The sequence below is a fragment of the Amycolatopsis vastitatis genome, assembly GCF_002234595.1.
Lineage (GTDB): Bacteria > Actinomycetota > Actinomycetes > Mycobacteriales > Pseudonocardiaceae > Amycolatopsis > Amycolatopsis vastitatis.
Map to the genome: position 1 here is coordinate 1 of NZ_NMUL01000007.1, position 450565 is coordinate 450565.

Genomic DNA, 450565 nt, shown 5'->3' on the forward strand with positions numbered 1-450565 from the left:
GAGATTTCTAAATCGTTTTAGGGGTGGTCGGCGGTCCGTTTTGCGTCCGATGTGAGCGTTGACGAACCGCGGTCCGGAATGGATAGTGCTCGCTGGTATCGCTCACATCGCTCGGCCCCCCACGGAGGCTTTTATGTCTCAACGACGAGACAGCAAGAATGTTAGCGCTAACACTCGACCGAGGATCCTGCTCCTGCTGTCCGCGGCGGCGGCGCTGGTGCTGGCGAGCCTCACGACCGCGTCGACGGCTTCGGCCGCGACATCGCTGCCCTGCGACATCTACGGGGCCGCGGGGACGCCGTGCGTGGCCGCGCACAGCACCACCCGCGCCCTCTACGCCGCCTACAACGGCCCGCTGTACCAGGTTCAGCGCGCGTCCGACAGCGCACGCACCAACATCGGCCTGCTCGCCGCCGGCGGGTACGCCAACGCGGCCGCCCAGGACTCCTTCTGCGCCGGCACGACCTGCCTGATCACCGAGATCTACGACCAGTCGCCGCGCCACAACGACCTGACGATCGAAGGTCCCGGCGGCGCGGGCGGCCAGGACACCGGGGTGCCCGCGGACGCCCTGCCCGTGACGGCGGGCGGCCACCAGGTCTACGGCGCGTCGTTCTCCGGCCGGATGGGGTACCGCGACAACACGACGTCCGGCGTCGCCGTCAACGGCCAGCCCGAGGGCATGTACATGATCACCTCCGGCACCCACGTCAACGATCGCTGCTGCTTCGACTACGGCAATGCCGAGACGAACAACCTGGACACCGGCAACGGCCACATGGACGCGCTCAACTTCGGCACCGAGTGCTGGTTCCAGCCCTGCAACGGCACGGGCCCGTGGGTGCAGGCCGACCTCGAGAACGGCCTGTTCCAGTCGAGCGCCGGCGGCAGCCAGAACACCGCGAACACCGGGACGAAGTTCCCGTTCGTCACGGCCCTGCTGAAGAACAACGGCCAGAACTTCTTCGCGCTCAAGGACGGCAACGCGCAGTCCGGCTCGCTCAGGACGACGTACTCCGGTCCGGAACCCACGACCGGATCCGGGTACGCGCCGATGCACCAGGAGGGCGCGATCGTCCTGGGCACCGGCGGCGACAACAGCAATGGCTCGATCGGGTCGTTCTTCGAAGGCGTGATGACCGCCGGGCTGCCGACCGACGCGGCGGACAACGCGGTCCAGGCGAACGTCGTGTCGGTCGGCTACGGCGGCCCGACGGGGACCACCGGGTCGCTGACGGCGGGTTCGGAGCTCTCCCTGCGGGCGACCACGGCGTGCTGCACCGGTGACTACCTCCGGCACCAGAACGACAGCGCGGTGATCTCGCCCGTCTCCTCCGGAAGCTCCACTGTGGACAAGAGCGACGCCACCTGGATCGTCCGGAAGGGACTCGCCGACGCCTCCTGCGTGTCGTTCGAGTCCCGCAACTACCCCGGGGACTTCCTGCGCCACTTCAACTTCAAGGTGCAGCGGCAGCCCATGGACGGCAGCGCGGCCTTCCGCGCCGACGCGACGTTCTGCCCGGTCGCCGGGAAGAACGGGCAGGGCACGTCGTTCCGGTCCTACAACTACCCGACGAAGTACCTGCGGCACTACAACTTCTCCGTCTACATCGCCGACACGAGCGGCACGAACGCCTGGGACAGCGCCACGTCCTACAACGACGACACCAGCTGGGTCGCCGGTCAGCCCTGGGCGCCGTGACGCTTCCTGATCCGGATCCCCACGGCGACTGCCGCCGCCCCGAGCAGTAACAGGGCGACCGGCAGCGCCGTGGGCAGCCACGGCCAGGCCCGGCCTTCGAACACGATCCCGTCGGCGGGCAGTTCCAGCACCTTCGCCGTCCACCGGGCGGTGGCGACGTCGGTGCTGCGGGCGAGCCCGCTCACCGCGGTGTCGTAGGCGAAGCCGGGCCGGTCGTGGACGTACTCCGGGGCGGGGACGCCGGGCGGTGGCGTGACTCCGCGCGTCGCGCCCGGAACGAGCAGCCGGTCGAGGTCCGGTGCGGCGGCCAGGCTCGCGCGGGGCACGAAGGTCAGCCCGTGCCGTGACCGGACCGGGCCGCCGTCGGCGCTCACGGCGAGCGTGCGCGAGGACAGGGACTGGCCTTGGGTGTCGAAGACCGACGCGAGTTCGATCTCGCCGGCGCCGTTCGTGAGCAGCACGCCGATTTCGTCGGGGTTCCAGCGGAAGCCGGCGTTGACGATGGCGGCGGCGTCCGGCATCGAGGCGGGCGGGTGCACCGGCACCGCGGTGCCGTAGCGCCACCAGCCGATCGCCTTCGCGACGCCGGCCGCCACGTCGCGGCCGGCCAGCCGCTCGACCCAGTGCAGGGTGCCGTCGATGCCGGAGAGGATCCCGCCGGTGGTGACGACGTCGCCGTCGTCGACGAACCGCTGTTCCCGCGCCCAGTGCACGGCCGGGTAGTCGTCGGCGAACGTTTCGAGCTTGAGCCAGTGCGCGGTGGCGGGGCGGCCGTCGAGCAGGCCGGCGGAGGCGAGCACGCCGCCGCCGTTGCAGACGCCCAGCAGCTTCGCGCCGCGGGCGGCCTGCGTGCGCAGCCACGCCTTGACCGGCTCGGTGCTCGGCTCGCCCAGATCGGGGAGTGCCGGGACGACGACGAGGTCCGGCGGTTTCGCGCCGAGCCGGGCGGCGAGGTCGTCGAAGCCGAAGTCGGGCACCAGGTCGAGGCCGCCGGTCAACGGCTTCGCCTCGCGGCGCGGTGCGGCCGTGTAGACGTTGAACCGGCCGCTCGCGGCGAGGACTTCGTACGGCGCGAGGACGTCCGAGACGACAGCACCCCGGTCGCCCACGAGGACCACCGCGGTCGGCTTGGCCGGGTCGTGGGGAGCCGTCGCCGCGGCGGGGACGGGCCGCTGCGGGCCGGGGGAGTTGAGGGCGCCGATCGCCGCGAACGCGGAGAGGGCGGCGCCCACGGCGGGAATCGCGAGCACGGCGAGGACCAGGGCGAACCACTTCAGGACGGTCCGCATGATCAGTGCCAGTACTCGGCGCGGCGCCATACCATGGCGGCGAGCATGAGCGGGAACATGACGACGTGCCCGGCGACCATCAGGGCGGTGCCGGAGAGCGCGCCGAGCCAGTACGGCACGAGCAGCGCCACGAACGGCAGGTACATCACCGCGGCCATCTCCGCGATCCGTGGCCACGCATGGCGGCGCACCGCCATGGCGAGCACCATCGCGACGGTCATGTTCGTGGCCATCACGAGCGCGTCGGCGTCGGCGCGCTCCAGCCAGGCGGACGGCCACAGCGGGCCGAGCGCCACCATGCCGATGATCATGGCGGTGACCATCTCGGCGTAGTGGCCGGTGAACCGGGCGAGCTTGCGGGTGGTGGTCCGGGTGGTTTCGGTGGTGGTCATGGCTTCCCTCCAGGATCTGCTCCTGGACCAGAATCGCCGTCGCCAGCTGTGCTGCCAGGTGCCGGAAGTCACAACCGGGGTCACGGCCGGAGCAGGCCCAGGTCCCGGGCCCGCAGGGCGGCCTGGGTGCGGTCCCGGGCGCCGAGCTTGCCCAGCAGGTTCGTCACGTGGTTCTTGACCGTGCCCTCGGCGAGGAACAGCGCCGCGGCGATCTCGCGGTTGCTGCGTCCGCCGGCCAGCAGGCGCAGGACCTCCAGCTCGCGCTCGGACAACGGCACCACCAGCGGCTGCGGGCGGGACTCCGGCGTGTCGGGCAGCTGGGCGAACCGCGCGACGACCTTCGCGGCGACGGACGGCTGCAGCACGGACTCCCCGCGCGCGGCGGCCAGCACGGCCTCGACCAGCCGGGCCGACGAGACGTCCTTGAGCAGGTACCCGACCGCGCCCGCGCGCAGGGCGGCGAAGACGTCCTCGTCGTCGTCGAAGGTGGTCAGCGCGATCACCCGCGTCTCCGGGTGTTCGGCGCGGAGCCGCCGTGTCGCGGCGACGCCGTCGAGCACCGGCATACGCAGGTCCATCAGGACGACGTCGGGCCTGAGATCGGCGGCCCGGCTCAGGGCTTCGTCGCCGTTGCCCGCTTCGCCGACGACGTCGATGTCGTCGTGGGTGGCGAGCAGCGTGGCCAGGGCTTCGCGGAACAGGGCCTGATCGTCGACCAGCAGGACGCGGACCGCGGTCATCCGGGGATCTCCATGCTCAGGGCACTGCCGTGGCCGGGGGTGGAGGCGAAGGTGACTTCGCCGCCGAGGTGTTCGGCGCGTTCGCGCAGCCCGAGCAGGCCATAGCCGGTGGCGGCGCCGTCGGTGCCCACTCCATCGTCGCGCACCGAGAGCCGGACCACCGACTCGGCGTACTCCAGTTCGACGTCCGCGCGCCCGGCGGCGGCGTGCTTGCGGACGTTCGTCAGGCCTTCCTGAGCCGCCCGGTAAAGCGCTTCGCGTGGTCCGTCCGTGAGGGGACGTTCGGTACCGGATACCGCCAGCCACGCCGGAACACCCGCCGCGGACGTTTCTTCGACGAGGGCCCGCAGGGCTTCCGGCAATGGCGTCGACCGGGGTTCGCGCAGCGCCCGCACCGAGCGGCGGACCTCGGTCAGCGCGTTCTCGGCCTGGTCCTGTGCCTTGGACAGGACCTCGTCGGCCTTGGCGGGATCGGTCGGCAGGACCGCCCGCGCGGCCTTCACCTGCATCTGGACGACGGTGAGCGAATGCCCGAGACCGTCGTGGATGTCCCGGGCGACGCGGTTGCGTTCCTGCGCCGTCGCCAGCCTTTCCGCCTGCGCCGCGTAGTCCCGGAGTTTCTCGTGCGCTTCGGCGAGTTCGCCGCGCGAGCGTTGTTCCCGCAGCAGCAGCTCGGTGATGATGGCCGCGAACAGCACCGACATGAGGGTGCCGATGCCTTCCCGCAGCCCGTCGCCGAGCGACATCCCGAGGTGCACGAGCGGCACGACCGCGATGACCAGCGCGATCGCCGGGCGGGGCAGCCGCAGCAGCACGCACTGGCTGACCAGGACGACGAGGAACAGTGTCGCCCCCACCCCGGCGTCGATCGTGAAGATCACGAACGCCAGCGGCAGCTGGACGACGGCGTAGCCGGCCGCCCACCACGGACCGCGGCGGCCGCGGACCCAGCCGAAGCCGACGGTGCCGAGCGTGGTGAACACCGCGCCGAGCACCAGGCCGAGCCCGGGTTTCCCGGACCCGAGGACCCCGAACACGATCGACAGGAAGGCGCCGCAGGTCAGCACCCCGAGCGCCCGGTTCATGCGGTCACTGTGGGGCGTCCGGCGCCGGCGGTCAACCACGAAAGCGTTCACACGGCCGTTCGGGGCCCCCGCGCTTACGCTGGAAAAGACGGCGAAGCCGATACGGGGGTTTGACATCGATGTCAGTGCTCTGGGGCGTGTCCTTCGACGCCACTCCGCTGTCCGGGGTCGTGGTGGAGTTCCTCAAGACGGCGCGCCGCTTCGCCGCCCGCGGGCACCGCGTCCACCTCGATCTCGGCTACGACATCAAGGCCGACAAAGGCGCCTTCTTCCGGCCCTACCGCGACGAGGCGCAGCTGCTGCCCGGCTGGGTCACCCTCGACCGCGTCGCGGGCGTCGAGGAGGTCCGGGGCTACGACCGCGAGTTCGTCGACCGCGTGCTCACCCGGATGGTCCAGGCCGGCGACGACGCCCTGCGCCCGGAGATCGACCGCGTCGCCGGCGAGCTGGCGACGCGGATCGTGGCCACCTGGGAACGCCTCGGCGTGACCGTCGTGATGGTCGAAAACGGGACCCTGCCGGAAAACGTGGCCTACACCGAGGCGCTGTACCGGGCGATCGACCGCTACGGCGCCCGGCACCGGCTGGGCCGGTACGTGTTCTGGCGCGACCACGACCTGATGTGGCAGAGCGAACCCGGGATCGCCAAGTACGGCCGGTTCCCCTACGCGGGCGTCCCCGCGCCGCGGAGCTCCCCGCACATCCACTACTTCGCGCTGCACGATCAGGCGCTGGCGCGGACCCTGGAATGGGTGCCGGGCCTGGCGAACATCGACGTCCTGCCCAACAGTTTCGCCATCGCCCCGGCGCGGATCGACGAACGCAACGCGGCTTTCCGGCGTGACCACGGCATTCCCGACGACGTCCCGCTGCTGGCGCGGATCACGCGGATCATCCCGCAGAAGCGCCTCGACCGGGACCTCCACCTGCTCGCGTTGCTGCCGGACGCGTGGCTGTTCGTCGCCGGCGACGTCGGCGAGACACCGGCCGAGCACGCCCGGCTCGTCGACCTCGCGACGCGCCTCGGCGTGCGCGACCGCGTCGTGTTCGGCGGCTGGCTGACGCCGTACGACACGGACGTGCCCGGCCGGTACTCCGTACGCGACCTCCTCGCGCACGCGACGGTCGTGTCGTTCCTGACCTCCTACGACTACGAGAGCTACGGCAACCCGGTCAGCGAGGCGATCGCGTCCGGGACGCCGTACGTGACGAGCGGGTACGAGCTGTACGACGTCGTCTACGGCAGCAAGGGCTTCCGGGCGCCGGTGCTCGACATCCGGACCCGCGACCTGCCGGACGAGGCGTTCGCCCGCGAAGTCGCCGAGCTGATCACCGACGAAGGGAAACGGGCGGAAGTGGTGCGGGCGAATTCGGAACTCGGGCAGGCGCGGTTCGGCACGCGGGTCGTCGACGACCTGGTCGACCGGCTGTACCCACCGCCGATGGGAGCGGGCACCCGGCTGAGCGTCGTGCTGCCGGTGTACAACGAGGCCGCGAACCTCCCGGAGGTGCTGCGGACACTGCACGACCAGCGCGCCCTGGACAAGAATCTGTACGAGGTCGTGCTCGTCGACAACAACTCGACCGACGACACCGTGGCCATCGCGCACGCCTTCGCGGCGGCGCACCCGGACCTGGCCCTGCACGTCATCCACGAGCCCGAACAGGGCGTTTCGTGCGCCCGGCGCGCCGGGATGGACTTCGCCGCGGCCCGCAGCCGGAACCGGCCCGACAGCGACCCCGGCGAGCGGTTCTACCTCGTGTCGGCCGACGCGGACTGCCGCGTCGACGCGCACTGGCTGAGCGAGCTGTTCGCCGCGATGGAGTCGAGCAAGGCCGCCATCGGCGTCTGCGACTACTACTACGACGCCGGGCACTTCACCGGACGGCCGCGGCTCTGGGACGCGATCCAGCGGACGCTGCGCTGCCGCGCTGTCACGTTCGCGCTGTTCGGCGGCTTCCCCGACGGCAAGGGCTTCGCCGTCGAGCGCGACGCCTACGAGCGCGCCGGCGGCATCGAAATCTTCTACCAGCTGCAGGACGGCAAGTTCGTCAACCACCTCTCCGACGACTGGGATTTCGGGATCAAGGTCGCCGGCGGCGGCGACGCGATCACCTACGCGCCGCGCTCGCGCGTCGAGATCAACCCGCGGCGCGTCGACCACGCCATCGACGAGGTCATCACCGGCCGGGCCTACGGCTCGGACGGCATCATCGTCATGCGCGACATCCGGCCGTCGGCGCCTTCGATGCCCGCCGACCTCACCGAAGCCGAAGCGAAGCAGGCTTGGGAGTTCTCGATCAAGGACTTCACCCCGAAGAACACCATCCTGCCGGTGCTGCTGACCCCGGCCCTGCTGGAGGACGACGCCGTCATCGCGTTCTTCGGCACCGATCTCGCCGCGCGGCTCGCTCGGCGGATCGCCGAAATCCGCCACGAGATGCGCGTCGCCGACTTCACGCCCATCCACAGCTACAAGACGCCGTCGTACCGGCTGTACTTCGAGTTCGCCGACGAGCTGTTCGCGTGCCTGCGGCGGCACGTCGGCGAAGACATCGGCCACCCGCCGCCGCTGCCGCCGTGCCTGGCGGAGGTCCCGGCGCAGCGGTTCGCCGAGTTCGTCCGCTACTACTGCGAAGACCGCGAGTCGGGAGAGGCCCACAACTACTTCGGCAACGGAGGCGTGTTCTGATGACCCTGGGCTACGAAGAGGCGGTCGGTTCCCTCCACGCGATCGACCCCGCGTGGCCGCGCCCCGGCGTGCTCGACGTCCTCGAAGCGCCCGAGAACCGGCACCTCCTCGACTTCGTGCAGGAGGACCCGTTCGGGGCGCACGTCTTCCCGGGCAACGTCCCGGGTTCCCCGGAGGACTTCCTGCGCGACCTGGACGCACAGCTGGCTGTTGCCTCGGGACCGATCCACCTGTGGTCCTACATCCCCACGTGCGCCTACCGCTGCCGGTTCTGCCAGTACCCGGTGGTGCTGGTCAAGGGGAAACCCGAAGTGGCATACGAGAAAGCGAAGTCCTGGGTCGACCTCAACATCGCCGAGGCGCGGCTGTGGCTCGACGCCGTGCCCCACCTGCGCGGTGCCGAGGTGGGGGAGTTCAACGTCTTCGGCGGGACGCCGTCGCTGCTCCCCGAGCCGGAGATCCGGCGGCTGCTGGAGTTCTACCGGGCGAACTTCGGGTTCACCGCCGGCACGACGATCCGCTTCGAAGGCGACCCCAGCACGTTCACCCCGGCGAAGCTCGAGCTGCTGCGGGAACTGGGCTGCACCAAGCTGTCCAGCGGCGTCCAGTCCTTCGACGACCACGTGCTGGAGCTGTGCGGCCGCGAGCACACGGCGTCGATGTGCGTCGACTTCGTCCGCAACGCGCGGCGGGCCGGGTTCGAGTGGGTCAGCATCGACCTGATGTACGGCCTGCTCGACCAGACCCTCGACAGCGTCCGGCGCGACCTCGACGTCGTGCTGGAGAACGAGGTGACGGCGGTGGTGTGCACGAAGCTGCACCTGGCCTCCTACAGCGACACCCGCACCGGCGTGACCGGCGAGAAGCCCGCGGCGTGGCAGCTGCCCGCGTACCGGGACAAGCTGGTGCGCGACGGCCACCGCTGGCCTGCGCTCGGCGAGCAGTACCAGATGCGGGAGCTGCTCACCGAGGGCCTGCGCGCGGCGGGCTACACCGAGCACCCGACGATGTACTTCGCGCGCGACGGTCTCGGCCCCGAAAAGTGGAAGTCCATCATGGTCGACCAGGACAAGCAGGAACCCGAGGTGGCGATCGGGCTGGGCGGCAGCTCGAGCTGCCGCGCGTCCGAGGCGATCACCGACGTGAATTCCCGCCGCTACACCGAAACCGTGCTTTCCGGCCGGATCCCGCTGGGGTCGGCGACGCGGTTCACCCCCGAGGCGCAGGAGGCCAGGGCCGTCAAGATGGCGCTGACGACGTTGCAGCCGCTGCGGGATTCCCTGCACACCGAGCGGTTCCCCGGACGTTCGCTGTTCGCGGAACCGTGGCTGGGCAAGTTCCGTTCGCTGGCTGCGCGTGACCTCGTCCGGATGCGGCCGGACGACGGCGTGGTCGAGCTGACGCCGCCGGGGGAGACGCTGGTGGAGGCGATCATCACCACCGAACTCTGAAGATCACTGCATCGGGTGACAGCCGTCTCGCGGGGAGCGACCGCGGCAGGCACCATGGGCTCGGTCGTGCCAGCACCGAGATCGGAGCCCGGATGAGCCGAACCGCTGCCGGACTGCTCGCCGGCGCCGTCGCGGCGGTGGTCCTCGCCACCCCGGCCGAAGCGGCGCCCGCGGACTACTCGCTGGCGGCCGCGACCTACGCGGGCACGCAGATCGCGGCGCACGAAGGCGTGCAGGGGAGCGGCCGCGCCGACCCGGCGGGGCAGACGCTCGGGCACGACGTCAGCGGCCACCAGGGCGTGGTCGACTGGCCCGCCGCGGCCGGCGCCGGCGCGAAGTTCACCTACGTCAAGGCGACCGAGGGCACCGGGTTCGTCAACCCGCAGTTCGGTCCGCAGTACGACGGCGCGCACGCGGCGGGCATGATCCGCGGCGCCTACCACTTCGCCCGCCCGGACGTCTCGGGCGGCGCGCAGCAGGCGGAGTACTTCATCGCCCACGGCGGCGGCTGGCGCCCGGACGGGACGACGCTCCCGGGCGCGCTCGACATCGAGTACAACCCGTACGGCGAAGTCTGTTACGGCAAGAGCCCGGCCGACATGACGGCCTGGATCACGGACTTCACGCGCACGTACCTGGCGAAGGTCAAACGCAGCGCGCTGATCTACACGAGCACGGCGTGGTGGAAGCGCTGCACGGGCAACACCGGCCGGTTCGGGAACACGAACCCGCTGTGGCTGGCGCGGTACGCCCCGGCGATCGGCGAGCTGCCCGCGGGCTGGGCCAAACAGGCCATCTGGCAGTTCGCCCGCGGCGGCGGCCTGCCGGGGGACCAGAACTACTACAACGGCCCGCTCGGCCGCGTCCAGGCGTTGGCGAAGGGCCTCCGGTAGCTGCGCTTAGAGCCGTAGCCGCAGGTCGGGCCACGGCGGCCGGCGCACCATGGCGAGGCCGGCGAGGACCGCGGCGGCCAGCCCGATACCCACCCCCAGCAGGGCGACGCGCGTCGCGTCGACCGCCGGTTCCCACTTGGCGTGTCCCTCGCGGATCGCGAACACCCCGACCGGCCGGTGGACCGGGATCACGGTCGTGCCGTCCGGGGTTTCGTACGGATCGCCGAAGAGGCGGGGTTCGGTCATGCCGCCATCGAACCGAAAAGCAGCGCCGCTGACAAGATCGGACAAAACCTTTGTCGCTTCCGTGACCGGCTGCTTACGATCGGGTGGCAGCTCCCCGGCCGTTCGTCCTTTGTGGACCAAGGAGGCGCCGTGCGCAGGATCGCCGTTCTCGCCGCGGTTTCCGTGGCCGCGGCCGTCGTGGTCTCCGCTCCGGGGGCCGCCGGGGCCGGGCACGCCTGGTTCACGTCGTGGGCGCAGTCGCAGGACGGCCGCGCCGACGCCCCGGTCACCGGCCAGTCGCTGCGGATGATCACCCACCTCAGCCAGGGCGGCGACGCCGTGCGCGTCCGGCTCCAGAACACCTTCGGCACCGGGCCGCTGACCGTCGGGCACGCGACCGCCGGGCCGAGCACGGGCGGCGCCGCGGTCACCGGAGTGCGCGACCTGACCTTCGGCGGGCGCCTCGCCGTCACGATCCCGGTGGGCGGCGAAGTCTGGAGCGACGAGACGAGGCTCGCGACGCGCCCGGATTCCGATCTCGCGGTGAGCATGTCGGTCGAGGGCACCGCGGTGCCCGGCCGTCACGGCGCGGCGTTGCGCGACAACTACCTCACCCCGCCGGGTTCGGGTGACCACGCCGCCGACGTCGCGGGCGGGGCCTTCACGGCCACGGTCGGCTCCACGTACGTCGTCAGCGCCGTCGACGTGCACAATTCCGCGTTGCAGGGCACGGTCGTCCCGTTCGGCAGCTCGGTCGTCGACGGCATCGGCAGCACCAACTGCGGGCCGGGCTGCACGCAGCTCGGCGCGAACCGCCGGTGGACCGACGACCTGGCGCGGCGGATCGTCGCCTCGCCGGCGCGGCTCGCTGTCGCCAACGCGGGTGTCTCCGGCACGACGAGCGCCCGGTCGTGCCCGGGGATGCCGCCATCGGTGGCGGGCCTGGACGCCGCGAGCCGGCTGGACCGGGACGTCCTGGCACTGCACGGCGTCACGGCCGTCATCTACTACTACGGCACGAACGACCTGGCGTACGGCTGTGACGCCGCGACGATCCTGGACAGCTACCGGACGGTGTTCGGGCGGCTGCGGGCGGCCGGGATCTCGGTGTACGTCACGCCGAGCACGCCGCGGCCGGGGTACGGCGACCAGGCGAACCTGGCCCGGCACGAGATCGCCTTGTTCGTCCGGCGCGGGAACACCTGCGGCGGCACGTGTTCGGGCGTCGTGGATTTCGACACGGTGCTGGCGGATCCGCTGCAGCCGAACAGCATCCTGCCCGCCTACGACAACGGCGACGGCATCCACGCCAACGCGGCCGGCCAGCAGGCTCTCGCGGACTTCGTCTCCCTGCCGATGCTCACCCGATCCGGTCCGGTGCTCCACACGATGGGGTGACCGGGCGAGTCGGAGCAGCGGGACTGTGCGTGCCGGTCAGCAGAGTACGTCCGGTGATGAACGAGTCGATGGACGACGCCGGGTGCTGCCTGCTGTCGGTGGCCTGGAACGTCGCCCCACTGGCCGAAGGGCAGCACGGCTCCCGTCGCGGCGATCTGCGGCGCACCGTGGTGGCCGTGTGCCGGACCGCCGGCCACGGTGCCCGGGACTGGGCGGCGCGGCACGGGGCGGGCACCGAAACCGAGTACCGGCCGTTCCTGCAGCTCGCCGACGTCGCCTACGAGATCGCGACGCTCCTGCTGCTCGTGGAGGACTTCCTGGTGCCGGACCTGGAACGGGAGCACCGCCGCTGGGCGGAGATCGAGGAGCTGACCACCCGGCTGACGGAACTCGCCGAGTGGACGGCGGCCTTCCTCTTGTCAGGCGCGCCCTTACGTCTGTAAGGTTGCCCCTGACAAGGAGGTCTTCCATGAGTACTGCGGTGATCGCCCGTTGTTCGTTCTGCGCGAAGCCGAACACGGAGGTGGACACGCTCATCGGCGGTCCAGGGGTCTTCATCTGCGACGGCTGCGTGCAGCTGTGCGTGACGGCGATCGAAGGAAAGCCCGCCGACGCGCCGCTCATCGCGCCGTGGGAACACGACCTGCCGTTGGAGCAGGTGCTGCAGAACCTCGCCCCGGTGTCGGCGGCGAGCACCCAGGTGCAGGAGAACCTGGCGGCGTGGGTCGCCAAGGCACGCGCATTGGGCGGCACGTGGTCGCAGATCGGCGAGGCCCTGGGAATGACGCGCCAGTCGGCGTGGGAGCGGTTCGCCTAGGGTTTGACACCCACCCCGGCGTAGGGACCGTCTTCTTCGGCGTCGACGACGGCGGCGAGCCGGTCCGGCCGCCAGCTCGCGGAGGTCGTCAGCCCGGGTTCGACGAGGTCGAAGCCCTCGAAGAGCGCGAGGACTTCGTCTCGTGAGCGCGGGTGCATGTGGTCCTGGGTGGAGCGCATCGTTTCGGCGACTCGCGGATCGCTCAGCACGGCGAAGTCGTTGGTGAGATGGGTGAGGGCGAGGTGGCTGTTCCGGCCCACCCCGCGGCATCGCCGGTGTCGAGCAACCACATCTGCCGCGCGTAGAACTGCTGAACCTCTTGCTGCACCGCAACTCCCGCCTGGGGTGGACGCTCCTTACGGTGCCCGGACCGGCTCAGGGCCCGCTCAAGATGGAGTGAGTGTCGCCGAGGAGGGGCGAACTGCACCGGGTGAACCCCGGCCGGGGTACGGCGTCGTTGCTGTCCACTATGGACGCTAGTGGGTCACCTCGTCGCGGAAGGCCGCGACCGCGCACTCGGCCGCGCCGGTCGCGTTTTCCGCGGCGACGACGACGCTGCCGGCGATCGTGACCGCCGGGTCCAGGGGGATCGCCCGTACCCGGGTCGAGCGGATCTCGGCGACCTGGTCGGCGGGCAGCACTGTCCAGCTGCGCGGCTCCGAGCCGACTTCGACGATCGTGTCCTGGAGCGTGCCGGTCGGCCGGCCCGCCCGCGCGTACCGCCCGGTGCCGCGCAACGCCGAGACCACGGCGTCGTGCAACGGTGGGTCGTGCTCGCGGGCGGGAACGCGCAGCGTGTCGTCGGCCAGCTCGGCAAGTCCGACGGCCGGGCGATCCGCGGCCGGGTGGTGCTTGGACACCACCGCGAACAGGCGTTCGGTCCAGGTCGGCAGCACGGTGAGCCCGGGCACGGCGCACACGCCACGGGTCAGCGCCAGGTCGAGTTCCCCTTGCCGGAGAGCGTTGAGCCGGGCCTCGACCGGCAGGTCGACCAGCACGACGTCGAACTCCGGCGCCCGTTCACGGAGGGCGTCGATACCGCGTTCCAGACGGGCGGTCAGGCCGGCGGCGGTGCCGATGCGAACGCTCGTCATGACCTGCTTCGCCGCGATCTGCACCTGGCCGGCCGCGGCGAGCGTGGTGCGTGCGGCGTCGAGCACCCGCTGCCCGGCCGCGGTGAGCCGGACCTGCCGGGGTGACCGGTCGAAGAGCCGGACCCCGAGTTCCCGTTCCAGCCGGGCGATTTGCTGGCTGACGGCGGGTTGCGCGATGCGCAGCCGTTCGGCGGCCCGGCCGAAGTGCAGTTCGTCGGCGACGGTGACGAAATAGCGCAGCGCCCGCAGCTCCACGGTTTCACCCCCGGATGATCTTGACGATAAGGGAAGCTTATCGCAGCACGTGCCGGTTGGCTCTGGTTCGCGCCGCCGACCGGTGCTGAAGTCGTGATCATGACAATCGAACTGGGATCGCTGGGTGCCTACCTGGCCGCCGCCGAGGCGACCGCGACGGATGCCGTCGCACTGGAGAAAGCCGGGTACGGCGCGGTTTGGCTGGCCGCGTCGCCGTCCGCCGATCTCCTCCAGGCGGAGCGGCTGCTCGACGCCACGAACCGGATCGTGGTGGGCACCAGCGTGCTCAACGTGTGGCAGGCGGACGCGCAGACGGTCGCCGACTCCTACCACCGCATCGCAGGCAAGCACGCCGACCGGCTCCTCGTCGGCATCGGCGCCGGCCACCGGGAGCTCGACGCCGGGTATGCGTCTCCGGTGACGAAGATCGCGAGCTACCTGGACACCCTGGCCGCGGCCGGCGTCCCCGCCGATCGCGTGCTGCTGGCCGCGCTCGGGCCGAAGATGCTCCGGCTGGCGGCCGACCGCGCCGCGGGCACGCTCACACTCCAGGTGACGCCCGAGCACACCCGCCGCGCCCGGGAGCTGCTCGGAGCGGGCAAGCTGGTGGTGCCCGGGCACAGCGTGGTCCTCGACACCGACGTCGAACGGGCCCGAGGGACCGGCCGGGCCGGGCTGCGCCCCGTCCTGGGGATCGCGAACTACGCCGACAACCTCCGGCGGATCGGCTACACCGACCAGGACCTCACCGCCCCCTTCAGCGACCGGTTGGTCGACTCCCTCGTGCTGCACGGCGACGAGACGGCCATCGCGGCGGGCGTCCGCGCGGAGCTGGCGGCGGGGGCGAACCACGTCGGCGTGCACGCAGCGGGCGCCGACCCGATCGGTGTTCTCCGCGCGGTCGCCCGGGCAGTGCGCGATCAGCGGGTGAGGTAGTTCGTGACAGGCCTCAGGTCAGGGTGATCTTGCCGCCCTTGACGGTGACTGCCTTCTTGTCGAGGGCCTTCGCCGCCGGGCCGTTCGCCACCGAGCCGTCGGCGATTTTGAACTTGCTGCCGTGGCAGGGGCAGTTGATCGTGCCGTCCGCGACGGTGTCGACCGTGCAGCCCTGGTGGGTGCAGATCGCCGAGAAGGCCGCGAAGGTGCCCGCCGCCGGCTGGGTCACCACCACCTGCTTGTCGGCGAACACCTTGCCGCCGCCGACCGGGACGTCGGCGGCGGCGCCGAGTTCGGTGCCGCCCGCCGCGGGTGGCTGCGCGGCGGATGTCGGCGTGCCCGCGCTCCCGCCGTAGGTACTGCAGCCGGCCACCAGCCCGGCGCCCATGACCGCGAGTGCCGTCCGGCGCGCCAGCACCGGGTCCGTGTCGTCGTCGTGCACGATCGTCCCCCTAGAAGATCAAACCGAATTGGGTGAAGAACCAGAGCGACGCGCTCAGCCACAGCCCGACCAGCGCGGTGAACACGAGCCCGCCGAGGACCGGGAGCGACCACCCGGGTGCGCCGTCCTTGCGCAGCAGGAGCATCTTCGCGACGAACACGCCGTAGAAGAAGCAGCCGAGCAGGGAGTGCAGGAGGACGCGCGTGTCGAACGACTGGAACCCGAGCGCGTAGAGGCAGTGCAGCGCCACCGGGATCGACACGAGGAAGGCAAGCCGTCCCGACCAGCGGTGCACGGGCGCGACCCACGCTGGCGCGCCGCCGCCGAGTTTCCCGTACATCGCCAGTGCCGAGGCGAGCTGCACGAGGGCGAGCACGATGACGACCGTGGCCAGCCAGGCTTTCACCGACTGCGGGCTGGAGAAGCCGGCGACGTTCACCGCGACCCCGGTCGGCGTGTGCAGGTTGCCGTAGACGCCGAGCACCACCGAGACGACGGCGCCGACGGCCAGTGGGACCAGGAGCAGGACCGCGGCGCGGTTGTTCGCTGCCGTGGCGGCCATCAGAAGTCACCGTTCCCGGCGAGGCCGCTGATCGGCTCGGCGGTCACCGGGGCGCCGTCGACGGTTGCGGTGCTCGCCGCCGGGTCGAGCGTGGGGGCGGCCGCCGAGTCCTCGTCCGTCGTGAGGATGCCGACCTGGCTGCCGTCGGGCTGCACGATCCAGCCGACCTTCGCCGTCTTGCCCTTGACCTTCGGTGTCGCGCGGTAGAGCCCCGCGGGCTTCTTCGCCGTGGGCGCGGTGAACTGCCAGGTCTTGCCGGACGCCGTCACGGTTCCGGTGACCGACGCGGCGTCGAAGCTACCGGTCAGGCTGGAATTCTTCACTCCTTTGAGATCGAGCTTCCCGCCGGCCGTCACGCCCTGCAGCCAGGCTTCGATCTTCTTGCCGTCGCAGAGGTAGGCGATCGCGTGGCCATCGCGCACCGACACCGCGACGGACGCACCACCGCCGGTGACACGCCCCGCGTAGTCGGCCCGTGCGGGCGCTTCCGCTTGGGACGCTTCGGGTTTCGGTGCCCCCAGCGTCTCGGACGTCTTGGGCGGCGCCGCCCTGGTGGCCGCCGCGTCGGGGGACCCGGCGACGGGCGCGACGCCCGTGCCGGTCGCCAGGTTGACCATCCCGATCCCGCCGGCGAGCACGACACCGGCGAGCAGTGTGAACAACGGCCCCGGATGTTTCATGGTCATCCCCGCATTCCCTGACCGACCACCATGCCGGTAACACGGAAGTCGGGGCGAAACAGCTCAACGCTACGCGCGGAAAAGAGGTATCGCTTAGCTCGTGCAACCGGTTGTGCCGTGGTGGCTCGCGCGCTGCGGGCTGACAAAACGTCTCCGGCGTCAGGAGCCGAAGGACACCAGGGGGATCAGAGGTGCGACCAGGGACGCCTTGGCCAGCGCGCGTGCCGGCGTCGCGCCGCGGTGCAGCAGCTCGTGGTAGCAGCTCATGACGTCCACGGCCGTGTCGTCAGCCACTCTCGCGACACCGGCCACGACGGTTTTTGTTCCACTGTAGAGAAAAGCTGCCGCGTAACCGAGCATTTCGTCACCGGTCCTCATCACTGAACGGCCCGTGTCGCACGAAGAAAGCACGACGTGTTCGGGTGCCGAGGACAACGCGCCGATGTCGTACGCCATCAGCGGACCGTCCGCGAGGTCCAGCCGCGAGAACAGGATGTTGCCCGGCTCGTGGTGACCGTGCGCGGCGAAGTGCACGATCCGGCGGTTGTCCATGTGCGCGAGCGTCGCCGCTACCGTCGCGTCGTCGCCGGTGAGCACCGTGCTGGCGGGCAGCGAGCCGGCGATCTTGCCGACCTCCGCCGCGGCGAACTCGAGGCCCGGACCCGCGACCAGGAGCGGGCCCGAGCCGGACGGCTCGCCGGCCGGCGCGTGGGTGCCGCGCAGCCACGACGACGCCGACGGCGTCACGGTGACCGGGCGTCCGCGCAGGGCATCGAGCAGTCCCCACGGGATACCGGCGAGCGGGCCGGTCGGGACGACGACGAGGTCTCGGTCGGCAAGGGCCTTCTCGAACGGCCGCACCAGGCGTTCGCCGAGCACGGCCAGCTGGTGGGTGACGGAGTTGGTCATGACGGCCCGCAGCGCCGGCGGGTGCCGCCTGCCGCACAGCGCGTCGAGATCGGTCCGCAGCCGGATCGTCGCCTCGACGACCGCGGGCCGGTCCCCGAGCCGGACGAGGCCGCCTCGGCCGTCGGCGATCACCACGGCGAGCAGCTCGTCGTCGACGGTCATGAAGGTGACCATCACCGCGTTCTGCGCGGCCAGTTCGTGGGCGACGTCCTGGAGCGTGGCCTCGTCGTGGTACTGGCCGTCTCCGCCGACGTGCCAGCCGCGTTCCCGGATGAGGTGCTCCAGACGGGCGCAGCGGCGTCGGGCTTCGACGTCCGGGCGTCTCGCGAGCTCGGCTTCCCGGATCACCACTGCCAGGCGGCGCAGTTCGGCCACCGCATCCGCGGTCTCGGCGTCGAACGGCGGGCGCACCGGCCGCATGAGGAACGCTTGCGCTCGTGAGCGCTCGGCCCAGCTGAAGATTCGTGCGGGGCTGCTCTGCCGGACGGCGGTGGTGAGGCCGATGGCCGCCAGTTCCGACGCCACGGCGGCCGCGCCGGTGCGCAGGTCGAGGCTGCCGAGCCGGCCACGGTGTTCGTGCAACAGCGCGAGTCCCGATCGCGCCTGGCGTAGCGCGTCACCGGTGCGGCCCGCGGCGAGGTGCAGCTCGGCGGTCGCCATGCGGCGCAACAGCGCCGTCTCCAGCACGGGCTGGGTGCCACGCCCGATCACGAGGTGGCGCCGTGCGTCGTCGAGGTACCCGCGCCGCGTCGCCGCCCGTGAAGCCAGCAGAGTGGCAGTCTCGGCGTCGTTCGGCAGGCCGAGACCGCGCAGCCGCACGGCGAGTTCCTCGGCTTCGGCTTCGACGCGGTGAAGCCGCTTGCCCGTGCAGAAGTCCGCGCGCAGGCGGGTGAGCACGGCTACCGCGGCCCGGCTCGAGTCCCCGCGCCGGAGGAAGTACTGCTCGGCACGACGTGCCCAGGACCTGGCCGTGCCGAACTGCTGCTGGGCGACGGCCGCTTGGGCGCGGGTGAGCGCGGCCTCGGCGCGTTCGTAGGTCGGCCTTGCGTGGCCGAGCAACCGGATCGCCTCGTCCAGCTCCGACGCGGCCTCGTCGGCGAGACCCGCCTGCATGAGCGCCCTCGCCTTGTCGATGCCGACGACCGCGAGCAACTTGGGCGCGTGGACGGCGAATCCCTGCCCGGCCAGGGTGAACGCGCGCAACGCCGCCGGGATGTCGCCCCGGAGCGTTTCACAGTAGCCGAGGTTGAGCTGGGACTTGGCGACGATCAGCGGCAGGCCCGCGGCGCGGGCGATCGCTTCGCAGCGCTCGAGATCGCTCTTCGCGAGCCGCGCCCGCCCGGCCAGCGCGTGGAGCATGCCGCGGTTCATCAGATCGGTGGCGCGGCCGTAGTGGTCGGCGGGGTCGCTGTGCGTCGAGATGCCCTCGTTCAGGTGGAGGAGGGCGTCGTCCATCCTGCCGACGAGGACGCAAAGCAGGCCGCGCTGGGAGAGCAGCGCGCTGCGGTCCTCCGGAGCCACGATGCGTTCGGCGTCGTCGAGCAGCCGGAATCCTTCCGCACTGCTGCCGAGGTGGACCTCGGCAGCAGCCATGCTGATGAGGATGCGAGCGGCGATCGCCTGGTGCTCGCGTTCGAGCACGTTCGGCCAGTCGAGCAACCGCAACGCACGCCGGAACAGGCGAATGCCCTCGCCCGAGCGGCTGCCCTCGACCGCGGCCCGGCCCCGGCCGTGGAGATCTCGCGCCTGAGAGCCGACGCTGGTCACGTCAGGCTCCGGCCGCCGGCGCCGGGCCGGACTCGCCCCGCGGCTCGCGGCTCCGGAAGAGTGGCTCGTCGAAACTCATCACTCTCCCTCCGGCCCGCGCGCTCGACCCGCCAGGGCCGCGCGCCGCACACACGTGGCGAGCCGACCGGCAACTCTACTCCGTCGAGCAGCTCGCCCTGGCTCTTCGTGAGTCACGGATGGTCTTTCCGGAAGCTCTTGATCGCCTGCTCCGCTCGTGCCCGCATTTTCTTGGTGCGGACGTCGGTGATCGGCACCTTCTGGTTCACCAGGTACCGCGCGAGCCCGGCGGCGACCTCCGGGGCCGCGTAGGACGTTCCGGACCCGATGGCGAACCCGTTCGGGTAGACGTCCGGGTCGGCCGACCGCCGGTCGCCTGATCGGGTCGTGCGTCCGGGACCGACCGGGCCGCGCACACTGGTCGGGAACGTGCTGACCACGTTCGCCCCCGTCGCCTCGACGGTCACGTTCGGCCCGGCGTTGCTGAACCACGCCTGGGTGTCGTCCACGTTGAGCGCGCCGACCGCGATGACCGGGGGGCCGATCCACGGATCGTTCGCGTCGACGGGCTCACTGGCGAAGGCGGCCGGGTAGAACGGGCGGGTGGTGGAGTCGTTGCCCGCGGCGGCGACCACGATCACGCCGAGCTCGGCGAGGGCCTTGAGAACCGTGCGGAGGTGAGACGCCTCCAGCGACGCGCTCTCGACGTAGCCACCCAGCGAGATCGACACGATGTCGACGACGTCTTGGTCGCTCTGGGCGTTGGCGATGCGTGCGACGAGCAGGTACATGGCGAGCAGGAGGTCGGCCTCGTAGCAGACGTTGTCGCGGTGCAGCACGCGCATGGCGAGCACGTCGGCGTCCGGTGCGTTCTGCCGGATGCGGCCGGCGATGAACGTGAAGTGCCCGGTCGCCCGGTCGACGTCCTCGGTCACCGTGTTCTCACTGCTCGCGCTCTCCCAGGCGTCCGTGAGGACTTCAGTGGGCGTCAGCCCGGACAGGTGCTGTTGCTGCGCGCTGATCGCGGTCTCCGACGCTTTGAACTCGCGGAGGAACCCGTTCGGCGGAAGCGTGCCCTGGAACTGCGTGAGACCGAACCACGGGTGCTGGTTCAAGCCGGTGTCCGGCACCGCGATCACGACCCGGCGGCCTCCCTGTGGCGTCGCACTGCGCGCGGGCGGCGCGCCGGTGTAGGCGACCGGGAACATCCGGTAGGACGCGTTGGGGCCGCCGTCACCGGCGTCGCGGACGTCACGCGGGCCCCAGGTCGGGACACCCCCGTATTCGGCGCCGACCAGCAGGTGCTCCAACGAGATCAGGTCGAGGCCGGGGTTCCCGTCCAGCCGGCCGAGGCGGTGTGCGGTGCGGATCTGCTGAAGCACGAAGTAGGCGTCGACCACTTCGGCGTTCTCGCCGTACGCCACGAGCGCGACCGGTATCGGGAACTGCGCCGTGTACCGGTCGTCCAGTCCGGCCAGCTCTTCGGGGAGATCAGCGGACGGCAGTGTTTTGCCGTCCGCGAGCAGGCTCGCGCCCGTCACGTTGATTTCCTTGTCGATCTTCTCGAGCAGAACGGAATCGAGCAGGACGCTTCGGGGAAACAGCAGGACGGCCGAGCGGTACACGGTCGACAGCGGCGGCGGTGTCGGTGGCGTCCCGGGCACGCGGGCGGCATCGGCAGGGCGCAACATGCGGCTGCCGTGCTTGTCCAGCAACGACTGCGGCCAGTCGGGCAGGTCGACGTGCTCGGCGCGGACGACCGGTCGCCGGGTGAATCGAATCGTCATCGGAATCTTCCTTTCGGCAGGTCTTTCGGTAAGTCGTCGCGAGAGCCGGGTGTGTGTCAGCAGTGCAGCCGGACGGTTCCGCGTGAAGTGTTTTTGGCCGGGAGCGTCACGCGGAGTTGTACGGCGTTGTTCGACTCGTTGCCTTCCGCGATTTTGTGGCCGGGATCGACGGTGATCGTGATCGAGTGCGCACGGCCGTAGTCGAGCGCGCTCAGTGGCAGGGCCGCGACGGTGGAGCCGGTCGAGTCCGGACCGACCGCGGTGTTCAGGCTGATCGTCGCGCCGGGGACGCTCCTCACCGTTACCGGAACGAGGCCGGGCAGCTGTTCGGGCGTCGCTCCGGTCAGTGCGACGTGGAAGAAGATCTCGAGCGCATCGCGTCCGTCGACTGTCCCGCCGGGCTGCAAGACGCAACTCGAGCCCTGTGACGACACTGCGAGATCGAGACTCGGTTGCTCAGCGCTCAGCGCGACGACCATCGCCTTGTCGTTCAGGTCGTGCTCGATCACCAGCCGCGCGGTCTGCGTGCCGGTCGCACCGGCGGGCTTGAACGCCACCCGGAAGGTGCAGTTCTCACCGGAATCGAGCGTTTTCCCGAGGCATTCCCCGGTGCGGGTGAACTTCGCCTTCGCCGGACCGTCGAACTCGATGGTTCCGACGCGGGCGGGCGCGCTGCCGGTGCTGGTGATCGTGACGTCGTGGTCGCAGACCGGCTTGCAGGTCACCGTGGCCGGCGCGACCTCGAGAGCACCGTCCCCGTGGGTCGACGTGACGGTCGGGGGCGGTGTCGTCGGCTGAGTGGTGGTCGGCGGACGCAGTCCCGGCAGCACCGGCACGATCTCTTCGCCGGTCGCGGCAGTCACGCTGACGGCGCTCGAATAGGTGATCACCGCGGCGACGACCGTGATCAGCATGGCCACGGCGGCCCGGCCCGGACGCCACCGGCCCACCGTGCTGACGAACGGCGGGATGGCCGCACCGAGGCAGAGTGCAACCAACCTGATCACACCAGGCTCCGTGACCACGCTGGTCAAAGCCGTTCCGCACACCGCACCGACGATCGCGAGGCCGAGACCGATCGAGGCGTTCTTCGCTTCCGCTGTTGCCATCGCACTCCACTCCTCTCCGAACCGGCGATCGGGTGTCCGATTCGACTTCGGCACCAGGGGTGGCACGACGACGCCGTGGATACATCGAAATCCTCTGATTGTCTTGGTGACCGTCCGGGTGAATCTCACCCTTCGTGTAGCGCTCCCGATGGTCAACGCGACAACCATCCAGGAGGCGACCTCAATGGCAGCGAAGAATCTCGCGGAAATTGTCACCGGCGTCGAACGACTCCCAGGACCGCGATGAACGGACAGCGGCCTGCGGCCACCAACGCGCACATCGGCGAACTGCTCCAGGCCGCGAGGGCCGGTGACCGCGAGGGCCTCGCCGAGATCGTCCGCGAGCTGACCCCGATGCTCTGGCACATCGCGCGGGCGCAGGGGCTCGACCCCGATTCGAGTTCGGACGTCGTGCAGCACACCTGGCTCACCCTGGTGCGTTCGCTGGCGGACATTCGCACCCCCGCGGCACTCACCGGCTGGCTCGTGAAGGTCACCAAGCGGGAGGCCTGGCGGGTCGCCCGAGCCCAGCGCGCCGAGCGGCTCGTCGATCCCACGGACATGCCCGACACCCCGGAGCAGGGCCTCGGTCCCGAACAGCTCGCGGTGGCCGAGGAGAGCAACCGGTTGCTCTGGACGCTGCTGCGCCGGCTTCCTGAACGGTGCCAATGGCTCCTGCGCATCGTTGCGTTCGTCCCGCGACCGGACTACGCCGCGGTGGGTGAGAGTCTCGGCATGCCGCACGGGAGCATCGGCCCCACCCGCGGCCGATGCCTGGCCCGGCTGCGGCGGCTGCTGGAGGCCGGCGTCCGAAACGGCGAAGGGCAGGCGTCATGACCGATTCCGACGAGGCCGTCCTGCACCGGGTCCGCGAGCTGTGGGCGGCCGTCGATCCGCCCCCGCCACTGCTGACGGACTGGGTGTTGTTCGCGCTCGAGCCGACCACACCGGACGCCGAGATCCTCCGGATGGCCGGGCACCGCGAGCCGGCGGCCGCCGCCCGCGGCGACGAATACACGCGGTCGATCACCTTCGAAGGCAAGAACCGGACCGTCGTGCTCACCCTGACGCCCTCGGGCGAGGACACGGTCCGGGTGGACGGCTGGCTCGCCCCGCCCGGCGCGCTGACGGTCGAGCTGCGCACCGGGCGAGGACCCCTGTCGACCACGTCCGACGAGCGGGGGAGGTTCGCGTTCGACCAGGTGGAGCGGGGCCCGGTGCAACTGGTCGTCCGGGACAACGGCACCACGTTGACGCCCTCGATCGTGGTGTGAGGGAAGCCGGCGGCCGGCCCGGTGCCGACCGGGCCGGCCTCGGGGCTGCGGCTTATTCCGGCGCGCGCAGAGACCCCCCGAATTTCCGCAGCTCCTCCGCCTCGCCGAGGGCGTGCCGGGCGGCCAGCCGGACCGCGTGCTCGACGTGATCCGCGATCACTTCACCGAAATCGGTCTCTTCGGCCTCCGAACGAGCCCGTTCGCCCGGTTCGCCGAACTTCGCCGCGATGCCGTAGACGGCGGCTCCGAGCACTGCGTCGACCAGCACCTCGCCGTGCAGGCCGAGCGCGAGGTCCGGATCCGGCTGCCCGAAACGGCCGGGCGGCGGGTCGGGCAACGGCGGCCGGGGATGCCACGGGTCGAGCACCGCGACGAGCTCCTTCCAGATGTGCGGGAACCGCGGCCGGAGCACCTCCTAGAGGAGCCACCGCAGAACCGTGCACCGGGACGCGACGAGCCCGAGGACGTCCCTGGCCTCACCGCCGATCCGGATCAGCTCACCGAGGTCCAGCGAGGTGGCCCCGGCCAGGTACGGCGGCCGGAGGTCCATCGCGATCCGGTGGTGCCACCGCGTCCACCAGACTGCTCGCCACCACATGCACCGCTGGGTCGTCGTGCGGGCGAGCCAGACGGCGATGTTGCGGTAGTAGGCCTGGATGTCCTGGTAGGCGGCGTGCCCGGCCGCCGTCGCGGCGAACCCGACCTGCTTGACCGGGTCGGGGTTCCCGAGTTCGCCGACGAGGTTGATGTCGAAGAAGTGGTGCCAGGTCGCGTCGACCACCACCCGCCCGACCGCATCGCGGTGCCCGTCGAACGCGCCGATGGCGCCGAACGTCCGCGGGTTCAGGACGCCCTTGACGTCGGCCGCTGTTCGTCCGAAATGGATGTTCGACCACGCGATGACCTCCGGAGCGACGCTGCCCGGATACTCGGTGGTCTGGTAGCCGTCGAAGGTGAAGGTCGCCGACAGATCTGCCGGCTCGTAGCACTCGCCCTCGTGCGGGTGGTCCGGGAGGACGCGGATGATCCCGCGGGGGCCGCACAGCAGAGGATGCGGATAAGCGCGGTGGAAGTACGGGCTCCACGGCCAGGCCGAGTACAGCCGCGGCGTGATGCGCTGCGGAACATCGTCGGACTGGTCGTCGAACTGGACCCCGGGATCGTTGCCGGGGCTCAGGGTGTCCAGCCGGTTCGGACCGTCGGTTTTCGGTGCGACCGGCTCACCGTTGGGCCCGGGATCCGGCCAATACCACTTCCGCATCGACCGCACCCGCGGAACCCTGCCGCACAGCGCGACGCCGAGATCTTCGTGATCGCCGGTCGCGAAAACCCCGCCCCCGTCGTCCATGAACCGGGCGATGTCCCTCAGCTCCGTCTCGGTGATCTCGGATCCGGCCCGTTCCACGCCGAAGAGCCAGATCTGGTCGTAACCCGAAAGGTCGTGCGCGTCGAACCGGAACTGCTGCAGATCCGCACTCGCATCGGAGCGACGATGGGCCTTGGTCACGTCGAAGCGAACCCACGGGCCGGGCGGCACGGCGAGCGTGTCCAGCAGCGCCTTGAGCCCGAAGTTCCCGATCCCGAAAGTCCCACCCTGGTCGGTCACCATGAGGATCTTCACCGAACAGGGCCTCAGGAAAATCGGGTACACCGACCACGGATCCTTCACGTAGCGCCGTTGGCGATCGAACAGGTCGTCGAGCGCCTTCGCGCGATCATCAGGCATTTCCCCTCCTCGTGTGGATGACGTCGCCCACCCGGAGTGGCGCGACAAGAGGATGAGGCGGCCGGTGCGTCCCGGATACGCCGTCGTTTCCGTAGCCGGCCGCGGGACGCGGATGTATCTCGGCGCGGGTTTCCGCACCCTCACCAACGTCGCGCCGACATCCGAGGTCGGCTGCATCGCTGATACACGATCCTGGAGGGGCCGGCATGACGGACATCTACGCGTTGCGGGCGTTGCGCGCACCGCGCCGAACCGAGGCAGCCGACGACTCGACGTTGGCCACTGAATGGTCGGAGGTGGATCCGGACATCCGTACCCATGTCCAGCGCTGGCAGTGGGGCGGCACGGAATTCGTCCCGCAGCTGCGCGAACTCGTCGCGAACAACGAGAATCCGGCCGGCCAGGCGCCTGCACTGGCCGAGGCTTTTCTGCGGCGCCCCACTGCGGTCACGGTGCTGGCGCTGCGCGGCGGTGTCGACCCGGCCGCCACCATGCCGGGGGAGGATGGCGGCCCGCCCGTTCCGATCCCCGGTCAGCCCGGCTTGTCGGTGCTCGATCGACTTGACCGATGGCTGGTCGCCCAGGACAACGAGCCGGAGCCGCCGGAACTCGACGAGTGGCTCCGTGCCGCCGCGCCACAGTCGCCCGTGGACGACGACGCCGATCACGACGGCGAAGTCGAACCGAGGCCGCTGCCGCTGGAGTCCCGGAGCGTTCTGTACAGGCTGTTCGGGATGACCTGGTCGCGGCTGCTGGATTCGTTGGCCGCGGCACTGCTGCTTCCGCAAGAAGCCGAGCTCGCGCAGCGCCTCAACCGGCTGCTGCTGGTCGCCGGAATGGTCGAGCGCCGGTCCTTCCACCGGCGGCCGCTGACCACGGGGGAGATCTCGAAGCTGCTGGCGCGCCGTACGCCGCTGCTGCCGGACCCGCCTTTCCCGGCGGTCCTGCCGGAGGATCAGGTGAAGCTGGTGCGGCGCGCGACGACCAGCGACCTGTTCGTCGTCCGCAAGGAGTGGCGTGGATACGTGGCGGACGAGATCGCCGAGATCCGCAACGTGATGACCGGTGAGCACCACGACAGCCGATTCATCCGCATCGACGAGTCCGAGCTGGTCGAAACGACCACCTCGTCGACCGATTCCACCACCGAAACGTCAGCGGAGATGTCGGACGAGTCGAATTTCACCGAGCAGAGCAAGCGGGAACTCGACTTGGCGATCGGCACGAAGGGGCAAGTCGATGTATCCGCGCAGTACAGTTCGGTGAGCCTCGACGTGTCCGCCGGGTTCACCGCCGACTTTTCGCTGAAGGACTCGACCGACCGGACCACGCAAATCGCCAAGAAGGCCATCGCGCGAGCCGCGTCGAAGATCGAGACCCAGACCCGGCAGGAACGGACGCGCAGGACGCTGACGCGGACCGAGCTGCGTGAACGGCACAAGCTCGACAACACGTCCGGGGACCACGTCCGGGGCGTGTACCGGTGGGTGGCGCGAGTGGACCGGTTTCAGATCTGGCGCTACCCGGACCGGTTGCAGCTGGAGTTCGAGGTGCCGGAGCCGGGCCGCTATCTGCTGAAGCAGCTGAAGAGCGTTCCCGCCCGAGCCGGCTCCGTCGGCAAACCCCCGGAATTCGCACTCCCCGCCGAGGGCCTCACCGGAGAAAACTACCTGGCACTGGCCGCCAAGTACGGGGCGACCGGTTTGCCGGAGCCGCCGCAGCCGGTGGTCGGGACGTCCGCGGCGATCGCGCTGATGGCCAAGGACCCCGGCACCGCACCGACCGCCGACTACTGGAACCCGCCGGTGCTCACCCAATCCGTGGAAGTGGCGGTGCCTCCCGGGTACGCGGTGGCCACTGTCAAAACCAACATCGAAGTGACCCCGTTCCACGCGATGTGGAAACGGGAGATGTCGGAGTCCGCGAACTATGACCGGCAGGAGAACCTGCACACGATCACCGCGACCGTGGCCGCCGGCGACCAGATGGTCTACGACAGCCAGGCCGGTCCGGGAAGCGGCCCGAACAGCATCATGTCTTCCGGCTCGCCCGACTACCTCGTGCAGTACATGGACGGACACCTGCACCACACCGGCGCGGAGCAGAGGCTCGCCGACCCGGTCGTCGTGAAACTGCCGATCTCGGTGTGCCTGGTCGGCGCCTGGGCCGGCAACGTCGGCATCGAACTGAAGTGCGAGCTCACCGAGCAGGCCAAAGCCGTCTGGGTGCGGGACGTCTACGACGCGGTGCGAGCCGCCTACGACGCCTGGCTCCGCGAGTGGCGTGCCGAGCAGGCCATGACCGGAAATCCCGCCGAGCTGGCTGAACGTTCTCCGCTTCGCAATGCGGAGATGGTGCAGAACGAGGTGCGCCGGCACGTCATCACGTGGCTGCTCGGCGAATCTCCTTTCCAAGGCAGGAATGCCGTCCCGGCCAGGGCGGTACCCCCGGCGCACGACAACACTCCGGACATCGACGTCCCCGCAGCGCTGAGCTCCGCCCCCACAATCCAGTTTCTCGAGCAGGCGCTGGAATGGTCCAACCTCGCGTGGGTCGCCTACCCGTACTACTGGGCAGGCCGCGGCCGTTGGCCGGAGCTGGTGGATCTCGAGACGGCCGACCCGGCGCTGGGCAGCTTCCTGCGGGCCGGGTCGATCCGGGTCGTCGTTCCGGCTCGGGTCGGGTTCGGTACCGCGGTGCTGCACTGGCTCACCTATCGGCAGCCGTGGCTCGGCGGTTCGTGCGCCCCGGTCCCCGGCCGGCCGATGTTCCTTTCGGTGGCTCGGGAGATTCGTGACCAGCTGATGCCGCCGTCGGACGGAGAACCCTGCGACAGCTGGGAGGTCGCCTTGCCGACGACGTTGCAGTGGCTGGACGACAAGGCCGCCGGACTGCCGTTGAACACGATGGGCCGGCTCGGGAAGCCACCGCACGAGCCACCGGACCCACTTCTCGGCGACGACGAGGTGTAGTCATGGCGGAGACAGCCGACTTCGTCGTGCAGTTGCCCGGCGAAGCACCCCGGCAGCCCGGAGAACCCGAGGCCGGGCGACTGACCGTCGATCTGGCGGTCGCGTTCGCCGAACACCGATCCATCCCGGTCGAAGTCAGCGAAGCGGGGATCGCCGACGTGGCCGACACCTTGCACCGCGTCGGCGGGGAGGCACTGGTGCGTGAGTTCAGCCGTGCCTTGGGGAATCGCGTGCAAGACGCGCCCCGTGAAGAGGCGATCCGGGCATCCGAAGCGCTTCGGATCCTCGAACGGCACATCACCTCGCTGCGAGCCGAGTCGATCGCCTGTCTGGAGGCGCTCGACTCGGCTGCCCGCCAGGTGTTCGAGCATGACCTGACCCTGGCGACGGTCGAGGGGCAGCCGGGCAAGTTCGGGTTCGACGTCGACCAGGAAGGTCACCCTTCCGTCCCACCGGACGGCGAAAGCCACACCAGGTATCGGAAGCTCAGATCCTTGGTCGCGGAACTGGACACGTTGCGTCGCGCCGTCAAGCGGTGGAACTTCACGATTCCGCCGAACGCCCCCACCGCGCGCCGCCAGTTCGAGGAATCGGCGCTGGGACCGTACACACAAAGATTGAAGTTCGCGGCGGAACTGTACCCGGCGCTGATCACGACCGCGCCGAGGCTGTTGAAGGAGCTGGAAGGCGAAGCGCCGGCCGACATCGCGCGGTGGGCGGCCGACCCCGGGAACGAAACTCGCCTCGACGAGGTCATCCAGGGAGAAGTGGTGCGAGCGTTCAAGGATCTGCGCCAGAGCCAGCCGAAGTACCGGGACGGTGTCCTGTCGGGCGCCGACCGCGCGATGGAAGCGGCCAGATCGGCCGTCGAGCGGTACTGGGACGACTCGCCCGCCGAAGTCCTGGGCCGGCTGCATCCACTGTGGAAACACCGGTTCCTGGTCCAGTCCGCGCTGGAACTGCAGAGCTACCGGCCCGGCGACCACGGCTATGCCGTCGGTATCGACTCCCTCTACGCGGCGATGGCCGCCCAAGAACGGAGCCGCGCGGAAGCCGAAGACATCGACAGGATGATCGGCTGGGCGTCGATCGGGTTCGGAGTGCTCACCCTGATCCCGGTCGTCGGCCAGTTGGCGCTCGTGGCCATGGTCGCCATCACGGCGATCCAGACGCTGGAAGAAGCCCAGAAGTACGCAACCGAGACGGTCGCCAATCAAGCGCTCGGGCACCAGGCGCGTCGCTACGACGTGCCTGAGCCCGACGCGACCGGGCTCATCTGCAACGTCTTGTCCCTGACCGCGGACGTCGCTCTGCCGGTGATCGGAAAGCTGCTCGCCAAAACCGTGCTTCGCCCGACGAGCCGCGTGATCGCGGCCACCCGGGTCAGGACAGTGTTGACCGTGGGGGAGCACTCCGCCAACCTGGCCGGCCTTCTGGTGTCCGCGAACGCCGCCGCGGTCGAGCGCGAGTTGCGTCGACTGCAACTGCTCCCCGGGGAAAGCGGACGAAAATGACCAGCTTCGTGGGAAAATTGGAGAATGCGGCGGAAGAGGCAGTAACGCACACCCACGTACCGCCGCCCAAGGCCGGCCCGGAACCGCCGCTGCACGCCGGGGGTGAACTGCCCCACGCCCACCCCGAGGTGAGCGTCCCGGTCGCCGTGCGTACGGTAGTCGACCACGCCGCTCTCGAGCGGGCACTGGAGGGCGCTGGTTCGGCGGTTTCGGCCGGTGACTCCGCTCGCCTCGTCGTGATCGCCGAGAAGAAGCTGGCCGGCCGCGCTGTCGAGGCCCTGAGTGCCGCCGAGCGACAGCAGCTTGTCGACGCTCTGCGGCAGGAACTCGTCAAGCTGTCTCCTGGTGCAGCAGAACGGCGACGCCGGCTGCTTGCCGATGCGAAAGCGATGTTCTCCGCCGAAAACGGCTCCACGCTGATCGTCTCGACCGCGTCAGCGCCGGGAGGGACCTGGGTGTTCTTCCATGACGGCTCCAAGACGTCACCGGTGATCGGGGGAGAATCGTTCTTCCCCGATCTTCCCGGTACACCGGTCCCCGCGAAAAGACCGGATCCGAAGAAAGCCGGTATCGCCGGTAGCCCGAGTTGGCGGACCGCGAGTGGCGGGCTCGTGACGAAGCCTCCTCCGCTGCCGGCCAAACCGGTGACAGTGCCCAGCGGCCTGGACGCACAGGCTCTCGAGAAGGCCCCGGATATCGTGCTCGGCGAGATCGCCCGTGCGCGGACGGCAGCCGTCGAAGCGGCCGAAAGACAGGCAGCGCCGGTCAAGCTGTCCGCGGCACCCGGGAGCCGGAGAGCCGGCCAACGGATCGCCCGCATCACCAAGGTCTACCCGGAGGTGCCCGGCGGAGTGTGGGACGAGTGCACCGTGGCCGAAGGGGTCACCGGCCCCGAGGTCGATCGAATGCCGGATTCGGAGATGGACAAAGTACTGCCGACGATCGGTTCACTGACCGACGACCCGAAGCTGCAGGGGATGGCGCGAATGCACGCATTCGGCCCGATACTCGGCGACGAGACCCTCGCCGGGGTCGCCTACGGCCCGCATGTGGCCGCCAACCTCCTGGCCAGCGGCCATACCGAGGGCTTCGCGCGTGTCGGAGCGAAGCAGACTGGGCGCTTGAACGTGAAGGCGGGGACTCCGGTCAAAGTCAGCCAGTACGTCAAGTATCGGCCGGTCAAGGGGTCCAAAGCCGGACGGTATCCGTTCGTGGTCGCCGTGAAGTATGAGTACACGCTCGAATCGGGTGCGCGGACGGTGGCGGTCATCGACATTTCGCCAAGAGGCGAGGTGACGTACTACATCGATCGTTGACGGCGACAGCAGCACACGCGCCGTTCCTCACCTCGGGCCGCGATCGCCTCGCGCCGGAAAGCATCACCCGCGACACACCAGGTTCGGGACGAGGGCGCGATGTCGCGAGTCGAGCTGGGGAGCGCCTGGAGCTGCGACGCGCCCGGGTGGAGGACAGACGGCGGGCGTGATCGGCCACGGTTCTCGCGCTGGCACGGCTGTTGGAAGAGGACGAGCGCGAGGAAATCGGCCATTGTCTCGCCGAAGGCGTGCAGAGCATCGACATAGGGGACGCGGCACCCGAGGAGGTGCCCTTGCGCCGCATCGGCAGCGGTCAAGTGCGCTGGACGCGCCCCAAACTTGACCTGGTCCTCAAGGACCCCGGGCATGATCAACTGCAAGATCAAGAGCAAGCGCAAGAAAGCCGCCTGACCTGGGCTTACACCCAGGCCAAGCGACTCTTCGATCCGGTCGGGCTGACAGGATTCGAACCTGCGACCCCTTGACCCCCAGGCACTTAACAGGCGTAAAAGTGCTGGTCAAAGCCGCTATCTGCCTGACTGTAGCAGTCTGCTGACGTCCGTAAACGTCCGCTGGAGTCCTCGGTCATCGTCAGGCAGTTGGTCAGGCAGCGGGCCGTGCTGAGGCTCACCGTACGGCGATGCTGGACGGCTTTTGAACGGATCTTGAAACCTAGGCCTTGGCCTCCACAAAGGCTCCGTCAGGGGGCGCCTTGGGGGTGTATTGGGGGTAGCAGGCCATCGTGGCCGCCGCTGCAGCCTGGTCCTCGACGGCCTGAGGACCTATCAACACGCGAGCGAGAGCTGGGGTCTGCCGTCACGGAGCTGGCCTTAAGCTGTGACCTGTTGCATCGGAGTAGCTACTTTGCGTAGCAAATGGTGGCTGAAGTCTGGCTGGAGCGATCGTGTCGGTGGTGCGAGCTATCGTCTGCCCTATGGTGACCTTCATCGTTGCTTCGGCTTCGGCTCAGCCGCCTCCGTCGACGCCTCCGTCGGTAGCCCCTGTTGAGGCGTCCAACGCTGTGATCAACTTGTCGGCGGCACAAGCAACACTCCTGGTGGGGGTGACTGCAGCTCTGATTACCCTCGCGACTACCGCGCTGGTTGGGCGGAGAGAAAGTCGTCGCTATAGGGTGGAATTTGCCACAAGGCAGCTCAACGAGTTATATGCACCAATCAAGCTTCTTTTGGCGCAGGACGCCGTTCTCGCAAATCAGCTAAAGGGAGGTTCGTCAGATGGTAAACATTTGCTTGAGGACGTGAACTCGATCTTAGCGGACGCGGGAAGGCTTGCTATAGCTAAGCAGATAGTTGCAATAAACAGGAAAATCTCCGGCGTGTTGGAATCTAAATCTGGACTCTGTAGCGGCCCAATACCGGTCTCATTCTCCAAGTTTCTTGGACATTATTATATGCTGGATAGGGCGGTTTCGGGAGAGCCCTTCGTGCCGAATGCGGAATTCGAGTATTTCCCGAAGCAATTTGAGCAAGATATTGATTCCGGCTACGAATCATTGCGCACGGGAGTGGTGAAGGGACTGGGGCCTTGGTACCGCCGCCGGTAGAGCTAAGTGCGTCCCAAGGTGTTCAGTCGTGCCGTTTCTGTGCAATTACTGAGCAAGTGTCGACGAATGGCCTTATTGCCGTAATTGACGACGCGTACCCGGTCTCGTTCGGCCATAAGTTGGTCGTCCCGAGGAGGCATGTGGTCAGTCCATTTGATTTGACGTCCGACGAGTCTTTGCAAGTATGGAGAATGATTCGCGATCTCCGCGAAAAAATGATGGCCAATGATTCGAGTATTGAAGGGTTTAACGTCGGATTCAATTCCGGTCGCGCCGCAGGGCAGACAGTGCTACATGCTCACATCCACCTTATTCCGCGTCGCATTGGAGATACGCCTGAGCCGCGCGGCGGGGTTCGAGGTGTTATTCCTGCGCGAATGGCGTACTAGATCCGCCTTCGAGGAGGTGTGGATCGCGGTAGGTGGGCGCCTCGCAATTCTATCATTCGAAAGTTTGTAGCGGGGCGAGGGTGACCTCATCTTGTGCTGAGAGCCTGCTGGTGGAGCTCGGCAGCTCGTATCCGGAGGTGGCGCTTGAGAGCTCCGCGGTGGCGGCCGCGGGTTTTGGTTGCGTGGCAGTTCGGGCATAGGGCGATCATGCGGCTGGGGTGATCCGGGCCGCCGAGGGCGAGGTCGTCGACGTGATCGACCTCAAGGATTGCGGAGCCGTCGCTGGTGGTGTCTGCGGGCATGCCGGTGCAGCGATCGTTCTCGCAGCTGTTCGCGGCGCGGAGCAGCACGGCGTCGCGTGCCTTGCGGTTGCGCTGGTAGTGGTTACGTGCCTTCTTCGTCGGCGGAGATCCCGGCTCGGTGCTGTTGGGTGTCTCGCCCAATTCCTGCAGGTAGTCCTGATACGTCGTGTTATTCGTGCCGTCGGCTGCGGGCGACGACGTTGGGTGGGGTGGCGGGTCGTCGAGGATCTCGAGGTCGTCGATGAGGTCAAAAATGTGGTGCGGCCACGTTGCCGAATCTGGACTCGGTACTGCCATTATCAGGAACGAGTACTCGAGGCGCAGCTGCCCGGAATCGTCGGGCGCCCACACCTGGGCGCGGTCAAGGACTGCAACCCAGGTCACGAACCTGAACGCCGCGCCGGCGGGGCGGTACCAGAACCGAACAGCGTGGTGTTGGCATCGTGCCTGGTCCAACAGCTTGTTGCCTCGCACCAGCTGCTGGTGCCCAGCCCGACCATCGCCGCGGTACTCAAACGGCTTCACCGCATCGGGGGGTTCATCGGCGTAGGGGCCGTTCTCGTCGGAGAAGGCGTTGACGATGTCCTCGCCGGGGAAGCGAACAATCCCGGCGACACCGTTTCCGCCGTACGCGGCCTTAATGGCAGTCCGGTTCGGGTACTCGTCGCCCAGCACAGGAGGGGAGAGCTGCGCCGCCGTTACGCCGCTGCCCGGACGCCGCGCCCGGCCCGCAGCGGCGTGCTCGGCTCGCTGGTAACGCGGCCAAGGTCACCTGATCGTGGAGTGGTGACCGCGTTGAGCAAGCAGCGCCGCGCGGAACACCCTGGCAGGATCCGGGACGTGGACGAACCCGACGGTGCCGGCCGCGGGCGCCGAGGATGGGCACGTGCCGACGCGCGACGTCGTCTAGTACGACGACGAGGGCCGCCCGATCGGTGAGCTGACCACCTGGCTGCGCGCCCAGGTCGCGACCGGTGACACGCGGGCGGCGCGGAGCGCGGAGCACGTCCTGGACTACTACGAGCAGAAGTGCAGCGAGGCCGCGACCAACCCCGCCGTCGAGATGCAGTGCCGGCTGATCTGGTCGGTGATCCAGCGTCTCGCCCTCCCGTACGCGGACCGCTCCGGCTACCGCGACGAGTGGCGGCCGTGATCTGCACCAACTCGCCAAGGTCGAACATGTGCTCTAAGTCCAGGTGAGCGTCGGGCAGGCTGGGAAAGTGCCGCCTTCTGACCTGTATTACGGTTCGGCGATGTTCCACCTTGGGGGTGGGAGGCTTGGAGCCGCTGAGCTCAACCCGACCTTGCGATACTCCACAGCACTCCAACCTGGGAGCCTATGGCCGGCGCAATCACCTTCGCTGAGGCCCGGAGACTCATCGTCAGCCTGATCTTGACCACCTTGCCCTTCAATGCCGTGACCAGTCGAACTGCGCTGATCAGCAATACGGTGCAGGCAAGCGAGCAAGAGACAGCTTGAAACGACAGCATCCAGTCGGAGATCGAGTTCAGCTCAGCGACTATCTGAAGCCTACCGTCGGGCGCGCAGCCGCAGACACTTGCCTCCGGAGGGTTAAGAGCGCTCGACCATATAAATTTGCCTCTACCTGTGGAAACGTTCCATGCGAGCTGTGCTGGAGCCGATCGTTGGACACGCATTGGGCGTGGGGTACGCCAGGAGTTGCCTCGGCAGCCGGAATATGGGGCGACCTAGTAGGACTCCGCCTTGCTGTTGAGCGAGCCAGGTGGGGGCCGATCCGGGGGATATGGGAGCGAGCCATAGACCGGCGAGAGCCCGATGCTTGCAGCCGCCGGTCGGTCGCGTGGGTGCCGGAGGCAGGCCCCGTGCGTGCCGGCCGATAGCGTCGCGGCCCACGGACGGAGGGGCTGCCTTGACGGAGAAAAGAAACCTTGAGCACAACTGCGCTCCGTTGACCCCAGGCACTTGACGGCCACGAAACGCCTGGTCAGATGCTCTACCCGTCTGACTGTAGCAGTCCGCAGGAGCCTGCTGTCATCGTCAGAAAGCTGGTCAGGCAACGGGGCTGGCACGGCTAGCCTTCCAGGCTTGTTAACTGAGGGTGACGTGCGGTCTGGTAGTCAGGCCGACCGGCAGGTGACAGCGGCGTAGCACAGACCTGGGCGTGAACGATTAATAGTGTGTGATGAAGCGGGAGATGCCTGCGGCGCGGCGACGTGGCCTCGGATTGTTAGCGATCGGTGCGGTGGCACTCTTGGCCGCAATGGCCGTCGGATTCGATTGGGTGGACTGGTCGACATTGGGCAGGTGGGTGCGTGCACGCGTGGTCCTGCTGCTCTTAGCTGTCACCGCGGGCGGATGCGTGGCCGCGGGTGTGCGACTGCTGTTGCGTGGTGCGCGGACCGAGCTTACTCCCCGTCCGTTCTCGTGGTGGTGGGTTGGGGTTGCGCTTCCGTTGAGCGTGACCGTCGGTTCTGCTGTCGCCGCGCTGCTCTGGGGCGATACTCGGGCTGAGCATCGAGATGCCTTCGATGCGGGTTGGAAGAGCGCAGCCGCCGTTCTCGCCATTTTGGCTGCGCTCGTCACGGTAGAAAGACTCCGGTTGGGGCAGCGGGAGCACTATCGTCTGTTGGCAGCAGATGAAGCGAGAGAAATCAACGAACTCTCCGCAAAGGCTAGTGAGCAATTGGGCAATGATAAAGCGGCGGTCCGCATTGGAGGTCTTACTGACCTCGAACGCCTTGCTCAGATCCATGTCGACCTGCGACAGACTGTGGTTGATCGGATTTGCGCTTACTTGCGTGGGCCATATCGGCCGCCGCCTGGAAGTCGGGAGGCCAGGAGATATCCTTGGGAAGTTCCGATTGAAGATTACTCTGAATCTCAAAATAAGGTCGAATCTGGCGAGCAGTTAATAGACGAGCAAGAAATTGCTGCTCGTCGACTTGAGTTGGACGTTCGCAGGACGGCGCAGCAGATTCTGAGAAGACATTTAACGCCAGAGGACAAAGACGCATTCTGGTCTAGTATCAGCCTCGACCTGAGAGACGCTTCCTTGGTTGAATTTAGTCTATCGAACTGTCAACTTGCCGAAGGGGATTTCGAAGGTGCAACGTTTTACCGGATGGCAGGATTTAGTGGGACTGCATTTGAAAACGTAGCAGATTTTGATCGCGCCACCTTCACTGATGAAGCCAGTTTTGCTGAAGCAAGATTTCACACGAGCGCTTTTTTTAGTGGTGCGAGTTTTGCAGACACCGTCTCGTTTAGGGGCGCAAGATTCGATGAATCCTTGCGGTTTGTTTACGCTGAGGCTGCATCGTCCATAGATTTTGAGGATGCGCAGTTCAAGAGGCCGACAGGCTTTCTATCAACGAAATTTCTCGGTGATGCAAGATTCAAGGGTGCGAAATTTCTGGACTGGGTCGATTTTGGAGATACATTCTTTCGGCGGAGAGCAGTTTTTTCAAATGCTTCGTTTGTTGGGCCAGTGAACTTCGAAGGGGTAAAGTTTGGAGCCCGCGCAACGTTCGACGGAGTGCTTATCGGTGAAGGAATATCGTTTGAAGACGTTGTAGTCACGAATGTCAAAGGTGGCCACATTTGGCCCCCTAGTTGGTCCCTGAAAGATGGCGAGTTGGTCCACGGCGCTTCGGCAGATTGAAGGGTGTCGAGACGCGGCGGGGACGGCGCCGGACTGATCAAACGGCACGGCTGGTAGGCCGTATCCGGTGTCCCTCACCGGGTCGCTGACCAAGGACGAACAGAAAATGCTGGTCACGCGGGCGCTGGAGCTGCGCGGCGGCGCCATCGTGGCCGCCGCGCAGCGTGAAGCCGAGCGGGACGAGTTGGCCGACATCCTCGTCGTCACGCAAGCACTGCCCCCGCGGGAAGGGGAACCTCACCCCCGCGCTGCCGCGGTGGCGGAGGCCATGCGGGACCGCTGGAACATCTACCAGGACTGGAGGCTGGAGACCGTCACGGCGGCTCTGGCCGGCGCGGGTTACAAGGTCCCGACTACCGACCGTAAGTTCCTGGTCGACCCGGTGAGGATCGCCGCGGCGATCGCCAGCCGGGACAGCAACCTCGACGAATGAGGCGCCGCCGCCGGACCCGCAGATCGCAAATCCGGGGTCCTGCGGGTACGGCGGCGGGCCGACGCATCCCCCTCATTCCGCTCATTTCGACTCATTTTCGCTGGTAGAAGCCCAACTCATCCCGGAATGAGTAACTCATCCCGATGAGGTCGAACTCATTCGCAGCTCATTCGCGGACTCATCCGTCCGCCACACCCCGCTGACGCGTAGATCGGTACCCCTACCGCCCTGCCGACAACTACTCACAGTAGCAGTCGGGTGGGTGAGGGGCGCCATCATCCTGCACCCGAGCCCGGCATCAGATGCCGGGGAGGAGCGCCGTCTCATGACCACCATCACCTCCACTCCCTCGCCGCGGCTGCGGTGGTGCTGCCGCTCGTGCGGTGCCCGCAACCGGATGCGCCAGCGGGTGTGCCACCGCTGCCGCCAGAACCGCCCCCGCCACTGACCACCGAAGGAGGACCCGCGCATGGACGAGCACACCCACGTCGGCGGCGGACCGCCGGACGCGCTCGCAGTGCCCACCGTCGTCACGATCCCGTGGCTCGAGTATCGGGCCCTGGTCGCCGACGCCGGCCACTGGCGGCTGTTCGCCACCAGCCCGCACGTGGCCGAACTGCTCGCCGAGTGGGACCGCCGCCGCGCCACCCGCGACACCTCGAACGCCGTGGCTGCCGCCGCCGACTGGCGAGCAATCGCCTCCGCGCCGACGTATGCCGAACTCGCCGCCCGCCGGGCCGTGGCCACCACCGACCCGCTGACCCCGGACCAGATCCGTGCCCGTACCAGCGAGTCGTGGGCGCGGGTGCAGGACTGGATCACCGCCCGCCGCACCGCCGCCTGAACCAGGAAGGACCCCTGACCCATGAGCCAGAGCACCACGATCGAATGGACGGACGCGACCTGGAACCCGGTCACCGGGTGCACCGAGGTCTCGCCGGGTTGCGATCACTGCTATGCCCGCACCTTCGCGGAGCGGTGGCGCGGCGTCGACGGCCACCACTTCGAGCGCGGATTCGACGTCCAGCTGAGGCCGGGGAAGCTCGACCTGCCGCTGCGGTGGCGGAAGCCGCGCCGCGTGTTCGTGAACAGCATGTCCGACCTGTTCCACGACGACGTGCCGGACGAGTTCATCGGCTCGGTGTTCGAAGTCATGGCCAGGACACCGCAGCACACCTACCAGATCTTGACCAAGCGGCACGCGAGGATGCGATCACTCCTCACCAAGTGGGGCGAGCAGGGCGCCGCGGAGCCGTGGGCCGGACCAGGCACGGCGGTGTTCCGTCGGCACGACCTGATGTGGGTGGGCCCGGTCTCGTGGCCGCTGCCGAACGTGTGGCTCGGCGTGTCCACCGAGGACCAGAAGCGGGCTGCCATCAGGATCCCGGCACTGCTCGATACCCCGGCCGCGGTGCGGTGGATCTCCGCCGAACCGCTGCTCGGGCCGATCAACCTGGGGAACCTCGACACGCGTGAGGGCCCGGTCGACGCGCTACTCGGCAACCTGGACCACGTCCGCTGGAACGACGGACAGGTCACGGCGATGAACAACCCGCGGCCGCTGCCGCGCCTGGACTGGGTGGTCGTCGGCGGCGAGTCCGGGCACGGCGCCCGGCCGATGGCCCCCGGGTGGGCACGCGCACTCCGTGACCGGTGCGTCGCCGCGGGCGTGCCGTTCCTGTTCAAGCAGTGGGGCGGCCGAACCCCGAAAGCGGGCGGGCGCGAGCTGGATGGCCACGTGGACCGAATTCCCCGACGCCATCCAGCCACTGCGGTGACCGACACCCCGCCGCCTCACTCACCGACCCGGAAAGGGATCCTCGCCATGACCACCACCGAACCCGCCACCGCGCCAGTCGGCACGGTGCCCGACCGGCCGCGCACCCCGATCCCCGCCGCCGACACGCTGTTGGTCGAGCTGGCCACCCCGTTCCACAACGGCCTGGCCCCGATGGTCGGGCAGAGCACCGACGTGCCCGGGCTGCTGCTGACGCCCTACGCGGCGGGTACGCCGCTGCGCTACACCGGCGACTGGTGCGTCACCCACGCCGCCACCGGCACCCGGGTGTCGCTGCCCGCGTCGCATCTGCACACCCGCGAAGCCCTCCAGTGGCTCGGCGGGCGCGGCGTGGACTGGACCCAACCCGTCCCAGCGATCCTCGACGACCCGGCCGCCAAGGAGGCGCACACCCGGCTGTTCTACGAGCTGTGGGAGGCCCGCGAGGATCACCGGCCGCTGGTTTACGCCCGCACCTCGTGGCGGGAGTGGCCGCCGCGCTACCGCATCCGCCACCGCGGCATGGTCTCCGCCGAAGCGTTCGACACCTTCGAGGCCGCCGCCGAACTCGCCGAAGACGCCGTCACCACGCCCGACGGCGCGCTGCACCTGCACCCCGACGCGGAAATCTGCCGCGAGCACCGCGGACCGGGCTGGGGCCTGCGCTGCGCCTCGATCCAGTGCGGTGACACGTCCTGGCTCGTGGACTGGGCCGGAGACGAGTGGCAAGCCCTCGGGACCCGTGACGACATCGCCATCCTGGCCCGCGAGGAGGACTGGGCCGCCCACCCCGGCGGCTACTGGACCTGCCCCGACTGCTCCCGCCAGTACCACTGACCACATCGGACACACCGAACTCCGAGGACGTCATGAGTCTCTACTTCGACTTCGCCGACTGGTGGATCGGCTATTACCGCGGCCCGAATCACCACTACGTCTGCCCCGTGCCAACGGTCGTCATCCGCTGGCGGCGCCGGGGGCTGACCGAACCCCCACCCCGATCCGCGAACGGAGGTGAACGTCCAGGGCCCGCCGGTATCCGTGGGTGCTGGCCCGGGGACAGTCGGTGGTTGAGTCGAGCGTGCCCCCAGGGCCTGACGACAAGGGGTGACGAATACGAGCGGCGTGACATACAAGACAGTCGAACAAAGGTTCGACTGAGAGGTAGAGTCTGGCGCGGCGGTGCTGACTCGCAGGGAAGTGCGGGCCGGCACCGCCCCCACCGCTCTACCTGACCAAACCGCCCGGCCGCGAGCCGGAAGGAGCACAACCATGACCAACCCGACGACGTCGTCCCTCACGGCCCAGGACGCGGCCGCCCGGATCTTCGCCGCGGCCGCCGAGCTGGGCGTCAGCCGCCAGGAAGCGATCCTGATCACCAAGGCCGTAAACGCCGTTCGCACCGGTAAGCCCACGGATGTGCCGCTGACCGACACCCAGCAGCACCGACGCCGCCGAATCGCCCACGTCGTCGGAACTCTGCTGTACGACCCGGCGCTCAACCCGGCCGAAGTGGTCGCCGTGGTGACCGGCGCCAGTCTCGCGACCGCGTAGCCGTCGCACGAGGGCGCGAGCATCGTGGACACTCCCTACACCCGCTGGTACGGCGACAGCCTGCACGGCCGGTTCGAAGATCCTCACCCCAGTGTGGGTCCGGTTGGACGCGATCTTCGTGCGGATCAAGGGCGCGCCGCATCACGTGATCGACGACGGGCTCGACTTCACCGGCGAAGTCCACGGACTGCTGCACGGCTGGTGTCCGACCAGCCGCGGAGACTGGCTCGGCGTGGTCGACTTCGACATCTCCTTCGTCGACGGCCGACGCCGCAAGATCCGTGCCGTCGACCAGCTGGTACCGCTCTACGCCCTGCGACCCCGCGGCGAACCGGACGAGACCGGCGGAGACCCGGGCGAAGACAGCAGCCCTGCGCCGGCGGTCTGAACCTGACGCGCGGCCCCCTCTCACGTGAGTCCGGGAACCGCCAGCACCCCTGACGGGCGCTTGACCTTGGGATATGGCCCACGAGCCCGACCGGCCGCGCAGCCAAACGCGGCCGACACGCTGCTGGTCGAGCTGGCACCCGCGATCACATTGCCGACCTGGCCCCGCGAGGAGGGCTGGGCCGCCCACCCCGGCGGCTATTGGACCTGCTCCGACTGCTCCCGCCAGTACTACTGACCACATCGGACATAGGGCCGGGCACCGCGTGGTGCCCGGCCTTTCCTGCGCCAATACAGGGAGGAGACGAACCCATGGCACGCCGGTATCCGTGGGTGCTCGCCGCGGTGGCCTGGTCGGAAGATCTGGAGTTCATCCGGGGCCGCTGGCACGGCAAACCCCTGCTCTCGCACAACACCGCACCGCGCAACCTGCTCGCGACGCGCCGCCAGCTGCGCGCCCTGGGCAAGCGCCCAGGCGGGCAGGACCCGGTGGCGTTCCTGTACTTCCGCTGCCGCAAGGCCGCCAAGATCGTGCACGCCAACCTGTACCTGATCGCCGACGCGAAACCGGTCCGGCCGATGACCCCGGCCCGCGCCGCCGCACTCGAGCGGGCGATGGCCGCCCGCCGCACCTGCCGCGAGTGCGGCGAGCGCGGCTGGGCGGAGCTCCCGCGGGCGCACCGCACCTGCGAAGCCTGCCTCTACCGCGCCGGCCTCGCCCCGGACTCCTACTTGCACGACTACGTGATCGGCGAACCGACCTTCGACGCCGCCGGCCACGCCGCACTCCCGACGTCCCCCAGCCGAACGGATGTGAGCTGATGAGTACGCCACTGTTCGCGCTCGACTCGTGGGCCGGGGACCCGATGCACCCGGGCACCGACACCCCCACCCCGGTGGAACTGGTCGCCGAACTCACCTGGAACCAGCGCAAGCAACGCGTGCGCGTCCTGATCGAGCAGGCACACCAGATCCTCACCGACGCGCTCGCCACGCACACCGACCGGCACACCATCGTCGGCACCTGCCTGCTCTGGTCGGGAGGCAACGACTCCAACGTGCTGGCGCACCTCATGCGGCCACTCGCCACCCACGCCGTGCACGCCAACACCGGAATCGGGATCGAGGAGACCCGTCAGTTCGTCCGCGACACCGCCGCCGCGTGGGGCCTGCCGCTGCTGGAGCGGCACCCGCCGGCCGGGTCGGACTACCGCAGCTACGTCCTGGAGCACGGGTTCCCCGGACCAGCCCAACACTTGCGCATGTACCAACGCCTCAAGGAACGCGCCCTCCGGCAGGTGCGGCGCGAGCTGGTGACACGACCGCATCGCCAACGGGTGGTGTTCCTTGCGGGCCGGCGCCGCGCGGAATCCAAACGCCGCGTCCGGGTGCCACTGCACGAGCGCGACCGCTCGGTGATCTGGGTGTCGCCGCTGGCGTTGTGGACCACGCTCGACCTCAACACCTACCGACACCTGCACCCCGACACGCCCCGCAACCAGGTGTCGGATCTGCTGCACATGTCCGGCGAATGCCTGTGCGGCAGCTTCGCCGAACAAGACGAACTCGAGCAGATCCGCCAGTGGTTCCCCGACACCGCCGCTCGCATCGACACGTTGGCCGCGGAAGCGCGCGCCAACGGCGTCCCGGAAGAACGCTGCCGCTGGGGCTGGGGAGCGTACCGGCCCACAAGCCGACCCCGGGCGGACCGCCGCCGCAAAACCGGACCGCTGTGCAGCTCATGCACCGCACCGACGCTCTGGCAACAGGCCGCGAGCTGATCAACCAACCCACCCTCGACGCGGCCGGCGACCCCGCGCCGGCCGCGTCCCGGACCCCGAGGAGGAAACCGATGACCCTCACCACCACCGACACGCCCGCGAGATCCGCGCCTCAGCTGGGGCTGGGCGGAACCCGCAGCAGCCACCGCTGGACGAGCACGCCCGGCAACTTCGACAAGCTCAACTGCCGTGCCCTGTGGCCTGCCGACAACGCGTGGGGAATCCCGCTGCTGCCGCGGGCGACGTTCGAGCCTGCTCGGTTGGTCGCCTACACCGACCGGCACGCCGCCCGCACCGCCGGGCCCGGCTCGGCGGTGCACTTCTTCCTTGACGACTACCGGTTCGAGGTCGTGTGGTCCAAACCGGAGCGTGGCCTGTCCCGCTGCCGGTCGGTCGGCGCCGCTTTGACGCCGGACTTCAGCCTGTACCGGGACATGCCGCTGGTGATGCAGTGCTGGCAGGTCTACCGCTCCCGCTGGTGCGGCGCCTGGCTGCACCATCACGGCGTCACCGTCGTCCCCACGATCAGCTGGTCCACCCCGGACTCCTACCCCTTCGCCTTCGCCGGAATCCCGGCCGGCTCGGTGGTCGCGGTGTCCACGGTCGGGGTGTGGCGCGACCCGGTCGCCCGCGAGCTGTTCGTCGCCGGGTACGCCGAAATGCTTCACCAGCTCGCCCCCGCGCTGGTGCTGGTGCACGGCAAGCCGCCCACCGAGCAGGTCCAGGCCGGGACGCCGGTGCGGTGCTACCCCTCGCGCTGGGACGGCGGTGACCGCTGATGGGCGGGCGAGGGTCATCCCTGGGCAAGGGCAACCGGCCGCCCGCCACCAGCGGCAGCGGTGGAGGCGGCCCAGCGCGAGTGGAACCGGCCGTGCCCGCAGCCGAGCAGGCTCCCAGCGGGAGCGCTGATCCCGCCAGCGTGCACGACGAGCTACCCGCCGTCGAACCGTCGACGGCAGCGGCTGTGGCTGCGCGTCTGCGTGAGACGGCGACCACGGAACAAGGCGCCGACTACCTGAAGGATCAGCAGCTCGACCGGGACGCCCTGCTTGCTGTCGCGGGCGAGCTGGGGCTGACGCGGGTGGACCGATTGAGCAAAACGAAGTTGCAGCAGCGTGTCCTGCAACAGGCGATCGGCGCCCGCAACAAGTTCGCCGGCCTGCGCGAAGGTTGGCAGGAACAGCGCGCCCCGGTTGTCGCGGTGGCCCCAGCGCGTTCGACCGAGGACCGTGTGCGGGACGCCGTGGCCAAGCTGGCCCGGGAGGAAGGCGGATGGGTCGGTCTCGTGGACCTCCGAAAGGAGCTTGGGGACGTCGACCATGCCGAGGTGACCCGGGTCCTGCGGGACATGAACCACAACGACCCCAACGTCCACATGGTGCCGGAGGACAACCGCAAGGCCCTGCGAGCCGAGGATCACGCCGCGGCGGTCCATGTCGGCGGGGACGACCAGCACGTCATGCGGATCGAGCGCCCACGCGACGCCGGCGCCATGGATCGCGTGCAAGCCGCCGGCGTGGGCAATGCCAGCGCGGACGACCTCGCCCAGGCGCTGCGGGACCCGCTGATCCCGTCACGGACTTACGACGAGATCCGAGCCGAGCAAAAGCGCCGCGGACTCGCCTGAGAGAACCGTCGGGCGGCGGGAGCGGAGCTACGCGCCCGCTACGGCCCCAACCCGCGGCTGGACGACCTCATGCCGCCAGCCGAGGACTGACCGAACCTGTTCGGTTCATGATCCGAATCAGCACTCACCACACAGGACACAGACAGGGCTGGGCATCAGGCGTGCCCAGCCCTTCTCGTGCCCGCTGCTCGAAAGCGAGCCATCCCATGCCCACCAGCCACTCCACGCCCACCTACCGCACCGTTTCTGTGCTGGCTGAGGTTCTGGCCGAACGCGCCCGCCAGGACGGCCGCCAGGACCACCCCGACGGCACCGGCCCCGAGCGCGACAACCCCGTCCGGCTCGCCTCCAACATCAGCGAGGCCACCGACGCCGCCCGTCAGGCCACCGACCGCGCGCTGTCCCGCGGAGAGGTGACCTTCGCGCAGATCCTCACCGAAGAAGCCTTCGAAGCCCTCGCCGAAACCGACCCTGCTCGGTTGCGGGCGGAGCTGGTCCAGGTCGCCGCGTCGGCGGTGTGCTGGATCGAAGCCGTCGACCGCCGCGCGCCCGGCCCGCGAACGGCAGGGTTCGTGCCGGGTGAGGTGGTCCGCAACCGCCGCACCAGCGAGCTGCTGACCGTCACCGGCGACCCCGCCACCTGGGACCCGTACTACTACGAGCCCGCCGACACCGCCGCCGGGGAGGAGATCGCCTCACCGGAGAGGACCTGACTCCCGCCGCCTGACCGGCAGCACACGCGCAAGACGCACCACTGCACGATGGAGAACCATGGCCAGCACGAATTCGTCACGTCTGTGGTCGGTAGGCCCGGGCGGCCGGCCACGGCTGCGCACCGGCGCCGCGCCGGAAACCATCCGGGTCCTGACCGCCGCCCTGGACGGGCGGATCATCCCCGACACCTACGTCGCCGACGGCGCACCCGTCGTTGTCGAACAGGTCTCCGGCGCGGCCGACCCCACCGCCGGAGACGACGACGTCGCGCTGCCTCTCGCCGCCTCGGTGCTCAAACCGGCACTGCTGGCCAACTTGCTGGCCACCCACACCGACGTGATCCAGAGCAAGGTCAACGAGAAAGGCGACACCTACGACATGGAAGTCTCACCGCCCACCACCGTCCTCGGAGCCGTCCTCGCGGGACGTTCCTGGCCCGGCCTGCCGGTGCTGCGCCGGATCATCTCTACCCCGGTGCTGCGCCCGGACGGGACGCTGCTGCAAACCCCCGGCTACGACCCGGCCACCGGCTTCTACCTGACCGCCAACGGCCACCTCGACCCGATCCCGGACCGGCCGACCGCAGAACAGGTCGACGCCGCCCGGGAATTCCTGCTGGAACGATTCCTGCACGACTTCCCCTGGCGGTCGCCAGCCGACCGCGCGAACTACCTGGCGCTGCTGGTGACGCCGCTGATCCGGCCGTTCACCAACGCGCTGTCCCCGTTCGGGATGATCGAGGCGTCCATGCCCGGTTCCGGTAAGACGATCCTTGCCGGATGTGTGGGGTTGCTGGTCGGGCAGCGGGTCCTGACCTGGACCGACTCGGATGAGGAGCTGCGCAAGTCCATCACCACAGTGCTCTCGGATTCGGTCGGGGTGGTGGTGTTCGACAACCTCACCGAGGGGGAGATGGTCAACTCCGCGGTGCTGGCGCGGCTGGTCACCGAACGGACCTGGTCGGATCGCCGGCTGGGCACCAACGTGTCGAGCAACTTCGCCAACGACCGGTTGTGGCTGGCCACCGGCAACAACCTGCGCACCGGCGGCGATATGGCCTCGCGGACGGTGTGGGTGCGGCTGGACCGGAACTGCCCTCGCCCGGAGGCCCGTACCGGGTTCACCATCCCCAACCTGGACTCCTGGATCCTCGACCCGGTCAACCGCGCCACGGTGCTGCGGCACGTGCTGACCCTCGTGCTGGACTGGACGGCCAACGGGGCGCCGATGGCGAGCGACGTCCCGCAGATGCGGCAGTTCACCCGGTGGGCGCAGTACCTCGGTGGATTCCTGGCCCCACCACGGCGTGACCGACTTCCTCGGCAACGCTGACGCCGGCCGCGGCCTCGACGACGACCACGCCGACTGGTACGCGTTCCTGTCCACCTGGCACCACCTGCACGGCGATATGCCGCTGACCGCGCAGGAGCTCCGCGCCGACGCAGAGACCGAGTACGAGGGCCCCGACCGGTGGAAGGGAACGTTCCTCACCACCGCCACCGGCAAGCCCCTGACCGCGAAGTCGCTGGGCAAGACGCTGGCAGGGCAGGTGGACCGCTGGCGCAGTGACGTTGTGTTACGAGCGGAGGTCGACGCGCACACGAAAATCAAGGTGTACAAGGTCGAACGCAACGCCGATCCGACCTGACCCCGAAAACAAAGCCCGCAAAGCCCGCAAACCCCGCAAGATCACTGAGAAACCAGCCTTGAACTGGGAAGACTCTGTTGGTGATCTTGCGGGGTTTGGCTCGGCAGGGGAGAGCGCCAAACCCCGCAAACCCCGCAGGTTGCGGGGTTTGCGGGCTTTAGCCGACCGCTGCGAATCCTAAACCCCGCAGAAGGATCCGCAGCTCAGGAACGCTTTTGCGGGGTTTGCGGTGTTGCGGGGTTTGGTTCCGGCCACCCGCACCGAGAGCCCGCCCCAACACCTGCCAGCCATCCCTAGCCCTGACCACGTTCCGTAACCGCTGAACGGGTCGCCACCGGAGCAAGTTGCCGGACGGTGATCCCGCTCAGGGCTCTGAACGAGTGGCCGGACCCTCGGGGCCCACCAGCTGGTACTCGACCCCGTCCGATCTGGCGCACGCAACGACTCCCTTCGGCGGCTCGGACCACCACCGGTCGGCCGAGCCCGTTGTCGCCGACCAACCATGCCACCACCGGTTCCTCCCGCGCGCCAGCGGTGTCGTCGTGTCCAACCACGGTCCAGCCAGGCCGGGCCGGAACGACCGACGTCGAACGGCTGCACCGCAACAACTGGTCGAAGTTAGGAAGGCCTCCCGCCGGCACGAGAGTGCCGTTGCGCTCATCCACCACCATCGCCTGACCGTCGTCGGAGAAGCGCTCGACCGGCAGCCGCCGGCCACGCGATGGACCGCCGCTGAGAAGTGCAACCCAGCCCGTAGGCGATACCTCATTCATAACAGACACCTTGCCAGCAATCACGGCGATCACCTACACCGTCAGCAGATCGGCTCGGGGCGAGTACGCGCGAGTCGATCCCTCGTATCGGGGGTTACCGATGTACGCCAACTTGGGCGAGTTCGATCCCGCAAAGCAGCTGTACAAGATTCCCGAAGCAATGCACCTGCTCGGTTTGGGTCGCTCGGTGATCTACGAGCAGATTCGGGCCCGGCGACTGCGATCGGTCAAGCAAGGCCGCGCACGACTCATTCCCGTCTCCGCCATCCGCGAATACGTCGCACTGCTCGAAAAGGAAGCTGAGATTCTGCATGACGAAGCGGCGTAGCCGGGGCGAGGGCGGACTTCGCTGGTCGGAGAAGCGTCAACGCTGGATAGCTGAGGTGACGACGGGTTACAGCCCGTCCGGGCGACGACTCGTGAAGTCCGCCAGCGCCGTGACCAAGACCGCAGCGAAGGAAAAGCTCAAGGAGCTGATACGGGATCTGGACGACGGTCTGCCGAGTGGTGCGGCCAACTACCGGGTCGGCGAAGCGGTCGAGAACTGGCTCACCTATGGGCTTTCCGGCCGGGACCCGGAAACCGTCAAGAACTACCGGAACCTCGCCAATGTGCACATCATCCCGAACCTGGGCAAGCGCAAGCTGCGTGAGTTGTCCGCTGGAGAGGTTGACGAGTGGCTCACCGACGTTGCGACGCGAGTAAGCACCCGAACCGTGCGGCTACTGCACTCGATCCTGAATCGGTCGGTGAAGCGGGCGGAAGCGCGGGACAAGGTCAAACGCAACGTCGTAGCCCTCTGTGAGATCCCGATCGGCCTTGAAGGACGGCCGTCGAAATCTCTCACCCTTGAACAGGCAGAAGCAGTGCTGAAGGCGGCTGAAGGATCGCCATTGCATGCCTACATCGTGTTGTCGTTGTTGATCGGTGCCCGAACGGAAGAGCTGCGGCCGCTGACGTGGGATCACGTCGACCTGGCCGGAAACGCCGCCGCCACGCCTGCCGTGCTGCGCTCGATCAGCGTGTACCGCTCGGTGCGAGCTGGCGGGGACACGAAGACACGGACGTCCCGGCGGGGCCTGGCGATGCCGATGCGCTGTGTGGTGGCGCTCCGGCTGCACAGGATCCGCCAGTCGGCCGTGAAGAAGCGGCACCGTCGGGACAAGGGCAAGCCGTGGCAGGAGAACGGGCTCGTGTTCGCGTCGGAGGCCGGCACGGAGCTGGACGCACACAACGTCCGCCGGATGTTCCGGAAGGTCGTAAAGGCGGCCGGCCTGGAGCCGGAGGAGTGGACGCCCCGGGAGATGCGGCACAGCTTCGTGTCGCTGCTGTCGGACGCGAAGGTGCCCATTGAGGACATTGCTCGGCTTTGCGGGCACAGCGGTACCGCAGTCACCGAACGGGTGTACCGGCACCAGATCAGGCCGGTTATGGTCGAGGCTGCGACAGCGATGGACGAGATCGTGGGGCGGAGGCTCCGGGGACGGTAGTCAGGCAGTTAGCCAGGCACGGCCGCGGAACGTCCCGCTCGGGTGATCATGGGCGGAGCCGGCAGAGCTAACGCGAAGGGCACGTGAGCAGCGGTTATGCTGCTCACGGGCCCTGCAAGTGTGGCATGGATGTGACACGGGTGGAGTTCTAGCTCCGAGGTGCCAGCTGCGACACGCCGCTTTTGTGGATCATGTCTTCCGTTGACCGTTGACCGTTGACAGCTGATCGACATGTGCCGTGACCAGCTGATCCGGCGGCAGCGCCGAAGGTGGGTTCGTGGTCATCTGCGATCGTCTCGCGATCATTGGCGAGGGTAAAGCATGGGGTGGGCGCCATGTCAGAGCTGGACGGCACGTAACGATCCGGTGATCGCCGAGGTGAAATCATAACGCCGGGATCCTTGAAGTCGACTCCCGTGTATGACGGGTTGGGCTGTGCGGGCACTGCTGGCTACTGCCATGGGCCTCGCCCTGGCCGCATGTGGCCAGCCCTCAACGCCTGCGCCCGTTCACTCTGTGATGCCTCAGGCGTCGTCGAGTCCGCCGACGACACAAACGCCGCCAGCCTCTCCTTCGCCGCCGCCGACGTCATCCGCGCCGACGAAATCGGTAACAAGCGCTCCTCCGCGATCCACTACGAAGCGATCGAGTTCTTCCAACGGGCTAGGCTGCGGGCAGCGGGCCGTTGCTGCGGGCAAGTTCAACCCCAAATGCCACGAGTACCAGGGGTATCTCGATCCTGGAGGGCCAGGCCGGCAGAAGACCTCGGGCGATCTGCAGCACGAGTATGGATGCCAGCAGGGCTACATCCCGAAGGATGAGTGTTGACCGAAGGTCCCCTTGCACTTACTCACCGGATCGGGGACCTGCGCGGGCCGCCGGCACATCGCCGTTGGACAGGTAAGATCTCGATTCTTGATCATGATCATCGGTCGTCATTCGCTGCTGTCGTGTGGGCAGAATCTGGGCTGTTGGTTCTCCTCTGGCTGGCGAGCTGCTGCCCTCCTTCGAGGGCGACCTTCCGAAGTTCTTAACGAGGGACCCTGAGACATGGATCACAGTGCGAGTTACAATGTCGCGACCCGGTTCGCAGAGATTACTTTCTTGGAGGACTTTCAAAGACTGCTTATATCTCCCGGTTTCGCGGATCGATTGTTGAGTCTTTTGGTGCTTGGGGAAGTGTGCGATGTCATTAAGTGATGTTCTTTCTATTGTGGGATTAGCGGTTTCCCTGATCGGTATTCCGCTTGCTTATGCGCTCGCGAAACGTGGAAGAAAGCGACCGGTACTTCGTTACGCAGTGGACTTCAATGTCGTCGTGGACTCAAGCGTCGGATTCCTTCGCTCTCGCTTACTTCAGGCAAACGACGGCTCGCCCGTGCGGCAGATTAGTCGTAGCGCTGTTGCACTGTGGAATCATCAGGGTGACACCATTTCTGGCGGCGACGTGCTCGATACAGACAGGTTGCGTATAAAGCTCGAAAAAGGTGATCGAGTTCTGCGGCATCGGGTTATCGCCTGCAGCAGAAGGGTGAATCGGCTTTCGGTATTGGCGAATCACGACGATCAAACTGAGCTGCTGATAGCGTTCGATTTCCTTGATGCTACAGATGGTGGAATTATTGAGATTATTCATGAAGGCAATAATCGTCCGAATATTGTGGGAACTATGCGTGGAGTCGAAGTATCTTATCGTGGCTTTAGATCGATTTCACTAGGTGTAGTAATAGTTACCTCAGGCGCCTTCTTGACTCGTCATCGTTTGCTATTCAACTGGCTGAGAGCCTTGGCTGTATCGGTCATCGCGTTGGCTGTCGGTAATTTTGTTGTTGGAGTATCGACTTCGGAGAGCGCGAACGGTCTGGTTGACGTAACTCGCTTTGACCTTCACTCGCCCGATGGGCAAAGGGCATTCGCCGATGCTGTCGAATATGGCATGCCAGGATCCATTGATGCTTGGGGATTTGTGAATATCTTTGCGACAGTCATTGCCTTCATGGTCGCTGGTGGCTTCTTGGCTACGACTACGACGAGGATGCCAAGGAATATTTTCCGAGACTCATCTATGCTAGATGAAGATTGATCTTGAACTTTCAAGTGGGTGGCCTTTCGGCATCTCGTCGACCTGGCGCAGCCCGGTCACGCTGTGTCAAGGAGGCACATTCCGCCTGACCGCCGGACGCCTGCTCGGCTGCCCCCTCGACGCGGTGTGATAGCCCTCTGGGAGGTCGACGAGATGCCCCCTATGTCGGCTACTGGCCGGACGCGGTGGACCAGACGCGGACGCTCGTCGACTCCGCGTTCGGCTGTACCGACGTTGTACCCACGGGCACCTGAAACCAGATACCCGCAGGTCAACCAGGTGAATCATCGGTAGTTGGTGAACTGCGTCCGGCCTGGGCGATGCCGGGGTGGTGGGCTCTGAGCTGCGGGTTTGTGCCCGTTGCTGGTCGTTGTCGGTCGTCGCTGGCCGGTGCCGTCTGTACCGCCGATTGCGATCAGTGCACCCGGCGCTGTAACAGCAAGTTGGTCTGTAAGACTGATCGAATATGCTGTGGCACGTCGATGACTTCGCGGGGGTGTGTGGTGGCAGTCTCTGAACCGCGCTCGAACTCTGCGAGGCGTCGTCGACTGTACAACGGCATTAGGCACGCTTCAGCTGTAGTCGCGGTTGAAAACAAGAAGGTTGAAGACAAAAAGCCATTTCGTGAAACAGGGTCATTTACTGTTCTTGTGTCGACTGGGGCAAGTCTCCTGGTTGCTGTGGTGGCGTCTCTGACTACGATAATCACAACGAACGCGACAATTGACAAAGATCGGGAAATTCAGCAGCGTCAGATTGACAGCCAAAAGGCGGATGCGTCGCGCGCCAAGCGCGAGGTGGTCTATAAGGCGTACCTCGATGCTGCGAACCAATACTCTGTTGCAACCAATCATCTTCTTGACGGCTGTACGCCGCAGCCGAATGTGCCGATCGAGTCGCTGTACTCCAAGTGCCCTGCTGCTAACGAGTTCAACTCAGCTAGGTCGAATTATCAAGATCGCTTGAATGATATGTACATCTTCGCTACTCCGACAGCAATTCAGGCTGCCCGGGCGCTGTCCACGGTACTGCCTCCAGGGCTGGTTTCCAGTTTTACAAATTCGACGATAACTCGGCCCGATCGTGGTACGTTTCTTTATCTCTACCAGTTGGCGGAGACGCAGACTTGCCTAGACGTCAAAATTGATCCGGGACAGCCTTGTTTTTGGTAGAAGTGGTTGGCCGCTCGGTATCTTGTTGACCTGGCAATGCCCGATCGCTCCCGCGTCAAGGAGATAGTGATCAGCCTGCCAATCCTCCGCCTTCCCGATCCTGAGCCGCCTGAGCTCGTATCCGGCCCCCAAGGCCCGCAGGTACATTTCAGCCTTGACGGGGCCGGATGCGTGTTTGAGCCTGTGACGAGCGGGAAGGGGGAGCACGGACGGGACCACGGCTGCTTGCGGACGCGACGGATGCTCCCCCGCCGGCCATCTCGGAGACCTGTCCGTCTGGCGGGGATGTTCTTCTCCATGGTCGCGGCTTCCGGAGTGTGCCGCCGGGCGGTCGCGTGGGTGCCGGAGGTGGGCCCCGTGTGTGCCGCCCGATCAGCGGCGCGGCCCCGGAGAGGCCGCCTTGAACAAGAAAAGAAACTCTGAACACGCCTATGCCTGTGGTGGTCGAGGCGCGACCCATGATGGACGGCATCGTGGAGGGGCGGTCTCGGGAGCGATAGTCAGGCAGCTAGTCAGGCAGGGGCTCGGAACGACCCGTGGGGGTGATCACGGACGGAAGAAGGCTGACTAACACAAAGGGCCCGTGAGCTGCGGCTATGCTGCTCACGGGCCCTGCAAGTGCGTCCGTCGGGCTGACAGGATTCGAACCTGCGACCCCTTGACCCCCAGTCAAGTGCGCTACCAAACTGCGCCACAGCCCGGACCCGCACTCCCTGAGTGCGTGGAAGTACTTTAGCGTGCCCGCCGAACGGCCCTGCAACCAGGGTCCCCGGTCCACCTGACCTGCGGAAATATTGCCAGGCGGACCAGGGTCAAGATCAAGCCGGGTTGGCTGCGTGTGTCAGGGTCTGCCAGGCCACGAACAGGTTGTTCGTGGCCGCCGGGCGCTGGTGCTCCGTCAGCGTCTGCGTGTTCGCCATCGGCATGCCCAGGCGCGTGTGGAGCGCGTTGAAGCCCACCTCCGTCACCGGGCCGAGGCCGAGGTTCACATGGCCTGAGCACAGCCATGTGGGGACCGCCGCCCCGAGCTGGTACTTCGACTGGAAGCCCAGGGCTTGGCGCAGGCGCGTGCCGATGTCCGTGGAGTACACGTCCTGTCCCTGGATGTGGAGCGTCTCCGCCACGTTGGCGATCGCCGCTATGCCGTACCCCGTGTGGGTGAAGTCGCGGCAGGTCTCCTGGGTCAGGCCGTCCGCGAACGTCGACTGGCCCTGCCAGTACGCCACGATGTGGTCGCGGGATGACAAGCCGCTGCCCGGGACCGTCTTCGGCAGGGAACCGTCCGAAGACAAATACACGTAGGCCGCGACGCGATTGCGGTACCGGGAAACCGCCTTGTCGAAGCTCGTCCTGTCCTCCAGGAACACCGAGATGCCGATCGCGGCCTCCATCATGGACAGTTCCCAGTTTCCGTTGCTGTTGCTGCCGTTGATGACCTTGCTCAGGTAGACATTGCGCAGCATCGTGGCGAACCGTCCGGAGTTCGGCCAGCTCGAATACGTGTACTTGACGATTTCCGCCGCGCGGGGCCACGACGACCCCGCCCAGCCCGTCTGCAATGGCGCGTTGCTGTTGGTGTGGCTCGTGATCACCGCCGACCACGCGTCCATCAGCGCGATCGCCTTCCGCGCGTAACGGGCATCGCCCGAGATGTACCAGATCAACGCGTCCGTGTACGCCGCTATCGCGTCTTCGCGCTCGTCCGTGCAGCCGTAGTTCGGGTTCGAGTACGAGCCGCATTCGACCACCGGACGCGGTTTCGGTGTCCGGGAAAGTGACGCGTAGGCGCTTGCCAAAGCCTGGTCGTACGCTGCTTTCCACGGCTGGGCGCCGGCCTTCACCTGTGTCTTGACGAAGTCCAGCTGTGGGCGGCTGACCAGCACGCCGGGGTGGGTGAACGTCGCCGGGGCCGCGGGAGCCGGTGTGGCCATCAGGCCCAGTGTCAACGGGATCGCTGTGGCGAGCGTGAAGACCTTGCGCAAGCGGGACATGGCTCTCCTCGAGACGACGGTGTCTGGGGGCGCTCTGTCCACAGTGTCATGGTCCAGACCACTGTTGGTCAAGCCATTCTTTGGAAGACGAAGAAAGGATTCAGCCCGCTGAACAAATCCGTTCAGCGGGCCGAATAAACCTCGCCCGGTTGCTCGCCGGGATGCCGGGTCAACGTCCCGAGAACGTCGCTTTCCCCGGCCCGTCGGCCAGGAACGACTTCACGGCGTTGCGGAGGTCCTCGGTCTCGAAGAGCGAAGCCGCGATCGTCGTTATGTGCGCGTTCGCCTCGGGGACGCCGCCGGCGGAGTAGTGGTCGAGGACGCGCTTGGTCGCCGCGTGGGCTCGGGTCGGGCCCTCGGCAAGCCGCAGGGTGAACTCCCGCGCTGCCGCGTCGAAACCCTCGTTGGGCAGTACGCGGTTGACGACGTTCCAGCGCTCCAGCGTGGCCGCGTCGTAGGTGTCGCCGGTCATCACGAACTCCTTGGCCCGCCCGACGCCGGCTCGCGCGGCGAGCCGCTGGGTGCCGCCCATGGTCGGGGTGAGCCCGACCACCTTCTCGACCAGTCCGAACTTCGCGCGCGAGGCGGCGAGGATGATGTCGCACGCCACGGCGACCTCGAACGCCCAGGTCAGGCACAGGCCGTGCGCGGCGAACACGGTCGGGAACGGCAGCGCCGCGATCCGGTCCGGCACCGCCAGCATCTCGTCGAACAGCACCTTCGCCTCGGCGGCCGAGCCCTGGGCGTCGAACAGCGAGACGTCCACGCCGCCGCTGACGATCTTGCCCTCGGCACGGACGAGCAGCGCCCGCGCGGGCGCGTCTTCCAGCGCGCCGATCGCCGACGCGAGCGAGGACTGCAGCGAAGCCGTGTAGAGGTTCAGCGGCGGGGCGTCGATGGTCAGGACGGCGAGCCCGCCATCACGGTCGAGGCGGACCTGCTCAGTCATGCTCACCCTGCTTCTTCGGCTTCGACGATGTCGTCCCAATACTGCTGGGCCTCCGGGCGCCAGTCGACGTGTTTGTGATGGAACAGTTCCGCCGCCTTCGTCCCGCTCCACTTCGCCGGGAGGAGCTCGGCGGGCAGCTGCGGGTCGAGGAAGGGGAACCGGCGCCACTCGTGCACCAGCTCCGTCTGCGCCCGCAGCACCGCGCGGCCACCGGTGGGGTGCAGGCCGGTGAAGCGGTCGATGAAGTCCTCGTAGCGGTCCTTCAGCTCGCTGAGGTCCCACGAGCGGGCGACCATGGACTCCTGCTCGCCGACCTCGCCGTACGCGGCGGTGAACGACATCGCCTGGGCGTCGAGGCCGAGCTCGCTGACGATCTGCTGGGCCTCGCGCTGGCGCGACAGGTCCGGGCTCACCCACACCCCGGCCACGGGCGAGCCGAAGCCCGCCCAGGTCAGGCGCGTGCGGAGCCGGTGCCGCAGGTCGCGCTTGGCCTCCGGCACGGACACGATCAGCATCAGCCACTGCCCGTTCCAGCTGCGTTCCTCGCGGCCGAACGCGTAGATCCGGTCGGCGCCCTCGGTCAGCAGGCGCCGCCCGGGCGGGGTCAGCGACCAGCGCACGCGGCGCCCGACGCGTTCGGACACCACCCAGCCCTCGGCGGCGGAGCGGGCCAGCGCCTGCCGGGCCGACTTCTCCTCGATGTCGAGGATGCCCAGCACCTCGACGAGCATCGACGTCCAGACCGGCTTGTCCCGTGGCAGCGCGTACTCGCCGAGCACGGTCATCAGGAGCGACCGCGCGCTGGCGTGACTGACTTCGCGTCGCCGACTCACCGTGGGCCGGGGCGCGGAGGGGCGGCCTTCCCTCGGTTTCGGCCTGCGGCCGAGGGTGACCGGGGGAGCGGGTTCGCCCATGCTGTTCACCGACCTCACTGCGCTGGGGGACTGACAACCGAACAGGGTACCCACAGTGAGTGATCAAAGCGCCACGGGACACACACAGCCGGTGGCTTTGACCTTGATCTGACACTTCACCACGGGGCCGTAGACTCGGCTACCTCATGAGCGCAACTCTCGTCGCGAAGGACCTGGCCGCGGGCCACGGTGACCGTACCCTCTTCTCCGGACTCGATCTCGTGGTCGCGCCCGGCGACGTCGTCGGCCTGGTCGGCGTGAACGGCGCCGGCAAGTCGACGCTGCTGCGGACCCTGGCCGGGCTCGCGAAGCCGGACGGCGGCGAGATCCGGCTGAACCCGCCGACCGCGACGGTCGGGCACCTGCCGCAGGAGCCGGAGCGGCGGGAGGGCGAGTCGGTGCGGGCGTTCCTGGCCCGGCGCACCGGCGTCTCGGCGGCGCAGGCTGACCTCGACGCGGCGACCGAAGCGCTCACCGCGGGCTCGGAGGGGGCGGACGACCGGTACGCCACGGCGCTGGACCGGTGGCTCGCCCTGGGCGGCGCCGACCTCGACGACCGGGCCGCCGAAGTGGCGGCCGACCTGGGTCTCGCGGTCGACCTGGAGCAGCCGATGACGTCGCTGTCGGGCGGGCAGGCCGCGCGGGCGGGGCTGGCGTCGCTGCTGCTGAGCCGGTACGACGTGTTCCTGCTCGACGAGCCGACCAACGACCTCGACCTGGACGGGCTGGCCCGGCTGGAACGGTTCGTGTCGGGGTTGCGGGCCGCGACCGTGCTGGTCAGCCACGACCGCGAGTTCCTGGCTCGGACGGTCGACCGGGTCGTCGAGCTGGACCTGGCGCAGCAGCAGGTGAACGTCTACGGCGGCGGTTACGAGGCTTACCTCGAGGAGCGTGAGGTCGCGCGGCGGCACGCGCGTGAGGAGTACGAGGAGTACGCCGGGACGAAGGCCGGGTTGGAGGCGCGGGGGCGCATGCAGCGGGCGTGGATGGAGAAGGGCGTCAAGAACGCCCGCCGGAAGCAGCCCGACAACGACAAGTCGGCGCGTAAGTTCCGCTCGGAGGCCACCGAGAAGCAGGCGTCGAAGGCGCGGCAGACCGATCGGATGATCGAGCGGCTGGAGGTCGTGGAGGAGCCGCGCAAGGAGTGGGAGCTGCGGATGGAGATCGCCGCGGCCCCGCGTGCGGGCGCGGTGGTCGCGACCCTGCGCGGTGCGGTCGTCCGGCGTGGCGGGTTCACGCTGGGGCCGGTCGACCTGCAGATCGACTGGGCGGACAAGGTCGCGATCACCGGGGCGAACGGTTCCGGCAAGTCGACGCTTTTGGCGGCCTTGCTGGGCCGGGTCGCGCTGGATGAGGGTTCTTCCGCGCTCGGGCCCGGTGTCGTGGTCGGCGAGGTCGACCAGGCACGGCGGTTGTTCCTGGGTGACGTCCCGCTCGTTTCGGCGTTCGCGCGGGAGGTGCCGGAGCTCGCCGACGCCGAGGTCCGGACGTTGCTGGCGAAGTTCGGGTTGAAGGCCGCGCACGTGCTGCGGTCGGCGGCGACGCTTTCGCCGGGGGAGCGGACGCGGGCGGCGCTGGCGTTGCTGCAGGCGCGCGGGGTGAATCTGCTGGTACTGGACGAGCCGACCAACCACCTGGACCTGCCGGCGATCGAGCAGCTCGAGGCGGCGCTGGACACATACCCGGGGACGCTTCTGCTGGTCACCCATGACCGCCGGATGCTCGACGCCGTCCACGTGACGCGTCGGCTGGAGGTCGACGGCGGCAAGGTTCGCGAGTTGTGACTCCCGCTGCTTGCGGCCGGTGAGCGGTGCTCTCGAATGCGAGCACCTCACCGCAAAGCGCGTGATCAGTGCTCTCGCAGGAAAGCGCCGCTCACCCCTTCGTCGCGCCGCCGGTCAAGCCCTTCACGAACTGCTTCTGCAGCGCCAAATAGAAGATCAGCACCGGCAACGTCGCCAGGAACATCAGCGCGAACACGCTCCCGAGATCCGCCTGGTACTGGCCGATGGACCGGTAGATGCCCGTCGTGATCGTCGTGCCCTGGCTGGGCCCGAGGATGATCAGCGGGTCGATGAAGTCGTTCCAGATCCACACGCCGAGGAAGATCAGCACCGATGCCGTCGCCGGGCGCAGCAGGGGGAACACCACCCGCCAGAACACCTGCATCCGGCTCGCGCCGTCGAGCCGCGCCGCCTCCTCCAGCTCCACCGGCACGCCGCGGATGAACCCCGTGAACACGAACACCCCGAACGGCACGTAGTACCCGACGTTGAACAGGATGAGGCCCTGCAGCGTCGCCATCAGGTGCGTGACGCGCAGGACGTCGGTGATCGGGATGAGGATGACCTGCGGCGGGATCATCAGCCCGGCCAGCAGCACCAGCGTCAGGACCTTCGTCCACCGCTTGCCCGAGCGCGCCAGGTAGTGGCCCAGCATCGCCGACAGCACCGTCAGCACCAGGATCGACAGCACCGTCACGACGATGCTGTTGGTCAGGCTGACCCAGAACAGGCCGTCCGGCCGGGTCAGGACCGCGTGGATGTTGGCCAGCGTCGGCGGGACCGGCAGTGACGCCGGCTCCTTCGCGATCAGGTCGCCGCGCTTGACCACGTTGGCCAGGACCAAGTACAGCGGCACGAAGAACACCGCACTGACCAGCAGCGCGACCGACGGCCGCAGCCAAGAGCGCGTCACAGGTCCACCTCCCGGCGGCGCAGGAAGTTGAGCACGACGGTCGTCACGACCGCGACGATCACCAGCATCAGCACGGCCATCGCCGACGCGTAGCCGACGTGGTTCGAGTCGAAGCCGGTCTGCAGCACGTCGAACGCGATCGTCGCGGTGGCGCCGGATCCCGGGCCGCCGTTCGTGATCACCTTGACGTAGTCGTAGGTCTTGAACGCCGAAATCAGCAGCACGACCGTGTTGATCGTCAGCGACGGCGCGAGCAGCGGCCAGGTCACCGCCCGGAACCGGCGCAGCGGCCCGGCGCCGTCGATCTCGGCCGCTTCCAGCAGCTCCGGCGGCACCCCCTGCAGCCCGGCGAGGTAGACCACGACGCAGAACCCGAGCATCTGCCAGCACACGATCGACGCCACCGAGTACAGCGCGACGTCCGGATCGGACAGCCAGCCCGGCGGGTGCTCGACCCCCAAAACCCGCAACAGACTGTTGAGCGGCCCCTGGTCGTCGAGCAGCCGGGACCACACGATCGAGACGACGACCGAGCTGAGGATCACCGGCGTGAAGAACACGCTGCGCAAAGCGTTGTACAGCCAGCCTTTCCGGTCCAGCAGCAACGCGACGCCCAACCCCAGGACGTTCGGCACGACCACCACGATCAGGGTCAGGATCGTGGTGACCTTCAGCGCGGTGAGGAACTGCTCGTCGGTGAACAGCAGCTTGTAGTTGTCCAGGCCGACGAACTTCACCGGCGGGTGGAACGGGTTGTAGTTCGTCAGGCTGTAGCCGAAGCTGATCAGGATCGGCGCCATCACGAAGCACAGGTAGACGAGCACACCCGGCGCGCCGAACGACGCGAAGTGCGCCACCCGCGGCAGGATCGGCTTGCGCCGCCTGCCACGAGCGGGGGACCGGCGCGTGGCAGGCGGGACGGGCGGGGAGACGACGGCGGCCAAGTGCGTCAGCCCGCCTTCGCCCACTCGGTGTCCAGGAACGCGCACGCGTCGGCCACGGGCTTGCGGCCGGTGATGACGTCCTGGGCGGCCTGGTCGACCTTGTCCTTCATGCCGGGCAGCAACCCGTCGTCGGCGGTCTCCCAGCGGAACGCGTGCACCACGGCGTTCTGCTGCACGGCCTGGGTGTAGAGGTCGTAGCCGGCCTTGAAGGTCGGACCGACATCGGACGGCGGGGTGTAGCCCTTGATCGCCGGGAACAGGCCGTCGGCCTTCACCGAGGCGTCGAGCTGGTCCTTGTCCAGCTGGAAGCCGAGGGCGAACTTCCGTGCGGCGTCGAGGTTCGCGGCCTTGGCGTTGACGATCATGCCGCCGCCGGTGTAGGCGGGGACGACGAGCTTGCCGTCCTCGGTGGGGAAGTTGAACACGCCCACCTCGAAGTCGTGCTTCTTCGAGTCGGCGTTCGCAGCGAACCAGTTGCCCATCGGGTACATCGCGCTCTTGCCGTCCAGGAACGCCTGCTCGGTCGCCGCGTAGTCGCGGGACACGCTGGTCTTGTCCACGTATCCCTTCGCGGCGAGGTCGGCCAGCTTCGCGAAGGCGTGCTGGAACGCGGGATCGGCGAACTTGACCTTGTCCTGGCGGCGCTGCGTCAGCCAGTCCGGCATGGTGTTGTAGACCTCGGTGCTGACCAGGCCGGAGAGGATCATCGACGACGGGAAGCCGTCCTTGCCGCCGCCGATGGTGAACGGCGAGTAGCCCTTGTCCTTGAGCTTGCCCGCGTCGGTGACGAGCTCGTCCCACGTCTTCGGCGGCGCGGTGATGCCCGCGTCGGCGAACATCTTCTTGTTGTAGTAGATCGGCGGGATGGTCTGGGTGTTCGCCGGCAGCTGGTAGTACTTGCCGTTGACCGGGTTGGCCTGCGGGAACTGGAAGTCCTTGAGTTCGTCCGGGGTCCAGGCGTAGAGGTTGCCGGCCTCGGCGAAGCCCGCCGAGTCGACGGCGATCATCACGTCCGGGAACTGGCCCGACTGCAGGAGCTGCTTCGCGTACGACGTCCGTCCGTCGGCGGTCGGCGCGACGAGCTTCTTGACCTTGATCCCGGGGTTCTTGTCGGTGACGCGCTTGATCGCGGCGTCCCAGTAGGCCGGGGTGAGGTTCGGGGTTTCGAACGTCAGGAAGGTGATCTCCTTGTCGCCGCCGCTGCCGCCGGTGTTCGACCCGACCGAGCACGCGCTCACCGCCAGGAGCGCCGCTGCGCCCAGCGCCAGGGACCTTCTCATGTCCAGCCACCTTCCTCGACCCACCATATGTGATGTATGAGGCATCTGATCGGATCTATTCGACGATGTCAAGCGTCAGATACGCGCAAATCCGCATCGAATGGCGACATAGATCAGATCTTTACGCGATCGAGTCGGACGACGGCGCTGGCGAAGTCTCCGGCGGGCAAGCCGAGGGGCAGTCCGTGGGCGAGCAGGACCGCGCCGCTGTGCGTCCGGCCCGACTCCGGGTCGGCGTACCGCGCGGCCGGGTCGAGGCCGTCGAGCCGCAGCGGCCGCTCCGGCGCGTTGAAGTGCGCGGCCTGGCGGTAGGCGAAGACGACCGACCGGTCGCCCAGGACGTACTGGAAGGCGACGACGCCGTCGTCGACCGGGGGCCGCAGCCGGTACAGCGCGCCGTGCTGCACCACCGGCCGGACGTCCCGGTAGCGCGCGACCAGTTCCCGGGCGAGCGCGAGATCCTCGTCCGGCCAGTGCACGATGTCGCCGCCGAGGCCGAGTACGCCGGCCATGGCGACGTGGAACCGGAACCGCAGCGGCGCCGAACGCGCGGTCACGAAGTTGGGGTTGTCGGTGACCCACGCCGACATCGCACCGGCGGGATAGACCTGGCTGTAGCCGTGCTGGATCCGCAACCGGTCGAGGGCGTCGGTGTTGTCGGAGGTCCAGACCTGGTCGGACCGGGCCAGCACCCCGAGGTCGATCCGGCCGCCCCCGCCGCAGCAGGACTCGATCCGCAGGCCCGGGTGGTCCGTGCGAAGCCGGTCGAGCAGCGCGTACACCGCGTGGGTGTGCTCGACCCACAGCCGGTCCTGGTCCGCTTCGCCCGGCCAGCCCGCTTCGCTGAACGGCCGGTTCATGTCCCACTTCAGGAAGTCGATGCCGTGCTCGCCGACGAGCCGGTCGAGCCAGTCGTACGCCCATTCCTGCACGTCGGGCCGGGCGAAGTTGAGCACGAGCTGCCGCCGCAGCTCCGACCGGCGCCGGTGCGGGTGGTGCAGCACCCAGTCCGGGTGGGCGCGGTAGAGGTCGCTGTCGGGGTTGACCATCTCGGGTTCGACCCAGAGGCCGAACTTCATGCCGAGCGCGTGCACCGCGTCGACCAGCGGTTTCAGCCCGTCGGGGAAACGCGAGCGGTTGACGTGCCAGTCGCCGAGGCCCGCGTGGTCGCCGGTGCGGGCGCCGAACCAGCCGTCGTCCATCACGAACAGCTCGACCCCGAGCGCCGCGGCTCGCTCGGCGAGGGCCCGCTGCCCGGCTTCGGTGACGTCGAACCCCGTGGCCTCCCAAGAGTTGTAGAGCACCGGACGCAGTTCTCCCGGGTGCGGCAGGACGTGCGCCCGGATGTAGGCGTGCCACGCCCGGCTCGCGGCGCCGAACCCGCCGCCGGTGTACAGCCCGGCGGAGACCGGCGTGGTCAGCGGGCGCCCGGGTCCGACGCGGTGCACGACGCCCTCCTGGCCGAAGCCGCCGCTCACCGTCAGCCGTCCGGTCGAGGAACGCGTGGTGGTCAGGCGCCACGACCCGCTCCAGGCCAGCGCGACGCCGTAGACCTCGCCGTGGCGCTCGGTCGCCGTCCCGTCGTCGACCATCACCCACGGGTTGGCGTGGTGACTGGTGATGCCGCGACGGCTGGCGAAGGTGGTTTCGCCGTGGGGCACGGATTCCCGGTGCAGCTGGGTTTCCGCGGCCCAGCGCCCGGTCACGTGGCTGAGCCGGTAGTCCTCGAACACCGGCATCGCCCAGGTGGCCGAGTCGGCCCGGACGACTTCGACGTCGGTGTCCGCGGCCAGCTCGGTCCAGCGTTCGAGGACGTCGCCGCGCAGCCGGTAGTGCAGGGTGATCCGCAGCGGGTAGTGCCGGTCCGCGAACCGGACGCGCAGGTGCCCGCCGGTGGTTTCGTGGTCCTCGTACCGCCATTCGAGGGCTCGCGTCCCGTCGGCGAACCGGACTTGCAGGGCGGGTGTCCAGTAGCGGGTGCCGCCGTCGGCCGCCAGCTCGTCGAGGCCTTCGTTCGGGTCGTTGAAGCCGTCCCACCAGGGAAGCGTTTTCCCGGCCAGCTCGGCCACGTCGGCCTCGGGCAGCGCGGCTCCCCAGTGGACATGAGTCGGGACGTCGTCTTCGCCGAGCCGGAACGCGTACGTGCTCGACTCCCCGGTGAGCACCCAGGTGCGGTGTTCGGCGAGGAAGCTGATCCCGGTCATGCGGGACATCCTGCTCACCGGCGTGGCCGCCGCCAAGGGATGTCCCGCTCACCGGGCACCGCGAAAATGTGACACCAGTGCTTCCGGGGCGTTATTTAATGCCGCTGTTCGAGTGGCTTTCAACCCGAGATATTGGTTCTATCGGGTGGTAGTCGTAACAATGAGTGAGGTTGGAAAGATTCCAGGGGTGGCGGCGTGGCGGCGACGCCGGCTGTCGTCGTCAATGAGGGGTGATCGCCGTGGTGGTCAGCAGGAAAATCGAAGCGTTGCCGGGGCCGGGAGTCCAGGTCGACTGCCCGTGCGTGGTCGATCTCGTCGATGCCCACAGGCAATCCGGCCGGCCGCGCTTCGCGGAGATACGGGCGGCGTACGAGAACAGTCAGGGAAAGATCCTGGAGGAGTATTACGCGCCCCATTTCCCGGCGGCCGTTCTGCTCGTCGCCGCCAAGGAGAAGGCCGAGGTGAACGGCGGTGCGGAGCGGATCGTCCTCAAGATGAGGCTTTACTACGACGCGCGCAAGAGCACAACGGACGTCGACGACGTCTTCCGGTTGGCTCGCCGGGTCGAGCGGAAGTACTCGGTCCTGCTTCGCGGGGAGACGCAGGACATCCTGGTGCGAGGGATCTACACCACGGCCGCCGTCCTCCTGAGCGTGCTCGACGCGATGGTGTGTTCGGAGCGCAAACGCAAGCGCGAGCGGGTTCGGGCCGCGGCCGCTTCGGCCCGGAAGGAGATTCGCCAGATCGAGCAGAACGCCCGTGATGCCGCCCTGGACCGCGCGCTCATCCGCTACCTCGGCGGTCTCGCCGCGGGTTTCGTCTTGGCCATCGTCGTCGTGATCACCCTGAAGGCCGAAATCGGCCCCCAGCTGACCACCTGCCTGGTAGCCGGCGCCATCGGCGCGATTCTGAGCGTCATGACGCGCACGACCAATCGGCAAAGAGTGCGCGTGGGCCTCGGCCAGGGGCGGTTCGTGATCTTTCTTTCCGGGTCCTTCCGGCTGATCATCGGCGCCATTTTCGGCGCGGCGACGTTCGTGCTCGTCAGTGTCGGACTGCTGCCGATCGCCGTCCCCCCAGCAGCTGAAAAGATGAATTTGTTCTTCGCCGGTCTCGCTTTTCTCGCCGGGTTCAGCGAACGCTGGGCGCAGGACGCGATCGTCCGCACCTTGCCCGGCGCCGCGGACCGGAACGCGGTCGAGCCGGCGCGGGGCAAGGACGGCTGATCGGTCACGGGCGGTCGGTGAGTCCATCCATGCCCCCGCCACCACCCTCAACGGAGGTGCTTAGCGCCACTGCACAGATATCCGCCCATCGTCTTGAAGTACTCGTGCGCGGGCAGGTCGGTCCCGTCGGCGGTGCGGACGCGTTCGACCAGCAGGCCGGGCGACTGCCCGCGGCGGGCGTCCGGCCCGGCCACGATCACGACGCCGTCGCCTTCCCTGATGAAGATCCGGCCCGGCGTGCCGCCGTAGTGGCCCTGCGAGACCGACGCTTTCGTGATCCGCAGCTCCTGGCCGCGGTGGTAGGCGAACGCGTTCGGGTACGGGTCCGACAGCGCGCGCACGAACCGCTCGATGTCCGCGGGCGGCAGCGTCCAGTCGATCAGGCTGTCCCGCTTGGCGCGCTTGTGGAAGAAGCTGGCCTTCGCCCGGTCCTGTGGTACCGGCGTGTAGCCGGTCTCGATCAAAGAGATGGCTTCGGCGGTGATCGGCGCGATGAGGTCGACGGTACGGTGGAACAGGTCCGTCGTCGTGTCGGTGGGTCCGACGGGGATCGCGCGCTGCAGCACGATGTCGCCGGCGTCCAGTTCGCCGTCCATCATGTGGGCGGTGACGCCGACCTCGGGCTCGCCGTTGATCACGGCCCAGATGAGCGGCGAGAAGCCCGCGTACGCCGGCAGCAGCGAGTCGTGGATGTTGAGGGTGCCGTGGCGTGGCAGCTCGAAGATCTCCGGCGGGAGCCAGGTGCGCCAGTTGTTCGCCACGATGAGGTCGAGGCCGGCGGCCTTGAGCTCGGCCAGGAGTTCGGCGTCGTCCGGGCGGTTGCGCAGGAGGACCGGGATGCCGTTCTCCTCCGCGAGGTCGGCGACCGAGTCGGCCCAGATCCGCTCGTAGGCGTGGTCGCTCTTCGGGTGCGTGACCACGAGGGCGACCTCGTGGCCGGCGTCGATGAGCGCCCGCAGGGTCCGGTGCCCCCAGGTCTGGTAGCCGAACATCGCGACGCGCATTGGTGCCCTTTCAAGATCGGGGGACGAACATCACCACGAACGTACTAGGCGAGGCTCGCCTAAGTTAGGTTAGGGTTCCCTGAACCGTACCGGAGCGCGCGAGGGAGCAACATGACTGCAGAGGTCCCGATCTACGACATCGTCGGCGTGGGCTTCGGGCCGTCGAACCTCGCGCTCGCGATCGCCCTCGCCGAGCACAACATGGGGCCGGGGGAGCCGGTGACCGCGCACTTCCTCGAGCGGCAGCCGCGGTTCGGCTGGCACCGCGGGATGCTGATCGAGACCGCGACCATGCAGGTGTCGTTCCTGAAGGACCTGGTCACCCTGCGGAACCCGACCAGCGAGTTCAGCTTCCTGAACTACCTGCACGCGTCCGGGCGGCTGGTCGACTTCATCAACCACAAGAACCTGTTCCCGCTGCGGGTCGAGTTCCACGACTACTTCGAGTGGGCGGCCGCGAAGGTCGACGACGTCGTCTCGTACGGCACCGAGGTCGTCTCGGTGCGGCCGGTGTACGACGGTTCCGAAGTGGCCTACTTCGACGTCGAGGCGTCGGACGGTTCGTCGCTGCGGGCCCGGAACCTGGTGATGGGCACGGGCTTGCGGCCCCAGCTGCCCGAAGGCGTCACCGCCGGGGACCGGATCTGGCACAACAGCGAGCTGCTGTTCCGCGTCGAAAGCCTGCGCGGCAGCTCACCGCGACGGTTCGTCGTCGTCGGCGCCGGGCAGAGCGCGGCCGAGGTGGCCGCGTTGCTGCACGACGAGTTCCCGCGCGCCGAGGTGTGCGCGGTGTTCGCGCGCTACGGCTACAGCCCGGCCGACGACAGCTCGTTCGCGAACCGGATCTTCGACCCCGGCGCCGTCGACCAGTTCTACCGCGCGGGCGAGCCGGTGAAGGACCGCCTGATGCGTTACCACGGCGCGACCAACTACTCGGCCGTCGACATCGACCTGATCGACGAGCTGTACCGGCGCGTCTACCGCGAGAAGGTGCTGGGTGTGGAACGGCTGCGGCTGTTCAACGTTTCGCGGCCGGTCGAGGTGACGGACACGGGAACGGTGACGGTCGAGTCCTTGACGACCGGCGAGCGCACGGTCCTGGAGGCCGACGCGGTCGTCTACGCGACCGGCTACCGGCCCGCGGATCCGACGCCGCTGCTCGGGGAGCTTGGCCCGCGCTGCCTGCGCGACGAGTCCGGCCGCCTGCGCGTTTCCCGGGACTACCGGATCGCCACGGAGCTCCCGCTGCGCGGCGGGATCTACCTGCAGGGCGGCACCGAGCACACGCACGGGATCACGTCGTCGCTGCTGTCGAACACCGCGGTCCGGGTGGGCGAGATCCTGCAGTCCATTGTGGACCGGCGCGTGGTGGCGGAGCCCGTGGGGGAGTACGCGATCAGCGGTCGCTGACCCGTCGCAGTGGCCGTGAGTGAGAAACAGTGTTAGAACACTGTTTCTCACTCACGACAGCTGTTCCCGCAGGATGTCGCCGTGGCCGGTGTGGCGGGCGTATTCCTCGATCAGGAACAGGTAAATGAAGCGGAGGGTGACCTCGCCGACGACCGGGTGCGTCCAGCGGTCGTCGAGGGAGAAGGCCGCCGCGATCTCCCGCGAACGCGCGGTGGTCCCCTCGTGCTCGGCGATCACGTCGGCCACCGTCTCGTCGTCGGCGACGGCGAAACTGGCGTCTCCGGGGGTCGAGGGACCGTCGATCTCGGACTCGTCGAGTCCGGCCACCAGCCACTGGAACCACCGGCGCTCGGCGACGGCCGCGTGCTTGACCAGGGCGATCGGGGTGGTCAGGGACGGCACCAGCCGGCGCCGGGCATCCGCTTCCGACAGGCCTTGCGCGTTCTCGACGAGGGCGAGGCGGCCGCGGTCGAGCATGGCCTCCAGCAGGTCGCGTTCGGGGCCGGTGGTCTTTTCGGGCAGCGCGTACACAGCAGTCAGCTTTCTCGAGGGGGATTCGGCCGGATCGGTCCTCGGGGACGGTGAGGAAGGCCGGGCCCCAGGATAGCGCTAGTTCACCGGTGCCGGGTGGTGGCGGCTGATCGGGATGACCATCGGCGTCCCGCTCACCGGGTCCGGGGTCACCTGGCAGCGAACGTCGAAAACCTCCTCGACGAGGTCCTCCGTGATGACGGAAGCCGGTTCGCCCGAGGCCACGATCCGGCCCGCCTTCATCGCGATCACGTGGTCGGCGTAGCGGCACGCCTGCGGAAGGTCGTGCAGCACCATCACCACCGTCCGGCCCTCGGCGCGGTTGAGGTCGACGACCAGGTCCAGGACGTCGATCTGGTGGGCCAGATCCAGGTACGTCGTGGGTTCGTCGAGCAGCAGCACCGGTGTGCCCTGGGCGACCGCCATCGCGATCCACGCGCGTTGCCGCTGCCCGCCGGACAGCTCGTCCACCGGGCGGTCGGCGAGGTCCGTCAGCGAAGTCGCTTCCAGGGCCGCGCGCACCGCGCCTTCGTCCGAAGTGGACCATTGGCGCCACCAGCTCTGGTGCGGGGCGCGGCCGCGGCCGACGAGGTCGGCCACCGTCATGCCCTCGGGTGCCACCGGGGACTGCGGCAGGATCCCGAGCCGCTGGGCGACCTGGCGGGTCGGCAGGTCGTGGATCGACCGGCCGTCGAGGTACACCCCGCCCGCCTTCGGCGTGAGCAGCCGGGCCAGGGTGCGCAGCAGCGTCGACTTCCCGCACGCGTTGGCCCCGATGATCGCGGTGATCTTCCCGGGCGGGATGTCGAGGTCGAGGCCGTCGATGACGACCCGGTCGTCGTAGGCGACGCGCAGGTCCCGCACTCGCAGGAACGGTGTCATCTTCTCAGCCTCCGGAACCGGATCGGTTGGCCCTGGCCAGCAGCCAGAGCAGCAGCGGGGCGCCCAGCGCGCCGGTCACGATGCCGACCGGCAGCGGGGACGCGGTGATCGAGCGGGCCAGGATGTCGCTGCCCAGCACCACCACCGCGCCGGTGAGCGCGGACGCGGTGAGCGGCGGGGACGCCTGGCGCGCCAGGCGTTGCGCGATCTGCGGCGCGGTGAGCGCGACGAACGAGACCGGGCCCGCCGACGCCGTCGCGAAGGCGACCAGCCCGGCGCCGGCCAGCAGGAGGCCGAGCCGCACCGGCTGGACCGGGGTGCCGAGCCCGGCCGCCACCTCGTCGCCGAGCTGGAGGGTGCGCATCCACCGCGACAGGGCCAGCACCAGCGGCAGCAGCACCGCCAACGCGCAGGCCAGCGGGACGACGTGCGCCCAGCCGCGGTTGGCGAGGTTCCCGACGAGCCAGCCGATCGACGCCTGGGCTTCGGTGATCTGCGCGCGGCTGAGCAGGTAGTCGGTCAGGCTGGTGCACATCGCGAAGACGCCGATGCCCACCAGGATGATCCGGTAGCCGGTGGTGCCGCGCCGCCACGCGAGCACGTACACCAGCAGCCCGGTCAGCAACCCGCCCAGAAGGCCGAGCGTGGTGGTGCCGAGGCCACCGCCGAACCCGAACGAGATCCCCGCGACCACGGCGGTGGCCGCGCCCGCGTTGATGCCGATCATGTCCGGGCTGGCCAGCGGGTTGCGCGTGATGGTCTGGAACACCGCGCCGGACGCGCCGAACGCCAGCCCGGCCAGCAGCCCGGTCAGCGCCCGGGGCAGCCGCAGTTCCTGCACGATGTAGGCGGTGCCGCTGTCCCCGCCGCCGAACACGGCGGAAAGGACGTCGGACACGCCGAGCGGGACGTCCCCGATCGTCATGCCCACGCAGAACAACGCGAACGCCAGCACCGCGAGGACGAGCGAGACGACGGCGAGCCGGAGCCGGATCTGCCCCGACACCGGGGGTTTCGCGAGGCGGAACGTGACGCGGTCGCGCCGCACCTGCAGCAGGCTCATGTCAGGACTCCACGAGCTTGCGGCGGCGGACCAGGTGGATGAAGAACGGCGCGCCGAGGAACGCGACGATCACGCCCGCCCGGACCTCACCGGGCCGAGCCATGACGCGGCCGAGGATGTCCGCGGCCAGCAGCAGGCACGGCGCCAGCACCGCGGTGTAGGGCAGCAGCCACCGGTGGTCGGGGCCGATGACGAACCGCACGGCGTGCGGGACGATAAGCCCGAGGAACACGATCGGCCCCGCGACGGCGACGGACGCGCCGGTCAGCAGCGTGACGGCCAGCGCGCCGCGCAGCCGCAGCGGACCCAGCCGGCGCCCGAGCGCGACGGCGACGTCGTCACCGAGCGCGAGGCTGTTCAGCGCGGGACCGCTCGCGATCGCCAGGACCACTCCGACGAGGAGGAACGGCAGGATCCGCAGCAGCGAACCGCTGTCGACGCCGGCGAGCGAACCGGCCGACCAGAACCGGAAACGGTTGAGCGCCACGGGGTCCGACAGCACCATGGCGCTGGTGAACGACCCGAGCAGGGCCGTGACGGCGGCACCCGCGAGGGCGAGCTTGACCGGGCTCGAGCCGCTGCGGCCGCGGGTGCCGAGGGAGTACACGACCGCGGTGGCGGCGAGCGCGCCGGCGAAGGCGAACCAGACGTAGCCGTAAAGGGAACCGACGCCGAGCACGGTGATCGAGAAGACGATGGCGAACGCCGCCCCGGCGCTGATGCCGAGCAGCCCCGGGTCGGCGAGGGGGTTGCGGGTCAGCGCCTGCATGAGCGTGCCGGCCAGCCCCAGCGCGGCGCCCACCGCGACGGCCAGGAGTGTCCTCGGCAGCCGGACACTGTGGATGATCACGGCGTCGGCCGAACCGTCGTTGTGCCAGAGCACCTGCCAGACCGCGCCGAACGAAATCTCCTTCGACCCCAGCCAAACGCTCAGCACACACAGGAAAACCAGGACACCGAGGGCGGCCAGCAGGCCGAGCGCGCGGCCCGTGTGTGGCGGGCGTCGCTTGAGAGCGATCCCTCCGGGGGCTGTTCGCACCGCACCTCCGACTGGTAGTGATTTAGGTAAGGCTAACCGATGGTACAGGAGTGCATTCTCACCATCCGTTTGTTAGGGTCGCCTAAGTTTGCATCCCGATCGGGGTGCCGTGAGCAGCGGGAGGCTGGTCTACCGGTGAGCAACGGTGACGCTGTGCAGCAGGTGTCGAGGCTCGGGTTCTGGCGTGACCGCCTCGCCTCGGCGCCGAAGGAGCTGCCGCTGCCGGTCGACCGGCCGTACTCCGCCGGGCCCGTCGCGGGACGGCTGGTCAGGCCGTTGCCCGAGGCCGGCGAGTTGACGGTCCTCGCGGCGTTCACCGTGCTGCTGTCCCGCTATTCGGCCACCGCCGACGTCGTGGTCGGCGTCGGCTCGCTGGTGCCGCTCCGGGTCGATCTCGGTGGTTCGCCGGGCTTCGCCGAGGTCGTGACGCGGGTGCGTGAGGCGCACGAAGAGGCCCTGGCGCACGAGGTCCCGTTCGACGACCTGGTCGCCGAGGTGGGGCCCGAGCCGGGGCGCGGGGGATCGGTGCTGGTCAACGTCGGTTTCGGCGCCGAGACCGACCTCCCGCTCGACCTGAACCTCACGGTCGCCGACGGCGTCCTGGTGGCCGGATACCGCGCCGACGTCCTCGACGAGTCCACTGTGGACCGCATGCTCACGCATCTCGAGCACCTCCTGGCCGACGCGCTCGAGCGTCCACAGTGCCCGGTCGGGCGGCTGGAAGTCGTGCCGGAACCGGAACTGCGCCGGATCCTCGAAGACTGGAACGACACGGACCTCGACACGCCGCTGTCGACCCTGCCGGAGCTGTTCGCCGCCCGCGTCCGGGAAGCACCGGACGCGGTGGCGCTGGTCTTCGAAGACGAAGAACTGACTTACGCGGAACTGGACGCGCGCGCCAACCGGCTCGCCCACGTCCTCGTGGGACGCGGCGCCGGGCCCGAACGCGTGGTCGCGCTGGCCGTGCCGCGGTCGCTCGAGATGATCGTGGCCGAGCTGGCCGTGCTCAAGGCCGGGGCCGCCTACCTGCCGCTGGACCAGGACTACCCAGCCGAGCGCATCGCGTTCATGGTCGCCGACGCGCGCCCGGTCTGCGTGGTGACCACCGCCGACCTCGCGGACCGCTTCGACGGCGATGTCCTGCTCCTCGACGAAATCGACCTCGCCACGGGCCCGGACACGGACCCGCGCGCGGAGATCGTCCCGGCGAACGCGGCGTACGTCATCTACACGTCCGGGTCGACCGGCCGCCCCAAGGGCGTCGTCGTTTCCCACGCGGGCGTGGCGAAGCTCGTCGCGACGCAGTCGGAGCGCTTCGGTGTGGGGCCGCACAGCCGGGTGCTGCAGTTCGCGTCGCCGAGTTTCGACGTCGCGTTCTGGGACCTGTGCCTCGGTCTGCTTTCGGGCGGCCGCCTGGTCATCGTTCCCGCCGAGCGGCGCGTGCCCGGCCTCGAGCTGGCCGAATACGCGCACGCCCACGGCGTCGACTTCATGATCCTCCCGCCCGCGCTGCTCGCGGAACTCCCCGAGGACTGCGACCTGCCGCGCGACAGCGTGCTGCTGGCGGGCACCGAGCGGGTGTCGCCGGAGCTGGTCAAGAGGTGGGCGCCGGGACGGCGGATGTTCAACGCCTACGGCCCGACCGAAGCCACGACCAACTCGACGCTCGGGCTCTGCGACCCCGGGATCGCCCCCGGCTCGGCCGTGCCGATCGGCGTGCCGGACCCGGGCACCCGCGCTTACGTCCTCGACGCGTACCTCGCGCCGGTCCCGGTCGGGGTCGCCGGGGAGCTGTACCTGGCGGGATCCGGTCTGGCGCGCGGCTATCTCGGGCGGCCGGGGCTGACGGCGGAGCGGTTCGTGGCGGACCCGTTCGGTTCGGGCGGGCGGCTCTACCGCACGGGCGACCTGGTGAAGTGGCTGGCGGACGGGCGGCTGGTGTTCCTGGGCCGGGCCGACGACCAGGTCAAGATCCGCGGCTACCGCATCGAGCCGGGCGAGATCGAGTCGGTCCTCGCCGAGCACCCGCGCGTCGGCCAGTCGGTCGTCGTCGCCCGGGACGGCCAACTGGTCGCCTACGCCGTGCCGGTGCCCGACCGCGACCAAGCGGCCGAGCAGGGTCACGTCGACGAATGGCACGACGTCCACGAGGAGATGCTCGCCGGTTCGACGGGCATCGAGGAGAACTTCGCCGGCTGGAACTCCAGCTACGACGGCTCCGAGATCCCGCTCGAAGAGATGCGGGAGTGGCACGCGGCGACGATCGAACGGATCCGGGCCCTGCGGCCGAAGCGGGTGCTGGAGATCGGCGTCGGCAGCGGCTTGATCCTCTCGCGGATCGCACCGGACGCCGAAACCTATTGGGGTGTCGACCTTTCCGAGAGCGCGGTCGAGAACGTCCGGCGCGAGGTCGCCGCGACGCCCTTCGCGAACAAGGTCCATCTGGCCGCGCGGCCGGCGCACGACCTGGGTGAATTGCCGGACGAGCCGTTCGACACCGTGGTCGTCAACTCCGTCGCGCAGTACTTCCCGAGCGCGGACTACCTCGCCGAGGTCGTCCGGACCGCCGCCGGCGTCCTGAAGCCGGGCGGGACGATCTTCCTCGGCGACATCCGCAACCTCCGCTCGCTGCGGGCGTTCCGCACGGCGGTCGAGCTGCGGCACGGCCGGGGTGACGTCGCCGCGGTCGACCAGGCGATCGCGCGCGAGGGCGAGCTGGTGCTCGACCCCGACTTCTTCCCGGCACTGGCGCGCGACCTGGACGGCTTCGACGACGTCGACCTGTGGGTCAAGCGCGGCACCGCGCACAACGAGCTGACCCGGCACCGCTACGACGTCGTCCTGCGGAAGGCACCGAAGCCGGCCCCGGTCGACGAGCAGGTCGTCGCGTTCGGCGACCTCGGGGCGGTGGAACGGTTCCTGGCCGCCGAGACGCCGTCGCGGCTGCGGGTCACCGGGATCCCGGATGCGCGGCTGGCCGGGGAGCTGGCGGCGCTCCGCGCTCTGGACACCGGCGACGCCGACGCGGCCCTGGCCGCCCTCGAGCGGCGCGACGGCGTCGACCCCGAAGCCCTGCACCGGCTCGGCGAACAGGCCGGCTACCGCGTCGCGGTGACGTGGGCGGCCGAGAGCGGCGAACTGGAGGCTGTCTTCATGCGCCCCAATGTGGCGTTCGGTGCATCCAACGCACCGAACGCCACATTGGGTGCGTCTGACGCACCCAACGCCACATTGGGGCGTTCGGGCGCAGACGGAACCGTGTACCGGCCGGTGCGCCCGGCCGGCGCGCCCGCGTCCTACGCCAACAACCCCGCCGCCCGGCGCGAAACCGGGGCGCTCGTTGCGTCGCTTCGGGCGCACGTGCGGGACCGGCTGCCGTTGTACATGGTGCCTTCGGCGTTCGTCGTGCTGGACAAGCTGCCGGTGCTGGCGTCGGGCAAGCTGGACCGCAAGGCCCTGCCGAGCCCGGAGCGGTTCACCGCGGGGCCGGGCCGCGCGCCCCGCAGCCCCGTCGAGCAGCTGCTGTGCGAGATGTTCGCCGACGTCCTCGGCCTGCCGCAGGCCGGGCCCGACGACGACTTCTTCGCCCTCGGCGGCCACTCGCTGCTGGCCACCCGGCTGATCCAGCGGATCCGCGCGGCCGCCGGCGCCGAGATCCCGGTGCGGGCGGTGTTCGACGCGCCGACACCGGCCGCGCTCGCGGAACTGGTGTCCGGGACCGTCACCGGCACCGGGCGGCCGCCGCTCGTCCGCGTCCCCGAGCGGCCGGACCGGCTGCCGCTGTCGTTCGCGCAGCAGCGGCTGTGGTTCCTGCACGGGCTGGACGGCGGCTCGGCGACCTACAACGTCCCGCTCGTCGTGCGGCTGGCCGGGGAGCTGGACGTCGAGGCGCTGCGCGCCGCGCTGAACGACGTCGTCGCGCGGCACGAGACACTGCGGACGGTCTTCCCGGCCGCCGACGGCGAGCCGTACCAGCGGGTCCTCGACGAAAGCACGGTGGAGCTGCCCGTCCGCACGGTGTCCGAGTCCGAAGTGGACACCGCGGTGGCCGGCCTGGTCCGCGAGGTCTTCGACCTCGGCGACGGCGTGCCGCTGCGCGCCGCGCTGCTGGCGCTCGACCCGCGCCGGCACGTGCTGGTCGTCGTCCTGCACCACATCGCCGCCGACGGCTGGTCGCTGTCCCCGCTGTGGCGCGACATCGCGACGGCCTACCGCGCCCGGCTGCACGGCGAAGCTCCACAGTGGACGCCGTTGCCGGTGCAGTACGCGGACTACACGCTCTGGCAGCGCGATCTCCTCGAAGCCGAAGAGGCCGCCCAGCTCGGCTACTGGCGCGAGGCGCTCGACGCCCTGCCCGAGCGGATCACTCTCCCGCTCGACCGGCCGCACCCGGCGGTCTCCGCCCACCGCGGCGAGTTCTTCACCTTCACCTGGGACGCCGGGCTCCAGGCCGGGCTCGCCGAACTCGCGCGGGCGTGCGGCGCGAGCCCGTTCATGGTCGTGCACGCGGGCCTGACGGCGCTGCTGTCGCGGCTCGGTGCCGGCCCCGACATCCCCATCGGTACCCCGATCGCCGGCCGCACCGACCCGGCACTGGACGACCTCGTCGGGTTCTTCGTCAACACGCTCGTCCTGCGCGTCGACACCGGCGGCGACCCGTCGTTCCGCGACCTCGTCGCCCGGGTCCGCGAGCGGAGCCTCGACGCCTACAACCACCAGGACGTCCCGTTCGAGCGCCTTGTCGAAGTGCTGAACCCGGCCCGGTCGCTGGCGCACCACCCGCTGTTCCAGACCATGCTCGCCTGGCAGAACACCCCCGGCACCGCCGCCGGGCTGCCCGGCCTCACCGTGACCACGCGGCACGTGGGCACCGGCACGGCCAAGTTCGACCTCTGGTTCTCCTTCACCGAACGGGAAGGTGGCCTGGACGGCGAGGCCGAGTTCAACACCGAGGTGTTCGACCGGGCCACCGTGACCGGCCTCCTCGACCGCCTCGAACTGCTGCTGCGGCAGGTCGTCTCGGCCCCGGACCGGCGGCTCGGGTCCCTGGAGGTGCTGACCACGGCCGAACGCGACGGCCTGGACGACGTCTGGTCCGGTGCCGTCCAGGACGTCCCCGCGGTCACCTTGCCCGAGCTGTTCGCCGCCCAGGTGGCGCGGACCCCGGACCACCCCGCCCTGGTCTTCGAGGACGAAGAACTCAGCTACGCCGAGCTGGACGCCGTCTCGAACCGCCTCGCCCGCGTGCTCGTCGCGCAGGGTGCCGGGCCCGAACGCGTGGTCGCGCTGGCCCTGCCGCGCTCGGCGCACCTCGTCACGGCCATCGTCGCCGTCCTCAAGACGGGTGCGGCCTACCTGCCGCTCGACCCCGGCTACCCGGCCGACCGCATCGCGTTCATGCTCGAAGACGCGGAACCGGCGCTCGTGCTGGCCACGGCGGAGACCGCGGTTCCGGGCGCGCTGCTGCTGGACGATCCGGACACCCTCGCCGGAGTCCCGGACGCGCCACTCGACGTCGTGCTCCGGCCCGAGAACCCCGCGTACGTCATCTACACGTCCGGTTCGACGGGCCGCCCCAAGGGCGTCGTCGTGCCGCACGCCGGGATCGTCAACCGGCTGCTGTGGATGCAACACGAGTACGGCCTCACCGGCGACGACCGAGTGCTGCAGAAGACGCCGTCCAGCTTCGACGTCTCGGTGTGGGAGTTCCTGTGGCCCCTGATCACCGGCGCCACGGAGGTCCTGGCCCGGCCGGACGGCCACAAGGACCCCGCTTACCTCGCCCGGCTGATCCGGGATCGCGGGATCACGACCGTCCACTTCGTCCCCTCGATGCTCCAGGTCTTCCTGCAGGAACCGACCGCGGCGGAGTGCACGAGCCTGCGCCGCGTCCTGTGCAGTGGCGAAGCCCTGCCGCCGGACGCCGTCGCGCAGTTCGGCCGGGTGCTCGGCGCCGAACTGCACAACCTCTACGGCCCGACCGAAGCCTCGGTGGACGTCACCTCGTGGCGAGCGTCCACTGAGGACAGGACTGTCCCCATCGGACGTCCGGTGTGGAACACCCGGACGTACGTCCTCGATGCCGCCCTCCGCCCGGTGCCGCCGGGCACACCGGGGGAGCTGTACCTCGCCGGCGTCCAGCTCGCCCGCGGCTACCTCGGCCGGCCCGGGCTGAGCGCGGAACGGTTCGTCGCCGACCCGTTCGGCGCGCCCGGCTCCCGGATGTACCGCACCGGCGACCTCGCCCGCTTCCGCCCCGACGGCGTGCTGGAGTTCCTCGGCCGCGGCGACGAGCAGGTCAAGATCCGCGGCTTCCGCGTCGAGCCCGGCGAGATCGCCGCGACGCTGTCCGCGCACGACGACGTCGCCCACGCCGTCGTCGTGGCCCGCGAAGACCGGCCGGGCGACGTCCGCCTGGTCGGGTACGTCGTGCCCCACGGCACCCCCGCCGGCGCCTTGCCCGCCGAACTGCGGGCACTGGCCGCCGCCCGGCTGCCGGACCACATGGTGCCGTCGGCGATCGTGCTGCTCGACGCGCTCCCGGTGACGGCCAACGGCAAGCTCGACCGCCGCGCGCTGCCGTCGCCGGACCCGGTGACGCCGACGTCCGGCCGGGCACCGCGCACCCCGGTCGAACGGCAGCTGTGCGAGCTGTTCGCCGACGTCCTCGGCCTGCCGCGGGTCGGCCCGGACGACAGCTTCTTCGCCCTCGGCGGCCACTCGCTGCTGGCCACCCGGCTGATCGCGCGGATCCGCGCGGCCCTGGGCGCCGAAGTCGAGATCCGGTCGGTGTTCGAGACGCCGACCCCCGCGGGCCTGGCCGGGGTGCTCGCCACCGGCGCCGGGGCCGCGCGCCCGCCGCTGGTGCCGATGCGGCGGCCGTCGCGCGTGCCGCTGTCGGGCGCCCAGCAGCGGCTGTGGTTCCTGCACCACCTCGAAGGCCCGTCGGCCACCTACAACGTCCCGCTGGTCATGCGGCTCGAAGGCGAGGTCGACGTCGAGGCCCTGCGCACGGCGCTGGCCGACGTGGTCGGCAGGCACGAGGCGCTGCGGACCCGGTTCCCGCAGCGGGACGGCGTGCCGTACCAGGAAATCCTGCCCGTCGAGGACGCGGGCGTCTCGCTCCGGGTGCGCCCGGTCGACGACCTCGGCGACGCGCTGACCGGGCTCGTCCGCGGCCCGTTCGACCTCGAGCGGCACGTGCCGATGCGCGCCGAGCTGCTGCGCGTGGGCGATCGGGAGCACGTCTTCGCCTTGGTGTTCCACCACATCGCGTCCGACGGCTGGTCGATGGCCCCGCTGTGGCGGGACATCGCCACGGCCTACGCCGCCCGCCGCGCCGGTGAAAGTCCACAATGGACGCCGCTGCCGGTCCAGTACGCGGATTACACGCTTTGGCAGCGCGATCTGCTCGGCCGCGAGGACGACCCGGACAGCGTCCTGTCCGCCCAGCTGGAGTACTGGCGCGACGCGCTGGACGGCCTGCCGGACCGGATCGAGCTGCCCCTGGACCGCCCGCACCCGGCCGTCGCGACGTTCCGCGGCGAGCTGCACACGTTCACCTGGGACGCCGGACTGCACGCCCGGCTGGCCGGGCTGGCCCGTGAGTGCGGCGCGAGCGTGTTCATGGTCGTGCACGCGGCGCTGGCCGCGCTGCTCACGCGGCTGGGCGCGGGCACCGACGTGCCGGTCGGCTCGCCCATCGCCGGCCGCACCGACCAGGCCCTCGACGACCTCGTCGGGTTCTTCGTCAACACGCTCGTCCTGCGCGTCGACACCGGGGGCGAGCCGTCGTTCCGCGACCTGGTGGCGCGCGTCCGCGAGCGCAACCTCGACGCGTACGCCCACCAGGACGTCCCGTTCGAGCGGCTGGTCGAGTTGCTGAACCCGGCGCGGTCGCTGTCGTACCACCCGCTGTTCCAGGTGATGATCGCCGGGCAGAACAACGCCCGCGCCGAGGTCGTCCTGCCCGGCTTGGCCGTCTCCGAGATCCCGGTGACCACCGGGACGTCGAAGTTCGACCTCGCGATCTCGCTGACCGAGCGCGACGCCGGGATCGCGGGCGTGCTGGAGTTCAACGCCGACGTCTTCGACTACGCGGGTGCTCACGCGATCCTGCGGCGGCTCGAAGTGCTGCTGCGTGCGGCGCTGGCCGAACCGGACCGCCCGGTCGGGGCCCTGGACCTCCTCGCCGGCGACGAGCGCGACCGGGTGCTCGGCCGGTGGGCCGGATCCCTCGAACCGGCGGGCGCCGAGACCTTCCCGGCGCTGTTCGCCCGCCGTGTCGCCGAGGCGCCGGACGCGGTGGCGCTCGTGTTCGAAGACGTCGAACTCACCTACGCCGAAGTCAATGCCCGCGCGAACCGGCTCGCGAACCTGCTGGTCGAACGCGGCGCCGGGCCGGAGCGGGTCGTCGCGCTGGCCGTGCCGCGGTCCGTGGACATGGTCGTGGCCGAACTGGCGGTGCTCAAGGCGGGTGCTGCCTACCTCCCGGTCGACGTCGACTACCCGGGCGACCGGATCGCCTACATGGTCGGCGACGCGGCCCCGGTCTGCGTGGTGACGACGCGGGAGAGCGACGCGAAGCTGCCCGCCGACGTCCCGCGGGTCCTCCTGGAGGATCCGGCCCTGGCCGGAATGTCCACAGAGGACCCGGCGGTGGGGGTCAAGCCGGAGAACGCGGCGTACGTGATCTACACCTCCGGCTCGTCCGGACGGCCGAAGGGCGTCGTCCTCCAGCACTCCGGCGTCGCCAAGCTCGTCGCGACCCAGGTCGAGCGCTTCGGCGTCGGCCCGCACAGCCGGGTGCTGCAGTTCGCGTCGCCGAGTTTCGACGTCGCGTTCTGGGACCTGTGCCTCGGCCTGCTTTCGGGCGGCCGCCTGGTCGTCGTCCCGGCCGAACGCCGCGTCGCCGGACCTGCGCTGACCGAGTACGCGCACCGGCACGGCGTCGACTTCATGATCTTGCCGCCCGCCCTGCTCGACGCCATGCCGGAGGACTGCGACGTCCCGCGGGACAGCGTGCTGCTGGCCGGGACCGAGCGGGTGTCGCCGGAGCTGGTCAAGAGGTGGGCGCCGGGACGGCGGATGTTCAACGCCTACGGCCCGACCGAAGCCACGACCAACTCGACGCTCGGGGAAAGTGACCCGGCCGAGCTGGCGGACGCGACCGTCGTCCCGATCGGCATCCCCGACCCCGGCACCCGGGCGTACGTGCTCGACGCCGGGCTGAGGCCGGTGCCGCCGGGTGTGGTCGGAGAGCTGTACCTCGCCGGATCGGGCCTGGCGCGTGGCTATCTCGGCCGGCCGGGGCTGACGGCGGAGCGGTTCGTCGCGGATCCGTTCGGTTCGGGTGGGCGGCTGTACCGGACCGGTGACCTGGTGAAGTGGCTGCCGGACGGGCGGCTGGTGTTCTTGGGCCGCGCCGACGACCAGGTCAAGATCCGCGGCTACCGCATCGAACCGGGCGAGATCGAGGCCGTGCTGGCCGAGCACCCGGCCGTCGGGCAGTCGGTGGTGCTCGCGCAGGACGGGCGGCTCGTCGCCTACGCCGTCCCGGCCGCCGGCCGTGACGAGGAAGCCGAGCTGGACCACGTCGGCGAGTGGCGCGAGCTGCACGAGAACGTGTTCACCGACGCGGCCGCGGGCGGGCTGGACGAGAACTTCACCGGCTGGAACTCCAGCTACGACGGCTCCGAGATCCCCCTGGAAGAGATGCGGGAGTGGCACGCGGCGACGATCGAACGTATCCGGGCCCTGCGGCCGAAACGGGTCCTGGAGATCGGCGTCGGCAGCGGCCTGATCCTGTCCCGGATCGCGCCGGACGCCGAGGAGTACTGGGGCGTCGACCTGTCCGAGCGGGCGATCGCCAACCTGCGCCGGGAACTCGCCGGGACGGCGTTCGCGGGCAAGGTCCACCTGGCCGCGCGGCCGGCGCACGACCTGGGCACGCTGCCGGACGAGCCGTTCGACACGGTGATCGTCAACTCCGTCGCGCAGTACTTCCCGAGCGTCGGCTACTTCGCCGAGGTCGTCCGCACGGCCGCGGCGCGGGTCCGCCCCGGCGGCGTGATCTTCCTCGGCGACATCCGCAACCTGCGTTCGCTGCGGGCGTTCCGGACCGCGACCGAGCTGCGGCACGGCCGCCGTGACATCGCCGCGGTGGATCAGGCGATCGCCCGGGAAGGCGAACTCGTCCTCGACCCGGACTTCTTCGCGGCGCTGGCCCGTGAGCTGGACGGCTTCGACGACGTCGACCTGTGGGTCAAGCGCGGTCACGCCCACAACGAGCTGACTCGCCACCGCTACGACGTCGTCCTGCGGAAGGCGCCGAGGCCCGCCGCGGCCGACGAGCAGGTCGTGACGTTCGAGTCCGTCGCCGAGCTGGACCGGCTCCTGGAAACGCGCCCGGAGCGGCTGCGTGTCACCGGCGTGCCGAACGCGCGGCTGGCCGGCGAACTCGCCGCCGTCGCCGCACTGGCCGCCGGGGACGCCGACGCGGCACTGTCCGCTTTGGACGGCAAGGCCGGGGTGGATCCCGAGACACTGCAGGAACTCGGCGAGCGCCACGGCTACCGCGTGTACGCGACGCTCACCACGGACGAAGGCGCCCTGGAAGTCGTGTTCACCACCGGGGAGCCGACGCGGATCCACCGCGTCCGCCCGGTGCGGGCCGCCCTGGAAGCGCTGGGCAACCACCCGGCCGGGCAGCGGGACACGAACGCGCTGGTGGCAGCCCTGCGGACGCACGTCCGCGACCGGCTGCCGCAGTACATGGTGCCGTCGGCCTTCGTGATCCTCGACCGGCTGCCGCTGCTGGCCTCCGGCAAGCTCGACCGCCGCGCCCTGCCGAGCCCGGACAAGCAGGCGGTCACCGCAGGCCGGGCCCCGCGGACGCCGGCCGAAGAAGTCCTTTGTGGTCTGTTCGCCGAGGTCCTCGACGCCGCGTCGGTCGGCGTCGACGACGACTTCTTCGCCCTCGGCGGGCACTCGCTGATGGCGACGCGGCTGGTCGCGCGGCTGCGCGCGGTCTTCGGCGTCGAACTGCAGGTACGGTCGGTGTTCGAGGCGCCGACGGTCGCCGGGCTGGCCGCGCTGCTGTCCACCGCCGAGCAGGCTCGTCCGGCACTGGTGCGCGCCGACCCGCGGCCGGACGTGCTGCCGCTGTCGTTCGCCCAGCAGCGGCTCTGGTTCCTGCACCGGCTCGAAGGCCCGTCGGCGACGTACAACATGCCGAGCGCGGTCCGGCTGACCGGAGACCTGGACGTCGGCGCACTGCGGGCCGCGCTGTCCGACGTGGTCGAACGTCACGAAGCCTTGCGCACCGTCTTCCCCGAGGTTGGTGGCGAGGCCCGGCAGCTGGTCCTCGACGACGTGAGGATCCCGCTGCCGCTGCGCACGGTCACCGAGGCCGTGCTCGCCGACGCGGTGTCCGAAGTGGCCGGCACGGTGTTCCGGCTGGAGTCGGAGATTCCGCTCCGGGCGGAACTGCTGCGCCTGGGGGACCGGGAGCACGTCCTCGTGCTGGTGTTCCACCACATCGCGTCGGACGGCTGGTCGACCGCGCCGCTGTGGCGCGACCTGGCGACGGCCTACACCGCCCGCCAGGCCGGGGAAGCTCCACAGTGGACCGCGCTGCCGGTCCAGTACGCGGACTACACGCTGTGGCAGCGGGACGTCCTCGGCGAGCCGGTGATCGAACCGCAGCTCGCCTACTGGCGTGAAGCACTGGCGGACCTGCCGGACCGGATCGAGCTGCCCGCCGACCGGCCCCACCCGGCGGAAGCGTCCTACCGCGGCGAGCAGTTCGCCTTCGGCTGGGACGCCGAACTCCACAGCGGACTCGTGGAACTGGCTCGCGCATGCGGCGCCAGCGTGTTCATGGTCGTGCACGCGGGGCTCACCGCGGTGCTCACCCGCCTCGGGGCGGGCACCGACATCCCGCTCGGCACGTCCATCGCCGGCCGCACCGACCAGGCCCTGGACGACCTCGTCGGGTTCTTCGTGAACACCCTCGTCCTGCGCGTGGACACCGGCGGCGACCCGGCGTTCCGGGACCTCGTCGCCCGCGTGCGCGACCGCAGCCTCGACGCCTACGCCCACCAGGACGTCCCGTTCGAACGCCTCGTGGAGGTCCTCAACCCGGCCCGGTCGCTCGCGTACCACCCGCTGTTCCAGACGATGCTCGCCTGGCAGAACAACGCCGTCGCCGACCTCGCGCTGCCCGGCCTGACCGCCGTGGAGGAGCCGGTCCGCACCGGCACCGCCCGGGCCGACCTGACGTTCTTCGTCGGCGAACAGCCCGGCCACCAGGCCGGGATCCGCGGTACCGCGGAGTACAACAGCGACGTCTTCGACCGCGCGAGCGTCGAAGCGATCCTCGACCGGCTCCGGACGCTGCTGCGCGCGGTCGTGGCCGACCCGGACACCCGGATCGGCGCCGTCGACCTGCTCACCGAGGCCGAGCACGAACAGCTAGCCGCCGCCCCCGCGACACCCCTGCCCGCCGAGACGGCCGCCGAGCTGTTCGCCGCGCAGGTGGCCCGGACACCGGACGCGACCGCACTGGTCTTCGGTTCCGCGCGGCTCACGTATGCCGACCTGGACGCTCAGGCCACCACGCTCGCCCACGCGCTGCTCGCGCGAGGCGCGGGCCCGGAACGGGTGGTGGCGGTCGCGCTGCCACGGTCGCCTGACCTGGTCGTCGCCCTCCTGGCGGTGCTCAAAACCGGCGCCGCGTACCTGCCCCTCGACCTCAATCACCCGGCGGAACGCATCGAACTGATGCTCGCCGACGCGGCACCGCACCTGGTCATCGCGGTGGACGGCTTCGGCGACCGCCTGGTCCGGCCCGGCGACACCGGGCCGGAACCGGCCTGGCCCGCGATCAGCCCGGACCACCCGGCGTACGTCATCTTCACGTCCGGCTCCACAGGCCGTCCGAAGGCCGTCGCGGGAACCCAGCGGGCGCTCGCCAACCGGCTCCACTGGGGCCGGGACGTCGCCCATGGCGTGCGCGTGGCCAAGAGCGCACTGACGTTCATCGACGGCTCGACCGAGCTGCTCGGCGGCCTCGTCGCGGGCGACCCGGTGGTCCTCGCCGACGACGCGACAGCCACCGACCCGATGGCCCTGGCCGAATTCGTCCGCGAGTCCGGCGCACAGGTGCTCACCGTGGTCCCGAGCCTGCTCGACAGCTTCGCCGAGGACGCCCCGGCCGCCGCGTTCGAGTCGGTGACCACGTGGATCACCAGCGGCGAGCCGCTTTCCACCGCGCTCGCGGAGAAGGTCGCGGCCCGGTGGCCGTCGGCGAAACTGGTCAACCTGTACGGCTGTTCGGAGGTCGCGGGCGACAGCCTGGCCCACGTCTGCGACGGGTCCGTGGCCGTCGGGCGGCCGATCGCGAACACCCGCGCGTACGTCCTCGACGCCGGTCTCCGTCCGGTGCCGCCGGGCGTGCGCGGCGAGCTGTACCTGGCCGGTGCCGGGCTCGCGCGGGGTTACCTCGGCCGTCCGGCGCTCACCGCGGAGCGGTTCGTCGCCTCGCCGTTCGAGCCGGGGGAGCGCATGTACCGCACCGGCGACCTGGTCCGGCGGCGCGCCGACGGCGCACTGGAGTTCCTCGGCCGCGCGGACCAGCAGCTCAAGATCCGCGGCTTCCGCGTCGAGCCGGGCGAAGTCGAGGCCGTGCTGACGACGGACGACTCGGTGGCGCGCGCGGTCGTGATCGCCCGCGAAAACCGGCTGATCGCTTACGTGGCACCGTCGGGCGACCCGGTGGCGCTGCGGGCCCGGGTGGCCGAGCAGCTGCCGGAGTACCTGGTGCCGTCGGCCGTCGTGGTCTTGCCCGAGTTGCCGGTCAACGCCAACGGGAAACTCGACCGCGCCGCATTGCCCGACCCCGAGGTCCGGACCTCGGGGCGCGTCGCGCGAACCCCGGCCGAGCAGGCGCTGGGCGAGCTGTTCGCCGACGTTCTCGGCGTCCCGGCGGTCGGCCCCGACGACGGCTTCTTCGCGCTCGGCGGGCATTCGCTCCTGGCGACGCGGCTGGTCAGCCGGATCCGGGCCCTGCTCGGCGTCGAGGTGCCGATCCGGGCGGTGTTCGACGCGCCGACCCCGGCCCGGCTCGCCGGGCTCCTCGACCCGGGACGCAGGAGCCGGCCGGCACTGCTCCCGGCCGAGCGGCCCGACGTGCTGCCGCTTTCGTTCGCGCAGCAGCGGCTGTGGTTCCTCGACCGCCTGGACGGGCTGAACGCGACGTACAACATCCCGTGGGCGTGGGAGCTGACCGGCCCGGTCGACGTCGGCGCGCTGCGCGCCGCGCTGACCGATGTCGTGGCGCGCCACGAGATCCTCCGGACGCTCCTCGTCGAAGAGCAGGGCACGCCGCGGCAGGTCGTCCTCGACCGGGCCGAGCCGGTGCTGGTCACCGAGACCGTCGACGCGGCGGACCTCGACGAGCGCGTCACCGCAGCGGCGTCGTACTGCTTCACCCTCGACACCGAGATCCCCGTGCGGGCCACCCTCGTGTCGGCCGGACCCCAGCGGCACGTGTTCGTGCTGCTGGTGCACCACGTCGCGGGCGACGGCTGGTCGCTTCCGCCGCTGAAGCGCGACCTCGACACCGCCTACGCCGCCCGGCTCCGCGGCGAGCGTCCACAATGGACCGATCTGCCGGTGCAGTACGCGGACTACACGCTGTGGCAGCGGGAGATGTTCGGCCGGGCGAGCGACCCGGACAGCGTCCTCGGCCGCCAGGCCGCGTTCTGGCGGGAAGCCCTCGCGGACCTCCCCGACGAGCTGGCGCTCCCGGCGGACCGGCCGCGCCCGGCGCGGTCGACGAACCGCGGTGCCGCCGTGCCGTTCACCGTGCCCGCCGACGTCCACCGCGGCCTGCGGGAACTGGCCCACGGCAGCGACACCAGCACGTTCATGGTGCTGCAGGCGGCGCTGGCCGCCCTGCTGACCCGGCTCGGCGCCGGCACCGACATCCCCCTGGGGACGCCGGTGGCCGGCCGCACCGACCACGCCCTGGACGACCTCGCCGGGTTCTTCGTCAACACCCTGGTGCTGCGGACCGACACCGGCGGCGACCCGACGTTCCGGGAGCTGCTGGCCCGCGTCCGCGAGGCCGATCTCGCCGCGTACGCCCACCAGGACCTGCCGTTCGAGCACCTCGTCGAGCTGCTCAACCCGCCCCGGTCGCTGGCCCGGCACCCGCTGTTCCAGGTCATGCTCGCGGTCTACCACTCGGGCTCGGAGGACGGACGGCTGCTCGGGCTCGACGCGTCCTACCGGGACACCGGGCTGCGCCAGGCGAAGTTCGACCTGTCCTTCGACCTGGTCGAAACGGCCGAGGGCATCGACGGCGACCTCGAATACAGCCTCGACCTCTTCGACGAACCGACCGCCCGGACGCTCACCGAGCGCCTGGTCAGGGTGATGGCGGCGGTCGTCGCGGACCCGGACCGGCCACTGAGCCGGATCGACGTCCTCGGCTCTCTCGAGCGGGACCGGATCCTGCGCGACTGGGGTACCGGTGCGCCGCTGACGGTTTCGGCGCCGACGGTCGTCGACCGGCTGGCCGCGCAGGTGGCGGCCACCCCGGACGCGATCGCGCTGAGCGATGCCCGCGAGAGCCTCACGTTCGCGGAGTTCGCCGCGCGGACCGACCGGCTCGCCCGGTGGCTCGCGGCTCGGGGCGCGGGTCCGGAGAAGGTCGTGGCGCTGGTGCTGCCCCGGTCGGCGGCGGTCGTCGAGGCGATCTTCGGCGTGTTCAAGACGGGCGCGGCCTACCTGCCGGTGGACCCGGACCAGCCGGCGGACCGGATCTCGGCGATCCTCGCCGACGCCGGTGCCGCGCTGGTGCTCACCAGCCGTTCACTGGCTTCGCCGGTCCCGGGCGCGCTGTTCGCCGAGGACATTGTGGACAGTGACGCTGCGCTGACCCCGCCGTCGCCCGCCAACCCGGCGTACGTGCTCTACACGTCCGGCTCGACGGGCAAGCCGAAGGGCGTCGTCATCCCGCACTCCGGGCTGGTGAACCTGTTCCACAGCCACCGCGAGACGCTCTACCGCCCGGCGGTCGCGGCCGCGGGCGGGCGGCGGCTGCGGGTCGGGCACGCGTGGGCGTTCTTCTTCGACGCATCGTGGCAGCCGCAGCTGTGGCTGCTCGACGGGCACGAGGTGCACGTCGTCGACGACGACACCCGCCGCGACCCGGACCGGCTGGCGGCGGTGGTGCGCGACCGCGGGCTCGACTTCCTCGAACTCACGCCGTCGCACTTCGCCCAGCTGGCCGCGGCCGGGGTGATCTCGGACGGCCGGTGCGCACTCGGCGTGGTCGGCGTCGGCGGTGAAGCCGTTTCGCAGCCGTTGTGGGAGCAGCTGCGGTCGATGCCGGGGACCGAGGCGTACAACCTCTACGGCCCGACCGAGGCCACTGTGGACGCTCTGGTCGGCCGCTTCCGCGACGCCGCGCGGCCGGTGATCGGCCGTCCCGTGCACAACGCGCGCGCCTACGTCCTCGACGGCGGCCTCTCGCCGGTCCCGGCCGGGGTGCCCGGCGAGCTCTACCTGGCCGGTGCCGGCCTGGCCCGTGGCTACCACGGCCGTCCCGCGCTCACCGCGGACCGGTTCGTCGCCGACCCGTTCGGGCCGCCGGGGGAGCGGATGTACCGCACCGGCGACCTCGTGCGGTGGCGGCCCGGCGGGCATCTCGAATACCTCGGCCGCACCGACGACCAGGTGAAGATCCGCGGCTTCCGGATCGAGCCCGGCGAGATCGAGACGGCGCTGACCCGGCACGACGACGTTCGCCAGGCGCTCGTCGTCGTCCGGGACGAGCGGCTGGTCGCCTACACCACTCCGGAGACCGCGGATCCCGCGCGGCTGCGGGAGTTCCTGGCCCGCTCGCTGCCGGAGTACATGGTGCCCACGGCGATCGTCCCGCTGGAGGCGTTCCCGGTGACCCGCAACGGGAAGCTGGACAAGACGGCGCTCCCGCTGCCCGAGCTGCGGGCCCGCGGCCGGGCGCCGGAGACACCCCTGGAAACGACCCTCTGCGAGATCTTCGCGGAGGTCCTGGACGTCGCCGCCGTCGGCGCCGACGACGACCTGTTCACCCTCGGCGGCCATTCGATGCTGCTCGTGGTCCTGCGCAACCGCATCACCGAGCGGCTCGGGACCGAGCTGGAGATCGCCGAGTTCTTCCGTACCCCGACCGCGGCCGGGCTCGCCGCGCTGCTGACCCGAGACGCGAGGTAACCCGTGCACCGCACCCTGATGAACGCCAAGATCCACCGCGCCACCGTCACCCAGGCCGACCTGCACTACGTCGGCTCGCTGACCATCGACGCCGAGCTGATGGCCGCCGCGGACATCGTCGAGGGGGAGCAGGTCCAGGTCGTCGACATCACCAACGGCGCCCGCCTGGAGACCTACGCGATCACCGGCGAGCCGGGTTCGGGGGTGATCGGCGTCAACGGCGCCGCCGCGCACCTGGTGCACCCCGGCGACCTGGTCATCATCATCACCTACGCCCAGGTCTCCGAGTCCGAACGCGCCGCTCACCGGCCGCGCGTGGTGCACGTGGACGGCGACAACCGCCAAGTCCACCTGGGCCACGACCCGGCCGAACCGGTGCCCGGCGCTTCGGCGCAGCTGTCGGGCCGAGGTGGGCGCTGACACAGAGCAGTGCCGGCGGTTGCTTTTGAGAGGCTGCCCTAAATAAGGTGTGCCTATCCTAAAGTTCGGCGAGAGGTTCTCATGTCCGTGTTTCAAGGCGCTGCCGGGCTCAGCCGGCGTGGATTCCTGATCGGGGCGGGCGGGCTCGCCGCCGCCGCGGCGCTCACCGCGTGCGGCGACGGCAAGTCCTCTTCGGGCGCCGCCGCCTCCGGCCCGTGGGAGTTCACCGACGACCGTGGCCAGAAGGCGGCGCGCGAGCAGCGTCCCGCCCGCGTGGTCGCCTACGTCAGCGCGGCCGCCGCGCTGTGGGACTACGGCGTCCGCCCGGCCGGCGTCTTCGGCCCGCAGAAGACGGCGTCCGGCGGCAAGGAGATCCAGGCCGGCAACATCGACCTCGGCGCCGTGACGTCGATCGGCAACGCGTGGGACGACTTCAGCATGGAGAAGTTCGCCGCGCTCAAGCCCGACCTGGTCGTCACCGGCCTGACCGGCACCAAGCCGACGGACATGTGGGTGCTGACCGACGACCTCGGCCCGAAGGTCCAGCAGATCGCGCCGATCGTCGCGCTCTCGGAGTACAAGGTCGCGTTGCCGAAGGTGATCGAGCGCTACTCGCAGCTGGCCGTCGCGCTCGGCGGCGACGCGAACTCCGACGTCATGAAGAAGGCGAAGGACGACTTCGACAAGGCGTCCGAGGACCTGCGCGCGGCGGCGAAGGAGAAGGCCGGGCTCAAGGTCCTGGTGCTGTACGGCGACAAGGACGGCCTGTACATCGCGAAGCCGGAGTACTTCGCCGACCTCGCGTACTACCGCGAACTGGGGCTGGACATCGTCTCCGGCGGCGGCACCGAGGACTACTGGGAGCAGCTGTCCTGGGAGCAGGCGGGCAAGTACCCGGCGGACCTGATCCTCACCGACACGCGGTCGTACGCGCTGCCGCGCGCGCAGATGACGCAGTTTCCGACGTGGAACCAGCTGCCCGCGGTCAAGGCGGGCCAGCTCGGCGACTGGTCCGCCGAGCCGCGCTTCAACCACCTGCTCGCCACGCCGGTCATCCAGAAGCTGACCGCGCTGGTGAAGGGTGCCCGCACGGACATCACCGCCTGAGGAGGCCCGCGATGACCAACCCGTTCGAAGACCCCGACGGCACGTACCTGGTCCTGGTCAACGCCGAGAACCAGCACAGCCTGTGGCCGGAGTTCGCCGACGTCCCGGCCGGCTGGACGGCCGCCTTCGGCCCGGCCCCCCGCCAGTCCTGCCTGGACCACGTCGAAGCCAACTGGACGGACATGCGCCCCAAGTCCCTGGCCGACACCATGGACGCCTGAATCCTTCCCTGCCGACACGCCGGGAGCCACGGCTCCCGGCGTGTCGTCGTCCCCCTCACGCGAACCGACCCTCCAGGTACGCGAGTCGACCCTCCAATCACGGATGATGCCCCTTTAATCACGCGAGATGCCCGCTCAATCACACGAGATCCGCCTTCAATCACGCGAGTACCGGGGACTGTTCCAAGATCGGAGTACCGGGCCTGATCACGCGAGTTCCGCGTACGGCAACGGTCGGCTCGCGTACCGGAATGGTCAGTTCGCGTGCTTGGACGGTCGACTCGCGTGATTGCCGGGACGACACGGGGTCAGGCGCGTTGGCCGGACCAGGCTTCCCACAGCTTCGCGTACTGGCCACCCGCGGCCACGAGGTCGTCGTGGGTTCCGGACTCCACCACGGCTCCCGCGTCGAGGACGACGATCCGGTCGGACGCCGCCGCCTGCGTCAAGCGGTGCGCCACCACCAGCGCTGTACGTCCTTCCAGTGCCGCCGCGGCCGCGGCCTCCAGCACCCGGGAGCCCGCGCTGCCCGCCTCGGCCGTGGCCTCGTCGAGGATCGCGATCGGCGGGTCGGCCAGCACCAGCCGGACCAGCGCGAGCTGCTGGGCCTGCGTCACCGTCAGCTGGTGGCCGCCTTCGCCGACGACCGTCGCGAGACCGTCCGGGAGGGACGAAGCCCAGGATAGCGCCCCCACCTTCGCCAGCGCGGCCCGCAGCTCGCCGTCGGACGCCGATGGGCGCGCCAGCCTCAGGTCGTCGGCCAAGGGACCCGCGAAGACGTGGACTTCCTGGCTGATCAGCGCGACCGTCCGGCGCGTGGCTTCCGGGCCCAGCTCGTCCAACGGGACGCCGCCGAGCGTGACCGATCCCGCGTCCGGGCGGTGGATCCCGGCGATCAGCTTCGCCAGCGTCGTCTTCCCGGCTCCGCTCGCCCCGACCAGCGCCACGCGCTCGCCGGGCGAGACGTCGAGGCCGACGTCCCGCAGCACCGGATGACCGTCCACATAGGAGTATCCGATCCCGGCGGTCTTCACGGACGCGTCGACCGGCCGCGCCGGTTGCGGAGGCGACGTCTCGGCGGGCAGGTCGGCGACGCCGATCAGCCGCGCCAGGCTCGCCGCGGCCGCCTGCGCGTCGTCGACCAGCGCCAGCGCGGTCATGATCGGCCCGAACAGGCTGTGGAAGTACAGCGCCGCGGCCGTCGCCACGCCGACCGTGACGGCGTTCGCGCCGACCAGCAGGAACCCGATCGCCAGCACCGCGGACAGCCCGACGAACTCGGCGAGGTTGAGCCGCGAGTAGAACCGCGTCACCAGCCGGATCCCGCGCAGTGCCAGCGAAACTGCCGTGTCGGAACTCTCCCGCACCCGCTCGAGGTGGGCGTCGGCCAGCCGGAACGCGCGGACCGTCTTCGCCCCGCCGATCGTGTCGAGCAGCTGCTGCTGTTGCGCCCCGACCGCCTCGCGCTGGCTCGCGTACAACGGCTTCGCGCGCGGCACGTACCACCGCACGGTCCACAGCTGGATCGGCACGGCGACCAGCGCGGCGAGCAGGAACCGCCAGTCGAGCACCGCCAGCGCGCCGAGCGTAAGGACGACGGTCAGCACCGACCGGCCCAGCTCCGGCAGGGCCTGCCGCACTGCTTCCGCGACGACCGAGACGTCGTTCGTCACGCGGGCGGTGAGGTCACCGGACCCCGCGCGTTCGAGCTGTTCGAGCGGCAGTCCGAGAGCGCGTTCGACGAAGCGTTCGCGCAGTTCGGCCAGGATCGTCTCGCCCAGGCGCGCCACCAGGGACACCCCCACGGCGGTCGCGACCGCCTGGGCGAGCGCGACGAGCACCAGGCCGACGACCGGCGTGACGAGGTCGGCCGCCGGACGGCGCGTCGCGACCAGGTCGACGACCCGGCCGAGCAGAGGCGCGGTGAGCAGGCCGATCGCGGTGGCCGCGACGAGCATCGTGAACGCGGCAGTGGCGCGGCCCTTCGAACGGCCTGTCAGCTCGCCGAGCACAGCGCGGATCCGGCGGCCGTCGGCCACAGGCAGTAGTTCTCGGGTGCGGCGGAGCTCACGGGTCACGACAGCACCGCCGCCCGGTAGTCGGCCCGGCCAGCCAGGTCGGCGTGGCTGCCTTCGCCGGTCACGCGCCCGTCGTCGAGCAGGACGACGCGGTCGGTCGCGGCGAGCAGCGCCGGGCTGGTGGTCACGAGGATCGTCGTGCGGCCGCGTCGCAGCTCCGCGAGGCCCGCGGCGATCCGGGCCTCGGTCACGGTGTCGACGGCGGTCGTCGGGTCGTGCAGCACCAGCACCGGCGCGTCGGCGGCGAGGGCCCGCGCGAGCGCGACCCGCTGACGCTGCCCGCCGGACAGTGACCGCCCGCGCTCGGTGACGGCGGTCGCGACGCCGCCGGGCAGCGCGCTCGCCACCTCGTCGACGGCGGCCGCGGCCATCGCCTCGGCGGCCCGCGGCCCTGCCGTCACGTTCTCGGCGACCGTCCCGGCGAACAGGTCCGCGTCGTGCGCGGCGACCAGGACGACTTCGCGGACCCGGCCGGGGTCCACAGTGGACAGGTCGACCGAGTCGACCGACACCGAGCCGCCGTCGGGGTCGGCGGCCCGGCCGAGGCAGTCCAGGAGGTCGGTCGCGGCGGCCGGGTCGGTGGCGACGACGCCGAGCAGCTCGCCCGGCCGGGCTTCGAAGCGGACGTCACGCAGGGCGCCCCGGCGCAGCGCAGAAAGCTTCACGTGCCCGGCCACCGGGGCCGGGAGCGTGGCGTCCCCGCCGTCGACTGCGAGGGGCGCGTTCAGGACGCCGGCGATGCGCGCCGCCGACGCCCGGCCCTGCGCGAGCTCGCCGTTGACCCACGTGAAGAGCGTGAACGGCGTGATCAGGTACTGCGCGAGCCCGACCGCGGCGACCAGGTCCCCGACGCTGATATCCCCCGCCGCGGCGAGGGTGCCGCCGACGAGCGCCACCACGGCGATGAAGATCCCGGTGAGTGCGAGCAAAGCGCCGTTGTGCCAGGCCTGGGCGCTGGCCGCGCGCAGCGTCGCCCGCAGCGAGTCCTGGCTGGTCCGGCGGTAGCGGTCGACGGCGGCGCGTTCGGCGCCGATGCCCTTGAGCACGCGCAGCCCGGCGACGAGGTCCGTGGCGACGCCGGAGGCGAACGCGGACCGCTCCTGCTCGGCCTCGCTGCGGCGTTCGAGGGGCTTGCCGACCAGGTGCGCCAGGTACAGCATCGGCGGGGTGCCGAGCAGGACGAGCAGGCCGAGCGGCAGCGACATGGTGAGCAGCGCGACGGCGCTGACGAGCAGCCCGGCCAGGCCCGCGACGGCGAACGGCAGCACGCCGTTGACCGTGCCGACCCGCTTGGCGTCCGACGTCCCGATGCTCACCAGTTCGCCCGCGAGGGTGCCGGACTCGGCGACGCCGCCGGGGTGGAGCACCCGGCGGCCCAAGGCGAGGCGCAGGTCGTGGGCGGCGCGTTCCGCGGCGCGTTCGCCGAAGCGGGCGCCCAGGCGGTAGCTGTTCGACAGCGCGGCGAAAAGGACGCCCAGCACCGCGAGCCAGAGCAGGAGCGTGCCTGCCGAGCCGTCGGCCACGGCCTGGTCGACAATCACGCCGATCACCACCGGGACCAGCGCTTCGCCACCCTGGTGACAGGCGGTCAGCAGCGCCGCGAGCGTCACCGGCCGCCGTTGCCCGGCGATCGAACGGCGGAGGACTTCCCGTCCCGTCGTGCCCACCCGCGCCTCCCTGTCCTGTGCTGGGATAGGTAAGGCTAGTCTAAGTTAATCGCTCACTGGGACACGGTCTCGGTTCGCGGCTCGGTGGCGGGTTCGCCGAACCGGGCCAGCGCGAGCGCGGCCGCCACGGCGAGGACGAACCCGGCGACGGCGACGAAGACGAACCCGGGCCGGGTGCGGTCGCCGAGCACCAGCACGCCGACCAGCGACGGGAACACCGTCTCGCCGAGCACCATCATCGCGGTCGAGGTCGTGACGCTCCCGCGTTGCAACGCCGTCGCGTAGAACAGCATCGCCATCCCTCCGGCCACCGCGACGGTGTAGGTCGCCGGGTCGGTGAGCAGGTCCAGCGGCGCGAGGCTGGGGATGATCCGGCCGGCGATCGCGACGACCCCGAAGCACAGCCCGGCGACGAGCCCGAGCGCCGGCGTCCGCACGCGGCGGTTCGCCTTTCCCGCGGCGATGCCGGCCGCGGCCAGCACGATGACGGCTCCGGCGAGAACGAGACGGAAGCCCAGCCCGACCGGATCGGACCCTTCGCTCTCGGCGGCCGCGCCGAGCAGCGCCAGCCCGGCGCACACGACGGCCACGGCCGCCCACTCCCGCCTGCCGAGCCGGATGCCGAGGAACCGGGCCGCGACGGCCGTCACGGCGAGGCTCGCGGCGAGCGCGGCCTGCACGACGAACAGCGGCAGTACGTGCAGCGCCACGATCTGGGCGACGAACCCGAGGACGTCCAGCGACAGCCCGAGCACGAACTTCCACTGGCCGAGCACGCGGACCAGCAGCTTCGGGTCGACGCCGTCGCCACCGGTGTCCGTCGCCCGCGCGGCGACCGACTGCATCACCGAAGCCACGCCGTACGCGCATGCCGCGCCCAAGGCGCAGAGCAGTCCCCACCACATGCCGATCACTCTATGGCGGATTTTGTCGGACCGGCGCGGTAGGTTCTGCTCATGTCGAACACGAGTTCGAAGACGCACCGCCGGTGGCCGGGCCGCCTGGCCTCCGACGAGCTGCGCCTGCAGCTGGATTTCCTGCAGTTCCTGCGGGCCACGGCGGTGAACAAGGTCGCCGGGCTGCCGGCGGAACTCGCGGTGGCGGCGCCGTTGCCGTCGTCGCCGCGGATGAGCGCGCTGGGGGTGGTGAAGCATCTCACCGCGGTCGAGCGGTGGTGGCTGTGCATCGAGGCGGGCGGGGCGGACCTGCCGTCGCTGTGGGCCGGCACCCCGGACCCGAGCTGGGACCTGACCCCGGACGACACCCCGGCATCGGTGGCGGCGGCCTACCGGGCGGAGTGGGCGCGAGCGGAGAAGGCCCTGCGCGGACTGGGCCCGGACGACCGCACCCGGCGGCGCGCGGAGTTCACGGTCCGCTGGGTGGTGGCGCACGTGGTCCAGGAGACCGCGCGGCACGTGGGTCACCTGGACGTGCTGCGCGAGCTGGCCGACGGGGAGGTGGGCGAATGACGGAGGGGTGAGGTCGGCCTGGGTGGCTTTCGGTGGGGTCAGCCGGCCGGGGTGTCCTGTGGTGGACCGGCTCGGCGGTCGGTGGTTCGCGGGGGTCCGGTGTCCCGTGGTGTAGGGGTTCGGCCGGGGGTGGTTTCCGGGGGTCGGGTGTCTTGTGGTGGACCGGCTCGGCGGTCGGTGGTTCGCTCGGAGCAGGAGTCCAGTGGTGGACGGGCTCGGTCGTCGGCGGTTCGCGAGACGTAAGGCGTTCCGCGGCGGCGCGCTGGTTCCACCGGCGGGCCGGCTCAGGCTCGCAGCCCCCGGATCGCGAGGGCGGCGAAGCGCCGGGAGGCGGCGACCCGGGCCTCCGAAGAGGCGCCCTGGATGCCGCCGTTCGCCATGAGGACGAGGATCACGTCGTCCAGCGCCACGTCCGGGCGCAGGTGACCGGCTTCCCTCGCGCGGCGGGTCAGCTCCGCGATCGACTTCACCGTGCGTTCGCGGTCCGCCGCGAAATCCAGCGCGTGCGGGAACTCCGCCGTGAACGCCGCGGTGAACCCCCGGTCGCGGGCGTGCAGCTCGCACAACCGCTCGACCATGGCGGTGAAGCCGCGCCACGGGTCGGGGTCGGCCAGTTCTTCCTCCGCGATCTCGTAGCACGCGCGCATCTTGGCGGCGAACGCCTCGGTGGCCAGTGCCTCCTTGGTCGGGAAGTGGCGGTACAGGGTCGCCGGGCCGACGTCGGCGCGCCGGGCGATCTCCCGCATCGGCACCGTCAGGCCGTCGGCGGCGAACACGGCCCGCGCCGCATCGAGGATGCGTTCGCGGTTGTCCCGGGCGTCGGAGCGCAGGAGGTGAGACAAACCCTCGGTCACTTCCTCAGTTTAGCCAACCGGACGGGGGCGTCCGTTAGCGTCGGCCGTCGACGAACGGAGGAGAACAGTGAAAGCAGTCGCAGTGCAGGAGTTCGGTGGTCCCGGCGGACTGGCGGTCGTCGACCTGCCGGTCCCGAGCCCGGCCGGCGGGCAGGTGCTCGTCACGACCGAAGCGATCGGTGTCGGCGGCGTCGACGTCCTGATCCGGAGCGGGGCGCTCGCCGCCTACGGCTTCCAGGACGGTCACGTCCTCGGCGGCGAGATCGCCGGCACGGTGGCCGAGGTGGGCGAGGGCGTCGACCCGTCCTGGATCGGAAAGCGCGTCTGGGCGTTCGCCGGCTTGGGCGGCGGCTACGCCGAGATGGCGGTCGTCCCGGCCGCGACGCTCGTCCCGCTGCCGGAGGCGGTGTCGCCCGTCGACGCGGTGACGCTCGGCAGCTCGGGGATGGTCGCCCACTTCGGCCTGCGCCACGCCCGGTTCGCCCCCGGCGAGTCGGTGCTGGTGCGCGGCGCGGCCGGCGGCATCGGGATCATGGCGGTCCAGCTCGCGGCCCGCGGCGGGGCGGGAACGATCGCGGTGACGACGTCGTCGGCCGAACGCGGCGAGCGCCTGCGCGAGCTGGGCGCGACGCACGTGCTCGGCCGCGACGGCGGGGGAGCCGGGGGCTTCGACGTCATCCTCGACGTCGTGGCCGGCCCGGACCTCCCGTCGTTCTTCACCAGGCTCAACCCGAACGGGCGGCTGGTGGCCGTCGGCGTGGTCGCCGGCGAGCCGCCCGCGGACTTCGGGAAGGAGCTGTTCGCGGCGTTCCGGAAGTCGATGTCCTTCGCGACCTTTAGCGCCGACACCGTGTCCCAGGCCGACCGCACCGCCGTGACCGCCGACCTCTTCACCAGCGGCCTGCGGGCGGTCGTGCACGAGGTGCTGCCGCTGGAGCAGGCCGCCCTGGCGCACCGCAAGCTCGACACCGGCGAGGTGTTCGGCCGGATCGTGCTCACCACGCGGAGTTTCAGCGGAGCACGCGATACCTCAGGTGCGTGACCGAGGCCGCCGCGCGTGACTCCAGCTGCTCCAGGTTCAGCGGCGGGACCCCGTCGAACAGCCGGACGCCGGCGCCGAGCGTGAACGGCGCGATGTGCAGCCGCAGTTCGTCGATCAGGCCGGCGGCGAGGTACTGGTTGACGGTGGTCGCGCCGCCGTGGACGGAGATGTCGCCGTCCCCGGCTGCGTCGCGTGCGCGTTTCATCGCGGCTTCGATCCCGTCGGTCACGAAGTGGAACGTCGTGCCGCCGTCCATCGGCTGCGGGTCACGCGGGTGGTGGGTGAGCACGAAGACCGGGGCGTGGTAGGGCGGATTGTCGCCCCACCAGCCCTTCCACTGCCGATCCCACTCGCCACGCACCGGGCCGAACATGTTGCGCCCCAAGATGAACGCCTTGGCCGTCAGCATCCGGTCGAACTCGGCCGGGTGCTCCGCGGGACCTTCGGCGAACCAGGCGTGCAGCTTGTCACCCCAGCCGTCGCCGCCGTCCTCGCCGAACGGGCGCTCTTCGGTCTGGTCGTGCCCGGCCGCGTACCCGTCGATCGTGATGGTGAGGTCGCAGGTCACCCTGCCCGTCCGTGTGGTCATCGCCGTGCCCTCCTCGTGGTTGTGCGATCAGGATGGCCCGGATCCGACATGACGTCCAATGTCAATTCGTGTGCCGAATCATTGATACTCTCGATGAATGCTCAGCCTGGTCCAGCTCAAGGTCCTGGCCGCGGTGGCCCGGCACGGGTCCGTGACCGAGGCGGCCCGCGAGCTCCACTATTCGCAGCCGTCGGTGAGCCATCACCTGGCCCGCCTGGAAACGGCCACCGGCGCCAAGCTCCTGCAGCGCACCGGCCGGGGCATCCGCTTGACACCGGAAGGGCGCCTCTTGGCCGGCCGCGCGGCCGAGATCGTGGGCCGCGTGGACGCGGCGGCGGGCGAGCTGGCCGCGCAGGTCGGCCTCCGGGCCGGGCGGGTCCGGCTGGCCGCCAACGCCTCCGCGCTGATCACGCTGGTGCCGGAGGCCGCGGGCGCACTGGCCCGGGACCACCCGGGACTGGAGCTGAGCCTGTTCGACCGCCACCCGGTGGAAGCGCTGGACCTGCTGCGCCGCGGCGAGGTCGACGTCGCCCTCGTCTTCCAGCACGCCGGCGCGCCGCTCGAGGACGAGGGATTCCGCTTCCGGCACCTCGCCGACGACCCGATCCACCTCATCAGCAGGCACCCCGGCGACCGCCTGGCGAACCACCGGGACTCCGCCTGGATCGGCGGCTGCGACCGGTGCCGGGCGGAGCTGACCGCCGTGTGCGGCGCTGCGGGCTTCACCCCGCGCATCGCCTCGCACAGCGACGACATGGTGGTGGTGCAGTCCCTGGTCGCCGCCGGCCTCGGCGTCGCCACCCTGCCCGGGCTCGCGCTGGCCGCCCACCGCCGTCCCGGTGTCCACGCCACCGAACTCCCCGGCGTCCACCGCCGGATCCACGCCGCCACCTACGGCGACCCGCCGGACCCGCCGGCGGTCACCGCGGTGCTGGCCGCCCTCACCCAGGTCGCCGCGCCGGCGCGGACCGGCCCGTAGGGTGTCCGGCATGACTGATCGGCTCTACTTCCGGCAGCTGCTCGCGGGCCGGGACTTCGCCGTCGGGGATCCCGTCGCGACGCAGATGGTGAACTTCGCCTACCTGATCGGCGACCGCGAGACCGGGGACGCCGTGATCGTCGACCCGGCGTACGCGGTGCGGGACCTGCTGGACGTCCTGGCGGACGACGGCATGCGGCTGACCGGGGTGCTCGCTACCCACCACCACCCCGACCACGTCGGCGGCGAGATGCTCGGCTTCTCGCTGCCCGGCATCGCCGAGCTCCTCGCGATCGAGCAGGTGCCGATCCACGTCAACGGCGCCGAGACGGAGTGGGTCCGCCGGGTCACCGGGGTGTCCGGTACCGACCTGCGAGCCCACGACCACGACGACGTCCTCGAGGTCGGGGCGATCCCGATCCGGCTGCTGCACACGCCCGGGCACACGCCGGGCAGCCAGTGCTTCCTGGTCGAGGGCAAGCTCGTCTCGGGCGACACGCTGTTCCTCGAAGGCTGCGGCCGCACCGACTTCCCCGGCGGTGACGCCGACGAGATCTACCGCAGCCTGCAGGCGCTCGCCGGCCTGCCCGGCGACCCCGTCGTCTACCCCGGGCACCAGTACTCGGCCGAACCGTCGGCCGCGCTCTCGGAGGTCAAGCGCACCAACTTCGTCTACCGGCCGCGCTCGCCCGCCGAATGGAAGGTCATGTTCGGCGGCTGAGCCAAGTGCGTTCCACGGGGTGAAACGCCGCCTGTTCACGGAGTGGGCGCGGATTGACTTCCCCTCCCGGGGGCCCGAAGGTCGGGACCACGCAATCCCGAACGTCCCTCCCCGGGGAGAAATCCGTGTCGATTTCCACCACGGGCGTGCTGCCACGCGCCCGGAACCGCGACGAGTCGTCGCGCAAAGCCATGTGGCGGCCCGATCTCCGGCGCTGGGTCAGCCCGGTGGTGCTCGTCGCCGCCTGGCAGGCCGCCAGTGCCACCGGCGTCCTGCCGCCCGACAAGCTCAGTTCACCGTGGACAGTCGTGCAGGCCGGCGTCGAAGTCGCCCGCAGCGGCGAACTCGGTGACGCGTTCGCGGTGTCGCTCGGCCGCGTCGGCAACACCCCGCCGATCTCGCGGCCGCGGCCAAGGCGAAGATCAAGGTGGTCAGCGTGTCGCGCAGCAATGTCGAACGGGAAGCCGTCCTCGTCCCGCCGGACTCGCCGCTGCGCGATGTGGCCTCGCTGAAGGGGAAGACGATCGGCGTGGCCAAGGGCAGCTCGGCGTACGGGCAGCTGCTGAACACGCTGCACAACAACGGGTTGTCCACAAAGGACGTCAAGCTGAGCTTCCTGCAGCCGTCGGAGGCGTACGCCGCGTTCACCCAGCACGGGCTGAAGCTCGAAGTCGCGCGAAGGCCGTCGAGGCGGGCCGCGACCGGCCGATCGTGCTGGACGACTCGGTCGTGGCGTCCGAACAGCAGCTCGCGGACGCCTTCACCGACGAGAAGACTTTGCCGGGCAAGGTGGACTTCGCCGCGTACGTCGACCGGCGGTTCGCCGCGGACCTGGATCAGGTGAGGAGCAACGGATGAGCATCAGGCTGCACTGGTTCCTGCCCACCAGCGGCGACGGCCGCACGATCGTGGAACGCTTCCACGCCAACCGGTCCTCGGGCCCGGCGGCGCAGCGCGACCCCGATCTCGACTACCTGGCCCAGGTCGCCCGCGCGGCCGAACGGCAGGGCTTCGAAGGCGTCCTGACGCCGACGGGCACGTGGTGCGAGGACGCGTGGCTCACCACGGCCGCGCTGATCCGCGAGACCACCCGGCTGAAGTTCCTGGTCGCCTTCCGCCCTGGCGTCATTTCGCCGACGCTCGCGGCGCAGATGGCGGGGACGTTCCAGCGGCTTTCGGGTGGCCGCGTGCTGCTCAACGTCGTCACCGGCGGCGACGCGGTGGAGCAGCGGCGGTTCGGCGACTGGCACGACCACGACGCCCGCTACGCGCGGACCGACGAGTTCCTCACGATCGTCCGCGGGGTGTGGTCGGGTGAGCCGTTCACCTTCGCCGGCGAGCACTTGAGCGTGGAAGGCGCGACGACGCTGGCCGTGCCGGATCCCGTGCCGCCGATCTACTTCGGCGGCTCGTCGCCCGCCGCGCTGCCGGTCGCGGCGCGGCACGCCGACGTCTACCTGACCTGGGGCGAACCGCCCGCGCAGGTCGCGGAGAAGATCGGCAAGGTCCGTGAGCTGGCGGGGGACCGGCCGATCCGGTTCGGCGTCCGGCTGCACACCATCTCGCGCGACACCTCGGCCGAAGCCTGGGCGGAGGCGCAGAAGCTGCTCGACGCGCTGAGCCCGGAGCAGGTCGCCAAGGCGCAAGCGCAGCTGGCGGCCAGCGAGTCGGTGGGGCAGCAGCGGATGGTCGCGCTGCACCGCGGCCGGACCGGCGGCGGGGTCCGCGGCCTGGAGATCCACCCGCACCTGTGGGCCGGCGTCGGCCTGGTCCGCGGCGGCGCGGGCACCGCGCTGGTCGGCAGCCACACCGAGGTCGCCGACCTGATCGAGGAGTACCACTCGGCCGGCGTCACGGAGTTCGTGCTGTCCGGCTACCCGCACCTCGAGGAGGCCTACTGGTTCGGCGACGGCGTCCGCCCGGAGCTGGCCCGGCGCGGCCTGCTGGCGGACGTCCCGGCCCTGCGCCGGCCGTCGCACCCGGAGCGGAATGCCGCCGCACTCTAGGGAGCCGAGAACGGGACGAGCAGGCCCGGGGGCGCGAACAGCGGGTAGGTGACGAGCACGCCGGCTCCGGTCCGGGTGACCGTGGCCGGGCGGAACAGGTCGCGCTGGCCGGTGTAGAACGCCGTCACGCCGTCCTCGCCGCCGGTCAGCAGCACCCGGCGGCGGGGCTGCCCGGCGGGATCCTCGCCGGAGACCTCCGGGAAGGCCGCGACCGTGACCGGCTGGAGAGCCGACAGCGCGGCGATCGTCGCGATGAGCCGCGGGTCCGCGCGCCCCTCGCGGAGCACGGCGGCGGCGTCCGGGGCCAGGGAGATCCGGGCCGACGCCGTCAGGGCCGCGCCGGCGTGGGCCCGGGCCGGCGCTTCCGGCGGCGCGCTGGGGTCGGGCGGCGGCAGCCCGAGGCGCCGGACGGTGACCCGGCGGTCGCGGCTGCCGAACACAGCGGTGGTTCCCGCGCCGGTCAACGCGGTGTCCAGAGCCGGGTAGCGTTCCCGCAGCCCGGTCACGTCGCCGGAGAAGACGGCCCATTCGGCGGGCGGGCAGGCGACCGCGCAGGCGGCGGGCGGGGCCAGCATGCCGGTCGGCCAGCCGGCGTTGGCGAGCTCGGCCCACGCCGCGTCGTCGACCAGCAGCCAGGAGCCGGAAGCGTTGTCCCGCAACCACTTCTGCGCTTCGGCGAGGGGCCCGGACCGGTCGGTCGACGGCTGCAGCGCCGGGTAGCCGGAGGACCAGCCCACGGCGACTGCCGCCACCGCGGCGACGGCGGCCAGCGTGAGCCGGGTCCGCCGAGCGCGGCCGGTGTCCGAGAGGTGCGCGGGGGTGCGCCGCCGGGTGACGGCCTGGGCGACCCCGGCCAGGAGAAGCGGCGTCACCGGCAGCAGCAGGGCGAGCACGGCGGTGTGCTGTACGCCGGGGACGAGCAGGGTCGCGGCGAGCAGCAGGCCGGACACCGCGAACGGCCGCAAGGCGGCGAACGCGAGCGCGGCCACCAGTGCGACGGCCGACAGCACCGCCCACGCCGGGTCGAGCGCCGCCCAGTCGGCGGCTGTCGGCCGGCCGGCCGCGGCGAGGTGCGGCTGGAGCACGCCGCCCGCCGGGCCGTACGCGATGCCCAGCCCGAGGTTGAGCAGCACCGTCACCAGCGCCGCCCGGACCGGCGCGCGCCGCACCAGCAGCCAGCCCGCCGCGGGCAGGAACAGCAGCGCCAGCGGCGAAGTCAGGACCGCCGCGAGCAGGCAGACCGCGGCCACGACGTCGTGCCGGATCCGGGCGCCGGGCCGGGTGATCAGCACGAGCGCGCCCAGGGCCCACGCCACCGCCAGGTGCTCCACGAGGACCAGCCGCTGCAGGCCGAGCGCGAGCGGCGACACCGCCACGAACAGCACTGCGGCCGCCGCCGCCCAGTGCGTCAGGCCCAGCCGGCGCGCCAGGAACCACAGCAGCACCGCGGTGACCACCGCCGCGACCAGCATGGTTTCGCGGACCGCGGCCAGGGCCGTGGCCGAGCGGCCGAACGCGTCCGAAACCATCGTCCAGGCACCGAGCTGCAGCCAGCCGAACCGGCTGACCCCCGCGCCGCCCGCGTCGGCGAAGGACGTGAGGTGGCCGAGCGCGTAGGCGTGGGCGACGGTGGCGGCCTCCGACGGCAGGGCCGGATCGGGAGCCGCGAGGTAGAGCACGCGCAAACCGCCGGTCAGGGCCAGCAGCGCGAGCACGATGTCGAGCGACAGCAACCGGTGCGCGGCCGAAGTCCGGAGACCCGGACCGGGGAGAATCGCCGGAGAGCGGTCGCGCGTTTCCCGGCTGTGCTGCGCCATTGCACGGATCGTAGCGGGCCCCGTACCGCCGTCCAGCGCGGGCCGGGGACGTCAGCCGGACGGCCTAGCCCGGGGAAAAGCGTTGCCCCGCAAGATTATTTCCGGCTGCCCGCGGTGGAGCCGGAGAGTGTCCTGGTCAACGCGAGCGCGACCGTGCGGACGGCCGGAGCGACGCGTTCGGTCCGCATCCGGTTGGCCCAGCCGGAAATGGAGACCGCCGCGACCGCGACGCCGCGGGAGTCGAGCAGCGGGCTGGCCGCGCACACGACCCCGACGCCGGATTCCTCGCGCTCCAAAGCGACCCCGTCCTCCCGCACCCGGGCGAGCTGACGGCGGAGCAGGCCGGGTGCGGTGATCGTCCGCGCGCTCACCCGCGGCAATCCGGCGTCGATCACCTGGTTCACCACGGATTCCGGAGAAAACGCCAGGATCGCCTTGCCGACCCCGGTGGCGTGCGCGGGGAACCGGCCGCCGATGCGCGACGGCAGCGTCGGCGCGTCCGGGCCGCGCAGGACGTCGAGGTACACCACTTCGGTGCCTTCGAGGATCGCGAGGTGGACGGTGTTGCGCGTCGCTTCACGGAGGTCGGCCAGGTACGGCCGGGCCGCTTCGACCAGGCCACGGCGGGGCGAGGCCAGCTGGCCGATTTCGAACAGGCGCAGCCCGAGCCTTACCGCGCCGTCCTCGCGCTCGAGCAGGCCGGTTTCGGTGAGGTGCCCGACGAGCCGGTGCACCGTCGTCTTCGCCAGCCCGGTGCGGCGGGCCAGTTCGGAGACGCCGAGGGTCTCGTCACCTGGCCGGAAGGCCTCGAGGAGCGCGGCGAGCCGGGCCGCGACGAGCCCGTCGCCGCTCACCCCCTCGTTCCGCCCAGTGGTACGCACGGGTTGAGTGTGCCCCATCCGCCGCGCGAGTGTCACCGGGTCGGAGGTGAGGTCAGTGGTCGTCGGCGCCGAGGACGAGCTTCACGCAGTGCGCGACGAGCCGCTCGCGCGAAACCTTCAGCGAACCGTCGAGGTAGGCGATGAAGACGTTGCTCAGCGCGCCGACCAGCCCGACGGCGACCATCCGGCGTTCGACCTCGTCGCCGTGGGACAGCTGCTCGCCGACGAGCGCGGCGAACACCGGCAGCAGGTGCAGGCCGCGGCGGGTCAGCGCCGGGTCGGTCAGCGGGGCGAGCAGCAGGACCCGGCCCTTGCGGGGGTCGTCGACGATCAGCTCTACGAACGCGCGCACGGCGTGCTCGGCCCGCAGGACGGGGGTCGGGGCGTCCCGGACGGCGTCGACGAGCGCCTGCCGCGCCTGTTCGCCGACGTGCTCGTACACCGCCGCGACGAGCTCTTCCCGGTCGGCGAAGCTCTCGTAGAAGTAGCGTTCGGTCAGCTTCGCGTGCCGGCACACCGCGCGGACACTCGTCCCGGCCGAGCCCTCGGTGCCCAGCAGCTCCAGGCCCGCGGCCACGAGCTGCTCGCGCCGGAGCGCCTTCCGGTCGTCCAGTGTCGTGCCCGCCCACGTGCGGCCCGGCATGGCGGCTCCTCGGTTGACTACAACTGTTGTCAGATCCTAGCCTGACAACAGCCGTAGTCAGTTCCGGACTCGACGAGGAGTGCGCCGATGACCCCCCAACCGCTGGGTCCCGACTCGCTGACCTGGAAGTACTTCGGCGACTGGCGCGGCCTGCTCATCGGCCTATGGGCCGGGTCGATGCAGAACATGCACCCGGGCCTCGGCGCCGGCGTCGAGCAGCACTCGCGGTTCTTCGAGGAGCGCTGGCAGCGGCTGTTCCGCTCGCTCTACCCGATCGGCGGGGTGGTCTACGACGGCCCGCGCGCGCACCGGACCGCCCTGGAGGTCCGCGGCTACCACGACCGCATCAAGGGCGTCGACGCGCGAGGCCGCCGCTACCACGCGCTCGATCCCGAGACCTACTACTGGGCGCACGCGACGTTCTTCGTCAGCACGATCCTCATCGCCGACCACTTCATGGGCGGCATCGGCGAGGCGGAGAAGCGGCAGCTGTTCGACGAGCACGTCCGGTGGTGGCGGATGTACGACATGACGATGCGGCCGGTGCCCGAGAGCTGGGAGGACTTCCAGCGCTACTGGAAGCACATGTGCAGCGAGGTCCTGGAGGACAACAAGGCCACCCGGGACGTCCTCGACATCCGCGGGCTCGGCAAGCCGCCGTTCCTGCCCTGGCTGCCGGACGCGCTGTGGCGGCCGGTCCAGCGGGTCGTCGCGCGCAACTTCGTCTGGCTGACGATCGGCCTCTACGACCGCGAGGTCCGCGACCTGCTCGGGTTCCGCTGGTCCGAACGCGACGCGCGGCGTCACCGCCGGTTCGGCAAGCTCGTCGACGCCGTCTTCAAGCTCGTCCCGCACGATCGTCGCTACCACCCGCGAGCCCGCGCCGGCTGGCGCCGCGCTCGCGGCGAGGTGGCTCCGGACGCGCCGTTGGTCGAGACTCCACGAAGGAACCTGCCGCCGCTGTCCGAGCGGGGCAAGCCCGAGCACTACGCGCCGAACGTCTAGGAGGCTTTCGTGAAGCTGGGATTCCACATCGGGTACTGGGGCAGCGGCCCGACCCCGGGCGCGCTGGAGGCCGTCCTCAAGGCCGAGGAGCTCGGCTTCGACTCGGTGTGGACGGCGGAGGCGTACGGCTCGGACGCGTTCACGACGCTGGCCTGGTACGGCGCTTCGACCAGCCGGATCCGGCTGGGCACGAACATCGTCCAGATGGCCGCGCGCACGCCGACCGCGACCGCGATGCACGCGCTGACCCTGGACCACCTGTCGGGCGGCCGGATGGTGCTCGGGCTCGGCGCGTCGGGCCCGCAGGTCGTCGAAGGCTGGTACGGGCAGCCGTACCCGAAGCCGCTCGCCAGGACACGGGAGTACGTCGACATCGTGCGGCAGGTGATCGCGCGCGAAGCGCCGGTGACCCTGGACGGCGAGTTCTTCCAGCTGCCGCTCAAGGGCGGGACCGGGCTCGGCAAGCCGCTGAAGCCGACGGTGCACCCGCTGCGCAAGGAGATCCCGATCCACCTGGCCGCGGAGGGCCCGAAGAACGTCGCGCTGGCCGCGGAGATCGGCGACGGCTGGCTGCCGATGTTCTTCTCGCCCAAGAGCAACGGCTTCTACAAGGCCGCGCTGGAAGAGGGTTTCGCCCGGCCGGGCGCGCGGCACACCCTGGAGACGTTCGAGGTGCCGTGCTCGGTCCCGGTGATCGTGCACGACGACGTCGAGGAGGCGGCGAGCTGGATGAAGCCGTCGCTCGCGTTGTACATCGGCGGGATGGGCGCGAAGAGCGTCAATTTCCACCACGACGTCTTCGCCCGGCTCGGCTACGAGGACGTGGCCGACAAGGTGCAGGAGCTGTACCTGGCCGGCCGCAAGGACGAGGCCACGGCCGCGATCCCGACGTCGCTGGTCGAGGACACCTCGCTGATCGGGCCGCCGGAGAAGATCCGCGACGAGCTGCAGGCGTGGGAGGAAACGGTCGTCACGCAGCTGCTCGTGCGGGGTGACGCCGCGGCGCTGGAGAAGATCGCCCGCGCCTTCGGCTGACCGGCGGGTCGCTCCGTGCGCCAGGTCACGACGATGGCACGATTCCCCTCGACCACTACCGGGTCGCCACCGAGATCGAATACTCATGCGGGCACCCGGTACGCCTTCGAGGAGGACCATGGCGACGCTGTCCGGCCGGACGAGGTTCCGCTATTCGCTCGGCTCGTTCGTCACCGGGTCCTTCGGCACGGTTCCCGGCCTGGTGCTGGTGAAGTACCTGACCGACACGATGGCCGTGCCCGCGGGCTGGGCCGCCGCGATCGTGTTCGTGCCCAAGGCCTGGGACGTGCTGTTCAACCCGGTCGCCGGCCGGCTGTCCGACGCCGACCTGCTCAAGACCGGCAGCCGGCGGCGCTTCCTGCTCGTCGGCGGCATCGGCGTGGCGATCCTGTTCGCGGCGATGTTCGCCCACCCCGGGTTCGGGAACCCGCTGCCGGACGCGCTGTACGTGGCGATCATGTTCGCTCTCTGCGCCACCGCGTACGCGCTGTTCCAGGTGCCGTTCAACGCGCTCCCGGCCGAGCTGACCGAGTCGGCGACCGAGCGCACGAAGCTCACCAGCGTCCGCATCGGTGTGCTGGCCGTGACGATCCTGATCTGCGGTGGCGGCGCCCCGGCGATCAGCACCGGCATCGGCGGGGTCGCGGGCTACCGGGTGATGGCCGTGGTGATCGGGCTGATCGTGCTGGCCGCGACGCTGCTGGTGTACTTCGGGCTCAAGGACGCGCCGGTCGGCTCGCTGCGGCCGAACACGGTGAACCTGAAGGAGCTGGTGCGCACGCTGGCCGCGTGGCGGCCGTTCCGCTGGCTGCTCGGCACGTACTTCATCCAGGCGCTCGGCATCGGCACGGTGCTCGCCGCGATCCCGTTCTTCGCCCAGCGCATCCTCGGGAGCGAGGGTTACGGGACGATCCTGTTCGTCATCTTCGTCGGCCCGGCGCTGATCACGATGCCGCTGTGGCCGCGCCTGGGCGACCAGGTCGGCAAGCTCAACGGCTTCCGCCTGGCCACCGCGGCGTTCGCGGTGGGGCTGCTCGGCCTGGTCTTCGCGCGCGAAATCCCGCTGGTCGTGACGTTCGTATTCGTGGCGCTGTGCGGGGTCGGCTACGCCGGGATCTCGGTGTTCCCGCTGGCCATCCTGCCCGACCTGATCACCGCCGAGGAGGAGCGCACCGGCGAGACGCGGGCCGGGATCGCCGCGGGGGTGTGGACCGCGGGGGAGACGCTCGGCCTGGCCTTCGGCGGCGGGCTGTGGGCGGTCATCCTCGCCGTCGGCGGGTACGTGTCCAGTACGGACGCGACGGCGAACCAGCCGCACAGCGCGATCCTCGCGATCCTCGTCGGGGCGTCGGTCATCCCGGGCGTGCTCATCGCCCTGGCCCTGCCGCTGCTGCGGCGTTCGGTGCTGGAACCGCGGCATGAACCCGCCTGACGTCGTCCTCGCGGAGCTGCGGGCGCTGCGCGCGGGTGACCTGCCGACGCACGGCGGCCGCACGCTCGCCTACGTCTACGACAGCGGAATGTCCGAAGTGGACTCCCTGGGCGCGGCGGCGCACGCGCTGGCGTCGTCGGCCAACGGCCTGGACCCGACGGCGTTCCCGAGCCTGCTGAAGATGGAGAACGACCTCGTTCTCGCGGCGTCCCGGTTGCTCGGTGACGTCCCGGGCGTCGTCGGCTCCGTGACGTCCGGCGGGACCGAGTCGTGCCTGCTGGCGGTGCTCGCCGCCCGCGACGGGCGGCCGTCACCGTCGATCGTGCTGCCGACGACCGCGCACGCGGCGTTCCACAAGGCGGCGCACCTGTTCGGGCTGCGCCGGATCGACGTCCCGGTCGACCCGGTGACGTTCCGCGCCGACCCGGCGGCGATGGCCGCGGCGATCGACGACTCGACGGTGCTGGTCGTGGCGAGCGCGCCGTCGTACGCCCACGGCGTGCTCGACCCGGTGCCGGAGATCGCGGCGGCGGCGCTGGAGCGCGGTGTCCGGATGCACGTCGACGCCTGCATCGGCGGCTGGGTGCTGCCGTACTTCGCCCGGCTCGGTGCGGACGTGCCGCCGTTCGACTTCCGCGTCCCCGGCGTCACGAGCATTTCGGTGGACCTGCACAAGTACGCGTACTGCCCGAAGGGCACGTCAGTGCTGCTGCACGCCTCGGCGGAACTGCGGCGCACGCATTACTTCGCGAGCGCTTCGTGGCCCGGCTACACGATGTTGAACACGACTATCCAGAGCACGCGCTCGGGCGGCCCGCTGGCGGCGGCGTGGGCGGTGGTGAACCACCTGGGTTCCGACGGTTACCTGAAGCTGGCGTCCGCCGCGCGTGAGGCGGTGTCCCGAATCCGTTCCGGCATCGAGGAAGTACCCGGCCTGCGGGTGCTCGGCGACCCGGTGTCGACGCTGGTCGCGTTCACCGGCGACGACGGCTTCGACCTGTTCACGGTGGCGGACGAGATGAAGGCGCGCGGCTGGTACGTCCAGCCGCAATTCGCTCATCTGTCCTCGCCGGTGAACTTGCACCTGACGGTCACGGCGGCGAACCACGGCAGCGAGAAGGAGTTCCTCGCCGACCTGGCCGCATCGGTCGACGCGGCCCGCGGCGCCGGTCCGGTGACCGTGGACCCGGCGGTGGCGGAGTTCGTGGCGGCCCTCGACCCGGCGACGCTGACCTCGGAACAGTTCGCCGGGCTCCTGGCCGCGGCGGGCCTCGGCTCGGATGCGGGCCTCCCTGACCGCATGGCGCCGATCAACGCGCTCCTCGCCACGGCACCGGCGCCGTTGCGGGAGCGCTTGCTGCTGGAGTTCCTGGGCGCCCTCTACACGCCCTGAACCTCACTGGTCACGCGAAGCCAGGCCCGCCGGTGCGGACTTGACGGCCGCGTGGATCGCGTCGGCCAAGGCCAGGGCGTCTTCTTCGGTGAGTTCCAGGGCGACGCGCGCCGAAGCGCCCAGGGCCGGGTTGCGGAAGTCGATGTTGACCGTGTGCCCGTACGGCGCGTGGACCGGGTGGTCGACGTACACGGTGCCCTCGGTCAGTCGGAACCAGCCGCGGGCGCCCTTGCCGCTGCCTTCGAGGGCGAACTTCTCGGTCAGGTAGGTGCACATGGCGAGTCCTCTCAGGCGGTGAGTGTGCGCGCGTAGAAGTCGAGGATGCGTTCCCAGCCGTCCTTCGCGGCTTCGGGGCGGTAGCTCGGGCGGTCGACGGCGAAGAACGCGTGGCCGGCGTCGGCGTACGTGTGGAACTCGTGCTCCTTGCCGTGCTTCTCCAGTTCGGCCGCCAGGACCGCCACCTCGTCCGGGCCGGGGAACTGGTCGTCGGCGCCGAAGATGCCCAGCAGCGGGCACGACAGCTGCGGGGCCAGGCCGAGCAGCGGCTTCATCATCTTCATGGTCTCGGGCGGGTCGTTGACGACGAAGGCGCCGTAGCAGTCCACCGCGGCGTCGAGGTCCAGGGAGCAGGCCGCGAGGAACGCGTGCCGCCCGCCCGAACAGTGCCCGATCACGCCGATCCGGCCGTTCGCGTTTTCCAGGGCGCGCAGGTAGTCGGTCGCGCCGGAGACGTCGCCGACCAGGCGGTCGTCCGGGACGCCGCCGGCCGCGCGGACCATCGCGGCCGCGTCGTCCGGGTCCGCCCCCGGCGCTTCGCGCGTGTACAGGTTCGGGCAGAGCGCGTTGTAGCCCTCGACGGCGAAGCGGCGCACCATCTCCTTCGTCGCCGCGTCGTAGCCCGGCAGGTGGTGGATCACCACGACGCCGCCGCGCGGGGTCGCGTCGGTCGGTTTGGCCAGGTAGGCCTCGAGCTCGTCCCCGCCGTGGCCGCTGATGGTGACGGTTCCGGCGACGATTTCGTCGGTCATCGGCTCTCCATGAGGTCGTTGGTGTGGAAGTAACGCCTGCCGCGAGCGGCGGAAGCCACCGCGGCGACGACGGCCATGAGCGCGGCCGCCGTGAACACGACCACCAGGCCGTGGTGGAACGGGCCGGACACCAGCCGCGGGAAGAACTCGCCGCCGGTGAGCGTCGCCCGGTCCGCGGGCGAGAGTCCGGAAAGGACGTCCGGGCCGAGCAGGTGCCCGACCGGGTTGCTGCCGAGGAACGCCGCGAACAGCGTGCTCACCGGCGGCAGCTGGGCGACGCCGTCGGCGACCGGCGCCGGGACGCCGTGGGCCTGCAGTCCGCCGGTGAGCGTCTGCGGCAGCGACGAGGCCAGCCCGGCGATCATCAGCGAGAAGAAGACGCCGATCGACAGCGACGTCCCGGAGTTCTGGAACGTCGCCCGCATGCCGGAGGCGACGCCACGCTGGCCGGCCGGGACGCTGCTCATGATCGCCGACGTGTTCGGCGCGGCGAACATGCCCTGGCCGATCCCGCTGGCGACGAGCAGGGCCGCGAACGCCGGGTACGGGAAGTCCACCGGCAGCGCCAGCAGACCGGCGAACGCCGCCGCGACCAGGAGCAGCCCGCCGGTGGCGAACAGCCGCGCCCCGAACCGGTCGGAGAGGTAGCCGGACACCGGCCCGGCGAGGAGGAACCCGACGGTCAGCGGCAGCATGTGGATCCCGGCCCACAGCGGGGTCTGCTCGTAGTCGTAGCCGTGCAGGGGCAACCAGATGCCCTGCAGCCAGATGATGAGCATGAACTGCATGCCACCACGCGCGACCGAAGTCAGCAACGCGGCGATGTTGCCGGCGGCGAACGCCCGGATCCGGAACAGGCTCAGCTGGAACATCGGCGCGGCGACGCGGGTCTCGATGACGCCGAAGAGCAGGAGCAGCAGCACGCCGGCGCCGATCCCGCCCAGCACCCACGGGTTGCCCCAGCCGGTCGCGCCGCCGCCGTAGGGCTGGATGCCGTAGGTGATCGCGGCGAGCAGCAGCGCGGTGCCCGCGGCGAAGGTGACGTTGCCGCCCCAGTCGATCTTCGCGCGCTTCGGCGTCCCGACCTCGCGGAGGCTGCGGATCGACCAGATCGTGCCCAGCAGCCCGAACGGCACGCTCACCCAGAACACCGCCCGCCAGTCGATCTCGGCCAGCAGGCCGCCGACGACCAGGCCGAGGAACTGCCCGGCCAGCGCGGTGATCTGGTTGACCCCGAGCGCCATGCCGCGCTGCCGCGCGGGGAAGGCGTCGGTGAGGATGGCCGCGGAGTTCGCCGTCAGCATCGACCCGCCGACGGCTTGGACGATCCGCCAGCCGATCAGCCACAGCGCGCCGCCGCCCGCGTGGAACGGGTCGAAGGACAGGGCCACCGACGCGGCGCTGAAGACGACGAAGCCGAGGTTGTACATCTTGACCCGGCCGAACATGTCGCCGAGCCGCCCCAGCGTCACCACCAGCACGGCCTGGACCAGCAGGTAGCCGAGGATCATCCACAGCAGGTAGCCGATGTTGCCCGGGGCGAGGGGGTCGAGGCCGATGCCGCGGAAGATCGCCGGCAGCGAGATGATGACGATCGAGCCGTCGAGCGCGGACATCAGCACGCCGAGCGTGGTGTTGGACAGCGCGACCCACTTGTAGCTCACAGCTCGTCCGCCAGCCGCTCGATCAGCGGGATGGCCGCGACGAGTTCGCGCTGCTCTGCCGCGGTGAACTTCTCGGCCAGCGCGGCCGCCATGAGCCGCGTGGTCCGCGACCGCCGGTCGGTGAGCAGCTTGACACCGGCCTGGGTGACCGACATCAGCACCTTCCGGCCGTCGGAGTCGTCCTTGCGCCGCCCGACGAGCCCACGCTCGACCAGCCCGGCGAGAGTGACGCCCATGGCCTGCGGTTTGACGCGTTCGAGGTCGGCCAGGCAACCCGGAGTGGCCGGGCCTTCCCGGTCGAGCCGGGAGAGCACCAAGCGTTCGGGCAGGGTCAGCTCGCCGGCGACGTACCCCTGGCGCAGGCGCCGGATCAGCCGGCCGAGGGCGACGCGCAGGTCGGCGCTCGCCTGGAGGAGCTCCTCGTCCGTCACGATCGTCAACCTAGACTGATAAACCTGGGTTGATCAAGTCGGACGCGAGCGCCGCTATCGGGTGAGCCGGGAGCTTTCGCCCAGGCCGGGGCCGGGCTCCGGTGTTACCGTCCGAAATGGACACACCTGGAAGGGGTACCCGATGACCAGCCCGCACGTGCAGCACGCCGGCCACGACCACGTCCACCGCGAGGGCTGCGGCCACGCGGCGGTCCCGCACGGCGACCACGTCGAGTACGCCCACGACGGGCACCTGCACCGTCCGCACGACGGCCACTTCGACGAGTGCGAGATCGCGGGCCACGTACCGCACCCGGGCCACGACCACATCCACGGTGACGGCTGCGGCCACGTGGCGGTGCCCCACGGGGAGCACGTCGACTACCTGCACGACGGACACCGCCACGCGGTCCACGAGGACCACTACGACGACCACTGACCTGGCCGGTCGTGAGTGAGTAACAGTGTTAGAACACTGTTACTCACTCACGACCACCACCTAGGCGGAATGGGAGTGGACCGGGGCCCACTCCGGGAACGGGTCCGGGCCGGTCGCGACGTCACCGAGGCAGTCGCGCAAGGCGGCCAGCAGGGCCTCCCCGGCGAGGTCGACGCCGATGAACACCAGCTCCTGCCGCGGTTCGGCGGCCACGCCCTGAGGCTCGAACCGGGCCACCGTGCCCGCCTGCGACCACAGCCCGGTCAGCCCGGGCCGGGACGCCAGCGCGAAGAACCCCTTGGACCGCAGCACCGTGCCGAACTCGCCGGAGTCCAACCGCCGGGTGACGAAGTCCCACAGCCGGGCCGGGTCGAACGCCCGTGAAGCGCGGAACACCACGCTGGAGATGCCGTACTCCTCGGTCTCCGGGATGTGGTCGCCGTTCAGCTCGGCCACCCAGCCCGGTGCCTCCTGCGCCCGGACGGCGTCATACCGGCCGGTTCCGAAGACCCGCTCCAGCGGCACCTTCCCGAAGCGGCCCGTGACGACGTCGGCGGCCGGGTTGAGCCGTCGCAGCGTCGCCACCAGCCGGTCCGCTTCGGAGGAAGAGACCAGGTCCGTTTTGTTCAGCAGCAGGACGTCGGCGAACTCGACCTGGTCCACCAGCAGGTCGCTGACCGTCCGCTCGTCGTCGTCGTACTGGTCCAGCCGCCGCTCCACCAGCGAGTCGCCCGCCGCCAGCTCCCGGGCGAAGTTCGCCGCGTCCACCACGGTCACCATCGTGTCGAGGTGCGCCACCGCGTCCAGGAACGTGAACGTCGCGGCCACCGGCATCGGCTCGGAGATGCCGCTCGACTCGATGAGCACGTGGTCGAAGCGGTCGTCCGCGCACAGGGCGGCCACCTCTTCGAGCAGGTCCTCCCGCAGGGTGCAGCAGATGCACCCGTTGGTCAGCTCGACGAGGCGCTCCTGGGACCGGACCAGCGCGGCGTCGATGTTGACTTCGCTCATGTCGTTGACGATCACCGCGACCCGCAGGCCCGCCCGGTTGGCGAGGATGTGGTTGAGCAGCGTCGTCTTGCCCGCGCCGAGGAAGCCGGACAGGACGGTGACCGGAACGCTCACTGCGCGTGGAAGTGCTTCATCAGCCGGCGCGGGACCAGCTGGACCTTGCCGTCGACCTTGATCGGCACCAGGTCGGGCACGGCGGCCTTCCACTGCGACCGCCGGGACCGCGTGTTGCTGCGCGACATCTTGCGCTTCGGGACGGCCATCAGCGGGTGCCTCGCTTCCCGTAGCGGCGGTGGAACTTCTCGACCTGGCCGGCGCTGTCCATGATCCGCTGGGTGCCGGTCCAGAACGGGTGCGACCACGAGCTGATGTCGACCATGACCAGCGGGTAGGTCCGGCCGTCCGGCCACTCGATGGTCCGGTCGGAGGTGATGGTGGAGCGGGTCAGGAAGGCGTCGCCGGTCGACGAGTCCTTGAACACCACCGGGTGGTAGTCGGGGTGGATCCCGGGTTTCACTGGTCTTCCTTTCGGTTGGCCGCGGTCGCGTCGTGCCGCGCCGGGTCGGTTTCGGTGTCCTCGCACGGTTCCTCGTGCCAGTCCCCGAACGGGTCGGGGTAGCGCAGCCAGGCTTCGGGGCCTTCGGCGAGTTCCGCGTCGGTGAGCAGCGCGCCGCGCAGGGCGGCGTCGACCTCGTCGGGGGTCGCCTGGTCGGTGACGACGACCAGTTCCTGCGCGCGATCGCCGTGCACCGGGTCCCAGCGCAGGGACGCCAGCGTGCGGCGCTCGGGGGAGACGTCCGTCCACTCCGGACCGTCCGGGGACGCGAGCCACGGCCCGGCGTGGCCCAGGCCCAGCCCGCCGCCCGCCGACTCGATCCAGAACGCGACGTCGGGCTGGCTCGCCACCCACGCGCGCCCGCGGGTGCGGACGACGCCGTCCAGCAGCACGTCGAGAGCGTCGTGCAGCCGCTCCGGGTGAAACGGCCGCCGCGCGGTGAAGGGGAGCAGCGCGATGCCGCAGTCGGTGTGCAGCGGTGGCTCGCCGCGCAGCAGCGCGCCGTGCATGTCGGTGACCTCGCCGCGGCGGGCGTCCGCCGGGACGGCGTCGAGGACGCTGTGGCCGTCGACCCGGGCGAGTTCGACCCGCGGGATCGACGGCGCCACCCGGTCGAGCACCGCGGACGCCTTCGCGGCACTCCACGCGTCGGTGGCCGCGCCGGCCAGCACCAGGACGTCGGCGAACTCGACCTGGGACAGCGCGACCTGGGCGACCGTCCGCTCGTCCTCGGGGCTGCCCTGCAGGTTCCGGTCGGCCAGCTCCTCGTCGCCGGTCGCGTCGGCGAGCCAGGTCGCGCAGTCGACCACGGTGAGGACGGCCCGCAGGTCGACGTCGTCGCGCACCGGGTGGTCCCCGACCAGGACGTTGCGGATCGCCCAGCTCACCGGCTCCGGTTCCATGGCCTCGTCGAGCCGGACGACGATCCGGGTCACCTCCGGGCGCCGGGCCAGCCGCCGCAGCAATGGGAGCAGGTCCTCTCGCAGGGTGCAGGACACGCAGCCGTGGGCCAGTTCGAGCACGGTCAGCTCGTCGCGCTCGCCGAGCCGCACGCGGCGGCGGACCACGCCGGAGTGGATCTCGCGCAGGTCGTGGTGGACGACGGCGGTGCCCGGCCCGGCGGCGCGCAGCAGCTCCGCCAGTTCGGCGTTCGGGCCCGCGGCGAGGCCGCTCACGAGGAGGAGCGGGACGCGGGGGTGGTGGGTCTGCTCGGGGGTCACAGGGGCTCCAGGAATGCGGGCGGGGTACGGTGCGTAGAGTAGATGACAATGATAACCACTATCAATTCGGGAGGGTACGTGTCCGCCGTGTGCCAGGTCACCGGCCGCAAGCCGGGCTACGGCAAGCAGGTTTCGCACTCGCACCGCCGCACGTCCCGGCGGTGGGAGCCGAACCTGCAGAACCGTCGCTACTTCGTGCCCAGTGAAGGTCGCTGGGTGCGGCTGCGCGTCTCCGCCAAGGGCATGAAGACGATCGACAAGCGCGGCATCGAGGCCGTCGTCGCCGAACTGAAAGCGAAGGGGGTGAAGCTGTAATGGCGAAGAGCACCGACGTCCGGCCGATCATCAAGCTGCGGTCCACCGCGGGCACCGGCTACACGTACGTCACGAAGAAGAACCGCCGCAACGACCCGGACCGCATGGTCCTGCGCAAGTACGACCCGGTCGCGCGCAAGCACGTCGAGTTCAAGGAAGAGCGCTGATGGCCAAGAAGTCCAAGATCGCGAAGAACGAGCAGCGGAAGGTGGTCGCCGCGCGGTTCGTCGAACGCCGTCGCGCGCTCAAGGCCGTCATCGCCTCCCCGGCGTCGTCGCCGGAGGAGAAGGCGAACGCGGTGGTCGCGCTGCAGAAGCTGCCGCGGGACGCGAGCCCGACGCGGATCCGCAACCGGGACGTCTCGGACGGACGTCCGCGCGGCTACCTGCGGAAGTTCGGCCTGTCGCGGGTGAAGATGCGGCAGGCCGCGCACCGCGGTGAGCTGCCCGGCGTCGCGAAGTCGAGCTGGTGAGCCGGATGCCGAAGCCGAACCGCGACCGCCCCGGCAAGCGCAAGGTGAACCTCTTGCACGCCAACAAGATCACCCACGTCGACTGGAAGGACGTCGATCTGCTGCGGAAGTTCGTCTCCGACCGCGGCAAGATCCGCGCCCGCCGCGTGACGGGATTGACGCCGCAGCAACAGAAACAGGTCGCCACGGCGATCAAGAACGCGCGGGAGATGGCGCTGCTGCCGTACCCGTCCGCGGGCCGCGCGAGCTGACAGTAGATATTCAAGTGCGCGCGCACCGGGCGGTGCGCGACCATGGGCCCTCGAAAGGGGGCGTCGCAAGGGATGTCCTGACACCGGAGGTCCACGCTTGCACGCCCAGCTCACGGTCACGCCCGCCCGGCTGCCCGAAGTCCTGCTCACCACCGCGGTCGTGCGGCCGGTGTTCCTCTGGGGTGCGCCAGGCATCGGGAAGTCCTCTCTGGTGCGCGACTTCGCGGCGTCGCTCGGACTCGACTGCGTTTCCCTGCTGGGCACCCAGCTCGCGCCCGAAGACCTGATCGGCGTCCCGCAGATCGTCGACGGCCGCAGCCGGTTCTGCCCGCCGGAACAGATCGCGCGCGACGAGCCGTACTGCCTGTTCCTCGACGAGCTGAACGCCGCGGCGCCCGACGTCCAGAAGGCGTTCTACTCGCTCATCCTCGACCGCCGCATCGGCTCCTACGAGCTGCCGCCGGGCTCGGTCGTGATCGGCGCCGGCAACCGCGCCACCGACCAGGCCCTCGCCCGGCCGATGGCGTCGGCGCTGGTGAACCGCCTGGTGCACGTCCACCTGCGAGCCGCGCCGGGCGACTGGCTCGCCTGGGCCGCCGGGAACGGCATCCACCCGTGGGTCGTCGAGTACCTCACCCAGCGCCCGGACCACCTGTGGAGCCCGCCGCCGAAGACCGAGGAGCCGTTTTCGACGCCACGGTCCTGGCACATGCTCTCGGACCTGCTCCACTCCGCCGGCGACCCGGCCGACGACGAGACGGTCGCGCTGCTCGCGTACGCCACCCTCACCCCGGCACACGCGGGCGCGTTCCGCGCGTACCTCAAGGTCGCCCGGCACGCCTTCGACCTCGAGGCCATCCTCAAAGGCGACGCGCGCTGGCCGGCCGAGCCGGGCGACCGGGACCTGCTCTACTTCCTCGCCGAGACCTTCCGTGCGCGGCTGGTCAAGGACCTGCCCGCGGACAAGCGGCACGCGTCGGCGGCCGTGCGCCAGTTCGCTTTCCGCGCGAAGGGCCTGCTCGTCGAGCTGGCCGAAATCTCCCTGGAGATGGCGCAGCTGGTCATCGCCGACGACGAAGCAGGCCACCCGCGGCTGCCGTCGTGGTTCCTGGTCGAGGCGGCCCGTGATCTCCCACGGCTGGTGGCGGCGCGCGCATGAGCAACGCCCGCGTCGAAGCGAAGCGCCGCGAGCGGCGGAACAAGGCGATCACCGACGGCTGGGTCCGGGCGCGCTCGCACACGGTGCTGGACCACCTCGCCCGTGGCGCCCGCCTGAATCCCGAAAGCACCGGCGGCTGGGCCGTCGTCGACGATCGCGGCCTGGTCACCCCGAACCGCGCCCGCGACGCCGAGCCCGCGGAATGGGCCTGGGTGTTCGCCCACCTCCTGCTGCACCTGGGCCTCGGCCACCTCGACGACGAACTGCTCACCGACGCCGAGGCGATCACGCCCGGCCGCGACGTCGAGCCGGTCTACGCGGCCGCCTGCTGCGTCGCCGTCCACCGGTTCGCGGAGGCGGTGCGCGTCGGGACCCCCGTCGTCGACCTGCCCGAGCTGCCCGGGACCGACGAGATCGCGCTGACCCGCGTGTGGCGCGAGACGGGCGTCCCCGCGCCGTTCACCGGCGAGCCGGGGCCGTGCCTGCGGCTCGCCGAGCCGATGTCTCGCTGGCAGCTGCAGTACCACGGGACGCCGGAGCCGTGGACCGAGCGGTTCGCCCGTGGGCTGATCGCCTCGGCCACCGACGCCATGGAACGCGCCGCCGACGCGCGCGGGCAGACCCGGCACCGGCGGGCGATGGGGGAGTGGGACCGCGCGCTGTCCTGGTTCGTCTCGTCGTTCCCGCTGCTCGGCGCGGTCGCCGCGGGGTTCACCCTGGTCGTCGACGCCGAGGTCGTCCGCGCCTGGGACATCTCCCTCGCGGCGGTCGACGCCGAGCACGGCGAGATCTACGTCAACCCGGCCGCTGACCTGACCGCCGAGGAATGGCGGTTCGTCCTGGCGCACGAAATGTTGCACGCCGCGTTGCGGCACGACCGCCGCGCGCTGGGCCGCGACCCGTACCTGTGGAACGTCGCCTGCGACTACGTGATCAACGGCTGGCTGGTCGCCATGGGCGTCGGCGAGCTGCCCCACGGCGTCCTGCACGACCAGCAGCTGACCGGGATGTCCGCGGAGTCGGTGTACGACACGCTGACGACCGACCTCCGCCGGGCACGCAAGCTGCTGACGCTGGGCTCGCGCGAGGCCGGCGACGTCCTGGGCGACTGGCTGTCCGAACCGGACGCGGCGCGGCGCCGGTCGTCGAAGCGGAGCTCTCGGCCGCTCCCGTGGCGCGAAGGCGACCGGACCGGCGGTGTCGACCTCGACGAGTTCTACCGCCGGGCGCTCACCCAAGGGCTCGAGTACCACCACGCCCAGGGCCGCGGGCTGCTGCCGGCCGGGCTGGAGCAGGAGATCCGGGCCCTGGATCACCCGCCGCTGCCGTGGGACGCGCAGCTCGCGCGCTGGTTCGACGAGCACGTCCGGGTGGAGCTGCCGGTGCGCAGCTACGCGCGGGCGTCGCGCCGCCAGTCGGCGACACCGGACATCCCGCGCCCGGGCCGCGTCCGCCCGGAACGCCTCGATCGGCGCGTCACTTTCGGCGTGGTGCTGGACACGTCGGGGTCGATGAACGCGGAACTGCTGGGCAAGGCGCTGGGCGCGATCGCGTCGTACGCGCTGGCCCGGGACGTCCCCGCGGCGCGCGTGGTGTTCTGCGACGCCGTCGCCTACGACGCCGGGTACCTCGCGGTGGAGGACATCGCGGGCCGGGTGAAGGTCCGCGGCCGCGGTGGCACGATCCTGCAGCCGGGCGTGGACCTGCTGCAGCGCGCATCCGACTTCCCGGCCGACGGGCCGATCCTGATCATCACCGACGCCTGCTGCGACCACGTCCGGCCGCGCCGCGAGCACGCGTACCTCGTGCCGCGGGGTGCGCGGCTGCCGTTCGTGGCCCGCGGCCCGGTCTTCCGGGTGGCGTGACCCACGCTGGGCTGGCGCGAGGATGAACCGCCAATAAACTCCCGGCCATGGACGACCCGCACTACCTCTCCGGCCTCCAGCTCACCGGCCGCCGCGTCGTGATGATCGGCGGCGGCACGGTCGCGCAACGCAGGCTGCCCCGGCTGATCAGCGCGGGAGCCCGCGTCGAACTGGTGTCGCCGCACACCACGCCGTCGGTGCAGGGGATGGTGGACGCGGGCGAACTGGTCTGGCACGAACGCGCCTACGCTTCCGGCGATCTCAAGGACGCCTGGTACGCCCTGGCCTGCACGAACGATCCCGAAGTGAACGCGGCCGTCTGCGCCGAGGCCGAACGCGAGCGGGTGTTCTGCGTCCGCGCCGACGAAGGCGAGTCGGGCAGCGCGGTGACCCCGGCGTCCGGGCGGCACGGTGGCCTGCTGTTCGGCGTGCTTTCCGGCGGCGAGCCGCTGCGCTCGGCCGCGGTGCGCGACTCGGTCCTCGACGGCCTGCACAACGGCACGATCGAGGACGGCCGTCAGCCCCACCCGGAGGGCAGCCTGCCCGGGGTGGCGCTGGTCGGCGGCGGCCCGGGCGACCCGGAGCTGATCACGGTCCGCGGACGGCGGCTGCTCTCGCGCGCGGACGTCGTCGTGGTGGACCGGCTGGCGCCGCGCGAGCTGCTCGGCGAACTCGCGCCGGAGGTGGAGATCGTCGACGCGGCGAAGATCCCGTACGGCCGCGCGGCCAGCCAGGACGTCATCAACAGCACGCTCATCGAGCGTGCGAAGGAGGGCAAGTTCGTCGTCCGGCTCAAGGGCGGCGACCCCTACCTGTTCGGCCGCGGCTTCGAAGAGGTACTGGCCTGCGCCGAAGCGGGCGTCCCGGTGACGATGGTCCCGGGCATCACGAGCGCGTTCGCGGTCCCGGCGGTGGCGGACGTCCCGGTGACCCACCGCGGCGTGGCGCACGAGGTGGTGGTGGTCTCCGGCCACGTCGCCCCCGGCGACGACCGGTCCCTGGTCGACTGGGACCTGCTGGCCCGGATGCGCGGCACGATCGTGCTGATGATGGGCGTGGAGCGGCTCCCGCAGTTCGCGAAGGCCCTCCTGGACGGCGGCCGCCCGGCGGACACCCCGGTGGCCATCGTCGAGGACGGCACGATGCGCACCCAGCGCACCCTCCGGTCCACATTGGACAAGGTGGCGACGGACGCGGCGGCCTCCGGCGTCCGCCCGCCCGCGGTGATCGTGATCGGCCCGGTGGCCGGCCTGGCCCCGGAGGGGCATCAACCGTGATGCCCCTCCGATTACGCAAGCGTCGGTGACCGGATTCAGTTCGGCTGGAAGAACGCCTGCAGTTTCCGGGCGGCGTCCGGCGACATCATGAGTTCGTGCATCTGCGCGGACATCTTGGCGGCGGCGCCGGCGCGTTCGAACATCTCGCGTTCGTACTCCCTGACGGCGGCGGGGAAGTCGTCCGGGTGCGCGGCCAGCGCGAGACCGAGCGCGGCGCCGTCGAGCAACGCCATGTTGGCGCCTTCTCCCACCGCCGGCATCAGGTGCGCGGCGTCGCCGAGCAGCGTGACGTCCGGCCTCGACGGCCAGGTCAGGCCGACCGGGAGCGTGGTCATCGGCCGTGGCACGACGTGGTCGTCGCAGGCCGCGATCAGCGCGGTGATCCGGGGGTCCCAGCCCGGGAGCAGCTCGATCAGCCGCGCCCGGGCGGCGGCCGGGTCGTCGAACGGGATCCCGCTGGTGGCGAACCAGTCCTCGGGGGTGTTGGTGAAACTGACGCCGATGCGGACGCGGCCGTCGCCGTTGCGCTGCGCCGCCAGGGACTTCCCCTTCCCGACCACCCAGTAGGTGCCGCGCCCGACCATCGCCGCCAGGTCCGGGTGCGTGCGGTCGATGTCGGGGATACCGATCTCGACGACGTTCTTGCCGATGTGCTCCGGGCGGGCGTCGGTGAGCAGCGGGCGGACCCGGGACTGCGCGCCGTCCGCGCCCACCAGCAGGTCATAGCGTGCACTGCTGCCGTCGGCGAAGCGCAGCACGCCGTCGCCGGCGGATGCGAACGCGTGTCCCCAGCGCACCGTTCCTCCGGGAAGGGAATCCAGCAGCAGGGCACGCAGGTCGGCGCGGTCGACCTCGGGGCGCAGCAGTGGCGCGTCGTCGGGCGTGTCCTCCTGGTGCAGCAGGGTGCCGTCCGGCTCGAGCAGCCGCATGTCCTGGCCCTCACCACGGGCGATCGCGAAGAACTCTTCGAGCAGACCGGCTTCGCGCAGCGCCCGCTGCCCGGAGTGGATGTCGAGCATGCTGCCCTGGTCGCGCGCGGTCCGCGAAGAGTCCCGTTCGTACACGACGGATTCGATGCCGTTCACGTGCAGCACGCGGGCGAGCGTCAGGCCACCCATCCCGCCTCCGACGATGGCGATCGTCATGATTCCCCCTTGATACGGTGTATTGATAAATACACTGTATCGCAGCAGGCGTTGTATCGTCACCGGCATGTTGGTGTGGGAGCGGCCCGAGCCGCCGGATCGGCCGACGCCGGCCCCGCTGAGCCGGGACCTGATCGTCCGGGCGGCGATCCGGCTGGCCGACGCGGACGGCCTGGACGCGGTGTCGCTGCGCAAGGTCGCCGCCGCGCTGGACGTCGGGCCGATGCGGCTGTACGGCTACATCGCGACCAAGGAAGAGCTGCTCGACCTGATGGTCGACGCCGTTTACGCGGAGATCCGCCCGGCCGGAGACGGGTGGCGGGAGGTGCTGGGCTCCCTGGCCGAAAGCGTCCGCAAGGCCGCGCACCGGCACGAATGGCTCGCCGACCTGCTCGGCGGGCGCCCCCAGCTCGGGCCGAACACCATGGCCGGCGGCGAGGCCGTGCTGGCCGCGATGGACGGCGTCGGCCTGGACACGGTCGTCCCGGCGGTCGCCGCGGTCAACGCGTACGTGACCGGCGCGGTCCGCCGGGAGATCACCGAACGGCGTGCCGAGCGGTCCTCCGGGATGGACCAGCGGCAGTGGCAAGCCGCCTTCGGGCCCTACCTGGAGCGGACCTTCGCCACCGGCCGGTTCCCCGCGCTGGCCACGATGGTGCGCGACGGCCCCCACCTGGACGCCGACCAGACGTTCCGCATCGGCCTCGACTTCGTCCTGGACGGCATCGCGGCCCGCGTCTCAAAGCGCGTTCAGTAGCAGCTCGCGGAGAAGTCCCGGATCGCGTCCGACAGCCGGCTCGGGTCGAGCCTGAGCTCGACCGGGCTGCGGGCCTGGACGAACTCCGCGTCGGGCATGTCGACGGCGAGAGTGTCCGCGTCGCCGAACGGGTGGATCGGGTCACCCTGGTGGCCGATCACCAGCGCGCGCGTGGTGATCTTGCGGCGCACCGACTTCGGCGGCGCGATCCGGCCGAACAGCACGCCGTGCAGCAGCGCCGCCATCGGGGCCGGGCGCTGCGAGAGCGTGTCCGTCACGACGTCGACCCACTGGTTGCCGTGCGGGACCACCGACGCCGCGACCGCGACCGCCTGCACCGTGAACGGCAGGAACCGGGCCGCCATCAGCAACGGCGCGAACGTGAACAGCCCGGCGACGATCGCGTTGTCCAGCACCGGCATCTCGACGATCAGCCCGCGCGCCCGCTCGGGGGCCAGCACCGCCACTTCCAGCGAGACGTTCGCGCCCAGCGACGTCCCGCCGATGACGGCCGACTCGACCTCGAGGTGGTCCAGCAGCGCCAGGGTCTGTTCGGCGAACGAGGGCATCGAGTACTGCCACGACTCGGTCGGCCGGTCCGAGTCGCCGTGGCCGAGCAGGTCGAGGGTGATCACCCGGAAGCCGGCGCGGGCCAGCCGGCGCGCGAGGGGTGCGTGCATCCGGCGGGTCAGCATGATGCCGTGGGTGAGGACGACGACCTTGTCGCCGCTGCCGAACTCGGTGTACCAGAGCCGGTGTCCCTCGTGGTCGAAGGAGCCGGTCAGCTCGATCGGGCGGGACGCGCGCCGGGCGGGCGCGGCGGGCGGCTCGGGTTCGATCGCGGTCGCGCTGGCCGGGCTCATGTCCCACCGTCCTCCCCGTGTCGTGGTCCGGGTCTCTTTCAGGAAAGCATCCCCCGACCAGGTTGGCACAGTGACCACCGGGTCAATTGACAAGGTGCCAATGGCGGGTCGCCGCGGGCATGGGTCAAGATGACCCCATGACCGCTACTGCTGACAGTTTGCCCGACCTCGTGTCCCTGAAGGTCGACGTCGACGGCGCTGTGGCCGAAGTGACGCTCCTCGGCCCGTCGAAGGGCAACGCGATGGGGCCGGACTTCTGGCGCGAGCTGCCGCTCGTGTTCCGCGCGCTGGACGCCGATCCGCAGGTCAGGGCCGTGGTGCTGACCGGCAGCGGGACGAACTTCTCCTACGGCCTCGACCTGCCGGCGATGATGGGCGGCTGGGCGCCGATGCTGGGCCCGGACAACCTGGCCGGCCCGCGCACGGCGTTCCTCGACCACGTCCGGTCGCTGCAGGCGGCGGTCAGCTCGATCGCGGAATGCCGCAAACCGGTCGTCGCGGCCGTGTCCGGCTGGTGCATCGGCGGCGGGGTCGACGTCATCGCCGCCGCGGACGTCCGGCTGGCCAGTGCCGACGCCAAGTTCAGTGTCCGCGAAGTGCGCGTCGCCATCGTCGCCGACCTCGGCAGCCTGCAGCGGCTCGCCTCCATCATCGGTGAGGGGCACCTGCGGGAGCTGGCCCTGACCGGCAAGGACGTCGACGCCGCCCGCGCCGAGAAGATCGGCCTGGTCAACGACGTCTACGCCGACCAGGACACGCTGCTGAAGGCCGCCCGCGAACTCGCCGGGGAGATCGCTGCGAACCCGCCGCTGGTGGTGCAGGGTACGAAGCAGGTACTGGCGGCGAACACCGAGCGCCAGGTCGCCGACGGCCTCCGGTACGTCGCGGCGTGGAACTCGGCGTTCCTGCCCAGCAAGGACCTCGGCGAGGCCGTCCAGGCGTTCATGGAGCGCCGCAAGCCGGAGTTCAAGGGCGAATAGGAGAGAGCCGTGAGCGCTTCGGAAGTCCACCACGCGTTCCGCGTCGCGCGGGACTACCTGCAGGCCCACCGCGAGGACTACGACACGGCGTACCGCGACTTCGCCTGGCCGGAGTTCGACGAGTTCAACTGGGCGATCGACTGGTTCGACGTCGTCGCGCACGATCCCGACAACGCCGAGCGGTACGCCCTCTGGATCGTCGAGGAGGACGGCACCGAGAACCGCTGGACCTACCCCGAGATGTCGGGCCGCTCCAACCAGGTGGCGAACTGGCTGCGCTCGCTCGGTGTGCGCCGCGGCGACCGGCTGATCCTCATGCTGGGCAACCAGGGCGAGCTTTGGGAGACGATCCTCGCCGCGATCAAGCTCGGCGCCGTGATCATCCCGGCGTCCACGCTGCTCGGGCCGGCCGACCTGACCGACCGCGTGGAGCGGGGCGCGGCCAAGCACGTCGTGGTCCGCTCGGCGGACGCGCCGAAGTTCGACGGCGTCGAAGGCGGCTACACGCGCATCGCCGTGGGAGAGCCGGTCGAAGGCTGGCATTCGTACTCAGCCGCGTTCGCGCAGTCGCCGGAGTTCACGCCGGACGGCCCGACGAAGGCCGGCGACCCGCTGCTGCTGTACTTCACCTCCGGCACGACGGCGAAGCCGAAGCTGGTCCAGCACACGCACGTCTCGTACCCGGTGGGCCACCTGTCGACGATGTACTGGATCGGGCTCGAGCCCGGGGATGTCCACCTGAACATCTCGTCGCCGGGCTGGGCGAAGCACGCGTGGAGCAACTTCTTCGCGCCGTGGAACGCCGAGGCCACGGTGTTCCTCTACAACTACAACCGGTTCGACGCGGGCGCGCTGCTGGCCCAGATGGACCGGTGCGGCGTCACCAGCTTCTGCGCGCCGCCGACGGTGTGGCGGATGCTCATCCAGGCCGACCTGACGGCGCTGCGCACCCCGCCGCGCAAGGTCGTGGGCGCGGGGGAGCCGCTCAACCCCGAGGTGATCGACCAGGTCCGGAAGGCGTGGGGCGTCACCATCCGCGACGGCTTCGGGCAGACGGAGAGCAGCGTCCAGATCGCCAACACGCCGGGTCAGGACGTCGTGCCCGGCTCGATGGGCCGCCCGCTGCCCGGGTTCGTGGTGGCGCTGGTCGACCCGGTCAGCGGCGAGCGGGCGTCGGAGGGCGAGATCTGCCTCGACCTCGCCCACCGGCCGGTGGGCCTGATGACGGGCTACGCGGACGACGACGAGCGCACCTCGGCGGCCTTCGGCGGCGGCTACTACCACACAGGTGACGTCGGTTCGATCGACGAACGCGGCTACATCACCTACGTCGGACGCACCGACGACGTGTTCAAGGCGTCGGACTACCGGATCTCGCCGTTCGAGCTGGAGAGCGTCCTCATCGAGCACGAAGCGGTGGCGGAGGCGGCGGTGGTCCCGGCCCCCGACCCGATCCGGCTCGCGGTGCCCAAGGCGTACGTCGTGCTGGCCGCCGGTCACGAGCCGACCGCGGAGACCGCGAAGGCGATCCTCGCCTACTGCCGCGAGCACCTGGCGCCGTACAAGCGGATCCGGCGGCTCGAGTTCGCGGAGCTGCCGAAGACGATCTCGGGCAAGATCCGCCGCGTCGAGCTGCGGGGCCGGGAGAGCGACCCGAAGCGCGCCGAAGCGACGGAGTACCGCGAGGAGGACTTCCCCGACCTCAAGTCCTGACCGCCCCGGCTCTCAAACGCCCCAATGTGGCGTTCGGTGCGTCCAACGCACCGAACGCCACGTTGGGTGCGTTGGACGCAACCAACGCCACATTGGGGCGCTGGGGGACCGGACCGAGATCAGCCGCGGGTGCCTTCGACCTGGCGGCCGTCTTCGGTGGAGCACGCCGTCACCGGGTCGTTCGGGCCGCTGCCGCAGGTCCACTCGTCGAGCACCACCGGGCCCGGGCCGTCCGCGGAGGCGGCCTCCGCCGGGGTCAGCTTCGCGAAGTAGTCCTTCAGCAGCTTCGCCGCCGCGGCGCAGTCGACCTTGCCGTGGGCCACGACGGCTGTCTTCGCGCCGCCCGCGCCCGGGACTTCGCCGCAGGGCACGCCGGGTGCCGTCGACTCCGCCGCGGCCACCGCGGCCGGGACAGTGGGGGACGGCGCCGGGTCGCCGCTCCCGCAGCCGGCCAGTGCGGCGGTCGCGGCGACGAGCAGCAGGGGGTACGCGAGTGTCTTCATGGGCCCTTCAGGAGCGGAGGGGACGGAACGGACTCACTCGGACGGCACGACGGCGGCGAACACCGTCTGCTCGCCCTTGGTGCAGGTGGTGCCGCCCTGCGCGGCCGGCGGCCCGGAGGCGCACAGCCAGCCGTCGACGGTCTCGTTCACCGCGTCGTTCGAGCCGGCGCCCTGGCGCCCGGCGATCTTGCGGTGGAAGTCGCCGACGAGCTTCGTCGCCGTGGCGCAGGTGACCCCGGCGGAGCCGCTGTCGAAGACGTACAGCGTGAGCCCGCTGGCGGCGGTCACCGTGCCGCACGACCCGGGCACCGTCGGCGGCGGCCCGGACGGCTTGGTCACCGGGGCCGGCGCGGACGAACCGCCGGTGGCGGCCGAAGGCGGCGGCGAGGTGCCCGCGGACGTCGTGGTCGTGGACGCCGGTGCCGGGGAAGAAGGCGGGGGAGGGGGCGCCTGCGCGGCCGGGTCGCCGGCGCAGGCCGCGAGCGCGGGGACGGTCAGGCAGGCCGCGAGCAACGGCCGCCACGTCCTCGTGGTGGCTGGGTGGGGCACCGCGATCGTTCCTCCCCGGTCGGGCCGGCCCGGTCATCGTGGTCCACCGGGCCGGGGCCCCGTGGACCGGCTCGCCCACGAGTGTGCCGGAGATTACTCCAGCCGGGTGGCGGCCCGCGCCGGTGGCCCCCGACGAAATGTCCACAATGGACGATTAACATTCCGTTCACGCTCCGAAACCTCACGCTGTCATGAAGAATCGATCGGTCTAATTCCCGCTGTTCCGGTTAACATCCCGGCCCCGCGGACCGAAGATCTTGGTGGAGGCCGAAGCGCTTCCCGTCCCCGAAACCCGTCCCGAGCCCGTGAGAGCGATGAACGACGACGCTGTGACCAGCACCGAAGACCCGTCCAGTCCGCCGACCGTCCCCAGCACCGTCGTCTGGTGCGGCGGCCGTCCGTACGTCCTCGAGGGACGCATCGGCCGCGCCCGCTGGATGGGCACCGACTTCCGTGGCCGCCCCGAGTCGCTGAGCAGCGCGGAGCTGCAGCGACGCGGCTGGAGCCACCACCGCGCGAGCTGATGCCGCCCGGGCCGCACCACCGGGCGGCCCGGCCCCGCTCCGCTGTTTAATTGGCCGGTGAGCACAGCCGCCCCGGACCCAGCCGCTCAGGCGAGCGCCGAGCCTTCCCTGCTGAAGCAGGCCTTCAACGTCCCGAACATCCTGTCGCTGCTGCGGCTGGCCGGCGTGCCGGTGTTCCTCTGGCTGCTGCTGGGCCCGAAGGAGGACGGCTGGGCACTCGCCCTGCTGGTGTTCAGCGCCCTGACCGACTGGCTCGACGGCAAGCTCGCCCGCTGGCTCAACCAGATGTCCCGGCTGGGGCAGCTGCTCGACCCGGCGGCCGACCGGCTGTACATCCTCGCGACGCTCATCGCGTTCCTGGTCCGCGACATCATCCCCTGGTGGGTCGTCGTGCCGCTCGTGCTGCGGGAAGCCGTGCTCGGCGTCTGCGTGTTCGCACTGCGGCGCCGCGGCTTCGCGCCGCCCGAGGTCACCTACCTCGGCAAGGGCGCGACCTTCGTGCTGATGTACGCCTTCCCGTTGCTGCTGCTCGCGCAGGGTGGCTCGGCCGTCGCGGCGGTCGCGCGGCCGATCGGCTACGCCTTCACCATCTGGGGCGCGGTCCTCTACGTCTGGTCGGGCGTGCTCTACGTCGTGCAGGCGCGCAACGCGCTCCGCGGCGGCGGAGACGACTGAACGCGACGTCTTCGCCCGGGTCGTGGCGGGCGGCTGCGCCGTGTGGGTGTAAGACTTCGCCCAGCACGTTTTCGCCAGTGAGGGCATGAAAGGGGACCGGCGGTGTCCGCTCCTGAAGAGCTTCGCTACACCGAGGAACACGAGTGGGTCGCCACCCGCGAGGAGACGCTCGTCCGGGTGGGCATCACCGAGTACGCGCAAGACCAGCTCGGGGACGTCGTGTTCGTCGACCTGCCCGAAGTCGGCAGGCAGGTGAGCGCGGGCGACGTCTTCGGCGAGGTCGAGTCGACCAAGAGCGTCTCCGAGCTGTTCGCGCCGGTCGACGGCGAGGTCGTCGCGGTCAACGACGCGGTCGCCGACTCGCCGGAGCTGATCAACAGCGACCCCTACGGCGAGGGCTGGCTGATCGAGATCCGGCTCGACGACCCGGCGGAGCTCGAAGCCCTGCTCGAAGCCGAAGCGTACGACGCTCTGATCAAGGGCTGATGCCCGCTGCGGGCCCGCCGGAGGCGCACTGCGCCGGTTCGGGGAGCCGGGGCTCGGAGAATCGATCAGGCACGGTACGTTGGCAGCTACACGTTCTTGAGTACTGGCAACACAGCATGTGTGGAGGAGAGCTCAGGTGAGCACGAACGACGGGCCCGGCGGCGTTCCCCCGGAGCAGTCTCCGGAGCGGACCTCTGTCTTCCGGGCCGACTTCCTGGCCGAAGCCGAAGGCCACGAGTCCGCCCCGGCCCCGGAGGCCCCGGTCCAGGGTGTCGACGCCCTGCCGGCGGGTTCGGCCCTGCTGGTCGTGAAGCGCGGGCCGAACGCGGGTTCGCGGTTCCTGCTCGACCGCGACACCACCAGCGCCGGACGGCACCCGGACAGCGACATCTTCCTGGACGACGTCACGGTCTCCCGCCGGCATGCCGAATTCCGGCGTGAGGGCGGCGAGTTCGTCGTCATCGACGTCGGCAGCCTCAACGGCACCTACGTCAACCGGGAGCCGGTCGACCAGGCCGTCCTCGCCGGGGGCGACGAGGTCCAGATCGGGAAGTTCCGCCTGGTCTTCCTGACCGGCCCGGGGCACGGGGGCCAGGGGGCGCAGTGACGGCGGCCGGACGGCCACAACGTGACGGGTTGAGCATCGGGGCCGTCCTGGCGCAGCTGCGCGGGGACTTCCCCGATGTCACCATCTCCAAGATCCGGTTCCTCGAAGCCGAAGGCCTGGTCCAGCCGGGCCGGACGCCTTCGGGGTACCGGCAGTTCGCCGCGGCGGACGTGGAGCGTCTCAGGTTCGTCCTGGCCGCCCAGCGGGACCACTACCTTCCGTTGAAGGTCATCAAGGAGCAGCTGGACGCGGCGGACTCGGGCAACGGGTCCGCCGCGCCCCTGCCCCGGCCGCCGCGCCGGCTGGTGCCGATCGACGTGACGGCGGAGAACGTCGGCCTGCCGGTGGCGGACGACTTCGCCGCGGGCAAGGAGCTGCGCCTGACCCAGGAGGAGCTCCTGGAGCAGGCCGGCATCGACGCCGCCGCGCTGGCCGAACTGCAGCAGTACGGCCTGGTCCGGTCCGGCCCCGCCGGGTTCTTCGACCCGGACGCCGTCCTGGTCGCGCGGACGGTGAAGGCGATGACCGAATTCGGTATCGAGCCGAGACACCTGCGTGCCTTCCGCGCCGCGGCCGACCGCGAGGTCGGGCTGCTGGAGCAGATCGTGACGCCGGTGTATCGGCACCGTGACCCGGAGGCCAAGGCGCGGGCCGACGAGGTGGTGCGGGAGCTCGCGGCACTGTCCGTGACCCTGCACACGCTTCTCGTCAAGGCCGGAATCCGCGGCGTCTCCGGGTGTTGACCGGTAACGGGGCAGTGAGATCCTCTTTGCAGTCCCATGTCAATGACTGAATGTTCGGCACCGCATGCCGTACCGTGAAGGCACGGGTTTGCGGCAGGCGAACCGAGAGAGTCCGGACAGCGAGCACAGCGCGCGGAGGACGGGTAGCGTCGACAGTGGCGGCGCGAAGCCGTTTCAGCGCTGCAGCCCGTGTGCACGAGAGGGAGGCGAAGCCCGATGAGCGAAATGCGCGTCGTCGGTGTGCGGGTCGAGCTGCCCGCGAATCAGCCGATCTTGTTGCTGCGGGAGACCGAGGGTGAACGGTATCTGCCGATCTGGATCGGCTCGGTCGAAGCCACCGCCATCGCGTTGGAGCAGCAGGGAGTCCGCCCGGCCCGTCCGCTCACGCATGACCTGCTGAAAGAGGTCATCGGGGCGCTCGGCCGGGAGCTCGAGCAGGTCGTCATCACCGATCTGAAGGAGGGCACGTTCTTCGCGGAGCTCGTCTTCGACGGTGACATCCGGGTGTCCGCCCGGCCGAGCGACTCGGTCGCGCTGGCCCTGCGGATCGGCGTCCCCATCCACGCCGTGGACGCGGTGCTCGAGGAGGCCGGCCTGATCATCCCGGACGAGCAGGAGGACGAGGTCGAGAAGTTCCGCGAGTTCCTCGACTCCGTGTCGCCCGAGGACTTCCGCGGAGCGGATACGTAGTGACTTGCCTTGACGCGGACGTCAACGTCTAGCGTCTGGGGGCATGCGGATCGGAGAGCTTGCGCAGCGCACGGGTGTCACCACCCGTGCGCTGCGTTTTTACGAGGCCCAGGGCCTGCTGTCGGCTCGTCGCTCGGCGAACGGCTACCGCGAGTACGACGAAGACGACGTGGGGCTGGTCAAGGAGATCCAGACGCTGCAGACGATCGGCCTGACCCTCGACGAGACCCGGCCCTTCGTCGACTGCTTGCGCAGTGGCCACGAAACCGGCGACTCGTGCGCGAGCTCGATCGAGGTGTACCGCCGCAAGCTGGAAGAAGCGGACGCGCTCCTCGCGCGGCTCGGCGGCATTCGCGCGGAACTGGCCGCGAAGCTCGCCGGTGCCCTCGCCCGGCAGGCGCCCGATCCGTGTGTCGTGCCCGAATCCCCGCGCCCGTGAAGGAGCCCGCCATGACCGCAGCGACCGAGGTCGCCGAAGTCACCGATGCCACGTTCGCCGCCGAAGTCCTCGGCAGCGACGTTCCCGTGCTGGTCGAGTTCTGGGCCACCTGGTGCGGGCCCTGCCGGATGGTCGGCCCGGTGCTGGCGCAGCTGGCCGGAGAGCGCGCCGGCACCCTGTCCGTCCGGAAGATCAACGCCGACGAGAACCCGGAGACGACCCGGGCCTACCAGGTCATGTCGCTGCCGACGATGATCCTCTTCCGCGACGGCGAGCCGGTGACGACGATCGTCGGCGCCTTCCCGAAGGCCCGGATCGAGGAGCGCCTCGACCAGGCTCTCTAGGGTGCGGTCGCCTTGACGAAGGTTTCGGCGATCTCCCGGCCGTACGTTTCGACGTCCAACGAAGGGTCGGCCGCGTAGGCCGCCGCGACGCCGTCGACGGCCTGGGCGATCGACATCGCCATCACCTCGGGCGTGAACTCGCCGAACACGCCCTCGGCCTGGCCCTGCTTGAGCTGGCGGGCCAGGCCGTGCACGCGCAGGTCGTCGACCAGCACCTTCGTCATCACCCAGCCGTCGGCGTCGTCGGTGTTGGCGGCCAGTTCCGTCAGCGCCCGGACGCACTCCGGGTAGGCCCGCAGGAACGCGATGGACGTCTCGATGTGTGCCCGCAGGTAGCCGCGGCGGTCCGCGGGGTCGAGCGCGCCGCCGGTGCGTTCGGTGAGGAACCGGCTCTTCGTCTCGACGACCGTGCTCAGCACGGCCTGCATCAGGCCGGCCTTGTTCGTGAAGTGGTAGGAGATCAGCCGGGTGCTGCTGAGCCCGGCCCGCTCCTTGATCTTGGTGAACGTCGTCTGCCGGTAGCCCACGTCGGCGAGGACGCCGATGGTCGCGCCGACGATCTGCGCGCGGCGCGCGGCTTCGGTGACGCTGAGGCCCAGCTCGGCCATGAGATCGGGGTTTACTTGCATGAGTAAAAATTAACACGCCTGAGTAAAACTTGTCGACCGGGTTTACCTGGACAGTGGCCGGGTACGGCGAACGGCTCAAAGGCTCATCCGACCGTTGAGGCTTGCCGCGCGTCGCGTTGACCGGCACTGTCCGGGCGCTTACCGTCGAAGGAGGTAAATCGCCACGGTGTGATTCACGGTCTGGGGCCGGACCGTGGCGGTTGATCTCCGGTGGGTCCCGCTCCTGGGACTCCTCCGGCTGTCATTCGCCGGCCGCCTGGTCGGGCGAGGGGAGGCTTGCGTGGTCGAGGCTGGTTCCGAGAAGCAGCCTGTCGAGGTCGCGGCTGGTGAGCAGGGAGAACTGTTCCCCGACGACTCACTGCCCGACGAGCTCGTGGGCTACCGCGGCCCGGCCGCGTGCCAGATCGCCGGGATCACCTACCGCCAGCTCGACTACTGGGCGCGGACGAAGCTGGTCGCACCCAGCATCCGCACCGCGCACGGCTCCGGCTCGCAGCGGCTGTACTCGTTCAAGGACATCCTGGTGCTCAAGGTGGTCAAACGGCTGCTCGACACCGGGGTCTCCCTCCAGAACATCCGGGTCGCCGTCGACCACCTGCGCGTCCGCGGCGTCCGCGACCTCGCGCGCGTGACGCTCTTCTCCGACGGCACCACCGTCTACGAGTGCACGTCGCCCGAGGAGATCGTCGACCTGCTGCAGGGCGGTCAAGGCGTCTTCGGCATCGCGGTCAGCGGAGCGATGCAGGAGATCAGCGGAACCATCCACGAGTTCCCGGCCGAACGCGCCGACGGCGGCATCGTCGAGACGCACGAACCGGACGAGCTCACCCAGCGCCGCAACGCCCGCAAGACCGGTTGATCACCACTCCGGCGGACGGGGTAGGATTTTCCGTGCGGTCGACGAATCCGCGCGGGAGAGACCGAGCCTCATATTGAGCCCGGCGCCGAAGGAGCAAATCCTCCCCGGAACCTCTCAGGCACCCCGGACCGCGCGGACGAGACGCCTCTGGAAAGCGGGTCGTCAGGACACCACCTGGCGGCCCCGCCGACGGTGCAAGCCCGGCTCAACCTCCGGGCGAAACTCTCAGGCGCCCCTCGGGGTCAGACAGAGCGGGGAGGGTTTCCTCCGGGTTCGGGTGGGGGCGTGCTCGCGGAAAGCGCTCGCCCGAACCATCCCCGGAGCTGCGGGCGGGCGCGATAGGCTGGCTCATGCCCCTGAGCACGTACCAAGTCAGAGCTTCGATCGCCGTGTCCGACATCGACCGGGCGGTCGCGTTCTACGAAGGCAAGCTCGGCCTGCGGGCACTGCAGTCCGGCCCCAGCGCCCACGTCGCCGACGGCAGCCGAACCTACGGATCCGGTGGCGGACCGGCCCTGAACGTCTACCAGTCCGTTACCGCCGGGAAGAGCCCGGCCACACTGGCGACCTGGTACGTCGACGACATCGACGAGATCGTCGACGAACTCACCTCGACCGGCGTCGAGTTCGCCCGCTATGACCAGCTCGAACACGACGCGAAGGGGATCACTGCCCGGGCCGGCGGTGGGCGTATCGCCTGGTTTCAGGACCCGGACGGCAACACCTTCGCCATCGAAGCCGACGTCTGAGAGGGCATGACCTCCGGTTGGCCCCACACCCCGCCCGGCGGGCTTCGCCCCCGGACCCCCTCGACCCCGCCGTGGACGGCTTCCGCTCTAAGGTCGGGTTGGTACGCACCGCGGTCGGGAGGCCTTCGTGGAACCTACGCTTGCCTCGCTGGAACAGGGGATTCCCTTCGTCGACCGGCACATCGGGCCCGGTCCGGACGAACTTCGCCACATCCTCGGCGTCGTCGGCGTCGCTTCGCTCGACGAACTCGCCGAACGGGCCGTTCCGGAGTCGCTGCGCGCCTCCGCCCAGCCGCTCGAACTGCCGCCCGCCGCTTCGGAAGCCCAGGCGCTCGCCGAGCTTCGCCGGCTCGCCTCGCGGAACCGGCTGACCGCTTCGATGATCGGGCTCGGGTACCACGACACCGTCACCCCGCCCGTGATCCGGCGGAACGTCCTCGAAAACCCCGCCTGGTACACCGCCTACACGCCCTACCAGCCCGAGATTTCGCAAGGGCGCCTCGAAGCGCTGCTCAACTTCCAGACCATGGTCGCCGACCTCACCGGCCTCCCGGTCGCCAATGCCTCCCTGCTCGACGAGGCTACCGCGGCCGCCGAGGCGATGACCCTGGTGCGGCGCGCCGGCAAGGCCACGTCGAACCGGTTCGTCGTCGACGAGGACGCCCTGCCGCAGACCCTCGCCGTGCTCCGGACCCGCGCCGAGCCGCTGGGCATCGAACTGGTCGTCGAGGATCTGTCCCAGGGCCTGACCGGGCTCGGGCTCGGCGGTGACTTCTTCGGCGTGCTCCTGCCCTACCCGGGCGCGTCCGGTGCGGTGCGGGAGCTCGACCTCACCATCGGCGAGGCCAAGAAGCACGGCGCGGCGGTGATCGTCGCCGCCGACCCCCTCGCCCTGACCCTGCTGCGGCCGCCGGGCGAACTCGGTGCCGACGTCGCCGTCGGCTCGACCCAGCGGTTCGGTGTCCCGCTCGGCTTCGGCGGCCCGCACGCGGCGTATCTCGCGGTGCGGAAGGGACTCGAACGGCAGCTGCCCGGCCGGCTGGTCGGCGTGTCGAAGGACGCCGACGGCACGCCCGCGTACCGGCTCGCCCTGCAGACCCGCGAACAGCACATCCGCCGCGAGAAGGCGACGTCGAACATCTGCACCGCGCAGGTCCTGCTCGCGGTGATGGCGTCGATGTACGCGGTGTACCACGGCCCCGAAGGGCTGCGCGCGATCGCGCTGCGGGCCCACCGGATGGCCACCGTGCTGGCCGCCGGCCTCGCCGAGGGCGGGGTCGACGTCGTGCACGGCGAGTTCTTCGACACCGTCGCCGCGGCGGTGCCCGGCCGGGCGGACGCGGTTGTCGCGGCGGCCCGCGACCTCGGCGTCTCCCTGCGCCGGATCGACGACGGCCACGTCGGCATCGCCTGCGACGAGACGACCACCCGCGAACGGCTTTCGTGCGTGTGGAAGGCGTTCGGCGTCTCGGTGTCCGATGTGGACGGACTCGACGCGGACACCGCGGACGCGCTCCCGGCCCCGTTGCGGCGCACGAGCGGCTACCTCACGCACCCGGTGTTCCACGCGCACCGCTCGGAAACCGCGATGCTGCGCTACCTGCGCCGGCTGGCCGACTCCGACGTCGCGCTCGACCGCAGCATGATCCCGCTCGGCTCGTGCACCATGAAACTCAACGCCACCGCCGAAATGGAGCCGGTCACCTGGCCGGAGTTCGCCGGGCTGCACCCGTTCGCGCCCGCCGAGGACGCCGCCGGGCTCCTGGAGGTGGCCGCCGACCTGAGTGCCTGGCTCGCGCGGATCACCGGCTACGACGCGGTTTCCCTGCAGCCCAACGCCGGCAGCCAGGGCGAGTTCGCGGGCCTGCTGGCCATCCGCGCCTACCACCGGTCCCGCGGCGAGCACGCGCGCGACGTCTGCCTGATCCCGGCCAGCGCACACGGCACGAACGCCGCCAGCGCGGTGATGGCGGGCATGCGCGTGGTCGTCGTCCGCTGCGACGACGACGGCGACATCGATCTCGCCCATCTGCGGTCCACAGTGGACGAGCACCGCGCCGATCTCGCCGCGATCATGCTCACGTACCCGTCGACGCACGGCGTCTACGAAGACACCGTCGGCGAGGTGTGCGCCGCGGTGCACGACGCGGGCGGGCAGGTGTACGTCGACGGCGCCAACCTGAACGCGCTGATCGGCGTCGCCCAGTACGGCCGCTTCGGCGCCGACGTCTCGCACCTCAACCTGCACAAGACCTTCTGCATCCCGCACGGGGGCGGCGGACCCGGCGTCGGGCCGATCGGAGTCCGCGCGCACCTGGCGCCGTTCCTGCCGAACCACCCGCTGCAGCCGGCGGCCGGCCCGGCCACCGGCGTCGGCCCGGTCAGCGCGGCGCCGTGGGGCAGCGCGTCGATCCTGCCGATTTCGTGGGCCTACGTCCGGATGATGGGGGCCGGGGGCCTGCGCCGGGCGACGCTCGTCGCCGTGGCCAACGCCAACTACGTCGCCCGCCGCCTCGCCGGCCACTACCCGGTGCTGTACGCCGGCCGCGAAGGCCTGGTGGCGCACGAGTGCATCCTCGACCTGCGGCCGCTGACGAAGGCCACCGGCGTCACGGTCGACGACGTCGCCAAGCGGCTGGCGGACTACGGTCTGCACGCGCCGACGATGTCGTTCCCGGTCGCGGGCACGCTGATGGTGGAGCCGACGGAGAGCGAAGACCTCGCCGAACTCGACCGGTTCTGCGCGGCCATGATCGCGATCCGCGCCGAAATCGACCGCGTCGCGACGGGGGAGTGGTCCCTGGAAGAGTCGCCGCTGCGGCAGGCACCGCACACCGCGCGGTGCGTCGCGGGCGAGTGGAACCGGCCGTACAGCCGCGAGACCGCGGTGTTCCCCGCGGGCACCGCCGCACCGAAGATCTGGCCGCCGGTCCGCCGCATCGACGGCGCGGCGGGCGACCGGAACCTGGTCTGCTCCTGCCCGCCCCCGGAGGCCTTCGCCTGACCCCACGGCCGTCGGAGGCCCGCACAGGAACGCGAGGTAGGTTGACGCCCATGGCGAGTGCGCACGGTCCTGATCGGACGTCCGTGGTCGTGACCGGCGGCAGCGGCTTCATCGGCCGGGCCGTCGTGCGCGCCTTCCGCGACCGGGGTGTCCCGGTCACCGTCGTGGACCGGGTCCCGTTCCCCGAGGACCTCGACGGAGTCCGCGTGGTGACCGGCGACCTTCGCGAGGCCGCCGTCCGCGAGCAGGCCGTGACGCCCGAAACCGCGGGCATCGTGCACCTGGCCGCGCTGACGTCGGTGCTGAAGTCGGTCGAGCTGCCCGAGGACACCTTCGCCGACAACGTCCTCGTCACCCAGGAACTGCTCGAACTCGCCCGCCGCCACGAGGTGCCGAAGTTCCTCTTCGCCTCGACCAACGCGGTGATCGGCAACGTCGGCTCCGCGACGATCACCCCGGACCTGCCGCTGCGCCCGCTGACGCCGTACGGCGCCACCAAGGCGGCGTGCGAAATGCTGCTGTCGGGCTACGCCGGGGCGTACGGCATGACGACGTGTGCGTTGCGGTTCACCAACGTCTACGGTCCGGGAATGTCCCACAAGGACAGTTTCGTGCCGCGGATGATGCGCGCCGCGCTGACCGGCACCGGGGTCAAGGTCTACGGCGACGGCCGTCAGCGCCGCGACCTCGTGCACGTCGACGACGTCGTCCGCGCGGTCCTGCTGGCGCTGGGCAGCCGCTACTCCGGCCGCGCGATCGTCGGCGCCGGGCGCTCGGTGTCCGTGCTCGAGATGGTCGAGGCCGTGCGCGAGGTGACCGGCGCGGAGCTGCCGGTCGAGCACGTCGAGGCCCCGGCCGGGGAGATGCCCGCCGTCGTCGTCGACGTCTCGGCGAGCGCGGAGACCATCGGCTACCGGCCGGAGGTCTCGCTGACCGACGGCCTGGCCACGGCCTGGAAGTACTTCTCCGGCCTCGCAACGCCGTGACGACGTTCTTCAAGCGCCACTGGCTGCTCCTCCTGCTCCTCGTCCCGGCGATCACGCTCCGGGTCCTGACCTGGCTGGCCTACCGGCCCGCGCTGCTGTTCATCGATTCGTTCCGGTACATCGACAACCTGCACGCCCTGCGTGCCGACCAGCTCGACCCGATCGGCTACGACCTGGTGCTGCGCCCGCTGCTGGCCGTCGGCGGGCTCGCCTGGGTCGCGGCGGTGCAGCACGTCGGTGGCGTGCTCATCGCGGTCGGGATCTACGGCCTGGTCCTGCGCCTCGGCGGACGTCCGTGGGTCGGCGCGCTCGCCGCCGCGCCGGTGCTGCTCGACGCGTACCAGCTGCAGATCGAGCAGAACATCATGTCCGAGGTGACCTTCGAGGCCGTGCTGCTCGGGCTCCTCTGGCTGCTGCTCGGCTGGGGCACCCCGGGCTGGAAGCGTGCCGGAGCCGCGGGACTCCTGCTCGGCTTCGGCGTGCTGACGCGGCTGATCGGGATTTCGCTCGCCCTGCCGCTGCTGGTCTTCCTGGTCACCGCCGGGGGAGCGTGGCGGCACGGGGCGGGCTGGCGCCGGGCCGGCATCGGCCTCCTGGGCCTGCTCGCCGTGCTCGTGCCGTATTCGGCGCGGGTGCACTCGGAGACCGGCAAGTGGGGGCTGTCCGGGCCGTCCGGGAACATGCTCTACGGCCGGACCGCCGCGGTCGCCGACTGCCCGAACCTCCACCTCGACCCGGCACTGATGGTGTTCTGCCCGGCCGAGCCGCGCGAGACCCGCCTGGTGGACAACTACACGCACGCCGACCTCGACCCGAACTGGCCGGGTCCGCTGCCCCCGGGTGCGGACAAGGCGGCGCTGGCGCACGAGTTCGCGATCGGCGTCCTGAAGGCCCAGCCCGGCGACGTCGCCGAAGCGATCCTGAACGACTTCTCCAAGAGCTTCGCCTGGACGCGCGAACAGGACCCCACCGACGTCCCCCTGGACCGCTGGCAGTTCCAGCTCGGCTACCCCCAGTGGGCGGACCAGTCGCTGATCGACCTGGTCACCCTGCAGAACGACGGCGTCGTCGCGAGTGTCGACCAGCCACTGGCGAAGGTCCTCCGCGACTACCAGCTCGGCGGCGGGTACGTCGCGGGAGCGGTGCTCGGCATCGGCGCGTTGCTCGGCCTGCTGACGGTGTTCCGCCGCAAGAAGCCCCTGGACCGGGCGCAGGCGGGCGCACTGCTCGCGGCGTCCGCCGGGCTCGTGCTGCTCTTCGCCTCCGCCGTGTTCCAGTTCTCCTGGCGCTACCAGCTCCCGGCGCTGGTGCTGCTGCCCGTGGCCGGGGCGCTCGGCTTCACGACGCTGACGTCGGCGAGCCGCAAGCGCCTCGCCGCCTTCCCCGACGACGTCGACCAGGGCGCGCTCGACGACTTCCGCAGCCGCCACCCCGACCTGAAGCCGGCTCCGCTGACGGTCGTCATCGCCGCCTACAACGAGGCCGGCGGCATCGGCGAGGTCCTGGAAAAGATGCCCGACCAGTGCCTCGGCATGCCGGTCGACGTGCTGGTGGTGGTCGACGGCGGCACCGACGACACGGCCGCGATCGCCGAAGACCACGGCGCGTACGTCTGCGTCGCCCCGCGCAACCGCGGCCAAGGCGCCGCGCTGCGGCTGGGCTACCACCTCGCGGCCGGATCCGGCGCCGAGTACGTCGTCACGACCGACGCCGACGGCCAGTACGACAACAGCGAGCTGGAAGCGCTCGTCCGCCCGGTCGTCGAAGGCACCGCCGACTTCGTCACCGGGTCCCGGCGGCTCGGGCACGAGGAAGCCGACAGCCGCGTCCGGTGGCTCGGGGTGCGGGTGTTCGCGGTACTCGCCTCGGTCTTGACCGCACGCCGGATCACCGACACGTCGTTCGGCTTTCGGGCGATGCGGGCGGAGCTGGCGTGCTCGGTGCCGCTCAACGAGCCGCAGTACCAGTCGTCGGAGCTGCTGCTCGGCGTGACCGCGCGCGGTGCCCGCGTCACCGAGCTGCCGATGAGCATGCGGCTGCGCAAAGCGGGCAAGAGCAAGAAGGGCGGCAGCCTCGTCTACGGCGCCAACTACGCCCGCGTCATGACCGGGACGTGGTGGCGGGGGTACGTGCTGCGCCGCGGCCGAACACGACCCGGTCGAGCAGGGTGAACTTGACGACGAAGACCAGCGCGTAGCTCGCGACGTACACGCCGTCGACGAGCACGACCCACCAGAAGTGCGGCAGGTCCGCCCGCGTCAGCAACGAGCCGGCCAGCGTCGTCAGGCCGATCGAGGCGAGCCCGCCGAGGCCGATCACGGCCAGGTAGGGCAGCAGTTCGCGGCGTACGCGCGGCCGCCCGGTGCGGCCCCAGACCCAGCGCCGCGTGACCAGGAAGTTCAGCACGGCGCCCGCCGCCCAGGCCAGCGTGCTCGCCAGCGCCGGCACGCCGCCGCCGGCGAGGACCGTCAGCAGGACGACCTGGCTGAGGACCGTGGCGGCGACGGACGTCGCCGCGGCGCGGGCCAGCCTGGCCCAGCCGCGGCGGCCTCTTTCGGACGCGCGAGTTTCCGTTGTGCGGGGCCGCACGCCGTTGGTTACGGTCGTCATGCCCCCATCCTCCCCGCGGGCCCGCCGCGCCGCCGCGCGGCCCCCTCACGCATAGGAGATTCACAGGTCTTTGCCAGGTCCTCATCAGCACGTGATAGATAGCGTGCCTGTGGCTGAACGAGCAGGAAAGGCGGCACAATGCGGGTGCTGGTTCTCGGCGGTGACGGTTATCTGGGCTGGCCGACCGCGTTGCACTTATCGGACAAAGGCCACGAGGTGGCCGTCCTCGACAATTTCGCCCGCCGCGGTTACGACGCCGAGCTGGGGGTCGAGAGCCTGGTCCCGATCGAGTCCCTCGCGGACCGGATCACCGCCTGGAAGGAGGTCTCCGGGCGGACGATCACCAGCTACGAAGGTGATCTCCTGGACGCGGAGTTCCTGTTCGAAGCCGTGCGCGGCTTCGCGCCCGACGCGATCGTCCACTACGCCGAACAGCGATCGGCGCCCTACTCCATGATCGACCGCGAACACGCGGTGTACACCCAGCACAACAATGTGGTCGGCACGCTGAACCTGCTCTACGCGATCGCGGAGATCAATCCCGCGATCCACCTGGTGAAGCTGGGCACGATGGGCGAATACGGCACGCCGAACATCGACATCGAAGAAGGCTGGCTCGACCTCGAACACAACGGGCGCAAGGACCGGGTGCTGTTCCCGAAACGGCCCGGTTCCTTCTACCACCTGACCAAGGTCCACGATTCGCACAACATCGAATTCACCTGCCGCGCGTGGGGCCTGCGGGCCACGGACCTCAACCAGGGCGTCGTGTACGGCCAGCAGACGCCGCAGACGGCGCTGGACCCGCGGCTGGCGACCCGGTTCGACTACGACGCGGTGTTCGGGACGGTGCTGAACCGGTTCGTCATCCAGGCGGTGCTGGGCCAGCCGCTGACCGTGTACGGCAAGGGCGCGCAGACCCGCGGCCTGATCGACATCCGCGACACCGTGGAGTGCATCCGGCTGGCCGTCGAACACCCCGCCGAGCCGGGCGAGTTCCGCGTCTTCAACCAGATGACCGAGAGCCTGTCGGTGGCCGGTATCGCCGACCTCGTCGCCGACCGGTTCCCCGGCCCGGTGCAGATCGAGCAGCTGGAGAACCCGCGCACCGAGGCGCCGGAGCACTACTACAACGTCAAGCACACCGGGCTGGTCGGGCTGGGCCTGGAGCCGCATCTGCTCTCGGACACCCTGATCGAGTCGATGTTCGACATCGTCGGCGCCAACAAGCACCGGGTGAACCCGGAGAAGCTGCGCCCGACCGTGCGCTGGCGGGGCGCGCTGAAGGGCTAGCGGTGCGGGAGGCGTGCGGGGTTCCCCTGCCCGGGAGCCCGCACGCCGCCGCGTCAACCCGGCATCTTGTCCAGGAAGCCGTGCACCTTGGCGATCCGGCCGTCCGCGATCTCGACGACGTCGAACCCGATCGCGACCGGCTCGGCCCCGGGTTCGCCGAGGTACCACTGGAACCGCGCGAGGTGGTGGTGGGCGTCCGGCTCGGCGGGCAGGCTGAGCGTCAGGCCGCCGAACTGCTGCTGGGCCCCGGCCACGAACTGGTCGATCCCGTCGTGCCCGGTGGCGGCGCCGAACGGGTCGGTGAAGCCGGCATCCTCGGTGAAGACGTCGGCGACGAGGGCCCGCCGCTTGGCGTCGTCGGTCTCGTTCCACACGGCGAGGTACTGCTCGACGAGGCCACGGACGTCGGTCATGGTGGTTCCTTTCGTTGGGGGACAACGGGTTCGTCGTCCTGCGCTGGGACCGACTCTGGCGCAGCCGCGGCGGCCCGTCGATTACGCGAGAGGTAATGCCGGGGCATTACCCCGGAAGTAATGGCAGCGGTCCGGTGATCGCCGTAGCGTCGCTCGCGTGACGACTACAGTGCAGGCGGCCGCTCGGCAGCGGCCGGTCGGGGAACTGCTGCGGGAATGGCGTGACCGTCGCCGGATCAGCCAGCTCGACCTGGCGATCTCCGCGGACATCTCGACCCGCCACCTGAGCTTCGTGGAGACCGGCCGGTCCAAGCCGAGCCGGGACATGGTCCTGCGGCTCGGCGAGCACCTCGACGTGCCGCTGCGGGAACGCAACGGGCTGCTGCTGGCCGCCGGCTACGCGCCCGCCTACACGGAGAGCGGGTTGCCGGACCCCGAGATGTCCGCCGTCCGCGAAGCCGTCCGGCAGCTGCTCGTGAGCCACGAGCCGTACCCGGCCGCCGTCGTCGACCGGAACTGGGACCTCGTCGACGCCAACGCCGGCACCGGGCTGTTCGTGGCCGGGATCGCGCCCGAGCTGACCACCAACGTGCTGCGCGCGACCCTGCACCCCGACGGCATGGCACCGCACATCCGGAACCTGGGGGAGTGGCGCGGGCACCTGCTCGGCCGGCTACGGCGGCAGGTGAGCCAGACCGCGGACGCCGGTCTCGCCGACCTCCTGGACGAGCTGCGCGGCTACCCGTGCGACCAGCCCGTGCCCGAGGTGGAGGTCCCCGGACCGGGTGACATCTTCGTGCCGCTGCGGTTCCGCCACGAAGGCACCGACCTGACGTTCTTCAGCACGGTCGCGACGTTCGGGACCCCGCTGGACATCACCGTGGCGGAACTGGTGATCGAGTCCTTCTTCCCGGCCGACCCGCGGACGGCGGCTTATCTGCGCGAGCGGGCCACGCTGGTGGGATGATGGAGGTCCGCGCAGCATCCGAAGTGAGGATCACCGGTTGATGGCCGTCCCTTCGCTCGCCTTGTCCGACGGAGTCCGCATCCCCCAGCTGCTGTTCGGCGTCGCGGGCCTGTCCGCGGCCGAAACCGGCCGCGCCGTCCGCATCGCCCTCGACACCGGCTACCGCGGCATCGACACCGCGCCGGGGACCGAGGCCGCGGTGGGCGCGGTGCTGGCCGCGGCCGAAGTACCGCGCGAAGACCTGTTCGTCAGCGTGCACGTGCCGGCGCAGGGGTACGACACGGCCCGCCGCGCGGCCGACCAGGCGCTGACCGCGCTGGGGCTCGAGCGGGCCGACCTGTGCCTGCTGGACGGCACGAAAGGCGCCTTCACCGACACCTGGCGCGTCCTGAGCCGGCTGCGCGCCGACGGCCGGGTCCGCGCGGCCGGCGTGGCCGGGTTCGGCGTCGCCGAGCTGCGGCGGCTGATCGACGCGACCGGCTCGGTGCCCACGGTCAACCAGGTCGAGCTGCACCCGTGGCTGCAGCAGCTCCCGCTGCGGGACTTCCACGCCGAGCACGGCATCCTGACGGCCGCGTCGAGCCCGGCGGCGAACTCCGCGCTGCTGGCCGACGAGACGGTCACCGCGCTCGCCGCGAAGTACGGCAAGACGCCGTCCCAGATCGTGCTCCGGTGGCACCTGCAGACGGGCACGGTCGCGGTGGCGGCCTCGGTCACCACGACCCGGACCCGCGAGCACTTCGGGATCTTCGACTTCGAGCTGGCCGACGACGACCTCGCCGTCGTCGCCGAACTCGACAACGGCACCCGCGTCTGATGCCGGGTGAGTGATCCGCACGTCCACGTCGAGCGGAAGGTGGTGGAGTCCGGCGCCGCCGTCCGCGGCGGTGGAACGGCTCCGGGAGCCGGCGAAGAGGTTCAGGCCGCCTTGATCCCCGCGGCGGCGAAGTCGGCCTGCTGGGCGGGCTGCTCGAGGTACTCGCGGAACGTCTGGGCGGCGCGCAGCACGGTGTCGTCGATGCCCTGGCCCGAAAGGCCGATGAACGGGTAGTCCGCCGACCGGGCGTTCGCCACCGACTGCGCGGGCGAGCCGATCATCTCGGGCTTCTTGGTGGTGAGCTCGCTCACCCAGTACGACGACTCGGGCAGCCAGGCGGCCGGGAGCCCGCCGATCGAGTCCAGGCCCGCCCGGCCGACCAGCGCGTCGAGCACCTGCGACGACGCCTTCGCGTCGATCGTCACGTGCACGCACTGGCCGTGGACGACGGTGGCGGCCTGGTTCCAGCGCTCGGCCGCGGCGGCGAGGGGCTTCTGCGCGCTCGGGGTGACGATCACCCGCATCTGGGAGGTGCCGCCGGAACAGCTGGCGGCCTGCGCCTCGGCCCGGCTGTTGAGCTCGTTGTCGGCCCAGTTCCAGCCGATCACGCCGAGCCCGATCAGCACGGCGAGCACGAGGCACGCGATCGGCCAGCCCGCGATCCGGCGGCGCGGGGCCTTCTTGCCGACGATGCGGTGGGAGCCGGTGGCCTCGCCCTTGGCGACGACCCGGTGGGAGCCGGTCGCCTCGCCCTTGCCGGCGGTGCGGTGCGGGCCCGTGGTGTCGTCGCGGCCGGGCGCGCGGCGGCGGCCTTCGCCTTCGGTGGTGCTGTCGCGGCGGGCGCGGCGCTTGCCGGTGACTTCGTGTTCCCCGGTGACCTCGGTCCGCTCGGCGGCGGTGTGCTCGTCACGGTCGGCTGTCCGGACGTCGGCGACGGCGCGGAAGGAACCGGACGCTTCGCCGCGCGCGGAGACCGGGTGCTCGCCCACGGTCTCGAGCCGGGCGATCACCTCGGTCCGCTCGGCGGCCGTCTCGTCGCGCCGGACCGCGGGGTAGGAAGCCTCACCACGGTGAGGGGGACGAGTGACCGGGGGCTCGACGCGGACGGCGGCGGGATAGGAGCCGGAAGCTTCCCCGCGCCGGGTGGGGTGGGCACCGGTCGCCGGGCCGCGGCTCGCGGCCGGGTAGGCGCCGGAGGTCTCCCCGCGGCGGGCCGTCGCGGCCGGGGCGGGGGTTTCGTTCGCGGGGACGAAGTAGGAGCCGGTCGATTCGCTGCGCGCGGCCGCGCGGGCCGCGCGGCCGGCGATCCCGAACGCGTCGGAGATCGAGCTGCGCCGGGGTTTCCGGGTGGCGCCCGAAGCCTCGCTGCGGCCGGCGACCTGCGGCGACGCCGTGGTCCCACCCGGGTGCGGGCGGCCAGGAGCGGCCGGCCGGCCCTCGGCGGGGACGCGTGGCGTGCGGTCCAGAGGGTGCGGCACCGGCTCCTCGTCCCGGGTGTGTCGCCCCATCGTCATCCTTTCGGGCGTGAGCGCACGTCAAGCACGCGCTGCGATGCAATCAAACCGTTATCACCCTAACAGGTGAGTATCGGAGAGAGAATAATCTGACTCACAGTCGCGCGCGCTCAGGGTGCTGCGCTGACCAGGCGATGGCAATGCGCAATCAGGCGATGACGCAGCGGGGCCGCCCGGCCCGCGAACTCCCCTTGGGCCCTCGCGTACTCGGCCCGCCCCGGCGCGGTTTCGACGCGTACCGGCGGGTAGCCGAGCCCGGCCAGGTCGTACGGGCTCGCCCGCATGTCCAGCGTCCGGATCTCGACGGCCAGCTCGAAACAGTCCGCGACCAGCTCCGCGGGCACGAACGGGCCGAGCTTGTACGCCCACTTGAACAGGTCCATGTTCGCGTGCAGGCACCCGGGCTGCTCGAGGGCGACCTGCGTCTCCCGCGACGGCGTCAGCTCGTTGCGGGGACGCGCGTCGGCCGTGAAGAAGCGGAACGCGTCGAAGTGCCCGCACCGGATGTCCAGTGACTCCACGACGGCGTCGGTGCCCGCCGAGCCGAGCCGGAGCGGCACCTGGTTGTGCCGCACCGAATCGGCCGGCTCGCGGTAGACCATCGCCCACTCGTGCAGCCCGAAGCAGCTCAGCCGCGGCGCACGCGACGCCGTCGCGGTCAGCAGGCCCAGAACGAACTCGGCCGTCCGGGCCTTGCCCTCGGTGAAGCCCGCCGGATCCAGCACGACACCGCCGGCCGTCGAGACGTACCCCTTGCGGTCCAGGAAGCGCCGCGCGGCGGGCCCGGCGAGGGCGACGCCGGGCCCGGGCTGCCACCGCTCCAGGTGCGACGGCCGGTACGAGTAGTAGGTGAACAGGAAGTCCAGCACCGGGTGCTTCTCGCCCCGCGCCCGCCGCTCCTGGTGCGGGACCGTCCACCGGCGCATCCGCTCGACATGGGCCGCTTCCCGGGCCAGCCAGTCCGGTTCGGCCAGGACCTCCACGCCGTTCATGCGCCCACGTGGGTCCCGTCGCGCACGGTGCCCACGTACTCCTCGACGAGGTCTTCGAGCGCGACGACGCCGACGGCGTTCCCGCTCGCGTCGAGCGCCCGCGCGAGGTGGCTGCCTTCCTTGCGCATGGCCGAAAGCGCGACGTCGAGCCGGGCGTCGGCGCGCAGCTCGGTGAGCGCCCGCGTCTTCGCGGCGGGGACGACCGTCGCCGGGTCCTGCCCCGCGAGGTCGAGGATGTCCTTCACGTGGATGTAGCCGGTCAGGCGTCCGTCGTCGGTGCACACCGGGAAGCGGGAGAAGCCGGTGGAGGACACCGCCCGCTCCACCTCGCCGACGGTCGGCCCGCACGGCAGCGTGGTCAGCTCGGCCGTCGGCACCAGCACGTCGGCGACCGTCTTCTGCACCGAGGACAGCGTCTGGGCGAGCCGTTCGTGCTCGGACTGGTCGAGCAGGCCCTCCCGGCGCGACTCGCTGAGCAGCTCGGCCAGCTCGTCGGACGTGTACGCCGTCTCCAGCTCGTCCTTCGGCTCGACCCGCACGGCGCGCAGCAGCGAGTTGGCCACGAAGTTCAGCAGCCAGATGAACGGGTTGGCCAGCTTCACCCACGCGACGTGCGCCGGCACCAGCCACAGCGCCAGCCGCTCCGGCTCGGCGATGGCGAGGTTCTTCGGCACCATCTCGCCGATCAGCACGTGCGCCACGGTGATGAACGCCAGCGCGATGGCGAACGAGATGGGGTGCAGCAGCGCCTCGGGCAGGCCCAGCAGGTCGAAGCCCGCCGCCAGCCGGTGCGCGATCGCGGGTTCGCCGAGGCGGCCGAGCAGCAGCGAGCAGATGGTGATGCCCAGCTGCGCGCCGGCCAGCATCAGCGAGACGTGCTTGCTGGCGTTGATGACGATCTTCGCGCGCGTCTTGCCCTGCTCCAGCAGTGCCTCGAGCCTGTCCCGCCGCGAGGAGATCAGCGTGAACTCCGCGCCGACGAAGAAGGCGTTGGCCAGCAGCAGGACCACGACGAGGGCGATGTTCAGCCAGTCGCTCACGGGGCCACCTCCGGCTCCTGCTCCGGGGTGGCGGGGACCGGGGCGACCTCGACCTCGGCGATCCGGCGCTTGTCCATGGTGGTCACCGTCAGCCGCCAGCCGTCGACCTCCGTGGCGTCCCCCTCGGCGGGGATCTTGCCCAGCCGCTCGAGGATCAGCCCGGCGATGGTCTCGTAGTCGCCGTCCGGCATCCGGAACCCGGTGACGCCGGTGACCTCGTCGGCGCGCAGCTGGCCGGACACCAGCCAGCTGTCCGTGCCGACCTGCTGCGACGCCGGCGCTTCGCGGTCGTCGTGCTCGTCGCGGACGTCGCCGATGATCTCCTCGACGACGTCCTCGAGGGTGACCAGCCCGGCCGTGCCGCCGTACTCGTCGACGACGATCGCCAGCTGGAACCGCGAGTCGCGCAGGCGGTTGAGCAGGTCGTCGCCGGGCAGGGACTCGGGCACGGTCGGCACCGGGCGCATGACCGAGCCGATCGGCACCTGCGCCCGCTCCGCGGCGGGCACGGCGAAGGCCTGCTTGACGTGCACCGCGCCGCGGACGTCGTCGAGGTCCTCGGCCTGCACCGGGAACCGCGAGAACCCGGTCCGGCGCGAGATGTCGATCAGGTCGGCGATGGTGTCGCCGACGGCGAGGGACTCGAGCTGCACACGCGGCGTCATCAGCTCCTCCGCGGTGCGCTCGCCGAACCGCAGCGAGCGGTCCAGCAGCTCCGCGGTGGACGTGTCGAGCGTGCCGCTTTCGGCGCTGGAGCGCACGATCGAGCCCAGCTCCTGCGGCGAACGCGCGGACCGCAGCTCTTCCTGCGGTTCGACGCCGAACTTGCGCACGAGGAAGTTCGCGCTGTTGTTCATCAGCGTGATGAGCCAGCGGAACAGCGCGGAGAACCGCGAGTGGTAGCCGGCGACCGCGCGCGCGGTCGGCAGCGGCCGGGCGATCGCGAGGTTCTTCGGCACCATCTCGCCGAGGATCATCGACAGCGAGGTGGCCAGGACCAGGGCGAGCACGATCGACGCGCCCCCCGCGAACCCGGCCGGGAGCCCGATGCCGGTGAGCAGCGGCCGGACGAGCTCGCCGATCAGCGGTTCGGCCAGGTACCCGGTGATCAGCGTGGTGAGCGTGATCGCGACCTGGGCGCCGGAGAGCTGGAACGACAGCGTCCGGTGCGCCTTCTGGACGGTCAGCGCGCGGCGGTCGCCGACCTGGCGGACGTTGGCCTCGACGGTGCTGCGCTCCAGCGCGGTCAGCGAGAACTCGGCGGCGACCGCGAGCCCGGTGCCGACCGTCAGCAGCACGAAGAGGAGGACGCCGAGCACGGCGAAGAGGATCTGGATCATTCCGCACCCGCCTCGGCGGGGGATGAACCTATCGGACAGCCGGGTCGGTCACCCGGCCCGGTACTGTCACCGGGTGACTGCGCTGCGCGCACGGAACGGTCACTCCTAGCAAGAAATCGGCGTGTACTGCGGATATGCGGACCAGCTTAACGTGTCTCCCACACGCGCCGCTGGCGTCGCCGGTGTGTCGGCGCGCTCACTCCGCCCGCCGCTCCGTTCCGGCGCCGGTGCCCGGCCGGTGGCGCCGCACCGTTTCCTCGACGAGGTCGAGCACCGGGCCGAGGCCGGCCGCGGGCAGGCCCATGGCCAGGTGCGAGACCAGTCCTTCGAGGACGAGTTCGAGGAACGCGGTGAGGACATCGACGTCGACGTCGTCGCGGAGGTTCCCGGCCTCCCGCTGGCGCAGCAGGCGCAGGCGGGTGGCGGTGGTCAGCTGCTCGGACCGCTCGGCCCAGCGGGCGCGGAACTCCGGGTCGGTGCGCAGCCGCCGGGACACTTCCAGCCGGGTGCCGAGCCAGTCCGCCGGGTGGTCCCCGCCGGCCAGCAGGTCCCGCATCACCTGGACGAGGCCCTGCTCGGCGACGACGTCGGCCATCCGGAGCGCGTCGTCTTCGGCGAGGGCGAGGAAGAGCGACTCCTTGTCGCGGAAGTGGTGGAAGATGGCCCCGCGCGACAGCCCGGTGGCTTCCTCCAAGCGCCGGACTGTGGCACCTTCGTAGCCGTAGCGTGCGAAGCAGACGCGCGAGCCGTCGAGGATCTGGCGCCGGCGTGCGTCGAGGTGATCCTGGCTTACGCGTGGCATCCTGAAATCCTGGCACCGCGGACCGGCATCTCGCAATCCGTACGTACGTACTGTGACCCGGAGTGCCGGGAACCCCGCGCCCGTCCCCATCGTCTGAACGTTGCGGCGATTCGCTGACACGGAGTGAGACGGTTGGCTAATCTTCGTCCCATCACGGTGGGTGAGCCGAGGGGAAGGTGCGAGCGTGATCATCGGCGAAGCCGGGCAGGCGGTCCAGGCGGTCTGGGGCGGTGACATCCTCGGCGAGCGCGGCCGCGTCTACGGCGGCGGTGGCGGCGGGGGCGGCCAGTTCCGGATGGACCCCGAGGAGCTCGCCTCGGTGATCGGCCAGTGGGAAGCGGAGCTGGACAAGATCGTCGACGACAAGAGCAAGATCGACTACATCGTCACGGTGCTCACCTCGCCGGGCAAGGACACGGTCAGCGACGGGTACGTCTCGACGACGATGGAATCCCTCACGGCGCTGCAGGACCAGAACGAATCGATGCTGAAGTACGTGCAGAACTACATCAAGAAGCTCAAGGAAGCCCAGACCAAGACGGTCGCCACCGACCACGGCATGGCCGACCCCTTCCGGACGGTGTGACCGTGCGTCTGCCTGCTCGCGTCGCCGCCGCGGCTGTTCTGCTGCTGCTCGCCGGGTGTTCCGCCGAGAAGACCGGTACCGCTTCGCCCGCGCCGAACACCTCTGCGTCGCCGGGCGCGTCGGTCAACCCCGACGTGCCGAAGGTTCCTGCGCCGCTCGACGTTTCGAAGTACACCTCGAAGCCGTGCGACATCGTGCCGGCTTCGGTGCTGTCCTCGCTGCGGTTCACGGATGCGGGCGACACCCAGCTGCGGGACGACGGGTACGGCGCGGCCGGACCGGGATGCGCCTGGAAGATCTCCGGCGAAGGCATCAGCATGCAGATCGTCATCGCGACCGGCAACCGGGACCGGGGCTTGGGCGGCCTGACCGGGCTGTACGGCGCGCACGAGAGCGGCCAGTTCCCGTTCCTCGAGAAGGCCCCGGACGTCGAAGGCTATCCCGCGATCTACCTCGACAAGAAAGACCGGCGTCCGGGCGGCAACTGCCACCTCGACATCGGTGTCGCCGACGACCTGGCGATCGCCGTGTACGCCGGCGGCTACGAAGGTCAGCAGGATTCCTGCGCCGCGGCGCAGAAGGTGGCGGCCGCCGTCATCACCACGCTCAAGGGGGCCTGACGAGTGGATGGCAAGCAGATCTACGACAACTTCAGACAGGGCGACACCTCCGGCCTCCGCGAAGCCGCGGGGAAGGTCTCGGAGCTGTCCTCGGCCTACATGACGCGCGCGCAGGGCATCAAGGCCCTGCAGGACCGGATGAAACAGGCCTGGACGGGGAACGCGGCCGACGCCGCGAACGCCGGGGCCGGGCCCCTGGAACAGGCTTTCGCCGAAACCGCCGCGCCGCTGGACGTCACCCAGGTCTCCGTCGACACCCAGGCCGGCGTCTTCGAGCACTCCAGCAACGCCGTCGTCGAAGTGCCGCCGAAGCCCGAGAAGCCCAACCCGTGGACCACCGGGCTCAAGGCCGCCATCCCGATCGCCGGGCCGTTCATGGCCAAGGACGACATCGACAACTACCAGGAAGGCATCGCCAAGTACAACGCGGCCAACGAAACCAACGTCCGCGTGATGGACCAGTACAGCAGTGTCACCAGCGGCACGAGGGCGGCGCTTCCCACGGACTACGGCGTGCTCGAGGCCGACGGCGCCGCCATCTCCGTCACCCAGCCGACCAAGCCGGGGAAGGTGGTTCTGCCCGAGACGCCGCCCAGGAACAGCGGGGGCGGCGATCCCGGCGGCGGCGACCACACGTCGACGACCAGTGTCGACACCACGCACACCGGGGGTCCCGACAAGCCCGGCGGGACCGGCGGCACGGGAGGCACCGGAGGAACTGGCGGCACGGGAGGCACCGGCGGGACCGGAGGAACTGGCGGCACGGGTGGTACCGGAGGCGCCGGGGGCGACGACACCACCCACTCGACGCGCACACCCGTACCGACGCCGGTCAAGCCGGGGGAGCGGCCGGGCGACCGGCCCGGCAAGATCCCGCCGCCGTCCGGCGGGATCGACTTCTACCCGACGTCCACCGGCGGGGGTGGCGGTCAGAACTACTCGACCACCTTCGGGGAGGAACCGGGCACCGGTCCCGGTGGGCGGGGGCCGAACAGCGGGAACGCGGGCGGACGGCTGCTCGACTCCACCGGCCGCGGCGGGACCGGCACGGGCGCCGGTGGTGGCGGCGGGGCCGGCTCGGCGGGGGAGCGCGGGCTCGGCAGCGGGGGCCGCTCCGGCATGGGCAGCCTCGGCAACGCGGCCGCGGCCGAAGCCGCCGCGGCGCGTTCGGCCGCCGGGCGGTCCGGGGCCATGGGGCCCATGGGCGCCGGGGCGCGGCGGGGTGAGGGCGAGGAAGACGACGAGCACCAGCGCCCGGACTTCCTGATCGAGGCGGACCCGGACGCGATCTTCGGCACCGACCAGCGGACCAGCCCGCCGGTCATCGGCGAGTAGGGCGGGTGGACGTGGCAACAGGCCGGGTGGACGTTCCGGTCGAGGCGCTGGCCGCACTGGCCGAGCGCGAACAGGCCGGCCCGCTGCACGTCACCCTGCGCCCGGAGCCGCTCTGGCTTTCGGACGCCGAGCGCGACGAGGCGGGCAAGCGGGTCGACGCCGCGCTGGCGGAGGCCGGCCTGGTCGACGCCAAGGGCCGCACCACCGTCGACTTCCTCGACTGGCTTCCGTTGCTGGTCAGCCCGGCACGCGAGTGCTACGGCTGGGTCGGCACCGGCGGGCGGACCTACGGGGTGCTGGCCGCGGCGAAGGGACTGCAGGCGGTGCTGGCGGTCTCCGACGGGACCCACGTCGGCGTGCAGGAGATCGACCGCAACCGGCTCGCCGAAGCGCTGGTGGACCAGCTGCCGCCGGTCGGTCCCGGCGGCGGCCACCCGCGCGCCGTCCGGGTGGCGGACCTGACGGAGGCGGCCCGCCGCGGACCGGACGCCTACCCGCTGGCTCCGGCGATCGCCGACGTCGTCAGCCTGGTCCAGCGGCCGGTGACCGGCAGCGGCGAGCTCTACGTCGGCCGCCGCGACGACGTCGGGCGCCATACCTGCCTGCGGCAGCCACTCCACTACGCGGACACCGACTGGGGCCGCTACCTCAGCTACACGACCGGCTCGGGCGACGACGCGGTCATCCACATCGGCCCGGCCGGCCCGCGGGAGCTGGCAAGCACGCTCGCCGAACTGGCCGAAACCCTCGCCTGAGCCGGAAACGCGCTAATGTGACAGCGCTGTTGTATTCCGGGGAAGGGCGCCGATGCTGTATCCCGAGATCGAACCGTACGAACACGGCATGCTGGACGTCGGCGACGGACACCGGATGTACTGGGAGACCTGCGGAAACCCGGCCGGGAAGCCCGCACTCGTGGTGCACGGCGGGCCCGGCTCCGGGTGCTCGGCGAACCTCCGCCGCTACTTCGACCCGGCGCGGTACCGCGTCGTGCTCGTCGACCAGCGCGGCTGTGGCCGCAGCACGCCCCACGCCGGTGCCCCGGTCGCCGACCTGTCGGCCAACACCACCGGCCGGCTGCTCGCGGATTTCGAGCTGCTGCGCACCCGGCTCGGCATCGAAAAGTGGCTGCTGTTCGGCGGTTCCTGGGGTTCGGTGCTCAGCCTGACCTACGCGCTGCGGCACACCGGGCGGATCAGCGAGATCGTCCTGATGGGCCTGGCGACCGACCGGCACCTCGAGATCGAAATGCTCATCCGCGGCCTCGGCGCGTACTTCCCCGAGGCCTTCGCCAGGTTCCGCGACGGAGTGCCGGAAGCCGAGCGCGACGGCGACCTGTCCGCGGCCTACCACCGGCTGCTGATGGACCCGGACCCCGCGGTCCACCACCGGGCGGCCGACGCTTGGTGCGCTTGGGAAGACGCCATGCTCCCCGGCGTCCCGCCGCACGACGTGTTCGAGGATCCCGCCTACCGGCTCTGCTTCGCCCGGCTCGTCACGCACTACTTCAGCAACCGCGCGTTCCTCGAGGACGGCGTGATCCTGCGCGAGGCGGGCAAGCTCGCGGGCATCCCCGCGGTGCTGGTGCAAGGCGTGCTGGACACCAACAACCTCGTCGGCACGCCGTGGCTGCTGCACCACGCCTGGCCGGGCAGCGAGCTGGTGATGCTCGCCGACGTCGGGCACACGACGTCGGCCGCGTCGATGCAGCAGGCACTGATCGACGCGACCGACCGGTTCGCGGACCGCGTCAGGGGATGAGCAGCCCCGGTTCGCCTTCCGGGGCGAGCGCCGCTTCGGCGCGCCGGGCCCGGTTGGCCTCGGCCAGCTTGAGCCCGGTGAGGCGCAGCGGCAGGCGGTCCATGTTCCACTCCGCCAGCAGGAGCGCGACCTTCGCCTGCATCTCGGTGCGCAGCCGGAGGAACGAGTCGGCCGGGTCCGCGCCGACCTCACCCAGCAGCAGCCACCACGCCCAGGCCGCCGCGCCCGCGTTGGCGACGAAGTCCGGCACGACCGCGACACCCCGTGCCGACAGCGCGGCCTCCGCTTCCGGCGTCGTCGCCGCGTTGGCCGCTTCGACGACGACCTTGGCCTTGACGAGGTTTTCGTTGTCCTGGCGCAGGGCGTAGGAGATCGCGGCTGGCACGAAGATGTCCGCGTCGATCCCGACGACCGCCTCCCGTGCCAGCGTCCGGACGCCGGCGGGCAGCCGGGAACGGTCCACCTCGCCGAAGCGGTCGCGCAGGTCGAGCAGCGCCGGGACGTCGAGACCCTCCGGGGCGAACAGGGTGCCCGCGGCGTCCGCCACCGCCACGACCTTCATGCCCGCTTCGTGCAGGTACCAGGCCGCCCCGCCGCCCATCGTGCCGATGCCCTGGATCGCCACGGTCGTTTCGCGGGCGTCCCAGTCCCACGCCGCGGCAACGCCGAGACACGCCTGCGCCACGCCGTAGCCGCCGACGACGTCGCCGAGCAGCAACCCGCCGGGAACCGGCGCGTTGAGACCCGCCTGCACCCGGCGCAGGGTCCGCGCCGGATCGGCCGCACGGCGGATGGCGGCGTGGTACGACTGCTCCAGCCCCAGCTCGGCGAACACCGAGTCGATCAGGTGCTGCGGCACGCCGAGGTCCTCCGCGGTCACCCAGTGGGCGTCCAGCCACGGCCGCAGGAACGCGCAGAACCGCTTCAGGACGTCGAACGCGCGCGGGTCCTTCGGGTCGAAGTCGATGCCGCCCTTGGCCCCGCCGACCGGCAGGTTGAAGGTGGCCGTCTTGCTGGCCATGCCCCGGGCGAGGTCCTCGACCTCGCTCATCGTGCAGCCGGCCCGCATCCGGGTGCCCCCGGTGGTGACGCCGGAGACCAGGCTGTGCACGACCAGGTAGCCGTGCGCGCCGGTGATGGGGTCGGTCCACGTGAGCCGCATCAGCGGTTCGGCGTTGCTCGGGGTCATCAGGCCACTCACCTCCAGGGGAGTCCGGGGCGGCCGTGGGTGACCGCCACCACGAGCGTGCGCCCCCGGCGGGCCGCCCGTCCATTTAACGCTGCTGCACGATCTCGTTTAGGTTTGGTGTATGGAGCTTTCGCTGCACCGCTTGCGGATGCTGCGCGAGCTGCACCGCCGGGGCACCGTGACCGCGGCGGCCGCCGCGCTGCACTACACCGCTTCGGCGGTTTCGCAGCAGCTCGCGCAGCTGGAACGGGACGTGGGCGCGAAGCTGTTCGAGCGGCTCGGCCGGCGCGTCCAGCTGACCGAGCTGGGCACTCTGCTCACCGAGCACGCCGAGGAGATCCTCGGCTCGGTCGAGCGGGCGACGCTCGCCCTGGAAGAGGCCCAGGAGGCCCGCACGGTCCGGCTGACCGCCGGGGTGTGGGCGTCGGTGGCCTCCGGCCTGCTCCCGACGGCGCTGACCGCGCTGGCCGGCGAGCATCCCGGCATCGAGGTCCGCACCCGCGAACTGGCGCCCGAGGACACCGCCGAAGCGGTCCGGGACGGCCGCCTCGACCTGTCGTTCGTGATCGAGTACTCCGACGCGCCGACGACCTGGGACGCCGGGCTGGAGCGGGCCGTCGTGGCCGTGGAACGGCTGCACGCCGCGGTCCCCCGGGGCGCGGTGCCGTCGGGGTCGGCGTCACTGGACGAACTCGCCGAGCACCCGTGGATCCTGGCCGGCGCCAAGTCGCACTTCGGCCGCGCGATGCGCACAGCCTGCCAGCGCCACGGCTTCACACCGAAGATCAACCACGAGGTCGAGGAGCAGTCGACAGCGATGGCGATGGTCGGGGCCGGGCTGGGCATCACCCTCGTGTCGGACCTGGGGCTGCGGCTGCTGCGGCCGCCGGGGATCGACGTCGTCGCCCTCACCACGCCGCTGCTCCGGACGGTGTCGATCGCCTACCGGCGCACCGCGTTCCGGCGCCCCGCCCTGCACCTGGTGATCGACGCCGTGCGGGCGTCCGCGGCCCAGCTCGGCCTGGGCACCGAGCCCGCTTTGCCCTGATCCGGGACTTCTTACGGAGTGGTGATCCGCTCCCGCAACGCAGGAACCGGCCTGAATTTGTCGTACCCCGCGTGTAGCGTCCGAAGTCGAGAAGTTCCATCACACGGAACAGGAACGGACATGCAGACGGTGCACGATTTTCCCGAGAAGTCGGGTAGTGCGTCGAACCGCACCGCGCGGGTCCTGGCGGACCGCGCGGCCGGCGAGGCGTACGTCGCATCGGTGTGTTTCAAGCACGGGCCACCCCGCCTGACCGGCGTGGAGCTGGAGTTCACCGTGCACCATGCCGACGACCCGGCAAGACCCCTCGATCCCGATGTCCTCGCCACGGCGCTGGGTCCGCACACCCCGCGGACGCTCCGCCCCGACAGCCCCGCCTCGCCCCTCCCGGCCGGCTCACCGGTGAGCCTCGAACCCGGGTGCCAGGTCGAGATTTCGGCTCTTCCCCAGGCCTCCCTGCGCGACCTCGCCGCAGCCGTCACGGCCGACCTCCACCACCTGCGTGACCGCCTCGCCCGGCACGGTCTCGAACTGGGCGAAACGGGCATCGACGCCCATCGTGCGCCACGCCGGGTCCTGCACACACCGCGGTACGCGGCCATGGAACGCCGGTTCGCGCCGATCGGGCCCGGCGGCGTCACCATGATGTGCAGCACCGCCGGGCTGCAGGTCTGCGTCGACGCCGGGGAGCCGGAGAACTACGCGGCGCGGTGGGCGGCCGCCCACGCGATGGGGCCGCCGCTGCTCGCCCTCTTCGCCAACTCCCGCGTCCACGCCGGGCGCGAAACCGGCCACGCCTCCGCGCGGTGGCTGGCGGTGCACGACACGGAAGCGGTCCGCACGCGCACGGCGCATGCCGACGGCGATCCGGCGGCGGAGTGGGCCGAGCGGCTGATGGACACCCCGTTGATGGTGCTGCGCCGGGGCGACCGGCCGTGGGACGCGCCGGAGGGGCTGACCTTCGCCGACTGGATAGCCGGCCGGGGAGCCGCGGCCCTGCTGCCGAGGCCCACGGTGGCGGATCTCGACTACCACCTCACCACGATGTTCACCCCGGTCCGCCCGCAGGGGTACCTGGAGATCCGGTACCTCGACGCGCAACCGCCGGACGAGTGGCTGCCGCCGGTGGCGCTGGTGGCCGCGCTGCTCGCCCGGCCGTCCACTGTGGACAAGGTGCGTGACCTCTGCGCACCGGTGGCGGACCGGTGGACGACCGCGGCGAGCCGCGGTCTCGCCGACCCGGAGCTGGCGGCCACGGCGGCGGCGCTGGCCGATCTCGGGTGCGCCGAGCTGGGCGCGACCGGGCTGGCGGAGGAGTCGATCACCGAGATCAGCGAGAGCGTGCTGGGGCGCGCGTACCGATCGAGGAGCGAAGCATGAGCACAGAGGCATTGGGCGAACCGGCACTGGGCGAACTGAGCCCGCAGGACCTGCGCGCCCACGCGGCGGAGGCGCTGACCCGCGCCCGGGCGCGCAGCGTCGCGCTGACCGACGCGGTCGACGACGAGGACCTCGTCCGCCAGCATTCGAAGCTGATGTCGCCGCTGGTCTGGGACCTGGCGCACATCGGCGTCCAGGAGGAGCTGTGGCTGGTCCGCGACGTCGGCGGCCGGGAACCGCTGCGGCCGGACATCGATGACATCTACGACGCCTTCCAGCACGCCCGCGCCGACCGGCCGGAGCTGCCGCTGCTCGGCCCGGCCGAGGCGCGCGCGTACGTCAAGCAGGTCCGCGAGAAGGCGTTCGACGTGCTGGAGCACGCGCCGATGGAAGGCAGGCGGCTGACCGAGCAGGCGTTCGCCTTCGGCATGATCACCCAGCACGAGCAGCAGCACGACGAGACGATGCTGGCCACCCACCAGCTCCGCAAGGGCGACCCGGTGCTGCACGCGCCCGAGCCGCCACCCGCCCGCTCCGGCGCGCTGCCGCCGGAGGTCCTGGTCCCGGGCGGCGCGTTCACGATGGGCACGTCGGCCGAGCCGTGGGCGCTGGACAACGAGCGCCCGGCGCACGAGGTCGCCGTCGAAGCGTTCTGGCTGGACACGGTGCCGGTGACGTGCGGCGCCTACACCGAGTTCCTCGACGGCGGCGGCTACGACGACGAGCGCTGGTGGAGCCCGGCCGGCTGGGCCTACCGGACCGAAAACTCGATCACCGCGCCGCGGTTCTGGAAGCGGGAGCAGGACGGCTGGTGGCGGACGCGGTTCGGCGTCTACGAGCGCCTCCCCGCCGACGAACCGGTCGTGCACGTCTCCTACTACGAGGCCGAGGCGTACGCGGCCTGGGCCGGACGGCGGCTGCCGACCGAGGCGGAGTGGGAGAAGGCCGCCCGGTTCGACCCGGCGACCGGCCGCTCGCGCCGGTTCCCGTGGGGTGACGAAGAACCGGCCGCCGAGCACGCCAACCTCGGCCAGCGGCACCTGCGCCCGGCACCGGCGGGCGCCTATCCCGCCGGGGTGTCGCCGACCGGGGTGCACCAGCTGATCGGCGACGTCTGGGAGTGGACGAGCACCGGCTTCCACGGCTACCCCGGCTTCGCCCCCTTCCCGTACCGCGAGTACTCGGAGGTGTTCTTCGGCCCGGAGTACAAGGTGCTGCGCGGCGGGTCGTTCGGCACCGACGCGGCGGCGATCCGGGGCACGTTCCGCAACTGGGACTACCCGATCCGGCGGCAGATCTTCGCCGGCTTCCGCACCGCGCGCGACGCGGGACCCGGCGAGGTGGGGTAGGCGCATGTGCCGCCACATCGGCTACCTCGGCGAGCCGCTTTCGCCCGCCGGGGTGCTCTTCCACGCCCCGCATTCGCTGCTGGTGCAGTCGTACGCGCCGGCGGACATGCGCGGCGGCGGCTCGGTGAACGCCGACGGGTTCGGGCTGGGGTGGTACCCCGGCCCGGGCTCGCCGCCGCTGCGCCACCGCCGGTCCACTCCATTGTGGACGGACGAGACGTTGCCGCCGCTGGCGGCCGCGGTGACCACCGGCGCGTTCGTCGCCGCGGTCCGCAACGGCACCACCGGCATGCCGGTGACCGAAGCGGCCGCGGCGCCGTTCACCGCCGGGCGCTGGCTGTTCAGCCACAACGGCGTCGTCCGCGGCTGGCCCGGCTCGCTGGCCGAGCTCGCCAAGGACCTGCCGGTCACCGAGCTGCTGACCCTGGAGGCCCCGACCGACTCGGCGGTGCTCTGGGCGATGCTGCGCGCCCGGCTCGCCACGGGCGAGGACCCCGGGGAGGCGGTGGCGGGCCTGACCGCCGCCGTGGAGGCGGCCGCGCCCGGCTCCCGGCTCAACTTCCTGCTCACCGACGGCGAAACGCTGATCGGCACCGCCTGGACCCACGCGCTGTCCGTGCTGGAAACCCCGGCCGGCGTGCTGCTGTCCTCCGAACCCTGCGACGGCGACCCCCGCTGGCGACCCGTCCCCGACCACCACGCCGTGCGCGCGACCGCGGCCGGCGTCGACCTGCTGCCCCTGACCGAGGAGCGTCCATGACCGAAGTCGATCTCGACCACCACCGCTCCGGCGACGCCGTCACCGCGGAACTGCGCGCGGACGTCGTCGCCGGGCTGACCGCCGCGCAGAAGTGGCTGCCGCCCAAGTGGTTCTACGACGCCGACGGCAGCGAGCTGTTCGAGAAGATCACCCAGCTGCCGGAGTACTACCCGACCCGCAGCGAACGCGAGGTGCTGGCCGCGCACGCCGGCGACGTCGCGGAGCTGACCGGCGCGCACACGCTCGTCGAGCTGGGCTCGGGATCGAGCGAAAAGACCCGGCTGCTGCTCGACGCGCTGACCGGGCACGGGACCCTGGAAGCGTTCGTCCCGCTCGACGTGTCCGAGTCCGCGCTGGCCGAGGCCGCCGAGGCGATCTCGAAGGACTACCCGAAACTGACCGTCCGCGGTGTCGTCGGCGACTTCACCCAGCACCTGAACCTGCTGCCGGACGGCCAGCCCCGCGTGGTGGCGTTCCTCGGCGGCACGATCGGCAACTTCCTGCCCGCCGAGCGCGCGGTCTTCCTCCGCTCGGTCCGTGAGGTCCTCGACGAAGGGGAGTGGCTGCTCCTCGGCACCGACCTGGTCAAGGACCCCGGGATTCTCGAACGCGCCTACGACGACGCCGCGGGTGTCACCGCCGAGTTCGACAAGAACGTGCTGCGGGTGATCAACGCGCGGCTCGGCGCGGACTTCGACCTCGACGAGTTCGACCACGTCTCGCACTGGGACGCGGAGAACGAGTGGATCGAGATGCGGCTGCGGGCCCGGCGGGCCCTCACGGTCGAGATCCCGGGCGCGGACCTCACGGTGACCTTCACCGAAGGGGAGCACGTCCGCACGGAGATCTCGGCCAAGTTCCGCCCGAGCGGCGTCGAGGCCGAGCTGGCCGCGGCCGGGTTCGCCCTCGAACACTGGTGGACCGACTCCCAGCAGCGGTTCGGGGTGAGCCTGGCAAGATCCGTGCGTGGCTAATCCTCTCCGGGCACTGGCCCGGGCCGCCGGCACGAAACCCTGGCTGATGCGCACGGCCCGGTTCGTCGTCTGGGCGGACAAGAAACTGCACAAGGCGTTCGGCGGCCGGGTGAGCCTCGTGGCGCTCGCCGGGCTGCCGTCGCTGCGCCTGACGACGACCGGCCGCAAGAGCGGGCAGCCGCGCAGCACCAACCTGCTCTACTACCCGCGCGGCGGCGACTTCGTGCTGACCGCGTCCAACTGGGGCCGCCCGCGCGACCCGGCGTGGGCGCTGAACCTGCGTGCCGAGCCGAAGTGCCAGGTGGCGCTGGCCGGCCAGGCGGTCGAAACCGTCGCGCGGGAGCTGCACGGCGACGAGTATGACCGGATGTGGGCCGAGCTCCTCGAGTTCTGGCCGGGGTATCGGATGGAGCAGCGGGAGGCGAACCGGCGGCTACCGGTTTTCGTGGTGACCCGGCTGGTGCGGTAGGTGCCCACCATCCTTTTGGCCGGTGACGGAATTCACCGGTTTGTGCCAGTCTCACCCGGGTAACGCGCCGTGACGGTCCGACCGCGCGGCCGTGACCTAGGGAGGAAACGTCTTGCCGAGAACTGCAAAGGCACGGGTGCGGTCGTTCGCACTGGTGGGGGCGCTCGTGGCGGGGGTGGGCCTGGCCGGGACGGCCGGCACCGCCGCGGCGGCCGAAGACTCGGTGGTCAAGCCCGCCGTCGTCGGCGCGACCGCCGCCGTCACCTGGGGGACCTGCTCCGCCGACACGCTCGCCGGGGTTCCCGCGGACCAGGTGAAGTTCTACAGCTGCGCGCGCTACCGCGTGCCGATCGACCACGACAACGCCGCGCTGGGCACCATCGACATCGCGCTGCTGAAGCGCGCCGCCCGCACGCCCGACAAGCGCGTCGGCTCGCTGTTCCTCAACCCCGGCGGGCCCGGCGGTTCGGGCCTGCGGATGCCGATCAGCGGCCAGTACTACTTCCAGCCGCAGGTCCTCGACCGCTTCGACCTCGTCGGGTTCGACCCGCGCGGCGTCGGGCAGAGCAACCCGCTGCGCTGCTTCACCACGCAGGAAGACGCGGACGAGGTCTTCTCGGCCCAGATCCCGGTGCCGCTGACCCGCGCGCAGATCTCCGGCACGCTGGCCAGCTACCGCGACTACGGCCGGTTCTGCAAGAACAACGCGGGTTCCCTGCTGAACCACATGTCCACCAAGGACGTCGTGCGCGACCTCGACACGCTGCGCGCGGCGGTCGGCGACCAGAAGCTGACCTACGTCGGCTTCTCCTACGGGACGCTGATCGGGTCGACCTACACGTCGATGTTCCCGAAGCAGTCGCGGGCGATCGTGATCGACGGCAACGTCGACCCGGCGCTGCGCACGAGCGACGGCGTCGAGTACGACCGGGAGCGGGCGCAGGGCTTCGAGATCTCGCTGGACGGGTTCCTGAAGCGGTGCGACCAGGTCGGCGCGAAGTGCGCCTTCAGCGACGGCAACCCGCGGGCGAAGTTCGACGAGCTGCGGGAGTACCTGCGCAAGCAGCCGATCACCCTCCCCAGCGGCACGGTCGACATCAACCAGTTCACCGGCGCGGTTTCGAGCGTCCTGTACTCGCCGGGGGCGTTCCCCGGCCTGGCCGAGGACCTGCAGGCGCTCTACACCGCGATCCACCCGGCGGGCGCGCAGGCCCAGGCTCTGCAGGGCCGCCCGCTGAAGGTGATCACGAAGGGCAAGCGGGGCCTGGCGGACCAGAACCCCGACAGCCCGTACACCAGTGACGACTCCTACTTCGCCGTCAACTGCTCCGACAAGCCGTTCAAGATCAGCCAGGAGCAGGTGCCGTCGATCGCCGCCAAGTGGGAGCGCGAGTCGCCCACGTTCGGCCGGTACCAGGCGTTCGCCGACACGGCGGGCTGCCCGGTCTGGCCGGCGAAGCGGCCGGACGTCTACCGCGGCCCGTGGCGGGCCAAGACCGACGTCCCGGTGGTCGTCGTCAGCAACTACTACGACCCGGCGACGCAGTACAAGTTCGGTCAGCGGATGGCGGCCGAGCTGGGGAACTCCCGGCTGCTGTCGGTCGACGCGTTCGGCCACTGCATCCTCGGTGACGCCCTCGGCGTCGACAAGGCCGTGGCCGACTACCTGACCGACCTCAAGGTGCCGGCGGCCGGCCAGGTGTTCCAGCCGAACGTCCAGCCGTTCGAGACCGCGGCTCAGGGCTGACCCACGCGGAAGGCCGGGGTGACGCAGAGAACGTCACCCCGGCCTTCCGCGTCCGGTAAAGTGGCGGAGCTTGATCGACACGAGTACGGAAGCGAGGTGAGCGGCACATGCCAGCGGACAGTCATCGGACGGCCGGGCGCGCGCTCACCGGAGGTTTCCGGCTGGGCTGAATTCCGGCCGCCTTCTGTCCGGCAGTGCGCGCACGCCGGAAAAGAGCCGGACATGACCATCTTCGAAATGCTGCTGCGCGTCGGCGCCGGTGTCGGTTTGGGTGCCGTCATCGGGTTCGAGCGCCAGTTCCGCGCCCGGATGGCCGGGCTGCGCACCAACGCCCTCGTCGCGGTCGGCGCGACGCTGTTCGTGCTGCTGTCCGCCCACGGCTTCGGCGGACTCGCGTCGAGCGGCGACGCGGACCCGACCCGGGTGGCCGCGCAGATCGTCTCGGGCATCGGGTTCCTCGGCGCCGGGGTCATCCTGCGGGACGGCCTCAACGTCCGCGGCCTCAACACGGCGGCGACGCTGTGGTGCTCCGCCGCGGTGGGCGCGCTCGCCGGCGCCGGGCTGTACGCGGTCGCGGCGGCCGGGACCGCCGTCGTGGTCGGGGTGAACGTGCTGCTGCGGCCGCTCGGCCGGGTCGTCGACCGCCGCCCGGAAGCGGGCGAGGAGACGCCGACGAGGTACGCGTTCCAAGCCGTCACGCGTGACGCGACCGAGGCGCACGTGCGAGCGCTGCTCGTGCAGTCGTTGACCCGCACGGACTTCCGCCTGCTGTCCGTGCTGAGCACGGACCGGGATGACCGCAAGGTGGAGGTGCGCGCCGAGCTGATCGGCGACCAGCGCGACGACGCCCAGATGGAGGCGGCGGTGTCGCGGCTGTCGCTGGAACCGTCGGTGTCCAGTGTCCGCTGGGAAGCCGTGCCCGCCTAGCAGGTGCCGAAGAAAAGGCCTCCCCGCCGCGAGCGACGGGGAGGCCTTTCGGGAAATCCTTACGCCTGCGTCATCTTCCGCAGGACGTACTGCAGGATGCCGCCGTTGCGGTAGTAGTCCGCCTCGCCCGGCGTGTCGATGCGGACGTCCGCCTCGAACTCCACCTTGGTGCCGTCATCCTTGGTAGCGGTGACGTGCACCGTGCGCGGGGTCTCGCCGTCGTTCAGCTTCGTGATGCCCGAGATGTCGAACGTCTCCGTGCCGTCCAGGCCGAGCGACGAAGCCGACTCGCCCTGCGGGAACTGCAGCGGGATGACGCCCATGCCGATCAGGTTCGAGCGGTGGATGCGCTCGAACGACTCGGTGATCACCGCGCGGACGCCCAGCAACGACGTGCCCTTGGCCGCCCAGTCACGCGAGGAACCCGAGCCGTACTCCTTGCCGCCCAGCACGACCAGCGGGGTCCCGGCCGCGGCGTAGTTCTGCGCCGCGTCGTAGATGAACGCCTGCGGGGCACCGTCGACGGTGAAGTCGCGGGTGTAGCCGCCCTGCACGTCGTCGAGGAGCTGGTTGCGCAGCCGGATGTTCGCGAACGTGCCGCGGATCATCACCTCGTGGTTGCCGCGTCGCGAGCCGTAGGAGTTGAAGTCCTTCTTCTCCACGCCGTGCTCGGTCAGGTACTGCGCGGCCGGGGTGCCCGGCTTGATCGCGCCGGCGGGGGAGATGTGGTCGGTGGTGACCGAGTCGCCCAGCTTCGCCAGAACGCGCGCGCCGGTGATGTCGGTGACCGGCGCCGGCTCCGGCGTCATGCCCTCGAAGTACGGGGGCTTCCGCACGTAGGTGGACTCGAGGTCCCACTCGAAGGTCTTGCCCTCCGGCGTGGGCAGCGACTTCCAGCGCTCGCCGCCGTCGAAGACGTCGGCGTAGTCCTTGGTGAACATCTCCTGCGTGATCGCGTAGTCGATGGTCTCCTGGATCTCCTGCGCGGTCGGCCAGATGTCCTTGAGGAAGACGTCGTTGCCTTGCGCGTCCTGGCCCAGGGGCTGGTTCGCGAAGTCGAAGTCCATCGTGCCGGCCAGCGCGTAGGCGATGACCAGCGGCGGCGACGCGAGGTAGTTCATCTTCACGTCGGGGTTGATCCGGCCTTCGAAGTTCCGGTTGCCCGAGAGCACCGAGACCGCGGTGAGGTCGTTCTCCTGGATGGCCGCGGAGATCTCGTCCGAGAGCGGGCCGGAGTTGCCGATGCAGGTGGTGCAGCCGTAGCCGACCAGGTGGTAGCCCAGCTTCTCCAGGTACGGCCAGAGGTTGGCCTTGGTGTAGTAGTCGGTGACGACCTGCGAGCCCGGCGCCATCGACGTCTTGACCCACGGCTTCACCGCGAGGCCCTTGTCCACGGCGTTGCGCGCGAGCAGCGCGGCGCCGAGCATGACCGACGGGTTGGACGTGTTGGTGCAGGAGGTGATCGAGGCGATCACCACGGCACCGTGGTCGAGGACGAACTCGCCGCGGTCCGACGTGGAGACCTTGACCGGCTTGCTCGGGCGGCCGGACGCGCCGTTCGCAGCGGAGGAGGTGACCGGGGCGGCGTCGTCCTCGGCGAAGGACAGCGAGGGAGCGTCGCTGGCCGGGAAGGACTCCTCCGAAGCCTCGTCCATCTTGGTGTGCGGCGTGAGGTCCTCGCCGTCCACGTAGTCGTGGATCGACTTGCGGAACGACGACTTCGCGTCGGTCAGCTCGATGCGGTCCTGCGGGCGCTTCGGGCCGGCGATCGACGGGACCACCGTCGACAGGTCCAGCTCGAGGTACTCCGAGTAGGACGCCTCGCGCGACGGGTCGTGCCAGAGGCCCTGCTCCTTGGCGTAGGCCTCGACCAGCGCGACCTGCTCCGCGGACCGGCCGGTCAGCTTGAGGTAGCGGACGGTCTCCTCGTCGATCGGGAAGATCGCCGCGGTGGAGCCGAACTCGGGGCTCATGTTGCCGATGGTGGCGCGGTTGGCCAGCGGCACCGCGGCCACGCTCTCGCCGTAGAACTCGACGAACTTGCCGACCACGCCGTGGCGGCGCAGCATCTCGGTGATCGTGAGCACGACGTCGGTGGCGGTGACGCCGGCCGGGATCTCGCCGGTCAGCTTGAAGCCGACGACGCGCGGGATGAGCATCGACACCGGCTGGCCCAGCATGGCCGCCTCGGCCTCGATGCCGCCGACGCCCCAGCCCAGCACGCCCAGGCCGTTGACCATGGTGGTGTGCGAGTCGGTGCCGACGCAGGAGTCGGGGTAGGCCTGCCCGTTGCGGGACATCACCGTGCGCGCGAGGTGCTCGATGTTGACCTGGTGCACGATGCCGGTGCCCGGCGGGACGACCTTGAACTCGTCGAAGGCGCCCTGGCCCCAGCGCAGGAACTGGTAGCGCTCGCGGTTGCGCTCGTACTCGATCTCGACGTTGCGCTCGAAGGCGTCGGGGCGGCCGAAGACGTCGATGATCACCGAGTGGTCGATGACCAGCTCGGCCGGGGCGAGCGGGTTGACCTTGTCGGGGTCGCCGCCCAGGTCGGTGACCGCTTCGCGCATGGTGGCGAGGTCGACGACGCAGGGCACGCCGGTGAAGTCCTGCATGATCACCCGGGCCGGCGTGAACTGGATTTCGATCGACGGGTCGGCGTTCGGGTCCCACGAGCCGAGCGCGCGGATGTGGTCGGCGGTGATGTTCGCGCCGTCCTCGGTGCGCAGCAGGTTCTCGAGAAGGATCTTCAGGCTGTAGGGCAGCCGCTCGGCGCCCTCGACCTTGTTCAGGCGGAACACCTCGTAGGAGGCGTCGCCGACCTTCAGCGTGTCTTTGGCGCCGAAGCTGTCCTTGCTGGCGGGTGAGGTCACGTCTAACTCCAGTGGCGGGACGCCGCGCCGTTGCGACAGGGGAGTCCCGGGTCAGTTCGGTCGGTTCGGTGGGGCGAGTCTTGCGCACCCCCACCGTAAGACCGGATTCGGGATGGCACACCTCGCGGTGCCTCAAACAGTACGCGTGTCCTGTTTAACGGACAAGGCGACACGCGGTGTGGGCTGCGCCATCAGTTGCGAGGGTCCCTCAATGAGGGGAATTGGTGCCTACGTTGTGTAAGTTTCCGCTGATGCTTGTGATAGTGGTGTGACTGCAGTGACACGCGGTGTGCGCTGGTGAGTGGAGGTGGCGGTCTTGTTAGGACGGTGCGGAGGTCCTGGGGTGCCGCGCGTCCGCCGGGGACTCAGCGTGAGCACGCTCGCCCTGGTGATCTTGTTCGCCGCCGGCGGCACGGGTCTCGCGGCGCCCCCGCCGCCGCCCAACCCCAGCGACTCCGAGATCGACGCGAGCAAGGCCGACGCGAACGCGAAGGCGGGCGAGGTCGGCCGGCTGACCAACCAGCTGGCCCAGGCCGAGCAGAAGCTGTCGCAGCTGCAGGACGACGTCGAGCTCAAGCAGGAAGAGGCCAACAAGGCCCTGGTCGACCTGCAGACCGCGCAGGACGCAGCGACGCAGGCGGAGAACGACGCGAAGGCCGCCCGGACCGAGGCGGACGCGGCGGCCGCGGCGATCGAGAAGGCCCGCGACGACCTCAAGTCCTTCGCCGCCGCGAGCTTCCAGCAGGGCAGCACGGTCGGCTCGCTTTCGGCGTACCTCAGTGCCGACAGCCCCAAGGACATGCTCGCGCGTGCCCAGCTCCTCGACGCCGTCGGCGGCGACCGGCTCAACGCGCTGGACCGGCTCCAGCAGGCGCAGACCGACAAGGCGAACAAGGACGCCGCGGCCCGCAAGGCCGCCGAGATCGCCCAGCAGAAGCAGGACGCCGCGCGCCAGGCCAAGAACGGCGCCGACGCCGCGCAGGCCGCCGCCGTGCGGGCGCAGGACGGCCAAGCGTCGCAGAACACCCAGCTCGAGAAGAACAAGTCCGACGTCGAGCAGCAGCTCTACGCCGCGCAGACCAAGGTCAGCGGCCTGCAGGGACAGCGGCAGCGCTACCAGGACTGGCTCGCCCAGAAGAAACGCGAGGACGAAGAACGGGCCCGCCAGGCCGCACTCGCCTCCGCCGGGGGCGGCGGCCGTCCGTCGGGCGGTCCGGCGCCCTCCGGTCCGGCGGGTTCGTCGATCGAGGCGGTGATCGCGCGGGCGCTGGCCCGGCTCGGCATGCCGTACGCCTGGGGTGGCGGCAACGCGAGCGGCCCGACGCGCGGGATCCGCGACGGCGGCGTCGCCGACAGCTACGGCGACTACAACAAGATCGGCTTCGACTGCTCCGGCCTGATGATCTACGCCTTCGCCGGGGTCCGTTCGCTGCCGCACTACAGCGGCTACCAGTACTCGGCGGGGCGGCAGGTGCCGCTGTCGCAGATGCGGCGCGGCGACCTGCTGTTCTGGGGCGGCCCGGGCGGCATCCACCACGTCGCGCTCTACCTTGGCGGCGGCCAGATGGTCGAGGCACCGCAGTCCGGCCTGCGCGTCCGGATCGCGCCGGTGCGCTACGGCGGGATCATGCCGTACGCGACCCGGCTCGTCGGCTGAAAACTCATTCGACGCCGGCGTTGCCGGGCTCCAGGATCAGGCTCGTGGACGACGAGCTGAACGCGCTGCGGCGCACGCGGATGCGCTGGAACACACCCCTGTCGGAAGCCCATGCGGAGCTGTTGCTCGACCGCATGGCACCCGGCCCGGGAGACCTGACCGATTTCGGCTGCGGCTGGGGTGAGCTGCTGCTGCGGGCCGCCGGCCGGACGCCGGGGCTGCGCGGAACCGGGGTCGACACCGACGGGACGTCCCTGGCGCGCGGCCGGGCGGCGGCCCGCGAACGGGGACTGGCCGCCCAGGTCGAGTTCGTCGAGGCCGACGCCGCGACCTGGGACGGGCCGGTCGGGCGAGGGCTCTGCATCGGCGCGTCCCACGCCTTCGGCTCGACGAAGGCGGCACTGGACCGGCTGGCCCGGGTCGTGGCACCGGGCGGCCGCCTGCTCTTCGGCGACGGGTACTGGGCGGCCCCGCCGTCCCCGACGGCGCTGGAGATCTTCGGGGGCGACATCCTCCCGCTGCCGGAGCTGCTCGACGCCGCCGCCGCGGCGGGCTGGCAGGTGCTGCACCTGAGCGCGGCCGACCAGCGGGAATGGGACGATTTCGAGTCCACCTCCCGGGCCGCCCTCGCGGAATGGCTCCTGGCTCACCCGGCCGACCCGCGGGCGGCGGAGGTGCGCGAGTGGCTCGGCAGGCGGTTGCGCGAGTATGTCGGCGACTACCGGGGTGTGCTGGGCTTCACCTACCTCGTGCTGGGCCGCTGACGTCAGGCGTCCGCCGGCCGCTCGCGCTTCAGCTTGCGCCAGCCGCCGGCCCGGTTGTTCGCGATGATCTGCCGGAACATCGCGGTGAGCGCGGGCGCGTTGATCGGTTCGCCCTGGCGGAAGGCGACCGTCCGCGCGGTCTTGTTGCCGTGGCCGGCGGTGATGATGCCGTCCGGGTCGGGGACGATGCCGCCGTCGTAGACGAAGACGTTGACGTGGTCCTTCGCGGCCAGCAGGGCGCAGATGTTGCCGTCGAGCACGAAGTAGGGCTGCCGGGTGCGCTTGATGGTTTCGGTCACCCCGGGGTCCGCCGCGTGGACCAGTTCGCGGACCTCCCGGCAGATCGCCCGCTGCCACTCGGGCAGGGCGTCGATGTAGGCGTCGACGCGCGGCTCGGCGGCGTAGGTCATGACGAACCTCCCGGGTCCGGGACGCATAGTATGCCGGACGCCGGGCTTCACCTACCTCGTGCTGGGCCGCTAGTGTTCCCGGGATGCGCTACGCGGGGATCGTGGTGGCCGGGGGATCGGCCCGCAGGCTGTCCGGTGTGGACAAACCGGCCCTCTCGGTGGGCGGGAAACCCTTGCTGGCCCGCGCGATCCACGCCCTCGACGGCGCCGAGCGGGTGATCGCCGTCGGGCCGCGGCGCCCCGGCTTCGACGTCGTGTGGACCCGGGAAGCGGTGCCGGGCACCGGGCCGGTGGCGGCACTGGCCGCCGGGCTGGTCTTCGTCCCCGACGACGTCGAGGCGGTCGCGGTGCTGGCCGCCGACCTGCCGGGGGTCCGGAGGTCCACAGTGGATCGTCTGGTCGCGGCGATCGGCTCCGGCGACGGCGCTGTCCTGGTCGACGCGGCGGGGGAGCGGCAGTGGCTGCTGGGTGCCTGGCGCGTCGCGGCGCTGGCGGCGGCCCTTCCGGAGCAGGTGGAGAACGCGTCGGTGCGCCGGGTGCTGGGCGGGCTGGCGGTCACCGAGGTCCCGGCCGAACGGGGCGAAGCGGACGACATCGACACCCCCGAGGACCTCGAACGCCATCGCTGAACGCGGGAACCGGACGTCCTTCACAGATGTCACACCGGTGACCGTGTTGGCTGATCCTGGGCGCCCGCGTGCCGGAGGGACGAACGACCGGGGGACGCAGTACGGTCGCACCGCGTGATCACCGTCGCGGGGGCGGCGCACGAACTTTCGAGGAGGCAGAGTGACCGAGCCCGGCTACGCCGAGGGCGGGAACGGCCAGCAGGCGACACCGGCCCGGGACGCCCAGTTGCTGGAGCGGACCGTGTTCGAGGTCAAGCGGATCATCGTCGGACAGGACCGCCTGGTCGAGCGGATGCTGGTCGGCCTGCTGGCCAAGGGCCACCTGCTGCTCGAAGGCGTGCCCGGCGTGGCGAAGACGCTCGCGGTGGAGACCTTCGCCCGCGTCGTCGGCGGCTCGTTCTCCCGCGTCCAGTTCACTCCCGACCTGGTGCCCGCCGACATCCTCGGCACCCGGATCTACCGCCAGGGCGCCGAGCGCTTCGACGTCGAGCTCGGCCCGGTCGTGGCCAACTTCGTGCTCGCCGACGAGATCAACCGCGCGCCCGCGAAGGTCCAGTCGGCGATGCTCGAGGTGATGGCCGAGCGGCACGTGTCGATCGGCGGGCAGACGTTCCCGATGCCCGACCCGTTCCTCGTGCTCGCGACCCAGAACCCGATCGAGAACGAGGGTGTCTACCCGCTGCCGGAAGCCCAGCGCGACCGGTTCCTCTTCAAGATCGTCGTCGAGTACCCCTCCGCCGAGGAAGAACGCGAGATCATCTACCGGATGGGCGTCACGCCGCCCACCCCGCACGAGGTGCTCAGCCCGGGCGAGCTGGTCCGCCTGCAGGGCGTCGCGGCGCAGGTGTTCGTCCACCACGCGCTGGTCGACTACGTCGTCCGGCTCGTGCTGACCACCCGGACGCCGAACGAGCACGGTCTCGCCGACGTCGCCGGCTGGGTGTCCTACGGCGCCTCGCCGCGCGCGAGCCTCGGCATCATCGCCGCCGCCCGGGCGCTGGCCCTGGTTCGCGGCCGCGACTACGTGCTGCCGCAGGACGTCGTCGACGTCGTGCCGGACGTGCTGCGCCACCGGCTCGTGCTGTCCTACGACGCGCTGGCCGACGGCGTGCCGATCGACCACATCATCACGCGGGTGCTGCAGACCGTGCCGTTGCCGCAGGTCTCGGCCCGGCCGCAGGGCGGCCCCGGCGGGCCGGTCCCGGCGGGCGCGCCGGTCAGGTAACCCGGCGATGGCGAAGAACGAGAAGGGCTCCCGCCCTTCGTGGGCGCCCCCGGTGCTGCGGGGCGACCGGATGGAGGCCGGGCTCCGGACGCTGGAGCTCGACGTCCGCCGCCGGCTCGACGGCCTGCTGCAGGGCAACCACCTCGGCCTGGTGCCGGGGCCGGGGTCCGAGCCCGGCGAAGCCCGCCCGTACCAGCCCGGCGACGACGTGCGCCGGATGGACTGGGCGGTCACCGCCCGCACCACGACCCCGCACATCCGGGAGACCGTGGCCGACCGGGAGCTGGAGACGTGGGTGGTCGCCGACCTCTCGGCGAGCCTCGACTTCGGCACCGCGCTCTGCGAGAAGCGCGACCTGGTGGTCTGCGCCGTCGCGGCGGTCGCGCACCTGACCGGGGGCGGCGGCAACCGGATCGGCGCGCTGATCTCCACCGGTGCCGACACCACCCGCATCCCGGCACGCGGCGGCCTGCCGCACGCCCGCGGGCTGGTCCGGAAGCTGGCGGAGATGCCGCGCGCGCCCGAGGGCACCCGGGGCGACTTCGCGCTGGCCCTGGAACAGCTGCGCCGGCCGCCGCGCCGCCGCGGCCTGGCCGTGGTGGTCTCCGACTTCCTGGGCGACACGTCCTGGGAGCGGCCGCTGCGGGCGCTGGGCGGGCGCCACGAACTGATCGCGATCGAAGTCCTCGACCCGCGCGACGTCGACCTGCCCGAGGTGGGCACCGTCGTGCTGGCCGACCCGGAGACAGGGAAACAACGCGAAGTGCACGCTTCGGCCTTGCTGCGCAAGGAGTTCGGGGCCGCGGCCCACGCCCACCGGCAGAAGGTGGCGGCCGGGCTGCGGCGGGCGGGTGCGGCGCACCTGACGCTGCGCACGGACGCCGACTGGATCGCCGACATGGTGCGGTTCGTCGTCGCCCGCAAGCGCCGCTGGTCCGGGGGTGTCGCGTGAGGGAGCTGGCGACCGAACCATTCGACACAGCGTTGCCGGCTCAGGCCGCGCCGAGCGTCAGCGAGGTGCGCGCGTGAGTTTGACGGGCTTCACCGCGCCCTGGTGGTTCCTGCTGCTGATCGCGGTGGCCGCGGTCGCGGTCGGCTACGTGCTCGCCCAGCGGGCGCGCCGGAAGCGGACCCTGCGGTTCGCGAACCTGGACCTCCTCGAGAAGGTCGCGCCGAAGAGCCAGGGCTGGGTCCGGCACGTGCCCGCGGTGCTGATCGTGCTGTCGCTGCTGCTGCTCACCGTGGCGCTGGCCGGGCCGACCGCCGAGCAGAAGGTGCCGCGCAACCGGGCGACCGTGGTGCTGGTGATCGACGTGTCGCTGTCGATGGAGGCGACCGACGTCCTCCCGACGCGGCTGCAGGCGGCGCAGGAGGCGGCGACGAGCTTCGCGCGGAACATGACGCCGGGGATCAACCTGGGGCTGATCTCGTTCGCGGGCACGGCGACGGTGCTGGTCAACCCGACGACGGACCGCAACGGCGTGATCAAGGCGATCGAGAACCTCAAGCTGGCGCAGTCGACGGCGACCGGGGAAGGCATCTTCGCGGCGCTGCAGTCGATCGAGAGCTTCTCCAGTGTCGTCGGCGGGGCCGACGGACCGCCGCCCGCGCGGATCGTGCTGATGTCCGACGGGAAGCAGACGGTGCCCGAGGACCTGTACGCGGCCCGCGGCGGCTACACCGCGGCGCAGGCGGCGAAGCAGGCCGGCGTGCCGATTTCGTCGATCTCCTTCGGCACGACGCACGGCTCGGTCGACATCAACGGCAAGCCCCAGCCGGTGAGCGTGGACGACGAGTCGCTGCGCGAGATCGCCCGGCTGTCCGGTGGCGACTTCTACAAGGCGGCCAGCGCCGAGGAGCTGAAGAAGGTCTACGGCGACCTCGGCGAGCAGATCGGCTACGAGCTGAAGGACGCCGACGCGAGCAAACCGTGGGTGGTGGCCGGCACCCTGATCCTCATGATCGGCGCGGCGGCCAGCCTGTTCTACGGGCAGAGACTCCCGTGACTCAGGCTCGGCGGACGCCGTACAGGCTTCCGCCGAGCAGGGTCACGCCGGAGAGCACGCCGCTGACGAACGGCACCCACGGCAAGGCCGGACCGCCGAGCAGGGCGAGGCCGGTGCCGCCGAGCACGGTCAGGACCACGCCGACCACGAGGATCGAGCGGGTCTTCCACGCCGACGCCAGCGCGACGAAGTGCAGTCCGACGACCGTGGCGATCCACGCGACGTTGGCCTGGACCGGCGCGTGGAGAAGGCTCAGCGCGAAGAAGCCGGCGACGAGCAGCACGAGTTCACCGGCGACGACGACCCGGTAGCTCGGCCCGAACATCGGCCTGTCCTCGAGGGTCGGCCGCCCGCCGGCGCGGACACCGAGAACGACCACGGCCGCGAGCGCCAAGACGGCGAGAGCGCGAAGCACCCAGCCGGCCGCCGCGGGGAGCGGGTCGCCCGAGTTGACGATGACGAACACGGTACCGAACGCGGCGCCGATGAGCGCCCCCAGGAACTGCTGTCGCATCCGGCGAACCTACCGGAGGCCGCTCACGACCCCGGTGCCGCGAAGCCGTTCTGGCGCCAGGCTTCGTAGACCGTGATGGCCGCGGTGTTGGCGAGGTTGAGCGACCGGCTCGTCGGCAGCATCGGCAGCCGCACCCGGTCGGTCACTTCGGGCGCTTCCTGGACCGCCGCGGGCAATCCCACGGACTCCGGCCCGAACATCAGGACGTCCCCCGGCGCGTACGCGACGTCCGTGTACAGCCGCGTCGCCGAAGCGCTGAACGCGTAGACCTTCGCCGGCAGCAGCACTTCCCAGGCCGCGGCCAGCGACGAGTGGACGTGCAACCGGGCGAGATCGTGGTAGTCGAGCCCGGCGCGGCGCAGCTGCTTGTCCTCCAGGGTGAACCCGAGCGGCTCGACCAGGTGCAGCTCGCAGCCGGTGTTGGCCGCGAGCCGGATCGCGTTGCCCGTGTTCGGCGGGATTTCCGGCTGGTAGAAGAGAACGCGGAACACGGCTCAGTCCCCGAGCAGTGTCGCGTAGGCCTTGCGCACGGCGTCCGGCGGCGCTTCCGGGCGCAGGGTGGCCGGGTCGATGAACACGTACCGGATGGTCGCGGCCGCGACCAGGGTCTCGCCGCGGTGGATCGCGAAGTCGAAGATCAACGACGTCGTGCCGAGGTGGTTCAGGTACTGGGAAACGACCAGTTCGTCGTCGTAGCGGGCGGGGGCACGGAGCTTCAGGTTCGCCTCCGCCACCACGACGTCGATGCCGTGCGCCAGGAACTCCTCGTGCGTGCCGAACAGCGCCTTCTCCGCCTCGAAGGAACACATGTCCACATAGGCCAGGTAGTGGGCGTTGAAGACGATGCCCTGGCCGTCGCACTCGTGGTAGCGCACGCGCAGCGGCAGCTCGGCGATCGGGCGGCGGGGTTCGGTCACGCAGCCAATCTAGCGCTCAGCCGTGCAGCGCCCGGTACGCGGCCGCCGCGCCCGGTTGCAGGGGCACCGGCTGCGTCCCGATCAGCGTCCGCACGTCGAGGAACTGCGTCCCGACGGCTTCGGCGGGCACCAGGGCGGTGGCGCGTTCGACGAGCAGCCGGACCACGGCCGCGGCGACCTCACCGGGCAGGGACGGCGAGCAGACGAGCAGGTTCGCGACGCCGATCGTGCCCAGCGCGCCGACCCCGCGGTAGGCCCCGTCGGGCACCTGGACCTGATCGTACACCGGCCCATACGCGGCGCGCAGCGCGGGTACCACCGAATCCAGGGGCAGGAGCGCGATCGGCGTCGTGCGGGTGAGGTCGGCGAGCTTCGGCGTCGGTACCCCGCCCGACCACAGCATGGCGTCGACCCGCCGTCCGGCCAGCGCGCGGACGGCGTCGTCGAACAGCAGGTGCCGGGCGTCGACCGGCACCCCGGCCCGGGCGAACAGGCGCTCGCCGAGCTGGGCGGCCCCGGAGCCGCCCGCGCCCAGCGACACCGGACGGCCCGCCAGGTCGGCGAGCCGGCGCACCGGCCCGTCGGCCCGGACCACGAGTTGCAGGTAGTTCTCGTAGACGCGGCCGAGGGCGAGCAGCGGCACCGCCCCGGCGAACGGCGGGCCGCCGCGCAGCGCGGTCTGGGCGACGTCGGCGAGGACGAGCCCGAGATCGGCCTGCCCCCGCTGCACGAGACCGACGTTGGCGACGCTCGCCTCGGTCGGCACGGCGGTGGCGTGCAGCAGCGGTTCCGCGCGGTTCAGCTCGGTGGCCAGCAGCTCGGCGAAGGCCAGGTAGAACCCGCCCGGCTCGCCGGCCGCGATGGTCAGCGTCCGTTCCGGGCCCGGGTACCCGGCGCTCGAGCAGCCGGCCAAGGCCAGGCCGAGACCGCCGAGCAGGGCGGTGCGCCGGGTGAGCGTCATCGCGGCACCTCCCGCAGCGGCAGCGTGACACGGGCTTCGAGCCCGTGGGGGACGGCCTGGCGCAGCTCCAGGACGCCGCCCCGGGTGCGCACCTGCTGGTGCGCGATGGCCAGCCCGAGTCCGGTGCCGCGCGGGGCGCCTTCGCCGCCGGCGCGCCAGAACCGTTCGGTCGCCCGTGCCCGGTCCTCAGTGGACAGACCGGGCCCGTCGTCGCGGACGACGAGCGTGGCGGTGTCCGTGCCGGCTTCCCAGCCCGTGGTGATCTTCGCGCCGCGCCCGGCGTAGTGGACGGCGTTGTCCAGCAGGACGTCGAGGATCTGGGCCAGCTCGCCTTCCGGGCAGCGCACGGTCACCGGCTCGTCGTGGCCGGGCGGCGGCACGATCGCCGAACCGGCGTCTTCGGCGGCCGGCCGCCAGGCGTCGACGCGCTCGGCGAGCACGGACGCGAGGTCGCACGCCTCGTCCGCGCCCCCGGCGGCGACCCGGGTCGCGGTGCTTTCGGCCAGCGCGAGCGCCAGCAGCCCGTCGAGGAGCTTTTCGAGGCGTTCGACCTCGGCCACGGTCGCCCGGTAGGTCGTGTCGTCGCCCTCGATCCGCCCGGCCAGGGAGTCGACGCGCAGCCGCAGCGCCGCCATCGGGTTCCGCAGCTGGTGCGAGGCGTCGGCGACCAGCCGGTGCTGCTGCTCGGCGGCTTCGAGCACGGCCTCGGACATCCGGTTGACCTCGGCGGCCAGTGACCGCAGCTCGCGCGGCCCGGCGCGTTCCGGGACGTGCGCGCGGTGCCCGGCGGCCACGGCCAGCACGCCGGTCTCCAGTTCGTGCAGCGGCCGCACCATCCACCGGGCCAGCACCACGGCGAGCAGCACGAACACCACCGCGACCAGCAGGGCGCCGGCCCCGATGGTGCTCCACCGGGTGGCGACGTCCGCTGCCGCCGCCGTCACCGACGCGCGCAGCACGACCACTCCGGACACGCGCGTGCCGGTGCCGACCGGGCGCGCGAAGTACGCGGGTTCGGCCGACCACGGGTCCAGGCGGTCGACCCGCGGCGCCGGCTCGTTGCGCATCGCCGCCTCCACCAGCGCGTGCACCGCCGCGTCCGCCGCGGTCAGCCCGCCCGCCTGCACCAGCGGGACGCGCCGGGCGTCGACGATGACCACGCCTTCGCCGTACAGCTGGGCATAGCGCTCCGCGTCGCCCGCGAGGGTCGCCGGGTCGCGCGTGTCGACGGCCTGCTGCGCCAGCACCACGAACCGGTCGACGTCGGCGGTGCGGGAGATGACCAGCTGCTGGGTGCGCTGCTCGGCGGTGGCGGTCAGCAGCGGCACGGCGAACGCGGCGACCACCGCGAGCGCGAGGGCGACCAGGACCACCAGCAGCCGGGTGCGCACGGGTCAGTCCCGGCCGAGCCGGTAGCCGAAGCCGCGGATCGTGGTGAGCAGCCCGGGCCGGTCGAGCTTGGCGCGCAGCCCGGTCAGGTGGACGTCGAGCGAGCGGGACACCGCGAGGAAGGCGTCGCCCCAGACCTCGTCCATGAGCTGCTGGCGGCTGACCGCGGTGCCGGGGCGCGCGGCGAGCACGGCCAGGATCTCGAACTCCTTGGTGGTCAGCCCGACGTCCTGCCCGGCGACCAGGACCCGGCGGGCACCGAGGTCGATCTCGACGTCCTCGACGCGCACGACGTCGCCGGCGGGAGCGGTGCGGGCCACCGCGCGCCGCACGACGGCGTCCATCCGGGCCAGCAGCTCGGCCAGCCGCACCGGCTTCGTCAGGTAGTCGTCCGCGCCGAGCCGGAGCCCGCGCACGACCGAGCGTTCGTCACCGCGGGCGGTCAGCACGATCACCGGGACCGGCGAGACGGCCCGGATCTTCCGCAGGACATCCAGGCCGTCGAGGTCGGGCAACCCCAGGTCCAGCAGGACGAGGTCGGCCCCGCGGTGGTGGTGCAGGGCGTCGGCGCCGCGGCCGACGCTGGTGACGGGATGACCGCGCGCGTGCAGCGACTCGGCGAGCGCGCCGGCCACACCCGCGTCGTCTTCGACGAGGAGCACGCGCACGGCCATCCCCCTGTCAGCGCTCTTCCAGCTCGGAGGTCTTCGAGGTTTCCCGCATTGTGCCGTAGACGATCAGGGAGACCAGGACACAGCCCGCGACGTACCAGAAGAACACCGTCTCGTGCCCGGCGCTCTTCAGCGCCTGCGCGATGAGCTCCGCCGTGCCGCCGAAGATCGCCACGGTCAGCGCGTACGGCAGCCCGACGCCGAGCGCGCGGATCTTCGTCGGGAACAGCTCGGCCTTCACGATCGCGTTGATCGAGGTGTACCCGGCGACGATCACCAGTCCGGCCAGCACGAGGAAGAACGCGCCGACGGGGTTGCGGGTCGAGCCCATCACCGTCATCAGCGGAACGGTGAGCAGGGTGCCGCCGATGCCGAAGAACAGCAGCAGCGGGCGGCGGCCGATCCGGTCGGACAGCTTGCCGGCCAGGGGCTGCAGGATCGCCGCGAGCAGGATCGCGCAGAACAGCACGATGGTGACCTGCCGGCGCGGGATGTGCGCGGTGTTCTCCAGGAACTTCTGGCTGTAGGTGGCGAAGGTGTAGAAGCCGACCGTGCCGCCGAGGGTCAGGCCGACGACGAGCGCGATCTCCTTGGGGTACTTGGCCAGCGCGCGCAGCGTGCCGCGTTCGCCCTGGTTTTCCTCCGCCTCGCGCTGGTAGCTCTCGGACTCGTCCATGCCCCGGCGCAGCCACATGACGGTGAGCGCGGCGATCGTGCCGACGACGAAGGCGATCCGCCAGCCCCACGACGTCAGCTGCTGCTCGGTGAGGAGCGCCTGCAGGATCAGCTGGAGACCCAGCGCCAGCAGCTGCCCGCCGTAGAGCGTCACGTACTGGAAGCTCGAGTAGAAGCCGCGCTTGCCGGGAGTGGCCACTTCGGACAAATAGGTCGCCGAGGTGGAGTACTCGCCGCCCACCGACAGGCCCTGGATCAGCCGGGCGGTCAGCAGCAGGATCGGCGCGGCGATCCCGATCGTGTGGTAGCTCGGCGTGACGGCGATGAGCAGCGAGCCGCCCGCCATCAGCGTCACCGAGAGAACCAGCGCGCTGCGGCGGCCGAACCGGTCGGCGAAGCGCCCGAGCATCCACCCGCCCAGCGGCCGCATGAGGAACCCGACGGCGAAGACGGCGGCGGTCCCGAGGAACGCGGCCGTGGTGTCGGTCGTCGGGAAGAAGGACTTGGCGAAGTACGTGGTGAACGCCGCATAGGCGTACCAGTCGTACCACTCGATCAAGTTGCCGATCGAGCCGCGCAGCACGTTGCCGATAACGCGTTTCTCGCTCACGCCGGCGGCTTCGGCGCCGCTGATCCGGGTTGTCATCGTCGACCTCCTGTGTTGCGACTCACGGTGACCAACCAGCGGGTAACCAGCAAGGTCGGGAGGCAGTTCCTTACACCCGCTTAGGACGATGACGTTCGCCTGGGCAGCACTGGACCGCGGACGTTCGTTTCTGGCGAATGAAACTGCGCGGCTAGCCGGCAGGCCACTCGTACGACAGCTCGTACCGGTCGGCGGCGAGCACCATGTCGTTCATCTCCAGCGGTGTTCCTTCGACGTCATAAGCGACGCGGGTGACGGTGATGACCGGGACACCTCCGGCAAGCTGGAGTTGCGTTGCCTCGGCGGGGGTCGGCATCCGCGCGCCGACGTGCTCGGCGAACGAGCCGATGGTCCGGCCCGCCTCTTCCAGCCGCGCGTAGGTACCGCCCGGTCCGGTGTCGGCGTCCTCGATGGCGGTGCCGCGCGTCAGCTCACGCGGGAGGCGTGACACCGCAAGTTGGATCACGAGCCCGTCGGCACGCATCACGCGGTCGCGGACGGTGACCTCGGTCCCTTCGTCGATGGCGAGATGGCCGGCTACGCGTGCGTCGGCCGGCTCGAAGCCGATCTTGACCGAGGTCGACGGCGCGAAGCCGCCGGCTGCGGCATCGGCAAGGAACGCGCCGCGATTGCGCTCGCGTGCGTCGCGGGACAATCGCGACCGGGCGACCCGCTGAATGCTGGCAGGCGGGCGCACGAAGACGCCGCGTCCGTGCTCTGAGGTGACCAGGCCTTCGCCGCGCAGCACGTCGACGGCTTCGCGGATCGTTGGACGCGAGACGCCGTACGTCCCGACGAGGTCGTGTTCGCTGGGCAACTTCGCGCCGGGTGCGAACCGGCCGGAGACGATCTTCTCGCGGAGATCGGCCGCGACCTGGCGAAAGGCTGGGACTCCACTTGTTCGATCGACCATGTCCCTTATTCTCCCACTTGCTAACTTGTCTTGACAAGTTGGCAGAGGGGTGCCACCGTCAGTTGTCAAGACGTCATGATGAGTAGCGGTGGGCGGATGATGACAGCTGTGATTCACATCGACCCGGAGGCGATCCATCCGGTTGTCGAGGGGGAGTGGCATCGGACCCGGCTGACGGGGATTCCCGCACCGGGGCAAGGCATCACCATGCTGTGCGGTCTCGCCGCGGTCGCCGAGTTCCGCCCGCTGTCGGACCGTCGGGCGCACGGTGTGCCACATCAGTGTCGGCGCTGCGAGGCGATCTACCGCCGAGAGCACGGCATCGCGCCGAGTCCGGTCAGGCGGAGATCGTGATGGGCTGGTGGATCCGCGACGACGGCACAGAGATCGTCGAGAACGAAGACGGCGAGTTGATCACGGAGGATGAGCCGTGACTCTCGGTGGTCTGTGTTCGTCTTCAGCGGCGTGCCGTCGACCTCCTGTGTTGCGACTCACGGTGACCAACCAGCGGGTAACCAGCAAGGTCGGGAGGCAGTTCCTAACACCCGCTTAGGACGGTCGCGGGCACCCGCGGGCGCGGGTGCGCGACCCGGCGGCGCTGCCGATAACCTCGTGCCCGACATCAGGCGCGGTTCACGAAGAGGGAGAACACTGTGGGACGGTCGGTCTTGGTCACCGGGGGCAACCGGGGCATCGGTCTGGCGATCGCCCGGGACCTGGCCGGGCAAGGGCACAAGGTCGCCGTCACGCACCGTGGTTCGGGCGCGCCCGAGGGCCTGTTCGGCGTCCAGGCGGACGTCACCGACACCGAGCAGGTCGACGCGGCGTTCAAGCTCGTCGAGGAGCACCAGGGCCCGGTCGAGGTGCTCGTGTCCAATGCCGGGCTGACCGACGACACGCTGCTCATGCGGATGAGCGAAGAGCAGTTCGAACGCGTCATCGACGCGAACCTGACCGGTGCCTACCGGGTCGCGAAGCGCGCGTCGCGCGGCATGCTGCGCGGCAAGTGGGGCCGGTTCATCTTCATCTCCTCGGTGGTCGGCCTCTCCGGCTCGGCCGGCCAGGCGAACTACGCGGCGTCGAAGGCGGGCCTGGTCGGCTTCGCGCGCTCGCTGGCCCGTGAGCTGGGTTCCCGCAACATCACCTCGAACGTGATCGCCCCCGGGTTCGTCCACACCGACATGACCGACGAACTGCCCGAGGACCGCAAGAAGGAGATCCTCGCCCAGGTCCCCTCCGGCCGGTACGCCGAGCCGTCGGAGATCGCCGCCGCGGTGCGCTACCTGGCCTCCGACGAAGCCGGCTACGTCAACGGCGCGGTGCTGCCCGTCGACGGCGGCCTCGGCCTCGGTCACTGATTCCCGTATCACCCGAACAAGACTTGGAGGACCCGTGCCCGGACTGCTCGAAGGCAAGCGCCTGCTGATCACCGGCATCATCACCGACGCGTCGCTCGCCTTCCACGCGGCCAAGATCGCGCAGCAGGAGGGCGCGAAGGTGGTGCTGACCGGCTTCGGCCGCATGTCGCTGGTCGAGCGCATCGCGAAGCGGCTGCCCGAAGCGGCGCCCGTGATCGAGCTGGACGTCACGAACCAGGAACACCTCGACGGCCTCGCCGACAAGGTCCGCGAGCACGTCGACGGCCTCGACGGTGTGCTGCACTCGATCGGCTTCGCCCCGCAGACCTGCCTCGGCGCGCCGTTCCTCGACGCGCCCGCCGAAGACGTCAAGACCGCGATCGAGATCTCGACGTACTCGTACATGTCGCTGGCGAAGGCGTGCTTGCCGCTGCTCGGCCGGGGCGCGTCGTACGTCGGCATGGACTTCGACGCGCGCGTCGCGTGGCCGGTCTACAACTGGATGGGTGTCGCGAAGGCCGGGCTCGAGTCGGTCAACCGGTACCTGGCCAAGGAGCTGGGGCCGCAGGGCATCCGCGTCAACCTGGTCAGCGCGGGCCCGATGAAGACGATGGCGGCGAAGTCGATCCCGGGTTTCGTGGACCTGGAGGACGGCTGGGGCGAGCGCGCGCCGCTCGGCTGGGACAGCACGGACCCGGACCCGGTGGCGAAGAGCGTCTGCGCGGTCCTGTCGGACTGGCTCCCCGCCACGACCGGCTCGATGATCATGGTCGACGGCGGGGTCCACTTCCTCGGGATCTGAGCCTCACACGGCCACCGGCTCACGGTCGTCGCTCCGCTGGACGGCGGCGGCGACCGTGAGCGCGGCCAGCGTGGCCACGCCGAGGGCGATGCCGGTCCAGGCGACGCTCGGGAAACCGAGCCCGGCGTCGATCGCGACGCCACCCACCCACGGTCCGATCGTGTTGCCGACGTTGAACGCCGCGGTCGTGCTGGCGCCCACGAGGACGGGAGCGTCACCGGCGACCTGGTAGGCGCGCACGTTCAAGGCCGGGTTGGCCCCGAACCCCGCCACCCCGAAGACGAGCACGGCCGCGACGGCCACGAGCGCGTCGGTGGTGAGGGCGAGCACGAGCAGGGCCGCCAGCGCGAGCCCGAGGCAGCCGTAGAGCGTCGCGAACGGCCGCCGGTCGGCGAGCCGGCCGCCCGCGGTGATCCCGATCAGCGCGCCGACGCCGAACAGCGCGAGAACGCCGGGTACCCCGTCCTCCGGCAGGCCGTCGGTCTCGGTCAGCAGCGGGGCGAGATAGCTGAACGCGGCGAAGATCATGGCCTGGCACAAGGCGATCACGCCCAGCGCGAGCCAGACGCGGCCGCGCCGGTACAGCCGCAGTTCACCGCGCGCGCTCACCGCGTCCCCGGTCGTCTCCGGCACCAGTGCCGCCACCCCGGCCGCCGCGAGCAGCGTCACCGCCGCCACCGCCCAGAACGCCGTGCGCCAGCCCGCGTGCTGGCCGAGGAAGGTCCCGGCGGGCACGCCGGCGATGTTCGCCACCGTCAGCCCGCCGACGAGCACGGCCATCGCGCGGCCGCGCTTGGCGACCGGCACGAGCGCGATCGTCGTGGCCAGGGCGACGGCCCAGAACCCGGCGCAGGCGAGCGCGGCGACCACCCGCGTCGCGAAGAGGGGGGCGTAGCTCCCGGCGAGAGCGCCGACGACGTGCGCCACGACGAACACGCCGAGCATCGCCAGGAGCGTCCGGCGGCGGGGGAGCCGGAGGGTGCCGATCGCCAGCAGCGGCGCGCCGACGACCATGCCGACGGCGAACGCGGAGATCAGCAGCCCGGCGTCGGGGATGCTCACGTGCAGGTCGGCGGCCATCCCGGGGACCAGGCCGGTGATCATGAACTCGGACGTGCCCAGCGCGAACACGCTGAGCCCGAGGACGAAGACGGCCAGGGGCATGGGGTCCCTCCCAATTATGGATCGTTCAGTTCAAAACTGGGCCGGCGCTGGCGGCTGCCCCGGTCGGGGATCGTCAGCGAGCGACGATCGCCGAAAGCGCGATGTCGGCGACGGCGTGCATGCTCTCGCGGCTCGTGCCCCGGCGGGCCATCACGCGCAGACCCGAGGTGGTGCTGAGCAGGAACTCCGCCACCTCGGCGGGATCCAGCCCGTCCCGCAGGCTGCCGTCGAGCACGCCCTCCCGGACGCACTCGGTGAACATGGTCAGGTTCCGGGCGGTGTCGTGCCGCAGCGCGGCACCCACCTCGTCGTCGGGCACGCCGAGCTCGGCGAGGGTGTTGACCACGAGGCAGCCGCGACGGTGCTGCTCGAGGTCGTCCTCGATGGCGCTGTCGAGGACCGCGGCGAGCCGTTCGGCCGCGGTACCCGGGCCGTCGAGGATCGCTTGCCGCTTGCCGAGCTGGGTGCTGGTGTAGTGCGTCAGCGAACGCCCGAACAGCGCCCGCTTGCTGGTGAAGGTGTTGTAGACGCTGCTGCGGCCGAGGCCGGTGGCCTCGCACAGGTCCTGCGTCGACGTCGCTTCGTAGCCGGTTTCCCAGAATGCGTGCATCGCCTTCTCGACGGCGGCGGACTCGTCGAACTCCCGTGGCCTGGCCATGGCGCCACCGTATCACAGTTTTGGACTGGTCGATTCATAACGGGCCCGGATCGGCGTGCGGGCCGCCACATCGGCAAGATGACGGGGTGGGATACGACGCGTTGCTGTGGCTTTCGTTCGGCGGTCCGGAAGGACCGGACGACGTCATGCCGTTCCTCGAGAACGTCACCTGGGGCCGGGGCGTGCCGCGGGAGCGGCTCCTCGAAGTCGCCGAGCACTACCGGCACTTCGGCGGCGTCTCGCCGATCAACAAGCTGAACCGCGACGCGATGACGGCGGTGGAGAAGCAGCTCGCGGCCGCCGGCATGGACCTGCCGGTGCACTTCGGCAACCGCAACTGGCACCCGATGGTGGAGGACACGCTGTCCGCGCTGACGTCGGAAGGCGCGAAGCGCGTTCTGGTGTTCCCGACGAGCGCGTACGGCGGCTACTCGGCGTGCCGTCAGTACGACGAGGACATCGAACGGGCCCGGGCCGCGGTCGGTCCGGAGGCTCCGGAACTGGTGAAGATCCGGCAGTTCTTCGACCACCCGCTGTTCGTCGCGGCCGTCGCCGACGGCGTCCGGGCGGCGCACGCTTCGCTGGGGAACGCGCCGGGGATCCGCACGGTGTTCACGGCGCACTCGGTGCCCGACAGCGCGGACGTCGCTTCGGGTCCGCCCGCCGAGGGCGGCCGCCGGTACTCGAGGCAGATCGCCGAGGCGGCCCGGCTCGTCGCGGCCGAGGCGGGGATCGCGGAGTACGACGTCGTGTGGCAGTCGCGGTCGGGGCCGCCGCAGGTGCCGTGGCTGGAACCGGACATCGTCGACCACCTCGACGCCCTCCACGCCGCGGGCGTTCCCGGGGTGGTCGTGTCGCCGATCGGGTTCGTCTCCGACCACCTCGAGGTGATCTGGGACCTGGACAACGAGGCGGCGGAACGCGCGGCGGAGCACGGGATGGCGTTCGCCCGCGCCGCGACGGCGGGCTCGGACCCCCGGTTCGCCGAGCTGGTGGTGGAGCTGATCCGCGAACACACGCACGGGGTGGCGCCGCGGAAGCTGTCGCCGTTCCCGGTGGGGGGCTGCACGGTCAACGGCGCGCCCTGCGCGATCGGCTGCTGCGAGCCCGCCCGGCGCCCCGGCCGTTAGTTCTTCTTGCGCCCCACCAGGTGGAAGACGCGGCTGAGCCGGCGGTAGGGATCCCGCCGTCCGGCTTCCAGCTCGACGGCCGCCACCCGCTCGGTTTCGGCCGGGTCCAGGTCGGCTCCGCTCAGGTCGAGCCAGTCGACGAACAGCCAGACTCCGTACCACTGCACGGGTTCCACGCCGCGGCTGCGGACCGCCTCGCCGAGTTCGTCCACCGTGCCGGCCCGGGTCGGCAGGCCCAGCACCCCGATTTCGGCGCGCGCGTCGAACGCTTCCAGGGCGTCCTCCCAGCGTCGTTCCATGGCTGGGCGCACCGCCGCCGCGTCGGCGTTGCCCGCCATGATCGACACGAGCCCGCCCGGAGCGGCACAGCGGCACAGCTGGTCGAGGACGGGCTCCGGCCGCTCCAGGTACCCGAGCACGCCGTGGCACAGGACGGCGTCGAAGCGACGGCCGCCGACCGCTTCCTCGGCGTCCGCGCCGTCCGCTTCCACGAAGGTCACCCGGTCCCGGACCTCGGCCCGGAGCTGCCGAAGCCGCTGCCGGGCCTTGTCCAGCATCGCCGCCGACGGGTCGAGCAGCGTGACGTCGTAACCCGCGCGCGCCAGCGGGAACGACTGGTGGCCCGCGCCGCCGCCGACGTCGAGCACCGACGCCGGCGCGGCGGGCAGGTGCTCCAGCAGCTGCCGGTGCATCACATAGGTGCGCACGCGCCCCTTCACGGTGGCGTAGGCACCGTCGGCGAACTGGTCGGCCAGCGCGGCCCAGGTGTCTTCGACCATGGCCCGACCGTACTCAGCCTTCGCGGGCCGTCTGCTCCCCGAACACCCGCACCGCTTCGTTCACGGCCGCGCACCGGGCCGCCCGGACCGCGTCCGACAGCGGCCGCAGCGCCTGGGCCCGCAGCGTCGACGCCGAAGCCGACAACGCTCCGCCCGGGTCGTCGGACGAAGCGACCGCCAGGATCGCCGCGATCTCCTCGGCCCGCTGCAGCACCCGCAGCGCCCGCCCGGGCGTTCCGGCCGGCCAGTCGACGTCCGGGCGGGACCGCAGGTGGGCCGACAGCTCCGCCCGCACACCGGGCCGGTCCGAGGCGACGTCCAGCGCCTGCAAGGCACCCGCGCTGGCCCGGATCGCGTCCGTCAGCCCGTGTTCGGCCTCGCCGAGCGCCAGGTGCTCCGGGGGCGTCGGCGAAGGCAGCGAGTAGACCGTCCAGCGCACCAGGCCTTCGGCGATCGGCTCCGGGACGACGCCGAAACCGAGGTCGGGGAGCACGAGTGCGTCGCCGGAGCGCAACGCCGCTTCGGTGAACGGCCCGCCGCCGCCGAGGCCGCGGACGTCACCCGGCACCGGCAGGACGAGGTGGAGGGATTTCGCTCCCTGCGAACGCAGCGCCACCAGCAGCTGCACCGGGGTGGCGGCCCGGTTGAAGGCCAGCGGGAGGCCGAACGCCTCCGCCGCGGCCGCGTCGGCGGCGACCACGTCGTGGGCCTCACCCCACGCGAGCAGGGCGTCGAGCACATCGTCGGACGCCGCGGCTCCGTTCAGCCACGCGCTCGACCAGACCGCGAAAGTCGCACTGGGACGGCACACGACGCCCTATTTTACCGGTCCGCCGGGGATGCCCGGTGCGCGCCCACGCTGGAGTCGCTCCACATCGACGGGCCGCCGATCCGGCAGTAGCGTCGAGCGGGTGAACGCTGTTCCAGACGCTCTTCCCCGCACCGCCGGGGCCCTGCGCGCGGCCGGGTACGAGCCGCGCCCGATCGCCCAAGAGATCCACGACAACCTCCTCGAGGCCCTCAAGACCGGCGAGGACGCCTGGCCCGGCATCGTCGGGTTCTCCCGCACCGTGCTGCCCCAGCTGGAACGCGCGCTGCTGGCCGGCCACGACGTCGTCCTGCTCGGCGAACGCGGCCAAGGCAAGACCCGCCTGCTGCGCACCCTCGCCGGCCTGCTCGACGAGTGGACGCCCGTCATCGAGGGCGCCGAGCTGGGCGAACACCCGCTGCAGCCGATCACGCCCGCGTCGATCCGGCGCGCCGCCGAGCTCGGCGACGACCTGCCCGTGGCCTGGCGCCACCGCTCCGAGCGGTACACCGAGAAGCTCGCCACGCCGGACACCTCGGTCGGCGACCTGATCGGCGACGTCGACCCGGTGAAGGTCGCCGAAGGCCGCAGCCTCGGCGACCCCGAGACCATCCACTTCGGCCTGGTCCCGCGCGCCCACCGCGGCATCGTCGCCATCAACGAGCTGCCCGACCTGGCCGAGCGCATCCAGGTCGCGCTGCTCAACGTGATGGAGGAGCGCGACATCCAGGTCCGCGGCTACACGCTGCGCCTGCCGCTGGACGTCCTGCTCGTCGCCACCGCGAACCCCGAGGACTACACCAACCGCGGCCGGATCATCACCCCGCTCAAGGACCGCTTCGGCGCCGAGATCCGCACCCACTACCCGTTGGACGTGGAATCGGAGGTGGCGGTCGTCCGGCAGGAGGCGAACCTGGTCGCCGAGGTCGGGGAGCCGCTGCTGGAGGTGCTCGCCCGGTTCGTGCGCAACCTGCGCGAATCGACGGCGATCGACCAGCGCTCCGGGGTGTCCGCGCGGTTCGCCGTCGCCGCGGCCGAAACCGTGGCGGCCGCGGCCCTGCGGCGCTCGGCGCTGACCGGAGAGGAACCGGCCGTGGCGCGCCCGGTCGACCTCGACGCCGTCCCGTCGGTGCTGCGCGGCAAGATCGAGTTCGAGCCCGGCGAAGAGGGCCGCGAGATCGAGCACCTGGTGCACCTGCTGCGCCTCGCGATCGCCGAGACCGCCCGCGACCGGTTCGCCGGGCTGGACCTGCGTCCGCTGGCCGACGCGGTCGCCGACGGCCACCTGGTGTCCACCGGCGAACGCGTCCCGGGCAAGGACGTCCTCGAAGCACTGCCGGAGCTGCCGGTGCTGCACGAGGTCGCCCGGCGCGCCGGGGTCGCCGCCGACGAGCCCGCCGGCCGGATCGCGGCCGCCGTCGAACTCGCCCTGGAATCGCTGTTCCTGTCGCGAAGGCTCGCCAAGGACTCCGACGACACGACGACCGTCTACGGCCGATGACCGCGGTCCCGCTTCCCGACGGCTACTCCTACGGCCCGTGGCACGACGGGCCGGACCCCCTCGCGCCGCCGGCCGACCTGCGCGACGCGCTCGACGAGATCGGCCGCGAGGTGATGGCCGGCACGTCCCCGCGGTCCGCGCTGGAGGAGCTGCTGCGCCGCGGCACCGAGCGCACCTCCGGCCTGGACGAGCTGACCCGGCGCCTGTGGCAGCGCCGGTCGCAGATCCAGCGGCGCAACCGGCTCGACGGCACCCTGCAGGAGGTCCAGCGCCTTCTGCAGGAAGCCCTCGACGCCGAACGGCGGGAGCTGTTCCCGGACCCGGACGACGACGCCCGGTTCCGGGAGGCCCAGCTCGACGCGCTGCCGCCGGGCACGGCCGCGGCCGTCAACGAGCTCGCGAACTACGACTGGCGGTCCGAACAGGGCCGCGAGAACTACCAGCAGATCCGGGACCTGCTCGGCCAGGAGCTGATGGAGTCCCGGTTCCAGGGCATGAAGCAGGCGCTGCAGAACGCCGGGCCCGAGGACGTCGAGCGGATCAACGAGATGCTCGCCGACCTCAACGACCTCCTCGACGCGCACGCCCGCGGCGCCGAGGACATCCAGGAGCGCTTCGAAGACTTCATGGGCAAGCACGGCGAGTTCTTCCCGGAGAACCCGCGGAACGTCGAGGAGCTGATCGACGCGCTGGCCGAACGGTCGGCGGCCGCGCAGCGCATGCTGAACTCGATGTCGGCCGAGCAGCGGGCGGAGCTGGCCGAGCTGACCCAGCAGGCCTTCGGCGACCCGCGCCTGGCGCAGCAGCTGTCGCGGTTGGACAGTCAGCTGCGGGCGGCGCGCCCGGGCGAGGACTGGACGGGCTCGGCGCGCTTCCGCGGCAACAACCCGCTGGGCATGGGCGAAGGCGCCCAGGCCATGGCGGACCTCGCCGAGCTGGACGCGCTGGCCGAGCAGCTCGGCCAGTCGTATCCCGGTGCACGGCTGGAGGACATCGACCTGGAGGCCCTGGAACGCCAGCTCGGCAAGGACGCCGGTGTCGACGCCCGCCGGCTGTCCGAACTGGAGCGGGAACTGCGCCGCCAAGGCCTGTTCGAACGCGCCGCCGACGGGTCGCTGCGGTTGTCGCCCAAGGCGTTGCGCAGGCTCGGCGAGACGGCGCTGTCCGACATCGTCAACGCGTTGCGCGGCAAGACCGGCGAACGCGAGACCGAGTCGGCGGGCGCGGCCGGGGAACCCACCGGCGCGTCGCGGCCGTGGCGGTTCGGGGACATGCAGCCCTGGGACGTGCCCCGGACGATCCGCAACGCCGTGCTGCGGTCGGTTTCGGTGGGGGAGCGGGCCGTCCGGCTGGACGTCGAGGACGTCGAGGTGGTCGAAACCGAGCACCGCTCCCGCGCGGCGGTCGCGCTGCTGGTCGACACGTCGTGGTCGATGGTGCAGGAAGGCCGCTGGCTGCCGATGAAGCGCACCGCGCTCGCGCTGCACCAGCTGATCAGCACCCGCTTCCGCAACGACGCCCTGCAGCTGATCACGTTCGGCCGCTACGCGCAGTCGGTGGAGCTGCCGGAGCTGATCGGCCTGGAGGGCGCGTGGGAGCAGGGCACCAACGCCCACCACGGGCTGCTGCTCGCCGGGCAGCACCTGCGCCGCCACCCCGATGCGCAACCGGTGGTGCTGATGGTCACCGACGGCGAGCCGACCGCCCACCTGGAACCCGACGGCGAGGCGGTCTTCGACTACCCGCCGCAGCCCCGGACCCTCCACAAGACACTGTCCGAAGTGGACCGGCTGGCGAAGCTGGGCGCGTCGATCTCGGTGTTCCGCCTGGGGGACGACCCGCGGCTGACGGCCTTCGTGGACCTGATCGCGCGCCGCTCGGGTGGCCGGGTGGTGGCGCCGGACCTCGACGGCCTCGGCGCCGCGGTGGTCGGCGACTACCTGCGCGCCCGCCGGTAGCCGCCGCCCGCTCAAGTGTCATGAACGACTCTTTCCTGTCGTCCGACGACAGGAAAGAATCGTTCACTACATCCGGGGAGCCCGAGCTCGATCAGAGCTTCACTCCGAACCGGTCGCGGACGGCGGCGATCACCTTCTCGGTCTGGGCCCGCAACGCGGCGAGCCCGGCCTCCTCGTCGGCCGAGCCGACGTAGCCATCGAGGCCGGCGCGCGTCCCCCGCTTCCACACCGCCGTCAGCCGCCGCGTCGCGGTGATGTCCTCGTCCGGGCGTCCGTCGACCAGGACGAGGTCCGCCCGCAGGCCCGGGCGGATCCGGCCGCGGTCGGCCAGCCCGAACACGTCGGCCGGGCGGGCCGTCGCGGCGGTCAGCGCCGCCGCCGGGGCCAGCCCCGCGGCCACCAGGTGCCCGAGTTCGCGGTGGAGGCTCGCGCCGTGGACGGTGCCCGGGTTGGGCGCGTCCGTCCCGGCGAGGAGCGGCACGCCGGCCTCGTGCAGCAGCCGGGCGTTGTGCCGTGCCGCCGTGAAATCCGGAAGCTGCGGCGGAAGCCACCGCTGCCGCTGCCGTTCGAGGACCGCGCACCACGCCGGTCCCAGGCGGGGCACCAGGGCGGGCTCATCGAGCAGTCCTCGGTCACCGGGGAAGCCGTCGGCCACCGACAGCGTCGAGATCACCGCGACACCCGCCGCGGCGACGGCGGCGACCTGGCTGCCGTCGAGGGCGTCGAACGGCACGTGAGCCAGCACGTCCACGCCCGTCGGCAGCAGGTCGAGCGCCCCGCGGGCGGTCGACACGTGCGCGGCCACGACGAGGCCGGCCCGGTGTGCCGCCCCGGTCAGCGCGGCGATCGTCGGCACGTCCAGCGACGGCATCGGCATCGGCCCGCCCGTGCCGTCGTCGTAGAGCACCTTCAGGTGCGCCGCACCTTCGGCGACGCGATCGGCGACGAACCGCTCGGCGTCCCGCGGCCCGGACACGTACGGGAAGGGCGCGTACATCATGCTCGGGTGCCCGCCCGGCGCGGTGGCTCCAATACTGGAGGACCGCACGTCGGCGGCGTCCGGCCCCGCTGCCTGGGCGATGGCGTCGCGGACCGTGCCCGGCTTGCTGAACATGTCGAGCACGGTCGTCACGCCAAACGTGAGCGCCTGCCGGGGCGCGCCCGGCAGCAGGTGCACGTGGGCGTCGATCAGCCCGGGCACGAGGGTCCCGCCGCGGGCGTCGACGTGCTCGTCGCCCGGCCGGCGCAGGGTGTCGTCGCCGACGGCGTCGACGCGCCCGTCCGCGAGCCGCACGGCGGTGTGGTGGGTGAGGCGCTCGCCGTCGAAGACGCGGGCGCCGGTGATGGTCGTGGTCACGGCGCTCACGGTAGAAGTTGACACCGTGTGAAGGTCAACTTCTAAGGTGGGGGCATGCAGTACTCGATCAGCCAGGTCGCGAAGGCGTCCGGGGTGTCGGCCCGGATGCTGCGGCACTACGACGCGATCGGCCTGCTCGCCCCGGCTTCGGTGGCGGCGAACGGCTACCGCTGGTACGGCAGGCTCGAACTGCTGCGCCTGCAGCGCATCCTGCTGCTGCGGCGGCTCGGGCTGGGCCTGGCCGAGATCGGGGCGGTCCTGGGCGAGCAGGTCGACGAAGCGGCCGCGTTGCGCGGGCACCTGGCCCAGCTGGAGGAGGAGCGGCGCCGGCTCGACCGGGTCATCGCGACCGTCGAGGAGACGATCACCGACCTCGGCGCCGCCCGGATCGAGGATCCGGAGCGGTTCTTCGCCGGGCTGCGCAAGGACAGCGCCGCCATGCGGCAGACCTACCGCGAGACCTTCGGCGAGGGCGCGGCGGTGGCCTTCGACGTCGCCCAGGCCGCCCAGCGGGGGCTCACCGCCGCGGACTACGAGCACGCCGCCGCCCAGGGCGCGGCGCTGTTCCGGCGGCTGGCCGACGTCATGCGCTCCGGCGCGGCCCCGGAGGACCCCGCCGCGCTCGACGCCGTCGCCGGGCACTACGAGTCGGTGAGCCGCTTCTGGCACCCGACCGCCTCGGCGTACGCCGCGATGGGCGGGCTCTACGTGACCGATCCCCGGCAACGGGAGCTGGCCGCTCGAGCCGACCCGGAGCTCCCGGCGTGGCTCGCACGGGCCATCGGGGCCTACGCGCGCGTGAGACTCGTCCCACCGCTCGGGAAGGCCTGACGCACCAGCCCTTACAGTCGAGGTATGCAGACTTGGTCATCGGTCGACGTGCCCCGCATCCCCGGCACCCCCCGCCCGCTGCGGCTCCACGACACGGCCACCGGGCAGACCCGCCCGACGGCACCCGGCGCCACCGCCCGGATGTACGTCTGCGGCATCACGCCCTACGACGCGACGCACCTCGGGCACGCCGCGACGTACCTCGCCTTCGACCTGGTGAACCGCGTCTGGCGGGACAACGGACACGACGTCCACTACGTGCAGAACGTCACGGACATCGACGAGCCGCTGCTGGAGCGGGCCGAGCGCGACCAGGACGACTGGGTCGTGCTGGGCATGCGCGAGACGGCGCTGTTCCGCGAGGACATGACCGCGCTGCGCGTCATCCCGCCGCAGCAGTTCGTCGGCGCCGTCGAGAGCATCCCGGAGATCGTCGAGGTCATCGCGAAGCTGCTGGCGAACGGCAGCGCCTACCGCGCGGACGACGCCGAGTTCCCCGACGTCTACTTCGACCACTCGGCGACCGGCAGGTTCGGCTACGAGTCGAACTACGACGCCGAGACGATGGCCAAGTTCTTCGCCGAGCGCGGCGGCGACCCCGACCGCGCGGGCAAGCGCCACCCGCTGGACGCGCTGCTGTGGCGCGTGGCCCGCGAAGGCGAGCCGTCGTGGGAGTCCGAGCTCGGCCCGGGCCGCCCGGGCTGGCACATCGAGTGCAGCGCGATCGCGGTCAACCGGCTGGGCCTCGGGTTCGACGTCCAGGGCGGCGGCTCGGACCTGATCTTCCCGCACCACGAGTACAGCGCGGCGCACGCCGAAGCCGTGGCCAAGGACGGCCAGTTCGCCCGGCACTACGTGCACGCCGGGATGATCGGCCTCGACGGCGAGAAGATGTCGAAGTCGCGGGGGAACCTGGTGTTCGTCTCGCGGCTGCGCGCCGACCGGGTCGACCCGGGCGCGATCCGGCTGGCGCTGTTCGCCGGCCACTACCGCCAAGACCGCGCGTGGACGGCCGATCTGCTCACCGAGGCGGAGGCCCGGCTCGCTCGCTGGCGTGAGGCCGTCTCCCTGGAGACCGGCCCGGCGGCGGAGGACACGGTGACGCGGCTGCGCGACCACCTCTCCGACGACCTCGACACCCCGAAGGCCGTGGCGGCGATCGACGCCTGGGCGAGCGAGGCCCTGCGCCGCGACGGCACCGACCCGGCGGCCCCGGGCCTGATCCGCGACGCTGTCGACGCCCTCCTCGGCATCACCCTCTGATCACGGCGAAGGGCCCGGCGTGATGCCGGGCCCTTCGCATGTATAACGACCTATACCGCCACCGATCGGCCCGCGGCCAGCTCCAGGTGGTCGCCTGACCAGTCACGGCGCAGCCAGCGATCGTGCGAGGCGATGACGACGGCACCCGGCGCGGTTTCCAAGGCCGCGAACAGTTCTTCCGCCAGGGTCAGCGAAATGTGGTTGGTCGGCTCGTCGAGCAGGAGGACGTCCGGCGGCTCGGCGAGCAGGATCGCCAGCGCCAGCCGGCGGCGCTGACCCACCGAAAGTGCCCCAGCGGGCTGCCGCAGGTCGCGGGAAGCCAGCAGGCCGAGCCGGCTCAGCGGGGGAGCGTCCTCGCCGAGCGCGTCCCGGTACACCTTGGCCGCGGTCCGTTCCGGCTCGGCGAACGCCACGTCCTGCTCCAGCAACCCGACCCGCACGCCGTGTCCGAAGTGGACGGTTCCGGCCGCGGGCGCCAGCCGTCCGGCCAGGACGTTCAGGAGCGTCGACTTCCCGGCCCCGTTGCCGCCGGTGACGAGGAGCCGGGCCGAACCACCGACGTCGAGCCGGGGCAGTGCCAGCCGTCCGGGCACTTCCAGGTCCCGCACCGAGATCGCCGGTCCGTCACCGGCGGCGCGGCCGGTCAGCTCGGCCCGGAACCGCAGTGGTGCCGGGGGTTTGCGCACCTGGTCGCGTTCCAGGTTCTCCAGCCGCTGTTCGGCGTCGCGCACCCGGCGCGAGATCGTCTTCTGGACGCGGGCGCCCTTGAAGTGGTGGATGAACTTGTCGTTGTCGCGCGGCGCGCGGCCGTAGGCGACGTTCCGTGCCGTGACCGCGACGGTTTCCCGCAACTCCTTGAGTTCCTCCTGCTCTTCGGCGTAGCGCTGCTCCCACCGGGAGCGCTCGGCCTTCTTGTGGCCGAGGTAGCCGGAGTAGCTGCCGCCGTAGCGGACCGCACCGCCGGCCTGCCGGTCCGCGGCCGCCGGATCGAGGTCGACGATGTCGGTGCAGACGGCGTCGAGGAACACCCGGTCGTGCGACGAGAGCACGACGATCCCGGTGAGCGCGGCGAGGTGGCGTTCCAGGAACTCCATCCCGGCGTCGTCGAGGTGGTTGGTGGGCTCGTCGAGCAGCAGCGTCTCCGGCTGCCGGATCAGCAGCGCCGCCAGGCCGAGCCGGGACCGCTGCCCGCCCGACAGCGTGCCGAGCCGCCGGCCGGGTTCGACGCCGCCGAGGCCGAGCCCGTCGCAGACGACCTTCGCGCGGCGGTCGGCGTCCCAGAGATCATGGGCCTGCGCCCACTCCAGCACCCGGCCGTACTCGTCGAGCACGGCCGGGTCGTCCGGCCGGTCGGTCATGGCCGCGGTCAGCTCGTCGAGCCGGGCCGCGGCGGTGCGGATCTCGGCGAGCGCGTCGTCGAGGACGTCGGTGAAGGTGGCGTCCATCGGGAACGGCAGTTCCTGCAGCAGGAACCCGACGTCCGGGCCGCGGAGCACCTCGCCGGAGCGGGGTTCTTCGAGCCCGGCGAGCAGGCGCAGCAGCGTGGACTTGCCGGTGCCGTTCTCGCCGACCAGGCCGAGCCGCTGCCCGGCTGACGCGGTGAGGGAAACGCCGTCGAGGACGACGCGGGTGCCGTAGCCGAAGACGACGTCCTTGGCCTGCAACGGAAAGAGCGTGGACATGTGCGATCACCGAGCCCTGGGGGAAGAAAGCGGAATCCCGGCCGGGCGTCGTGGCACGCGGGAGCGTCGGCTCGACCGGGTGCCGCCTCAGGCGGGATGGGCGCGGTTCAGTTCCTCATAGTGGAACCAGGTTAACGCAACATCCGTAGAGTTAGTCAACTCGTTATGGCCTGCGTCACATCCGGCACCTCGGCGGTCGACCGCTCGGCCGCCGCGGTGCCGTCGGTGAGGAACTCGACCAACGCCGTCAGCTGGCGGCGGTCGAAGCGGGCGAGCCGGTCGCCGACGAACCGGGCCATCGGCGCGTACAGCTCGGCGAGCTCGGCCATCCGGTCGGGCAGGGGCCGGACGACGAGCCGGCGGCGGTCGGCGGGATCGGGGGCGCGCTCGGCGAGCCGGTGCCGTTCCATCCGGTCGAGCAGCCGGGTGAACGCGCCCGTGGACATCCCGAGCAGCCGGGCCAGTTCGGTCGGGGAGTCGCTGACGCCGCCGTGCAGCAGGTGCAGGCAGTGCAGCTCGGTCGGGGTGACGGCCATCCGCTCGGCGACCGCGGCGTGGAAGAGCGCGGTCGAGCCCACGAACCGGGGGAGGGCGAGGGCGGCGGCGGTGGCGAGTTCGCGCTGGTCGGGCAACGTCCATCCAAGGTCGGGTGACGACGCAGTCACTGCTCCGGGCAGTCACTGCCCCGCGAACGATAGCGGACACCGTTGACAAACCCGCAGGCGGGACGAACTATGAAAGAAGTCTTTCGAAAGAGTTCTTTCAGATGGGGGCACCGATGGCCGAGCTGCCACCGCGCAAGCGGATCGAGGACGTCGAGCTGCTGCGTGCGCTGGCGCACCCGCTGCGGTCGGCGCTGCTGCACCACCTGACCGCTGTCGGCCCGCGCACCGCGAGCGAGTGCGCCGAGGCCGTCGGCTCGACGGCGTCCAACTGCAGCTGGCACCTGCGGCAGCTCGCCCAGTACGGCCTGGTCGAGCGGGCCGAGGGCGAGGACGGCCGGGAACGGCCGTGGCGCGCCCGGCAGGTCGGCCTGGAGCTGGGGGAGCTCGCCGACGACCCGGCCCGGCGGGCGGCGCAGCTGGGCGTGGTCGGCGCGCAGCTGACCCACGAGCAGGAGCTGACCCAGCGGTACCTGGACTCCCTCGACGACCTCAGCCCCGCCTGGCGCGCCGCGACCGGGCTGTCCACCTACGCCCTGCGCGTGACGCCGGAGGAGCTGACCCGGCTGACCGACGCGATCGACGCGCTGGTCCGCCCGTACGTCGGCGCCATCCGGACCGACGCGCCACCGGACGCGGCCTCCGTGCACGTCGGCCTGCGGGCGTTCCCGCGCATCGAACACTCGGGGAAGGCGGAAGCGTGAGAGGGCTGCTGGGGGTGCCGGGCTTCGCCCGGCTGTGGGTGGCCGCCTTCTTCGGCGAGACAGCCGAGTGGATGCTGCAGGTGGCGTTGCCGGTGTACGTCTTCCAGCGCACCGGCTCCGCCGCGACCACGGCGCTGAGCATCGGCCTGGGCCTGCTGCCCGCGGTGCTGCTGAGCCCGGTCGCGGGTGTCGTCGCGGACCGGTGGAACCGCCGTGCGGTGCTGTTCGGCGTCTGCTGCGGTCTCGCTGTCGTGGTGCTCCCGCTGCCGGCCGAACCCGATGTCGTCGTGGTGTACGCGGTGATGGCCGCGCAGGCGGCGCTGGCGTCGGTGTTCGAACCGGCGCGCAACGCGCTGGTCCCGGAACTGGTCGGCGTCGAAGAGGTGACCGGCGCCAACGGGCTGATGAGCGTCAACGGCAGCGTCGCCCGGCTGGCCGGCGGCTGGGCGGGCGGCGCGCTGCTGGGCTTCGGCGGGCTCGCGGACGTCGTCACCGGCTACCTGGCCGTCCTCGTGGTGGCGGCGGCGCTGCTGGCCAAGCCGTTCCGCCGGATCGCCGCCCCGGCACCGGCCGGGGCGCGGGAACCGGTGGTGCGTGCCTGGCTCGACGGCCTGCGGGAGCTGACGCGCAACCGGCGCCTGTGGCGCACCGGGCTCGCACTCGTGTTCACGTCGCTGGCGCAGGGCATGTTCCTCGTGCTGTTCGTGGTCTACGTCCTGGACGTGCTCGGCGGCAGCGAAGCCGACGCCGGGCTGCTGCGGGGCGTGCAGGCCCTCGGCGGGCTCGCCGCCGGGTTCGCCCTGGCCACCGTGGCGCGGCGGGTGGCGCCGGCCGCGCTGCTCGGCTGGGGTTCGATCGTGCTCGGCCTGGTGTCCGCGGTGATCTGGAACCTGGCCATGGTGACGACGTCGCTGGGCGTGTACGTCGGGCTGTTCGTCGTGGCCGGCGCCCCGGGCGTGGTCGTCGGGGCCGGGGTGCTGTCGGAGATCCAGAGCGCGGTCGCCCCCGAGCGGGCCGGCCGGGTGCTGAGCACGACGTTCGCCGCCGTCGCCACGTTCACCACCGTCGGCGCGCTGCTGGCGGGCACTCTCGTCGCCGCGACCGGGCCCGCCGTGCTGCTGAACGTCCAGGCCGGCGTCTACGTCTTCGCCGGAGTGCTGATGCTGTTCCCGAACCGCCGGTTTCGCGCGGTCCCCGCGCCCGCGGTGGTTACGGTGGAGGGGTGCCGCACCTCTTCGCCACGAGCGACCTCCACGTGACCCATGAGGGCAACGGCCCGATCCTCGACGCGGTCGTCCCGGAAACACCCGAAGACTGGCTGCTCGTCGCCGGCGATGTCGCCGAGCTGGCCGAAGCGACCATCGGGACGCTGAAGACCCTGCGCGACCGGTTCGCGAAGGTCGTCTGGGTCCCGGGCAACCACGAGCTGTGGACGACGAAGAACGACGACTGCCAGCTGCGGGGCCAGGCTCGCTACGAGTACCTCGTCGACCGGTGCCGCGAGATCGGCGTGCTGACGCCCGAGGACGAGTTCCCGGTCTGGCGGCACGGCCCGCGGCCGCTGACGATCGCGCCGCTGTTCCTGCTCTACGACTACAGCTGGCGGACCCCGGAAGCCGAAGGCAAGTCCCTCCGGGAGGCCCTGCGCCAGGCCAGGGAGGCCGGGGTGGTGTGCACGGACGAGTACCTCCTGCACCCCGACCCGTACCCGAGCCGTCAGGCGTGGTGCGCGGACCGGCTCAAGATCAGCACCGGACGTCTCGAGGCGATTCCCGAGGACCACGGCACGATCCTGATGTCGCACTGGCCGCTGCACCGGCACCCCACGGCGCCGCTGTACTGGCCGGAGTTCGCGCTGTGGTGCGGCACCACGCAGACCGAGGACTGGCACGTCCGCTACCGCGCGGAGGTCGCCGTCTACGGCCACCTGCACATCCCGCGCACCACCGAGGCCGACGGCGTCCGCTTCGAGGAGGTCTCGCTGGGCTATCCGCGGGAGTGGCGGAAGCGGGCGCGGGGCGCGGTGCCGATGCGCCGCATCCTCTGGCCCTCCTGATCGGGCGGGATGCGGCAGGCCCGGCGAGGTCCCGGCGGCTTGCCGGTCCGCCGGCTGCGGCAGGCCCGGCGTGATCGCCCGGCCGTCAGGATTCCGCGCGTCGCCGTTCCCTGAGCGCCCGCACCCGGCCCCGGCTGGCGCACGCGGGCGAGGGGCACCAGCGCCGCCGTCCGCCCGGATCGGCGAAGACGCCGCGGCAGTCCTGCTCGGGGCACGCCCGCAGGTCGTGCCGCAACGGCCCGGTGAGCCAGTCGGCCGCCTGGTGCGCGAGCCGGGCGAGCGCGGCCGACGCCGTGGGCGGGGCGCTGCGGTGCAGCCGGTCGAGGGCGGCCAGGTGCACCGGCTCGGTCTTGAGGACGGCCGCCAGCGGGCTCACCTGGTCGGCTTTCGGCGGAATCCCGTCGACCGCGCCCAAGGCGAGTTCGCGGAGGACCTCGCGGAGCCGGTGGGCTTCGTCCAGGTCGGCGTCCGTGACCGGCGCGAGCGGGGTCAGCTCGACCCGGGCGAGCCAGTCGCGGAACCGCGCGGTCGTCGGGATCCGCTCCACGGGCTGCGGCCCGAAGTGGCGGCCACGGGTGGCCAGGAGGTTGAGCCATGGTGCGCCCATGTCGAGGCGGAAGTCTTCGGACACCTCACCATCGTAACGGTTGAGGCGTTACACTTGCCGTCGTGACTGGGGAGCCGAAGGTGCGGACGGTGCTGGGCGACATCGATCCGGCCGAGCTGGGCGTGACCGACTCGCACGACCACCTCTTCTTCGCTTCGAAGCTGCTGCCCGGCCAGGAGCTGGACGACCCGGTCGCCGCCGCGGACGCGCTCCTCGACTTCAAGCTCCGGGGCGGGGCGGCGCTCGTCCAGTGGACGCCCTATGGCCTGACCCGGCGGACCCGGGAGCTCGCCTGGATCTCGGACGAGGTCGGCGTGCACGTGGTCGCGGCCACCGGCCTGCACCGCGTGGAGCACTACCCGCCGGTGATCCTCGGCCGCGTCATCGACGATCTGGTCAAGGAGTTCGTCGCCGACCTGACCGAGGGGACCCAGCCCGCCGACCTGCCCGACGAGCCGCGGACCGGCCCGCGCGCCGGGCTGGTCAAGGTGGCCGGCGCCTTCCACACGATCGATTCGCACGCCCGGCTGACGATGACCGCCGCCGCGGTCGCCCACGAGGAGACCGGCGCGCCGATCGCCGTGCACCTCGAACTCGGCACGGCGGGCCTGGAGACGGTCGAACTGCTCTGCGACAAGCTGGACGTTTCACCGGAAAGTGTGATCCTCGGCCACCTCAACCGGAACCCGGATCCGCAGCTGCATCGGGAGATCGCCGAGACCGGCGTGTTCCTCGGCTTCGACGGCCCGTCGCGGGCCAACCACGCCACCGACCTGCGGCTCTTCGACGGACTCGAAGCGCTCGTCGAGGCCGGGCACGGCGGGCAGATCCTGCTCGGCGGCGACACGACCACCGCCGCCGCCCGCGCCCAGCCGGGCGCGTCCTACCTGCTCACAACGCTGGCGCCGCGGCTGACCAAGCTGCTGGGCGGCGACATCGTCACGGCCATGCTGGTGGCGAACCCCGCCCGGGCGTTCGCCACCAGCTGGCTGCGGTGACCCTGAAAAGAGTGCCTCAGCGCAGGCCGAAGCCTTCCTGCCCGCCGCCCCGGCCGCGGCGGCGCAGGTAACGCTCGAACTCGGCGGCGATCTTGTCGCCGCTGACGTCTTCGGCCACGACCTCGCTCTGCGCGTCGCCGCGCTCCTCGAGGCTGCGGACGTACTCGCTGATCTCTTCGTCCTCGTCGGCCATCTCGCTGACCGTGCGCTGCCACTCCTCGGCCTGCTCCGGCAGCGCGCCGAGGGGGATCTCGACGTCGAGGATGTCCTCCAGCTTGTGCAGCAGCGCCAGCGTCGCCTTCGGGGACGGCGGGTGCGAGACGTAGTGCGGCACCGCCGCCCAGATCGAGACGGCCGGGATGCCCGCCTGCACGCAGTAGTCCTGCAGGATCCCGACGATGCCGGTGGGGCCCTGGTAGTTGTTCAGGTCGAGCCCGTAGAGCGAGGCGGTGTCCTTGTCGTACGCCGTCCCGGTCACCGGGACCGGCCGCGTGTGCGCGGTGTCGGCGAGCAGCGCCCCCAGCGTCACGACCGTCGCGACGTTCAGCTGTTCGATGTGCTTCAGCAGCTCGGCGCAGAACGCGCGCCAGCGCATGTTCGGCTCGGGGCCCTGCACGAGAACGACGTCGCGGTCGAAGCCGTCGGGACGGCACACCGAGAGCGTCGTGGTCGGCCAGTCCACCCGGCGAGTGACGCCGTCCACCATCCGGACGGTCGGGCGGCTGACCTGGAAGTCGTAGTAGTCGTCGGGCTCCAGTTCCGCCAGCTGCGTGGCGTCCCAGTTCAGCTGCAGGTGCTCGACCGCCCGGCTGGCCGCGTCACCTGCGTCGTTCCAGCCTTCGAAGGCGACCACCATCAGCGGGCGGGAGGGTTCGGGGCGGTCGCCAGGCGGCCGCGGGGTCTCGTCGACGGGCTCACTCACCGGACCAGCCTACGACCACCGGCCTTACGCTGTTCAGCATGTCCGACCGCCTGTCGTCACCGTTCCTGACCGCGCTGCGATCCCGCGTCCTGGTCGCCGACGGCGCGATGGGCACCGCCCTGCAGGCCCACGACCTGAGCCTGGACGATTTCGGCGGCCTGGAGGGCTGCAACGAGATCCTCAACGTGACCCGCCCGGACGTGGTCCGCTCGGTGCACCGCGGGTACCTCGAAGCGGGGGCGGACGCGGTCGAAACGAACACTTTCGGGGCCAATTTCGCCAACTTCGCCGAGTACGACATCACGGAGCGGATCTTCGAGCTCGCCGAGGCCGGCGCGCGGCTGGCCCGCGAGACCGCCGACGAGTTCGCGACGCCGGACCGGCCGCGGTTCGTGCTCGGCTCGGTCGGCCCCGGCACGAAGCTCCCCACTCTCGGGCACGCGCCGTTCACCACGCTGCGTGACGCCTACGCCGAAGAGGTCCGGGGCCTGCTGGCCGGCGGCGCCGACGCGGTGATCGTCGAGACCACCCAGGACATCCTGCAGACGAAGGCGTCGATCATCGGCGCGAAGCGCGCGATGGCCGCCGAAGGGCGCCAGGTGCCTATCCTCGCTTCGATCACCGTCGAAACCACCGGCACCATGCTGCTCGGCACCGAGGTCGGCGCGGCCCTGGCCGCGCTGGAGCCGCTCGGCATCGACGTCATCGGGCTCAACTGCGCCACCGGCCCGGCCGAGATGAGCGAGCACCTGCGGCAGCTGGCCAAGCACGCCCGGGTGCCGCTGTCGGTGATGCCGAACGCCGGCCTGCCGGAGCTGGGCCCGGGCGGGGCGGTGTACCCGCTCGGCCCGGAAGCGCTGGTCGAGGCGCTGACCGGGTTCATCCGGGAGTTCGGCGTCGGCCTGGTCGGCGGCTGCTGCGGGACGACCGACGAGCACATCCGGCAGCTCGCCGCGGCCGTCTCCGGCACTTCGCCCGTCGCGAGGCGGCCGCGGCCCGAGCCGGGGGTGTCGTCGCTGTACCAGGCGGTGCCGTTCAAGCAGGACGCCAGCGTGCTGATGATCGGCGAGCGGACCAACGCGAACGGCTCGAAGGCCTTCCGCACCGCGATGCTGGATGGCCGGTGGGACGACTGCGTCGAGATCGCCCGCGAGCAGACCCGCGACGGCGCCCACCTGCTGGACCTGTGCGTCGACTACGTCGGCCGCGACGGCACCGCGGACATGGCCGAGCTGGCCGGGCGCCTGGCCACGGCGTCGACGCTGCCGATCATGCTCGACTCCACCGAGGTCCCCGTGCTGCGGGCCGGGCTGGAGCGCCTGGGCGGCCGGTGCGCGGTCAACTCCGTCAACTACGAGGACGGCGACGGCCCGGAGTCCCGCTTCACCCAGGTCATGGAACTGGTCAGCGAGTACGGCGCCGCCGTCGTCGCGCTGACCATCGACGAGGAAGGCCAAGCTCGCACTGCCGCGAAGAAGGCCGGCATCGCGACCCGGCTCATCGAAGACATCACCGGGAACTGGGGCCTGCACACCTCCGACGTCATCATCGACGCGCTGACCTTCACCATCGCCACCGGGCAGGAGGAGTCGCGACGGGACGGCATCGAGACGATCGAGGCGATCCGCGAGATCAAGCGCCGCCACCCCGAGGTGCAGACCACGCTCGGGCTGTCGAACATCTCGTTCGGGCTCAACCCGGCCGCGCGGCAGGTGCTCAACTCGGTGTTCCTGCACGAGTGCGTCCAAGCCGGGCTCGACACCGCGATCGTGCACGCGTCGAAGATCCTGCCGATGGCGCGCATCCCGGACGACCAGCGCGCGATCGCCCTCGATCTCGTCTACGACCGCCGTCGTGAGGGCTACGACCCGCTGCAGGAGCTGATGGCCCGGTTCGAAGGCGTCAGCGCGGCGTCCTCGAAGGCGTCGCGGGCCGAGGAGCTGGCCGCGTTGCCGCTGTTCGAACGGCTCGAACGCCGGATCGTCGACGGCGAGCGCAACGGCCTCACCGAAGACCTCGACGCGGCCCTGGAACAGCGGCCCGCCCTGCAGATCATCAACGACACGCTGCTGTCCGGCATGAAGACCGTCGGCGAGCTGTTCGGCTCCGGGCAGATGCAGCTGCCGTTCGTGCTGCAGTCCGCCGAGGTGATGAAGGCCGCCGTCGCGCACCTCGAGCCGCACATGGAGACCGGCGACGACTCCGGCAAGGGCCGGATCGTGCTGGCCACCGTCCGCGGCGACGTGCACGACATCGGCAAGAACCTCGTCGACATCATCCTGTCCAACAACGGCTACGAGGTCGTCAACCTCGGCATCAAGCAGCCGATCACGACCATCCTGGAGGCGGCCGAGGAGCACGCCGCCGACGCGATCGGGATGTCCGGGCTGCTGGTCAAGTCCACGGTGATCATGAAGGAGAACCTCCAGGAGATGAACTCCCGGGGTGTCTCCGCGCGCTGGCCGGTGCTGCTCGGCGGCGCCGCGCTCACCCGGTCCTATGTGGAGAACGACCTGAGCGAGCTGTACCTCGGCGACGTCCGCTACGCGCGGGACGCGTTCGAGGGCCTGCGGCTGATGGACGCCATCATGGCGGCCAAGCGCGGGGAATCGCCGCTGGTGGACGCCGACGCGGAGAAAAAGCGCCGGGAGCGCAAGGAACGCCGCGAACGCTCGCTGCGGATCGCCGAGGCGCGCAAAGCCCGCAAGGCCGAGGAGGAAGTCCTCGAGGGGCCACCGCCCGCGCGGTCGGACGTGGCCACCGATGTGCCGCTGCCGACGCCGCCGTTCTGGGGCTCGCGGGTGGTCAAGGGCGTGCCGCTCGCCGACTACGCCGCGATGCTCGACGAGCGCGCGACCTTCATGGGCCAGTGGGGGCTCAAGGGCGCCCGCGGCGGCGCCGGACCGACGTACGACGAACTCGTCGAATCCGAAGGCCGGCCGCGGCTGCGGTACTGGCTCGACCGGCTGACCGCGGACGGCGTCCTGGCCCACGCGGCCGTCGTCTACGGCTACTTCCCGTGCTACGCCGACGGCGACGACCTGGTCGTGCTGACCGAGCCCGAACCGGACGCGCCGGAGCGGCTGCGCTTCACCTTCCCGCGCCAGCGCCGGGACCGGCGGCTCTGCCTCGCCGACTTCTACCGGCCACGCGAAGCCGGTGAAGTGGACGTCGTCCCGTTCACCGTCGTCACCATGGGCCAGCCGATCGCCGACTACGCGAACGAGCTGTTCGCGGCCGACGCGTACCGCGACTACCTCGAGGTCCACGGCCTCGGCGTCCAGCTCACCGAGGCGCTGGCCGAGTACTGGCACTGCCGCATCCGGCAGGAGCTGACCTTCCCCGGCGGTGTGGCGGTCGCCTCAGAGGACCCCGACGACGTCGAGGACTTCTTCAAGCTCGGCTACCGTGGGGCGAGGTTCTCCCTGGGCTACGGCGCCTGTCCCGACCTCGAGGACCGGGCGAAGATCGTCGCGCTGCTCGAGCCGGGCCGGATCGGCGTCAAGCTGTCCGAGGAGTTCCAGCTGCACCCCGAGCAGTCGACCGACGCGATCGTCTGCCACCACCCGGAAGCCAAGTACTTCAACACCTGACCCGGAGGTAGATCCACTGTGGACGGTCTCGACGCCGTGTTGTGGGACATGGACGGCACGCTCGTCGATTCCGAGAAGCTGTGGGACATCGCCCTCTACGAGACCGCGGATTGGCTCGGCGGCAGGCTTTCCGAGGAGCAGCGGATGACGCTCGTCGGGTCCAACATGGACGACACGTCGGCCTACCTGCTGGAGGTCACCGGCCGTCCCGTGACGCCCGAGGCGATCGCTTCGACCGGCGAGGAGATCCGCCGTCGCACGGCCGGGCTCTTCGACGACGAGCTGCCATGGCGCCCCGGCGCGCGCGAAGCGCTGACGGCGGTGCGCGAAGCGGGCCTTCGTTCGGCGCTGGTCACCTCCACCGAGCGCGACCTGACCGAACTGGCGCTCAACACGATCGGCCGGGACTTCTTCGACGTCACCGTGTGCGGCGACGAGGTCGAAGGGCTCAACAAGCCGCACCCGCGCCCGTACCTCAAGGCGGCCGAGCTGCTCGGCGTTCCGCCGCGGCGGTGCGTGGCGGTCGAGGACTCGCCGCCGGGCACGGCGTCCGCGGTCGCCGCGGGCTGCACGGTCCTGGTGATCCCCAACGACGTCCCGGTCGACGCGGGGGAGCGGCGCGTGTTCCGCGATTCGCTGGTGGGCATCGACGTGCCGGCGTTGGCGGCCCTGCTGGGCTGACCACCACCATGTCGCATTTCCGCTAGCCCCGGGTCGCCGGAGTCCGCGATGCTGACGGGGTGCATGAGGACTTCGAACGGTGCGTGCGGGCCGTGCAGGCGAAGGACGCCCGCTTCGACGGGTGGTTCTACACGGCGGTCCTGACGACGAAGATCTACTGCCGGCCCAGCTGCCCGGTGGTGCCGCCCAAACCCCGGAACATGAGCTTCTACCCGAGCGCCGCGGCCGCCCAGCAGGCCGGGTTCCGCGCCTGCAAGCGCTGCCGCCCCGATGCCAGCCCCGGCTCGCCGCTGTGGAACGAACGCGCCGACCTGGTGGCGCGGGCGATGCGGCTGATCGCCGACGGCGTCGTCGACACCGAAGGCGTCCGCGGCCTCGCCGCCCGGCTCGGCTACAGCGTCCGGCAGGTCGAACGCCAGGTCTTCGCCGAACTCGGGGCCGGCCCCCTTTCCCTGGCTCGGGCCCAGCGCGCGCAAACCGCGCGCACGCTGATCGAGACGACCGCCCTGCCGATGACCGAGCTGGCCCTGGCCGCCGGGTTCGGCAGCATCCGGACGTTCAACGACACCGTCCGCGAGGTGTTCGCCCTCTCACCGACCGAGCTGCGGCAACGCGCGAAGGGCACGCCGTCGGCCGCGGCCGGGGCGCTCGTCCTGCGGCTGCCCTACCGGAAGCCGCTGTGCCCGGACAACCTCTTCGGGCACCTGGTGGCGACCGGCGTGCCGGGCGTGGAGGAGTGGCGGGACGGCGCCTACCGCCGGACGCTGCGGCTGCCGCACGGCCACGGCGTCGTCGCGCTGCGGCCGGAGGACGGCCACATCGCCTGCCGGCTCACCCTGGCCGACCTCCGCGACCTGCCCGCCGCCACCAGCCGGTGCCGCCGCCTGCTCGACCTCGACGCCGACCCGGTCGCCGTCGACGACCAGCTCGCCACCGACCCGCTGCTCGCCCCGCTCGTCGCGGCCGCGCCCGGCCGCCGGGTCCCGCGCACGGTCGACGGCGCCGAGTTCGCCGTGCGCGCCGTCCTGGGCCAGCAGGTCTCGACGGCGGCGGCCCGGACCCACGCGGCCCGGCTCGTCGTCGCCCACGGCGAGCCGGTCGACGACCCCGAAGGCGGCCTGACCCACCTGTTCCCCTCGCCGTCGGCGCTCGCTTCGCTGGACCCCGAGACCCTGGCCATGCCGCGCAGCCGCCGTCGCACGCTGCTCGCGCTGGTCTCCGCGCTGACCGACGGGCTCGACCTCGGCGCGGGCAGCGACTGGACCGCGACGCGGGCCGCGCTGGGCGCGTTGCCCGGCTTCGGGCCGTGGACGGTCGAGAGCATCGCGATGCGCGCCCTCGGTGACCCTGATGCGTTCCTCCCGACCGACCTCGGCATCAAGTACGCCGCGGAAACCCTCGGACTCGGCGGCCAGGCGGCCGTCGTCGCCCGGTCCGCCGCGTGGCGCCCCTGGCGCGCCTACGCCACCCAGCACCTGTGGGCCACCGGCGACCACGCGATCAACCGGATGCCCGCGGCATGAACCCGACAGGAGCCCCCATGCGCACCCACGCCGTCGTCGACAGCCCGTGCGGCCCGTTGACACTGGTCGCCGAGGGCGAGGCGCTCTGCGGCCTCTACATGGTCGACCAGCGCCACCGCCCGCACGAGCTGACCTTCGGCTCGCACGATCCCGGCGCGGAAATCTTCGACCGCGCCGAGACCGAGCTGAAGGAGTACTTCGCCGGGCAGCGCCACGAGTTCGAGGTGCCGCTCGTCTTCGTGGGTACGCCGTTCCAGCAGCTGGTCTGGGCGGAGCTGCGCAGGATCCCCTACGGCACGACGATCTCCTACGGCCGGCTGGCCGACCGGGTCGGCAACCCGGCGGCGTCGCGCGCGGTCGGCCTCGCGAACGGCAAGAACCCGATCGGCATCATCGTCCCGTGCCACCGGGTGGTCGGCTCGACCGGCTCGCTCACCGGCTACGGCGGCGGCCTGGAGCGCAAGCGGTACCTGCTGGACTTCGAGCAGGGCGCGCTGTTCTGATCCCCGGCCCCCGGGCTGATTCCCAACTGGTGGGAGCAGACGTCCACGGCCGTGTGAGATGGGCTGCATCAGCGGCGGGCCGGGGCGGCGTGGCGGGGTCCGGGATGGAAGGATTCCGGACCGTGAAGACCTTCGATGAGCTGTTCGCGGAGCTTGCCGAGCGCGCGCGTACCCGTCCCGACGGGTCCGGCACCGTCGTCGCCCTCGACGCCGGGGTGCACGCCCAGGGCAAGAAGGTGCTCGAGGAAGCCGGCGAGGTGTGGATCGCCGCCGAGCACGAGTCCGACGAGCGCCTCGCCGAGGAGATCTCCCAGCTGCTGTACCGGGTGCAGGTGCTGATGCTCGGCCGCGGCCTGTCGACCGAGGACGTCTACCGCTACCTGTGACGGGTTTCGCCCGGTGCTGGACCGGGCGAGGAACGAGGAGAAGAGCGAAATGCTGCGTGTTGCCGTGCCGAACAAGGGAGCCCTCGCCGCGTCGGCGACGGAGATGCTCGGCGAGGCGGGCTACCGGAAGCGGCATGAGCAGCGCGACCTGACTGTCCTCGACCCGGTCAACGAGGTCGAGTTCTTCTTCCTGCGGCCCAAGGACATCGCCATCTACGTCGGCTCCGGTGACCTCGACCTCGGCATCACCGGCCGCGACCTCGCCCTCGACTCCGGCGCGCCGGTGGAGGAGCTCCAGGCGCTCGGCTTCGGCGGCTCGACGTTCCGCTACGCCGCCCCGGCCGGGCGGGACTGGAAGCCGGCGGACCTGCACGGCAAGCGGCTCGCGACGTCGTACCCGCGGCTGGTCCGCGACGACCTCGCCCGCCACGGCGTCGAGGCCGAGGTGATCCGGCTCGACGGCGCGGTCGAGATCTCGATCCAGCTCGGCGTCGCGGACGCGATCGCGGACGTCGTCGAGTCCGGGCGCTCGCTGCGGCAGCACAACCTGGTGGCGTTCGGCGACCCGATCTGCGTGTCGGAAGCCGTGCTGCTGCAGCGCCGGGGCACCGAGGAGAGCAAGGCGAAGTCACAGCTGGCCGCACGCCTGCGCGGGGTCGTGTTCGCGCAGCAGTACATGATGCTGGACTACGACTGCCCGCGAACGCTGGTGGAGCGCGCGATTGCCATCACGCCGGGCCTGGAGTCGCCGACGGTCGCCCCGCTCGCCCACGAAGACTGGGTCGCGGTGCGGGCGATGGTGTCGCGCAAGAAGGTCAACCTCATCATGGACGAACTCGCCGAGGTGGGCGCGAAGGCGATCCTGGCGTCGGACATCCGCTCCTGCCGGCTCTGACCGCACGCCGGTCGTGAGTGTTCCGGCGGGTTCCAACCCGCCGGAACACTCACGACCTGGGCCGGTTGGGCTTCTTCGGCAGCAGGTCGTACAAGCCTTTGCGGGCCCCGTTGTCGTTGACGTTGCGGGCCACCGCCACCTCCGAGATGAAGTCCTCGAAGACGAACTCCTCGTCGGCGGGCACGACGGCCGGCGCCTGGTTCTGCTCCAGGTAGCCGTCCAGCGTCGTCGCGATTTCGCGGAACGACAGCGCCTGCAACGTTTCCGGGGCGTACGTCGTCACCGGGACGCCGTGCGCGGCCGCTTCGTTCATCACCACGCCCAGGGGCAGGTGCGAGAGCATCGGGATGCCGAAGTCGTACATCTCCTGCAGCGCCGCGGCCGCGTAGTGCGAGATCGGCCGCCGGTACAGGCTCGGCACCAGGCCGAACCACGACAGCGGCGAGCGGCCGACCGTCTGCTCGACGTAGCGGACCTGGTCGGCCAGCAGCCGCAGCGCGCGGATGCTCGTCTTGTCCGGCTGGACCGGGACCAGAATGCCGTGCGACGCCGCCAGCGCGTTGTTCGTCAGCACGTCCAGCGCCGGCGGGCAGTCGATGACGCAGTGGTCGTAGTTGGCGAACTGGATGACCCGCGCCAGCTGCCAGCCGGGGACGCGGAACGAGTCGAGCCGCCGGATCAGGTCGAACATCCCCGGCGACGTCGGCACGACGTCGAGCGCGCCACCCTTGCCGAGGTTGCTGCGCGGGTGCGGGACGACGAGGTCCTCGATCGGGCCCTTCCACGTCTTGGCCAGGGCCTTCGCCAGGCTCGGCCGGTCCGCGGCGACCTCGTTCAGGCCGAGCATCTCGGTCGTCGCGTGGCCCTGCGGGTCGAGGTCGACCAGCAGCACCCGCCGGCCCCGCTCGGCCAGCGCGGCCGCGGTGCCGACGCTCAGTGAGGTCTTCCCGACCCCGCCTTTCTGGTTGACCACCGAGGTGATCTGCATGCCGGAGCGCTCCTCAAGTCGGTCGTTCCGCGAAGGTTATTGGATGCGGGCCCGTTGTGGGTGGCTATCCGCCCCCGGCCTGTCGCGGCCGGACCATCAGCGCCTGGGCGCCGGTGGCCACCGGGCCGCCGGCGTCGTGCAGGATGCTCGTCGCCGTGCCGGCGCCGTGCCGCCCGACCAGCGTGACCGCGTCCAGGCCGATCCACTCGCCTTGGGGTACCCGCCGCAGGTGCACGGTCAGCTCGGCGTTGATGAACCACCACTTCCGCGGGTCGAGGAAGTTCGACACGCCGTTGCCGGAGTCGGCGACCGTGAACAGCCGCTGCAGCCCGCTCGGTTCCTCGCCGTCGACCAGCGGGACGCGCTGGCGGGCCCACACCGCCGCCGGCCCCGGCACGTCCATGCCGCCGCGCACCGCGCGCCACTCCACCGCGTCGAGGTAACCGGCCTGCCAGCCCTCCGGCCACGGCGACTCGCCGACACTGCCGGGTGACGGCAGCAGCGGGCCGGCGTCGGTGGCGATCTCCGCCGTGTCCGCCGTCGCGATCCGCCACGCCGAGGCCCGCGCCACCACGCGATCGGCGCTCGCCAGCTCGGCCTGCAGCAGTTCGACCGACCGGCCGGGCCGTTCCACGCGGGCCCGGACGGTGAGGTCGGCGACCGGCGCCGGGCCGAGGATCTCGACCGTCACCCGGGCCAGCTCCGCCGGGTGCGCCTGTTCGACGTTTTCGAGGGCCCGGACCAGCAACGCCGACGGCGGGCCGAAGTGCTGGGCGTCCGGGGTCCACGGCCCGGCCGTGTGCCCGGTCGCGGAGAACCGGCCGTCGCCGAGCGGAACGTAGAAGGCGTCGGCCATCAGTCCGCCCGGTCCAGCGGCGTCTCGTCGCCCGCGTCGGGCTCCGGCCAGCCGGGGTACTCCGGCGGCGTGCCGCCGTACTCGGGGCAGTGCGCCTGGTGGTCGCACCAGTGGCACAGCTTGCTCTTGTTCGGCCGGAAGTCGCCGGTCTTGCCCGCCTTCAGGATGGCCTGCCAGATGGCTTCCAGCGTGCGCTCGAAGCGGAGCAGCTCGGCCTCGTCGGGCGTGTAGGCGAGGGACTGGCCGTCGGTCAGGTACATGAGCTTCAGTTGGCGGGGCACGATCCCGCGCAGCCGCCACAGGACCACGGCGTAGAACTTCATCTGGAACATCGCCTTGGCCTCGCCGATTTCCCGCGGCGCGGCGCCGGTCTTGTAGTCCACGACCCGGATTTCGCCGGTCGGCGCGACGTCGAGCCGGTCGATGTAGCCGCGGAGCAGGACGCCGGAGCCGAGCTCGATCTCGACGTGCAGCTCGCAGGCCTCCGGCTCGAGCCGCCGCGGGTCCTCCAGCTCGAAGTACGCGTCCAGCAGCTTTTCCGCCGACTGGAGCCAATCCGCGTGGTCCTCGGGTTTCTCGCCGTCGAACAGCTCGGTCCACTCCGGACGGTCGGCGGACAGGTCCGTCCACGCCGGCCCGAGCAGCTCGCGCGCCTGCGCGGGGACGCGTTCGGCGGCGGGCAGCGCGAACAGCCGCTCCAGCACCGAGTGGACGAGCGTGCCGCGCAGCTGGGCCTTGGTCGGGACCTCCGGCAGCCGGTCGACCGCGCGGAACCGGTAGAGCAGCGGGCACTGCTTGAAGTCGCTGGCCCGTGACGGCGACAACGCGGGCCGCCGCCGCACCTCGGTGGCGACGGCGGCGGCTGGGGTGTCGGTGGTCACGGTGTCGGCGTCGGGCATGGGCAGAGCGTAACGCCGGGGTCCGACAGTTCCGGCGACCGCAACGCCCGCCACCCGTACCCGGACGGCGAACTCGCGTACCCGGACGGACGACTCGCGTACCCCGAGGGTCGGTTCGCGTACCCGGGGAGTCGGCTCGCACCGGGCCCCGAGCCGACTGTCCAGGTACGTGAACCGACTCTCCAGGTACGTGAACCGACTGTCCGGGCGCGACACCATCGGGGCCCGGATCACCCGGTACCCACACCGGAAGCTCTAGGCTCTCGGCATGGCCGCGACCAGCGAGCAGGGCACCGGGGGCACCCGGCGGGCCGTCCTCCCGGACGGCGGCCTCCTGCTGTTCCGGGTCGCCGGGGTGCCGGTGCTGCTGGCGCCGTCCTGGTGGATCGGCTCGCTGATCGTCGTCGTGCTGTACGCGCCACTCGTCGGCCGGCTGCTGCCGGACGCCACGGCGGCGACGTCGTGGCTGCTGGCGGGCGCGTTCGCACTGCTGCTGGGCCTGTCCGTGCTCGCCCACGAACTCGGGCACTGCCTGGTCGCGCTGCGGCTGGGGATCCCCGTGCGGCGGCTGCGCCTGTTCCTGCTGGGCGGCCTGTCCGAAGTGGCCCGCACGCCGAAGCGTCCCGGTGACGAGGGCCTGGTCGCCGCGGCCGGGCCCGCGGTGTCGCTGCTGCTCGGCGGGTTCTGCGGCCTCCTCGTGTTCGCCGTGCCCCCGGACGGCGCGGTCTGGCTCCTGGTCGCCGAGTGCGCGGTGGCGAACCTCGCCGTCGGCGTGTTCAACCTGCTGCCGGGACTGCCCTTGGACGGCGGCAGGCTGGTCCGCGCCGGCGTCTGGGCGGCCACCGGCATCCGCGCGAAGGGGACGCGCGCCGCGGTCGCCGGTGGCGCGGTCGTGGCCGCCGGGTTGCTCGTCTGGGCGCTGTGGGGCCTGGCGACGGCGAGCCCGGACCGGTGGCTGCGCCTGGGCGTCTGTGTCGTCACGGCGTGGTTCGTGATCCTCGGCGCGCGGTCGGAACTGGCCGCCGAGACACGCCGGACGTGGCCGGAGGGCCTCGTCCTCGGCGAGCTCGTCCGTCCGGTGCTGCAGCTGCCCGCCGAGAGCCCGGTGTCGGACGCGCTGGCCGCCTCCGCCGGCCGGGGCGTGGTGCTCGTCCGCGCCGACGGGGTGGCGGCCGGGCTCCTCGACGAGGGCGCGGCGGAGCGGCTCGCGAGCTCGTCGCCGCACGCGCCCGCCGAACTGGCGGCCGAGCCGATCCGGGCCGAGACCGTGCTCCTGGCGTCGGAGCCGGGGGAGGACGTCGTCGAGCGGGTTCGCGAGACCCCCGCGTGGCAGTTCCTCGTGGTCGACGACGAGGGCCGCCCGGCGGGTGTGCTGCGCCGCGACGACCTCCGGGCCGCGCTGAACCGCCGTACCCGCTGAGGCCCCGGCCCGCGCGGCCTGCGAAGATCTGGCGTCGGCCAAACGGGTTACTGCAGGAGGAAGTGTTGTCGGTCAGCGGACCGTTTCGCGCGGGTGATCGGGTGCAGTTGACCGACTCGAAGGGGCGGCACTACACCCTGACGCTGGCCGACGGCGGTGAGTACCACACCCACCGCGGGGCCTTGGCCCACGACGACCTGATCGGCCGTCCCGAAGGGTCGGTCGTCACCTCCGCGGGCGGCTCGACCTACCTGGCGCTGCGCCCGCTGCTGCCGGACTACGTGCTCTCCATGCCCCGCGGCGCGCAGGTGATCTACCCGAAGGACGCCGCGCAGATCGTGATGTGGGGCGACATCTTCCCGGGTGCCCGCGTGCTCGAAGCCGGAGCCGGCTCCGGCGCGCTGACGTGTTCGCTGCTGCGCGCGGTCGGCTCGGCCGGGCAAGTGCACTCCTACGAGATCCGCGAGGACCACGCCGAGCACGCCGAGCGCAACGTCGTGAAGTTCTTCGGCGAGAAGCCGGCCAACTGGTCGCTGACGGTCGCCGACCTGGCGTCGCACGAGGGCGAGGTCGACCGCGTCGTGCTGGACATGCTGGCCCCGTGGGAGCAGCTGCCGAACGTGGCCGCCCACCTCGTTCCCGGCGGCGTGCTGACGGTGTACGTCGCGACGGTGACACAGCTCTCGCGCGTCACCGAGTCGCTGCGCGAACAGCAGTGCTGGACCGAGCCGGAGTCGTGGGAGACGCTGATGCGCCCGTGGCACGTGGTCGGCCTGGCGGTCCGCCCGGACCACCGGATGGTCGCGCACACGGCGTTCCTGCTCACCGCGCGGCGGCTGGCGGACGGCACCGTGTCCCCGCGGGTGTCCCGCCGTCCGAGCAAGGGCAAGGGCTAGCCGGAGTGTCTCCGCGCCGGAAGGCCGGGTTCGCGGTGGCGGCGGCCGTCGTGACCGTCCTGGTTGTGCTGTGCGTGGGTTTCGCGCCGCCCTGGCTTGTCGGGACCGCACCGGGACTGGGTCCGGCGGATCGGCTGAAGGCCGTCAACGACGTCCGCGCGACGCTGCTGCAGGCACTCGGCGGCCTCCTGGCGCTGGCGGGTGTCGGACTGGGTGCGCTCCTGACGTCCCGGCAGTTGCAGCTCAACCGCGAGAGCCGCTCGATCGACCTGTTCACCAAGGCGATCGACCAGCTCGGCGCGAAGCAGGTGCCGACCCGGCAGGGTGCCGTCTACGCGCTTGAGCAGCTGGCCGGCCTGGATACCCGCTACCGCGGGCACATCCACGCGCTGCTCACGTCCTTCATCTGCTTCCGGGCGCCCTGGCGGCCCGGCACGGTGCGCCGTGAAGGCCGTCTGCCCGACGACGTCAGTGCCGCGATCGGGGCACTGTCCCGCGGCACGATGATCGAACCGGGTGCTTGGTCCGAGCTGGAGCGAGTCGACCTCCGCGGCGCCGACCTGACCGGCTTCACGATTCCCCGGGTCTGTTTCGCGGTAGCGAACCTGGAGGGCGTGGCGCTGCGGAACGCGAACCTCGCCGGCGCGACCCTGACCGGCACCCTCCTGCGGGACGCGGATCTGCGCGGGGCCGACCTCACCGGGGCCGACCTCACCGGTGCCGACCTCACCGGTGCCGACCTGACGGACGCGGACCTGACCGGCGCCCGCACCGACGGCGCCACCCGCTGGCCCGAGGGGTTCACGCCGCCTGCTTAACCTGGCACGCACCAGTGGCTGTTCTCCTTGTGCAACGGGAAGGGTGTGTCCTTGGTGCCGCCCGCCGCTTCGACGTGGACCACCGCCGTCGCCGACTCGCCGCGGAGCTCCGGCGGGCGGGGGAGGGTCGCCGTTACCGGGCCGGCCGCGTCCCACATCCGCTGCAGCCTCGCCAGGGCCTCGGCGGTCTGCGGGCGGCAGGTGAGCTTGCCGAACGCCGCCGAGTCGTGCCGGGCGATCGCGTCGACGATCGCCTTGGCCAGCACGCCCACCGCCGCCGTGTCGGCCGCGTCGGGTGGGGGCGGTGCCGACGAGCGGGCCGGCACCGGGCCGGTCGTGCTCGACGGCGCGGGCGGGGGGCCGTCCGGGGCGACGAGCAGCAGGCCCAGCACGACACCCGCGCCGGCCACGCCGAGCAGGACGAGCCCGGCGGCGAAGACGCGGTTCACCGCCTGCGGGGGCTCACGAGCCGTCCGCCTGCACGTTGGACAGGCACCACAGCCCGGATTCCTTCCGCGCGGACATCGTGCCGACCTTGGTCTTGCTGCCGTCAGTGGCCGAGTAGCGCACGGTGGACTTGTCCCCGCTGTCCTGCGGCGCGCCGGTCAGCGTCACCGTCACCTTCGGGATGTCGCCGGTCTTGCCTTCGAACACGCTCCGGCAGATGGTGTCGGCGAGGGCTTTCTGGTCCCTCGCGTTGTAGGCGGAGATCGTCGAGTCGAACAGCTCCTGCGAACTCCCCTTGCCGCCGGGAGCCGGGCCGCCCGCGGGCGTGCTGCTCTTCGACGTCGGGCTGGTCGGCGCGGTGGCCTTGGGCTTGGGGGTGGTGGCCTTCGGCACGGTCGACGGTGCCGCGGAACTGCTGCTCGCGGGCGGTGCCGCGGCCTGCTCACCGCCGCCGCTGTTCGTGAGGACCAGCGCGGCCACGCCGCCGCCGACGAGGAACACCGCGCCCGCCGCGATGCCGATGACGAGCCCGGTTTTCTTCTTCTTGGGCGGGGGAGCGTCGCCGAAGCCACCGCCGCCGTACGGGTCGTAGCCGCCGAAGCCCTGCTGCGGCTGGCCCCACTGGTCCTGCTGCTGGGGATAGCCCTGCTGGGGCTGAGGGCCCGTCTGCGGCGGGTAACCGCCCTGCTGGGGCCCGCCATACGGATCGGCGCCGCCGAACGGAGTACCACCGTCGTACGGGCCCGGCCGGCCGAACTGCTGGGTGCCGCCGTAGCCCGGCTGCGGCTGGGGCCCGCTCTGGGGGTAACCACCCGGCTGCGGTGGACCGTAGGGCCCTGGCTGCTGCCCGTAACCGCCGGGCTGCTGCCCGTAGCCGCCCGGCTGCTGCGGCGGGTAGGTCATGAGTGGTGCCCCCTAGCGTTCCTTCGAAGAGACCCGGCCCTCACTGCCGGTCCGGCGTCGGCCCGATGCTAGCCACCGGGGCCGCCCGCCGCGCGGTTAGGGCGGAACTGGCCGGAATTGCCCGGATCCCGGAGGGGTTGGCGGTCCCGGCGGCGGGGTACTCCCGTCGTGCTTGCTTCACCCTGGCCGGTCCGGACCCGCCTCGCACCCGCGTCACGGCACCGAAATGGCCGCTTGCGCTGCGGGAATGTCCGTGCTGGGGGAGGCAGGGAAACCGCGACGCGCCGATCTTGTGATGCGGAAAGGCCTTTTCTTGTCGGTGATCGCCGGTACCGTGGAATGAAAAGCACTCCGAGGAGGTGCCCGATGCATCATGACCTTCCCGGAGGTCGGCGCGAGGAGGCCGACCCTTCAGCAACATCCGGAGCTGGGACGACGGCGGACGAGCAGGCTCGGCAGATCCGTTTTCTCGAGGAGGAAGTGGCGCTGCTGCGCCGCAAACTGACCGACTCGCCACGGCAGAACCGAGTTCTCGAACAGCGGCTCGCCGAGGCCTCGGAAAGGGTGAGCCAGCTCACCGAGCGCAACACCAAACTGGTCGAAACCCTGCGCGAAGCGCGAGGACAGCTCCTCGCTCTCCGCGAGGAGGTCGACCGGCTGGCCCAGCCACCGTCCGGGTACGGCGTCTTCGTCGAGGCGTACGAGGACAACACGGTGGACGTCTTCACGGCCGGCCGGAAGATGCGGGTGTCGGTGTCGCCCGCGGTCGAGCTCTCTTCGTTGCGACGCGGCCAGGCGCTGCGGCTCAACGAGGCGCTCACCGTGGTCGAGGCCGGCGGCTTCGAACGCACCGGCGAGGTGTGTGCACTGCGTGAGGTGCTCGCCGCCGACGTCGAGGGCGGCAGCCTTCGCGCGCTGGTGGTCGGGCACGCGGACGAAGAGCGGGTGGTCCTGCTCTCCGACCTGCTGGCCGAGCAGCCGCTCAAGCCGGGCGACTCGCTGCTGGTCGACTCCAAGGCCGGCTACGCGTACGAGCGCGTGCCGAAGGCGGAGGTCGAAGACCTGGTGCTGGAGGAGGTGCCCGACGTCCGCTACGAGGACATCGGTGGCCTCACCCGGCAGATCGAGCAGATCAGGGACGCGGTCGAGCTGCCGTTCCTGCACGCCGATCTGTACCAGGAGTACCAGCTGCGGCCGCCCAAGGGCGTCCTGCTCTACGGCCCGCCGGGCTGCGGCAAGACGCTCATCGCGAAGGCGGTGGCGAACTCGCTGGCCAAGAAGGTGGCCGAGGCCCGCGGCGACGCGGCGGACGGGAAGTCCTACTTCCTGAACATCAAGGGCCCCGAGCTGCTCAACAAGTTCGTCGGGGAGACCGAGCGGCACATCCGCCTGATCTTCCAGCGGGCGCGGGAGAAGGCCTCCGAGGGCACCCCGGTGATCGTGTTCTTCGACGAGATGGACTCGATCTTCCGTACCCGTGGGTCGGGCGTGTCGTCCGACGTCGAGACCACGATCGTGCCGCAGCTGCTGTCGGAGATCGACGGTGTCGAAGGCCTGGAGAACGTCATCGTCATCGGCGCCTCCAACCGCGAAGACATGATCGACCCGGCGATCCTGCGGCCGGGCCGGCTCGACGTCAAGATCAAGATCGAGCGTCCGGACGCCGAAGGCGCGAAGGACATCTTCTCCAAGTACCTGGCCGAAGGCCTGCCGATCCACGCCGACGACCTCGCCGAGTTCGGCGGCGACGCCAAGGCGACGTTCGACGCGATGATCCAGCACACCGTCGAGCGCATGTACGAGGAGAGCGACGAGAACCGGTTCCTCGAGGTGACCTACGCCAACGGGGACAAGGAAGTCCTGTACTTCCGCGACTTCAACTCGGGCGCGATGATCCAGAACATCGTCGACCGGGCGAAGAAGTCGGCGATCAAGTCGGTGCTGGAGACCAAGCAGCCGGGTCTCCGCGTGCAGCACCTGCTGGACGCGATCGTCGACGAGTTCGCGGAGAACGAGGACCTGCCCAACACCACCAACCCGGACGACTGGGCCCGGATCTCCGGCAAGAAGGGCGAGCGGATCGTCTACATCCGCACGCTCGTCACCGGCAAGAACCAGGATTCGGGGCGGGCGATCGACACCGCCACGAACACCGGTCAGTACCTGTAGTCCGACGCTCGATGGGGCGGTTGCTTCGGCAGCCGCCCCATCGGCGTGTCTAGCTGCGGACGAGTTCGGGCTCGCTCTTGCGGCGCACGCGCAGCCGTCCGTGGGCCGCGAGGATCCCCAGCACCACCAGGAGCGCCCCGGCCGGCTGGTTCCAGCTCACCGGTTCACCCAGCACGAGCACGCCGAGCAGCACGCCCACCACGGGCGTCAGGTACGTCACCGCGGAGGCGTTGGCCGCGCCCCAGGCGGCGATGATCCGGGTGTTCCACGCATACGCGATGCCCGTGCCGAAGACGCCGAGGGCGAGCATGCTCGCCACCACCGGCAGGCTCAGGTGCACCGGCGTCGCCGCGATCGCCGGGGTCAGCAGGCCCAGGATCACCGTCGCCGACGCCGTCTGCCCGAACGCGACGACCACCGGATCCGTCCCACGAGGTGAGACGAACCGGCGCAGGTAGACGAAACACGCGCCGTAGCAGGTCGTCGCGCCGAGGCAGGCGAGCTGGGCCGTCAGCTGGTGCGACACGTCGACGCCGTCCCACACCCCGACGATCGTGAGCACGCCGGCGAACCCGAGCAGCAGGCCGAGCACCCGCGGCGGCGTGAACCGCTCCTCCGGCAGTGCCGCGGCCGCCAGCAGCATCGTGACCAGCGGTGTCGTCGCGTTGAAGATGCTCGCCAGCCCGGACGAAATGTACTGTTCCGCCCACGAGAACAGCAGGAACGGCACGACGCACAGCAGTACCGACACGGCCGCGAGGTGCCCCCACAACACGGGATCGCGGGGGAGCGGCCGCCGGCGCACCAGCAGGATCCCGGCCAGCGCCAGCGCCCCCAGCGCGACGCGGCCGAGCGCCACCTGGCCGGGGGAGAGCCCGCCGAGCCCCACCTTGATGAACAGGAAACTCGCACCCCACACCACGGCCAGCAGCGCGAACCGCACCGTGACCCCGAACTCCGCCAGTCGCATGGCCGCAGTCAAACCGGCGAACCGGCCGCGAAGCCAGCGGTTTTCCGACTCCACGTTGTGTATAACGACCTATACCGCTCGGCGTTAGGATGCGACACATGGTGGGGAGAGCCGAACGGCGGTGGCAGGAAGCCGTCACCCACGTCGCGAACCGCGTCGCCGGACCGCCGCTGCCGGAGGACCTGGACGTCACCCTCCACTTCCACCCGGAACGTCTGGTGGGGACGGTGCCGCTGCTGCGGCACTGGCTGACCGACGGGGTCTACCGTTCGCAGTTCGAGACGGGCACGGGCAACGGCGGCCTGACCGCGCACCCGGGCGGTGCCCGGTGGCACTGGGAACACCGGATGTTCGGCGGCGTCTACGACGAGCTGCCGCCGTCCGCCCGGCCGAAGTACGGCTCGCTCAACCACCGCAGGCGCCCGGCCGGCGGCTCGGTGCGGTTCGGTTCGGCGCACTTCCGGCTCGAGCGCGAAGTGCTGGGGCGGACGACGTTCTGCTACCCGGACAGCTTCAGCGAGCCCACGGACTTCGGTACGGCCGCGCACATGCCGCTGATCCTCCTCGTCGAAGCGGACGCCCCGGACGAACTCGACGACTACATCGAGGCCCACGTCCACGGCCCGCTCCGGCTCGCTTCCGACGTCGCGGCGCTGGTCCTGGACCCGGCGTTCCGAGGGACCGACGTCGAGGCGGCCGCCGCCGAACTCCCCTTCCCGGTCTCCTGGCACCACGGGTTCCGGCTCTCCGTGACGACGCTCGCCGCGCACGCGGACTACCGCGGTGAGGACGTCGTGCGGGCCGGCGAAGACATCGCCGAGGACGGGTGGCTGGACGCCCGCGTCATCGGTGACGCCGTCCGTGCCGGCCGGCACGACCCCCAGGTGCTCAAGCGCGTGTGGCACTGCACCGCGCGGTTCGGCTCACCCGGGTAGCAGTGCCTCGGCCAGGCGGCGCCAGTGCGGCATGGCCGAGGTGCCCGGCTCGACGCCGATGACCTGGATGCCGACGTGGTCGGCGCCCGCGTCGAGGTGTCCGTGCAGCTTCGCGGTGATCGTCTCGAGGTCGCCCCAGAACACGAGGTCGTCGACGAGCCGGTCGCTGCCGCTGTCGATTTCTTCTTGCGTGTAGCCGAGCCGGAGGAACTTCGCGATGTTGTACGGCGTGGTGAGGTACGGGTGCAGGTGCTTGCGGGCGATCTCGCGCGCCTTGGCCGCGTCTGTCTCGAACAGCACCGCGTGCTCGACGCCGAGGAACGGTTCCGTCCCGAGGATTTCCCGCGCCTGGGCTGTGTGCTCCGGCGTCACGTGGTAGGTGTGCGCGCCCGCCGACCGGTCGCGGGCCAGCTCCAGCATCTTCGGGCCGTACGCCGCCAGGATGCGCCGCATCGACCCCTCCGGTGCGGGGTTGACCTTCGAGTCGGTGTCGAGGGCGTCCAGGTAGTCGTTCATCGCCCGAAGCGGCTTCGCGCCGGGCTTTCCCGCGCCGAAGCCGAGCCCCAGCAGGTGGCGGTCCGGGTAGGCGTCGGCCAGCAGCAGGGCCGCTCCATAGGTCCACCGGGCCTCGCGGGACCAGATCTGCGCGATGCCGTTCACGACGGTGAGGCGGTCGGTGGCCGACAGCAGGAATCCCGCGTGCGTCAGCGCTTCCCGGCCGTCCCGTTCGGGGATCCAGAGTGCCGGCCAGCCGAGTTCTTCCAGCTCCTGCGCGGAGTCCCGGATCATGGCGGCCGGCTGGTCTTCGAAGTCGAACGTCCAGATGCCGTAGCGGCCCAGCTGCATGTTCTCGATCGTACCCATAAATCGAAGTATCGCAGATTTACGATATGAAGCGCCACGTGGGGGTGACGACAGGGGAGGGGAGCGGTCAGAGAGTGCGGCCGAGCACGCCGACGAACTCGGCGATCCGGGCTTCGTCACGCTTGTAGTGCGTCCACTTGCCGACGCGCGTGGCTTGGACCAGTCCGGCGCGCTGCAGTGACGCCATGTACGCCGAGACCGTCGACTGCGCGAGCCCGAGCTTCTCCTGGATGTGGCTCACGCACACGCCGACCTCGACCGGGTCGGCGATCGCCCGCTCCACCGGAAAATGCCGCTCGGGCTCCCGCAGCCACTGCAGCACCTGCAACCGCACCGGGTTCGCGAGCGCCTTGAAGGCGTCGAGCAGCTGCTCGACGTCGGCCTGGGATTCGGTGCGCGTCGTCATGGTGTCGCTCCGAGTATATCGACGTATAACGCCCTATACTTCCCGGCGTGAGTGAAGAAATCCGGCGGCCGCGCGCGCCGATCACCGAACCCGACGTTCTGGCCTGGCTGGAGACGACGGCAGCCGCTGTTCAGGCGGGGGAGGTGAGCGCGCAAGAGCTCATCGACCTGCTCGGCGAGTTCCGCCGCGCGTCCGCCGCATGCGCCGACGCCTCGGACTGGCTGCTGCTCGCGGCCCGCGAAGGCGGCGCCAGCCTCCGCCAGATCGCGCCGGTCTTCGGCAAGGGCTACGTCCGGGCACCGGCCGCGCGGCTGGAAAAGCTCCACCGCCAGGCCCAGAACGCCGATCAGTGGCTGGCCATCCTCCGCCACAAGCAGACGGCGTGAGGGGGCCCGTGGACCGCATCGCACTGGGGCTGGCGGCGCTGGGCAGGCCCGCCTACATCAACCTCGGCCGGGACGGGGCGCTGCCGCCGGTGCGGGACGTCGCTTCGATGCGGGCCGCGACGTTCGAGGTGCTCGACGCCGCCTACGCCGCGGGTGTCCGGCACGTCGACGTCGCCCGGTCCTACGGGCGTTCGGAGGAGTTCCTGGCCGGCTGGCTCGCCGAACGCGGCCACGCCGACGTCGAGATCTCCAGCAAGTGGGGTTACGCGTACGTCGGGGACTGGCGGCTCGACGCCGACGTGCACGAGGTGAAGGAGCACTCGGCGGCGCGGTTCGCCGCGCAGTGGGCGGAAACCCTGGCGCTGCTGGGCGATCGGGTGGGGCTCTACCAGGTGCATTCGCTCACTGTGGACAGTCCGTTGTTCACCGACGAGCCACTCCTCGAAGCCTTGGCGGAGCTGTCCGCGAACGGGGTCGCGGTGGGGTTTTCGACGTCCGGACCGGCGCAAGCGGACGCGATCGAGCGGGCGTTCGCGCTGGAAGCCGCGGGACGCCCGGTGTTTTCGGCGGTGCAGTCGACGTGGAACGTCCTCGAGCCGTCCGCGGGACGCGCTCTCGCCGCGGCGCACGCGGCCGGGAAACGGGTGCTGGTCAAGGAAACCCTGGCCAACGGCAGGCTGGCGGTCGAAGCGCCGTCCGTCGTGCGCGACATCGCGGCGGCGCACGGGACCGGGCCGGACGCGGTCGCGGTGGCCGCGGTGCTGGCGCAGGACTGGGCCGGCCGCGCGGTCATCGGCCCGGCGAGCACCGCGCAGCTGGCGGCGAACCTGCGGGCGACGGCGCTGGAACTGACTGTCGCCGAACGGGACGCGCTGGTCGCGATCGCCGAGGAGCCGGGCGAGTACTGGCAACACCGGTCCTCCTTGGCGTGGGACTGAACGGCTGCACTACCCTTCGCTGGCACGCCACGGACGACAGGAGGCCGGAGCAGGTGCGTCATCGGCAGGCGATTGCGTTGGCCGCGGTTGCGTTGGTGGGCCTTACGGCCTGTGACGGGCCCGATCCGAACAACCTGGAGACGTACTACGACGATCCGGTGACCACGTCGGCGCCGGCCCCGGCACCTGCGGAAGCGCGGGTGAGCCAGCCCCAGGCCGCACCGGAGAGGCCGGCGGTCCCCGATCTCGGGCCGCTCGCGGAGCGGGCGCTGCTGACCGACGCCGACGTCGCCGCAGAAGACGTGCAGCCGGGCTCGAGTGAGGTTTCGGGGTGCCTGGCGGACGGGCCCTCGGTGGGCAACCGGACCGCGACCTGGCGCTACCCCAGCGGGTCGGTGCTGATCCACCGCGTCCTCGCGTTCCCGGACTCCTCGGCTGCCCAGGCCGTCGAGGAGTCCGTGTGCGCGGGCAAGACGGTGAGCGTCCCCGTCCAGCCCGGGGTCGAGCTGCAGCGTGCCTGGTGTGACGGCAAGATCTGCACGGTGATGCTGGCCAAGGGAAGTCTCGTGTCCGAGCTGACGGTTTCGGCGAGCACCGAGACCCGCGCGGTGGACGCGGCGAAGCGGCTGTTGCCCGCGATGACGGCGAAGCTGACAGCTCAGCCGTAGCGGCGGAACCATTCCTGGACGCCTTCGCGGCCGTCGGGGATGAACGGCAGTTCCGGGCCCGGGTCGTCGACCCAGGCCCGCAGCTCCTCCAGGGGGATCCAGCGGCCTTCGACGATCTCTTCGGCCTGGTGGCGGATGGGGCCGTCCCAGCGCACCTCGAAGGCGAAGTTGTGGCAGCGGTTGCGACCGTCGTCGTAGACCTTGGTGAACAAGGGGACGGGTTCCACGCCTTGGACGCCGAGCTCTTCGGCCAGTTCGCGGCGGGCGCACTCGGCCGGGGTCTCGCCGGCGGCGACCACGCCGCCGGCCCAGCAGTCCCAGGTCGACGGGAAGACGTCCTTCCCGGGGGTACGGAGGTGCACGTAAACGGCCTTGCCGTCACCCGAACGGACCAGGACGACGCCGGCGGCGTGCCACAGGGCCTCGGCGCGGACGCGGGCGCGGGTGACCGTGCCGACGACCGAGCCTGCCTGGTCATAGAGGGCAACGAGTTCGTCACTGCCTGGCATGGGTGCATCGTTCCACCAGTGCGACCCCGTAGGGTGGGGACATGCGGCGGATCATGGGAACCGAAGTCGAGTACGGCATCTCCGTGCCGGGCGACGCGACGGCGAACCCGGTACTCACCTCCACCCAGGTCGTGCTGGCCTACGCGGCGGCGGCCGACATCCCGCGCGCCCGGCGGGCGCGGTGGGACTACGAGGTCGAGAGCCCGCTGCGGGACGCGCGCGGGTTCGACCTGACCGGGCCCGGCGGGCCGGGGCACGACCCGGACGTCGAGGACCTGGGCGCGGCGAACGTCATCCTGACCAACGGGGCGCGGCTGTACGTCGACCACGCGCACCCGGAGTATTCGGCGCCCGAGGTGACGAACGCGCGGGACGCGGTCATCTGGGACAAGGCGGGCGAGCGCGTGATGGAGGAGGCGGCGCTGAAGGCCGCCTCCGTGCCGGGCCAGCCGCAGCTGCAGCTGTACAAGAACAACGTCGACGGCAAGGGCGCGAGCTACGGCACGCACGAGAACTACCTGATGGCGCGGTCGACGCCGTTCACAGCGGTGATCGCGGGGCTGACGCCGTTCTTCGTGTCGCGGCAGGTCGTGACCGGCTCGGGCCGGGTCGGGATCGGCCAGCAGAGCGAGGAAGCCGGGTTCCAGCTCTCCCAGCGCGCGGACTACATCGAGGTCGAGGTCGGCCTGGAGACGACGCTGAAGCGCGGGATCATCAACACCCGCGACGAGCCGCACGCGGACGCGGACAAGTACCGGCGGCTGCACGTCATCATCGGCGACGCGAACATGTCGGAGTACTCGACGTACCTGAAGGTCGGGACGACGGCGCTGGTGCTGGACCTGATCGAGTCGGGCATCCGGTTCGACGACCTGAAGCTGGACGAGCCGGTCAAGGCGGTGCACCAGATCAGCCACGACCCGACGCTGAAGGTGCAGGTCGCGCTCGCCAACGGCAAGAAGTACACCGGGCTGGACCTGCAGTTCGCCTACCACGAGATCGCCTCGCAGAACCTGGAGCGCACGGGCGCGGACCAGGCGTCGAAGGAGGTCCTGCGGGTCTGGGGCGAGGTGCTGGACGCGCTGGCGCGCGACCCGCAGGAGTGCGCGGACCGGCTGGACTGGCCGGCGAAGCTGCGGCTGCTGGAGGGGTACCGGCAGCGCGACAACCTGGCCTGGGGCGCGCCGCGGCTGCGGCTGGTGGACCTGCAGTACTCGGACGTGCGGCTGGCGAAGGGCCTGTACAACCGGCTGGTGACGCGCGGGTCGATGAAGCGGCTGGTGTCGGAGGAAGAGGTGCTGGCCGCGGTGACGACGCCGCCGTCGGACACGCGGGCGTACTTCCGGGGCCGGGCGCTGGAGAAGTACGCGACGTCGATCGCGGCGGCTTCGTGGGATTCGGTCATCTTCGACGTGGGCAAGGAGTCGTTGGTGCGGATCCCGACGCTGGAGCCGCTGCGGGGGACCAAGGCGCACGTCGGCAAGTTGCTGGACAACGCGGCGACGGCGGAGGAGCTGGTGGAGGCGCTCACCGGTTCGGACTAGGCGGTCGGCACACCGCGATCGCGGCGTTCCCCGAATGTCGGGGCCGCTGGGTAGGCTAGGAAACATCAGCCACACCGGGAGGCGAGATGGCCCAGGAAAAGATCGAAAAGCACGGCGGTGGTGACTCCGACGAGGAGTTCGAGGACACCGGCGCGGCGGGTCAGGAGCGGCGCGAGAAGCTTGGCGAGGACGTGGACACGATCCTCGACGAGATCGACGACGTGCTCGAAGAGAACGCCGAGGACTTCGTCCGGGCCTACGTGCAGAAGGGCGGCGAATAGCCGCCTGGGGCCCCGCGCCCTTGCCGACCGTTCAGCCGGCGGCCGGGGTCCCGCGTGGTGGCGGCCGTGACGGCCGCCCGGCGCGGGACTCCGGCTCGTCTGGCCCGCACAGATGGGATTCTTGAGCACGTATGGACAACACCAGGGGCATCTCGGGTCCCGCGCTGCCTGCCGCGTACTTCTCGTCGGCGACGTCGTCGTTTTCGGACTTTCTGCGGGTACAGGCGCCGGAGCTGCTTCCGGAGCGGCGGGTGGCCGGTGGCGCGGCGGAGCTGGGTGTGCCGCACGGGACGACGATCGTCGCGTGCACCTTCGCGGGCGGGGTGCTGATCGCGGGTGACCGGCGGGCGACGTCGGGGAACCTGATCGCGAGCCGCGACATGGAGAAGGTGCACGTCACCGACGAGTATTCGGCGGTGGGCATCGCGGGCACGGCGGGGCTGGCCGTGGAGATGGTGCGGCTGTACGCGGTGGAGCTGGCGCACTACGAGAAGATCGAGGGCGTTTCGCTGTCGCTGGACGGCAAGACGAACAAGCTGGCCGGGATGGTCAAGGCGAACCTCGAGATGGCGATGGCCGGGCTGGCGGCGATCCCGTTGTTCGTGGGGTACGACCTGGAGGCCGAGGACGCGAAGCACGCCGGGCGGATCGTGTCGTACGACGCCGCGGGCGGGCGGTACGAGGAGAACGGCGGGTACGCGGGCATCGGTTCGGGTTCGCTGTTCGCGAAATCGGCGTTGAAGAAGCTGCACGACCCGGACGCCGACGTCGAAGGCGCGGTGCGGGTCGCGGTGGAGGCGCTGTACGACGCGGCGGACGACGACACCGCGTCGGGCGGGCCGGACCTGGTGCGGCGGATCTTCCCGACCGTCGTGACGGTCACCGCGGAGCACGGCGCCGTGCAGCTGCCGGAGGCCGAGGCGGCGGCGGTGGCGGAAGCCGTGGTGGCGGGGCGGATCGAGCGCCACCAGCGCCGGCTTTCGTGACCGGGGCCGGACGACAGTGAACGTTGGAACACCGAAAGACCTGGAGCGCACACCGTGACGATGCCGTTGTATGCCTCTCCCGAGCAGCTGATGCGGGAGCGTTCCGAGCTGGCGCGCAAGGGCATCGCGCGCGGCCGGAGCGTGGTGGTGCTGAAGTACGCGGGTGGCGTGCTGTTCGTGGCGGAGAACCCGTCGGCGACGTTGCACAAGGTTTCCGAGATCTACGACCGGATCGGGTTCGCGGCGGTCGGCCGCTACAGCGAGTTCGAGAACCTGCGGGTCGCGGGCATCCGGCACGCCGACCTGAAGGGCTACCAGTACGACCGGCGTGACGTGAGCGCGCGGGCGCTGGCGAACGCCTACGCGGCGACGCTGGGCAGCATCTTCACCGAGCAGCTGAAGCCGTTCGAAGTGGAGATCTGCGTGGCGGAGGTGGCGGCGAGCGCGGCGGAGGACCAGCTGTACCGGCTGACCTACGACGGCTCGATCTTCGACGAGCCGCAGTTCGTGGTGATGGGTGGCCAGGCCGACAAGATCTCCGCGAAGATGAAGGAGACGTTCGAGGACGGCCTGGAGCTGCAGGCGGCGCTGGGCGTGGCGGTGGCCGCGTTGCGGACGCCGAGCCAGCCGGCGCCGTCGTCTTCGGCAGGTGGGTCTTCGTCGTCGTCGAACGCCGCGGCGAACGGGAACGGCGACGCGGATCCGATCAAGCTGGAGGTGGCGGTCCTGGACCGCGACCGCCCGCGGCGGTCGTTCCGGCGGCTGACGGGCGCGGCGCTGGACACGCTGCTCCCGGTCCCGGACCCGCAGGGCGAGGAGCCGGAAGGCAAGCCGGAAAGCGAGTAGTTCCGCAGTGCGGACGCCGGGCGTGGCCGAGTGGCCGTGCCCGGCGTTTCCCGTCAGTGCGGGCGGTGGGCGACGGCGAGCAGGTGAGCGCTGACGTCGATGAGCCGCGGGTCCTGTTCGGCGATCCGCGCGGCGCGCAGGGCGGCCTCGGCCAGGGTGTCGAACCGGCCGGGCCCGGCGGCGTCGAGGGCGGGCCAAGCGGGACCTTCCACGCCGTACACGCTCACGTCGGGAAAGCCCGCGGTGGCGACCTCGTCCCGGAGTTCCGCCGAGGTGTGCCAGTGCGTGGGGACGAAGCCGACATGACCGTCGTACTCGCCGGTCTCGATCACCGTGCGGATCGGGGCCACCTGTTCGGCAGTGAGGGTTCCGGCGGTCGCCGTTTCCAGCAGCGAGAGGTAGCGGCTGATGCCCGCGGCCGCGAGCAGCCCGCCCGGCCGGAGGACCCGGCGGCCTTCGGCCAGGCTCCTGGCCCGGTCGGCCGGATCGACGAGGTGGTACAGCGGGCCGAGGAGCAGCACGGCGTCGAAAGCGGCGTCCGGCGCGGTGAGGTTCCGGGCGTCGCCGGTCTCGGCCGTGACACCGGGCAGGGTGGCGGCGTGCGCGACGTGATCCGGCACGAGGTCGACCAGGTGGACGGCGTGCCCTTCGGCGGCCAGCCACTCGGCGTGGATGCCGGTGCCGCCGCCGACGTCGAGGATGCGGGCGGTCTCGGGCAGGAAGCGGCGCAGCAGTTCGCGGGTACGCAGGTACTCGAGCCTGCCGTGCGGAGTGCGCGCGAGCCTGGTGTGCTCGGCCGGGCCGGCCGCGTAGTGCGTGACGAGATCCATGCTCAAGCTTCCCGGACGCGGCAACCGGGTTTCAGGACACCGCGGGCGAGGCCCGGAAGTTCTGGTCGGCGAAGGCCAGCAGGTAGGGCAGCGTGGCGCGGGCGGTGTGCCAGGTGTGGTTGAAGCCGCGTTCGGCGTGGACCACCGCCTCCTGGCCGCGGGCGCGGAGCGCGTCGGCGATCCGCCGGGCGGTGACGACGTCGGTGGGGGCGCCGGTGCCGACGGCGAGCATCACCGAGATCGGCGCGCTGAACTTCATGCCGGGCAGGTAGCGGCGGGGCGTGTTGGCGGCGATCGCGGCCTGGTTGCCGTTGAGGATGCCGATGGAGTCGTTGAGGTCGTCGTAGGGCAGGGCGATCACCAGGGTGGCGAACTCGTCGACGTGGTGGAGGCCGATGTTGAGCGCGCCGAAGCCGCCGCCGGACATGCCGCCGAGCGCGCGGTGGGCCCGGTCGGCGACGGTGCGGTAGCGGTGGTCCACGGCCGGGACGACGGTCGAGGCGAGGTAGGTCTCCAGCTGGGGGCCGCCGGGCACGTTCAGGCATTCCCAGTCGGTGCTCGGGTTGCCCGCGGTCAGGTCCACGCTGACCACGATCATCGGGGCGATGACGTTGGCCTGCTGCAACGCCGAGAGCGTGCCGGGGGCGTCGCCGGAGGTGAGCCAGTCTCGGGGGCCGCCGAACGGGTAGCCGTGGATCAGGTAGACGACCGGGTAGCGACGGGCGGTGTCGGTGTCGTACCCGGGCGGGAGGACGACGTAGTTGCTGCCCGAGGGAACCCCGTGGGCGGGGTCCGGGAGGTTGACGACGTCGATCCGCTGGCCGGCGGCGGCCCTGCCCGCGCCGGCGTGCGGCGCGGACGCCGAATCCGATGAGCCCGGCGACGAGTCCGCCGAGGACGGTTCGGGGGCTTCCTTGCCGTCGTCGAGCAGCCGGCCGGCGAGGTTGGCGACGCCGGGGCCGCGCTGCAGGAGGCGGGCGAGGTCGTCGGAAGTGCGGACGTACCCGACGTAGCTGTTGAGGGCGGTGACCGCGGCCAGCAGCAGGAGCACGCCGAAGGCGGTGAACCCCCAGCGCCGGACGCGGCGGCGGTACCAGAGCGCGACGACGACGGCGAGGACGGCGGCGGCGGCCGAGGCCAAGGCGAGCCAGATGAGCGGCGACTCGAGCGGGCCGAGGTCGCGGGCGCGGGCGGTGACGTCGCCGGGCAGCACCGGATCGGTCCCGGCCCGGTGGATGACGCTCGCCAGGCCGTGCCCGTCCATCGATTCCCCGCTCGTCCCCTGGTTGCGGGCATGGTTGCCCCCAACTCGAACGCGAAGCTAGCGGGGAGTGGCTGTGGGTTCGTTGAGAGAAGGTAAAGAGCCGTTAAAGCCGGTAGAGGGTGAGGGCGCTGGGGCGCGACCGGAAGCGGAACCGGTTGCCGAGCGGGCCGACCTCGCCGTCGGTGGCGACGCGGCGGTTGCCGTCGAGCAGCTCGACGTCCAGTTCCGGCAGGTCGAGCTCGTGGTAGACGTGGCTGGCGGCGAGACTGCGGGTGATCATCGCGAGCAGGAACCGGGCCCGGGAATAGGGCAGGTCGGCGCGCAGGTAGCGGATGTCGAGCAGGCCGGTGTCGAGCGCCGGCCGGCGGCTGGGCGCGAAGCCCTTCGGCGCGTACGTGCCGTTGCCGACGAACAGCAGCCAGACCTGGGTGCGCTTGCCGTTGAGCCGGACGGTCAGCGGCTTGGCGTGGCGCAGCGTCCGCGCCAGCGCGATCGCGGCCGAGGGCCACTTGGGGTGCCGCTGCTGGAGCTTCTCGCGCAGCCGCACCATCTCCGGGTAGCCGCCGAGGCTGGCGGTGTTGACGAACCAGCGGTGGGCGGTGCCGTCGCCGCCGTCGATCTCGACTTCGCCCAGATCGACCCGGACGGCGTTGCCGACCTCGGTCGCCGCGTCAGCGTCGGGCATGGAGCTGACGCCGACGTCGCGGGCGAAGTGGTTGAGCGTCCCCGCGGGGACCAGGGCGAGCGGCAGGTCGCGCTCCGCGGCGACCGAGGCCACCGCGGCGACAGTGCCGTCCCCGCCCGCGACGGCCAGCGCACGGACCGTGCCGCGGGCGTCGATCTCGGCTTCGAGCTGGGCGCGCAGACCCTGCTCGGGGTCCGGGTAGAGCAGCGTGGCCTTGGGCCAGGCGAACTTGACGTCCTCGGTCGGGTCCTGGCTCGCCACCCCGGAGTTCGGGTTGACGACGGCGAGCATGTCCTCACCGTCGACCATCTCGGGCGCGTCGGCGTCGTGGGCCGTGCGGCCCGGGACGTCGTCGTGCAGGGGCCACCAGTGCCGGGTGGCCAGGCCGACGCCGACCCCGATGCCCAGCCCGACACCCACGTCGGAGGGCCAGTGCACGCCGGTGTGGACCCGCGAGTAGGCCACGGCCAGCGCCAGCGGCGCCACGGCGAGCCCGGCCCGCGGCGACTCCATCGCCACCGCTGTCGCGAAGGCCGCCGCGGACGCGGAGTGACCGGAGGGGAAGGACGAGGACGTGGGACGTTTCCGCAGGCGGCGCCGCATGGGCGTCTCTTCTTCGGCCGGGCGGCGGCGGGGGAAGAGCGGCTTGCCGATGAGGTTGGCCGCGGCACTCGCCCCGGCGATCGCGACGACCCCCCGCAGCGCGCCGCGGCGGGTCTCGCCCTTGCGGACGGCCAGCAGCGCGGCGACGCCCCACCACAGGCGGGACTTGTTCGCCGACCTGGACAGCGCCATCAGCGCGTCGTCGGCCCGCGAAGCCGGGATCGAGGCGCTGCGCCGCATCAGCGCGCGGTCGGTCCGGCCGACCCGCCGGAACGTCCGGATGAGCTGGTGTGCCAAGAGGTCCGCCTTCCGCGCGCCGTCAAGAGCCGTGCTCCAATCGTGCCTGATTCGGCGAGATTTCACCGTCTGTGGCGTACTGGGGGCGTGTCGACGCCCGAACGGCGCACCGTCGACGGGGGTGCAGCGCCTACTCTGGTGGAATGCAGCGGCGGATCTTTGGCATCGAGACCGAGTTCGGGGTCACGTGCACCTTCCACGGACAACGCAGGCTCTCGCCCGACGAGGTGGCGCGGTACCTGTTCAGGCGGGTCGTGTCGTGGGGACGCTCCTCCAACGTGTTCCTGTCGAACGGCTCGCGGCTCTACCTCGACGTCGGCTCGCACCCCGAGTACGCGACGGCCGAATGTGACGACCTGGTCCAGCTCGTCACGCACGACAAGGCCGGTGAGCGGATCCTCGAGGACCTGCTGGTCGACGCCGAACGGCGGCTCGCCGACGAGGGCATCGGCGGCGACATCTTCCTGTTCAAGAACAACACCGACTCGGCGGGCAACTCGTACGGCTGCCACGAGAACTACCTCGTGACCCGCGCGGGGGAGTTCTCCCGGATCGCGGACGTGCTGCTCCCGTTCCTGGTGACCCGCCAGCTCATCTGCGGCGCCGGCAAGGTGCTGCAGACCCCGCGGGGCGCGGTCTACTGCCTCTCCCAGCGTGCCGAGCACATCTGGGAGGGCGTGTCGAGCGCGACGACCCGCTCGCGGCCGATCATCAACACCCGCGACGAGCCGCACGCCGACGCCGAGCGCTACCGGCGGCTGCACGTCATCGTGGGCGACTCGAACATGGCCGAGCCGACGACCATGCTCAAGGTCGGCTCGGCGAACCTGGTGCTCGAGATGATCGAGGCCGGCGTCCAGTTCCGCGACTTCACCCTCGACAACCCGATCCGGGCGATCCGCGAGATCAGCCACGACCTCACCGGCCGCCGCCAGGTGCGGCTGGCCGGCGGGCGCGAGGCCTCGGCGCTGGACATCCAGCGCGAATACCACGCCCGCGCGCTCCAGCACATCAAGGACAACGGCTCGACCGCGGCGAACGAGCGCGTCGTCGAGCTGTGGGGCCGCGCGCTGGAGGCGGTCGAGCAGCAGGACTTCGGCAAGATCGACACCGAGATCGACTGGGCGATCAAGCACCGGCTGGTCGAGCGCTACCGGCACAAGCACGACCTGGACCTGTCCAGCCCGCGCATCGCCCAGCTCGACCTGGCCTACCACGACATCCGCCGTGGCCGGGGCATCTTCGACCTGCTGCAGCGCAAGGGCCTGGTCCGCCGCGTCACCGACGACGGCGAGATCGAGGCGGCCAAGGACACCCCGCCCCAGACGACCCGCGCGAAGCTGCGTGGCGACTTCATCGCCGCCGCCCAGGCCGCGGGCCGCGACTTCACGGTCGACTGGGTGCACCTGAAGCTGAACGACCAGGCCCAGCGGACGGTCCTCTGCAAGGACCCGTTCCGCTCGGTCGACGAGCGCGTGGAACGCCTGATCAGCTCGCTCTGACGATGTTCGTGAAGGCCACCTCGAGGAACTCGAGGTGGCCTTCACGGCGTTCCGCAGACGCGACGAAAGTCGGGGCGGGACTGCGGCAGGATCGCCCCATGCGTGTCGTGCTGCTCGTGCTCGCCCTGCTCGTTTCGGTCACCGTCCCCGCGTCGGCGGGGGAGCGCCTGCCGAAGTGGGAGCTGACGCCGACCGGCGTCATCGCCCAGTTCCGCGGCCTGTCCGCCGTCAGCGCCCGCGTGGCGTGGGTCAGCGGGACCCAGGGCACCGTCCTGCGGACCACCGACGGCGGGGCGACCTGGCAGTCCGTCGGGCCGCCCGGGACCGAGACGCTGCAGTTCCGCGACATCGAGGCGTTCGACGCCGGCCACGCCGTGGTCCTCTCGATCGGCCCCGGCACCGACTCCCGCGTCTACCGGACCGACGACGGCGGCGCGCACTGGCGCCAGACCTTCCAGAACACTGACGCCGCGGCCTTCTACGACTGCCTCGCCTTCTTCGACCCGTGGCGCGGGCTGGCGATGAGCGACCCGGTCGACGGCCGGTTCCGGCTGCAGGCGACGTTCGACGGCGGCCGCAGCTGGCACCCGGTCCCCGACAGCGGCTTCCCGCCCGCGCTGCCCGGTGAGGCCGGGTTCGCGGCCAGCGGCCAGTGCGTCACGACGGCCGGGCCGTTCGACGCCTGGCTCGCCACCGGCGGCGGCGCGACCGCCCGCGTCCTGCACTCCGGCGACGGCGGCCGGCACTGGACGGCGAGCGACACGCCGTTGCCGAGCAGCCCGTCAGCCGGTGTGTTCGCCCTCGCCTTCCGGAACCCGGGCCAGGGTGTCGCGATCGGCGGCGACTTCGCGAACCCGGACGCGCCGGGCCCGGCCGTCGCGCTGACCCGCGACCGCGGCCGCACGTGGCGGACGCCGGCGCAGTACCCGGCCGGCTACCGCTCCGGGCTGGCGTGGCGCGGGGAGACGGTGCTCGCCGTCGGCCCCGGCGGCAGCGACCTCAGCCCCGACGGCGGACGGCACTGGACCCGGTTCGACACCGGCAGCTTCGACACCGTGGACTGCGCCGGGGCGGCCTGCTGGGCGAGCGGCGCCCAGGGCCGCGTCGCCCGCCTTCGCTAGAGCGCCTGGCCGGTCGGGCGGACGAGGATCTCGTTGACGTCGACCGACGGCGGCTGGGACAGGGCGTAGAGCACGGCGCGGGCGATGTCGTCGGGGTGCAGGTTCGGCTTCTTGCGCTGCTCGTCGCTGAGGATGTCGGTGTCGGTCATGCCGGGGTTGATCAGCGTGACGCGCACTCCGGTGCCGACGGCCTCTTCCCGGATCGCCCCGGCCATCCCGGTCACGGCCCACTTCGTCACGGAGTACAGGCTCGCGTTGCGGATGTAGCGGCCGGCGACCGACCCGGTGATCAGCAGGTGGCCCGACGACTCCCGCAGCGCGGGCAGGGCGGCGCGGGCGGTGTAGGCGGCGCCGAGGACGTTGGTGCGGACCATGGGTTCCCACGCGCGCGGGTCGGGATCGTCGTCGCCGAAGAAGGAGGTCCCGACCCCGATCCCGGCGTTGGCGAAGGCGGCGTCGAGCCGCCCGAACCGCTCCACGGTCTCGCCGACGGCGGCGGAGATGCCCGGCCAGTCGCCGACATCCGCGCCGAGCGCGAGGGCGCGGTCTTCGCCGAGCTCGGCGGCGAGGGGAGCGACGGATTCGAGCTTGCGGGCGACGAGGGCGACCTTGAACCCGGAGGCGGCGGCCAGCCGCGCGGTGGCGGCGCCGAGGCCGCGGGAGGCACCGGTGACGAGGAGAACGCGATCATCCATGGGCTCAGGTTAGAGCGCCCCAATGTGGCGTTGGGTGCACTGGACGCACCGAACGCCACATTGGGTGCGTTGGATGCACCGAACGCCACATTGGGGCGCTTGGTCAGGGCGTCAGCACGAGCCGTCCGCGCAGGCCACCCGCCGCCAGCCGCTCGTGGGCTGCCGCCGCCTCCGACAGCGGCAGGACTTCCGCCACCCGCAGCGGCAGGACCCCTTTCTCCGCCAGCCGGGACAGCTCGGCCAGCCGCTCGCCGTCCGCCCTGATCCAGACGCTGCTCACCTTGACCCCGCGCAGCGGGATCGGCGCGGCACCCGCCGCGAAGGCGACGAACTCCCCGCCTCCGCGGACCGCGTCGAGCGCCTCCAGGCCCAGCAGCGCCGTGTCCAGGGCCGCGTCCACCCCGCCCGGCCCCAGCGCGCGCACCCGGTCGCCGAGTGACGGCCCGCGCGGCACGAACTCGTCCGCGCCGAATCCCCGCACCGGCGCCTCGTCGGCGGCGGAGGCGACCGCGACCACCCGCAGCCCGCGGAGCCGGGCCAAGGCGACGGCGTACCCGCCCACCGCGCCCGCCGCCCCGGTGATCAGCACCGTCCCCGTGGTCTCGACCAGGTCCAGCGCCTGGGCCGCGGTCAGCGCGTTCAACGGCAGGGTCGCGGCTTCGGCAACCGGGACACCCGCCGGTGCCGGTGCCACCGCCGAGGCGTCCAGCACGATCTGCTCGGCGTAGGCCCCGAGCGGCGTGGCGATCCGGTCGCGCAGGCCGATCACCGCGTCGCCCGCGGCGAACCCGCCGCCCGCCGTCTCGACCGTGCCCGCCACGTCCCAGCCCAGGCCGAGCACCTCCCGCGGCGGAATCACCCCGGCCCCGGTCAGGACCCCCGCGCGGGTGGCGAGGTCGACCGGGTTCACCGCGGCCGCCGCCACCCGGATCCGCACCTGCCCCGGACCGGGCACCGGCTCCGGTACCTCGACGGACTCCAGGACCTCCGGGCCGCCGAACCGGCGGACCACCATCGCGCGCATCTTCGTCTCCGTTCCCGAAACCGGACCTTCCCCACGAACGTAGGGGGAGCTACTCTCCATCGGGAAGTACGCACTCGCAGGTGCCCCACCCCACCAGGAGGTACGTCCGGTGCCCACGCGCACGGCGGAACAGCGGCGGCAGGCCGAACGAGCCGCCTACGACGCCTATCTCGCGGCCTGCCCCACCCGGAAGCTGCTGGACGAGATCGCCGGCAAGTGGGTCAGCCTCGTCCTGGTCGCGCTCGGTGACGGCCCGCGGCGCTACAGCGACCTTTCGCGGCGCATCGCCGGGGTCAGCCAGAAGATGCTCACGCAGACCCTCAGGGTGCTCGAACGCGACGGCCTGGTGCGCCGCGAGGTCACCCCGTCGGTGCCCGTCCGCGTCGACTATTCCCTTACGCCGCTGGGGGAATCCCTGCGCGCGCTGGTGGCCGGGTTCAAGGACTGGGCGGAGGCCAACTTCGACGCCGTCGACGCCGCCCGCGCCGACTACGACGCGCGTACACCGGACCTCACGATCGAGCCAGGCGGCGCGGGCTAGGCTCTACCGGGTGTCCACCGCGCGCGCCGAACGGCTGGTCAATCTGGTGCTGGCCCTCCTGTCCACCCGGCAGTACCTCACTGCCGAGCGGATCCGCGGCATCGTGCCCGGCTACGGCGACGCCGTCAGCGACGAGGCGTACTTCCGGATGTTCGAACGGGACAAGACCGAGCTGCGCGAGCTCGGCATCCCGCTGGAAACCGGCCGCAACTCCGCCTTCGACGCCATCGAGGGCTACCGCATCGCCCGCCGCGACTACGAGCTCGGCGAGATCGACCTCGCCCCCGACGAAGCCGCCGCGGTCGCGCTGGCGTCCCGGCTGTGGGACTCCCCGGAGCTGACCGGGCAGGCCCACGGCGCGCTCGTGAAGCTGCGTGCCGCCGGCCTGGAGGTCGACGACCAGGCCCCCACCGTCGTCGAGCCGCGCGTGCGCGCCGAACCGGCGTTCGGGCCCCTGCTGGCCGCGGTCCAGAACGGCCAGGCCGTGCGCTTCGAGTACCGCCGCAGCGGCTCGCCCGAGCGGATCATGCGCACCCTCGAGCCGTGGGGCGTGGTGTCGTGGCGGGCCCGCTGGTACGTCGTCGGGCACGACCGGGACCGCGGGGCCACCCGGTGCTTCCGGCTGTCCCGGGTCACCGGCCAGGTCCGCGCCGTCGGGAAACCCGGCGAGGTCAAGCGCCCCGAAGGAGTCAACCTGCTGAAGCTCGTCACCGCGACCGGCGACAGCGAGCAGTCGCCGGTGACCACCGCCCGGCTGTGGGTCGCCGACGGCCGCGCCGCCGGGGTCCGCCGTCGCGGCACCGTGGTCGGCCGGTACACGGTCGACGGCGAAGAGGGCGACCTCGTCGAGATCGGGCTCTACTTCCCGGAGTCGGCGGCCGACTGGATCACCGCGCAGGGCCCCGACGTCGTCGTGCTCGAACCCGACGTGCTGGCCAAGACCGTCCAGGACCGGCTCGAAGCCGTCGTGGCCCGGCAGGGGAGCGGCCGGTGAGCGGGTCCACCGACCGGATGCCGAGGCTGCTCGCGCTGGTGCCCTACCTCCTGGCGCGCCCGGGCATCCGCGTCGACGACGCGGCGCAGGACTTCGACGTCACGCCGAAACAGCTGCGCAAGGACCTCGAGCTGCTGTGGATGTGCGGGCTGCCCGGCTACGGGCCCGGCGACCTGATCGACCTGTCCTTCGAAGGCGACACGATCGTCGTCACCCACGACGCCGGGATGAACCGCCCGCTGCGGCTGACCGGCGGCGAGGCGACCGCGCTGCTGGTCGCCCTGCGGGCGCTGGCCGAGACGCCGGGCGTGGTCGACGGCGACGCGGTCCGCCGCTCGATCGCCAAGATCGAGTCCGCCGCCGGACAGGCCCAGCCCGCCGGCGTGGTCGTCGGCGGGGGAGTGCGCGAAGGCAAGAAGACCGCGCGGACCCGCGAGGAGGTCGCTCGGGCCCTGCGGGACGGGCGAGCGCTGCGCATCCGCTACTACACCGCGTCCAAGGACCAGATCACCGAGCGCACGGTCGACCCGATGCGGCTGCTGATCGTGCAGGCGGTCGGCTACCTCGAGGCCTGGTGCCGCCGCGCCGAGGCCGTCCGGCTGTTCCGGCTCGACCGGATCGACGAGCTGACCGTCCTCGAAGAGCCGTCCCGGCCGCCCGCGCACGCCCACCCCACCGACATCTCCGAGGGCGTCTTCCGCGAGCGTCCCGACCAACGGGAGGCCGTCCTGGTCCTCGACCCGGACGCACGCTGGGTAGCCGAGTACTACCCGTGCGAGGAGCTCGACGAGCTCGACGGAGGACGGCTGCGGATCCGGATGCGCTACGCCGACCAGTCCTGGATGGTGCGCCTCGTCCTGGGGCTGGGCGGAGAAGCGCTGGTGGAGAGCCCGGCCGACCTCGCGTCCGACGTCGGACGCCGCGCCGCCGACGCCGTGGCCCGAGCCCGTCACCTTCCGTCAACCTGCGACCACTAGGCTGAGGACGTGCCGTACCTGCCCACGATCGCGCTCGCCGCGGTCGGCCTCTTGCTGCTCCTGCTCCTGCTGGTGCGGACCGTCAAGGTCTTGCGTGGTTTCCAGCAGACCGCAAGCATGGTGGCTACGAACACCCAGGACCGGGCGGGGTTGATCCGCGCCCGGACGGCAGCGTTGCGCGTCGCGTTCGAGCAGCGCCGCCGGAAACCGGAAAACCGGTAACATCCCTACCAGACGCAGATAGGAGGCCATCTTGTTCGCCAACGGATTGCAAGGATGGCATTTGATCATCTTGGTGCTGCTCGTCGTGCTGCTGTTCGGGGCCAAGCGGCTTCCCGATGCGGCGCGGTCGATCGGCAAGTCCATGAAGATCTTCAAGGCCGAGACCAAGGACCTCGCAGGCGACAAGAGCGCCTCGCACGAGGACGCCGAGCCCGTCGAGACCAAGCAGATCCCGGCGACTCCCGCCCCGGCGGCCGCCACCGACCAGCAGGTCGCCGACCTGCAGCGGCAGCTCGACGAACTCAAGAAGCAGCAGGCCGCCGACCAGCCGCAGAAGAACGCCAGCTGAGCGGCTAGGCCACACCCGGTCCCTGGTCCACGGAGCGCGCCGAAGCCGGCGCGCTCCGGCGGACACCGACGAGAACGGAACAACCCGTGGCGGAACCCGCCTCCGGAAACGGTGCCAGCCGCCTGTCGAAGCGGCGCAGGCGCAGCCGTCGCGCCAACCCCGACGGCACGATGACGCTCATCGAGCACATCTACGAGTTCCGCCGTCGCCTCGGCATCGCGATGCTCGCCGTCGTGATCGGCGGGATCATCGGGTTCATCTGGTTCGGCACCAAGATCGGCCCGATCCCGTCGCTCGGCGACCTCGTCAAGGACCCGTACTGCGCCATCCCGCCGGAACGGCGGCTCGACAGCGCCGCAGGGTGCCGGCTGCTGCAGACCGTGCCGTTCGAAGCCTTCATGACGCAGCTGAAGGTCGGTATCGCGGCCGGGGCCGTGCTCCTCTCGCCGGCCTGGCTGTACCAGATCTGGGCGTTCATCGCGCCGGGCCTGTACAGCAAGGAACGCAAGTACGCGCTGACGTTCGTCGGCTTCGCGTCGGTGCTGTTCGCCGGCGGCGCCGTCCTCGCCTACATCCTCTTCCCGCACGCCCTCCAGCTGCTCATGGGCTTCGGCCAGGACGCGTTCGTCACCGCCCTCACCGCGGACAAGTACATCTCGTTCCTGCTGTCGCTGCTGATCATCTTCGGGATCAGCTTCGAGCTGCCGTTGCTGGTCGTGATGCTCAACCGCGTCGGCGTCGTGAAGTACGTCCAGCTGAAGAAGTGGCGTCGCGGCATCGTGTTCGCCCTGTTCGTCTTCGCGGCCTTCGCCACCCCGGGTTCCGACCCGTTCTCGATGCTCGGCTTGGCCGGCGCGCTGACCGTGCTGTTCGAGATCGCCGTCCAGCTCGCCCGGATCCACGACCGCAAGAAGGACCGCGAACGCCACGACGAGGGCTGGGACCAGCTCGCCGACGACGAAGCGGCACCATTCGACTACACGCCGAGCACGGTTGACGACGAGCCGTCCACCCCGACCGCGTCCGGCGGGCGCTCGAGCACCGACGATGTCACGTAGTGGGGATCCACGCCGCGCTCGCCGTCCACCCGGCGTCGGGGCACGGCGCGGCCGCCCGGATCGCCGACACCGTCGCCGAGCGGCTGCGCACCGCCGTGGACCGGCTGGACGTCCTGGTCGCCCACTCCGTCGAGGAGTCCCGCGAACTGATGCGGACCTCCCACCACGCCGGCCTCGACGTCCTGATCGTGCTCGGCGGCGACGGAGCCGCCCACCAGGGCGTCCAGTTCTGCGCGAACCACGACGTCGCGCTCGGCCTCGTCCCCGCGGGCACCGGCAACGACTTCGCCCGCGCCCTGGGCGTCCCCGGCGAGCCGCTGCCCGCCGTCGACGCACTGGTGGCCGCCCTGCGATCGGGAGCCCGGCGGCGGATCGACCTCGGCCGCGCCGGCGACACCTGGTTCGCGACAGTGCTGTGCGCGGGCTTCGACGCGAGCGTCAACGAACGCGCCAACCGGATGCGCTGGCCGTCCGGGCCACGCCGCTACGACCTGGCGATCCTCGCCGAACTGGCGGCGTTCCGCTCCCGCCCCGTCGTCGTCGACACCGGCACCGAACGCCTCGAGCTCGACGCGACCCTCGTGGCGATCGGCAACACCCGCTTCTACGGCGGCGGCGTCCCGATCTGCCCCACAGCCGACCCCGAAGACGGCGTCTTCGACGTCACGATCATCGGCCACGCCACCCGCCGCGGCCTCGTCCGCCTGCTCCCCGGCCTGCGCACCGGCAAGCACCTCACCCACCCGGCCGTCCGCACCCTCCGCGCCCGCACCGTGACCCTCACCGGCAACTCGTGGCCCGCCTACGCCGACGGCGAGCCGCAGGGGAGTGTCCCGGTGACGGTCAGCTGCGTCCCGGGCGCACTGACGGTCCTGGCCTAACGCTCGTACCCGCCCGCACGCGCCACCAGCTGACGGAAATGCGCCGGGGTGAGCAGCCGGCCCGCGTCGGCGAAGTACACACCGCCGCAGCGGTGACAGAACCAGCCCTGCTCCCACACCTGCCGCGCCGCCGGCACCCCACGCCGCTGCCGCCGATCCGCCCGCACCCGCCGCACGTACAGCCAGACCAGCACCCCCGCGGCGACGTACACGCTCACCGCGGGCAGCGAGACCACCGCGACACCCACCACCTCGGACCCCGCGCCACCCGGCGGCGGATCCTCGAACGCCGAAAACGGCAACACCAGAAAACAGCTCCCGACCAGCACCAGCACGATCACCGCGGCCAGCAAGCCACCACCGCGGCGCGGGGGAGGGAAGGGATCCAGCGCCCGCGCCACCGCGGACACCGACACCCCGTTCACCTGACGACCCGCAGCCACCACCAGCCCGTCGCCGGAAGGCGCGACAACCGCCGGAGCCCGCCCCCGGAAGAACGAATGACCGCCCTGATACACCGCGGGCACCCGCTGCACCTGATCCAGCAGCCCACAGCCGGGACACGGTTCCGTCATGCCGCATCCGACGCGCCCCACCACAACCCGGTTCCCCCGCCACCTAAGTGTATAACGACCTATACAGCGGCCGAATTTTCTTGATCACCAGCTTGCCCGCGAGCAGCCGAAAAGACGCAACGACCGGGCGAGCCACGCCGTCGGTCACGCGACGTGCGGGCGGCCGGGGGGATGTGAAACCCTGACGAGGTGGCCAGTAGCCCTTCTCCCTCCCCGGCCGAGGCCTATTCGGCCTCCACGCGCCGCGGGAAGTACCCCCAGCTGACCCGCTTCGCCGCGGAGGCGTCCTTCGAGTTCGACCAGTTCCAGATCCGCGGGTGCGAGGCCCTCGAGGGCGGTCACGGCGTGCTCGTCTGCGCGCCCACCGGGGCGGGCAAGACCGTGGTCGGCGAGTTCGCCGTGCACCTGGCGCTGGCCGAGGGCCGCAAGTGCTTCTACACGACGCCGATCAAGGCGTTGTCGAACCAGAAGTACGCCGACCTCGCCGCCCGATACGGCAACGACGCCGTCGGCCTGCTGACCGGGGACACCTCGATCAACGGGAACGCCCAGGTGGTCGTGATGACCACCGAGGTGCTGCGGAACATGCTGTACGCCGGTTCCTCCACCATCACCGACCTCGGGTACGTGGTCATGGACGAGGTGCACTACCTCGCCGACCGGTTCCGCGGCGCGGTCTGGGAGGAGGTGATCCTGCACCTGCCCGAGCACGTCCGCGTGGTGGGGCTGTCGGCGACGGTCAGCAACGCCGAGGAGTTCGGCGAGTGGCTGGTCGAGGTGCGGGGTGACACGACTGTGGTCGTCGACGAGCACCGGCCGGTGCCGCTGTGGCAGCACATGCTCGTCGGGAACCGCCTGCTGGACCTGTTCGCCGGCGAGGACGTCCACGCGCCCGGCGCGGAGCTGCGCATCAACCCGACCTTGCTGCGCCGGACCGAGGAGATCGGCCGCCAGTACGCGCCGGCGGGTTTCCGCGGCCCGCGTGGGCGGCGGGGTGCGCCGTCGCGGATGCCGCGGTTCCGGCCGCCGTCGCGGGTGGACGTGGTCGAGCAGCTGGACCGGGCGGGGTTGCTGCCGGCGATCGTGTTCATCTTTTCGCGTGCCGGGTGTGATGCGGCGGTGGCGCAGTGCGTGCGGTCGGGGTTGCGGCTGAACGGGCCGGGTGAGGTCGAGGAGATCCGCCGGGTCATCGAGGAGCGCACGGCCGATCTGCCCGAGGGTGATCTCGGGGTGCTGGGGTACTGGGAATGGCGGGAGGCCCTCGAGCGAGGTATCGCGGGGCACCACGCCGGGTTGCTGCCGGCGTTCAAGGAGACCGTCGAGGAGCTGTTCGTCCGGGGGCTGGTGAAGGTCGTGTTCGCGACCGAGACGCTGGCGCTGGGGATCAACATGCCGGCTCGCACGGTGGTGCTGGAACGCCTGGTGAAGTACAACGGCGAGGCGCACGTGGACCTGACGCCGGGGGAGTACACGCAGCTGACCGGGCGGGCGGGGCGGCGGGGGATCGACGTCGAGGGCCATGCCGTGGTGGCGTGGCAGCCGGGGGTGGATCCGAAGCAGGTGGCGGGGCTGGCGTCGACGCGGACGTATCCGCTGCGGTCGTCGTTCCGGCCCGGCTACAACATGGCGGTGAACCTGGTCGCGCAGGTCGGTGCGGCGGAGGCTCGTGAGCTGCTGGAGCAGTCGTTCGCGCAGTTCCAGGCCGACCGGTCGGTGGTGGGTACGGCGCGCCGGATCGAGCGGAACAAGGAGGCCCTCAAGGGCTATACGGCCGCGGTGACCGGGGATTTCGACGAGATGCTGGAGTACGTCGAGCTGCGGGCGAAGATTTCGGCGCGGGAGAAGGCGTTGTCGCGGCAGAACACCGCGGTGCGGCGCGCGGGTACGGCGGAGTCGCTGGAGAAGCTGCGGAAGGGTGATGTGATCGCGGTTCCGGCGGGTCGCCGGGCGGGGCTGGCGGTGGTCGTCGATCCGGGGCTCGATCCGATCCGGGAGCCGCGGCCGGTCGTGGTGACGGAGGATCGCTGGTCGGGGCCGTTGTCGGTGGCGGACTTCCCGGCGCCGGTGGAGGCGCTGGGGCGGATCAAGCTGCCGAAGCACATCGAGCTGCGTTCGCCGAAGACGCGTCGTGACATCGCTTCGACGTTGCGGAACGCGGGGATTTCGTTGCCGGGTAAGCAGAAGCGGCGTTCGGGGGCGAACGAGGACGGTGAGCTGGCCGCGTTGCGGCGGGCGTTGCGGGCGCATCCGGGTCATGGGCTGGCCGAGCGGGAGGCGAACCTGCGCTGGGTCGAGCGGTACCAGCGGCTGGCCGCGGAGACGCAGCAGCTGGAGCGGAAGGTGGCCGCGACGACGCACTCGCTGGCGCGGGCGTTCGACCGGATCTTGGCGTTGCTGGGTGAGCGCGGTTATCTGGCAGCGGCGCGAAGCGCCTCCGTTGAGGGTGGTGGCGGGGGCATGGATGGACTGGGGCCGGAGTCGGCGGGGGATGGCGAGGATCGGGTCACCGAGCACGGGCGGCGGCTGACCCGGCTCTACAGCGAGTCGGATCTGCTGGCGGCGGAGTGCATCCGGCACGGGGTGTGGCGTGACCTGAACCCGGCGGAGCTGGCCGCGGTCGTGTCGACGCTGGTGTTCGAAGCGCGTCGTGACACGGCGGGTGAGCCGCGGTTGCCGGGTGGTGCGGTGCCCGAGGCGTGGCAGGAGACGGCGCGGTTGTGGGTGGAGCTGACCGAGGACGAGCGGCGGCACCGGCTGGATCGGACGCGGGAGCCCGACGCCGGGTTCGCGTGGCCGGTTTATCGCTGGGCGCGTGGTGAATCCTTGGAGAAGGTGCTCACGGCGGCGGAGGCGAACGGCCAGGAGCTGTCGGCGGGTGATTTCGTGCGGTGGTCGCGGCAGGTGATCGACCTGCTCGACCAGATCCGTGACGTGCTCGGCAAGGGTGATCCGGTCGGGGCGGCGGCGGCGGACGCGGTGAAGGCTCTTCGCCGGGGGGTCGTGGCCGCGGGTGCGGCGTGAACTTCGTGTAAGCCCTGCTCCAGACGGCGGAGGCGGTGAGCGTGGACACGTGTGCTCGGCTGCGACCTGTGGTTGGATCGCGTCGACACCGTGCGTATGCGGCTCGACGGCGGTCGGGGTGGACAGCGAGATGATCGAAGCAGGCGGAGGCAGACGATGAGCACGCCGTATGGCGGCAACGACCCACAGCAGCCCCAGTACGGGCAGCAGCCGGGCGGCGCGTACCCGCCGAGCGGCCAGCAGGAACAGCCTCAGTGGGGTCAGCAGCCGCCTTCCCATGACCCGAACCAGCAGCAGTGGGGCCAGCCGCAGCAGCCCCAGCAGCCGCAGCAGTGGGGTCAGCAGCCGGGTGGGTACAGCCCGCCGCAGCAGCCGCAGTGGGGTCAGCAGCCCCCGCCCTACGGTCAGCAGCCGCCGGGGTACCCGCAGAGCGGGCCGCAGGCCCAGCCGCAGTACGGGCAGCCGGGTGGGGCGTATCCGCAGAGTGGTCCTCAGGCGCAGCCGCAGTACGGGCAGCCGCAGCCGGGCCAGTACGACTACGGCCAGCAGCAGTTCCCGGGTCAGGGCGCGCCGGAGGGGGAGCAGCCGGCGAAGTCGTCGAAGAAGGGCCTGTTGATCGGGGTCGTGGCGCTGGTCGTGGTGCTCGCGGTGGTCGGTGTGCTGGGTTTCGTGACGCCCGGGTTCTTCAAGACGCAGGTCTTCAACAACACGCAGATGCAGACCGACGTCCAGAAGCTGCTCACCGAGACGTACAAGATCGACGGTGTCACCGCGGTCACCTGCCCGGCCGAGCAGAAGGTCGAGGACGGGGCGAAGTTCGAGTGCACCGCGACGATCGCCGGCAAGCCGCAGCAGGTGCCGATCACGGTGAAGGGCGACGGCGGCAACTACGAGGTTTCCCCGCCCGCCTCCAAGTAGTGGCGTGACCGAGGTCCGGTCGCCGGGAATTCCGGTGGCCGGACTTCGTCGTCTCCGGAGATGATCCGGGGATGAGCGACTTCGAGATCCGGACGCTGGGCGTCGATGAGCACCGCGGGGCGAGTGACTTGTTCCGCGGCACGGTGCATTTTCCGCCCGCCGACGACACCGAATGGGAGCGCACGGCCCGGACGTACCAGCCGGGCGGGACGCTCGGGGCGTTCGGGCCGGACCTCGTCGGCACCGCGCGGGCTTTCGACGCGGAGTTGACCGTTCCGGGCGGGGCGCGGCTGCCGATGGCGGCTGTCACGGGGGTCGGTGTCCGCGCCGACCGGACTCGCCGTGGCATCTTGCGGGCGTTGATGACGGCGCAGCTGGAGGACTTCGCGGGGCGTGGCGTGGTGTTCGCGAACCTGCTCGCTTCCGAAGCCGCCATTTACGGCCGGTTCGGCTACGGCCTGGCGACGCGGTGCCGCACCTACGGCGTCGACCGGCATCGGGCCCGGGTGCGCCCGGACGCGCCGGCGGGCGGTGAGATCGAGCTGCTGGAGATCGACCGGGCTTTCGAGGTCTGCCCGGGCATCTACGAGCGTCTTCGGCACCGGCCGGGGGGCATGACGCGCCCGGAGGTGCTGTGGCGGCTGTATGAGAACCAGGCGCGCCGCCGGACGCAGCCGATGAAGACGGTGGTGCACCACGGGCCGGACGGGCCGGACGGGTTCGCCCGGTACTTCGTCGAAGGCGGGCACGGTCAGCCGAAGCAGCTGGAGGTGATGGACCTGTTCGCCGGTTCCCCGGCCGCGTTCGCCGGGTTGTGGCGGTTCCTGCTGGGCGTGGATCTGGTGGACCGGGTCGTGGCCGAGGAACGTGCGCTCGACGAGCCGATCGAGCTGATCCTGGCCGACCACCGGCACGCCACCGTCGAGCAGGTCGCCGACGAGCACTGGATCCGGCTCGTCGACGTCCCGGAGGCGCTGGCCGCGCGCGAGTACGGGCACGCCGCCCCGGTCGTCCTGGAGGTGGTGGACCCGCTGCTGCCCGGCAACGGCGGTGCCTACCGGATCGGCCCGGACGGTGCCGAGCGCACCGAGGGGCCTGCCGCGCTCCGCCTCGACGTCACCTCGCTCGCGATGGTCTACCTCGGTACCTGGCGGGTTTCGTCGCTGGCCGACGCGGGCCGGATCGAGGTGCGTGACCCGGCCGCTCCGGCGGCCGCGGACGTGCTCTTCGGCACGCGCGTCGTGTCCTGGAGCGGTTCTTACTTCTAAAACGGGATGCCCGCTCCGGTGCCGGGCGGCAAGATCGGGAGGATGACCGCTTTCGAAGTCCGCCCGATCACCGACGACGAGCGCCGCAGCACGCTGGACCTGCTGCGCCGGGCGTTGCACACCCGGCGCATCACCGACGACGCCTGGGCCCGGTCCGCGGTGTCCTGGCCCGCCGAGCACAAGTTCGCCGCTTTCGAGGGCGGAGATCCGATCGGCATCGTCAGCTCCTTCGACACCGAGATCGCCGTTCCCGGCGGGCGGGCCGTGCCCGTCGCGGCGGTCGACGGTGTGGGCGTGCGTGCCGACCGGACCCGGCGCGGGGTGCTCAGCGCGATGATGGCCGCGCAGCTGGGGGACTTCGCGGCACGCGGGTTGCCGTTGGCGGTCCTGCACGCCAGCGAGCCCACCATCTACGGCCGGTTCGGCTACGGCTCGGCGGCGCTCGGCAAGACCCTGCGGGTCGCACGGCCCGCGGCTCGTTTTCACGAGCGCGTCCCGGCTGTGGGTGACGTCCGGATGCTCACGCCCGAAGAGGCGGTGAAGGAGCTTCCCGCGTTGTATGAGCGCATCGGGTTGCACCGGCCGGGCATGATCGCGCGTCCGGACGTGTGGTGGCCCGCCACGCACGAGCGGCACGTCGGCCCGGACGCCGGCTACCTCGTGGCTGTCCACAGTGGACCGGATGGCGACGACGGGTTCGTCGTGTACGACACGATCGGCCGCCGGTCGCTCGACTCGCCGGACGAAGGTGCCGTGCTGGACGTCCGCGATCTGCACGCTGCCGGCCCGGCGGCGCGGGCCGCGCTGTGGCGGTTCCTGCTGTCGGTCGACCTGGTCTCGGGTGTGCACGCCCGCCACCGCCCGGTCGACGAGCCCCTTGCCGTGATGCTGACCGACCACCGGCACGCCGCCACCCTCGCCGTCGAGGACGACCTGTGGCTGCGGCCGGTCGACGTCGAGGCCGCACTCGGCGCCCGCTCCTACCGCGCGGCCGGTCCCGTGGTGCTCGCGGTGACCGACCGGACGCTGACGGCCAACACCGGGCACTACGAGGTCGGCCCGGACGGTGTCCGGCGGACCTCCGCGGCCCCGGACCTGGCCCTCGACGTGGACACCCTCGGCATGCTCTACCTCGGGCAGTGGAGCGTCACGGCGCTGGCGCACGCGGGCCGGATCGAAGTCCGCGACGAGGCGGCCGTGGCGCGGGCCGACGAGCTGTTCACCACGGTCACCGCGCCGTGGTGCGGCACGCACTTCTAAGCGCCGGGCAGGGCCTTCAGGAGGCGTTCGACCGAGTTGCCGAGGTTCCACCGCTCGGCCAGCTCGGCGACGCGCTCCGGGTCGGCCGGGGTGGCCGGCACGGGGTCGGGGCGGGACTGCTCCACCGGGGCGTCGACGGCGACCTTGACCACGGTCGGCGCGACCGCGAGGTAGTCGGCGGCCTCCGACAGCCGCAGGCGGGTCTTCAGCGGCACCTGCGAGTCCCCGGCCGAGGCCGCCGCCAGCAGTGCCTCGAGCGAACCGAACTGCGTGATCAGCTTCGCCGCGGTCTTCTCGCCGATCCCGGCGACGCCGGGCAGCCCGTCGGAGGGGTCGCCGCGCAGGGCCGCCATGTCCGCGTACGCCGGGCCGGCCGTCTCGCGGGGGAGGCTGTAGCGCTCGGCGATTTCGGCCGGGCCCAGCACCTCGGCCTTGGCCCAGCCCTTGCCGACGTAGATCACCGACGCGGGCGACGGCTCGGTGCGCACCAGCTGGAACAGGTCCCGGTCGCCGGTGATCACCTCGACCGGGTCGGTCTTCTCGCGGGTCGCCAGCGCGCCGATGACGTCGTCGGCCTCGTAACCCGCCGCCTCCGCCGTGGCGAACCCGAACGCCTCCAGCAGGTCCAGGATGATCGGCACCTGCGGGGTGAGCGTGTCGGGGACCACTTCGACGTCCGGGCCGCTGCCGGTCTCCTCGGCCACCCGGTGCGCCTTGTAGCTGGGCAGCAGGTCGGTGCGGAACTTCGGCCGCCAGTCCGCGTCCAGGCAGCACACCAGCCGTGCCGGGCGCCGGTCGGTGAGGATGCGCGCGATCGTGTCGGCGAACCCGCGCACGGCGTTCACCTGCGTTCCGTCCGCGGCGCGCATCGAGTCGGGCAGGGCGAAGAACGAACGGAAGTACAGGCTCGCGGAGTCGAGCAGGGCAAGGGATCCGGTCACCCGCACAGCCTGCCACGCCCGGCCCGCTCGAGGGGCGCGCCACGGGCTTCCGACGGCGCGAACGGGTACTGCTCGCGCCGGTCGTGAGCGCGTAACAGTGTTAGAACACTGTTACGCACTCACGACCCGGCCACGGCAGGGAACGCTGCCTGTCGGTGGGGAGGTGGGTCACCCGGCCCGGCATGTCGTGGCCCCGGGCACGCCGGCCGCCGCGTCCGGCCCACTAGGCTCGGCCCCATGTCGCGCCGTTCCCTCCACACGCCCGCCCCCGACGCCGCCGCCCTCCGCGCCCGGCTGGACCGCGCCCGCGCCGCCGCGGCCGCCGCGAGCACCGACGCCCTGCTGATCGCGCCCGGCTCCGACCTGCGCTACCTGCTCGGCCAGGCCGGCGGCTCGTTCGAGCGGCTCACCACCCTGGTGGTCCCGGCCGACGGCACGCCCGCGCTGGTCGTGCCGAAGCTGGAGGCGCCCGGCTACGCCGACGTCCCGACCGACGAGCTGGGCGTCGAGCTGCTCACCTGGGTGGACGGCGACGACCCGTACAAGCTGGTCGCCGACCGGCTCGGCAAGCCCGGCCGCGTCGCGGTCAGCGACTTCACCCCCGCCCTGCACGTGCTCGCCCTGCGGGCGGCGCTGGGTGAGGCCGAGCAGACGCTGGCCGGCCCGGTCGTGCGGGAGCTGCGGATGCGCAAGGACGCGGCGGAGATCGCGTCGCTGCGCGAGGCGGGCGCGGCGATCGACCGCGTGCACGCCCGCGTCCCGGAGTTCCTGCGGCCCGGCCGCACCGAGGCCGAGGTCGGCGCCGACATCGCCGCGGCCATCGTCGAGGAGGGCCACGTCCGGGCGGACTTCGTGATCGTCGGCTCCGGCCCGAACGGCGCCAGCCCGCACCACGACGTCTCCGGCCGCGTCATCGAGCGCGGTGACGTCGTGGTCGTCGACATCGGCGGCCCGCTGCCGGCGGGCTACAACTCCGACTCCACCCGCACCTACGCCGTCGGCGAGCCGCGTGACGCCGACGTCGCCGAGACGTACGCGGTGCTGCAGCGCGCCCAGGCGGCCGCGGTCGCCGCGGTGCGGCCCGGGGTGACCGCCGAGGCCGTCGACGCCGCCGCGCGCGACGTCATCGCCGAGGCCGGGTTCGGCGAGTACTTCATCCACCGCACCGGCCACGGCATCGGCCTCGACGTGCACGAGGAGCCGTACATCATCGCCGGGAACGCGCTGCCGCTGGAGCCGGGCATGGCCTTCAGCGTCGAGCCGGGCATCTACCAGCCGGGCCGGTGGGGCGCCCGGATCGAGGACATCGTCATCGTCACCGAAGCCGGCGTCGAGTCCGTCAACAACCAGCCGCACGAGCTCGTCGTGCTGGACGCATGACGCCCGGCGGCCTGGAGCCGCTGGACCAGGCGATCGTGCAGGAGCTCGCGGCCGACGGGCGGCGCAGCTTCACCGACCTCGCCGAGCGCGTCGGGCTGTCGGTGTCGGCGGTGCACCAGCGGGTGCGCCGCCTCGAGCAGCGCGGGGTCATCCTCGGCTACACCGCGCGGCTCGACGGCGAGCAGATCGGGCTGCCGCTGACGGCGCTGATCTCGCTGACGCCGAACGACCCGGCGGCACCGGACGACTACCCCCAGCGGATCCAGCACATCAAGGAGATCGAGTCGTGCTACTCGGTGGCCGGCGACGAGTCCTACATCCTGCTGGTGCGCGTCCAGACGCCGCTGGCGCTGGAGGACCTGCTGCGCCGGATCCGGGAAGCCGCGAAGGTCTCGACGCGCACGACGGTCGTGCTGTCTACGCCGTTCGAGGGACGTTCGCCGACGTTCTGACCCCGGCGTCCCGCCCGGCGACCGGGGCACTGGTACGGTAAAAGGTATGGCAACACGTAAGGTGACTCTTTCGCTGGACAGCGGCGCGCTGGAATTCGCCGAACGCGCCGCGAAAGCCCACGGAATCTCGGTCTCGTCCTGGCTGTCCAAGGCGGCCAGGCGCGAGGCGGTCCGCACCGGCTACACCCCGCAGAAGCCGGAACCGGGTGTCGCGGAATCGGACGAGGCCGAACGCAGCGCGGCGGAGAAGGATCTGCGTGCGCAGGGGTGAAGTCTGGACGTACCACCCCCCGACCGAACCGGCCCGGCAGCGCACGGTCGTGCTGCTGTCCTCGGACGGGGTGAACGAGTCCGAACGGCCCTGGCTGCTCGGCACCGAACTGCTCGACCGCGACCCGATGGACATCCTCGGCGTGGCGATCGACGCCCGCTACTGGGTGTCGACGCTCAACCTGACCCGGCTGTACCGCCCGTGGTTCGACGAACGCGTCGCCGAAATCGACCAGGACGTCCAGGAACGCATCGACATCGCGCTGCGCGCCGCTCTCGACCTCTGACCTGCTGTACCGGGGGAGCCGGTTCGCGTACTCAGAGGGTCGGTTCGCGTACCTGGAGGGTCGGCTCACGAACCGACCCTCCAGGTACGCAGGCCGACTCCGCGGGTACGCGAGCCGCGTCAGCGGGCGACGACTTCCGGGGCCGCGTGCAGCTTGCCGTCCGCGCCCGCCAGGCAGGACGCGTTGCCGTCGCCCGCCGCGATGAACTCGGTGAGGCATTGGGCGAGCGCGGCGTGGCCGGCGGCGTTGGGGTGGAACGACTCCTGCAGCGCGTGTCCCGCCCGTTCGGTCCGGCCGAGGTCGGCCAGCTGCAGCGTCAGCCGCGTGAACCACTCCGTCGCGGGGTTCGCGCCGCCGCTGCACGCCTCGTGTTTCACGCCTGCCTTGGCCAGGTCGAGAAACCGGGCGCCGGACTGCTGTGCGGCCGCCTTCAGGCCCGATGAGAGGACGCCGATGCCGGTCTGGGAAATCCACCGCAGGTCCTCGACCCGGAACGGGCAGCCGTTGAGGGTGCGCAGGTCCTCCGGCAGGTCGGGGCCGATCGGCGCGGCGTAGGACTGCACGATCAGCTGGTAGTCCGCGGGCACGTAACCCGCCTGCGCCAGCACCGTCTTCACGTCCGAGACCGCCTTCGCGACCTTCGGCACCATTGCGTCCACTTTGGACTGCCAGCTCTGCTTCAGTGCCGTGCTGCACGGCGGGCCGCCGGGGTCGAACCACGCCTTGAAGCACTCGGTGACCTGGTTGGAGAACTTCGGCTCGTCGTTCGCGCCGACCGCGATCACCACCGCGGCCACCCGGTGGTCCTTCACCAGCGCGGCCAGCTGCTGGGCCTGCGAACCTTCCGTCCACTGCTTGACGTCGCCGAGCGCGACCTGCTCGGCGGGCGCGCCGGAGCAGCCGAGGTTGACGTGCGCGGTGACACCGGGGACGGCGATCTTCTCGACGAACGCGTTGGGGGAGCGGTGGCACCAGTTGCCGCCCTGGCCGTTGGTGGCGGGGGTGTACTGCCCGGCGCCTTCGCCGGAGACGGTGCTGTCACCCATCGCGACGACGGTGAGCGGGCCGGTGCCGGGCGGTCCCTGCCGTGGCTGCGGGTGTCCCGGCCGGCTTTCCGAGCCGAAGAAGACGAAGAACCCGGCCAGCAAGGCCACGCACGCGAGGACCAGGGCCCCCCAATACCACCGAAGACGTCGCATCGCCCTCGATTCTACGGATCGGGTGATCGACTCCGGCTCCGGACACGGTGCGTCACCGGTCACAGCGCACCTTGACTAAGCGGACCACGGTCCGATACGGTCAAGACATAAACGGACCGTGGTCCGAAAACCTGCCGAGGAGCACCGACATGCCCGAATTGCTGCACATTTCCGCCTCGCCTCGCGGCGAGGACTCCCAGTCGCTGCGCCTGGCAGCTACTTTCCTGGACACCTACCGCACCATCCACCCCGGCGCCGAGATCGACGAATGGGACCTCTGGGACGGCTCGCTGCCCGCGTTCGGCCCGGCCGCGGCCCGCGCCAAGATGACCGTCTTCGGCGGCGGCACGCCGCGGGGCGAGGAAGCCGAAGCGTGGCACGCGGCCGCCGAAGCCTTCGCCCGGTTCGACGCCGCCGACCGGATCCTCTTCAGCGTGCCGATGTGGAACTCCGGTGTGCCGTACGTGCTCAAGCAGTTCGTCGACGTCGTCTCCCAGCCCGGCTGGGTCTTCGGCGTCGATCCGGCGACCGGCTACCGGCACCTGCTGGCCGGCCGCGGCAAGCGCGCCGCGGTCATCTACACCAGCGCGGTGTGGGGACCCGGCCTCGGCCCCGAGTTCGGCGCGGACTTCCAGGCGCCGTTCTTCACCGGCTGGCTGAACTGGACCGGCATCGACGACGTCGCCGAGATCCGGTTCCACCCCACCCTCACCGGCGACGCCGAGGAGGCTTCCCGCACCGCTCACGAAACGGCGCGTGACGTCGCGAAGGCGTTCTAGCCGGCCTCGGTCAGGTCGGTGGCCGCCGCGAGCGCGGTGGCCAGGTCGGTGATCGTCCGCACCGCCGGATTGTCGTTGCCCGGCAACCACACCAGCTCGGTACGGGCGACGTCGCCCGCCAGCGGCACGAACGCCACGCCGGTGCGGCGGAGGCTGTGCGACGAGCGGGTCAGCCGGGTGACCCCGACCCCGGCCGCGACCAGGCCGAGCAGCCCCTGCACGGTGGCCGCCCGCTGCACCACGCGCGGGGTGAAGCCCGCGGCGGCGAAGTCGTCGTCGTAGCCGCGGTGCCAGGGCTCCCAGCTGCTCCGCGGCGTGAGGACCCACGGTTCCGCGGCCAGGTCGGCCAGCTCCAGCGAAGCGCGGCCGGCCAGCGGATGATCGGCCGGGAGCACCGCGCAGACCTCCTCGGTCAGCAGCGTCCGCGACCTCAGGCCCTCGACCAGCGGCGGCCGGGTCAAGGCGAGGTCGAACCGGCCTTCGCGCAGGCCGTCGACGAGTTCGGCGATCGGCGCCTCGGCCGTCGTCACCGCGAGGTCGGGGAACCGCTCGCGGACCGCGCGGACCACCGGCGGCAGCAGGTAGTTCGCCGTCGTGGCGAGGAAGACCAGCCGCACGCTGCCGATCTCGCCGCGCACCGCCCGGCCGAGCGTCGCGACGGCTTCTTCGGCGCGGGCCAGCACCGCGCGGGCCTCCGGCAGGAACAGCTCCCCGACGGCGGTCAGGCGCGCCCCGCGTGCGCCGCGGTCGAACAGCCGCGCCCCCAGCGTCCGTTCCAGCACGGTGATCTGCTGCGACAGCGACTGCTGCGCGATGTGCAGGCCCGCGGCCGCGCGCGTGAAGCTGGTTTCGTCGGCGACAGCGACGAAGTAGCGAAGCTGCCGCAACTCGGGAGTCACAGGCTCAGACTGTAGCCGTGGCAGGGCATCGGTGTTGGTGCACCGGCCGTGATCGTCTCCAGGATGGAAGGAGGAAACCACTGGGAGGACAGAAGATGACGAACACCGACGGCCGCGTCTGGCTGATCACCGGCTGCTCCGCCGGCTTCGGCCGGGAAATCGCGCTGGCCGCCCTGGCCGCGGGCGACCGCGTGCTGGCCACCGCCCGGCGCCCGGAAACCCTGGCCGAGCTGACGGACCGCGGCGGCGACCGGGTCCGCACCGCCGCACTGGACGTCACCGACGCCGGTCAAATTGGCACGGTCGCAAAGACCGCGCTCGAAGAGTTCGGCCGGATCGACGTCGTGGTCAACAACGCCGGCAGCGGCTCGGTCGGCGCGGTCGAAGAACTCACCATGGACGAACTCCGCGCGCTGATGGAGGTCATGTTCTTCGGCGCGGTCGAGGTCACCAAGGCCGTTCTGCCGCACCTGCGGGCGCAGGGCAGCGGCACGGTCGTGCAGATCAGCTCGATGGGCGGGCAGCTGTCCCCGCCCGGCTACGGCGCCTACTGCGCGGCCAAGTTCGCCCTGGAAGGCATCTCCGAGGCACTGGCCGCGGAGGTCGCGCCGTTCGGGGTGAAGGTGCTGATCGTCGAGCCCGGCGCGTTCCGCACCGAGTTCGGCGGCGGCCGGATGCACCGGTCCCGCACGATCGACGCCTACGCCGTTTCGACGGGAGGAACGCGCGAAGCGGTCGAGAACATGGACGGCACCCAGCCCGGCGACCCGGCCAAGGCCGCCGCGGCGATCGTCCGCGCCGTGGGCAGTGCCGACGCCCCGCTGCGGCTCGCGCTGGGCGCGGACGCCGTCGAAGCGATCCGCGCCCACCACGAGTCCGTCGCGGCGGACCTGGCCGCCTGGGAGGAGGTCAGCCGGGCCACCGCACTCGAACAGTCCTCTTAGGACTGGGCATCCTGCAGCAGGCCGAGGACATTGCCGTCCGCGTCGGTGAACGTCGCCACCAGGCGCCCGTTGCCGACGTCCTTCGGCTCGTCCTTGACCTTCGCGCCCGCCGCGGTCACCTCGGCGAGCTTCGCCTCGATGTCGCCGACGTGCCAGTACGTCACCGGCCCGGTCATGCCCTGCTGCGCGCCGTTCGGCACCAGGCCGATGTGCTGGCCTTCGGCGTCGTAGCCGACGTAGTACGGCGCGTCGGCCTGCGGTTCGACGCCCAGCAGGGCGGTGTAGACGGCCTTGGCCGCGGCCAGGTCGGTGACGGGGTGCAGGACGGTCTTGATCCCCTGGGTGCTCATCTTCGGTGCTCCTGAAGTCGTGGTCTGCGGTACGTCGCTTGCGGGACGACACTGACGCTATTCCCGGCCCGCTGAGCAGCGCTTCTCGATTCCTGATCGGTTGCCACACCCGGCGGTCGCCGATCGCCGTACACTGCGGACCGTCATCCGGACGGGGCGATGGGGGGACCGCGATGAGCGGGAGCAGGGTGTTGGTGGCCGGGGCGAGCATCGCGGGGCCCGCGCTGGCCCACTGGCTGCACCGGCGAGGGGCCGAGGTGACCGTGGTGGAGCGGGCACCCGGGTTGCGCCCCGGCGGGCAGGCGGTGGACGCGCGCGGCGTGGCCAAGGACGCCATCCGGCTGATGGGGCTGGAAGCCGCGGTGCGCGCGGCCCGCACCGAGACCGCCGGCGCGCACACCGTCGACGTCGACGGCAACGTGCTGGAGACCTTCAGCGCCGAGGACCATGGCGGCGACGGGTACATCGCGGACATCGAGATCCTGCGCGGAGACCTCTCCCAGGTCCTCTACGACGACACCCGCGACGGCGTCGAGTACGTCTTTGGCGACCGCATCGCCGAGCTCACCCAGGACGCGGACGGGGTCGACGTGACCTTCGCGGGCGGCGACCGGCGGCGCTTCGACCTGGTGATCGGGGCCGACGGGCTGCACTCGGCGCTGCGCGCGATGGTCTTCGGGCCGCGCGAGCGGTTCGTCCGCCACCTCGGGCTCGTGCTGGCCTTCTACAGCGTGCCCAACGAGTTCGGGATCGACCGCTGGATGCTCGACTACCAGCACGAGGGACGCTCCGCAGGACTGCGCCCCCTCAAGGACCCCACCCGGGCGATGGCCATGCTCTCCTTCCCCGCGGCCGGCTTCGACGTCGACTACCGCGACATCGAGGCTCAGAAGAGCCTGCTGCGCGAACAGATGGCCGGTCTGGGCTGGTGGACCCCGCGCATCCTCGCGCACCTGGACGACACCCCGGACTTCTACCTCGACCAGGTCGCCCAGGTGGTCATGGACCGCTGGTCGCACGGACGGGTGGGGCTGATCGGCGACGCGGCGTTCTGCTCGTCGCCGATGTCCGGTGGTGGCACCGGGCTGGCCCTGGTCGGCGCCTACCTGCTGGCCGGAGAACTGGCCGCCGCCGGGTGGGACCCCGAGGCCGGGTTCGCCGCCTACGAGACGCGGATGCGCTCGTACGTCGAGGCCAACCAGGAGATCGGCCGGATGCACGTCCAGAGCCGCGACGCGGCCGCCGCGGAGGCCGAGCCCGACATGGAGGCGCTCATGCCGCTGATCGAGCGCGCGATCAACGGCGTCGAACTGCCGGACTACGCCGGGGTGCCGGACTCGCGAGCCGAGGTCAGTCCAGCAGCGCGGTAAGCACCCCGTCGAGCAGCCGGACACGGCGGTCGGCGATGCGGTGGACCTCCTCGTCGTGGGTCGCAACGATCACCGCCGCCCCCTCTTCCGCGCACCGGCGCAGCAGCCGCAGCACCCGCGGCGTCGAGCCGGCGTCCAGGTGCGCGGTCGGCTCGTCGGTCAGCAGGACCCGCGGCCGCCCGGCGACCGCCCGGGCCAGCGCGACCCGCTGCTGCTGCCCGAACGACACCTCCAGGGGATAGCGGTCGCCGAGCTCGCCGATGCCCAGCTCGTCCAGCAGCCCGGTGACCCGCCCGGCGATCGCCGCCGGGGACGGGCGCGGGACGTCCGAGCGCAGCCGCAGCGGCAGGGCGACGTTCTCCGCGATCGTCAGCTCGTTGGCCAGCCCCAGCGCCTGCGGCAGTACCGCGCAGGTGTGCCACGGCGGCGCGCCGCTGATCGGGACGCCGTCGAGCAGCACACAGCCGGAGTCGGGGGAGTCGAACCCGCACAGCAGCGCCAGCAACGCGCTCTTGCCCGACCCCGACCGGCCCGACACCGTCACCAGCTCACCGGCGCCGACGCGCAGCTCCAGCCCGCGCAGCACCTCGATGTCCCCGCTCGGGTGGGCGAAACTGCGGCGCAGCCCGACGGCTTCCACGACTGTCATCCCGGCAGCTCCCGTTCTTCGACGCCTTCGAGCGAGCCCTTGTGCAGCCGGGCCACCCGCGCGCCGAGGTCGATGAGGCGCTCGTCGTGCGAGGCGACGAGCACCGCGAAGTCCTGGTCCACCAGATACCGCAGGGTGTCCAGCACCAGGTCGGCCGACGCCTCGTCCAGCTGCGACGTCGGCTCGTCGGCCAGGACCACCGTCGAGCGCGCGGCCAGCACGCACCCGAACGCCAGCCGCTGCTGCTGTCCGCCCGAGAGCGCCGAGATCTTCCAGCCGCCGGTGCCGTGCAAGCCCAGCTGCCCGAGGATGTCGTCCGGACGGCACTCGGTCCCGGCGGCCTCGGCCGCGGCACGGAGGTTGTCCGCCACGTTCAGGTAGCCCAGCAGGTTGTCGGCCGGGTTCTGGAACACCAGCCCCAGGTGGTGGCGCCGCAGCGCCCGCCGTTCCCGGTGCCGGAGCTTGCGGACGTCGGCGCCCTGGAACGTCATCGTGCCGCGCGCGGGCGGCTCGAACAGCCCCAGCACCCGCAGCAGCGTCGACTTCCCCGATCCGGACGGCCCGGCGAGCACGGTCATGCCGCGCGCGGGCACGTCGATGCTGACGTCGTCGACGCCGGTGACGACCCCGGTCGGCGTCTGGTAGTCGACGCCGATGCCGCGCAGGGAAAAGATGGGTTTCTCAGGCACGGATCAGCTCCGCGGTCCGGGCGGTGCGCACCGAGCGCACCGCGATCCAGCCGGCCAGGCCCACCACCAGCATGCCCACGGCCAGCACGGTCAGCACGAACGGCAGCGGATCCGGCAGCTCCGAGCGCGGTGCGAGGAACGTCGCCGGGTCGAACCGGGGCACCGACAGGCCCGCCACCGAGACCCCGCACACGACCCCGACGGTGATCGCCAGCCCGCTCAGCGCGCCCAGCTCCATCAGGTGGCTCGCCAGCAGCGTCCGCGGCCGCATGCCCATCCGCAGCACCAGCGCCCCGGCCAGCGCGTTCTGCCGCCGCCGGACCTCGACCGCCACCAGCAGCGCCAGGATCGCCACCACCCCGAGCACCGCGCCCAGCAACGCCACGAACGAGAACGTCCACGACACCACGAAGAACGGCAGACCGTCCAAAGCGGACTCACGGCTGACCCGGTTCGGGATGAACACCCCCGCGCCCCGCAGCGCGGCGGTCGCCTCCGCCATCGGCGACGTCGTCAGCACGCTCCACTTCGGAATCCCGTTCAGCTGCGCCCGGTCGAGCACCGCGCGCGAAATGACGTAGCCGGGGGAGGTGCCGATCATCGGGAACACCGGCAGGTCACCGGCGACGACGGCGTCCGGCAGCCCCTCCGGCAGCTTGCCGGTCTGCTTGGCCGTGTGCCCGACGCGGATCACCGGCGTGCCGCGCGGGTCCGGCCACGAAATCATCCGCAGCAGCTCGGCGAGGTCGTCACCGGGAACGTGGTCCACGGCGGCGCCGCGGGCGAACGTCGCGGGATCGACCACCAGCACCACGCTGCCGGTGCCGGTCAGCTCGCCGACCACGGTGCTGGTCCCCGCCAGCGACGCGGGCATCGCGATGTCCCCCATGCCGATCGGGCTGTCAGTGTCGAGGCGAGCGTTGCTGCCGACGAAGATCGCGGACTTGGTGTCCAGGGCCTCCTCCTGGCCGCGGGCGATGCCGATCCCGGTGGCCAGCGTGCCGATGGCGAGGGTGCCGATGACCAGCACCCCGGTCACCGGGGCCCGGGCGCCGGCCAGCCGCCGGATCGCCAGCTGCAGCGCCGGGCGCGACCAGAACCGGGCCCGGTGCGAGGCGTGCAGCGCGAGCCACGCCAGGCGTGCGGTCAGCAGGCCCACCGTCAGCACCACGAACACCGGATAGGTCAGTGCCAGCGGATCGACCTGCGGTAATGGATTTCCGAGCCGGGACGCGGTGCCGTAGCGGGCCAGGCGGGTCCAGCCCAGCCACGCCATCCCGGCCGTCGCGAGCTCCCACGGGAAGTACGCCAGCAGCCGCACCCGGTTGCCCCGGCGGCGCACCCGGCCCAGCTCGAACTCGCGGTGCACGCGCACGGCGACGATGAGCGCCAGCAGCGTCAGCGACACCACCAGCGTCCCCGCCGCGACGACACCGGCCTGCAGCACGGCCGCCGGATCGGGCGCCCCGGGCGGGCCGTACAAGGCGAGCAGCACCCGGGCCGCGACCGCCCCCGCGGCGCCGCCGAACAGGATCGGCAGGCCCAGTTCGGCGACGGCGAGCCCGCCCAGCGCCACGGGGCCGCTGCCGCGGGCCGAAAGCAGCCGCAGCTGCGCGTGCCGCCGCTGGTACCACTGCAGGGCGACCGTGCCGAGGCCGGCGCAGCCGACCAGGACGCTGATCAGCGCCAGCGGCAGGATCGAGACGAACACGTTGTCCCGGGCCTGGCGGGCGATCTGCGCCGAGCGCTCGAACGTCGGGACGTCGGCGGCGACCAGCGAGCCGAGCCCCTGGGCGGTCAGGTCGGCGCGGACGTCGGCGACGAGGTCGCGCGAGCGCTGCACCAGATCCTCCGCCGCGCTCAGGGTCGCCGGCGCCGGTTCGTAGAAGGAGACGTGGAAGTACTGCATCGTCGGCAGGCCGATCGCCTTGACCGTGTCGTCGAACGTCTTCCGGTCGGTGGTGAACACGGTCGAGTCGACCGGGTCGTCGACGAGCCGGTCGATGACGGCGCCGGACTGCTGCGAGCACCACCACCGCGGCGGCGGGTCGAGCAGGTCGCGGTAGATCCCGGTGACCGGTGGCAGCGGGATGCCTTGCAGGCTGGGCTTCGTGCCGACGCCGATGTGCTCGGCGTCGGCCACCACGTTGCCCAGCCACAGCCCCGGCGCGCGGGTGCCCTCCTGCAGCGTCAGGTTGTCCAGGCCGACCTGGTCCCGGTAGCCGAAGCGGACCTTGTAGTGCGGGTCGCCGTTGAACTCGATGCCGCGCAGCACGTTCGTGTACTGGCTCACCACGGGCGTGGAAAACCCGTGGGCCGGGGCGTGCCGCTGGATCGCGCCGGTCACCGCGGGGATGTCCCCGACCGGGATGTTGCCCTTGCCGAACATCGGGCCGTAGCTGTCGGGACAGGTGATCCCGGTCTGGTACGTCACCGTGGCCCCGCCGGCCGCGGACGCCTGCAGCACCGCCGCCGTACCGAGAAAACAGGCCAGCAGCGAAGTCACGGCCGCCACGATCAGCGTGAGCGGGCTGGAAAGGGCGGCCCTCGGGGCCGCCCGCCACGGCTTGGTCACTCTGGGTTGTCCAATCTTCCCCCACTTCACCCGCATGGACGCGCACGCTACCGGCAGGCCCCAGGAGTTGGAACGTTTTTGTCACGATCGTTGCTTCACTGACCGTGTCCGGCCACAGCCGCCGCCATTGGTTTAGTCCATTGTGGAAAGCGCTCTCGGCAGGCCGGTTGGGCAACACGGAGGTTGGCCGGGCCGCCGCGGCCCGAAAGACTGCGCGGGGAAGATCCGCCCGGCGCTTATGGAGGAACCGATGCCGCACATCCCGCTCGACCCGCAGCTGCCCGGGATCCGGTCGCTGATGGCCTTCCGGCCCGAAACCGCGGTGCCGCTCAACCACCTGGCGCAGACCCTCCTGCGCGGCCCGAGCACCCTGACCGTCGGCGAGCGCGAACTGATCGCCGCGGTCGTGTCCAACGGCAACGAATGCCGCTTCTGCCACGGCAGCCACGCCGCCGCCGCGGCCGAGACCCTCGACGGCGGGCGCGCGGTGGTCGACGCCGCCTGCGCCGGGATCGACGACGCGCCGGTCTCGGCCAAGCTCAGGGCCCTGCTGCGGATCGCCCTCGCCGTCCGGGAGACGGGCCGCGCCGTCACCTCCGAGCTGGTCGCGACGGCCCGCGCCGAAGGCGCGACGGACGTCGAGCTGCACGACACGGTCCTCATCGCCGCGGCGTTCTGCATGTACAACCGGTACGTCGACGGGCTCGCCACCGTGGCGCCGGACGACCCCGCGGCCTACGAGCAGATGGGGAAGGTGCTCGCCGCCGAGGGCTACGGCCGCTGATCAGGGCACCAGCACGACCCGGCCCGGCCGCGTCCAGGCCTCGGCGGCGTCCGCGAGCGGGACGCGCTCGTAGCCGACGGTGACCTCGCCCGCCAGCGCGTGAGCCACCACGGTGAGGAGGGCTTCGCCGCGCTGGTCGGCGGTGAGGTCGTTGTTCGTGTAGCCGAGAACGCGCAGCGACCGGCTGCGCAGCACGGCCGAGGGCACCGCGAACTCCTCGCCGGCGGCGCTGCCGAGGTTGACCAGCCGGCCACCCTGGCGCAGGGTGCGCAGCGCCGCCGCGGCCGGGATCCCGCACACCGGGTCGACGACGAGGTCCACCGGCCCCGCGGCCTCGCCGAGCCGCCGCGCCAGCGAGCCGGCGTCGTCCTCCTCCTCGAGCCGGACGACGCGGTCCGCGCCGAGCCGCACGGCCCGTTCCAGCGCGGCGTCCGACCGCGCGCACGCCACGACGTGCCCGGCCCCGGCCACCCGCGCCAGCTGCAGCGCCGCCTGCCCGACCACACCGCCGGCCCCGAGCACCAGCACGGTCTCACCCGGCGCGAGCCGCCCCGTGGCCGTCAGGCACATCCAGGCCGCGACCGCCGACAGCCCGAGCGCCGCGACGAGCGTGTGGTCGGCCCCGGGCGGCAGGACGACCAGATCCGCGGGGGCGACCACGGCGTGCTCGGCCATGCTGCCGTCGCCCGGGCGCATGCCCGCGGTCGTGGCGAACCAGACCGGGGTCCCGGCCGGGTGCGTCGGCGTCGGCCGCGTCAGGACGCCCACGCCCTGCACCCCCGGCACGTACGGCGTCGAGGGAACGCCGAAGTAGGACGTGCCGGACGCGCAGAGCAGGTCGAGCGGGGTGATCGGCGCCGCCGTGACGCTCACGGCGACTTCGCCGGGACCCGGCTCCGGATCGGGCCGGACGGCCACCACCGGGGGCTGCCCGGCCGCCCGGATCTCAGCGGCGCGCACCGCGGTCAGACGGGCTGGAGGACGAAGTCGTACCGCGCTTCCAGCCACGGCTCCGCCGACTCCCCGCCATCCGGCGTCGGCCCGGGCTCGCGCGGCTCGAAGGCCACGACCAGCTCCTGCTTGGTGCCGAACACGACGTCGCTGTCGAGGTACTGCGCGCCTTCTTCGAACAGGTGCGTGATCAGCGGCTCGTAGCCGGCGGCGTTGATCAGGAAGTGCACGTGGGCGGGCCGGAAGTGGCTGATGTCGGTACCGCGGATCAGCTCGCCGACCGGGCCGTCCATCGGGATCGAGTAGCCCTTGGGCGCGATGGTGCGCAGGCAGTAGGACCCGTCGGGACGCGTCGCGTACTTCGCGCGCAGCCGGGCTTCGTCGATGTCCGGGATCTGCGACTCGTACGCGCCGTCTTCGTCGGCCTGCCAGACGTCGAGGACCGCGCCGGCGACCGGAGCACCGTCCAGGCCGCGGACCGAGCCGGTGATGTAGAGCGGTGTGCCGGGCAGGTCGTCCGACATGTCGCCGCCGAAGTCCTTCTCCGGCGAGCCTTCGATGTGGAACGGGCCGAGCACGGTGGCCGGGGTCGCCTTCGCGTCGAAGGCGTGGTTCATCTGGACCACCAGCATGCTCAGGCCGAGCACGTCGGAGGCGAGGATGAACTCCTCGCGCTTCTCGTCGCTGATCTGCCCGGTTTCGGTGAGCCACCGGATCGCGGCCATCCACTCGGTCTCGCTCAGCCGCACTTCACGCGCGAAGGCGTGCAGGTGCCGCACCAGCGCGGCCATGACCTCCGCCGTCCGCGGGTCGTGCGCGCTCGCCCAGCGCTCCGCGGCGAGCTCGGTGATGTTGTCCTCGGTGACGAGCTGCATCGGCGTTCCTCTCACGGTTCCGGATCCGGGGCGACCGACCGGTTGTTCAGGTCGACCGACAGGAAGATGTCGTTCGCGACCGGGCGCCGCAGCTCCTCGGCGAGCTGGCCGATCAGCCCGGCGGTCCGGGCGAGCAACGCGAACCCCCGCAGCAGCTCCAGCGGCAGCCCCAGGTCGGCGAGTGCCGCACCGCAGACGCCGGCGCCGTTGAGCGGCAGCGTCTTGCCGAGCACCCGGGGGTGCACCCGGCCGATCGCGGCGAACAGCTCCAGGTGCGGGCCGCGCAGGCCTTCCTCGTCGGCGATCGCGAACAGCCGCGGGGTGCGCGGGTCACCGTCCTTGTGCACGTGGTGCCCGAGCCCCGGGACGAACTTCCGCTCCGCGCGGCGCTTTTCGACGGTTTCGAGCGCGAGCGCGTCCCAGCCCCGCTCGTCCGACGGCAGCTCGGCCTCGGCGAGGACGGCGTGCAGGAACCGGCCGCAGTCCTCGGTGACGCCGAGGAACCGCGACCCGCCGCCCAGCAGGCCGGCGGCCAGGGCACCCTGCACGGAGTCGGGCGCGGACAGGTAGGTCAGCCGCGTGACGATCGCGGTCGGGGTGAAGCCGTGATCGGCCAGCGCGGCCAGCACCGCCTCGAAGACCCGCGTTTCCCCTGGGGACGGACGGCGCTGGGTGGCCAGCCAGAAGGCCAGCTCGCCGAAGGAGACCGTGCCCATCACCTCCTCGGCGAGGTCCCGGCCCAGCAGCGTGATCTTGTCCTTTGTGGACGCACCGAGCGCGGTTTCGTAGACCGGGTCAGTCATGCGCGGCCTCCGTCAGCCACGCGCGCAGCTCGGTGCCGTGCTCGTCGAGTTCGGGCGGCGGCAGCCGGTAGGCGGCGGGAGTGGCGGAGAACCGGATGGGGTGGCGGGTGGTCGGAACGGCGCGGTCGCCGTCGCCGACCTCGACCACCGGGTCGAGCCCGAAGCGCTCGGCCATCGCGAAGCCGCCGTCGATCGTGTTGATCGGTCCACAAGGGACACCGACCTTCGTCAGCGCGTCGAACCAGTCCACCGCGCCGCGTTTCGCGAGCCGCTCGACCAGCAGCGGCCGGAGCTCTTCGCGGTTGCGCGTGCGGTCGGCGTTGCGGGCGAACCGCGGGTCGTCCGGGACGTCCGGCAGGTCGAGGACCTCGCACAGCCGCCGGAACTGCCCGTCGTTGGCCGCGGCGACGATCAGGTCGTTGTCGGCGGTGGGCAGCGGCTCGTAGGGGAAGACGCTCGGGTGGGCGTTGCCCATCCGGTACGGCACCACGCCGCCGGCGGCGTAGGCCGAGCTGTGGTTCACCAGCCCGGTCAGCGCCGACGACAGCAGGTTGACCTCCACGTGCTGCCCTTCGCCGGTCGCGTCGCGGTGGCGCAGCGCGGCGAGGATCCCGATCACCGCGTGGTTGCCCGCCATCACGTCGAACACCGAGATCCCGGCCCGGTACGGCGGCCCGTCCGGGTCCCCGGTCAGGCTCATCAGGCCCGAGATCGCCTGCACCATGAGGTCGTAGCCGGGCACGTGCCGTCCGTCGCCCGAGCCGAACCCGCTGATCGAGGCGTAGACGGCGCCCGGGTTGGCCGTGCTGACCGCGGCGTAGTCGAGGCCGTACTTGGCCAGGCCGCCGGGCTTGAAGTTCTCGATCACCACGTCCGCGCGGGCGGCCAGCTCGCGGGCCACCGCGGCGTCCGCCTCTTCCCGCAGGTCGAGCGCGATCGACCGCTTCCCCCGGTTGACGCCGAGGTAGTAGGTCGAGACGTCACCGCGCACCGGCGGCATCCAGGTGCGGGTCTCGTCGCCCTGGGGGCCTTCGACCTTGACGACGTCGGCGCCCATGTCGGCCAGCAGCATCGTGGCGTACGGGCCGGCGAGCACCCGGGAGAAGTCCGCGACCAGCAGTCCCGCCAGCGGGCCCGTTGCGGTGGTGGTCACCGGAGTCCTCGCCTTCTGTCCGTTCAGCGGACGAGTGTCCGCGAAAGCAGTCTGCTCCGGCGGGCAGACCGGGTCAAGACACCGCGGGCACCGTCACGTGCGGGACGTCGCCGAGCCGGGCGAAGTCGGCGCTGATGTCACCGGCGGTCTGCAGCAGCAGCGGCAGGTGGTGCTCCAGCAGCCGGTCGACGGGCGTCTCCGCGGCGTGGCAGTTGACGTTGACGCCGGCGACCACCCGGCCGGACCCGTCGCGCAGCGGCGCGGCCACCGACCGGATGCCCAGCGCGAGCTGCTCGTCGGTCAGCGCCCAGCCGCGGGCCCGGACCTCGCGCAGCTCGGCGTCGCGCTCGGCCCGGTCCGGCTGCCAGCGCGGCACCAGCCCCGACCGGGTCGGCTGCGCCAGCACCGCCTCCAGCTCGTCCGGCGGCAGGGCCGCGAGCTGCACCTTGCCCAGCGACGTCGGCAGCGCCGGGAAGCGGGTGCCGATCTGCACGGTGAGCCCCACGATCTTCGGCACCGCCACGCGGGCCACGTAGACGATGTCCGAGCCGTCGAGCTGGGCGATCGAACACGACTCGCCGGTGCGGGCCACCAGGCGCTCCAGGTGCGGCCGGGCGACGTCCCACAGGCCCATCGACCGCACGTAGGCGACGCCGAGGTCGAGCACGCGCGGGGTCAGCGCGTAGCCGCGGCCGTCGGTGCGGACGTAGCCGAGCTCTTCCAGCGTGAGCAGGATCCGGCGGGCGGTCGGGCGGGCCAGCCCGGTGGCGCCGGCCACCTCGGCCAGCGTCATCTCCGGCCGGTGCGGCCGGAACGCCGTGATCACCTCGAGCCCGCGCGCCAGCGCTTCGATGAAGTCGGGACCCGTTCCCTCGCGTGGCATGCGCGACCTCCTCCTGCAGTGGTCCTCCGCGGCAGCGTAGCGGCGGGGATTGACACCGGCGCGGCACTGGGCAAGGGTGACTGCGCCCCTGAAGTGTCCGCAGGACGGACGAGTGTACGCAAATGGAGGCAGCGATGACGCAGCCCACCGACGGTCCGGTCGTCCTGCGGGGCGGCACGGTGCTGACCCTCGACGACGCCCGCCGCGTGCTCGCCGGGGAAGACGTCCTCGTCGAAGGCGACCGGATCACCGCGATCGGCCCGGCGCTGGAGGTGCCGCCGGGCACGACCGAGATCGACGCCACCGGCGGGATCGTCCTGCCCGGGATGATCGACACGCACCGGCACCTGTGGCAGACCGCCATGCGCGGCTACGGTGCCGACTGGACGCTCACCCAGTACTTCGTCTGGTACTACCTCGAGTGGGGCAAGGTGTTCCGCCCCGAGGACATCTACGCCGGCAACCTGCTCGGCGCGCTCGAGGCCCTGGAAGCCGGGGTCACCACGACCGTCGACTGGTCACACGGCCTGCAGACCACCCAGCACGCCGACGCCGCGGCCGACGCGCTGCAGGCCGTGCCCGGCCGGTTCGTCCTGGCCTACGGCAACATCCAGGACGCGCCGGCGACCTGGACCGGCACCCGCGAGTTCCGCGACTTCGTCTCCCGCCGCGTCACCGGCGACGACCTGCTCGGCTTCCAGCTCGCCTTCGACGTCACCGGCGACCCGGCGTTCCCGGAGAAACCGGCGTTCGAAGTGGCCAGGGAGCTCGGCGTGCCGGTGACCACGCACGCCGGCGTCTGGGGCGCCACCGGCGACGACAGCATCCGCCTGATGCACGACCACGGGTTCATGACGCCGGAGACGATCTACGTCCACGGCGCGTCGCTGTCGGCGGATTCCTACCACCGGATCGCCGCGACGGGCGGCTCGGTGTCGGTCTCGACGGAGAGCGAGCAGAGCGCCGGCCAGGGCTACCCGCCCACCTGGGCCCTGCGGAAGCACGGCATCCCGGTGTCCCTGTCGATGGACACGTCGGTGTGGTGGAGCGGCGACCTGTTCTCGGCGATGCGGGCGACGCTGGGCGCCGACCGGTCCCGCGAGCACCTGGAGGCGCACGCCAAGGGCGAAACGGTCACGCACGCGGCGCTGCGGGCCGAGCAGGTGGTGGAGTGGGCCACCCGCGGCGGCGCGCAGGCACTGGGGCGCCTGGACCTCGGCAGCCTCGAGGTCGGCAAGAAGGCCGACGTGGTGCTGCTGAAGAACGACGGCTCACCGGCGTCGTTCCCGCTGCTGAACCCCTACGGCCACGTGGCGTTCCAGGCCCAGCGCGGCGACGTCCACACCGTGCTGGTCAACGGCCGCGTCGTCAAACGCGACGGCAAGCTGGTCGGCGTCGACCTGCCCGCCGTCCGGCGCCGCGTCGAGGAGACGGTGGAGCACCTGCGCGCGCAGCTGGGCGAGGAGGCGTGGCGGCAGGGGATGAACCCGGACGTCCCGGAAACGAAGATCCTCGACAACCCCTACACCTACACCGACTACCAGAGCGACAGCACCCACGGCGGCTGAGCTACCGTTCCGGCCGTGGTTCAGGTCTTCGTCCAGCCCGCCTACGGCACCCCCGACGCCCGCCGGTACGGATCGGAGTCCCTCGAGCGGACCGTGCCCTTCCGCGAGTACGCCGACCTCCTCGACCCCGCGGACCTCGCCCGCCTCGACGCCCTGCACCCGGGCGGGCGGGCCCGGTTCTGGGGCGCCAAGGACAAGTACGACCGCCGGATGGACACCGTGACCACCGGCGACGTCGTCCTCTTCACCGGGCGCAAGCACGTCCAGGCCACCGCGGAGGTGGGGCACGGGTTCCGCAACCCGGCGTTCGCCCGCCGCCTGTGGAACCCCGGCCCGGGGAAATGCCTGTTCAGCAACGTCTACAGCCTGCGGCGCTACCGGCGCGTCGAGATGCCCTACGAAGAGATCTGGGCGCTGCCCGGCTTCACCGCCGGCGACCACTTCATGGGCCTGCGGTTCCTCGACCAGGCCAAGTCCGCCGCCGTGCTGGCCCTGCTCGGCGCCGAATCCGGGCACTGAGCGAGCCGGGTCCGCGCGGTGCGGGCCCGGCTCGCTCACCCTCGGCTTCGGCCGCGCGTCAGCCCTGGTCGTAGTCGAAGTAGTGGTGCACGTCGTGGTCGACGGTCCAGTCGTCCACGTCGTCGCCGGTGGCGTCGGCCACCGCGGTGACCGAGTGCGCCTCGGCGCCGTCCACGCCCGCCGCCGTGTACCAGGAGTGGTGACCGGCGTAGTCCGGCACGGCCACCGAGTGCGCACCCTCCGACGATGCGCCGTACGGGCCGGCCGTCAGCTTCTCCGCCTCGTAGGTGGCGTGGTGCTCGCCCGCGTGGCTCACGACGTGCGCCGAAGACGCGCCGTCCACCCCCGCCGAGTGCGACTCGGCGGCGTAACCGGCGTCATCGGCGTCGTGGGCCTCGTACACCGGGTGCGCGGGCGCGGCGGGCGCCTCGTCCATGACCGGGTCGGGGTGGCCCACGACGTGGTGGGGCCCGGCCACGGCCGGACCGTCGTAGTCGTCCGAGTCGTAGCCGTCGCAGTCGTCGTTGTCGTCCCAGTCGTGCACCGCGTGGTGCCAGGCGTGGTTCCAGCCGTGGTCGCCGGACTCGCCGGAGTGCGTCACGGCGGCGCCGCCGATGCCGGCCACCGCGGTCTCCGTATCGGACCAGTGGTGACCCCACCCGTCCGAACCTTCCTCGGTGTCGGTCGTGCCGGCGCCGCCGATGCCGGCCCAGCTGCCGGAGCTTTCGGCGCTCCAGGAGTCGTCCGGCCAGCTGGGCTGGCCGGCGGTCGCGGGACAGGCGATGACGAGGGAAAGCGGCAGCGCGAAAGCGCCGGCGACTGCCAGTCGTCGCAATGCAGACATGATTTCTCGGGGTTCCTTCCTGAGTGCGACACCCGGGTGAATTCGGGGCCCGGGACGTCGGGGCAGAAGTTCTGTCCGCTCTGCACGCTACCGCCCCATCCGGGCCTCTGACCTGCGCAAATACCCGATCGGTGCGCGGGAACCGCCGAGCGGAGGACAACTCCGGAATGCGGTCGGACAAGCTTAGGCCGCCGCCGGGGAAGAGGCCGGAACGAATGGCACGAAATCACACGCTCGGGTAGTTCTCCGTTTAAGGGGAAAGAATCGTGGTCCGGGATTCAGGGGGCCGCGGCCACGCGCGGGCGCCGCGTGCCGATGATCTCGGACGACGCCGTGACGGACCGCCCGCGCCGGGCCACCGCCGTCCGGGGCCGGGCACTGGCCGGTCACTCGATCGATATCCGCCGAACGGCGAGAATTCCGGTCGAATACCGACGTCGCGCCACGATAACGGTGTATTCGATCAATTGTTCCCACGGGTTTCACGGTCGTGGAGTAATCACCGAAATGTTCGCGAGTTGGTATAACCGAAAAGTTACTTAAACGACTCGTTCGGCCCAAGCCGTTTCTCGATGAACTGCGTAGATTTCACGGCATGTCGCGCATGAATTCGATCCTGGCCATTGTCCTGCTGGCCACGGTGGTCGTGGTCCCCGGTCCGGCGGCGGCCGTGGATACGGTTACGCCCGGGCCGGTGTGCGATCACCAGCCGGCGCTGAACGTGACGGCTCCCGCCGGCGCCGTCTCCGTCGACGCCGCGGTGCCCGGCGACCTCTACCACAAGTCGCAGGAGTCGCCGCCGGGAACGACGTTCTGGCTGCCGCCGGGGAAGCACACGCTGGCCGCGGACCCGTTCGGGCAGGTCATCCCCAAGGACGGCGACGTCTACCTCGGCGCACCCGGCGCGGTGCTGGACGGGCAGGGCATCAACCGGGCGGCCTTCACCCAGCAGGCGAAGGACGTCGTGATCCGCGGCCTGACAATCCAGAACTTCGTCGCCCCGCAGGACCAGGGCGTGGTCAACCACGATTCCGGCGCGCATTGGATCATCGAAAACACCACCGTGCAGAACAACTCGGGCGCCGGGCTGATGGCCGGTGCGCGGCAGGAAGTGCGGCACAGCTGCCTGCGGAACAACGGGCAATACGGCATGAACGCCTACCGTTCGGACAGCGGCATCACCGCGCTGATCATCGAAGGCAACGAAATCTCGGGCAACAACACCGACGACTGGGAAACGCGCAGCCCCGGCTGCGGGTGCAGCGGCGGAATCAAGTTCTGGGTCGTCGACAAGGCCGACGTCCGCGGCAACTGGATCCACCACAACCACGGCGCCGGGCTCTGGGCCGACACCGACAACAACGACTTCCTCGTCGAGAACAACCTCATCGAGGACAACGACGCCGAGGCGCTGTTCTACGAAATCAGCTACAACCTGGTGTTCCGCGACAACGTCCTGCGGCGCAACAGCCTGGTGGCCGGCAAGCGCCGGTCCGACCGCGGCGACAACTTCCCGGTGGCGAGCGTCTACCTGTCGGAGTCGGGCGGCGAGCCGCGGGTGCCCGCCCGGACCCACCTGATCGACATCTACGACAACACCTTCGAGGACAACTGGTCCGGGATCACCGCCTGGGAGAACGCCGACCGGTTCTGCAACAGCCCGGCCAACACCTCGATCAACACGTGCACCAAGCTCGTCACCGACCGGACGCAGTGTTCCGCGCCCGGGATCGAGGACGAGCCGCTGTACGACGACTGCCGCTGGAAGACCCAGCTCGTCGAAGTGCACGACAACACGTTCCGCTTCGACCCGGTCCGCGCCGGCTGCACGAACGGGATGTGCGGCAAGATGGCCCTGCTGTCCAACTACGGAACGTATCCGTCCTGGTCGCCCTACAAGGGCACGGTCGTCCAGGACGCCATCACCCACGACCAGGACAACTACTGGTTCAGCAACTCCTACTACGGGCCGTGGATGTTCGTGGCGGGGGACACCTCACGGATCCTGACCGCCGACCAGTGGCAGTCGACGCCGTGGGACCAGGACAACTGCGCGTCCTTCGACGACGTGATGCCGCGCTGCTGACCGGCAGTGTGTCCGGGCAGGGGTGACCGAACTCGCGAGAAGACAGACGGTGTTCGCCGGTGCTTATGCTGGCTGGTCCCGTTCTCTCGCGAAAGGTCCCCGCCATGGAACAGCCCGAGAGTCACGAAGCCGCGGCAACCGCCGATGGGGTGAACCGGCGCCGGCTCCTCGCCGGGGTCGGCGGCCTCCTCGCCGCCGGGGGAGCCGCGTCCCTGCTCGCGTCGCCCGCCGCGGCGGACCCCTCGACCCGGCCGGACCGCGACGGCCGGGTCGAGGCGCTGCTCGGGAAGATGACCCTCGAGGAGAAGCTCGGCCAGCTCCAGCTCGTCGGCACCGAAACCGCCGCGCGGGCCGCGCTGGCGACCGGGCAGCTCGGCGGCGTCTTTTCGGTCGTGGGAGCCGCGAAGCTCAACGCGCTGCAGCACATCGCCGTCGAACAGACCCGGCTGCGCATCCCGCTGATCTTCGGCCTCGACGTGATCCACGGGTACACCACGAACTTCCCGATCCCGCTGGCCCAGGGCGCCAGCTTCGACCCCGCGGTCGCGGCCACCGACGCGACGGTCGCCGCGAAGGAGGCCCGGCGCAGCGGGATCCACTGGACATACGCCCCGATGATGGACGTGACCCACGAACCGCGCTGGGGCCGCATCGCCGAGGGCTACGGCGAGGACCCGCACCTGGCGAGCCGCATGGCCGTCGCGAAAGTCCGCGGCTACCAGGGTGACGACTACTCGTCGCCGGACCGGCTCGCCGCCTGCGCCAAGCACTTCGTCGCCTACGGGGGAGCCGAAGGCGGCCGGGACTACAACACCGTCGACGTCTCGCTGCAGCGCCTGCACAACCTCTACCTGCCGCCGTTCAAAGCCAGCGTCGAAGCCGGCGTGGCCACCGTGATGGCGAGCTTCAACACGATCAGCGGGGTCCCCGCCCACGGCAACGGGTACGTCCTGCACGACGTGCTCAAGGGTGCCTACGGGTTCCGCGGGTTCGTCGTCAGCGACTACACCGGCGTCGAGGAGCTGATCCTGCACGGGCTCGCCGGGGACGGCGCCGACGCCGCGGCCGCCGCCCTGCCGGCCGGCGTCGACATGGAAATGGTCAGCACCAACTACGTCCGGTACGGCAGGCGGCTGCTGGCCGAGCACCGGATCACCCGCGACCAGATCGACGACGCCGTCCGCCGGATCCTGCTGGTCAAGGTCAAGCTCGGGCTGTTCGAGCACCCGTACGTCGACGAGTCCGGTGAGGTGAAAGCGCCTTCTCCGGCCGCGCTCGCCGCGTCCCGGCAGGCCGCCGGGCGGTGCATGGTGCTGCTCAAGAACGACGGGCCGGTGCTGCCGCTGGCGAAGTCGGTCCGCTCGGTGGCCGTCGTCGGGCCGCTCGGCGCGGCGACCTACGACCTCAACGGCACCTGGGCGGGACTCGGCACCGGCGCGTGGACGACCCCGCCGGTGACCGTGGCCGACGGGATCAAGGCCGCGGCGCCCGGCGCCACCGTGACGTTCACCGCCGGCTGCACCGTCGACGGCACCGACACGAGCGGGTTCGCCGCCGCGCAGCAGGCGGCCCGCGCGGCCGACGTGACCGTCGTCGTGGTCGGCGAAACCGCCGCCATGAGCGGCGAAGCGGCCGCGCGCAGCAATATCGACCTGCCCGGCGTGCAGCAGCAGCTGGTGGCCGCGACCAAGGAGACCGGGAAGCCGTTCGTGGTGGTCCTGGTCAACGGCCGTCCGCTGACGATCCCGTACCTGCACGACAACGCCCCGGCCGTCCTCGAAGCGTGGGCGCCGGGGGTGCAGGGCGGGCACGCGATCGCCGACGTCCTGTTCGGCGTGGTGAACCCGGGCGGCAAGCTGCCGGTGAGCTTCCCCCGCGCGGTCGGCCAGATCCCGATCTACTACAACCACGAGAACACCGGCCGGCCCGCCGACCCGGCCAACAAGTACACGTCGAAGTACCTCGACCTGGAGTCCGGCCCGCTCTACGAGTTCGGTCACGGCTTGTCGTACACGACGTTCCGCGTCGACGGCCTGCGCCTGTCGGCCACGCGGATGCCCGCGCGCGGCGGCCGGATCCAGGTCAGCGCCCAGGTGACCAACACCGGCGGCCGCGCGGGCGACGAGGTCGTCCAGCTGTACCTGCGGGATCCGGTCGCGAGCATCGTGCAGCCCGTCCGGCGGCTGCGTGGCTTCGAGCGGGTCACCCTGGCCGCGGGCGCGTCCGAAACGGTGTCGTTCACCCTCACCCCCGAAGACGTCGGTTTCTACGACAACGCCGCCAGGTTCCGCGTCGAGCCGGGCGAGATCGAGGTCTACGTCGGCACCAGCTCGGCGGCCACGCTGACCGCGCGCTTCACCGTCACCTGACCGGCTCCTTCACCAGGAGCATCGTCGCCGGCCCGAAGCCCGCACGCCGGTAGAACGGCCTCGAGCGCTCGCTCGGGGCCAGCACGATCCGCACCGCACCCTGCTCGTGGGCGTAGCCGATCGCCGCCTCGAGCAGGGTGGTGCCGATGCCTCGATCGCGGTGGCCGCCGCGGACGAAGGCGTTGCCCAGGTAGTACCAGAGCGACGGCGCCCGGCCCGGTTTCGGCATCCGGGTGAAGGTGACGAGGTTGACCATCCCGACCGGCTCCCGGCCGAGCTCGGCCAGGAAGATCACCCGGCGCCCGGCCTCGGCCGCGTACCACTCCGCGAAGCGGTCGTCGAAGCCGTCGTCGGCCACAGGGTGGCCGGCGTCCTCCTCGACCCAGGCGCGGCGCAGTGCGGCGATCCGCGCGGCGTCGTGCTCGTCGGTCCGTCGAATGGTCACGGTGTCGGGAGTGGTCGTCATGAGGTCATCTTCGGGGAAGTTCCGCCGCTGCCTCAACTTCCGGGGCCGCGTCAGCTTATGTTGACGCGACGGGTGCGTCAGCTTATGCTGACGACATGGAGAAGACACTCGACCTCGCCGCCGGAGCGGCCAACAGCGATCCGGACATCGGGCTGCGCGCCGTGGCGTCCCTGCGGATCCTGACCGAAGAACTGGAAACCCTCCAGGTCGACCGCGCCCGGGCACTGGGCTGGAGCTGGCAGGACATCGCGGCCCGGCTCGGCGTCACGAAGCAGACCGTCCACCGGAAGCACGGCCGCCGGAACAGAGGCCGGTCGTGAAGCGGGCGTTCGACGACGATGCCCGCCGGATCGTCGGCCGCGCCCAGCAGCAGGCCCGTGCGCTCGGCCACCGCGGAATCGGCTGCGAGCACCTGCTGTTCGCCGTCGCCGAGTCCGCGGACCCGGCCGGCGCGGTGCTGCGGGAGCACGGACTCACCCCCGCACACGTGAGTGAGCAGACCCGGCGGCTGCTGAGCGGCACCGCCACCGTCTTCGACACCCTCGACGGCGACGCGCTGGCCACCCTCGGAATCGACCTGCAGACCGTGCGCCGCACCGTCGAGGCCACCTTCGGCCCGGAAGCCCTGCGCCCGGTACGGCCCAGCCCGCGCCGGCGCTGGTACCGCCGGCGTCCCCGCCGGCCCGGCGGGCACCTGCCCGTCACCGGCCGCGCCCAGCGCTGCCTGGACGCGGCCGCGCACGAGGCGAAGCGCGCGGGCAGCACCGCCGTCGACGCGACGACTCTCGCCGTCGCGGTCGTCACCGCGGACGGCGGCCTGGTGCCCCGGATCGTGCGCAGCACCGGTGTCCCGGCGGAAGCCCTGCGCACGGCCATCCTGCGGCGAGCCCGCCATGCGGGCTGAGTCCGGTCGGCCGGTGCGGTGGCTGCGCCGGATCGCCGTGGCCGGGTGGGGGTTCAGCTGGTACACCGTCTACCGCGAGGTCTTCGTCTGGCACCACATGACGACCCGCCTGCGGTTCCGGCCACCCGATCTCCCGCCGGGCAGCACCGGACGGCCCCACCCGGGCCTGCCCCTGATCGCGGTGTGCGTGACGTCGGTGGCGGCACCCTTGGTCGTCCTGGCCGCCACGCTCGCACTGCACCACCGGCGGCGCGACGCCGGCTGATCACCCGGGCCCGGTCACCAGCTGACCGCGTCCCCATTACGGCTGAACATCACGCTCGGCTCGGTACCCCAAGCCGACTTTCGCCGTCCGCGGCGCTGTAATAGCTTCGGCCGGCGGCCTTCGGCCGCGTTGTCGAGAGGGGAGAGATCGACATGGGAATCGAACGGAGCCTGCGGAATTTCCTCGTCCGGACGCCGCTGGCCGAGAACCGGCTCGTCGGCGGCGCCTACGCGACCCTGAACCGCATCAGGTTCCGGCGCTCCTGGGACCGGCCCGTGGAGTTCCGCGGCGGCCGGTTCGTGATCGGCCGCGATCTCACCCTTTACCCATTCGTGCGGTCCGGCGGGTTCGAGGAGCGGGAACTGGACTGGCTGCTCCCGCGGATCGAACCCACCGACGTGGTGTGGGACGTCGGTGCCAACGTCGGGATCTACACCGTTCTGCTCGCCAAACGAGCCCGCCGGGTGGTGGCGTTCGAGCCGATCCCGGCCACGATGGCGCGGCTGCGCGCGAACATCGGCCTGAACGGCATCGGCAACGTCGAACCGGTCGAGGCCGCACTGGCGGACGAGGCCGGGCGCCGGTCGATGGCCGTCCTGGCCTCCGGCGCCGGCGGCTCCCACCTCGTGCGCGACGGTGGTGGCAGCCTCGAGGTGGCCGTCACGACAGGCGACCGCTACGCGGCCGAGCACGGCGCGCCCGACGTCGTCAAGGTCGACATCGAGAGCTTCGAACCGGAATTCGTCCGCGGTGCGCTCGCCGTGCTCCGCGATCGGCGACCGTTGCTGACCCTCGAAGTGAACCGGACTTCGATGGCGACAGCCGCCGAGCGCGAACGGTGGCAGGTGATGGCGAACGACCTGTTCGATTTGTACGGCGAGGCAGTCTGGTTCGGCCCTTCCGGACCGCCGGCGACCGTCCGGGGACTGACGCCGGACGACGTTCCGCTGCGGCCGTGCACATTGGCGTTCGGAAGGAATTGAGCGGCACGGCCATCGGCGGTAACGCATGGCGTGCAACGCAAACGGCCGATCGCGCTTCCCCGGACGACCGCCGAAAGCGTGATTTCCTCGACCTGAAAAATCGCCCCGAAGCGTGCCCTGCAGGGCGATTGACACCGAGCCCGTGCCCCTGATAACCGGGTGTGCCTCGCGGTGGTCCGGTCGTGTTGCACGCTTAGACTCATCGGCCGAATCATCAGTTGAAAATTTCTCGTTCTTTCCCGCGCGGCGGCGCGAAAAGAATCATGGTCTTTCCCGGTCATCGGGCTTGTGTTGACATCACTTCCAGAGATTGGAACACTGTGCGGCGGCGCCCGATGCGCCGTCACATCGGAGGGGTTGTCGGATCTACCGATCAAGGGGAGATCGGAAGTCGGCCGAACGGATCGGCCGTGGTCTCGCCTAACGACATGGTTGCCGAAGTCGCGCTTTTACATGGTCATATCCGGAGCCGTTACACGGGTGTGCCATGCCCATTTTCGCGCTGGCAGCCGCGCATTGTGTCAAGGTCGTTTTCCGGCCCCCTCGTCGTGCATTCATTGGGAGGAGAACATATGGGAATCCGTGCTTTGCGGCTGAAGACGTTCCTTGCCGTGGCCGGTTTGGTCGCCGGCGGCGCGCTGGTCGCGTCGGCGCCGATCGCGAACGCGGCGTCGACAGACGGTGTCGTGCAGTCCCCGCAGGTCGACCGGCAGACCCAGGGTCAGACGGAGAAGTTCTGGACGCCGGAGCGGCTGCGCAGCGCCAGACCCGTCGCGCAGGACGTCCCCAAGGTGGCCGCCCAGCCGCAGGCGGCCAACCCGGTGCTGACGCCGGGCGGTGACCAGTTCGGCAACGCGCAGGTGGCGCGGCCGTACACCTCGGACTTCAAGTCGCGGGTGACCGGCAAGGTCTTCTTCGTCAACCCCCGGGACAACCTGACGTACGTCTGTTCCGGCTCGGTGATCAACTCCACCGGCAAGAGCGTGGTCGCCACCGCGGCGCACTGCGTGTTCCAGGGCGGGGCCGGCCAGGCGATCTGGAGCTCGAACTTCATCTTCATCCCGTCGTACGACAACAACAGCCGCCCGCTGGGCACCTGGAACGCCGCGCAGTTCTGGATCCCGACGACGTACTTCAACCACGGCAACGACGGCTTCACCCACGAAGACGACGTGGCGACCGTGGCCATCGCCGCCCAGGGCGCGAACAAGATCACCAACGTGGTCGGCGGCCTCGGCTGGGTGTCGAACAACTCCGGCACGATCAACGGCTGGGACACCCACGGCTACCCGCAGGAGATGTACGGCGGCCAGAACCAGCTGCACTGCATCGGCAACGGCCGGGACGCGGGCGGCTTCAACGGCGACACCTACCTGTTCACCAACAACTGCGTCGCGTTCGGCGGGCACAGCGGCGGCCCGGTGATCAACGGCAGCAACCAGCTGCTCGCGGTCACCTCCGGCAGTGACCGGTCCACCAACTCGTTCTACGCGCGCACCGCGTCGAACACGTGGATCCCGGTGCTCAACGCCGCCCAGGCGGCCGGCTTCTGAGCGACATCGACACGATGACAGGTGTCCATTCCGGACACTAACGATCCGTGAAGGCCACTTTGCGGGACTCCGAGTCCCGCAAAGTGGCCTTCACGGACGTGCGGGTCCCGCCGCTGTCCGGTCGCACCCCGGATTCATCGGACGACCGGCGATTCCGGTCCGCCGGGTGGCGGGTGATTTCCCGTCGCCTGACGGATACCGCCTCAGGCGAGGGCCTGGCGGCGAAACTCCGCCGGGGTGACGCCGGCGGTGTTCTTGAAGACCTGGCCGAAGTGGGACGGGTCGGCGAAACCCCAGCGGGCGCCGATCGCGGCGACCGGGACGCTGCGGGCGGCCGGGTTCGCGAGGTCGCGTTTGCAGGCTTCCACGCGGCGGTGCCGGATCCACCCGGCCACCGTGTGGCCGCTGTCGCGGAACAGCGCGTGCAGGTGGCGCACGGAAACGAAGCAGGCGGCCGCGATGGTCTCGACGCGCAGGTCCGGATCGGACAGTCGTTCGTCGATGTAGGCCTGCACGGCCAGCCTGCGCCGGGTCCGGTCGTCGCGGCCGGCCGGGCCGGTGATGCCTGCCTGGGCGCGCAGCATGGTCGCCGTCATGTCGATCACGCTGCCCGCCAGCAGGATCCCGGCGGACTGGTGTGCCGGGGCCAGCGAGCCCAGGTTGAGGATCGTCGACCAGACCACGGGCGCGATGCCGTGCTCGGTGGAGAACGTGCGGGCCGCCAGCTCGGAGAAGGCCTCCGCGTCGTGGGCGCCCAGCGCCGCCTTGCGGAACCGCACGTTCACCGACCGGTAGCCGTCGCCGACGTCGAGGGTCAGCGGACGTTCCGAATCGTAGAGCGCGAACTCGCCGGCGCGGATGGTCGCGGAGCGGCCGCCCTGGGTGACCTGCTTGGCCCCGGCGAGCTGCAGGGTCAGCAGGAAGTAGGCGTCGGCGGCGCGCGTCAGGTCGTCGGGACGGCGGTGGACGGTGTGCCGGCGGCAGGCCACGCCGAACATGCCGAGGTCGCCCATCGACCGGTGGGTGATGGAACCGGCGAAGCTCCTCGAGGTGTCGAACTCGAAGCTGAAGTGGAGCGCCACGCCGGCGTTGACCTGCTGTTCCCAGACGCCCGGACCGACCTTGGCGGCGGAGCGCGGTACCGCGCTCCCGGTGGGCATCAGGATCGGCGAACCGGCCATGGTCGCTCCTGGGGGCACGTGGGCAACCCGGTCAGGGTACGCCGTGGTCCCGGCTGTGCACATCGGCGACATCGTCGTGCACATTCCGCCGATGCCCGCGGCGGCCCGCCGTTCGTAGCGTGGGGCCGGAAGTGGTCGCAGCTCGACGAGGAGACGCCCGCAATGGCCTACATCGAAGGTTCCCATCACATCACGCTGTCCGTCGGCCGGGCGCAGGAGGACGTCGACTTCCACGTCAAGGTGCTCGGCATGCGGTTCATCAAGCGCACCGTCCTCTTCGACGGTTCGGTGCCGATCTACCACCTGTACTACGCGAACGCGAACGGTGACCCGTCGAGCGTCGTCACGACCTTCCCCTGGGCGCAGGCCGGGCTGCACGGCAAGCGCGGCACCAACCAGAGCCGTGAGGTGCTGCTGTCGGTCCCCGAGGGGAGCCTCGACCACTGGCACCGGCGGCTGACCGAGCATGACGTCGAGGTCCGTGACCTGGAGGTCTTCGACCGGCGGCGGCTGGCGTTCGAGCACCCGTGCGGCATCGAGTACATGCTCGTGGCCAACGAGGGCGACGACCGCGTCGGCCACGCCGGCCACGGCGTTCCCCCGGAGTACGCGATCCACGGCCTGCACGGTCTCGGGGTGCACGTGACGACGCCCGACCGCACGGTGGAGTTCGCCAACGACACCTTCTACGCCCAGGACGGGCTCGCCGAAGAGGGCGACCGGATCGCCGTGCAGCTCGGGAAGCAGGCCCACGGCAACCACCTCGAGATCACGGTCAACCGCCGGGACGAGCAAGGGACGTGGCACTACGGGGCAGGCACCCACCACCACTTCGCCTGGAACGCCGACACCCTGCAGAACCAGGACGAGCTGAAGTTCGAGGTCGAGGGCCGCGGCTACACCGACATCTCGGAACTGAAGGACCGCAAGTACTTCAAGAGCGTCTACGTCCGGTCCCCGGCCGGTGCCTTGTTCGAACTGGCCGTCACCCACGCCGACGGCGGCTGGGACTGCGACGAATCACCGCACGAGCTGGGGCAGCGGTTCCAGCTCCCCGAGCAGTTCGAACACCGCCGCGACGAACTGCTCGCGGCGCTCGAGCCGATCGACGGCTGAGGCCGGGAGAGTGAATCCTCATCTCGGCCGGCCGGTCGTGACCTGGGGCCCGGCCGAGGCGTCCGTCGTGGTGCTCGCCGTGCACGGCCGCGGGCAGGAGCCCGGGTTCATGCGCGAGCTGGCCGAGCGGCTCGGCCCGCTGCCGGCGCGGTTCGTCGCGCCGGCAGCGGCGGACGGCAGCTGGTACCCCCTCCCGTTCCGGCAGCCGATCGCCGGGAACCAGCCCCACCTCGACAACGCGCTCGCCGCGATCGAGACCCGGATCGAAACGCTGCTCGACACCGGAACGGCCGCCGGCGACCTGGTGCTGCTGGGGTTCTCGCAGGGCGCCTGCCTGCTGGCGCACCTGCTGCTCACCCGGCCCCACCGGCTCGGCGCCGCGGTCTTGTTCACCGGCGGGTTCATCGGCCCCGACCCGATCAGCCCCCTCTCCGCCGAGGAGCTCGACGGCATGCCGGTGCTGCTGCGGAGCATCGAGGACGACCCGTGGGTCCCGGCCCACCGGGTCGCGGAGACCGGCCGTCTTTTCGAGGCCGCCGGAGCGCGGGTGGACCTGGCCATCGAACCGGGGAACGAGCACGTCGTGACCGACGAAGCCTGCGCCGCGGCCGCGGCTGTGATCGGCCGCCTCGGCTCGTGAGCGGCGACTGCCGACGGCTCGTGGGGTCGGTGCAAACGGCCGAGTTCACTGTCCGCAGTGCGTCCGGTGCTCGCGAGCCCGTGGCCGCCCGGTGCCTACTACGTTCGGTAGGATTGCCGCGAGCAGTTCGAAGCCGGAGGGGTGCCATGGGCAGGTTGGGGGAGCTGGAACGGGCCGTCATGGAGACCCTGTGGTCCTGCGACGACTGGGTGACCGTGCGGAAAGTCCACGAGGAGCTGGCCGATCGGGGGCTGGCTTACACCACGGTGATGACCGTGCTTTCCCGGCTGGCCGACAAGGGGTTCGTGCGCCGTGAGCGGGACGGGCGGGCCTGGCTGTATGCCGCGTCGGGCGGGCGTGAGCAGTACGTCGCCGAGCTGATGATGGACGCGCTCGGGCAGACCGGTGACCGTGGTGCGGCGCTGGTCAGGTTCGCCGGTTCGGTCTCCGAAGAGGAGGCCGAACTCCTGCGCAAAGCCCTGCCGCGGCGGCGGCGCGCGTGATCTACGCCCTGCACCACGGGATCGCCCTGGTGGTCGCGCTGGGAGTCGCGTGGTACCTGCTCGGTGCCCCCTGGACGCGCCGGCGGCCTCGGCTGGCGGTCGTGTTGTGGCAGGTCACCGCGCTGACGATCGTGGTGTCGTTCGGCGGCGGGCTCCTCGCGCTGGGACTGGCGCCGTACCGGCAGGGGATCGTTCCGGGGATGCGCTCGTTCGTCGCCGATCCCGGGAACCTGCCGCAGGTCCTCGCGGTCGCCGCCGGGCTGGCCGTCGGCGGCTGGCTGCTCGTCCACCAGGTCCGGTCGAGCGTCCGGGTGGCGCGGCAGCGCGCGCGGCACCGGGATCTGCTCGCCCTGGTGGCACGGGGAGACCGGGTCCTCGAACTCGACCACCCGGCTGTGGTGGCCTATTGCCTGCCCGGCCGCGACCCGCGGGTGGTGGTGAGCGCCGGCACGCGACGGCTGCTCAGCCGGGACGAACTCGATGCGGTGCTGGCGCACGAACAGGCGCATCTGCGGGAACGTCACCACCTCGTACTGTCCCCGTTCACCGCGCTCGCCCAGCTGTTCCCCCGCTGGCGGGCGCTGGGCAGGGTGACGGCGGCGGTGGGCCTGCTGACCGAGATGTGCGCCGACGACTACGCCGCGCGGCGCCACGGCAGCCAGCCGCTCATCGGTGCTCTGGAGAAGTTCCGCCTCTGCGGCGGCGGCGACGCCCCGGCCGGGACGATGGCCGCGGGCGGGACGCCGCTGCCCGACCGGATCGACCGCCTTCGCGACCGGCCCGCCACCGCGCGCCGTCTCGCCGCCGTGCTCGCCGTCGTGGCCGCCGGCACGCTGCTCGCGACCCCGCTCAGCCTCTTCGTCGTGCCTTTTTGAGCCGGTGAACCACCGGAGACAGCGGGCCGTCAGCCGACCCCGGCGTAGGAATGCAGGCCCGACACGGCCAGGTTGACGAAGAACAGGTTGAACAGCACCGCCACCAGCCCGACGAGGTTGACCCAGGCCGCGCGGCGTTTGCGCCAGCTGGGTGTCGAGCGGGCGTGCAGGTAGGCCGCGTAGCAGACCCAGGAGACGAAAGCCGCGGTCTCCTTCGGGTCCCAGGCCCAGTAGCGGCCCCACGCCGATTCGGCCCAGACCGCGCCGGTGATGATCGCGAAGGTCATGGTGGCGAAACCGAACACGCCGGTCCGGTACGCGAGCTTGTCGAGGAACTCCGGCGAGGGCAGCCGGGGCACCCGCGGCTCCCTGCCGGGCTCGGCCGCGTGCCTGGTGCTGACCAGGTGCAGGGCACTGGTGATGCCGGAGATCAGGAAGACGCCGCTCGCCATGATCGCGGCGGCCACGTGGATCAGGACCCAGTACGAGCGCAGGCTGGGCTGCACCGGCGCGGCTTCGGTGTAGAGCACGTTCCCCGCCAGGAACAGCAGCAACGAGATGGGCAGCAGCACGAAGACCGCCGCCGTGCGCACCGGGTGCTTCCGCAGCACGGACAACCAGCCGACAACGGCCACCAGACCGACCATGGACATGTACTCGTACATGTTGCCCCAGGGCACCCGCGACGTCGCCAGGCCACGCAGGAGCACCGAGCCCGCGTGCAGGACGGCGCCCAGCACGGTCAGTGCCACCGCGGTCCGGCCGCACCGTTCCGGGAACGACCGCCGGGTGGACGGCACCGGTCCGTAGCCGGGCGGGGGCGGGGCGCCGGTTCCGGACATGGCGGCTTCCCGGCGGCCGACCGGGTACCGCCCGACGGCGTACTCGGCGGCGGCCAGCAAGGCCGCGAGCATGTAGATGCCGTACGCGCTGATGAACAGCCAGTCGCTGAGCATGGCGAGGCCGGGCTCGAGGGGCATGGGTGACGCCTTCCGACGCAGGACGCGATCCGTCTCCGACGCACTGTAGTACTTCACGCTGTAGTAGTCGTCGGGAGGTCAGGCTGCGCCGGCCCACACCTGGGAAAGCCGCAGGGTCATCACCGGGACGGCCACCGCGCCGATGACGAGCACGCCGGGGCCCCAGCGGGTTCGTTCCGCCATCGCCCACGCGGTCGCCACCGGCAGGACGAACGGCAGGCCGATCAGGTACGCGCCGAACGTGAGGTGCTCGAACTCGCGCTCGGCGGTGAACAGGTTCACGATGCCGGCCGCGGCTTGGACCAGCAGGCCCAGTTCGATCAGGGTGAGCAGGCCGAGCAGTGCCCGGCTGTCGGGCCGGCACAGGTCCACCGGCCGGTTGAGGGCGATCAGCGCCAGTGCCCAGACGGCGGCGGCGAGGGCCGCGAAGGTCAGGGTGGTGGCCAGGGGCTCGATCATGCGGTCCTCGGTGTTTACTGCGCACTGTAGTATTACGCGACGTAGTAGACTGGATGCGCCGAATGGTTGTCAAGGCGGAAATCGGCGAGGAGAAGCTGGTCCCGCCGGGAGTAGCCGACAACCGATCTACTACATGGCGTAGCATTACGCGTTGTAGTAGACAGGATCCGCCCGGAAGCCGTGAGGAGCCGAAGATTCCCCGCGAGAACGCCTTGCCTGCGCTGTGTGCCACCGTGTTCGTCGACTTGCTCAGCTTCACCTTGGTGCTGCCGTCGCTTCCGTTCCGGGTCGGCGTTCTCGGCGGTGGCGGGATCTGGCTCGGCGTGCTGCTGACCAGCTATTCGGTGTCGCAAGCGGCCGCGGCGCCGGTACTGGGCCGGCTGGCCGACCGGCACGGGCGTCGGCGTCTCCTGTTGCTCAGCCTGGCCGGCACCGCGGTCTCGCTGGCTGTCATGGGTGCGGCCGGGACGTTGTGGGTTCTGCTGCCGGCGCGCGTCGTGGCCGGGATCTGCGGCGGCAGCATCGGGGTCGCGCAGGCCTTCGCCGCGGACCTGAGTGGCCCGCAACACCGGACGAAGGCGATGGGCCAGGTGGGCGCCGCGATCGGGCTGGCCTTCACCGCCGGTCCCGCGCTGGGCGCGCTCGCGGCGCCGCTCGGCTTCGACGTCACCGCGTACATCGCGGCGGCGCTGGCGGCCGGGAACCTGGTGCAGGCCTGGAAAACACTGCCGGCGGGACGGCCGCCGGCCACCGGGACCAAGGCGTCCCCGCGCCGGGTGATCGCGCCGTGGCCGCTGCTGGTCGCGGGTTTCGCCACCATGGCGGCCTTCGTCGGGATGGAGACGACACTGGCCTTCCTCGCCGCCGAGCGGTTCGGGGCCGGGCCCGGGTTCGTCGGGATTCTGCTGTGCCTGGCGGGAGCGGCGTTGTTCCTGGTGCAGGGCCTCCTGGTGGCGCGGGCGTCTCGTCGGTGGGGCGAGACGCGGGTCGCGCTGGCGGGCGCCGTGGCGATGGCCGCGGGCTTGGGTGTGCTTCCCTTCGCCCCGATGCCCTTCTTCGTGGTGGCGGTGGTGGTGCTGTCGGCGGGCGACGGCCTGGTCACCGCGACGGTGGCGAGCATGCTGGCGGGGGCGGGCCCGCCGGGGCAGCGCGGCGCGAGGATGGGGCAGGGGCAGTCGGTCGCGGCGACCGCGCGGGCGCTGGGACCGCTCGGCTCGGGCGTCCTGTTCGACGTCGGGGCGTGGCTTCCCTACGCGGTGGGGGCCGTCCTGTCCGCCGGGGTGGCCGTGGTGGTGAACCTGGGCCGGAACGCGGTGACGTCGGCGAGCGGATCGCGCGCCGAAACCACGGACCGCTCGAATTCGCAGCCCGGATCCCGCTGACGAAAACCCCATCCGGCTACGATTTCCGCAGATCCTGTCCGTCGTCGCGATGAGAGCCCATCGGTGACAGATCGGGTGTCCGGTCGGCGGGAGAGAGCAATTCGGCGTAGCGGCCGAGCAGGCGCTCGTCGATGTGGCGGTAGAACTGCGGCAAGGTCGCGGTCCGGCCTTCGTGGAAGGCCAGGAACTGGGGGTCCGTCCGCAGCATTCCCCGGATGCGCCGGAAGCTGGCGATGTCGGAGCGGAAACTCGCCGTGCGTGCCCGGTGTACGGACCCGATGAGGCGGGACGAGGTGGTCTGCAACCGCCGGCGCAGCATCTCGGGAGACGAGGCGTGGGTGTAGAGCTCGATGAGCTTCTCGTAGTAGGTGACCGGGTCGTAGTGCTTGATCGTGGTCACCAGGTAAGGCGCGTAGTAGAAGCTGAACGGCATGGTGGAGAGGATCCGTCCGCCGTCGGTCAGCTGGTCGTGCAGCGGGGTGCCGCCGAACGGCACCGGGATGTTGATCGTGGGGAACGCGAACGGGGCCAGGTCCATGAACCGTTTGGTCAACTCGACCGGTTCGTCGCCCTGGTCGGTGTCGAGTCCGAACATGAAGTTCGCCTGCAGGTAGGGCACGTTTTCCGCCAGCTGGGCGAAGTGCGCGGCGACCCGGTCGACCTTCCCGGCCCCGCCGGTCCGGCCGACACCGGCCTTGTTCGAGTAGTCGGTCCACGACTCGACACCCGGCGCGACCATGGCGCAGTTCGTTTCCTTCAGCCGCCGCGGCCGGTCACCGCGCAGCACGGTGAGCGAGCTTTCGATGATGTACGGCGGCCGTTCGCCGGGCGGCTGGGCCTCCAGCGTTTCGAAGACCTGGTCGAACTTCACCGCGAAGTTGGGGTCGTGGAACACGATGAGCCTGCCTGGCAGGTGCCGGGCGAGGTAGCGCAGGTCGGCCCGCAGCCGGTCGGCCGGGAGCGGGCGGTAGGTGCTGCTCCAGTCGATGCAGAAGTCGCACCGGTACGGGCAGCCCATGCTCGCGAGCATGGGCACCGCGGACAGCAGCAGCGGCTTGCGTCCCCAGAAGAAGGCCGACGCCCGGATTTCGGGCATCCGCTCCTCGACCGTCGGCACATCGTCGAACGGGCGGTCGGCCGAGATCACGGTGCCCGGGTCGAACTGGCCGGCCAGGATGTCGGTGATCAGCGCCGGATCGCACTCCCGGACGACCAGATCGAAGAAACGCAGGCAGTCCACCGGGAACGCCTTGGCGTGCGGGCCGCCGATCACCGTGCGGACACCGGCTCGGCTGTAGAGCTTCGCCAGCGCGTAGGCGAGGTGGCTGACCTGCGTGTAACAGGAGATGAACACCACGTCCAGGTCGGCGGGCAGCAGGCGGTGCGGCCTGCCGAGGCCGTAGTAGGTGGCGTAGAACGTCTCGTGGCCCTGCCTGCGGCACCACACCGAGATGGCCTGCGGCGTGATACTGGCGTACTGCTTGGTGATCAACAGCTGATAAGCGAAATCCACCGGACGCCGGATCGGCGGACCGAGAAGGTCGAGGATTCCGACTCTCATCGCGTGGCCCCCTCGGAATGCCGGCCAGGTGGGGCCGGAACGACGTTCGGCGGCAAAGCCGTCAGCGACGTTATCAGGGGCCGGAGTAAAAAGCGCAATTCCCGTGTCACAAGAATCGGGTGGACAGGAACCCCGCGGACGTGCTGGGCTTGAGACCCAGCCGGACCGGGGTGGTCGTCGTTTCCGTCCCCGCGACGTCGAGGAGCGGCGCCCCTGAGCCTGTCGGAGTACCTCCGCGAGAACTGGATCGACGTCGTGAACGACGCGATCCTCCACGTGGATCTCACCCTCGCGGCGGTGGCGCTGGCCGTGCTCGTCGGCATGACGCTCGGCCTGCTCACCTACCGGCGGCGGTGGCTCGGCGCGATGGCGACGACCACGACCGCGGCGTTCCTCACCGTCCCGTCGATCGCGCTGCTCGGCATCCTGATCGGCCCGTTCGGGCTGGGGCTGACGAACGTCCTGTGCGCGCTGGTGCTGTACGCGCTCCTGCCGATCACGCGCAACACGATCGTCGGGCTGCGCGGCGTCGACCCGGCCGTCGTGGACGCCGCGCGCGGCATGGGCCTCGGCCGCGTGCGGGTGCTCTGGCGCGTGCGGGTGCCGCTGGCGTGGCCGGTGATCCTGTCCGGCATCCGCGTCTCGACGCAGATCACCATCGGGATCGCGGCCATCGGCGCGTACGTCAAGGGGCCCGGGCTCGGCAACGAGATCTTCGACGGGCTCGGCCGGTTCGGGTCGGTCAACTCGCTGAACCAGGTGCTGACCGGAACGCTGGGGATCATGCTGCTGGCGCTGCTGTTCGACCTGGCGTTCGTGGTCGTCGGCAAGCTCACCACGCGGCGGCGTCCTCGCGCCCGCCGCGAAGCGGCACCCGCCGCCACGCCGGGAGGAGGGACCGCCGGCGAGACGATCGAGCTGCGGGAGGTCAGCAAGCACTACCCCGGGCAGGCGGTACCCGCGGTCCACCGCCTCACGATGCGGATCCCCGCGGGCGAAATCGTCGTGCTGACCGGTCCGTCGGGGTGCGGCAAGACGACGACCATGCGGATGATCAACCGGCTCGTCGAGCCCACCTCGGGCGTCGTCACGATCGGCGGCACCGACGTGTCCGCCCTCGACCTCGACGAGCACCGGCGCCACACCGGGTACGTCATCCAGCAGATCGGGCTCTTCCCGCACCTGCGGGTGGACGCCAACATCGGGGTGGTGCCGCGGGTGCTCGGCTGGACCCGGCGGCGCGTCGCCGGCCGCGTGCGCGAGCTGCTCGACGTCGTCGGCCTGGCCCGCGAGCACGGCAGCCGGTACCCGCGGGAGCTTTCCGGCGGCCAGCAGCAGCGCGTCGGCGTGGCGCGGGCGATGGCCGCGGACCCGCCGGTCATGCTGATGGACGAGCCGTTCGGCTCCACCGACCCGATCACCCGCGCCCGCCTGCAGGACGAGTTCCTCCGCCTGCAACGGGAAGTGCGCAAGACGATCGTGTTCGTCACGCACGACTTCGACGAGGCGCTCAAGCTCGGCGACCGGATCGCGGTGCTGCGGCCGCGCTCGGTGATCGCGCAGTACGACACGCCCCAGGCGATCCTCGCCGCGCCGGCCGACGACTACGTGGCGACTTTCGCCGGCTCGACGCGGAACCTGAAGCGGCTGGCGCTGATCCGGGTGGGCGGCCTGGAACTCCGGCCGGCCGCCGGCGCCGGCGGCCTGCCCGCGATCTCGCGCGAGGCCACCCTGCGGGACGCGCTGGACACGATGGTGCGCACGGGCAGCACCGCGGTCGTGGTGACCGAGGACGACACCGGGCGCGCGCTGGGAGTGTGTGACGTGCCCGGCCTGCTCGCCGCGCTCCGGCCTGACGGCGAGGCGCCGCCACCCGCGGTCCCGGACGCCGGAGACGCGACCGGCCCGGCTCCGGACAGCGTGCCGCCGGTGCGGCCCCGCCGACGCCTGCTCGGGTTGCTGGTCCGCCCGGTTCTGCTCGCCGTCGCCCTGCTGGCGCTCTTCCTGCTCGTGCGCGCGCACCCGGTCGACTCGATCGAACAGCGGTACCTCAATGCCGGCGAAATCTTCGCCGAACTGGGCGAACACCTGCGGTTGACGCTGATCTCGACGCTGTGCACCATCGCGATCGCTCTCCCGCTCGGCATCCTGCTCACCCGCGCGGGTGCCCGCTGGGCTCGCCCGGTCGGCCTGGGACTGGGCAACCTCGGCCAGGCGATCCCGTCGATCGGGCTCGTCGTGCTGCTCGCGCTCTGGACCGGCACGGGAACCGCGACGGCGGTGACCGCGCTGGTCGTCTACGCGACCTTGCCGGTGCTGCGCAACACGATCGTCGGGCTCGACGGCGTCGACCCGACGCTCGTCGACGCCGCGCGGGGCATGGGCATGGCGAAGACGGCGATCCTGTGGCGGATCGAACTGCCGCTCGCCGTCCCGGTGATCCTCGCGGGGATCCGGACGGCGCTGGTGCTCACCGTCGCGAGCGCGACGCTGGCCACGTTCATCGACGGCGGTGGTCTCGGGGGCGGGCTCGTCGCCGGGATCGGGCTGTACCGGCCGATCCTGAGCCTGACCTTCGGCATCGTCGTCGCCGCCTTGGCGCTTTTCGCCGACTGGCTGGGACTCCTCGCGGAGGAGGTCCTGCACCCCCGAGGCCTGTAGCTCTCCCACGATCCCGAGGAGGACCAACCGATGCGGACCCCGCAACGCACGACTGCCGCTGTTCTCGCGTTCCTCGCGGTGGCGGCGCTCGCCGCCGGCTGCACGATCGGCAAGGACCAGACCGGCGCCCAGGTGGGCGAGGGATCCATCAAGAAGATCGACGCGCTCAGCGGCGCGCAGATCCGCGTCAGCTCCAAGGAGTTCGACGAGCAGCTCCTGCTCGGCCAGATCGCCCTCGTCGCCTTGCAGGCGGCGGGGGCGAGCCCGCAGGACAAGACCAACATCACCGGTTCGAGCAACGTCCGGCAGGCGCTCACCAGCGGGGCGGTCGACCTGTACTGGGAGTACACCGGCACGGCCTGGATCAGCTACCTCAAGCAGACGAAGCCGATCAGCGACCCGCAGGCGCAGTACGACGCGGTCAAGCAGGCCGACGCCGCCAACGGCGTCACCTGGTGGGCCCGCTCGCCGGCCAACGACACGTACGCCCTCGCCGGCAACCCGGCGACGCTCGCACGGACCGGCGTCAAGACGCTGTCGGACTACGCGGCGCTGGTGAAGCGGGACCCGGCCGCGGCGTCCACCTGCATGGGCCCGGAGTTCAAGAGCCGGGACGACGGGTTCCCCGGCCTGGAGAAGGCCTACGGGTTCACGCTGCCCGAGCCGCAGGCGCACCTGCTCAACGACGCCGTCGTCTACCCCAGCGTCGGCAAGGGCGACACCTGCGGTTTCGGCTCGGTCGCGTCCACCGACGGGCGCGTGGCCGGGCAGCACCTCACCGTCCTCGAGGACGACAAGCGCTTCTTCCCGACGTACAACCCCGCCATCACGGTCGCCGCCGGGATCGCGCGGAAGTACCCGCAGCTGGAGCAGGTTTTCACGCCGATCGCCGCGAAGCTCGACACCGCGACCCTGACGGACCTGAACAAGAAGGTCAGCGTCGACGGCCAGAAGCCCGCGACGGTGGCCCACGACTGGCTCAAGTCGGCCGGGTTCATCAGCTGAGCCGTGCGCGGAGCGCCCGCCACACGGCGGGCGCTGTCAGGTCCTCGACCCAGCGCAACGCGAAGCACTCGGGAGGTGAGCCAGGCGACCGGACTGTCGACGGGTTGTCGACGGCCTGTGGGATCGTCCTCACGACGGGCGGGGAGGGGCGGGGGTGGCGGTTCCTTGGTCGATCGGACCGTCGTCGATTTCACCGGCGGCACTCGGGGGTGGCAGCGAGTGCTGCCGGGGAAAGCCGTCTTCTTCCGCACGCGCAGGGGCAGCCCGTCGAACCCTGGACAACTGCTGGAGGCCACGTGCGTGTCAGACTGCTCGGCCCCGTCGACGCCGTCGTCGGCGGTGTGCCGGTGTCGATTTCAGGGCAACGACGAAGAGCGGTACTCGCGGTACTCGCGCTGCACGGCGAAGGAATAGTCGGCACGGGCCGGCTCATCGAAGCCGTGTGGGGTGGCGAGGCGGGCGGGGTTTCTTCGAACACCCTGCAAAGCCACATGTCCGCCCTGCGGCGCGTGCTCGGCGACCGGAACGCGATCGTCGCCCGGGCACCCGGCTACCAGCTCGATCACGGCACGACGGACGTGACCGAGGCGCGGCGCCTGGTCGCGCGGGGCGAGTGCGGCGCCGACCCGGAGCAGAACGCCGCGACGCTGCGCACCGCGCTGGCCTTGTGGCGGGACCGGTCGCTGATCGACGTCGGGGGTGTGGCGTGGCTGGACGAGCAGGCCGCCGCCCTGGAGCGGCTGCGCACGCGGGCCCAGCTGGCGCTGATCAGGGCCAGGCTGGCCCTCGGTGAGCACGCCCAGCTCGAACCGGAGCTGGAACGGCTGGCCCTCGCGCGCCCGCTCGACGAGCAGGTGCACGGCCAGCTGATGCTGGCGCTGTACCGCACGGGCAGGCAGGCCGACGCCCTCGGCGTGTACCGCAAGCTGCGCACGGCGCTGGCCGACAACCTGGGTATCGACCCCAACCAGCGGCTGCGTGAGCTGGAGATCGCGATCCTGCGGCAGGACCCGGCTCTCGACCAGTCCGCGCTCGCCGTCCGGATGCTGGCCGGCTCTTCGCCGTGATCGCCGCCGGAGGGCTGCGTCACCATGGCAACCCCGCGGCGAGGTGCTGGGGCTAGGCCTTTCTCGCGGTTCGCCGTCGGCGGCCCGGCTCCGGCAGGGCGGCCCGGTCGAGCTTGCCGTTGGCCGTCGTCGGCACGCGCGGGATCACCACGAACCGGGCGGGCACCATGTAGCCGGGAAGGTGCCGGGCCAGGTGATCGCGCAACTCGGTTTCGTCCGGCGGCTCGTCGCCGTCGGGGACGACGTAGCCGACGAGGACGACGTAGCCGACGAGGACGCCGCCGCGCAGGACGACCACAGCGTTGCCGACGCGCGGATGTCCGTGCAGCACGGCTTCGATCTCGCCGGGCTCCACCCGCCTGCCGCCGATCTTCACCTGGTCGTCGGAGCGGCCGGCGTAGTGCAGGCAGCCGTCCGGGGTCCACCAGCCGAGATCCCCCGTGCGGTAAACGCGTTCGGGCGCGCCGGCCACGGTGATCTCGACGAAGCGGTCCGCGGTGAGGTCGGGGCGGCCGGCGTAGCCGCGGGCGAGGCACTCGCCGCCGAGGTACAGCTCGCCACGGCCGCCGAGCGGTACCAGGCGCTGTTCCTCGTCGAGCAGGTAGACCGCGACGTTGGCGATCGGGCGGCCGATCGGCACGCCGGTGTCCGGCTCGGGACGGCGGCAGGCCCACGCGGTCACGTCGATCGCCGCTTCGGTGGGGCCGTACAGGTTGTGCACCGGCACGGGCAGGGCCGAGGTGAGCTTGTTGACCGTCTTGGGTGGCAGTATTTCGCCGCTGCAGATCACGGTCCGCAGTGACCGGCAGTCGGCGACCCCCGGTTCGGCGGCGAACAGGGCCAGCATCGACGGCACGAAGTGCACGGTGGTCACTTGTTCGCGCCGGATCACCTCGACGATCGCCTCGGGATCGGCGTGCGCGCCCGGTTCGGCGAGCACCAGCCGGGCGCCGGACATCAGGGGCCACAGGAGTTCCCAGACCGAAACGTCGAACGTGTAGGGCGTCTTCTGGAGCACGACGTCGTGCCCCGTCAGCCGGTAGGTGTCCTGCATCCAGGTGAGCCGGTTCGCGAGGCTCCGGTGAGTCATCTCGACCCCCTTCGGGGTGCCGGTGGACCCGGAGGTGAACATGACGTACGCGCTGTCGGGGGCCGGCGGGGCGATCACGTGCCCGGCAGCCCGGCCGCGGAGCGGCTGTCCGTCCACTGTGTACAGAGCGGGTCCGAGCCCGGCGACCGCGGCACGGTGGTGGCCGTCGGCCAGCACCGCCGCGGCCCCGGCCGTCTCCACCATCGCGGACAGCCGGGCCGGGGGATGGGTGCCCTCCAGCGGGAGGTAGGCCGCCCCGGCCAGGAGAATGCCGAGGATCGCGACGACCATGGCCGGGCTGCGTTCGGCGCAGAGCGCGACCACATTGCCTGGTTCGACGCCTTCGCCGCGCAGCCGGTCCGCGACGGTCTCCGCCTGGTCGAGGAACTCGCGGTAGGTCAGTTCGGCAGGGCCGAGCCGGACGGCGACCCGCTCGGGTGATCGCCGGGCCTGGTCCCGGATCATCTCGTGCACCGGACGATCCGAAAAGGGTGTTCTCGCGGGGTTGAAGGCGAGCAGCCGCTGCCGTTCACCCGCGCCGACGAGTTCGGCGTGGCGGATCGCCCGGTCCGGGTGCCGGACGAGGGCGGGCAGCACGGTGCCGAGGCGTTCGCCGGTCACCACCCCGGTCCGGTCCGCGGTGACGACCCTCTCCCGCACGACCACGTCGCAGGCGTCCTCGTCCCGGTCCGGCCCGCGGAGCCGGCCGAGCACCTCGCGGAACGTGGTGTCCGGGCCGAGCCGCACGGTGGTCCGGTGCTCGCCGTACCCGACCACGACCCTCTCTCGTCCCGTTACGCGGTGGATCAGCACCGCGCACGCGGCACCCAGCAGGGTGTCGCCGTCGACGCCGAGGGTCCGCTCGGCGTGGATCCCTTCGATCGCGGCCACGGTCGCCGCCACCATGTCTTCGTCCAGTTCGACGCCGGGGACGACCTGCCGCTGGGGCAGCGGGTCGGGGTGCTGTGCGGCCGACAGGAGGAAGCCGAGCCAGCCGTCGAACCGCGCGAGCAGCTCGGTCTCCAGCAGTTCCACCTCGTCGGCGTCGATGTCCTCGGCCAGCGCCCATTCGGCCAGGGCGGCCGCGAGCGCGCGGTTCATCGCGGCATGCGTTTCGGCCCCGCCCGGACCGGGGTCGAACGACAGGCCGTCAGCGGACGAGCCCAGCTTCGCCGCGAAGCCGCCGAAGTCGGCGACGGCTTGCTCGAGCGTCGGCCGGGTGGGCTTGACGAGCACGACCGGCAGCCCGCCGAGCCGCGCGGCGATCCGTTCGGCGAGCCCGGAGGCACTGCAGTAGCCGACGACACAGCCGACCTCCGCGCCCGCCAGCAGGCCGGCGTAGGTTTCGGCGAGCTCGTCCAGACCGCGGTAGGAGTAGCTGCCCGCCAGATCGCGGACCGCGTCGATCCGCAGGATCGCGAGGTCCCCGGCGGCCGCGCTCAGCTCCGCGGCCAGCGACCGCTGCGCCGACAGCGGTTGGAAGTCCGTGACGACGACGGCCGGCGATCCACTGTGGCCGGTCAGCTGCTCCACGGTCGGTGCCATGTCAGTTCCGTTCCGGTGCGGCGGTGATGACGGCGGCGATCGCCGCGGGGGTCGGGGTGGCCGCCAGCGCGTCCACTTCGAGCGGGACGCCGAACCGCCGCTGCAGCCGGGCCACCATCCGGACGAACAGCAGCGACTCGCCGCCGAGGTCGAAGAAGTCCGACCCGGGCCGCACTCCGACGGTCCCGAGCAGGTCCAGCCAGACCTCGATCACCTGCGCCAGGACCGGCTCGGACCCGGAACCCGGCTCGGCCGGTGCGGGTTGCGGCACCGGCTCGGGTGCCACCGGCCGCAGCCGGTATTCGTTGCGGGCGAACGGGTACGTCGGCAGCGGTACCCGGGCGGCCGGGCTTTGCCGGATGTCGTCCCAGCGGAGGTTCGCCCCGGCCGTCCACAAAGCGCCGGCGGCGGCCACGACCGGGCTCGCGCGGTCGGGTTGCACCGCGATCTTGGCGGCGTCGCGCGCCTCGGGAACCGCTCGCGCGGCAGCGGTGAGCGCCTTGCCGGGCCCGACCTCGACCAGCAGCGGGCTTGCCGTCGCCAGGCCGGTCCGCAGAGCCTCGAGGAACCGCACCGGCGCGACGACCTGGTCGGCCCAGTATCCGGCGTCGCGACGGGCACCGCGGGGGAGCAGTGAGCCGTCGAGGGCGCTGACGATGTCGATCCGCCGGGCCCGGCCGCGAGCCGCGGCCGGCGCGGACCGGAGCCGGTCGGCGGCGCCGGTCATCATCCGGGAGTGGAACGCCCGGCGAGCAGGCAGCATCCGGTGCCGCACGCCGAGGTGGTCGAAGCGTGCTCGCAGCTCCTCGATCGACTGGCCGGTGCCCGAGAGGACGACGTTGTCCGGGCCGTTGACCGCGGCGAGGTCGAGCCCGCCGATCTCGCGGACCTGGCGCCGGGCGACCTCCTCGTCGGTGAGCGCGGCGAGCATCCGGCCCGGTGGGGCCGCCTGCATGAGCGCACCACGCAGAGCCACCAGGTTCAGCGCGTCGTCGACGTCCAGCTCGCCGGCCAAGCAGGCGGCGGCGTACTCGCCGGCGGAGTGTCCGATCAGGATGGCTGGCCGGACCCCCCAGGACACCAGCAGGCGTCCGAGCGCGTATTCGTGCACGAGCAGCGCGGGCTGGGCGACATCCGTGCGATGGACGCGCTCGGCCGGCGCGTCCGGATCCAGGAGGACTTCGCGGAGGTCGAACCCGAGGATGGCCACGGCGGCCTCGGCGCAACTGTCCACATCGGATTGGAAGGAACGGTGACAGGCGTAGGGTTCCGCCGACATCCCGGCGTATTCGGAGCCCTGGCCCGGAAACAGGAACACCGGATCGGGCCGCTTGACGGCTGGTCCGCCGGGCGGATCCGCCAACCGGGCGACGGCGGCAGGCACGTCTTCGGCCGCCACGGCGTGCCGGTACGGGAAATGGCGGCGATGGGACTGGAGCGTCAGGGCCACGTCGTGGACCGAAACGTCGTTCGAAGCGCGCAAATGCGCCGCGAGCCGCGCCTTCGCCGCCTCGAGGTCCGCCGCGGTGCGGGCGGAGACCGTGAGGACCGCGGTCGCCTGCCGCGTCCGCGGCACGAGGCCGGGGCGAGCCGGGGCTTCTTCGAGGACGACGTGCGCGTTGGTTCCGCCGAGACCGAAGGCGCTGACGGCGGCGCGGCGGGTCCGGGAGTCCGTCCACTTGCGCGCCCGGGAGTCCAGGGTGAACGTGGTGCCGCCGTCGATCTCGGCGCGCGGCCGGGTCAGGCCCGCCATCGGCGGGATCCGCTCGAAGTGCAGCGCCAGCACGGCCTTGATGAACCCGGCGACGCCCGCCGCGGCGTCGAGGTGCCCGATGTTGGCCTTCACCGAGCCGAGCGAACAGGGCCGGTCGCGGCCGCCGAACACCTCCGTCAGCGCGGCGAGCTCGATGGCGTCACCGACCTCGGTCGCGGTGCCGTGCGCTTCGACGTAGCCGACGGTTTCCGGTGCCACCGCGGCGTTCGCGTACGCCCTGCTGAGCACGTCGAGCTGGCCCCGCACCCCGGGTGCGGTGTACCCGGCCTTGGCGCCGCCGTCGTTGTTGATCGCCGAGCCCTTGACCACCGCGTACACGAGATCGCCGTCGCGGAGCGCGTCGTCGAGCCGCTTCAGCACCACCATGCCGACGCCGCCACCCGGCACGGTGCCGGCGGCGGTGGCGTCGAACGGGCGGCAGCCACCGTCCGGCGACAGGACCCCGCCCGGTTCGTACAGGTAACCGGTGTCCTGCGGGAACGGCACGGACACGCCACCGGCGAGCACGACGTCCGCGTCGCCAGTGTGCAGGCTCTGGCACGCCAGGTGCACCGCGACCAGCGAGGTGGAGCACGCGGTCTGCACGGTCAGAGCCGGTCCGCCCAAGTCGAGCCGGTAGGCGATCTTCGCGGCCAGGTGGTCCTTTTCGTTGCCGAGCACCGCCGCGAGCAGGCCGTGCGAGCCGGTGACGTCCGGGTCCTTCAGCACACTGTGGACGAGGTAGTGGCCGAACCCGGAGCCGGCGAACACGCCGACCCGCCCGAACGGCCGGTTCGTCGTCAGCCCGGCCGTTTCCAGCGCCTCCCACGCGGTCTGCAGCAGCAGGCGGTGCTGCGGGTCCGTCAGTGCCGCGTCCTTCGGGGTGATGCCGAAGAAGTCCGCGTCGAAGTGTTCCGCGCCGTCGATCCGGCCACGGGAGGGCACGTACCACGGATCGTCCACTTCGGACTGCGGGACGCCGTTGCGGAGCAGTTCCTCCCTGGTCAGCGTGGTGATGGAGACGCGCCCCGCCTCGATGTTCGACCAGTACCGCCAGACGTCGCCCGCGCCGGGGAACCGGCAGGCGAACCCGATCACCGCGATGTCCTGCCCGCTCATGCGCCCGTGCCCGGCGGTGCCCCCGACAAGTGCCGCGCCAGCGACTCGACCGTCGGGAAGCGGTACAGGTCCACCAGCGGCAGCGGTTGCCCGGGCAGCCGTTCCCTGAGCTGGTGCCGGACCAGCGCGAGCCGGAGCGAGTCGCCGCCGACGTCGAAGAACCCCTCGTCGTGGTCGAAGTCGTCGGTGCCGAGCACCGTGGCCCAGGCGTCCGCGATGATCTTCTCCAACGCGGCGATGTCGTCCTCCGCGTCGGTCGTGGCGACCGCCGGGAGCGTTTCGGAGGACAGTGCCCGCAGGTCCACTTTTCCGTTGCGGGTGAGCGGGAATTCCGTGACGGCCAGCCACCGTTGCGGGCGGGCGTATGCGGGCAGTTCGGCCTCGACCGCCTGCCGGATCACGGCCAGTGACACGCCCCCGGTCCGGACCGCCGCGCACAGCCGGTCCTCTTCGGACAGGAACACCAGCGCGTCGAGCACGCCGTCCCGGCTCGCGATCCGGCGCTCCACATCGGACAGTTCGACCCGGTGGCCGGCGATCTTGACCTGCCGGTCGCGGCGCCCGTGGAAGTGGAGCGTGCCGTCGGAACCCCAGCGGGCCAGGTCCCCGGTCCGGTACGTCCGGAGCCCGGTCTCCTGCCGGTCGGCGAAGGCCTCGCCGGTCTGGACGGGCTCACCCAGGTAGCCCTCGGCGAGCCCGGCGCCGGTCGTGTGCAGCTCGCCGATCCCGCCCGGCGGGACCAGCCCGCCGGCGGCGTCGAGCACGACCACCCCGGTCCCGGCCACCGGCCGCCCGATCGGCAGGTCAGGGCCGACCTGGTGGGCACCGTCGACCGTGTGCGTCGTGGTGAACGTCGTGTTTTCGGTGGGGCCGTAGCCGTTGGTCACCCGCAGCCCGGGGCAGCGGTCCAGGACGCGCCGGACGTGCGGCGGCGACACCACGCCCCCGCCGGTGAAGACCTGGCGCACGCCGCTGAAGGCGTCCGGGCGGTGTTCGGCCACGATCCGGAACAGGCCCGACGTCAGCCAGGCGTGGGTGACCGGCCGGTCGTGGAGGAACCCGGCCAGCGCGGCGGGCGCGGGCTCGCCGGGCGGGAACACCTCGACGGTGCCGCCGTTCGCCAGCGGGACCAGGAGTTCGAGCGTGGAGGCGTCGAAGGCCAGGGGCGCCAGGCGGAGCATCCGGGTTTCCGCGGCCGGGACGAACAGGTCCGGGTCGGCGGCCAGCCGCAGCACGCCGCGGTGGGTGACGACGACGCCTTTCGGCAGGCCGGTCGAGCCGGAGGTGAACGCGATGTAGGCCGTCTTCCCGGTGACCTCCGGCAGGGCCGGTCCGGCCGGGGCGGGCCGGGTGAGGTCGATCGCCGTTTCCGGCCCGATCCGCGCCTTCGGTGCCGCGGTCGCCGCCACGTGCGCGCGCCATTCCCGGGTGGCGGCCGGGTCGATGGCGACGTAGCTCGCGCCGAGCCGCAGCGTCGCGAGCACGCCGACGGCCTCGCTCGCCGAGCGTGGCAGGTCGATCAGCACCCGGTCGCCCGCCTCGACGCCGGCCGCGGCGAGCTGCCGGGCCTGCGCCGAGGCGAAGGCGTGCAGCTGCCCGTAGGTCAAGGTGACGCCGGCGTGCGTGTCACTGATCGCCACGGTTTCCGGCGTGGAGGCGACGGTGCGCTCGAACGCCCGCCAGAGGTCGCCGTCGCTGTCGACGGCTCGGCCGGTGCCCAGGCGGTCGAGCCGGGCACGCTGGCCGGCGGAGATCGTCCGCGCGTGGCCGAGCGGCCGCCGGGGGTGCGCCGTCAGCTCCGCCAATCCGGCTTCGAAGGATTCGGCGAGATCGCCGGCGTCGGCGGGGCTCAGCACCGAGGTCGCGTACTCCAGCGCCAGCCGGGGCCTGCCGGACCAGGCCTGGACGTAGAGCAGCGCGTCGAACACCGACCCGCCGCAGTGGCCTTCGTGGACGCGCCAGTCCGGTCCGATCGACTCGGGGACGAGCTGGTCGTGCGCGGCGAACCCGATCTGGGCCAGCGGGTTTCGCGCCGGATCGGGGTCCTCGCCGAGCGCGGTGACGAGGTGTTCGAAGGGCACGTCGGCGTCGCCGGTCGCGGCGGCGATCGCCGCGCTGACACCGCGGACGCAGGCCTCGGCGCTGCCGGCGTCGTCGATCCGGCAGCGGACCGGCACGACCCGGGTGCAGAGCCCGACGACGCCGGCCGTGTGCGCGCCGAACCGGCCCGCCACGGGCAGCCCCAGCAAGAAGTCGGCGAGGCCGGTCCGCCGGGCGACGGTCAGCGCCCACGCCGACATCAGGACCGCGGTGGTCGTGACCCCGCAGCGGGCGGCCAGTTCCCCGGTCGCGGTGGCGAGCGGCTCGGGGAGGGGGAAGACCAGCCGGGCGCCGCGGCCGTCGGAAGACGGCGGCCGCGGCGCGTCGGACGGCAGCGACACCACGGCCGGTGCCCCGGCCAGCCGATCGGCCGCCCGCGCGGTGATCTCGTCGAGCGCGCCCGAGGACGTCAGTTCCGCGTTCCGGTCGGCGACCTGGTCGGGGGACCGGCCGGGAGCGGCCGGTTCACCGCGGTACAGCTCGCCGAACTGGCGCCAGAGCAGCCCGATGCTCCACCCGTCGGCCAGGACGTGGTGGATCAGCATCGTCAGCAGGCTGCCGCGGCCGGTCCGGCCGAGCACGAACACCACCGGCGGACGTTCGAACGGCCGGAGCAGGGTGTCGCTCGCCCCGGCGTAGAGCTCGTGGCCGATCTGTACACTGTGGACGGACGGCAGGTGCTGGTGGAAGATCCGGGGCCGCTCGGTGGGCGGGAGGACGCGCCGGCACTGGGCCGTTCCCTCGGCCACGAACATCGTCCGCAGCGACTCGTGGCGGGCCACCAGCTCCGCCAGTACCTCGGCCGTGCGGTCCTCTTCCAGCGGATCGCCGGTCTCGAGGCTGAACATCAGGTGGTACGGCCGGTCGGTGCCGGCCAGGTGCGCGGCGAGCATCGCCCGCTGGCCCGGCAGCAGGGGCCGGTCCGGCTCCCGGCTCGCCGGTGGCGGCGGCGCGAGGTAGGGCGTGGTCGCCGACAGCACGGTCCCGAGCGGCTCCGGGCCGATCAGCCGTGCACTGTCCACACTGCACCCCAGCTGCCGCTGGCCGAGCGCGAGCAGCTCGATGGCCCCCAGAGAACTTCCGCCGAGGCCGACGAACGAGCTGTCGCCGAGGCGGGCCGCGACCTCGGCGGGCGGCATCCCGCTCACCGCGCTGACCAGCGGCAGCCAGTCCTCAAGCCGGGTCATGCGTCCTCCCGAAGACTTCACCGAGCAACTCGGCCATGGTGGTGACCGTGAACGACGCGAAGAGCCGCCGCCGGTCGATGCGCACGCCGTAGCGCCGCTGCGCGGCCGCCACGAGCCGGACGGCCTGCAGCGAATCGCCGCCGAGCGCGAAGAAGTGGTCCGTCACGCCGAGCGGCCGCACCTCGACCCGTTCCGACCAGAGCTCGAGGAGCTCCGACTCGAGGTCGGTCCGCGGCCCGAGCGGCTCGCCGAGGTCCTCGGGACGATGGTTCGCGGGTGGTGGCTGCATCTGGCTTTCCCCTTCGCCGGAAGCGGTTTCCCGCCGGTCACCGCCGCACCTCGACCAGCGGTAGCTCGCGCCGCGCCACGACGGTGGGTGCCGGCTCCCCGGCCGGTTCTCCCGGCGGCGGCACGACCAGGCTCATCACCCGGTCGCCTTCGGCGAAGAGCAGGCGGTGGCGGCGCAGGTAGGCCAGTTGCGCAGCGACGGCTTCGGCGGTTCGGCCGAGGTCGGCGGCCAGGCGGTCCTCCTTGACCGGCGCGGAAAGGCGGCGCAGCAGCGGCAGCAGTTCGGGCTCGAGCGGCACCGTGCGGACGGTGCCGTCCCGCGTGTCGTGCACCCAGTGCTCGTTCTCGTCCGAGCGCAGCACCAGCTCCGGCGGCACGTCCTGGTCGGCCCATCGCGCCTGCCAGTACTCGACCTGCTCGGTGACCGGCCGCAGCCAGGTGATCGAATGCCGCATGTAGGGCGAGACCCGGCGATCGGTGAAGAAGTAGGCCAGCCGCGCGATCTGTTCCTCGGCGAACGGGTAGATCAGCGGGTAGAAGTCCATCGGGGTCAGCTCGAGCCCGTACTCCTCGGCCTGCGTGTAGTACGGGCTGTACCGGTCGAACCGCACCAGGAACGTGCCGTTCGGCGGGGGCAGGTGGGTCAGCAGCGGGATGTCTTCGACGTACTTGGCGTAGACCTCCTCGGGCTCTCGGGGGAAGCCGAGCAGCAGGTTCCACTCCGGCGTGATGCCGTGGCCGAGGCAGCTGCGCAGGAACTGCAGGTTGAGGAACGCCGTGGTGCCCTTGTTCATCAGCTTGAGCGTGCCGGTGGACAGCGCCTCGATGCCCGGCTGGATCCGGGTCACCTTGGCCTGGCTCAGCACGGCCATGTCGTGCTCGCTCATCGGGACTTTGATCTCGTAGAACAGGGAGACGCCCGCGGGCGGGTCGAGCTTCGCGAACACTTCCTTCGGGTAGGACTTCGGCATGATGTTGTCGGTGCAGACGAACTCGTCGCACCACGGGCTGAACTCGAACAGCCATTCGAACTGCGCGCGGGCGTGCTCGGGCGCCATCGAGCGGTAGGCCATGCCGAGGCCGTTGAGCCCGCAGAACGTGCAATGCGAGCGCTGACCCCACCAGCAGCCCCTCGACGTTTCGAAGAACAGGATCGGCTTCGCGGTCTCCGGTCCGCCGAGCCGGTCCCGATGGGCGTCGAAACCCGCGACGAAGCCCGTGTAGTCGGGGGTGAAGAAGTCGTCGATGTCGCGCTCGCGCCCCACCGTGTCCCGGTAGGCGGGATCGTGGCAGTTCTTCGCCGTGAGCACGCCCGGGATCGTGTGGACGCCTTCGGGAGCACCGTCCAGTACCTGCCGCAGGAACTGCGGGAAGGTGTGCAGCGCGGGGCCCGAGAACACCGCGTCGATCGCGTCGGCCTCCTGTGCGATGACCGCGCCCATCGGAGCCTCGCAGTTGGCCCCGCCCAGCAGCGTCGTCGCGGCGGGGTTGCGGTCCTTGATCACCCTGGCCATCCCGATGCTGGCCACGTGCTGGGCGAACATCGAGGTGAACCCGACGACGTCGGCGGAGTACAGGTCGTGGCGTTCGGCGAGCTCGGCGCAGAAGGCGGCGATGCCGGCGCGGCGCTCGACGATGTGCTCGCGGAACTCCCGCCACTGCGCGCCCAGGTAGTAGCGGCGGAAGTAGTCCTCGGCGTTGTCCGGGGCATCGGGGAACGCCACCGGCCGGAACAGCCATTCGCCGATCCCGGTCATCAGGTGCTGGACACCGTCGGCGATCGCGTCGTAGGTGTCGATGCCGAGGTATTCGGCGAAGTCGAAGTTGAGGTAGCGGACCTCGACCTCGGCCGCGTCGCCGAACTCACGCCGGGTCAGCGCGGCGAGCTGGCTGAGCGCGAACGACGGTTTGCGCCAGTCCGCGAAGGGCATGGTGACGAGCGCGATCCGGGTCATCGGGATCCCTCCGGGGGTTCGGGTGGGGGCGCTGTACCGCCGAGTTCCGCGGCGTAGAGCCGGAGCAGCTCCGGCATCCGGTACCGGCCGGGGCCCGCCGGCTCCAGCAGGTGGTGGTCGACGAGCCGCTCGGCGGCGGCGTGGGTGTCCGCCGCGGACATCACGGGCAGCCCGCCGCCGCCGGCCTGGCGGAACGCCCGCGCGGCGAGCCGGTCCGCCTCGTCGCCGGCGTCGAGGACCCGCAGGCTGGCGGAAAACGCGGCGCGGACCGAGTGCGAGCCGGCGCGCAGCTCGTCGAGCCGGCGATCCGGGTCGGTCAGCCGGCTGGTGAGCGCCGAGATCGGCAGGCCGGGCCGGGCGGCCAAGCGGGCGCCGGCGATCCGCAGCGCCAGCGGCAGCCCGGTGCACGCGGCCGCGATGGCGGCGGCCGCGGCGGGCTCGGCCGCTATCCGGTCCGGGCCCGCCCAGTGGGCCAGCACGGCCAGCGCCGCGGGCTCGGCCAGCGGGGCGGGGCGCAGCCGGAGGCCCGCGTCCACCGCGGCGAGCCCGGCCCGGCCGGTGACCAGCACGAGACACCCCGGCGCGCCGGGGAGGAGCGGGAGGACCTGGTCGGCGTCGCGGGCGTCGTCCAGCAGGATCAGCATCCGCTTGCCGACGAGGGCGGACCGGTAGGCGGCGCCGAGCTCCTGTGCGCTGGTCGCCCCCGGTGCGGGCGGGCGGCCGAGCCCGCGCAGCAGCCGGGCGAGTGCCTCGACGGCCGGCAGGGGACCGGCGCCAGTGTGCCCGTGCAGGTCGAGGTGCAGCTGGCCGTCGGGGAACGCGCCGGCACTCTCATGTCCGAAGTGGACGGACAGGGCCGTCTTCCCGGTGCCCGCGGCGCCCTCGACGGTGACCACGCCGGTGACCCGCGGGTCGGCGACGGCCTCGTGCAGTGCGGCGAGCTCGTCGTCCCGGCCGGCCAGGAGCCCGGGTGGCGCGGGCAGCTGCCGCGGCACCGGCGCGAGCGGTTCGCGTGGCTGCGGGGACTTCAGCAGCGTCCGGTCGGCGGCGAGGATGCGCTGTTGCAGGCGCTGCAGCTCCGGGCCGGGCTCGATGCCCAGCTCGTCCACGAGCACCGACCGGGCCTCGGCGAAGGCGCGCAGAGCTTCGGCGTGCCGCCCGGACTGGAACAGCGCGAGCATGTGCAGCCCGCGCAGGCGTTCCCGGAGCGGGTTCGCGGCCACCAGCACGGTGAGCTCGCCGGTGACCTCGCGGTGGTGCCCCAGCCGCAGCCGCGCCTCGACCCGGTGCTCCTCGGCGTCCAGCCGCTCGTCGGTGAGCGCGGAGCGGACGGCGGCGGTGATGGTCGAGTCCTCGACGCCGGCCAGTGGCTCGCCGCGCCAGTGGGTGAGCGCCCGGCCGAGCAGCTCGGCCTGCGCGTGGTCGTCGGCGGTCTCTTTCGCGGCGGTCACCAGCTCCCGGAAGCGGTACAGGTCGACCCGCCGCGGGTCGACGTCGAGCAGGTAGCCGGGCGAGCGGTGGACGAGCCGGATCGCCGGGTCCGCGGCCAGGGTGTTCCGCAGCTGTGACACACAGCCCTGGATGACGTTGCGGGCGGTGCCGGGCACGTGCCGGCCGGGCCAGAGCGCATCGCGCAGCCGTTGCATGGGCACCACCTGGCCGGGCTTCAGCAGCAGCATCGCCAGGACGCAGCGGCGCTGCGCGCTGCCCAATGCCAGCTGGCGTGCCTCGTGCCAGATCACGACCGGACCCAACAGCCCGAATTCCATTTGACCCCCGGCCGTATTCCGGCGCTTTCAATGGGAGGGCGTCGCATCCCGTGCCCGGTGAATTCAAGGAATTCTTCGGACTGCGGATGGCCGGGTTTGAAAGGACGGCCGATGGGCCGGTCTTTCGCGCCGGGGTGACGTCGACTGGTCTGCCCCATGGAGTGGAAAGGTTTGCCGGGCCGATGATAGCGCGCGGAGGACGCGCTTTCGACGGGAGCTCAGCGATCAATCAGCGCGCGCTCAGCGGCACCCGCCAGTGTTGTCTTGGAGAGCGGGGGACCGTCCGCGCAATGACAGCATTCGATGGCTGAAACGTATTCGAATGGCGAGTAAATCGGCCGTTCGGGTGAGGATCACCGAGGCGGCAGGACTGAACGGGGGAATGGCGGGTGAGCACTTCCGTGACGCAGCACGGTGCGGTGATCGCGCTACCGGCGGACCGGGGCATCCACCACCTCATCGCCGACCGCGTCGCGGCCGAGCCGGGCGGACTCGCCGTCTCCGCAGCCGACGGAGACCTCACCTACGGGCAGCTTTGGGCCCGTTCTTCGGAACTGGCCGCGGCCCTGTCGGCTCGCGGTGTCCGGCCGGGTGATCGCGTCGCGGTGGCGGTGGACCGCTCGGCCGCGCTGGTCGTCACCCTGCTCGCCGTCGCGCGGCTGGGAGCGGCCTACGTGCCGCTCGACGCGCTCGCCCCGCCGGGGCGCACCGCGGCCGTCCTGGCGGAGGCGGCCTGTGCCGCAGTCGTCCGGGGACCGGGCAGGCCGCCACTGCCGGACATTCCGGCGCTGGACGTCACCGCCGTGCGTGGCCGGGACGGCCACTGGCCCGAACCGGCGCCCTTCGATCCCGAGTCGCCGCTCTACGTCGCCTACACCTCCGGCTCCACCGGCGCGCCCAAGGGCGTCGTGGTGCCCCACCGGGCGGTACTGCGGCTGGTGATCTCGCCCGCCTACTGCCCGCTGGGTCCCGGTGACCGGGTCGCCCAGCTGGCGAACCCGGCGTTCGACGCGCTCACGTTCGAGGTCTGGAGCACGCTCGCCGCGGGCGCGACCGTGGTCGTGCTGCCCGCGCCCGGGCGGGTCGATCTGGGCGGCTGGGGCGAGGTGCTGACGCGGAACCGGATCAGCGCCCTGTTCCTCACCTCGGCGCTGTTCGACCTGATCGCCAGGGCCGAGCCGTCGGCGTTCGCCCCGGTCGCCACCCTGCTGGTCGGCGGCGACACGATGGACCCGGCCGTCGTCCGGCGGGTGCTCGACGCGGATCCGCCCGGCAGGCTGGTCAACGCCTACGGCCCGACCGAGGCCACGACTTTCGCCGCCTTCTTCGAGTGCACGCCGGAGACGATCGACGGGCACGGGCGCGTCCCGATCGGGGGCCCGCTCCAGAACACCTGGCTGTGCGTCCTCGACGACGACCGCGCGGCCGCGGCCGAGGGCGAGCTGTGGATCGGCGGCCCGGGGGTGGCGCTGGGCTACCTCGGCCGGCCGGACGAGACCGCCGCGCGCTTCTTCCCGGGCGAGGCGGTACCCGGAGCGGACGGCGCAGGACCCTGGTACCGCACCGGAGACCGGGTCCGTCTCCGCGGCGACGGCGTCATCGAGTTCCTCGGCCGCGTCGATCGCCAGGTGAAGCTGCGCGGGTTCCGGGTCGAGCCGGGCGAGGTCGAGGCCGCGGTGCTGGCCACCGGGCTGGTGTCCGCCGTGGCGGTGGAAAAGACCGGCGACGGCCACCTCGCCCATCTCGTCGGTTACGTCGCGGGCGCCGCCGCGGACGCGGACCTGTCCGCGGCCCTGCGGGACCGGCTGCCGGAGTACATGGTGCCCGCCCGGTGGGTCCGGCTACCCGCGCTCCCGCTGACCTCGACGGGGAAGCTCGACCGGGCCCGGCTGGCCGCGGGCGAGCGCACCGCCCCGATGTCGGCCGGCCAGGAACGGCTCTGGTTCGTGGAAGCCGCCGAGCCGGGGACGGCGGCCTACGCGACGCCCATCCTGCTGCGCTGGCGTGGCGCGGTGGACCTCACCGCGCTGTCGGCCGCGCTCACCGCGGTGGTGGCCCGGCACGAGCCGCTGCGCACGACCTACCGGCTCGAGGCCGGCAGCCCGGTGCAGGTGATCCACGAGCCTGCCGCCGTGGACGTCGAGGTGCGTGCCGGTGCCGCCGACGAAGCCGGGCGATTCGCGGCCGCGCCGATCGACCTGACGACGGATCCGCCGCTGCGGTGCACGGTCTGGCCCGGGCTGCCGGGCGGGGACCTTGTGCTGCTGAGCACGCACCACATCGCGGTGGACGGCTGGTCCGCCCACGTGCTCCTGGCCGACCTGGCCACCGCCTACCAGGCCGCCGCGGCCGGGCACGTCCCCGCCCTGCCGCCGACGGAGATCGGGTTCTCCGGCTACGCGGCCCGGGAACGGAGTGAGGCCGGCAGCCCGGAGACGGCGAGCCGCGTCGCCGAGTACGCCGCGCGGCTCCGGGACCTGGCCGCCGACCTGTCGCTCGACCGCCGCCCCGGGCCGCGTTCGCCGGTGACCGGGCCGCGAGCGGGCACCCGGTACCCGCTCGACCTGGACGGTCCCTTGTGGACGGACACCCGCGAGCTGGCGCGCCGGCTGCGGATCACGCCGTTCGCCGTGCTGCTGGCCGCGTTCACCGTGGTGGTCCGCCGCTGGTCGGGCCGGACGGCCTTCCTGCTGGGCACCGGGGTGGCCAACCGGCCGTGGCCGGAGCTCGAAGAACTGGTGGGGCTGTTCGCCAACACCGTCCCGCTCCGCTGCGAGGTGGCCGACGCCGAGTCGTTCACCCGGCTGTGCGAGGTCACCGCCGCCGAGGTGCTGACCGCATTCGACGAGGAATCACTGCCGCTGGACCGGCTGGTGACCGCCGTCGCCGACCGGCGCAGCCCGCTGGTCCAGGTGGTTTTCAGCTTCCAGCAGGCCGGCGCCGCGCCGCCCGCGCCGTGGCACTCGGCGGATTCGCCTGATACCGGCTGGGCGAAGTTCGACTTCTCCGTGTTCCTCGAGGCCGGGCCCGGCGGCCTGACCGGGCACGTCGAATACGACACCGCGCGCTACCCCCGTGACCTGGTCGCCGCGCTCGCCGACGGGTTCGTCGTCCTGCTCGGCGCGGCCTGCCGGAATCCGGCCGTCCCGGTCGCCGAGCTACCCCACTCCCGGCGGCCGGTCACCCGGCAGGCCCCCGCTCCGCTCGACCTGTCCTCGCAGGCCCTGGCGCGCTTGGCGTCCTCCCGGAAGGAACCCGCACCGTGATCGATTCCTCCCTCGGCATCCTCGTCGACCAGGCGTTCATGGGTTCGTCGCTGCTGGGCCGCGACGCCTGGCGGGCCGCGGCCGAGGCGGGCGCGGACTGGATCGCGCTCACCGAGGAAGCCATGACGGTGACGCCGGAAGTGCTGCACGCACTGCGCACCGACGTCGAGACCGCCGGGGTGCCGGTGGTCATGGCGCAGTGCCACGCCTTCGGCCTGAACGACCCGCGCGAAGTGGCCAGGGAATGGAACATCGTCCGCACCGAGCGGCACGTCGACCTGGCGCGCGAGCTGGGCGCGCCGGTGCTCAAGATCCTGCTCGGCGAGTGGATCTGGCGCACGATGTGGCCGACGGCGACCCAGTGGCAGCTGCTCGTCGACGCGGTACGCCGGATCGGCGACTACGCCGCGCCTCGCGGCGTCGAGGTCAGCGTCGAGCTCGAACCCCTCGACCACTCCCTGGTCAACGACATCGCGTCACTGAGCAGGCTCATCACCGAGGTGGATTCGGAGGCGGTGCTGGCCAACATCGACACCTCGCACATGGTGGTCCGCGGGGTGCCCGCGGACGAGGTGGCGCGGCTCGGCGGCCGGGTCAACAGCGTCGACTTCTCCGACTCGAACGGCCGTTACCACGAGCACCTCGCCCCCGGTGACGGCGTCGCGGACCTGGCCGCCTTCGTCACGCAGCTGCGGGCGGCGCAGGCGCGGGCGATCGCGGTCGAAGTCGGCCCGTTCGCCGATCCGGAGAACGCTTTCCGGAAGGTCGAGCGGGCGATCCTCGGCACCCGGGCGCTGTTCGCGGATTCGGTGGTGCCGCGTGCCTGAACCCCGGACGGTCCCCGAAATGGTCGCGGCGAGCCTCGCGCTGGCCGATCCCGCGGCCGTCTGCGTCGAGTACGGCGGTTCGACCGCCACGGGCGCGGAACTCGACGCGCTCGCCTGGGGAATCGCCGGCAGGCTGCGGGCGGCCGGTGTGGGGACCGGCGCGGTCGTCGGCGTCCTCGCCTCGCCGGGGCCGCGTCAGGTCGCGGCTTGGCTCGGCGTGTTGCGGGCCGGTGCCGCGTTCGCGCCGCTCGACCCCAGCAGGCCCGATCCGCCCGGAATCGAGCTGCTCCGGGAGGCCGATGTGGCGCCGGGCCCGCCGGGGGCGCCGGTTCCGGTCGACGAGCACGCCCCGGCGGTGGTCCTGGTCTCGCCCGACGGCGAGACCGTCGTGTGGGAACAGGAAAACCTCCTGCACGCGGCGCTCACGACGGCGTGGCTGCACGAGCTGGGCCCGGGTTCCCAGCTGCTCGTTCCTGGGGCGACGGCGGTCGTCGAGGCGTTCGCCTGCCTGTGTTCCGGCGCGCGCCTGGTGCTCACCGACGTCGTCGAGCACCAGGGCCGGTCCTTCTACCGCGCCACCGGATGCCCCGGCTTCGCGGCCGAGATCGTTGGCGAATCGCTGCGGCCGGTGCCGAACACCCGCCTGGACGTGCTCGGCGCCGGCGGCGAGGAGCTGCCCGACGGGGTCGAAGGGGACCTTTGGGTGTTCGGTCCGGGGGTGCCCGGCGACCTCCGGCGGTGCCGGACCGGCGACCGCGCCGTGCGGGGCCGCGACGGGGAGCTGAGGCTGGCCGCGCCGGTCGAGCCGGAGCCGTCGTCGTCGCCGGTGCAGGTGTCCGAGACGGGACGGCGGCGGGCGGCGGAGCTGTTCGCGGAGACCCTGTCCGAGGCCGGGCTGTACGGCGAGGCGCAGCGGGCCGCGCTGCGCGAACCGGACGCCGACTTCTTCCGCCTCGGCGGCCATTCACTGCTCGCCGTGGGGATGATCGCCAGTGCGGCGCGGCGCTGGAACGGCGAGGTGGCGTTGGGGGACTTCCTCGCCGACCCCACCGTGACGGGACTCGGCACTCTGCTGGACACCGCGGCGGCACCGCCGCTGCGCTCGCCCGTCACCACCGGCGACGGCTGGTACCCGGCGTTGCCCGCGCAGCAACGGCTCTGGTTCCTCGACCGGATTTCCGGGCTGCGTCAGGCCTACCTGGTGACGTTCGTGCTGGAGTACACCGGGCCGGTGGACGCCGTCCGGCTCGCCACGTCGATCCGGTCCGTGCTCGGCAGGCACCCGGCGCTGCGTTCGGTGTTCCGGCTCGACCACGCGCGCCGGGAACTGGTCTGCCGAACCGACGGCCCGGCCCCCGAAGTGTCGCTTGTGGACGGACAGGGCCGGTCTCGAACGGAACACGACGCGTACCTCGACGAGGTGCTCTGGCGTCCCTTCGACCTGGCCGCCGGCCCGCCCGCGCGAGCGGCGGTGATCACCTCGGGGACCGGCGCGACCACGGTCGCGCTGAGCGCTTCGCACGTCGTGCTCGACGGCTGGTCGCTGCGGCAGCTCGCGACCGAGATCGGCGAAACCTACCGCGCGGCCGGGCAAGGCGGGCGCCCGTTCCTGCCCGAGCCGGTCCACCCGGCGGAGGTCGCCGCCGAGCCGGCGGAGCGGGGGAAGGCCCGGCTGGCCGACGTGCTCGCGGCCCTGGAAGGCGCCCCGCTCGACGTCGACCTGCCGCGGGACCGGCCGCGCGAGGCCGAACAGCGCACCGCGGGAGCCACCGCCGTCCTCGGGCTGGGACCCGAGCTGACCGCGCGGCTGCGGGTGGTCGCCGCCGCGCACGGCTGCTCGACGTTCATGGTGCTCGTCACGCTGCTCGCGACGGCGCTGGCCCGGCGCGGCGGCCAACGCGACTTCCTGTTCGCCTTTCCCTGGGCGGGCCGGGACGACCCGCGCCTGGTGAGCGCGGTCGGCATGCTCGCCGGCACCCTGCTCGTGCGCGCCGACCTGCGCGGTGAGCCGGGCTGGGCCGTGCTGCTCGGCCGGGTGCGCCGCGCCGCCACCGCGGCGTTCGCCCGCGCGGACGTCCCGTTCGACGCCGTCGCCGCGGCGCTGGACCCCGGGCGGGATCTCAGCAGGCCGCCGGTGACGCCGGTGATGGTCAGCGTGCTCGATGCGCCCCTGGCCGCGCCCGCCCTCGGCGAAGGCGTGGACGGCCGGGTCGAGATCCGGGACGCCGCGCACGTGAAGTACGAGCTCGCGCTCGTCGGGATCGAGCACCCGGACGAGCTGGAGCTCTACGCCGACTACGTGACCGGCCTGTTCGACCGCGCCACTGTCACCACGCTGCTGGCCGACCTGTGCGGGCTGGCGCGCGAGCTCGTGCGATCCCTGGAGGAGACCGTGCCCGAACCACCCGTAGAGTCCACAGTGGACTTCATGGAGAAGGTCCGCCGGGCCTGGGCCGACGTGCTCGTCCGCGACGACGTGGACACCGAGACCAGCTTCTTCGACGCGGGCGGCACCTCGTTGCTGCTCATCATGCTGCTCGATCGGCTGGCGCCGCTGACCGCGCGCGAACTCACCGTCGCCGACCTGTTCCGCTGCAACACCGTGTCGAGCCAGGCGCGGCTGCTCGCCGGCGACGACCGGCCCGCGCCCGCGCCGCGGGTGCAGGACAGGCAGCGGCTGCTCGGCGCGGCCCGCCGCCCGGCGCCGGAGACGTCGCACCGGTGAGCGCGGACACGGCGATCGCCGTCGTGGGCATCGGCTGCCGGTTTCCCGGCGCGGACACACCGGCGCAGTTCTGGGCCGGCCTCGAGGCCGGGGTGCTCGGCATGCGGGAACTGACCGACGACGAGCTGCGCGCCGCGGGCGTCGGCCCGGCCGTGTTCGCCGCGGAGGACTACGTACGCCGGATCGCCACCCTGGCCGGCCCGGGTCTGTTCGCGGCGGAGTTCTTCGGCGTTTCCCCGGCCGAAGCGGAGCTGATCGACCCGCAGCAGCGGTTGTTCCTCGAGACCTGCTGGGAGGCACTGGAACAGGCCGGGCACCTGCCCGGCGGTGAAGAGGACGAACGGGTCGGCGTCTTCGCCGGGATGAGCCCGAGCGGGTACGTCGCCGCGCTGCAGGCCGCGCGGGCTCGCCGTGGCGGAACGGCGGTGCTCGATCACCTGTCGCTGCAGCTCGGGGGAATGGCGGACTTCGGCGCCGCCCGGGTGGCCCACAAGCTCGGCCTCCGCGGCCCGTCGGTGGGGGTGCAGACGGCCTGCTCCTCTTCGCTGACCGCGGTGCACTACGCGGTGCTCAGCCTGCTGTCCGGCGAGTGCGACCTCGCACTGGCCGGAGGCGCCGGGCTCGCCGAACCCGCCGCCGGCTACCGGTTCGAACCCGGGGGCATCCTGTCGGACGACGGCTACTGCCGGGCGTTCGACGCCCGCTCCTCGGGCACCGCGGTCGGGTCCGGGGTCGGCGTCGTCGCGCTGCGCCGGCTGGCGGACGCGCTCGCCGGCCGCGACCCGGTGCTCGCGGTGCTGCGCGGCAGCGCGGTCGGCAACGACGGGGCCCGGCGGCCGGGGTTCACCGCGCCGACCCCGGACGGCCCCGCCGACGTCGTCGCCGCGGCTCTGCACACCGCGGACGTCAGCGCGGACCAGCTCTGCTACACCGAGGCGCACGGCTCGGGAACACCGCTCGGCGACCACGTCGAGCTGCGCGGCCTCACCGACGGGCTGCGGATGTCCAGTGGCGCCACGGGTTTCTGCGCGCTCGGGTCGGTGAAGGTCAACATCGGGCACACCGGCGCGGCGGCGGGCGTCGCCGGCCTGATCAAAGCCGTGCGCATCGCCGCGACCGGGATACTGCCCCCGCATCCGCTGTTCGAGCGGCCGCGTGACGAAGGGCTGCTCGCGGACGGCCCGTTCACCCTGGCCGCGGCGGCGGGCCTGGCCGCGGGCGCCGACCGGCACGTGCTGGTCAACTCGATGGGGCTCGGCGGCACCAACGCCGCGGTGGTGCTGGGCGCGCCTCCCGCGCCGCGACCCGCCGCGGGCCCGGCCCCGGCGATCGTGCGGCTGCGGCTGTCGGCCCGCAACCGCGCCGAACTCGACGACGCTTCGGCCCGGCTGGCCGACGAGCTCGACCGCGGCACGCCGCGCTACGCCGACGTCGCCTATACGCTCCGGACCGGCCGCCGTGACTTCGCCGAACGCCGGGTGGTGACCGCGCCGCCCGAACGGCTCACCGCCGCGCTGCGGTTGCCCCGCCCGGGCCCGGTCCGCACCCGGCGGGCCGCCGAACGGCGGCCGCTGGTCGTCGCCGCCGACCCGGCGCAGCCGCTGTGCGCGCGGCTGATCGCGGCCCTCGGCGAGGGCACGGAGGTCGTCCCGGTGCCGCCACCGGTCGTCCCCGACGACGTGTTCGTCTTGTTCGCCGGCGGGCTCTCGGACGAGGACGCGCTCGAGGAAGCCCTCGCCACCGCGTGGCTGCACGGTGTGCGGGTGGGGGAGCATCGGCCGCCGGACGATGTCGTGCGCGTCCCGCTGCCGACCTACCCGTTCCCGCGCCGCCGCTTCTGGGCCCTCGACGACCTCGACGAACCCGGCATCGACGAACCGGTTGCTCCGGCCACGGCGTCCGGGACAATCCGGACGCGGGTGCTTTCCTTGTGGCGAGAGCTGTTCGGAGTCTCCTCGATCGGGCTGGACGACGAGTTCGGCGCGCTCGGCGGGACGTCCCTGCTGTCCGTGCGGATGGCCCTTCAGCTGCAGCAGCGCCATGGTGTGCTGATCAACCTGCACCGCGTGGGCGGCAGCCGGGCCACCGTCCGGCGGGTCGCCGAGGCACTCGCGGGGAGCGGCGCGGCGGGCGAAGCCGCGGACGGCGACGGTGCGCTGATCGACGCCGATCTCGCAACCGGGCTGGGCCCGGTCGCGACCCGGCCGTCGGCGGGCACCGACGTCCTGCTCACCGGAGGCACCGGTTACGTCGGTGCGTTCCTGCTGCACGAACTGCTCCGCCAGACCACCCACCGGGTGTACTGCCTGGTGCGGGCCGAAGACGAAGCCGCCGGCCTGGCCCGGCTGGCCGCGGCTGCGACCCGGTTCCGGCTGCCGGCTCCGGACCCCCGGCGGGTGATCGCCGTCCCGGGCGACCTCCGGGCCGCCGGGGACGTCTGCCGCGGCTTCCGCGGGGGCGAGCTCACCCGCCGGATCGGGCACATCCTGCACAGCGCGGCCAGGGTGGTGTTCACCGAGCCCTACCGGGTGCTGCGCACCGACAACGTGCTGCCGGTGCTCGAGCTGGTGCGCTGGGCCCGTGAGTCCGGCATCACCGAGTTCAGCCAGGTCAGCACGCTCGCCGCGACCGGCCCGGACGTCGGTACCGGTGATCGCCGGACCGAGCGGCGTGCCCAGCCGCTCGATCCGCGCACCGGCGGCTACGGCGCGTCGAAGTGGGCGGCGGAACGGCTCCTGGAGCGCGCCGAGCGGGACGGCCTGCGGGTCCGGGTGTTCCGGCCGGGCCTGATCAGCGGCGCCACCGGGACCGGGGCCTGCAACACCCGGGACATGCTGTTCCGGCTGCTGGCCGCGGGCCTCGCCGTCGGCGCGCACCCGCTCGACCCCCGCCCGGTCCCGCTGGCCCCGGTCGACGTCGTCGCCGAAGCCGTCGTCGGGCTCGCCGGGGCGGACGAGGCCACCGGGCGCCCCTACCACCTCGTCGACCGGGTGGCCCCCACGCTGCCGCGGTTGTTCGGGCTGCTGGCCGAAGCCGGCCACCCGACCGAAGCCCTGCCGGTCACCGCGTGGTTCGAGCGCGTGGCCGAACGGGCCATCGAGACCGGCGATCCGGTGCTGTCCAGCATCGCCCTCTACGACCTGGACCGGCTGGACGCGGGAGAGGACGACGTCGACTGCGAGCACTGGCAGGACTGGCTGCGCCGCGCCGGCCGCCGCGCGCGGGTCGACGCCGCGCAGCTGGTGCGCAGTCTCGGATATCTGGCGGGGCAGCCCGAGTTCGCCGGGCTGGTGCCGATCGTCGGCGCCGACGTCACCGCCGCCGGCGAGAGCGGGGGACACTGATGACGGATCCGTGGCACACCCGGGGAATCGCGGTGGTCGGGGCCGGGGTGATGGGCGTCGGCATCGCGGCGCTGGCGCTGGCCCACGGCGTGCCGGTCACGCTCGTGGACATCGATCCGGCCCGGCTGGCGCTCGCGCCCGGGGCGGTCCGCGACCAGACGCGCATCGGCGCGCTGCTGCGCAAGCTGCCCGCCGCCGGGGTCGCCGCCGAACTGCGGACCAGCACGTCGATCACCGCGGTCGCCGGGGTGGCCGCGGTCGTCGAGGCGGTCACGGAACTCCCGGACACCAAGGCGAAGGTGCTCGCCGAAGTGTCCACTGTGGTCACCGAGGGCACGCTGCTGGCGACCAACACCTCGGCCATCCCGGTCGGCGAGCTCGCCGCCGCGACCGCTCGTCCGGCCGAGCTGGCCGGCACCCACTTCATGAACCCGCCCTACCTCATCGACGCGGTCGAGGTCGTCCGCGGCCCGGCCACCGGCGAGGAGGCGATGGCCGCGCTCGGCTCGCTGTTCGCGGTGCTGGGCAGGCGCGCGATCCTCGTCGGTGACGGGCCGGGGTTCGTGTCCAACCACGTGCTGATGCGGATGATCAACGACGCCGCCCGGCTGGTGACCGAGGGCCGGGCCACCGCCGGGCGCGTCGACGAGGTGTTCACCGCCTGCCTCGGCCACCGCACCGGCCCGCTGGCCACCGCCGACCTGATCGGGCTCGACAACGTCGTCGACACCCTGACAGTGCTGTACGACCGGACCGGCGAGGAGGCCTACCGCGCCGACGAGGAGCTCCTCGCCCGGGTGCGGGCCGGAAACCTCGGCCGCAAGAGCGGCGCCGGGTTCTACGACTACGGGAGTGTCTCGTGACGGCTTCGGAAACGACCGACCCGGTCGTGGTCGGCCTGCTCGGCTTCCTCACCCGGCTGACCAAGGCCGAGCACGCGCCGGACGAGGACCTGTTCGCCGCGGGCGGGCTGTCCTCGCTGATGGCGCTGGAGCTCGTCGTGCACGTCGAGCGCGAGTACGGGATCACGGTCGCGGGGGACGAGCTCAGCCTGGACAACTTCCGCACGGCCGAGGCGATGGCCCGGCTCGTCCGGCGATTGCGGTCCTGATGGAGACCCTCGCCGACGCGCTCGCCGCGGTCACCGCGGCGGCGGGCACCGACGCGTCCGCGTGGGACCGCGCGGGCCGGATCCCCGAGGCGCTCGTGCGCGAGCTCTCCCGCGGGGGCCTGCTGTGCGCGCAGGTCCCGGCCGAGTACGGCGGTCCCGGGTTCAGCAGCCGGGACAACGGCGAGCTCACCGCCCACACCGGCAGCCTCTGCGGGTCGTTGCGGAGCCTGCAGACGTCACAGGGGATGGCCGCCTGGACCGTGCAGCGCCTCGGGCGTCCTGCCCAACGCGAAGAGTTCCTGCCGAAACTGGCCGGCGGTGCGCTGGCCGCGGTGGCGATGAGCGAGCCCGCCGCGGGCAGCGACCTGTCCGGGATGCGGACCGGGATCCGCTCCGACGGCGACACCGTCGTGGTCGACGGCGCGAAGATCTGGGTCACCGGCGCGGCCTACGCCGACCTGCTCGTCGTGTTCGGGACCTACGAACGCGGCACCGGCGTCGCCGTGGTCCCGGGCGGCACACCCGGGGTGACGGTCGAGCCGGTCGGCAACCCGCTCGGCTGCCGCGCGGCTGGGCACGCCGACGTCCGCTTCGAGAACGTCCGGCTGCCCGCGAGCCACCTGCTCGCCGCCAGCGGGGCGCCGCTGCCGATGCTGGTCACCACCGCGCTGAGCTACGGCAGGCTCTCGGTCGCGTGGGGGTGCGCCGGGCTGGTCCGGGCCTGCCGGATCGCCGCCGTGCGGCACGCCTCCGGGCGCGTCCAGTTCGGCGAACCGCTGGCCGGTCACCAGCTCGTCGCCCGGCACCTGGCCGAGCTGGTCACCGCGGAGCACCTGGCCACACTGGCCTGCGCGCACGCCAGCACCCGATGGGACGAAGGTTCGCCGGACCAGGCGGTCGCCGCGGTGCTGGCCAAGCAGATCGCCGCGCGGCAGGCGGCGGACGGCGCGGCGCGGGCCGTGCAGGTCCTGGCCTCGGCCGGGGCCCACGACGACCACGTCGTGGCGCGGGCGTACCGGGACGCGAAGCTGATGGAAATCATCGAGGGCAGCACCGAGATCTGCCAGCTGCTGCTGGCCGAACACGCGCTGGCGGCACTCCGGTGACCGCGCCCGGGATCGGCGCGACGCACTGCGTCCTGCCGCGGGAGTTCGTGAAGGTGAACCGGCTGCCGGAGTTCGCGGACCTGGACCGCGCCGCCGCGGACTTCGCCGCCGGCTGCGGGGTCACCACGGTCGGTGTCCTGGACGAGCCCGCCGCGGAGCTGGCCGCCCGGGCCTGCCGCGAGCTGCTGGCGCACCACGACGTCCCCGAACCCGACGTCCTGGTGCTGGTCGCGCCGCGCGCGCCGGAGGTACTGCTCGGGTCGGACGTCACCCGCGTCCAGTCCGCCGCCGGCCTCCGGCGGGCGTTCCCGTTCACCCTCGACGGACTCGGCTGCACCGGGTCGAGCGCGGCCTGGGCGCTGGCCGCCGACCTGCTGCGCGCCGACGCGTCCCGGCGGTGCGTGCTGATCGCGCACGCCAGCCGTCCCACCGGGCTCGACCGGATCCGGTACCCCGTCACGGTGATCGGGGACGGCGCGTACGCGACGGCCGTCGTCCGCGGCGGCCGCCCGGTGCTGCGCGCGCACCGGGCGGAGACGGACGGATCGTTCCACGATCTCTTCCGCGTCGACTACCGCCGGACGCCCTGGTACGAGTGGCGCGAAGAGTGCGATTCACCGGACCGCTACCGGTTCGAGCTGGCCCTGCGCAGCCGGGAACGGCTGTCCGGGCTGGTCGAGCAGGTGCTCGCGGACGCGGCCGTGGACCGCTCCCGCGTCCGCGCGACCGTCATGCAGAACGTCACCGCGTCCGCGTACGAGTTCTACACCGCGCTGCTGGGCCTGCCGATCCACCCGGCCTGCGCCACGCACCTGAGCGCGTACGGCCACCTCGGCGCGATGGACGTCGTGCTCAACCTCGACCGCGTGCTCGCCACCGGTGAGCTGGCCGAAGGGGATCTGGTGCTGGTGCTCAACAACAGCCCGGTCGCGGCCTGGGCCGCGACCCTCTGGGAGGTCTGAGCGTGGAGACGGTCAAGTGCCTGGTCTGGGACCTGGACGACACGCTGTGGCGGGGAACCCTGGCCGAGGGCGACGACGTCGCGTTGCTGCCCGGCGTGGCCGACGTCGTCCGCGGCCTCGACGACCGCGGCATCCTGCAGTCGGTCGCCAGCCGCAACGACCACCAGCCGGCGATGGCGCGACTGGCTGCGTTCGGCCTGGACTCCTACTTCGTGCTGCCGCAGATCGGCTGGGGCCGCAAGTCCGACGCCGTCCGCGCGGTCGCGGACGAACTGGGCTTCGCCCACCGCACGATGGCCTTCGTCGACGACCGCCCGGCCGAACTGGCCGAAGTCGCCTTCGAACTGCCCGAGGTCCGCACCTACCCGGCCGATGCGGCCGCAAACCTGCTGCAGCGGCCCGAGTTCACCCCGCCCACGATCACCGACGACGCCCGCCGTCGCCGCGAGCGGTACCAGGCGGGATTCCGGCGCGACTCCGCGCGGGCCGGGTTCGCCGGGCCCGACGACGATTTCCTGCGCTCGCTCGACATCGTGCTCCGGATCGGCCACGCCACCGAGACGGATCTCTCGCGGCTCGAAGAGCTGACCCGGCGGACCAGCCAGATGAACGCGACCGGCGTGCCGTACTCCGAAGCCGACCTGCGGTTGCTGCTGGGCGAAGTGGACCACGACGTGCTGGTGCTGACCCTGACCGACCGGTTCGGCCCGTCGGGCGCGGTCGGACTGGCCCTGGTGCACCGGCATCCGCGCGTGTGGCACCTGAAGCTGCTCGCGACGTCGTGCCGGGTGGTCTCCTGCGGGGTCGGCGCGGTCGTCCTTCGCTGGTTGGCCGACCGCGCCGCCGCCGCGGACGTCCACCTGGTGGCCGACTTCCGGCGCACCGACCGCAACCGGATCATGGAGGTCGGCTACCGCTTCGCCGGGTTCTCCACGGGCGACTGTGCCTGTGCGGCCGTGCTGGCCGGTGACGAGGACACCGGGATCGAGCGGTTCCACCTGGTCCCGCGGCCGCAGCCGGCGTCGGCGGTGATGACCGTGCTCGGTCCGGAGTGGACGGTCGCGTCGTGACGGGGTCCGCGACGGCGGTCCGCGGCGACTTCTCCCGGCTGTGGCTGGCGACCGCGATCTCGGCTTTCGGTGACGGCGTCCGCTACACGGCGATCCCGCTGCTCGCGCTGTCGTTCACCACCGACCCGTTCCGGCTCGCGCTCGTCACGGTCGCTATGGCCGTCCCGCTGCTGTTTTCGGCGCTGGCGGGCGTGCTCGCGGACATGGTGGACCGCCGGCGGCTGCTCATCGGCGTCGACCTCGCCCGGGCCGCGGTGGTCACCGTGCTGGCGGTGCTGGTGCTGACCGGCACGGCGAACCTCGCGCTCGTCTGCGTGGCGGCGGCCCTGCTCGGCCTCGGCGAGGCCGTGTTCGCCGTCGGCGCGCAGTCGTTCCTGCCGGAGGTCGTGCCCCCGTCGCGGCTCACCGCGGCGAACGGCCGGCTGCACGTGGCCCAGCTCGTGTTCCGCGATTCGCTCGGGCAGTCCGCCGGGGGAGTGGTGTTCGTGCTGTTCGCGGCCCTGCCGTTCCTGCTTGACGGCGGCTCGTTCGTCCTCGGCGTGGTCCTGCTGCTGGCCGTGCGCCGCACCGCGGCACCCGCGTCCGCACCCGGGCCGCGGGTTTCCTGGCGGGCGATGCTCGCCGAGGGCGTCCGCTACCTGAAAGCCGACCGGCTGCTCACCACGCTCGCCGTGATGCTCGGCGTGGCGAACTTCTTCGTGACCGGCATCGCCGCGGTGGAGGTGCTCTACGTCGTGCAGGAGCTCGGACTGCCGAAGGCGGTGTTCGGGGTCTTCCTGGCCGCGGTGGCGGTGGGCGGAATCGCGGGCGCGCTGCTCAGCGGCAGGCTCGCCGCCCGGATGGGCCTGTTCGTCGCCGCGCTGACCTCCCTCGCCTTCGCCGGCGCCGCGATCATGGTGCTCGGCCTGGTCGGCTGGACGGCCACCGCGGTGGCCGGGTTCGGGGTGTTCGGCTTCGGCACGGCGGTGTACCAGACGCTGACGGTGTCGTTCCGGCAGGCGGACGTGCCGCCGGAACTGCTCGGCCGCGTCAACGGCGTCTACCGGCTGATCGGCACCGGGACGGCGCCGGCGGGCGCGCTCGCGGCCGGCGCGCTCGCCGGCGCCCAAGGCCTGCGGGCGCCGTTTCTCGTGGCCGGTGCGGGAATTCTGCTGCTGGCAGTGGTCGCCGCCCGGCCGGTGCTGCGGATGGCGTCCGGCCGGGTGAGGACCTCATGACGCTGTACCGGTTCTTCGCCGGCACCGCTGCCCGCCAGCCCGACGCCGTCGCGCTGGAAGCCGACGGCCGGACCTGGACGTACCGGGAGCTGCACCGGCTGGCCGAGGGAATGGCCGCAGCCGTCCTGGAGCGCCACGGCCGGGCCCCGCGGCGGATCGGTCTCCTCGCCGCCCGCGGCGTCCAGGCGTACGCGGGCTACCTCGCGGTGCTGCGGCTCGGCGCGGCGGTCGTGCCCCTCGATCCGCGACTGCCCGAGCACCGCCTGCGGCACATCGCCGAGCTGGCCGGCCTGGAGCTGGTCCTGGCGGCCGAGCCCGCGGACTGGGCACCGCGTGTGATGCCGCTGCCGATCGTCGCCGAGGACGGGGTACTACCGGAGTATTCCGGCCGTCCCGGCGACGAGGCCTACGTGCTGTTCACCTCCGGCTCGACGGGACGGCCCAAGGGCGTCCCGATCCGTCACCGCAACTTCGCGGACTACGTGCCCTACTGCGTCAAGGCGTTCGAACTGGGTCCGGGCTGCCGGGTTTCGCAGACGTTCGGGCTGGGTTTCGATCCGTCGGTGTTCGACCTGTTCGTCGCCTGGGCGGCCGGGGCGACCGTGGTCGCCCCCGAGCCGGGGGAGCTGCTCACCCCGGTCGGCTACATCCGGCGGGCCCGCCTGACCCACTGGTTCTCCGTCCCGTCGGTGGTCGGCGTCGCGCGGCAGCTGGGCACCCTGCCCACCGGAGAAGCGGACACCCTGCGGCACAGCCTGTTCGCTGCGGAGGCACTCACCCGCGAGCTGGCTTCGCTCTGGGCGGAGGTCGCCCCGGCGAGCACCATCGGCAACATCTACGGGCCCACCGAACTCACCGTCACCGTGACCGGCTACCGCCTCCCGGCCGAGCGCTCGGCCTGGCCCGAGACGTCGAACGGCACCGTGCCGATCGGCCGCCCGTACCCGCACCTGGACGCGGTCGTGCTCGGTGTGGACGGCCTGCCCGCGGCCGAGGGGGAGCTGTGCGTCCGCGGCCCCCAGCGCTTCGACGGCTACCTCGACGCCCGCGACGACCTCGGCCGGTTCACCTTCTTCGACGGAACCCGCCCCGCCGCCGACTACGACGGCTCGCAGCCGCTCACGGACGCCTTCTGGTACCGCACCGGCGATCGCGTCCGCTGGGAAGCCGGGGAAATCGTCCACCGCGGCCGTCTCGACCAGCAGGTGAAGATCCACGGCCACCGCGTCGAACTCGGCGAGATCGAAGCCGCCCTGCGTGCCCATCCGGAGATCGACCAGGCCGTCGTGCTGGCCCCGGTGACCGACGGCGAACCGACCCTGACCGCGATCTACACCGGCGCCCCCCTGCCGGCCCCCGCACTCCATCGCTGGCTGCGGTCCCGCGTCCCGCTCTACATGCTCCCGCGCCACTTCGAGCACCGGACGACCATGCCGCTGAGCCTCAACGGCAAGATCGACCGCCACCGGCTGACGGACGCCGGAGCGAAGCACTGACCCCGCCGAGGACAATTGACATAAGACGTCATACGACTTACGTTATTTGAATTCCAGGGTCGACGGAGCCCTCTGGACGGTCCCCGTGCGGGAGTGTGATCAGCGATGATTCAGCGACGTCTGTGGCCTGTCGTCATCGTGGCGGCGATGGCGATGGCGGGGTGTTCGACCTCGACGGGTACCTCGCCGAGCGGGTCGAACTCCGCGGGGACGGTCGGGGGTGATCTGACCATCTGGGTGGACGCGGCGCGCCTGCCCGTGGCGCAGGCCTACGCCAAGGCGCATCCCCAGGTCCACGCGAACATCGTCACCTTCGACGGCGACGGCAACGGTGCGACCACGTTGCAGACGAAGATCCAGCTGTGGAACCGGACCGGCAAGGGCTGGCCGGACGTGATCTTCAGCGAGCAGGTCAACGACCCGGTGTGGATGGCGCAGAAGCCGTTCGACTTCGCCGCGCCGGTCAAGGATCTCATCCCGCAGGACGTGCTCGGCCAGTGGCCGGCGAGCTCGACCGCCCAGTGCACGATCAACGGTACGCAGTACTGCGTGCAGGACAACCTCGCCCAGGTCGTGCTCTGGGTCAACAAGAAGCTGATGGACCAGTTCCACTACACGGTGCCGAAGACCTGGCAGGAGTGGGCGAGCCTCGGCGACAAGGTCGCCAAGGAACACCCGGGCTACATCGTCGGGAACATCGGGGACTCGTTCGGCCACTGGATCTACCTGTGGGGCAACCAGTGCCCGCTCGAGCAGGTGAACGGCACCAGCGTGCACATCGATGCGACGGACTCGCACTGCACCCGGGTGGCCGAGCTGCTCGACCCGCTGATCAAGAACGGAACGGTGCCGCCGCTGAACGTCTTCACCCCGGACTTCGCCCAGAAGTACGGGGGCGCGGACAGCAAGGTCCTGCTCATGCCAGGGCCGTCTTGGTACGCCCAGGCGGTCTTCGACCAGGCGCTGCACATGCCGGCGAAGCAGATCACGGCCGCGCCGCCGCTGCAGTGGGGGACCGACACGCCGGTGACCACCGGCCAGGTCGGCGGTGGGCCGTGGATCATGTCCAGGCACTCCGCCAACCTCAAGACCGCGGCGGACTTCGTCACCTGGGCCACGACCGTGTTCAACCCGAGCGGTGCGGAGGCCCGGCCCGGCTATCCGGCCTACGCGCCGCTGGCCACCAAGTGGCTGGAGCAACAGGCCGCCAACCCCTATTACGCCGCCGATCCGACGCCGGCGCTCAAAGCCGCCGCGGACCAGATCTGGCCGGGCTGGAACCTGGTCTCGTACCCGGACCAGCCCGTCTGGTCCACCAGCGTGGTCACGGAACTGGTGGCGGGAAAGCCGTTGAGCTCGTTGCTGGAGCCGTTCGGGAAGGCTCTCAAGCAGGCGGCACAGGCGGCCGGGTATGCGGTCAACTAGTCCCGCCGAAGTGGGCGCACCTGCCGTGAACGCGGCGGGTGCGCCCACCCCGCGCAAGCGTCGCAAGCACACCTGGCCGGGACTCGTGTTCGTCGGGCCCTACCTGCCGTTCCTCGTCGTGTTCGGCGTCCTACCGATGATCTACGCGGTGGGCCTCGCGTTCACGGACGACGCTGGCGGGTGGGCCGGCTTCCGCAACTTCACCCGGACCATCGGTGACTACCGCTTCCTTCCCGCCTTCGGGCACATCCTGCTCTACACGAGCGTGTGGCTCGGCTCCCTCGTCGTGCTCGTCGTCGGGCTGACGCTGCTGCTGCACGGCCGTGCGAACCGGGTGTCGTCGACCTTCCGCTTCCTGTTCTACATCCCCGGCGCGCTCGCCGGGGCGTCGTCCGTCCTGGTGTGGCTGTTCATGCTCGACCCGGCCGTCAGTCCCGGTTCGTTCCTGCTGCACGACGTGTTCGGGGCGCAGCTGTTCGTCGAGTCGATCGCGCCCGGCAAGCTGCCCTTCATCTTCGCGATGATCGCGTTCTGGACCGGGGCCGGCGGCTGGATCGTCATCATGTACGGCGCCCTGAACACGATCCCGCAGGACCTGGAGGACGCCGCGCGCATCGACGGCGCGGGCCCGGTGACGATCGCGCTCCGCATCAAGCTGCCGTTGATCCGCAAGTGGATCGCGTACATGGCGATCCTCTCCTTCGCGACCGGGACGCAGCTCTTCGTCGAGCCGCAGCTGGTGAACCAGGCCAGCCTCGGGCAGGTCCCCGACACCTGGTCGGCCAACCAGCTCGCCTTCCAGCTGGCGTTCCGCTACGCGGACTTCAACGCCGCAGCGGCCGTCTCCGTCGACCTGCTCGCGATCGGGCTGATCGCCGCGGCGCTCATCGTGACCCGCACCGGGCTGTTCAGGACGGACGACTGATGCGACTCGCCGCGCGTGGCCTCCGCTTCGTGATCCTCACCGTCTTCGCCGCGTTCTTCGTGGTCCCGCTGGCCTGGTTGATCCTCGCGCCGACCAAGTCCGACGAAGCCCTCGTCACCAGTGACCCACTGGCTTTCGGCAGCTTCGGCCGACTGGCGCTGGCGTGGCAGCACCTGGACGACTTCAGCGACCACCTCTACCGCATGTGGATCGGCAACTCGCTGCTGTACGCGGTGAGTGCGACCGCGATCGTCCTGGTGACGGGGATTCCCGCCGGCTACGGCCTCGCGTTCGGGCGTTTCCCGGGCCGGCGGCTTGTGCTGACGCTGACCCTCGTCGTGATGATCATGCCGGCGGCGGCGCTGGTGCTCCCGATCTTCCTCGAGCTCAATGCCGTGCACCTGATCGGGAACGCGCTTTCGGTGATTCTTCCGTTCGCGTTCTACCCGTTCGGGGTCTACCTCGCGTATATCTACTACGCGACCGCGGTGCCCCGCGAACTGCTCGACGCGGCGCGCATCGATGGCTGCGACGAATGGTCCACGTTCCGCCACGTGGCGTTGCCGCTGGCGAAACCGGTGGTCGCGCTGGTGCTGTTCTTCAGTTTCGTGGCCGACTGGAACAACTTCTTCCTGCCCTACACCGTTCTCGCGGATTCGACGCAGTACCCGATCCAGGTCGGGCTGTCGGATCTGCTGTCGTCGACGCCTTCGTTCAACCCCGCCGTCGGCGGTGGCGGCCAGCAGGTGAACATCTTCCGGCCGGAACTGGCTCTCGCCACGCTGCTCGCGGTCATCCCGGTGGCGATCGTGTTCATGCTGTCGCAGCGCGCGCTGGTGCGGGGGCTGGTCGGCGGCGGGGTGAAGGAATGATCCCGCACTCAGCCCGCGGGCCGCTGCGGGCCCGCGGGACGGCGTCGCTGCCAGGACGTCGCGATGTGCTCGGCCATCAGCGAGGCCGCCGCGTCGGGGTCCCTGGCCTCGATCGCTTCGAGGACGGCCAGGTGCTGCCGGTTCGACTGCCGCCGGTGCTTCAGGGCGGAGTGACCCACGTAGCGCGGGCTGCGCCGTGCCTCGGCGTGCACCGTGTGCACGATCGCCCGGCCGAGCTGGTTCCCGGACACGAGCATGATCCGCTCGTGGAACGTCACGTCGATGTCGTCGAGGAGGTCCGGTTCCCCGACCGCCGCGTCGAGCTGGGCCATGAGGTCCCGCAACTCGGCGATGTCCGCCGGGGTGGCCTTGCGCGCCGCTTCCCTGGCCATGCTCGACTCGAGGGAGGTGCGCACGTCGATGAGCTGGTCGAGGATGTCGTAACGCTCGTCGTGGCGCACGATGGCCGTCAGGAGGGCGGGATCGAGCAGGTTCCACGACTCCTGGGCCGAGACCAGGGTGCCGACACCCTGCCGGACCTTGAGGAGTCCCTTGGCTTCCAGGGACTTGATCGCTTCGCGGACGACGGTCCGGCTGACCCCGAACGCTTCGCAGAGCGCGGACTCGACCGGCAGGAGCTTGCCGGGCTGGACCACCCCGCTCACGATCAGCTCGATGAGGTGGTCGACGACGGCATCGGCCCGCCGGCCGCGGTGGGGCGGCACGTCGGGAGCAGGAAACGCGAACGCGCTCATCGATCACCTCCGGGCTTCGGCACGACACCTGACATCATCATACGTACTATGACTTACGGAGTCGATCTCCGCGCGGGCCCGGGACCCCGCGATCGGTTCCGTGAAGGGTTGACATGCGGATCACCGGGTTCAGGAGCCTGACCACCGTCCAGGAGTGGGGACGGCCGGTCGGCGACGCCAACGGCATCTACGCGAACGGCGTCGTGGGGGTGCCGATCGTCCTGCTCGACACCGACGAGGGCGTCACCGGCGTCGGCCTGGGACCCCACCCGCAGATCGAGGACGTCTTCCCCGCGATCGAGGGCGAGGATCCGCGGGGCGTGGCCGCGCTGTACGACCGGATGCTGCGATGGACCTTCAAGGCCGGGCACGCCGGCGCGGTCTTCGGCACGATCGGCGCCCTCGACTGCGCGCTGTGGGACATCAAGGCGAAGGCCGCCGGGCAGCCGTTGTGGCGCCTGCTGGGTGGCCGTGACCGGCGCGTGCCCGCGTACGCGTCCGGCCTCGACATCGCCTTGTCGGAGGAAGAGCTCGCGGCCACCTACCGGGCGTACGCCGAGCGGGGGCTGCGGGTGGCGAAGGTCAAGGGCGGCCTCGACGTCGACCAGGACCGGCGGCGGTTGTGCCTGGTCCGGGACGTGCTGGCGGACTTCTCGCGGGGAGTGCGCCCGGGGCTGATGCTCGACGCCAACGAGTCGTGGACGCGCAAGCAGGCCCTGCGCCACGTCGGCGAGCTCGAGAGGACGCTCGACCTGACCTGGGTGGAGGAGCCGGTACGCCGCTGGGACGCGGAGGGGCTGGCGGCGGTGAGCCGGGGCATCCGCGCTTCGGTGGCGACCGGTGAGAACCTCACCGGGCTGGAGCAGTTCCGCCCGTTGCTGGCCGCCGGCGCGGTGGACATCGTGCAGACGGCGTCGGTCTGGGGAGTCACGCACTTCCTGCGCGTCGCGGCACTGGCCCACGCCCACGATCTCCCGGTCAGCCCGATCGGCACCACGCCGGTGGGCCTGGTGCACGCCGCGACCGCGGTGCCCAACCACCTCGTCAGCGAGCTGCAGGACCTGCGTCCCCCGGTCGGCCTGACCGTGGACCACGCCATCGAGGACGGTGCGTTCGTGCTCGGCGACGGCGCGGGACTCGGCGTCCTGGTGGACGAGGAGGCCATCCGCGCGCTCGGCACCCTCCCGCTGGACGACGTGCGAACCACGCCCGGCATCCGGCCCGAACGGGCCGGCCGGCGCCTCCTGGCCGAGCCGGCACCCCGGCGTCCCGGTCTCCGCGCGGTGACGTCGTGACGCGGGACCTGCCGGGTCACGAGTAGGTCCAGTGGCCGAGCCAGGACTCGCGCCACGCCACCGTCAGCTCGCTCACTCCGTCCACGCCGGATCGGTCCACGTGGGCCTTCCACGCCTCCTCCAGCGCCGCGCACAGCTTGGCCGCGGGCGGTTCGCCGCCGCCGGAGGAGAACCCGCGCAGGACCGACCGGGGCACGGCGAGCTTCGCCTTGCCGCGGATCACCGACTGCTCGGTGGCGCGGCAGACGAGGTATTCGACGGTGGCCAGCTCGCCGGCCGAGGCCGTGGTTTCCGGCGTCGCCACCTGGGGCGCGACCTGGGCCAGCGCGCGGTACAGGCAGTCCAGCGGGACCGCGAGGCCTTGGTGCTGGCGGGCGATCTCCCACGACACCCACACGGCCATGCAGTCGGGCATCTGGTACGGGCGGTAGGCGAACGCCGGACCCGCGAAGGTCTGGTAGTCGCCGGTCGGATCCTGCTCGGACGAGCGGGGCCCGTCGGGGTCGGGCGGCAGGCCGAGCCGTTTGAACAGCTCGCGCAGCAGCTTGTACGGCCGGGCCGGGGTCGAGGACTCGCCGAGCAGCTTGCCCAGGATGCGGCTCAGCCGGTCGGTGGCCACGCCGTGGATCGCCAGCTGCAGGTGGACGAACGCGACGTCGGACAGCGTGGTGCCCGCGCAGCCGACCACCCCGACCTGGGGATAGCGCTGCAGGAAGGAGACGACCGCGTGCGTCGAGCCGATCCGCGCCGGCCCGACGAAGGTCACCGGCAGGACCGTCGCGATCCGCTGCCGGGACCGGAGGTCGCCCTTGTACAGCGGTGAGAACTCGCCGTCGGCGTGGTAGACCTCGAACCAGTTCCCCTGCCGGTGACCCGGGCGGGTGTCGGCGAGCCAGAAGCTGTAGCCGTGCTTCTCGCACAGCTCCCGGAACCGGTCGGCCAGTTCGAACCGCGCGGCCGCGGACATGTCCCGCAGCGCGATCGCGAACCGGACCGCCAGCGACGCGCACGGCGACGCGACCTCCTTGCGGGTGCGGAGGTCGTGGTTGCGGGTCTTCACGATCGTCGGCAGCTGGGCCGGGCACTGCAGCGACAACAGCGGCGCGTCGACGAGCGCGGACGCGGCGTCGGCGATCTCCCGCACCAGGTCACGGATGGCCAGGCCGTGCCACTCGCACACTTCGCGCGCCCCCGGGTCGATCGCGATCAGGCCCTCGAAGGTCTGCGCGGACTCGTAGATGAACGTCGGGTTGGGCGAGGTCGTCTGGCGGAAGACCCAGCCGTCCGCGTTCTGCTGGGGGCGTTCGGCCGGCTGCCTGCCGTCGACGTGCTCGACCACCTCGGTGCCGTCCAGGGGCTTGCGGGTGTGGGTGCCGATCACGACGCCGGCGCCGTTCGTGGCTGTGCACAGCGTCTCCAGGAAGACCGCGCTGTCGGAGTCGGCGGACACGAGCTCGCGCAGGTAGCCGTGGCGGGCCGCCGCGTGGTGCACCTCGAAGTCCACTTTGGTCACCGGCTGGCGCGCTATCTCGAAGCCGGCCCTGGCCAGGTCGGCGACGTTCCGCACGGAGATCCGCCGGCTACGCATCCTCACCACCTCCCGGACGAGTCGAACCGCACATCGGCTTCGAGCGGTTTGCGGCGGTCCCGGCCGCCTGCGCCCGCCCACCGCGGCACCCCGATGCGGGACAGCGGGATCGCCGATTCGCGCCACGACGCCTGGCCGAACAGCACGAGCGCGGCGATCACCGGCAGGCCCACCGCGACCGTGAGCGTGGCCTGCACGACCTCGCCCCTGCTCTGCGTCGCGACGGCCGCCGCGAACCCCGCGACGGCCGCGATGCTCAGCTGGACGAGCGCCTGCGGCAGCGTGCCGAGATAGCCCAGCACCGTGCGGCGCGGCGGCAGCGACAGGCGGCTGTAGAGGAAGCCCGGCAACAGCAGCAGCATGGTGATGACGGACTGGCCGTCGCCGATGTGGCCGAGCGCCTCGGTGGCGGCCCGGCCGTACGGCCACGGACTGCCGACCAGCAGCCAGCCGAGCACGAACGAGACCGTCGCCACGGCCAGCGCGTAGAACGTCACGTTGAGCGGACCGGATTTCGTGGAGTCCTTGAGCACGAGCGTCGCGCGCACCCGGACGTGGTCGCCACGCGGGTCGCGGCCGCCGGACCGGCGCCAGTAGGCCCGTGCCTCGTTGTCGGCGATGCCGTTGGCCAGGACGAGGTCCTGCCCGAACTCCCGGTCGGTCAGCTCGCGCGCGGCCTCGCGGAGGTTCGCGGCGGTGAACTCCGGGTGCCGCCGCAGCGAGTTGTCCAGCTCGCCCGAGTCCGTCCGCACCGCCTCGCCCGTCGTCGCCGCGGCCGCGAGCCGGTGACAGACCGGCAGGCTGCGCGGCGACAGCTCCACCCCCGACTGGCCGGCCTCCCACTTGCGGCGGCGCACCAGGTCCGCCAGGGGCCGCAGCACGGTCTGCGCCTGCAACTCGAGGATCTTGTGCCGCGCGCCGTCGGCTTCCTGCAGCGGGGCGGCGTCCTGCCGTTCGGCCAGCGAGACCAGGTCCTCGGCCAGGCCTTCGACCTGGTGCTGGTCGGCGTCCGTGGACAGGTACATCCGGGAGATCTCGGCTTCGGGCGCGGTCCTGGCCACCAGGTGGTAGGACTTCAGCGTGGCCGGGATCATCGTCTCGTAGGTCACGACATAGCCGCGGCGGCTGGAGGCCAGCCGCCGCCACTGCTCTTGCACCACGGATTGCCGCATGGACTGCCGCACCGACTGCCGCGCGTCGACGTGCAGCGGGGTTTCGTAACTGAGCCGGTGCTCCTCGACCGAGTCGTCCAGCGCCACCACCAGCATGTAGTCGCGCACCGCGACGTTCAGCAGGTACGCGTATTCGACCAGCAGCTCGGAACAGCCGGTGAGGATGTCCAGCGCCAGTTCCCGGCATTGCCGCCCGTACCCGGGAACCGTGCCGGCGGCCGGGGCGGGCGTGAACTCGTCCTCCGGGTGGTTCCGCTCGGTGAGCAGCGTCAGCAAGGCCTGCTGGATGAGCCAGCGGGGTTCGTGCACCTGGAACAGGAACGTGTTCAGCTCGTGCTTGGCGGTCTGCGCGTTCTCGTCGCTCGCGAGGATCCCGCGCAGCAACCGGTACAGCCCGGCGGCGACCAGCCGGGACGCCTCGTGCTGGGTGAGCCGCGGCAGTTTCTGGCCCGCGCTGTCGAACACGTCGACGGGGGACACGTCGCGGCGCGGCAGCCGGGCCAGTGGCACCCACAAGGACCGCTGCCGCGCCGGTCTCGAGGCGGCCCGCTCGCCGTGTTCCTGGCCGATGAGGTCCTGCAGCTGCGCGGTGGCCTGCCGCTGTCCCTCGTCGAGGAGCTTGAGGCTGACGTCGACCTCGGTGCTGCGCCGGGCCGTGCCGTGCTCCACCACGGTCAGCCGTTCGGTCAGCCGGCGCACGTGATTGAGCCGCAGCGAGGTGTCCAGGAGCGCCAGGCCGACGGCCGCGCCCTGCCGGGACAGACGGGGCGGGGCGCCGGGAATGGGGATTGTCTCGATCGCGTGCCGGAGACTGTCGATGCCGTCCACACGACAGAGCGTAAGAGGTGCCGCGCCCCGGCGACGAGCAAATTCCGATTCGCGCGGGAATACCGGACAATGCCGCGGCGCCGACCAGCGGTTTTCAGCGCCACGTCAGGCTCGTTTCAGCGCCGCCTGCCAAAGTCGGCACGGGCCCGGATACGGATGCCGGTGCCGGGTTTCGCAGACAGGACTTCCATGAAATTTCGACGGCTCCTGCCGCTCACCGCCCTCGCGGCAGCGGCGGTCGTGTTCAGCGCCGGGGCCGTGGCGCCCGCGAGCGCCGCGAGAACGCCCATCGGGTACGCCGGCAGCCCGTTCGCCGGTGCGGCCCGGCACACCACCGTGCCCGGCGGGCGCACTCCCGCGGTCGCCGGTCCGCTGGTCGACGCGACCTCGCGGAACTGGGCCGGCTACGCCATCACCTCGTTGGCCACGCCCTCCGCCACCTTCACCCACGTCCACGCGTCGTGGACTCAGCGGCCGATCACCTGTCCGGCGTCGGACGCCTGGGCGATCTTCTGGGTCGGCTTCGACGGATGGACCAACGGCACGGTCGAGCAGGGCGGCAGCTCCGCCAGGTGCGTCAACAGCACCCCGGTCTACCAGCTCTGGTGGGAGATGTTCCCAACCAACGCGATCCAGCCGGTGCTGACCATCAACGCCGGCGACTCCGTCGCCGCGGACGTCACCTACAACCCGGCGACCGCGCAGTTCACGATCACCGTCCAGGACGCCACGCAGCACACCAGCTTCACCACCACCCAGACGTGCGCCGCCAACCTCGTCTGCTCCCGGAGCAGCGCCGATTGGATCGTCGAAGCCGTGGGCCGGTTCGGGACCAGCGACTTCTTCCCGCTGGCGAACTACGGCCGGGCGCTGATGGGCAACACGGTCGCCACGGACGACGCGGGCCACGGCGGGTCGATGACCGCGAGCTCGACCTGGCAGCGAACCAAGATCCAGGAGCAGGACGCGACCACCACGTACGCCACGACCGGCAACGCCAGCACGAACGGCCAGAACTTCGCGGTCACCTGGGCGCACCAATGAGCCGGGTACGTCGCGCGGCCATAGTCGTGTGCGCCGTCCTGATGGCGGTGATCACGGCCGGGGGACCGGCGGTGGCCGCGAACCCGATCACCATTTCCAACGGACTGTTCAACAACAGCGCCGCGCTCGCCTGGTCCTCGGCACCGACCACCACCATGGCCGACCGGACCGTCACCAGGACCACCACCGGGGTGCAGGGGCTCGTCGTCAGCGGACCGACCGGGTCGGTGTTCCACCAGACGCTCGGCGTGTCGAGGTACATGTTCATCGGTACCCACAACCACGTCCTGATCCTGGAATCGTCGACCGGCGCCGGCCCCGGCACCCGCTCGGTGTCCCTTGTGGACTTCACCACGACGCCGCCCGCCGAGCGGCCGATCCTGACGGTGCTGGCATCCTCGGCGGCGGTGAGCTCACCGGGCGTCCAGTTCAGTGTCGGCACCGGCGACGCGTTCTTCGTCTTCGCTCCCACCGGCACCACGGTCGCGGGGCTCGGCATCTACCGCAGTGACAACGGCACCGTTCTTTGCCCCGGGCCACCGCCGCTGACCCCGACCGGGCAGCTTTTCGGCGAGGCCACGGCGACCCAGCTCCGCATCAAGATGGGCGGCACCGTGCTGGCCGCGTGCGCCCGCCCGCCCGGCACCAGCGGGTGACCGTGCCGCTTTCCCCCTGTTCATGCGAGTAGCGGTTGTCCAAGGTCGCGAAATAGGTCGAAGCTACCGGGAGACCGTCACTTTCGTCGGGGAGGGCGTCATGAGGCCCGGTCTGGCTGTTGTGCTGGCGGTGGCGCTGGTCGCCACGGCGTGCAGCGGGTCCGGCGACCCGCCTTCCGGCAGCCGGGACAAGGTCGGCTATCTGACGTCGTTCGGCACCTTCGGCCGGGACGCCTACGCCTACGTGGCCCAGGAGAAAGGCTTCTTCACCGAAGCCGGGCTCGATGTCACGATCACGCCGGGCAGTGGCACGGTGGACGTGCTCAAGCTGGTCGCCGGGGGCCGGGCGGACGTCGGCACGGCGGACTTCACCGCCACCGCGATCACCGTGGCGAAGGAGAGGCTGCCGGTGACCGCCGTCGCGGCGGTGCACCAGCGGTCCCTCGCCGCGATCATCTCGCTCGAGGGCAACGGCATCACGAAGCCGGCGGACCTGGCCGGGAAGAAGATCGCCGATCAGGCCGGCTCGACGAACCAGGTGATGTTCCCCGTCTACGCCAAGGCCGCCGGCATCGACCCGGCCTCGGTGCGGTTCGTGCCGGGCGCTCCGCCCGCCCTTCCGCAACTGCTCGCGTCCGGGCAGGTGAACGGGATCGGGCAGTTCGTCGTGGGCCGGCCGCTCATCGAAGCGGCGGCGCGGGGAAGGAAGGCGGTCGTGCTGCCCTACGGTGACCTGGTGCCCGACCTGTACGGCAACGTGGTCGTCACGTCGAAGGAGCTCGCGGCCAGGAATCCCGCGCTGGTGCGGCGGTTCACCGCGGCGCTGCTCAAGGGGCTCGGCTACGCGATCGAACACCCCGGCGAGCTCGGCGCGATCCTCAAGAAGTACCAGCCGGCCCAGGACGCGGGGGTGGCGAGCGCCGAGATCGGGTTGATGACGTCCTATGTCCGGCCGGCCGGCTTCAGCGGCCCGCTCGGCCAGGTCACCGAGGCGCGGGTGCGGAAGATCATCGACACCCTCACGGACGCCGGTGCCGTCCCGGCCGGCGTGCTCACCCCCGCCGACGTCGTCTCCTTCGAGCTGGTGCCCCGGCCGTGATCGTCCTGGACGGCGTGGCGCAGGTCTTCGACGGCCGGGCCGGGCCGGTCCAGGCGCTCGCCGGAATCGACCTCGAGGTGGGCGAGAACGAGTTCGTCGCGGTCATCGGGCGGTCCGGGTGCGGCAAGTCGACGTTGCTGCGGCTCATCGCCGGGCTGCTGCCGCCGACGCGGGGACGGATCTTCATCGGCGGCGAACCGGTGACCAGGCCGCGTCGTGACGTCTCGTTCATGTTCCAGCGCCCGGCGCTGCTGCCGTGGCGGTCGGTGCTGTCGAACGTCATGCTGCCGATCGAGATCTTCGGCCTGGAGCGGAAGTCCTCCCAGGACCGGGCGCACGAGCTGCTGGAGCTGGTCGGCTTGCGGGGCTTCGAGAAGCGGTTGCCCCACGAGCTTTCCGGTGGGATGCAGCAACGGGTGTCGCTGTGCCGATCGTTGATCCACGCTCCCGCGGTCATGCTGATGGACGAGCCGTTCTCCGCGCTGGACGCCTTGACCCGTACGGAGCTTTCCGGGCAACTGCAACGCATCCAGCTGGAGCAGCCCAGGACGGTCGTGTTCGTGACGCACTCCATCGAGGAGGCTGTCGTGCTCGCCGACCGGGTGGCGGTGCTCACCCCGCGGCCCGGCACGCTCCGCAAGACCGTCGACCTCGCCGTTCCCCGGCCACGCGTGCCCGGGCGGCCCGACGTCGATCAGGCGGGTCGTGAGCTGCGCGACCTGCTCACCGCACCGGTCGACGGGGGAGCGGCATGAGGGCGCGGGACATCGTGCTGCCCGTCGTGGGGGTGCTGGTGCTCATCGGCCTGTGGTGGCTGGTGACGATCGTCTTCTCGATCGAGCGGTTCCTCGTCCCCAGCCCGGCCGACGTGGTCGCGTCGTTCCTCGAGCTGCCGGGGTACCTGCTCGGCCAAAGCCTGGTCACCCTGGTCGAGACCATCGAGGGTTTCTCGCTGTCCATCGTGGTCGGTGTTCCGCTCGCGATGCTGATCGTCCGGTCCCCGCTCCTGGAACGGACGATCTACCCGGTCCTGCTCGCCGTGAACGCGGTGCCCAAGATCGCCATCGCGCCGATCCTGGTGGTGTGGTTCGGCTTCGGCCAGGGGCCGAAGGTGGTCATGGTCGTGCTGGTGTGCGTCTTCCCGGTGGTCATCTCGACCGCGTCCGGGATGAAGTCCACGCCGCACGAGCTCGTCGAGCTGCTCCGCTCGTGGGATTGCTCCCGCCGTCAGGAGTTCTTCAAGCTGCGGTTCCTCCACGCCCTGCCGCAGATCTTCGTCGGGCTCAAGGTGGCGATCTCACTGGCGGTCATCGGCGCGGTGATCGCGGAGTTCGTCGGCGCCGAAGCCGGGCTCGGTTTCGTCATCGTGCAGTCCGGCGCCAGTGCCGACACGTCGCTGGCCTTCGCCGCGATGACGCTGCTGGCGATCATGAGCATCGCGTTGTTCCACGGACTGGCCCACCTCGAGCGGAAGCTGTTGCCGTGGGCCGAGGAGCACCGGTGACCGACATGGTCCGGTCACCCGGTGGTCAGTGCCGGGTGGGCGCGGATCCGTTCGGCCAGTTCCTTGGCTTCCCGGGAATTCCGGTAGAGCGGGGTGTCGAGTGTCGCGCAGATGTCGGACAGGCGGGTGGCCAGGTGGGCGACGCCGGCGGTGGCGGACGTGCTGATCACCGGGTCGAGCACGACGCCGGCGGCGTCCAGTTCCCGCGTGGCCAGGTAGCCGTCGGTCATCTCCAGCCGGGTGGATGCCTCGCCGCCGTAGCGACGGTTGCGTTCGGCGTCCGACGCGTACAGGCGCAGTGCGCGTTCGGCGGCTTCGATCGCCAGCACCGGCTTGCCGACCTGCACCCAGGCACCGGCGTTGCAGAAGGACTGCCGTGCCTCGTCGAACCCGAATTCGCCGCCGACGAGGTCGTGCAGCTCGTCGGGCTCGGTGACGTGCTCACGCGCGAGGTGTCCCATGCCGATGACCTTCTGGGTCGCGCGGAGGTCACCGAGGTGGGCCCAGGCACGGCTTTCGATGTTGCACAGCCGCACGAAGCCGGTGCCGTGCCGCAGGTATTCGCGACCGGCGTTCGCCAGCTGCGCCGCCTCGCGCGGGTTTCCCGACCAGAACGCGATGAGCGCCTGGGTGCCGCGCAACCACGCTTTGAGTCCATTGTGGCCGATGATCTCGGCGTAGACCCAGGCGGCGCGCGACTGTTCGGCGGCGGCGCCGTAGCAGCCCAGTTCCATGCTGGCGTTCGCCAGCAGCCCGCACGTCTGGCCGGCGAGCAGGTAGAGGTGCGACTGCTGCGCCGGGTGGGCCCGCCGCCGCAGCAGCTGGAAGACGCGATCGCGCACGCGGACGAGCTCGCCGAAGATCTCGGCGGGTTGGGTGAGGATGGAGGTGCGCGCGAGCTCGACGACGTCGTGGTCCAGCTGCTCGAGCGTGATCGCGCCGACCTCGGTCACCTCGGCGAGTTCGGCGTGCGCTCCGGACGTGTGGGCGGCGGCGCGGACCGCGGCGGCGCTGAGACGTCCGGGTTCGGGTGGCGGGGGAGCGGCGTGGTCCTCCCCGGCCGGGGCAAGCTGGTCGAGCACGAGCCGCTCCGACTCGGGCAGCAGCGGCAGTTCGTCCTCGCCGAGCAGGGCGCGGGGCACGGTGCCGTAGACCCGGGCGAGCAGGGCGAGGACGTGCACGGTGGGGCGGATGCCCCGTTGCGGCCAGGCCTCGTATTCGCTGATCCGTTTGCCGGTCATCGGGGCCCTGCCGTCACCGAGCAGGTCGTTGCAGCGCGCCGCGACCGCCGTCTGGGACAGGCCGTGGGTGTACCGCCAGGCCTGGCGCGGGTTGAACTGCCAGCGGCCGGCCATCTCGGCCGCTATCCGGGCCGGGCTGCCTCCGCCGGCCAGCAGCTGGTGCCGGAGCCGCTCCCGCTCCGGCTTGCTCCCGGGTTTCGACCCGCTTGTTCCCATGACGCCGCTCCGAGACCGAACAAGTGATCCGCACTCCGCCGACGGTCGATCACCGTAGCGCATCACCGCTTTCCGCCGCAGCACCTGGAGACCACGCGGAAACTCCGGCGAAAATTCCTGTCCGGCGGGAATCCGCCCGCCCCGCCCGGTCGGGAATGCTGGTCCGCTGCGTCGAGCCGAGTGGAGGATCTGTGTCCCATCTTCGCAACACCGCCGGTACCGGCCCGCGGCGGCGGTCATGACCGTGCGCTGGGTCGAAAGCACCCGCGGCGGCGGGACACCGCGGGATCGCGCCCGGTCGGCGCAGGCCGCGCTCGCCCGTGCGGACGTCTCGGCCGCCCGGCCCGCCGAGACCACCCGGCGGGCCACGGACGAGCGGGATCGCCGGTGACCACCGTCGAGGAAGGGCTGCACGCGCTCATCGCCCGCGGGTTCCGGTTCCAGCACATCGCCGACCGGCACGGGGAGCTGACGATCATCGTGGGCACGTACGGGTGGCCGAGGTTCAGCGACCGGATCGAGATCCACGGCGAACACGAGGCATCGGCGGCACGCACGAGGGCCGATTCGGCCGAGGAGGCCGTGTGGAGCCACGACGGCGACGCCCTGTCGGTGATCGCCGCCCTGCTCGAACTGCCACCGCCGCCCGGGCCACCGGCTCCGGAGTGGTCCTTCGCGGACAGTTCCGGGCACACCGGCTCGGGGAAGCGGTGATCGAGGCCGCCGGCCCGGGAATTTGCCCGATCGGCTTGGAGGCGGTGGACGTCATGGGGGTTCCGCGGTTTTCGACGGGGTTGGACCAGTCACCGTCCGTCCGTTCGCTGTCGATGGCGAGCCGCTGAACGGAGTCATGGCGGTGCGCCGTAGCGCTTCAATCCCCCGGTGTCCAGCGTTGTTGCACGGATTTTCCGACGCGAAACGAGACCGCTGACTCGCCGCGCGGCCGGCTAACTTCGTCCTGCTGCCGACTTTGGATGATTGTCGGTGAAGCACCCACGAAGCCATCTCGGTCTGGGAGGACATCATGGAGAGCCATTTCCGGTCGGAATGCCGCCGCGGGCACCATGACGAGTTCGGTCGCATTCAGCAGAATCAAACCCGTCGTCCGTGGTTCATTTCTTCGAAGGACAGCACTTCGTGGCCGGTGTCCCAGAGCAGGGTCAGGAGCGCGCGTAGCGATGCCTGATCGATGTCTTCGACGATCAGTACCGTGCCGTCCGCGCCGGGTGCCGTCACGTGGTCGAACCGTGTCCGGATCACGTCCAGCAGGGTGCGGGCGATCGGCGCGCGCAGCCTGAGCTCGTAGCGGGTATGGACCATGTCGTTCAGGAAACCCGTCGCCCGGGTGGCCGCGCACCACCCGCCCGCGAACATACCCGGGGTGGGTCAGATCAGGCCGAGGTCGCGCGCCGCGGTGACCGCGTCGTGGCGGGAGGCGACCCCCAGCTTGCGGTAGAGGCTCTTGTTGTACGCCTTGACCGTGTTGATCGACAAGTACAGCGCCGCCCCGATTTCCCGCTGGCTCGCCGGGCCTTGCAGCGCCCGCAGGATGGACATTTCGCGGTCGGTCAGTTCTTCCATGAGGGCGCCGGAGCGTTTCGCCGCGCGGGCGCCTGCCCGGCCCAGTCGCGCTTCGGCCGCCTCGAGTCGCTGTGCCGCGTAGGCGCTCACCGGCTCGTCGTTCACGACTTCCCGTGCGCGCGCCAGCGCGGCGAGCGCGGCGGGCCGGTCGCCGCGGGCGAGTTCGGCGTCGGCGAGGTAGAGCAGGCCCAGGAACAGCAGCGTCGGCCGGGGGTGGAGTTCGGCGAGCGTGACACCCCGGCGCAGCCGGACTGCGGCCGCTTCGACGTCGGCGCTCAGGTAGCCGCGCCGGCCCTCGGCGATGCGCAGCGCGGCCAGCCCCGGGGCGCTGGCCTCCTGCCGGTCGCGCTCGACGGCTTCGGCGAGCGGGCCGGTCTCGCGCAGCACCCGATCGCACTCTTCGCCGCGGCCGGACTCGACGAGGCAGACCGCCAGCGAGCCGCCGACGTTCAGCGCGACCCACGGCGGCCAGGAGTCGCGGTCGCGCCGGGGCCACTGATCGAGCAGGAGGGCGGCGGCCTCCTCGAAACGGCCGTCGAGAGCCAGTGCCCCGCCCAGCGCCAGGCGCACGTTCGGATGCCCGGGGGCACCGCCTTCGGTCTCCAGGTCGAAAGCCTCCTGCGCGAGCGCTACGGATCGCGCGGACTCGGCGTCGGGCCCGCCGAACGTCGCGCGCCAGCACAGGACGGCGGCCCGGAAGCTGTGCCAGCCGGAGGCCACGGTGTCGGGAGTGCCCGCCGCGTCGGCTGCGTCCAGCCAACGGTTCACACGCGCATGATCACCGCAAAGGGCCGCGGCATACGCCAAGGTCAACGCCAGCGTCGGTCCCACCGCGGAACCGGGCAACCGCTCGCCGAAGCGCAGGTAGGTGGCGGCCGCCCCGCGCGGGAAGAACCACGTCTCCGCGTTGTTCTCCAGGAGCCCGGCGGCGTCGTCGTCGCGGCCGGCGCGCTGCAGGTGGTGTACCGCATCGTCGATCCGGTCCTCGGCGGCGAACCAGGTCGCGGCCCGGCGGAGGACCTCGCGGGGGTCCGTCGTCGCCTCGCGGGCCAGCGCGTCGCGCAGCAGGCGGTGGAGCCGGTACCAGTGCTGTTCGTCGTCCAGGGCGGCCACGAACAGGTCGGCCCGGACCAGGTCGGCCAGCACCCCGGCCGAGCCGGTCACCTGCAGCGCAGCATCGCAGAGCGGCCCCGAGAGCCGTTCGAGCGGCGCGGCTCGCACGAGCAGGTCGCGTTGCGCGGGGGCGAGGGCGGGCAGGATCTCGGCTGCGAAGTAGTCCAGCAGATGCCGGTCGTCCCCGCCGGCCTTCGCCGGGTCGGCACGCAGCGCGAGGGCGGCCAGCTGCAGGCCGGCCGCCCACCCTTCGGTCCGTTCCCACACGGCCGCGGCCGTCGCGCCGTCGAGGTCGTTACCCGCCACCGCCGACACCAGGGCGACCGCCTCGTCCGGCGAGAACCGCAGCTGCGACGCACGCAACTCGGTGAGCTCGCCGCGGGCCCGTAGCCGGGCGATCGGCAGCGGCGGATCCGTGCGCGCGGCGATCACCAGCCGCAGCGAGGGGGGCAAGTACGTCACGAGGAACTCGACTGCCTCGTGGATGCGGGGATCGGCGAGCACGTGGTAGTCGTCGAGCACCAGCACGTGCGGGCGCGTGGACGCCGCCAGCTCGTTCAGCAGGATCGGCAGCGCGAGGTCGGTCGGCGCGACACCGGCCCCGTCCAGGGCCTGCAGCGGGCCGGTGCTGATGTCGTCGCTCACGCGGTGCAGCGCGGTGAGCACGTAGCTCCAGAACCGCACCGGCTCGTCGTCGTTCTCGTCGAGTGAAACCCACGCGATGCGGCGCTTCTCGCCGGCGTCGGCCGCCCAGCCGCTCAGCAGGCTCGTCTTGCCCCAGCCGGCGGGCGCCACCACCACCGTCAGCCGGGTCTCGGCGAGGCGCAATTGCCGTTGCAGGCGTTCGCGCGGGATCGCGCCCGTGCGGACCGGGGGGATCACCTGTTTCACGGCGAGTAGTGGTCGTGCGGGCCTGTCCGACGTCACGGCGCTCCTGACCTGCGGACGGCACCGCAACCCGACGGCGATTCTGCCAGGCCGGGCACCCCGGGTAAACCTGCGCCGGGGGTGGTGTGCGGGCACCCGGTCGACCGCGATTCTCCTGGCAGATCGGCCCGACCGACAGGAGAACCGAGATGGCCACGATCGAGGACAACCCACCGATTGACGCCACCCCAACCACCACTGCTGGACCCGAGAGGACCGTCATGACGCGCCGATCCACGTTGCGGTGGGCCGGTATCGGCCTCGGCACGGTAGCCGCCGCCGGTGCCGGCGTCGGCGGGACCCGGGCGGCCACGAACGGCGCCTTCACCGCGGGATCCGGTGCCCCGTACGACCTCTGGCACGACTGGGCCACGATATCCGGCGTCGACCGGGTCGTCGCGGCCGGCGTTCTCGCCTGCAACCCGCACAACACGCAGGCCTGGCGGTTCGCCGTCACGGGCGACGTCATCGAGGTCCATTCCGACCCCACCCGGCGGATGCCCCGCAACGACGCGAGCGGCCGCGAGCACTTCGCCGGGCTGGGCTGCGCCGTGGAGAACATGGTGATCGCGGCCGGTTCGGCCGGCTTCACCGCCGAGGTCGTCCTGTTCCCGGACGGCACTGCCTCGGACTTCGTCGCACGGATCGCCTTGCGCGCCGGCGGATCCGGACCGGACCGCGCGCTCGCCGACGCGATCCCGCGGCGGCACACCAACCGCGGCCCGTACACCGGCGAACCCGTCGATCTGCGCGGCCTCGCCAGCCAGGCCTCGCGGATCGACGGCGCCGGGGTGCTGTGGATCACCGACCAAGCAGCCCGGGACCGGCTGGGCGCGCTCTACGTCGAGGCGACCGAGGCGATCACGGCCGACCCGGACCAGTCGGCCGAAGCGTTCGGCTGGTTCCGCAACGATCGCGGCGATATCGACGTCCACCGCGACGGGCTCACCCTCGACGGCCAGGGCCTCGGCGGGTTGACCCTGTTCGCCGCGAAACTGCTGCCGGCACAGTCGCGCACCGACGGGGACGCCTTCTGGGTCAAGGCCACCCGCGAGGTGCACACCGCCACCGCCGCCGCGTACGGGGTCATCACCGTCGGCGACGTCGCGGACCGGACCGCCCAGGTGACCGGCGGCCGGCTGCTGGCCCGGATGCACCTCGCCGCGACCTCGCTCGGCCTCGGCTTCCACCACATGAACCAGATCACCGAACGCATCGACCGCGATCACGCGCTCGGCAGCCCCGACGTCTTCTCCCGCCGCTGGGCCGCCCTGCTCGGCCGCCCCGCCACCACCGGCCTGGTCTCCTTCCGCATCGGCCACCCCGAACGCACACCCGGCCTCAGCCCCCGCCGCAGCCTGACCGACGTCGTCACCAGGTGACCCGGCCGTGACCACCTACCTGGGCGAAGCGAGGTCACGCCCGGCCGTCGGCACGCCGGCGACCTGGGCGCGGTTCCTCCTCGGTTTCCTCATCCTGTGGGCGGTTCTCGCCGGCACGAGCGCGCACGACCCGACCGCGCGCTGGGGACCGGCGATCCTCGCCGCGGTGGTGGCGGCGTCGCTCGGCGTATCCCGGGGCTTGTACCGCCTGTCGCCGCGCGAGGCGGTCCAGGCGCTGGGTCTGGGCCGGCCCGCCCGGCGCTCCCTGGCGGTGGCGGCCGTGATCTCCGTACTGGTCCTGCTCGTCTGGCCCACCACCGCGCTGCTCACCGGCGCTTCGATCCCGCTACGACCCGACTGGCCCGTGGTGCTCGTCGGCATCCTCACCCTGCACGGGCTGGCCGAGGAGCTGGTCTGGCGCGGATTCGTGTTCCGCCTGCTGGCGCGGGGCCGGTCGTTCTGGCCGGCGGTGTGCTGGTCGATGCCGTTGATCGCGGTCACGCACCTCCCGATCGTGGTGACGTCCGGACCGGCGATCGGCTTCGGCGCGATGCTGGTCGCCGCGATCACCTCGATCGCGTTGAGCCGGCTCTACGTCATGGGCGGCGGCACGCTGTGGGCGCCGGCGCTGCTGCACACGGCGATCGACAGCTTCAAACTCGTGGTCCTGCCCGCCGCGGCGCCGGCGGTCTACCCGTTCTTGATCATCGGATTCAGCCTCGTCGTTCCGCTGCTGGTGCTCCTCGTGCCTCCGGCAAGGCGAGCCGCCACACATCAGCCAACTCAGCCGGATTCTGCACACAGGAGGTCATCATGATCGAGCGAACCACCGTCGCGATCGTCGGCGCCGGGCCCACCGGACTGCTGCTCGCCGGCGACCTGGCGCGAGCCGGCGTCGACGTGACCGTGCTTGAGCGACGCGGCACGGAGTCCAACCTGACCCGCGCGTTCGGCGTCCACGCCCGGACGCTGGAGCAGCTCGACGCCCGGGGACTGGCCGACGAGGTCGTCGCCGGCGGTGCGCCGGTCGAGCGGCTGCGCCTCTTCGACCACCTGCGGATCAACCTGGCCACCCTGCCGACCCGGTTCCCGTACCTGCTGATCACCCCGCAGTACAACGTGGAAAGCGTCCTCGAGAAGCGGGCAACGGCGGCCGGTGCCCGCATCGTGCGTGACGCCCAGGTCACCGCGGTGCGCCAGGACGCCGACGGCGTGGCGCTGACCGTCGACGGTGCCACCGTGCGAGCGGACTACGCGGTCGGCGCGGACGGGGTGCACAGCGCCGTGCGAGACGCGCTGGGGCTGCCGTTCCCCGGCAAGTCGGTGCTCAAATCGATCATGCTCGCGGACGTGCGCCTGACCCACGCGCCGGAAGACGTCCTCGCGGTCAACGCGGTCGGCGACGCGTTCGCGTTCGTCGCGCCGTTCGGCGACGGGTGGCACCGCATCTTCGCCTGGGACCGCCGCAAGCAGTTGCCCGACACCGCACCGGTGACGCTCGACGAATTCCGCGACGTGATGCGGCGTGCGCTGGGCACCGACTTCGGCCTGCAGGAGGCGCGCTGGATGTCCCGCTTCCACAGCGACGAGCGCCAAGCCCCGCACTACCGGGTGGGCCGCGTGTTCCTGGCCGGGGACGCGGCGCACGTGCATTCCCCGGCCGGCGGGCAGGGCATGAACACCGGGCTTCAGGACGCCGCCAACCTCGGCTGGAAACTCGCCGCCGCGGTCCAGGGCTGGGCACCGGACGGGCTCCTCGACACCTACGAGAGCGAGCGGCACCCGGTCGGCCGCCTCGTCCTGCGCAGCAGCGGCGCCATCATCCGGATGGCGATGGTCCGATCCCGCGCCGGCCGGCTGACCCGCAACCTACTCGGTGGAGCCGCGTTGCACCTGCCACCCGTGGCCCGCAAGGCCGCCGGCACGATCTCCGGCATCGGGATCGACTATCCCCGGGCGCCCCGGGCACAGGACGTCCCCTTGCAGGATTCCCGGCGCTTGTACGAGGTGCTGCGCGCCGGCAAGTTCGTCCTCCTGGCGCCGGAGGAAGCCCAGTCCGCTTTGGACGGCCGGCACGACCGCGTGGTGCTGGCATCACCGGCCGACGCCACCATGCCCTGGACGCTGGTACGCCCGGACGCCCACATCGCCTGGCGCGGCGGACCCGCCGGCCTCCGCACCGCGCTCCTGGAAACCGGAACCCCTACCAGCTGATTGCCCGCCGGCGGCGTTCGCTCCGGTACGAACGCCGCCGGCGCCCCGGCCTGCTCAGCGCCGGACTGACTGAACCCCCGAAAGGCAGGAAGATCATGAACGATCCCGACCGGGCCGACGTCTTCACCTCCGCAGGCAAGCGAGCTAGGCTGTGGCGCATCCCGACGATCTTGGCGGTAGCCACCGCTGGGCTCATCGTCTCGTCCATCGTCCTGGACGCCGGCAGCGAGCGCGCCCGCGATCTCGCCCTGCTCATCGGCGCGCCGACGCTGTACGTTCTGCTGCCCGCCACGGCGGTGAGCTTCGTCGTCGCGCTGGTTCTCCGGATCCGCCGCAGGTAAAGGTGTTCCCTTTTGGGTTCTATTGAGCGATAGTGGGGGAGTCTGTGGTTTTACAACGTTGTAAAACGTCCGGGAGGCTCGATGCACAGGCGGCTGTCCAAGAGACGTAACCGACGCGGACGTGGCGCGATGGCCTGGCTGGCCGCAGCCGGCCTCGCCGCCCAGATCGCCTTCGCGGGGGTCGCGAGCGCGGCCGTCGACGTCTCGGCTTCCCCGGCGCCGGGGGCGGGAACGCACTTCCTCGACCACTCCGCCGCGCTCGCCGGTTACGCCGATCCTGCCTGGTACGAAGCGAACATCCCGTTCGTCGACCTGCCGGACGCCACGATGCAGAGCGTCTACTACTACCGGTGGCGAGTGTGGAAGGAGCACCTGCGCTACACCAATCCCACCGACGGCTGGATCTCGACGGAATTCCTCGACTGCTGCGGCTACGCCGCGCCCTACCAGGCGATCAACGCGGCCGCGGGCCACCAGCTGACCGAAGGGCGCTGGCTGCGAGACCCCGGCTACGCCCAGGACTACCTGCGGTTCTGGCTCACCGGTCCCGGCGCCGGACCCAAGCCGGCCGTCGAGGACGTCAACGCCGACACCACCGACTGGGCGCACGAGTACAGCGCGTGGCTGGCCACTTCGGCCTACGGCCAAGCCCAGGTGACCGGCGACTTCGCGGCCCTGCGCGAACTGCTTCCCGCCCTCGTGCGCCAGTACCGCGGCTGGGACAAGCAGTTCAACGCCGAGCTCGGCCTGTACTGGTCGGTGCCGGTCTGGGACGCCATGGAGTACTCCGCCTCCTCCTACGAGTCGTCCAACCCGTACCACGGCGGCGCCGGGTACCGCCCGACGCTCAACTCCTACCAGTACGGCGACGCCGTCGCGATCAGCCGCATCGCGGACTCGGCCGGTGACCACCGGCTCGCCGCCGAATACGCCCAGCGCGCCGCCGCACTCAAGGCCGCGCTGCAGAAGTGGCTGTGGGACCCGAAACGCGGCTTCTACTACGCGATGGCCCGCGACGGCAACCCGGACCACCGGCTGTCCGGCAGCCGCGAGGAGATCGGGTTCGTCCCGTGGATGTTCGGCGCCGCCGGCTCCGGGAACAACGCGGCCTGGTCCCAGCTGCGCGACCCCGGCGGGTTCGCGAGCGCCTACGGCCCGACCACGGCCGAGCGGCGCAGCCCGTTCTTCATGAAGGACGCCGGCGACTGCTGCCGCTGGGACGGCCCCAGCTGGCCCTTCGCCACCTCGCAGACCCTCACCGGCCTCGCCAACCTGCTCGACGACTACCCGGCGCAGGCCACGATCTCCAAAGAGGACTACGCCGCGGCACTGGCCACCTACGCCCGGACCCAGACCAAGGACGGCAAGCCCTACGTCGCCGAGGCCCACGACCCGGATCGCGACGCGTGGATCTACGACGGCCACGGCCGCAGCGAGGACTACAACCACTCGACCTACACCGACCTGGTCCTGTCCGGCCTGATCGGGCTGCGCCCGCAGGCCGGGGACACGCTGGACGTCCGGCCGCTGGCACCGTCCACATGGGACCACTTCGCCGCCGAGAACGTGCCCTACCACGGGCACAACGTGACCGTGCTGTGGGACCGCGACGGCCGGCACTACGGACAGGGCGCCGGGATGCGGCTCTACGTCGACGGACGGCTCGTCCGGCAGTCGGCGACGTTGCGGAACACCACGATCGACGTCGGCCGCCCGTGCACCCCCAGGACCGACGACCTCGTCAACGACGCCGCCAACCCGCTGCGCACCGGTTATCCCCGGCCGATCACGTCGTACACGTCGCCCTACGACAACGCGTGGAACGCCCTCGACGGCAAGGTCTGGTACAACGAGGTGCCCCAGAACACCCGGTGGACCAACTACGCCTCACCGAACGCGAACGACTTCTACGGTGTCGACTTCGGCGCCCCGACGCCGGTCGGCGACATCCGCTGGCACGGCTACGACGACGGCGGCGGGGTCAAGCCGGCCGCGGCCTACAGCCTGCAGTACTGGACCGGCTCGGCCTGGCAAGAGGTTCCCGGCCAGGTCCGCGAACAGGCGAGGCCGGTAGGCAACGGCGTCAACCGCATCACCTTCCCCGTCGTGACCACCAGCAAGGTCCGGCTTCTGTTCACCAACCCGCCGGGTGCGTTCGTCGGCGTCACCGAACTGCAGTCCTGGACGCCGTCGAGCCCGGACGCCCGGATCGGCGTCGGGCCCGCCAACGCCAACGGCGTCGTCACGGTCAGCCGGAGCATCCCCATCGGCGTGACGGTGCGCAACACGACGCAGAGCCCGCTCGTCTCGCCGCGGGTGAGCATCGCCGTGCCGGACGGCTGGTCGGCGACCCCGGCCGGGCGGCCCTCCGCCGCCGCGATCCCGGCAGGCGGGTCCCGGACGTGGAGCTACACGCTGACGGCACCGGCGGGCGCCGAGCCGGGCAGCGCCGCGACGCTGACCGCGACCGCGTCCTACCGCGGCCCCGGCGGCCGAACGGAAACCACGCACCAGCGGCAGAACCTTCAGGTCGCCCATCTCGCGGGCCAACGCGATCCGGTCGGCGCCTGGCGTCTCGACGAGGGCAGCGGCACGATCGCCCACGACACAGCCGGGTCCCACGACGCCAGCCTGACCGGTTCACCCGCCTGGGTTCCCGGCGTGACCGGCACCGCGCTGCAGCTCGACGGAACGGGGCAGTACGCGCAGACGAGCGGCCCCGTCCTGGACACCACGGGCAACTTCTCGGTCAGCGCGTGGGTCCGGCTGGACCGCACGGACACGTGGGCGACCGCGGTCAGCCAGGACGGCGACCCGAGCAGCGGCTTCTACCTCCAGTACTCCGCGGCCGACAACCGCCTGGCTTTCTCGACCAGCGAGGGAAGAGCGCTGGCGGACGTGGCCCCGCAAACCGGGCGCTGGTACCACCTCGTCGGCGTGCACGACGCCGATGCGGGCAGCTACGTCCTCTACGTCGACGGTGTGGCACAGGCCAAAACCTGGACCCAGCTCGCAGGCGATGCCGCACCGGGCTCCCTGGCCATCGGCCGGGCGGTCTCCGGTGGCCACCACAGCGATCCGTGGCCGGGCAGTGTCGACGACGTCGTGGTCTGGAACCGGGTCCTGACCGCGGCCGACATCAAGGCCGCGCCGCGATGAGCCCACCGCCCCGGCCTGCCGGGCAGATCGTGGAGAAGCGGGGACTGCTCGCCCACGGGGACGGCATCGCGCCGCACCGGCACGCCGAAGGGCAGTATCCCCGCTGCTGCGGGAGGCGTTGCTGGTGCTCACCAGCGGTCGTGAGCTCCGCCGGAGGCGCGGGACCGGCTCCGCGGGGTGGTCGTGGACGAGCTGGTGGATGCCCACGAGGAACCGCTGTACTTTCCCGAGCCGGCTGACGATCGTCTTCGGGCGGTCACCGGCTTGTTGCACGCCGATCCCGCGACACCGTCGACCTTGCCGTTCGGGCGTCGTGGCGTCGGTGCGCTAGTCGCTGTCGGCGAACGGCTGTGTCCGGCCGAAGGCGCAGTCCAGGGCGAACTGGGAGTAGGACCACGCGTTGCGGAGTGCGAGGCCGGCGTCCATCTTCTGGTAGTTCTCGAACCCTGGCTGGGCGTTGTCCTGAATGAGCTGATTGTCTCGCCAGTGGGCGCACTCGTGCACGGAGATCTCGGCCCGCTTGAACGGGCCGAGATCCGCGAATCCCGAGCTGAAATAGATCGCGTCGGGCCACGACGGTCCAGGCTGTGGCTCCCCCTGAAGGCGAGGGCCTCGCAGGACGAAGGCTCTCGTCCGCGGTCCGAAAAGATCCTCCGGAGGGTCACGGAAGATCGAGCGTGCGTTGGCGTCCGCGAGCGTGTCCTCGATGCTCTGGTACACCGAGTCGATCGAGTTCAGAAAGTCCTGGAGAGTGGTGATCCGCGGGAACAGCCCGAGGGTGTCGATGGGCATGACCGGTTGTTTGAAGTGGAACCAGACCTTGTCGAAGTCGCGCAGCACGTTGAAGGGAATCGGCAGGCTGCGGACCCGGAAGTCGATCAGCTGGCGGAGCACAGCCCGGGTCTGCGTGACGACCGACCTGGCGCGCGGCAACCCGTCGACGGCTACATCTCGTGATGACACCAGTACCTCCGTGGAGTCAGCGCCGCACTCAGGCGATGGCTTCGTTCTCGTTCCCGCAGTAGTCCTGCGGGATCCCATCGAGGGCTGACTGTTTCGTCAGCAGTTCGGCGTCGAGCGCCGCCACGGTCCGCTTCCCCACGATGTCATCGGGGGTGACCTGCCCGGGCCCGAGGATGCTGCGAGCCGTCTTGAATGCGAGTACCGCGGAGGCGGTCGAAGCTCCGTAGCTCTCGGCGTCAATCTCGGCGGGGTCGATCGCGAGCCCGTCGATCATCAGCAAGGCGAGCTGGATCTTGGCGACATGAGGGCCGGACGACCCTTGGGTGACGTGGGCGCTGTCCTGGACGAGGCACGCGTTGAGGCGCGCGTCGTCCACGAAGAGCGGTGACTGCAGCGGCATAGCGCCTCCCTGGACTTCGCCGGGTGACCGGCGTCGTGTTCTGTCTGTCGGAGTCGGTGCGGTGACCGGGGTATCCGGTCGGAACTCGGTCATCTCGAGGCCCGCGTCAGCCTCCTCCCCAGATCGGCGGGATCGGGACGGTGTCGATGAAGACGGAACGCTCCTGCAGCTCGCGCGGCGCCGGGCTGTCGCCTACACCGTCCACGAGTTCCACCTCGCGCACCCGGAGCCGGACCGCGCCGGCGGCGGGCAGCGGCAGCACCGGCAGCACCGGCAGGGGAACGTTTCCTTCGCCGAACACCGGACCCGTGACGGTGCGCCAGGCGGGCACCCCGTCGTCATCCCCGCCGACGGAGATGAGATCCGTCAGGCCGTCGGCGACCTCGATGACGGCCTCGACGCGGTTGGCCGGGCTCGGCATGACGCCGCTGAGCGTGACTTCCACGCCACCCTCCGCCCGGCGCACGAGCAGGGAGCGGTCGGGCAGGACCGGGACCTTGTCGGTGACGACCGCGGTGGACAGCTCCAGATCCCGCAGGCTCTGCGGCTGGTAGCGGGCCACGACCAACTCGACGAACGGTGCGTAGGACTCGACCTGCCCGGTGCGGCTGAGTTCGACGTCGGCGTACCACCGGTCGCCTGCCCTGACCGGGGTATAGGCGGCCACGCGGACCTGCCGGTCCGGCCCGGGCAGGTTCTTCAGCGGTTTCTCTTCGTCCGCGCCCGCGAACCACTCGGCGGCCGGGAACCGCTCCGGGGCGGGAGTTCCCCACAACGGGTCGCGGCCGAGCTGGGTCACCGTGTCGGTGTAGTCCGCTGCGGTGATCACGGCGAGCCGTTCGCCCTCTCCGGTCTCGTACCACGGTGGAGACAGCTCGACGCGGACCCTCCTGCCTCGCCGCATCCGCACGATTTGGTCCGCGGTCGTCTCGGTCTGCCACGCGAACGCCGGATTGACGGCGAGCACCGTGGGCGGGGTCGGCCGGGCCGACGACGGGATGGAGACGGCCCGCTGCTCCTTCGCGACCCGGAAGGCCGAGTCCGGTTCCGCCGCGTCGAAGCACTGGCGGTACCGGCTGATCGCGGTGAGGCGGTAGGTGAGGGTGCGGTGCTTGGTGTCGCCGAACTCGTGGCGGAAGGTGAACGCGGGCGGCCGGCCGGGCGGCCCCGCGGCGATCGGTTCACTGTGGACCCGGTCGACCGCGGCCGGGTGGTCACCCGCGTCCGTCCACTCCGTCCAGCAGGCACCGATGTCGAGCCGTCCGGTGCTGGGCGAGTGCAGGCCGCCGCCGGCGAAGGCGACCTGGATCGTGGCGGTGGTGTCGTCCGGTTCTCGGTTCACGGCACCGGGGCGCAGCACCCACTGCGGTTCCGCGACCGGCCGCCGCACCGCGTGCACCAGCCGCAGGACCTGTGGCGGGGTGAGCTGCGGGTGACGCCCGTTGAGCGAGTCCGTCACGTCGACCGCGGCCTCGGCGAGCCAGTCCAGGACGCTGAAGTGGCCGGAGTACCTGTCGTGGATGGTCGACGACAGTTCGACGGTGGCCGCCTCGCCCTTGCCGAGGCGGACCAGGAGCACCTCGCCGTCACCACTCCACAGCAGGGCGACAGGGGTGTCCGGATCGGTCGACTCGGCCAGATCGATCCGCTTGGGTCGCGGGTCCGGCCACGGGGGACTCCACTCCTTGCGTCCGTCGTGCTCTTCGCCGGTGCTGTCCAGGCGCAGCACCGCGTTCACCCCGCCGGTCGCCGGGTCGGGCTGCGGGCCACCCGGGTCGTCGTCGCGCAGCGCGCGTTGGGCCCAGGCCCAGGTCTGCTCGTCGCCCGCGGGCGGGTCGAACACGCCGTGCTGCTCCGCGACCCCGAAGGTCACCGGCGGAGGGTGCACCGACCGCCGCTCGGCGGCCGGGTAGGCCGGGGTGGCGTGGTGCAGGTCCTCGGCGCTCTGGTCGTGATCGCTGCGGATCACCAGGGTCGTCACGGCCGCGCCGGGCGGGAAGGTGCCGGCCTCGGCGGCGATCCGCGGCGGCGGTACCGGTTCGTGCCGGGTGTAGCGCACGACCTCGCTGCACTGGGTGCTGTCCGTCTCCGCGCCTACCGGCAGGCCGCCGCCGGTGGCGTCGGCGACCCGCACCCGAAGCTGGTAGCGAGTGCCGAACCGCAGGGTGGGCAACGGGGCCACGTCGGACAGGTCGAACCGCCAGCCGAAGTCGTAGGGCAGCGGCACGGCCGGCTCCCGCCGCGGGCCCGGCGTGTCGTCGAGAAGGTTCGTCGGCGACACGGTATGGCTCCAGCCGCTCCACCTGGTCACCACCTCGTCGGCCCGTAGCTCGGCGTCGGCGCCACGGACCGCGGCGAAGGGCTTGACGTGGCCTTCCTCCGGTGCCCGCGCCGAGCCGATCGGCGTCCCGTTCACGGTGTAGGTGGCCAGCCGGTGGGTCAGCGAGCGCCACGAGCCGTCACCGGACTTGACGTCGAGGCGGAAGCCGAGCACGAGGTCCTCCGCGGTGAGCCGGGCGTCGTCCATCGAATCGGCCGTGGCGTTGGTGCGCGCGGCGTCCGCGCGGGCGGCGTAGTCCGCGGCACGCCCGGGCCGGACCAGCTGCAGCCCCGCCGAGCGCAGGTGCGGCAGGATAGCGGGCCGCTCGTCCGCGGTGCTGTTGGCCGCGTCGCGCAGCCGGCCGACCGCGCCGTCGACCTCGAACGTGCACACCGCCCACGGTGGCGGGCTGTCGTCGGGTTCGGCCTGGGGACTGACGACGTCCGCGCCCGCCAGGTCGACCACGCCGCGGCGGATCGCGGTCGCCGCATCGGGCGCCGAGGCGGGCAGAAAGTGCTCGTCGTCGAGGAGGTACGCCGTCCACGGCGCCCGCACGAGCAGGTCCAGGACGGGATCGGTGCACCGGATGCTCAGGTGCCTGGACCTGCGGGGATCGCCGACCTCGAGGTTGCGCCGGGACACCGCGAGCTCGAACACGAGCCCCAGCTCCCGAAGGACCGCTGGGTGCTCGCGCAGCATGGCCACCGTGCGGTGGAAGTCGGGCACCACCGGTGTGGGGATCGGCGGGGCCGGCGGTGGCGGCGGGGTGGGCTGCCCGCCCTGCCACGGGGCCAGCGCCTGGTCGACGATCCCCGGCGTGTCCTGGGGCGTTCGCGCCATCCGGGTCACGGTGTCGCGATAGGTGTGGCTGATCCGCTGGGCGTCGTCGTGGGTGCGGTCGACTGCGGGCGGGGCGTAGTCGCGGCTCGCCCAGTCGTTGATCAGCCCGCCTTGGCCGCCGAAGAACGCCTGCCACACGTCGAGGCGCGCCGCGGGCCGCAGCTCCGGGTGATCCGGCGCCAGCGCGATGCCCGCGCTGGTGTCGGTGCGCAGCTCGAAGGTCAGCCCCTCGAGGAGGCTCGGCCACTCCTGGAGCCCGAACTCCGCCAGCGAACTGCCCTGCAGCCGCGGCACGACCAGCACGCGGATCAGCGCGCTGGCGCCGTCGAGGCCGCTCGGGACCGCCACCCACAGCAGTTCGCTCATCAGCGCCCCACTTCGACGATGCGAGCCACTTTGTCGTCGCAGCCGGTCACGAGCAGTGCGCCGTCGCCGGTGAACGCGACCCCGCGCACCCGATCGGGGTGGATGAGCCGGAAGACCGGGGCCGCGGTCGCCGGATCGAGCACGGTGACCACGGCGTCCTCGGTGACCACTGCCAGCGGGCCGGCCGAGCTGAACGCGAGCGCGGTGACCGGTGCCGGGAAGTCCACCTCGGTCACCGGCGTGGGCGGGATCGCGGGTGCTGCCAGCGAAGTCAGGTGGACGGTCTTGTCGGTACTTCCGGTGGCCAGGAGCCTGCTGTCCGGGCTCACGGCCACCGCCGTGATCGCGTTGGTGTGGCCGAGCCGCAGCCGCACCTCGCCAGTGGCCGGGTCGAGCACGACCGCGGTGCCGTCTTCGTTTCCGCTGGCCACCCCCGTCCCGTCGGGGGTGAACGCGACCGCGACGACCTTGCCGGCCTGGGTGACGCTGTGCGTCTCGGCGCCGGTCGCCGAATCGAGGATCCGGGTGCTGTGGTCGGCGCAACCGGCGGCGAGCCGGGTCGCGTCCGGGGCGAAAGCGAGCGCGGTGACCGCGCCCTGGAGCTGCCGCTCCCAGAGAACCTCGCCGGTGGCGCGGCGCAGCAGGTGAACCTTCCGGTCCGAACCGCCGGCCGCGACCCACTCGCCTGCGCACGCGACCTCCGTGATCGGTCCGCCGCACTGCACCAGCCACGCCTCCAGCGCCGAGCCGCGGAACAACCGGACCCCACCGTCGACGCAGCCGGTGATCGTGTCCTGGTTGTCGGCGCTGAACGCGATCGCCGTGACAAGACCCGGGTGCCGGCGGCGCAGGCGCACCTCGTCGGTCTTCGTGTCGGCGGGGAAGGTCAGCAGGAACCGCTCGGTGTCGGCGACCCCGACCAGCGGCTCGCGGGGGTTGGTGCCGGCCACGACCGAGGTGACCGCGCCGCCCAGCGTGCGGGTCGCCCGGATCGAGCCGGTGTCGTACACGTGCACGTACCCCGTCAAGCCGGCTGTGGCGCCGCCGGCGAGCACTTGCCCGCCGTCGAGACTGAACACCAGGTCCACCACCCGGTCCTCGGTGACGTGCTGCCAGATCGGGATTCCCGTGCGTGCGTCCAGGACCACGAGTCCCGCGTTCGACGGGTCGTCCATGGTTTGGTTGACCGCGAGCAGCCGCAGGTCCGGGCTGAATACCGCGGTGGAGGACTCCGGCACGTGGGCCAGTGGGAACCGCGCGCGGCCGTCGGCGACCTGGTACACCCCGACCCCGTCCTCGACGACCACCGCGACCGCGGTGCCGTCCGGGCTGAACGCGACCGCGGTCACCGGCTGATCCTGCGGTGTCCTGATCAGCGGCCCCGGCTTGTTGTCCGCGGTGACCAGCCGGACGGCGCCGTCGTCGCAGCCCGCGGCGATGAACGTCGAGCCGGGGTCCACCACCACCGCCGACACGCGGTACGGCTGCTCCTGGTTGAACAGCTCGCCGCCGTCTGCGTCGACGACGAGCAACCCGTCACCGCACGCGATCGCCACGAACGCGCCGTTCGGGCTGACCGCGAGGTCGAGGACGTCGCGGTCCTGCTCGAGCACGTCCTCGCGGCGGAACGAGCCGAGGTCCAGCCGCCAGACCCGGCTGACGGGTTCCCCACCCTCGATGACCACCGGCCCCGATGACCACAGGAACCGCCCGTCCGGGGTGAAGGCCACCGAGCGTGGGAAGTACCGCTTGCTGTAGAAGGTCTGTTCCTGCTCGTCTGCGGGCCGCGGCCAGACCTGCTGGCCGGTGCGTGCTCGCAGCACCCGGGTGCGGGTGGCCAGTGTGTCGCCGCGGTCGGCGAACTCGGCGACGGCCACCAGCACACCGTCGGCGGACAGCGCCATGTCGAGCACCTGCCACGGTCCCGGTTCGGAGGCCCAGAGCGTGGTGCCCTTCTGCACGTCGAGCAGGTGGACCTGGCCCTGGGGGTGCTCGGGGTCCGGGCCGATATCGGTGCCGACGACGGCCGTGGCGCCGTCGAGCCAACGCACCCGCCACGGTGGCGCGGGCAGGCCGAACTGCTTGGCTGGGGCGCGATCGATCACGGGTTACCGCCTCGGGAGTCGTGCGCGAACGCTGCGCGATAGGACTGCCACCGCTCCAGGTCCGCGTCGGCCTCCGCCCGCGGCCCTGCGACCAGGCCGACCGGACGCTCCTGGGTGGACCCTCCGGCCAGCACCCATTCGCCGCTGTCGATCTCCACGCTGTCCGACCACAGCGTCAGGTCGATCTCGACGACGATGCTCGCCCGCCCGACCAGCGCCTTGCGCGCGGACTGGTACGCCAGCTCGATGCGCATCTCGATCGACACGGACACCAGGCCGAGCACCTCGACGCAGCCGCCGACGCGCAGGTAGCCGGTCAGCGTGACCGACCGGTCGGGCTCCAGGGCGAAGCGGACCCCGCCCAGCGCGTGCACCTCGCCGGAGGCCACCAGGAAGTCGATCGCCACGATGGCGCCGAACTCCAGCGCCGCCTCCAGCCGCTTCAGCCCGTCGCGGTCGAACGCGATCTCGATGTACCCGCCGCCGCCGAACATGAGGACGCTGAGCGCGAAGGGGGTGCGCCGTTCGGCGAACGACACCGACACCGACACCGGCCTATCGTCGAACGGCACCTCGACCGCGACCCGCAGCACGATGTTCCGCAGCACGAACGCGCCCGCGCTGACCGCGGGCACCGGAACTGCGTACCGCACCGTGATCCCGCTCGGCGTGACGTCGAGCAGCTGGCCCGCCGCGCCGAGGTCGACGGCGTTCTGCAGTTCCTCCAGCAGCTGCAGCGTGCCGAGGAACGTCGCGTCCAGGCCTCGCACGGCCAGGTCCGGCTGCTCGCCGGTGCGCTGGGTGTAGGTGATCGACCCGAAGTCCAGCCGCAGCAGGGCGGTCGGGCCCGGTGGGAACACGAGGGCGAAGTCGCGCACCACGCACGTGGTGACCCCGCCGTCCGGACGGAGCTCGACGCTGAGGTCCACCTGAGAGCGCGGGTTGGCCACGAAGGGGCCGATCGAACGCAGCTTGACGTTCTGCCACAGCATGCGCACCGTCGGCGGGCGCCCCGGTGCCAGCAGCGACGTGACCTGTGGCGGCACCCGCAACTCGGTCAGCAGGTCGCTGAGCGGGAACCCGAGCACGGTCGCGTCCGAGCCGAACAGCGCGGCCGGGTTGATCAGCCCGGTCGCGGGCGCCGGCAGGGCGGAGAGGTTCACCGGGCCGTGCAGCCGTGACAGCGCGTCGGCGGCGAAGTTCGGTGTCACCAGCGCGCCGGACTTGTCGGCGCGGTCGGCGAAGCCCAGGCGGATCGCCGGGCCCTCGACCTTGAACACCACGTCGGTGGCGGTGCCGGTGTCGAGGTACTGCTGGGTGAAAGCGACCGTGCGCTGCGCGGTGTCGCCGGTCAGCGACCGCAGGGCGGGGAGGGCGACCTCGACCCCGGCGAGGACGGGCCGGAAGGTGTCGGCGTCTCGTGTCCCGGTCAGTGCCAGCGCGTGCACCTCGTGGACGTCGCCCTCGGCGGGCTGGGCGGCGCGGACCAGGTCCACCGCGACTCCCGGCAGGGCAGCCGACTGCCGGCCGTAGACCAGCGCGAGTTCCTCGGCCAGGCCGGGGTCGGCGAGGACGTCGCCGGAGACGAACAGCAGCGGCACCTGGGTCAGGACCGGCCCAAGCGCGGTGTGGCACTCGATCGGGAAGCGCACCGGATCCACGCCGATCACCGGCCGGAAGTACCGCGGGGTGGCCTCGTCGGGCAGCCATGCGGGGATCGTCAAGCCGGTGAACACCCGGCGGGTGATCACGACGTCGTCGAACGGAAACCACCGTCGCAGCGTCGGGTCGGACGGCGGTTGCCGCAGTGGCTCGGTGATGGTGAGGGCGCGGACCTGGCGCAGGACCGCGGCGCCGTCGAGGTCGGGGTCGACGACCCGCTCGGTGTACTCGACGTACTCGGCGCGGTGGCCCAGCGGGTACAGCACGCCGCGGGCCACCAGCCGGACCTTCATGTCGCGGCCGAGCACGACCCGCTGTTCCCAGTCGAGGTTCGGCCAGGTCGCATTGATCGCCGTGGTCGCGCCCAGCGCGCTGAGCTCCAGCCGGGAGGTGGGCGCCGCGCCGTTGCCGACGATCATGGCCCGTTGCGCCTCGCCGATCGGCAGGTGGAACGGGTCCTCGAACTGGGCGAAGACCGGGTCGATCGGCAGCAGCCGGGGCCCGGCGTCCCCGGCCAGCAGCCGGGTGCGCCACAGCCCGGAGACGTCCTGGACGGTTTGCGGGTCGCCGGCGTGGACGGCGCGCACCTCGACGTCGGGAACGGACCGCAGCCGCCATGGCAGTTCCAGCACGGTGTCGTCCGGCCCCGCGCTGGGCGAGGTCAGCAGCGGACGCCCGGCCGCGGCGGAGAGGAGACCCGTGACGGTCAGGGGGATCAGCGTCTCCGCCACCACGTGGACGGCGATCGTGCTCGGACCCGACAGTCGCGCCCGCCACACCGGCACCGTGTGCGGGAGTTCGCCGACGACCTGCCCGTCGGGCCGGTACTCCGGGGCCGGGATGCCGGGTGTGGAGATCTCCTCGCCGACGTGCTGCGGCGGGAAAGTGAGGACCAGGCGGGCGTCCGCGGCGTCGGCGCGCAACGCTGGTCCGTCCGGACCGGCGACCACGGTCAGGCCGGTCCAGCGCACCCCCAGCACGACGTGGTCGGTGCCGCGCACGATCAGGAAGTCGGCCATCGCGTCGCCCTACTCGTACCGCGGGTCGGGTTCGCCGAACGCGGTGCCCTGGTCGATCGGTACCGGGTCGTAAGGGAAGTTGTCCGGCACCCAGGTGCCGGCCGACCCGATGGCCGTGCGGCCGGTGGTCTCGTCGCGGGCGAAGACGGTGCAGCTGCCCTCGGCGCGCCGGTAGCCGGTGTTGTGCGCGATCCGGCCGATCTCGTTGGCGGTCGTGGGCAGGTCGAGGTTCTTGTGGTCGTTGTAGTAGCGGATGTTGACCCGCGCGTTCGGGGTGAAGCCCTCCCCGTCGACCCGCAACATCCCGCTGTTCCGGTCGACCGTGATACTCGGCCGGAGTTCCGGCGGAGGCATCGCGGTGGCCACGCTGTAGGCGCCGCTGCGGCTGAAGTCGTGCGCGCCGCCGCTCGGGCACGTGCCGCCGGATTCGCCGTACACCAGGCACAGGCACGTGCAACACCAACGCCAACCGTCCTGTGAGGACGGCGGGATCGCGCCCAGGGGGACGCTGTATGGGCCGCTGCCTTCGAAATTGTGCGGACCGCCGGCCGCGCACCAGTCGCCGTCGCCGAATCCGCTGTAGCAGAGGCACTGGCACCGGTTGCACCATCGCCAGCCGGGCTGGCTACCTTCCGGAACGTCCACCATGGACACGAAGTACTCGCCACTGCCGCCGAAGTCGTGCGCGGAGTCGTGGACGCAGATGCCGTCGCCGAATCCGCTGTAGGCGAGTGAGGAGCACCGCGCGCACCAGCGCCACCCCGGCTGCATGCCCATCGCCACCTCCCCGATGACGCACCGCCCGACCCGCCGTCGGCTCGAGCCCTCGATGTGAGTCGCGACCACGAGCGAGCCCGTTACGGGCGGCGGCGGGCTTTCCGGCGGATCACCCGATCGAGGTGGACGATCCTGATGGAAGAGGGAGCAAGGCGTTCGACGGCGGCGACAAAGCCGTGTTCTTCGCCGAAAGTCACCTGGACCGCGTCGGCCTGCCCCGGTACGTCCGCTCCGGGCACTCACATCGGCAACTCCGCTCGAATCCGCAGGAAATGCGAACGCTCGGGACCGTCCTGTCAACGCGTCGAGTTCGCTCACGGCAACAGCACTTTGGCGTGCGAACCTCCAGATTGGTTACCAGTGCCGTTCCTGGGCAGTTTGTGGTCCAAAAACGCACTAGCTCCTCGGGGTGCCTCTGGCACCGGGTCGGAGGTGAGCAAACCGACTTCAGTTCGTGTTCACCTAGGACGGACCGGCGCCGTGCAGGTCGTTCAAGATGGCGGCGACCTCGCCGGGAATGGTCACCAATGCCATGTGGCCGGCGTCGAGCGTGACGATGTCGGCGCCGACGCGTTCACTCGAGCGGGCTTGCAACTCGGGCGGGTAGCACTGGTCGTCGGCCAGGTGGACGTAGGTCCGGGGGATGGGGAGTTCATACCCCGCCAGGTCCACTGGTTCGGCGAGCAGTGCTGCCGCGTCGTCGACCAGGCCGCCGAGGATGAACTCGGTCTGGTCTTCGTCGGCGTCGTTGCACAGCATCACCCGTGCTGCCTCGGCGCCGATCGAGTAGACGCCGCCGGCGATGCCCGCTTCGACGGCGGTCCGGACGTCCGGGTCGATCTGGTCGAGCACCCGTGTCCGGTCGTCGGGCACCACGGCGGACAACAGGACGACGTGCCGGATCCGGTCGGACAGCAGTGCCATCACGCGCGGGATGGTGACGCCACCGAACGAGTGGCCGACCAGCACGATGTCGGTCAGGTCGTGCTCGAGGATGTCGGCCGCGACGGCCTTGCCGCAGTCGTCCAGGGTGACCGTCTCGACGTCGACGTCGCCCCGGCGTCCGCGGCCGGGCAGGTCCACCGCCAGGGTGTCGCCGTCGAGCAGCGGGATCAGCCGGTCCCAGCAGGTGGCGCCGAAGGCAGCGCCGTGGATCAGCACGAACGACATCCGAGTCTCCTTCGCGACGGCGGCGGTGCGGAAAGCCGACCCGACGGAGACTAACTGAATTCAGCTCAGCTGGGAACGGCGTCGCGACGGCGCCGGAGGGCTCGCGGTGACGTCATGCCCCGGTGCGGGCGGCCGGATCGCCGGACCCCGCCGCCGGAGCTCGCGTCTCGGTGGTCCGGCTCAGGTTCGCCGCGCGTTTCTCGATTTCGTCGGCGGCCGGGTGCAGGTTGCCCGCCCGGTACAGGCCGATGGCCTGGTACCACGCCCCGAGCGCCTGGTCCGGGTGGCCCAGCGCCTGGTTGGCGTCGCCCATGGCGGCGAGCGTGGCCGCCTGGCGGTAGGTGTTGTCCAGGTGGCGCCACAGGGAAAGAGCGCGCCTCGACTGCTCCAGCGCCTCGCCGTGGTGGCCGGTTTCGCGGGCGATCGCGGCGAGGCTGTCCAATGCGTCGGCCTGGCCGTAGACGTCGCCGCGCTCGCGGCACCGGGCCAGCCCCGATTCGGCGTGGCTCCGCGCCTCGGCGTGGCGTCCCAGCCGGCTCAGGCACGCGCCGATCAGGCTGAACGCGCGCGCTTCCCACTTGCCGTCTTCGAGGACGCCGTACAGCTCCTGCGCGCTGATGGCGTGCTCCAGGGCCCGCTCGTCGTCCTTCTCGTTCGTCCAGTGCAGCGCCAGCACGAAGTGGACTCCCGCCTGGCCCAGCGTGTCGCCGATTTCTCCGGCCAGCGCCAGCGAACGGTTCAGGTGGGGCAACGCCTCGGCCGGCAGCCCGAACGGGCCGTAGACGAGGCCGAGGCGGCGGTGCGCGCGGGCCTGCACGGCCACGTCCCCGAGGCGCTCGGCGGCGGCCAGCCCGGCCAGCCACGACGTGATGTTGGCCTGGAGGTAACCGCGGCGGTAGTGGAAGTTGTCGAGCGTCCAGGCCAGCTGCCACACCCACGTGTCCCAGCCGGCGTCCTCGGCGGCCTGCCGCGCCGCGAGCACGCACTGGTGGTTGCGGTCGAACCAGGTCATCGCGGCCGTGTCGTCGGGCAGCGGGGCCGGGACGCAGCCCGGCGGCGGCTCGCCGACGTCGATCGGCGGGTGCTGCTGGTCGAGCAGGCGGCTGCCGCGGTGGCCGGTGTGCAGGTGGAAGCCGACCAGGCGGCGCAGCGCCGCGGTCCGGGCGGGTTCCGGCTCGCCGGCCAGTGCGGTGGCCTGCGCGTGCTGGCGGACCAGGTCGTGGAAGCGGAACCGGCCGGTCGCCGGCTGCTGCAGCAGGTGGTCGTCGACGAGGCTTTCCAGCAGCCGCTCGGCTTCCCCCGGAGCCACGGCGGCCAGCGCCGCGGCGGCGGGGACGTCGATGTCCGGGCCCGGGTTCAGGCCGAGCAGGCGGAACATGCGCTGCTGCGCCGCGTCCAGGTGCCGGTAGGACAGCGCGAACGCCGCGGCGACGTTGCGGTCGCCTGCGGAGAGCTCGGCCAGCGGCCGGCCCGCCTGGCGCAGCCGGTCGGCCAGGTGGGCCACAGTCCACGCGGGCCGGGTGCGCAGCCGCGCCGCCGCGATCCGGATGGCCAGCGGCAGGTGCCCGCACAACGCGATGACATCGCGGACGGCGTCGGCTTCGGCGGCGGGCCGGTCGTCGGCCACGATGCCGCTGAACAACGCGGCCGCGGTGGCCTCCGGCAGCACGTCCAGGGAGAGGGTGTGGACCGCGTCCAGGCCGACCAGGCGCCGTCGGCTGGTGATCAGCAGCAGCGTCCCCGGGCTGCCCGGCAGCAGCGGCCGGACCTGCGCGGCGTCCGCGGCGTTGTCCAGCACGACGAGTATCGAGCGGCCGGCGAGCTCCGCGCGCCAGAGCGCCGCGCGGGCGTCCGGTTCGTGGGGGATCCGGTCCGCGGCCACGCCGAGGGCGCGCAGCAGGGTGTCCAACGCCACCGCCGGGCTGGTCGGTGCCTGGCCGGAGGTGTGCCCGTGCAGGTCGATGAACAGCTGGGCGTCGCGGTAGTGCCCGGCGAGCCGGTGCGCGGCGTGGATGGCCAGCGTCGTCTTGCCGAAAACTTGTTTATGACACACGTGTTTTGTGACTGTCCCGGGTATGACCCGGACAGTCATTGACCCAAAGAATGCCATCATCTACCTGCGGTTGTCGGATCTCCGCGATGACGACCTGAACGAGAACGGCGACGGCGCGACGTTCAGCAGCCGAGAGGAGAAGGTCCGCGAGCTGGCGGAGCGTCTCGGCTGGACCGTGTTCAAGGTCATCATCGAAAACGACATCGATCGCAAGAACGGGAAGGCGCGGAATGCTTCGGCCTTCAAGCGGCGAAAAGTCACTCTTCCGGATGGCTCTGTCGTACTCCGCGTGGTACGCCCAGGGTTCCGGGAGATGCTGGACCACCTGCGCTCTGGACGCGCCCACGCGGTGCTCGCCGAGGACCTGGATCGCGTACTGCGGGATCCGCGCGACCTTGAGGACTTCATCGACATCGCCGAGGAGTTCAAGGTCAACGCGCGGTCGCTGTCGGGGTCGTTGACTATCACCGACGGCGGCACCGATGCCGAAATCACCTTGGCCCGCACGATGGTGGCGGTCAAGAACATGGAGAGCCGCGACAAGAGCCGACGGGTGACGGGAGCGCGGGAACGCCAGGCACGGGCCGGCATCTGGCACGGAGGTCGCCGCCCCTTCGGCTTCGAGAGCGACGGCGTCACCCACATCCCGGCCGAGGTCGGCGTGATCCGCCACTGCGCGAAGCGCGTCGTCCAGTTCAACCAGAAGACGAGGAAGCTCTGGAGCTTGCGCGCGCTTGCGGCCGAACTGGAACGCGGCGACGTCCCGACCGTCAGCGGGGTTCCCTGGTCCGCCGAGTTGCTTCGCAGCATCTTGATTCGCCCTCGCAACGCGGGTATCTCGATCTACAAGGGCCAGGCGGTCGGCAGGTTGCCCGGCCAGCCCATCCTCGCGATGGCCACGCACGAGGCGGTCGTGCGGGTGCTGACTGATCCTGGCCGGAACCTACTCGAGCCAGGTGTCGGCGCCGCTCCGAAGTGGCTTGGGTCGGGACTGTACTTGTGCGGTATCCACGACGACGGAACGGCGTGCCAGGTGAACCCCGGTTCTCGTGCGCCGCGGTACATCTGCCGTGCCGAGGCGCATCTGTCCCGCAACGCCGCTGCGCTCGACACCTACGTTCAGGCCGTCCTGCTCAACCGCATTCGGCAGGAGCCCCGGTTTGTCGAGGGTTTCATCTATCAGGCGACAGAAACCGAAGTGGACACCGAAGCACTGCGGTTCGAGGCTGCCAGCATCCGCGTCAACCTCGATGGCCTCGCCCAGGACCGCGCTCTCGGCATCATCGACCGCGCACAACTGCTCAGCGGAAGCAAGGCCGGTCAGGCGCGGCTTGCTGAGATCGACCGCATGTTGTCAGCGTGTGTCGTCGAATCACCGTTGACGTCGTTGCTCGGAGTCGACGATGTCGTCCCGGCATGGGAGGCGCAGCAGCTGAGCAGTCGGCGCTTCATCCTCGACACGCTCATGGAAGTCACGGTCAAGCCGACCCGTCGCGGGGTTCGGTTCAACCCGAGGGACGTCGCTATCCGGTTCCGCGAGGCGGGAGAGATGGACTTGGCTGCTGCGTAGCCATGCCGCCGAACGGGTATAGATCAACTTCGTGATGACGGGCACTCTCACTAGTCCGTTCGAAGTATCTCCGGCTCGATCGCGCGCGGAGGGGCCAGGAACTCCCAGGCCCCTCCGTTGGTCACTCTCCGTTTTCAAGCATCTGTTTTATACGCCGTTCGGGCTCACTCCTGCATCTCGGTTGCAGCGTGAAATAAGTAGCTGTTGAATCCGGACGTACCCCCGAAAGGGGGCTGGATGCACTAGAGGGGGTGTATCCGGCGATCGACCCGGACAGGAAGTGTTACCTCAGATGGGCCATGTTGCGCTGATCGTGGTCGTCGACGACGAGGAATGGGTGAGCGATAGGACTGTTACGGAGGGTAGGCGCGCGACGCTGTATCAGGTGGATCTCGACGCCGATGGTGGCGAACGCGACGTCCATCGGGTATTGAGCGTCCATCGTCGTACGTGCACCAGCGAAGAAGTGAGGCGGCAGAGCCATCCCCTCGGGGAGGAGGACGACGCCGCGACGGTTCGGGAATGGGCACGGCTCCGAGGGTTGCCGGTGAGCGCTCGCGGTCGCATTTCCAGCGAGATCCGCCGGCAGTACGACGAGGACCGCGCCGTTTCCGGCACGGTCGCCGATGCGGTGAACCGGGCCGCCGTCGAGAACGGAGACGGCGAGAACGTGGTTGAGATCACACAGCACCGGGGCAGCGCGGCGCGCGGGCGTAGGAGGTAGCCGGACTATGGCCCAGAAGATCCAGACCATCATCACCATCGTGGACGACCTCGACGGGTCCCAGGAGGCAACCACCAGCCGCACGTTTGATGTCGGGACCAGGCGCTTTGCGATCGACCTGTGCGACAGCAACGCCGACCAGTTCGACGCCGACTTCCGCGAGTGGACAACCGGCCTGAAGAAGCGGACATTCGCCATCGGCCGGAAGAGCTACACCCGTTGGCTTCGGCCCGACGAAGCTGAGCGGTTCGACGCCGCCTTTCGCGAGTGGACGACCGGTCTGAAAGAGCGGACGTTCGCCGTCGGCCAGAGGAGCTACACCCGTTGGCTTCCGCCCGACGAAGCTGAGCAGTTCGACCTCGCTGTGTCGCGGTGGATCAAGGCGGCAAAGCGTGTTAGCGGGAACAACGACGAGGAACCTCCCGAGTCGTCGGCGCCAGGCCGCGGACGTGAGCCGCTGGAGACAATCGTCCCGGTGCCGGTGAAGGGGCAGCAGTGGGAGCTGGACCCGCCCCGGCCGATCAGCAGGGCTACTACCCGGGCGTTCAACCTCGCGCGCCGGACAGTCCGGAACTGGGCGCGGAACAACGGCTGGCCCGACCTTGGCGAACGCGGCCGCATCCCTCGCGAAGCGTACGAACGATGGGTAGATGAGGTGTGGCTCGCGATGGACGATCCGTCGTGGGAACGCCTTGAACAGCAGCCGGTCCCCGCCCCGGCTAGCGCGCGGAGCCGGAAGCCCCGCCGCCGGAATTGAGCACCTGCACATCCCGATTGGACACCATGTCAGCCAACGACGAAACCGATGAGATCACCGACCCGGACGACTACGTGCGCAGCAATCCGGAGTTCGCCGCCTGCCGGAAACGGCACAACATGCCGCACGAAGACGAGGTGCCTCTCCTTGAGGCGTACAACGATCCAGAAGCGACACACGAGAGGCGGTTCACCTGCACTCGCTGCGGCTACGCCATCAGGAAGCGCTATCACATCGTGCTCCGGCGCGGCCGAGTCGTCAGCTACGTAAGGCTGAACGCACGCAGCCAGTATCCGGCCGGGTATGTCGCGAAGGGCGTCCGCATCTCCCGCAGCTACGTCGCGGAAGTCACTGACCGGCAGGCGTTGGAGGAGCAGGCTGCAACGGCCGCGTCGCCAAGCACACACGGACGTGCGAGGGCAACGTCCACACGGGCCGGACGGCGTCGACCAGGCCGGAAGGCCGTCGCCGCGTGAGCAACAGCACCCTTCTGGACAGCCCATGGCAGATGTGGGCGCGGACGTACGTGCTCCTGCTGGTCCGGCTCCGCAAGCCGCGCGGAGTCCGGCTCCTGCTGGACGATGGGCGATCGGTCCCGTGTCGCTGCCGGTTCGAGGGCGTTGCGGACAGCGGCGAGGTGATCTGGTCGGCCAGGCCGGAGACCGGCGAGCGCGTGCCCGCCGCGCATCTCGACAGCGTCGAGGTGGACGACATGCCCACAGGCGCGGTAATCCACCTTGGCGCGAAGCTGGCAGGCTGGAGGTGCCCGAGCTGCGGGACGTTGACCTACGACCCGACCAGCGCCCGGGAAGCCTCCTGCTGCGTCTGCCGGCCGAACGGCATGCCATGAGCGAGCCCGAACCCCATGTGGATGACGGCGACCGGCGGCCCTGGCACATGCGTTTGTTCTGCGCGACCGCGCTTCTGTTGGTCGGCGTCGGGTCCGTGACCGCCGCTGCGTCGACGAGCGCATGGTGGTGGGGAGCGCCTGGATACGCGTGCTTGTCATTGGTCCCAGCGCTGATCTTCGACGCGGTTGTCGACGAGGTGCTGCGGCACGGCAAGGGCCGATAAGGACCACCCCGCTTTCCCGACTACGGCGGGGTGAAAGGGGATCACGAGTGTCGGAGGGGCATCGGCCGGGATCTCAACCCTGACCCGGACAGGTTGGATAAGGAAGATCTCGGTCGTTACTCGTAATCCCCGACGGAGCTCGGCGGGTCGAGCAGGTGGCGACTCGCCGAGCTTCCGTTAACGCCATTTACTTACCAAAATTATCCGGCGATCAGGAGGACAATTCTTTCCGTGAGATCGAACGCCAGCAGGTAGTTGAGCGGGTGCTTACTTAGAGGTTCACCTGGAGGCGGTGTTCGCATCGGGCCGAGAACACGCTAGAGTGGCCTACGTCGGTCCGTTCAATGTACCTGTCCGGGTCATATGTATGGGTTACCGACAGACAGCCCCCGGCGTTCGCGCCGGGGGCTGTCCTGCGTTCGGGGGTCCACCAGCAGGCCACCTGGATCTTGAGAGTTTCGGGTCACCGTTATTGTCCGCCTTCGCACCGGCCACCTAGGATTGCTTGGCACCCCAAACCTCTGGGGCGCGAGGACCCGGACAGCCCTCTCCGTTCCCGCCTCGGCGGCCTTGCTCGCATGACCTGCCTCACCCGGCCACTCTCCATGCGGCCGGGTCGGCGGCGATCGCGCGGCAACCCTCCCGAGATGGGAACTACAAGGGAATCTCTGTAACCCATACAAGACAGAACAGGACCCGGACAAAGCAATGACTTCCAATCAGAACGCCGTCATTGGCGCGCGCAAAAAAGTGTACATCGAGATATCTGGATCGAGTCTCGATCCACGTTTCGAAGCATGTCTCGGGGAAATGAACGGCAAGTACGTCGAACCTCGCTTCACGCGCGAAGTCGCCGAAGAGGTCGTTGCCTGGACCAATCGGCTCGCCGACCGTAGCGACGAATCCCCGATCTGCGAGTGGACGCCCGAGGGCTACGTCCTGCTCTTCACCGCCGATCGGCCGTTCGAGCCGTCCGAAGTGGTCCAGCCAGACGACAAGGGTTTGTACGCCCTGGGGTTCGGCTGGGCGTGGCAGGCCGAGGAGGTCGAGCAGTGACCGACTTGCAGGCCCTCGTTGTCACCCCGGACGGCGAGATCGAGGAGAAGTACCTGCCCGCGTCCACGATGGACTTCCTGGACGCGCTGCATGCCACGATCAACTGCGACACCGCCGAAGCTGTGCGCCTTGGGCCGGACGGCCGCCGCGCCACGATGTGGGTGGATGTGGACGCCCGCCTGCCGATGGCGAACGACTACGCCACGGCGCTCGTGTTCGCCTTCAACGGTGACGTCCACCAGCGGTACTACGGGACAGCCGTGTTCCTAGGTGCCCCGGATCGCGCCGGGGACGACACGAGCCTCCCGGACGAGGCAGCGATCTTCCTCCGGCACGTGATGTTCCGGATTAAGCGCGGCAACCTCTCCGTCCGCAACTTCCGTGAGGGGGACTTCTGATGGCCGAGCAGTCCAACGTGGTGCACGCCGAGCTGTACGCGTTCGAGGTCGGCGGTCTGTCACTTTCCGGGTCGGTTACCGGTCGCGGCGACGGCCGATGCACGGTTCGCGGCAGCTTCGAGGACACCACGGACACGAACGCACATCGGTTCGAGTTCCGCGCGGTCCCCCGGCAGGCGTTCGCGGACCTGTTCCGGTCGTTCGCGGACAACATCGCTCCTGCCCATGATGGCGCGTACAGCTTCTGGTGCGAGCTGCACGTCGCCGAGCTGGAAGGGCGGCCAGTCTTCAGTCTTGACGAGGATGCCGGCACCTGGCAGATCAGCCTCGACGAGATGGAGTGCACTCACACAGACCAGGAACAGACCTGTCGCTCGACCTGGCACATGGGCTTCGTCGCATTGGACGGTGGTCACCAGTGACCGGTGAAGGCGGCCTCGCTCGCATGATCCGCGAAATGGTGGTGTTTTCGTGGCCATCCCAGGCAGCACAGTATCCGCAGTCGGGTCCGCCTGGAATCAGCTACTTCCGTGGTGACGTCTCGGAATCGTTCGGGTCGGGAGCCTATGTGGACTGTCTCCTGATGCGCGACGTCGACGGGGTCTTGGTCGGCATTCTGAACCACTACCCCCAGGACCTTCCACCTCACGAGCGGGCCGGGGCGGTGAGCATCCGAGTGCGACCCGACCGGCAACGACGCGGGATCGGTACTCATTTGCTTAAGGAGGCGATGACTCGTTGGCGGGTGCAGATTTACCGACAGCGGTTCACCCCGTCCGGCGCCGCGTTCGCCGAAGCACTCCTGCGGCGTGAGGTAGTTCTGCCGGAGGACCTCCAGTGATGTGCTCGATCGCTGACCCAGACGGCGACACGGCGACCTCGTGCACCCAGGCTGCGGAGTACGTCGTCTTCTACTTCAAGGACGGGTCCGATGGCCTGCACGCCTGCGCCGCCCATCTCAGCTGCGCCGTGGACCGACTTTTCGGCCCCACGCGAAGGAAGTCGGTCAGCGTCGCACGAATCGACGCGCATGACATGGCCGACACCGGCGAAGGAGAGAGGCTGTGGTGATGCGGGAGATCACTGTGTCTGACGACGTTTACCATCAGGTTCGCCTGCTGGCCAACGCATGGCAGCTGTCCAATAACGACGCCCTAGCAAGGCTTCTGGACCAGCTCCGCTCCCATGCGCCTTCCGGGGGCGAAGCAGCCGTCGAGCTGGGTTCGTCTTCGAGAGCACCGTACGACCCGTTGCCGCCCGGCACATCCAACGTCGTCGTCCCGGTGTTTGCCCGGTATCTCGGCAAATTCATCGAGGCGAACTTCCACTGGCCCAGCAACAACATCGAGATCACATCCGGTCCCTGCGCAGGGAAGCGGTTCCGAAGCCCAAGCGGTGCCGCGACGGAGATCGTCAAGACCGTCAATCCCGGCATCAAGCCCAACCGGAACGGCTGGGACTTCTTCCAGAAGCAGAGGGGGCTTTCCCTGCGCGAAGTCCGCGTGCAACTGGCGGAGGCTCAGCGTTGATTCCGTCGCCCGGTTCCCCGACCCGGGAGCCGGGCGTGCGGTGTCCACGGTGGACGGTGGACGACCCGGACAGGGACGAAAGGTACGACAAACATGCAGATCGACATGCCACCCGCGCTCGCGCGACGACCGGTGCATCGGAACGGCCCCCTGCCGATTCCGTGGGCGAACGAGTACGACGAGCCGAAGGGGGTCGCGCGCGCGGACTTCACCACTGTCAACAACGACCGCATCATCGAGGCGGCCGAAAGTGGACTCTGTGGCGCGTGCGGCGAAGAGCTGGACCACTGGGTCGCCTTCGTCGGCAGCCTCCAGAGCGCCCAGCTCCACTCATTCGGATTTCCCCCCATGCATGAGAAGTGTGCCCGTTACGCACTCTTGGTGTGCCCACACATCGCGCAAGCCCAGCCCCGAAGGGTGCCACGTGAAAGCAGCTACGCACGCCGCCGAGATGTCCCCCAGTTCTGGGATGAACGCCGTCCGACGACCTGGGTCCTCGGCATCACGCATGACTTCAAGTTGCTCGACGTCATGGGCTACCCGGTGTTCTTCGCGGCACCGTTCAAGGAGGAGCACGTCTTCAACTACGACGAACACGGGCAACTGCACCAGGTGATCTGACCCGTTCTGCGCGGACTCCGCCGCTCACCTCGTTCGCAGGTGAGCGCGCGGTGTCCATACAGGACAGATATGGCCCGGACATGACCGAAGGGACCGGCAAGATGAGCAGCAGGCGACAGTCGATCGGTGAAGAGCGGTACTCGGATGCCGACGCAGATCTGATCCGCCGGCAGATCGGCGGGACGCTCCTAGCGGAGATCGGGGCACGCAACTTCGTTGGCATGGAAGACGGATTGATGTTCGCCTTCGGTCCCACCAGGAGCAGCAAGGTCCGCAAGATCATCGTCAAGTTGAACGCTGCTGACCTGTACGTGAGCGAGGTCGGCTACCTCAAGCGACCCGAGTACTCCTGGGACGTCGTGGACCAGGCGTTCGATGTGCACGTGGACGCACTACGCGAGACGGTAAGGCGGCTCGCGGCTCGCGGGCTCGACGTATGAGCGCCCGCGTCCATCTTGGATCGTCGCTGCCAGAGGGACACGACGACGCGGATCACCAGGGGCGCGGCAAGGGACGCCCTTCAATTGGCGGCGAGATCCGTCAGGAACTAGGCGACGACCTCAAGGCCGAGGTCGAAACCTACGCCCTAGACCACAACACCAGACGGGCGGCGGCAATCCGCAAGCTGGTCCGGCGAGGGCTCGACCTCGAACTCGACCCGATGGCCCGCATGGTCGTCGTCGATGGTGACGAGCTGAACGTCCTGCTCACCCACCTCCACGGGGACGGTGTCCACCGTGTGCGGTTCGCCTTCGACGACGGCTTGAAAGTCAAAGTCAACGAAGAGCAATGGTCGATTTCGTTCGGACACCAACACGACAGCGCATCCGCAGATAGGCAGTGACCACGATGGAAAATGAATCTCGGGCGTTCCTGCGCAAAATCATGCGCGAATGCCCCCTGCCCTACGGCACCCGTGTACGCGTGACCGGGCCGATGCCGAACGAGCCGGACCCGCTCCCGATTGGCACGGAGGGCACGGTCATCGGGGGAAACGGCGGTCAGTTGTCAATGCGTTGGGACAACGGCAGGGCGCTGATGCTGCTGGTGGACCGCGACCCGTACGAAGTCACCGGCGTGGACGTCGACGAGTTCGTCAGCAGGGTGCGCCGCGCCGTGCCGGAGCTTCAGGACCTCCATCTGTCCTGCAGCGGCGGCCACCTGGTTCTCGGCTTGATCCAGGTCCACCGCGAGCAGCGAGGGAAGGGAATCGCCGAGCTGGTCATGCGGCTGGTCACCGAGCTGGCAGACGTCCACGGGCTGATCCTCTCCGCCAACACCTCACCACCCGAGTCCGAGCGGCGGAGAGTCAAGGTCACCCCGCTCAGGCACTGGCTCGGCCGTCACGGGTTCTGGCTGAACCGCGACAGCCGCCGCAGGGCGGACGTCAGCGAACGCTTCTACCGGCTGCCACAAGCCGCCCAGGTCACCGGCCCGCGGCACACGCGCACTAGCGGGCCGAGGTGACGGCCGCCGTGATCAGCCCGGCGGCCAATGTGACCGCCCTCGAGGACGGGGTGACCGAGCTGCCGGACGACCAGCTGCGGGACCTGGCGGCCGCGCTGGACAACCTGGCAGCCCGGGTTCGAGCCGAACGGGACGCCCGCTGGCGTGGCCGAGCCACCCCACGACCGCCGAGCGAGTTCCGGACGGCCGCGTCATGCACGTTCTGCCGGCGGGTCTACCTCGCCGATCTCATCTCGGTCCACCTGGTGATGGACCACAAGCGTGATCTACAGACCTGGCGCAGCGGGCCGCGTTGACCATCACAGATCTCGAAGGGCACGCTCAACGCGGACACAGGCCCCGTGCTGGGCCAAACCGGACAGGAGGAACGTTGACTACCCAAACGCCCGACGAAGGTAGGGGGAAGCGTCGTCGTCGACGCTGGCCATGGGTCGCCGGGGCCGTCGTGGTCCTGGCGATCGTGGCATTGGGCATCATCGGCGCGAACACCCGCAAGACCGACGACAATACAGCGGCGAGCCCGCCGCCCTCGGCTCCGGCCACTTCATCCACCCCGTCTCCGCCGCCAAGCACCACCGCACCCGTCGCCTCGGCGACAGTCTCGACCCCCGGGCGGACCAGCGCCGCCCCGACGACAGCCGCACCCAGCCTCACCGACGCCCTTCGGGCGACCTTCCGCACCGACCACAGCAGCCAGCCGTGGTTCACGAAGATCAGCAGCGTCGACCTCGACGGCCAAGCCGTCATCGGTCGGTCCACGCTGGCCAAGGGGGATCAGGCCGCGGTCGCCGCCTGCGAGGCGCTGCGCAGCTCCGCGACGAGGACACCGGTGAACTTCCAATCGGTGGCCGTCCGGGACACCCAGGACCGAACCCTCGCCCACTGGAGCGGCCTAACGGGGGATGCTGCGTGCACGGCCTGACGACCAGCCCAGCCCAGCTCAGCTAAAACGGCATCTCGACGAGCCCCCGGCACCGTTAGTGCCGGGGGCTCTCGCCGTCCGCCGAGGGGGGAGGGATGCGAACGGCGTTCCATGCGTCGCAGCGCACAGTTCCACCGTTACATCAGTCGATAGGGTCGTCGTCAACCGGGAGTGCCCGCATCCAGAAAGGTTGGTCGATGGTCGGCATCCGTTACCTGGTCATCGACCCCGACGGCTCGGTAGCCGCCGGACACGCGTCCACCCCAGACGAGTTCGCGGATGTGCTTCGAGCTCACGTTGGTGACGCGCCCGACGTTGAACGCATCGACGTCGACGTTGACCTGACGATGTACCGCTGTCGCCGGGCGTTCCCCCCAGCACCGGCCAACCTGGTCGCCGCCGTGGTCGTCACGGCCCACTGGGGGCGAGCACCCGAGCAGTACACCGGCACGGTCGTCTTCTCGGGCGGCGGTCCAAACGGACACGAGTTCGCTACGCTTTCTGACGACGCCGAGAGGTATGTGCGCGGGCTAGCAGCCTTCGCGTGCAGGCGGTCCGGGCTGCCTGGCGGTACGCCAAGGTAGACCCACGACAATCCCCTGACCAGGGCTTTGGCCGCCTGTCACCTGCGAGTAGACACCACCCGGTAGCCTTGAAATGCCCGGAGTACCGGGGCTGCACTCAGTGTGGCCGCGCAGGCCACTCGGCGACGGATTAGGTGGTTGCGATGGAAGACGGCGAGTACATCGGCCAGCGCGTCCGTGAGCTTCGGATCTGGCGCGGATTGAGCCTGGAGGTGACGGCACAGCTTGCCGGGATCTCCTACGGATACCTTGGCCAAATCGAACGCAACGAGAAGCCCGTTGCTCGTCGTCAGACCCTGGAAGGCATCGCGCGAGCGCTGAAAGTCCACCCTGGGGAGTTCACCAACAGGCCGCTCGGGCCTGGCAGCACGGTCAGCAGCGCCGCTCACGCCCACCTTGAAGCAATCGAAGCGGTCCTCACGGAGTACTGGCCCGGCGAAGTGCCGGACGATGCGCCGACTCGTCCCTGGAAGCAAGTGCGTGCCGAATTGACGAAGTTGATCGACGAGCTGAGGCCGCAGTCGCAGTACGAAGCCATGGCCGAGCTGGTTCCCAACCTCATCCGCGATCTTCTTCGTCACGCTGGCAAGCCTCGGCAGCGGTCAGCAGCTCTAAAGGGCCTCATCGGCACCTATCACGCGACAGGGCGGGTCACGTCGGCCCTCAATGCCGCCCACCTCGGCCACCTTGCTGCCGAACGGGTTTCGCAGACGGCCAAGTTGCTCGAAGATCCCGAATGGCTCGGCGTCGCGTCCTGGACCCGTGCACACTACATCTCGTCGCTTTCCCGAAATCGGCAGTACGAGCTCGCCGTCGAAGCCACGGACGCCCCCGGCAGCCGACTCGAATCCCGGGGCATGTCGCATCTCACGGCAGCGCTCGCGAAAGCCGCGCAGGGCGACGAGGACACGGCGAAGGCTCATCTTGCCGAGGCCGGCGATATGGCGACCAGCCTCGGACTGGCAAACAGTGCATGGGGTGCCGGGACGATGAACTTCGGCACGTCCAACGTCGGCATCTGGCGGGTGACTCTCGGCGTCGAACTGGGCGCCGGGGCCGGGATCGCCGAGGTCGCGCGCGATGTTGAGTGGCAGTCGATCTCGATCTCACGTCAAGGTGCGTACTGGATGGAGCTTGGACGTGGCCTGGTGGAGGACAAGCGAACGGTCAAGGCGGGCCTCGAAGCGTTCCTCAAGGCCGAAGAACTGACCCCTGAACAATTCCATGCCAACGCATTTGTTCGAGATGCTGTCGTGACGATGCTTGGCAAGGCTCGACGCGATGCCGGAGGCGTTGAGCTGCGAGGACTCGCGTATCGGCTCGGTGTCGCACCCGTCTGACGCTACACCAATCGGGTGAAACTGCCCCGGTTTGTACTTCTAGTACAAGAACTGCGCCCGTGGGCTTCTAACGTCTAACTCCCATACAGGAGGTTAGGCGATGAACACGGAGCGCAGCGCTATGCTGGTCAGCCTGGGCGTCTACGACGACCCGGACGTTGACACCAGCACCGTGCGAGACGCTCTGGCGATTATCAAAGTGATCGATGAAGGCCAGTTCGTCTACAAAGGACGCGGCCAAGGAAGCATGGACCTGTTCTTTCGGCGGTTCTCCGGCTTCTATGTCGATCACCTGTGGCTTGACACCGCACGCGACGGTGTCTCGCTTGGCTTGCGCTATGAGCGTCGCGGCTACCCCTGGCCGAAAGGCAACGAGCCGGAGCCGCTGCGGATTGCAGGCCCCGGAACGATAGTCGACGTCGTGCGTGTAGTCGTCGATGAATGGATCGTCCTCCTGTAACACCACGTTTTCCGACCTGGGTGCAGGTGCCCCCGCCCTGCACCCCGGTCGGTTCCAAGTTTCCTGAGGTGTCTGCACATGTATGCCATAACTGTCCCGCTTCGTGCGCGCGACAAATGGGGAGGCCAAGCATGAGTCTCCTGGCTTGGAGCGACTTGCCAGCGGAGCTGCGCGAGGGCGTAGAAGCACGTCTCGAAGCGAAGATAAGCTCCACAGTAGACAGCATGGGTCACGGACCGCACGACTACTCCGGCACCGTGTTCTCGGCGATCGGGTCGGCATACGTTGTCGCCGTCGATCAGGCCAACCGGGTTGGAGTGCAAGCATTACAGCGCGAGCTTCGCGTCAATCGCTTTCTGCGCCCCATTGCTCCACGCTGCATTTGGACGTTCGAAAGTATGACGTGGACCGTTGCCGGGTTCGAGTCCGTAATCGGCGAGCGGCCCAACCTCGGTCCAGGCTCAGCGGACCTCGTGCCAGTAGTGCGCATGCTCGTCGACTTGACGGAAACCGGTGCGTCATACCTGCGCCCCGGAGACGAGTCCATCCTCCGTCACGCTGCCCAGTTCGAGAGCCTGGCGTCTCGACTGTCTCGGGAGTCGGCATGGCGCACGCTCACAACCAACTCTCCCCGGGTGCTGGACCCATGGGATCGCCGTCGCGCCAGTCAATTCGTCGAACACGAGCTACTGCTGTTTGACGTCCTCAGCGGTGGGCTGTGTGCAGTGCATGGCAACGTCTCGTCGTCGTCCGTGCTGTTGACCGCCTCCGGTCCTCGGTTAACCGGCTGGCATGACGTCGCAAAGGCGCCCGACTGGGTCGACCCAGCCGTCTTCGCGGTTCACCTTGTCGCCGACGGACACAGTCCCGAGGATGCCGAGGGCTGGGTGGCGCAAGTCCCGGCATGGAAGAAAGCCAGCACCGACAGCATTGACGCGTTTGCCGTGTCGCTACTGGGCCGATGGCTACTGGCCGGTCGATCGGTCAAGCTGAAAACTGCCGTTCGCCAGTATGTCAAATATCGGCTTGAGCGAAGACAGTGACTCGCGGGGCATCCAGCTACGAAGGAAGCCCTGCCGAACAGACCCACTTGATTCCCGTGCAGTCGAATGCGGCAAACCGTCCCCTCCACGAGTGGATCGCAAGCCAGTTGCCGACTGCCGTGCTTCCACGAACGATCCATTGGCCACAACGGGACCCGGACAAGCAGCCCTAGCACTGCGCCGACAACGACCAGGAGAAGTTGCCATGCCCAGTGGACGCCACGCCGCCGACGCCGCGACACGTCCGTCCTACGCGGACAGCTGGAACGAAGAATGGCGAAGAAACCTTCTGCCCCCGCCTGGACGCATTGGGCACGGAGGCTTGGTCTTGCTGATCCTCGGATGTGGCCTGGTCGTCGGCGCAGCCTTCGTCTTGGTTGTGGTGTTCACACGACTATTCCTCGGACTTCCGCTATGAGTGAAGGCATTCGCGTGGAGTCGTACATCTCGGTCCCTGGGGGTACCGAGATCACCCTCGACCTTCAGCCCGCAGACGGGAAGGTCGAGATCCAGCTAGGCACAACGTTTGGCGTTACTGACACGTCACTGGTGCGCATCGCGTTCGATGACCCTGAGACACTCACCAAGCTTGTCAAGGTAGCAATGTCTGCGCGCGCCGCGCTAATGGCAGAGCTTGGAAGGCAAGTGTCAGCCGGTGCTACATCGGACGTGGTGTCACTCCCGACTGGAAATGGCTATAGCAAACCAGTTTTCGGCACGTACGAAGAGCTGGGCGACACCTAATGCGGCACGGGTCGCCCGGTTTAGCTTTCGGCGTGGCGGCAGAACCTCCGACCTCCAGGAGGCCGGAGTCCTGTTAAACCGAAGAGAAAGTGGACTGTTGAGAATCAAATCCTTAGTCGCCACAACGGGTATCGCACTCGCCGCCACGGCGGGCGCGGGGGTGGCGAGCGCGGACGTCCAGCCGAACCTCGTGGGTGGGCACGCCGCCACGGTCGCGACGCCGTGGATGGCGTCGCTCCAATACACCGCACCGGACTACGGCATCACCGAACCGCGCCACACCTGCGGCGGCGAACTGATCTTCGCCGACACGATCGTCACCAATGCTCACTGCGTGACCGATCCGCCCGCCGACGTCGCCAAGGCCGGCAAGAATGTCCTGCGCTTCTCCACGTCGGACCGCAAGCCCGTCCCCACCGAGGCGAAGCGGTTCATCGTCCGGATCGGCTCACACGACCGCACCCAGGGCGGCGAGACGGCGACCGTGACGCACATCGAAGTGAACCCCGGCTGGGCCTGGGGCGCACCGAACGCGCCGAAATGCAAGGTTCAGCAGCCGCGGCTGGTGAACCCCATCTGCGACATCGCCGTGCTGAAGCTCGACCACCCCGTCAACTCCCAGACGATCCAGATCGCGCCGCGTGCCGCCCAGCCGGGCGACCGCGTGGAACTGTACGGCTGGGGCGACAACACGCCGGACCCCACGCCCAACCTTCCGACGCAACTCCAGCAGCTCACGACCAAGGTCGTTCCGCCTGCCCGGTGCACCGACGCCGGTCAGACACCCGATGAGATCTGCACCGACAACCCCAACGGCACGGACGGCCCCGGCGGCGGCGACTCCGGCGGCCCAGCCGTGAAGTACGTGAAGGGCATTCCGCTGTTGGTCGGCGGATGCAGTCGTGCGGCGACGCAGTACCCGGGTGTCGACGAGACCGTCTACACCAGCACTCCGGACTTCCGCAGCTGGATCTACGACACGGCGCGCGGCGCGCCCGTAGCCGCGTAGCGCAATAGCGCCGCGCCCGGCCCGACCGCCGGGCGCGGCGCGTCCCTGGCGCCTCTGTCGCCGTGGGCGTAATGCTCCTACGCGCATGTTCGATCTTCTCTAAATACGGCCCTACAGTCGAGAAGAGCTGACTTTCAGATGCAACCGAAACCGTATGCCGGGTTCGAAGATCTCACAACGGAGCCGGAGACGTCCAATGTCGACGCTTATGCGGATCCGATCACTGGCGACGCCTATGGAGAGCTGATCAGGGACGCGTACGAATCAGACTTCGCCCACCATTCCATCTACCACGTATACGAGTTCGATGACGGCATGGTGAACGTACGCAACGTCCGGTACATGTTCCGGCCGCCTGTCGAGTGGCGTCCCGGCGACCTATGGGCGCTGGAGCGCGCATCGGGCGAATGCTTGGATATCGGGATGGGCGCTGGACGGGTGTGCCTCGCGCTCCAGGAGCGGGGACTGCAGGCCACCGGATTTGATCGGTCCGCGGGCGCTGTGAAGGTTGCGTATGAGCGTGGAGTTCATCAAGCGCACGTCGGCGAAGTCGCCGACATGGAGAACAAATTTCGGCCCGCATCGTTCGATACCATCTTCATGCTGGGCCTAGGACTCGGGCTGCTCGGCAGCCCCGAGATGGCTCCGCGCATCCTTCGCACACTGCACAACATTACGGCGCCCGGCGGCAGTATTCTCGGTGAGGGCAGCTCGCCGGTTGCCCCTGACAACCCGCGGAACATCGCGTATCTGGAGAAGAACAGAGCGCGCGGATGGATGCCCGGCCAAAACATTCATCGACTGCGGTACAGGCAGTGGGCCACTCCTTGGACACCCCTGTTCTTCGCCGAGCCTGACGTTCTCGCCCGGCTGATCGAGCCGCACGGCTGGTTGATGGGCGAGGTGTTCAACGTCGACTCGTTGTCGTATGTGGCCGAGATCCATCGGCTCGACAACTTGCCCTGACCTGTACGCCACGCGAGTGACAGAAGCTCCGTGCTGACATGCTACCGCAGTCGCACGGCTACAGTTAGTGACCGACTTGACGATTGGAGACCGACGCCGTGACCGCAGCACTGGACTTCACAGCCTTCTCTGACGAACCCGTGGCATCCCACAGTCCACGGTTCCCGCTGTCTCGAGGAGCAGTTACCTCGGGTCCCGACGAGGTTCCGTCACCTGCGGGCGTTCGCCCGTGGGGACTACGGCGGATGGCACCGATCGAGTTCCACGGGACTCCGAGCCCGGTCGGAGACTTCGATCCCGTGCGCCAAATCCGTGTCGACAGTGAAGGCCGGCCACTGCTCGAAATGGGTCCCCCGACCGCACCCACCACCGGCAGCACGGACGGTTCAGAAGGGGACCCGTCCGAGGACTATCACAACGACTGACATGTCCGTACTCATCTTGGCCGACGAGCGGGACCCGAGCGCCGACACGATGGTGCTCGCCCTCCAAGACCGCGGAGCCGAGGTGTACCGGTTGAACACTGCCTGGTTCCCCGCGCAACTGAGCATCTCCGCCCGGCTGCGTGGGGACCGCTGGACGGGCAACCTTCGCACCGAACACCACATCGTCGAACTGGAAGAAATTGAGGCGATCTGGTATCGCTCGCCAAAGGCGTACCAATTTCCAGCTTCCCTGAACACCGCCGAGCGTGAGCACGCGAATGTCGAGGCCAAGTACGGGCTCGGCGGCGTGCTGATGGCGCTTCCGGTGTTGTGGGTCAATCATCCGGCGCGTCTGGCGGACTCCGGCTACAAGCCGTACCAGCTCGCTGTCGCTGCGCGGTGCGGCCTGCGGGTTGCCGACACGCTGATCACCAACCACCCGGAGTCCGTCCTCCGCTTCGCAGGCGAGGGAACGACGGTCAACAAGATGCTCGGCGCGGTCTCGATCGTTGAGGGAGGGTTGCGGAGGTTCGCGCACACCCGCGCCATGGACGCGGCGGACCTGTCTGACCTGCGCGGCGTCGAGATCACGGCGCACCAGTTCCAGCGATGGGCGCCAAAGGCGCACGAGGCGCGCATGTTCGTCATCGGCGGGCATGTGACCACCGCCGCGATCTACTCGCACACCGAATCGGCGCACGTCGACTGGCGCACCGGATATGACACCAACACGTACGAGCTGGTCACGCCGCCACCGGAGGTCGCCGAGAGCGTTCACCATCTCATGGCAGACCTGGGCCTCGTCTACGGTGCACTCGACTTCGTGATCGGCCCAGACGATACTTGGACGTTTTTGGAGATCAACGCGGGAGGCCAGTACGGCTGGATTGAAGACGAGACCGGAGCACCACTGACTAGCCAACTTGCCGACCTCCTCATGAGAGGCCCCCAATGACCACGACCGCATCAGACTGGACCAAATACGCGCGGGGGCTCGCCGACCTAATGCAGGAACGCGGCGACATCGTCTCGCCTGCTTGGCACGCCGCCGTCGCTGGCGTGCCGCGCCATACCTTCGTGCAACGCGCGTACGAACAGGACAACACCGGCCAGTGGATGAACTGGGAGACCTCCGAACACTGGGACCGCGTATACGCGACCCGAACGCTGGTCACAGCCTTGGACAGCCGACGCGGATATCCCGAGCCCTCCTCGTCGAGCACAAATCCTGAGCTGATGGTGCGAATGCTCGAAATGCTCGACATCCACGACGGGTACCGTGTCCTGGAGATCGGCACCGGAACCGGCTACAACGCCGCCCTACTGTCTCACCGCCTTGGCGATGCCCGGGTCTTCTCGGTCGACATCGACCCGGAGCTGGTCACACTCGCCGGTCAGCGACTTAGCAGCGCGGGGTTCCGGCCTACCCTCGCCGCCGTCGACGGGCAAGCCGGGTTACCAGAGCACGCGCCATACGACCGGATCATCTCGACGTGTTCGGTCCCTGCTGTCCCGGCGTCCTGGGCCGGGCAACTCGCGTCCGGTGGTGCGGTCCTCGTTGACCTGAAACTCGCCATCAGCGCCGGGAACCTCGTTCACCTTCACCGCCAAGACGACGGCGCGCTGGAGGGGCGTTTCGCCACCAGGTGGGCATCGTTCATGGCGATGCGTCACGAAAACGACGAATCCGTCTCAGTCCCTCGCGTCGAGGAGACAGACGGAGGACGGTCGTACACCACTGCCGCGCCGGTCCCGCCCTGGAATTCGCCGGTGGTGTGGTTTCTCGCGCAGCTTGGCGGCCTTCCCCGCGAGGTGGAGTTCGGTGTGCTGCTCGACCCCGAAACACGACAACCGTACGCAGCCAGCCTCGCCGCGCCGGACGGATCATGGACGCGCGTCAACCTCGCCGACCAAACTGTGACCGAGGCCGGCAGTACCTCGCTGTGGGAACCAGTCGAGTGGGCCAACCGCCTGTGGACCGAAGCTAGCCAGCCAGGCTGGGAACGGCTGGGCCTGACAGTCGACACGCACGGCGAAAACACGGTCTGGCTCGACGAACCCGACGGCGAGCACCGCTGGACGATCGCCGGTTCATGACTTCTGCCCTCGGGAATGCATGCCGACACTCGGCGAGTGGGTCCCTAGCCAGGCTGCCACAGACGGGTGCAGGTTGGCCCTGTGCGGCCTGAGAACCGGCCCGGCCCGGCGCGGGGTCGGGCCGGACACAACACGGCCCCTGGCCCGTATGAACCCGGATCAGGGTGCCGTGTTGTGCAGCCGCTGACCACACCACGAAGGGTAAGCCCCCGGACCCGATCAGGAGTCCAGGAGCCTCCGGCTGAGTTGTAGTCGTACGGCGTTGCTAGACCCTGGTCGGGCCGGTGAGCGGGGGCTCAGTGTCCACGGGGGCCAGCTGAGCCCCAGCGTCGTTGCGCGGGTCAGCTACTGGGGTCACCAGTGGTTCGGCGCGGTTGAGGATGTGCACCTGGGCCAGGACGGCGGTCACGGCCGTGACGATGGTGGCCAGGGCCGCGACGACGTTGTTGGCGACTGTGGCTTGCTCGGCGTTGAGGACCCCGAAGGACACTGCGGCGATGACGAGGGTCCCCGAGCACGGTCTTCCAGGCGCCTCCACGGATTGCATCGAGGATCGGACGCGGCCGGCCCCTGGGGTTGCTGTTCGCCGGGGTCACCGGACCTCCTCCTGGCTCTTCGAACAACTCCTGCTCCCTCTGGTCAGCCCAATGTCGATCTCGAAAGGTTTAATTGCGCCAGCGCGTAGCCATGTGTCTTGACAGGTACTCACACGAGGGTTGGCCGTTGCCTGGTCTAAGATCAAATTCCGTACCCATACAATGCCTGCATGACGAGCCTTGGACAGGGTGATTTCTGGAACAAAGTCCTAATTGTGGCAATTCTCACCGTCGGAGTGCCCTACCTGGTTAATCAGATGCCGTCAATGAAAGGCTTGATCACAAAGGGAGCTCGGGCTGCGTCAGCCGTGACGAGATTGAGTGCAAAAACCAACAAAATTGTTGCATATGTGATGTTAATTACCGCCACAGTAGCGATCGCGATCGTTGTCACTTTACCGAATACGCCAAACACCTCTGAGCGGGCAGCAGCTCCACCTATCGACCCGGCGGCGAGTTCCCCGATGATGACGCCTAATCGTTCCCTGACTCCTTCGGATACGAATTCTTCTGTCGTCTATCCCGTTGACTCAAAGACGTATCTGCCGCCGCCAGTTCCTGGCTTGACCATTCAAAAAGGGCAAACTGTCCACTTTGCCCAAGAAAGCAAGGGTGAGACTTGGAACTGCGCTGCTGGTGAAACTGTGGCATCGGGAATCGAAGGGACAAAGCAGAAAGCCTCGGACGATCCAAGTAAGCCCGATGACTGGCTTTCGTTTGTAGTACCCAATGAGAACATATGCAGGCTGATTGGTAAAATCGGAAACGGAGCATGGAAAGCCATCGGCGCAGACTTTGCGATAACTGCCGACACTTCGGGCACCCTTGTCCTAATGGTTAACGAACTGCCGCCAGACAAATGTAAATATCCAACACCGCCACCTCCGCCAAACCTTACATGTTACAAAGATAACGCAGGCAAGATTGCTGTCGTAATCACCGTGTCTCCTTAATTCGTATATAGGTTTCTGGTCAAATTATCATCAGCCGACAATGTCGATTTCGAAGGGCTCGTTCGAGCTGTATTCCAGGTCAGCCCATACCGCGCCGGGTAGCGCGTAGCGGCGATGGGTGGTGACCTTGGGGTCGAAGCCCGGTTCCAACTTCGGGTTGTGCCCGATGCCAGCCTTATTGCTTCCCCACGCGAAGATGTTGCCCAGCCAAACCGGGTTCGCTGCGACGCCGGACCCGTCGATACGCGGCCGGATGATGATGGCAGCGGTGTCGCTTCCGGACAGCAGCAGCCGGACCGCTGTCGTGTTCTTGCTGACGTCGATGGTCCTGCGCTCCATCAGCTCGGTTACCTTCCTGGTCGCGGTCGAGGGAGTGGAGCCGTCGCCGGATGGCGCGGCTGTGGTGAAGGGCTTGAGGATGAGCACTCGGTCGGTGCTGATGCCGCCGACTCGGGGCTGGACGTTGTTGTCCTGCCAGCCATTGACGAAGTCCCGGACTGCGGAGCGTGAGCCACACTGGACGAAGAAGTCGACGTGCCCGCGTGCGGCGTCGATTGCGTCGGCGAAGCCGTACGCGCCGGTCCGCCCCCGGCCGAGGATGCTCACCGCCCCGTCGAGGTAGTTCTGCCACTCGCGCGCGGTGACGGTCGGCGGGTGCGCCGGGTCGTTGAACCACCTGTCACAGCAGAACAGGATGACCCCGTTGAAGCCGAGCCACTGGGCACCGGCGAGCGCACGCCGGGCGTTGGCCTGTCCTCCGGCGAACCCGCCGTGCGGGTCGTCGTAGCCGTTCTCGAAGTACATCGCCTGCATGGCGAGTCCACTGCGGACGAGGTCGTCGTACTCGGCCTTGTCAGTGTGCTTCGTCCGGAGGTTGGCGGGCGCGTCGATGTAGCGGATGACGCCGCTGGGGTGTTCGCCGGACGGGCCGACCGCGGTCGCCTTGATGGTGGCGGCGGCGAGTCGCTTGGCGCTGTAGTCGATCCACCAGGTGGCCATCGACAGACCTTTCAGTTCGTGGGTGGTGGGCTGGTTTCGGTCGACGTCGGGGTCTCGGATGGCAGCGGCGTAGTCGTCACGACGCACTGCCAGGTGTCGGCGACGCCGCCATCGGCGAGGACCACGCGCAGCTGTGCGAAGGTGCCGCCCCGTGGGCACAGCGCCGTGGGGTTGGCTTGCAGGTAGCCGACGAAGGCGGCCTCGATCTCGTTGCGGGTCGGAGTGTGCCCGTCCTGACCGTCCTGACCGTCCTGTCCGGCCGCGCCTCTCGGGCCTGGCTCCCCGGCGGGGCCGGGCGGCCCGGAGGGTGGCGGGCTCGTGGCGAAGTACCCGGCCAGTGACGCCGCGAGCTGCTGCGCGGTCGGCGCCTGAGGGGCCGGCGGGTTGGCGGCCAGGTAGCGAGCGACGGCCTGTCCGAGATCGCTTGTGGACGGCTGGGGTGTCGGCATGGAGGCGAGGACGCGCGCGGTCGCGGCCGCGATGATGACTTCGCTGTCGTCGACCTTGCCGGGCTCGGGGATCGGGACCGGCGTCTGGCCGCGCTGGGTGAGTTCAGCGTTGGCCTGGTCGCCTTGGGCTTTGGACTGCTCGGCTTGCTGACGGAGGGCAGCGACGGCCGCGTCGGTCGACTCGGCGCGTCCGTACAGATTCAGCACCGCGACGCCGGTGGCGAGCGCGACCATCAGCGACACCAGGAAGCACGCCAGGACGCCCCACTTCCAGGCGCGCCGGAACTCGGCGCGCGCGGCCTGCCGGGCTTGGCGTGGTGCCTCCTCGGCCACCTCGAGCACGCCTTGGCGCAGCTCGTTCATCCCGGTGGGGAGGTCTTCGTGAGTCATCAGTCCGCCCACCCTCGCCGTCTGAGTTCGGCCTCTCGGCTGGCGAGAACTTCCTGGAGGCGGGCGACTTCGCGGGTGCTGTCGTCGCGCTGCCGCCGGAGGTCGCGAAGGGATTCCTCGATCATGTCGAGCGCCTTGTCTGTCCGTTGCCCGGAGGCGGGCAACGCGGGTGAGTCAGCAGATGGCTTGGCCCGTTGCTTGATCTTTTCCACGGCCGCCGGCATCAGAGCGGTGAGCAGAGTGACCAGGGCGGCGAAGATGGCGAGGGTGGCGGCCAGCCAGGGCGGGCCGACCGGCGTCGCCTCGGCGGCGAGCTGCACGGCGACAGGACCCCTTCCGTGGTCACCAGCGGCCTGCTGTGCTCGGCGCTATTCCGGCAGCGGGGGTGCGCCCGCGATGGTGTCCCAGACGGAGTTCACGGTGAACTGCACGTCCCCGTCCGTGGAGGCCATGGTGATGACGGGGTTGGTGGCGACGGCCCACGCGAACCGGGTGCCGTAGTTGGAGGGGTCGGCGAACACGTTGGTGGCCAGAGCGCGCCGCAGCTGAGAACGGGCCGGGTTGTTCGAGTCCTGAGCCTCGGCGCCGACGTCCTTCGCGGCGGTGGACACAGCGGCCTGCACGCGGCGGACGAACGGCGGGAACGAAGCGAGTTCGGCGCTCTCAGCGAGGGTTGAGGCCATGGATTTCCTTTCCTATGCGGACTTTCCGAGCACCAGCCATGCCCCGGGAACGGTGGCGTCGATGTGGACGATGTCGCCGGTGGTCGGGGTGTAGCTGGCGAGTCGGGGAAGGGTGAGCGAGCCGCCTTGGACGGTGACGATCACCTGGGAACCGGACACGCCGGTGACCGTGCCGGTTTTGCGGCGGGAGGTGAGCGCCTGGTCCACGACCCGGGCGACGGCTTCGGCGATGCGCATCGGCGGCCTCCTCCCGGGTCAGGTTTCGGCCGGCAGGTCGTCCGAGCGGGTCGTGATCGACTGCGTGCCATCCGGGGACAGCGGTACAGACAGCTTGTCGATGACGTGGTGCGTTTCTCCTGCCATGGTGTCCACGACGGTGAGGACGTCGCCGCTGTCGAGGGCCGGGTTGACCAGGGTTTCGATTTCGATCTGGGCGGCGGTTCCGCGCACGCGCGCGAGAAGGGCGTCCGCGGTCGTCTGGCACTGCGCGGCGGTGGTCAGCAGCTCGGAGGTGTAGAACCTCGGCTTCTTGCCGAAGGGGCCGCCGTAGTAGGCGAGGCTGGTGGTGTCGGTGGCGGTGGCGTACACAGCCGGAACGCCGTCCGTGCGCTGGCCACTGGCGACGATCCGGTTGTAGACCAGCTCCCGGCTGAGCTTGTCCTTCGCAGTCAGCAGGTTCCCGCCGTTGCCGGTGCGCACCGTCCACACGGGCGCCTGGCTCATCGTCGGTTGTGGCCGGATGACCAGGCGGCCGAGCTGGTCGAAGAACGCCTCCGCGCCGAGGAAGTCGCCCAGTTTTTCGACCGCGTCCCACCGCTCGCGCTCGATGACAATCACCGACGCCACCAGGCCGGAGCCGGTCTGGTCGACTACCTCGACCTGCGCGCCGAGGGTTTCCCTGACCAGGCGCGCGATCTCGCCGACGGCGGTCGCATTGGCGATGGTCTGAGCGGGGACGTCGAGCCGGTCTTCGGCGACCCGCGCCGCCGGGTCGACCACCTTGACCGTGAGATCGCCCGAGCTGGAGACCGGCCGAGTCCGGGACGCCTCGTCGAGGTAGCCGCTCATCAGCGGCACCCACTCGGTGTCGCCCGAGGTCAAGACGATCCCGTAGTCCACACGGCAGGTAGAGCCGTAGGGGGCGAGCAGGTCGGTCGGCGAGCGTGGCCACCAGCGCGGATCGGCCTGCACGGTCGCGCTCCGGCGGATCTTGCTGGTGGCGTCGACGTCAACGGAGCCGCCGGAGATCGGCAACTCCAGCACGCCGTAGGTCGGGCTGAACACAGTGGCTCGTGCCTGCATCGAGTGCGACTGCGCGAGGGCGATCCGGGCCTGAGTGGACAGCGGGAACACCGGCGCCCACCTCCTGCTCAGACGGCGAGCGCGCTTGGCGCCTCCACCTCGTGGAATGGCGCGGTCAGGATGCGGGTCTGCTGGTAGGCGCGGCGGTTGCCGGCATCCTCGGCGAGGTCGCCGAGGGCGAGCCACAAGCCGGTGCCGTAGCCGAATTCGGCGGGGGTGCGCAGGTACACCGGCTGCAGGTCGGCGAACAGGTCCAGCAGCGCGTCCCGTTCGTCGAAGGACAGGGCGCCGATGGTCAGATCGCCGGTCGCGGCGCGGCGTGCCGCCGAGGACACGATGATCGGATAGGTCGCTCCGACCGGGTAGAAGATGCCGCGGTTGGCTTCCCGGGTCCGGGTGGGGACCGAGCCCACGTGGACGGTGACCGGCTGGGATGACCGGGACGGGTGGGTCAGCCAGGTCTGGCCCAGGCTCAGCAGGGTGGCGAGCTGGCTGGTCATCGCGCCGCCCGTGGGGGCGGGGTTGACCACCTGGTACCGCACGGGCACGTCGAGCGGGCATTCGCCGTCGTCCATGACCAGCAGCGGTGCCAGCGTGGATTCCGACAGCCCGGCGGTTCCGACCCAGGTGCCGCCGTAGGAGCTGCCGTCGAAGTAGGAGCCGGACGTGGGTTGCGTCTCGACGGTGACGCCGTCGAGGGCCATCACTGCGGCTGCGGGCAGCCCGGCCGCGATGATCTTCATCGTGGGGGTCACGGCCCCAGGCGGCGGGGTCAGGGTGACGACTTGCCGGGAGAACTGCGACACCGACGCGTTGACCTGGTCGGTGGTGAGGGCGGTGCTCGCGCTGGTCAGCGGGACTCCGCCTGCGTCGGTCCAGGTGATCTGGACCGTGACCGAGGTCGGCCGGGCGGAGAACCGCAGGTCCACGCCGATGGTCACCTGTGGCGCGCCGGGGACCGTGGTGGGGACGGTCACCCCGAGCGATCCGGCCGCCGCGACGGTGGCCGTCAGGTACGCGTCGCCGTGCGGGGCCGTGGAGCTGGTGACCCGGGCGAGGGTGGGGTTGCCCTCGTCCGGGACGTAGCCGTTCAGCCCGGCCTCGAGGCCGGGATTGGTGGCGTAGTTGTACCGGGTCGGGTCGGACACCCACAGCGGGTTGCCTCCGCGTACCGGCCACAGTGTCCCGTCCGGGTGCTGGCGGATCAGCTGGACGACGGCGGCGTTGGGCCACCACGCGGTGATCCGCATGACGCCGGCCTCGGGCACGGGCCGGAGCGAGATCCCGCCGCCGGGGTACGGCAGCGGGTACACGTTCCCGGCCCATGCCCGCGACGCGTAGGCCAGCGAGGGGTTTCCCGAGTACGTCCACTTCGTGGTCCCGCCGGGGATCGGCGGGGGAAGCTCCTGCTGCCCGGGAAGCGTGGCGGACTCGGGGCCGACAGCCGCCGCGTACGGGGTGCGGCCGTAGCTCTCGCTGGCCCACGACATGTCGGCACCGCCCCCTTAAATCCGGACACCGCGCGCGATGGCCGTGCCGGTGGCCTGCTCGCTCTTCTCGATCTGGCCGTCGACGAACGCGGTCAGCCCGTCGTCGCTGATGGACAGCTCACCGACGATCCGCACGGGCTCGCCGGTGCCGCGCAGGGAGCCGATGACGTCCTGAGCGGTGTCGTGCGGGAGCACGAGCTCCGGCTTGCCGGTGCCGTTGTAGACCGGCGTGAAGCCCGGCTGGAGCCAGCCGCCCTGGTCGTACCAGTGGTGCGCCTGCCAGAAGGATTTCGCGCCGAGCGGGTCGTGGTAGCGGCTGGCGATGTAGGACAGGCCCCACTCCGCCTGTCCAGCCGGGGAGGGCGAAACCGGGCCGTAGATGCTTTCCATCTGCTGAAACAGGCCCCGCGCGGAGCTGGTCGGGTTCGCCGCGGCCGGGTTCCAGCCGGACTCGTGGCTGATCAGCCAGGACAGTGCGTCCCGCTGCGGGCCGGAGCCCCAGCCGTACCGACCGGCAACCGCGCGCACGGCCGCCACGACCTCGGGCGAACCGCTGGCGGTGGCGGTGCTGGCGTAGAGCTGGGCCAGCTGCTTGACGCCGTAGTCGCGGGCACCCTCGATTGCGGTACGCGCGATGCCGGCGCCATCGACGGCCGCGACGTTGCCCGGGTAGCGCCGGACAGCCTCCTCGGCCTGGCGCAGCGCCTCGGCGAAATACGGGCTGACCACGGCGGCCGGGTCCAGCCCGCCTTCGCCACCGGACACAAAGGACCCGCCCACGACCGGCAAGAACGCATGTGAAGTGAACTGGGCGGAGTCCGCGCCTGACGCGCCCGCGCCGACCTTCACCGGCACGTTGAAGGTCTGGGCCTCCAGGTTGACCCCGGCCAGCGTCCCGGCCGTGTGGTGGCTGTTGTAGCCGGTGGCGAATGCCGACCCGAGCCCGAAGGCGAATCCCGGCCACGGCTGGCTCGCCGCCGTGCCCAGCCGCCGGTACGGGGAATCCCCGCGCAGCACGTTCGACACCGCCGAAAGCAGCCCCGAGCAGTCGTACCCCACAGGGCCTGTGCCGCCCCAGATGTACGGTTTCCCTGCCTGGGCGCGGGCGAACTCCAGGCCCCGGGCGACAGCGGCGTTGGCCTGGCTGCCGGTGTCGGCCACCAGGCCGCCCCGGGCGTACCCGGCCGCGCGCAGCGCTTCGGCTTGGCCAGAGTTGAGCGCATCCAGGAACGGCACGATCCGCTTGGCGACCGCGGCCCGCACCACGAACTCACCGCGCGAGAGGCGCGCGAGGATCGAGTCCGACGTCGCGGTGCCCGGCCCGGAGACCGGACCACCGGTGGCGAAGCCGATCGGCACCGGCCCGATGGGATGGTTCAGGCCGAAGTCGGAATTCAGCTTGTTCCAGGCGGCCACCAGACCGCCGTTGAGCGGCCATTGCAGGATCCAGCGCACCGGGTTGCCCGCGTACCCGGGCATCTCGGCGAACCGGGCCTGCACCCACCCGGCCGTGAAACTGACCGCCGAGCGCACCGACGCCAGACCGGCGATCAGGCCGGACAGCGCGGCGTTCTGCGCGGTCACCGACGACTGGACCACGGCCGCCAGCAGCGACCAGGAACCGGCCATCGTGGACTGAAGCTGGTTCTGCCGGGCCACGATCGCCGCGACCCCGGTAGCCACGGCCCCGGACACCGCAAGCCACACGGCCACCGCCGTGCCTTCGACGCCCAGCAGGCTCGCGGTCAGCACGAGGTCGGCCGCTGGCAGCAGCGTGCCGGTGTGCAGCTCCAGCAGCTCCAGCGCGGGCAGCAGCACGGTGGTCACCGTGTCGGCCAGCGCCGCCGAAGCGGTGTCCAGCGCGGCCGTGGCCTGTGTGGACGCGGCCGGATCCGCCGCGGTCGCGGTGACCGCCGGGGCGGTCGTCGCCGAGGCCGGCGACGCGCCCACGATGCCGCCCGCCGCGAACCGGGCCACCAGGCCGCCACTGGCGGCGACGGTGGGACGTCCGGCCATGGCGGCGGCGTTCGCGGCGAGGATCGTGGACGGGCCGAGCGCGCGCACCAGCTCGGGGACGAGAACCGCTTCCCCGGGCGAGAGCACTGCGCGCACGCTGTCGCGGCCCGGGGCGTAGCCGGGCACGACCCCGCCGCGTGCGAGCTTGAGTTCCGGGAGCGGGTCCACCCCGGGGATCAGGCTGGCGGCGGTGTTGTAGACCTCGCGCAGGCCGTGGTTCCAGATGATGTCGATCACGACCTGGATCGGCTTCTTGATGAATCCGACGATCGTGTCGAACACGTTCTTCGTGACGTCGCGCAGCTTTTCGAACCCGTCGCGCACGTCGGCCAGCCGGTCGCCGAACCAGCCGAGCACCGGCTTGACGACGTTGTTGTAGGCCGCCGACAGGGCACCGGCGATGGCGTCGAAGGCGGGCTTGATCCCGTGGTCGTACAGCCAGCCCGCCGCGTCGCCGAGAATCCGGATCGCCAGCGCCCAGCCGTCGAAGTACGGCTTGACGAAAGTCGACCAGACCCAGCCGAGGAACGAGCCGATCGCCGAGAACGCAGGCTGGATCGCGTTCGACCACAGCCACGACGCGCCGTTACCGATCAGCGTGAAGACGAGGACCCAGCCATCGAAGTAGGGCTTGAGCAGCGTCGTCCACAACCACGAGAAGAAGCTGCCGAGGGTGCTGAACGTCGGCTGGAGGACGTTGAACCACAGCCAGCTCGCCACGTCCGCCACCGCACGGAACGCAATGACCCATGGTCCAATAAGGACAGTCGAGATGACCGCAGCGAGGATTCCGGCGGCCTGCCCGATGAAGGAGAAGGTCGGCGACAGGATGTTCGTCCACAGCCACGAGGCGACCTGACCGACAATCCGAAGCGCCGCAACGATTCCGTCGAACGCAGGCTTGAGGATGTTGACGTATGCCCACTGCGCGGCCTTCTGGATCACGCCCCACAGGCCGATCCAGAAATCCCGGAACCCCGCCGACGTCTGCCAGAAGTACACGAATGCCGCGACCACAGCCGCGATCGCGCCGATGATCAGCCCGACGGGATTGGCGTTCATCGCCGCGTTGAGCAGCCATTGCGCCGCCGCCGCACCCGTGGTGGCCAGCTCGTAGAGCTTGATCGCCCCGGCTACGGCGGCGTACCCGGTGGCAAACGCTCCGATGGTGACGGCCATCGGCGCGAGCCAGTCCGCGTTCTCGCGCACCCACTGCACCGCGTCACCCAACGTCGGCAGCAGGACCCCGCCGAAGAAGCTGACGAGTCCGGTTTCGAGCGTCCGCTGAAACGCGACGAGCCGTTGCCCTGCCGAGTCGTTGAGCGTCGCACCCATGCGATCGGCCGCGCCGCCCACGTCGCCGAGCGCGGCCACAGCCTTGCTCGGGTCCAGCGCGAACAACGCTTGCCCGAGGTCCTCGGCTTGCGTGCCGAACAACGCGACCGCCGCCTGCGACCGCGCTACCGGGTCGGGCATCGCACGCAGCTTGCCGAGCACCAGGTCCAGGGACGCCGCGGCTTCCGGGCCGCCTCGCGCGATCTTGGCAGCCATGTCGGCGGCGTTGAGGCCGATGGCCTGGAAGCCCTGCGCGGTGAGCTTGCTCCCGTCGACTGCGCGGATCGAAAACTCTTTGATGGCATCGGCTACGAGGTCGCTGTTGCGCGCCCCTGCCTGCATTCCCTGCACCAGGAGGCCGGTTGCCATCGACGCGTCCAAGCCGAACTTCTGGAACTGGACGGCGTACTCGGTCATGGTGTCGAGCAGGTCCCGCGACCGGTCCGCACCCTGCTGGAATCCGCGCGTGAGCACGTCGAGGGCTTCGTCCGCGTCGCGAGCGAGCCCCGTCTTCATCAACTGGCCCACGGCCTGCGTGGTGCCGCCGAGGTCCACATCGAACGTCGCGGCCAGGTTGAGGACCTTCGCGGTGATCCCCGAGAGCTGATCGTTGGTGGCGTCCTCCATGACGAGCCCGGACTGGATGACCCCGCGAATGGCTTCGTTGATCTGGTCCAGGGACTCGCCGTACGCCTGCGCGTACAGGGTGCCGGCGACACGGCCGAGGTCGGCGGCCATGTCGGCGGGCGCCCCGAGCTGGGCGGCCAGCTTGTCGCCGAGACGCGCGTTCTCCAGCGTGTCCATGGCGATGCTCGCGGCGTTGCCGATCGCGGCCAGGCCGAACGCGAACGTCCCGGCCTGGCGCGCGGTGTCCACCAGGGACGATCCGAATCCGGCCGAGCGGCGGTCCGCCTTGTCCAGCGAGACCGTCACCGTGTCGGTGGCCTCGGCGGCGTTGCGCTGGGCCTTCTCGTACCGGTCGGAGGTCGAGGCCGTACGCTCCTGCGCCGTGGTCAGCCCGCGTTGCGCGGTGGCGAGCCGTTCTTCGGCGGCGGCGAGCGCGCTGGCCTTGGCGTTGCCGGACGCGCGTGCCTCGTCGAGGCGGGCTTCGGCAACGCGGACCTTGCCTGCCGCGTCCGCCTCGCGGTTGCGCGCGGCCTCCAGCTCGCCCGCGACCTTCTTGACGTTCTCCTTCGCGGCCTCGATACCGGTTCCCAGCGCCGCTCCGGCGCGGCGCCCCGCGTCCCCTGCCGAACGCTCCAGTTCTTGACTGATCTGCGCTCCGGCGCGGGAACCCGCCCCGGCCGCCTGCTTGGCCAGCTCCGCGCCCCAGCCGCGCGCCGAGGGCAGGGTGTCGATCCACACGACCTCGCCGGAGTTGACCATCAGATGTCACCTCGGCTCGCGACTATGATGAGACGGTCTACCTGGGTAAGGGAGTCGCGCGAACTGAAGACGGGGAGGCTTGCGAATGGGTGTTTATTTCATAAGTGGCGGTGGTGAATACGTAGAGCCCGTCCAGATTCCAGCGTGGCTCATCCTGTCCGGAGTTACCCCTCAGGCATTAATGCTTTACAGCCTTCACAAAGTAACCATCCTTGGCCAGAGATATATTGATTACGATCCAAAGGTTCCGAAAACGCAAGACGAGTACATTGCCGCATTACACCTAAGCACCATTGAAGAACTTGACGCAGCCCGCCTCGAACTGATTGACATTGGAGCCGTCGAAGAGGTTATCGAGACGGATCCCAGTGGCACTAATAAGAGAATCCTCAAGATTCACGACTTTGACACCCAAACCAGGCAAGAGCATGACCGACAGCGTCAACTCACCGAAGAGCGACGTCTAGACGCAGGTCGTAACGAACTCCCGGTTCAGCCGCCGGGATATATCTACCTAATTCAAGACTCCGTCTCAAAGATGGTCAAGATTGGATACTCAGCCAACGTCACTCAGCGACACAAGAACTTGCAGGGTAATAACCCGAATATCCTAGTTCTCCTGTGGCACACGCCTGGAGATCGGGCACTTGAAGATGCATTGCATCAGCTTTTCGCGAAGCGTCGAGTCCGCGGCGAGTGGTTCGACTTCGGCAAACTCGATGCCGTTAAGGAGGTTTCTCTCGCGGCGCAGAAGCTCCAGGTTTCGAACGTAAGCGTTCGTCAGTGAAGTTGTGCAGCCAAGGGGCGGGATGCGGGTCACGCTGCGGGTCGGGGTTTGTACTGGTCGAGGTAGGCGATCACGTCTTCGGTGTCGGCCTCTCCGCGGTCACCGATGCGGTCCTTGTCCTCTTCGCCTGGTCGCGACAGCGGGCGGGGTCGGCGTACTCCCTTCATCCCGGCTGCGCGGCCGGTGACGAAGGTGTTCTCCCCGAGGCGATCAGCCACGATCGCGAGCAGGTATTCGACGTCGCTCCACGCGTGCCCGTGCACCGCGCGGTGGAACGCGGAGGTGGGTGGCAGGTGCTCGATCAGCACGCGCAGGTGACGGAGGCTGATTTCGCCTCGCCAGAACTCGTTGATCGGGTTGCGCGGGGCGTACGTCGCGCACAGGGCGGCTTCTACCGCTTCCGGCGCCTGGCCGAGGAGGTCGAGCGCCGTGTAGGGCGGCCGTCCTCGTTGTCCTGGCGCATCTTCTGCATGTACTGGTTGATCGCGAGGATGACGTACCCTGCCCGGCCGCCGGCCTCCAGGAACTTCGCGTACTGGTCCTCGCCCATGTAGTACTCGGCGACCTCGACGTCGGTGTCCAGGTCGAGCAGGCCGTCCTTCCACTCGTCCTCGGCGGTGATCGGGTCCTTGCAGGTCCACTGCTGGGCCTTGAACGTGAAGGTGAAGGTGTCGGCGCTGCCGGTGGCTTCCTTGCGCTGGGCGAGGATCGCGTCCATGTCGATGGTGGACAAACCCGTGTTCTCCGTTCGGTGAGCGTCGGTGAGCGAAAGAGAAGGGGGCCGATGTGGACCGCTCACCACTTGTCCACATCGGCCCCCGCTTGAGGGCGGGTCACGAGCCGGTAGCCGGAAGCACCCAGCCTTCCTTGTAGACCCGCAGCGCGGAGTAGCCGTCTGAGCCCGGGTAGGCGGTGATTGTTACGTCGTAGCCGATCAGGGTGTCGGACTTGTAGGTGATCTCCCCGCGCTCGGAAACTTCAGCCATGGGAAGGAAAATCCGGCGATGATAGATGCCGTCGATGACGTCGATGCCGAAGCAACGCAGGTCGCGTTCCGGCTTTCCCTTCTCCACAAAGGACACCACGGCATCGGCACCGGTGCCGGTCTGGGTCATGTCATCGAGCCCGACCCGGTAGTACAGGCTGACGGTGTCGTACTTGGACTCCCAGAGCGTCGCCTGGTAGGTCTGGGTGGACTTGGTAATCTCCGAGCGGATCGGCGTGGCGGACTGCCAAGGAGTGAACTCCTCCTTGTCCTCGTCCCGGCCCTCAACGATTCCGTCGTCGGAGATGTAGCCGAGATCGCGCATGGCCGCGTTCCAGGCGTCCATCGTCGTCGCGCTCGGCGCGGTCGTGCCCAGGGGGCCGACGTAGAGCGCCCCGGTCACGCCCAGGCGCGCGAGGGCAGAGTTCTGTGCCACGGGGTTTCTCCCTTGGAGGTGCGGAGCCCCGGGTGAGCGAGCGGGGTGCGGATCGGACGTGGGCGGGCTAGTCGGCCCGGATGGTGAGTTCGACGGTCAGCCCGCTACGGCGGACCGAGGGGTTGTAGTCCGGCCGCCAGGCGGGACCGGCTGGTTCTTCAACGTCGGCGACCTGGCCCCACTGGTTGCCCTGCCCCGCCAGCTGGATCAGATGGTCGGACACAGTGGACGCCAGGTCGGTCGCGGCGGCGCGGGTGGTGGCGTAGGTGTCGAGGTCGACGCGGGGCCGCCACAGCAGGGGCCGGCGATCGTTCCAGGGCCGGGCCAGCTTCGGGCCGGGCAGGCAGGTGACCTGCACGACCGGCAGAGCTTCCTCGAAGCGGGCGGGCAGCTCGGCGAGGACGCGGATTCCGCCGAGGCGCCCGGCGAGCCAGGTCACCACCAGCGCCTCGACGTCGATCACTTGTCGGCGGCCTTGGCAGGGGCCTTGCGCGGCTCGGTCTTCCCGGGCTCGTCCTCGGCGTAGCGGGCACGGCCTTCGTTGACCATGACGGCCGCCTCGTCGTCGTCAACGTCGACCGTCTTGCCGATCTTCGTGTGGTCGCGGCTGAACGCGACGATCACCTTGGCCACGATGGTCTCCTTCTATTTGCTGCCCACCGCGCGGCCGAGCGCGCGATGGCGGGGAACGTTCTCGGTGCCGTACTCGCCGTACAGGTCGTCATGCACGACGCGGGCGTAGGCCCGGCCCTTCGGTCGGACGCCCTCCTCGACGGTGACGGTGGCCTCGGACCCGGCCGCGGCAAGGTTCGCGCGGGTGCGTGCGGCGATCTGGTCGGCGACCATCCGCAGACGCTTGCGGACCGAAGGCAGAGCCACGATGCGCCGCCACTCGCGGTCCGACAGCTGGATACGGGGCATCGTCATCCACTCACTTTCTGAACGTCGACCTCGCAGTGGTGGACCGCGCCGGGCCGGATTGGATGCGGCCACCGGGCGATCTCGCCGATGACCTCGCAGGTCCGGCCCGCCCACTCGATCCGGTCGGTCGGGGTGACGTCGAGGTCCATCCCAGCCGGCGTGTAGATCCGCCAGCCGGTTGTCACCATGTCCCGGGCGTCGGTGGTGGCCTCCGTGGACGAACGTGGCTGCACGCACACACCGGGCACGACGGTGCGCGCCCCGGCCCCGTAGTCCAGGACGTCGGAGCCGTACCGGTCCTGGGTGACCCGGGGCCGGACGAGGGTGACCGTGTCGCCGAAGATCACGCCTGATCCCCGTGGTTGAGCCGGTGCGCCTCAACCGCCGTCGTCCACGACAGCGGCATCTCGGCGTCCGGGGTGGTGTAGGAGACCGACTCGCCGCCCACGGTCATCGCCGACACGCCCGGCTGGACGGTGAGCACGTACCGGGCTTCGGTCAGCACCGCGTCGGCGACGTCGTCGGGGATCGGGTCGTGGCCGTGGGTGTAGACGACCCGTATGGCGTTGAGCTCGTCGGGCCAGCAGGCCCGGCGGCGCAGGACACCATCGCGAGACCAGGTGTAGTCCGTGACGGCCTGGCCGCGCACTTCCACGGTGGCCACGGCCAGCACGGGCGCGGTCGGGAGGAACAAGACCGTCCCGCCGTGCCCGTCGAGCCAGATCTCGTCATCGGCCACACGCGACACCGGGTGCCTGACTGCTCCCCGGAACCGGGCCGAGGCCGCGGCAAGCGCGTCGGCCACGGCCGGGTCAGCGACGTCACGGCCTGCCTGTCGCGCGAGCGCGGTCAGGTCGGCAAGCGGAGGGAGAGATCCCATGTGTTCCCCCCCGTAACGGATCAAGGCGCGCGGCCGACTGAGATATATCCAGGAGCGATGGGAGAGGTATGGACGTCTCGTTTGTGTACTTAGGCGATGTCGACGGTTATCTCGTGACCGTGGACGGACAGCACAGAGGGGTCGTCGATAGTGAAGACCTCGACGATTACTGCCCTCTGTGGAAGTTGCGCGACGACGCCGATCCCGCAGCACTGTTGGCCCAGGTAGATCCGTACATCCACCCCCGGAAAGACGAGGCACGATGAACTTGTGGGCCGACGCGTTCGACACCATGAACGCTGTGGAGAACGAACACGGCGACAGCCTCACTGTTGACCAGCGGCTAAAGTTGGCTGAGGTGAAGGCACTCCTGTCCATCAGTCAAGAGCTTTCAGGCATCCATCACCAAGGAATCAACCCCGAGTTCAGCGCTCGCGACTAGGACTTGTTCTGCGCAGACCGCCGTTTGTCGGCAACCTCTCGTCGCTTCGCTTCCGTAGATTTGGGTTCTGCCCCTGGAGGAGCTGACTGATCGTCTGCAATCACTAGTGCGACCGGAACACCGACGAGAAGCTCGGCGTCAGCTTCGGTGAGGTTCATGATGGTGTCGTGGCCGTTCACGGTCACGCGGTATTCACGCAGCTCAGCCATGGAGGGGGCCTCCTCGATTCGCTCGTCGACGCCGGTGGTGGACGTGGCCATCCCGCAGGAGAAGTCCGGGCTTCCGCAGACGGGACAGCCGACGTCGCCACGCATCAGACGAGGGTGACCTTGCAGAACGCGGACGGCTGGATGACGCCGAACGCGGCGCGCATCTCGGCCAGGATCGCGACCAAGTTGCGGACGAAGAAGTCGGCGTGGCTGTCGGTGACGGTCACGCTCGACTGCTCGCGGTCCCACAGGATCGCCTTGCGGAAATCGCCGACCCACGCCTGTCCCGGCGTGGCCGCTTCCGACTCGATGACCGGAAGTCCCCACAGCGGGGAGGTGCCGTTCGCGCCGGACGGGCCGCCGAAGTAGAACCGGCCCTGCATGTCGCTGATCTCGTCCAGGGTCTCCAGGTCGTTCGGGTGGATCACGACGCCGTTGGCGACCGACCGGCCCACCGTGCGCACCTTCGTCTTCGCGCGGCGAATGGCGAGCAGCCGGCCGAACCCGGCGGGCTTCCCGGCCGGGTCAGCGACGGCCGCCTGCGTCTGGGTTCCGGACACATTGGCCAGACCTTCGAAGTTTTCGCCCGTGCCGTCGCCCGCGATCATCTGGTCCTCAAGCTCTTCCTCGAGCCCGGTGTCCAGGAACGAGTCGATGAGGGTGCGGACCTGCGCGGCATCGGACAGAGCCCGCTTGGTGACCGGGATCCAGTGCGCGATGGTCCGCACCGGCGTGGTGACGCGGACCGTGGAGAACCCGGACTCGGGCTTCACACCCGCCTGAGCGGGCGTGACGACCGGGTTGCCCGAGCCCAGGGCCGCCGCCGTGACGGCCTCCGGCACCGGGGCGGCAGCGTTGTTCCAGCCGGTGACGCGGGCGTACTCGATCTGGTCGGAGGTGGTGGTCCCGCCGGTGACCAGCTGGCGGAGGGTCAGCGGGCGGAAGAACTGCTCCGGCCCGACCAGTAAGCCGCGGTAGTCCTCCGTGCGGAACGCACCGCCGGAGGTCGGCGAGAGCCCGGTGACCAGCTGCTTGTAGCCCAGCGGGCGGGACTGGACCCGCATGTCCTTGGCGAACATCCCGTTCGGGGCGGAGGAGAGCAGGTCCTTGTACTGCTCGGAGGTGATGAAGGTTTCGCCGATGCTGGTGCGGGTGCCGGCCTTGTAGCCGTCGTGTTCGGCCTGCTCGCGGCGGTTCTTCTCCTCGGCCTGGGCGTCGACCAGGCCCACGGCGTCGCCGAGGTCCTTGATCGCGTCGCGCACGGCGCCGTCGGCCTTGGCTGCGTCGAGCGCCTTTTTCGCGTCCTGGGCCTTGGCCATGGCCGCGGTGACGGCGGCGCGTTCGTCGTCGGTGAAGTCGCGGCCCTCGTCGTCGGCCTTGGCCGCGATGGTCTTCGCGTCGTTCAGGTGCTTGCGCAGCTCGTCGGCGAGCTGGGCGATCTTGTCGCTCAAGGGGGTTCCTCAGTTCGTGCGCGTGCGCAGACGAAGAGAGGCGGTTCCCTTGCCGGGCGCGCGCAATCGCCGGGGAGGCGGGTGCGCGGGCGGGGCCGGGCGTGGCCGTGGTACGTCAGGCAGATCGGATAGGTCAGGCGGTGAGCGGTTGCGACTCGGCGTCCAGCAGGGCCAGCGACGCCCGCAGCAGGGCGGAGCTGGCGGCCGTGGACGGGGCTTCGGCCGACGGGGCGGGCGGGGTGCTCGCGGGGCCGGTGGACTTGTCCTCGTCGCCGCTGTCCAGACTGGACAGCACGGTCTCGATGGCGTCGGTGCTCTCGGCGATCTTCGCCAGGGCGTCGCGCAGTGCCGTCTCGTTTTTCGCCGAGAGGGTGCGGCCCGCCTTCACCGACGGCCTGGCTTCGGGTGCAGGGCGGGGCGGGGTGTCGGCGGGCGGGTTCTTCACGGTCAGCAGCTCGGTTTCCTGGTTAGCCCCGATCAGCGTGGGGCCGACCTCGTACAGCTTCAGCTTGCGCAGCTCGTAGTAGCCGTCGCTGCCGTCCTCGCCGTCGGTCTTCTCGATCCAGCCGCCCTCTTGAATGTCGTAAGCGAAGGAGAACTGCCGGACCCGCCGCCCCTTCAGGAGCTTGTAGACCTTGCTGGCCTTCGGCTCGTCGAGGTCGATGCGGGCGCGGACCCACAGGCCCTCGTCGCGTTCCTCGGCGTCTTCGACGTAGCCGATGTGGTAGTCCGGGTCGTGCGACATGTGCGACCACAGCACGGGAATCGGGTCACCGGAGGCTTTCCACTCGGCGAGGGTGTCAGCGAATGCACCGGGGACGATCTTGTCACCGACAGAATCGAGGTTGTACGCGGCCACGATGGCCTCGAACACCCCGTCTTCGGTGCCGTCCTGCTCGCCTGCGGCCTTGATCCGGACCGGGCACGTCTTCTTCCTCATCGCGTGACGCCCTCCAGGAGTCTCGTGGCGGTGGCGAGCACGGTTTTCGGCTCGGGCGCGGTGTCGGTCGGCGAGGCTTGGCCGCCGGTCAACACGTTCAACGGGGTGACCAGCTCGTCGCCGCCGTCGATCTGCGGCAGGTTCACCCGCGCTCGCGCCTCGTTGCGGGTCATCCACGGCGCACCGGTCGCGGTCTGGAGCTGCGCGGCCTGTTCCTCGAAGGATCCGCGCAGCTTCTCGGCGAGGTTGAATTCGAGGTACACATCAGCGGCGTCCGGGAAGTCAGGGACGAGCTGGAGGTGAAGCTCCTCGGTGATCATGGTCAGCCACGGGCCGAGGGTGTCCTGGTAGAGGTTCTTGTGCTGCTCGGTGATGTTGCTGTAGGTCGCGTGGTCAAGAATTCCGACCATCGGCAGCGGGATGTGGAAGGCGGAGGCGACCTCTTCGCGGGTGAGCTTGCGAGCCTCGATGTACTGCGCGGCTTCTGGTGTCACCGAGGCCGGGACGAACGTCATGCCGTCTTCGAGGATCGGTGTCCCGCCGGCCTTTCCGCCGTTGCCGGTGTACTGCTCCTGCCAGGACCGGCGGAACCGGTCTCGCGCGCCCTTGCCCCACTCCGGGGCGTCGACGGGCCGTTGGAGGTAGCCCATGAGCCGGGCACCGTTGCGCCAGAGCTGTTCGCGGTAGTGGCCCGCCTGGAACTCCTCGGACAGGATGCGCCGCAGGGTCTCCATCGGTGAGCAGCCCCACCGGCCGTCCTCCGGGTTGTAGCCCCGGAAGTGCACGACCTGCGCGGCCGGGATGTCGCGGTACCCGGTGGTGCCGCGGTAGCGGTAGGTCTCCACCGTGAACTGGTTCGAGGAGATCGGCGTGACGTAGCGCGGATCGAGCCGGACCAGCGCAGGAACGCCGGCTGCCGTCTTCGCGAGGATCGCGTTGTCGTAGATCGCCAGGTCCGACACCAGCGCTTCGATCAGCCGGTAGCGGGTCGTGAACGGGTTCGGCCGGGACAGCAGGGCGGCGAGCGGGTGGTCTGCGAGCCGTACACGATCCACATCGGACAGTCGCCGGTACACGTGGATGCCGAGCTGGGCGATGTTGCGGGCGAGGAACGACACGACGGTCCGCACCTGTGGCTGGGTTCGCCAGATGCTCGCGTAGTCGCGCGCAACTCCGTCCGCGAGGACTACGGCACCGCCGACCGGGATGGTGGCGGTCTGGTACTGGTGCACCGCTTCCAGGACGCCTTGCGAGATGACGAACGGCATCAACCGGCCCCCACGATCTGCACCCAGTTGATCCGGTCGCGCTCGATCACCACGTCTCCGTCCATCGCGACGGCCTCGCGGCCGGGCTGGACCAGGGACGCCGAGCGCATGACGACGAGGCGCCGATGCCGGCGCCACAGGATGCCGGTGATGGCCTGGTCGTCCACGAGCGACACCACGACCCGGCGGCGCGCGGCCACGGCCCGGCCCCGGTATTCCTCGACCGCGTGCCAGAGCAGCGACATGACGAGCAGGACCACGGCGGCGGTGAAGATGGGCAGCGCCACGCCTTGCCCCCTTCACACGATTTCGAGGTCGCCGTCGTCGTAGACGGACCTGCGGGGCGGGGTGTAGTGCACGGCGCGGTCAAGTCCCATAATCAGTGCGACCACGCCGTCGATCTTGTCGCCGCTGTTTCGCTTGCTGGGCTTGACGTTTCCGGCCGCGTCCATCTCGACGGCCAGGTTGTCGACCTGCCAGCGGATCGCCGGGTTGCCGCCGTGGCGCAGCCGGGGTGTCTCGGCGGTGCCTTCCAGCGCGAGGCGCTGAAACTCCTTGGTGGGTGCGGACATGGACCCGAAGCCCTGCCGCATCTTGACCAGCGGTGCGCCGTCGCCGAGCAGATCGGACACCAGCTGGCTGGAGTTCCAGGGGTCGTAGGCGATTTCCCGGACGCGGAACTTCTCACGGTCGAGGTTGATCTGCGTGCGGATGTAGTCGTAGTCCGCCACGTCGCTGGGTGTCGCGACGAGGAGGCCGCGGTCGACCCACACGCGGGCCTGTCCTGCGGTGCGCCGGTCGATGGCCTCCAGCGCGCCTTCCGGGCACCACAGCCGCCAGAGCAGGTCATGGCCGCCGTTTCCGTCGGGGAACACCCACGCCAGCGCGCACAGGTCCGAGGTGGACGCGAGGTCCAGCCCGCCGTAGGCGATGCGCCCGGCGAGCTTGCGTTCGTCCACGATGGACGCGTTGCGGTCCCACGCCTCCAGATCGAGGTAGCGGGTCTGCTGCCGGGTACGGATGCCCAGGTGCAGGCGCAGGAACTTCGCCAGGTCCGCAGGGCTGTTGCGGGCCTCGTTGGCCGCGTTCTCCAGGTAGGACTTCGACGGCGAGACACCGAAACCCGGGTTCGCCTTCTTCCACGTGCTCTCGGCGAACGGGTCGTCCTCGGCGTCGGCGGCCCACACCACGCCGTACATCGAGGTGTCCTTCAGCGCACCCCGGGCGATCTGCTCGACGTAGTGGCGGCGGCGGGCGTAGATCGTGGTGGACCGGCCGTCGTCGGCGGTGGTGATGGTGAACACCAGCGGCTGCGACCGGGAGCCTGTGCCGGTCTCCACGGCCTCGACCAGGTCAGGGGTCTTGTGGACGTGCAGTTCGTCGATGATCGCGCCGTAGACGTTGGCGCCGTGCAGCACGTCGGCCAATTTGGACACGACGGCGAAGTAGGAGCCGGTGGGCTGGTGGATGATCCGGTGCGCCAGCGCCTTCACATACGGCGATAGCGCGGGGCTCTTCTGCGCGAGCTGCCGCACCGGGTCGAAGCAGTACCTCGCCTGGTCCCGTCCGCTGGCCACGGCGTAGACCTGCGCGCCCTGCTCGTGGTCGGCGCACGTGAGGTAGGTGGCGAACCCGCCGGACAAGGTGGTCTTGCCGTTCTTGCGGGGCACGTCGACGTACACGCGGCGCGCGACGCGGACCCAGTCGCCGTCCTCATTGCGGTACACCCACCCGAAAACCGGAGCCAGGATGTAGGCGATCTGCCACGGGTCCGGCCGCAGCGGCTGCCCGGCCCACTTGCCTTGTGTGTGCCGCAGACGGGAGAACACGTCGAGGACGCGGTCCACCCGGGCCGGGTCGAACCGCGCACCCCGGCGCGCTCCGCCTTCAGGGGTCTTGATCGCGGGCGGGCAGTCCGGCAGCGGGATGCCACGGGAGTGCAGATACCAGCCGACCTCGGGCGAGATGTGCAGCCGGGCGAGCGTCGCCCGGCTCGGCGGACGCTTAGCCGGTGCCCGCGAACGGGTTGCCTTCGTCGCCACGGCCGGCCCCGTCCCTCTGCTCGATCCGGGTCCGCGCCGACGGGGTCAATCCGAACTCCTGCGCGAACGCCCTGATCACGTGTGCGGAGTCGCGCTGGATGACCAGCGCCGGGTTCCGCACGAAGCCGCCGTGCAGGCCCTTCTGCAGGACGCCGGTCTTCGCCACGAGCGCCGAGGCGCGACGGTGTGCGACTACGGCTTCGCAGTAGCAGATGAGGGTGTCCCGGTCGCAGGCGTGCGCGATGCCCATCGCGGCCAGCTCGGCGACCGTGTAGTCCCAGACCTCGCGGACGGCATCGGCCACATCGTCCGGACACTCCGGACGACCGGAGCGCGGGACGGGTTCGTGGTGGTTGTAGCGCTCGGTGTGCCGGTCGCCTTCGATGATCCGCAGGGCGGTGGGCTTGGGCGGGACCCCGCGTCGGCCCATGTGGATCAGCCTCCCCGGTGCAGGTCCCACAGCTGCGCGCGCAGCTCGGGGTCGGTGGCGAAACGGCCGGTCACGGCGGTGGTGACCATCGCCGCGCCGGGCTTGCGGATACCGCGCTGGGTCATGCAGCCGTGCTCAGCCCGCACGATGCAGGCGGAGCCCTCGGTCTTGAGGTAGGTGTCCAGGGCTTCGGTGACCTGGTGGGTCAGCTGCTCCTGGGCCTGGAGGCGGTGCGCGTAGATGTCGAGCAGTCGCGGAAGCTTCGACAGGCCCGCGACCGGCGCCCCGGCGACCGGAAGGTACGCGATGGTGGCGGTGCCGGTGAAAGGCATGAGGTGGTGCGCGCAGCAGCTGGTGAACGGCACGCCGGTCACCGCGATCACGCCGTCCGACCGGTCGACGGGGAACGTGCGCTCCAGCACGGCGGCCGGGTCCTGGTCGTAGCCCGAGGTCAGCTCGGCCCAGGCACGCGCGACCCGGGCCGGGGTGTCCCGCAGGTTCGGTTCGTCCGGGTCCAGGCCGCGGTCAGCCAGCCACGAGCGGATGCCGGCAGTGAGGTCGGCGGTCATCGGCCCCTCTCGTTTCCCCAGGCCAGCACGTGTAGCCGGGTGCCCAGGTTGAAGCCGCGTTCGATGACGCGGTCGGCGATGAGCTTGGTGTGGATGAGGACGGCCTCGACGGTGGTTCCCTCCGGGGAAATCCACACGGGCGCGTCCAGGTGGTAGCGGTCGGCCAGCTCGGCGGCTTCGTCCACATCGTCCGGGGTCGCGCACACGAACTTGAAGTTCGCGCGTCCGCTGGCGACGAACGCGGCCAGCACGTCAGGCCGGATGCGCCGGGCGGCCGGGTCGCCGGAGTGCGCGAGCTTCGGGCTGACGTTGAAGCGGACTGCGAGGTCCGGTTCGAGGGTGGCGGCCGTGGGCACGATGGTCCCGTTGGTCTCGACCTCGATATCGGCCCCGGCGGCACGCAGCATCGTGAGCATCCGCGTCCACGCGGGCTGGAGCTGGTGCAGCAGAGGTTCGCCGCCGGAGATCACCACCAGCTCGGGACTCCCCGCGAGTGCGCGGTCCACGATGGCTTCCACGGGCTGGCGGGCCAGCTCGGCGCGCAGGTCGAAGCGGTTCCCGTCCCAGGTGTAGGGGGTATCGCACCACCCGCAGGCGAGGTTGCAGCCGCCGAGGCGGACGAAGCTTGCCCGGCGGCCAGCGGAGGGGCCTTCGCCCTGCACGGTCGGGCCGAATACCTCGCTGGCGACCAGGGTGTCCGATGTGGCTGGAGCGTTGGTCACGCGCACCACCCGGCCTGGTTGACGTGGGTCTCGCGGACCTCGACGGCGGTCACCCGGGCTCCGGGGACGTGCTCGAGCTCGCCCAGCAGCTCGGCCACGACGTCGGCGAGGTGGGCGGCCATGTTCTCCACGGTCGGCCAGCCGGGCACCTCGTAGACCTTGCAGTTGTGCTGGCGCAGCAGCGGGACAAGCGGGTCGGTCGGGCCGAGCAGGACCCCGTGGTCGAGGTGGTCATCGATCCAGGCGCGCAGGGCCTTCTTCAGCGGTCCGAACTCAACGACCACGCCGTCCTCATCCGGGGACGGGGCGGTCACGGTGACCTCGGCCCACCAGGAGTGTCCGTGCAGGCTGATGCACTTGCCGGGCAGGTGCGGGAGCCGGTGTGCGCTCTCGAAGTTGTGGCTGATCGTGACGGTGCTGGCCATTCAGGACGCCTCCGTCACGGTGGCGCCGGACTCGCCGTCCTCGGACACGTCGACCTGGGTGGGTGTGAGCTGGTAGCCGTCCTCCAGGACGATCCACAGGTCGCGGGCGAGGTCTTCGCAGCTGGCCGAGCCGCATTCGCGGGCTCCGGTTCCCCACCAGGCGCGGATGACGTCCTGGAGGTCGTGGAACTCGACGTCCCGGTCATCGTGGGACACCGCCACGTGCGCGGTGATGCGGAACAGGTGCCGGTGGCGGTCGGCCAGATAGGACCGGCGGCCGGTCGCGGCGGGCCAGCAGTGGAACCCGGGAAGGGTCACGGTGGTCCACACGGTCACGGGTGCGTTCATGACGGCATCAGCTCGCCTTCGCGTTCGTCGCGGGCCGGGTGCGGGACCTCGCCGAAGTCGGCGTGCCGGTCCTGGAGGGCGCGCCAGGTCGCGAGGGTGTGGGTCATGGCGTCGGCGTGCATCTGGCAGGCGACGTCGCGGTTGGCCGTCTCGCTGTAGAGGAACCGGTGCCCCAGCTCGCCCAGGCGCCGCAGCGCGGCGGACTCGGTCCGCACGGCCGGGTACCGGAGGCTGTTCAGCCACGAGCTGGAGTCGCAGGAGTCCGGCGGGCAGGGCAGGCACCACTCGCAGGCGGACAGGCCGAGGACGTGGATCCACAGGTGCGGGTACTGCCGGCGGCGTTCCCACATCGTGTGCAGCAGCCGGACGCGCGTGGGGTGGTTGGCCTGCACGACGTTGCCGAAGCAGAGCCGGTCGTACCCACCCGCGAGCTGGTCGAAGTAGTCCCAGCCGTCGTTGAGCGGATGGTAGACGGGGATCGGGTTGAGGCCGAGGTCGTGCAGCCGCGCCCGGGTGCGGATCTTGTTCTCCCGGCCGCCCTGGTCCAGCTCGATGTAGCCCCACAACCGGTCTTCGTAGGTTGTGGCCAGTTCGACGTAGCGGTCGAAGAGCCGGTCGAACCCCTGGATCTCGTCCGGGGGCAGGGAAAGCGCCTCGTCCATCGAACAGCCCGTGGCGCGCTTGTGCTCGTTGGTCAGGTTGAAGATCCCGCTGTCCAGCAGGATCACGTGACCTTCGTCGAGCAGCCGCACCATCCGCTTCTCCTGGCTGCGGTGATACAAGTCGTTGACGGCAAGCAGCAGATGCCGGGGGTAGGCGGAGGATTCCCCGGCGGCGAAGTAGATCGGGGTGTCCGAGCGGTCGAAGGCGCCGCCGGCCGTGGCGACGATGTCGGCGCCGGTCACGAGAACACCTCGAACACGTGCCAGACCAGGTGCCCGACCCACGCCTGAGCCGTGGCCAGGTACTCGGCCGCGCCCACCGGCATCGGGTTGCCGGTGCCCACGATCGCGATGGTCCGGTCCTCCGGCTCGGCGGCAGGGTCGACCTCGGCCCAGAGGGTGAGGTGACCGTGCTGGAGCTGCGCGGTCAGCAGGCGCGCACCTGCGGGCATCCGCAGCGTCTGCCGGTCGGCGATCTCCAGCGGGTACTTCCAGATCGTGGTCACGCGGCCCTCCCCGCATCGGCCGGAGTGGACAGGACCGGTTCTTCGCCGGTGATCCGGCGCCACTTCGTCAACAGCCACCCGGCCAGGTACGGCAGCGGCTGCACCATCACCACGCGGTGTTCCTCGGCCTTCTGCGCGAAGGGCGCGAGCATCGTCGGGTACGGCCACAGCAGATCGCCCTCACCCAGCAGTGGTGTCCACAACGGCCAGCCGGTGTGAACGTCGGCCACCACCAGGCTGTGACGCCCAAGGGTCCAGATCTGGCCGGTTGCCGTCTCGAAGTCGGGTTCGCCCACGGTCACCCCGGCCAGCCGCAGGGCCTCGCCCTTGTCCGGCGGATCGCCTTCCCCCGCGTGCTCGTCCTCGTCCTCCGCGGTCAACGCCTCTTCCAGCGCCGCGAGGTCGTCGGCTTCGTAGCCCGTGAGATCGAGCATCTGGGCTTCGCCGAGGTCGTGCAGGACCTCGGCGAGGACCCTGTCGTCCCAGCCGCCCTTGACGGTGAGCTGATTCGACGCGATCAGGTACGCCTCGGCGTCATCGTCCGAACGCGACGCCCAGCCCCGGATGACGGGCATCAGCCACCGGCCCTCGCCGTCGACCTGCACGCCCTCGGGTGCGTCGCGGCCCTCCTCGGCCCACGCGCGCAACTGGAGGTAGCGACCGTGTCCGGCCACCAGACGGCCGGTGCGTTCGTCGATCAGCGGCAGCTCGGCGAGTCCAAAATGGCCGATCGACCGGGCGATGCCAGTCGCGTCGTGTTCCTTCGGGTTGCGGGGCGCAGCTTGCACGTCCTCGATGGGCATGTACTCGACGTAGCGATTGCTCATCGGCCACCGCCGGCGTTCGGGCACGGGATCGGGGTCATCGGACTCCTGTCTGTGAACGCTCGAATGGCTCAGTGATCCGTGGCCCGCTGCGCTTGTCTTGCTCGCGCCGACGAGTCGAGTGTTGGTGTCAACGGCGGGCACACAGCCCACCACTGCTCACCACAGGGAGAAACCCCATGGCCACCAACGCCAACACCACCGCACGCAAGGCCCCGGCCGCCACGAAGGCCGCCGCGCCGAAGCCTGCGGCCCCGAAGGCCGCTGCCCCGAAGGCCGCTGCCCCGGCCGAGCCGAAGGCGACCGAAGCGAAGGCCGCCGAGGTCACGGCCAACGCCGCCACCCCAGCCGAGGGCAAGAAGCCCAAGCGCGGCAATGGCGACTTGTTCGACAAGCTGGCCGCTGGCGCCAAGGAGGTTGACGTCATGCCCGCCACGCCCCGGGGCGGCAAGCAGAACCCGCTGACGCAGCTCGTCCAGCGCAGCTTCACCGAGAAGAAGGCGTTCGCGCTCGACCCGATCGCCAACGACCCCAAGACCATCGACGCCGTCAAGGCCGCAGTTCGGCGCGCCGCCGCACGCAACGACCTGGGCGTGAACCTCAGCCACGAGGTGCAGGCGGACGGCATGGTCGTCATCTACTTCAAGGGCAAGGTCAAGGCCGAGCCCACCGGCGGCAAGGCCAAGGCCGACAAGTGACCTGGTGGCCTTCGGGCCACCAGGGGCCGGGCCGGGGCGTGCGCTCACCCAACCACGACTGAGCCGCCCCCGGTCCCGCTCCACCCCAGCACCTCCACGGCAGCGCCGTGGGGGTGTTTCCCTTGTGTGCAGGTGAAACACACGGTCAGTGGCGTGGTCCACGGAACACGATCGGAACCGAAGATCGCTGGTCCGATCACGCCTGAAGCCCTGATCCTGAGATCACCGAGGAAAAAGACCCGGACAGGTCGCAACGGAAGGAACACCAATGAACACCGAGATCACCACCCGCACCTACACCGTCGTTTACGCCCGTGGCGCCGTCCACATCCAGGGCCTCGACGAGCAGGTCCGGGGCGGGCTTGACAGCCTCAACTACGCGTTGAGTGCGTGCTCGGCACTGTCGAAGAACCAGACGATGTGGGTGCGCCCGCTGACGACGACCGACCTTGCCGAGGCGGTCAAGAAGGCGACCGCGCTCGCCGAGTCCGGTCAGGTCAAGGGCTTCTGCAAGAAGTGCCGCAAGACTGCGCTCGCCGTTCTGGAGGCCGAGGCTTACGAGATCGAGGCGCAGCGTGCCGTGCAGGACGCCCCGGCCGAGGTCGGGGGCGAGTGGATCGAGGACGTGCCAGAGGAGGACGGGCGTCCTGTCTGGACCCTGTCTACCGACTACGACGAGCGGGCTGAGATCTTCTTCGCCGACGTCACCGGTGGAGGCCCGTGCACGTGGCGGGTCGGCGAGTGTTTCCCGGACGGCCGGATCCTCACGACCGGCGAAGCGGGCACGGTCGAGGAGGCGCAGCGACAGGCCGAGCAGGCGTTCGCGCGCGCGGTGGCGCAGTGACGCGTCAGCCTCACGAGGGCAAGCAGGCGCTAGCCGAGACCATCGCGCTACGCGCCCGCGTGCACGCGCGGACTGCCCTTACTCTGCCGGACGGCAGCAAGGCCCCCGTGCCGGTCACCCGGCTGCTCCTGGAAGAGGTGGCCTCCGAGGTGGCGCACTGGCCCTGCTACCGCGACGTCGAGCTGCCCGCGCTGCGCACACTGGTTGCCGCATGCAGGCGGCAGGCCGCCGCCGCTCCCGGGCTCGACATTCTTGAGCTGGATCAGAAGTAGGAGTTCACACGAAGCCCCCACGTCATCACGTGGGGGCTTCGTCGTCACTTGATTCCCATGTCCTCGACCCAGAAAGCGCGTTTGTTCGCCGCGTTGGCTTCGTTGGCGGCGCCTGAGGCGAGGATGGTCAACGTCGTGCCTCCTGAGGCTGCGCCCGAGTTTGCCGAGCACCCGAGCTGGTAAGTGCCATCCACTGGCACCGTGAAGATCGTCTCCACGACGATTCCCGGGTTGGTGTAGACCTGGTTGATGATGCCCTGGGTACGGATCGCCGGATCGTTGATCGTCACCGCCGCGCCCACGGCACTGAGGCGAATGCTCGCCGTGCCATTCGGAGGGTTGACCGCGCCACTGGCGTTCGTGTTGAACACCCAGACCGCTTTGTAGTACCGGGTTGCCCGCATGCCCGTGATCGTCAGCGTCTCGAAGAGGCTGTCGGCCTGGGTCGTGTTCGTGTCCTGAACGTTTCGCTTGACCAGGCCGAGGATTCCCCTGCGGGCTTCCAGTTCCCATCCGCCCGGGTATCCCCATTGGACTGTCTGCTGCGTGTCCTGTAGGAGGGCACGCAGACCGACGTGCGGATCGGGCGGCAGGGCTGCCGCGTTCGGCACCGGCAGAACTGAATCCCTCAGCGTCGGCGCGCACGCCCACAACGTCGAGGCCGGCCACGCCCGCGCAGCCGATCCTTCCCGGCCTCGTACCACCGTGAGCGTGTTGGACGCGCCCGTGTGTGCGGTGGCCCAGACGATCTCGAACTGCTTGTTCGCCGGGTCCTGCAAGGTGATCGGGATGTACAGGCTGGTGGTCAGTCCGGATTGGAGAGACGCGAAGTCGGTGGATACCATCGACGTGTCCGAAACGGCCGCCGGGTTGGTCAGCTGCCCGAACGAGTAGTTCACCGGAGCCCGCAGCTCGTACACGAGCGCCCCCAATCTCATGTACCGAAGGAAAGGGTTGGGGGTCGTCGATCTCAGTCGTCCCAGACGATCCGGGTGGCGCCGTCGTGTCCGTGGACGGCCTCGGCGGACTCGATGTGCGGCCAGAAGACGTTTGAGCGGTGTTCGCCGTACCAGTGCACGTTCGCGCTGCCGTCCGGCCACAAGCACCCCTCGGCGACGCGGCCGGTACCGGAGGCCCCGCTCACGTCGACCTGGCGTTGAAGGTGGAACCGGCGGACGTAGTCAGACACGACAGCTCCCCTCCAGGCGCTCAGGGTTGGCACCGAGTTGGCGAAACGCGGGTTCTCACGCGGAACACCACCGGCGCGGTCTGGGTGCCGTGAGGTCCTGGTGATTTCGACCCCCCTACCCCCGGGCCACCAGGCCGGGCAGCGGCGGTGAATCACCCGAAAGGCTCCTTGCTGCCGGCCGTAGCGGGTTCGGGATCGTCGGGGCGGGTCCACAAACGACAGAGGCAGGAGAAGCTACTCGTGGTCACGGTGACGATGACGGGCAAGTTCATCGCAGAATGGTTCGACGGCACATCGGTCGGCCAGGGCACGGAGCTGGACACCCCGGAACGCCAGCTGCTGTGGGAGATCTACCGCGATGCTCCCGAACGACGGTACGGGCGCAATGGCTCCGCGCACGTGCTGACCTTTCCGACGTCCCTCGAAGGTCTTGGCGCTCTGGACGCCCTGTTCGACTACGCGGACACGGGCGTGCAGATGACGAACGACGACCCGGAGGACAGCGGCACGAACGCGGCGTGCCGGGTGATGGTCGAGCGCGCGCTCATTGCGGTGCGGGAGCTGGAGAAGCAGCTCGGTGTAGAGCCGGGCACGGTGACGTTGTTCGGCATCCGCCGCTGATGTGGAGCCCCTGGGCTACGGCTCGGGGGCTTCGTCGTGAGCGGGTGCAGAATCGCTCGAATGGCTCCTGATCTTGGTCGCGATCACGCGGAGATCCTTTACAGGACCGGTTAAGCGGTCAACAACCCGGACAGGTTATTGAAGGAGCTACCACGATGTTCGCCAAGATCTTCGCCCACGTCGCCACCCTGCTCGTCATCGTCCGCACCGGCAGCGTCGTCGAGCACGCCGTCATGGCGACGGCCTACTTCGTCAGCGCATCGGCCGGTCACGCCGAACTGCTAGTGGCCGTCGCCTACACCGTGGTCACCACGATGCACGTGCGCGCGACCCGCGAGGAGATCCACCACACCGCCTGACCTCGTCGCCGAGGTGGCGCGCGCCCGCGAGGCGCGCTGCCTCGGTTGCGAGATCACTTCGGAGCCCCTGACCTCCTGGTCAGGGGCTTCGCTGCATTCGATGGGTCAGTGGTCCGCCGCGCTCGTACGGTGTCAACCTTGCGCGAATATCGCTCATGTGTTCGACTGGCGACATGGTCTCGACGACGTCTCCGGATTGGTGCACGCCGCAAGGCGACGGCCCGCCGTTCCGGTGGAACATCTCGACCTTGCTCGACGGCAAGTGGAGCACGCAGTCCGAATTGTTCGGCGGCACGCCGGACGGCATCGACGTAGTGCAACTCCTGCGCAACTGGCACACCAGCCACGGCCCGGACGGCCACTGGCGCCTGCTGGTGACCGAGGCTGAGGACGATGACGCGGTCCTGGCCGAGGTCGAGGAGGACTTGTCCGGCTGGGTTCCGCCCCGGCAGTACCAGCGCCTGGGCAAACACGGGCCGCCTCCGGCGCCTTCGTTCTGGAACTCGGCCGAGTTCTTCCCGCCATCGGCGAGACAGTTGCGAGCTCGCCGGGCACGCGAGCAGAACACCGCCGGCCCGCCGACGCCATAGAAGGGCCGGAACCCAGGCGCTTTCGGGCTCGCAAGCCTGCCGGAATCCAACAAACCACCAGGTCAGGCCCCACTCCATACATGCCGAGCCATGCGGCCGGCTTTGAGGTAGCCTTCACCGCCCGACGACCATCCGATGAGGGGCGGACGATGCCGGTCAACTGGTGGCAGCTGGGGCTGACGGCCCTCATAGGACTACTTACCGTTGCGGGTGCCTACATAGGGTCACGATTGGGTGCCAAGGCCAACGATCGCGCAACCGAGCAACGCGAGCTTGCCGCCCGACGTGAGGAGTGGTGGCGCCGCTTCACTTGGGCGGCAGGACTCGCGATGGACGATTCAGCAACGAAGCGAACCCTGGGACTCAGTCTGATGATGAAGCTAGCCCGCTCGGAGCTTGCCCAGCAAGACGAGTGCCAGCTACTTGACGTGTTTCATCAGCGGGTGCTAGGTGAGATACTGAACCCCACTGACCAGACGGGGCAGAACTCATGACTCAACCGCATCGCGTAACCGAGGAGCAGGTAACTGCCGCTCAACTACGTCTCATACTGGACGAAAAGCAGGGGCGATCGACCCCAGAAGTCGTTCGTTCGATCGCAAACTCGCTCCCTGGAGACGAGGTGGCAGGCACTAAGCCGAGCTCAGTTCCAACGGCGCCAGAGGTTGACGAGGACGAGACCGCCGAAACAACCAAGGAAGCCTCACCTTCCCCCTATTCAGGCCTCGAAGGCTTTTTAGCCGGTGAAACTAAGCATGTACGGCAAGTGTTCATAGACTACCCCAATGTCGGCGTTCCGAAGCATTTTGAAGTCGATCCCTCAAACATCGCACAATGGGGCTCTATTCGTCGGCGTGTGGATTTCAAATTCTCAGATTTTACTGACATGCCGGATGTACTTTGGGTTACCCGAACAGACCTAGACTCTGCGGAGACGTCTCTTGCTCTTCTCAGGAAGGCGCTCGCGGCGTCGCAACCAGAAGAACGAGAGCAAATAATACAACGCTTCTCGGAAATACTTCAGCACTCACAAGAAGAGTAGGCCGATAACCCAGCGGGCTAGATAGAGCCACGCCAGTTCCACCCTCCAGGGCTGGTGAGTCCGGTGTGTCGATCATGGCAAGGCTTACAGAGTGGCCGCAACCGGTGCCAGGCGTCGGGGTCGGGCACGCCCAGGGTGACGAGAGCCCGGCGGGTTTCGGGGTGATGATCGGCCACTGTGGCCGGTCGGTTGCACAGCGTGCAGAGCCGGTTTTCGCGCAGGTAGGCGGCGCGATTGAGCTGCCAGTCGTGGCCGTAGCCGCGCTGGGCCGCATTGCCTCGGCGCTGATCGCTTTCGCGACGTTGTTCTCGCCGGCAGGTCGCGCAGGGGCCGGGCGGGATCGTGGTCCGGCAGGTCGGGCAGACGCGAGGCGAGCTGGTGGGCACGGCCGTGGTCCTTGGGTGATCAGTGGCGAGGGCTGCACAACCCGCCCAGGGGAGGGCTACGGGCAGCGCCTCGGCTTGACGATCGGATCGGCGTACCGGGCTTCTGGTGAAGCCCCCGCCACTGCGTGCGGTCCCCGCCCGTGCCGGTCGGGTCCCGCGTCCCCATGCATCCCGCCCGGATTCTGGGCATAGGAGTGCTTGCTGTGCACGGTAGTACAGTCACGCCCGCGCGCGCCACCCGACCCCGTCAGGAATCTCCTGTTATATAAGGGTTTACACCCGCATTCGCTCGGCGGCGGCGGCGTTCGGCGTGGTAGGCCAGCACATCGGCAACCCGGTATCGCTGGCCGTCTGGTGTGTCCACAGTTGGCAGTCCCCGGCGGCGCCATTGCCGGACGGTGTCGGCCTGGACGTCGCACAGGTCGGCCACTTCGTCCACGTCGAGCAAGTCGTCCTGTCCGAATTTCATCTGCTGGGGCACGATCCAGCCCTGGCCGAGGTCCCGGCAGCGGCGGTCTAGTTCGCCGCACGCCTCGGCGTCGGCGCGCATCAGGGCATCACGGTAGTTGCGGGCTACCCGGCGCGCCCGGTCGAGTGGGCTGTCACCGGGCCACGGCCACGGGTCGGCGCGCTTCACGATGCGGCCTGGTGGTCGTGGATTTGGCGGGCGAGGTAGACGTTGAGCAGCCCTTCGCCGGCCATTGTGGCCAGGTCGTCGCGTGCCTGGTCGGCGAAGTCGCGCCAGGTGAGGTGGTCGGCCTGGTGCTCGCGGGCGTAGCGGTGCAGCGCGTTCTCGGCGAGGCAGTGCACGGCCAGCCCGTACAGGTCGGTCACGCCACGGCCTCCCGTCCGGCGACCAGCAGGGTGCACAGCTCCTGGTACTCGTCCCAGGTGTAGTGCCGTCCGCAGGCTCCGCACCGGAAGACGTCGTCGCCGTCGGCGCGCTGGAGGGCGCGGTGTTCGCAGCGTGGGCACGGTTCGGGCAGGTTGTGAGTCAGTCGCAGTTGTCCGGTGATGGCGCGGACGCGGTGGCTGAGGTCGAGCAGGATGACCGCGCCGTCGAGGCCGTCGCGGTCGAGGGTGGTCCACTCGTCGAGGATCCAGCCCGTGTGGACGACTCCCCGCAGGGCCAGCAGCACGCTGACCGAGTTCTCCAGCAGCCGCGCGGCCCGTTCCAGGACGACGCCGGGCCGGCTGTCGCGCGCGGCCTGGGTGTCCCACTCGACGCGCAGGACGTCGGCCACGGATTCGGCCCAGCACTGCGCCTCGTGCAGGAGGGCGGCTTGCACGGTTTCGATGCTCAGCGAGATCGGGACGGGCAGTTCGCGGGTGCCGGAGACGAGCTGGCGGAGACCGTCGCGGGTCCCGGCGAGCGCGGTTTCGAGGTCCAGGTAGTCCCGGGGAATGTCGGCGATGGCCTGGGTCAGGTGGCGGGTGCAGGCGTCGCACAGGCCCTCGGCGGCGTTGATCGGCGCGCCTCGGGTGATCTGCGGGTAGTCGGGGTCTGGTTCGCGCTGCGCGCAGCGGGGGCCGCGGTAGCAGCGGTGGATCTCGGTCATCGGGTTTCTCCTGGTCATCGGCCTGTGTGGCCGGTCACGGATGCCGGCGGGACGGGGACGTAACAGAAGGTCTGCGTGTCGCGACGGTTTTGAAGCGAGGTGAGGAGGTGAGCGCCGTGGACTTGGGTCGGAACAGGCGGGCGCGGTTGCGCCTTGACCGGTTGCTGAGTGCCTGGTGCGCCGACGTGCGGTCGGTGGACCTGCCGAAGTTCGACCCGGCCCGTGTGGACGCGGTGGTGCGGGAGCTGCGGGCGCGGCGCGAGCGGCTGGCCGGGTAGGTCATGTCTGCTGCCCGTACCCGGCGGCGTGGAGCAGCGGCGCGAGGTCGCGCAGCAGCAGCCGGACAGGTACCTCGAGTCGGGGTCCGGCGACGGTGAGCACGTCGGGATTCCGTGCGGTCTCGGCTAGCTGGTGCAGGTCGCCCGCAGTCAGCCAGGCGAACCAGGCGCCGGGGTCGCTCTTGCCAGCCCGGCGTTCAACCGCGATGCCGTAGTCGGCGCCGCTGGCGACGGCCTGATCGGCGGCTGCGGCGAGCACGTTGCCCACCTGGTTGTCCGTGAAGTCCGCGCTGGAGGTTTTGACCTGCCAGGCGAGCCGCGGTGTGCCGTCGATGTCGCCCCGGTCGCGGGACTGGCGGTCGCCGACTCGCCAGCCCGTTCGGACGGTGCGCTGCGCGTCGGGCCAGCCGTGCTCGCGCAGCCACCGCGCGACGGCCTGTTCGGCTTCCTTGCCGCGCCGGTTGCTGGACCGGCCGATCTCGGCGCGGGTACGCCGGTCGAGGGAGGTCATGACCGCACGCTCCGGTGGTGCGGCAGCGGGTGGGCGTAGACGTCGAAGCCGCGCGCGGCGATGGCGTCGCAGATGCGGTTGCGCAGCTCCAAGGCGGCGAAGCCGTCGACGCGGGTCCGCAGGATCTGCTCGATCTCGTCGTCGAGTTCGGTGTTGCGGTGCGGGACGGCGGGGCCGCGTCCGGCAGGGATGACGGTCATGCTGGTCCCCATTCGGTGAAGGCGGCCTTTTCGGCCGGAGCGGGTTCCGCCGGCGGATCGAGGGCGGCGGCGATAGCGAGCAGGGCGTGACCGATACCGAGGTCCAACCAGAGCCCGGCGTCCTCGTGGGACGGACCGATCCGGTCGGACTCGGCGAAGCACAGCTCGGCCTTGGCGTAGTGCTCCGGCCCGTTCACCGCGCCACTCCGATTGCGAAGCCGGGCACTCCTAGGCCGAAGTCGGGGTCGGAGCTGGCGGGGCGCAGCGGTGCGCGCAGCTCGGTTTCGTCGACCGAGCAGCACGGCCGGTCAGGCAGTAGTCCGGCGGGGACGCCGATCCACCGGAACTTCTCGCCGCACTGGGCGCAGGCCGCCGTGATGGAGGCGGAGAAGCCGGTGACGGGGCCGTCGTCGTGGACGGTGAGCCGGGTGACCGCGACGAGGACGTCGAATCCCTCGTGGGGGCAGGGCAAATCAGGGTTGAGGCTGGTCATCGTCGTGTCCTTCCGTGCCGTGGCGGCACGCAGTCGGGGGCGTGGGCGGCGTAGAGGGGGCGGCCGTGGTCGCGGGCACCGGCGGCTTGGTTGCGGCGCAGCACCCCGGCGAGCAGCTGGCCACCGTGGACGGACAGCGCGACGGTGCCTCGCTCGGGCGCGGGCTCCGGGTTGACCGGCAGCGGTTTGCCCGCGGTGGTCTCGGACCACAGGACTGGTGCGCCGCAGGCCGGGCAGGCTGCGCGCCACGGCGCGAGGTCGGCGGGGCTCACGGCGGGTCGTCCTCAGGGTCGGGCCAGCCCATGACCTCGGCGACGAGCCGCCGCCCGCGTGAAGCACGTGCTTCGGCTCCAGGGTCGTGGTTGCACAGTGCGCTGCCCCGGTAGCCCTCGTCGTCGCACATCGAGCAGTTCTCGACCGTGCGGCGGCGGTCGCCGGTCTTGGCGCGCAGCTCGGCGTGCCGGGTCTCGACCCGCTTCTCGTAGGCGTCCTGCTCGGCAGCCTGGCGGGCGCGTTCGCACGCACCGCAGCGGGGCGGGTTGTCGTCGTGCTCGTGCTCGACGCAGCGCGGGGTGGGCGGCGGGGACGCGCGGGCCGGTGTGGACGGTCGCGGGAAGGGCGAGGTGCGGCGCGGCTCGCGCGTACGCGCGGCGCCCCGCCCTCCCGGGGAGGTCTGAAAGACCTCCCGGTCGGGTCGGGTCGGGAGTTCAACGACTTCGTCAGCAGGTGCTTCAGCGTTCGCTTCAGCAGGTGGTGAAGCACCTGCTTGCCGCTTGCCTCGCACTTTTCCGCTGGCCAAGCCGCCTTTGCGCCCGGCCTCGGCCTTCTTTCGCCGCTCGTTCTCCACTTCTTCGCGGCTGGGGTTGCGCTTCGTTCCGTCGGAGTCCGACAGCCATTCGTGGAACTCGTAGCCTCCGCGCACTCGCCTCCAGAGACGCGCGGCGACCAGCTTCCGAGCCAGCTCGTCTGCCCCCACCGGGAATAGCCACGGAAGCTGGTGGTCTGGGATCACACCGTCAGTGGTGTTGTCCGACGACCACGAGCCAGCGACCACCCACAGGGCCAGAGCGGCGGGTTCGTCCGCGAGGACCTTGCGAATCTTGTTGTGCGAGTGAAACTTGTCGTCCACTTTGAACCACGGCATGGCGGGTCAGGACCCCAGTTCGCCAAGAACCGCGTCCAGCGTCTGCTTGGGGTCCTCGCTGTCGATAACCCGGGACAGGATGTCGATCGCCTGTGATGCCTCCAGTTTCGTCAGGTCGTTGGATGAGGTGAGCGTTCGCTGGACGAGCAGGCTCACGGTCGAGAGCTTGGCGCCGCGGTCGGTGACCTCCAGGTCGCCGAGCTGGGCGTGCAGCTTGTCGAGCTGGTCACGGGTGACCGGCTCGGCGGGGTCGGTCGTGGCGGGCTCGTCGTCGGTGGGTTCGTCGTCGTGGTCGGCGTCGCCGGGCAGCGGGGGCGGCGGGGCGGCAGGTCCGGGTTCGGCTGGCGCATCCGCCGGCGGCGGCTCGGCCGTGGTGACCTCGGCCTTGGGAGCGGCTTTTTTCGGCCCTGTACGGCGCTGTGCGGTGCGTTTCGGCGCCGGGGCCGCCTCCGGCGCGGCCGGGGCCGCAGGGGCGGTGTGGGCGGCCGTGGGGGTGTCCGGGGTTTCGCCGTCTTCCAGCTCGTCGACGGTCATGGCGATGCCGCCGACGACGTCGGCGAACTTGCGGCGGCACAGCCGGGTGGTGGCGCGCGCGTACAGCTTGTCCTCGGGGTAGCCGCCGAGGTCGATGCGTGCCCGCTTGGCCTGGTCTGCGGTGAACGCCACGCGGGTCCAGGTCTCCTCGTCGCGGCGGCGGCCCTCGAGGACGGCGCGGGTCTCGGTGACCTCGACGTCGCGGATGTGGTGCCCGGCAGCAAGGACCATCGCGCGCATGATCTCGGCGCTCTTGCCCGGCTTGCCCTTCACCACGTGGATGTGCTGAAGGCTGGTCATGGGGCCGAGGCCCATCTCCCGGCCCGTGAGGATGGCGGCGGTGACGGCGGCCGGGTTGCCCCGCATCCCTTCCGGCACGAACGGGGTGTCGGCGATCTGGATGGCCAAACGGGACACGTCGCGCACGACGAGAACCCACTGGTCCAGCGTGGTGGGTGCCGTGACTTCCTGCGGTGGCCGGGAAACCTGGTTGGGCGGGTCGTAGCGCTGAAGTTCGGTCATCTGGTCCTCGGTCTGCTCAAGTGCGCAGCGACCGGCAGGACGATGGGCTTCTGCGTGGTGCGCGAGGGTCTTCAGTAAGAGGGCGGCCGGTCACCCGGCCAGCGGCAGCGGGGGCGGGACGATCACCTCCCCGACGTAGTCGCGGGAATTCGCGCAGGCGCGGGCGATCTGCTGGATATAGCGGAATTCGCGAAGCTGCTGCGGTCCCGCTTCCATCGGGTACAGGTCGGCGCCGTCGGCGCGCACGTGAATGACGGCGCAGCCGTCGACTTCGATCATGGGCTGCTCGTCGCCCGCCTCGTCGAGGTAGGCGTCGGCGTAGCGGTACCCGGCCAGCTGCCAGGCCGTCTCGCCGAACACCCCGGACCGCGACGTCTTGATATCGCAGAGCAATCGCCTGCCCAGTGAGGGGAAATCGGCGACCAGGTCACAGGTTCCCGCCCAGCCGTAGGCGTGCGAGACCACGACGAACTCGACCAGCACAGGTTCGAGCCGGAACCGGTCGAGCAGGTCCACATAGGCTTCGACGTGCCCGGCCAGCGCGTCGGGAACCTCCACTTCTTCCCCGCCCACGAGCCGTTCGGCGAGCCCGTGGACCTCGGTTCCGCGCCGGGCGGCGGCGTCGCGGTCGGCGAAGCGCGCCCCGTTCAGCTCCTTGAGGCGTGCCGAAGTCGGCAGCTCGGATAGCTCGTCCCAGTGGTCGATCGCGTATTCCGCGGTCGTCCGCGCCGCCCAGTTCATCAGGGCGGGCTTCGGCACGCCCTCGGACAGGATCGTCGTGACGCCGGGGACTTTCACGCCGTGGGCGTCGACGTAGGAGTGGCCCTTGCCGTGGTTCTTCCGCCGGATCGGCGGGGTGTAGTCGCTCACCAGGGGTCGTCCACATCGCTGTCGAACTCGGGGCCGGGTTGCGGCCACAGCTCCGCCGGGTCCTGGTTGTCCTCTTCGTCCTGCTGGTCGAGGGGCAGTTCGACGTTCCCGGTTCGGCGGCCGTAGTGCTCGCGCAGGAGCCGGTGCAGGGTCGCGGCGTCCGGGGACGAGGCCGGGCACGGCTCGATGGCGAGAAATTCGGCCGTGGCCAAGGCCGCACCGGTCCGGGTGTTGGTGCGGATCTCCCTGGCCCGCAGCAGGACCACGGCGGCGTGCACATCGCCGGGTTGCTCGACGAGAGCCGAGGCGATCGCGGGCAGTCCGTTGCGGTCGCCAGCAGGCAGGGAGGCGGACAGCTTCACCGCAGGTTCGTCGGTCATTCGGCCACCCCTAGGGCGTTGCGGAGCTGCTTGAGCCGCTTTTCCGCCGTCAGGGCGCGCGTCTTCCAGGCGTCCCGGTCCTCGGTGACGGCCGTGAGCGTGTCCAGCCGGCCCATGAGTTCGGCCAGCGGCAGGTCCAGCGAGTTGCTGGCGGTCGTTCGGGTGCCCTTGCGCGGACGTCCGGTGTGCTTGCCCAGGTGCGGGCGGATCGAGTTGGGATTCGAGCTGGTGTAGTCGCAGTGCTGACAGCCGTAGACCACGGACCCGTTCGCGAGGGTGAGCACGCGGGTCTGTGGCTGGTAGACCGTGTTCCCGCCGTTGTCGCGGAACGGGGCTTGGCGGGGCTCGTCGGACACGACCGCGATGCCGTTGACCTCGGTGGCCGTCATCGGCGGGTGTCCTGTTCGGCTCGGCGGACCGGTTCCCGCTCTACCCAGATGACCACGCCAAGCAGGACGTCGATGCCGACCGTGGTCCAGCTCCACCAGTCGTGGGCGATGGTGACGTCGAGCAGGAACAGGCGGAATAGCAGGAGTGCGGCGACGATGCGCAGGCTGAGCATCAGGTGGTCCTTCGCTTGCGGGGGAACTTCAGGTGCGGGCGGCTGCGGGTGACCTGGTACTGCGTCCACAGGTCGGGGTGGTCGCGGCGGAGCCGCGGAATGTCGATGCCAGGGCGTTGCTCGATCTCGCGCACGACTGCCGGCAGACCGTTGAGGGTGCCGACATCGGCGTCACCGAGCAGGATGAGGAGCTCGGTTTCGATGCGGTCCAGCTCGGCTCGTGCCCGTCCTGCGGCCGAGCTGGCACGGCGCCACTTCTGCAGGAGGTCGGCGTGCGGGTCGAGGGCGACGTGGCGCGCATCGTCCGGGGCCGATGACCGCGGTTGAGGTTCGCGGTTGGGCTCGTCGGGGTTCACTGTTTTCTCCGAACACGGCGCGGGAGTAAGGGAGGCCAGTGGGTACTGGGGGCCTACCCGGCGGGGCCGGGCTCCTGCGGGTCGCCGGGATCCCCGGCGGGCTCGTCGCCGTGGGGACGCCGGTGTCGGGCCGTTCGCCCGGTCGGGACCTTGCCGACCAGGGCGCGCCAGGCCAGTTCCAGGCCGTGGGCGGCGCGCCACACCAGCCACAGCGGCGCCTCGACCAGCACGGCGCGCACGGTCCGGGCGTGCGAAGGGCGATCAGCCATAGTGGATTGCCTTTCGAAAGAAGAGGTGGAGTGGTGCGCCCGCCCGCCGGAGCGGGGGCGTCCGGACGCGGGCGGGCGCACCTGCGCGGTCGTGCGTCAGACCGCGCGTTCCGCTCGCCGGAGACGCGGACGACCGGCGCGGGTCCGCGTTCTCGGGGTTCCGGCGAGCGGCGGCTTCGGCAACGGCCGGATCACGGCCGTCATGCGGGTGATCGCGTTGTCGCTGAGGGGCGGAGCGGCAGCCAGCGCGGCTTCGATACACGCCAGGTGCTCGGCGGTCGGCCGGATCCCGTGCTCGGCGAGATACCGCTCCGTCCACTCGCGATCCAGGACGGCGCTCACGCGGCGTCCACCTCGTCGCGTGCGTAGGGGCCGACAAGGTCGAGGTCGGTGAACACGAACAGGCTGCCCCGGGGGACCCCCAGCGCGTCCTCGATCCCCGCAGCCGTGTCTACGCGGACCGTCGTCCGCTTGCCCTGCATCAAGAGGTTGATCGCGGTCGGGCTGATCCCGATCTGACCGGCCAGCCATCGCTGGCTGCCCGCTGCCTGGACCCGCTCGGCCAACGCCGGCAGGTCGCGTACACGCACGGAGACCGTCATGCGGAGTGGCCCTTCATCTCACTCGTGGCGCAGCGGTCGGCAGGGGTGGGCGTCTGCGTGGTGCGCGTGGATCACGTTCATCGGGGGGACTGCGAAGCCACCGTAATCACGGTGATCGCGTTTCGTCAACCTGTCGCAACAATGTGACAGCTGTCCACTTTAGGTTAACGCCCCGCGAGGGATCGAAAGGTATCACACGTCCGAGTTACTTCCTAACCAAGGTGCCTCGTATCAGTGATCAACATGGCCTTACACCTGCGGTTACAGGGTGCCTTACATTTAAGGCACCCTGTCCCGCGTGCTTTATAAAGGCAAACTGTTAAAACAGGGAAACAGTGAAACCGTGAAACAGCGAAGCGCCTTCTCGCCGTGTTCGAAGACGGCGAGAAGGCGCTTCAGGAACTTCGCTGAGTCGGGCTATAAACTATGCAATTCGAATGCGCAAGCCACTACCGACGCCGGGACACCAGCCGCCACGCCACCCTCGCCATGTCGAGCACCGGCAGGGCGGCGAACCTCGCCCTGAACTCGGGCTTCGCCTTGGCCGCGGTCGAGTCGTAGACGGTGAGGATCGCGTTCGCGGTCTGTGGGTCGATCGGTACGCCGTCGACTTTGCGAGCCACAAACTTGTCCCTGACCTCCCGCAGGATCTCGAAGCGGTCCGCGCCCGGCTCGGCCTCCGGCAGGCTGTCGGCGAAGTCGGCCATGTCCGCGTAGGACTGCCAGTCCTCCGTGCCCTGGCACGCCTCGCACGTGACCGCACGCGGATCGTCCGTCAGTTCCGGAGTGGCCGCCCTGCTCGCGCACGCGGCGCTACCCGGACTCACCGGCGAGCCGAAATGGACGACGCCCGTCGCAGCGAGGTAGGCGTCGCGCCACCCATCCTGGAACCGGCCCATGATCGCGGCCGCACCGGTGCCGACCGGCATGTCCGCGATCGCGTCCATGACGACCTCGCTGAGCGCAGGAGCGTTCGGCAATCCCGCCCGATACGCCTGGCGGCCCGCCTCGACCACAGGATCAAGCTCCTCGGTCATCGGGGGTCACCTCCGACCGCCGGACTTCCAGCACCCGGTCACGCCTGACGGGATGCGGCCACGGGAACCCCGCGTTCACGGCCACGGTGACCCGGTTGACCTTGAGCAGCCGGAACCAGCCGTCGTCCGTGCGCACTGCGGTCGCGGCCTTCAACTCCTCCTCCGTGTAGGGCACTGGCGGAGACTCGCGCAGTCTTTCCACCCTTGTCAGGAGCATCCGGTGCCGTCGCTCAGCGTCCTGGTACGCCTTGTACGCCTCGATGTCCAAGTCGAACTTGGCGTCTGCGCGCTTGGCCTGCGTGGGTGTCGTGCGCCGACGAATGCCGGACACAATGGCCGGATCGGTCTCCGCCTCTGAGCGAGGCGCGGTGCGCCCCTCGAACTTCACCTTCAGCCGGTCGCGTACCTCTTCGGCCGCCTTCAACTCGGCCTCCGTGATGGCCAGCACCTCCGCGTAGTTGTCGACCGTGACGTTGCTGTGGAGGGTTGTCATCGCGGCTGCTGCCTCCGCTCCGTCTTGTCGTGCAGCGGAATCGGCAGCTCGTGACCGAAGTACGACAGCCACTCGTCGAACGAGCCCCTGTGGACGATGTAGGCGCCGCTGGCCATGAACCCGTACCGGTCGGGCGGGCACTTGTCGGCCGGGTAGGCGACCGTGAACCTGCCCGCGATCTCCCGCACGGCCACGAGCGGCGCGTCTGACAGGACGGGATGGAGACCCGGAACCCCGTCGCCCACGACGTAGACGACCTGCACGTTGAGGTCGCCGCTGATCATGTTGTTCGGGTTGGGACGCAGGTTGTGCGAACTCCGCAGGATCTGCGCACGCATCCCGTACAGGGCGGGCTTCTCGCTGGTCACTGCACCTCCGCCCGAATCGCCCTGTCCACGGCGTCGACGACCAGCATCTGCCAGTCCGTATCCGTGAACACGACATCGAGGTCGGCGTACCCCACGTCGGCGAGCGGTTCGTGATGCCGCCAGACGATCCCGCCGGCCTCCGCCTTCCCCAGACTTCGGCGGCCGTCGAAGACCTCGGCCACCACGACGATGAACGAGAGCCGCTTGCGCAAGAACTCGTCGTGGTCGTGGGCCGAGTAGGTCCCGGGATCGAAGCTGAGCGGGGTCACGCTCCCGTCGATCCGGTCCGGTCGCCTCGTGACCGTCAAGCCCGAAGGGACGGTGATCTCCCACGCCTCCAGTTGCTCGGCCGTGACGACCTTCTCGCCGAACTGCACTTCTCCGTCCCTCATGACTGGCCCTCCTGCCTCGGCGTCGGCAGTTCGTCGGCCTCGTCCAGTGGGCACACGTCGAAGTGCGTGATCCAATGCCCTTTGGCGATGAACTGCGCCGCACGCAGGCTGCCGTCCCTCACCGCCGTGTCGCGGTCGGTGGCGTCCACGATGGCCACCAGCCTCACGTTCGGGTCTTCCATCGTGAGTTCAACGCGGTACGGGTGCTTCGGTTCGTTCGCGCTAACAACGAGCTTCGCCGCGCGCGCCTTGCCGAGGACCGTCTGCGGACCGCCGTCCATGACGATGTGTGCGCGTTCCGCGTCGCGGTCGTGGCCCCCTTCCGCGCCGCCGTCTACTGCTCCTGGTTCTGGGCGCGCTTGAGCCACATGATCGGTTCGAACCACGTTTGGTGCCTTTCCGCTCTGTCCGGGTCAATGCCAGGGAACCCCCTGGCTGGGCACCATTGACCCTACCTGGAAAGTAGCAAAAACCGCTTCTACCAGCGCAAACGAGGTACTTTGACGATCAAGGTCCGAGAATTCCTATCCGAAGTGGATAGGGCGGCAGCCGATGGATCACCAGCCCTGCCGGCCGATTCCGACGGTCGTCCTGTCGGGTGGTGCGAGCTGCGTGCCGGGCGATGCAACGTGACGATGACGGCGTGAGCGACGAGGTAGTGCGTGAGGTCGGGGTCCAGCGGGTCCATGCGGCTGGTGGTGTGTGCTGGCAGTGCAACGGCCCGGCGGTCAGCGGCGAGAAGCTGCCCGGTCGGCGCCACCGGGTGCGGCTGCTGTGCGAGCGCCACGATCGTCTCGTGTTCGGCGGACATGTCGAGGTTCGGAAGCTCTAAATTGTGTCGTTGACGTGCAGAAACCGCACCTTTCACCCAAACGGGTGAAAGTGTGTGGTTTTCCGGGTGTGGGCTTGCCGATGCCGGCCATCCCGTCGATCGCCTCGATCACGACGGCCGTCGGCGCGGTGTGCGCGACGCTGTCCCGGGCCGACAGCAGCCGGGAGAGCTCGGGTTCGCGGCCGGCGAAGTCGGCGATGTCACCGGGGAGGTCATTGCGGACCGCGGCGGCGGGCCGGGTGGTGACCGGCGGGGCCGGCGGGGCCGGGGCGGCCGGGAACAGGCGGGGATCGTTGTCGAGGATCCGGCGGTGGATGCCGGCCAGGCGGGGCGAGGGGTCCAGCCCGAACCGGTCGACGAGCACTGCCCGGGCTCGCGTGAACGTGTCCAGCGCGTCCGCCTGGCGGCCCGCTCGGTACAGGGCCGTCATCAGCTGGCCCCACAGCCGCTCGTGGCCGGGGTGCCGGTCGCTCAGCGCCGTCAGTTCGCCGATCAGGTCTTCGCCGGCGCCAGTGGCTAGGTCGGCGTCGATGCGGTCTTCCAGGGCGCCGAGCCGCAACGCCCGCAGCCGCCGGGTTTCGGCCAGCAACGCCGCCGTGCCGGCGAAGTCCTCGTAGGCGTCACCGCGCCACAGCGCCAGCGCGCGTGACAGCCGGTCCGACGCCGTCACCGGGTCTGCCGCCAGGGCGGCCCGCCCGGCGGTCACCAGCCGTTCGAACTCGCGGGCGTCGAGCAGTGCGGGTTCCAGCCGCAGGGCGTAGCCGGCCGCGCGGGTCTCGATCGGGTCGGCCCCGGCGAGGGCGGCGGCGACCGGCGCCAGCGAGCGGCGCAGGCGCGACATGTAGGTCCGCACGGTCCGGGGCGTGCCGGGCGTGGCGTCGACGTTCCACAACGCACCCGCCATGGTGTCCACCCCGGTGACCCGGCCGGCGTTCGCGATGAGCAGCGCGAGCAGCGTGCGGATGCGGGGACCGCCCAGCTCGAGCGGCCGGCCGTGCACCAGCACCTCGAACGGGCCGAGCACGCGGAATTCCGGTCGTTCCTGCCCCTGGGCCGTTTCGCTCGCCGGGTCGTCCATCCCCACCATGTTCAGGAGGGCCGGTCCGCGGTGTGGATACGGGTCCGTTCGGCCCAATCCCGGTGTTCGGTGCGCAAGGCGGTCTCGCGCCCGGCTTCGTCCCACTGGCCACATTGGACAGTGTGGCGGCGGACGCCGGCGGCGCCGGTCTGTCCACAATGGAATTCCGGGGCATGTCGCAGTCGGTCGCAACCGGTCCTCATCGGCCTTGGCCAGCCCAAACGCCCGAGGGTGTGCCGCGCGGCCCCGATCGGGCCCGGCGGCACACCTCTCGAACGGTGACGCGTCGGCGTCAGCTGGAGCGGTTCGCCCACCAGCTCTGGCCGGCTTCGGGCAGGGTGGAGATCGGGTCGTAGTACGGGTACCGGCGCTGCAACGCTTCCGGGTCCTCGAGTTCGATGCCCGTCCGGTAGTTCTTCGTCCAGTACGAGATCCCCAGCTCGCGGTCGTACTCGGCCAGCTGGTGCACCCACCGCTTCCCGACATAGGGCACGTCGCACACGATGCGCGGCGTCGCGTACCCCGGCAGGTACCCCATGATCGCGTGCTGCAGTTCCTGGGCCTCCCACACCGAAACCCGCCAGTGTTCGGCGTTCGGGATCATGTCGCACATGTAGAAGTAGTACGGCAGGATGTTCGCTTCCCCTTGCAGGGCGAAGCAAAGGTCCAGCAGCGCCGCCGGGGTCGCGTTGACTCCGCGCATCAGCACGCCCTGGTTGCGGACGTCGCGGACCCCGACGTTGAGGGCCGTCTGGGCCGCCTCGGCCACCAGGGGCGTCACCGACTGGGCGTGGTTGACGTGGGTGTGGATCGCCAGGTTGACGCCGCGGCGCTGGGCCGTCACGGCGACGCGCTCGAGGCCTTCGACGACCTTCGGCTGGAGCCAGTGCTGCGGCAGCGCCGCCAGGGCCTTCGTCGCCAGGCGGATGTCGCGGACCGTGTCGATGTCCATCAGGCGCATCAGGAACGACTCCAGCTGCGGCCACGGCACGTTGGCGACGTCGCCGCCCGAGACGACCACGTCGCGGACGCCCGGGGTCTTCTTCAGGTAGGCGATCATCGCGTCCTGGCGGTCGACCGGCTTGAGCGTCAGCTTGTGCTTCTCGATCTGCTCGGTCGAGTTGCCGACGAGGTCCATCCGGGTGCAGTGGCCGCAGTACTGCGGGCAGGTCGAGATCATCTCGGCCAGCACCTTGGTCGGGTAGCGGTGGGTCAGGCCCTCCACGACCCACATCTCCGCCTCGTGCAGCGAGTCGCGCTCCGAGTGCGGGTGGCTCGGCCACACCGGGTCACGATCGCTGCGCACCGGGAGCATATAGCGGCGGATCGGGTCGGCGTAGAACGCCTCGGTCACCTTCGCCGGGTCGGTGCCGGCCGTCGGCGCCATCGTGTTGAGCATCTGCGGGGGGAGCAGCATCGACATCGTCGCCATCTCGCGCTGGTCGGCGAGCAGGTCGTCGTAGAAGCGTTCCTCGAGCAGGTCGCCCATGAGCGCGCGCAGCTGCTTGACGTTGCGGACGCAGTGCACCCGCTGCCACTGCGCGTCACGCCACTCGGCCTCGGTCACGTCGTGCCAGCCGGGGAAGCGGCGCCAGTCGGGTTCCACCAGCTCGGCGCGGGCGTACTCGTAGGGCTGGTCGAAGGCGGCGGCAGGCGTCACAGGTTCCTGGATCGCAGTCACTTGTACTCCTAGTCGTCGGGAACGCGTTAAAATATCCTGTCATAACGTTCTCACGGAGTAAATCTTCCTGCTTGCCGGGTTGCGTTCCCCCACGTGGAGGAAGGGCCGGGCGGCGGGGCAGACTCGGAGGCGTGACGGACGAGAACACGACGCTCCTGCTCGGCGGGCGCATCTACACCCCCACCGGTCCGGACGCCACGGCGATGGCGGTCACCGGCGGCACCGTGGTCTGGGTCGGCCAGGACGCCCCGGCCCGCGCCCTCCACCCCGGCGCCGAGGTGGTCGACCTGCGGGGCGCGTTCGTGGCGCCCGCGTTCGTCGACGCGCACGTCCACGCCACCGCGACCGGCCTGCACCTGACCGGCCTCGACCTCACCGGCGTCCGCAGCGGCGCCGAACTGCTGGCCCGCGTGCGCGACGCCGTCGTCCCCGGCCAGATCCTGCTCGCCCACGGCTGGGACGAGAGCACCTGGACCGACCCCCGGCTGCCCGGCCGCGCCGAGCTCGACGCCGCCGCCGGCCGCACGCCCGTCTACCTCAGCCGCGTCGACGTCCACTCCGCGCTCGTGTCCACCGCCCTGGTCGAACTGGCCCCGGCGGCCCGCGACGCGGAGGGCTGGTCGCCCGATGGCCCGCTGACCCGCGCCGCCCACCACGCCGTCCGCGGGGCCGTTCGCGCGGCGATCACCCCGGAGCAGCGGGACCGCGCCCAGCGGGCGTTCCTCGCCGAGGCCGCCCGCCAAGGCATCGTCAGCGTCCACGAATGCGCCGGCCCCGACATCTCCGGCCGCGACGACCTGGCCGCCCTCCTCGCCCTCGCCGGACCGGACACGCCCGAGGTCGTCGGCTACTGGGGCGAACTCGGCGCCGTCGGGGCCGCCCGCGACCTCGGCGCCCGCGGCCTGGCCGGGGACCTGTTCGCCGACGGCGCGCTCGGCTCGCACACCGCGGCGCTGACCGCCCCCTACGCCGAGCACCCCGGTACCGGGTCGCTCTACCTCGACGCGCACCGCATCGCCGAACACCTCACCGCATGCACCGAAGCCGGGCTGCAGGCCGGCTTCCACGTCATCGGCGACGCCGCGGCCGCCGAGGTGATCGAGGGCTTCCGCCTCGCGGAGAAGGAGGTCGGGCAGCGTGCGCTGGCCGCCCGCCACCACCGGCTGGAGCACCTGGAGATGGTCACCGCCGAGCAGGCGAAGCTGCTGGCCGGCTGGGGAGTGGTCGCCTCGGTGCAGCCGCTGTTCGACGCCCTCTGGGGCGGCCCGGAAGGCATGTACGCCGAACGTCTCGGCGCGGACCGCGCGGTGCGGCTCAACCCGTTCTCGACACTCGCCGCCGAAGGCGTCCTGCTCGCCTTCGGCTCCGACGCGCCGGTGACGCCGCTCGACCCGTGGGCGAGCGTCCGCGCCGCGGCCTACCACCGGACCCCGGGCGCGGGCCTGTCGCCGCGGGCGGCGTTCACCGCCCACACCCGGGCCGGGCACCGGGCCGCGGGAGTCAACGACGGCGTCACCGGGAGCCTCGTCCCGGGCGCGCCGGCGCACTACGCGATCTGGGACGCGACCGATCTCGTCGTGGCCACGCCGGACAGCCGCGTGCAGCGCTGGTCAACCGACCCGCGGGCCGGGGTGCCGCCGCTGCCGCGGCTCGAGCCCGACGCCACCCTGCCGCGCTGCCTGCGGACCGTGCGGGCCGGCAAGGTCGTCTACGACGACTTCACGCCGGGCACCTAGAGTTGTCAGCCGTGGCAGTCACCGTCGCGGACCCGGAACCGGGCGCCCCGCACCTCCCCGCGCGCCCCCGGCGCTTTCCCCGTGCCTGGCTGCTGCGCCTGGCCGCGGCACTGGCGTCCGGGTTCGCCTACTACCTGAGCTTCGCGCCGCGCCCGCTGTGGTGGCTCGCGCCGCTGGCGTTCGCCGGGTTCGCCCTCGTGCTTCGCGGGCGCCGCTTCCGCGGCGGGTTCGGCCACGGCTTCGCGTTCGGCTTCGTGTTCTTCCTGCCGCTGCTGACGTGGCTGCTGGACTTCCTGGGCCCCGACTTCGGCCCGTGGCCGTGGCTGGGCCTGTCGTTCGCGCTGGCGCTGTACTACGGCCTGGCGGGCGGCCTCATCACGCTCGTCTGGCGCCTGCCCGCCGGGCCGCTGTGGGCGGCGCTGGTGTTCATCGCCCTGGAGACGCCGCGCGCATGGTTCCCGTTCGGCGGCTTCCCCTGGGGCCGGGTCGCGTTCAGCCAGCCCGAGGGCGCCTTCCTGCCGCTCGCCTCGATCGGCGGCGCCCCGCTGGTCGGCCTCGCCGTCGTCCTCACCGGGTTCTGCCTGGCCGCGCTCGCCGGACGCCTCTGGGACGCGCGCAAGCTCACCCGGCCCACCGTCCTCGCCGCGGTCGGCACCGTCCTGCCGGTCGTCGCCGGCCTGGCGCTGTGGCCGGCGATCGGGACCGGTGCGCAGGACGGCGAACTCACCGTCGCGACCGTACAGGGCAACGCCCCGGACATCGGGCTCGCCCTGCAGGGCGAGCGCGCCCTGCTGCGCCGCAACACCATCGCCGAGAGCCAACGGCTGCTGGACGCCATCCACGCCGGAAAGGTCGCGAAGCCCGACCTGCTGGTCTGGCCGGAGAGCGCCACGACCGTCACCGGCCCGGACCCCCAGGTCGACCAGCTCGTCGCGAGCTTCGGCGTGCCCGCGCTCATCGGGGCCCTCTACGAGCTGCCGGACAGGCACATCCAGAACTCCGTGATCGCCTGGGACCCGCGCACCGGGCCGGGACAGCGTTACGCGAAGCAGCAGCTGGTGCCGTTCGGCGAGTACGTGCCCGCCCGCAAGGTCGCCGAGCTGGTCACGCCGTTCCTCGACCAGGAGACGGTCGACATGCTCCCCGGCGACGGCACGAACCAGACGCTGGCCGTCGCGGGCACGAAGGCCGGCGTGTTCGTCTGCTACGAGGCGGCGTTCGACTACCCGGCCCGCGACGCCGTCCACGCGGGCGCGGAGGTGCTGGTGGTGCCGACCAACAACGCCTGGTACGGCCGCAGCGAAATGAGCGTCCAGCAGCTGGCCATGTCGCGGCTGCGCGCGGTCGAACACGGCCGGGCCGTCGTCGTCTCGGCCGTGTCGGGGGTGAGCGCGATCGTCGCGCCCGACGGGTCCGTGACCAGCTCAACGGGCCTTTTCACGGCGGAGTCCCTGGTCGGGCGCGTCCCGTTGCGGACACAGACTACGCTGTCGGATCGACTAGGTGCGTGGACGGAGTACGGGCTGCTGGCTCTGGCGATCGCCGGGGTGGCCGGCGGGCTCGTACTCCGTTTTCGCACCCGGCGCGACAGCGCCGGCACGGCAGCAGGGGAAGCGGCGGACTGAGACGCCGCGGATTCGGAGGAAGACGGATGTCGCAGGCGCCGCGGGGGGCCCGGGAAATCGAGCCGGTGCTGGTGGTGATCCCGACCTACAACGAGCGGGAGAACCTCGGCCCGATCCTGGACCGCCTGCACAAGGCACTCCCGGATGTGCACGTGCTGGTGGTGGACGACGGCAGCCCGGACGGTACCGGTGAGCTCGCCGACGAGCGGGCCGCCGCGAACGAGCGCGTCCACGTGCTGCACCGGACCGAGAAGGCCGGCCTGGGCGCCGCCTACGTCGCCGGGTTCCGCTGGGGCCTGGCGCGCGAGTACAACACGATCGTCGAGATGGACGCCGACGGCTCGCACGCGCCCGAGGACCTGCCCCGCCTGCTGGACGCGGTCGGCGACGCCGACCTGGCGATCGGGTCGCGGTACGTGCCGGGCGGCAGCGTGGTGAACTGGCCGCTGAAACGCCAGATCCTCTCCCGCGGCGCGAACGTCTACTCCCAGATCGCGCTGGGCATGCGGACCCGGGATATCACGGCGGGCTTCCGCGCTTACCGCCGTCCGGTGCTGGAGAAGCTCGCCCTGGACGAGGTCAACTCCCACGGTTACTGCTTCCAGATCGACCTGACGATCCGCACGGCCGACGCCGGGTTCGAGATCGTCGAGGTGCCGATCACGTTCACCGAGCGCGAGATCGGCGAGTCGAAGATGAACGGCTCGATCATCCGCGAGGCGTTCCTGCGGGTGGCGAAGTGGGGCGCCGAGCGCCGCTGGAACCAGCTGCGGGGGATTCTCGGGTCACGCTGACGGACGTGCTCATCGGGCATCATGGGGCCGATGAGCACCATCGTCGCCTTCCACGCCCACGCTGACGACCCCGTGCTGCTCAGCGGCGGCACCCTGGCGCGCGCCGCGGCCGACGGGCACCGGGTGGTGGTCGTCGTGGCCACCGACGGCATGGGCGCCGAGTGTCCGACGCCGCGGTGGGACGAGCTGCGCGCCGCGGCCGCCGTCCTCGGTGTGCACCGCGTCGTGCACCTGGGCTACGCCGAGAGCGGGCACGGGCCCGTGCTGTACGCCGACCCGCCGGGGCGGCAGCGGTTCGTCCGGGCCGGCACCGAGGAGGCCGCCCACCGGCTCGCGGCCCTGCTGCACGAGGAGCGGGCCGACCTTCTGCTCGGCTACGACCCCAACGGCGGCTACGGCCACCCCGACCACGTCAAGGTCCACCAGGTCGGCCGGCGCGCGGCGGCACTGACCCGGACGCGGCTGCTGGAGGCGACGATGCCGCGCGACGTCGTCGTGCGGCTCACCCGGCTCATCCGGGCGCTGCGGATCCCGTTCCGCTACGACACTGACGCGCTCAGCCGCGCCTACAGCCCGGCCTCGGCCATCACCCACCGCTTCGACGTCCGGCGCTTCGCCGCGCGCAAGCAGGCGGCACTCGCCGCGCACGTGTCCGATGTGCGCGGCACCGGGCGGCTGGCGCCGGTCCTGCGGGTGCTCGTGTGGCTGCCGGCGCCGGTGTTCGCGCTGGTGGCCGGACGCGAGTGGTACGTCGACGTCACGCGCCGGTGATCGCGACCCCCATCGCTGCAAGTTTCTGCACGTTCTGGTCGTCCTCGCCGGCGTCGGTGATCACACCCGCGATGTCGGCGAAGGGCAGCACGGTGAACCGCGACGCCGCGCCGAGCTTCTCGGCACTGGCCAGCACGTAGGTGTCCGCCGCGCGGCGGGCCAGGGTCCGCTTCATCGCGGCTTCGTCGGCGTCACCGGTGGTCAGGCCGGCTTCGGGGTGGACGCCGGTGACGCCGAGCAGGAAGACGTCGGCGCTGATCGCCTGCGCGGCTTCGGCCGCGGCCGCGCCGCAGGTGACCGCGGAGTGGCGGAACAGCCGGCCGCCGAGCAGGAACACCTCGATGCCGTGGTGGTCCAGCAGGGCGGCGGCCACGGTCGGGCTGTGAGTCACGACGGTCGCCGCCAGGTCCCGGGACAGGGCCCTGGTGACCGCCAGCGTGGTGGTGCCGCCGTCGAGGATGACCGTGGAGCCGGGCCGGACCAGGCGGGCGGCGGCCGCGGCGACCCGGTCCTTGCCGGCGGCGGCGATGGACCCGCGGCTCGCGTAGTCGGCGACGGCGGGGGAGACGGGCAGCGCACCGCCGTAGACGCGCTGGCAGAGCCCGGCCGCGGCCAGGTCACGCAGGTCCCGGCGGATGCTGTCCTCGGAGACCCCCAGCTCGGCCGCGACGTCCTTGGCCAGCACCTTGCCGTCGGCCGCCAGCCGGGCGAGCAGCAGTTCACGGCGTTCGCCGACCAGCATGCACGATCCTCCTTGTTCGTTCCGAGTCGTGCACATTATGGTCGCGGCATGACCTCTTCGACAAGCGTCCCCAGCCTGGACCGCAACCCGCGTGTCCGGATCACGAACGTCGAACTGCTGGCCTCGGCCTGGCACGTCCTGCGCCGCACGACGTTCGACTACCAGCACGGCGACGGTCACTGGACGACCGAGCAGCGCGAGACCTACGACCGGGGCAACGGGGCCACTGTGCTGCTCTACGACCTCGCGGGAGGCACGGTGCTGCTGACCCGCCAGTTCCGCTACCCGGTCTACGTCAACGACCACCCGGACGGCATGTTCCTCGAGACGGCGGCCGGCCTCCTGGACGAAGACGACGCGGAAACGGCGATCCGCCGTGAAGCCGAGGAGGAGACCGGCGTCCGCATCGGCGAGCTGCAGCACGTCTTCGACGTCTACACGAGCCCGGGTTCGGTGACCGAACGCCTGCACTGCTACGCGGCACCCTACGACCCGGCCGCCCGCGGCGAAGGCGGCGGACTCGCCGAGGAAGGCGAGGACATCGAGGTGGTGGAGTTCCCGTTCCCGGCGGCGCTGAAGATGATCGAGACCGGCGAGATCGCGGACGCCAAGACGATCATGCTGCTCCAGTGGGCAGCACTAGGAGGCCCGTTCCGCACCGCCTGACGCCGACGTTCCGGGTACGTGGCCAGTGGTCCGGGTAGGCGAAAGGCCCCCGCGGGGGGAGGTCGCGGGGGCCTTTCCGTTGTGGTGAGAGCTCGGGCTACAAGGCCGAGGCTCGCGGGGTCACGCGGACCGGGAGGTCCGGCGGCCCTTGAGCTCGGCGAGACGTTCGTTGAGCAGGTCCTCGAGCTCGGGGATCGTGCGCCGTTCGAGCAGCATGTCCCAATGCGTGCGCGGCGGCTTGACCTTCTTCTGCTCGGGCTGCCCACCATCGACGATCTCCGATTCGCTCCCGTGCAGGCGGCACTCCCAGACCGTGGGGATCTCGGCGTCGTCGGAGAACGGCACCTCGAACTCGTGGTTCTTCGGGCAGGCGTAACGCACGGTGCGGCGTGGGGCGAGGTCGTGGTTGCGGTCGGTCTCGTAGCTGACCGCTCCCAGCCGGCTTCCACGAAGAACACGGTCGGCCATGATGGGTCCTTTCAGTCAGCTCCGGGGTGGAGCCAGGGTGGTGCTCACCCTATGCAACGACTCAGCGGCCCCGAGGATTCCCGGGATGCCATGTCGTTGCTCACGATGAGCTGTGTCACCCGCCGGCATCAGCTTCCACTAGTAGGAGGCATTTCGCGCTCCGGCGTGACGTCAATACGGCCTTCTTAGTGCGGATATCCCCCGGATGGGCTACTCGCGTCTCGCTCAGGTCAACCGTAACTGACCGTGATGAGCAGTAACCGGCCCCAAGTCACCCGATCGAAAGTGGCGACGGCACAATACCTGATAACGCACAGTAGCGAAATCGGCCTCAAAACGTGCTGAAGCTGAAGTTTCAACTACGGATTGTTCGGTATCTGCCACCACAACAGTGTCGCCTTCGCGCACCACCTCGCCGTCGACGACCCGCGCGTTGAACCGCCCGGGCAGCCCGCACCAGCACAGCACCTCCACCTGAACCGGCTGCAGCTCGTCCGCCAGTTCGAACAGACGAGCGGCCCCCGGGAACAGCCGGCTCCGGAAGTCCGTCGCGATCCCGAAGCAGTAGACGTCGATCTCGACCCCGTCGGCCAGCTCCGCCAGCTGGTCGACTTGCGCGGGGGAGAGGAACTGCGCCTCGTCCACCACGACGTAGTCCACGTGCTGCCCGCGCGCCCACTCCTGCCGCACCAGCTCCCGCACGTCGGTGTCCTCGCCGACCTCCACCGCCTGCCGGGTCAGCCCGATCCGGCTGGAGATCTGCGGCGCGCCCGAGCGGTCGTGGCGCACCAGCACCAGACCCCGGCGGCCCTGCCGCGCGTGGTTGTGGTCGATCTGCAACGCCAAGGTCGACTTCCCGCAGTCCATCGGCCCGTAACAGAACTTCAGCCTGCCCACCGGCGGCGTCCCGCGGCGCGAACCCGCCGCGGGGACCGACGACAGGGCGTCCGTGGGATCGAGGCCGTCGGCTTGGTCGTTGAGCAAGGTCACGACGCCCGACCCTATCGGGTGCTCACAGCACCCCCGGCGGGGTGTTGCCCGCCGCCACGATCGCACGCCGCACCGGCACCAGCCAGACCAGCACCAGCCCCGCCGCGAAGAAGACCACCAGCGCCACGATGGCCAGCCGGAACGACCCCGTCGCCTGCCCGACACCGGCGAACACCAGCGGCCCCAGCCACGACGTCCCGCGCTCACCCACGACGTAGAGCGAGTAGTACTGCGCGTCCTTGCCCGCCGGGATCATCTGGCTGAACAGCGACCGCGACAACGCGTTCGTCCCGCCCAGCACCAGCCCGATCCCGACCGCCACCGCCAGGAACTGCAGCATCTGCTTCGGCTGCACGAAGTACGCCCCGCCCAGCACCACGATCCACACCACCAGGCTGCCCAGGATCGTCCGCTTCGCCCCGATCCGCCGCGCCACCAGCCCGTGCAGCGTGCCACCCAGGTACGCCACGAACTGGATCACCAGGATCGTCATGATCAGCACGCTGTTGCCGAACCCCAGCTCGTCCTTGCCGTACTGCGCCGACACCGTCACCACCGTGTTGATCCCGTCGGTGAAGACCAGGTAGCTGCCCAGGAACGCCAGCGTCAACGGGAACGCCTTCGCCGCCACCAGCGTCTGCCGCAGCTCCGCGAACCCCGCCCGCAGCACCGACCGCCCGGGCGCGACGTCGACCGGCGTGTGCCGCCGGGGGAGCGCCCGCACCGCGGGGAAGGTGAACAACGCCCACCACAGCCCCGAGGTCAGGAAGCAGATCTGCACCGCCGTGCCCTCGCTCACCCCGAAGGTGTCGTGACCGAGGTAGAACCCCAGCTGCAACGCCAGCGCCAGCCCACCGCCCAGGTACCCGAACGCCCAGCCCTTCGCCGAGATGTCGTCCCGCTCGTCCGGCCCGCCGATGTCCACCAGGAACGAGTAGTACACGACCAGCGAACCGCCGTAGCCGATGTTGGCCACGATGAACAGCACCGCACCCAGCTGCCAGTCCGAGCCCGCCAGGAAGAACATCGCCGCCGCGGCCACCGCGCCCAGGAACGCGAACCCGCCCAGGATCCGCCGCTTGTTGTGGCTGCGGTCGGCCACCGCGCCGGCGATCGGCAGCACCAGCACCTGCACCACCGTCGCCACCGACAGCAGGTAGCCCCACACCGAACCGGCCGGGAAGTGCAGCCCGAACAACGTCACGTCGCAGTTGTGCAGCGTGTCCGCCTTACCCGCGGCGTCCAGGCACGCACGGTCCCCGTTAAGGGTGAAGTTCTTCTTCGCGTCCTCGGCCGCGATCGAGCTCATCGACAGCGCGCCGAACACCGTCGTCGTCGACGAATAGAACGGCGAATTCGCCCAGTCGTAGAAATACCAGCCCCAGCGCTCGCGCTTGGTCGAGCGCGTCCCGGCCAGCGTCATCCACGGCTCCTTCGCCTCGGGAACTTCCAGGTCAGCGCGGAGACTACGGGGAGGTAGCAGACCCGGTGACCGCACCGCCGAAACCGTGTCCGGTTTGTCGCTTCGTGATCATCCGCCACCACCGGACGACACCCCGTCCACGCGTCACGGCGTGTCGCCGGCAAACGTGAACACTGTTTCATGTGAGACTGAAGGGCAGAGTGTGTCTGTTGTGGCCAACGGGACACGCTCCTACTGTGCTCGCATGATCCAGAACCGCCGACGCACCGTGGCGAGAGTCCTGCTCCTCGCCTTCGCCGCCATGGGTCTGCAGCTCACCATCCCCGCCGTCGCCTCCGCCGACCCCGCGGCGACCGCCTGGGCCCAGCTCCGCATGTGCGAATCGAGCGGCCGCTACGCCACCAACACCGGCAACGGCTACTACGGCGCCTACCAGTTCAACCTCACCACCTGGCGCAGCGTCGGCGGACAAGGCCGCCCCGACCAGGCCGCCCCCGCCGAACAGGACTACCGCGCCCTCTACCTCTACCGCATGCGCGGCTGGCAACCCTGGCAATGCGCCGGCATGCTCAAACTCACCGGCGACGCCGACGCCCGCAGCAAACGCGTCCCCACCTACGCCGAAGCCGCCTACATCGGCGGCGAAGGCCTGCCCACCCCGCCCCCCGGCCCCGGCGGCCCCAAACCCGCCTGGCCCGGCGTCGTCTACTCCTACGGCGACTGCGCCGCACCCCTCAAGACGTTCCAGCTCCGCATGAACGCCTTCGGCTACGGCTTCACCGGCACCGGCTGCTACCTCGAGAAAACCCGCACCGCCGTCCTCGACCTCCAACGCGCCAACGGCATCAAGGACAGCGGCCTCCTCGGCCCCAAGACCTGGGAAGCCGCCTGGACCGGCAAACCACCCCGCTGACCACTCACGACTCTTGGGACTGCCGCCAGACACCCCGCTCGATCAGCACCTCACGCAGCAGATCCGGCCGATCCGTCACGATCCCGTGCACACCCAGGTCCAGCAGCATCCGCATCTCCGCCGGATCGTCGATCGTCCACGTGTGCACCTCGATCCCGGACCGCCCCGCGATCGACAGGAACGCCTTGTCCACCACCCGCAACGCACCCTGCCGCACCGGCACCTGAGCCATCGCCCCCAGCACCAGCCGCCCCAGCGGCAGCAACGGCAGCTTCCCCCGCGCCCACAACGCCAACGCCGACCGCGGCCCCATCGCCGTCGCCAGCTTCGGCCCCGCCAGCTTCCGCAACCGCACCAGCCGCGCATCCGAAAACGCCGCCGCCGCCACCCGGTCGTACGCCTTCGTCCGCTCCAGCACCGCGACGAACGGCTCCACCGCCCGATCGGCCTTCACATCGACGTTGAACCGCGCGTCCGGCAGCTCCTCCAGCACGTCCTCCAGCCGCGAAAGCGGCGCCTTCCCAGCCACCTTGACGTGCTTCAGCTGCTCCCACGTCTGCGCCGCGATCGGCCCCGACCCGTCCGTCGTCCGATCAAGGTGCGGGTCGTGGTGCACCACCACCACACCATCCGCCGTCGCGTGCACATCCGTCTCGAGATACCGATACCCCTCGGCACACGCCCGCTTGAACGCCGGCAGCGAATTCTCCAAACCGTCCAGCTCGCCGAGGTGCCACCCCCGGTGGGCGAAGGCACGCGGCAGCGGATCGGCCAGATACGGAAACGACACCTGCATCCCTCAAGTGTGCACTTCCGCCATGACCCCGGCATGAGCAAACGATGGCCAGCTAGGGTCTCCCGAGTGAGGGAAGCCGCCGAACTAGCCCAGCCCGCCCCCGTCGACCTCGTCCCTGGCCGCCGCGGCGCGCCCCGGCACTGCGGCTGGTGCGGACGGCGCCTCCCCGAAGGCGGCAACGTCGGCCGCCGCCGCCGCTACTGCGGCCAGTCCTGCCGCCAGCGCGCCTACGAACGCCGCACCGCACTCCAGCGCAGCGGACTCCCCGAAGACGCCGTCGTGCTTTCGGACACCGAAGTCGCCGCCCTCCAGGACCGCCTCTTCCAGCTCCGCTGCGCGGCCGAAGACATCGTCACCGCCGCCGAGGACGGCTCCGACGCCCGCGAACTGCGCGCACTGGCCCTCGAAGTCGCCCGAGCCGCCAAAGACCTCGAACAACTCCGCTGACCGGGACCTCACCCCAAACCATCCAGGGCCCGGTACGTCCGGTTGCTCGCCGCCGCCGCCCGCTGCTCCCGGCCGGTCGCCTCGATGTAGTTCTGGCTCGTCGCCAGGCTCGCGTGCCCCAGCAACGCCATGATCTCCGACGCCGTCGCCCCGTCCTCCGCCAGCCGCGTCGCGAACGTGTGCCGCAACGCGTGCAGATTCGCCCCCACCGGCACCCGGTCGTGCAACCCCGCACCCCGGTAACACGACTTCACCAGGTACTCCAGCGCACCCCGCCCGATCGGCTCACCCGCCCGATCCAGCAACAACGGCGAACCAGGGGAGAAGCGCACGTTCGGGAACCGCACCCGGCACGACTCCCGGTACCGCTCGATCAGCTCCGCCAGCACCGGCTGCACCGGAATCGACCGGTCCCGGCTGCCCTTCCCCTTCACGTGCAACCGCAGCTCACCGGCACGCCCCACGAGCGACCTCGACGTCAGCGCGCGCATCTCCGCCGCCCGCAACCCGGCCACCAGCCCCAGCGCGATCACCAGCACGTCCCGCTCCGGCCACGGGTCCCGCGCGCGCCGCGAACCCGCGGCCGCCGCCGACAACAGCTGCTCCGGGGTTTCCTCACCCCGCAACGGTTTCGGCGTGAGCGCCGGCGTCCGCGGCCGCGCCACGGCACCCATCGGATTGCCTTCCAGGAGACCGTCGGCCACGCAGAACGTGAGGAACTGGTTCCACGTCGACCAAGCCCGCAGCACCGAACTCTTCGCGTGGCCGTCCGCGAACGCCCCGAACACCGAGCGCAGCGCGGGCCCGGTGAGGTCGGCGACCTCCAGGTCCTCGGCCGGACGGCCGAGCTCCGAAACCAGGAGAGTGGTGATCCCGGCCAGGTCCCGGCGGTAGGCGTCGGTGGTGTGCGGAGAGTCCTTGCGAGGACGGCGGGCGGCGAAGAAGGCTTGCTGGGCCTCGGAAACCTTCATGTGGATCTTGTACCGCACACCACCGACAGTTTCCGCGGCCGGGTCCGAACCCGGCGTTTCATGCATAATGGCAATTATGCATGAAACGCCGGGTTGACCGAGGAAGATCCCCTCGGGGGACACGGCACTCTCCGGAGACCGTTTCGGGCCCTCGGAGCCCCGCCAGGGATGCGCACACATGTTCGACAACCTTGGCCGGCGCCGGCAGGGCCTGAAGCCTGAGCCGCCGGGCCGGGATGCGCCGGACCAACTCTTGTCGATCAGCACTTCGGCGCCTAATCCTTGCCATAGTTTCGTCACCGTGACGTTTTACGGTCGGGTGACGGGACCTCGCGTCCGCGACCCTCAGGGGATGCTTCGGGGGTTCCGGAGAGGCGAGATTGAGTGGCCTCTTGGGCAAGCCGCCGTGGAAACCCTCACAGGAGCCGTCCTGGCGAAGCGAACACCCTCACGCAAGCCAGGCGGCCACGTCCGGGTTCTTCCGCCCCTCTCGAACCTCGCTCCAGCAGGTCCCCAAGTGCCGATAATGTACATTATGTCAAGTAACGTCAGTGCCAGTCGCTGATCTGCACGTCGCGCGGGCTCGGGGCGCCTTCCCCGGTCTCGACGAGCTGCTTGAGGCTCATCAGGTAGATCGCCCACTTCGTGCTGCAGTGGTGCATGAACTCGACCTGCTCGCGCCAGCCTTCGTGCTTGAACAGGATGATCGTGTAGTCCTGGCGCTGTTCGAGGTCCCACCGGATCGTCGTGCCGATCCACTCCGGCGGTCCGTCGACGACTTCCCAGCGCACGAGCTTTCCCGGGTCGAGTTCGAGCACCTTCATGTCGAAGCCGCCCGGAATGAAACGGAACGAGATGACGCCGCCGGGTTCGGTGTCCCCCAGGGTCTTTTCGGTCCACCAGCCCGACAGGCCGTCGAGTGTGGTGATCGCTTCGTAGACGTTGTCCGGGGTGGTGTTGTGGATGCCGATGCGGTGCAGGATGTCCATGGCTAGCGGTTCCTTTCGATGGTTTCGGCGATCTGCTTGATGCGGCGGAGCCGGGCGTCCCAGGCGTTGCCGACGTCGGTGAGCTGGGCGACGGCGCGGGCGAGCTGGGCTTCGTCGACGTGGAACTGTTTTTCGCGTCCGGCGCTGCGGGCGTGGACGAGGCCGGCGCGGTCGAGGACGGCGAGGTGTTTGGCCACGGCCTGCCGGGTCACCGGGAGGTGGTCGCTGAGGCTGGTCGCCGTTCCGCTCCCCTCGTTCAGCAGCAGGTCGAGCATGCGGCGCCGGGTCGGGTCGCCGATGGCCGACCAGAGGTCGTCGTCCACGGCGGTGCTCACCGGGTGGCTCCGGCGACCTTGGCGGCGTAGGCGGGCAGCCGGGACAGGAAGCGGTCCCAGCCGTTGGCGTGGTCGTCGTACTCGGCGACGAGCTTGGCTTCGTCCCAGCCGCGCTCGCGGAAGCCGGTTTCGGTCATCCGCAGGCGGGTTCCGGTGCCGGCGGCTTCGAGTTCGAAGACGACGAGGAACGAGTTGCCGGGTGCGGCGGTCTCCCCCTCGGCGTGGGCCCAGCGGAAGGAGAAGAGCTTCGGGGGGACCGCGTCGACGACGGTGAACTGGACCCAGGTGCCGCCGAAGCCGATGCGTCCCGCTCCCCCGGGTTCGGCGGGGTACTCGGCTTCGTCGGGCCACCATTCGCGGACGTGCTCGGGGCTGCTCACGACGTCGAAGACGACTTCGGGGGCGGCGTCGATGTGGATTTCGCGTTCGAGTGTTCCGTATTCCATCCCGGCTCCTTGTGCAACGTTTGGTTGCGTTTCACGTTAGCTCAGCCGGGACACATGTGCAACCTTCAGTTGCGCAAAGGTCCTTCTGGAACCAGGCGACGTCGCGCCAGGCGCCGTGCTTCCAGCCGACGCGGCGGTAGACCCCGGCCGGTTCGAAGCCCAGTGCGCGGTGCAGCCCGGTGCTGGCGTCGTTCGGGAGTGTCACGCCCGCGAAGGCGCGGTGGTATCCGCGTTGGCGCACCCGCTCCAGGAGCGTTTCGTACAGTGCGCGTCCCGCGCCGGTGCGGCGTCGGCCTTGTTCGAGGTAGATGGTCGTCTCGCACGACCACCGGTAGGCGGCGCGCTCGGCGAAGCGGTGGGCGTAGGCGAAGCCGGCGACGCGTCCTTGGTCTTCGAGGACGAGCCACGTGTGGGCGCCGGCGATGCGGCGGGCCATTTCGGTGGTGCCGGGTGGCTCGGCTTCGAAGGAGATGACGGTGTCGGTGACGTAGGGCGCGTAGACGGCGAGGCAGGCGTCGGCGTCGTGCGTGGTGGCTTCTCGGATCATGGCTCATATGGTAGCCAGATTGAGTCAGATAGTATCTGAGTTATGACCGACCCCCTGAGTGCTCGCTTGGCCGCCACCGTCAACGCGGCGCGGACGTCGCAAGGTCTTTCGGTGGCTCTGCTCGCGGAGCGATCGGGGGTTTCGCGAGCGATGATCGGCAAGATCGAGCGGGGCGACGTCCAGCCGACGGCGGCGTTGCTGGCGAAGCTGTCGGCGGCGCTGGGCATGACGCTGTCGGAGCTGATCGCGCGGGCCGAGGGTGACGAGCGGCGGCTGGTGCGCGCGGCGGAGCAGCCGGTGTGGGTGGATCCGGAGACGGGGTACCGGCGGCGGTCGGTCTCCCCCGCGGGTGGCCGTCCGCTGGAGCTGGTGGAGGTCGAGCTGCCGGCCGGGGCGGAGGTGGCGCTGGCGGCGGGGACGTATGCGTTCCTGCACCAGCAGATCTGGGTGCTGGCGGGGCATCTGCGGTTTCACGAGGGCGCGCAGGTGCACGAACTCGACGCCGGGGACTGCCTGCAGCTGGGGCCGGCGGCGGACTGTGTGTTCGCGAACCCGGGGCTGGAGCCGTGCCGGTACCTGGTGGCCTTGGTGAAGCGGGGTACCTGACCGGGTCCTCAGCCGCGCAGGTCGAGGGCCGCCACGGCGTGGTCGAGCCAGGCGGCGAGGAAGCGGTCCGGCGCGAGGTCGCCGGGGGTGTGTCCGATGAGGACGTCGAGGATCGGGTAGTAGGTCAGCGACGCGACGAGCACCGCGGCGGTGGCTTCCGGGTCGGTCACCGGGGTTCTCCCCTGGTCCCGCAGCGTGGTGATCCATTCGGTCCCGCGGCGGTAGACGGTGGCGACGACGCCCTGCCACATCCGCTCGAACAGCTCGGGGAAGCCGGTGAATTCGCGGATCATCAGGCGGATGAGGTCGCGGTCGGCGGCCATGAAGGCCCAGACGACGTCGGCGAGGATGCGCAGGGCCTCGCGGGGGTCGTCCGGGAGGCGGGCGTCGGCGGTTTCCGCTGCGCGGGCGGTCAGGCGGGAGAGGTTGTCGTGCACGGCCGCTTCGAGGAGGGCGGCTTTGGACGGGAAGTGTTTGTAGAGCGCGCCGCTGCCGGGGTTGAGGCCGCAGGCGGCCTGGATGTCGGCGACGGAGGTGGCGTCGTAGCCGCGGGTGGCGAAGAGGTGGACGGCCTCGTCGAGGATGCGGCGGCGGGTGACGCCGGGGGTTGTTCGAGCCATAGTGAGAAATTACTCTCTTTCTATGGTGGAAGTGATCGTGGAAGAGACTGTGTCGTGCTCGCCGGAGGCCTTTCTGGGCCTGGTCATGGATCCCCGGCGGTACGCGGAGATCGACCGCAAGCTGGGCCGCATCGACTGGGTGCGCCGGGATGGCGACGTCACCGAGTTCCGGTTCCGCTCGGCGTTGCCGGGGCTGGGCCCGGGGCCGAAGGTCGTGTCGCGGATGACGCTGACGCCGGGTGAGCGGGTCGACGTCCAGCTGCCCGAACGGCCGGAGAACCGCCTCGCCCGCCGGGTTTCGACGTTCGAAGCGCATTTCGAGTGCACGCCCGTCGACGGCGGGATCCGGGTGCGGCGGCGGATCGCGTTCGGGTTCACCGCTCCCCTGCGCTGGTTCGCCGAACCGGTCCTCCGGCGGAAGCTGCGGGCGGACGTCGAGCGGGAGGTGCGGGGCGCGAAGCGGCTGCTGGAGCGTTGACTGAAGTAATGAATCAGTGCTTCACTTCTTGACGTGCCCTATCGCCGCACCCCGAAGGTGCAGGAACGCCTGGACGCCCAGCGCGACACGATCGTCGCCGCCGCGACGCAGCAGCTGGCCGAGCACGGCTACGGCGGGTGTTCCGTCGCCGCGGTCGCCGAGCGCGCCGGGGTGGCCGTGGGCAGCGTCTACCGCCACTTCCCCACCAAAGCCGACCTGGTGGTGCACGTGTTCCGGCAGGTCGTGACGCGGGAGGTCGAGGCGGTCCGGGCGGCGTCCGCGGCACCGGGTGACCCCGCCGAGCGGGTGCTGGCGGTGTTCGAGACGTTCGCCCAGCGCGCGTTGAAGGCCCCGAGGCAGGCCTATGCGCTGCTCGCCGAGCCGGTCGACGCGCTGATCGACGCCGAGCGGCTGGAGTTCCGGCGGGCGTTCACCGAGGTCGTCGCCGAGCACGTCGCCGCCGGGGTGAAACAGGGCTCGCTGCCGGCGCAGGACGGCCGGCTCACCGCCGCGGCACTCGTCGGTGCCGCCGCCGAGGTTCTGATCGGCCCGTTGACCAGCGGCAACGCCGGTGACGTCGCCGAGCTTCGCACGTTCGTCATCCGCGCTTTGGGAGGTTCCGATGCCCGTCACGCATGAGGTCACCAACCAGGTCCCGCCGCTGGCGGGCCACGACGTCGCGGACGATCCCGCTCTGCTGGCCGGGCTCGAGCGGGCGGGCGCGGGCTGGGCCGCGGACGAGCTGCACGAGCTGGGCCGGCGGGCCGGGAGTGAGCAGGCGCAGGAGTGGGGCCGGCTGGTCAACGAGAACGAGCCGGTGCTGCGCACGCACGACCGGTACGGCCACCGGATCGACGAGGTCGAGTTCCACCCGTACTGGCACGAGCTGATGACGGTCGCGGTGTCGCACGGACTGCACGGCACGCCGTGGCGGGATTCGCGCGAAGGCGCGCACGCGGCGCGGGCGGCGAAGTTCTACGTGTGGGGCCAGGTCGAAGCCGGGCACAGCTGCCCGATTTCGATGACGTACGCGGCGGTTCCGGCCTTGCGGGCGAACCCGGAGCTGGCGGCGCGGTACGAGCCGCTGCTGGCGGCGACCGAGTACGACTTCGGCCTGCGAGAGCCGGGCACCAAGCGCGGCCTGATCGCGGGCATGTCGATGACCGAGAAGCAGGGCGGCTCCGACGTCCGCACGAACACGACGACGGCGACGCGATCGGCCGACGGCAGCTACACCCTGGTCGGGCACAAGTGGTTCACCTCGGCGCCGATGTCGGACATGTTCCTGACGCTGGCCCAGGCGCCGGGCGGCTTGTCGTGCTTCCTGCTCCCCCGCGTCCTGCCGGACGGCTCGCGCAACCCGATCCGGCTGCAGCGGCTGAAGGACAAGCTGGGCAACCGCTCGAACGCGTCGTCGGAGATCGAATACGACAACGCGGTGGGCTGGCTGGTCGGCGAGGAGGGCCGCGGGGTCCGCACGATCATCGAGATGGTCAACAACACCCGGCTCGACTGCGCGCTGGGCAGTGCGTCCGGGATGCGGCTGGGCGCGGTGCGGGCGGTGCACCACGCGACCCACCGGCACGCGTTCGGCAAGGCGCTGGTGGACCAGCCGCTGATGGCCAACGTCCTCGCCGACCTGGTGATCGAGTCCGAAGCGGCCACGACGGTCGCGATGCGGCTCGCCGCGGCGGGCGACAACCGGGACGACGCGCAGGAGCAGGCGTTCCGGCGCCTGGGGCTGGCGGTGACGAAGTACTGGGTGTGCAAGCGGGCGCCGGCGCACGCGGCGGAGGCGCTGGAGTGCTTCGGTGGCAACGGGTACGTCGAGGAGTCGGGGATGCCGCGGCTCTACCGCGAGGCGCCGCTGTCGTCGATCTGGGAAGGGTCGGGCAACGTCGCCGCGCTGGACGCGCTGCGTGCCATGGGCCGGCAGCCGGAGTCGGTCGCGGCGTTCTTCGCCGAGGTCGAGCGGGCGGCCGGCGGCGACGCGCGGCTGGACGACGCCGTCGACCGCGTCCGCAAGGAGCTGACCGACCTGGACGGCATCGAGTACCGGGCGCGGCGGCTGGTCGAGGCGATGGCGCTGGTGCTGCAGGGATCGCTGCTGGTGCGCCACGGCCATCCGGCGGTCGCGGACGCCTTCTGCGCGTCCCGTTTCGGCGGCGACTGGGGCATCGCGTTCGGGACGCTCCCGGCCGGGGTCGACACGGGAGCGATCATCGAGCGCGCCGCGGTCCGCTAGCCGCGTTCGGCCCGCTGCTTGGCCAGCTCCTCGACGGCGCTCGGCAGGGTCGTCTCGAAGTCGATGAGCTTGGCCCAGGTCGGGGTCACGACGATCCGGACCATGCCGTCGTAGAGCGAGCGCACTTCCCGTTCCCATTCGGCCCGCTGCTCGGCGGTCATCTCGTAGGTGCCGTTCATCCGCAGGTACTCCTCGGGGATGCCGTCGACGACGTCGAGCTCGGCGCGGCCGCGGATGAGGAGGATCTTGGGCGGGTGCACCTCGGTGTCGATGGTCAGGGCGACGGCCGGGTTGGCGCGCAGGGACGGCAGTTTCGGGGAGTTCTTCGTCGTGCACAGGACGATCTCCGTGCCGTTCCAGGTGAACGCGATCGGGATGCTGCGCGGGGTGCCGTCCTTGGCGACGTAGGCCAGGCGGGTGATGTCCCGGGCGAGCAGCTCGCGGCTGAGCGGCTTGTCGAGCACCTCGGCGATCTCGTTCTGCTGCATGGTCGTCTCCTTCTCCGGAAGTGTCTTGATGTCCCTGGGACGGAGCCGGTGGCGCGTTCTCGACACGCGCCGCCGGAAAAGTTTCAGCGGCCGAGGGCGTCGAGGGCCGCGGCGACCGCGGCGGCCCTGAGTTCGTCGACCGGGGCGTCGGGAAACTGCATGCAGACGTCCTGCAGGCCACCCAGGGCGAGGACGGCGCGGGCGGACTGTTCGAGCGTCGGCTCGGGGCCGCAGATCAGCTCGGTGAGCCGCTTGCGCCAGCCCAGTACCCGGTCGATGAGCCCGAGGTCGGCCAGCGTCGGCATCTCGGCCAGCAGCATGATGACGGGCGCGCGGTGGCGGTAGTTGAAGTCGAAGAAACCCTCGATCAGCTCCCGCACCCGGGTGTCGCCGCGGGCTTCCTGGGCGAGGAGGAACTCCTCGCCGTCGTCGAGCAGCGGCTGGAGGATGCTGCGCACCAGGTCCTCCCGCGACGGGAAGTGGTAGTAGAGCGCGGGTTTGGTGATGCCCAGCCGGTCGGCGATGTCCTGGAGGCTGGTGCGCTGCACCCCCTGCTTGCTGAACAGGTCGCGGGCGACGTCGAGGATGCGCTGCTTGGTGTCGGAGGGTTTCGGCACGACCCCAGCATAACTGACTTAACGATAGGTAAGGAACGTGGTACAACTTACCTATCGTTAAGTCAGGGAGGTATTCATGCGGATTCTCGTCTCCGGTGCCAGCATCGCGGGTCCGGTGCTGGCGTACTGGCTCACCCGGTACGGCTTCGACGTCACCGTCGTCGAGCGCGCGCCGACGCTGCGCAAGACCGGCGGGCACGCCGTCGACCTGTTCCGGCCGGCCATGGAGATCACCGAACGGATGGGCGTGCTGCCCCGCGTCGAGGCCCTGGCCACCGGCACCACCCGGATGACGCTGTACCGCGAGGGCACCCGCCGTCCGGTGCGGGTCAACCTGGCGAAGATCATCCAGGCCACCTCCGACCGGCACGTCGAGGTCATGCGCGACGACCTCAGCGAGATCTACTACGACGCCGGCCGCGACGACGTCGAGTACCTCTTCGGCGACTCGATCACCAGCATCTCCCCCGACGGCGAGGTCACCTTCGAACACGCCGCGCCACGCCGGTTCGACGTCGTCGTCGGGGCCGACGGGCTGCACTCGAACGTGCGGCGCCTGGTGTTCGGGGAGGAGGCGGGGCTGACGAAGTTCATCGGCGCGTACCTGGCCGTGCTGTCCCTGCCCGACACCCTCGGCCTCGACGGCGAGACCGTCATGCACCTCGGGGCCGGCCGCACCACGGGGATCTACAGCGCCCGGCACCTGGACGAGGCCCGCGCGGTGTTCCTGTTCCGCCGCGACCAGGAGCTGGACTACCACCACCGGGACGTCCCGCGGCAGAAGGAACTCCTGCGCGAGGCGTTCGCCGGCCTGCACCCGCAGGTCGACGGCTGGCTGGCCGAGCTGGACGGCCCGGGCCCGTTCTACTTCGACTCCATCACCCAGCTCCAGCTCGAGACCTGGTCACGCGGGCGCGTCACCCTCGTCGGCGACGCCGGCTACTGCCCCGGCCCGGCGGTCGGCGGCAGCACGAGCCTCGCCGTGCTCGGCGCGTACGTCCTGGCCGGCGAGCTGGCCGCGGCGGGCGGCGACCACGAGCGCGCCTTCGCCGCCTACGAACGGGAAATGGGCGAGCTGGTGCGCCGCAGCCGTGCCTTCGCGATCGGTGCCACGCGGAGCCTGATCCCGGCCTCCCGTGCCGGGGTGTGGGCACTGGCCCGGGGCGGCCGGCTGATCTCCGCGCTGCCGGCCGGGGCGAGCAGGGCCTTGGCGAAGCTGAACACCGGCGGCGTGCGCATGCACGACTCCATGCGGGTCAAGGACTACGCGGTGACGCCGGTGGGCTGAAGCTCCTTCTCACCGATGCCGGTCGGCTGCCTCCCGGATCCGCTCCACGTACGTTTCCCACCAAGCCGCGTCGCCGATGTCGGCGTGGTCGGCGCCGGGGCGGCCGTCGATCAGCTCGCGGACGATGTCGGCGTGGCCGGCGTGGTGCGCGGTCTCGGCGGTCACCCGCACCAGCAGCGAGCCGAACGTGGTGGTCCGCCGCTCCTCCGGCCACCACGCCACCGACGCCGGCGCGTCCAGCGGCAGCTGTTCGATCGACTCGTCCGAGTGCCGCCACGCCGTCCGGTACAGCTCGACCAGCTCCTCGCGGGTCTCCTCCGCCATGGCCCACATGTCCGCGCTGTCCCAGACCGAACCGTCCTCGAACCACGGCAGCTTCACCGGCGCCGGGCGGCCCACGGAGTCGCCGAGGTAGCCGAGCTCGCCCCCGGCGACGTGCTTGATCAGGCCGAGCAGGTTGGTCCCCGTCGGGGTCATCGGGCGCCGGATGTCGTGTTCGCTCAGCCCGGAGAGGCTGTTCACCAGGCTCTCGCGCGATTCCTGGAGGTACCGGCGCAGGTCGGCGGCAAGGGTGTCCATGCGCGCACGCTAGCGCCGGGCACCGACAAAAGACGGCCGGACGCTGGAGGGGGCTCCGGGAAGCCCCCTCCAGCTCGACGGCGAGCTTCCCGCTGGAAGCGGTCACCGGCGGAAACCGGGCGGGCGCGCGGAGGGACCCCGCGCGCCCGCACCCCCAGTGGCCCGGCGGAACCCGCCGTCAGGGAACAGGAGACAGCGGGGAGCGCACGGGATACCGGGAATACCGGCGGATTTCAGCCCAGCAGCAGGCCCGGATCGGTTTCCGGCGGGCCCGACGGCCACCACGAGTCCCCGCCGGACCGGTAGGGGTGCCAGCGGCCCCCGCGGTCCAGCCGCAGCTGCACCTCGCCGACCGTGCAGTGGTTGCGGTCGAACACCGGTTCGGCGTCCGTGACGTCGGCGAGTGCCGCCCGCGCGGCGGCCAGTGCCGCTTTCGGCGGGGTCCACGGCGTGTCGAGGACCTCCAGGCCCGCGCGTCCGCCGTAGGTCCAGGCCGCGACCGCCCGCGCGAAGTCCGCGCCCTCCCCGAGGCGGCCGGCCACCGCGGGGAATTCCGCGGCCAGGCGGACGGAGTCGGATCGCCGTCCCGGCCACGGCTCCCCCGAGAGCAGCGCCTTCGCCCGCCCCGCGGCGTTCGCGGCCAGCAGGGCGAAAGTCTCCGCGGGCACGCCGGGCGCGGCGGGAATCGACGGCACGCCCGCGGGCTCGAACCCGGCCAGATCCGGCAGCTCTCCCGGCGTGCGGGCCACGTCGAGGGGGTCCGTCCGCGGTGCGGTGCGGCTTTCCAGGGCCTCGCGGATCTCGCGTTCGCCCTTGCCCCGCATCAGCAACAGCACGAACGGGTCGACGTCCAGCAGCCACGACGCCTGGAAGGACAGCGCGGCCGCGTGGCGGCACGGCAGCTCCCAGCCCGGGCAGTCGCACTCCGGATCGAGGTCGCCGATCCCGGGCAGCAGGTGGACGCCGGTGTCGTCGGCCGCTTCGACCAGGTCGTGCGGCATGTCCCGGTCCAGCAGTGCCGCCAGGTGCCCGGCCCGTGAAGCGACCCGGTCCAGGAACCGCGTCCACTCGGCGTCGGACAGCTCAGCCAGCCGCAGCTCGGTCCGGTACGGGCCGCCGTCGACGTCGTCGACCACCGCCGCGATCCGGCCCGGGCTGACCGTGATCGGCCCGACCAGCCCGGCCGCGGCGTACCGGCGGCCCTGCTTGAGCTGCCGCAGGTCGAGCGCGGTGTCCTCCATCGCGCTCAGCCACGCCCGGCCCCACCACGACTTCGCGAAGCGTCCCCGCGCGCCGGCGGCCCCGAACGCGGGGAAGCCGCGTACCCGGTCGTCACTCATCCGCGGCTCCTCAGTTCCACGAGCTCCGCCAGCTCCGTGTCGGACAGTTCCGTCAGGGCCGCTTCGCCGCCGGCCAGGACCGCGTCGGCCAGCGCCCGTTTCTCCCGCAGCATCGCCGCGATCCGGTCCTCGACCGTGCCCTCGGCGACGAGCCGGTGCACCTGCACCGGCCGCGTCTGCCCGATCCGGTACGCCCGGTCGGTCGCCTGGTCCTCCACCGCCGGGTTCCACCAGCGGTCGAAGTGCACGACGTGGTCGGCGCGCGTGAGGTTCAGCCCGGTCCCGGCCGCCTTGAGCGACAGCAGGAACACCGGCACCTCGCCGTCCTGGAACCGGGTGACGAGTTCTTCGCGGCGGGCCACCGGCGTGCCGCCGTGCAGCAGCTGCGTCGCGATCCCGCGGGCGGCCAGGTGTTTCTCCAGCAGCCGCGCCATGGCGACGTACTGGGTGAAGACCAGCACCGCGCCGCCCTCGGCGAGGATCGTGTCCAGCAGCTCGTCGAGCAGCTCCAGCTTGCCCGAGCGGCCGCCGGGCTCTTTGAGGTACTGAGCCGGGTGGTTGCAGATCTGCTTCAGCGCGGTGAGCAGCTTGACGATCCGGCCACGCCGGGCCATGCCGTCGCTCGCGGCGATCTCGGCCATCATCTCCCGCACGACCGCCTCGTACAGCGCGACCTGGTCCGCGCTCAAGCCCACCGGCCGGTCGGTCTCGGTCTTCGCCGGCAGCTCCGGCGCGATCCCGGGATCGGACTTGCGGCGCCGCAGCAGGAACGGCCGCAGCAACCTGGCCAGCCGTTCCGCCGCGCCCGCGTCCCCGGCCTCGATCGGCTTCGCCCAGCGCGCCCGGAACTCGCTCAGCGACCCCAGCAGGCCCGGTGCCGTCCAGTCGAGGATCGCCCACAGCTCCGACAGCGTGTTCTCGACTGGCGTGCCGGTCAGCGCCACCCGCGCCGCCGCGGGCACCAGCCGCAACGCCTTCGCCGTGCCCGAGCGGTGATTCTTCACGTGCTGGGCCTCGTCGGCGACCAGCAACCCCCAGCGCACCCCCGCCAGCGGCGCGGGATCCGTGCGCAACGTGCCGTAGGTGGTCAGGACGAACCCGTCGAGGTGCTCGAGCGAGCGGGCGCTGCCGTGGAAGCGCCGCACCGGCACGCCGGGGGCGAAGCGGCGGATCTCGCGTTCCCAGTTGCCCAGCAGCGACGCCGGGCACACCACCAGGGTCGCACCCGAAGCCCGGTGCAGGTGCAGCGCGATCAGCGTGACCGTCTTGCCCAGCCCCATGTCGTCGGCGAGGCAGCCGCCGAGCCCGAGCCCGGTGACCGTGGCCAGCCACTGCAGCCCGCGCAGCTGGTAGTCCCGCAACGTCGCGGCCAGCCCGGCCGGGGGCGCCTGCGGTTCCGGCGGCTCGGCCAGCCGTTCCCGCAGCCGCGCCAGCCAGCCGTCGGTGACCACCTCGACGGGCTCTCCGTCGACTTCCGTGGTTCCCGACAGCACCGCGCCGAGTGCGTCGACCGGGGTCAGCGGCTTCAGCGTCCGCTCCCTGGCCTTCGCCGCCAGCGCCGGATCGACCAGGACCCACCGGTCCCGCAGCCGCACCACCGGACGGCGGGCCTCGGCGAGCGCGTCCAGCTCCGCCTCGGTCAGCACCTCACCGCCGAGGGCGAGCTGCCAGTCGAACGCCAAGGCCCGCCCGCCGCCGAAGAACGACGGCAGGTCACCCGGGGTGTCCCCGGCCCGGACGACGGCACGGGCGGTCAGCGACCCCGCCAGCTCGGCCGGCCAGTGCACGTCGATCCCGGCCGCCGCCAGCCGCGGCGCCGCGGTGGCGACCAGCTCGGTCACGTCGTCCTCGCCGAGCGCCAGTTCGTCCGGCACCGCCGAGGTCAGCAGCGGGCCCAGCGCCGGCCACACCTGCGCGGCCCGGCGCAAGGCCAGCACGACGTCGATGCGGGCCCGCGGCCCGAACCGCCCGGTCTCCCACAGTTGCGCCGCGTCGGCGACCTGGCCCGGCTCGGCGAGGCTGTGCACCTGCACCACGGCGTGGAAGCGGCCTGCCGCGAACCCCTCCGGCGCTTCCACCCGCAGCGACACCCGGATGCCCGAGTCCAGGCCGGCGGCCAGCTCGTCCGCCCAGTCACGCAGGGAATCCGCGCGCTGCGGCGCCACCGCGGCGAACAACCGCGTCCCGGCCGCCTTC

The 450565-nt window shown here is 70.9% G+C and carries 444 protein-coding genes, 1 tRNA gene, 5 pseudogenes and 1 riboswitch (1 of these 451 cut by a window edge); of the genes and pseudogenes, 244 read left to right on the forward strand and 206 right to left on the reverse strand.

Annotation, left to right across the window (positions count from 1 at the left end; translation table 11 throughout):
- The first annotated feature begins 133 nt into the window (after window positions 1–133).
- A complete protein-coding gene (locus CF165_RS07190; protein WP_093946645.1) occupies window positions 134–1702 on the forward strand; it encodes an alpha-L-arabinofuranosidase B in 1569 nt (522 codons plus the stop codon).
- Here CF165_RS07190 and CF165_RS07195 read toward each other — a convergent pair.
- The 4 genes from CF165_RS07195 to CF165_RS07210 all read right to left on the reverse strand — a co-directional run bounded on the left by CF165_RS07195 (window position 1684) and on the right by CF165_RS07210 (window position 5208).
- Window positions 1684–2991 (reverse strand): GlxA family transcriptional regulator, encoded by a 1308-nt coding sequence (locus tag CF165_RS07195; RefSeq protein ID WP_158226740.1) that lies wholly within the window; start codon window positions 2989–2991, stop codon window positions 1684–1686. The genes CF165_RS07190 and CF165_RS07195 overlap by 19 nt on opposite strands.
- A gap of 2 nt (window positions 2992–2993) precedes the next feature.
- A complete protein-coding gene (locus CF165_RS07200; RefSeq protein WP_093946647.1) occupies window positions 2994–3383 on the reverse strand; it encodes a hypothetical protein in 390 nt (129 codons plus the stop codon).
- An 80-nt stretch (window positions 3384–3463) separates the two neighbouring features.
- Window positions 3464–4123, reverse strand: a complete 660-nt coding sequence (locus CF165_RS07205; protein WP_093946648.1) for a response regulator — start codon at window positions 4121–4123, stop codon at window positions 3464–3466.
- Complete coding sequence (locus tag CF165_RS07210) at window positions 4120–5208, reverse strand: sensor histidine kinase (RefSeq protein WP_093946649.1); 1089 nt, start codon at window positions 5206–5208, stop codon at window positions 4120–4122. The genes CF165_RS07205 and CF165_RS07210 overlap by 4 nt, the downstream gene beginning before the upstream one ends.
- 119 nt (window positions 5209–5327) lie before the next feature.
- Between CF165_RS07210 and CF165_RS07215 the strand changes: the two genes are divergently transcribed.
- The 3 genes from CF165_RS07215 to CF165_RS07225 all read left to right on the forward strand — a co-directional run bounded on the left by CF165_RS07215 (window position 5328) and on the right by CF165_RS07225 (window position 10245).
- Window positions 5328–7901: a glycosyltransferase gene (locus CF165_RS07215; protein ID WP_240521481.1), complete on the forward strand. Its 2574-nt coding sequence runs from the start codon at window positions 5328–5330 to the stop codon at window positions 7899–7901.
- A complete protein-coding gene (locus tag CF165_RS07220) occupies window positions 7901–9352 on the forward strand; it encodes a radical SAM protein (protein ID WP_093946651.1) in 1452 nt (483 codons plus the stop codon). The genes CF165_RS07215 and CF165_RS07220 overlap by 1 nt, the downstream gene beginning before the upstream one ends.
- A gap of 92 nt (window positions 9353–9444) precedes the next feature.
- The gene (locus tag CF165_RS07225; RefSeq protein ID WP_093946652.1) at window positions 9445–10245 is read left to right on the forward strand and encodes a GH25 family lysozyme; all 801 of its coding nucleotides are present in this window, start codon (window positions 9445–9447) and stop codon (window positions 10243–10245) included.
- A 6-nt stretch (window positions 10246–10251) separates the two neighbouring features.
- Here the strand turns inward: CF165_RS07225 and CF165_RS07230 are convergent, their stop codons facing one another.
- The gene (locus CF165_RS07230) at window positions 10252–10491 is read right to left on the reverse strand and encodes a hypothetical protein (RefSeq protein ID WP_240521482.1); all 240 of its coding nucleotides are present in this window, start codon (window positions 10489–10491) and stop codon (window positions 10252–10254) included.
- A 129-nt stretch (window positions 10492–10620) separates the two neighbouring features.
- Here CF165_RS07230 and CF165_RS07235 point away from each other — a divergent pair, with 129 nt between their 5' ends.
- From CF165_RS07235 to CF165_RS07245, 3 genes are read left to right on the forward strand one after another with little or no spacing between them, the layout of a single operon-like run.
- Entirely contained in the window at window positions 10621–11868 is a 1248-nt protein-coding gene (locus CF165_RS07235) for a GDSL-type esterase/lipase family protein (protein WP_167441384.1), read from the forward strand.
- Window positions 11869–11924: 56 nt separating this feature from the next.
- A complete protein-coding gene (locus tag CF165_RS07240) occupies window positions 11925–12311 on the forward strand; it encodes a hypothetical protein (protein ID WP_167441400.1) in 387 nt (128 codons plus the stop codon).
- Between the two features lie 26 nt (window positions 12312–12337).
- Entirely contained in the window at window positions 12338–12685 is a 348-nt protein-coding gene (locus tag CF165_RS07245) for a ClpX C4-type zinc finger protein (RefSeq protein WP_093946656.1), read from the forward strand.
- Here CF165_RS07245 and CF165_RS07250 read toward each other — a convergent pair.
- Entirely contained in the window at window positions 12682–12945 is a 264-nt protein-coding gene (locus CF165_RS07250; protein ID WP_240521483.1) for an SAM-dependent methyltransferase, read from the reverse strand. The two genes, CF165_RS07245 and CF165_RS07250, sit on opposite strands and share 4 nt — an antisense overlap.
- A gap of 216 nt (window positions 12946–13161) precedes the next feature.
- A complete protein-coding gene (locus CF165_RS07255) occupies window positions 13162–14034 on the reverse strand; it encodes a LysR family transcriptional regulator (RefSeq protein WP_093946657.1) in 873 nt (290 codons plus the stop codon).
- A gap of 99 nt (window positions 14035–14133) precedes the next feature.
- On the opposite strand from CF165_RS07255, the gene CF165_RS07260 reads away from it, so the two are divergent.
- Window positions 14134–14970 carry a TIGR03620 family F420-dependent LLM class oxidoreductase gene (locus tag CF165_RS07260; RefSeq protein WP_093947143.1) on the forward strand — a complete coding sequence of 279 codons (837 nt, stop codon included), beginning with the start codon at window positions 14134–14136 and terminating at the stop codon, window positions 14968–14970.
- Window positions 14971–14983: 13 nt separating this feature from the next.
- Here CF165_RS07260 and CF165_RS07265 read toward each other — a convergent pair whose 3' ends face one another.
- From CF165_RS07265 to CF165_RS07290, 6 genes are all read right to left on the reverse strand, one after another.
- Entirely contained in the window at window positions 14984–15412 is a 429-nt protein-coding gene (locus tag CF165_RS07265) for a Rieske (2Fe-2S) protein (protein ID WP_093946658.1), read from the reverse strand.
- A gap of 10 nt (window positions 15413–15422) precedes the next feature.
- Complete coding sequence (locus tag CF165_RS07270; protein ID WP_093946659.1) at window positions 15423–15974, reverse strand: DUF6529 family protein; 552 nt, start codon at window positions 15972–15974, stop codon at window positions 15423–15425.
- On the reverse strand, window positions 15974–16660 hold the full coding sequence (locus CF165_RS07275) for a hypothetical protein (protein ID WP_240521484.1): 687 nt from the start codon (window positions 16658–16660) through the stop codon (window positions 15974–15976). Before CF165_RS07275 ends, CF165_RS07270 begins: the two co-directional genes overlap by 1 nt.
- 153 nt (window positions 16661–16813) lie before the next feature.
- Window positions 16814–19330, reverse strand: a complete 2517-nt coding sequence (locus CF165_RS07280; RefSeq protein ID WP_240521485.1) for a CHAT domain-containing protein — start codon at window positions 19328–19330, stop codon at window positions 16814–16816.
- A 191-nt stretch (window positions 19331–19521) separates the two neighbouring features.
- Window positions 19522–21135: a S8 family serine peptidase gene (locus CF165_RS07285; protein WP_093946660.1), complete on the reverse strand. Its 1614-nt coding sequence runs from the start codon at window positions 21133–21135 to the stop codon at window positions 19522–19524.
- Window positions 21136–21191: 56 nt separating this feature from the next.
- Window positions 21192–22523, reverse strand: coding sequence for a hypothetical protein (locus tag CF165_RS07290; protein ID WP_143268463.1), 1332 nt, complete (start codon window positions 22521–22523; stop codon window positions 21192–21194).
- On the opposite strand from CF165_RS07290, the gene CF165_RS07295 reads away from it, so the two are divergent.
- Window positions 22488–23081 carry an RNA polymerase sigma factor gene (locus CF165_RS07295; protein ID WP_093946662.1) on the forward strand — a complete coding sequence of 198 codons (594 nt, stop codon included), beginning with the start codon at window positions 22488–22490 and terminating at the stop codon, window positions 23079–23081. The genes CF165_RS07290 and CF165_RS07295 overlap by 36 nt on opposite strands.
- A complete protein-coding gene (locus CF165_RS07300) occupies window positions 23078–23518 on the forward strand; it encodes a hypothetical protein (protein WP_240521486.1) in 441 nt (146 codons plus the stop codon). The genes CF165_RS07295 and CF165_RS07300 overlap by 4 nt, the downstream gene beginning before the upstream one ends.
- 52 nt (window positions 23519–23570) lie before the next feature.
- Here the strand turns inward: CF165_RS07300 and CF165_RS07305 are convergent, their stop codons facing one another.
- Window positions 23571–23930, reverse strand: coding sequence for a hypothetical protein (locus CF165_RS07305; protein ID WP_093946663.1), 360 nt, complete (start codon window positions 23928–23930; stop codon window positions 23571–23573).
- A 3-nt stretch (window positions 23931–23933) separates the two neighbouring features.
- A complete protein-coding gene (locus CF165_RS07310; protein ID WP_093946664.1) occupies window positions 23934–25244 on the reverse strand; it encodes a hypothetical protein in 1311 nt (436 codons plus the stop codon).
- Between the two features lie 206 nt (window positions 25245–25450).
- Here CF165_RS07310 and CF165_RS07315 point away from each other — a divergent pair, with 206 nt between their 5' ends.
- The 6 genes from CF165_RS07315 to CF165_RS53770 all read left to right on the forward strand — a co-directional run bounded on the left by CF165_RS07315 (window position 25451) and on the right by CF165_RS53770 (window position 32999).
- Window positions 25451–28216, forward strand: a complete 2766-nt coding sequence (locus CF165_RS07315; protein WP_093946665.1) for a hypothetical protein — start codon at window positions 25451–25453, stop codon at window positions 28214–28216.
- A 2-nt stretch (window positions 28217–28218) separates the two neighbouring features.
- Window positions 28219–29730 carry a hypothetical protein gene (locus CF165_RS07320; protein WP_093946666.1) on the forward strand — a complete coding sequence of 504 codons (1512 nt, stop codon included), beginning with the start codon at window positions 28219–28221 and terminating at the stop codon, window positions 29728–29730.
- Entirely contained in the window at window positions 29727–31046 is a 1320-nt protein-coding gene (locus CF165_RS07325) for a hypothetical protein (protein WP_143268464.1), read from the forward strand. Before CF165_RS07320 ends, CF165_RS07325 begins: the two co-directional genes overlap by 4 nt.
- Window positions 31047–31246: 200 nt before the next feature.
- Window positions 31247–31531 carry a hypothetical protein gene (locus CF165_RS49975; protein WP_143268466.1) on the forward strand — a complete coding sequence of 95 codons (285 nt, stop codon included), beginning with the start codon at window positions 31247–31249 and terminating at the stop codon, window positions 31529–31531.
- A 449-nt stretch (window positions 31532–31980) separates the two neighbouring features.
- Window positions 31981–32610: a hypothetical protein gene (locus CF165_RS49980; RefSeq protein ID WP_143268468.1), complete on the forward strand. Its 630-nt coding sequence runs from the start codon at window positions 31981–31983 to the stop codon at window positions 32608–32610.
- Window positions 32611–32666: 56 nt separating this feature from the next.
- Window positions 32667–32999, forward strand: a complete 333-nt coding sequence (locus CF165_RS53770) for an HIT family protein (RefSeq protein ID WP_093946669.1) — start codon at window positions 32667–32669, stop codon at window positions 32997–32999.
- Window positions 33000–33085: 86 nt separating this feature from the next.
- On the opposite strand, the gene CF165_RS51085 is transcribed toward CF165_RS53770, so the two are convergent.
- Window positions 33086–33976, reverse strand: a complete 891-nt coding sequence (locus CF165_RS51085) for an HNH endonuclease signature motif containing protein (protein WP_093946670.1) — start codon at window positions 33974–33976, stop codon at window positions 33086–33088.
- 334 nt (window positions 33977–34310) lie between these two features.
- Between CF165_RS51085 and CF165_RS53775 the strand changes: the two genes are divergently transcribed.
- The 17 genes from CF165_RS53775 to CF165_RS07410 all read left to right on the forward strand — a co-directional run bounded on the left by CF165_RS53775 (window position 34311) and on the right by CF165_RS07410 (window position 49129).
- Window positions 34311–34454, forward strand: a complete 144-nt coding sequence (locus CF165_RS53775) for a DUF6221 family protein (RefSeq protein ID WP_369126858.1) — start codon at window positions 34311–34313, stop codon at window positions 34452–34454.
- A gap of 1150 nt (window positions 34455–35604) precedes the next feature.
- Window positions 35605–36945 carry a pentapeptide repeat-containing protein gene (locus CF165_RS07345; protein ID WP_158226741.1) on the forward strand — a complete coding sequence of 447 codons (1341 nt, stop codon included), beginning with the start codon at window positions 35605–35607 and terminating at the stop codon, window positions 36943–36945.
- 67 nt (window positions 36946–37012) lie between these two features.
- On the forward strand, window positions 37013–37378 hold the full coding sequence (locus CF165_RS07350; RefSeq protein WP_093946672.1) for a hypothetical protein: 366 nt from the start codon (window positions 37013–37015) through the stop codon (window positions 37376–37378).
- Between the two features lie 325 nt (window positions 37379–37703).
- The gene (locus CF165_RS53380; RefSeq protein ID WP_276209721.1) at window positions 37704–37826 is read left to right on the forward strand and encodes a hypothetical protein; all 123 of its coding nucleotides are present in this window, start codon (window positions 37704–37706) and stop codon (window positions 37824–37826) included.
- A 21-nt stretch (window positions 37827–37847) separates the two neighbouring features.
- Window positions 37848–38222 (forward strand): hypothetical protein, encoded by a 375-nt coding sequence (locus CF165_RS07355; RefSeq protein WP_093946673.1) that lies wholly within the window; start codon window positions 37848–37850, stop codon window positions 38220–38222.
- A 21-nt stretch (window positions 38223–38243) separates the two neighbouring features.
- The gene (locus tag CF165_RS52025; RefSeq protein ID WP_205660793.1) at window positions 38244–39992 is read left to right on the forward strand and encodes a DUF5131 family protein; all 1749 of its coding nucleotides are present in this window, start codon (window positions 38244–38246) and stop codon (window positions 39990–39992) included.
- Window positions 39993–40427: 435 nt separating this feature from the next.
- Window positions 40428–40709 (forward strand): hypothetical protein, encoded by a 282-nt coding sequence (locus CF165_RS07365; protein WP_093946674.1) that lies wholly within the window; start codon window positions 40428–40430, stop codon window positions 40707–40709.
- Window positions 40710–40800: 91 nt separating this feature from the next.
- Entirely contained in the window at window positions 40801–41097 is a 297-nt protein-coding gene (locus CF165_RS07370) for a hypothetical protein (RefSeq protein WP_093946675.1), read from the forward strand.
- A gap of 311 nt (window positions 41098–41408) precedes the next feature.
- Entirely contained in the window at window positions 41409–41918 is a 510-nt protein-coding gene (locus CF165_RS07375) for an RRQRL motif-containing zinc-binding protein (protein ID WP_093946676.1), read from the forward strand.
- On the forward strand, window positions 41918–42877 hold the full coding sequence (locus CF165_RS07380; RefSeq protein WP_093946677.1) for a phosphoadenosine phosphosulfate reductase family protein: 960 nt from the start codon (window positions 41918–41920) through the stop codon (window positions 42875–42877). Before CF165_RS07375 ends, CF165_RS07380 begins: the two co-directional genes overlap by 1 nt.
- A gap of 71 nt (window positions 42878–42948) precedes the next feature.
- A complete protein-coding gene (locus tag CF165_RS07385) occupies window positions 42949–43656 on the forward strand; it encodes a DUF4417 domain-containing protein (protein WP_158226742.1) in 708 nt (235 codons plus the stop codon).
- Window positions 43657–43748: 92 nt separating this feature from the next.
- Entirely contained in the window at window positions 43749–44504 is a 756-nt protein-coding gene (locus CF165_RS52480) for a hypothetical protein (protein WP_240521487.1), read from the forward strand.
- A gap of 206 nt (window positions 44505–44710) precedes the next feature.
- Window positions 44711–45217, forward strand: a complete 507-nt coding sequence (locus tag CF165_RS07395) for a hypothetical protein (protein ID WP_205660794.1) — start codon at window positions 44711–44713, stop codon at window positions 45215–45217.
- Between the two features lie 58 nt (window positions 45218–45275).
- Window positions 45276–46550 (forward strand): hypothetical protein, encoded by a 1275-nt coding sequence (locus CF165_RS07400; protein ID WP_240521488.1) that lies wholly within the window; start codon window positions 45276–45278, stop codon window positions 46548–46550.
- The gene (locus CF165_RS52485) at window positions 46525–46866 is read left to right on the forward strand and encodes a hypothetical protein (RefSeq protein WP_240521489.1); all 342 of its coding nucleotides are present in this window, start codon (window positions 46525–46527) and stop codon (window positions 46864–46866) included. Before CF165_RS07400 ends, CF165_RS52485 begins: the two co-directional genes overlap by 26 nt.
- An 873-nt stretch (window positions 46867–47739) precedes the next feature.
- Window positions 47740–47967, forward strand: a complete 228-nt coding sequence (locus CF165_RS07405; RefSeq protein WP_093946679.1) for a helix-turn-helix domain-containing protein — start codon at window positions 47740–47742, stop codon at window positions 47965–47967.
- Window positions 47951–49129, forward strand: coding sequence for a site-specific integrase (locus CF165_RS07410; protein WP_093946680.1), 1179 nt, complete (start codon window positions 47951–47953; stop codon window positions 49127–49129). The genes CF165_RS07405 and CF165_RS07410 overlap by 17 nt, the downstream gene beginning before the upstream one ends.
- Before the next feature lie 524 nt (window positions 49130–49653).
- Here the strand turns inward: CF165_RS07410 and CF165_RS53385 are convergent.
- On the reverse strand, window positions 49654–49788 hold the full coding sequence (locus CF165_RS53385; RefSeq protein WP_276209722.1) for a hypothetical protein: 135 nt from the start codon (window positions 49786–49788) through the stop codon (window positions 49654–49656).
- Window positions 49789–50315: 527 nt separating this feature from the next.
- Here CF165_RS53385 and CF165_RS49995 point away from each other — a divergent pair.
- Window positions 50316–51212, forward strand: a complete 897-nt coding sequence (locus CF165_RS49995; RefSeq protein ID WP_143268474.1) for a hypothetical protein — start codon at window positions 50316–50318, stop codon at window positions 51210–51212.
- A gap of 503 nt (window positions 51213–51715) precedes the next feature.
- Window positions 51716–52384, forward strand: coding sequence for a hypothetical protein (locus CF165_RS50000; protein WP_143268476.1), 669 nt, complete (start codon window positions 51716–51718; stop codon window positions 52382–52384).
- Between the two features lie 627 nt (window positions 52385–53011).
- Here the strand turns inward: CF165_RS50000 and CF165_RS07415 are convergent.
- From CF165_RS07415 to CF165_RS07430, 4 genes are all read right to left on the reverse strand, one after another.
- Window positions 53012–53085, reverse strand: a tRNA-Pro gene (locus CF165_RS07415).
- A gap of 117 nt (window positions 53086–53202) precedes the next feature.
- Window positions 53203–54375: an alginate lyase family protein gene (locus tag CF165_RS07420; protein ID WP_093946681.1), complete on the reverse strand. Its 1173-nt coding sequence runs from the start codon at window positions 54373–54375 to the stop codon at window positions 53203–53205.
- Window positions 54376–54544: 169 nt separating this feature from the next.
- Window positions 54545–55324, reverse strand: coding sequence for an enoyl-CoA hydratase/isomerase family protein (locus CF165_RS07425; RefSeq protein WP_167441385.1), 780 nt, complete (start codon window positions 55322–55324; stop codon window positions 54545–54547).
- Between the two features lie 2 nt (window positions 55325–55326).
- The gene (locus CF165_RS07430) at window positions 55327–56238 is read right to left on the reverse strand and encodes a PaaX family transcriptional regulator (protein WP_093946683.1); all 912 of its coding nucleotides are present in this window, start codon (window positions 56236–56238) and stop codon (window positions 55327–55329) included.
- Window positions 56239–56384: 146 nt separating this feature from the next.
- On the opposite strand from CF165_RS07430, the gene CF165_RS07435 reads away from it, so the two are divergent.
- Window positions 56385–58022, forward strand: coding sequence for an ABC-F family ATP-binding cassette domain-containing protein (locus tag CF165_RS07435; protein WP_093946684.1), 1638 nt, complete (start codon window positions 56385–56387; stop codon window positions 58020–58022).
- 91 nt (window positions 58023–58113) lie between these two features.
- On the opposite strand, the gene CF165_RS07440 is transcribed toward CF165_RS07435, so the two are convergent.
- From CF165_RS07440 to CF165_RS07455, 4 genes are all read right to left on the reverse strand, one after another.
- Complete coding sequence (locus tag CF165_RS07440) at window positions 58114–58935, reverse strand: carbohydrate ABC transporter permease (RefSeq protein WP_093946685.1); 822 nt, start codon at window positions 58933–58935, stop codon at window positions 58114–58116.
- Window positions 58932–59903 carry a carbohydrate ABC transporter permease gene (locus CF165_RS07445; protein WP_093946686.1) on the reverse strand — a complete coding sequence of 324 codons (972 nt, stop codon included), beginning with the start codon at window positions 59901–59903 and terminating at the stop codon, window positions 58932–58934. Before CF165_RS07445 ends, CF165_RS07440 begins: the two co-directional genes overlap by 4 nt.
- The gene (locus tag CF165_RS07450; protein WP_093946687.1) at window positions 59885–61159 is read right to left on the reverse strand and encodes an extracellular solute-binding protein; all 1275 of its coding nucleotides are present in this window, start codon (window positions 61157–61159) and stop codon (window positions 59885–59887) included. The genes CF165_RS07445 and CF165_RS07450 overlap by 19 nt, the downstream gene beginning before the upstream one ends.
- A gap of 113 nt (window positions 61160–61272) precedes the next feature.
- Entirely contained in the window at window positions 61273–63363 is a 2091-nt protein-coding gene (locus CF165_RS07455) for an alpha-galactosidase (RefSeq protein ID WP_093946688.1), read from the reverse strand.
- A 230-nt stretch (window positions 63364–63593) separates the two neighbouring features.
- Here CF165_RS07455 and CF165_RS07460 point away from each other — a divergent pair, with 230 nt between their 5' ends.
- Entirely contained in the window at window positions 63594–64589 is a 996-nt protein-coding gene (locus tag CF165_RS07460; RefSeq protein ID WP_240521491.1) for a hypothetical protein, read from the forward strand.
- 47 nt (window positions 64590–64636) lie between these two features.
- On the opposite strand, the gene CF165_RS07465 is transcribed toward CF165_RS07460, so the two are convergent.
- The gene (locus CF165_RS07465; protein ID WP_093946689.1) at window positions 64637–65593 is read right to left on the reverse strand and encodes a methionyl-tRNA formyltransferase; all 957 of its coding nucleotides are present in this window, start codon (window positions 65591–65593) and stop codon (window positions 64637–64639) included.
- A gap of 111 nt (window positions 65594–65704) precedes the next feature.
- Here CF165_RS07465 and CF165_RS07470 point away from each other — a divergent pair, with 111 nt between their 5' ends.
- Window positions 65705–67003: a lysine N(6)-hydroxylase/L-ornithine N(5)-oxygenase family protein gene (locus tag CF165_RS07470; RefSeq protein ID WP_093946690.1), complete on the forward strand. Its 1299-nt coding sequence runs from the start codon at window positions 65705–65707 to the stop codon at window positions 67001–67003.
- A gap of 51 nt (window positions 67004–67054) precedes the next feature.
- Here CF165_RS07470 and CF165_RS07475 read toward each other — a convergent pair whose 3' ends face one another.
- The 4 genes from CF165_RS07475 to CF165_RS07490 all read right to left on the reverse strand — a co-directional run bounded on the left by CF165_RS07475 (window position 67055) and on the right by CF165_RS07490 (window position 70518).
- Window positions 67055–67534, reverse strand: a complete 480-nt coding sequence (locus tag CF165_RS07475) for a DinB family protein (protein WP_093946691.1) — start codon at window positions 67532–67534, stop codon at window positions 67055–67057.
- A 78-nt stretch (window positions 67535–67612) separates the two neighbouring features.
- Window positions 67613–68416: an ABC transporter ATP-binding protein gene (locus CF165_RS07480; protein WP_093946692.1), complete on the reverse strand. Its 804-nt coding sequence runs from the start codon at window positions 68414–68416 to the stop codon at window positions 67613–67615.
- Window positions 68417–68420: 4 nt separating this feature from the next.
- A complete protein-coding gene (locus CF165_RS07485; RefSeq protein WP_093946693.1) occupies window positions 68421–69479 on the reverse strand; it encodes a FecCD family ABC transporter permease in 1059 nt (352 codons plus the stop codon).
- Between the two features lies 1 nt (window position 69480).
- Window positions 69481–70518 (reverse strand): FecCD family ABC transporter permease, encoded by a 1038-nt coding sequence (locus CF165_RS07490; protein ID WP_093946694.1) that lies wholly within the window; start codon window positions 70516–70518, stop codon window positions 69481–69483.
- A gap of 135 nt (window positions 70519–70653) precedes the next feature.
- On the opposite strand from CF165_RS07490, the gene CF165_RS07495 reads away from it, so the two are divergent.
- The 4 genes from CF165_RS07495 (at window position 70654) to CF165_RS07510 (ending at window position 89531) form a co-directional block, all read left to right on the forward strand.
- On the forward strand, window positions 70654–87783 hold the full coding sequence (locus CF165_RS07495; RefSeq protein ID WP_093946695.1) for a non-ribosomal peptide synthetase: 17130 nt from the start codon (window positions 70654–70656) through the stop codon (window positions 87781–87783).
- 3 nt (window positions 87784–87786) lie between these two features.
- Window positions 87787–88203: an aspartate 1-decarboxylase gene (panD, locus tag CF165_RS07500; protein WP_093946696.1), complete on the forward strand. Its 417-nt coding sequence runs from the start codon at window positions 87787–87789 to the stop codon at window positions 88201–88203.
- Window positions 88204–88284: 81 nt separating this feature from the next.
- Window positions 88285–89310, forward strand: a complete 1026-nt coding sequence (locus CF165_RS07505) for an ABC transporter substrate-binding protein (RefSeq protein ID WP_093946697.1) — start codon at window positions 88285–88287, stop codon at window positions 89308–89310.
- Between the two features lie 11 nt (window positions 89311–89321).
- Window positions 89322–89531 (forward strand): MbtH family protein, encoded by a 210-nt coding sequence (locus CF165_RS07510; protein WP_093946698.1) that lies wholly within the window; start codon window positions 89322–89324, stop codon window positions 89529–89531.
- 308 nt (window positions 89532–89839) lie between these two features.
- Here the strand turns inward: CF165_RS07510 and CF165_RS07515 are convergent, their stop codons facing one another.
- From CF165_RS07515 to CF165_RS07525, 3 genes are read right to left on the reverse strand one after another with little or no spacing between them, the layout of a single operon-like run.
- Window positions 89840–91609: an ABC transporter ATP-binding protein gene (locus CF165_RS07515; protein WP_093946699.1), complete on the reverse strand. Its 1770-nt coding sequence runs from the start codon at window positions 91607–91609 to the stop codon at window positions 89840–89842.
- The gene (locus CF165_RS07520; RefSeq protein WP_093946700.1) at window positions 91606–93276 is read right to left on the reverse strand and encodes an ABC transporter ATP-binding protein; all 1671 of its coding nucleotides are present in this window, start codon (window positions 93274–93276) and stop codon (window positions 91606–91608) included. The genes CF165_RS07515 and CF165_RS07520 overlap by 4 nt, the downstream gene beginning before the upstream one ends.
- A 53-nt stretch (window positions 93277–93329) precedes the next feature.
- On the reverse strand, window positions 93330–94181 hold the full coding sequence (locus CF165_RS07525; protein ID WP_167441386.1) for a DMT family protein: 852 nt from the start codon (window positions 94179–94181) through the stop codon (window positions 93330–93332).
- 51 nt (window positions 94182–94232) lie between these two features.
- Between CF165_RS07525 and CF165_RS07530 the strand changes: the two genes are divergently transcribed.
- Window positions 94233–94745, forward strand: a complete 513-nt coding sequence (locus tag CF165_RS07530) for a DinB family protein (RefSeq protein ID WP_167441387.1) — start codon at window positions 94233–94235, stop codon at window positions 94743–94745.
- Between the two features lie 284 nt (window positions 94746–95029).
- Here the strand turns inward: CF165_RS07530 and CF165_RS07535 are convergent, their stop codons facing one another.
- The gene (locus CF165_RS07535; protein ID WP_167441388.1) at window positions 95030–95599 is read right to left on the reverse strand and encodes a TetR/AcrR family transcriptional regulator; all 570 of its coding nucleotides are present in this window, start codon (window positions 95597–95599) and stop codon (window positions 95030–95032) included.
- A gap of 67 nt (window positions 95600–95666) precedes the next feature.
- Here CF165_RS07535 and CF165_RS07540 point away from each other — a divergent pair, with 67 nt between their 5' ends.
- Window positions 95667–96641 carry a zinc-binding dehydrogenase gene (locus CF165_RS07540; protein WP_093946702.1) on the forward strand — a complete coding sequence of 325 codons (975 nt, stop codon included), beginning with the start codon at window positions 95667–95669 and terminating at the stop codon, window positions 96639–96641.
- Here CF165_RS07540 and CF165_RS07545 read toward each other — a convergent pair.
- Entirely contained in the window at window positions 96610–97230 is a 621-nt protein-coding gene (locus tag CF165_RS07545) for a dihydrofolate reductase family protein (protein WP_093946703.1), read from the reverse strand. The genes CF165_RS07540 and CF165_RS07545 overlap by 32 nt on opposite strands.
- A 97-nt stretch (window positions 97231–97327) precedes the next feature.
- Here CF165_RS07545 and CF165_RS07550 point away from each other — a divergent pair, with 97 nt between their 5' ends.
- The 5 genes and pseudogenes from CF165_RS07550 to CF165_RS07565 all read left to right on the forward strand — a co-directional run bounded on the left by CF165_RS07550 (window position 97328) and on the right by CF165_RS07565 (window position 100936).
- Window positions 97328–98209, forward strand: a complete 882-nt coding sequence (locus CF165_RS07550) for a LysR family transcriptional regulator (protein ID WP_093946704.1) — start codon at window positions 97328–97330, stop codon at window positions 98207–98209.
- Window positions 98210–98219: 10 nt separating this feature from the next.
- A complete protein-coding gene (locus CF165_RS07555) occupies window positions 98220–98930 on the forward strand; it encodes an MBL fold metallo-hydrolase (protein ID WP_093947150.1) in 711 nt (236 codons plus the stop codon).
- 125 nt (window positions 98931–99055) lie between these two features.
- Window positions 99056–99313 (forward strand): annotated as a pseudogene (locus CF165_RS54045) (ABC transporter permease); the annotation flags it as partial.
- Between the two features lie 53 nt (window positions 99314–99366).
- A complete protein-coding gene (locus CF165_RS54050; RefSeq protein WP_167441383.1) occupies window positions 99367–99774 on the forward strand; it encodes an ABC transporter substrate-binding protein in 408 nt (135 codons plus the stop codon).
- A 10-nt stretch (window positions 99775–99784) separates the two neighbouring features.
- Window positions 99785–100936 carry an LLM class flavin-dependent oxidoreductase gene (locus CF165_RS07565; protein ID WP_093946705.1) on the forward strand — a complete coding sequence of 384 codons (1152 nt, stop codon included), beginning with the start codon at window positions 99785–99787 and terminating at the stop codon, window positions 100934–100936.
- On the opposite strand, the gene CF165_RS07570 is transcribed toward CF165_RS07565, so the two are convergent.
- The 3 genes from CF165_RS07570 to CF165_RS07580 form a co-directional block, all read right to left on the reverse strand.
- Window positions 100933–102753, reverse strand: coding sequence for a glycosyl transferase (locus CF165_RS07570; RefSeq protein ID WP_093946706.1), 1821 nt, complete (start codon window positions 102751–102753; stop codon window positions 100933–100935). The two genes, CF165_RS07565 and CF165_RS07570, sit on opposite strands and share 4 nt — an antisense overlap.
- Window positions 102754–102848: 95 nt before the next feature.
- Complete coding sequence (locus CF165_RS07575) at window positions 102849–103634, reverse strand: IclR family transcriptional regulator (protein WP_093946707.1); 786 nt, start codon at window positions 103632–103634, stop codon at window positions 102849–102851.
- Between the two features lie 52 nt (window positions 103635–103686).
- Window positions 103687–104277: a TetR/AcrR family transcriptional regulator gene (locus CF165_RS07580; protein WP_093946708.1), complete on the reverse strand. Its 591-nt coding sequence runs from the start codon at window positions 104275–104277 to the stop codon at window positions 103687–103689.
- 87 nt (window positions 104278–104364) lie between these two features.
- Between CF165_RS07580 and CF165_RS07585 the strand changes: the two genes are divergently transcribed.
- The 4 genes from CF165_RS07585 (at window position 104365) to CF165_RS07600 (ending at window position 109142) form a co-directional block, all read left to right on the forward strand.
- Window positions 104365–105282 carry an oxygenase MpaB family protein gene (locus CF165_RS07585; RefSeq protein ID WP_093946709.1) on the forward strand — a complete coding sequence of 306 codons (918 nt, stop codon included), beginning with the start codon at window positions 104365–104367 and terminating at the stop codon, window positions 105280–105282.
- Window positions 105283–105291: 9 nt separating this feature from the next.
- The gene (locus tag CF165_RS07590) at window positions 105292–106317 is read left to right on the forward strand and encodes an LLM class F420-dependent oxidoreductase (RefSeq protein ID WP_093946710.1); all 1026 of its coding nucleotides are present in this window, start codon (window positions 105292–105294) and stop codon (window positions 106315–106317) included.
- 118 nt (window positions 106318–106435) lie between these two features.
- Window positions 106436–107749, forward strand: coding sequence for an MFS transporter (locus CF165_RS07595; protein ID WP_093946711.1), 1314 nt, complete (start codon window positions 106436–106438; stop codon window positions 107747–107749).
- Window positions 107736–109142 carry a pyridoxal phosphate-dependent decarboxylase family protein gene (locus CF165_RS07600; protein WP_093946712.1) on the forward strand — a complete coding sequence of 469 codons (1407 nt, stop codon included), beginning with the start codon at window positions 107736–107738 and terminating at the stop codon, window positions 109140–109142. Before CF165_RS07595 ends, CF165_RS07600 begins: the two co-directional genes overlap by 14 nt.
- Window positions 109143–109145: 3 nt before the next feature.
- Here the strand turns inward: CF165_RS07600 and CF165_RS07605 are convergent, their stop codons facing one another.
- From CF165_RS07605 to CF165_RS07620, 4 genes are read right to left on the reverse strand one after another with little or no spacing between them, the layout of a single operon-like run.
- Window positions 109146–109418, reverse strand: a complete 273-nt coding sequence (locus tag CF165_RS07605; RefSeq protein ID WP_093946713.1) for a DUF6295 family protein — start codon at window positions 109416–109418, stop codon at window positions 109146–109148.
- 11 nt (window positions 109419–109429) lie between these two features.
- Window positions 109430–110170 carry a dienelactone hydrolase family protein gene (locus tag CF165_RS07610; protein ID WP_093946714.1) on the reverse strand — a complete coding sequence of 247 codons (741 nt, stop codon included), beginning with the start codon at window positions 110168–110170 and terminating at the stop codon, window positions 109430–109432.
- A complete protein-coding gene (locus CF165_RS07615; protein ID WP_093946715.1) occupies window positions 110167–111834 on the reverse strand; it encodes an MFS transporter in 1668 nt (555 codons plus the stop codon). Before CF165_RS07615 ends, CF165_RS07610 begins: the two co-directional genes overlap by 4 nt.
- Window positions 111831–112265 carry a MarR family winged helix-turn-helix transcriptional regulator gene (locus CF165_RS07620; protein WP_167441390.1) on the reverse strand — a complete coding sequence of 145 codons (435 nt, stop codon included), beginning with the start codon at window positions 112263–112265 and terminating at the stop codon, window positions 111831–111833. The genes CF165_RS07615 and CF165_RS07620 overlap by 4 nt, the downstream gene beginning before the upstream one ends.
- Before the next feature lie 142 nt (window positions 112266–112407).
- On the opposite strand from CF165_RS07620, the gene CF165_RS07625 reads away from it, so the two are divergent.
- Complete coding sequence (locus tag CF165_RS07625; RefSeq protein WP_093946717.1) at window positions 112408–112704, forward strand: hypothetical protein; 297 nt, start codon at window positions 112408–112410, stop codon at window positions 112702–112704.
- 60 nt (window positions 112705–112764) lie between these two features.
- On the opposite strand, the gene CF165_RS07630 is transcribed toward CF165_RS07625, so the two are convergent.
- From CF165_RS07630 to mrf, 4 genes are read right to left on the reverse strand one after another with little or no spacing between them, the layout of a single operon-like run.
- Complete coding sequence (locus CF165_RS07630; RefSeq protein ID WP_093946718.1) at window positions 112765–113829, reverse strand: GTP-binding protein; 1065 nt, start codon at window positions 113827–113829, stop codon at window positions 112765–112767.
- Window positions 113826–113978 carry a 50S ribosomal protein L32 gene (gene rpmF, locus CF165_RS07635; protein WP_093946719.1) on the reverse strand — a complete coding sequence of 51 codons (153 nt, stop codon included), beginning with the start codon at window positions 113976–113978 and terminating at the stop codon, window positions 113826–113828. Before rpmF ends, CF165_RS07630 begins: the two co-directional genes overlap by 4 nt.
- Complete coding sequence (locus CF165_RS07640; RefSeq protein ID WP_093946720.1) at window positions 113978–114232, reverse strand: type B 50S ribosomal protein L31; 255 nt, start codon at window positions 114230–114232, stop codon at window positions 113978–113980. Before CF165_RS07640 ends, rpmF begins: the two co-directional genes overlap by 1 nt.
- A complete protein-coding gene (mrf, locus tag CF165_RS07645) occupies window positions 114229–115491 on the reverse strand; it encodes a ribosome hibernation factor-recruiting GTPase MRF (RefSeq protein WP_093946721.1) in 1263 nt (420 codons plus the stop codon). Before mrf ends, CF165_RS07640 begins: the two co-directional genes overlap by 4 nt.
- A 78-nt stretch (window positions 115492–115569) precedes the next feature.
- On the opposite strand from mrf, the gene rpmB reads away from it, so the two are divergent.
- The 7 genes from rpmB (at window position 115570) to cobA (ending at window position 120830) form a co-directional block, all read left to right on the forward strand.
- Window positions 115570–115806, forward strand: a complete 237-nt coding sequence (gene rpmB / locus CF165_RS07650) for a 50S ribosomal protein L28 (RefSeq protein WP_003091680.1) — start codon at window positions 115570–115572, stop codon at window positions 115804–115806.
- Window positions 115806–115973, forward strand: coding sequence for a 50S ribosomal protein L33 (gene rpmG, locus CF165_RS07655; protein WP_003091682.1), 168 nt, complete (start codon window positions 115806–115808; stop codon window positions 115971–115973). Before rpmB ends, rpmG begins: the two co-directional genes overlap by 1 nt.
- Window positions 115973–116278 (forward strand): 30S ribosomal protein S14, encoded by a 306-nt coding sequence (gene rpsN / locus CF165_RS07660; protein ID WP_093946722.1) that lies wholly within the window; start codon window positions 115973–115975, stop codon window positions 116276–116278. The genes rpmG and rpsN overlap by 1 nt, the downstream gene beginning before the upstream one ends.
- Window positions 116275–116529, forward strand: coding sequence for a 30S ribosomal protein S18 (gene rpsR / locus CF165_RS07665; RefSeq protein WP_093946723.1), 255 nt, complete (start codon window positions 116275–116277; stop codon window positions 116527–116529). The genes rpsN and rpsR overlap by 4 nt, the downstream gene beginning before the upstream one ends.
- Before the next feature lie 97 nt (window positions 116530–116626).
- Window positions 116627–117688: an ATP-binding protein gene (locus CF165_RS07670; RefSeq protein ID WP_093946724.1), complete on the forward strand. Its 1062-nt coding sequence runs from the start codon at window positions 116627–116629 to the stop codon at window positions 117686–117688.
- A complete protein-coding gene (locus tag CF165_RS07675) occupies window positions 117685–119553 on the forward strand; it encodes a vWA domain-containing protein (protein WP_093946725.1) in 1869 nt (622 codons plus the stop codon). Before CF165_RS07670 ends, CF165_RS07675 begins: the two co-directional genes overlap by 4 nt.
- A gap of 47 nt (window positions 119554–119600) precedes the next feature.
- Window positions 119601–120830, forward strand: a complete 1230-nt coding sequence (gene cobA / locus CF165_RS07680) for a uroporphyrinogen-III C-methyltransferase (RefSeq protein WP_093946726.1) — start codon at window positions 119601–119603, stop codon at window positions 120828–120830.
- Between the two features lie 35 nt (window positions 120831–120865).
- Here the strand turns inward: cobA and CF165_RS07685 are convergent, their stop codons facing one another.
- Window positions 120866–121975: an FAD-dependent oxidoreductase gene (locus tag CF165_RS07685; RefSeq protein WP_093946727.1), complete on the reverse strand. Its 1110-nt coding sequence runs from the start codon at window positions 121973–121975 to the stop codon at window positions 120866–120868.
- A 67-nt stretch (window positions 121976–122042) separates the two neighbouring features.
- On the opposite strand from CF165_RS07685, the gene CF165_RS07690 reads away from it, so the two are divergent.
- The gene (locus CF165_RS07690) at window positions 122043–122732 is read left to right on the forward strand and encodes a TetR/AcrR family transcriptional regulator (RefSeq protein WP_093946728.1); all 690 of its coding nucleotides are present in this window, start codon (window positions 122043–122045) and stop codon (window positions 122730–122732) included.
- On the opposite strand, the gene CF165_RS07695 is transcribed toward CF165_RS07690, so the two are convergent.
- Window positions 122726–123595 carry an alpha/beta fold hydrolase gene (locus tag CF165_RS07695; protein ID WP_093946729.1) on the reverse strand — a complete coding sequence of 290 codons (870 nt, stop codon included), beginning with the start codon at window positions 123593–123595 and terminating at the stop codon, window positions 122726–122728. The genes CF165_RS07690 and CF165_RS07695 overlap by 7 nt on opposite strands.
- 137 nt (window positions 123596–123732) lie before the next feature.
- On the opposite strand from CF165_RS07695, the gene CF165_RS07700 reads away from it, so the two are divergent.
- Together CF165_RS07700 and CF165_RS07705 are read left to right on the forward strand one after the other, a co-directional pair.
- Window positions 123733–124575 (forward strand): crotonase/enoyl-CoA hydratase family protein, encoded by an 843-nt coding sequence (locus CF165_RS07700; protein WP_093946730.1) that lies wholly within the window; start codon window positions 123733–123735, stop codon window positions 124573–124575.
- A 9-nt stretch (window positions 124576–124584) separates the two neighbouring features.
- The gene (locus tag CF165_RS07705) at window positions 124585–126288 is read left to right on the forward strand and encodes an AMP-binding protein (protein ID WP_093946731.1); all 1704 of its coding nucleotides are present in this window, start codon (window positions 124585–124587) and stop codon (window positions 126286–126288) included.
- Window positions 126289–126407: 119 nt separating this feature from the next.
- On the opposite strand, the gene CF165_RS07710 is transcribed toward CF165_RS07705, so the two are convergent.
- Window positions 126408–126791 carry a hypothetical protein gene (locus tag CF165_RS07710; protein ID WP_093946732.1) on the reverse strand — a complete coding sequence of 128 codons (384 nt, stop codon included), beginning with the start codon at window positions 126789–126791 and terminating at the stop codon, window positions 126408–126410.
- Window positions 126792–126824: 33 nt separating this feature from the next.
- Complete coding sequence (locus CF165_RS07715) at window positions 126825–127340, reverse strand: hypothetical protein (protein ID WP_093946733.1); 516 nt, start codon at window positions 127338–127340, stop codon at window positions 126825–126827.
- A gap of 314 nt (window positions 127341–127654) precedes the next feature.
- Here CF165_RS07715 and CF165_RS07720 point away from each other — a divergent pair, with 314 nt between their 5' ends.
- The 8 genes from CF165_RS07720 (at window position 127655) to trxA (ending at window position 131848) form a co-directional block, all read left to right on the forward strand.
- The gene (locus tag CF165_RS07720) at window positions 127655–127864 is read left to right on the forward strand and encodes a hypothetical protein (protein WP_093946734.1); all 210 of its coding nucleotides are present in this window, start codon (window positions 127655–127657) and stop codon (window positions 127862–127864) included.
- Between the two features lie 57 nt (window positions 127865–127921).
- Window positions 127922–128539 (forward strand): cardiolipin synthase ClsA, encoded by a 618-nt coding sequence (clsA, locus tag CF165_RS07725; protein WP_093946735.1) that lies wholly within the window; start codon window positions 127922–127924, stop codon window positions 128537–128539.
- A 102-nt stretch (window positions 128540–128641) separates the two neighbouring features.
- Window positions 128642–129025: a glycine cleavage system protein GcvH gene (gcvH, locus tag CF165_RS07730; protein ID WP_093946736.1), complete on the forward strand. Its 384-nt coding sequence runs from the start codon at window positions 128642–128644 to the stop codon at window positions 129023–129025.
- A gap of 136 nt (window positions 129026–129161) precedes the next feature.
- A complete protein-coding gene (gene garA / locus CF165_RS07735) occupies window positions 129162–129632 on the forward strand; it encodes a glycogen accumulation regulator GarA (protein WP_093946737.1) in 471 nt (156 codons plus the stop codon).
- On the forward strand, window positions 129629–130375 hold the full coding sequence (gene ftsR, locus CF165_RS07740; protein WP_167441391.1) for a transcriptional regulator FtsR: 747 nt from the start codon (window positions 129629–129631) through the stop codon (window positions 130373–130375). The genes garA and ftsR overlap by 4 nt, the downstream gene beginning before the upstream one ends.
- 216 nt (window positions 130376–130591) lie before the next feature.
- Window positions 130592–131065 (forward strand): bifunctional nuclease family protein, encoded by a 474-nt coding sequence (locus tag CF165_RS07745; RefSeq protein WP_009078856.1) that lies wholly within the window; start codon window positions 130592–130594, stop codon window positions 131063–131065.
- Window positions 131066–131108: 43 nt separating this feature from the next.
- Window positions 131109–131504, forward strand: a complete 396-nt coding sequence (locus CF165_RS07750; protein ID WP_093946739.1) for a MerR family transcriptional regulator — start codon at window positions 131109–131111, stop codon at window positions 131502–131504.
- 11 nt (window positions 131505–131515) lie between these two features.
- Window positions 131516–131848 (forward strand): thioredoxin, encoded by a 333-nt coding sequence (gene trxA, locus CF165_RS07755; protein ID WP_093946740.1) that lies wholly within the window; start codon window positions 131516–131518, stop codon window positions 131846–131848.
- Here trxA and CF165_RS07760 read toward each other — a convergent pair.
- Window positions 131845–132456 carry a TetR/AcrR family transcriptional regulator gene (locus CF165_RS07760; RefSeq protein ID WP_167441404.1) on the reverse strand — a complete coding sequence of 204 codons (612 nt, stop codon included), beginning with the start codon at window positions 132454–132456 and terminating at the stop codon, window positions 131845–131847. The two genes, trxA and CF165_RS07760, sit on opposite strands and share 4 nt — an antisense overlap.
- A gap of 301 nt (window positions 132457–132757) precedes the next feature.
- On the opposite strand from CF165_RS07760, the gene CF165_RS07765 reads away from it, so the two are divergent.
- The 5 genes from CF165_RS07765 to CF165_RS07785 all read left to right on the forward strand — a co-directional run bounded on the left by CF165_RS07765 (window position 132758) and on the right by CF165_RS07785 (window position 140246).
- Window positions 132758–133336 (forward strand): MerR family transcriptional regulator, encoded by a 579-nt coding sequence (locus tag CF165_RS07765; protein ID WP_093946742.1) that lies wholly within the window; start codon window positions 132758–132760, stop codon window positions 133334–133336.
- Window positions 133337–133378: 42 nt separating this feature from the next.
- A riboswitch (glycine riboswitch) is annotated at window positions 133379–133477 on the forward strand.
- Between the two features lie 248 nt (window positions 133478–133725).
- A complete protein-coding gene (locus tag CF165_RS07770; RefSeq protein ID WP_240521492.1) occupies window positions 133726–134085 on the forward strand; it encodes a VOC family protein in 360 nt (119 codons plus the stop codon).
- Between the two features lie 127 nt (window positions 134086–134212).
- A complete protein-coding gene (gene gcvP, locus CF165_RS07775; RefSeq protein WP_093946744.1) occupies window positions 134213–137089 on the forward strand; it encodes an aminomethyl-transferring glycine dehydrogenase in 2877 nt (958 codons plus the stop codon).
- A gap of 50 nt (window positions 137090–137139) precedes the next feature.
- A complete protein-coding gene (locus tag CF165_RS07780) occupies window positions 137140–138075 on the forward strand; it encodes an NAD-dependent epimerase/dehydratase family protein (protein WP_167441392.1) in 936 nt (311 codons plus the stop codon).
- Window positions 138072–140246: a glycosyltransferase family 2 protein gene (locus CF165_RS07785; protein WP_093946745.1), complete on the forward strand. Its 2175-nt coding sequence runs from the start codon at window positions 138072–138074 to the stop codon at window positions 140244–140246. Before CF165_RS07780 ends, CF165_RS07785 begins: the two co-directional genes overlap by 4 nt.
- On the opposite strand, the gene CF165_RS07790 is transcribed toward CF165_RS07785, so the two are convergent.
- Entirely contained in the window at window positions 140176–140685 is a 510-nt protein-coding gene (locus CF165_RS07790; protein ID WP_093946746.1) for a GtrA family protein, read from the reverse strand. The two genes, CF165_RS07785 and CF165_RS07790, sit on opposite strands and share 71 nt — an antisense overlap.
- Window positions 140686–140823: 138 nt before the next feature.
- Here CF165_RS07790 and CF165_RS07795 point away from each other — a divergent pair, with 138 nt between their 5' ends.
- Window positions 140824–141978 carry an NAD-dependent epimerase/dehydratase family protein gene (locus tag CF165_RS07795; protein ID WP_093946747.1) on the forward strand — a complete coding sequence of 385 codons (1155 nt, stop codon included), beginning with the start codon at window positions 140824–140826 and terminating at the stop codon, window positions 141976–141978.
- 53 nt (window positions 141979–142031) lie between these two features.
- Here CF165_RS07795 and CF165_RS07800 read toward each other — a convergent pair whose 3' ends face one another.
- The gene (locus CF165_RS07800; protein WP_093946748.1) at window positions 142032–142391 is read right to left on the reverse strand and encodes a nuclear transport factor 2 family protein; all 360 of its coding nucleotides are present in this window, start codon (window positions 142389–142391) and stop codon (window positions 142032–142034) included.
- Window positions 142392–142548: 157 nt separating this feature from the next.
- On the opposite strand from CF165_RS07800, the gene CF165_RS07805 reads away from it, so the two are divergent.
- Entirely contained in the window at window positions 142549–143358 is an 810-nt protein-coding gene (locus CF165_RS07805; protein ID WP_205660795.1) for a helix-turn-helix domain-containing protein, read from the forward strand.
- A 40-nt stretch (window positions 143359–143398) separates the two neighbouring features.
- Window positions 143399–144175 (forward strand): aldo/keto reductase, encoded by a 777-nt coding sequence (locus CF165_RS07810; protein WP_093946750.1) that lies wholly within the window; start codon window positions 143399–143401, stop codon window positions 144173–144175.
- A gap of 101 nt (window positions 144176–144276) precedes the next feature.
- Here CF165_RS07810 and CF165_RS07815 read toward each other — a convergent pair whose 3' ends face one another.
- The 5 genes from CF165_RS07815 to CF165_RS07835 form a co-directional block, all read right to left on the reverse strand.
- Entirely contained in the window at window positions 144277–145683 is a 1407-nt protein-coding gene (locus tag CF165_RS07815; RefSeq protein WP_093946751.1) for a hypothetical protein, read from the reverse strand.
- Between the two features lie 116 nt (window positions 145684–145799).
- A complete protein-coding gene (locus CF165_RS07820; RefSeq protein ID WP_093946752.1) occupies window positions 145800–146681 on the reverse strand; it encodes a 3-methyladenine DNA glycosylase in 882 nt (293 codons plus the stop codon).
- On the reverse strand, window positions 146678–147721 hold the full coding sequence (locus tag CF165_RS07825) for a hemolysin family protein (RefSeq protein ID WP_093946753.1): 1044 nt from the start codon (window positions 147719–147721) through the stop codon (window positions 146678–146680). The genes CF165_RS07820 and CF165_RS07825 overlap by 4 nt, the downstream gene beginning before the upstream one ends.
- Entirely contained in the window at window positions 147718–149061 is a 1344-nt protein-coding gene (locus CF165_RS07830) for a hemolysin family protein (RefSeq protein WP_093946754.1), read from the reverse strand. The genes CF165_RS07825 and CF165_RS07830 overlap by 4 nt, the downstream gene beginning before the upstream one ends.
- 196 nt (window positions 149062–149257) lie before the next feature.
- Window positions 149258–149863 carry a TetR/AcrR family transcriptional regulator gene (locus tag CF165_RS07835; RefSeq protein ID WP_093946755.1) on the reverse strand — a complete coding sequence of 202 codons (606 nt, stop codon included), beginning with the start codon at window positions 149861–149863 and terminating at the stop codon, window positions 149258–149260.
- Between the two features lie 184 nt (window positions 149864–150047).
- On the opposite strand from CF165_RS07835, the gene CF165_RS07840 reads away from it, so the two are divergent.
- The 5 genes from CF165_RS07840 to pip are packed head-to-tail and all read left to right on the forward strand — an operon-like array spanning window position 150048 to window position 154165.
- A complete protein-coding gene (locus CF165_RS07840) occupies window positions 150048–150449 on the forward strand; it encodes a hypothetical protein (RefSeq protein WP_093946756.1) in 402 nt (133 codons plus the stop codon).
- A gap of 2 nt (window positions 150450–150451) precedes the next feature.
- Window positions 150452–151069 (forward strand): DUF3558 domain-containing protein, encoded by a 618-nt coding sequence (locus tag CF165_RS07845; RefSeq protein ID WP_240521493.1) that lies wholly within the window; start codon window positions 150452–150454, stop codon window positions 151067–151069.
- A 3-nt stretch (window positions 151070–151072) separates the two neighbouring features.
- Window positions 151073–152404, forward strand: a complete 1332-nt coding sequence (locus tag CF165_RS07850; protein ID WP_093946758.1) for a WXG100 family type VII secretion target — start codon at window positions 151073–151075, stop codon at window positions 152402–152404.
- A 26-nt stretch (window positions 152405–152430) separates the two neighbouring features.
- Complete coding sequence (locus CF165_RS07855) at window positions 152431–153159, forward strand: ESX secretion-associated protein EspG (RefSeq protein WP_093946759.1); 729 nt, start codon at window positions 152431–152433, stop codon at window positions 153157–153159.
- A 52-nt stretch (window positions 153160–153211) separates the two neighbouring features.
- Window positions 153212–154165 carry a prolyl aminopeptidase gene (gene pip, locus CF165_RS07860; RefSeq protein ID WP_093946760.1) on the forward strand — a complete coding sequence of 318 codons (954 nt, stop codon included), beginning with the start codon at window positions 153212–153214 and terminating at the stop codon, window positions 154163–154165.
- Here pip and CF165_RS07865 read toward each other — a convergent pair.
- Complete coding sequence (locus CF165_RS07865; RefSeq protein WP_093946761.1) at window positions 154155–155354, reverse strand: Glu/Leu/Phe/Val dehydrogenase dimerization domain-containing protein; 1200 nt, start codon at window positions 155352–155354, stop codon at window positions 154155–154157. The two genes, pip and CF165_RS07865, sit on opposite strands and share 11 nt — an antisense overlap.
- A 121-nt stretch (window positions 155355–155475) precedes the next feature.
- Between CF165_RS07865 and CF165_RS07870 the strand changes: the two genes are divergently transcribed.
- The 8 genes from CF165_RS07870 (at window position 155476) to CF165_RS07905 (ending at window position 164008) form a co-directional block, all read left to right on the forward strand.
- Window positions 155476–156402 carry a LysR family transcriptional regulator gene (locus tag CF165_RS07870; protein ID WP_093946762.1) on the forward strand — a complete coding sequence of 309 codons (927 nt, stop codon included), beginning with the start codon at window positions 155476–155478 and terminating at the stop codon, window positions 156400–156402.
- A gap of 120 nt (window positions 156403–156522) precedes the next feature.
- Window positions 156523–157782, forward strand: a complete 1260-nt coding sequence (locus tag CF165_RS07875) for a glutamate-cysteine ligase family protein (RefSeq protein WP_093946763.1) — start codon at window positions 156523–156525, stop codon at window positions 157780–157782.
- Window positions 157779–159131: an ergothioneine biosynthesis protein EgtB gene (gene egtB, locus CF165_RS07880; RefSeq protein WP_093946764.1), complete on the forward strand. Its 1353-nt coding sequence runs from the start codon at window positions 157779–157781 to the stop codon at window positions 159129–159131. Before CF165_RS07875 ends, egtB begins: the two co-directional genes overlap by 4 nt.
- Window positions 159132–159135: 4 nt before the next feature.
- A complete protein-coding gene (gene egtC / locus CF165_RS07885; protein WP_093946765.1) occupies window positions 159136–159891 on the forward strand; it encodes an ergothioneine biosynthesis protein EgtC in 756 nt (251 codons plus the stop codon).
- The gene (gene egtD, locus CF165_RS07890; RefSeq protein WP_093946766.1) at window positions 159888–160865 is read left to right on the forward strand and encodes an L-histidine N(alpha)-methyltransferase; all 978 of its coding nucleotides are present in this window, start codon (window positions 159888–159890) and stop codon (window positions 160863–160865) included. The genes egtC and egtD overlap by 4 nt, the downstream gene beginning before the upstream one ends.
- Window positions 160866–160911: 46 nt before the next feature.
- A complete protein-coding gene (locus CF165_RS07895) occupies window positions 160912–161334 on the forward strand; it encodes a nitroreductase family deazaflavin-dependent oxidoreductase (RefSeq protein ID WP_093946767.1) in 423 nt (140 codons plus the stop codon).
- Window positions 161335–161470: 136 nt separating this feature from the next.
- Entirely contained in the window at window positions 161471–163081 is a 1611-nt protein-coding gene (locus CF165_RS07900) for an alpha/beta hydrolase (RefSeq protein ID WP_093946768.1), read from the forward strand.
- A 222-nt stretch (window positions 163082–163303) separates the two neighbouring features.
- Window positions 163304–164008 carry an MgtC/SapB family protein gene (locus tag CF165_RS07905; RefSeq protein ID WP_093946769.1) on the forward strand — a complete coding sequence of 235 codons (705 nt, stop codon included), beginning with the start codon at window positions 163304–163306 and terminating at the stop codon, window positions 164006–164008.
- A 59-nt stretch (window positions 164009–164067) separates the two neighbouring features.
- On the opposite strand, the gene CF165_RS07910 is transcribed toward CF165_RS07905, so the two are convergent.
- A complete protein-coding gene (locus tag CF165_RS07910; RefSeq protein ID WP_093946770.1) occupies window positions 164068–166881 on the reverse strand; it encodes an aconitate hydratase in 2814 nt (937 codons plus the stop codon).
- A 343-nt stretch (window positions 166882–167224) separates the two neighbouring features.
- On the opposite strand from CF165_RS07910, the gene CF165_RS07915 reads away from it, so the two are divergent.
- Together CF165_RS07915 and CF165_RS07920 are read left to right on the forward strand one after the other, a co-directional pair.
- Window positions 167225–168538 carry an NlpC/P60 family protein gene (locus CF165_RS07915; protein ID WP_093946771.1) on the forward strand — a complete coding sequence of 438 codons (1314 nt, stop codon included), beginning with the start codon at window positions 167225–167227 and terminating at the stop codon, window positions 168536–168538.
- Between the two features lie 44 nt (window positions 168539–168582).
- Window positions 168583–169302: an SAM-dependent methyltransferase gene (locus CF165_RS07920; protein ID WP_093946772.1), complete on the forward strand. Its 720-nt coding sequence runs from the start codon at window positions 168583–168585 to the stop codon at window positions 169300–169302.
- Between the two features lie 2 nt (window positions 169303–169304).
- Here CF165_RS07920 and CF165_RS07925 read toward each other — a convergent pair whose 3' ends face one another.
- Window positions 169305–169712 carry a DUF1801 domain-containing protein gene (locus CF165_RS07925; RefSeq protein ID WP_093946773.1) on the reverse strand — a complete coding sequence of 136 codons (408 nt, stop codon included), beginning with the start codon at window positions 169710–169712 and terminating at the stop codon, window positions 169305–169307.
- An 83-nt stretch (window positions 169713–169795) separates the two neighbouring features.
- On the opposite strand from CF165_RS07925, the gene mobA reads away from it, so the two are divergent.
- The 4 genes from mobA to CF165_RS07945 all read left to right on the forward strand — a co-directional run bounded on the left by mobA (window position 169796) and on the right by CF165_RS07945 (window position 173572).
- Window positions 169796–170341 carry a molybdenum cofactor guanylyltransferase gene (gene mobA / locus CF165_RS07930; protein ID WP_093946774.1) on the forward strand — a complete coding sequence of 182 codons (546 nt, stop codon included), beginning with the start codon at window positions 169796–169798 and terminating at the stop codon, window positions 170339–170341.
- Window positions 170342–170501: 160 nt separating this feature from the next.
- A complete protein-coding gene (locus CF165_RS07935; RefSeq protein WP_093946775.1) occupies window positions 170502–171566 on the forward strand; it encodes an AAA family ATPase in 1065 nt (354 codons plus the stop codon).
- Window positions 171567–171573: 7 nt separating this feature from the next.
- Window positions 171574–172518 carry a DUF58 domain-containing protein gene (locus CF165_RS07940; protein ID WP_093946776.1) on the forward strand — a complete coding sequence of 315 codons (945 nt, stop codon included), beginning with the start codon at window positions 171574–171576 and terminating at the stop codon, window positions 172516–172518.
- 73 nt (window positions 172519–172591) lie between these two features.
- On the forward strand, window positions 172592–173572 hold the full coding sequence (locus tag CF165_RS07945) for a VWA domain-containing protein (RefSeq protein WP_093946777.1): 981 nt from the start codon (window positions 172592–172594) through the stop codon (window positions 173570–173572).
- 1 nt (window position 173573) lies between these two features.
- Here the strand turns inward: CF165_RS07945 and CF165_RS07950 are convergent, their stop codons facing one another.
- The 8 genes from CF165_RS07950 to CF165_RS07985 form a co-directional block, all read right to left on the reverse strand.
- Window positions 173574–174086 carry a hypothetical protein gene (locus tag CF165_RS07950; protein ID WP_093946778.1) on the reverse strand — a complete coding sequence of 171 codons (513 nt, stop codon included), beginning with the start codon at window positions 174084–174086 and terminating at the stop codon, window positions 173574–173576.
- A gap of 23 nt (window positions 174087–174109) precedes the next feature.
- Complete coding sequence (locus CF165_RS07955) at window positions 174110–174577, reverse strand: tRNA (cytidine(34)-2'-O)-methyltransferase (RefSeq protein WP_093946779.1); 468 nt, start codon at window positions 174575–174577, stop codon at window positions 174110–174112.
- Window positions 174578–174580: 3 nt separating this feature from the next.
- On the reverse strand, window positions 174581–175003 hold the full coding sequence (locus CF165_RS07960) for an acyl-CoA thioesterase (protein WP_093946780.1): 423 nt from the start codon (window positions 175001–175003) through the stop codon (window positions 174581–174583).
- Window positions 175004–175019: 16 nt separating this feature from the next.
- Entirely contained in the window at window positions 175020–175964 is a 945-nt protein-coding gene (locus tag CF165_RS07965; protein ID WP_093946781.1) for a TAXI family TRAP transporter solute-binding subunit, read from the reverse strand.
- Window positions 175961–177355, reverse strand: coding sequence for a sensor histidine kinase (locus tag CF165_RS07970; RefSeq protein WP_093946782.1), 1395 nt, complete (start codon window positions 177353–177355; stop codon window positions 175961–175963). The genes CF165_RS07965 and CF165_RS07970 overlap by 4 nt, the downstream gene beginning before the upstream one ends.
- 3 nt (window positions 177356–177358) lie before the next feature.
- A complete protein-coding gene (locus tag CF165_RS07975; protein WP_093946783.1) occupies window positions 177359–178027 on the reverse strand; it encodes a response regulator transcription factor in 669 nt (222 codons plus the stop codon).
- A gap of 7 nt (window positions 178028–178034) precedes the next feature.
- Entirely contained in the window at window positions 178035–179345 is a 1311-nt protein-coding gene (locus CF165_RS07980) for an MFS transporter (protein WP_093946784.1), read from the reverse strand.
- Between the two features lie 151 nt (window positions 179346–179496).
- Window positions 179497–180258, reverse strand: coding sequence for a GntR family transcriptional regulator (locus CF165_RS07985; protein WP_093946785.1), 762 nt, complete (start codon window positions 180256–180258; stop codon window positions 179497–179499).
- Between the two features lie 281 nt (window positions 180259–180539).
- On the opposite strand from CF165_RS07985, the gene CF165_RS51090 reads away from it, so the two are divergent.
- The 3 genes from CF165_RS51090 to fabI all read left to right on the forward strand — a co-directional run bounded on the left by CF165_RS51090 (window position 180540) and on the right by fabI (window position 182418).
- Window positions 180540–180692: a hypothetical protein gene (locus tag CF165_RS51090; protein ID WP_158226743.1), complete on the forward strand. Its 153-nt coding sequence runs from the start codon at window positions 180540–180542 to the stop codon at window positions 180690–180692.
- 219 nt (window positions 180693–180911) lie between these two features.
- Window positions 180912–181616, forward strand: coding sequence for a beta-ketoacyl-ACP reductase (gene fabG / locus CF165_RS07995; protein ID WP_093946786.1), 705 nt, complete (start codon window positions 180912–180914; stop codon window positions 181614–181616).
- Between the two features lie 34 nt (window positions 181617–181650).
- Window positions 181651–182418, forward strand: a complete 768-nt coding sequence (gene fabI, locus CF165_RS08000) for an enoyl-ACP reductase FabI (protein WP_093946787.1) — start codon at window positions 181651–181653, stop codon at window positions 182416–182418.
- Between the two features lie 3 nt (window positions 182419–182421).
- On the opposite strand, the gene CF165_RS08005 is transcribed toward fabI, so the two are convergent.
- A complete protein-coding gene (locus CF165_RS08005; RefSeq protein WP_093946788.1) occupies window positions 182422–183582 on the reverse strand; it encodes a Cmx/CmrA family chloramphenicol efflux MFS transporter in 1161 nt (386 codons plus the stop codon).
- Between the two features lie 73 nt (window positions 183583–183655).
- Entirely contained in the window at window positions 183656–184240 is a 585-nt protein-coding gene (locus tag CF165_RS08010) for a TetR/AcrR family transcriptional regulator (protein ID WP_093946789.1), read from the reverse strand.
- A gap of 86 nt (window positions 184241–184326) precedes the next feature.
- Here CF165_RS08010 and CF165_RS08015 point away from each other — a divergent pair, with 86 nt between their 5' ends.
- Complete coding sequence (locus tag CF165_RS08015) at window positions 184327–185370, forward strand: ferrochelatase (RefSeq protein ID WP_093946790.1); 1044 nt, start codon at window positions 184327–184329, stop codon at window positions 185368–185370.
- On the opposite strand, the gene CF165_RS08020 is transcribed toward CF165_RS08015, so the two are convergent.
- Window positions 185367–186149: a class I SAM-dependent methyltransferase gene (locus CF165_RS08020; RefSeq protein WP_093946791.1), complete on the reverse strand. Its 783-nt coding sequence runs from the start codon at window positions 186147–186149 to the stop codon at window positions 185367–185369. The genes CF165_RS08015 and CF165_RS08020 overlap by 4 nt on opposite strands.
- Window positions 186150–186162: 13 nt before the next feature.
- The gene (locus tag CF165_RS08025; protein ID WP_093946792.1) at window positions 186163–186960 is read right to left on the reverse strand and encodes an Rv1486c family protein; all 798 of its coding nucleotides are present in this window, start codon (window positions 186958–186960) and stop codon (window positions 186163–186165) included.
- A 100-nt stretch (window positions 186961–187060) separates the two neighbouring features.
- On the opposite strand from CF165_RS08025, the gene CF165_RS08030 reads away from it, so the two are divergent.
- Together CF165_RS08030 and CF165_RS08035 are read left to right on the forward strand one after the other, a co-directional pair.
- Window positions 187061–188458: an ATP-binding protein gene (locus tag CF165_RS08030; RefSeq protein WP_093946793.1), complete on the forward strand. Its 1398-nt coding sequence runs from the start codon at window positions 187061–187063 to the stop codon at window positions 188456–188458.
- Window positions 188455–190416, forward strand: coding sequence for a vWA domain-containing protein (locus CF165_RS08035; protein WP_093946794.1), 1962 nt, complete (start codon window positions 188455–188457; stop codon window positions 190414–190416). Before CF165_RS08030 ends, CF165_RS08035 begins: the two co-directional genes overlap by 4 nt.
- A gap of 91 nt (window positions 190417–190507) precedes the next feature.
- Here the strand turns inward: CF165_RS08035 and CF165_RS08040 are convergent, their stop codons facing one another.
- Window positions 190508–191773, reverse strand: coding sequence for an amidohydrolase family protein (locus CF165_RS08040; RefSeq protein ID WP_240521494.1), 1266 nt, complete (start codon window positions 191771–191773; stop codon window positions 190508–190510).
- 54 nt (window positions 191774–191827) lie between these two features.
- Between CF165_RS08040 and CF165_RS08045 the strand changes: the two genes are divergently transcribed.
- Together CF165_RS08045 and mshC are read left to right on the forward strand one after the other, a co-directional pair.
- Window positions 191828–192604, forward strand: a complete 777-nt coding sequence (locus tag CF165_RS08045; protein WP_093946796.1) for a MerR family transcriptional regulator — start codon at window positions 191828–191830, stop codon at window positions 192602–192604.
- A gap of 24 nt (window positions 192605–192628) precedes the next feature.
- Complete coding sequence (gene mshC, locus CF165_RS08050) at window positions 192629–193867, forward strand: cysteine--1-D-myo-inosityl 2-amino-2-deoxy-alpha-D-glucopyranoside ligase (RefSeq protein WP_093946797.1); 1239 nt, start codon at window positions 192629–192631, stop codon at window positions 193865–193867.
- A gap of 50 nt (window positions 193868–193917) precedes the next feature.
- Here the strand turns inward: mshC and CF165_RS08055 are convergent, their stop codons facing one another.
- Together CF165_RS08055 and CF165_RS08060 are read right to left on the reverse strand one after the other, a co-directional pair.
- Window positions 193918–195549, reverse strand: coding sequence for an ABC-F family ATP-binding cassette domain-containing protein (locus CF165_RS08055; protein ID WP_093946798.1), 1632 nt, complete (start codon window positions 195547–195549; stop codon window positions 193918–193920).
- 155 nt (window positions 195550–195704) lie between these two features.
- Window positions 195705–196181: a MarR family winged helix-turn-helix transcriptional regulator gene (locus tag CF165_RS08060; RefSeq protein WP_093946799.1), complete on the reverse strand. Its 477-nt coding sequence runs from the start codon at window positions 196179–196181 to the stop codon at window positions 195705–195707.
- Between the two features lie 146 nt (window positions 196182–196327).
- On the opposite strand from CF165_RS08060, the gene CF165_RS08065 reads away from it, so the two are divergent.
- The 3 genes from CF165_RS08065 to CF165_RS08075 are packed head-to-tail and all read left to right on the forward strand — an operon-like array spanning window position 196328 to window position 198971.
- Window positions 196328–196915: an ArsR/SmtB family transcription factor gene (locus CF165_RS08065; protein ID WP_093947153.1), complete on the forward strand. Its 588-nt coding sequence runs from the start codon at window positions 196328–196330 to the stop codon at window positions 196913–196915.
- The gene (locus CF165_RS08070) at window positions 196912–198174 is read left to right on the forward strand and encodes an MFS transporter (RefSeq protein WP_093946800.1); all 1263 of its coding nucleotides are present in this window, start codon (window positions 196912–196914) and stop codon (window positions 198172–198174) included. Before CF165_RS08065 ends, CF165_RS08070 begins: the two co-directional genes overlap by 4 nt.
- Window positions 198138–198971: a metallophosphoesterase family protein gene (locus tag CF165_RS08075; RefSeq protein ID WP_093946801.1), complete on the forward strand. Its 834-nt coding sequence runs from the start codon at window positions 198138–198140 to the stop codon at window positions 198969–198971. The genes CF165_RS08070 and CF165_RS08075 overlap by 37 nt, the downstream gene beginning before the upstream one ends.
- A gap of 85 nt (window positions 198972–199056) precedes the next feature.
- On the opposite strand, the gene CF165_RS08080 is transcribed toward CF165_RS08075, so the two are convergent.
- The gene (locus CF165_RS08080; protein ID WP_093946802.1) at window positions 199057–199602 is read right to left on the reverse strand and encodes a CGNR zinc finger domain-containing protein; all 546 of its coding nucleotides are present in this window, start codon (window positions 199600–199602) and stop codon (window positions 199057–199059) included.
- Window positions 199603–199640: 38 nt separating this feature from the next.
- Between CF165_RS08080 and CF165_RS08085 the strand changes: the two genes are divergently transcribed.
- Window positions 199641–200576, forward strand: a complete 936-nt coding sequence (locus CF165_RS08085; protein WP_240521495.1) for a phosphotriesterase family protein — start codon at window positions 199641–199643, stop codon at window positions 200574–200576.
- Window positions 200577–200592: 16 nt separating this feature from the next.
- Here the strand turns inward: CF165_RS08085 and CF165_RS08090 are convergent, their stop codons facing one another.
- Entirely contained in the window at window positions 200593–201498 is a 906-nt protein-coding gene (locus CF165_RS08090) for a PAC2 family protein (RefSeq protein ID WP_093946803.1), read from the reverse strand.
- Between the two features lie 38 nt (window positions 201499–201536).
- Here CF165_RS08090 and metH point away from each other — a divergent pair, with 38 nt between their 5' ends.
- The 6 genes from metH to hisG all read left to right on the forward strand — a co-directional run bounded on the left by metH (window position 201537) and on the right by hisG (window position 209079).
- The gene (gene metH, locus CF165_RS08095; RefSeq protein ID WP_093946804.1) at window positions 201537–205091 is read left to right on the forward strand and encodes a methionine synthase; all 3555 of its coding nucleotides are present in this window, start codon (window positions 201537–201539) and stop codon (window positions 205089–205091) included.
- An 18-nt stretch (window positions 205092–205109) separates the two neighbouring features.
- Window positions 205110–205772 (forward strand): HAD family hydrolase, encoded by a 663-nt coding sequence (locus CF165_RS08100; protein ID WP_093946805.1) that lies wholly within the window; start codon window positions 205110–205112, stop codon window positions 205770–205772.
- 59 nt (window positions 205773–205831) lie between these two features.
- The gene (locus CF165_RS08105) at window positions 205832–207295 is read left to right on the forward strand and encodes an AlkA N-terminal domain-containing protein (protein WP_093946806.1); all 1464 of its coding nucleotides are present in this window, start codon (window positions 205832–205834) and stop codon (window positions 207293–207295) included.
- A 17-nt stretch (window positions 207296–207312) separates the two neighbouring features.
- Entirely contained in the window at window positions 207313–207798 is a 486-nt protein-coding gene (locus CF165_RS08110) for a methylated-DNA--[protein]-cysteine S-methyltransferase (protein ID WP_093946807.1), read from the forward strand.
- A gap of 122 nt (window positions 207799–207920) precedes the next feature.
- Entirely contained in the window at window positions 207921–208184 is a 264-nt protein-coding gene (locus CF165_RS08115) for a phosphoribosyl-ATP diphosphatase (protein WP_013226745.1), read from the forward strand.
- A 49-nt stretch (window positions 208185–208233) separates the two neighbouring features.
- Window positions 208234–209079: an ATP phosphoribosyltransferase gene (gene hisG / locus CF165_RS08120; protein ID WP_093947155.1), complete on the forward strand. Its 846-nt coding sequence runs from the start codon at window positions 208234–208236 to the stop codon at window positions 209077–209079.
- A gap of 49 nt (window positions 209080–209128) precedes the next feature.
- On the opposite strand, the gene CF165_RS08125 is transcribed toward hisG, so the two are convergent.
- The 3 genes from CF165_RS08125 to CF165_RS08135 form a co-directional block, all read right to left on the reverse strand.
- Window positions 209129–210067 carry a ParA family protein gene (locus CF165_RS08125; RefSeq protein ID WP_093946808.1) on the reverse strand — a complete coding sequence of 313 codons (939 nt, stop codon included), beginning with the start codon at window positions 210065–210067 and terminating at the stop codon, window positions 209129–209131.
- 64 nt (window positions 210068–210131) lie between these two features.
- On the reverse strand, window positions 210132–210923 hold the full coding sequence (locus tag CF165_RS08130; protein WP_093946809.1) for a thioesterase family protein: 792 nt from the start codon (window positions 210921–210923) through the stop codon (window positions 210132–210134).
- On the reverse strand, window positions 210923–211822 hold the full coding sequence (locus CF165_RS08135) for a RecB family exonuclease (protein WP_093946810.1): 900 nt from the start codon (window positions 211820–211822) through the stop codon (window positions 210923–210925). The genes CF165_RS08130 and CF165_RS08135 overlap by 1 nt, the downstream gene beginning before the upstream one ends.
- Window positions 211823–212090: 268 nt before the next feature.
- Between CF165_RS08135 and CF165_RS08140 the strand changes: the two genes are divergently transcribed.
- The 3 genes from CF165_RS08140 to CF165_RS08150 all read left to right on the forward strand — a co-directional run bounded on the left by CF165_RS08140 (window position 212091) and on the right by CF165_RS08150 (window position 214956).
- Window positions 212091–213242 (forward strand): site-2 protease family protein, encoded by a 1152-nt coding sequence (locus CF165_RS08140; RefSeq protein WP_093946811.1) that lies wholly within the window; start codon window positions 212091–212093, stop codon window positions 213240–213242.
- 65 nt (window positions 213243–213307) lie between these two features.
- Window positions 213308–214138, forward strand: coding sequence for a tRNA (adenine-N1)-methyltransferase (locus CF165_RS08145; RefSeq protein ID WP_093946812.1), 831 nt, complete (start codon window positions 213308–213310; stop codon window positions 214136–214138).
- Between the two features lie 5 nt (window positions 214139–214143).
- Window positions 214144–214956 carry a pentapeptide repeat-containing protein gene (locus tag CF165_RS08150; RefSeq protein ID WP_093946813.1) on the forward strand — a complete coding sequence of 271 codons (813 nt, stop codon included), beginning with the start codon at window positions 214144–214146 and terminating at the stop codon, window positions 214954–214956.
- Here the strand turns inward: CF165_RS08150 and CF165_RS08155 are convergent.
- Both CF165_RS08155 and CF165_RS08160 read right to left on the reverse strand, forming a co-directional pair.
- Window positions 214953–215405: a hypothetical protein gene (locus CF165_RS08155; RefSeq protein ID WP_093946814.1), complete on the reverse strand. Its 453-nt coding sequence runs from the start codon at window positions 215403–215405 to the stop codon at window positions 214953–214955. The two genes, CF165_RS08150 and CF165_RS08155, sit on opposite strands and share 4 nt — an antisense overlap.
- Window positions 215406–215418: 13 nt before the next feature.
- Window positions 215419–216306, reverse strand: coding sequence for a flagellar basal body-associated FliL family protein (locus CF165_RS08160; RefSeq protein ID WP_093946815.1), 888 nt, complete (start codon window positions 216304–216306; stop codon window positions 215419–215421).
- 366 nt (window positions 216307–216672) lie between these two features.
- Between CF165_RS08160 and arc the strand changes: the two genes are divergently transcribed.
- Window positions 216673–218475: a proteasome ATPase gene (gene arc, locus CF165_RS08165; RefSeq protein ID WP_093946816.1), complete on the forward strand. Its 1803-nt coding sequence runs from the start codon at window positions 216673–216675 to the stop codon at window positions 218473–218475.
- A gap of 49 nt (window positions 218476–218524) precedes the next feature.
- Here arc and CF165_RS08170 read toward each other — a convergent pair whose 3' ends face one another.
- The gene (locus CF165_RS08170; RefSeq protein WP_093947156.1) at window positions 218525–219445 is read right to left on the reverse strand and encodes a DMT family transporter; all 921 of its coding nucleotides are present in this window, start codon (window positions 219443–219445) and stop codon (window positions 218525–218527) included.
- Between the two features lie 98 nt (window positions 219446–219543).
- Here CF165_RS08170 and CF165_RS08175 point away from each other — a divergent pair, with 98 nt between their 5' ends.
- Entirely contained in the window at window positions 219544–220380 is an 837-nt protein-coding gene (locus tag CF165_RS08175; protein ID WP_093946817.1) for a DUF3626 domain-containing protein, read from the forward strand.
- Here the strand turns inward: CF165_RS08175 and CF165_RS08180 are convergent.
- Together CF165_RS08180 and CF165_RS08185 are read right to left on the reverse strand one after the other, a co-directional pair.
- Complete coding sequence (locus tag CF165_RS08180; RefSeq protein WP_093946818.1) at window positions 220369–221244, reverse strand: TIGR03620 family F420-dependent LLM class oxidoreductase; 876 nt, start codon at window positions 221242–221244, stop codon at window positions 220369–220371. The two genes, CF165_RS08175 and CF165_RS08180, sit on opposite strands and share 12 nt — an antisense overlap.
- Before the next feature lie 67 nt (window positions 221245–221311).
- Window positions 221312–221650, reverse strand: a complete 339-nt coding sequence (locus CF165_RS08185) for an ArsR/SmtB family transcription factor (protein ID WP_093946819.1) — start codon at window positions 221648–221650, stop codon at window positions 221312–221314.
- Window positions 221651–221697: 47 nt separating this feature from the next.
- Here CF165_RS08185 and CF165_RS08190 point away from each other — a divergent pair, with 47 nt between their 5' ends.
- From CF165_RS08190 to CF165_RS08200, 3 genes are all read left to right on the forward strand, one after another.
- On the forward strand, window positions 221698–222036 hold the full coding sequence (locus CF165_RS08190) for a hypothetical protein (RefSeq protein ID WP_093946820.1): 339 nt from the start codon (window positions 221698–221700) through the stop codon (window positions 222034–222036).
- Complete coding sequence (locus CF165_RS08195) at window positions 222033–222974, forward strand: aldo/keto reductase (RefSeq protein ID WP_240521496.1); 942 nt, start codon at window positions 222033–222035, stop codon at window positions 222972–222974. Before CF165_RS08190 ends, CF165_RS08195 begins: the two co-directional genes overlap by 4 nt.
- 200 nt (window positions 222975–223174) lie before the next feature.
- Window positions 223175–223642 carry a hypothetical protein gene (locus CF165_RS08200; RefSeq protein WP_338023408.1) on the forward strand — a complete coding sequence of 156 codons (468 nt, stop codon included), beginning with the start codon at window positions 223175–223177 and terminating at the stop codon, window positions 223640–223642.
- On the opposite strand, the gene CF165_RS08205 is transcribed toward CF165_RS08200, so the two are convergent.
- Complete coding sequence (locus CF165_RS08205) at window positions 223633–224151, reverse strand: NUDIX hydrolase (protein WP_093946822.1); 519 nt, start codon at window positions 224149–224151, stop codon at window positions 223633–223635. The two genes, CF165_RS08200 and CF165_RS08205, sit on opposite strands and share 10 nt — an antisense overlap.
- A 41-nt stretch (window positions 224152–224192) precedes the next feature.
- Between CF165_RS08205 and dop the strand changes: the two genes are divergently transcribed.
- The 4 genes from dop to prcA all read left to right on the forward strand — a co-directional run bounded on the left by dop (window position 224193) and on the right by prcA (window position 227808).
- Window positions 224193–225695: a depupylase/deamidase Dop gene (dop, locus tag CF165_RS08210; protein ID WP_093946823.1), complete on the forward strand. Its 1503-nt coding sequence runs from the start codon at window positions 224193–224195 to the stop codon at window positions 225693–225695.
- 86 nt (window positions 225696–225781) lie between these two features.
- Window positions 225782–225976, forward strand: a complete 195-nt coding sequence (locus CF165_RS08215) for a ubiquitin-like protein Pup (protein ID WP_003075646.1) — start codon at window positions 225782–225784, stop codon at window positions 225974–225976.
- Between the two features lie 131 nt (window positions 225977–226107).
- The gene (gene prcB / locus CF165_RS08220) at window positions 226108–226962 is read left to right on the forward strand and encodes a proteasome subunit beta (RefSeq protein WP_093946824.1); all 855 of its coding nucleotides are present in this window, start codon (window positions 226108–226110) and stop codon (window positions 226960–226962) included.
- 54 nt (window positions 226963–227016) lie between these two features.
- Window positions 227017–227808, forward strand: a complete 792-nt coding sequence (gene prcA / locus CF165_RS08225) for a proteasome subunit alpha (RefSeq protein WP_093946825.1) — start codon at window positions 227017–227019, stop codon at window positions 227806–227808.
- Between the two features lie 53 nt (window positions 227809–227861).
- Here prcA and CF165_RS08230 read toward each other — a convergent pair whose 3' ends face one another.
- The 3 genes from CF165_RS08230 to CF165_RS08240 form a co-directional block, all read right to left on the reverse strand.
- The gene (locus CF165_RS08230) at window positions 227862–228638 is read right to left on the reverse strand and encodes a class I SAM-dependent methyltransferase (RefSeq protein WP_093946826.1); all 777 of its coding nucleotides are present in this window, start codon (window positions 228636–228638) and stop codon (window positions 227862–227864) included.
- Between the two features lie 31 nt (window positions 228639–228669).
- A complete protein-coding gene (locus CF165_RS08235) occupies window positions 228670–229902 on the reverse strand; it encodes an alpha/beta hydrolase (protein ID WP_093946827.1) in 1233 nt (410 codons plus the stop codon).
- A gap of 103 nt (window positions 229903–230005) precedes the next feature.
- A complete protein-coding gene (locus tag CF165_RS08240) occupies window positions 230006–231487 on the reverse strand; it encodes a bifunctional phosphatase PAP2/diacylglycerol kinase family protein (RefSeq protein ID WP_093946828.1) in 1482 nt (493 codons plus the stop codon).
- Window positions 231488–231630: 143 nt separating this feature from the next.
- Here CF165_RS08240 and pafA point away from each other — a divergent pair, with 143 nt between their 5' ends.
- Window positions 231631–232989, forward strand: coding sequence for a Pup--protein ligase (gene pafA / locus CF165_RS08245; RefSeq protein ID WP_093946829.1), 1359 nt, complete (start codon window positions 231631–231633; stop codon window positions 232987–232989).
- Between the two features lie 98 nt (window positions 232990–233087).
- On the forward strand, window positions 233088–234110 hold the full coding sequence (locus CF165_RS08250) for a WD40/YVTN/BNR-like repeat-containing protein (RefSeq protein ID WP_093946830.1): 1023 nt from the start codon (window positions 233088–233090) through the stop codon (window positions 234108–234110).
- Here CF165_RS08250 and CF165_RS08255 read toward each other — a convergent pair.
- Both CF165_RS08255 and CF165_RS08260 read right to left on the reverse strand, forming a co-directional pair.
- Complete coding sequence (locus tag CF165_RS08255) at window positions 234107–234805, reverse strand: SDR family oxidoreductase (protein ID WP_093946831.1); 699 nt, start codon at window positions 234803–234805, stop codon at window positions 234107–234109. The genes CF165_RS08250 and CF165_RS08255 overlap by 4 nt on opposite strands.
- A gap of 103 nt (window positions 234806–234908) precedes the next feature.
- Window positions 234909–235829, reverse strand: coding sequence for an NADP-dependent oxidoreductase (locus tag CF165_RS08260; protein WP_093946832.1), 921 nt, complete (start codon window positions 235827–235829; stop codon window positions 234909–234911).
- Between the two features lie 109 nt (window positions 235830–235938).
- On the opposite strand from CF165_RS08260, the gene CF165_RS08265 reads away from it, so the two are divergent.
- The 7 genes from CF165_RS08265 to CF165_RS08295 all read left to right on the forward strand — a co-directional run bounded on the left by CF165_RS08265 (window position 235939) and on the right by CF165_RS08295 (window position 240851).
- Window positions 235939–236370, forward strand: a complete 432-nt coding sequence (locus CF165_RS08265) for a winged helix-turn-helix transcriptional regulator (RefSeq protein ID WP_020638253.1) — start codon at window positions 235939–235941, stop codon at window positions 236368–236370.
- A gap of 10 nt (window positions 236371–236380) precedes the next feature.
- A complete protein-coding gene (locus CF165_RS08270; protein ID WP_093946833.1) occupies window positions 236381–237364 on the forward strand; it encodes a helix-turn-helix transcriptional regulator in 984 nt (327 codons plus the stop codon).
- Window positions 237361–238341 carry a helix-turn-helix transcriptional regulator gene (locus CF165_RS08275; RefSeq protein ID WP_093946834.1) on the forward strand — a complete coding sequence of 327 codons (981 nt, stop codon included), beginning with the start codon at window positions 237361–237363 and terminating at the stop codon, window positions 238339–238341. The genes CF165_RS08270 and CF165_RS08275 overlap by 4 nt, the downstream gene beginning before the upstream one ends.
- Window positions 238342–238350: 9 nt before the next feature.
- Complete coding sequence (locus tag CF165_RS08280; RefSeq protein WP_093946835.1) at window positions 238351–238563, forward strand: bacteriophage holin; 213 nt, start codon at window positions 238351–238353, stop codon at window positions 238561–238563.
- Window positions 238564–238594: 31 nt separating this feature from the next.
- On the forward strand, window positions 238595–238912 hold the full coding sequence (gene tatA, locus CF165_RS08285) for a Sec-independent protein translocase subunit TatA (protein WP_093946836.1): 318 nt from the start codon (window positions 238595–238597) through the stop codon (window positions 238910–238912).
- 86 nt (window positions 238913–238998) lie between these two features.
- On the forward strand, window positions 238999–239970 hold the full coding sequence (gene tatC, locus CF165_RS08290; RefSeq protein ID WP_093946837.1) for a twin-arginine translocase subunit TatC: 972 nt from the start codon (window positions 238999–239001) through the stop codon (window positions 239968–239970).
- Complete coding sequence (locus tag CF165_RS08295) at window positions 239970–240851, forward strand: diacylglycerol/lipid kinase family protein (RefSeq protein WP_093946838.1); 882 nt, start codon at window positions 239970–239972, stop codon at window positions 240849–240851. The genes tatC and CF165_RS08295 overlap by 1 nt, the downstream gene beginning before the upstream one ends.
- On the opposite strand, the gene CF165_RS08300 is transcribed toward CF165_RS08295, so the two are convergent.
- Entirely contained in the window at window positions 240848–241267 is a 420-nt protein-coding gene (locus tag CF165_RS08300) for a hypothetical protein (protein WP_240521498.1), read from the reverse strand. The two genes, CF165_RS08295 and CF165_RS08300, sit on opposite strands and share 4 nt — an antisense overlap.
- A 348-nt stretch (window positions 241268–241615) precedes the next feature.
- Between CF165_RS08300 and CF165_RS08305 the strand changes: the two genes are divergently transcribed.
- The 4 genes from CF165_RS08305 to CF165_RS08320 all read left to right on the forward strand — a co-directional run bounded on the left by CF165_RS08305 (window position 241616) and on the right by CF165_RS08320 (window position 247893).
- On the forward strand, window positions 241616–244447 hold the full coding sequence (locus CF165_RS08305) for a DEAD/DEAH box helicase (protein ID WP_093946840.1): 2832 nt from the start codon (window positions 241616–241618) through the stop codon (window positions 244445–244447).
- Between the two features lie 156 nt (window positions 244448–244603).
- Window positions 244604–245365 carry a DUF4333 domain-containing protein gene (locus CF165_RS08310; RefSeq protein ID WP_093946841.1) on the forward strand — a complete coding sequence of 254 codons (762 nt, stop codon included), beginning with the start codon at window positions 244604–244606 and terminating at the stop codon, window positions 245363–245365.
- A 71-nt stretch (window positions 245366–245436) separates the two neighbouring features.
- Complete coding sequence (locus CF165_RS08315; RefSeq protein ID WP_093946842.1) at window positions 245437–246633, forward strand: GNAT family N-acetyltransferase; 1197 nt, start codon at window positions 245437–245439, stop codon at window positions 246631–246633.
- Window positions 246634–246675: 42 nt separating this feature from the next.
- A complete protein-coding gene (locus CF165_RS08320; protein WP_205660796.1) occupies window positions 246676–247893 on the forward strand; it encodes a GNAT family N-acetyltransferase in 1218 nt (405 codons plus the stop codon).
- Here CF165_RS08320 and CF165_RS08325 read toward each other — a convergent pair.
- Window positions 247890–248834 (reverse strand): 5'-3' exonuclease, encoded by a 945-nt coding sequence (locus tag CF165_RS08325; protein WP_093947158.1) that lies wholly within the window; start codon window positions 248832–248834, stop codon window positions 247890–247892. The genes CF165_RS08320 and CF165_RS08325 overlap by 4 nt on opposite strands.
- A 237-nt stretch (window positions 248835–249071) precedes the next feature.
- On the opposite strand from CF165_RS08325, the gene CF165_RS08330 reads away from it, so the two are divergent.
- Genes CF165_RS08330 through CF165_RS08345 form a run of 4 tightly spaced genes read left to right on the forward strand, consistent with a single transcriptional unit; the run spans window position 249072 to window position 251223 of the window.
- Window positions 249072–250214, forward strand: a complete 1143-nt coding sequence (locus CF165_RS08330) for a M24 family metallopeptidase (protein WP_093946844.1) — start codon at window positions 249072–249074, stop codon at window positions 250212–250214.
- Window positions 250211–250666: an Lrp/AsnC family transcriptional regulator gene (locus tag CF165_RS08335; protein WP_093946845.1), complete on the forward strand. Its 456-nt coding sequence runs from the start codon at window positions 250211–250213 to the stop codon at window positions 250664–250666. The genes CF165_RS08330 and CF165_RS08335 overlap by 4 nt, the downstream gene beginning before the upstream one ends.
- Window positions 250667–250712: 46 nt before the next feature.
- The gene (locus CF165_RS08340) at window positions 250713–250937 is read left to right on the forward strand and encodes a hypothetical protein (protein WP_093946846.1); all 225 of its coding nucleotides are present in this window, start codon (window positions 250713–250715) and stop codon (window positions 250935–250937) included.
- Entirely contained in the window at window positions 250924–251223 is a 300-nt protein-coding gene (locus CF165_RS08345) for a hypothetical protein (RefSeq protein ID WP_020638237.1), read from the forward strand. The genes CF165_RS08340 and CF165_RS08345 overlap by 14 nt, the downstream gene beginning before the upstream one ends.
- A 119-nt stretch (window positions 251224–251342) precedes the next feature.
- On the opposite strand, the gene CF165_RS08350 is transcribed toward CF165_RS08345, so the two are convergent.
- Window positions 251343–252422, reverse strand: coding sequence for a GDSL-type esterase/lipase family protein (locus tag CF165_RS08350; protein ID WP_205660797.1), 1080 nt, complete (start codon window positions 252420–252422; stop codon window positions 251343–251345).
- 149 nt (window positions 252423–252571) lie between these two features.
- Here CF165_RS08350 and CF165_RS08355 point away from each other — a divergent pair, with 149 nt between their 5' ends.
- Window positions 252572–253201, forward strand: a complete 630-nt coding sequence (locus CF165_RS08355; protein WP_093946848.1) for an FMN-dependent NADH-azoreductase — start codon at window positions 252572–252574, stop codon at window positions 253199–253201.
- Here CF165_RS08355 and CF165_RS08360 read toward each other — a convergent pair.
- Entirely contained in the window at window positions 253198–254100 is a 903-nt protein-coding gene (locus tag CF165_RS08360) for a LysR family transcriptional regulator (RefSeq protein WP_093946849.1), read from the reverse strand. The two genes, CF165_RS08355 and CF165_RS08360, sit on opposite strands and share 4 nt — an antisense overlap.
- Window positions 254101–254195: 95 nt before the next feature.
- Between CF165_RS08360 and CF165_RS08365 the strand changes: the two genes are divergently transcribed.
- Window positions 254196–255044, forward strand: a complete 849-nt coding sequence (locus tag CF165_RS08365) for an oxidoreductase (RefSeq protein WP_093946850.1) — start codon at window positions 254196–254198, stop codon at window positions 255042–255044.
- On the opposite strand, the gene CF165_RS08370 is transcribed toward CF165_RS08365, so the two are convergent.
- Entirely contained in the window at window positions 255041–255394 is a 354-nt protein-coding gene (locus CF165_RS08370) for a VOC family protein (RefSeq protein ID WP_093946851.1), read from the reverse strand. The genes CF165_RS08365 and CF165_RS08370 overlap by 4 nt on opposite strands.
- Window positions 255395–255567: 173 nt before the next feature.
- Between CF165_RS08370 and CF165_RS08375 the strand changes: the two genes are divergently transcribed.
- A complete protein-coding gene (locus CF165_RS08375; RefSeq protein WP_167441394.1) occupies window positions 255568–256764 on the forward strand; it encodes an FAD-dependent monooxygenase in 1197 nt (398 codons plus the stop codon).
- Here the strand turns inward: CF165_RS08375 and CF165_RS08380 are convergent.
- Genes CF165_RS08380 through CF165_RS08390 form a run of 3 tightly spaced genes read right to left on the reverse strand, consistent with a single transcriptional unit; the run spans window position 256745 to window position 260677 of the window.
- Window positions 256745–257413, reverse strand: a complete 669-nt coding sequence (locus CF165_RS08380; protein WP_093946852.1) for an ABC transporter ATP-binding protein — start codon at window positions 257411–257413, stop codon at window positions 256745–256747. The genes CF165_RS08375 and CF165_RS08380 overlap by 20 nt on opposite strands.
- Complete coding sequence (locus tag CF165_RS08385; RefSeq protein ID WP_093946853.1) at window positions 257410–258102, reverse strand: ABC transporter ATP-binding protein; 693 nt, start codon at window positions 258100–258102, stop codon at window positions 257410–257412. Before CF165_RS08385 ends, CF165_RS08380 begins: the two co-directional genes overlap by 4 nt.
- Window positions 258095–260677 carry an FtsX-like permease family protein gene (locus CF165_RS08390; protein ID WP_093946854.1) on the reverse strand — a complete coding sequence of 861 codons (2583 nt, stop codon included), beginning with the start codon at window positions 260675–260677 and terminating at the stop codon, window positions 258095–258097. The genes CF165_RS08385 and CF165_RS08390 overlap by 8 nt, the downstream gene beginning before the upstream one ends.
- Before the next feature lie 250 nt (window positions 260678–260927).
- Here CF165_RS08390 and CF165_RS08395 point away from each other — a divergent pair, with 250 nt between their 5' ends.
- Window positions 260928–261461, forward strand: coding sequence for a carboxymuconolactone decarboxylase family protein (locus tag CF165_RS08395; RefSeq protein WP_093947160.1), 534 nt, complete (start codon window positions 260928–260930; stop codon window positions 261459–261461).
- Here CF165_RS08395 and CF165_RS08400 read toward each other — a convergent pair whose 3' ends face one another.
- The 5 genes from CF165_RS08400 to CF165_RS08420 all read right to left on the reverse strand — a co-directional run bounded on the left by CF165_RS08400 (window position 261462) and on the right by CF165_RS08420 (window position 266126).
- On the reverse strand, window positions 261462–262421 hold the full coding sequence (locus CF165_RS08400; protein WP_240521499.1) for a quinone oxidoreductase family protein: 960 nt from the start codon (window positions 262419–262421) through the stop codon (window positions 261462–261464).
- Between the two features lie 5 nt (window positions 262422–262426).
- Window positions 262427–263287, reverse strand: a complete 861-nt coding sequence (locus CF165_RS08405; RefSeq protein ID WP_093946855.1) for a dioxygenase family protein — start codon at window positions 263285–263287, stop codon at window positions 262427–262429.
- An 11-nt stretch (window positions 263288–263298) separates the two neighbouring features.
- The gene (locus CF165_RS08410) at window positions 263299–264090 is read right to left on the reverse strand and encodes a citryl-CoA lyase (protein ID WP_093946856.1); all 792 of its coding nucleotides are present in this window, start codon (window positions 264088–264090) and stop codon (window positions 263299–263301) included.
- The gene (locus CF165_RS08415) at window positions 264083–265243 is read right to left on the reverse strand and encodes a CaiB/BaiF CoA transferase family protein (RefSeq protein ID WP_093946857.1); all 1161 of its coding nucleotides are present in this window, start codon (window positions 265241–265243) and stop codon (window positions 264083–264085) included. Before CF165_RS08415 ends, CF165_RS08410 begins: the two co-directional genes overlap by 8 nt.
- A 73-nt stretch (window positions 265244–265316) precedes the next feature.
- A complete protein-coding gene (locus tag CF165_RS08420; RefSeq protein ID WP_093946858.1) occupies window positions 265317–266126 on the reverse strand; it encodes an IclR family transcriptional regulator domain-containing protein in 810 nt (269 codons plus the stop codon).
- A gap of 134 nt (window positions 266127–266260) precedes the next feature.
- Here CF165_RS08420 and CF165_RS08425 point away from each other — a divergent pair, with 134 nt between their 5' ends.
- Window positions 266261–267694 carry an amidohydrolase family protein gene (locus CF165_RS08425; protein ID WP_093946859.1) on the forward strand — a complete coding sequence of 478 codons (1434 nt, stop codon included), beginning with the start codon at window positions 266261–266263 and terminating at the stop codon, window positions 267692–267694.
- 15 nt (window positions 267695–267709) lie between these two features.
- Window positions 267710–268213 (forward strand): hypothetical protein, encoded by a 504-nt coding sequence (locus CF165_RS08430; RefSeq protein WP_093946860.1) that lies wholly within the window; start codon window positions 267710–267712, stop codon window positions 268211–268213.
- 58 nt (window positions 268214–268271) lie between these two features.
- On the opposite strand, the gene CF165_RS08435 is transcribed toward CF165_RS08430, so the two are convergent.
- Complete coding sequence (locus CF165_RS08435) at window positions 268272–269057, reverse strand: hypothetical protein (protein WP_093946861.1); 786 nt, start codon at window positions 269055–269057, stop codon at window positions 268272–268274.
- A gap of 595 nt (window positions 269058–269652) precedes the next feature.
- Between CF165_RS08435 and CF165_RS08440 the strand changes: the two genes are divergently transcribed.
- On the forward strand, window positions 269653–271143 hold the full coding sequence (locus CF165_RS08440; RefSeq protein WP_093946862.1) for a right-handed parallel beta-helix repeat-containing protein: 1491 nt from the start codon (window positions 269653–269655) through the stop codon (window positions 271141–271143).
- A gap of 104 nt (window positions 271144–271247) precedes the next feature.
- The gene (locus CF165_RS08445; RefSeq protein ID WP_240521500.1) at window positions 271248–273512 is read left to right on the forward strand and encodes a glycoside hydrolase family 3 N-terminal domain-containing protein; all 2265 of its coding nucleotides are present in this window, start codon (window positions 271248–271250) and stop codon (window positions 273510–273512) included.
- Here CF165_RS08445 and CF165_RS08450 read toward each other — a convergent pair.
- Window positions 273505–273978, reverse strand: coding sequence for a GNAT family N-acetyltransferase (locus CF165_RS08450; RefSeq protein WP_093946863.1), 474 nt, complete (start codon window positions 273976–273978; stop codon window positions 273505–273507). The genes CF165_RS08445 and CF165_RS08450 overlap by 8 nt on opposite strands.
- 95 nt (window positions 273979–274073) lie before the next feature.
- On the opposite strand from CF165_RS08450, the gene CF165_RS08455 reads away from it, so the two are divergent.
- The 5 genes from CF165_RS08455 to CF165_RS08475 all read left to right on the forward strand — a co-directional run bounded on the left by CF165_RS08455 (window position 274074) and on the right by CF165_RS08475 (window position 277683).
- Entirely contained in the window at window positions 274074–274298 is a 225-nt protein-coding gene (locus CF165_RS08455; RefSeq protein ID WP_093946864.1) for a helix-turn-helix domain-containing protein, read from the forward strand.
- Window positions 274295–274882 (forward strand): Clp protease N-terminal domain-containing protein, encoded by a 588-nt coding sequence (locus CF165_RS08460; protein WP_143268478.1) that lies wholly within the window; start codon window positions 274295–274297, stop codon window positions 274880–274882. Before CF165_RS08455 ends, CF165_RS08460 begins: the two co-directional genes overlap by 4 nt.
- On the forward strand, window positions 274872–275147 hold the full coding sequence (locus tag CF165_RS08465) for a hypothetical protein (RefSeq protein ID WP_093946866.1): 276 nt from the start codon (window positions 274872–274874) through the stop codon (window positions 275145–275147). The genes CF165_RS08460 and CF165_RS08465 overlap by 11 nt, the downstream gene beginning before the upstream one ends.
- Before the next feature lie 152 nt (window positions 275148–275299).
- Window positions 275300–276130, forward strand: a complete 831-nt coding sequence (locus tag CF165_RS08470) for an FkbM family methyltransferase (RefSeq protein WP_093946867.1) — start codon at window positions 275300–275302, stop codon at window positions 276128–276130.
- Window positions 276131–276702: 572 nt separating this feature from the next.
- Window positions 276703–277683: a trypsin-like serine peptidase gene (locus CF165_RS08475; RefSeq protein ID WP_093946868.1), complete on the forward strand. Its 981-nt coding sequence runs from the start codon at window positions 276703–276705 to the stop codon at window positions 277681–277683.
- A 203-nt stretch (window positions 277684–277886) separates the two neighbouring features.
- On the opposite strand, the gene CF165_RS08480 is transcribed toward CF165_RS08475, so the two are convergent.
- Window positions 277887–278864 carry a helix-turn-helix domain-containing protein gene (locus CF165_RS08480; protein ID WP_158226744.1) on the reverse strand — a complete coding sequence of 326 codons (978 nt, stop codon included), beginning with the start codon at window positions 278862–278864 and terminating at the stop codon, window positions 277887–277889.
- A gap of 162 nt (window positions 278865–279026) precedes the next feature.
- On the opposite strand from CF165_RS08480, the gene CF165_RS08485 reads away from it, so the two are divergent.
- The 4 genes from CF165_RS08485 to CF165_RS08500 all read left to right on the forward strand — a co-directional run bounded on the left by CF165_RS08485 (window position 279027) and on the right by CF165_RS08500 (window position 281998).
- The gene (locus CF165_RS08485; RefSeq protein ID WP_093947163.1) at window positions 279027–279980 is read left to right on the forward strand and encodes a VOC family protein; all 954 of its coding nucleotides are present in this window, start codon (window positions 279027–279029) and stop codon (window positions 279978–279980) included.
- A gap of 10 nt (window positions 279981–279990) precedes the next feature.
- Entirely contained in the window at window positions 279991–280620 is a 630-nt protein-coding gene (locus CF165_RS08490) for an alpha/beta hydrolase (protein WP_093946870.1), read from the forward strand.
- 146 nt (window positions 280621–280766) lie between these two features.
- A complete protein-coding gene (locus CF165_RS08495; RefSeq protein ID WP_093946871.1) occupies window positions 280767–281123 on the forward strand; it encodes a BlaI/MecI/CopY family transcriptional regulator in 357 nt (118 codons plus the stop codon).
- Window positions 281120–281998 (forward strand): M56 family metallopeptidase, encoded by an 879-nt coding sequence (locus CF165_RS08500; RefSeq protein ID WP_093946872.1) that lies wholly within the window; start codon window positions 281120–281122, stop codon window positions 281996–281998. Before CF165_RS08495 ends, CF165_RS08500 begins: the two co-directional genes overlap by 4 nt.
- 29 nt (window positions 281999–282027) lie before the next feature.
- Here CF165_RS08500 and ccsB read toward each other — a convergent pair whose 3' ends face one another.
- Both ccsB and CF165_RS08510 read right to left on the reverse strand, forming a co-directional pair.
- Window positions 282028–282978: a c-type cytochrome biogenesis protein CcsB gene (gene ccsB / locus CF165_RS08505; RefSeq protein WP_093946873.1), complete on the reverse strand. Its 951-nt coding sequence runs from the start codon at window positions 282976–282978 to the stop codon at window positions 282028–282030.
- A gap of 78 nt (window positions 282979–283056) precedes the next feature.
- Window positions 283057–283437, reverse strand: coding sequence for a hypothetical protein (locus CF165_RS08510; RefSeq protein WP_093946874.1), 381 nt, complete (start codon window positions 283435–283437; stop codon window positions 283057–283059).
- Between the two features lie 233 nt (window positions 283438–283670).
- Here CF165_RS08510 and CF165_RS08515 point away from each other — a divergent pair, with 233 nt between their 5' ends.
- Window positions 283671–284819: an MFS transporter gene (locus tag CF165_RS08515; RefSeq protein ID WP_158226745.1), complete on the forward strand. Its 1149-nt coding sequence runs from the start codon at window positions 283671–283673 to the stop codon at window positions 284817–284819.
- Window positions 284820–284835: 16 nt separating this feature from the next.
- Here CF165_RS08515 and CF165_RS08520 read toward each other — a convergent pair whose 3' ends face one another.
- Window positions 284836–286380, reverse strand: coding sequence for a B12-binding domain-containing radical SAM protein (locus CF165_RS08520; protein ID WP_093946876.1), 1545 nt, complete (start codon window positions 286378–286380; stop codon window positions 284836–284838).
- Between the two features lie 366 nt (window positions 286381–286746).
- Between CF165_RS08520 and CF165_RS52490 the strand changes: the two are divergent.
- The 5 genes and pseudogenes from CF165_RS52490 to CF165_RS08535 all read left to right on the forward strand — a co-directional run.
- Window positions 286747–287148: pseudogene (locus tag CF165_RS52490) on the forward strand (ABC transporter permease); the annotation flags it as partial.
- A 144-nt stretch (window positions 287149–287292) separates the two neighbouring features.
- A pseudogene (locus CF165_RS52495) lies at window positions 287293–288072 on the forward strand (ABC transporter ATP-binding protein); the annotation flags it as partial.
- A gap of 498 nt (window positions 288073–288570) precedes the next feature.
- Window positions 288571–289041 (forward strand): annotated as a pseudogene (locus CF165_RS53630) (ABC transporter permease); the annotation flags it as partial.
- A 30-nt stretch (window positions 289042–289071) separates the two neighbouring features.
- A complete protein-coding gene (locus tag CF165_RS08530) occupies window positions 289072–290046 on the forward strand; it encodes a glycine betaine ABC transporter substrate-binding protein (protein WP_093946878.1) in 975 nt (324 codons plus the stop codon).
- 296 nt (window positions 290047–290342) lie between these two features.
- Window positions 290343–291113, forward strand: coding sequence for an AfsR/SARP family transcriptional regulator (locus tag CF165_RS08535; protein WP_240521501.1), 771 nt, complete (start codon window positions 290343–290345; stop codon window positions 291111–291113).
- Between the two features lie 52 nt (window positions 291114–291165).
- Here the strand turns inward: CF165_RS08535 and CF165_RS08540 are convergent, their stop codons facing one another.
- From CF165_RS08540 to CF165_RS54065, 7 genes and pseudogenes are all read right to left on the reverse strand, one after another.
- On the reverse strand, window positions 291166–293748 hold the full coding sequence (locus CF165_RS08540; protein ID WP_093946879.1) for an amino acid adenylation domain-containing protein: 2583 nt from the start codon (window positions 293746–293748) through the stop codon (window positions 291166–291168).
- A gap of 1 nt (window position 293749) precedes the next feature.
- Window positions 293750–296620: a type I polyketide synthase gene (locus CF165_RS08545; RefSeq protein ID WP_093946880.1), complete on the reverse strand. Its 2871-nt coding sequence runs from the start codon at window positions 296618–296620 to the stop codon at window positions 293750–293752.
- Window positions 296617–299907, reverse strand: a complete 3291-nt coding sequence (locus CF165_RS08550) for a non-ribosomal peptide synthetase (protein WP_093946881.1) — start codon at window positions 299905–299907, stop codon at window positions 296617–296619. The genes CF165_RS08545 and CF165_RS08550 overlap by 4 nt, the downstream gene beginning before the upstream one ends.
- Window positions 299894–300196: an acyl carrier protein gene (locus CF165_RS08555; protein WP_093946882.1), complete on the reverse strand. Its 303-nt coding sequence runs from the start codon at window positions 300194–300196 to the stop codon at window positions 299894–299896. Before CF165_RS08555 ends, CF165_RS08550 begins: the two co-directional genes overlap by 14 nt.
- Window positions 300197–300233: 37 nt before the next feature.
- Entirely contained in the window at window positions 300234–302150 is a 1917-nt protein-coding gene (locus tag CF165_RS08560) for a RiPP maturation radical SAM C-methyltransferase (protein ID WP_093946883.1), read from the reverse strand.
- A complete protein-coding gene (locus tag CF165_RS54055; RefSeq protein WP_500676255.1) occupies window positions 302147–303682 on the reverse strand; it encodes an AfsR/SARP family transcriptional regulator in 1536 nt (511 codons plus the stop codon). Before CF165_RS54055 ends, CF165_RS08560 begins: the two co-directional genes overlap by 4 nt.
- Window positions 303659–303919: pseudogene (locus tag CF165_RS54065) on the reverse strand (AfsR/SARP family transcriptional regulator); the annotation flags it as partial. The pseudogene CF165_RS54065 and the gene CF165_RS54055, both read right to left, overlap by 24 nt.
- A 389-nt stretch (window positions 303920–304308) precedes the next feature.
- Here CF165_RS54065 and CF165_RS08570 point away from each other — a divergent pair.
- The 14 genes from CF165_RS08570 (at window position 304309) to CF165_RS08635 (ending at window position 324265) form a co-directional block, all read left to right on the forward strand.
- Complete coding sequence (locus tag CF165_RS08570; protein WP_093946885.1) at window positions 304309–307185, forward strand: amino acid adenylation domain-containing protein; 2877 nt, start codon at window positions 304309–304311, stop codon at window positions 307183–307185.
- Window positions 307182–308012, forward strand: coding sequence for a sugar phosphate isomerase/epimerase family protein (locus CF165_RS08575; RefSeq protein ID WP_093946886.1), 831 nt, complete (start codon window positions 307182–307184; stop codon window positions 308010–308012). Before CF165_RS08570 ends, CF165_RS08575 begins: the two co-directional genes overlap by 4 nt.
- Window positions 308005–310737: a condensation domain-containing protein gene (locus CF165_RS08580; RefSeq protein ID WP_143268480.1), complete on the forward strand. Its 2733-nt coding sequence runs from the start codon at window positions 308005–308007 to the stop codon at window positions 310735–310737. Before CF165_RS08575 ends, CF165_RS08580 begins: the two co-directional genes overlap by 8 nt.
- A complete protein-coding gene (locus CF165_RS08585; RefSeq protein WP_093946888.1) occupies window positions 310734–314081 on the forward strand; it encodes a thioester reductase domain-containing protein in 3348 nt (1115 codons plus the stop codon). Before CF165_RS08580 ends, CF165_RS08585 begins: the two co-directional genes overlap by 4 nt.
- Window positions 314081–314944, forward strand: coding sequence for a 3-hydroxyacyl-CoA dehydrogenase family protein (locus tag CF165_RS08590; protein WP_093946889.1), 864 nt, complete (start codon window positions 314081–314083; stop codon window positions 314942–314944). Before CF165_RS08585 ends, CF165_RS08590 begins: the two co-directional genes overlap by 1 nt.
- A complete protein-coding gene (locus tag CF165_RS08595; RefSeq protein ID WP_093946890.1) occupies window positions 314941–315192 on the forward strand; it encodes an acyl carrier protein in 252 nt (83 codons plus the stop codon). Before CF165_RS08590 ends, CF165_RS08595 begins: the two co-directional genes overlap by 4 nt.
- A complete protein-coding gene (locus tag CF165_RS08600; RefSeq protein ID WP_093946891.1) occupies window positions 315192–316298 on the forward strand; it encodes an acyl-CoA dehydrogenase family protein in 1107 nt (368 codons plus the stop codon). Before CF165_RS08595 ends, CF165_RS08600 begins: the two co-directional genes overlap by 1 nt.
- Window positions 316295–317260 (forward strand): 3-oxoacyl-[acyl-carrier-protein] synthase III C-terminal domain-containing protein, encoded by a 966-nt coding sequence (locus CF165_RS08605; protein ID WP_093946892.1) that lies wholly within the window; start codon window positions 316295–316297, stop codon window positions 317258–317260. Before CF165_RS08600 ends, CF165_RS08605 begins: the two co-directional genes overlap by 4 nt.
- A gap of 2 nt (window positions 317261–317262) precedes the next feature.
- Complete coding sequence (locus CF165_RS08610) at window positions 317263–318330, forward strand: HAD-IIIC family phosphatase (protein ID WP_093946893.1); 1068 nt, start codon at window positions 317263–317265, stop codon at window positions 318328–318330.
- Complete coding sequence (locus CF165_RS08615; protein WP_240521502.1) at window positions 318327–319547, forward strand: MFS transporter; 1221 nt, start codon at window positions 318327–318329, stop codon at window positions 319545–319547. The genes CF165_RS08610 and CF165_RS08615 overlap by 4 nt, the downstream gene beginning before the upstream one ends.
- Window positions 319544–321043, forward strand: a complete 1500-nt coding sequence (locus tag CF165_RS08620) for an amino acid adenylation domain-containing protein (RefSeq protein ID WP_093946895.1) — start codon at window positions 319544–319546, stop codon at window positions 321041–321043. Before CF165_RS08615 ends, CF165_RS08620 begins: the two co-directional genes overlap by 4 nt.
- 105 nt (window positions 321044–321148) lie before the next feature.
- Window positions 321149–322468, forward strand: a complete 1320-nt coding sequence (locus tag CF165_RS08625) for an ABC transporter substrate-binding protein (RefSeq protein ID WP_240521503.1) — start codon at window positions 321149–321151, stop codon at window positions 322466–322468.
- A gap of 10 nt (window positions 322469–322478) precedes the next feature.
- The gene (locus CF165_RS08630; RefSeq protein WP_240521504.1) at window positions 322479–323393 is read left to right on the forward strand and encodes a carbohydrate ABC transporter permease; all 915 of its coding nucleotides are present in this window, start codon (window positions 322479–322481) and stop codon (window positions 323391–323393) included.
- Complete coding sequence (locus tag CF165_RS08635) at window positions 323393–324265, forward strand: carbohydrate ABC transporter permease (protein WP_093946896.1); 873 nt, start codon at window positions 323393–323395, stop codon at window positions 324263–324265. The genes CF165_RS08630 and CF165_RS08635 overlap by 1 nt, the downstream gene beginning before the upstream one ends.
- A gap of 8 nt (window positions 324266–324273) precedes the next feature.
- On the opposite strand, the gene CF165_RS08640 is transcribed toward CF165_RS08635, so the two are convergent.
- Complete coding sequence (locus CF165_RS08640) at window positions 324274–325020, reverse strand: FadR/GntR family transcriptional regulator (protein WP_093946897.1); 747 nt, start codon at window positions 325018–325020, stop codon at window positions 324274–324276.
- Between the two features lie 113 nt (window positions 325021–325133).
- Between CF165_RS08640 and CF165_RS08645 the strand changes: the two genes are divergently transcribed.
- Complete coding sequence (locus tag CF165_RS08645) at window positions 325134–326315, forward strand: mandelate racemase/muconate lactonizing enzyme family protein (protein ID WP_093946898.1); 1182 nt, start codon at window positions 325134–325136, stop codon at window positions 326313–326315.
- A gap of 16 nt (window positions 326316–326331) precedes the next feature.
- Here CF165_RS08645 and CF165_RS08650 read toward each other — a convergent pair whose 3' ends face one another.
- Window positions 326332–327903 carry a hypothetical protein gene (locus CF165_RS08650; RefSeq protein WP_240521505.1) on the reverse strand — a complete coding sequence of 524 codons (1572 nt, stop codon included), beginning with the start codon at window positions 327901–327903 and terminating at the stop codon, window positions 326332–326334.
- Window positions 327904–327905: 2 nt separating this feature from the next.
- A complete protein-coding gene (locus tag CF165_RS08655) occupies window positions 327906–329903 on the reverse strand; it encodes a hypothetical protein (protein ID WP_093946899.1) in 1998 nt (665 codons plus the stop codon).
- A gap of 189 nt (window positions 329904–330092) precedes the next feature.
- Between CF165_RS08655 and CF165_RS08660 the strand changes: the two genes are divergently transcribed.
- The 5 genes from CF165_RS08660 (at window position 330093) to CF165_RS08680 (ending at window position 334206) form a co-directional block, all read left to right on the forward strand.
- Window positions 330093–330947 (forward strand): G1 family glutamic endopeptidase, encoded by an 855-nt coding sequence (locus CF165_RS08660; RefSeq protein ID WP_093946900.1) that lies wholly within the window; start codon window positions 330093–330095, stop codon window positions 330945–330947.
- Window positions 330944–331603: a hypothetical protein gene (locus tag CF165_RS08665; protein WP_240521506.1), complete on the forward strand. Its 660-nt coding sequence runs from the start codon at window positions 330944–330946 to the stop codon at window positions 331601–331603. The genes CF165_RS08660 and CF165_RS08665 overlap by 4 nt, the downstream gene beginning before the upstream one ends.
- Window positions 331604–331703: 100 nt before the next feature.
- Window positions 331704–332702: an ABC transporter substrate-binding protein gene (locus CF165_RS08670; RefSeq protein ID WP_240521507.1), complete on the forward strand. Its 999-nt coding sequence runs from the start codon at window positions 331704–331706 to the stop codon at window positions 332700–332702.
- Complete coding sequence (locus CF165_RS08675) at window positions 332699–333457, forward strand: ABC transporter ATP-binding protein (protein ID WP_093946902.1); 759 nt, start codon at window positions 332699–332701, stop codon at window positions 333455–333457. The genes CF165_RS08670 and CF165_RS08675 overlap by 4 nt, the downstream gene beginning before the upstream one ends.
- Window positions 333454–334206: an ABC transporter permease gene (locus CF165_RS08680; protein ID WP_093946903.1), complete on the forward strand. Its 753-nt coding sequence runs from the start codon at window positions 333454–333456 to the stop codon at window positions 334204–334206. The genes CF165_RS08675 and CF165_RS08680 overlap by 4 nt, the downstream gene beginning before the upstream one ends.
- A 14-nt stretch (window positions 334207–334220) precedes the next feature.
- Here the strand turns inward: CF165_RS08680 and CF165_RS08685 are convergent, their stop codons facing one another.
- Window positions 334221–335663, reverse strand: coding sequence for an NsdA family TPR-like regulatory protein (locus tag CF165_RS08685; RefSeq protein ID WP_093946904.1), 1443 nt, complete (start codon window positions 335661–335663; stop codon window positions 334221–334223).
- Window positions 335664–335901: 238 nt separating this feature from the next.
- Here CF165_RS08685 and CF165_RS51095 point away from each other — a divergent pair, with 238 nt between their 5' ends.
- Both CF165_RS51095 and CF165_RS08690 read left to right on the forward strand, forming a co-directional pair.
- Window positions 335902–336054, forward strand: a complete 153-nt coding sequence (locus CF165_RS51095) for a hypothetical protein (RefSeq protein WP_158226747.1) — start codon at window positions 335902–335904, stop codon at window positions 336052–336054.
- A complete protein-coding gene (locus CF165_RS08690; RefSeq protein ID WP_093946905.1) occupies window positions 336051–336377 on the forward strand; it encodes a hypothetical protein in 327 nt (108 codons plus the stop codon). The genes CF165_RS51095 and CF165_RS08690 overlap by 4 nt, the downstream gene beginning before the upstream one ends.
- A 378-nt stretch (window positions 336378–336755) precedes the next feature.
- Here CF165_RS08690 and CF165_RS08695 read toward each other — a convergent pair whose 3' ends face one another.
- Together CF165_RS08695 and CF165_RS08700 are read right to left on the reverse strand one after the other, a co-directional pair.
- Window positions 336756–336983: a hypothetical protein gene (locus CF165_RS08695; RefSeq protein ID WP_093947169.1), complete on the reverse strand. Its 228-nt coding sequence runs from the start codon at window positions 336981–336983 to the stop codon at window positions 336756–336758.
- Between the two features lie 66 nt (window positions 336984–337049).
- The gene (locus CF165_RS08700) at window positions 337050–339248 is read right to left on the reverse strand and encodes a helix-turn-helix transcriptional regulator (RefSeq protein ID WP_240521508.1); all 2199 of its coding nucleotides are present in this window, start codon (window positions 339246–339248) and stop codon (window positions 337050–337052) included.
- A gap of 257 nt (window positions 339249–339505) precedes the next feature.
- Here CF165_RS08700 and CF165_RS52030 point away from each other — a divergent pair, with 257 nt between their 5' ends.
- From CF165_RS52030 to CF165_RS08725, 5 genes are all read left to right on the forward strand, one after another.
- Complete coding sequence (locus tag CF165_RS52030) at window positions 339506–340666, forward strand: Acg family FMN-binding oxidoreductase (protein ID WP_205660798.1); 1161 nt, start codon at window positions 339506–339508, stop codon at window positions 340664–340666.
- Window positions 340667–340673: 7 nt separating this feature from the next.
- Entirely contained in the window at window positions 340674–341483 is an 810-nt protein-coding gene (locus CF165_RS08710; RefSeq protein WP_093946907.1) for a CPBP family intramembrane glutamic endopeptidase, read from the forward strand.
- Window positions 341480–342880 carry an FAD-dependent monooxygenase gene (locus tag CF165_RS08715; RefSeq protein WP_093946908.1) on the forward strand — a complete coding sequence of 467 codons (1401 nt, stop codon included), beginning with the start codon at window positions 341480–341482 and terminating at the stop codon, window positions 342878–342880. The genes CF165_RS08710 and CF165_RS08715 overlap by 4 nt, the downstream gene beginning before the upstream one ends.
- A gap of 95 nt (window positions 342881–342975) precedes the next feature.
- Complete coding sequence (locus CF165_RS08720; protein WP_093946909.1) at window positions 342976–343221, forward strand: hypothetical protein; 246 nt, start codon at window positions 342976–342978, stop codon at window positions 343219–343221.
- 129 nt (window positions 343222–343350) lie between these two features.
- On the forward strand, window positions 343351–346380 hold the full coding sequence (locus tag CF165_RS08725; protein WP_093946910.1) for an MGH1-like glycoside hydrolase domain-containing protein: 3030 nt from the start codon (window positions 343351–343353) through the stop codon (window positions 346378–346380).
- A gap of 327 nt (window positions 346381–346707) precedes the next feature.
- Here CF165_RS08725 and CF165_RS50010 read toward each other — a convergent pair whose 3' ends face one another.
- From CF165_RS50010 to CF165_RS08765, 8 genes are all read right to left on the reverse strand, one after another.
- Window positions 346708–347343, reverse strand: a complete 636-nt coding sequence (locus CF165_RS50010; protein WP_143268486.1) for a M35 family metalloendopeptidase — start codon at window positions 347341–347343, stop codon at window positions 346708–346710.
- A 28-nt stretch (window positions 347344–347371) separates the two neighbouring features.
- Complete coding sequence (locus CF165_RS08735; RefSeq protein WP_093946911.1) at window positions 347372–347743, reverse strand: hypothetical protein; 372 nt, start codon at window positions 347741–347743, stop codon at window positions 347372–347374.
- A gap of 106 nt (window positions 347744–347849) precedes the next feature.
- The gene (locus CF165_RS51100) at window positions 347850–351269 is read right to left on the reverse strand and encodes a hypothetical protein (protein WP_093946912.1); all 3420 of its coding nucleotides are present in this window, start codon (window positions 351267–351269) and stop codon (window positions 347850–347852) included.
- Window positions 351269–353374 (reverse strand): WD40 repeat domain-containing protein, encoded by a 2106-nt coding sequence (locus CF165_RS08745; protein ID WP_093946913.1) that lies wholly within the window; start codon window positions 353372–353374, stop codon window positions 351269–351271. The genes CF165_RS51100 and CF165_RS08745 overlap by 1 nt, the downstream gene beginning before the upstream one ends.
- Window positions 353371–356055 (reverse strand): hypothetical protein, encoded by a 2685-nt coding sequence (locus tag CF165_RS08750; RefSeq protein WP_093946914.1) that lies wholly within the window; start codon window positions 356053–356055, stop codon window positions 353371–353373. Before CF165_RS08750 ends, CF165_RS08745 begins: the two co-directional genes overlap by 4 nt.
- A gap of 9 nt (window positions 356056–356064) precedes the next feature.
- Complete coding sequence (locus CF165_RS08755) at window positions 356065–356832, reverse strand: hypothetical protein (RefSeq protein WP_143268488.1); 768 nt, start codon at window positions 356830–356832, stop codon at window positions 356065–356067.
- 462 nt (window positions 356833–357294) lie between these two features.
- The gene (locus tag CF165_RS08760; RefSeq protein ID WP_093946916.1) at window positions 357295–358002 is read right to left on the reverse strand and encodes an alpha/beta fold hydrolase; all 708 of its coding nucleotides are present in this window, start codon (window positions 358000–358002) and stop codon (window positions 357295–357297) included.
- A 112-nt stretch (window positions 358003–358114) separates the two neighbouring features.
- Entirely contained in the window at window positions 358115–360055 is a 1941-nt protein-coding gene (locus CF165_RS08765) for an ATP-binding protein (RefSeq protein ID WP_240521509.1), read from the reverse strand.
- 22 nt (window positions 360056–360077) lie between these two features.
- Between CF165_RS08765 and CF165_RS08770 the strand changes: the two genes are divergently transcribed.
- The 25 genes from CF165_RS08770 to CF165_RS08890 all read left to right on the forward strand — a co-directional run bounded on the left by CF165_RS08770 (window position 360078) and on the right by CF165_RS08890 (window position 378841).
- On the forward strand, window positions 360078–361625 hold the full coding sequence (locus CF165_RS08770) for a recombinase family protein (RefSeq protein WP_093946917.1): 1548 nt from the start codon (window positions 360078–360080) through the stop codon (window positions 361623–361625).
- Between the two features lie 313 nt (window positions 361626–361938).
- Window positions 361939–362349: an Lsr2 family DNA-binding protein gene (locus CF165_RS08775; RefSeq protein ID WP_158226748.1), complete on the forward strand. Its 411-nt coding sequence runs from the start codon at window positions 361939–361941 to the stop codon at window positions 362347–362349.
- Window positions 362350–362356: 7 nt separating this feature from the next.
- A complete protein-coding gene (locus CF165_RS08780; RefSeq protein WP_093946919.1) occupies window positions 362357–363106 on the forward strand; it encodes an Lsr2 dimerization domain-containing protein in 750 nt (249 codons plus the stop codon).
- A gap of 26 nt (window positions 363107–363132) precedes the next feature.
- Complete coding sequence (locus tag CF165_RS50020) at window positions 363133–363582, forward strand: hypothetical protein (protein ID WP_143268490.1); 450 nt, start codon at window positions 363133–363135, stop codon at window positions 363580–363582.
- Window positions 363579–363956, forward strand: a complete 378-nt coding sequence (locus CF165_RS08785) for a hypothetical protein (RefSeq protein WP_093946920.1) — start codon at window positions 363579–363581, stop codon at window positions 363954–363956. Before CF165_RS50020 ends, CF165_RS08785 begins: the two co-directional genes overlap by 4 nt.
- Before the next feature lie 932 nt (window positions 363957–364888).
- Window positions 364889–365236 (forward strand): hypothetical protein, encoded by a 348-nt coding sequence (locus tag CF165_RS51105; protein ID WP_158226749.1) that lies wholly within the window; start codon window positions 364889–364891, stop codon window positions 365234–365236.
- Window positions 365233–365634 (forward strand): DUF3846 domain-containing protein, encoded by a 402-nt coding sequence (locus tag CF165_RS08800; protein ID WP_093946923.1) that lies wholly within the window; start codon window positions 365233–365235, stop codon window positions 365632–365634. The genes CF165_RS51105 and CF165_RS08800 overlap by 4 nt, the downstream gene beginning before the upstream one ends.
- Entirely contained in the window at window positions 365634–366056 is a 423-nt protein-coding gene (locus CF165_RS08805; protein WP_093946924.1) for a hypothetical protein, read from the forward strand. Before CF165_RS08800 ends, CF165_RS08805 begins: the two co-directional genes overlap by 1 nt.
- The gene (locus tag CF165_RS08810) at window positions 366053–366475 is read left to right on the forward strand and encodes a GNAT family N-acetyltransferase (RefSeq protein WP_093946925.1); all 423 of its coding nucleotides are present in this window, start codon (window positions 366053–366055) and stop codon (window positions 366473–366475) included. The genes CF165_RS08805 and CF165_RS08810 overlap by 4 nt, the downstream gene beginning before the upstream one ends.
- Before the next feature lie 223 nt (window positions 366476–366698).
- Window positions 366699–367163: a hypothetical protein gene (locus tag CF165_RS08820; protein WP_093946927.1), complete on the forward strand. Its 465-nt coding sequence runs from the start codon at window positions 366699–366701 to the stop codon at window positions 367161–367163.
- 93 nt (window positions 367164–367256) lie between these two features.
- Window positions 367257–367784, forward strand: a complete 528-nt coding sequence (locus CF165_RS08825; protein WP_093946928.1) for a hypothetical protein — start codon at window positions 367257–367259, stop codon at window positions 367782–367784.
- Window positions 367785–367864: 80 nt separating this feature from the next.
- The gene (locus CF165_RS08830; RefSeq protein ID WP_143268493.1) at window positions 367865–368224 is read left to right on the forward strand and encodes a hypothetical protein; all 360 of its coding nucleotides are present in this window, start codon (window positions 367865–367867) and stop codon (window positions 368222–368224) included.
- On the forward strand, window positions 368221–368628 hold the full coding sequence (locus CF165_RS50025; RefSeq protein WP_143268494.1) for a hypothetical protein: 408 nt from the start codon (window positions 368221–368223) through the stop codon (window positions 368626–368628). The genes CF165_RS08830 and CF165_RS50025 overlap by 4 nt, the downstream gene beginning before the upstream one ends.
- Entirely contained in the window at window positions 368625–369251 is a 627-nt protein-coding gene (locus tag CF165_RS08840) for a DUF4314 domain-containing protein (RefSeq protein WP_093946931.1), read from the forward strand. Before CF165_RS50025 ends, CF165_RS08840 begins: the two co-directional genes overlap by 4 nt.
- The gene (locus CF165_RS08845; RefSeq protein ID WP_093946932.1) at window positions 369248–369547 is read left to right on the forward strand and encodes a hypothetical protein; all 300 of its coding nucleotides are present in this window, start codon (window positions 369248–369250) and stop codon (window positions 369545–369547) included. The genes CF165_RS08840 and CF165_RS08845 overlap by 4 nt, the downstream gene beginning before the upstream one ends.
- A 164-nt stretch (window positions 369548–369711) precedes the next feature.
- Window positions 369712–370173: a hypothetical protein gene (locus tag CF165_RS08850; RefSeq protein WP_158226750.1), complete on the forward strand. Its 462-nt coding sequence runs from the start codon at window positions 369712–369714 to the stop codon at window positions 370171–370173.
- A 197-nt stretch (window positions 370174–370370) separates the two neighbouring features.
- On the forward strand, window positions 370371–370757 hold the full coding sequence (locus CF165_RS08855) for a hypothetical protein (RefSeq protein WP_093946934.1): 387 nt from the start codon (window positions 370371–370373) through the stop codon (window positions 370755–370757).
- Window positions 370758–370900: 143 nt separating this feature from the next.
- Complete coding sequence (locus CF165_RS08860) at window positions 370901–372097, forward strand: helix-turn-helix domain-containing protein (protein ID WP_093946935.1); 1197 nt, start codon at window positions 370901–370903, stop codon at window positions 372095–372097.
- Between the two features lie 100 nt (window positions 372098–372197).
- Window positions 372198–372557: a hypothetical protein gene (locus tag CF165_RS08865; protein WP_093946936.1), complete on the forward strand. Its 360-nt coding sequence runs from the start codon at window positions 372198–372200 to the stop codon at window positions 372555–372557.
- A 131-nt stretch (window positions 372558–372688) separates the two neighbouring features.
- A complete protein-coding gene (locus CF165_RS50030) occupies window positions 372689–373600 on the forward strand; it encodes a hypothetical protein (protein ID WP_143268495.1) in 912 nt (303 codons plus the stop codon).
- An 841-nt stretch (window positions 373601–374441) separates the two neighbouring features.
- The gene (locus tag CF165_RS08870) at window positions 374442–375353 is read left to right on the forward strand and encodes a S1 family peptidase (RefSeq protein ID WP_240521510.1); all 912 of its coding nucleotides are present in this window, start codon (window positions 374442–374444) and stop codon (window positions 375351–375353) included.
- A 138-nt stretch (window positions 375354–375491) separates the two neighbouring features.
- Complete coding sequence (locus CF165_RS08875) at window positions 375492–376319, forward strand: class I SAM-dependent methyltransferase (RefSeq protein ID WP_093946938.1); 828 nt, start codon at window positions 375492–375494, stop codon at window positions 376317–376319.
- Window positions 376320–376459: 140 nt separating this feature from the next.
- Window positions 376460–376744 carry a putative ATP-grasp-modified RiPP gene (gene tgmA, locus CF165_RS53780; protein WP_369126859.1) on the forward strand — a complete coding sequence of 95 codons (285 nt, stop codon included), beginning with the start codon at window positions 376460–376462 and terminating at the stop codon, window positions 376742–376744.
- Between the two features lies 1 nt (window position 376745).
- The gene (gene tgmB, locus CF165_RS08885; protein ID WP_093946940.1) at window positions 376746–377699 is read left to right on the forward strand and encodes an ATP-grasp ribosomal peptide maturase; all 954 of its coding nucleotides are present in this window, start codon (window positions 376746–376748) and stop codon (window positions 377697–377699) included.
- Window positions 377696–378841: a methyltransferase domain-containing protein gene (locus CF165_RS08890; protein WP_093946941.1), complete on the forward strand. Its 1146-nt coding sequence runs from the start codon at window positions 377696–377698 to the stop codon at window positions 378839–378841. Before tgmB ends, CF165_RS08890 begins: the two co-directional genes overlap by 4 nt.
- 265 nt (window positions 378842–379106) lie before the next feature.
- Here CF165_RS08890 and CF165_RS08895 read toward each other — a convergent pair whose 3' ends face one another.
- A complete protein-coding gene (locus tag CF165_RS08895; protein ID WP_093946942.1) occupies window positions 379107–379331 on the reverse strand; it encodes a hypothetical protein in 225 nt (74 codons plus the stop codon).
- 276 nt (window positions 379332–379607) lie between these two features.
- On the opposite strand from CF165_RS08895, the gene CF165_RS50035 reads away from it, so the two are divergent.
- Window positions 379608–380390 carry a hypothetical protein gene (locus CF165_RS50035; RefSeq protein WP_143268496.1) on the forward strand — a complete coding sequence of 261 codons (783 nt, stop codon included), beginning with the start codon at window positions 379608–379610 and terminating at the stop codon, window positions 380388–380390.
- Between the two features lie 30 nt (window positions 380391–380420).
- Here the strand turns inward: CF165_RS50035 and CF165_RS08900 are convergent, their stop codons facing one another.
- From CF165_RS08900 to CF165_RS08930, 8 genes are read right to left on the reverse strand one after another with little or no spacing between them, the layout of a single operon-like run.
- Entirely contained in the window at window positions 380421–381389 is a 969-nt protein-coding gene (locus tag CF165_RS08900) for a glycoside hydrolase domain-containing protein (RefSeq protein WP_093946943.1), read from the reverse strand.
- A gap of 11 nt (window positions 381390–381400) precedes the next feature.
- Entirely contained in the window at window positions 381401–382228 is an 828-nt protein-coding gene (locus tag CF165_RS08905) for a hypothetical protein (RefSeq protein WP_143268498.1), read from the reverse strand.
- Window positions 382228–382548, reverse strand: coding sequence for a hypothetical protein (locus CF165_RS08910; protein WP_093946945.1), 321 nt, complete (start codon window positions 382546–382548; stop codon window positions 382228–382230). The genes CF165_RS08905 and CF165_RS08910 overlap by 1 nt, the downstream gene beginning before the upstream one ends.
- A 48-nt stretch (window positions 382549–382596) precedes the next feature.
- Window positions 382597–382911 (reverse strand): hypothetical protein, encoded by a 315-nt coding sequence (locus CF165_RS08915; protein WP_093946946.1) that lies wholly within the window; start codon window positions 382909–382911, stop codon window positions 382597–382599.
- Between the two features lie 12 nt (window positions 382912–382923).
- The gene (locus CF165_RS08920; protein WP_093946947.1) at window positions 382924–383148 is read right to left on the reverse strand and encodes a hypothetical protein; all 225 of its coding nucleotides are present in this window, start codon (window positions 383146–383148) and stop codon (window positions 382924–382926) included.
- 18 nt (window positions 383149–383166) lie between these two features.
- Window positions 383167–384264, reverse strand: a complete 1098-nt coding sequence (locus CF165_RS08925) for a DUF5047 domain-containing protein (RefSeq protein ID WP_158226751.1) — start codon at window positions 384262–384264, stop codon at window positions 383167–383169.
- 17 nt (window positions 384265–384281) lie between these two features.
- Complete coding sequence (locus CF165_RS51110; RefSeq protein WP_158226752.1) at window positions 384282–385703, reverse strand: hypothetical protein; 1422 nt, start codon at window positions 385701–385703, stop codon at window positions 384282–384284.
- A 15-nt stretch (window positions 385704–385718) separates the two neighbouring features.
- Window positions 385719–390440 carry an aggregation-promoting factor C-terminal-like domain-containing protein gene (locus CF165_RS08930; RefSeq protein ID WP_093946948.1) on the reverse strand — a complete coding sequence of 1574 codons (4722 nt, stop codon included), beginning with the start codon at window positions 390438–390440 and terminating at the stop codon, window positions 385719–385721.
- Window positions 390441–390525: 85 nt separating this feature from the next.
- On the opposite strand from CF165_RS08930, the gene CF165_RS08935 reads away from it, so the two are divergent.
- Window positions 390526–391227 carry a GIY-YIG nuclease family protein gene (locus tag CF165_RS08935; protein WP_093946949.1) on the forward strand — a complete coding sequence of 234 codons (702 nt, stop codon included), beginning with the start codon at window positions 390526–390528 and terminating at the stop codon, window positions 391225–391227.
- A 29-nt stretch (window positions 391228–391256) separates the two neighbouring features.
- Here CF165_RS08935 and CF165_RS08940 read toward each other — a convergent pair whose 3' ends face one another.
- The 8 genes from CF165_RS08940 to CF165_RS08970 all read right to left on the reverse strand — a co-directional run bounded on the left by CF165_RS08940 (window position 391257) and on the right by CF165_RS08970 (window position 394449).
- Window positions 391257–391535 carry a hypothetical protein gene (locus CF165_RS08940; protein WP_093946950.1) on the reverse strand — a complete coding sequence of 93 codons (279 nt, stop codon included), beginning with the start codon at window positions 391533–391535 and terminating at the stop codon, window positions 391257–391259.
- A gap of 83 nt (window positions 391536–391618) precedes the next feature.
- On the reverse strand, window positions 391619–391960 hold the full coding sequence (locus tag CF165_RS08945) for a hypothetical protein (protein ID WP_093946951.1): 342 nt from the start codon (window positions 391958–391960) through the stop codon (window positions 391619–391621).
- A gap of 100 nt (window positions 391961–392060) precedes the next feature.
- On the reverse strand, window positions 392061–392648 hold the full coding sequence (locus CF165_RS08950; RefSeq protein ID WP_093946952.1) for a phage tail tube protein: 588 nt from the start codon (window positions 392646–392648) through the stop codon (window positions 392061–392063).
- A gap of 67 nt (window positions 392649–392715) precedes the next feature.
- Complete coding sequence (locus tag CF165_RS08955) at window positions 392716–393111, reverse strand: hypothetical protein (RefSeq protein ID WP_093946953.1); 396 nt, start codon at window positions 393109–393111, stop codon at window positions 392716–392718.
- On the reverse strand, window positions 393108–393281 hold the full coding sequence (locus CF165_RS51115; RefSeq protein WP_158226753.1) for a hypothetical protein: 174 nt from the start codon (window positions 393279–393281) through the stop codon (window positions 393108–393110). The genes CF165_RS08955 and CF165_RS51115 overlap by 4 nt, the downstream gene beginning before the upstream one ends.
- A 12-nt stretch (window positions 393282–393293) precedes the next feature.
- Window positions 393294–393575, reverse strand: a complete 282-nt coding sequence (locus CF165_RS08960; RefSeq protein ID WP_143268500.1) for a hypothetical protein — start codon at window positions 393573–393575, stop codon at window positions 393294–393296.
- Entirely contained in the window at window positions 393572–393916 is a 345-nt protein-coding gene (locus tag CF165_RS08965; RefSeq protein WP_093946955.1) for a head-tail adaptor protein, read from the reverse strand. Before CF165_RS08965 ends, CF165_RS08960 begins: the two co-directional genes overlap by 4 nt.
- Complete coding sequence (locus CF165_RS08970; RefSeq protein WP_143268501.1) at window positions 393913–394449, reverse strand: head-tail connector protein; 537 nt, start codon at window positions 394447–394449, stop codon at window positions 393913–393915. The genes CF165_RS08965 and CF165_RS08970 overlap by 4 nt, the downstream gene beginning before the upstream one ends.
- Before the next feature lie 262 nt (window positions 394450–394711).
- Between CF165_RS08970 and CF165_RS08980 the strand changes: the two genes are divergently transcribed.
- Window positions 394712–394891 (forward strand): hypothetical protein, encoded by a 180-nt coding sequence (locus tag CF165_RS08980; protein WP_093946958.1) that lies wholly within the window; start codon window positions 394712–394714, stop codon window positions 394889–394891.
- On the opposite strand, the gene CF165_RS50040 is transcribed toward CF165_RS08980, so the two are convergent.
- The 14 genes from CF165_RS50040 to CF165_RS09045 all read right to left on the reverse strand — a co-directional run bounded on the left by CF165_RS50040 (window position 394888) and on the right by CF165_RS09045 (window position 405290).
- Window positions 394888–395205, reverse strand: coding sequence for a hypothetical protein (locus CF165_RS50040; RefSeq protein WP_143268502.1), 318 nt, complete (start codon window positions 395203–395205; stop codon window positions 394888–394890). The two genes, CF165_RS08980 and CF165_RS50040, sit on opposite strands and share 4 nt — an antisense overlap.
- Complete coding sequence (locus CF165_RS08985; RefSeq protein ID WP_093946959.1) at window positions 395205–396551, reverse strand: phage major capsid protein; 1347 nt, start codon at window positions 396549–396551, stop codon at window positions 395205–395207. The genes CF165_RS50040 and CF165_RS08985 overlap by 1 nt, the downstream gene beginning before the upstream one ends.
- A gap of 133 nt (window positions 396552–396684) precedes the next feature.
- Window positions 396685–397491: an HK97 family phage prohead protease gene (locus CF165_RS08990; RefSeq protein WP_093946960.1), complete on the reverse strand. Its 807-nt coding sequence runs from the start codon at window positions 397489–397491 to the stop codon at window positions 396685–396687.
- Window positions 397488–398759, reverse strand: a complete 1272-nt coding sequence (locus tag CF165_RS08995; RefSeq protein WP_093946961.1) for a phage portal protein — start codon at window positions 398757–398759, stop codon at window positions 397488–397490. The genes CF165_RS08990 and CF165_RS08995 overlap by 4 nt, the downstream gene beginning before the upstream one ends.
- Window positions 398759–399046, reverse strand: coding sequence for a hypothetical protein (locus CF165_RS09000; RefSeq protein WP_093946962.1), 288 nt, complete (start codon window positions 399044–399046; stop codon window positions 398759–398761). The genes CF165_RS08995 and CF165_RS09000 overlap by 1 nt, the downstream gene beginning before the upstream one ends.
- Before the next feature lie 12 nt (window positions 399047–399058).
- A complete protein-coding gene (locus CF165_RS09005) occupies window positions 399059–400801 on the reverse strand; it encodes a terminase large subunit (RefSeq protein ID WP_093946963.1) in 1743 nt (580 codons plus the stop codon).
- Window positions 400764–401231, reverse strand: a complete 468-nt coding sequence (locus tag CF165_RS09010; RefSeq protein ID WP_093946964.1) for a phage terminase small subunit P27 family — start codon at window positions 401229–401231, stop codon at window positions 400764–400766. The genes CF165_RS09005 and CF165_RS09010 overlap by 38 nt, the downstream gene beginning before the upstream one ends.
- A gap of 5 nt (window positions 401232–401236) precedes the next feature.
- Window positions 401237–401800, reverse strand: coding sequence for a GTP cyclohydrolase I (gene folE, locus CF165_RS09015; RefSeq protein WP_093946965.1), 564 nt, complete (start codon window positions 401798–401800; stop codon window positions 401237–401239).
- Entirely contained in the window at window positions 401797–402522 is a 726-nt protein-coding gene (locus tag CF165_RS09020; protein ID WP_240521511.1) for a 7-carboxy-7-deazaguanine synthase QueE, read from the reverse strand. The genes folE and CF165_RS09020 overlap by 4 nt, the downstream gene beginning before the upstream one ends.
- Window positions 402519–402947: a 6-pyruvoyl trahydropterin synthase family protein gene (locus tag CF165_RS09025; protein ID WP_093946966.1), complete on the reverse strand. Its 429-nt coding sequence runs from the start codon at window positions 402945–402947 to the stop codon at window positions 402519–402521. The genes CF165_RS09020 and CF165_RS09025 overlap by 4 nt, the downstream gene beginning before the upstream one ends.
- A complete protein-coding gene (locus CF165_RS09030) occupies window positions 402948–403295 on the reverse strand; it encodes a hypothetical protein (RefSeq protein ID WP_093946967.1) in 348 nt (115 codons plus the stop codon).
- Entirely contained in the window at window positions 403292–404200 is a 909-nt protein-coding gene (locus tag CF165_RS09035; RefSeq protein WP_093946968.1) for a hypothetical protein, read from the reverse strand. The genes CF165_RS09030 and CF165_RS09035 overlap by 4 nt, the downstream gene beginning before the upstream one ends.
- Complete coding sequence (locus CF165_RS09040; RefSeq protein ID WP_093946969.1) at window positions 404197–404463, reverse strand: DUF7352 domain-containing protein; 267 nt, start codon at window positions 404461–404463, stop codon at window positions 404197–404199. The genes CF165_RS09035 and CF165_RS09040 overlap by 4 nt, the downstream gene beginning before the upstream one ends.
- On the reverse strand, window positions 404460–405290 hold the full coding sequence (locus CF165_RS09045) for a ParB N-terminal domain-containing protein (RefSeq protein ID WP_143268504.1): 831 nt from the start codon (window positions 405288–405290) through the stop codon (window positions 404460–404462). Before CF165_RS09045 ends, CF165_RS09040 begins: the two co-directional genes overlap by 4 nt.
- Before the next feature lie 176 nt (window positions 405291–405466).
- Here CF165_RS09045 and CF165_RS52035 point away from each other — a divergent pair, with 176 nt between their 5' ends.
- From CF165_RS52035 to CF165_RS09060, 3 genes are all read left to right on the forward strand, one after another.
- The gene (locus CF165_RS52035; RefSeq protein ID WP_093946971.1) at window positions 405467–405985 is read left to right on the forward strand and encodes a hypothetical protein; all 519 of its coding nucleotides are present in this window, start codon (window positions 405467–405469) and stop codon (window positions 405983–405985) included.
- Window positions 405986–406253: 268 nt separating this feature from the next.
- Entirely contained in the window at window positions 406254–406829 is a 576-nt protein-coding gene (locus CF165_RS09055; protein WP_093946972.1) for a hypothetical protein, read from the forward strand.
- On the forward strand, window positions 406826–407101 hold the full coding sequence (locus CF165_RS09060; RefSeq protein WP_093946973.1) for a hypothetical protein: 276 nt from the start codon (window positions 406826–406828) through the stop codon (window positions 407099–407101). The genes CF165_RS09055 and CF165_RS09060 overlap by 4 nt, the downstream gene beginning before the upstream one ends.
- 44 nt (window positions 407102–407145) lie before the next feature.
- Here CF165_RS09060 and CF165_RS09065 read toward each other — a convergent pair whose 3' ends face one another.
- Together CF165_RS09065 and CF165_RS09070 are read right to left on the reverse strand one after the other, a co-directional pair.
- Window positions 407146–408021, reverse strand: a complete 876-nt coding sequence (locus tag CF165_RS09065) for a hypothetical protein (protein WP_093946974.1) — start codon at window positions 408019–408021, stop codon at window positions 407146–407148.
- Between the two features lie 50 nt (window positions 408022–408071).
- Window positions 408072–408290 (reverse strand): hypothetical protein, encoded by a 219-nt coding sequence (locus CF165_RS09070; RefSeq protein ID WP_093946975.1) that lies wholly within the window; start codon window positions 408288–408290, stop codon window positions 408072–408074.
- 240 nt (window positions 408291–408530) lie between these two features.
- On the opposite strand from CF165_RS09070, the gene CF165_RS09075 reads away from it, so the two are divergent.
- The 4 genes from CF165_RS09075 (at window position 408531) to CF165_RS50050 (ending at window position 410902) form a co-directional block, all read left to right on the forward strand.
- Complete coding sequence (locus CF165_RS09075; protein ID WP_093946976.1) at window positions 408531–408911, forward strand: hypothetical protein; 381 nt, start codon at window positions 408531–408533, stop codon at window positions 408909–408911.
- Between the two features lie 155 nt (window positions 408912–409066).
- Window positions 409067–409270, forward strand: a complete 204-nt coding sequence (locus tag CF165_RS09080; protein WP_093946977.1) for a hypothetical protein — start codon at window positions 409067–409069, stop codon at window positions 409268–409270.
- A gap of 173 nt (window positions 409271–409443) precedes the next feature.
- Window positions 409444–409860 carry a hypothetical protein gene (locus CF165_RS09085; protein WP_093946978.1) on the forward strand — a complete coding sequence of 139 codons (417 nt, stop codon included), beginning with the start codon at window positions 409444–409446 and terminating at the stop codon, window positions 409858–409860.
- Between the two features lie 490 nt (window positions 409861–410350).
- The gene (locus CF165_RS50050; RefSeq protein ID WP_143268506.1) at window positions 410351–410902 is read left to right on the forward strand and encodes a hypothetical protein; all 552 of its coding nucleotides are present in this window, start codon (window positions 410351–410353) and stop codon (window positions 410900–410902) included.
- A gap of 633 nt (window positions 410903–411535) precedes the next feature.
- Here CF165_RS50050 and CF165_RS50055 read toward each other — a convergent pair.
- The 3 genes from CF165_RS50055 to CF165_RS09100 are packed head-to-tail and all read right to left on the reverse strand — an operon-like array spanning window position 411536 to window position 412847.
- Window positions 411536–411925, reverse strand: coding sequence for a MerR family transcriptional regulator (locus tag CF165_RS50055; RefSeq protein WP_143268508.1), 390 nt, complete (start codon window positions 411923–411925; stop codon window positions 411536–411538).
- The gene (locus CF165_RS09095) at window positions 411922–412122 is read right to left on the reverse strand and encodes a hypothetical protein (protein ID WP_093946980.1); all 201 of its coding nucleotides are present in this window, start codon (window positions 412120–412122) and stop codon (window positions 411922–411924) included. The genes CF165_RS50055 and CF165_RS09095 overlap by 4 nt, the downstream gene beginning before the upstream one ends.
- Entirely contained in the window at window positions 412119–412847 is a 729-nt protein-coding gene (locus CF165_RS09100) for a hypothetical protein (protein ID WP_093946981.1), read from the reverse strand. Before CF165_RS09100 ends, CF165_RS09095 begins: the two co-directional genes overlap by 4 nt.
- 116 nt (window positions 412848–412963) lie before the next feature.
- On the opposite strand from CF165_RS09100, the gene CF165_RS51120 reads away from it, so the two are divergent.
- Window positions 412964–413125: a hypothetical protein gene (locus tag CF165_RS51120; protein WP_158226754.1), complete on the forward strand. Its 162-nt coding sequence runs from the start codon at window positions 412964–412966 to the stop codon at window positions 413123–413125.
- Window position 413126: 1 nt separating this feature from the next.
- Here the strand turns inward: CF165_RS51120 and CF165_RS09105 are convergent, their stop codons facing one another.
- From CF165_RS09105 to CF165_RS09205, 22 genes are all read right to left on the reverse strand, one after another.
- The gene (locus tag CF165_RS09105; protein WP_093946982.1) at window positions 413127–413636 is read right to left on the reverse strand and encodes a hypothetical protein; all 510 of its coding nucleotides are present in this window, start codon (window positions 413634–413636) and stop codon (window positions 413127–413129) included.
- Window positions 413633–413836, reverse strand: a complete 204-nt coding sequence (locus CF165_RS09110) for a hypothetical protein (RefSeq protein WP_093946983.1) — start codon at window positions 413834–413836, stop codon at window positions 413633–413635. Before CF165_RS09110 ends, CF165_RS09105 begins: the two co-directional genes overlap by 4 nt.
- Window positions 413833–414033, reverse strand: coding sequence for a hypothetical protein (locus CF165_RS09115; RefSeq protein ID WP_093946984.1), 201 nt, complete (start codon window positions 414031–414033; stop codon window positions 413833–413835). The genes CF165_RS09110 and CF165_RS09115 overlap by 4 nt, the downstream gene beginning before the upstream one ends.
- Window positions 414030–414329 carry a hypothetical protein gene (locus CF165_RS09120; RefSeq protein ID WP_093946985.1) on the reverse strand — a complete coding sequence of 100 codons (300 nt, stop codon included), beginning with the start codon at window positions 414327–414329 and terminating at the stop codon, window positions 414030–414032. Before CF165_RS09120 ends, CF165_RS09115 begins: the two co-directional genes overlap by 4 nt.
- On the reverse strand, window positions 414326–414601 hold the full coding sequence (locus CF165_RS09125; protein ID WP_093946986.1) for a hypothetical protein: 276 nt from the start codon (window positions 414599–414601) through the stop codon (window positions 414326–414328). The genes CF165_RS09120 and CF165_RS09125 overlap by 4 nt, the downstream gene beginning before the upstream one ends.
- Window positions 414598–415473, reverse strand: a complete 876-nt coding sequence (locus CF165_RS09130) for a hypothetical protein (protein ID WP_093946987.1) — start codon at window positions 415471–415473, stop codon at window positions 414598–414600. The genes CF165_RS09125 and CF165_RS09130 overlap by 4 nt, the downstream gene beginning before the upstream one ends.
- A 6-nt stretch (window positions 415474–415479) precedes the next feature.
- A complete protein-coding gene (locus CF165_RS09135; RefSeq protein WP_093946988.1) occupies window positions 415480–416529 on the reverse strand; it encodes a hypothetical protein in 1050 nt (349 codons plus the stop codon).
- Window positions 416530–416619: 90 nt separating this feature from the next.
- The gene (locus tag CF165_RS09140; protein ID WP_093946989.1) at window positions 416620–417399 is read right to left on the reverse strand and encodes a hypothetical protein; all 780 of its coding nucleotides are present in this window, start codon (window positions 417397–417399) and stop codon (window positions 416620–416622) included.
- Window positions 417396–417779, reverse strand: a complete 384-nt coding sequence (locus CF165_RS09145; protein ID WP_093946990.1) for a hypothetical protein — start codon at window positions 417777–417779, stop codon at window positions 417396–417398. The genes CF165_RS09140 and CF165_RS09145 overlap by 4 nt, the downstream gene beginning before the upstream one ends.
- Entirely contained in the window at window positions 417776–418168 is a 393-nt protein-coding gene (locus CF165_RS09150; RefSeq protein WP_093946991.1) for a C2H2-type zinc finger protein, read from the reverse strand. Before CF165_RS09150 ends, CF165_RS09145 begins: the two co-directional genes overlap by 4 nt.
- Entirely contained in the window at window positions 418165–418341 is a 177-nt protein-coding gene (locus tag CF165_RS51125) for a hypothetical protein (RefSeq protein WP_158226755.1), read from the reverse strand. Before CF165_RS51125 ends, CF165_RS09150 begins: the two co-directional genes overlap by 4 nt.
- Window positions 418341–418697 carry a hypothetical protein gene (locus CF165_RS09155; RefSeq protein ID WP_093946992.1) on the reverse strand — a complete coding sequence of 119 codons (357 nt, stop codon included), beginning with the start codon at window positions 418695–418697 and terminating at the stop codon, window positions 418341–418343. Before CF165_RS09155 ends, CF165_RS51125 begins: the two co-directional genes overlap by 1 nt.
- Window positions 418698–418750: 53 nt before the next feature.
- A complete protein-coding gene (locus tag CF165_RS09160) occupies window positions 418751–418966 on the reverse strand; it encodes a hypothetical protein (RefSeq protein ID WP_143268510.1) in 216 nt (71 codons plus the stop codon).
- Window positions 418967–419062: 96 nt separating this feature from the next.
- Complete coding sequence (locus CF165_RS09165) at window positions 419063–419308, reverse strand: hypothetical protein (protein ID WP_093946994.1); 246 nt, start codon at window positions 419306–419308, stop codon at window positions 419063–419065.
- Entirely contained in the window at window positions 419305–419556 is a 252-nt protein-coding gene (locus CF165_RS09170; RefSeq protein ID WP_143268512.1) for a helix-turn-helix domain-containing protein, read from the reverse strand. The genes CF165_RS09165 and CF165_RS09170 overlap by 4 nt, the downstream gene beginning before the upstream one ends.
- Window positions 419557–420017: 461 nt before the next feature.
- Window positions 420018–420605, reverse strand: coding sequence for a hypothetical protein (locus CF165_RS09175; protein ID WP_093946996.1), 588 nt, complete (start codon window positions 420603–420605; stop codon window positions 420018–420020).
- Window positions 420589–421098, reverse strand: coding sequence for a hypothetical protein (locus CF165_RS09180; RefSeq protein WP_093946997.1), 510 nt, complete (start codon window positions 421096–421098; stop codon window positions 420589–420591). Before CF165_RS09180 ends, CF165_RS09175 begins: the two co-directional genes overlap by 17 nt.
- The gene (locus CF165_RS09185; protein ID WP_093946998.1) at window positions 421095–421466 is read right to left on the reverse strand and encodes a DUF8317 domain-containing protein; all 372 of its coding nucleotides are present in this window, start codon (window positions 421464–421466) and stop codon (window positions 421095–421097) included. The genes CF165_RS09180 and CF165_RS09185 overlap by 4 nt, the downstream gene beginning before the upstream one ends.
- The gene (locus CF165_RS09190; protein WP_143268514.1) at window positions 421463–421858 is read right to left on the reverse strand and encodes a hypothetical protein; all 396 of its coding nucleotides are present in this window, start codon (window positions 421856–421858) and stop codon (window positions 421463–421465) included. Before CF165_RS09190 ends, CF165_RS09185 begins: the two co-directional genes overlap by 4 nt.
- Window positions 421855–422244 (reverse strand): hypothetical protein, encoded by a 390-nt coding sequence (locus CF165_RS09195; RefSeq protein WP_158226756.1) that lies wholly within the window; start codon window positions 422242–422244, stop codon window positions 421855–421857. Before CF165_RS09195 ends, CF165_RS09190 begins: the two co-directional genes overlap by 4 nt.
- Window positions 422245–422586: 342 nt before the next feature.
- Window positions 422587–423768, reverse strand: a complete 1182-nt coding sequence (locus tag CF165_RS09200) for an AfsR/SARP family transcriptional regulator (RefSeq protein WP_240521512.1) — start codon at window positions 423766–423768, stop codon at window positions 422587–422589.
- 292 nt (window positions 423769–424060) lie between these two features.
- Window positions 424061–425449: a KamA family radical SAM protein gene (locus CF165_RS09205; protein ID WP_205660799.1), complete on the reverse strand. Its 1389-nt coding sequence runs from the start codon at window positions 425447–425449 to the stop codon at window positions 424061–424063.
- Between the two features lie 131 nt (window positions 425450–425580).
- Between CF165_RS09205 and CF165_RS09210 the strand changes: the two genes are divergently transcribed.
- From CF165_RS09210 to CF165_RS09225, 4 genes are read left to right on the forward strand one after another with little or no spacing between them, the layout of a single operon-like run.
- Window positions 425581–427185, forward strand: coding sequence for an amidohydrolase (locus CF165_RS09210; RefSeq protein WP_093947002.1), 1605 nt, complete (start codon window positions 425581–425583; stop codon window positions 427183–427185).
- Window positions 427186–427196: 11 nt separating this feature from the next.
- A complete protein-coding gene (gene lnt, locus CF165_RS09215; RefSeq protein WP_093947003.1) occupies window positions 427197–428810 on the forward strand; it encodes an apolipoprotein N-acyltransferase in 1614 nt (537 codons plus the stop codon).
- A gap of 26 nt (window positions 428811–428836) precedes the next feature.
- The gene (locus CF165_RS09220) at window positions 428837–429604 is read left to right on the forward strand and encodes a polyprenol monophosphomannose synthase (protein WP_093947004.1); all 768 of its coding nucleotides are present in this window, start codon (window positions 428837–428839) and stop codon (window positions 429602–429604) included.
- Window positions 429605–429634: 30 nt separating this feature from the next.
- Window positions 429635–430375: a PIG-L deacetylase family protein gene (locus CF165_RS09225; protein WP_093947005.1), complete on the forward strand. Its 741-nt coding sequence runs from the start codon at window positions 429635–429637 to the stop codon at window positions 430373–430375.
- Here the strand turns inward: CF165_RS09225 and CF165_RS09230 are convergent.
- Window positions 430362–431117: a DeoR/GlpR family DNA-binding transcription regulator gene (locus CF165_RS09230; RefSeq protein WP_093947006.1), complete on the reverse strand. Its 756-nt coding sequence runs from the start codon at window positions 431115–431117 to the stop codon at window positions 430362–430364. The two genes, CF165_RS09225 and CF165_RS09230, sit on opposite strands and share 14 nt — an antisense overlap.
- Before the next feature lie 48 nt (window positions 431118–431165).
- Between CF165_RS09230 and CF165_RS09235 the strand changes: the two genes are divergently transcribed.
- The gene (locus tag CF165_RS09235; RefSeq protein ID WP_093947007.1) at window positions 431166–431783 is read left to right on the forward strand and encodes an NUDIX domain-containing protein; all 618 of its coding nucleotides are present in this window, start codon (window positions 431166–431168) and stop codon (window positions 431781–431783) included.
- Window positions 431784–431903: 120 nt separating this feature from the next.
- Here CF165_RS09235 and CF165_RS09240 read toward each other — a convergent pair whose 3' ends face one another.
- The 3 genes from CF165_RS09240 to CF165_RS09250 all read right to left on the reverse strand — a co-directional run bounded on the left by CF165_RS09240 (window position 431904) and on the right by CF165_RS09250 (window position 434664).
- On the reverse strand, window positions 431904–432251 hold the full coding sequence (locus CF165_RS09240; RefSeq protein ID WP_003081521.1) for an RNA polymerase-binding protein RbpA: 348 nt from the start codon (window positions 432249–432251) through the stop codon (window positions 431904–431906).
- Between the two features lie 225 nt (window positions 432252–432476).
- A complete protein-coding gene (locus CF165_RS09245; protein ID WP_167441396.1) occupies window positions 432477–433241 on the reverse strand; it encodes a thymidine kinase in 765 nt (254 codons plus the stop codon).
- A 22-nt stretch (window positions 433242–433263) separates the two neighbouring features.
- On the reverse strand, window positions 433264–434664 hold the full coding sequence (locus CF165_RS09250; RefSeq protein ID WP_093947008.1) for an MFS transporter: 1401 nt from the start codon (window positions 434662–434664) through the stop codon (window positions 433264–433266).
- Between the two features lie 244 nt (window positions 434665–434908).
- Between CF165_RS09250 and CF165_RS09255 the strand changes: the two genes are divergently transcribed.
- Entirely contained in the window at window positions 434909–435577 is a 669-nt protein-coding gene (locus CF165_RS09255; protein ID WP_093947009.1) for a transglycosylase family protein, read from the forward strand.
- A gap of 4 nt (window positions 435578–435581) precedes the next feature.
- Here CF165_RS09255 and CF165_RS09260 read toward each other — a convergent pair whose 3' ends face one another.
- Window positions 435582–436373, reverse strand: coding sequence for a glycerophosphodiester phosphodiesterase family protein (locus CF165_RS09260; RefSeq protein ID WP_093947010.1), 792 nt, complete (start codon window positions 436371–436373; stop codon window positions 435582–435584).
- Between the two features lie 66 nt (window positions 436374–436439).
- Here CF165_RS09260 and CF165_RS09265 point away from each other — a divergent pair, with 66 nt between their 5' ends.
- On the forward strand, window positions 436440–436820 hold the full coding sequence (locus CF165_RS09265) for a hypothetical protein (protein ID WP_093947011.1): 381 nt from the start codon (window positions 436440–436442) through the stop codon (window positions 436818–436820).
- A gap of 8 nt (window positions 436821–436828) precedes the next feature.
- Here the strand turns inward: CF165_RS09265 and CF165_RS09270 are convergent, their stop codons facing one another.
- The 5 genes from CF165_RS09270 to CF165_RS09290 all read right to left on the reverse strand — a co-directional run bounded on the left by CF165_RS09270 (window position 436829) and on the right by CF165_RS09290 (window position 440108).
- Entirely contained in the window at window positions 436829–437809 is a 981-nt protein-coding gene (locus tag CF165_RS09270) for a tyrosine-type recombinase/integrase (RefSeq protein WP_093947012.1), read from the reverse strand.
- Between the two features lie 530 nt (window positions 437810–438339).
- On the reverse strand, window positions 438340–438780 hold the full coding sequence (locus tag CF165_RS09275) for an SRPBCC family protein (RefSeq protein ID WP_093947013.1): 441 nt from the start codon (window positions 438778–438780) through the stop codon (window positions 438340–438342).
- Between the two features lie 2 nt (window positions 438781–438782).
- A complete protein-coding gene (locus CF165_RS09280; RefSeq protein ID WP_093947014.1) occupies window positions 438783–439115 on the reverse strand; it encodes an ArsR/SmtB family transcription factor in 333 nt (110 codons plus the stop codon).
- Window positions 439112–439561 carry an SRPBCC domain-containing protein gene (locus tag CF165_RS09285; RefSeq protein ID WP_093947015.1) on the reverse strand — a complete coding sequence of 150 codons (450 nt, stop codon included), beginning with the start codon at window positions 439559–439561 and terminating at the stop codon, window positions 439112–439114. The genes CF165_RS09280 and CF165_RS09285 overlap by 4 nt, the downstream gene beginning before the upstream one ends.
- Before the next feature lie 31 nt (window positions 439562–439592).
- Window positions 439593–440108 carry a GNAT family N-acetyltransferase gene (locus CF165_RS09290; RefSeq protein ID WP_093947016.1) on the reverse strand — a complete coding sequence of 172 codons (516 nt, stop codon included), beginning with the start codon at window positions 440106–440108 and terminating at the stop codon, window positions 439593–439595.
- A gap of 42 nt (window positions 440109–440150) precedes the next feature.
- Here CF165_RS09290 and CF165_RS09295 point away from each other — a divergent pair, with 42 nt between their 5' ends.
- Entirely contained in the window at window positions 440151–440714 is a 564-nt protein-coding gene (locus CF165_RS09295) for a helix-turn-helix domain-containing protein (protein ID WP_093947017.1), read from the forward strand.
- 8 nt (window positions 440715–440722) lie between these two features.
- On the opposite strand, the gene CF165_RS09300 is transcribed toward CF165_RS09295, so the two are convergent.
- The gene (locus CF165_RS09300; protein ID WP_093947018.1) at window positions 440723–441334 is read right to left on the reverse strand and encodes a TetR/AcrR family transcriptional regulator; all 612 of its coding nucleotides are present in this window, start codon (window positions 441332–441334) and stop codon (window positions 440723–440725) included.
- Between the two features lie 22 nt (window positions 441335–441356).
- On the opposite strand from CF165_RS09300, the gene CF165_RS09305 reads away from it, so the two are divergent.
- The 3 genes from CF165_RS09305 to CF165_RS09315 are packed head-to-tail and all read left to right on the forward strand — an operon-like array spanning window position 441357 to window position 444057.
- Window positions 441357–441812, forward strand: a complete 456-nt coding sequence (locus CF165_RS09305) for an SRPBCC family protein (RefSeq protein WP_093947019.1) — start codon at window positions 441357–441359, stop codon at window positions 441810–441812.
- Window positions 441813–441845: 33 nt separating this feature from the next.
- Complete coding sequence (locus CF165_RS09310) at window positions 441846–442451, forward strand: TetR/AcrR family transcriptional regulator (protein WP_093947020.1); 606 nt, start codon at window positions 441846–441848, stop codon at window positions 442449–442451.
- Window positions 442435–444057, forward strand: a complete 1623-nt coding sequence (locus CF165_RS09315) for an isovaleryl-CoA dehydrogenase (RefSeq protein WP_093947021.1) — start codon at window positions 442435–442437, stop codon at window positions 444055–444057. The genes CF165_RS09310 and CF165_RS09315 overlap by 17 nt, the downstream gene beginning before the upstream one ends.
- Here the strand turns inward: CF165_RS09315 and CF165_RS09320 are convergent.
- Together CF165_RS09320 and CF165_RS09325 are read right to left on the reverse strand one after the other, a co-directional pair.
- Complete coding sequence (locus tag CF165_RS09320; protein ID WP_093947022.1) at window positions 444054–444545, reverse strand: pyridoxamine 5'-phosphate oxidase family protein; 492 nt, start codon at window positions 444543–444545, stop codon at window positions 444054–444056. The two genes, CF165_RS09315 and CF165_RS09320, sit on opposite strands and share 4 nt — an antisense overlap.
- 83 nt (window positions 444546–444628) lie before the next feature.
- On the reverse strand, window positions 444629–445162 hold the full coding sequence (locus CF165_RS09325; protein ID WP_093947023.1) for a TetR/AcrR family transcriptional regulator: 534 nt from the start codon (window positions 445160–445162) through the stop codon (window positions 444629–444631).
- Between the two features lie 76 nt (window positions 445163–445238).
- Here CF165_RS09325 and CF165_RS09330 point away from each other — a divergent pair, with 76 nt between their 5' ends.
- Complete coding sequence (locus CF165_RS09330) at window positions 445239–446450, forward strand: FAD-dependent monooxygenase (protein ID WP_093947024.1); 1212 nt, start codon at window positions 445239–445241, stop codon at window positions 446448–446450.
- A gap of 9 nt (window positions 446451–446459) precedes the next feature.
- On the opposite strand, the gene CF165_RS09335 is transcribed toward CF165_RS09330, so the two are convergent.
- The 3 genes from CF165_RS09335 to CF165_RS09345 form a co-directional block, all read right to left on the reverse strand.
- Window positions 446460–447029 carry a DinB family protein gene (locus tag CF165_RS09335; RefSeq protein ID WP_093947025.1) on the reverse strand — a complete coding sequence of 190 codons (570 nt, stop codon included), beginning with the start codon at window positions 447027–447029 and terminating at the stop codon, window positions 446460–446462.
- Window positions 447030–447262: 233 nt separating this feature from the next.
- Entirely contained in the window at window positions 447263–448369 is a 1107-nt protein-coding gene (locus tag CF165_RS09340; protein ID WP_093947026.1) for an SWIM zinc finger family protein, read from the reverse strand.
- Window positions 448366–450565: the 3' portion of an SCO1167/SCO6262 family helicase gene (locus CF165_RS09345; protein ID WP_205660800.1), read on the reverse strand. The gene runs 275 nt beyond the window's last position; 2200 of the gene's 2475 nt are visible here — the last part of the coding sequence; its start codon lies off the right edge, out of view — the gene reads right to left on this strand; the stop codon is at window positions 448366–448368. The genes CF165_RS09340 and CF165_RS09345 overlap by 4 nt, the downstream gene beginning before the upstream one ends.

What these genes read in the sequence shown, in the direction of transcription:
- CF165_RS08905 (WP_143268498.1), bottom strand. Translation starts at nt 382,228, where the DNA reads ATGACTCACGAAGACCTCCCCACCGGGATGAACGAGCTGCGCCAAGGC.
- mobA (WP_093946774.1), top strand. Translation starts at nt 169,796, where the DNA reads ATGCGCTACGCGGGGATCGTGGTGGCCGGGGGATCGGCCCGCAGGCTG.
- CF165_RS08970 (WP_143268501.1), bottom strand. Translation starts at nt 394,449, where the DNA reads ATGGGATCTCTCCCTCCGCTTGCCGACCTGACCGCGCTCGCGCGACAG.
- CF165_RS08680 (WP_093946903.1), top strand. Translation starts at nt 333,454, where the DNA reads ATGAGGGCGCGGGACATCGTGCTGCCCGTCGTGGGGGTGCTGGTGCTC.
- ccsB (WP_093946873.1), bottom strand. Translation starts at nt 282,978, where the DNA reads ATGCCCCTCGAGCCCGGCCTCGCCATGCTCAGCGACTGGCTGTTCATC.
- CF165_RS09300 (WP_093947018.1), bottom strand. Translation starts at nt 441,334, where the DNA reads ATGGCTCGAACAACCCCCGGCGTCACCCGCCGCCGCATCCTCGACGAG.
- CF165_RS08720 (WP_093946909.1), top strand. Translation starts at nt 342,976, where the DNA reads ATGAACGATCCCGACCGGGCCGACGTCTTCACCTCCGCAGGCAAGCGA.
- CF165_RS07455 (WP_093946688.1), bottom strand. Translation starts at nt 63,363, where the DNA reads ATGACCGGGATCAGCTTCCTCGCCGAACACCGCACCTGGGTGCTCACC.
- CF165_RS07480 (WP_093946692.1), bottom strand. Translation starts at nt 68,416, where the DNA reads ATGACACCGTTCCTGCGAGTGCGGGACCTGCGCGTCGCCTACGACGAC.
- CF165_RS07815 (WP_093946751.1), bottom strand. Translation starts at nt 145,683, where the DNA reads ATGGGGCGACACACCCGGGACGAGGAGCCGGTGCCGCACCCTCTGGAC.
- CF165_RS08440 (WP_093946862.1), top strand. Translation starts at nt 269,653, where the DNA reads ATGTCGCGCATGAATTCGATCCTGGCCATTGTCCTGCTGGCCACGGTG.
- CF165_RS08805 (WP_093946924.1), top strand. Translation starts at nt 365,634, where the DNA reads ATGGCCGAGCAGTCCAACGTGGTGCACGCCGAGCTGTACGCGTTCGAG.
- CF165_RS09335 (WP_093947025.1), bottom strand. Translation starts at nt 447,029, where the DNA reads ATGGACACCCTTGCCGCCGACCTGCGCCGGTACCTCCAGGAATCGCGC.
- CF165_RS07555 (WP_093947150.1), top strand. Translation starts at nt 98,220, where the DNA reads ATGACTGATCGGCTCTACTTCCGGCAGCTGCTCGCGGGCCGGGACTTC.
- CF165_RS08350 (WP_205660797.1), bottom strand. Translation starts at nt 252,422, where the DNA reads ATGCGACGTCTTCGGTGGTATTGGGGGGCCCTGGTCCTCGCGTGCGTG.
- CF165_RS09230 (WP_093947006.1), bottom strand. Translation starts at nt 431,117, where the DNA reads ATGCTGGTCGGCGAACGCCGTGAACTGCTGCTCGCCCGGCTGGCGGCC.
- CF165_RS08915 (WP_093946946.1), bottom strand. Translation starts at nt 382,911, where the DNA reads ATGGCCTCAACCCTCGCTGAGAGCGCCGAACTCGCTTCGTTCCCGCCG.
- CF165_RS09105 (WP_093946982.1), bottom strand. Translation starts at nt 413,636, where the DNA reads ATGACCTCCCTCGACCGGCGTACCCGCGCCGAGATCGGCCGGTCCAGC.
- CF165_RS08020 (WP_093946791.1), bottom strand. Translation starts at nt 186,149, where the DNA reads ATGGTCGAAGACACCTGGGCCGCGCTGGCCGACCAGTTCGCCGACGGT.
- CF165_RS09150 (WP_093946991.1), bottom strand. Translation starts at nt 418,168, where the DNA reads ATGACGGCCACCGAGGTCAACGGCATCGCGGTCGTGTCCGACGAGCCC.
- CF165_RS08620 (WP_093946895.1), top strand. Translation starts at nt 319,544, where the DNA reads ATGACGCTGTACCGGTTCTTCGCCGGCACCGCTGCCCGCCAGCCCGAC.
- pafA (WP_093946829.1), top strand. Translation starts at nt 231,631, where the DNA reads ATGCAGCGGCGGATCTTTGGCATCGAGACCGAGTTCGGGGTCACGTGC.
- CF165_RS08435 (WP_093946861.1), bottom strand. Translation starts at nt 269,057, where the DNA reads ATGTCTGCATTGCGACGACTGGCAGTCGCCGGCGCTTTCGCGCTGCCG.
- CF165_RS08890 (WP_093946941.1), top strand. Translation starts at nt 377,696, where the DNA reads ATGACCACGACCGCATCAGACTGGACCAAATACGCGCGGGGGCTCGCC.
- CF165_RS08715 (WP_093946908.1), top strand. Translation starts at nt 341,480, where the DNA reads ATGATCGAGCGAACCACCGTCGCGATCGTCGGCGCCGGGCCCACCGGA.
- CF165_RS09200 (WP_240521512.1), bottom strand. Translation starts at nt 423,768, where the DNA reads ATGGACGACCCGGCGAGCGAAACGGCCCAGGGGCAGGAACGACCGGAA.
- CF165_RS08355 (WP_093946848.1), top strand. Translation starts at nt 252,572, where the DNA reads ATGCCCGAATTGCTGCACATTTCCGCCTCGCCTCGCGGCGAGGACTCC.
- CF165_RS07315 (WP_093946665.1), top strand. Translation starts at nt 25,451, where the DNA reads ATGACGGACATCTACGCGTTGCGGGCGTTGCGCGCACCGCGCCGAACC.
- CF165_RS07835 (WP_093946755.1), bottom strand. Translation starts at nt 149,863, where the DNA reads ATGCCACGCGTAAGCCAGGATCACCTCGACGCACGCCGGCGCCAGATC.
- CF165_RS07225 (WP_093946652.1), top strand. Translation starts at nt 9,445, where the DNA reads ATGAGCCGAACCGCTGCCGGACTGCTCGCCGGCGCCGTCGCGGCGGTG.
- CF165_RS08185 (WP_093946819.1), bottom strand. Translation starts at nt 221,650, where the DNA reads ATGACGACGCGCACCGAATCCCAGGCCGACGTCGAGCAGCTGCTCGAC.
- CF165_RS07595 (WP_093946711.1), top strand. Translation starts at nt 106,436, where the DNA reads ATGGCGACGCTGTCCGGCCGGACGAGGTTCCGCTATTCGCTCGGCTCG.
- CF165_RS08860 (WP_093946935.1), top strand. Translation starts at nt 370,901, where the DNA reads ATGGAAGACGGCGAGTACATCGGCCAGCGCGTCCGTGAGCTTCGGATC.
- CF165_RS09110 (WP_093946983.1), bottom strand. Translation starts at nt 413,836, where the DNA reads ATGACCGTCATCCCTGCCGGACGCGGCCCCGCCGTCCCGCACCGCAAC.
- CF165_RS07905 (WP_093946769.1), top strand. Translation starts at nt 163,304, where the DNA reads ATGACCATCTTCGAAATGCTGCTGCGCGTCGGCGCCGGTGTCGGTTTG.
- CF165_RS07610 (WP_093946714.1), bottom strand. Translation starts at nt 110,170, where the DNA reads ATGACCGACGAAATCGTCGCCGGAACCGTCACCATCAGCGGCCACGGC.
- rpmG (WP_003091682.1), top strand. Translation starts at nt 115,806, where the DNA reads ATGGCGAAGAGCACCGACGTCCGGCCGATCATCAAGCTGCGGTCCACC.
- CF165_RS07430 (WP_093946683.1), bottom strand. Translation starts at nt 56,238, where the DNA reads ATGGGCGAACCCGCTCCCCCGGTCACCCTCGGCCGCAGGCCGAAACCG.
- egtB (WP_093946764.1), top strand. Translation starts at nt 157,779, where the DNA reads ATGAGCACAGAGGCATTGGGCGAACCGGCACTGGGCGAACTGAGCCCG.
- CF165_RS08380 (WP_093946852.1), bottom strand. Translation starts at nt 257,413, where the DNA reads ATGACAGTCGTGGAAGCCGTCGGGCTGCGCCGCAGTTTCGCCCACCCG.
- CF165_RS08425 (WP_093946859.1), top strand. Translation starts at nt 266,261, where the DNA reads ATGACGCAGCCCACCGACGGTCCGGTCGTCCTGCGGGGCGGCACGGTG.
- CF165_RS51125 (WP_158226755.1), bottom strand. Translation starts at nt 418,341, where the DNA reads ATGCTCAGCCTGCGCATCGTCGCCGCACTCCTGCTATTCCGCCTGTTC.
- CF165_RS07420 (WP_093946681.1), bottom strand. Translation starts at nt 54,375, where the DNA reads ATGTCCCGCTTGCGCAAGGTCTTCACGCTCGCCACAGCGATCCCGTTG.
- CF165_RS08540 (WP_093946879.1), bottom strand. Translation starts at nt 293,748, where the DNA reads ATGGCACCGACCGTGGAGCAGCTGACCGGCCACAGTGGATCGCCGGCC.
- CF165_RS07410 (WP_093946680.1), top strand. Translation starts at nt 47,951, where the DNA reads ATGACGAAGCGGCGTAGCCGGGGCGAGGGCGGACTTCGCTGGTCGGAG.
- CF165_RS08530 (WP_093946878.1), top strand. Translation starts at nt 289,072, where the DNA reads ATGCGGACCCCGCAACGCACGACTGCCGCTGTTCTCGCGTTCCTCGCG.
- CF165_RS09320 (WP_093947022.1), bottom strand. Translation starts at nt 444,545, where the DNA reads ATGCAGCAGAACGAGATCGCCGAGGTGCTCGACAAGCCGCTCAGCCGC.
- CF165_RS07380 (WP_093946677.1), top strand. Translation starts at nt 41,918, where the DNA reads ATGAGTACGCCACTGTTCGCGCTCGACTCGTGGGCCGGGGACCCGATG.
- CF165_RS07685 (WP_093946727.1), bottom strand. Translation starts at nt 121,975, where the DNA reads ATGACGATCGCCATCGTCGGAGGCGGGATGGGTGGCCTGACGCTCGCC.
- CF165_RS08315 (WP_093946842.1), top strand. Translation starts at nt 245,437, where the DNA reads ATGAGCGACTTCGAGATCCGGACGCTGGGCGTCGATGAGCACCGCGGG.
- CF165_RS08395 (WP_093947160.1), top strand. Translation starts at nt 260,928, where the DNA reads ATGCCGCACATCCCGCTCGACCCGCAGCTGCCCGGGATCCGGTCGCTG.
- CF165_RS08495 (WP_093946871.1), top strand. Translation starts at nt 280,767, where the DNA reads ATGGGCAGGTTGGGGGAGCTGGAACGGGCCGTCATGGAGACCCTGTGG.
- CF165_RS09030 (WP_093946967.1), bottom strand. Translation starts at nt 403,295, where the DNA reads ATGAACGCACCCGTGACCGTGTGGACCACCGTGACCCTTCCCGGGTTC.
- CF165_RS07830 (WP_093946754.1), bottom strand. Translation starts at nt 149,061, where the DNA reads ATGATCCAGATCCTCTTCGCCGTGCTCGGCGTCCTCCTCTTCGTGCTG.
- CF165_RS07465 (WP_093946689.1), bottom strand. Translation starts at nt 65,593, where the DNA reads ATGCGCGTCGCGATGTTCGGCTACCAGACCTGGGGGCACCGGACCCTG.
- CF165_RS07310 (WP_093946664.1), bottom strand. Translation starts at nt 25,244, where the DNA reads ATGCCTGATGATCGCGCGAAGGCGCTCGACGACCTGTTCGATCGCCAA.
- CF165_RS08180 (WP_093946818.1), bottom strand. Translation starts at nt 221,244, where the DNA reads ATGGGTACGATCGAGAACATGCAGCTGGGCCGCTACGGCATCTGGACG.
- CF165_RS52030 (WP_205660798.1), top strand. Translation starts at nt 339,506, where the DNA reads ATGACGCGCCGATCCACGTTGCGGTGGGCCGGTATCGGCCTCGGCACG.
- CF165_RS08475 (WP_093946868.1), top strand. Translation starts at nt 276,703, where the DNA reads ATGGGAATCCGTGCTTTGCGGCTGAAGACGTTCCTTGCCGTGGCCGGT.
- CF165_RS07450 (WP_093946687.1), bottom strand. Translation starts at nt 61,159, where the DNA reads ATGAGAAGGTCCCTGGCGCTGGGCGCAGCGGCGCTCCTGGCGGTGAGC.
- CF165_RS07710 (WP_093946732.1), bottom strand. Translation starts at nt 126,791, where the DNA reads ATGAAGACACTCGCGTACCCCCTGCTGCTCGTCGCCGCGACCGCCGCA.
- CF165_RS08125 (WP_093946808.1), bottom strand. Translation starts at nt 210,067, where the DNA reads ATGCAGATCACCTCGGTGGTCAACCAGAAAGGCGGGGTCGGGAAGACC.
- CF165_RS08470 (WP_093946867.1), top strand. Translation starts at nt 275,300, where the DNA reads ATGGGAATCGAACGGAGCCTGCGGAATTTCCTCGTCCGGACGCCGCTG.
- CF165_RS08255 (WP_093946831.1), bottom strand. Translation starts at nt 234,805, where the DNA reads ATGGATGATCGCGTTCTCCTCGTCACCGGTGCCTCCCGCGGCCTCGGC.
- rpmF (WP_093946719.1), bottom strand. Translation starts at nt 113,978, where the DNA reads ATGGCCGTCCCGAAGCGCAAGATGTCGCGCAGCAACACGCGGTCCCGG.
- CF165_RS08865 (WP_093946936.1), top strand. Translation starts at nt 372,198, where the DNA reads ATGAACACGGAGCGCAGCGCTATGCTGGTCAGCCTGGGCGTCTACGAC.
- CF165_RS08935 (WP_093946949.1), top strand. Translation starts at nt 390,526, where the DNA reads ATGGGTGTTTATTTCATAAGTGGCGGTGGTGAATACGTAGAGCCCGTC.
- mshC (WP_093946797.1), top strand. Translation starts at nt 192,629, where the DNA reads ATGCAGACTTGGTCATCGGTCGACGTGCCCCGCATCCCCGGCACCCCC.
- CF165_RS08960 (WP_143268500.1), bottom strand. Translation starts at nt 393,575, where the DNA reads ATGACGATGCCCCGTATCCAGCTGTCGGACCGCGAGTGGCGGCGCATC.
- CF165_RS50050 (WP_143268506.1), top strand. Translation starts at nt 410,351, where the DNA reads ATGACTCAACCGCATCGCGTAACCGAGGAGCAGGTAACTGCCGCTCAA.
- CF165_RS07220 (WP_093946651.1), top strand. Translation starts at nt 7,901, where the DNA reads ATGACCCTGGGCTACGAAGAGGCGGTCGGTTCCCTCCACGCGATCGAC.
- CF165_RS09255 (WP_093947009.1), top strand. Translation starts at nt 434,909, where the DNA reads ATGATCCAGAACCGCCGACGCACCGTGGCGAGAGTCCTGCTCCTCGCC.
- CF165_RS49980 (WP_143268468.1), top strand. Translation starts at nt 31,981, where the DNA reads ATGGTGACCTTCATCGTTGCTTCGGCTTCGGCTCAGCCGCCTCCGTCG.
- CF165_RS07270 (WP_093946659.1), bottom strand. Translation starts at nt 15,974, where the DNA reads ATGGCCGCCACGGCAGCGAACAACCGCGCCGCGGTCCTGCTCCTGGTC.
- CF165_RS53380 (WP_276209721.1), top strand. Translation starts at nt 37,704, where the DNA reads ATGACCACCATCACCTCCACTCCCTCGCCGCGGCTGCGGTGGTGCTGC.
- CF165_RS08110 (WP_093946807.1), top strand. Translation starts at nt 207,313, where the DNA reads ATGCGCACCCACGCCGTCGTCGACAGCCCGTGCGGCCCGTTGACACTG.
- CF165_RS50025 (WP_143268494.1), top strand. Translation starts at nt 368,221, where the DNA reads ATGAGCGCCCGCGTCCATCTTGGATCGTCGCTGCCAGAGGGACACGAC.
- CF165_RS07325 (WP_143268464.1), top strand. Translation starts at nt 29,727, where the DNA reads ATGACCAGCTTCGTGGGAAAATTGGAGAATGCGGCGGAAGAGGCAGTA.
- CF165_RS09305 (WP_093947019.1), top strand. Translation starts at nt 441,357, where the DNA reads ATGGTGGAAGTGATCGTGGAAGAGACTGTGTCGTGCTCGCCGGAGGCC.
- CF165_RS08065 (WP_093947153.1), top strand. Translation starts at nt 196,328, where the DNA reads ATGGCCGAGCTGCCACCGCGCAAGCGGATCGAGGACGTCGAGCTGCTG.
- CF165_RS08510 (WP_093946874.1), bottom strand. Translation starts at nt 283,437, where the DNA reads ATGATCGAGCCCCTGGCCACCACCCTGACCTTCGCGGCCCTCGCCGCC.
- CF165_RS08465 (WP_093946866.1), top strand. Translation starts at nt 274,872, where the DNA reads ATGCGGGCTGAGTCCGGTCGGCCGGTGCGGTGGCTGCGCCGGATCGCC.
- CF165_RS08560 (WP_093946883.1), bottom strand. Translation starts at nt 302,150, where the DNA reads ATGACCCGGATCGCGCTCGTCACCATGCCCTTCGCGGACTGGCGCAAA.
- CF165_RS09225 (WP_093947005.1), top strand. Translation starts at nt 429,635, where the DNA reads ATGAGCACCATCGTCGCCTTCCACGCCCACGCTGACGACCCCGTGCTG.
- CF165_RS09130 (WP_093946987.1), bottom strand. Translation starts at nt 415,473, where the DNA reads ATGCCGTGGTTCAAAGTGGACGACAAGTTTCACTCGCACAACAAGATT.
- CF165_RS09045 (WP_143268504.1), bottom strand. Translation starts at nt 405,290, where the DNA reads ATGAGCAATCGCTACGTCGAGTACATGCCCATCGAGGACGTGCAAGCT.
- CF165_RS08330 (WP_093946844.1), top strand. Translation starts at nt 249,072, where the DNA reads ATGTCGCGCCGTTCCCTCCACACGCCCGCCCCCGACGCCGCCGCCCTC.
- CF165_RS08340 (WP_093946846.1), top strand. Translation starts at nt 250,713, where the DNA reads ATGGCAACACGTAAGGTGACTCTTTCGCTGGACAGCGGCGCGCTGGAA.
- arc (WP_093946816.1), top strand. Translation starts at nt 216,673, where the DNA reads ATGCATCATGACCTTCCCGGAGGTCGGCGCGAGGAGGCCGACCCTTCA.
- CF165_RS08875 (WP_093946938.1), top strand. Translation starts at nt 375,492, where the DNA reads ATGCAACCGAAACCGTATGCCGGGTTCGAAGATCTCACAACGGAGCCG.
- CF165_RS09235 (WP_093947007.1), top strand. Translation starts at nt 431,166, where the DNA reads ATGACCTCTTCGACAAGCGTCCCCAGCCTGGACCGCAACCCGCGTGTC.
- CF165_RS50030 (WP_143268495.1), top strand. Translation starts at nt 372,689, where the DNA reads ATGAGTCTCCTGGCTTGGAGCGACTTGCCAGCGGAGCTGCGCGAGGGC.
- CF165_RS09290 (WP_093947016.1), bottom strand. Translation starts at nt 440,108, where the DNA reads ATGATCCGAGAAGCCACCACGCACGACGCCGACGCCTGCCTCGCCGTC.
- CF165_RS08995 (WP_093946961.1), bottom strand. Translation starts at nt 398,759, where the DNA reads ATGCCGTTCGTCATCTCGCAAGGCGTCCTGGAAGCGGTGCACCAGTAC.
- CF165_RS07750 (WP_093946739.1), top strand. Translation starts at nt 131,109, where the DNA reads ATGCGGATCGGAGAGCTTGCGCAGCGCACGGGTGTCACCACCCGTGCG.
- CF165_RS08590 (WP_093946889.1), top strand. Translation starts at nt 314,081, where the DNA reads ATGACGGATCCGTGGCACACCCGGGGAATCGCGGTGGTCGGGGCCGGG.
- CF165_RS07965 (WP_093946781.1), bottom strand. Translation starts at nt 175,964, where the DNA reads ATGACGCTCACCCGGCGCACCGCCCTGCTCGGCGGTCTCGGCCTGGCC.
- CF165_RS07320 (WP_093946666.1), top strand. Translation starts at nt 28,219, where the DNA reads ATGGCGGAGACAGCCGACTTCGTCGTGCAGTTGCCCGGCGAAGCACCC.
- CF165_RS09080 (WP_093946977.1), top strand. Translation starts at nt 409,067, where the DNA reads ATGTTCGCCAAGATCTTCGCCCACGTCGCCACCCTGCTCGTCATCGTC.
- egtC (WP_093946765.1), top strand. Translation starts at nt 159,136, where the DNA reads ATGTGCCGCCACATCGGCTACCTCGGCGAGCCGCTTTCGCCCGCCGGG.
- CF165_RS08205 (WP_093946822.1), bottom strand. Translation starts at nt 224,151, where the DNA reads ATGCCAGGCAGTGACGAACTCGTTGCCCTCTATGACCAGGCAGGCTCG.
- CF165_RS08635 (WP_093946896.1), top strand. Translation starts at nt 323,393, where the DNA reads ATGCGACTCGCCGCGCGTGGCCTCCGCTTCGTGATCCTCACCGTCTTC.
- CF165_RS07895 (WP_093946767.1), top strand. Translation starts at nt 160,912, where the DNA reads ATGCGCACGGCCCGGTTCGTCGTCTGGGCGGACAAGAAACTGCACAAG.
- CF165_RS07240 (WP_167441400.1), top strand. Translation starts at nt 11,925, where the DNA reads ATGAACGAGTCGATGGACGACGCCGGGTGCTGCCTGCTGTCGGTGGCC.
- CF165_RS07300 (WP_240521486.1), top strand. Translation starts at nt 23,078, where the DNA reads ATGACCGATTCCGACGAGGCCGTCCTGCACCGGGTCCGCGAGCTGTGG.
- CF165_RS08760 (WP_093946916.1), bottom strand. Translation starts at nt 358,002, where the DNA reads ATGTCGTTCGTGCTGATCCACGGCGCTGCCTTCGGCGCCACCTGCTGG.
- prcB (WP_093946824.1), top strand. Translation starts at nt 226,108, where the DNA reads ATGGACAACACCAGGGGCATCTCGGGTCCCGCGCTGCCTGCCGCGTAC.
- CF165_RS08260 (WP_093946832.1), bottom strand. Translation starts at nt 235,829, where the DNA reads ATGCGCGCGATGGTGGTCCGCCGGTTCGGCGGCCCGGAGGTCCTGGAG.
- CF165_RS07385 (WP_158226742.1), top strand. Translation starts at nt 42,949, where the DNA reads ATGACCCTCACCACCACCGACACGCCCGCGAGATCCGCGCCTCAGCTG.
- CF165_RS07675 (WP_093946725.1), top strand. Translation starts at nt 117,685, where the DNA reads ATGAGCAACGCCCGCGTCGAAGCGAAGCGCCGCGAGCGGCGGAACAAG.
- CF165_RS08770 (WP_093946917.1), top strand. Translation starts at nt 360,078, where the DNA reads ATGACCCGGACAGTCATTGACCCAAAGAATGCCATCATCTACCTGCGG.
- CF165_RS08755 (WP_143268488.1), bottom strand. Translation starts at nt 356,832, where the DNA reads ATGGGCATGCAGCCGGGGTGGCGCTGGTGCGCGCGGTGCTCCTCACTC.
- CF165_RS08485 (WP_093947163.1), top strand. Translation starts at nt 279,027, where the DNA reads ATGGCCTACATCGAAGGTTCCCATCACATCACGCTGTCCGTCGGCCGG.
- CF165_RS07695 (WP_093946729.1), bottom strand. Translation starts at nt 123,595, where the DNA reads ATGAGCCCGGCCAGCGCGACCGCGATCGAACCCGAGCCGCCCGCCGCG.
- CF165_RS08370 (WP_093946851.1), bottom strand. Translation starts at nt 255,394, where the DNA reads ATGAGCACCCAGGGGATCAAGACCGTCCTGCACCCCGTCACCGACCTG.
- CF165_RS09160 (WP_143268510.1), bottom strand. Translation starts at nt 418,966, where the DNA reads ATGGCTGATCGCCCTTCGCACGCCCGGACCGTGCGCGCCGTGCTGGTC.
- CF165_RS07400 (WP_240521488.1), top strand. Translation starts at nt 45,276, where the DNA reads ATGGCCAGCACGAATTCGTCACGTCTGTGGTCGGTAGGCCCGGGCGGC.
- CF165_RS08920 (WP_093946947.1), bottom strand. Translation starts at nt 383,148, where the DNA reads ATGCGCATCGCCGAAGCCGTCGCCCGGGTCGTGGACCAGGCGCTCACC.
- CF165_RS09085 (WP_093946978.1), top strand. Translation starts at nt 409,444, where the DNA reads ATGGTCTCGACGACGTCTCCGGATTGGTGCACGCCGCAAGGCGACGGC.
- CF165_RS08625 (WP_240521503.1), top strand. Translation starts at nt 321,149, where the DNA reads ATGATTCAGCGACGTCTGTGGCCTGTCGTCATCGTGGCGGCGATGGCG.
- pip (WP_093946760.1), top strand. Translation starts at nt 153,212, where the DNA reads ATGCTGTATCCCGAGATCGAACCGTACGAACACGGCATGCTGGACGTC.
- CF165_RS07275 (WP_240521484.1), bottom strand. Translation starts at nt 16,660, where the DNA reads ATGACCATGAAACATCCGGGGCCGTTGTTCACACTGCTCGCCGGTGTC.
- CF165_RS09025 (WP_093946966.1), bottom strand. Translation starts at nt 402,947, where the DNA reads ATGGCCAGCACCGTCACGATCAGCCACAACTTCGAGAGCGCACACCGG.
- CF165_RS08735 (WP_093946911.1), bottom strand. Translation starts at nt 347,743, where the DNA reads ATGCCGCTGCAGTCACCGCTCTTCGTGGACGACGCGCGCCTCAACGCG.
- CF165_RS51095 (WP_158226747.1), top strand. Translation starts at nt 335,902, where the DNA reads ATGACCGTGCGCTGGGTCGAAAGCACCCGCGGCGGCGGGACACCGCGG.
- CF165_RS08830 (WP_143268493.1), top strand. Translation starts at nt 367,865, where the DNA reads ATGACCGAAGGGACCGGCAAGATGAGCAGCAGGCGACAGTCGATCGGT.
- CF165_RS07940 (WP_093946776.1), top strand. Translation starts at nt 171,574, where the DNA reads ATGGCGAAGAACGAGAAGGGCTCCCGCCCTTCGTGGGCGCCCCCGGTG.
- CF165_RS49995 (WP_143268474.1), top strand. Translation starts at nt 50,316, where the DNA reads ATGTCATTAAGTGATGTTCTTTCTATTGTGGGATTAGCGGTTTCCCTG.
- CF165_RS50020 (WP_143268490.1), top strand. Translation starts at nt 363,133, where the DNA reads ATGTCAGCCAACGACGAAACCGATGAGATCACCGACCCGGACGACTAC.
- CF165_RS09145 (WP_093946990.1), bottom strand. Translation starts at nt 417,779, where the DNA reads ATGACCGACGAACCTGCGGTGAAGCTGTCCGCCTCCCTGCCTGCTGGC.
- CF165_RS08310 (WP_093946841.1), top strand. Translation starts at nt 244,604, where the DNA reads ATGAGCACGCCGTATGGCGGCAACGACCCACAGCAGCCCCAGTACGGG.
- rpsN (WP_093946722.1), top strand. Translation starts at nt 115,973, where the DNA reads ATGGCCAAGAAGTCCAAGATCGCGAAGAACGAGCAGCGGAAGGTGGTC.
- CF165_RS08420 (WP_093946858.1), bottom strand. Translation starts at nt 266,126, where the DNA reads ATGCCACGCGAGGGAACGGGTCCCGACTTCATCGAAGCGCTGGCGCGC.
- CF165_RS08640 (WP_093946897.1), bottom strand. Translation starts at nt 325,020, where the DNA reads ATGAGCGCGTTCGCGTTTCCTGCTCCCGACGTGCCGCCCCACCGCGGC.
- CF165_RS08140 (WP_093946811.1), top strand. Translation starts at nt 212,091, where the DNA reads ATGGCCGCGACCAGCGAGCAGGGCACCGGGGGCACCCGGCGGGCCGTC.
- CF165_RS09250 (WP_093947008.1), bottom strand. Translation starts at nt 434,664, where the DNA reads ATGACGCTGGCCGGGACGCGCTCGACCAAGCGCGAGCGCTGGGGCTGG.
- CF165_RS07190 (WP_093946645.1), top strand. Translation starts at nt 134, where the DNA reads ATGTCTCAACGACGAGACAGCAAGAATGTTAGCGCTAACACTCGACCG.
- CF165_RS07245 (WP_093946656.1), top strand. Translation starts at nt 12,338, where the DNA reads ATGAGTACTGCGGTGATCGCCCGTTGTTCGTTCTGCGCGAAGCCGAAC.
- CF165_RS09260 (WP_093947010.1), bottom strand. Translation starts at nt 436,373, where the DNA reads ATGCAGGTGTCGTTTCCGTATCTGGCCGATCCGCTGCCGCGTGCCTTC.
- CF165_RS08825 (WP_093946928.1), top strand. Translation starts at nt 367,257, where the DNA reads ATGCAGATCGACATGCCACCCGCGCTCGCGCGACGACCGGTGCATCGG.
- CF165_RS07975 (WP_093946783.1), bottom strand. Translation starts at nt 178,027, where the DNA reads ATGGCCGTGCGCGTGCTCCTCGTCGAAGACGACGCGGGTGTGGCCGGC.
- CF165_RS07285 (WP_093946660.1), bottom strand. Translation starts at nt 21,135, where the DNA reads ATGACGATTCGATTCACCCGGCGACCGGTCGTCCGCGCCGAGCACGTC.
- CF165_RS07435 (WP_093946684.1), top strand. Translation starts at nt 56,385, where the DNA reads ATGAGCGCAACTCTCGTCGCGAAGGACCTGGCCGCGGGCCACGGTGAC.
- CF165_RS51100 (WP_093946912.1), bottom strand. Translation starts at nt 351,269, where the DNA reads ATGAGCGAACTGCTGTGGGTGGCGGTCCCGAGCGGCCTCGACGGCGCC.
- CF165_RS07720 (WP_093946734.1), top strand. Translation starts at nt 127,655, where the DNA reads ATGAACGACGACGCTGTGACCAGCACCGAAGACCCGTCCAGTCCGCCG.
- CF165_RS09010 (WP_093946964.1), bottom strand. Translation starts at nt 401,231, where the DNA reads ATGGGCCGACGCGGGGTCCCGCCCAAGCCCACCGCCCTGCGGATCATC.
- CF165_RS08725 (WP_093946910.1), top strand. Translation starts at nt 343,351, where the DNA reads ATGGCCTGGCTGGCCGCAGCCGGCCTCGCCGCCCAGATCGCCTTCGCG.
- CF165_RS07295 (WP_093946662.1), top strand. Translation starts at nt 22,488, where the DNA reads ATGAACGGACAGCGGCCTGCGGCCACCAACGCGCACATCGGCGAACTG.
- CF165_RS08405 (WP_093946855.1), bottom strand. Translation starts at nt 263,287, where the DNA reads ATGCAGCTCGTCACCGAGGACAACATCACCGAGCTCGCCGCGGAGCGC.
- CF165_RS07820 (WP_093946752.1), bottom strand. Translation starts at nt 146,681, where the DNA reads ATGAACGGCGTGGAGGTCCTGGCCGAACCGGACTGGCTGGCCCGGGAA.
- CF165_RS07875 (WP_093946763.1), top strand. Translation starts at nt 156,523, where the DNA reads ATGCAGACGGTGCACGATTTTCCCGAGAAGTCGGGTAGTGCGTCGAAC.
- dop (WP_093946823.1), top strand. Translation starts at nt 224,193, where the DNA reads ATGCGGCGGATCATGGGAACCGAAGTCGAGTACGGCATCTCCGTGCCG.
- CF165_RS09315 (WP_093947021.1), top strand. Translation starts at nt 442,435, where the DNA reads ATGCCCGTCACGCATGAGGTCACCAACCAGGTCCCGCCGCTGGCGGGC.
- CF165_RS09135 (WP_093946988.1), bottom strand. Translation starts at nt 416,529, where the DNA reads ATGACCGAACTTCAGCGCTACGACCCGCCCAACCAGGTTTCCCGGCCA.
- CF165_RS08010 (WP_093946789.1), bottom strand. Translation starts at nt 184,240, where the DNA reads ATGGCCAGGCCACGGGAGTTCGACGAGTCCGCCGCCGTCGAGAAGGCG.
- CF165_RS08250 (WP_093946830.1), top strand. Translation starts at nt 233,088, where the DNA reads ATGCGTGTCGTGCTGCTCGTGCTCGCCCTGCTCGTTTCGGTCACCGTC.
- CF165_RS09340 (WP_093947026.1), bottom strand. Translation starts at nt 448,369, where the DNA reads ATGAGTGACGACCGGGTACGCGGCTTCCCCGCGTTCGGGGCCGCCGGC.
- CF165_RS07205 (WP_093946648.1), bottom strand. Translation starts at nt 4,123, where the DNA reads ATGACCGCGGTCCGCGTCCTGCTGGTCGACGATCAGGCCCTGTTCCGC.
- CF165_RS09275 (WP_093947013.1), bottom strand. Translation starts at nt 438,780, where the DNA reads ATGGACATCCTGCACCGCATCGGCATCCACAACACCACCCCGGACAAC.
- CF165_RS09055 (WP_093946972.1), top strand. Translation starts at nt 406,254, where the DNA reads ATGAACACCGAGATCACCACCCGCACCTACACCGTCGTTTACGCCCGT.
- CF165_RS08035 (WP_093946794.1), top strand. Translation starts at nt 188,455, where the DNA reads ATGACCGCGGTCCCGCTTCCCGACGGCTACTCCTACGGCCCGTGGCAC.
- CF165_RS08375 (WP_167441394.1), top strand. Translation starts at nt 255,568, where the DNA reads ATGAGCGGGAGCAGGGTGTTGGTGGCCGGGGCGAGCATCGCGGGGCCC.
- CF165_RS07780 (WP_167441392.1), top strand. Translation starts at nt 137,140, where the DNA reads ATGGCGAGTGCGCACGGTCCTGATCGGACGTCCGTGGTCGTGACCGGC.
- CF165_RS08780 (WP_093946919.1), top strand. Translation starts at nt 362,357, where the DNA reads ATGGCCCAGAAGATCCAGACCATCATCACCATCGTGGACGACCTCGAC.
- CF165_RS07745 (WP_009078856.1), top strand. Translation starts at nt 130,592, where the DNA reads ATGAGCGAAATGCGCGTCGTCGGTGTGCGGGTCGAGCTGCCCGCGAAT.
- CF165_RS08175 (WP_093946817.1), top strand. Translation starts at nt 219,544, where the DNA reads ATGGTGGGGAGAGCCGAACGGCGGTGGCAGGAAGCCGTCACCCACGTC.
- CF165_RS09330 (WP_093947024.1), top strand. Translation starts at nt 445,239, where the DNA reads ATGCGGATTCTCGTCTCCGGTGCCAGCATCGCGGGTCCGGTGCTGGCG.
- CF165_RS07215 (WP_240521481.1), top strand. Translation starts at nt 5,328, where the DNA reads ATGTCAGTGCTCTGGGGCGTGTCCTTCGACGCCACTCCGCTGTCCGGG.
- CF165_RS09100 (WP_093946981.1), bottom strand. Translation starts at nt 412,847, where the DNA reads ATGACCGAGATCCACCGCTGCTACCGCGGCCCCCGCTGCGCGCAGCGC.
- CF165_RS07395 (WP_205660794.1), top strand. Translation starts at nt 44,711, where the DNA reads ATGCCCACCAGCCACTCCACGCCCACCTACCGCACCGTTTCTGTGCTG.
- CF165_RS07790 (WP_093946746.1), bottom strand. Translation starts at nt 140,685, where the DNA reads ATGACGACCGTAACCAACGGCGTGCGGCCCCGCACAACGGAAACTCGC.
- CF165_RS07530 (WP_167441387.1), top strand. Translation starts at nt 94,233, where the DNA reads ATGTCGAACACGAGTTCGAAGACGCACCGCCGGTGGCCGGGCCGCCTG.
- CF165_RS08215 (WP_003075646.1), top strand. Translation starts at nt 225,782, where the DNA reads ATGGCCCAGGAAAAGATCGAAAAGCACGGCGGTGGTGACTCCGACGAG.
- CF165_RS08450 (WP_093946863.1), bottom strand. Translation starts at nt 273,978, where the DNA reads ATGACGACCACTCCCGACACCGTGACCATTCGACGGACCGACGAGCAC.
- CF165_RS08230 (WP_093946826.1), bottom strand. Translation starts at nt 228,638, where the DNA reads ATGGATCTCGTCACGCACTACGCGGCCGGCCCGGCCGAGCACACCAGG.
- CF165_RS08545 (WP_093946880.1), bottom strand. Translation starts at nt 296,620, where the DNA reads ATGAGCGGGCAGGACATCGCGGTGATCGGGTTCGCCTGCCGGTTCCCC.
- CF165_RS08900 (WP_093946943.1), bottom strand. Translation starts at nt 381,389, where the DNA reads ATGGCCACCTGGTGGATCGACTACAGCGCCAAGCGACTCGCCGCCGCC.
- CF165_RS09220 (WP_093947004.1), top strand. Translation starts at nt 428,837, where the DNA reads ATGTCGCAGGCGCCGCGGGGGGCCCGGGAAATCGAGCCGGTGCTGGTG.
- CF165_RS07525 (WP_167441386.1), bottom strand. Translation starts at nt 94,181, where the DNA reads ATGTGGTGGGGACTGCTCTGCGCCTTGGGCGCGGCATGCGCGTACGGC.
- CF165_RS07405 (WP_093946679.1), top strand. Translation starts at nt 47,740, where the DNA reads ATGTACGCCAACTTGGGCGAGTTCGATCCCGCAAAGCAGCTGTACAAG.
- CF165_RS07795 (WP_093946747.1), top strand. Translation starts at nt 140,824, where the DNA reads ATGCGGGTGCTGGTTCTCGGCGGTGACGGTTATCTGGGCTGGCCGACC.
- CF165_RS07470 (WP_093946690.1), top strand. Translation starts at nt 65,705, where the DNA reads ATGACTGCAGAGGTCCCGATCTACGACATCGTCGGCGTGGGCTTCGGG.
- CF165_RS07365 (WP_093946674.1), top strand. Translation starts at nt 40,428, where the DNA reads ATGACCAACCCGACGACGTCGTCCCTCACGGCCCAGGACGCGGCCGCC.
- CF165_RS07950 (WP_093946778.1), bottom strand. Translation starts at nt 174,086, where the DNA reads ATGCGACAGCAGTTCCTGGGGGCGCTCATCGGCGCCGCGTTCGGTACC.
- CF165_RS08555 (WP_093946882.1), bottom strand. Translation starts at nt 300,196, where the DNA reads ATGCAGCCACCACCCGCGAACCATCGTCCCGAGGACCTCGGCGAGCCG.
- CF165_RS07355 (WP_093946673.1), top strand. Translation starts at nt 37,848, where the DNA reads ATGGACGAGCACACCCACGTCGGCGGCGGACCGCCGGACGCGCTCGCA.
- CF165_RS08685 (WP_093946904.1), bottom strand. Translation starts at nt 335,663, where the DNA reads ATGGGAACAAGCGGGTCGAAACCCGGGAGCAAGCCGGAGCGGGAGCGG.
- CF165_RS07485 (WP_093946693.1), bottom strand. Translation starts at nt 69,479, where the DNA reads ATGAGCCTGCTGCAGGTGCGGCGCGACCGCGTCACGTTCCGCCTCGCG.
- CF165_RS08320 (WP_205660796.1), top strand. Translation starts at nt 246,676, where the DNA reads ATGACCGCTTTCGAAGTCCGCCCGATCACCGACGACGAGCGCCGCAGC.
- CF165_RS08055 (WP_093946798.1), bottom strand. Translation starts at nt 195,549, where the DNA reads ATGTCCACGCTCTTTCCGTTGCAGGCCAAGGACGTCGTCTTCGGCTAC.
- CF165_RS07810 (WP_093946750.1), top strand. Translation starts at nt 143,399, where the DNA reads ATGGCCGTCCCTTCGCTCGCCTTGTCCGACGGAGTCCGCATCCCCCAG.
- CF165_RS09175 (WP_093946996.1), bottom strand. Translation starts at nt 420,605, where the DNA reads ATGACCGAGGAGCTTGATCCTGTGGTCGAGGCGGGCCGCCAGGCGTAT.
- CF165_RS09285 (WP_093947015.1), bottom strand. Translation starts at nt 439,561, where the DNA reads ATGGAATACGGAACACTCGAACGCGAAATCCACATCGACGCCGCCCCC.
- CF165_RS07210 (WP_093946649.1), bottom strand. Translation starts at nt 5,208, where the DNA reads ATGAACCGGGCGCTCGGGGTGCTGACCTGCGGCGCCTTCCTGTCGATC.
- CF165_RS52025 (WP_205660793.1), top strand. Translation starts at nt 38,244, where the DNA reads ATGAGCCAGAGCACCACGATCGAATGGACGGACGCGACCTGGAACCCG.
- CF165_RS07580 (WP_093946708.1), bottom strand. Translation starts at nt 104,277, where the DNA reads ATGCCGGGCCGCACGTGGGCGGGCACGACACTGGACGACCGGAAGGCG.
- CF165_RS08455 (WP_093946864.1), top strand. Translation starts at nt 274,074, where the DNA reads ATGGAGAAGACACTCGACCTCGCCGCCGGAGCGGCCAACAGCGATCCG.
- CF165_RS07195 (WP_158226740.1), bottom strand. Translation starts at nt 2,991, where the DNA reads ATGCGGACCGTCCTGAAGTGGTTCGCCCTGGTCCTCGCCGTGCTCGCG.
- CF165_RS50035 (WP_143268496.1), top strand. Translation starts at nt 379,608, where the DNA reads ATGACGAGCCTTGGACAGGGTGATTTCTGGAACAAAGTCCTAATTGTG.
- CF165_RS08480 (WP_158226744.1), bottom strand. Translation starts at nt 278,864, where the DNA reads ATGGCCGGTTCGCCGATCCTGATGCCCACCGGGAGCGCGGTACCGCGC.
- CF165_RS07510 (WP_093946698.1), top strand. Translation starts at nt 89,322, where the DNA reads ATGACCAACCCGTTCGAAGACCCCGACGGCACGTACCTGGTCCTGGTC.
- CF165_RS08980 (WP_093946958.1), top strand. Translation starts at nt 394,712, where the DNA reads ATGAACTTGTGGGCCGACGCGTTCGACACCATGAACGCTGTGGAGAAC.
- CF165_RS08750 (WP_093946914.1), bottom strand. Translation starts at nt 356,055, where the DNA reads ATGGCCGACTTCCTGATCGTGCGCGGCACCGACCACGTCGTGCTGGGG.
- CF165_RS07230 (WP_240521482.1), bottom strand. Translation starts at nt 10,491, where the DNA reads ATGACCGAACCCCGCCTCTTCGGCGATCCGTACGAAACCCCGGACGGC.
- CF165_RS07605 (WP_093946713.1), bottom strand. Translation starts at nt 109,418, where the DNA reads ATGTGCACCTACCTGACCGAGAAGTTCGCCCTCGAAGGCAGCGGCAAG.
- CF165_RS08005 (WP_093946788.1), bottom strand. Translation starts at nt 183,582, where the DNA reads ATGCCCCTGGCCGTCTTCGTCCTCGGGCTCAGCGTGTTCGCGCTGGGC.
- CF165_RS07925 (WP_093946773.1), bottom strand. Translation starts at nt 169,712, where the DNA reads ATGACCTACGCCGCCGAGCCGCGCGTCGACGCCTACATCGACGCCCTG.
- CF165_RS09180 (WP_093946997.1), bottom strand. Translation starts at nt 421,098, where the DNA reads ATGACAACCCTCCACAGCAACGTCACGGTCGACAACTACGCGGAGGTG.
- CF165_RS50040 (WP_143268502.1), bottom strand. Translation starts at nt 395,205, where the DNA reads ATGCGTGGCGACGTCGGCTGTCCCGTCTGCGGAAGCCCGGACTTCTCC.
- CF165_RS07585 (WP_093946709.1), top strand. Translation starts at nt 104,365, where the DNA reads ATGACCCCCCAACCGCTGGGTCCCGACTCGCTGACCTGGAAGTACTTC.
- CF165_RS07565 (WP_093946705.1), top strand. Translation starts at nt 99,785, where the DNA reads ATGAGCATCAGGCTGCACTGGTTCCTGCCCACCAGCGGCGACGGCCGC.
- CF165_RS07985 (WP_093946785.1), bottom strand. Translation starts at nt 180,258, where the DNA reads ATGGTCGATCGAACAAGTGGAGTCCCAGCCTTTCGCCAGGTCGCGGCC.
- CF165_RS08520 (WP_093946876.1), bottom strand. Translation starts at nt 286,380, where the DNA reads ATGAGAGTCGGAATCCTCGACCTTCTCGGTCCGCCGATCCGGCGTCCG.
- CF165_RS07600 (WP_093946712.1), top strand. Translation starts at nt 107,736, where the DNA reads ATGAACCCGCCTGACGTCGTCCTCGCGGAGCTGCGGGCGCTGCGCGCG.
- egtD (WP_093946766.1), top strand. Translation starts at nt 159,888, where the DNA reads ATGACCGAAGTCGATCTCGACCACCACCGCTCCGGCGACGCCGTCACC.
- CF165_RS07760 (WP_167441404.1), bottom strand. Translation starts at nt 132,456, where the DNA reads ATGGCCGAGCTGGGCCTCAGCGTCACCGAAGCCGCGCGCCGCGCGCAG.
- CF165_RS52035 (WP_093946971.1), top strand. Translation starts at nt 405,467, where the DNA reads ATGGCCACCAACGCCAACACCACCGCACGCAAGGCCCCGGCCGCCACG.
- CF165_RS07505 (WP_093946697.1), top strand. Translation starts at nt 88,285, where the DNA reads ATGTCCGTGTTTCAAGGCGCTGCCGGGCTCAGCCGGCGTGGATTCCTG.
- CF165_RS07425 (WP_167441385.1), bottom strand. Translation starts at nt 55,324, where the DNA reads ATGACTGAGCAGGTCCGCCTCGACCGTGATGGCGGGCTCGCCGTCCTG.
- CF165_RS07870 (WP_093946762.1), top strand. Translation starts at nt 155,476, where the DNA reads ATGGAGCTTTCGCTGCACCGCTTGCGGATGCTGCGCGAGCTGCACCGC.
- CF165_RS07570 (WP_093946706.1), bottom strand. Translation starts at nt 102,753, where the DNA reads ATGGCGCAGCACAGCCGGGAAACGCGCGACCGCTCTCCGGCGATTCTC.
- tgmB (WP_093946940.1), top strand. Translation starts at nt 376,746, where the DNA reads ATGTCCGTACTCATCTTGGCCGACGAGCGGGACCCGAGCGCCGACACG.
- cobA (WP_093946726.1), top strand. Translation starts at nt 119,601, where the DNA reads ATGGACGACCCGCACTACCTCTCCGGCCTCCAGCTCACCGGCCGCCGC.
- metH (WP_093946804.1), top strand. Translation starts at nt 201,537, where the DNA reads ATGTCCGACCGCCTGTCGTCACCGTTCCTGACCGCGCTGCGATCCCGC.
- CF165_RS07550 (WP_093946704.1), top strand. Translation starts at nt 97,328, where the DNA reads ATGCTCAGCCTGGTCCAGCTCAAGGTCCTGGCCGCGGTGGCCCGGCAC.
- CF165_RS08170 (WP_093947156.1), bottom strand. Translation starts at nt 219,445, where the DNA reads ATGCGACTGGCGGAGTTCGGGGTCACGGTGCGGTTCGCGCTGCTGGCC.
- CF165_RS07700 (WP_093946730.1), top strand. Translation starts at nt 123,733, where the DNA reads ATGACCGCTACTGCTGACAGTTTGCCCGACCTCGTGTCCCTGAAGGTC.
- CF165_RS08335 (WP_093946845.1), top strand. Translation starts at nt 250,211, where the DNA reads ATGACGCCCGGCGGCCTGGAGCCGCTGGACCAGGCGATCGTGCAGGAG.
- CF165_RS08235 (WP_093946827.1), bottom strand. Translation starts at nt 229,902, where the DNA reads ATGGACGGGCACGGCCTGGCGAGCGTCATCCACCGGGCCGGGACCGAT.
- hisG (WP_093947155.1), top strand. Translation starts at nt 208,234, where the DNA reads ATGCTGCGTGTTGCCGTGCCGAACAAGGGAGCCCTCGCCGCGTCGGCG.
- CF165_RS07690 (WP_093946728.1), top strand. Translation starts at nt 122,043, where the DNA reads ATGTTGGTGTGGGAGCGGCCCGAGCCGCCGGATCGGCCGACGCCGGCC.
- CF165_RS08665 (WP_240521506.1), top strand. Translation starts at nt 330,944, where the DNA reads ATGAGCCGGGTACGTCGCGCGGCCATAGTCGTGTGCGCCGTCCTGATG.
- CF165_RS09120 (WP_093946985.1), bottom strand. Translation starts at nt 414,329, where the DNA reads ATGACCAGCCTCAACCCTGATTTGCCCTGCCCCCACGAGGGATTCGAC.
- CF165_RS08045 (WP_093946796.1), top strand. Translation starts at nt 191,828, where the DNA reads ATGCAGTACTCGATCAGCCAGGTCGCGAAGGCGTCCGGGGTGTCGGCC.
- CF165_RS07980 (WP_093946784.1), bottom strand. Translation starts at nt 179,345, where the DNA reads ATGACAACCCGGATCAGCGGCGCCGAAGCCGCCGGCGTGAGCGAGAAA.
- CF165_RS08410 (WP_093946856.1), bottom strand. Translation starts at nt 264,090, where the DNA reads ATGACTGACCCGGTCTACGAAACCGCGCTCGGTGCGTCCACAAAGGAC.
- CF165_RS08135 (WP_093946810.1), bottom strand. Translation starts at nt 211,822, where the DNA reads ATGCCCGACGCCGACACCGTGACCACCGACACCCCAGCCGCCGCCGTC.
- CF165_RS09240 (WP_003081521.1), bottom strand. Translation starts at nt 432,251, where the DNA reads ATGGCCGACCGTGTTCTTCGTGGAAGCCGGCTGGGAGCGGTCAGCTAC.
- folE (WP_093946965.1), bottom strand. Translation starts at nt 401,800, where the DNA reads ATGACCGCCGACCTCACTGCCGGCATCCGCTCGTGGCTGGCTGACCGC.
- CF165_RS08855 (WP_093946934.1), top strand. Translation starts at nt 370,371, where the DNA reads ATGGTCGGCATCCGTTACCTGGTCATCGACCCCGACGGCTCGGTAGCC.
- CF165_RS08930 (WP_093946948.1), bottom strand. Translation starts at nt 390,440, where the DNA reads ATGGTCAACTCCGGCGAGGTCGTGTGGATCGACACCCTGCCCTCGGCG.
- CF165_RS07545 (WP_093946703.1), bottom strand. Translation starts at nt 97,230, where the DNA reads ATGACCACACGGACGGGCAGGGTGACCTGCGACCTCACCATCACGATC.
- CF165_RS08660 (WP_093946900.1), top strand. Translation starts at nt 330,093, where the DNA reads ATGAAATTTCGACGGCTCCTGCCGCTCACCGCCCTCGCGGCAGCGGCG.
- CF165_RS08445 (WP_240521500.1), top strand. Translation starts at nt 271,248, where the DNA reads ATGGAACAGCCCGAGAGTCACGAAGCCGCGGCAACCGCCGATGGGGTG.
- CF165_RS07260 (WP_093947143.1), top strand. Translation starts at nt 14,134, where the DNA reads ATGACAATCGAACTGGGATCGCTGGGTGCCTACCTGGCCGCCGCCGAG.
- CF165_RS08365 (WP_093946850.1), top strand. Translation starts at nt 254,196, where the DNA reads ATGACGAACACCGACGGCCGCGTCTGGCTGATCACCGGCTGCTCCGCC.
- CF165_RS07800 (WP_093946748.1), bottom strand. Translation starts at nt 142,391, where the DNA reads ATGACCGACGTCCGTGGCCTCGTCGAGCAGTACCTCGCCGTGTGGAAC.
- CF165_RS08130 (WP_093946809.1), bottom strand. Translation starts at nt 210,923, where the DNA reads ATGGCCGACGCCTTCTACGTTCCGCTCGGCGACGGCCGGTTCTCCGCG.
- CF165_RS08645 (WP_093946898.1), top strand. Translation starts at nt 325,134, where the DNA reads ATGCGGATCACCGGGTTCAGGAGCCTGACCACCGTCCAGGAGTGGGGA.
- CF165_RS51105 (WP_158226749.1), top strand. Translation starts at nt 364,889, where the DNA reads ATGACTTCCAATCAGAACGCCGTCATTGGCGCGCGCAAAAAAGTGTAC.
- CF165_RS08600 (WP_093946891.1), top strand. Translation starts at nt 315,192, where the DNA reads ATGGAGACCCTCGCCGACGCGCTCGCCGCGGTCACCGCGGCGGCGGGC.
- CF165_RS08160 (WP_093946815.1), bottom strand. Translation starts at nt 216,306, where the DNA reads ATGACCTACCCGCCGCAGCAGCCGGGCGGCTACGGGCAGCAGCCCGGC.
- CF165_RS09295 (WP_093947017.1), top strand. Translation starts at nt 440,151, where the DNA reads ATGACCGACCCCCTGAGTGCTCGCTTGGCCGCCACCGTCAACGCGGCG.
- CF165_RS09190 (WP_143268514.1), bottom strand. Translation starts at nt 421,858, where the DNA reads ATGAGGGACGGAGAAGTGCAGTTCGGCGAGAAGGTCGTCACGGCCGAG.
- CF165_RS51110 (WP_158226752.1), bottom strand. Translation starts at nt 385,703, where the DNA reads ATGTCGTGGGCCAGCGAGAGCTACGGCCGCACCCCGTACGCGGCGGCT.
- CF165_RS08670 (WP_240521507.1), top strand. Translation starts at nt 331,704, where the DNA reads ATGAGGCCCGGTCTGGCTGTTGTGCTGGCGGTGGCGCTGGTCGCCACG.
- CF165_RS08990 (WP_093946960.1), bottom strand. Translation starts at nt 397,491, where the DNA reads ATGAGGAAGAAGACGTGCCCGGTCCGGATCAAGGCCGCAGGCGAGCAG.
- CF165_RS08695 (WP_093947169.1), bottom strand. Translation starts at nt 336,983, where the DNA reads ATGGTCCATACCCGCTACGAGCTCAGGCTGCGCGCGCCGATCGCCCGC.
- trxA (WP_093946740.1), top strand. Translation starts at nt 131,516, where the DNA reads ATGACCGCAGCGACCGAGGTCGCCGAAGTCACCGATGCCACGTTCGCC.
- CF165_RS07375 (WP_093946676.1), top strand. Translation starts at nt 41,409, where the DNA reads ATGGCACGCCGGTATCCGTGGGTGCTCGCCGCGGTGGCCTGGTCGGAA.
- CF165_RS08650 (WP_240521505.1), bottom strand. Translation starts at nt 327,903, where the DNA reads ATGCGTAGCCGGCGGATCTCCGTGCGGAACGTCGCCGACCTGGCCAGG.
- CF165_RS08550 (WP_093946881.1), bottom strand. Translation starts at nt 299,907, where the DNA reads ATGACCCGGCTTGAGGACTGGCTGCCGCTGGTCAGCGCGGTGAGCGGG.
- CF165_RS07625 (WP_093946717.1), top strand. Translation starts at nt 112,408, where the DNA reads ATGACCAGCCCGCACGTGCAGCACGCCGGCCACGACCACGTCCACCGC.
- CF165_RS07200 (WP_093946647.1), bottom strand. Translation starts at nt 3,383, where the DNA reads ATGACCACCACCGAAACCACCCGGACCACCACCCGCAAGCTCGCCCGG.
- CF165_RS07865 (WP_093946761.1), bottom strand. Translation starts at nt 155,354, where the DNA reads ATGACCCCGAGCAACGCCGAACCGCTGATGCGGCTCACGTGGACCGAC.